Genomic DNA, 461,373 nt, shown 5'->3' with positions numbered 1-461,373 from the left:
AAAAGAGGAAAATTTATTAGTCAAACAGGTAGAAATTACTCAAACAGTAAAATGTGCCGAACGTTCAGGTACACCACTAGAGATACTTATAACACCTCAATGGTTTGTTCGTACGATAAAACATAAAGATGTTCTAATGCAACGAGCAAATGAGCTGAATTGGTATCCCAAAAATATGAAAATTAGGCTTGAGAGCTGGATAAATAGTCTATCATGGGATTGGTGTATAAGTCGTCAACGCTATTTTGGTGTGCCATTCCCTGTTTGGTATTCTAAAAGAACTGGTGAAGTAGGCAAAGCTATATTTCCCAATATAAATCAGTTACCAGTAGACCCCACCCAAGATCTACCAATTGGCTACTCTAGAGATGAAATAGAGGCGGATTATGATGTTATGGATACTTGGGCGACAAGTTCCATCTCACCACAATTAGGTAGTCACGGTATATCTGAAAAGTTTAACATAGATATCGAGCGTCACAAAAAATTATTCCCAGCTGACTTGCGTCCACAAGGTCATGAAATTATTAGGACATGGGCTTTTTATACAATACTTAAAGCTCAGTTACATGAAAATACACTTCCTTGGAAAAACATTATGATTAGTGGATGGTGTCTAGCATTTGATCGTAGCAAAATGTCAAAATCTAAAGGAAATGTTATTGTGCCACAAAAATTGCTTGAGCAATACGGTGCTGATGTAACACGTTATTGGACTTCTAAATCTAAGCTTGGAGCAGACACTGTTTACTCTGAAGACGTAATGAAAAATGGCAAGAGGCTTGTTAATAAATTATGGAACGCTGCTAAATTTGCTGCTATTCACTTCGATAAATTAGACCCACTAGATAAAAATGCTGAAATATCTGATATAGAAAGCAAGATTTGTCATAAGTTTGACCAGTGGTTAATAGTTAAGCTAGTTGAGTTAGTAAGCAAAGTTGAATCAGATATGCAAAATTATGAGTATGCCAATGCTGTGGATTTGATAGAAAAGTTTTTTTGGTCAGTATTTTGTGATAATTACCTCGAAATCACCAAAACCCGGGCTTATAATATGGATGGTTCAGATAATAAAGGGCAGTATAGTGCTATAGTAACCCTATATTATTCAATAAAAATTTTGCTCAAATTATTAGCCCCTTTCTTGCCACATATAACAGAAGAAATTTGGCAAATTTTATATAGTAAAAAATCTATACATACAAGGGGCAACTGGCCTCAAATCAAAAATTTATCTTTTCCGGTGGATCAAATTCAGCCTGATAGACTTATTGAAATACTAGACTTGGTTAGGAAAGCTAAAGCAGAAAAGAATTTGTCAGTCAAAGCTGATATTGAGATATTAGAAATTATAGGAGAAAAACTCCCTACTGACTTAACGATAGACCTTAAAAACGTTACATCTGCTCACAAAATAGAATTTGTCGAGGATTTTTCATTAACAAATCAAGTTTTAAAGAATGGTGATGTTGTAGTTAATGTAATATATACTCCGAATGCTTTGAAAAATTGATAAATCAATTTCTAAGTTCTTAGAGTTTAACATAAATAAAATTAGTATAATTAGCTTTTAGTGAGATTAAACAAAATGACTACCGTTATCTACCTAATAGGTAAACCAGGAACTGGCAAGTATACTATAGCAAAGGAAATAGCAAAAGCTGGCTACAGCATATGTGACAACCAGCATATCAATAATCCTATTTTCTCACTTCTAAATTATGATGGATTGACTCCTATTCCAGAATTTGCTTGGGATACAATTAAACATATACGAGATGGTATCTTTAATTTTCTAAGCCAAGAAACTTATAATAACTATGTTCTTACTAATTGTCTCTATGAGATTGATGGTGATCATAAGCTTTTTAATCAAGTGCAACAGCTAGCATCGAACCGTAAGTCAACATTTATTCCTGTAAAATTATTGATTTCAGAAAAAGAAAATATTATGAGAATTCAACAGTTAGATAGGCTGCTTCGTTACAAATCAATCGATGTACAAGATGTTTATCCAAAATATCCTTTGATTCAAATTTCTCATCCTAATTTATTTGAGCTTGATGTTACACTCCTTCCTGCTAGTGAGGCTGCAAAGGAAATTTTGCAGCATGTTAGGTTATATACTCAAATGCTTTGAAAAATTGATAAATTAATTTCTAAGTTTGGTGTGTAATATTTTTAGGATTCCCTACGATACTATATAATTTATTTTTTACTTTTATTTATTATGATACAAAATTTTATTTGTTATAATATAAATTTTATGATAACCTAAATATCAGGAAACTTTAAAAAGTTACGGAGGCATAGTTTATGACTACAAATCAAACGGAACAAAACAAAGTTCTTTGCCTTTCAGGTGGTGGGGTAAAAGGAATAGCTGAGTTAGTTGTACTAGCGAAAATAGAAGAAATAACCCAGCAACCTATATCTAAATTATTTAATATTATTTCTGGCACTAGCGTTGGTGGGTTAATTGCAGCCTTATTAACAATTCCTGAAGAAGAAGGATCAACAGAGCCTCGTTATTCAGCTAAAGAAGCTTTAGCACTATTTGAAAACACTGCTCCTGAAATCTTCCCTCAAAGCTGGTTTAACTGGGGAATAATAAAACACAAATATAGTCAAGAACCTTTGAAGAAAATGCTAGAAAAGCATTTAGGGGATAATAGATTGGATGATAGTCTATGCCGTCTTATTATACCAGTTGCTGATTTGAATGAAGGAAAGAATAGTATGCATATCTTTGATAGTCATGATAAACATAGTCCACATGTTAGAATAAAAGATGTGCTTCTTGCAACTACAGCAGCCCCAACCTATTTTAAAGCTGTTGTTAATAAAGAGGCCGTAAAAGATTATGATTATGCTGCGGGTAAACCTTATGCTTTTGCCGACGGTGGTCTTGGTGCTAATCGTCCAGCTGCTACAATGCTACAGGTACTTAAAGAAGGACTTAGTTATCATGAACAAGCAGACATTATGGAACATACTATGATTTGTTCTATCAATTTTGGAAAAACTGAGCAAACAAAATCCCAAATACCGTCAGCTAATTTTGATGGAGCATTAGGGTGGTTACTTAACGGCTTAATTGATACACTTATGAAAAATGACGAGGAAGCTGATGTAAATGAGGTTAGGTTAGATCTAACAGGTGAAGGACAAAATACAGAGATATTGCTTCCTATTCCAAAAGAATGTAAAAACTTAGACGATTCTAGCAAAAATAATATAGCAAAGTTAAAAGTAGTTGCTGAGCAATATTTAGAAAATAATTCCAAGTTAGTACAAGATCTGTGTGATAGATTAAAAGCTGATTGGAAGGATAATCTTGAGGAATCTAAAGTCTCAAATGTAATGGTAAGTAATGGAGTTAATGATGAAGGGTATGAAAGTGATAACAACTCAGACTATTCTGATATAGTGGTGGCTACTGCAGAACCTGAAGTCTCAAATGTAATGGTAAGTAATGGAGTTAATGATGAAGGGTATGAAAGTGATAACAACTCAGACTATTCTGATATAGTGGTGGCTACTGCAGAACCTGAAGTCTTAAATGCAATGGTAAGTAATGAATTAGAATCTAGTAGTACTATAGTGACTAATGGAAAAACAGATCCTACTGTAATTAGTGAGAAATTTACAACAACACTTCAGTGGATTAAAGAGTTATATGCAAAGGATTCCAAATGTGCATTAGAATATTTAGAATATGTTAATAATGTATCTCCTGAAAAGTTAGATCTTACTACAATTGAATCACTACCTGAAGAAGTACAAAAAACCGTTCAATGGATTGTAGGGTTAGATACAGAGAGTCGTTCAGAGCTATTAGAAAATATTAAGTCATTAATAATTAGTACCTCTCATGATGATAATATTTCTTGTACTCAAGAAGTGACTGAACTTGAAGGACAGGATCCACTATACGAGCATGCTGACGACTTAGTTGACTGTTATTAGAAAGTAAAAAAGAGTGCATTGCTAAAACTAACTAGGTGAGAACTTGCCTTAAGAGTAATCTTACCTAGTGATAACAGAATGTTTAGCTTATTGGATGATATACTCTTCCTGCTTTAAAGAATTGGCTTCACAAAACTGTATTTGCTTTTTTGCTGTTATATGTTATTGTTTTTCTTGCATTTTACGGGAAGTCCATACAAAGTTAATTATTTAAATTAAAAAACTTTGTAATAAGATTCTAACACCCTTTCCCTTACTTTACCAGCCCTACAGACCGACTGCAGGGTAATTTAAAAGTCGGGCTGCAAGCCTAATAGATAAAGGAAAAAGTGCTTAATATGCACTCGATGTCATTCCCGCGTAGGCGGGAATCTAAAAAAATAAGCCTGAAAGACTATTAAGTAATATAGATCCCTGCCTTCGCAGGGATGACATCGGTAGTGGTTAAATTTGCATCTATAGCAACTAATGATTGTGACTTTTAAATTACCCTGACCGACTGTTAAATTTCTCTGATTGCAGACTTTAAGCTTTTGCTGTATGTTAAACTCAAGTATCGGTGTAATAAATTAATAGCAGGCTCAAGTAATCATCACCATTAGGGATGATGTCATCAACCCCTGCTGCCATTATGTCATCCCAACGAAAGCTGGGATCTAAAACTATATAACATATCTTCTATGCTATTCTTTTAGACCCCGCTACCTTCGCAGGGGTGACATCGAAGGTGCAGACACCCTAGGCTATTAATCCGATGTCTTACATCGAACTAAGATTATGTTACATAAAAAAATCTAAAGAACAATGGCAATATCTATTAAAGAACTTGAAGAAATTATACGTTATAGTTTTCCAAATGCCAAAATAAAAATTGTTGATTTAGCTGGAGATCAGGATCATTATTCCTTAGAAATACAAGATGATGCTTTTCTTGGAATCAGTCTAATTAATCAGCATAAGATGGTAAAAAAAGCTTTAGCAGAAATACTGAATAATAATAAATTACATGCTATCACCATAAAAACTACCAGCTCTCCATTAAATATAGTCAAATAACCCTACGGATGGGGCAATAGACCTTTTGCATAATTCTACTTCTGTTGGTAATTTAGGCAATGCACCTAGACTCGAATCCTCACATATATCATAGTCTGCTGTGGGGCGAGGTTTCATGTCTCCTTCAAATTCCCTAGCAGAAGAAAATTATGCAAGAGGTCTGAAGGGAGAGAGTTAGTCTTATATCTTGCTCCACATCGTTAGGAGTATTAGTCTTATATCTGCTCCACATCGTTAGGAGTAGAGGCTTCTTGTTGATTAGAACTTTCAAGGGAGCTAATAGTATCTTGCTTATTGTTTCTTGAGTAATCCTGTGCTTCAGATTCTGACCTTGCAACAATTACCGTTATATTTGTACTAAGCTCAGCGTGCAACCTAACCTCTACCACGAATACACCTGTTGACTTTATTGGTTTCTCAAGAATTATACTTAAATGTGATATTGAGTGCAAAGAAGCCTTAGACAAACTTTCAGCAATTTCTTTATTATTCACTGAACCAAACAACCGACCATCATCAGCAGACTGCTTAATAAATATTAATTCCTTACCACTGATAACATTATTAATAGCTTCTGCCTCAGATCTTATTTTTAGCTCCTTCGTTTCAAGATCATGCTTTTGGGCTTCTATGAACTGTTTATTAGGTTCTGTTGCCCTAATTGCTAACTTTTTGGGGATAAGATAATTACGAGCAAACCCCTTTTTTACCTTAAGAATCTCTGCAATCTTTCCGAGTTTTCTTACAGGTTTAATCAAAATAATTTCCATCTTATTCCTCTGCTCAAATTTGAAATACAAAAGGCAACAACGCTAGGATTCTAGCAATTTTTATAGCATTCTTCAGTTTTCTTTGCTTTTTGGCACATACATTGGTAATCCTACTAGGCAACATTCTACCACCTTCTGATACAAATTTTAGTAACAAATCAGGGTTCTTGTAATCAATTACTGGAGCATTTGGAATAGAAAGAGGGCATCCCTTACGTTTTCTAAAAAACACTCTTTTATTACTTCTATCAGCCATTCTAGTCATTGACTGAGAGTCAACAGCATCATTCTCAAACATTTTAATATTTTCCAATTTTATTACTATTTAGTCTTTATTAATTGTTACATCAACTATTTCTTCATGATCTGAACTTTTACTTCTTAGAATCGGCGAAGGTTCAGCACTTATTGAATCAACATTGATATTAACAAACCTAATAATATTTTCACTTAGCTTCATTTTCCTTTCCAGTTCATTTATTACCGAAAAAGCAGTTTTAAGCCCCATAAAAACATAATGTCCTTTTTTATTATTACCAATCTTATAGGCTAAACTTCTTAAACCCCAATATTCAGTTTTAATAACTTCACCGTTACTATCTTTAACAATTTTAGTAAAGTCATCGGTAATTTTATCTACATCAGCAGACGAAATATCTTGACGTATGATAAAAACTGATTCGTAAAAAGCCATATATAAGAATCTCCAGCTACAAAATAAAGCCATTTATAACAATAAAAAACATTTAATTCAAGTGTTATCTTTATTATAGAGCATAATTAATAAATCACTAATACCTTTTGATTGCAAAAATGTAACCGTTTTACACGGATTGTAAACAAATAATTAAATTAGTAGACTTATATTAATAAATTTAGTAGAAATTTATTAATTAATTCGATAATATTGTACTTTAAAAAGTCAAATTAATATCATTACAATAAATTCACAACAATGTAACATTAGACTCTTGCATAACTGAATTATACTCTTTTTACTTTAAAAATTGACTCAGCAAAAACTTTGAGGGTTCGCGTACTTCACATTACTTACATGTACGTCTGCATGCTTATACCTTGTTTTATGCTCCAATCCCTCAATCATTTGGGTATACAAAGAAGAATTTAGTCATGCCCAAAGTCTTCATTTAATTAGTATTTAAAATGTTTGATAAATTACCACCTAGAGTTCTTATTATAGAATCAACTAAAAGCATTAACGTTTCTTTATCTAACGTCATAGAGAGAGCATGGTTTGACCTTGTTAAGGTTAATACAATAGAAAAAGCTATGGTCTCCTCTATTGCAAATCACCCTGATATAATTATTGTTGATTCGATGGTACAAGATAAAGTTGCTACAGAAATAGCAACTAAACTAAGAGAAATTAATGGTTTAGCGAAAGTACCAGTAATTTTTTTGCTACATTCCGGAGAGTCCCCGTCTAATTATACTTTGGAAGATAATAACTTTGTTGTTTCTCTTATTAAACCATTCACGCCAGATCAGCTAATGATTTCAATAAGATCATTACTCCGACGATCTAATTTGATTCTACAAGATAAAGTTATAAAATATAAGGAAGTAAGTATGGATCTTACTACCTATAAAGTAACTAATAACGGCAGGATAATTCGTTTAGGACCAACAGAATTTAAGATTTTACAACTTTTGATAAAAGCACCTAAAGTAATATTTTCCCGTCAAGATATTGTAGATAAAGTGTGGGGCAAGGATACGACTATTGACCTGCGTACTATTGATGTACATATAAATAGAATAAGAGCATCTCTAAAAAATAAAGAATCTGAAGTATTTATAAAAACGGTCCGTGCCACAGGATATTGCCTTGATTTGCCAGATTCTTAGAATTAAAGTAAGAAATTATTTACCATCCAAAAATTTTGTGTAATGTTCTAAAATTTTAATGTATAAAGGACAAGATCTGCAACCAATGGAAGTTATTAATGAAACTAGATAAAATTGAGAATATCATAGTCGCACCATTGTATATTATTATATTAATGGTTATAATACCGACGTTAAGTGAGACGATTTATACCCCCTCGCTTCCTGACTTAGCCAAGGATTTGAAAATTAGTGCTAATTTAGCAGAATACACACTTACTATTTTTTTGTTTGGCTTTGCTGTTGGTGTTTTAATATGGGGTAATTTATCTGATTTTTATGGGCGTAAGCCTTGCATACTTACAGGATTTTTGATTTATATTTTATCGTGCTTCATTTGTTATTTAGCAGATAATATTAATATGCTACTTGCTGCAAGATTTATGCAAGCTTTTGGAGCTAGTGTTGGGTCGGTATTAGGGCAAGCCATAGCTAGAGATATAATAAAACCAGCAGAGCGTGGTAAAATGTTCTCAACGATAGCTATTGCCATAGCATTTGCTCCTGCTATAGGACCAATTATAGGTGGTTTTGTAATAAAATTTTATCATTGGTCGGCGGTATTTCTTGTTCTGATAGTGATTGCAATATTTATCATGGTGTTAATATCAGCCAGACTGCCAGAAACTAACCTAAATCTTAGAACTGAACGCTTGGTTATTCCACTTTATAAAGAATGTTTTGGTAAAATGATTAAAGATCCAAGATTGCTTGGTTTAGCATTTTTAACTGGAGCAGTGAATGGTATTTTATTTGGTTATTTTACTGAAGCACCTTTTTATTTTATCTCAGGACTAAATATTTTAACTTCATCATTTGGTATGATATCATTTTTTATATGTATTCCCTTAGCTTTAGGTGGACTTATATCCAAAAAGATGCATAAACTGCAAAAAACTTCTGATAATATTATTTTTGCAGCTATTAAGGTTATGTGTTTAGGATCTTTGCTATTCTTGTTATCTAGTTATTTTAATCTAATTAATAAAGATAATGTGACAGGGTCTTTATTACAAACTTTATTATGGCTAGGTATTATTATGACAGGCATCACTATGATAGCTCCAAATTGCTTAAGTCAAGCTTTGGAAGATTATGGCAAATTTGCTGGCACAGCAGCTTCACTTTTTGGTTTTATGTATTATATAATTGTCACAAGTTTTACAGCATTAATGGGATATATGCATAACGGATCATTGACACAATTACCATTATTCATGCTAATCATTTCAATTAGTATGATGTTAGTGTTTCATATTGTTATTAATAAGCAGCAAATGGCAAAGAATAATTCCCCATTTTTATAAATCCTCTAAACTCCATTTTGCTCTAGGACAAAAATCGAGTAGGTTAGTAAGATTGTTTTGCAAACGTTCTAGCCCAGCATAAGCAATCATAGCGGCATTATCGGTACATAAATGTGCTGGGGGTACTAAAAGTGCGTATCCTTGAGTTGCAGCTTGATACTTAAGTATAGACCTCAAATAATCATTAGCAGCAACCCCACCGGCAAGCACACAAGTTTTTTGTAGCAATAGCGACTTACCTATAAATTCTTCATATATTCTAAAGCTATTAAGCATTTTTACTGACAATATTTCTCCAACCACATATTGAAAGCTGGCTGCTATATCATTAATTTCTTGATCACCTATAGGTTCTAATTTGGATATTAATATGCGTACTGCAGTCTTTAAACCTGAAAACGACATATTACAGCCACTTTGATGAATAATAGGTTTTGGTAAAATATATTTAGACGGATCGCCAAATTTTGCTCTTCTCTCAATTTCTACTCCTCCAGGGAAAGGCAAACCCAGCATTTTAGCTACTTTATCAAAACACTCTCCAACCGAATCATCTATAGTTTGTCCTAAAATTTTATATTTGCCAAGGGAGGAAGCGACAACAAATTGACAATGTCCGCCGGAAACTAATAGAAGTAAGTAAGGATATTCAGCCTTATTGGTTAATCTAGCAGTAAGTAAATGTCCTTCTAAGTGGTTAACTGCAATAAAAGGCTTCTTTAAGACACTAGCAATGGATCTAGCAAACATTGAGCCAACTATTACTCCTCCTATCAAGCCAGGACCGGAAGTAGCTGCGATTCCATCTATATCAGATAACTCAAGATGGCTTTCATCTAAAACATATCTAACTGCTTTTTCTAAATTTTGTAAATGTGATCTAGCAGCAATTTCCGGTACTACCCCTTGGAATAGCTTATGTTCTTGATGTTGGGAAATAACAATATTTGACAAAATTTCTTTATCTGAGGTGACTATTGCCACGCCAGTATCATCACAACTTGATTCAATACCTAATATTTTAATTATTTTAATCTCTCCTTTAATAAATCATTCACTAGGCTAGGATTGGCCTTGCCTTCAGTTTTCTTCATTACTTGTCCTACGAAAAAACCAAATAATTTATCCTTACCGCTTTTATAAGCAGCAACAGAATCAGGATTTTCCGACAATATTTCGTCAATTATAGCAGATAGTATACCACTATCTGACATTTGCACTAAGCCCTTTTCTTTAATAATTTTTTCCGGTTGCTCGCCAGTTTCAAACATAGTTTCGAAAACTACTTTGGCAATTTTCCCTGAAATAACCCCATCTTCTATTAACTTCACCATTTGGGCAAGCATTTTTGGGGTAATTTTACACTCATTTAAGCTAATGGAATTTTTATTAAGCTGACCAAATAACTCACTAATAACCCAATTAGCAAGTATCTTAGGATTACATAAGGTCACTGCTGCTTCGAAATAATATGCTACCTGTTCATCAGCCGCAAGAACCTCAGCGTCATATGTGTTTAAACTATATTCGGCAATATATCTTTTGATTTTTGCATCCGGAAGCTCTGGTAGTTCTTGAGCTAATTGCTCTATTAGCTCCTCAGATATCACTATAGGTAATAGATCCGGATCAGGAAAATATCTATAGTCATGAGATTCTTCTTTTAAACGCATGGTTCTAGTTTCACCAGTATCAGCATCAAATAATCTAGTCTCCTGTATTATTGTCTGACCATTTTCAATTAAATTCACTTGCCTATTTGCTTCAAACTCTATTGCCCGCATAATATTACGAATCGAATTTATGTTTTTGATCTCACACCTTGTTCCGAGTGGATTCCCGGGAAGCCTTACTGAAACATTAGCATCGCAACGTAACGAACCTTTTTCCATGTCACCATCACAACTTCCTATATATCTCAACAAAGTCCTGAGTTTACGAACAAACTCAGCCGTTTCCTCCGGTGAACCAAGGTCTGGTTCAGTAACAATTTCCATTAATCCTACACCAGCCCGGTTTAAATCAATGAAGCTATAATACGGAGATTGATCATGGATAGACTTGCCCGCATCTTGTTCTAAATGCAAACGATTAATTCTAATCTTCTTGGTTGCTCCCTGCTGAGTTACTATATCTAAATAACCATTTTGGACAATTGGATGATAGAATTGCGAGATTTGATACCCTTGCGGTAAGTCAGGGTAAAAGTAATTCTTACGATCAAATCTTGAATTAAGATTAATTCTTGCCTTAAGCCCAAGACCAGTCTTAATTGCTTGGTGAACACAATATTCATTTAATACTGGTAACATTCCAGGCATTGCTGCATCAATCAACGATACTTGTGAATTGGGAGGAGCAGCAAATTCGGCGGAACTAGCAGAGAAAAGTTTGGATTTTGAAGAAATTTGAGCATGTATCTCCACACCTATAACATATTCCCATTTACCTGTATTACCAACAATATAAGTCATTTAAAATCTCTTTAGTTTACTATATAAAATGTGAAAAATTTTTCAGATTAAATCTTTATCATATTTTCAATAAAAATTGTAGTTTTTTATAAATCTTTATTTTCTATATCTTTTAAACTACCTTAGTACTACAGTTGTAGTACTAATGTCAAAACGATGTCATCCCAGCGAAAGCTGGGATCTAATAATGTTTAATAGTCTTTTAGGCTATTTTTTTAGATTCCCGCCGTTGCTAAGAATGATGGTATGGACGAGTAAGTAAAAGAAACTTTACTTACTACCGTGATCACGAATATAATTCGGTCACATAATTATACTATTTAATAATTAAAAAGGAGTCCATACCATGAAAGATATTAACATACTAGGCATTGATTTAGCAAAAACAATTTTTCATATTGTTGCATTAAATAAAGATGGTGAAAAAATATTAGCTAAAAAATTACACAGAGAAGAATTTGAAGACTACATTTTAACAAACATTCCCAAGAATAGTTTATTGGTAATGGAAGCATGTGGCAGTTGTCATTATTGGAGCAATAAGTTTATGGAATCAGGTTTTACAGTAAAATTACTTAAACCATGTGATGTAAAAGCTTTTGCAAAAACTCGGCAAAAAAATGATACAAATGATGCTTTGGCAATAGCAAGAGCAGGAAAAGATCCGGAGTTAAAATCGGTTCGTATAAAAAATATATCACAACAAGAGATTAGTTGGTTACATAAACGTCGGCAACATATTATTAGACAAAGAGTACAATATAGTAATGGTTTAATGAGTGATTTACTTGAATTTGGTTATTACATAAAAATGAGTAAATCTAAATTTGCCCGTGAGGCATTAAATATAGTAGAAGATGCCAAAAATGCTGGTGTGATTTCAGAGAGAATGTATAAGGAAATGAAGGTAATAGCTGAAGAAATTGCTACGTTATTAATACAAGAATCAGCAATAGATAAACAGCTAATAGCAATAAATAAAGAATCTGAAACAGCTACTTTATTAAAAACAATACCAGGTATTGGAGAAATTAATGCTAATATACTAAGCATAGCAGCTTATGAAAATTATGATGATTGTCGAAGTTTTGCTGCAAGTTTGGGATTAGTGCCTAAGCAAAATAGCACAGGTGGTAAAACAAGTCTTGGATCTATCACTAAGAAAGGAGATAGATATGTTAGAACTATGCTGATACAAGGAGCAAGGTCTATTGCAATCAGAGCAAAAATACAAAAGGACCCCACTGATCATTTAGTGCTATGGGCAAAAAAATTGTTGGGAAGGATGAGCTTTAATAAGGCTGCTGTGGCAATAGCAAACAAATTAGCTAGAATAGCGTATGTATGTGTTACAAGAAAATGTGCATATGCTTGATAGTTGGTGGTGTATATAGATTTATCTGTATTTTATCTATATAAAAGAAGAAGTAAGTAAATAGGATTTAAGAGGTACGATATAAGCGAAAGTGATTGGAGATAATAAATGGGCATTCCAAAAACAAGTCCGAGATTTTATGTCAAGGCTCTAGAAGCCGTAAGAATGAGTGGATAACTCCAAGGATTGCGTGGAATGCGAAAACTATTATGGCACTAGATGCCGAATAGGCTCTGTCCAAAAAACTGTGTAAATTTCGAAATAGGTTATATATAAAAGTATAACAAAAAAGGAAATTACATGAATAAAAAAACTAATGAATCAATAAAGCAAGCAGTAGATTTATTAATAGATAATGATACAGATGTAAGTACAATACTGAAAGAAGGAGGTTTATTAAAAGAATTGACCAAACGTTTAATAGAGAAGGCACTGCAGTCAGAAATGAATAATCATCTAGGCTATGATAAATACAGTCGTGCAGATAATGATAATGCTCGTAATGGTATAACTAGCAAAAAACTGATCTCCGAACATGGAGCTGTAGAAATAGAAGTACCAAGGGATAGGCATAATACCTTTGAACCCGCAATACTACCAAAACGCCAGAAACGTTTTGATGGTTTTGACGATAAAGTACTATCATTATATGCTAAAGGCATGAGTATATCTGATATTAAGATTCAGTTACAGGAGTTATACAGTGTTGAAATAAGTGAAGGCTTAATCAGCCAAATTACTGATGATGTAATGGATGAGGTTAAAGCTTGGCAGAGTCGACCATTAGAAGAGATATATCCGATAGTATTTTTTGATTGTTTAGTAGTAAAAGTCAGGCAAGATAAAAGGATAATCAATAAGGCAGTATATGTTGCATTAGGAATTGATTTATCTGGTAAAAAAGATATATTGGGATTATGGATCAGTGAAAATGAAGGGGCAAAATTTTGGCTCGGTAATTTTACCGAAATGAAAAATAGAGGGCTAAAAGATATACTGATTGCCTGTAGCGATAATCTTACTGGTATGTCTGAGGCAATAGAAGCAGTTTATCCAAAAACAGAACATCAATTGTGTATTGTACATCAGATTAGAAATAGTTTAAAATATGTGTCGTATAAAGATAGGAAGCAACTGTCTAGCGATTTAAAGCCGATATATACTGCAGTAACGGAAGAACAAGCCCATTTAGCTTTAGTATCTTTTGAAGAAAAATGGAATAAACAATATCCACAAATTGCCAAATCATGGTATAATAATTGGGACAATCTAATGATTTTTCTAGGGTATCCTGAGTCAATTAGAAAGGTAATTTATACAACTAATTCAGTTGAATCTGTCAATAGTCAATTGCGTAAAGTAACAAATAATAAGCGGGTTTTTCCTAATGATAATGCTGTTTTTAAAAGTTTATATTTGACAATTGACTATATGACCAAAAAATGGACTATGCCCATTCCAAACTGGAATGAAGCTATGGCTCATTTGATGGTTAAATTTGAGGATAGGCTTAACAAAATTTAATGACCTATTTTTTCGAATTTACACAGTTTTTTGGACAGAGCCGCCGAATATATGACAGCTTATTTTTTTATTACTCCCGCATCATTTTTCTTATTGACTTACTTACTCGTCCATATATGACAGCTCTGGGTAGTAACTACAACTGTAGTATTAGCGTAGTTAATAATGGGAAATGGTATAACATCCTTTATGCTATTTTTCTAGATTCCCGCTGTTGCTAAGAATGACATCGTTTTGCAAGTCTAATTTTAACAGTCTATCTTCCAAGAACATATACAAAAGTGAACAAAAACAACCATACTACATCGACAAAATGCCAGTACCAAGCTGCAAATTCAAAACCCAAATGACCATTACCTTTCACAAAGTCACCTCGCCGCACTCTATAATAACAAACGCTTAAAAATATAGTGCCAATTATTACGTGAACTCCGTGAAAACCTGTTGCTAAGTAAAAATTAGAAGAATAGATTCCATCTTTAAAACCAAAAGCTGCATGATGATATTCATAAGCTTGCATTAAACTAAAAAATACCCCAAGTATTATGGTAAAGCCAAGAGCGGTCACACAATCCTTTTGGTTATTTTCCTCAAGAGCATAATGCGCCCAAGTTACTGTTGTACCGGACAACAAAAGAATCAATGTGTTAATAAAAGGAATGTCAAAAGGATCAAATGTTTGAATACCAGCAGGAGGCCATACACCAGGCTTTACTACCCATACACCATCTAGCATTCCTACAGGGAAAAGGTTTGCTTTAAAAAATGACCCAAAAAATACAGCAAAAAACATTATTTCTGACAAGATAAATAGTGCCATACCTATCCTTAAGCCAATTCTTACTGGCTGCGTATGATGTTTTCCAATTAATCCCTCTTTAATTACATCACTCCACCATGAATATAAACAAAAAATCACTGAAAGAATACCAGCCCCAAAAACATATTCACCAAATCTATATGCATGCATAAACATTATGCTACCGCTAGCTAAAAGCAATAAGGCAAATGAAGTCAGGATTGGCCAAGGACTCGGATCAACAAGATGAAATAGATGTTGTTTTTCTTCTACAGAAACAACATTATTGTTTTTAATAGATCTATGTAACATAACAAACTCATAAGCAATTCACTGCTTGGTTATTTTATGCTATCTTCTGTAAATATCAAGAATATACTCAACAGGGTAATTAAAGGGTCGCGATCAGTAGTTGTTATAAACATAAGTTTAACTACTACTGATGATGTTATTCCTAGCTAACCTCAAGTATTGATGTAAGACATCGGTTTAATAGCCTAGGGTGTCCCTGGCTCTCTCTTGATGTCATCCCTGCGTAAGCAGTGGTCTAAAAAAATAGCATAGAAGGTATGTTATATAGTTTTAGATCCCAGCTTTCGCTGGGATGACATAATGGCGGTGACATCACCCCTAATGGCGATGATTACTTGAGCCTACTATTAATTTATTACATCAATATTAACGTTGGTGTTTTTGATCCACGCGGAAATGACATCAAAAACTTATTGCATTACAATCCTTTTAATACTGGTTAGTTGCCTTTTAAACCGTTCTAACAACTATTAATTGTGATTTTTATTAGAACCCAATTACAATTAATACACCTCAGGAGGAGCGTGTGAAAAATCTGAGCCTCTTCCATCACACGGTACTTCTTGAGCCAAAGCTTCTTGACCACAAGTACTCGGAAACGAAGCATAATCATTATCAGGTATAAACATCTTACTAAAAGAGCTAAGAAGCATATTTTGAGAATTAGTTAACTCAGGTATCTCATCCGTATGATTACCGCTGATGATTGAGCTAATCCGACCGGATAGAGCCTCAATTTGTGTATTATCTAATACTTGTAAGAACATTTCTAGAAGCTGAGATTCCCTAGGAGTTAAAGTACTCAAGCCTTTTTGTAGAGTTTCATATTGACTATCATCTAAATCTTTAATCAATAATTTTTGTCTATCACATTCATTCGATATTACGCGATTACTAACAGTACTGGCAGCATTATTATCTTGCCCTTCATCATCAGTATTATCACTCGCTACTAACGCACTAGAAACATTAGATTCGTCAATATTTGCTGCTTTTAAGCTCTCTTCTCTATTTACACTTTCAACCAATGTTTTACAGAGATTCTCAAGTAATTCTTTGTTATTTTCTACATATTGCTTACCAATTTCTTTTAATTTAGCTATATTATCCGGCTTAACATTATCCAATTTCTTACATTCTTTTGGTATAGGAATTAAGATCTCTGTAAATTGACCAGCTTCTGGTAAATCTTTTTTAACTTCATTTGTAGCACTACTTTCGGTAGCTTTCGTAATTTTGCTTACTATGTTTCCTTTAGTTACCCAACCTATCGAACCATCCAATTTTTTTGATGGTATCTCCATTTCTCTATTAGTGTGTTCAAAATTGATAGAACAAATCGTCGTATGTTTTAACATTTCTACTTGTTTTTCAATAGTTAGCCCTTCTTTCAGCACTCCTAGAGTTGATGCTGCTGGACGATTAGCACTTAAGCCTCCATCGACAAAAGCATAAGGTACTCCAGCATCATAGCCAAAACCACCTACACCCTCTTTATTAACAACAGCTTTAAAATAAGTAGGAGCTGCCGTAGTAGCAAGAACTACCTCTTTTGTTAGTGGGCTGTTAGGGGCATGACTATCAAAAACTTTATTAGGATCATTTTTGCCACTTACGTCAAAAACAGGTATAATAACGCGACTTATAGCCTCATCCAATGTACTATTACCCAAATATTTTTCTAACATTGCTTTAAGAGGTTTTTGACTATATTTATGGCTGAATATGTTACCGATTGGCCCATTAAAATACCACTTTTGTGGAAAAATATCAGCAGCAGTATTTTCAAATAGTTCTAAAGCTTGTTTTGCTGAAAAAAGCGGTTCTGTTGACCCCTCTTCTTCAGGGATGGTCAATAAAGCTGCAATTAATCCCCCAACACTAGTACCCGCAATAAAATGGAACAATTTAGATATAGGCATGCCTGTATATTCCTCAATCGCTGCAAGTATAACCAACACAGAAATCCCCTTAATTCCACCACCTGAGATAGAGAGTCCCCTATATTCTTTTATTTTATCTATTCCTCTCTCTTGTATTTCATCTATTTTACCCAATTTTGTTCCACCTATGTCGCTCATAATTATAACTCACTAAAGTTAATAAAAAATATTTATACAACATCCATAGTGGGAGACCTTGTCAAAAAAATCAAGCAATAGATGATGAAAACTACTAATTATTATCTACCTAATATTGTATAATAACCACTATATACTAAATAGCAATTAACTTTTTTGTAATATATGTAGCTTGTCACAAAAAATAAAATTATTTTACACTTTATAAGTTGATTAAGTGGTCTATAATCCGATTTAATTAAATTTGATTGATAAGATCTAGATGCGCAAACCTAAATCCGTTTTTTTATCAGCAATTTCAGGCAATATACTGGAATATTACGATTTCACAGTATATTCAGTATTTGCATCAGTAATTGGTCACACATTTTTTCCTTCAAGCTCAGAATTTTTACAAATATTGTTGGCTCTTGGGGTATTTGCAGCAGGATTTATTACTAGACCAATTGGTGGTATATTTTTTGGTTATGTTGGCGATACATATGGAAGGCGTATAGCCTTAATTATTTCCATGCTTGGTATGACTATACCAACATTTACTATGGGACTAATTCCTTCTTATCATGACATAGGAGTTTATGCACCGATAATATTAACCATAATGCGTCTTTTTCAAGGCTTATGTATTAGTGGTGAAGGGGCTGGGGCTGCTATTTTTATTCTAGAACATCATCAAAATTTACGACCAGGTTTTACTGCTGGTTTAGTACATGGCTCAAATATTGCTGGTACGTTAATAGCCACTCTTGTAGGAATTATTATTGAACAATATTTTTATCATTTTGATTTTGCTTGGCGTTTTGCATTTTTACTAGGCGGAGTTATGGGGCTTGTTGGTTTCTATTTACGTCTTCGTGTATCAGAGACTCCAATTTTCAAAATGTTAGCTGAACAAAAGAAAACTTTAAAAGCACCTTTTATCAACGTAGTTAAAACAGCTTGGAAAGCGATGTTTTTAACCTGTTGTACAGGTGCAGTTGCTAGTAGCGTCGTCTATTTAGTAAAAACCTATATTATTGTGTATTACCATGATGTTATGCACCTTGATAATACAATTGCTCTTACTTATATGTTATATGCAAATTTTATATCGATGGTATCTATGCCATTATTTGGTGGATTAACTGATATTATTGGAAAATTTAAGACTTTAGCTTTAGTAAGCTTAGCGATCTTGATATTGGCTTTACCTATTTTGTTATCTATGTCATTACCGTTCATGTGGCAACAAATTCTAGCACTAACTATCTTAGGTATTCTTAGTGGGGCAATAGCTGGGGCAGCCTATAGCTTTATTATATCTTTATTTACTCCTGAACAAAAATTTTCAGGGGTATCTTTTAGTTATAATTTGGGTATTACCTTGTTTGGCGGAACTTCTCCTCTGATTTCATGTTGGCTTGTTGCAAAAACAGGCTTGTTTTATGCTCCTGCCTTTTATATTATGACTACTTCTAGTATATTTTTAGTTATCATTTATTTTATGAGAAATGAAATAAGATGTTTACTTAGTAGGAATTCTTTCAAAACTAGCAAGAGATAATAAGTTGTTTTAACACTCCCACTATAGTGATGGTATAAATTACTATGACCAGCAACAGAGAAAAAGCAGTAACATGGTTTACAAATTTACGTGATCAAGTATGTACTGAATTCGAGAAAATTGAACTTGAATATAGTAAGGCGAAAGGTTTAGCTCCTGCAAGATTCATACGATCACCATGGGCTCGAAAAAACGGCGGTGGTGGCGTAATGTCTGTAATGCGTGGTAACTTATTTGAAAAAGTTGGTGTTAACATTTCTACAGTTTTTGGGGAATTATCTCTAGAATTTAGTAAAAATATACCGGGTACTGGAGATAGTAGACAATTTTTTGCTACTGGTATTTCTATCGTTGCTCACCTTACTTCTCCATTAATACCAGCAGTACATTTTAACACACGCTACATTGAAACTACTAACCATTGGTTTGGCGGTGGTGGAGATCTAACACCATTTTATTCTAATGAAAATGAGACGACAAAATTTCATAATGCTTTTAAACATGCTTGTGATAAACATGATCCAAATTATTATCCTAAATTTACAAAACAATGTGATGAGTATTTTTACTTAAAACATAGAAATGAGCCAAGGGGAGTAGGCGGTATATTTTATGATTATTTAAATACTGGAAATTTTAATAATGATTTTTCTTTTACTAAGGACGTAGGACAAGCATTTTTAACAGTATATCCTGAAATTGTTAGAACAAAGATGCTACTGCCTTGGACTAATGAACAAAAGGATTATCAATTAGTGCGTCGTGGTAGATATGTTGAATTTAACTTATTATATGATCGTGGGACAATGTTTGGCTTAATGACAGATGGCAACGTTGAAGCAATATTAATGTCTCTGCCCCCAGAAGTACGCTGGTAGCCTTATAATCCCTAGATTTTTAAGTATTTGGTGCATTCGATTGGATTCGAACCAACGACCTCTGCCTTCGGAGGGCAACACTCTATCCAGCTGAGCTACGAATGCTTAATCTTAAGCAAATATGGGGCGAATGACGGGACTTGAACCCGCGACCCTCAGATCCACAATCTGATGCTCTAACCAACTGAGCTACATCCGCCATGTAACCTGCGTTAAAGTAAATTATTATTACCCGTAAGTCAAGTATATTCAACTCAAATTACCATGACTTAATACATTTATTTTTAGAGTTTTTGCTGTCATAATTATATGATATTATTTTACTAATTCATCTAACTTACCTTCTTTCTCAAGTTTATGAAGAGTGTCACAGCCACCAATATGCTTATCATTAATAAATATTTGTGGTAATGTACGTTGTCCATTAGCTTTAGCTTGCAACTCTAACCTTTGCTTGTCACTATAATTGTCTACGATTATTTCTTTGTAAGATATATTTTTTCGATTAAGTAGTTTTTTTGCCTTAGTGCAATAGGGGCAATATGTTAATGTATAAATTATGACGGTGTATAGAATAATTTTGTGCATAATTGTTATCCTATTTTATAGTTATAAAACTATTATCCACATATAATAAACTTTTAGCAAGTTACAAATTAATGATCAATAAATTTTCAATAGTATCTAAATATAGTCCAGCTGGCGATCAGCCAAGAGCAATTAATGAAATCGTTAAAGGTCTTGAATCTAGAATGCGTTCACAAATACTCTTTGGTATTACTGGTTCTGGTAAGACCTTTACTATGGCAAATATTATTGAGAGAACCGGTAGACCATCGCTTATTATGGTACATAATAAGACATTAGCTGCCCAAATTTATTCAGAAATGAAGGCAATTTTTCCCAATAATGCCGTTGAATATTTTGTATCATATTATGATTATTTCCAACCTGAAGCATATATTGCAAGAACCGATACTTATATAGAAAAAGATTCTTCGATAAATGAACAAATAGATTTATTAAGACACTCTGCCACTAGGTCACTGCTGGAACGTCGGGATGTAATTGTTGTATCCTCAGTGTCTTGTATTTATGGTCTTGGTTCACCAAATCTTTATTACCAGATGACAATAAGCCTTAAGTCTGGGGAAACTTATGCTAGAGATAAATTGCTTAATGACTTAGTAAATTTACAATATGAGCGTAATGATGTGGGGTTTGAACGCGGTACGTTTAGGGTAAAAGGTGATAATATTGACATATTCCCAGTACATTATAACGATAAAGCTTGGCGATTGTCATTCTTTGGTAATGAACTTGAATATATAAGCGAATTTGATCCGCTTACAGGTGAAAAATTAGCTAAATTAGATCAAGCTGTGATTTATGCTAAGTCCCACTTTGTAACACCTAAAGAAGTAGTACAAAATGCTATATCGCAAATTGAAGAGGAGTTACAACGACGCTTAGAATTTCTTAAAGCACATGATAAATTAGTAGAGGCTCAAAGATTAAATCAGCGTACCCAGTATGATATGGAGATGATGATGGAAACTGGCAGTTGTAAAGGTATTGAGAATTACTCTCGATTCCTGACTGGTAAAGCAAATGGGCAGCCTCCGCCAACCTTATTTGAATATTTGCCTAAAGATGCTTTACTATTTGTCGACGAAAGTCACGTATCTGTCCCGCAAATTAGAGCAATGTATAATGGTGATAGGGCAAGGAAAGAAGTATTAGTGGAACACGGCTTTCGCCTTCCATCAGCCTTAGATAACAGACCACTAAAATTTGAAGAATGGCAAGATTTTAGACCTCAGACGGTTTTTGTCTCGGCAACACCTGGGCCTTTTGAATTGGAAGAAACAGCCGGGATTATGGTCGAACAAATTATCAGACCAACGGGACTACTAGACCCAGAATGTATTATAAAACCAGCGACTAACCAAGTTGAAGATTTGATAAGCGAGATTCAATATACGATAAATAAAGGATTCCGTGTTTTAGTAACAACATTAACTAAAAAAATGTCAGAAGATTTAACAAATTATCTACAAGAGTTAGGGTATAAAGTATCATATTTGCACTCTAATGTTCATACTCTTGAACGTATGGAAATCATAAGAGATTTACGCCAAGGTACTATAGATATTATTGTTGGTATTAATTTATTGCGAGAAGGTTTAGATATTCCAGAATGTGGACTTGTTGCAATACTCGATGCTGATAAAGAAGGTTTTTTGCGTTCTGAAGTCTCATTAATTCAAACTATCGGCAGGGCTGCAAGGAATAGTCAGGGAAGGGTAATACTCTATGCAGATCGCAATACTAAGTCTATTGATAAGGCAGTAAGTGAGACATATAGGAGAAGGAAAATTCAGGAGGAATATAATGAGCAACATGGTATAGTACCGCAGACAATTAATCACCATATCCATGCACTAATTGAATTAGAAAAATTGGATAGTAAGTTAGATAATAAAAAACAAACTCATATATTATTGGACAATCCAGTGAAATTGAAAGCTCATATCGATAAATTAAAGAAGGAAATGTATGCAAAGGCTAGTAATTTAGAATTTGAACATGCGGCAAAAATACGAGACCAAATTAATATGCTGGAAGAAGCTGCCTTAGAGTTAACTTAATTTAAAGTACTTTCTGTTCCAATGGTCTATCTAATTAACCTCAATTCGGGATAAGAATAAGCCTTTTAAAGAATGAGTAATAGTAATGTACTGGTTAGGGGATGAAAAAAATAAGCAATACCGCAAAAATAATGAAAACAGCTATTAGTGGATCATAAAAATCTGTTATATTTATAGATATAACCGATTTTGGAATAACTTGTTATATCGAATTCAGGTTAACAGAGATAATTACGATATGTTTAATTTGTTGGTAAAACAAGCTGTTTTGTAAAATTGGAATATTCTATATGTATACTAAAAGATTAGAAGCATCTGTAATGCATGATATCTTAGTCCAACTTGATAATCTTGGTTGGATTGTCGATGAAAAAGACCCAAAATGTAACGTCTTTCAGCAAAGAGTGAAACTTACAAAGCAAAAAGAATTACTTAACGGTAAAATACCTGACTTTGTACTATACAAGGAAGGAAGTAATGAACCAATAATAATAATTGAGGCAAAAAAACCGAATGAAAGTATACAATTAGCAATGAACCAAGCATTGAATTTGTATGCTAAACCACTAAATACACCTCTTATATTTGCTTATAATGGAAGTTATATTGAAACACAATATTTGTATAATGGACGTAATCTTAAAATTGACGGGGAAGATGTAAGGCAATTTATAAATCACCATACGGCACTCAGATTTGTTAATGAGGGCTCTGAAATACTATCTGCGGTAAATTTTATTCAGCATTCAAGAGATGAACTTATTAAAGTATTTAAAAGTGCAGCTAATTTACTAAGAGAGGATGGATTACAAGCTGGTCTTGATAGATTTGGGGCATTTTCTGATATTTTGTTTTTAAAAATTCTTGATGAAATTTCTGTTCTAAAGATGTGTGGAAGTGAAGAGAATACATTAGATGAGTATCTTAGATGGAGTTCATTTACTAAGAGAAAAGGAAAAGAATTGTATCAATATGTAAAAGATGTTGTTTGGATTAAGATTAACGAGAAATATGGCGATATTTTTAACGAAGCATTCCCTATTAGTTCACCTGATATTTTTGAAGAAATTATTTGTGAGCTTTCAAAACTTAACCTTACAGCTTCAGATAGTGATGTGAATGGTGATGCTTTTGAGTATTTTTTAAAAAATGCTTACCAAGGCATCAAAATTAAAGATTTAGGCGAATATTTTACACCTAGAAACATTGTAAGAACAATGATAAGTATGGTTAATCCTAAAATTGGTGAAACCATTTATGACCCTTTTTGTGGTACAGGAGGGTTTTTAATTGAAGCGTTTAGATATTTAAAAATCAGAACTTCGTTTAACGATGAGATGCAAAATATTCTAAGAAAAAAAACAATTTACGGTTCTGAGATTACTGTAAATGCAAGAATTGCAAAAATGAATATGATTTTGTTCGGAGACGGACATAGTAATATCAAAAAACAAGACACCATTTCTGATTATGTAAATCAAAAATATGATATTGTAATTACAAATCCACCATATTCGCAACAAACAAGGTTTGGGTATTTATATCCCATTCAATCAAATAATGGTGACGCTATTTGTGCTTTGCATTGCTTTGAAGCTTTAAAACTAGGTGGTAGAGGTTGTTTACTTGTAAAAGAAAATTTTCTTTCAGAGGGGGGCGATGTTGGAAAGGTAAGAGAGTATATTTTTAATAACTCATCAAATGTTTCTATTGTTTCATTGCCAAGAAAGCTTTTTGAACCTTACACACCAACAAAAACAAGCATTGTGTATTTCGAGAAAAACAGAAAGATATCAAACACGTTCTTTTTTGCAGTTAATGCGGTTGGTCATGAACTTGGTTCAAGAAAGAAGCCAATTAAGGACAATGATTTGCCAGCTGCACTTGATGCCTTCAATAATAAAAAGACTGTTTTGGAAATTGAGTCTGCTATAATAGCATCAACTGAAGTCACCAAGAATGCTTATAGTTTATGGATTTATGATTATTTTGATATTTTTGCTAATTTAAAAGGCGATATTATAAAACTTGGTAATTATATTGAGGAGATAACAGAAAAAACAGAGCCGTCTTTACAACCAATTACAGATTTTAGAATTTTAGGTGTAAGTAATAGTATTGGTGTTTTTGACAATGAAATTTTAAAAGGTGAGGACATAAACCAAAAATACAAGCAGGTTCAAGCTGGAGATTTGGTATATAATCCGCATAGGATTAATGTTGGTTCTTTAGGTTTAGTCTTTAAGGATTTAAGTGGTGGTTATGTAAGTGGTATTTATATCGTCTTTAGAGTTTTAAAAAAATTCCAAGATACTCTACCATCCGAATATTTATTACATATTTTAAAGTCAAAATATTATTTATCCATTATTGGCAAATACGATACAAAGTATGGAGCTGTTAGAGCAAACTTAACTTATGAACAGCTTTGTAATATACACATACCATTACTTAAAAAAAATGAAATGAAAGAATTTTTAGAAAAAATAAGTAAACTAAATAATATCACGGAAGAATTTCAGAAAATTAAAAATAATCTTAAAGAATCTATACATAAAATTTTACCTCATTTATGAATTAAATATAATTTCAGATTATTTGACATAAAGTAACAAATTACATACTATACCGCAACTAAATATGTCTTTGGAGAAAACATGCAATCAAATCGGTTATATTTATTTCGAGATACGCGTTTTTTGCCTATCTTCATAGTACAATTTTGTGGTTGTCTGAATGATAATATACTAAAAAATGCTCTAATTATATTAATTACCTATAAACTATCTAGCCAACTGATGGATTTAACCCAATTGCTTGTGCTAGCTGCTAATACTATTTTTGTATTACCTTTTGTAATATTTGCAAGTATTGCAGGACAGGTGGCTGATAGATATGAGCGATCAACTTTAGTTAAAATCATTAAATTATTTGAACTAGCTATAGTGCTTTTTGCTACTTATGGATTTTTTTACAATGGTTTAGTTATACTTTTTTTATCTATATTTTTTATGGGTATACATTCAACATTTTTTGGACCAATAAAATATAGTGTTCTGCCGGATCATTTATACCAAAATGAGTTATTGGGAGCTAATGGATTTGTTGAGGCAGGAACATTTATCTCTATTTTAATTGGAACTATTATTGGAGGGTACTACACTATAAGCGGTAATCTAATAACTATTAGTTTGATAATTATTGCTATAGTTGGCGTTGTTTCTAGTTATTTTCTGCCAAAATCAAATAATTCTAACTCTAAAATTAAAATAAATTTAAACTTATTTCGTGAAAGCATAGAAATGATTAAATATGCTAAAGCTAAAAAACAAATATATTTAGCGATTCTTGGTATATCTTGGTTTTGGTTTATCAGTGCAGCAATACTTGCCCAAATCCCATCTCTTGCTAAAGATACTTTTGGAGCAGATGAAAATGTCGCTAATTTGTTCCTTGCAACATTTTCAGTTGGAGTAGGCATTGGTTCTTTTTGGTGTAGTAAGATTTTTGAAAATGAAATTACCACAAAATATGTTTTTGTCTCGGCAATTGGCATAAGTATATTTGGCATTGATCTGTTTTTTGCCAGTCGAATTAGTGCAATTCATTATGAACCGGAACAGTTAAAGAGTATATTTGTCTTTTTATCTAAAAGGCATAATTGGCGGATTATTATAGATTTATTTTTTATAGCTGCTATAGGAGGTCTATATATTGTTCCACTTTTTGCGTCATTACAATATTTTAGCTCTTCAGCTCATCGTAGTAGAATAATTGCTGTAAATAATTTTATTAATGCTATATTTATGGCTGTGTCTACTGCAATACTTTCATTGCTATTCCATTGGGGATATTCGATACCATTTGTTATATTATTTATTAGCCTACTTAACATAGTAGTAGCTTATTATATTTATCAATTAATTCCTGAAGTAAAAATAGTACCTTTTGCTGTTATCCGAAGTATTTTGAAATTTATTTTTGATTGCATGTATAGAGTGGAAGTTAAAGGCATTGAAAATTTTTATAAAGCCGGCAAAAGATCAGTAATTATAGCTAATCATATTTCATATATTGATCCTGCCTTACTTGCAACCTATCTACCTGAAGAAATGACTTTTGCCATTAATACAACTATAGCTAAAGCATTGTGGGTAAGACCATTTCTAAAAATGGCAAAAACGCTGTCGGTTGATCCTACTAATGCAATGGCTATAAAAACTTTGATTAGAGAGGTACAAAAAGATAAAAAAATTGCTATATTTCCCGAAGGAAGAATAAGTATTACTGGTTCCTTAATGAAGATATATGAAGGACCTGGCATGATTGCTGAGAAATCTGATGCAACAATTCTACCTGTAAGAATAGATGGTACACAATTTACTCATTTTTCCAAACTTAAAAACATACTAAAAACACGGATATTTCCTAAGATTACTATCACTATTCTACCACCAGTAAAATTTCCTTCTAAGCCGAATATAGATAACAGGGAAAAGCGTAAATATATAGGTCAGGCTCTTTATGATATCATGGCTGATATGATGTTTGAAAGCTCTGATTATCAGAATACTATATTTCAGTCTTTAATTGAGACAGCAAAAGCTTACGGTTTTAACAAAAAAATAATACAAGATATTGATGATAAATCTGTTACCTATCGCCAATTAATATTGGGGTCTTTTACTTTAGCAAATTTAATAAAACAGGATACGGAAGTAGCTGACTATGTAGGTCTTATGCTACCTAATATGGTTGAAACTATTGTTACTTTTTATGCTATGCAAGCCTGCTGCCGTCGACCAGTTATGATTGACTATATGAGTGAGGTTAGCAATATAGTGGATTCATGTAAAACAACGTCAGTTAAAATAGTATATACTTCAAAACAGTTTGTCGAAAAAGCTGGATTACAGGAAGTGGTGGCAAAAATCTTAGCAGTCAATATAAAAATTATTTACCTTGAAGATTTTACACAAAGAATTGGTTTATATTTAAAAATTAAGGCTATTATTGCCAGCTTCTTCCCACAAAGTTATTACAACAATATATGTAGCAGTTATGATGATAATGATCCGTCAGTTGTAGTATTTACTTCGGGTATTTCAGCAACGGCTAAAGCTGTAGTATTATCACATAGGAACTTGCAGGCTAATAGATGCCAACTTCTAGCTAAGGTACATTTTAGTCCTGATGATTTTGCCTTTATGGCTTTACCGCTTTTTCACTGTTTTGGTTTATCTGGAACAATAATGATGACACTCAATGCTATACCAGTGTTTCTTTACCCGTCTTCTCTGCATTATAGGAGTATTCCTGAGGTAATATACGATATCGGAGCAACAATTATGTTTGGTACGGATATATTCTTGCATGGTTATGCTGTCTATGCTCATCCTTACGATTTTTATTCTATAAGATACGTATTTACCAGTAGTGAGAAACTGAGAAAAGAAACAAGGGAATTATGGCTTGATAAGTTTGGTATAAGAATTTTTGAAGGATATGGTACGTCAGAAACATCTCCAATAATATCTTGTAATACCCCAATGCATTATCGTGCTGGAAGTGTAGGGCGTTTGATGCCTAAAATAGAATATTATATTAGACCAATTCACAATAGACCTCTTGCAGAATTTGCTTCTGCTGAGGGATTTAAAGAAGCCACGGAGTTTCGGCTCGCAGCGTACTCAAATGTATGTGAGGAGCAGAATACCAGTAGCACAAATAAATTATACTCAAATGATTTGAAGAATGGGGGCAACAAACAAGGGGTGAGCGGACTAGACGTAGTAAACCGTTGTTCGTACGCGAATTCCCCGCAAGTATTTGCAAAAGCCAATTCTTCAAAGCAGAAGAGTATACCAACAGAAGTAGAATTATGCGATAGGTCTATTGGAATAGAGGGGGTAGGACAACTATTCATCAAAGGACCAAATATTATGCTTGGCTATATGCACTCTAATAATCCCGGAGTTATCCACCCTACATCATCAGAAGAATTGGGTTTGGGATGGTATGATACTGGAGATATCGTAAAAATTGATGAAGGCGGATATCTTACCTTATTAGGCCGTATTCAGCAATTTGTTACAATAGAAGAAGTAATTTCGCTGATATTAATAGAGGATTTAGCTAATATGATCGATGTTGATAGTAAGCATGTTGCTATTTGCCCTGATGATGATAAAGACAGACAGATTTTTCTCTTTACCACAAGTCAGACCATAAATAGCGAGAAATTCATAGAAATAATGCATAAAAATTCAATAGACTCAAACCAAAAGAATATACCAGTTATTATCCCTGTTAAAGAAATACCGATTCTACCAATAGGTAAAGTAAATTATCGACAAATAACTAAAATGCTTGAAAATTATAAAAAAGTAACTAAAATGCTGAAATAAGGTAGGGAGCTATGTAAGTAATGGTGCTTATGTGACCGAAACGATGTCATCCATGCGTAGTACTATAGTAAATCAAATTGGATTGGGTGATAAAGAATATAACGATTGCAAGTTGTCATTCTCAGCAACGGCGGGAATCTAAAAAAATGGCCTAAAAAACTATTAAACATTAGATCCCAGCCTACGCTGGAATGACATACTAGCGATCCACGCAACAATGCCTACGCAGGTCTGACATCAATACAGGAATGGTATCTAGGTCGCTTAAGTTACGCGAATTCGGGATAAGAATTAACTAATTCTTATCCCGAATTGGGGTAAATTGACACCCATGTACTATATAACTTGGACTAGTAAACCATTTATAACAAACTAATCTATTTAATAGAAAAATATTATGCATAATGTTGTTGGTAAAGTATTATTGATTATTGTTGTTGTTCTTCTAGCATTATTTGCTTATAAAACTATGAAGACTCCTAGTGCTTCTACTACGGTTTCGATTAACACTCTTGATCAGCAAGTGTTAGACAGAAAAGAAGAAGTAGAAAAAACCGAGAAAATTATCAAAGAATATTTGTTAAATAATCCTGAAATAATCATTCAGGCAATAGAAGGTCTTCAGCAACGTAAAATGCAAGAAATGGAAATAAAAACTAGCGAATATATAAAAGATAATAAATCTGAAATAGAGGATTCTCTTACATCTCCTGTACTTGGTAACCCGAATGGAGATGTAGTCATCGCTGCTTTTTATGATTATAATTGTAGTTATTGTAAAAAAGGTCATAACTTTATTAACCAGTTAATCAAATTAGATACGGGGGTTAAAGTCGTTTTAAAACCATTCCCGATTCTTGGTGATGCATCTAATTATGCTGCAACTATTGCTTTAGCTGTTTATAAAACCACTCCAAATAAGTTTCAAGATATTCATGATGGTTTAATGGTCTTAAAATCTATTACCAAAGAATCTGTAGAAAAATTGTTACTAGTAAATGATCTAAATCCTGAAGTAATTGCGGAAGAAATTAATAAAGATGAAATAAAAAATCTCATCGACAAAAATGTTAAGTTAGCAAAGGGTTTAAAAATACAGGGAGTACCTGCTTATATTATTAATGGTAAATTAATAGCAGGAATGGTAGATCTAGACCAATTGCAGACGATAGTTGCTAATATACGAAGTCAAAATAAGTAGTTTCGGTGTCATCCAAATAACAAAGCCAGTTCGATATAAGAATTAATAATTCTTATATCGAACTGAGGTTATGTTAGGTAGTTATTTCTTAGAAACCGTTTGGCAGTTCATATTTAGGTTGATAACCGCATAATATGAAGTTATAATGTTTATTACAACATTCACACAAATTAAAGAAACTTATGTCTAGATTAAGCTTAGATGTTTCGGATGAATTCCACCTTAAGCTAAAGATGCTTACCACTTGGAAAGGCATTAGTATAAAGGATTTTGTAATACAAACATTAAACAAACAAATTGAATTAGAATATAAGCCTTATGTATCCAAAAATGTATTGAATGATGAAACCATAAAAACTATAGAAGAATCACATCAAGGTATTAATTTAAACTCTTATGATTCGAAGGAAGAATTTTTTAAGCATCTTGATAGATTACAAGAGGAAGTAGAACAAGAAGTAGCCAAAGAAGGCAAATAGTGACCTTTAGAATACTTTCTACCAATAAGTTTGACAAAGAATTTAAGTTAACCTGAATTCGATGTAACAAGTTAATACTAGACCCAGTATCATCTCTATTGTGGGTGATGTCACCCCTGCGTAGGCAGGGGTCTAAAGAAGTAGCAAGGATTAAGTGCTTAAACATTTTTAGATCCCACACCGAAGCAGGGATGACATCGAGCGTGCAGAGAATAATAATTATTCTTACATCGAACTGAGGTTAATTTAACAATCAGATGCAGAGCCGTCTCAAATCTGATTGTTTCTATAATTTCACCGAATTTGGGATAAGAATTGACAAATTCTTATCCCGAATTCGCGTATTATGTAAAAACATAAACAAACTATTAGAAGCAGTTTGTTAGGAACTCCACACTTGATATGCTATGCGATCAAGTTCATAATGGAAGAAACAAAAAAGTAAAAAATGCTTGAAAATCAATATGTTAGCTAATTGTTTCCTAGAAGAGTATACACCTAATAACTCAAAATCAACATATCTCGATCTATTCTGAAACCTTTAAAACGCTCTAATAACGACATGCCGAGTAACGATACGTCAAGACCGCCAGTACCTATATGAGCTTCAACATTTCTAAAAAAGCTCCTCTACCAATCTCAACACTATTTAATCTCACGGGAGCAGCCTTACTCGTACCATTAGCTGTAGAGTAAGTTCTAGTGTAATTTAGTTTTGATAAGTCAAATCCTAGCATTTTAGCATCACTAATAGTAAGAGCAACATCACTTGCTCCGGTATCAATCATAAATTTAATTCTTGTTCCGTTTACCACGGCATTAATGTAGAAATGCCCATCGTTACTACGACTAATTACTAATTCCCCTTGTTTATTGACCCAATTATATGATGGTATTAGTACGGATATGACTCTTTGAGCGACGTAATTTAATTCAAACTTGAAAGCATAACCAGTAATTATAATTAAGAAGATTCCGCCCCAAGTTAATAATTGAATAGAGAGTATCTTTATACCTTGTTGACTAAAGGAATTATAAACTATACTAATAATCACCAAAATCATTATAAAACAAGTTATACTTTTCTGGTTGTCCCAAGAGAAACCAAGAAGTTGTGCCTCTATCAGTTTATGTACAAAGAAGGTAATGATAGTACTAATACAGAGAATAATAATTAACTTTACAAGACTTTTTTTACTCACATTAAATCACCTATATTCTCTAAAAATAATCTTGCTCTATGAGATTTGGGTTTTTCAAAAAATTCTACTGCCGGCTGATCAGCTAAAACTTGCCCGTGATCCATAAAAATTATCCTATCGGCTATGGCTTTGGCAAATTTAATATGATGAGTAACTACAATCATAGTCATTTGACTTTTAAATAAAGATATAATTTCAATAATATCTTTAATATTTTCAGGATCTAAAGCTGAAGTAGGCTCGTCAAATAACATTATTTCTGGATCCATCATCAAGGCTCGGCAAATCGCTACTCTTTGTTTTTGCCCCCCAGATAAATTGACAGGAAAGGCGGTAATTCTTTGTTTTAAACCAAATTGTTCTAATAATTTCTCTGCCTTAGCAATGGCAGCCATTTGCTTCATTCCTAAAATATTAACAGGAGCATATATTAAATTATCTTGGACATTTAAGTGCGGGAAAAGATTAAAAGCTTGAAAAACCATGCCAATTTTAAGACAAAGCTTCCTTTTATTTTTTTGCGTCAATTTTTTGTCATCAATTAACACATGCCCACTAGTAGGAACTTCTAAAGCATTGATAATTCGCAATAAAGTGGATTTACCACTACCAGAAGATCCTATAATCGCTATAGTTTCCTTTTTCTTGAACTCAAGACTAATATCTTTAACAGCATAGGTTTTGCCATAGTTTCTTGAAACCTTATCGAGTATTATCATACTAAACTATAAATTTGTAACCATCATATAGAGGTTTTATATTACTTGGCAATATTTTTGATATCTCATGGTAATCAATAAAATGATTCATATTCGTTAATAATATTTGTTGAGGCTTATATTCATCGTTCCACTGTAAAATTTTATCTAATCCTGCATGGCAATCATTAGATTTATACGCCATACAGTCTAATATCCAAACATTGATATTTTTCAAGAATGGTTTAGATTCTGCCGGAAAAGCTAGCACATCACTAGAATATACAAAATCATCCATTCTAATACCTAAACTATCTATAGGACCATGATGTTGTCTGAAGAATTGTACATCTATGGTATTAATTTTAAATTTTGCAAAAAAATCTACCGGTCTTGCAATCAGTTTATCCGGAGCAAATAAATGTTGGTGACGATTCTCAGTTTTCAATGCTGTGCTACTGTCAGAAAAAATTTCTAGTGGTGTTTTTTGGAAAAATGGAAATACACGTAAATCATCAATACCGTTAACATGATCTGCATGATAATGGGTTAATATAGCACCGTCCAATTTTTTAATCTTTTCTCGCATTAATTGATTCTTGATATCAAAACCAAAATCAACAAGAATTTGACTATTACCATCATCGATGTATATTGATGATCTAGTTCTTTTATTGTAACTTGAAGTAGAAGTGCATATATTGCAATCACAATTAATTATCGGCATACCAAGTGATGAGCCACATCCTAGCACTGTTATTTGTAGCATATACTTAAACCAAACAAAATTGAAATTGAAAATGTTTGAACTTTTATATAATTTCCATGGCCTTAATCAAGAGATATTCTTGTGGATCAATAGAATTACTAACCATTTTAGCATAATAGCTTATATTCTACAAATTATCTCTTATTGTTTTAATATTACCAACTTTGCTATCGTTTATTTTATATATTGTGGATATTTCTATATCCAGTTAAAAAAGATTCAAGATTTTAATCAGCGTCAGATCAAATTTTGGTCTATATATAATAAAATGGTAATGATTGGTATAATTTATGCTACATTCGGTTGTACTTATGCTCTATTTAAGTTTTCAGTTAATATAGCTAGACCATTTTGCTCATTACCTCTTAATAGTTTTGTAACAATTGCTAATGTTGAACTTGAAAGATGTTTATCTAGCTTTCCAAGTAGTCACTCCGGATTAGCATTAATGGTGTCTTACTGTATTTGGCCATATATAACAATGGGGCAAAAAATTATAGCCTTTTTGATTATTTTATTAGTGGCAGTCTCACGTATTACTCTTGCTATGCATTACCCAGCTGATATTATTTATAGTTTCCTTATCACCATAATGATTATAGTGGTTAGTAAAATGATTTTTAAAATTTTTACCAACAATTTAATAAAATGGTTTGGTGAAAGGATTCTTTCTCTATTATATCATTATTTTCTAGACCATTAATAGTAATAGTAATTTTTATTTTGAATAAATTTCACTTATGTTTTATAGTAGCAAGATACTAAAAAAATTCTTATATAGCTTCAAATTTATGCAAAATATGGAAATTATTGAGACTATCTCTACATCCGTATCATGTTTTGGCAAAGAACCACCTTTTGATCATCCAAGAGTTTATTTGGAGATTGATTCAACTAAAGGATCTATTGTGTGTCCTTATTGTAGTAAAACATTTGTGTTAGTAAGTAATGAAGATAAAACTCCTATCAGATAGTACTATAAACCGCATCGCTGCTGGGGAAGTAATTGAACGACCAGCTTCGGTGGTAAAAGAACTAGTTGAGAATGCTATTGATGCAGCTAGCACTAAGATAGATATCATGCTTGAGCAGGCAGGGAAAAATCTTATTATTATTTCTGATGACGGAATAGGCATGTCTGAGGAAGATCTAAAAATTGCCGTAGAACGTCATACTACTTCTAAACTTGATGAGTCAGATTTACAAAATATTCACACTTTTGGCTTTCGCGGAGAGGCATTACCTTCAATAAGTTCTGTAAGTAAGATGTTGATTACTTCAAAGGCACGTGGGGCTGATAGGGCTTATCATATACAATCTAGCGGTGGACATAATAAAGAGATTAAACCTACCATTCATAACGAGGGTACTAAGATTGAAATACGTGATTTATTCTTTGCTACCCCTGCAAGACTAAAGTTCTTAAGATCTGATAAAACTGAATTGGCAGCTTCGGTTGATGTAATCAAGAAAATTGCATTAGCTCATCCTAAAATCAGCATTAATTTATCTCATGATGGCAAAAACATCATAAAAGTAAAAGGTCAAGATGGAAATTTTGATGATCTTTTAAAACAAAGAATAATTGATATATTGGGTTATGATTTTATTGAAAATTCTGTCCATATTAATCTACAAAGACCGGAAATATCAGTATATGGCTTTACCAGCCTTCCTACCTTTAATAGGGCTTCTGCTGAGGATCAGTTTTTATTTGTTAATAATAGACCCGTTAAGGATAAATTACTACAAATCGCTCTAAGACTAGCTTATCAGGATTATTTAGCTCGGGATAGACATCCAGTTTCAGTTTTGTTTCTACAGATAGATCCCCACATGGTTGACGTTAATGTGCATCCTGCTAAAACAGAAGTAAGGTTTCATGATCCTAGTACCATACGGGGATTACTGATAAGCTCTATCAAAGATGCCCTTGCCATTAGAAGTCATATGGTGTCAACGAATATTGCCACAACTGCCTTAGGTCTTTTTCGCAATACTACTACTGCTAATAACTTTGTTAAAACAAATAAGGCATCCCAAAAGAACCCTACCTCTTCTTCCAACAAAGTATATCCAAATGGTTTGAGTATATCTGATAATATCAGTACTTATAAGGCTCAAAATTTAACCATTCCTAGGCACAATGATAGTTCTAATGTTCAGCAACAATTAATAAAGACAGACCCACATGCTAAAGTAGAAGTGCTAGAGGATGATATCCTAGACCTAGATTGTAATAATAAACCTCTTGCAGAATTCGCTTCTACTAGGGAATTCGTAGAAGGATTGAAACCTCGCCCTTCAAACAATACGGCAAATTCCGTTACGGATTCAAGTCTAGCACCATTGCCTAAATTACCAGCAGAAGTAGAGTTATGCAAAAAGCCTAATGTTGCACTCGGAGCAGCGAGAGCCCAACTGCACGGCACTTATATAATATCACAAACAGCAGATAGTATTATTATCGTAGATCAACATGCAGCACATGAGCGTTTGGGATACGAGAAAATTAAGCAAATGATAAGTAACAATGGATTAATTAAGCAACGATTACTCATGCCTGAGATAGTAGAATTACCGGATGTCAAAAGAGCTGATTTATTGTATAATAAAAAGGAGGATCTTTCTAAATTAGGTTTAAGCCTAGAGAAATTTGGCGAGCGATCCATCATTGTATCAGAGACTCCAAGCTTACTTGGAAATACCGATATAAACCAACTTACCCAAGACTTGGCAGATAATTTATCTGATCTTGGTGAAAATATTTCCTTGATTCAATTGATTGAATATGTTACAGAAACCTATGCATGTCATTATGCTATCAGAGCAGGTCGTAAATTATCTTCTGAAGAAATGAATGAATTATTAAGACAAATGGAAAAAACCCCATTTTCTGGTCAGTGTAATCATGGTAGACCAACTTACATCGAACTCAAACTCAAAGATATTGAGCGATTATTTGGACGTAGGTAACCTGAGGTTAGGTAGGTTTTAAACTGTATAAAAAAATAATGTAATGTCTAACTATCATAATATATTCGATCACCATATAACTAGAATTAAACAAGAAGGAAGATATCGTGAATTTGTGCCTGTTCAAAGACAGGCAAATAACTTTCCATCTGCTTGGTATTATGATAAAAATATTGTAATGTGGTGTATTAATGATTATCTTGGTATGAGTAAGCATCCAGATGTTACCAAAGCTGCGTTAGATGCTACATCCAAATATGGCATTGGTTCTGGTGGTACAAGAAATATAGGTGGCAATAATAGCAGCATAATAGAATTAGAGAAGGAACTAGCAATCCTACATAATAAAGAATTAGCTCTAGTTTTCACTTCCGGTTATGTTGCCAATGATACTAGCCTTGCAACACTGGCAAAAATAATGCCTAATATAGTTTTTTTCTCAGATGAGTTAAATCACGCTTCTATTATTTCCGGTATCTGTAATTCAAAAGCTGAAAAACATATTTATCGGCACATTGATACTTGCCATCTTGAAGAATTACTCAAAAAGGTAGATATTAATAGACCGAAGGTTATTGTTTTTGAATCAGCTTATTCTATGGACGGATTATTTTCACCAATAGAAAAAATAGTGAATTTAGCTAAAAAATATAATGCTTTAACCTTTATTGATGAAGTACATACAGTTGGTCTGTACGGCAAGCATGGTGCTGGCGTTGCCGATCTTCAGGGTTGTGCTGATAAAATTGATATAATCCAAGGAACACTCGGTAAGGCTTACGGCACTATTGGTGGTTATGTTGCAGCCAATCGTCAAATTATCGATTCTATAAGGCTTACTGCACCAGGTTTTATATTCACCACCTCTCTACCCCCAATTATTGCTTCAGCAGCAACTGCCAGTATTCGTCATTTAAAAAATTCTAATATAGAGAGGGAAACTTACCAAAAGGTAATAGCCAAGGTAAAAGAATCTTTTGATAAAGCTAAAGTAAATTATTTAAAAAATGATAGTCATATTATACCAATAATTATTGGTGATCCAATTAAAGCCAAACAAGCCTCTGAAATGTTGTTGGACAAATATAATATTTATGTTCAGCATATTAACTTCCCAACAGTACCACGTGGCACAGAACGTTTAAGAATCATTCCAACACCTAACCATACCGACCAAATGATTCAGGATCTTACCACAGCCCTTGTTGAAATTTTTAGCCTGCTCGATATATCACCATCAATCAATTCTTACTCTATAATAAAATTACCTTTACACCCTGCAGCGTAGTATAATATTAGATCTCTTTCGAAATTCGCTTATGCTGAGGAATTTAAAGGAGTCACGGAACGCAGAACCGCAGCGTACTTAAATGTACGTGAGGATTCGAGTACCGGAGCGACGAATAAATTACCAGCAGAAGTAGAGTTTCGAAAGAGATCTATTATACCATTTCCCATTATTAACTACGCTATTTAGTGCTACAGTTGTAGTTACTACCCAAAGCTGTCATTCCCGCGTAGGCGGGAATCTAAAAAAATAGCCTAAAAGACTATTAAACATTATTAGATCCCAGCTTTCGCTGGGATGACATCGTTTTGACATTAGTACTACAACTGTAGCACTAAATAGCGTAGTTAATAATGGGAAATGGTATTACTCCAAAATCAGCTAGATGTGAATTACGCGAAATTATAGAAACAATCAGATTTGAGACGACCCTGCATCTGATTGTTAAATTAATATTTATACATTTTCTTCGATCGATTTCTAAAGAAAATAATATATAATGAAAATTATTAAGAAATGAACTAACATGACCACATTTACTAATATAAAGACTCCTCGCTGGCTATATCGTTTTGATAATTTTAAACGTGCTTTTGCTTTGCTACGCGAGGCGATGTACATAATGCGAGAACGCAAGATAAGTCAGTTAGAGATGGAAGGAGTAGTGCAGCGTTTTGAATATACGTGGGAATTGACATGGAACGTACTTAAAGACTATCTAGAATATAAGGGGGTGATACTATCAACCATTACCCCAGCTACCGTACTTAAGGCAGCTATTGCCGCTAATTTGATTAAGAATGGTGAAGTATGGATGAATGCTTTAGATTCTCGTAATAAGATGTCACATACCTACGATTTCAAACAATTTGAACAAATTATTATAAATATTGAAAAGGATTATTATCCTGAATTGGAGAACATGTATTTGGTGATGCTGAAATTTGCAGAAGAAGAGATGGTAGATGAAAGTAAACATATCTAATCATGGATTAAGTACGGAACAGTTAAACATACTGCGCAATATTTTGTTGCCCTTCTCAAAACAAATCGAGAGTGTTGGTTTGTTTGGTTCGCGTGCTACTGGTTTTTATCGTCCTAATTCTGATATTGATATAGTTATTTATGGTTCGCTTGATGAAAAAACCCTCGATCGTATATTTACTTTACTTAATGACAGTAACTTACCAGTTAAAGTAGATGTACAATCTTATGATCTGATCACCTATCCACCTCTCAAAGAACATATCGATGCTAACATGCTACTATTGTTTACGCATGACCAATTTGAAGAGAAGTTGCTTTAGTGATAGTAAAAGATGAGCTGAAGTAATGTTAAACTAAGCATAAACATGAAAAATCCTTTATCGATATATATACACTGGCCGTTTTGTTTGTCAAAATGTCCGTATTGTGACTTTAATTCTCATGTTGTAAATAAAGTAGATCATGATACATGGTTGAAATGTTATGAATTAGAGCTTGATCATTTCAAGGATACTATAGGTCATAAATATATAAAATCTATTTTCTTTGGAGGTGGAACTCCATCTTTAATGAAGCCATTTGTTGTTGAAGGAATAATTAAAAAAATAGCAAATTTAGCAATAATAGATGAGCAGACAGAAATTACTTTAGAAGCAAATCCCACTTCATTTGAGACTGAAAAATTTAGGGACTTTAGATCAGCTGGAATAAACCGTGTATCAATTGGCGTCCAATCTCTAGTGGAAGATGACTTAAAGAGTTTAGGACGACAACATGATGTAGGGCAAGCAATCAAAGCTATTGAAACAGCTCGCCATCTTTTCCCTAGAATATCTTTTGACCTAATTTATGCAAGAAGTAACCAAACTCTAGAAAGTTGGCAAGATGAACTTACCAATGCCATGCAACTTGCCTCAGGTCATATCTCACTATATCAATTGGTCATCGAAAAGGGTACGTTATTTTATAAATTGTTTAACGAGGGAAATCTAACTATACCAAACTCAGATCAAGCAGCTGACCATTATGAGTGGACTAACTGGTATTTAAACTCCCAAGGATATCTTAGATATGAAATATCAAATTATGCTATATTAGGTCATGAATGTAAGCATAACTTGACATATTGGCAATATGACAATTATTTAGGTATAGGTCCGGGTAGCCACAGCAGGGTTAATATGTGTGATAGTAATTTTACATCTAATCTCTATAGTATCATGATGTGGCATAAACCAGAAAAATGGTTACAAGCTGTTGATAGTTTAGGATGTGGTATTCAGCAGATTAATAAACTTTCTATGCAAGAAATAATTGAAGAAATGTTGATGATGGGACTACGTCTTGAAAAGGGTATAACTATTGATAGTATACAGAAAAGAACTGGTAAACAATTATTTGAGATTTTAGATATGGAAAAGGCAACATACTATAAAGAGCTAGGTGTACTTAGGTGGGATGAGGGATTAGGTGATAAAGGTCATATTAATCTTACAAATAAAGGTCTAATGTTACATAGCTATATAGTACCAAGGTTATTTAAAACCTCAGTTTTGGATTAAAATTTTTAATTTTAATCCAAAACTGGCTAGAATATGAGGTTTAAATAGACTTCTTTGTATTAATGTATATGTTGGAACAAAAAGAGCATAGTACCCTACATTTTTCTATAATCGTCATCGCGAGGCATCTTTAGATGCCGTGGCGATCTAGGTAAACAGCGAAGCTGTTTTTTCTAGTACGCTTCGCGTATCCTAGATTGCCGCGTCGCCGCTTTCAGCGACTCCTCGCTAATAGACGATCAGCAGCCATTTTAATAGTGGTTATATAAAAAATGTAGGGTACTATGCAAAAAGAGTTAGATAAGATACAAAAAAGGATTAAGAAACTTAAAACAAATAATCATTTTCACCCTAAACTTAATCCAAAAAAAGAAATTGATACACTGGCTATAGCGTTAGATTTGTTTTCTAGTGTGATGCTAGGGTTTTTTGTTGGTTTTACATTAGATAAATTGTTTAATTCTAAACCATTTTGTATTATAATATTTTTGTTGATAGGTATGCTTGCAGGTTTTAAAATAATTTGGCAAAAACTAAATAAGAAATAATGTCCCATAGTCCCTTAGATCAATTTGCAATAAAGAAACTAGTAGAAATTAATTTATTTGGTTTCGATATTAGTTTTACTAACTCTAGTTTGTTTATGTTACTTGCTGGAGTTGTAGGTCTCTCCTATTTTTATTTAGCCTTAAAAGGCAAAAAAATTATACCATCTAGATTACAGCTTAGTGCTGAAATAATTTATGATATAATTACAGTGATGCTCAATCAAAATGTTGGAGAAAAGGGGCGTAAGTTTATACCGTTCATTTTCACTTTGTTTATGTTTATTTTGTTATGTAACTTGCTCGGCATGCTTCCTTACGGATTCACTGTTACTAGCCATATTATAGTAACATTTGCCTTAGCAATTATGATATTTTTTATGGTTACAATTATTGGTTTTATTAATCACGGTATACATTTTTTATCAATATTTTTGCCTCAAGGTACGCCATCTTGGTTAGCTCCGCTTATGATTTTGATAGAATTATTTGCCTATCTAGCAAGACCTATAAGTTTATCTTTAAGGTTAGCTGCTAATATGGTGGCAGGACATATATTACTAAAGGTAATGGCAGGATTTATAGTTTCATTAATGATTTTCTTTAAATTTTTGCCAATTCCACTAATTGTGATCCTTATTGGATTTGAAATTTTTATAGCAATACTTCAAGCTTATATATTTACAATTCTTTCTTGTGTATACTTGAATGATGCTGTAAATTCACATTAGGTTTTGCGAAGGCTTCATTTTTATGGTCTTATAGATCGTTATTTTTGTTCTCGAATCCTCACGTACATCATCGTCCGCTGCGGTTATCCGAATAAAAATGAAGTCATACACAAGAACCTAGAATTTTTTATATTTAGGAGTTTAAATATGGACGGAACGTCTCTAAAATTTATTGGTGTAGGATTAATGGCTATTGGTATGTCAGGTGCTGCCATTGGTGTAGGTAGTATATTCAGTGCATTGCTGTCTTCAATTGCCCGTAACCCTTCAGCTACTGATCAATTACAAAGAATGGCATTCATTGGAGCTGGACTTACGGAAGCTATGGGCTTATTCTCGTTTGTAATTGCAATTTTATTGATATTTTCTTAAGTAACTATGCCTCAATTTGATGTTACCTTTTATTGTTCGCAAATCTTTTGGTTGGTAGTTGTTTTTAGTATCTTATACCTTCTAGTTCATAAGTTCATTGCACCACTAACTGAAAAGATTCTTGAGAATAGGCAAGCTTATATAGATACCAATATTGCTAGTGCAGAAAGTCTTGGGGAAAAAGCTGATAGCTTGCACAAGCAATATGCAAATACGCTAGCAGAAATATCAAATATAGTGGAAAATATTAAAAAAGAAGCTAGAGATGCAATGGAAGTATCTCTTTTATCAAAAAAAATGCAACTCCATAATGAGTTGAAAGCACAAATTACCAATAATCATCATGATATAGAAAAAACTAATAAATTATTTTGGATTGATGAAAATGATTCATGCATCAATTTAGCAAAATTATTAATTCAAAAAATTACTAATCAAGAAGTTGATTTAGACTTACTAAAAGAATCTTACAAAAAGATAAAATAATGCAATTATTTGACGAAAAATTTTGGCTAGCCATCTGTTTCCTAATTTTTGTGTATTTGGTCTATAGACCGATAAAAAATATAATTTTAAAATCGTTAGATGACAAAATTATGGCTATCAAAGACCAAGTCTTAGAAGCCCAAAAGCTTAACGAAGATATGACGTTGTTATTTGAAGATGCTGCAGTCCAAATACAACAGATTGAAATTTTAAGAGAAAAAATGATCAAAGATGGCAAAGAAACTGCCAATAATATAATTAAGCAGCAAAACGAAGAATTTGATAAGTTTCTAGAAAGCAAAAAACTTGAGACTATAGATTTAATGAATAGGCAAAAGCTAGAAGCTTCTCAAATGCTACAATCTGAGTTTTGCGATAAAATGCTAGAATTAGTAGCTATATATATGCAATCTACAAAAAACGATTCCATATCAGATAGTGAGATAGCTAAGAAACTCATGAGAAATCCAGCATCTGAAAAATTTATACAATAACTGTACCTCAATTCGATGTAAGACATCAGTTTAATAGTCTAGGGTGTCCCTGCATGTCACCCCTGCGAAAGCAGGGGTCTAAAAAATAGCATAGATAGGTATGTTATATAGTTTTATATCCCAGCTTTCGCTGGGATGACATAATGGCGGTGATATCACCCCTAATGGTGATGATTACTTGAGCCTACTATTAATTTATTACATCAAACTGAGGTTAAGTAGACTCCAATTCTTTAAAAGTAGCAGAATATACAAGCTCATTTTAATATTAAGTGGAGGAAAAAATGATAAAGTATCCGCAGGAACAAAGAAGCCTAACTAGAGAACAGAAAGAAGCAGTTGGATTGCTTTCAATTGGTACATTTTTAGAATATTTTGACTTGATGTTATATATTCATATGGCGGTGTTTCTTAATGAGTTGTTTTTTGAACCTACTGATTCTCTCTCCACCTCTTTAATGATGTCTTTTGCCTTCTGTACTACCTTTGTTTTTCGGCCTGTTGGTGCCTTAATATTTGGTTGGTTGGGCGATAATATAGGACGTAAATCTACTGTTATAATTACAACTTTTATGATGGCTGCATCATGTTTTGTCATGGCTAATCTCCCTACCTATGCCCAAATAGGGATAGCTGCTACTTGGATAATAACAATTTGCCGCGTTGTTCAAGGCATAACTTCTATGGGGGAGTCAGTAGGGGCAGAACTTTATTTAACCGAAACGATTAACCCACCAATCCAATATGTAAGTGTGACATTGATAACGCTGTTTGCTTCCTTAGGAAGTATAGGTGCTTTAGGAATTGCCTCACTTGTTACTTCCTATGGTTTTAACTGGCGTCTAGCATTTTGGATAGGTGCAGTAGTGGCATTGATTGGTTCTGCTGCTAGAACAACATTGCGGGAAACACCTGAATTTGCTAATGCAAAACTTATACTAAAAAAGAAATATGAGAAAGCTAATATTGATATAAAAGCATTGCATAATGATCCAGTCGTTAATGAAAAAATTAATAAAAAAAACAGTAATAGCTTTTCTTTTATTAGAGTGTTCTACACCAGTATGTTTTTATTTTCTCTTTATGCATTGTGGTGCTATTCTCAAGACCGATTTTGGTTACACATCAGCTGAGGTTATTCATCATAATTTTATTGTCTGTATATTAAAATTCTTAATTATATTAATATTATCTTATGTAAATTACAGAGTATATCCATTATTAACCGCGAAAATTATACTTATTATATATTCTATTTTTATTTTATTTTGTCCATATTGGCTGGACAATCTTCATTTTCCGTTTGAGTTATTTCTCATTCAGACAGTCATTATTTTATTTAAGTACTGTCTTGTCTCTGCTGGTCCCATTTTTTATAAAAGATTTCCTGTATTTAAACGTTTTACCTATGTTAGCATGATATGTTCTGTATCTCGTGCTTTGATGTACGTTATTAGTTCTTTTGGTTTCGTTTATATTCTTGACTATTTTGGCAATTGGGGGATATTGATTATTATGATTCCTACAATTATAGCTTTTACCTACGGGTTATTGCATTTTGAGAAGTTAGCAAAAGACTCTGGAAGTTACCCACAAAAGAGAACTACATAGTGTAAGCTCAGTCCGCCATTAGGGGTGATGTCATCCCTGCGTAGGCAGGGATCTAAAAAAATAGCCAAGAAGACTATTAGATATTTTAGACCCCTGCCTACGCAGGGGTGACATCGGGGTTGTTAAACCAATGTCTTACATGTCATTCCCGCGAAGGCGGGAATCTAGATATCTGCCTTCGCAGGGGTGACATCGTAGAGGGTTTATGTCATTCCTGCACAGGTAGCGGAATCTAAAAAAATAGACCTAGAGGGTTTGTTAGACTTTTTTAGACCCCGCTACCTTCGCAGAGGTGACATCCGAAGGTGCAGGGATGGCATCGGGACTATTAACTAGACTTGCAAAAATTGTAACTAAAACACCACGGAAACCTTTCTTTTCCAGCAATTATCTAATTAGATTACGATCACCCTATATTAATCCTTGAACTGTAAAAATGTACAGTATAGAATCATCCACATGTCTAAAACAATTCGTTAACGAGGTAAAATATGAATATTTGTAGGTCCTATTCTGAACAGTTTGATAATGGTTTTGTGTGGCGTTTGCTGTTTATCCTTTGTAGCATTGCTCTAATTATTGCAGCATCGGATGCTTTTGCTGATGATGCTGCTAGTACTGCTGATCCAGTAGGTGATGTGTTGTGCAATATGATCAAAACATTTCGTGGTAATACAGCTCGTGGTATAGCCATTATTGGTATAGTTGTTCTAGGGATTCAAACTCTTAGAGGTCAATTAAAATGGGAAGTTGCATTGGTTATTGTGACTGGTGTTATAATATTGTTTAAGGCTCCCGAAATTATAAACATGGTAGCTGGTAATGCTACTGCTGGTGCAGAATGTAAAGGAACTTAAGTCGTCTCTTAATTTCATCTTAGTGCGGAAATCTAAAAAATAGCCAAAAGCTTATTAAAACATTTTTAGACCCCTCTACTTTCCCAGGGGTTATGACATCGAAAGTGCAGGAACATAAAAGGAAGCAAGGATGGCATTGGGACTATTAACTAGACTTGCAAAAATTGTGACTAAAACACCACGGAAACCTTTCTTTTCCAGCAATTATCTAATTAGATTACGATCACCCTATATTAATCCTTGAACTGTAAAAATGTACAGTATAGAATCATCCACATATCTAAAACAATTCGTTAACGAGGTAAAATATGAATATTTGTAGGTCCTATTCTGAACAGTTTGATAATGATTTTGTGTGGCGTTTGCTGTTTATCCTTTGTAGCATTGCTCTAATTATTGCAGCACCGGATGCTTTTGCTGCTGGGGCTAAAAAAGTTGCTACTGCTACTCCTAGTACTGCTGATCCAGTAGGTGATGTGTTGTGCAATATGATCAAAACATTTCGTGGTAATACAGCTCGTGGTATAGCCATTATTGGTATAGTTGTTCTAGGGATTCAAACTCTTAGAGGTCAATTAAAATGGGAAGTTGCATTGGTTATTGTGACTGGTGTTATAATATTGTTTAAGGCTCCCGAAATTATAAACATGGTAGCTGGTGCTGCTGCTGCTGATACTGAAGCATGTAAAGGAACTTAAGTCGTCTCTTAGTTTCATCTTAGTGCGGAGATCTAAAAAATAGCCTAAAAAGTTATGATATACAGATCTCTGCTTTCTTTTTGTTAGTTAATTTTGCAAAATTGGAAAATTTAGATTAGTGAGTAATATATAATGTGGTATAATTTCGACGTAATATAAAACTACAATATATAATGATAAAACTTACTATAGATGGTACTGAAGTCGAAGTAGAGGAAGGCACGACCGTATTTCGTGCCTGCAGCAAGCTTGGTATAGAAATCCCACATTTTTGTTTTCATGAACGTTTGAAGATTGCCGGTAACTGCCGTATGTGCTTGGTGGAAATGGAAAAATCTCCCAAACCCATTGCTTCTTGTGCTATGCCTGTCTCCTCAGGTATGGTTATCCACACTAATACCATAGCTGTTAAAAAGGCTCGTGAAGGAGTGATGGAATTTCTATTGATTAATCACCCCCTAGATTGTCCTATTTGTGATCAAGGAGGTGAGTGTGATTTACAGGATCAAGCCTTTAAATATGGTAAAGCAAGTTCTAGATTTTCAGAGAATAAAAGAACAGTCAAAGATAAATATATGGGACCTTTGATCAAGACCCATATGACTAGATGCATACAATGTACTAGATGTATAAGGTTTGCCACTGATATTGCTGGAGTTGAGGAAATAGGAACTCTTTACAGGGGAGAGCATATGGAGGTAACCTCGTATCTTGAGCGTAGTCTTGAATCGGAGTTATCAGGCAATATTATAGATATTTGCCCAGTCGGGGCATTAAATTCCAAGCCTTATTCTTTTAAAGCTCGTAGTTGGGAACTAACAAAGACTGAGTCAATAGATGTATTGGATGCACAAGGTTGTAATATAAGGGTTGATAGTAGGGGATCTGAAGTAATGAGGATATTACCAAGGGTTAATGACGATATCAACGAAGAATGGATATCAGATAAAGCAAGATTTGCTTATGATGGTTTGAAATATCAAAGGTTAGATTCTCCATATATCAGGAAAAACGGTAAATTAGTCGAAGCCTCTTGGAATGATGCTATTGAATTAGTAGCACAAAAATTAGAGTCTCTTGCTGGCGATCAAGCCGGTGACCAAATTGCAGCAATAGCTGGAACGCTAGCATGCACCGAATCAATGTTTTTATTGAAAACATTATTACAGAAGCTTGGGTGTAACAATTTTGACAGCAACCAGTTTAATTATAAAATAGATCAATCTAGTAGGGGGAACTATCTATTTAACACAACAATTTCTAGACTTAAAGAAGCTGATCTAGCTTTGTTAATTGGTACAAATATCAGACAAGTAGCTCCTGTCCTGAATGCTCGTATTGGCATATTGCAAAGAGAGGGAAAGCTAAAAGTAGCTCGAATTGGCAATATTACTAACCAAACTTATTATATAAATGAATTAGGGGCTAGCCCTGACATAATTAAGGCAATAATATCAGAGGAACATCAGTTTGCTAAGGAATTAGAACATGCAAAAAATCCAGTTATAATTATTGGTGATGGTGTATATTCTCGGGATGATGGTTATGCTATTTTGACACTCATTCACCAAATGGTTGATAAATATAAGATAGTTAGAGATGATTGGAATGGTTTTAACATACTGCATAATCATGCATCAATGGTCGGTAGTTTAGACATAGGCTTTAGTCCTAAAAACGGCGGTAATGGAGTTTCTGAAATTTTACAAAAGGCAGAAAGAGGTGAGATTAAGTTTGTATATTTACTAGGCAGTGATGAAATTGATATGAACAAAATAAAATCATCTTTTGTAGTATATCAAGGACATCACGGTGATAATGGAGCAAATGTAGCAGATGTAATCTTTCCTGCTAGTAGCTATACAGAAAAAGATGCCACTTACGTAAATTTTGAAGGAAGGCCTCAATATGGTAAAGCCGCAACTCATCCAGTAGGACAAGCAAAAGAAGATTGGGTTATTATAAAGAATCTAGCTAATAGTTTAGGGCTAAATCTTGGCATGAATAATTTAGATGAAATAAGAAATAGGTTGGCTGCAGAATTCCCAGTATTTGCCAATATTTCTGAGATAATGAGCTGTGATTTTATAAAATTTACCTCCCTCGATAATTTACTTAAATCTGATATAGTGACTAAACCTATAAATTACTATATGACAGACTCGATTAGTAGAGCATCTGTTACTATGGCAAAATGTGTGGAGTCAAAGCAAGAAAGGGACAAAGTTGCATGATATCGTTCTTTCAACAATATCTATTGCCATTAATTATTGTGGCTTTGAAAACTTTATCTATCACTATTCCTCTTTTGCTGTGCGTAGCTTACCTTACCTATGCTGAGCGAAGAGTAATAGGGCTAATGCAACTCCGAAAAGGTCCAAATGTAGTAGGACCTTTTGGGTTATTGCAACCAATTGCCGATGCAATAAAATTATTATTTAAAGAAACAATTATACCAAACCAAGCTGATAAAATATTATTCACCCTAGCACCTATGATTACCCTTATACTTAGTTTAATTGGTTGGGCGGTAATACCTTTTGATAAGAAACTTGTACTAGCCGACATAAATGTTGGTGTTTTGTATATTATGGCAATCTCATCGTTAGCTGTTTATGGTATAATCATAGCGGGCTGGGCAAGTAATTCGAAATATGCTTTCCTTGGGGCTGTTCGCTCGTCAGCTCAGATGATTTCATACGAAGTATCTATAGGGTTGGTGATTGTTACTGTACTTTTAACAACGGGTACTCTTAATCTTTCAGAAATCATAGAAAAACAAAGATTATTTCCTTGGTGGGTTGATTTGATGTTGTTACCTATGGCTGTAATATTCTTCATATCAGTACTTGTAGAAACGAACAGATTGCCTTTTGATTTATCAGAAGCTGAGTCTGAGCTAGTTGCTGGTTATAATGTTGAATATTCTTCTATGGGATTTGCATTATTTTTTCTTGGTGAGTATGCTAATATGATTTTAGCTAGCGGTATGACCTCCACATTTTTCTTAGGTGGCTATTTGCCACCTTTTGGCATTAAAGTCTTAAATTTTGTGCCAGGTTTTATGTGGTTTATACTAAAAACCGGGTTTTTATTATTTTGTTTTTTATGGATAAGAGCAACATTACCTAGATATCGTTACGATCAATTAATGCGTTTAGGTTGGAAAGTATTTTTACCTTTTACTTTGTTTTGGGTGGTGTTAGTATCAAGCGTTCTGATGTTCACCGGTAATTTACCCTAATTTAACCTGAGTTCGATATAAAACATCGGTTTAATCCCGATATCTTCCCTACACCTTCGGATGTTACCCCTGCGAAGGTAGCGGTCTAAAATAACTTAACAACCTATCTTGGTCATTTTTCTAGATTCCGTACCGAAGCAGGAATGACATAAACCCTACGCAAGGAGAACATAAACACTACGATGTCACCCCTGCGTAGGCAGGGGTCTAAAATAACTTAACCTGAACTTAACCTGAATTCGATGTAACAAGTTACATCGAATTCAGGTTAAGTTATTCAAGGTCTAGAGTACTAACCCCATGCTGAGTTTTATCCCATTTGAAAGGCATGAAAATAATCTCCCAAATCGCCTTATAACTTGCTATCGTATGTAGTAGAAAATACAGAGGCCACACAAACAAGGCAGCAATATCTAATGCTCGAAAATTAGTTATTTTACCTTTTTTAGTCAGTAAAATAAAAAAAGCACTTCCGTAAAGGTATGAAAAAGCAAAAAAACTGTTAATTATCCATAAATAATTAATTATGGCGAATGTATTAATTTTAATAGTTAGCATTAGAAATGGTAAACAACAAAAACCATAAGAAGAAAAACCAATAAAAATGAAAATAGTAGTTATTTGATAAAATTTAAACCTTTTATATTTGTCTTTTTGGGCAAGAAATACCAAAAATGTTTGGATAAATCCTTTTATCCAACGAGATCTTTGCTTTATCCAACTTATAAGATCTATAGGCGATTCCTCTAAAGTATAAGAATCTATCATATGAACTTTATAACCAAAAGAATATAATCTAATTCCTAAATCAGCATCCTCAGTAACATTATAAGCGTCCCAAAAACCTATTTTTTGTAAGGCGTCAACCTTAAAATGATTGCTAGTTCCTCCAAGAGTTACTGGTAAGTCCATCAAGCTTAAACCCTTCAGAAGATATTTAAACCATAAACAATATTCTATGCTAAAAAGTTTAGTGAGTAAATTTTCATTCTCATTATAGAAGTTAAGTTTAGCCTGCAAACAAACATATTCTTTCGGTAATTCATCAAAGGCTATTACTGCTTTAAGGAGTTGATCAGCATCAGGTCTATCTTCTGCATCATATATTACTACATATTTTCCTCTGCAATATTGCATGGCATAATTAAGGGCTTTAGGTTTAGTCCTAGGTAAACTAAAAGGTACTTTAAGCAAATGTATATAAGAAGGTAATTCATATAGGATACTTTCCTTGATCATCAAATAATCATCTGCTTCAATAATGATTTTGACATCTAATTTATGTTTAGGATAATTAATATTAGAGACATAATTAATAATTGACTTTAGTTTGCTTGATTCTTTATATAATGGAAGTAAAATAGTGTAAATAGGTAGAGAATCATTTTTTAAAATGGAGATATCACTACTGTTAAACGCTGTATTTTGTACAATGACAGCTTGGTTAAATAGCATAATTTTTAAAATATTTTGTGCAAAATAGCAAGTAATGTTAATCACATGAAAAAGAGGTTTAAAATTAAACAATATTCCAAAATATATCACAAAAAATATGATGATTGACTTAGTGTAATTGATATTTTTTGCTACCATGTATACTGAGATAAATTCAAGAAAATATTTGGATTTGATTATATTCAAATGGCTAAAATTTTGTTCAAGTAGCTGATAGAAGTCATTCTTTCTGACCAAATTAATCTGTACATTATAATATATTGTTGATAACTTCCTTAAATAAGCTAGGTCATTTATAGCAAGCACTTTATTGCTTTTATCATTTTCATAAATGAAATAACCATTTTCTACATATTGATCAATTTTTGCATAATCGCAAATCTTAACCTGTGTTTCTTGCACATTCAATAGAGGCAATAATTTATTTTTATACAAAATATCTATAACCATCTCATTATTAATAATTCCTTCTGCAATTATCACGTTAAAAAAATCATTCTCACCAGTACTCTCAATTAATTTGAACTTAACGTGAGATATTTGTAAATCCGTAAGTAGTTGTTCTTTTAGTAGAATATACGTCAGTTCGGGATAAGATATAGATGAAATAGTAATAGATAAAAGGATTGTCAAAAAGGAGTGCCTGCAGTATTTATATTTTTAAACAAAAAAACAAACTACAGGCATGAAAAAAGATATCACAGAATTATATAGTTTTATAGATGATTTTTGTAAAATTTATTTGGAGTATGAACAGAGAAAGTTATTACCATCAAATAAGCAGAGAAATCGCTGTTGTAGCATGAGTTTAAGTGAAATGTTAACAATAATAATTATGTTTCATACATCCTATGCTAAGAATTTTAAATTTTTCTATAAAAGTTATATAGAGTGCATGCATAAGGATGATTTCCCTAAAGCCTTGAGTTATAATAGATTTGTTGAATTAATGGCACGATTATTCATACCGCTAAATATGTTGATTCATTTGTTGTTTGGTGAGGAAACAGGTATTTATTTTATTGACTCTACAACGATTAAAGCTTGTCACAATAAAAGGCGTTATAGCAATAAAGTTTTTAAAGGATTAGCCAAACATAGTAAATCCTCTATGGGGTATTTTTATGGTTTTAAATTACATGTAATAATCAATAATAAAGGGGAGTTTATGGCATTAAAAGTGACCAAAGGCAATGTAGATGATAGGGTTCCAGTACCGGAGTTAACAAAAAGATTAACTGGAATTATAGCAGCTGATAAAGGTTATATTAAGCAAAATTTGTTCTTAAATTTATATGAAAGAGGCTTAAAAATGATTCATGGAATTAAGAAGAATATGGAAAATAAATTAATGGATTTGAAAGAAAAAATCTTACTTCGAAAGCGTAACTTAATTGAAACAGTTTTTGATTATCTAAAAAATAAAATGAACCTTGAACATACTAGACATAGATCACCAATAAATGCCTTTGTCCATATATTATCTACTCTTGTTGCTTATTCATTAAAGAAAAATAAACCTTCAACAAAATTTGATTTTAATCTACATGTTCTCAATATCCTTATCCCGAATTGACGTAATATCTAAAAATTCTCTATTAATATTTTTTATACATCCATCCATATGGAAAATATTACTCCTGATATTTTATAATGTTTATTAATTAGGCTTTTATCACAAAAATACCCTATTTGTGTTGTCAGGCTATTCTTCTCTAGATTACCAAATTTAATCTTTTTTGCAATTGAAAGTTGCTTATATAAAGTTCTATTATAAATATTACCGTAATTTCTCCTAGTATAATATTTGGTAAAGTCTACTAACATAATGCCATTTTGAAATTCAATGCCTTCAGATATTGAAAAACTATAATGACTTCTTCTTGTATATGGGTTATTTAGGGCTTGCCCAAAACTAAAAACACTTTCAGCAAATACTGAAATTGTACGAATTTTTTTGGAAAATGCTGATAGCAATAATAATTCATAAGAAAATTGTTGCTGGCAACCATCTTTGGTCATGTATATTCTTGGCTGAACTGAGACTATCCTATTAGTGTTCTGAAAGAGCTTAATTTTATAAAATATACCAATTTCTTTATTATTAGACAGGTAGTTCATGTCATTACTTCCCTGGAATTTATTTTCTTTATAAAGTAATTGAATTCCTAAATTTTGGTTTTTATTAATTCCATATTCGATAGCAAAAATTCGCATTAATTCGTCTTGGTATGAGGATATTTCTCTAGATCTACGCTCTAAAAATTGAATTTGCCTAAATAACTTATTATAAAGAGCCGATGAATTATTAACCAACTTAATACGATCTTTTAAATATGCCAATTTACACTGAATTTGTAGAAAAAGATTGGCTCTTACTTGTTTAATATTTTTAGAATTTTTATCAATATTGCTAGCAGTAACCGTATATTTGTACTTGCCTGAGTCAATTAACCAAGCTGATGCATAAATCTTATTTGTTACGGAAATTATAAACAGAAGTATAAATATAGTTGTTGTTTTCACTCAAATAACAATTAATGGTTTAAATTTACTAAAATACAACTATTATAAATTTAATAAATGGATATTTTAATAAATTTTCAAAAGTCTATTAGTACCTAAAAAATATATGCTATAATAACCTCAAGTATTGATGTAAGACATTGGTTTAATAGCCTAGAGTGTCAATCCCTGCTCTTTCGGATGTCACCCCTACGTAGGCAGGGGTCTAAAGAAATAGCATAGAAGGTATGTTATATAGTGTTAGATCCCAGCTTTCGCTGGGATGACATATAATGGCGGCAGGGGTGACATCAGCCCTAATGGCAATGATTACTTGAGCCTACTTATACTACTCATAAATGAAGAGTTGATAGACGATAGAATCAAAATTATGATAGTAGCAGGAGTCGAAGGATCGAGGTGCTAGGCGTACATTTAGTACGTGGCTACCTACGATCCCTGAAGACGACAACGCAATTCTTGATTTTCATCGAGTATATTAATTTATTACATCAATACTTGAGGTTATAATAAGCTTAATACTACAAATGTAGTATTAAGTTCGGTATAAGAATATTTATTCTTACAAAGTGAGGTTTTTATAGTAAAAATACTTGCTTTTTAGCGTTTTTTTTATTAGTCTGTGCAATCTTCATAGAGTCTAAAATAACCTGACCTTGCCCGCGTGATGGAATGGTAGACATAACGGACTTAAAATCCGTGGGGTGCAAACCCTTGCCAGTTCAAGTCTGGCCGCGGGTACCATTCATTTTATCGAGGAAAAAGTATATGTTTATTCAAACTGAAATTACTCCTAATCCTAATGCGATAAAATTTTTCCCTAACATACCTGTTAGCCCTAACGAGCCGGTTCATTTTAGTAATCTTGATGAGGCAAAAGGTAAAAGCAGGCTAGTAGTTCAATTATTTAGTATAAATAACGTAAAATCTGTATTTTTTGGTAGTGATTTTATTACTATTACTAAAGAAGAAGAAAGTGATTGGCTAGTGTTAAAACCTGAAATTTTGATGGTTATTATGGATCATTTTACTGCTGGTTTTACTGTTTTTGATGAGGAAAATGCTCAATCTGCCATAAATAATTCTGACGAGATGTCTGAAATTGAACAACAGATTGTAGAAATTATTGAAACACGTGTACGTCCTTCGGTTGCCATGGATGGAGGTGATATAATATATCGAGGATTTGAAAATGGAGTGGTAAAATTAGAGCTTCATGGAGCCTGCAGGGGATGTCCTAGTTCAGCTATTACTTTAAAGAATGGTATTGAATCAATGCTTAAACATTTTATACCCGAGGTAGAATCTGTTGAAGCTGTAGATGAGTTATAGATATACTACTCGTAAATGAAGAGTTGATAGACGAAGATCAAAATTATGAAGTGCTAGGAGTCAAAGGGTCGAGGAGCGGAGCGTACATTTAGTACGTGGCTACCTACGATCCCTGAAGACGACAACGCAATTCTTGATTTTTATCAAGTATAGTACATTCTCGATGCAATCATATCCTTAAACAGCCTTCTTCTAATTCTAAAAGTTTTTTCTTGAGTTCAAGTCCTCCAGCGTAACCAGTTAGTCTACCATCAGTACCTATAACCCTATGACATGGCACTATAATTGACAAAGTGTTGCGTGCCACAGTGTTTGCTACTACACGTACAGCTTTAGGAGCAAATATTAAATTTGCAATATCCTTGTAACTCGTCACTCTAGCATATGGGATGGCAGAGATGGTGGACCATACTTTCTCCTGAAAATTAGTCCCCGTGAAACGGTAAGGTACGGTAAATTCTTTTCTAGTACCATTTATGTATTCTGTTAGCTCTTGGTAAGTTTGATCGAATATACTGGAATTCTGCTGCTCATGATAGCTACTATCTAAAATTGGCATATGTTTTTGCCCTACAAAATACAAACCTGTTAAGAAGTTCCCATCTGATACCAATAATATATTCAAATCATTTGAGTATATTAGAGCAATTGGTAAGTCTATATATCTATATATTTTTGTCATTTTAATTTTTTTCTTGGAGAGAGTTTTGTTCTAAACGACTTTTAAACCCTGTGAAGTCAACTATTTTTGCATCTTGATCTTGGCAGGCACAAGTAAAAATATATTTCCTTTCATCTGTAACTTTCTGAATGCATTGTCCACAAATACCTTTCATCATACACTGCATAGGAGAATTAAGACTTACTATTAGTTGAGTTTTGTTACCAAAAAAATCATCTTTTATATCTCTTATAGCTTCCATCATTTCTGTACTACCCGCAGCTATTATCCTATCTATGCTCAAATTTTTCCAAAGGTAACAATGCCCCATTATAGCATACACCAAATTGCCCTTAACACTAATATCTTCCGCCCTATTTTTTGATAAAATACCTTCTTCACAACACCAAACTACTATATCGGCTGCTTCTTCTATTCTCTCTTGATAGAACCTATCTTGTAAATTTTTATAACCAGCAAAATATATAATTTTACAATTATTATTTTTAAGAGCCTTAGCTATTGAGCATAAAACTGCATTTCCAACTCCTCCACCAACAAGCACTACATTGCTATCCTTTAATATCTCAGTTGGCTTACCACTAGGCCCCATTAGTACTACTAGTTCATTTTGCGATAAATATCTACATAATTTACTTGATTTACCATTTTGCCAAACTATCAAATGAATTAACCCTTTTTCTGCATCAACATAAGCTCCAGTGACAGCCAATGGTTCAATAATTTTTGAAATATCACTAGAATAATTTTGTAAACGGAAAAATTGCCCCGGTTGAAAATTTTGAGCAGCGAGAGGAGAATGTATTATCAGCTCTACTATCTTATAAGATAGTATATTAATCCGTTCGATACGGCTAGTTAGTAAATAATCTAGTTTAGCGAAAAAATCTAGATTATTACCAAAAAAACTTGGTTTATTTTTGATAAGTTTTTTTCCAATAAACTTGTACCCCTCTTTACTACTTGCTAAGGCTTTAACCACACTTCCAGAATATTGAGGATTACAATCACCAAAATATGTTATACTCAAATCATTTGAGTATATGTCTTCCAAATAACTATTATCTTTATGCGTACCTATTGCCATAAGTACAGTCCTTACCTTAAATTTTTTCCTTATACCTAAATTATCAAATTCTATTGATTCAGCGTAAGCATACTGATCAACATCAATGCCTAAAGGTATCATATTTTCAGCAAAATTTACACCTGCAGCCATAGCATACATAACTTCCTCAGGATTTAACTTGTAGGCAGGAGAATCCTTTAACTTTCCTCTATAACAAATTGTAACTCCACCTAGTTCATCGAGGATTTTTTTTACAGCTTCCGTATCTTGTGCTTGCCTAAATAATTTTGCATGCGAGATAAATTCTTCGGCTATTAATCTGTCCTCATCTGTCCAATTTTGTTCTGTATGATTTTTCCCATTCTCCTCAACTGACAATTCATACTTCTTTAGAAATTTTTCTACTTGTAACTTATAATAATTTAAACTTTCAGTTGCTGCATCAATGGAGGTCAGTCCCCCACCAATAATAATAATAGGCATCCTAATAAGCAAATTAGTGTTAGATTGTTCTAAAAAAGCTCCTCCTGATTGTAAGGTCATTAGAAAGTCGGAGGCTGTTTTCACACCTTTTGCAAGAAAATTTTTCATTTGGGCGATTTTAGGCTTACCAGCTCCAACACACAAGGCAACATGGTCAAATCCTAAATGAAATACCTGCTCCATAGTTATATTACTATCTAAACTTACACCACCAAAAAGCTTAAAATGACTGTTTCTCTCCAATATCAGACGTAATATAGTTAAATTATTTTTATCCCACCTTGCAGTAATACCGTACTCGGCTACTCCTCCAAAACCTTCAGGTATTTTTTCTGATAAGTTTTTTTTATAATCAGACCAATATTTAATAGGCTTGTTAATATCAAAAGGTAATGGGGTGATTTTTAAGCCATCTATAGCTACTACAGTATGTCCGTCTCGTAATAAATAATGACTTAAACTAAACCCAGCTGGTCCTTGACCCACTACTAAAACTTTGTAATTAGTTGGAGGCTTTGGCATCAGAGCAAAAATGTTAAGTGGATTCCAATTGGTAAGTAATAAATATATTTCCACCCCGTAAGGTAGAAGCAAAGTAGTTTCCAAAATATTAGATTCAACAAGAGGAATATCTACAGGTTCTTGCTTTTGATAAATGCAAGCATTGGAACAATCATTACAAATCCTATGACCAGTAGCAGCTACCATTGGATTATCAATGACAATAATAGCAAGAGCAGCTAAATTGAATCCCTTGGATTTTACATAATTCATCTCAGAGATTTTCTGTTTCAGCGGACAGCCCGACTTTGATTGCGTAGTCGGTAGTATATTCACAGAATCATTCGAGTATAACCCTTTAGAACACGAGTCTTTTCCCTGTTTATGACAGTAGATACAATAGTGAGTAGCATTTAAGACTGTATCTAGGCTAGGGTTAATGTCATCCCTACTAATGCTGTCATCTCCTTGTATCCCAATGTCATCCTCACGTAGGCGGGGATCTAGATCCCTGCCTACGTGAGGATGACATTGAAGAGATTGACAATGAGCAGGATTTAAATAATCAAACCCTACTCTTACATGTTTTTTATATTTAGCTACCTTATTAAGATCTATTAAATTATCTTTATCTATTTTATTTGGTAGAGAAAATAATATACTTTCAGATTCATTAGATTTCCTTTGAAACTCTACTTCTGCAAGAGGTCTATTATAAACCATGAAGGCAGCATATTTTGCTGCTATATCTAACTCAAAAGCATATTTTTCATCATCTAATTGCCATTTTATTACTTGACGAGCAAACTTGCCTTGAGTAAATTCCCCTCCTAAAAGTTTTTCTAGAAAAATTGATACACTATCAAAATCAATCTCTTTTAGTTTCTCAGGAGGATATTTTTTTACTGCAATACGCTGGATGAACTTTCTCTTACATTCATAAATTACATCAAATTCTTTATGACTAAATCTCAGATTGGCTATTTCTTGTTCAATACCAAATAACTTAGCTAGAAAATCATCAAAAACAGGCGAAATTTCTAATAAAAAATCTGAGTAATATTTTTGATCAACTTGATCGGGATTAGCCCTTAATGATAAAATAATTTCATAAAGAGAATAACTATGGCTACGCAGAAAATTTAAAAAAATTTCATCTAATTTTTTTAGACCTTCTAATTTATTTAAATCTACAAAATCTAAACCGAAAGCAAGTGTCATATAGCTACCCGAAAATGTTTGAACCATAGTATATACTCTTCTGCGAAGAGTTTAATAGCCCCCGATGTCACCCCACAACTGTTGAAAGTTTACAAACACCTATACCACAGCGTCATTGCGAGCGTAAGCGAAGCAATCTAGGAAACAATCTATGGATAAATGATGTTATTGGATTGCTTCGTCGACCTTACATCCTCCTCGCAATGACGTATAGGGAAGCTGTATTTACTAACTTTCGACAGTTATTGATGTAACCCCTGCGAAAGCAGGGGGTACATCAATTCTATTACTATGGTTCAAATATTTTTGGGTTAGCTATATATAATATATGACATTTTTAGAAAAAAATCTGTAGCCAAGATAACTGAAAAATGAAACAATAACGGCTACAATAAAGGATTTTATAATCATAAATACATCTGGCAACACTCCTTCTATTACTAAGAATTGAACTGGTCTTATGACAAGAAAAATGGGGTTAATTTCAAAAAATATTTTCTTTGATTCTGGTACCATAGAATATGGGTACACTATTGGTATAGTCCAATATGCAACATTCAAAATCAAATTTAATATCTGTGGAACATCACGTATATAAGGGGTTAAAAATGCAAAAGCAATAGAACTACTAATCACAGAAATAACCAGTGGTAACACAAGAATTGGTACAAAAAGTATATATATACTAAATTTTTCGGGATATAAAATGATAAAAGCTATATACATAGCTACAAACGAATAAATTAGGGTATAAACTTGTATTAAACTATCCGATATAGGAAAGATAGTCCTAGAAATTATTACCTTTTTTATAATACCACTACGATTAATTAATGAATTTGATGATATATTTAAGCTGCTAACAATAAATGTCCATAACGGTAAACCACCAACTAGGTTTATAATCATTGCTTCTCTTGGTATCTTAAGTACCAATCCAAAGAAATATGAAATGATCATTATATGCACAAAAGGCTGAACTAAACCCCATAACGAACCTAAAAAAGAATCTTTATTTTGACGAGATATAGAAGCTTGGGTTAATAACACCACTGACAACCAGTATTTCTTGGAAAAAAAATACTTTATCATTAATAATTCCCACTATTATAAATTTTTAGTATTTCATTTGGATTACCATCTGCGATAATACTACCTTCTTTTAATAACACACATCTATTGCAATTCTCCTTAATAATATTTTCTTGATGACTTACTAATATTAAAATAGGTATATTTTGTAACTTGTTTTTCATAAAATTGGTCGACTTCTCAATAAAATGACTATCACCAGCAGCAAAAACTTCATCTAGCAAAAGAATATCTGAATCTTGAAAAGCCGATACAGAAAAAGCCAATCTTGATAACATACCAGAGCTATAATTTTTTACCGGTAAATCTATTTTATTCCCTAGATCAGAAAAATCTATGATTTCTTGTTCCAATTCTTTACTGTATTTACCTAACATATTATTATAAATCATGAGCATTTTGATATTTTCCCTGCCAGTTTGCTCTAATTCAAAACCTACTCCCATCTCAATAATGGCAGCAAAGTTACCATGAACTTTAATTTTTCCAAACTTTAATGGGTAAATTCCAGCAATCACCTTAAGTAAAGAACTCTTACCTGAACCATTGCTACCAATAAAGGCAATTTTTTCGCCTCTTTGACAGGAAAGATTTATATTATTTAAGATGGGAATTGACGAAGGAAAAAGTTTACCTCCTTTAATAAAAAAGTGTCTTAAACTTTCTACTCTTTGTTGGTTATTGATTCCTTCTACACAACCATCAGATATCTCTATAGATACTAGTTTAGACGTCATATATTAAAAACATGTATTATATTTTACTGAAGAGTTAATCACCTCAATTCGTGATAAGAATTAGTTAATTCTTATCACGAATTCGCTTTAATCCATTCTTCAATAATATTTTTGGGGAATACTCCAGTCTTAGTAGCTAGTTGTTTTCCATCTTTGAACAAAATCATTGTAGGTATACTACGAATACCTAAACTTGAAGGTATATTGGGATTTTTATCTATGTCCATTTTGACAATTTTTACTTTACCCACTAATGCCTTACTTAATTCTTCAATAATAGGTGTTAACATTTTACACGGTCCGCACCATTCAGCCCAAAAATCAACTAATACAGGTGTAGTGGACTCTAAAACTTCTTTGTTAAAAGAATCATCTGTTATATTACTTGCCATAATCTCTTATTTTTAATATTGTTTTAACAATTAACCTGAGTTCGATGTAACAGGCTTGATGTCACCCCTACGAAAGCAGGGGTCTTAAAAAAGTTCTACAGCCCTTCTTTTGTCTATTTCTCTAGATCCCTGCTTGCACAGGGATGACATCGCTTTTAGCTAAAACCTTTTCGGGTTAACTATATAATCATACTAAGTAAAATTCTTATTGTAAATGACTGCTTTAAGTTTACTTAAAAATATTAGTATCTAAATTGTTAAGAACATGTTTCTTACGATCATAATAAAGTTTCATAGCTACAGCAGCGGTTTCTTCTACAGATCTTCTTGAAACATCAATTATTGGCCACCCTTGTTGCTCGCAAATTTGTTTTACTTGCATACATTCTTCTTGGACTATTTTAAAATCTGTATAATTGGTATTATCGCTCATCTGTAACGAATGCATTCTAGTTTCTCTTATTTCAATTAGCCGAGTTGGGTTAATAATCAAACCAACTACAAGCTGTTTTGTAATACTGCCTAAAATATCTAAAAACGGATAACCATGAATATAAGGCACATTTGCTGTTTTAAATCCATTATATGCTAGATATACAGAAGTTGGAGTTTTTGATGTCCTAGAAGGACCAATCAGAATAATATCAGCTTCGTCTAATTCACTAGTCATCTGACCATCATCATGTCTAAGAGTATAATCAATAGCATGAATCTTATCAAAATAACCTTCATCAAATTTATAATCATAAACTAAACTTTCTTCTGTTTCTATACCTAAAAAAACTGAAATTTCTTTTACAATTCTACCTACAACAGAAATACAAGGAATTTTTAAATCATAACAAAATTTAGTTAAATTTCTTCTTAGTTCGTGATCTAAAATAGTGTATAATACAATGCTTGGTTTCATCTTGATCTTTTTCAAAACCTCATTCAATGATTCTGCATTTCTTAACATTGGCCAATGATACAATTTTGACTCAATTTTGCTAAATTGTGACAAGGCAGTATTAGCTGCATGTTTAACTGTTTGCACTGAAGAGTCTGAAACTAAGTGAATAATCAGCTTATTCATAGTTTATTAGTCTTTGTGGATAATTTTTTATTCATATTTTAATCTCTATATTAAAAGTAATCAATAACTACTCATATATATCCCGTATATAGAAGTTAATAACCTCTATAATTTAAAGAATAATTTTGTGGATAATTTTGTGTGTAAAATGCTAGATATCTAATATCCTTCACGTTTTCTCATTCTACACACATAAACCACTATGAATTATCCACTAAAAAAATAATCCTATGAATAATGTGAGTAATAATTATAATCAATAAACCTTACTAGTAATTTAGCAATAAAAAAATGTGTATAACTATGTGTATATATAATTAATCTACATATTAACAATGTCTACATCAACTAAAAAAATATTATATATAATATATAGATTATTATGGATTATTTTATGAACCAACTTTTACAAACTTTTAAGAAAAAAAATAATCTTGTACCTATTTGGTTAATGCGTCAAGCTGGTAGATATTTACCTGAATATCAAAAAATAAGAAAAACTGTTAGTGGTTTCCTAGATCTATGCTATAATGTTGATAAGGCTGTAGAGGTGACTTTACAACCAATAAGAAGGTATGGCTTTGATGCTGCTATAATTTTTTCTGACATTTTGGTTTTACCTGATGCACTTGGCTGGGATGTAAAATTTGAAGAAAATATAGGACCAATATTACGTAAATTTCAATCAAAAGAAGATTTTAAATATCTTGAAGGAAATTCTAATGGAAAACTAAATGTAATTTATGAAATAATCAATAAAACTAAAGCAAATTTGCCAGTTGATACTGCGTTGATAGGTTTTGCTGGTAGTCCTTGGACGGTAATGACTTATATGCTTGAAGGAAGAGGCAAACAAAGTTTTGAAACAAGTAAAAAATTTATTTATGAAAATAATAACTTAGCACAAGAACTTCTAGACTTTATTACTGAAAAAACTATTATTCATTTAAAGGAACAAGTAAAAGCTGGGGCAGATTTAGTACAATTATTCGATTCATGGGCAGGGATATTAGAAGAAGCAGAATATGATCAGTTTATAGTACAACCAACAAAAAAAATAGTAGTAGCTCTAAAAGAACAGTTTCCATATTTACCGATTATAGGTTTTCCAAAAGGATCTGGAATTTTATATGAAAAATATATTAGTAATACTGGAGTGGATGCTATTGGAGTAGATCAGTTTGTACCAGCTAGTGCCATGAAATTATGGAGTGAGAAAATTGTTGTACAAGGTAATTTAGACCCATTTATATTGCTTACTAGTAAAGAAATTATTGCAAAAAAAGCAAGTAAAATAATTGCAAATTTTAAAGAAAGAAATTTTATATTTAATCTAGGACATGGTGTTTTACCAAATACACCAGTTGAAAATGTTGAGTTTTTAGTTAATTATGTTAGAGAATTTAAATACTAAAATATCTCAAAAAAAAATAGCCATCGTACTTTTTAATCTTGGTGGACCAAATAGCTTAAGCTCAGTTAAACGATTTCTATTTAACTTATTTTATGATAAAGCAATTATTAACCTGCCAAATCCCCTAAGGTTTATTCTTGCTAAGATAATATCAATTACTAGAAATAAAAAATCTCAGAAAATATATTCTCTAGTAGGTAATAATTCGCCTATTTTACAAGAAACAGAATCTCAAAAAGCTGCTATTACAGAGAAGTTAAAACAAACTCTGAATGAGGATTTTAAGGTTTTTATAGCAATGCGTTATTCTTATCCTGATTCCGAAGAAGCAGTAAGAAAAATAAATGAGTATAACCCTTCAGAAATAATATTGTTACCATTATACCCACATTTTTCTAGCACCACTACTGGATCTTCTATTAAAGATTTTATATCTTCTCTTTATAAAAATAAAAGTGAGGATTCCCAACATATTAAAACTATTTGTTGCTACCCTATCGATGACGAATTTATTGAAGCTCATTTATCATTAATAAAGCAATCATTAAAAAAATTGAAAAACAAAAAAAGTTTTCGTATATTATTTTCAGCTCATGGTCTACCTATAAAAATAATAAAAGCAGGAGATCCATATCAGTGGCAGATTGAAAAGACTGTAGAAAATTTGGTGTCTAAGCTTAGTATAGATAATTTAGATTATAAAATAACTTATCAAAGTCGTGTTGGTCCAGTGGAATGGCTTAAACCTAATACAGAGGATGAAATTGAGATAGCGGGCAAAGAAGATAAATCTCTTATAATAGTCCCAATAGCATTTGTATCAGAACATGTTGAAACACTGGTAGAATTGGACATTGAATATAGAAAGATTGCTGGTAAGTACAAAATAGAATATATTAGGACTCCTGCTCTTGGAACAAATAAATTGTTCATCAATAGCATAACTAAAATGGTATCAAATTTAGTTAATTATGGTTTCGATACAAAAGATTTGATATGTAGTTCAATTAATAAAAGAATATGTCCTTATAATTTTACTATGTGTCCTTGTAATTTAAAAAACTAAGTAATGGAGTATCAACTTTAAGTAGTCTCGATGTTATGCATAGGCATTGTCCACGTGGATCACTAGTATGTCATCCCTGCGTGGGCAGGTATCTATAATATCTAATAGTCTTTAGACTATTTTTTTAGATTCCCGCCGCAGCTCGAATGACATCGAGGCTGCTTAAGTTGACACTCCCATAAGACATTGGAGGTAAAATTAATGGCTAGTTATTATTTATGGTTTAAAGCATTCCATCTTGTATCAGCAATTTCTTGGATGATAGGTTTACTATACCTGCCAAGATTATATGTCTACCACACTAAAGTTGTAGTAGGTAGTGAAACTGACAAGATGTTTCAGTTAATGGAAAGCAGGTTACTCAGAATCATTATGAATCCGGCTATGATCAGCACTTATACCTTAGGTATAATTAACAGTTATATATACGGATTAGTAGCTTTAGGAACATGGTTTTACGTAAAAATGACAGCAGTTCTAGGTATCACTATTCTTCATGGTTTATTAGCTAGATGGAGGAAAAATTTTGTTGACGGCAAAAATAATCATTCTGAAAGATTTTACCGTACCATTAATGAAGTACCAGCACTGTTGATGATAGTGGCTGTTGTTATGGTAATTGTAAAACCATTTGATTAACATATTTTCTGCTTTATTATTTATATTACTGATTTCTAATCGTGATGCATATAACAACATGGGTGATGTCACCCCTGCGTAGGCAGGGGTCTAAAATATCTAATAGTCTTCTTGGCTATTTTTTTTGTTGATATAATAAATTTAAAATCTCTTTGGAGCTAATCTTGCCGTGAGGCTTAACCCTAGTTAAAGCTTCCACTTGACTAGCCACTGTACTTCCAAAAATGTAAGCAATCATCTTTTCAGTAAGTTTTGTATCTTCGATAGTATCATGCAGTATACTGGTAACAACCATGTCAGTTCTGAAATATCTTGGAATTTCTGATGCTGCATATTCCGCTACCATATATGCTACTTCAATCGGATGCGAGTAATAGGGTTCGCCTGACTGCCTCATTTGGCTACCGTGATATTTTTTTGCGTAATAAATAGCTTTTTTAACTTCGTCAATATCTATTGGCTGGTTTACTTCCTCATTTATCTTACAGAGTTTGTTCAGTAACCTAGTAGTATATTGACAAGATTCATACTTTGAGTTGTCCCAATAGTTAATATCTTCCATAAAAAATCATAATATTTTAAATAGCTATACAAGTTAAACTAAAAATTAGAATATTACTAGGAATTTATTATATTTTTTTGAAAAAGATCAATATTTTTGCATTTTGTTGTTGTTTATCTATTAGTGCTTCTGCTAATTAGTGTATAGTATATGGTATACTCAAATGACCTGAGAATGAATTTCAATGCAAGTTGCCAAAATATTATTGCCATTAGCTAAGCTTTTTCCGTTGGATTATTTAATTCCAAATGAATTAAAATTAGCTATAGGAGATTTAGTAGTTGTCCCCTTTAGGAATAAAGAATTAACGGGTATAGTTTGGCAATTAGATACTGAAGTTTCAGAGAACACTAGTAAAATTAAATCTATTAAACATAAAGTGCCACTTGAATTTAGGTTTAATCAGGAAATATTTAATTTAATTAAATGGGCTGCTAATTATTATATGACTTCACTTGGTTCGGTTGCCAAGTTGGCTTTGCCTATCGATATTGCCCAGCAACCTATAAAAATAAAGCATCAAGAATTAAACAAAGATTTTATTTTGCCAACTCTTTCAGTAGAGCAACAAGAAGCACTTTCTCTATTAAGTCAATCGGATAAACCATCAATTATTAAGGGAGTAACCGGATCAGGTAAAACAGAAATTTACTTTCATCTATTGGCTGATTATTTGAAGCAAGGTAACCAAATATTGATAATGTTACCAGAAATTGCTTTAAGTCAGCAAATTATAAATCGTTTTACAGCACGCTTTGGCTTTCAGCCAGTAATATGGAATTCTGCAGTTACTAAAGCTCAGAAAAAGATGATTTTAAGAGGTTTGCTCAACAATGAAATTAAAATTATAATTGGTGCTAGAAGCAGTTTATTTCTACCGTATAGTAATCTTGGATTAATTATTATTGATGAAGAGCATGATAGTTCTTATAAGCAAGATGATGGTATATTATATAATGCTCGCGATGTGGCGGTATTGCGGGGAAGCTTATCCAAAATAAAAGTAGTATTATGCTCGGCTACTCCGTCTATTGAAACAATTTTTAACGCAAGTACAAATAAGTATCAATTAATTGAATTGTCAAATCGTTACCGGGAGGCGACTTTGCCAGAAATTCAAATAATTGATATGAAAAAGGAGAAATTATCAAAAAATTCTTACTTATCTAAGGAGTTAATAGCATTAATTGGTAAAAAGCTAGCAAGCAAAGAGCAGGTGTTATTATTTTTGAATCGTAGGGGTTATGCCCCTTTGATGTTATGTAAACTTTGTGGTTATCGTTTTACTTGTAATTCTTGCTCTGCTTGGTTAGTGGTACATAAATCTAGCAAAAAACTTGAATGTCACCATTGTGGTTATCAAAGTAGGATTCATATTTTTTGTCCTGATTGTCGGGAAGAAGACTCTTTAACTGTTTGTGGTCCTGGGATTGAAAGAATTGAAGAAGAAACTAGGCATCTTTTTCCCGATAATAAAATTGCGGTAATTAGCAAAGATTATGCCCAAAAACCTGAAAAGATCCGCGAATTACTATATAAAATGGAGCATTCTGAGGTTGATATTCTAATTGGTACTCAGATGATTACTAAAGGTTATCACTTTCCTAACCTTACTTTAGTAGGTGTTGTTGATGCTGATCTTGGGACTATTGGTGGTGGAGACTTGCGATCAAGTGAACGCAATTATCAACTACTTCATCAAGTAGGAGGTAGGGCAGGAAGAGAAGATAAAAAAGGTCTAGTATTAATGCAAACTTATTATCCAGATAATGCTATATTTAGTTATATAAAAAATGGAGGAGATCAGTTTTTACAATATGAACTTGCAACAAGGCAAGCAGAGAATATGCCTCCTTTCACCAAAATGGCATCAATAATTTTGTCTGGGAAAAATGAGCATAAAGTGCTTGAAATATCCAAAACTCTAGTTGCAATTGCACCAAAAAGTTCAGCTAGAATACTCGGGCCATCTAGTGCATTAATGTTTAAATTAGCAGGAAAGTTTCGCTACCGTATTCTAATCATAGTGGATAGGAAATTTAATTTACAAAAATTTTTACAAACATGGTTAAGTTTAATCAAAATCCCTTCTTTTTGTCATTTGAAAGTGGATATAGATCCTAAGAGTTTTTATTGATATTACTCTCACGATTATGCAAGTAAAAGCTTTAGCTTAGTACTACAGTTGTAGTTATTCACAATGTCGTCATCCCCGTGAAGGCTTTGCCCGTGTGGATCACTAGTATGTCATTCCCGCTTCGGTCAGGAATCCATAATATCTAATAACCTCAGTTCGATATAAGAATTAATAATTCTTATATCGAACTGAGGTTGAATAGTCTTCTTGGTTATTTTTTAGACCCCTGCTTTCGCAGGGGTGGCATCACCCTCTAATAAGGATGATACTAAGTTTAATATTAACTTGTTACATCGATATACTCTTCTACTTTGAAGAATTGTTTTTTGAAAATATCAGGAACTCGCGTACTCATGTACTAAATGTACACCTAGTTCGCTCGCCCCTCATTTTCAAATCCAATTCGTAGGATCATTCGAGTATACTTGAGGTTAAATAAGTTATAAATATTTTTGTTTGAGATAGTTTAAAAATATTTCTGATTGAATTTTATCTTCACCTGTAGCGTTTTTAATTAATTTGCCGGTGCTTTTTAAGGACCCATAGCTTCTAAGATTGTCATTCAAGAATTGGTTTACACCATTGAATTCTCCTCTTGTTATTTCCTTTTTTATATTGTGATTAACTTCCTGTGCTTTTTTCATGACCATTGAAGCAATAATTGCTCCATTAGTATAGGATGGAAAATAACCAAAACTACCCATTGGCCAATGTATATCTTGTAAGCATCCGTCTTTATCGTTTTGTGGAGTAATGCCTAAATATTCCTGCATCTTATTATTCCAATAATGTGGGAGATCATCTAAAGTTAGATCTCCACTAATTAATAATTCTTCTAGTTCAAACCTAACTATTACATGCATTGGATAAGTCACTTCATCTGCTTCTACTCTAATAAAACTAGGTTTGACTCTTGTCATTAATTTGTAAAGATTTTCTGCAGAATATTCTAGTCCTTTGAATGCAAATTCATCCTTAAGTAGCTTTGATAGATATTGACAAAATTCCCCTGACCTACCTACTTGCATTTCCATAAATAAAGATTGACTTTCATGGACAGCCATACCTTTAGCCTTACCTACTGGTTGGTTTTTATATTTATTGGGCAAATTTTGTTCATATAAAGCATGACCAGTTTCATGCATAATCCCCATAATCCCTGAAATAAAATTATGTTCATCATATCTATTAGTTAATCTAATATCATCAGGAGTACCCATACAAAATGGGTGAGCTGATTCATCTAATCTACCTTTAGTGCAGTCAAACCCCATTATTGCCATAAGTCTTTTGGCAATTAGTTTTTGCTGTTCTTTATTAATACTATCAACTATAGGCAGAACATGTTCTTGGCTTTGTTTTTCTACTATCTGAGCAATTAATTGTGGTATGGTTTTTTTTATATTATTAAAAACTACTTTAATTTCATCTAGTTTACGATCAGGGTCATATGTATCAAGTAAAGCATCATATTTAGTACAATTTAATATTGCAGCTTTAGATTTCGCCATTTCTTGTACGCAATCTAATACTGTTTGTAGGTAAGGTTTAAGTGATAGGTAATCATTATTTTTTCTAGCATTCCGCCAGATTAACTCACATTTTGCACTAGCAGTGACATATTTTTTCCTTAAATCATCATCTATACAGCTAGATTCAACGATCCGTCTTTTTGTTTCTTGTAAATTTGCTAATTGCCAAATATCTAGCATATTTAGGTTTTCAGAAACAGCTTCTACTAATTCAGCAAGTTTTTTTGACTGTAATCTAGAATGTGCCATGGAAGATAACAGTGATATTTCGTTTGTTCTACTATCAATTGCTCCTTGCGGAATATTTACTGCGATATCCCAATAAAGTATATTAATCACGTTATTAATTTGAGAGATTTGCTCTAATTCTTGCTCTAATAATGTATAATGTTTCATACAATTTTCCCTACTTATAATAAGTTATTCTAACTATTTTTATAGTATACTAATATTAACAAAATAACTATAATAAATATACTATTTTGCTTCCAACAATTGATCATTATGAAAAATACATATTACATTACTACACCGATTTATTATGTCAATGATATACCTCACATAGGGCATGCTTATACAAGTGTTACGTCTGACGTAATAGCAAGATTTATGCGTTTATCAGGTAAAGAGGTGATGTTTCTGACCGGTACTGATGAACATGGTCAAAAGGTAGAAAAATCTGCTATTGCCAAAAATGTTGAACCACAAATATTTACCGATACAGTATCTGAAACTTTTCGTACATTAATGCACTCAATGAACATTTCTAATGATGATTTTATTAGAACTACAGAAGCTAGACACAAACAAGCGGTAAGTAGTCTATGGCAAAAATTGCTGGATAGTGGCAATATTTACCTTGATAGCTATAAAGGCTGGTACTCGACGCGCGATGAGGCTTTTTATGATGAATCAGAATTAACAGAAGATGGGCTAGCTCCAACTAAAGCTCCTGTTGAATGGCTTGAAGAACCAAGTTACTTTTTTGCCCTATCAAAATGGCAAGATAAATTATTAGATTTTTACGATGCCAATCCTGATTTTATCAGACCAAATACTAGACGTAATGAAGTTATTAGTTTTGTCAAATCAGGGTTGCATGATCTATCCATATCACGTTCTAGTTTTAAGTGGGGGATTAAAGTACCAAATGACGAAAAGCACGTAATATATGTATGGCTTGATGCACTAACCAACTATATTTCGGCTTTAGGATATCCAAATGATACAAGCCAGTATAACAAATTTTGGCCGGCTGATGTTCATATAGTCGGGAAAGATATATTACGCTTTCATGCCGTATACTGGCCAGCATTTTTGATGGCAGCTGGCTTACCGCTACCAAAATGTGTTATGGCACATGGGTGGTGGACTAATGAAGGGCAAAAAATTTCGAAATCTATAGGGAATGTAATTGATCCATTGCAATTAATAAAAGAATTTGGTTTAGATCCAGTTAGGTATTATTTAATGAGAGAGGTAATATTTGGCTCAGATGGTAATTATTCTCGTAGTAGCTTAATCAATAGAGTTAATAGCGAGCTATCTAATAAAATTGGTAATTTATTGCAAAGAACCCTAGCCTTTGTTTATAATAACAATGAGGCAAAAATTCCGTCAATTAGCAAGGAATCTATCGATAGCATTTATGAGTCATTTTTAATGAAGCTATCCCACCAAATTATATCAGAAAATTCACTGTTCATTAAGACTTTTGCTATTAATTCTGTGTTAGAAAATATTATTACTTTAACCGAAGAAGCCAATATTTACATAGATCGAGAAGCCCCTTGGCAGTTAAAAAAAACTGATCCTGTAAGGATGAATGAGGTGTTATATACGCTACTTGAGACACTAAGATATATTGCTGTAATGTTACAACCATTTATCCCTGATTCGGCTAATAAAATGCTTGATCAGCTTGGTGTACCAAAAAGTCAGAGAATGTTTAAACATTTAACAAAGGAGTTTACTTTAGCTCTAGGTAGTAACATTAACCAGCCAGAGCCGATATTTCCAAGATTTCAGGATAATACTCGATGAAAATAGAAGTCTATTCTAGTTATTTCTTGTAGCTATATATTGTAGTTCTTAAACTATGTATGGTCTTAAAACCTAGATAAACGGAAATACGCTCAATAATTATCTGTTGATGAAATGATAGTTCTAAGGCGATGCTCGAATTTTCCACTTGTACATGTAAAATATTTATTCTCTGTCCTTTCTCTTTAGGGCTAGATATTTTTAACGGGCTAGTTTTGGTACTAAATTTCGGTCCAACAATCTTGCTCCAATTAATCATAATTTCTGCAAGCAATGGGTGCTGTTTACCAAAGATTCGTCTAATAATTATGTTGATGTCATGGCTGAGCGGTTTCATGGGCAAAATTAATTATTGTAACCATTACTACTAATATAGCAAAGATAATTGATAATAAAGGAAAATACAGAGAAATAATTGATAATACCATGAGTAATATATTGCATATTATAATTCTACTCACTACTTCCCTATGACTCTTACCATTTCTGACTGCTTTTTGAAAAAAATGCTTTAAATGAGGTTGCCAAATTTTCTCCTTATTAACTAGTCTAATTAGTATGGTTAATCCTCCATCTGCTAGGTAGTATAAGCTAGCAATAGATGAAGCAACAAACAAATGAACACTAGATGCTGAAATAAGTAGCAAACATAAACCTAATAAAAATCCTAAGCTTATACTACCTACGTCTCCTAGAAAGATTTTAGCAGGATGCCAGTTAAATATCAAAAAACCTATGGAACATGCTAATATAATGATGTTAAGTACAATTATAAAATTTATATTTATTATTATATCAGATTTTAGATAACAAAGTATCAATATAGTAATCGATAAATGAATAGATTCAGCACCACTAATGCCATCTATTCCATCAAGAAAATTATAAATATTTAAAAAGACAATCAATCCTATTATAGATAGCACAAAATCAATATATAAAGGTAATTCATGATGAAACAATACTGCTGGAGATAAAAATAAAAAAATGGCTATTGTAGAACAAATTATGTGAAAGATTAGTCTTACAAATATCGGAATAGAAATAAGATCATCTAAAAATGAAATGGTAGAAATGATCAGCAGTAAAGGTACAATTTTAATTGAGTTTATCAGAGTTTTTGCCCCAAAATATTCATAGGCGATAAGAGCAATTATTACCACTATAACTATCGCAAGCCCACCTCCTCTTGGTGTGATTCTACTATGTACTCTACGTGGATCTGGTATATCCACCACTCCAAAAGATGGAAGGCTAGAAATCAATAGCCAAGTAAGAAAGCTTGTTGCTATAAAAGATAATAAAAACAAAAAACTATAATTAATAAAGTTACTCATAATAGCATATTAGACTTAAAACTGAAATATTCATTGGCTGTAATAATTACGTGGTCATGAACCGATATATTCATATTAGCACAAGTTTCTACTATTTTGTGTGTTAGTTCAATATCAGTATTTGAAGGCTTACTAACACCACTTGGATGATTATGCACCAATATAATTGCACCAGCTTCATTAAATAAAGCTCTTTTAATTATTTCTCTTGGATATATTGTTGCCTGATCTATAGTGCCTTGGCTTAAAACTTCATCAGCAATTAGGACATTCTTTTTATTTAAAAATAAGATACGAAATTGTTCTGTCTTCATGCTACCCATCGTTGCTTTTAGATAGTCTATTAGAACGTTCCAAGAACTAATTACATTTTGATTTATTACTTTTTGTTTTAGCATTCTGTTAGTTAGTTCACGCATAATGACAAAATTTACATATAAATTATCATTAGTTCCTTTAATATTAAGCAATTTCTCTTTATCTGTATTTATTAAATTAGCGAGACTACCAAATTGTGTTAATAATTCCTTTGCTAATGGTTTTACATCTTTTCTAGGTATTACAAAAAATAATATCATTTCAAGTAATTCATAATCTGCAAGATTTTCTGCAGAAACAATAATACGTTGTTTTAGGCGTTGTCTATGCCCAATATAATGGGGTATATCATCTTTCATATTTAGTTTTACAATAAGTCTGTTTTATAAGGTGGATGTATCAAATGTTTTGGTGATAAAGTAAAAATGTCAAAACCATCTTTGGTTACGCCTAAACTATGCTCAAATTGTGCTGATAATGACTTATCACTTGTTGTGACTGTCCAACCGTCTAATTTACTTAGATGAGTGGAGTGATGTCCAGCATTTACCATTGGTTCAATAGTAAAAAACATACCTTCCTCCAAGACCAAGCCAGTGCCAGCTTTGCCATAATGTAGAACTGTCGGTTCTGTATGAAATATACGCCCTATCCCGTGCCCAGTATAATTTCTAACAACTGAATAATTATGTTTTTCAACATAAGTTTGTATAGCATTTCCGATATCTCCTAAATGTACTCCTGGTTTTACTAGTTCAATTCCTATCATCATAGCATCATAAGTAACCTGCACTAAGCGTCTTGCTTTAATTCCTACATCACCAACATAATACATTCTACTAGTATCACCATACCATCCATCGACAATTACAGTAACGTCGATATTGATTATATCGCCATTTTTAAGGAGTTTATCATTTGGAATACCATGGCATACTACATGATTAACAGAAGTACAAATTGATTTTGGAAACCCATTATAGTTTAAAGGTGCAGGGATTGCATTATTAGACACAATAAACTCATGGCAAAGATCATTTAAATAGATCGTACTCACTCCTGGTTTTACGTAATCAGTAATAAAATCTAGGGTTTCTGCAGCAAGTTTGCCTGCAATATGCATTTTCTTAAAGTTTTCTAGTGTATGAATTGTTATGGTCATAAAATAATTAACTTTTTTTATTAAAATCATCTATTAAAAGCATAGATAACCCGATTGATGTTATACCATTTCCCATTATTAACTACGCTATTTAGTGCTACAGTTGTAGTACTAATGTCAAAACGATGTCATCCCAGCGAAAGCTGGGATCTAATAATGTTTAATAGTCTTTTAGGCTATTTTTTTAGATTCCCGCCGTTGCTAAGAATGACAGCTCTAGGTAGTAACTACAACTGTAGTATTAGCGTAGTTAAGAATGGGAAATGGTATTACTCCGTTATTGCTAGGAGGCGTGAGCCGACGAAGCAATCCATTTCTAACAACTTTTATGGATTGCTTCGTGCTACTAAAGTAGCTCCTCGCAATGACGTTGGGTAAAAATATTCCAGTCTATTAGCGAGACCACGTGAGTGTAGTGGCAATCCACATTTATTAGATTGCTTCGTCACATTCGGCTTCTTGCTAATAGACGTCAATTTACTACGACTAGATGCTATCGGGTTAGCTATATAAATATATACTAAATTTCTACTTTTTAAATTATTATTTGAATTTCATTGAATCTTTTTCAATGGTTCTTACCTTATAAAAGCTATAAGATAGGGTTATTGTATCCACATCATTCATTTCTTTATCTTCCTCAAAATCAGAGTCTATAAAAAATGTCACTGGCATCAACATTTTTTCTCCTGCTTTTAATAACTGTTCTTCAAAACAAAAACAATGTATTTTAACAAAATATTTACCAGCTTTATTAGGTGTAACATTATAAACGAAAGTTCCTATTATATCATCGTTACTTAGATTTTCAGACTCATAAAAAATTAGTGTATTTTGTCCTAAGGTAACTTTAGACCTCCTTTGCTTAGGAATAAATCGCCAAGGTAATTTACTGTCAACATTGGAATCAAATTCTATAGTTATGGTTCTAGTTCCTTTTTTAGGAGAATATATATTGAGTTCCTGTCTTGTGGTAGTGCCACCATATCCAGTGACTTTACAAAATAAATTGTAAATTGGTATTGATGCAAAGCTTAGAAAAACCATGCTAAGTACTAAACTAACTAGGGCTAAGGCAAAATTTCTATTAGATTTTTGTAACACTATGTTGCTCTCTTTTTGTAAAAATTCAAATTTCAATTTTTTACAAGAAGTCTATTTAAAATATTTTAAACTTATGATATTATGTACCCATTCTAGTATATCCTTAAGTAAAGGAATCTATTTTAAAGGTATTATATGACTAACAAAATCAGTGTGCCAGTAATTTCTGCAGAATCAGGGTTTTATCAATATTTGCAAAAGATCAATAAAGTTCCGTCACTTTCACAAGAGGAAGAATTTCTACTTGCCAAAGCCTATCTTGAGCAGAATGACCTAGAAGCTGCTCATAAGCTAGTAACTAGCCACTTGAAATTGGTAGCAAAAATTGCCATTAGATATAGAAATTATGGGCTACCTCTAAATGAGCTTGTGTCAGAAGGGAATTTAGGTCTTATGCAAGCAGTAAAGAAATATAATCCTGATTTAGGTTTTCGCTTGTCTACTTATGCTTTGTGGTGGATTAAAGCTTCAATCCATGAATATGTCCTAAGATCTTGGTCTTTGGTTAAAATGGGTACTACGGCAGCACAAAAAAAGTTATTTTTTAGCCTTGGTAAAATTAAGCATAAAATCACTAACCTATATTCAAGAGCTGTTACAGATCAAGATTTTGTTCAAATTGCTCAAGAACTTGGAGTGACTAAGCATGAAGTTAGTGAAATGAATTCTAGGTTATCTGGTTCAGACTTATCATTGAATAATTTGGTAAATAGTGGAAATGATAACAGTGATAGCGAACTAATTGAATTTTTACCGGAAACTCGTCCAAGCCAAGAGCTCAGATTAATTAGCCACGAGGATTCTGTTAACAAACATAATTTGTTAACACAAGCGATGAAGATATTAAATGATCGTGAATTACATATTCTCACTGAGCGTAAATTAAAAGATTCTCCAAAAACTCTTGATACTCTTAGTATAGAATATAAAATCTCTAAGGAAAGAATTAGGCAGATTGAAAACACAGCATTTGAGAAAGTGAAAAACTTTATATTGCAACAGATGCCAAAAGCTGTTTAAGGGTTTATGCATAACTCATAATACGCGAATTCGGGATAAGAATTAACTAATTCTTATCCCGAATTGGGGTATAATGTGGCTAAAACAACGTCATTTAGTATACTCAGATGGTTTTATAACATTTAAATTAAATATTAATTCATGAAAGCAGTTTCTATACATTTATTGATTATTTTGATTTCTACGCAAGTATTTGCTGGAAATCAAATTACTAGAAAAGGTTTGAAATTTGATTCATCTAATGATTGCACAGAAAGATTAGATATTTTGGAGAAAGAGAATCAACACTTACTTGGCAGAGTCGAAATAATTGAACATACTATTGCCAAATTAGAGAGAATTTTAGCCTCTACAAAACAAGAGGTAATAAGTTCTGAGGATACCAGTACAGCAAAAAATTTAGCAGATGATTCTATAGTTAGCGATGTCTTTGAAATACCAGCTACTAAAGAAGTACAAAAAGAAGTTGCGTCGTATGATATTGCAAAACCCATCTCGGGGATAGCAAAAGATAAGCAACTTTATGACTTAGCACTTGCCTCTTTAAAAGATAATAAATTAACCGATGCAGAAGAAAAATTTGCAAATTTTTTAAAAAATTACTCTAATAGTCCTTTGGTAAGTAATGCATATTTTTGGTACGGAGAATCTTTTTTTAGACGTAATATGTTTGATAAAGCGGCTATAAATTATCTAAAAGGTTACAAGCAATCACCAAAAGGCTCTAAAGCTTCTGACTCATTGTTAAAATTAGCATTATCTCTTGGGGAATTGAAGAAAATACAAGAGGCATGTTCTATTCTTGATAAACTTGAAACAGAATTTCCGAGTAGATCAGCTACATCAATAAAAAGAGCTAAGGATGCAAGAACCAAATTTGCTTGTAAGCGTTAGGTTCTTATGAACAAAAAGGTAAATAATAATGACTGACATTTTAGAAGAAGTCTTAAATGATAAAAATGAAGAAAAGAAACTTTATTACTTTAAAAAACTTCTTCCTATAACTATAATACTCGCACTAATAGTTGTATTATTTATGCTAATAAACAATTGGCTTGATGGTAAGAAAATAAAGAATAATCAAAAGACAGGTGATATTTTAGTTAAGTCTATGTCGCTTATCAATGACAATAAAGACCTAACCATAAAGTCGTTGGATAATTTAATTGAAACAAGTAATAATAAAGTAGGAGAGCTTGCTGCTATCGAACAAGTCAGTATAAAAATACAACAAGGAGATTTTATAGAGGCTAGAACTTTATTAAAGAAAATTATTGATAACAAGAATTATGCCGAATTAACAAGTGCATATGCACGTCTAGTTTGGTTAAGTTTAATGATAGACGAAACAAATTTATCTAATGTAAACATTAATGAAATTGAGGAATATTTAAATTATTTTGATGATGAGAATAAACCATTCTTTGGTACTGCAAATATTATCAAAGCAATTTGGTATATTAACAACAACTCAAAAGGTTTAGCAGAAAATACTTTGAAAAAGGTAATATCACTAGAAAGTACAACTCAAGTAGTTAAAGAGCAGGCTAAAGCTTTACTTTCAAACTTACAATAAACCTCAATTCGGGATAAGAATTAGTTAATTCTTATCCCGAATTGGCTTTAATATAAGGAAAAATGCATTCTTAAAGCGGCTAACGCGAATGCATTTTAAACCTTTCTAAAGCTAAAAACATGATTTTAATCTTTTAAAATCATGTTTTTAGCAAAATGGATTGCCACGCTCACATACGTTCGCTCGCAATGACATATACGTCTATAAAACGTCATTGCGAGGAGACCGTAGGTCGACGAAGCAATCTATAATTTCACCGAATTCGCGTAATAACAAAGGCTTAAATTATGATAAAACAACGATTAATTATTTTCTTACTACCGTTTATTCTAACTTCTTGCGGTCTTGGAGCTAAAAAGATTAAAAATATTGTAGAATTAACTCCTAGATTATCTGTAGAAAGTAATGAAACAATTCAAATAGATTCTACTGTAAAAACAAATATATTTAGCCCTGAACAGCTGCAAAATAAGGAATATACTGTTGCAAAATATAAAATAATATCAGAGCCAATTTTTAATAAAGCTGTTGCCTATACCATTGATACTAAAGGTAATATTTCCGCTTTTTCTATGAAAGATAAATCTATTATGTGGTCATATAATATCAGCACTAACAAGAGTGATTATTATGTTGGTGGAGGGATCTTATGCCACAATGATAAACTATATGTTACCTATGGTTCAAGATTCTTGGTAGTATTAGATAGTAGGTCAGGTCATGAAATAATCAGAAAAGAGTTGCCTGATATTACTAGAGTAAAACCGGTATTAATTAATAATCATACTATTGTAGTTCAAACAGTAACTAATCAAATATTAGCGATTAATATTGATAACTTAAATTTTGTTTGGCAACATGAAGGTGTAGTAGAAACTTTGTCATCAAGTTACCATGTTAGCCCAATAGTACAAAATAATCATGTAATAGTAAACTATAATTCAGGGCAAATTCTTGCTCTAGAAGCTAGTAGCGGTCAAGTGTTATGGACTAACGATTTATCTAGTCAGCAGGAAATAGGTTTACCAAATTTTGAGGCAGCATCTATATTATGCAAACCTATTGTCAATAACTCTCATATATATATAGCTAATAGTGCTGGTAAGATAGTAAAGTTAGATATCATGACGGGTAATATTCTTTGGCAAACCAAAGCTTATGATGTGCAATCCATGCTGTTAGCTGGTAATAGTTTATTTATAACAAATAATGCTGGACAAATAGCTGCTATAAGTACTGATTTTGGTAAAGTCAAGTTTGTAGCAGATCTAAATGATGGGAAAGATATTAAAAAAGTTAAAGCTGCATCATTCCTACCCCCTATAATTGGTAAGGTAGTTGAGACAAAAGAGTGGAATTTAAATATTATTTCCACTAAAGGTGAATTATATAGTTTCCAATCAGATGTTAATGGTAATTTAAGCACTACTCCACAGATTACTAAAATTACTAAAAATATTGAATATCATGGAAAAACCTGCTGTGGTAGTATGTATTTTGCTACTGATAAAAAAATTATGTTTGTCGAGTAGTCAAGAACTATGTTAAATATATATTTACATTTATCTTGACAAAATAGTGGTTATAATGCTATTTAGTATAGCCTAGGCTGGGACAATGATAACATTAATTCTAATTAATAAAGATATATAACGTGAAAACTTATTCTGCAAAACCATCACAAATTCAGAAGAAGTGGTGGGTCATAGATGCTAAAGACCTTGTATTAGGTAGACTTGCTAGTGAAGTAGCTAAAATCTTACGCGGCAAACATAAGCCTTCCTTCACTCCTCATTTAGATTGTGGAGATTATGTAATAATAATTAATGCCAAGCATATTTGCTTGACAGGTAAAAAATCAGACCTTAAAGATGGTAAGTTTTATTATCGCCATACTGGTTTCCCAGGTGGAATAAAGGATACAACAGCTGGAAAAATTCTGTCTGGTAAGTATCCTGAACGTGTCGTTAAGCTTGCTGTAAAAAGAATGATTACGCGAAATGTTTTGGGATCAAAGCAGATGGGTAATCTATATGTCTATGCAGAGAATGAACACCCACATAAAGCTCAGCAACCTGAGTCTTATGATTTTGCAAGCAAAAATACAAAGAATAAAAAATAGTGAATTATGACAACATTAAAGGTTCAAAGCGAAAAAACCAAAAGCGATACAGTTCAGAGTAAGTTAGTTAAGCCTAAAACGCCTGTAGGAAGCAGTGATAATAAAGTCTATGGTACAGGTAGAAGAAAAAGTGCAATAGCTAGAGTTTGGTTAAAAAGCGGTAGTGGCAAGGTAATTGTCAACAAAAAAAATATGGAGCAATATTTCACTCGTGAAGCTCATACCAAATCTCTCTTGCGACCATTTGTTGTAACCAATACTGCTGGACAATATGATATAATATGTACTGTCAGAGGTGGTGGAATATCAGGACAACTGGGTGCTGTACTACACGGTGTTTCTAGAGCTCTTGACAAAATTGCACCAGAATTTCATAGTATTTTACGCAAATCTGGTTTCTTAACAAGAGACTCAAGGGTTGTAGAACGGAAGAAATATGGTAAGCATAAAGCTAGAAAAAGTACTCAATTCTCTAAACGTTAGAATTTTACAGAGTCTGTTTGGAGTTGTCTAGCATGTGATTTTTCTGAAGCTCTTTCCATCATGGCGGGGTAGCTCAGTTGGTTAGAGCAGCGGAATCATAATCCGCGTGTCGGGGGTTCAAATCCCTCCCTCGCTACCAAAATGCTAATTCATGTGGTGGTTTGTTATCTAGAATTTGTATAATGGGGGTTTTCGCAATAAGAATCAACAACCAATTCTTTAAAGCATTAAGTATACTGCGATTTTTTTTATATTTTATATATAAAAGTCATTAGTGCTACTTGATATATATGCTATTATGCGGTGAATGTACTCGAAATTCTTCAAGTTCTTGCAAACATTATTATGAAAAGGATTACATTCGGTTTAATAGCTGAGTATGTGGCTATTGTTATTTATAAAATTAAATTTTATCAAATTCTTCACCATCGTAAAAGATATTATGTTGGTGAGATTGATATTATCGCCCTACGTGGAAAACAACTTGTTTTTATAGAGGTAAAAGCAAGGCGTTCTGACGTTGATGATCGGATATTATCAACTCATCAACAAGCAAGAATAAAAAGATCTGCTAGTGTATTTTTAAGCTCTAACCCAAAATACCAAAATTATCAAGTTAGATTTGACCTAATAATTATTAAACCTTACAGTATACCAATTATTATTGAAAACGCATGGTAATAGAGTTTTTTCTACTAGACGAAAAAGAATCTAATTATACACTATACACTCAAATGCTAACTGACTAAGTAATTATTTTAAAATTATTGCTTGACCAATAAAGCAATATATGTCAAGAAGATCATACTCATATAGTCTGAGACTTCTCTTAAAACTAGGCCGCTATAGCTCAGAGGTAGAGCACATCATTGGTAATGATGAGGTCGTAGGTTCAATTCCTACTAGCGGCACCACATTTACTACAATATTCTCCATGATTTAACCTCAAAAGCCTAGTATTTATAATGTTTTACCTGAATAGTCCAAATTAAAATTTAACTGTAGTTAATTTTATAATATCTGTCAATAATTTATCAATATAGTCAAATATTTGTCAATAAGCGTTGAAAAATGACCCACATAAGTCTAGAACTAGGGAATGTTCGTCTAACTGTGTCAAATAGAAAAAGATAATCTTTTAAATATATAAAATAAAGATTATTGATGTTGTAAATAGCGAAGAATGTGGATAAGTTACTATCAACTTATCCACATGTTCTTCGCGTAAAATAATAGGAAATTTGACATGAGTAAACCAATGAAACCAATTCAACTAGATAAAGTATCACAAATACTTAATCAAGATAAATGTATGGAGATCATACAAGGACTATACCAAGGCAAGCCATTACTTGGTCCAAGTGGACTGCTAACGTCTTTAGTGAAAGATTTTACGGAGCTTGCCCTAGAAGGTGAAATGGATTATCACTTACTAGAAAATAGTTTGGAACAAGGTAGTAACCGTAGAAACGGCATTAATACTAAGACTATGAAGACGGCTACAGGTTCCTTCGAACTTGAAACACCAAGAGACCGTAATGGTAGTTTTGAACCACAATTGATTAAAAAAAGACAAACTATTTTAAATGAGGAGCTGGATAATAAAATATTAGCTCTTTATGATCTTGGGACATCTTACGAAGGGATTGCTGGACACCTACAAGAGATATATGGTGTAGAGGTATCAGCTGCTACAATTTCATCTGTTACCGACAAGCTGATGCCGCAATTAAATGAATGGCGAAGTAGACCACTTGAAGCGATGTATGCGATAGTTTTTCTTGATGCTATGTTTTTTAAGGTTAGACAAGATAACAAAGTAACAACTAAAGTTGTTTATAATATTATGGGGATTGACCAAAATGGTCATAAGGATATTCTAGGATTTTATGCTTGTGAATCAGAAGGATCACATTTTTGGTTAGGTGTTCTTAACGATTTAAAAACACGTGGTATGAGAGATATATTAATAACCTGTATTGACGGGCTGAAAGGTTTTCCGGAAGCCATTAATACAGTATTTCCAAAAACTGAAATACAGCTTTGTATAGTACATCAAATTCGTAATTCTTTAAAGCATGTAGCTAGCAAAGATCAGAAATCATTTATGGTAGATTTAAAGATGATTTACCAAGCGGAAAGTAGAGATGTGGCAGAATATAACCTGCTACGACTTGAGGAAAAATGGGGTAAAAAATATCCGATGGTTATTAAATCTTGGCAACAAAATTGGGATAATCTAGCAACGTATTTTAAGTATTCAGGCGAGGTTAGAAAGCTGATTTATACCACCAATCCGATTGAGGGTTTTCACCGTCAAGTCAGAAAATATACTAAAACAAAAGGAGCTTTTACTAGTGAAAATGCTTTGTTTAAACTGGTATTTTGTGCTATAAAACAGATTACAGCTAAATGGAATATGCCAATACCAAATTGGGCAGTGACCGTTTCGCAGCTAGATATTTTCTTCCCTGATAGGTTGAATTTTAAAGTATGATATTCTATACTGACACAGTTCAGCGAATGTTCTCTAGAACTATTGTTTTTTTTTCATACGATAACTTTCATTTCCCGTTTCAATGATATCACAATTATGACAAACTCTATCAAGTAGCGCTGAAGTCATTTTATTACAACCAAATATTTGTGACCATTCTGAGAATATAAGATTAGTAGTAATAATAATTGAAGTGTTGGAATGTATTTTAGATAATAGATGAAAGATAAGTTGACCGCCATTCTTAGAAAATGGTAGATAACCAAGCTCATCTAGGACTAGTACATCTATTTTTTGCAAGGAAGCTGCTAGTTTTCCTACCTGAGCAGAGTTCTTTTCATATTCTAATTGATTAGCAAGATCTACAAGATTAAAAAATCTTGATTTATAACCTTTTCGTACTGCTTTTGTACTTAATGCAATAGCTAGGTGAGTTTTACCGCTACCAGTACCACCAACTAGGATTATATTTCTAGATGTTTTAATAAACTCGCAACTATATAGATGCATAATTTGTTCTTGGTTTATTGGGGTATCGATAAATATGAAATTATCTATATCTTTTTTCTCAGGAAACTTTGCTGCGCTAATCCTACTTTGAATAGACCTAAGAGTTCGTGTTGTTAGTTCAGATTTTAATAAATTATGTAAAATATAATTCGAGGCTTCTTTACGCCTTATGGCATCAGATATAATTTCATCATAAGACTCAAGCATCCCTGTAAATTTTAGCTTTCTCATAACATTTATAATATCTTCTCTAGTAGATTCTTGATATACATTGTTCATTACTTACCTCCTAACTTGAGAAAATTATCGTATATCTCACAATTAGCTTTCGGGATATGTTTTAAAGTATGATATTCTTGGTAATTACTTGGCTCTGTTACTTTTAACTCATCTTTATTACGTAATATAATATTTAAAATTACCTCCTTACTAACAGTTCCTATTTTTAGTGCTTGGGTGCATGCTGATACTACTGCTTCTATGGATTCCATTGCTATATACGATAATATATGAGCAAAATCTCTTGTACCTGCTGGGCTGCTCTCAAGACGTCTTCTAACTTCTATGAGCTCTTCTGGTAAATTCATATTAAGGAATGGTTCACCATTTCTTAATGCTCCGGGTTTATACCTTAATATTGGCAGATAATGATTGACGTCATAACAAGTTTCTCCCTTAGTAAATTTCCGTTTATGACGACCTACCTCTTGACCATTATAAATAAATACTAGATGTTCAGCATATATCTTACATTGTACTATTTTCCCAGCACAACTACAGTGAACGCTATAATTATTGCTTTCATATCTAGCCAAACAAGTAATAGAAACCTTGATATCTATTTCTTTGCAACCGTTAAATAATACAGGCACGGATACTAAAAAATTACGTTCTAGTTGATATGCTTCATCTATAGTCTTATCTTTATATTCGGGGTGTTTATGAGAGCTATTATAAGTAACTAATCTGCTGGTTAATATATCGTTTAATTCTTGCAAGGTTAAAGCTTTTGGCATAGGAGTAAAGAACTGTTCCCGGTCAATCTGTACTTGTCGCTCAACCCTACCTTTTTCATTACCTCGAGCTGGAGAACATGCTATCGGTTCAATGAGATAATGTGCGCAGAGCTTTTCAAACTTTGGATTCCATTCTCTATTATTAGAGCCTTTTAAAACCTTACTGACAGCAGTCTTCATATTATCATAAATCCCTTTAGTTGGACTACCACCAAAAAAAGTAAAGGCTCTAACATGTGCATCAAATACCATCTCTTGAGCTTCAGTAGGATAAATATAGATAAATTTTTTACGGCTATAACACAAAACAAAGTGAGCTACTTTAACATTTATTATTTCTCCAGCTAATATTACTTGCTCACTACTCCAGTCAAATTGGTAAGCTTCCCCAGGAGCAAAGGATAAAGGTACGCAAGCTTTTATATTAATCTCAAAATTTCTATCATTCCAAGTGTTAATATAACGACTAACAGCAGAGTAACTGCCTTGATACCCATAAATCTTTAACTCCTCAAATAAAGCTTTCCCTGTTTTTTTAGGCTTTGAATTCTTATTATCCCGCAACATCCTCTCAAGACTCTCAATATATTTCCCGAGTTTAGGTATAGGTTGAATTATTCGTATATAATCAGATTTAATCTCTCCTTGCGTACGAATGATACTTCTAACTGTATTACGTGATATATTTAATTCTCTACTTATTGAACGTATACCTTCTCCACGACGATAACGTCCTAATATCTTTCTCTTACTTTCCATTATTAACATCTCTGATTTTATACTCCTATTATTTATTCTGAAAATAATAGAAGTATAGGTTGATAATAATGGATTAATAACGTGCTACTTTTCCCACTTCTTAGGTGGGTCATTTTTCAACGCACATTAACCCATTTAGTGGGTCATTATTGCACGCTTTTTAACAGCCTAAGTCAGGATGAAAATTTTAAGGCTGCAGCTTTAGAGAAAATTGGTAATATTATGGTTAATGCTGCTACTCAGGGGCAAGATTTTATCGCCAGAGCACAAGAACATAATTTTTATAATTATGACCTAGTAGATGCAGCATTTACCAGCAAATTACTTGGCGACTCAGGTTCAGAATGTGATTTGTAATGCTAAAAGATTGCAAAGCAGTTTGTTCGAGTCATAAAAACCTTAACCTACAAAGCTTGCATCGTAGTAAAGCATAATAAAATTGATAATTTTATTCAAAATATTATATTGTCGCTCCGTCAAAAGTCTAGAATATAACATCATTTAAATGCAAAATGTGTCATGCGTAGGCAGGAATCTATAATACCTTAGGGATTTTCAAGCGTTGTTTTAGATCGCTGCTTTCGCAGGCGGTAATATTCCTATTACTAAACTAACAATGAATTTGCAAACTCATTAAAATGTCAAAAACTATTTTAAGACATTTTTAGGGCGTTTTAATGATTTCATGTATAAAAAGCATAAAAAGGGAAAGTTGCACTATAAACTCCCTTAAAACGGCTAATCTAGATTTATTTTTTATAACCATATTAGTAATCATAAAAATTTTGCTCAGCTTATCTCAAAATATTACTAAAAATAAATTATTTTTTCTGAGCAAGAGAGTGAATAAAAGATTTGTCAAGACCAGTTACAGCAGAAATAAAGGCAAAATCAGAGCCTTGAACTAACATTTTTTTTGCTATTTCAACTCTCTCTTCAGCTTTACCTTCAGCTTTTTTAGCTTCACCGATCTGGATACCTTTAGCTTCACCGATTTGGATACCTTTTTCTATACCCTCATCAATATATTTCTCAGCAATAGTTCTCATAATATTCACCTCTTCTGTTGCAGTTAAATGACTAGCTATTAGCCTTTCTAGCTCTTGTTGTTTACCTTCTTCTATCTTAGCGTCACTATACCATAAAAACGATTTTATGTAAATATATCCTGTTGCCTTATCTATACTAATATATGGTTTAAAATTTGTTAGCAGTTCATCCCACAACTTCAATATATCTCGCTTCTGTATATTTTTCATCATAAATTCTAACATACCGAAATGTTGCTTCTGCTTTATCTCATCATCAGACATTGCTTGTAAATCTATTAGCTTATAATCCTCACACATTAGTTGTTTTGCAAGTTTGGGATCGCTAAATAACTCAAACAAGTTCTTTGGCACATTAAACCTTCTAGTACCATGATAAAACACCATTGGTACTATCAACGATAATTTATTTCTACCTTTTTTATGTCTTTCAGCTAATAGCAACATATATTTCCATAATTTGAGTGCCATCCAATATTTTGGTCTTATCTCCGCCTCAATCAACACATATATAAAGGCTTGTTCGTTATCTTTAGTTTTAACAGAATAGACTAAATCACTAAGAGCTCTTTTTAGGTCATCCTCAACAAACGACTCTGGCTCTATTGTTATTTTGGTTAAATCAACTATTTCCTTAACCTCTTTTGGTAAATAATGTTCCAAAAATTTTTGGGCTGCTATTTGATTGACCATTATCTTTTTAAACAATGCATCATGTTTTAGTTGATTTGACATATTTTTTTGTTCTTATTTAATAACTCTTATTCCACGATTTTGCTTTATTTCTGATGCTTGCTTTAGCTCATACTTATTTCCTTACCTATTACTGATTGTGGATTAATATATTGCATCACTTGTTTATCTTTGCCTATGGCAGCTAAGTAATCTTCTGGTACTGGATAGCTTTTACCTTTAAAATCATCTATTACTATATCACAAAATTTAACAACACTAAGATTATAATTAGGATCAAACTTATTTTTCATTATTTGTAAATCTTTTATTATTTTCTGCTCAATAGCTTTAGAACAAATATTTTTGCTATAGAGAATAAAAGACTCTATGCCTTTTTCTTTATATATTTGTAAGGCTGTACTTATATTATCTTGGGTAGTAAATCTTTCCAATGATTTTACTGCTGTTGAAACTCCTGTAACACATTATTATTTGTTGATTTTCCAAGTTCTAGTTCTATAGATTTGATTTGTAATTGATTATTGTCAACATTGTAAAGCTCACTGTTATTAATTGATTTTAGAGAATAGACACTGAGGTTAGAGCCGAAATTTGAAGTTTGTGTTCTAACTTCAGTGCTTGACACCACACCATGTGGCATCTATTCCCAATTCTGTATAATCACAAAGGTGTAGTTGTTTTTCCCCTAATATTAAGCCACAGACAGAGTATCTCTCACTTTTTTGTCGTGGATATCTAGAGCCTTAATTAACAACTCTACTATTTCATTACTAATCGTTTCCTCTTCAAAATACATTGTTATTTCGCTGACGACTTTATTAGACTCTAGAATTTTTATTAGTTCCATTGCCCTATCATTACTCATATCCACGTAACCAAAATCTATCTCTTTGATGGTTCTGTTAATTTCTAGAGCTTTAACAAGCTGCACAATCCCAAAATCACTGATATCATTGCCCTCAAGTTCTATGTACTTTATAGTGCTATTATTTGCTAAAAACCACGCTAATGCAACTGCCCCATGACAACCAATATTGTTATATTTAAGTTTTATATAATCCAATGTGCTATTAGTCTCTAGCCCCTTGATAAGCAGACTTATTCCCTCACAACCAATATTATTGCCGTTAAGGTTTATTTCACTTAGAACTTTATTATGTCGCAAAGCTTGGCTAAGCAGTTCCATTCCTTCTGCTCCAATTCCAGCATCTGTAATATCTAGGGAGATTAGAGCTTCGTTACGCTCAAGAGCATTGCTTAACAACCTAGCTCCTTCTACACCATACATGTTACACGAAATATCCAGTATCTCCATAGACTTATTATGCTTTAGAGCCTTGGCAAGCTCTCCTACTCCTTTTACTCCTATATTATTGTCACTAAGACATAGCCAATATATACTATTATTATTCTCTAGAAACATAGCTAAGCCTTCTGCTCCACCATCTTTAATATTATTTTCATCAAGATTTAGTATAGTTATATTATGGTTTTTTAAAGCTTCTGCAAGTTGGCAAGCTCCCATATCACCAATATTGTTACCGTTAAGATATATTTCGGTTATAGTATTATTGTCTTTTATCGCTTCTGCAAGTTTACATATACCAATATTGCCAATATTATTATCGCTAATATCTATTGTGGTGACAGTGTTATTATTCTGCAAAAACTCTGCAATTAGCTCTGTTCCAGCATCACCAATCGCGTTGCCACAAAGATATATTTCCTTCACTGTGTTATTGCTTTTCAAAGCTTGGCTAAGTAGCTTGACCCCAATACTACCAATATTATAGTGTTCAAGATTTATATCAGGCACATTTTCACCAGCTTGTAGTTTTTCAAGAAGTTCATAAAATTTATTAAGTTCAACAAGTTTAGTCATAATATTTGTACCTCCAAATTTATTAGATATTTTTAACGACATTCCGGGATTTGCTGCTAATTAATTAGCTAACAATTTCACCGGTACTTGACAGGTAATAGTTGTACTCTTAGCCTCTTTGCTGGTTATTGTAATCTCACCATCCATTTCATTAATAATTTGTTTGACAAACGTTAGTCCTAAGCCTAATCCCTTATTATATTTAGCAATTGTATTTGCATCATCTAATTCTTTCCTCATATCTCGCTGTTTTCCCTCAACAATACCAACCCCTGTATCATGCACAATAATTTGTAACATCTTATCTCGTGCATTATTTGTGCCATTTAAAGGTGGGAATAAACCAACTGTCACAATAACATGACCTTCTTTAGTAAATTTAATAGCATTACCCACTAATTGATCCAATACTGCCTGCAATCTAGAATGATCGCCAATGATATAATCTGCCATATCATATTGAAAATTACAGGAAAGATTTAAGCCTTTACTTATCTCAGCTGGCTTAGCTTTAGTGATCGTTTTATTGACTAATTCTTTTATGTTAAATTTTTCTAGAGTTATCGTTGGTACTGCAGCATTCTGCCTTAAAAAGGCTAGAACATGATGCGAATAATCAAGTAATATTTCAGCACAATCTACTATAGTTTTGAGATAATGCTTTCTCTCTGTGTCTTGCTCTACTTCATAAAGAACGGTTATTAGGGCAAACATCCCACTGCAAGGCACTTCTATGCTATAACCAATATTGCGAATTAAATCTATTCTCATTAATTCATCTATTTTTAGTTTATTTTGAGCTTCTTGCAATTCTAGTTGTATTTCTTTATATCTAATAATGTCCGCATAATTTCCTTGTGGAGCTATCATTTGGCAAGCTTGATCGGATGGTATTAATGTGACAGTTGTTGGAGCTAGATGTAAAATCCAGTTTTTTTCTGTAGAATTTTCTATTTTATTGTTATCTTGTTGTTGATTTTCATTGTTAATTGTCATAGCATACCTCTACTGTTTTCAGTGATGGGAATAGAAAGCTAGAGGTTAAAGTGTTAAAATTTTGTCGTTTTAATTTAACCTCTGAGCTTGATACGTGCCTTAATTAGCAGCATCATTCACACAGATATCACCATAATTCTTGACAGTACAGAGGATTTGCCAAGTCTTTAACAGATTTTTGTCCAATCTGATACAGAGCTGCACAAATGAGACACTTAGATTGTGCTAATTAATAAAAGCAATTCTTAATTATAAAAATAAACAGAATAATAGTGTTTATTATACTAATAATAATACTAAAAAAGACCTGAAACTACAGTATTATCTGGCATTTAAGCCTATTTTAGATATAATCTAATAATAGAATATTTAATAAATAACTTTATGTCAGTAACTATAGAAAAAACCCAACCATTCATCCAATGGGTTGGTGGTAAAAGAAAAATTGTTGATCAATTAATTAAACATATTCCTTCAGGAGTAAGTAATTATTATGAACCATTTCTTGGCGGTGGTGCATTATTTTTCCAAGTACGACACATGTTTAATAAATGCTATCTATCTGATATTAATCTTGACTTAGTGACGTCTTATAATGCGGTTAAAAAGAATCCACAAGCAATAAGTAAGTTACTTGATTCACATCAAGCAAATCATTGCAAAGACTATTATTATCAAGTTAGAAGTGATAATAATAGTAATAATCCTAATAAAATTACTGCAAGATTTATCTATCTTAATAGATATTCCTTTAAAGGAATATATCGTGTCAATATCAATGGTGAGCCAGCTCAAAGCTTTTCTAGTAGAAACTATCATAAATCTGACATTACTACTAAATTACAACAATGTAGCAGGCTGTTATCTAATACATCTATTTGTGCTATAGATTTTTCTTTTATTGAACCGCAGAAAAATGACTTTGTCTATTTCGATCCACCTTATCACCAATCTGGTGAGAAATTTTATACTAGATTGCCATTTGATGAACAAGACCAAATGAGACTAAGAGATTTTGCTAAGGAGCTAGATAATCAAGGTGTTAAATTTATTATCTCTAATAGTGATACAGCTTTTATTAGAAACTTGTACCAAGATTTTAACATTAATACTATCCAGGTCACCTATTCCATGCCACAGCAAAGAAAAACCTCTTATGAGGTAATAATTACAAATTATTAGTTTTAATTAATAATATTGTAATTATCATTCCAGCTAATTAATTCTAAGCTACAATTTTGAGCTTGCAAGGCGGCTTTTAAATCTTGCATATGACGATCTCTAATGTAATAATCATAAAAAGCTGAAGTGGGTTTAAGAGTTACTTTTTTATTGATGTTATCTTCTTTTACCACTATTAATTTACTAAAGGTAGCGATATCAACATATTTATTGTATCGTTCAATTAAAAATTTTCTAGCTTTATACCATAATGAATCAGGATTTAATTGTTTACTTAGCTCAAGCAAATAGGCATAATTTTCATCTTTAGTATTATTTCCTTGTGTTGTTGATATAGATCGCTTACATGGCATAATTTGTAACTTTGTTATTTTATTACCATATACCATTTGTACTTGCTGTAATATTTTAGTTTTAACATGTTCTGATAAGGAAATATCTTTTAATAACTTAACCTGAAATTGCTCTTCTAGAACTTTACCAAATGTACAAGAAGTTAACAACTGATAAGCTGTATCAGTATCAAAAACACTAGAAATTTTACGTTTTAATTGAGCTTGTCGGCTAGTATCAGTACTATATTCTATTTTCTGTAGATACTGCTCTTTAGTTTTATTGTCATCACTAGATTTAAACTGGAAATTACTAGAATTAGCTTTAGTAGTTTCTCGTAGTTCATTGCTTAAAGCTTTAACCATATAGCTCAACAACACTTTCTTATGACCAAAATGATGATTTGAATATTCCCCAGCTAGCTTTAATAGCAACTTATTGATAAAGTCTAAGTTAAATTCTCGATTTGATTTAATCTGCAATAAATCGGCATCTTCTTGAGTTAAAGGATAAAAATCAGCTAATCTTTTTCTTCTGAACCAGCTATTTTTATGGTTTACAACTGGAATGCATGAACTATTGGAACAATTTGACTCTATTACTGACTGACGTTTCTGTGAGACTTGCTGAACAACTTTTTGTAATGTTCTACTGAGTGGCAAGGCATCTCTCATAGGATTTTCAGCAGATGTATTAGTATTATCAACTTGTGCTTCATCTGATAATTCTTGTGCAAATTGTAAAATTGGCTCAATCTTTTGTTGTGGTAATTGCTGGTTTTTATCAATTTCATTAGCATCAACTTGATTTTTTTCATTTTGAAAAATTTCAGATTTGCCATATCTAGATTTATTAGATATATTTTTATTATTATCTATATATATAGAGTGATCCAAACTTTTTTGGGGTTGAGGCAAAAATTCTTTGGGGTTAGCCCCAAAGTTTTTTTGAGTTGAGTCTAAAATTTTTTCATTTTCACTAGAAATTTTTCGAGAATGAGGTTGGAAAATTCTTGCCAGTTTAATACAAGGGACATTACGACACTTAATGCCATATTTGACTATGGTTGCTTTACGAAGATCAATAAAGCCAGCTTTCTGCAACTCCATCAAACATTGTCTAACCCGTTCTTGGCAAACTCCTAAAGACTGTTCAAAAAAGTTATAAGTTTCCTGGAGTTCATCTATGCTATTATTATGATAGATTTGCAAGCGAAATACGATTAATGATAGGAGTTGCTTAGCAGTTTTACTTAAAACTTTACCATTACTGGAAGAAAGACCCCGCCATTCAGGTGGCACAAAATTACCAACAAAATGGTAAAAGATAGTAGAATTATTACCAACATCACTACCAGTAGTAGAACAGGCAGGAAAAAAAGAGCAGCATATAGTGTGCATAATACCTCAACTTAAACATCAGGTTTAAACGAGGTAATAGAGCAATTAAGATACCATTTTTGAAATTATTAGCAGCATATAAGCAGCATAAGGATATTTACGAGGAAAGTAGAAAATTATGAGAAGGTTGGAGGTATCTGGTGGAGACAGGGGGAATCGAACCCCCGACCTTTTGAATGCCATTCAAACGCTCTACCAACTGAGCTATGACCCCTAAAAATACTTTATATCATTAGTCCAGCTTTATACTATAGTTACAGAGCTGAATCCATAAATTTTTTGAATATTTCATTATTTTCTAATATCTCGAACTCTTCGATGCACCAAGGGGAAAATTTTGTTTGGTGTTTTTCCATATATAACTTAAAGTCTACCCATTTAAGTAACTTTACTTCTGCTATTTCTTGTTCATTTATTTTTATGATATCATCTGATAAAGCCAAATATATTGGGCATATTTCATTTTCTACAATATTATTTATAGCAAATTTATAGCGATAATTAGCAATAAGATCTACTCTCTGTAGGCTTACTAAACCTAATTCAAATTTTGCATGTCTATAAATTGCTTGTTCATAAGTTTCGTTAATTTGTGGATGTCCGCAGAAACTATTTGACCAAAATCCACCCCAAGTTTTTTTAAGTAAACTTCTTTTTTGTATCAAAAATTCTTTTTTGCTATTGAAAAGAAATACAGAAAATCCCCTGTGCAATGGAGTATTAGAATTATGAGCGTTTAACTTATCCTCTATTCCAAGGATATTATCTTGTTCATCAACTAATACAACATGTTTCGAATATAACATAACATTAATTCTCCACTAAGTGTTTTTCTATAATATTTAAATAATTACCTAAAATTTGTTGGTTTTTATTGACAAATTCCAAAGCATTAGCCTGATAAATTTCAGCTTCCTGAGTACCAGTTTTAGACAGAAGATACTCAATCTTATTCAGCAAATCGCTTTCATCTCGAATTTGAGTAGCAGCTTTATTAGTAAGCATTTCATTAGCAATATTAGCAATATTACTCATATCTGGCCCAAATATAATATAATTAGCAAAATATGCTGGTTCAAGTACGTTATGTCCTCCTTGTTTAAATGAACCGCCAATGAATGAGATATAGGCTATGCTAAAAAACAATCCAAGTTCGCCAAATTTATCAACAATGTAAAGATCGTCAGTTAGAATAGGTATATTTTGTTCGGACCTGATACTATAAGTTAAATTTAATTGAGTACACGCTTTTCCTATATCATTCTTACGCTCAGGATGGCGTGGAATTAGAATAAAATAGCAATCTGGGTGTCGCTGTTTTATTGGTTTTATAATATTAAGTACTACTACCTCATCGTCTAGGTGGGTGCTAGCAAATACAACAACTCTTTTACCACTCATATGTTGTGTAAAAATTGTTAACTCTTGTTCATTTACAGGTAATTTCTTGTTGGCAAATTTAATGTTACCTAAATTAACTATATTTGTCACACCAAGTTGCGTAAATTTTTGGAAATCACGGTTACTTTGCACAATAATTTCACTGAAGTTAGCGATAACTAACCTAAAAAATGAACTTATTTTTTTCCATGATTCAAATGATTTATCAGAAATACGTGCATTCAATAATAATAGTTTACAATGTTTTGCCCCTTCACTAATGAGACATGGCCATAACTCTGATTCAACAAAAATTCCTAGGTTTGGTTGCCAATTTCTAAAAAACTTTTTAACAAAAATAATATTGTCTATAGGAATGAATTGATGAATGGCATTTTTCGGTAGTTTTTGTTGTAATATTTTTCCAGAAGATCTAGTTCCCGAAGTAACCAAAAACTTTAAGGAGGTTTTTGGCATAGTTCTTTTTAACCAAAGATTATTGATATTTTCAACTAAGGTAAGAGCTATAAGAGATTCCCCTATACTGGCTGCATGTATCCAAACTAAAGTTTCATTTCGTTTAGTATGTGCATGGAAAATAGCAAAACGTTCCTTAATACGTTTTACATCTTCTTTGCCAATAATAACTCTTAATACTAATAAAAAAAAATACACTGGAAGAAGTAGAAAACTTAAGACATGGTATAAATAGATCATAGATAGATTTACTTCAACCCTGTTAATGCTTGTGCTAAATTAATATTGTCCTGGTTTTCATTTCCTACAAAAGCTAGTGGTAAGCCTATAAAAGCTGTTATTTTACCAAAAGGTAGAGGCATAATCAGTTTATCCCAACTTTTGAGTAAAAAATATCTAGAAGCACTACAAGAAACTGGTATCAATTTTATATTATATTTTTGAGCAACTTTGTTAATATTACTATTTATTTTATAAATAGGTCCACGTGGACCATCTGGTGTAATTACTATATTACTACCGTTATGTAACTTTTTGATAATTATTTTTAAAGCTGATACAGGATTCTTATTACTAGAACCATTTATTACCCCAAAGCCAAATTTACCTACTATATCACTAATTATTCTGCCATCTCGATGAGGGGAAATAAGAGCATAAATATCTTTATGACCAGCAAATATTCCTGGACCGAAAGCCAGCCTATTATGCCAAAAAGCAAAAATTACCCCTTTTTGTGCTAAAAATTCCTGTTTATTGTAATTATCTGAAAAGACAAATTGCCAACGACAGGTAAAATAAACCACTCTCAAATAAGTATACAGCATCTTAGTAACTACACTAAGTACAAAATTGTTTTTTTTAAGGATTTTTTTTATCACGTTAATTGATTACAAGCATTCTTTATACGCGAGCATGCTTGCTCCAAATTGTTTATCGAAGTTGCGTATGAAATTCTAAAATAACCTTCTAGACCAAATGCAATACCAGGAATAACCGCAACGTTACATTCTTCAAGCAGATATTCTCCAAAGTCGTTACTACCTGTGATAATTTTACTAGAAGGGGTTTTAAGACCAAATAATTCATTGCATTTAGGAAATAGATAAAATGCCCCTGCTGGTTTATCGCAACTAATACCCTTGGTATCACTTAGGATTGATAATGTTAAATCACGTTTTTCTTGAAAGTTTTTTGCATTAGGTCTAATAAAATCTTGAGTGCCAGTTAAAGCTTCAATAGCTGCCATTTGGCTTATAGAACAGGGGTTAGAAGTACTTTGTGACTGAATAATAGTCATTGCCTTAATTAATGATTTAGGTCCAGCCCCATATCCTATACGCCATCCTGTCATAGAATAAGCTTTTGATACACCATTAACAGTAAATATTCGATCTTTTAAATCCGCTGCTACTTGGGCAAAAGTATAAAATTTAAAATCATCAAAAATAATATGCTCGTAAATATCATCTGACATAATATTTACATTAGGATATTTGCGTAGTAATTCAGCAATATCTTCTAGCTCTTGGTAAGAGTATGCAGCCCCTGTTGGATTACTCGGTGAGTTAATAATTAACCATTTAGTTTTTTGGGTAATTACTTGCTCTAGAGCTTCAACAGTAAGCTTAAAATTGCTGTCAATGCCACAGTTAACAAATACCGGAATTCCCTTAGCTAACATTACCATGTCTGGGTATGAGACCCAGTAAGGACTGGGAATAATTACTTCGTCCCCTTGGTTAAGGGAAGCCATAAATAAATTATAGATTACTTGTTTACCACCGCTTGATACTATTATCTCATCTAGATCATAATCTAAATTATTTTCATACTTGAATTTAGTCTGTACTGCTTGTTTAATCTCCAAAGTACCATCAACATTTGTATATTTTGTGAAACCATCTCGCAGTGCTTTAATTGCAGCCTCTTTGATATTATTGGGTGTGTCAAAGTCAGGTTCACCAGCCCCAAGAGAGATGATATCTCTACCTAGCTTTTTTAGTTCAAATGTTTTTTTGACTAAAGCTAAAGTTGGCGATGGTTTTATTAGATCTAAGCGTTTAGCAATAAGTGACATGATTCTGTAGAACCTTATAATTATTTTCGTATTACGCAAATTCGGGATAAGAATTAACTAATTCTTATCCCGAATTGGGGTGTATTATACTATGTTGTTAAAAAAAAACAATTATTGAAAGCAAAATAGTACAATATGATTTATTTTATATAATTTATTACTATAAGTATTAGTGTCATTTGATATATATGTTATTATATGATGAATATATGTTTACAAAATCAAATTCATAGCAATTTATGTTCGGCAGCAAAATTATTCGTAACAGTTACGGCTCAATAAAAGACAAAATAAAATTATATTATCATTGTAGTAAAAATTTTCCATCTTGGTATAGGGAGAAAATCTTTACGTGTATCAATTATTTTGTCGATGTAAAATATAAGGTAACACACTTAAAAGAAACTAATTTTAATCTTGGTATAGAACATTTGTATAAAAATAACTTAAATGACGCTATACTAAGGCTCAAATTGGTTGATAAAATTTTTTCTCCTAACGACCATCAAGCTAATTATTGGCTTGGTTGGACATATTTCTTAAAAAATAATTATGAAAAAGCTTTGTATCATCTACAAAAAGCTTTTGAAGCTGATCAAGTAAGGTTAGAATCTTTTCTACAAAATTATAATAATTTGTCAGAGATTCCACCGCAAATTTGGCATCAATATAGAAATCTTACCGCTGAATATTATGGCAATAAATTTCGTAGTAATAATAAACTATACCTACCTTACAGTTTTGTAAGCACAACTATGAATAACATAACAGACTTACCTGATAATTACCATATTTTGGAGCTAGGTAGTAATATAGGTTTAGTGGGTTATGAAGTGAAAAAGCGTTTTCCTGATGGCTTTACTTTTACCGGTGTTGAAAATTCAGAAATTATGAATAAGCTTGTTACCGTATATGGCAATATTTATGATCAGTTATTAGAAATTTCAATATCGGATTTTATTAAACATGACTCTAATAAATATGATGTAGTACTAAGTTTTAACTCTCTTTCTTTTACTAAAAACCTATTAGATTACTTTAATTCTATTTATTCTATAGTCAATGCATTAGGGTATTTTGCATTTTGTTTACCAATAGATAACGTCACAAACCTTTCGTTAAAGAGAAAAGGATTTATTTTTACTATAGCAGATATTAAGAAAGCTTTAGGTCAAACTAAGTTTACCATATTAAATAGTGAAGAATTAGCTCTAGAAAAAAATGATAAATACTATATGGTGATTTGTAAGAAAAACCATTAATGACGCCATGAAGCAATTTATATTACTATTGTTAATTAATTTTTCTAGTATAACTGCAATAGCAAGTACTCAAAATACTCAAGATGATGAAGATTTTAGGTATGTTTATAATGAAGGTAAGGGGTGTACTCAAGTCTATGACCCTTATGAGAAACTAAATCGTAAAATCTTTGCCTTTAATTCTGTTTTAGACTATCTGTTCTTACGACCTATTACTATAGGCTATAAACGAATTAGTAATAATTATACTAGGGCTAGAGTGAGTAGTTTTCTAGATAACGTTAGTATGCCTTTGACTGTTGTCAATTATGGCTTACAGATGAATTATGATCAAACTATGAAAAGTCTATGGAGATTTTTAATTAATGCTACGTTTGGTATAGGTGGGTTATTTGATGTAGCAGATAAAATTGGATTGAAAGTTACTAAACAAACTTTGGGTAGTACTTTCGCCCACTATGGAGTTGGTCCTGGACCATATTTAGTCATACCATTTCTTGGTGGTACTAATGCAAGAGATAGTACAGATGCTATATTTACAAATAGTTACTTAAATCCTATAATGTACGCGGTACATAGAGATTTTGAAATCATAGTTTCTGGTGTACAACTTATAAATACTAGGTTAGGATTATTACCGTTTACTGACTATATAGGATGTAGTTCTACTGATCCTTACATAGCTGTAAGATCAGCTACGCATCAAAATCGTGAATCTGTAATTTGCTATCCTAAGCAATTTAAATGCCCTAAACCTAATTAAAAAATGCAAAATTATGAAAAAAATTATTGTTTATTTAATTTTAAGTTTCCTGTCTTTGTCAGCCTACTGTGCTACTACTGATAACAAGGTGATTGATAATTATGTTAATCAGCTAATAAAAGATGGGCTAGACGTATTTAAAGATGAGAGTTTAAATCAAGACGCTAAAATTGCTAAAAGTAAAAAGCTAATTTTAGCTAACTTAGATCTAAATTGGATGGCTAAATTTACCCTTGGTGTTTACAGAAGAACTCTAACTCCTGAACAAATTAAACAATTCACAGAAGTTTACAGTAATTATGTAAGCAAGTCTTATGCTGATTTAGTAAAGAATTACCAGGGTCAAGAACCTAAAGTTCAACAAGTGCGTGTTCTTGATGAAGGAGAGTTTATGGTAGAAATGTTAATAGGAACTGCTAAAGTAAATTACTTAGTACGTCAAGTAAAGAATGCAAGCGATAAAACTAATTTAAAAGTCTCAGATGTTATTACAGAAGGTGTTAGTCTTATCAATTCTCAACAGTCAGAGTTCATGAATATTCTCAGTAATAGCGGTTTTGATAAGTTAATAGATGAATTGATGAAAAAGTCGTGATTTTTTAAAAGACGTATACTTATACGTCATTGCGAGCGAACTTACGTGAGCGTGGCAATCCATGAAGCGTGTCATAGCTAATACTCGATAATCAAGTTTTTTCTAAGGCATACAATTCATGGTAGTTTAAAAGTCATGAAAAGAAGTCGAGAAGATGTCATTCTCAGCAACGGCGGGAATCTAAAAATACAAAAACACCTTAGACGTAAAGGTTTTTGAGATCCCTGCCGCAGCTCGGATGACATAAACTACCATGAATTGTATGCCTTAGAAAAAACTTGATTATCGAGTAATAGACGACAACTTGAATAGAAATAATAAAAATATTTTTCATAAAACACTTAGTGCAAATTATAATTATTGTATACTACAAAAACTTAAACCAATTATTATAATTAGCATGAAAATTCTTGCAGGTCTTAGTCATAAAAAATTAGCTAGATGTTTAGCTGAGGAACTAAATTGTAAATATGTCGAAACTTATATTACAACTTTCGATGATGCTGAAACAAGGGTGGAAATCCTTGAAGATATGCATAAGTGTGATGTTGTTATAGTACAATCTACTTCTAGACCAGCCAATAACCACTTGATGGAACTTTTATTATTAGTTGATACGGTAAAAAGAGCGGGAGCTTCACAAGTAACTGCAGTTATACCGTATTTTGGTTATAGCCGCCAAGATCGTAGATCTTGTAGTTTTACTCCAGTATCGAGCCGTCTTGTAGCGAATATGCTGGAAGTTGCTGGTGTTGATCATGTAATAACTGTCGATTTGCATTCACAGCAATTAGAGGGTTTTTTTAAAATTCCAGTACAAAATCTTGATCCAATAAGTTTATTTGCTCCGATTATTGAAACTTATAATAATTCTATTATTGTATCTCCAGATGTTGGTGGTTTTGTACGTGTACGTGATGTGAATAGGCTTTTTAACATGAATATAGCTGTTATTAATAAAAGTAGAGATATCAAGAGGTCTCATGATAAATGTCAAATGTCAGAAATAATAGGTAACGTTTCCGGCAAGCATTGTATATTAATTGATGATATTGTTGATAGTGGCGAAACCCTTTGTAAGGGAGCTAAGCTATTAATGGAAGTAGGAGCTTTATCTGTCAATGCTTTTATAACTCACCCAGTGCTTTCTAGAATGTCTAAAGAAAATATTCTGAATTCTGATGTAATGAACGTATATATAACTGATACAATAGAAACTACTGATTTACCATCTAAGTTCCATGTAATATCGGTTGCTCCAATTATTATAGCAGCATTACAAAAATCTGTAAGATTATGAGAATTTAGAACTTTATGCATACTGATAAATGTACACTTGAAATAGACTTAGCAAAAATTCGTGCTAATTATCGTATTATTTCTAAAATTTGTAAAACTTCAGAGATTGCTTCCGTGGTAAAGGCTAACAGCTATGGACTTGGTGCTGATGCTATCGCACCAGCCTTACAGATGGAGAATTGTCAAAGTTTTTTTGTAACCTCAGTTGATGAAGGAATATCATTACGTAAAGTATTGGGGCAAAAATCTAATATCTTTGTGTTTAATGGTGTATTTAGCAATGATGTTGAGGAATTTAGGAATAGTAATTTAATTCCTGTGCTTAATAGTTTAGAGCAAGTTGAAATTTGGCAAAAATTTGCTACTCTTAAAAAAGAAGTGCTACGCTGTACAATCCATGTTGATACTGGTATGAATCGCTTAGGAATGCTCGACACAGAAATGCAACATATAATAGACAAACCCGATCTATTAGTTGGTCTTGAATTGCAGTATATTATAAGTCATTTATCTACATCTGAAATAGTTGATGATCCTTATAATTTACAACAATTAAAAAAGTTTAAGCGTTATTTAAAATATTTCCCAAAAGTCAAAGCTAGTCTAGCTAACTCTAGTAGTATATTTCTAGGACAAGAATATCATTTTGACTTAATACGTCCTGGTGCAGCATTATATGGACTTAATCCTTTGGGAAATGCCTTGGAAAATCCGATGCATAATCCAATAAGACTGACTGCTCCAATAATACAATTGCAAGAATTACCACCGGAAAGTTACATTGGTTACAATATGACCTTTAAAACAAATAGTAATAGGCTAATTGCTACCTTGCCTCTTGGTTATGCTGATGGCTATCCCCGGGCTTTTAGCAATTGTGGGGTAGTAGTTATTGATTCGCATTCAGCTCCTGTAGTTGGCAGGGTATCAATGGATTCAATTACTATTGATGTTACTGAACTACCACCAAACAAAATTTTTCTAGGACAACAAGCTGAAATTATAGGGAATTATTGTACTTTAGATAAAATAGCGAATATAATAAATACCATTGGTTATGAAATTCTCACTCTACTAGGTAGCAGATATAAGAGAGTATACAAAAATGATTCTTGATACCGTTAATTTATTAGGTAAACATACTATTAGTTTTGCAAGGACTATAGGGGCTTTTTCTCTATTTACTATTGCGGGAGTCACTAGTATTTTTAAGAGACCTTTATACTACAACTTAGTGTTAAAACAGTTATTGTCTATAGGTTTTTATTCCCTACCAGTTGTAGCTATGACTACCTTCTTTTCTGGTGCTGTGCTGGCATTACAAAGCTATACAGGTTTTTCTCGTTTTTCGGCTGAAAGTTCAATAGCTACGGTGGTAGTTCTGTCAATAACTAGAGAGCTTGGACCAGTTCTTGCTGGTCTTATGGTTGCTGGTAGGGTTGGTGCATCAATTGCTGCTGAAATAGCTACTATGAGAGTGACTGAACAAATAGATGCGCTTTATACTTTGTCAACTGATCCCATAAAATATTTAGTTTTTCCAAGAGTACTAGCCGCAGTTATTACGTTACCATGTTTAGTATTAATAGGTGATATATTAGGAGTAATGGGTGGTTATTTGGTAAGTGTTTATAAGCTTGATTTTAATAGCTTTAATTATATAACGAATAGCTTTAAGTTTTTAGAACCAATAGATGTCATTTCTGGTTTGGTAAAAGCAGCAGTGTTTGGTTTTATTATCTCAATAGTAAGTTGTTATAGTGGTTACTATTCAGGTACAGGAGCAAAAGGAGTTGGGACGAGTACAACTTCTGCGGTAGTAAATTCTTCAGTTCTTATTCTAATCAGTAATTACTTGATAACAGAGTTGTTTTTTAAAGTATAAGACTCGATGACACGCGAATTCGGGATAAGAATTTGTCAATTCTTATCCCAAATTCGGTGAAATTATAGAAACAATCAGATTTGAAACGGCTCTGCATCTGATTGTTAAATTAATATTTTGCTAAAAACATGATTTTAATCTTTTAAAATCATGTTTTTAGCTTTAGAAAGGTTTAAAATGCATTCGCGTTAGCCGCTTTCAGAATGCATTTTTCCTTATATAAAAGCCCATTCGGGATAAGAATTAACTAATTCTTATCCCGAATTGGGGTATGACGTGTATATTAGAATAGATTATGGATAACGAATCAAAAATAAAAATACGCTCATTATATAAATCTTTTGGCGATCATAAGGTACTTGATGGTATAGACTTAGATATAAAGCGTAATAGTTCAATAGTAATTCTTGGGGGATCAGGAACTGGTAAATCAGTGTTAATAAAGACTATAGTTGGTTTAATGCAGGCTGATGAAGGTAGTATAGTTATTGATGAAGTGGAGACTGTAAATATTTCAAGTAAAGATAGATTTAAAATGATGGAAACCATGGGGTTTCTATTTCAGGGGGGAGCTCTTTTTGATTCTTTAACTGTTCAAGATAATATTACATTCTTTACTGAAAAACTATATAAATTATCTCCAAAAAATAAAGAGGAGTTAGCTGCATCTAAACTTAATTCTGTAGGTTTGTCTACAAAAATACTGGGTCTTTATCCATCTGAGCTTTCCGGAGGTATGCAAAAGCGAGTATCTTTAGCTAGGGCTATTTGTGGCGATCCATTGATTCTTTTCCTTGATGAACCAACTACCGGTCTTGACCCTATAATGGCTAATGTTATCAATGAATTAATAATTAAAGTTCAAGAGGAGCTAAAGGCTACTACCATCACCATAACTCATGATATGAATAGTGCTTATATGATAGCTAAAGAGGTTGCTATGATTTATAAAGGGAAGATTTTATGGTTTGGTAAAAAAGATGAGATAAAAAATAGTGATAATCCTTACTTGCAACAATTTGTTAATGGTTTAACTACTGGACCAATTGAGATTTAGTATGGTGTATTCAATAATAGCAAGTCAACTAAATCTACAAAATTAAATAACAACCTTCATAGAACCTAATGAGTTTCTGAACCAAGTTTTTTGAAAATTGAAAAAATGTTATAATTATTTCAATTTTAGGTATATTTTTAATTGACTAACTAATGTATAAGTTATAAAATATGTCTTTTAGGTAGCTTCTTGGTATAAGCATTATTTATCGATAGCTTTAAAAAATTATCGAATATTACTTAGTGCTTGAGAGTTTTTTTGCTATACTACTAATGAGTATTATATAATTTAAGTTATTTATTATGGCTATTTCCCGTTTTCTTGATCCAAAAAATGATTTTTGCTTTAAGCAAATCTTTGGTACAGAGAAAAATAAAGATATATTAATTCACTTCCTTAATGATATTTTAGGATATCAGGGAAAGGATCAAATTATTGAGGTTAGTTTTCTTAAAACCATCCAAGATCCTGTAATTGCTGTATATCGGCAATCTATTGTCGATGTTTTGTGTAAAGATCAGAATGGCACACAAGTAATTGTTGAAATGCAGGTTAGCGAACATAAGGGCTTTGAGAAAAGAGCTCAATTTTATGCAGCTAAAGCCTATTCACAGCAGATACTTAAAGAAGATAAAAATCATAAGAAGTTAGCAGTATATGCTAAACTAAAAGGGGTGATATTCCTAGCTATTGCCGATTTCATCATGTTCCCAGATAAGAAAGATTGGAAATCAACACATCGAATGTTGGATAACAAGACTTATGAACATGATCTCAAGGATTTTTACTTTATCTTTGCTGAACTGCAGAAATTCCATAAAACCATTGACCAACTAGAAACTATTGAGGAAAAATGGATGTATTTCTTTAAACATGCCCATCATAGTACTTTAATAGAAATGGAGCATTTAATTGGTCACGATATTATTATTAAAAGAGCTTTCCAAGCAATAGACCAAGCTTCTTGGTCAGAAGAAGAGCTAAATACCTATGATCATATAACCAAAACCCAACTAGATAATCTAGCAGTAGAGCAGTTCAAAATCGAACAAGCTGAAAAAGCTGCTGAAACTAGAGGTGAGGCTAGAGGCGAGGCTAGAGGCGAGGCTAGAGGTGAAAAGAAAAAAGCTATAGCTATAGCTAAAATTTTACTTAAAGAAAATATGACGTCTGAGTATATAGCAAAGATTACCGGTTTGAGTATTGAAGAAATCAATAAGCTAGAAAAGTAATTGATTACTTAACCATTTTTGTCCACTAATTGAAAGTAGAGGATAAACTTGTTGTTTGATTTTTTGATAGTATTGTTCTATATAATTTATCTCATCTGCGTTTAGCATTCTGCGATCTATTAAATCTTTTGCATAAGGAACAAGGGTGAGAGTGTCAAACTCTAGATAATTTTTATCCTGTAAAGTATTTTTGACATACATCAGATTTTCTATTCTAATGCCAAATTCGTTCGTTTTATAATAACCCGGCTCATTGGATACAATCATACTAGGTTCTAGAATAACGTTACTGCGTAAACTAATATTTTGTGGTCCTTCATGAACACTTAAGAAGCTACCAACACCATGACCTGTACCATGTGGGTAATCTTGCCCATCTCTCCATAAAAACTGCCGAGCTAGAACATCTAAATTAGCTCCAGTAATAAGATTAACTGGAAACTTAATCATCGACAAAGCAATATGCCCCTTAAGAACTTGAGTGTAACGTAATTTTTGTTCTTTTGTAGGGTATCCACCTATAGCAAGAGTCCTAGTTACATCAGTAGTACAACCGTTATATTGACCACCAGAATCAATTAATAATATGCCTTTACCTAAGATTTTCTTTGCCCCCGTGTTTGTTGCTCGGTAATGAATTATAGCACTATTTTCCTTAAAGCCACATATAGTCGGGAAGCTATCCATAACATATTGATCTTGTTTAAATCTAAACCCTGTTAATATTGCTCCTAAATCATATTCAGTTTGATCTTGTAAATTTGGTAGTTCGAATAAATATGCAAAGAATTCGCATAGTGCCACCGCATCCTTAATATGGAAATTAATTGCATGGTTAATTTCAATATCGTTTTTACGGGCTTTAGCTAATTGACAAGGATCATTAATTTTTTCTATTATCTTAGTGCTTAGCAAATCTATGATATAATTTGAAGTGAAGTTTTCGTCAATTAGGACTTTATTAGCTTGACTCAATATATCAGCAAATTGTGCTGAAGGTAAGATAGTTATATGAGGACGAGCAAGTATAATATCTTGATCCACCCTATTTGGATTAGTAAATAAATATAGTTGATCCTTAGTGATTAGGACTATACCAAGCATCAATGGTGAATATGGAATGTCACTTGCTCTGAGATTTAATAACCAGCATATTGAATCTGCTGCAGTAACAATCATGGTATCTGCAGAATATTTAGTGAGTAGATTACGGCACATGGTAATTTTATCACTATACGATTGACCAGCAAACTTATCATCATAAATATATATTTTTGATGATGGCTCAGCCGGCCTATTACGCCAAATTTGATCTACTAAATTATTAGATACCTTATGTAAACGAGGCTTTATTTTAGAAAATATTTTTAACTTAACATTAGTGAAGAGTTTCGCATCATACCCCAATATACCATCATTACCTAAATAATCATCCCAAGGAAAATAGGGTAAATCTTTAATATCAAAAATCTCAAAAATTTTTGGATCTAGTTCACGCTTACTTTGTTCTAGATAACGACCATCTGTGAAAAATATAACATTATTTTTGCAGATCACCACAATACCGTTTGACCCACTAAAGTTAGTCATATATTGCAGTCGTTTAGCACTTTCATGAACATACTCGCTAAGATATTGATCATTAGACGGTACTATATAGGCATCTATTTTATACTTAGCAAAAAGGACTCTAATATTGCTAATACGTTCTTGCATTAAATTATCATCGATAAAAAAGATTTATCTTCCTCTGCTGCTATTAGGTGATTTCTTAATTAAAGAACTCACCTGGCTGGGAGCAACATTATCTGTAGTCAGATCCTTAGGTGATATATCACTTGCAATGGATTTCCCAATAAGTTGAGCGGCTTTTAGAACTTCAGGACTCAATGTTTTTAAGTTACCTAAAGATCTGTCTACCTGTTTCTCTCTTCCAAGCTGCGAAGTTCTACCTAGCATTCCATCAATAGGAGCTTTAAAATAATCAGAAATAGCTATAACCGCTTCGGTACTTAGCATTTTTTGGTTATTATCATCTTCTCTTAAAAAAGGACGAAGGGTGTCTTCACTACGACCAATTTTTGATCCTAATTCGTATTGAGTCATTTGGTTTTTGTTCATCTTCTCGGTGATAAAGCCCTTCAAATTAGCACTTAATGCTTCTGGAGATAGTTGCATATATTCTTGTTTTTCTTGAGGCTCAAATTCCTTTCTACCTAGCACTTCATCAATAGAGCAGTCAAAATAATTTGCAAGTTTGATTATGTTTTTTATTTCAGGACGTCGATTACCCAACATCCCTCTCATAGTAGTCGGAGGAATGCCTGCAAGTGCAGCAAGATCACTTGCCTTTAGTTGTTTTTCTTCCATTTTATTCCCAAGGAATTCTTTTATATTTTCAATCCAGCCCATTGTAAATATTTTTTTTATAAAATTGATCCGTGAAAAACGGTTTTTTCTTGACAATAAAAAATTGTCACAGTAAAGTTGTTTATCTTACTAAATGAACCAAGGAATTATTTAGTAAGATAAACTTTAAAAACTAAAACTATTTAGTACATAAATTCAACTACTAAATATAGGTAAGTTGAATAAAAACGAAATAATACTAAATGTTAGTTAAGCACAAAACCTCAATCATAAAAGGAAATGCCTTATGAATATATACAATATTTGCTCAGTAATCAAATTTATTCTTGCTTATTTAGCAACTTTATTTTTAAAAATGCAACCTCAACTACCCTATCTAATAATGAATAGGAATATTTTACCTACAATCATAGTAAGAGGGTTTTATGCAAAATGATCTTAATGATAAAGATCTAAAACAACTATATAGCAAGATTATGACTATATCAGGTTACATAATTGCCATGAGATCAGAGTGTATAAGAGAAGCTAAGAAGACTGAAGATGCTCTAAAAATCCTAATCAAGCGTACATATGACATTAGAGGTGGACTTTGGATATGTTTGATTACTATATGGTTTTTAACCATACTTTTTTTGCAGAAAAACTTTTAGCCAGTACTTATTAAATTTACAAACTTAAAATTGGAAGACGGAAAGCTAGACTTTATGTTACATTCACCGTTCGACACGTTCATAAAATGCACTAAAATCGAAGAATATTTAAAATCTAAGTCTAATAGTTCCTTAAAAGGAACAGTGCTTACAGTGAACGTGTTTGATTCGGAACTAGCTAAGGTTTTAAAGGATGATAAAAAGTTAACGGGTATTATTGTGACAGAAAAAGATACCTATTATAACCTGAACCTGAGTTCGATATAAGACATCGGTTTAATAGCCTAGGGTGTCATCAACTATGATTTTTAAAAAATTAAAAAAAAGTTTAAAATAAAAAAATCAAGTTGGTTAGAGAGTTAACAAATAAATCTCTAGGCTTAACATTCGCAATAAACCACGACTTGATAAAAATTTAAATAAATATAGGTTTAAATTTTTATCAAGTCTTTGCTGGTTTCAAATAGTAGTCTCTAAACCTTGCATTAGCAATGACAATAATTTACTTACTTTTTTCATTTCATAGTTTTATCTTACAACTCCTGCGAAAGTAGGGGCTGTAAGATAAAATCTATTGCCTTAATTCTTTAGATACACTAAGTAAGTTTAATAAAAAGTCCGCATTCATTAGCGAGGTCAATAGTTCTTTCTATCTCTAAAATAATCACTTTATCTTTCTGTATGGCTAATCCTTTATAACCATAATTAGCTAAGTTACTTATTGTCTTTGCTCCTATTGTAGGTATATCAATTCTAGTATCTTGGCCTTTCTTCATCATTTTAATAAGTACACCACCTGTAGAATTTTTACGTAAATATGAACATCTTTCTATTAAATTATCTGTACCCTCAGCCGCCTCAATACCTATAATATACCCATTATCAACAATTACTGACTGTCCTACATCAAGACATCCGATACTATCTAATAGCTTTATCCCCAGTTCGATATCTGTATTATCTATTCTAGATGGAACAGCTATGGTCATAACATCATTATTTGTTCTTAATATTTCATAACTAGAAACTGCTTTAAACCCTTTCTCTTCTAGGAAATCTGTCACTATACTAAGAAGTTTATCATCTCCTAAAAATTTTTGTCTCAATATGCGTGCAAGTAACCTTGATCCCATTAAATCTACTTTAATTGATCGCAAATTAGGACGATTTACACCACCAGCAAGAATTATATTTTTTACATCATACTTACGAAAATATTCAATTATTGGCTTAACCATACCGATTTTAAAAAATTGGTGGGTAAAATCCTTATACAATACCGGATTTGCTTCTCCCTCCAAAGCTGCGATATAACATTGCCCGCCTTGCTTAATGAAACTATTGGCGAGTGAAATTGGCAGTAAGCCATTTCCTGCTATAATTCCAATTATACTCTTTTGCTTTAAAGGGTATATTTGCAACATTTTACCTACTTACCTTATCATGCTCAACTTGTCTTGGCTGACAAAATGCTCTAGTAAGATCCTGTTTTATAAAAGCGATAATTTGTTCTACAATAGGATTACCTTTATATTGCTTTAAAACTATCTCAATTCTATCAGTAAAAATACCTTCGCCAATAAAAATCTCATCTACGGCTTTTATAGTATCAAGCGTTTCCTGATTATCAAAGCCACGTCTTTTCATCCCAACTAAGTTTATTCCTTCAAGAAATGCCCTTTCATTTGTAACTACTCCAAATGGAATCACATCTTTGCTCACTGCAGACATACCCCCCACCATCGAATGTTGTCCTATACGTACGAATTGCAGAACAGCAGAAAGCCCTCCTATAATGGCATAATCATCAACTTTAACGTGACCACCTAGGCTAGCATAGTTTGCAAAAATTACATTATTTCCTACGATGCAATCATGTGCTATATGTACTCCAACCATAAATAAACCATTATTACCTACAGAGGTAACCATACCACCACCTTTACTACCAGCTTGAATAGTTACATATTCTCTAATAGTATTATTACTGCCTATGATAACCTCTGACTTTTCTCCCTCATACTTAACTATTTGAGGGGACTGACCAATGGAAGCAAATGGATATATAACTGTATTAGCACCAATTTTTGTTTTGCCCTCTATAACTACGTGTGATTTTAACTCAATATTATCCGCCAAAACCACATCCGACCCAACAGTACAAAAAGGACCGATTCTGACATTTGCACCAATCGAAGCCTTTGAATCTACCATGGCAGTTGCGTGTATAGCTGATAAGGTCATTGTTAATTCCTATTTTTAACCATTGCAGTAAATTTGCTCTCTGCAACTATCTGATCATTGACTTTGCTGTCACTTGAAAATTTCCAAACAGAGCCTCTATTTTGTTCTATTTTAGCATAAATATGTAATGTATCACCTGGCTCAACAACTTTACGAAATTTTGCCTCTTCAATAGTCATAAAGAAAACATCTTTATCTTTGAAGTCCATTGATTTGGCTACTAAAATAGCAGATAGTTGAGCCATAGCCTCAATAATTAGCACACCAGGCATTACTGGTTTTGTGGGAAAATGACCAGTAAATTGCGGCTCGTTAAAAGTAACATTCTTGATACCAACAATAGACTCATTAAGTTTAAATTCTAGCACCTTATCTATTAATAAAAATGGATAACGATGAGGTAGCATTTCCATTATTTCTCTAATATTAATTGTCATCTATATCCCGTTTTTTTGTTTACAAGTTGCTTCATAATTACTGATTGTTTATGCCAATCTCTAATTGGTACTGCAGGATATCCACCAACTGTAGTTCCTAGTTCAACATCTTTTATCACGCCAGATTGGGCTGCTACTTGGACTTTATCGCCTAGTACTATATGTCCGGATATGCCTGACTGCCCCCCTAAAGCACAATATGCTCCTACCTTAGTACTACCTGCTATACCTGCTTGGGCAACAATAACTGACCCCCGTCCTATTATAGCATTATGTCCTATCTGCACTAAGTTATCTATTCTACAAAAATCTTCTATTACTGTATCATTTATCGATCCTCTATCAATAGTAGTATTACTACCTATTTCAACATTATTACCTATTTTTACCATACCAGTATGCAAAATTTTCTTATGAATTCCTTTATCTGTTGCAAAACCGAATCCATCTTGTCCAATTCTCGCTCCCGCTAATATTACCACATCATCACCTATTATACTGTAACTTACTGAAACATTTGAGTATATTAATGCTCTATTACCTATTACTACTCCAAAATCTATACTCGTCCCAGATTCTATAATGCAATTATCTCCTATTATAACATGATCTTCAATAACAACGTTATGCCCTATATAACAATTACTTCCTATAGTGGCAGAATCTGAAATATAAGCAGATGGCATAATTTTGTTAGGATAAGTTTTTGCTTTACTATAAAACAAATCTACTAATTTTGCATAAGCAAAATACGGATTTTTTGTTTTTAATAAAATTGTTCCATTATTAGATTCGTGCAAAAAATTCTCTGGGACTATGCAGCACGAAGCTTTAGTGTTTTGGAATTGAATAATATATTTGTTATGAATTAAAAAACTTATATCACCAACATTAGCCTCTTCTAATGACTTAACATTATGGATTAACAAATCATTTGAGTATACTATCTCAGTATCTATTAATTTTACAATTTCTGATAATTTATAAGGAGCAGATTTCTTATAAAAACGTGAGTTTATCATGGTTATTTAATTTTACAAAATAATGACCACAGTATAAACACTAGTTAGAAAATACTCAAGTTTTCTTACAATAATTTACCCCAGTTCGGGATAAGAATTAGTTAATTCTTATCCCGAGTTCGCGTAATTTGTATTTCAGAATATTGTTCATGATTGTATAATAGTTATTATACAATCTAGATATTTCATAAAGTATACGATAAGAGATTTATCATAGAGATGGTGGCCAGAGCCGGAATCGAACCGGCGACACAAGGATTTTCAGTCCTTTGCTCTACCAACTGAGCTATCTAGCCGTATAAACAGACCTATTGTGTAATAAACTCAAATCAATTGACTACAGCTAAAGATTCAAGGCAGAGTTTCTTATAACTAATTAAAAAAACTTTGTCCATATAATTTTTTAAATGATAAAGAGTATATAATTTTTATCTAGACAAATAGCACTACATTCTCTCTGATTCCCCTTCAATGTTACCCCAAGCAGGGGGCTAGAAAAGTCTAAATAGTTTTCTTGGCTATTTTTTTAGACCCCTGCCTACGCAGGGGTGACATCGAAGGTGCTTAGAATAATAATTAATGTCGAATTCAGGTTACTTACGATAATTTACGCTAACTACTTGATTTCCTAGATCCTGAAACAAGTTCAGGATGACGCATGCTCTAGTTTTAGATGACAACCGACTTAAACCGGACACTAGTACGCGAAAGCTAGGATGACATCGTTTTTGCTCCTGTAAACACTATTACTTATGTTGGCGTTTTTGATCCACGTTGGGCAAATACTGCATCAATCTAACTTCGTTACAACTAACTTTCGGATTTGACATCAGATATCTGAACTTTATATTCCTTATTAAGTGCTTTGATCGCGTATAGCCACAATATTACAATAACAAAAAACACGCCAGCAAAATAAGGTGTAGCTTCAGTGAAGGTAAAAGCAGGGAGCAAGATAAAGAATGTTGACTGGATAATACCACCTCCAGATTTACCGAACCTACCACCTATAACTTCTACCGCCGCTTGACCTTTAGTTCTAAGATCTTTATCAAGAGGAATATATGCCATATTTTTAGTAGCGTCAAATAGTGAGTATTTTGTTGCCTTACTTAAAATATTTTGAATCATGCCAATCATCACTGCTACTGCTAAAGGTCCAGAAGTGAATAAACCAGTAATATACATCGCGATAGTACTATCAAAGAAAATAAAGGCAAAAAAAGCAACTCCCGTAATTAACATCATCAAAGGAGTAATCATAGCGGCTGTGAACCAAGAAACCCTTCTTAGAATATTACTGCCAATAATCATAAACAATATAGCTGTAACACCCTGCCAAGCCTGAAATTGCCCCATATACATGGTATATTCTTCTTTAGTTGGATATAGCTGCTGAATTTTTGATTTCCATACACCTTCTACAAGATTTACTGACACACCATAACATATAATTAGTAAGGCAATAAGTCCTAAATATTTTGAGCTAAAAATCATTTTGAAGCTTTCTATGAGAGATAACTTAACCTTGCCTTTCTTGGTTGCTTTACTTGTTGAGTCATATAAAGTAGGATCGGTTAAAACATGCTGATTCATCCATCTATATAACAACATGATAACTACAGCACTACTCATCATAATAACAAGTAGCGGCGTAAATTTCAGTTCTTCTGAAACTATTTGAGTTTCTTTGCTTAAAAAATAGCCAAGTATTAATGCAGTGACTGGTAAAGATAAATTCGCTAACATACCAAACATAGAATAAAAACGCTTTGCCTCTTCAGTCTTAGTAATTTGGTTAGCAAATTGCCAAAATAATAAGCTAAGCATCATACTTCCCCAAAGTTCTGATATAGCATAAAAGATTGCAAAGCTCCACTTACCAACTACCCTAATGAACCACTTAAAATTTGGATATTCATTACTCAATGCATCGATTGTTTCGGGATTAGGATGCACTAACTCTGGGTAAGGATATAAGACAAAAGTGAATAGGATAAAATATGCAAGAAAAAAACTAGTTACAGCATAAAAAACATTTTCTTGTTTTAACACATCACAAAGCTTTACGTAAGCAACCATAAATAGTACTGCCATTGGTAAAACAACATAGGTTTTTACAAAACTTATTGCTTCAGGACCAATAGCTGTTACCACAAATCCATCTTTTATCGATCTAAGAGTGGAATAGTTGAGCAAAATACAAAACATCATAGCCGCCATCGGCAAAAATTTCTTATTTTCATGCCCTTCAATTGGCCAAACTACTCTTCTCATTTCTGAGAAATAACTATTATTTTCCACCTTATTCATACTATTTGATTATCATTACAAGTCAGTGGACTTATACAGATATATACAAGAAAAGTCAAACGAAATGATTATTTTTTGCTAGATAGGTCTAATTATTATACCCATATGCTTTCAAGAATGGATTTGAAAATAAATAACAAGAGAACTAGGCGTATATTTAGTCTAACTAACCCGAGAAGGTTTTAGGCATAATAATAGAACTGATCCCCTGCGAAAGCTGGGATCTAAAATATCTACCAACATTAGAACCCAGGAGTGTACACTCTAGTTTTGGCTTTGTACTTCTTCTCCTAGTAGTGACACATATGTCGAAGAGGTACTAACAGTATCATCACTAACACTACTCTGATATCCAAGATTAACTTCGCCATTATAGGAATAAGAAGCTTCAGCCTCCTCGTATGCAGATGTTGGTAAACAATTAGGCGTTAACTTGCTGTGTAATTTAATGAGATTGCTGCATTTAGCTATTTGACTATTTACTATTTCTATATTCACTCCTTCAGCATGAATATCAGATTGAGCTTTTCTCACTACTGCTACAAACTCATCTATTATAACCTGCATAGACTCAGGAACTTCTACTCGGTATTTAGGCAGCATTTCAGTACATTTTTTGGGTGTAAGCTGTAAGGCTGCTCCATACATTAGAGTTTTTATCTCGACATCTTCTTTCTCATTGCTACAAACATGGCAACGGCAATTAAAAAAGGCAAAAGCAGCTTTTACATTGCCTAAGCACAAAGATAGCCAAAAACTTTTTGCAGCCTTACTCCAGTTATCATTTATATTTTCCTGTTGTCCATTATCAAATTCTAATGAAACTGCCTTTTTGCTATAATATATTCCTAATTTATAAAAATTTTCAGCTGTATATTTTTCTTCTCCTGCCTTTTTTCTTGATTTTGCCATGTTGATATCTTCCTTAAGTTATATAAGGATTAATTATACAAATTTATAGATTTACTATTCAAATACTCAAATATTCCCTCATCCGAACCTTCCACTCCAAATCCTGAATTCTTGCGTCCGGCAAATGCTGCTTTGGCATTAGCAGGTAGTGAATCATTAATTGATACCATACCAAAATCAAGTTTTTCTGCCATTATTTGAGCTGTGGATATATTTTTGCAATATATATAAGCTTGCAATCCATACTCCGTATTATTGGATCGAGCTATAACCTCATCTATATTAGCAAATTTATAACAGGCAAGAACCGGTCCAAATATCTCTGTTGTAAAAATCTCCATATTATCCTGACAGTTGCTAATAATTGTTGGCTCAAAAAAATTATTATGAGCTTTACCTCCACATATGATTTGCCCACCTTTATTTTTAGCATCTTCGATCAATTTTAAAATCTTATCTGTAGCTGCTTTGTTAATCAGTGGTCCTATAACTGATTCAGGATCAAAACCATCCCCTACTTTAAGATTAGCAAATTTCATATTAAGAATCGATAAAAATTTATCATAAATTGTCTCTTCAATAAATATTCTGTTAGGAGAAGTGCAGGATTGTCCACTATTCCTGATCTTTCCTAATATAAGCTCACTTGCAGCCTTCTCTAGATCAACGTCACTTAATACAATAAATGGTGCATTGCCGCCAAGTTCTAGAGACAAACGCTTCATAGTAGCACTAGAGTTTTGGTATAATATCCTCCCTACCCTAGTAGAGCCAGTAAATGATAATTTACGAATTCTAAAATCATTGCAAAATATCTGCCCAATATTATTGGCATCACCTGTGATAATATTTAGTACTCCAGCTGGCATGCCAGCATCACTTGCAAGTTTAGCCAAAATCAATGCAGAAAAAGGAGTGAGTTCCGATGGTTTAAGTATAACACTGCAACCAGCAGCTAGTGCTGGGGCAACTTTTCTTGCTACCATGCTACTTGGAAAATTCCACGGAGTAATTGCACAAACCGGACCAACCGGTTCATATTCGGTAATAATTTTGTGATTTATTGATTTGCCAAGCTTGATTTTACCTTGAATATTATAAATATTACTGGCAAACCAATCAATAAACGACGCTCCATATGCTACCTCCCGCTTTGCATCTTCTAATATTTTCCCTTGCTCTAAGGTAATTATACAGGCTAATTCATCAATATTCTCTAATATTAAAGAATGCCATTTTCTTAATATGATGATTCTTTGTTCAAAAGAAGTCTGTGACCAATCTTTAAAAGCTCTAACAGAACTGTGAATAGCACCAACAATTAAATCATTGGGCAAATTTGGTATCGAGCCAATTACCTTGCCATTCGCAGGATTTGATACTTCCAACTGTTCTTGGCAATCTAGCCAATTTCCATCTATGTAATTTTTTTTATTAACGAAATCTAATAATTGCATGATGTTTCCTAAATATTTTACCAACAGAGTCACTATACCAGTTAAATCATCATTTAAAGATATCGCTGTGTGTTCCCGTACGTTCTAGCCTTAATATTTCATCGTTTAAGTAGTAAAGTAATATCCAGTCAGGTTCTATATGACAATTCCAAATATTATTCATATTTACAATTTTGTGTAAACAATATTTGGTAGGTAATAACAAATGATGTTCTACACCTTCATTAATATTTTTTACCAACAAATCAGTTGTTTCTATTAATTTTGTAATGTTTTTACCACGTTTGTGCATTATAGATAATTCTTTCTCAAATCGTCTAGTAGCACTTTGTATAATCATATCAAGTTTAGTTTTTTGTACATTTCTTCATAAGATGGATATGTATTTATATTTAAGCCTTCTCTTGATTCTTTTAATGTTTTAACAGATTCTTCGTTTAATTTCTTTTCTTGATGTATTCTAATATATATAGCTTCTCTTACAAAATTCATTATTGTATCTTTTCTGTACGCAGTGTGAATTTTTAAGAACTGATGTAGTTCATTAGGAATATCGATACTTAGCCTTGTCATTTTCGTACTCATTATTTAATAGCTACTTAAGTAAGTATATCAGTAACTTATAAAAACAGAAATATTTTTTTATATATTAAACGACTTTCCACACCCACAACTACCTTTTTCATTTGGGTTATTAAAAGTAAACCCGGATTTAAACTTGTCTTCTACATAATCCATTTCACTTGCTAGAATATACATCAGAGCTTTTGGATCGATTAATATTCGTACACCTTTATCTTCTATCACCTCATCAAACTTATTCTTGTCATCCGCATATTCTACGTAATAAGATAGACCAGAACAGCCACCAGATTTTACCCCAACCCTAATACCAAAAGATGGTTTATTACGTTTGCCTATCAATAGCTTTATTTGCTTAGCTGCTGCATCAGTCAATGACATAATATTTTTCATAAGTCTACTGCAATTTTTTAGTTTTATAATCAGCTATTGCAGCTTTTATTGCATCTTCTGCCAATAAAGAGCAATGGAGTTTTACTGGCGGTAAAGATAGTTCTTTGGCTATTTCAGTATTTTTTATACTACCAGCCTCATCAATAGATTTACCCTTAACCCATTCTGTTACTAAAGAACTTGAAGCAATAGCAGAACCACAACCAAAAGTTTTAAATTTGGCATCTGTAATAATTCCATCTTCACTAACTTTAATTTGTAGCTTCATTACATCACCGCATGCAGGAGCTCCAACAAGACCTGTTCCAACATATGCATCATTTTTATCTAATGACCCTACATTACGAGGATTTTCATAGTGATCCAGCACTTTTAGACTATATGCCATTTTATTTCCTATCTATATTATAATAATTAAGTGATAACCATCTAAGCAACCTCGGTATCATTTCCGCCTACGCGGGAAGGCATTGCCCACGTGGATCAAAAAGCCAACGTAAGTAATGGTACTTACAGGGCAAAAAGTATGTCATCCCTGCGAAGGCAGGGATGACATACTAGTGATCCACGTGGGCAAATCCTACACGGGAATGACATCGTTCTCGTTGAAACACTGCACAACAATGACACATCAATGTGTTGCCCACTTGATTTGCTTTAAATCAACTCCCTCTTGCACCATCTCCCAAAGAGGGCTTAGCTCTCTTAATTTATTAATTTTTGACGCTATTAACGCTGCAGCATAATCGATTTCTTCTCTAGTAGTAAATCTACCAATACCAAACCTAATCGATGTATGTGCCATTTCTTCATCAACACCCATAGCTTTTAGCACATATGATGGTTCAAGCGAAGATGATGTACAAGCAGAACCGGACGAAACGGCTAAGTCTTTAATAGCTAGTATCATAGACTCACCTTCCACATAAGCAAAACTTAGATTTAGATTTCCCTTATATCTATTATGCCTAGAACCATTTAGATAAACATCGGCAATTTCTTTAGTAATATTATCATAAAACCTATCAAAAAGTTCTTCTACATGCTTAGCATCTTTTTGCATTTCAAGCAGAGCTATTTCAGCAGCCTTGCCAAGCCCAACAATTAAAGGAGTTGGTAGAGTTCCAGAACGCATACCTCTTTCCTGCCCACCACCATTTAAAATCGGCACTAATCGTACCCTAGGCTTTTTCCTTACATATAAAGCCCCAATACCTTTGGGACCATAAATTTTATGCCCAGAAATACTTGCCAGATCAATGTTACAATCATTAACATCTATGGGAATTTTACCATATCCTTGGGCAATATCTGAATGAAAGAATACTCCTCGTTCACGACAAATTTTGCCAATTTCTTTAATTGGTTGGATAACACCAATCTCATTATTCACAGCCATCACCGATACCAGTATAGTTTGATCTGTTATGGCATTTTTCAATATTTCTAAATCAATCAAACCACTTGGCTGAATTGGCAAATATGTTACCTTAAATCCTCCATCTTCTAAATGTCTACAAGCATCTAAAACGCATTTATGTTCACTTACCACCGTCACTATATGATTTTTTTTATTACCATAGAATTTAGCAATTCCTTTAATAGCTAAATTATTAGATTCAGTAGCACCAGAAGTAAAAATAATCTCTTTAGGATCTGCTCCAATAAGCCTTGCTACTGCTTTTCTCGACAACTCCACAGCTTCTTCAGCTTCCCAACCAAAGGAATGACTCCTAGAATGCGGATTACCAAATTTAGTGGTAAAATATGGCAGCATACATTCCAGAACCCTTGTATCCATAGGAGTTGTCGCTTGATAATCCATATAAATTGGTAGTGATTTACCACTTAATTTTACTTTTTGTCTTAATTTTTCTAATTCATCCATACTAGTTACTCTTTTAACGTTCCTGTGATTTTTAAGATCATCCCTGTACCTAGAAGGGTTATACGTCATTGCGAGGAAGTAGCATTGCTACGACGAAGCAATCCAAGAAATTAGATATGGATTGCCTCGTCGCTACTAAAGTAGCTCCTCGCAATGACGTTTAAGTTAGAAGCGTATATTTCTTCAAATGCTTTAATAAACGTTACAACATCTTGGGTAGTTTGTTGATAATCAAAGCTGACTCTAATCGAAGACCTAGTATCATCCTCACTAAACCCCATATTCGATAAAACATGTGACTTACCAACTCTCCCTGATGAACAGGCAGAACCGGAACTAACTGCTATATCCCGTAAATCGAAAGCTATCAATTTGGTTTGTGCATCAGTGTTAGGTACGAGTATCAACGTGGTATTTGGTAATCTTTCAACATCTTTCGACACTATTTTAACATTTTTATAGTTGCACAAATTTTGCTCCAAATATGTCTGTAATTTCTTCATTTTTTTGTATCTATCTTCTATCTCTGTAGTCGCTATTGATGACACAAGCCCGAACGAAGCAATCGCTAGTACATTTTCTGTACCTGAGCGGATGTTTCTCTCTTGCCCTCCACCAATCATCATTGCTTTAAGTGTATACTCTGCTTTAGCAATCAACGCACTACTTCCCTGTACTCCTCCTAATTTATGACTTGATATAGTAGCAAAATCAACTCCTAATTCTTTAATATTGACCGATATTTTGCCAACTGCCTGAACACAATCACTATGAAATACTGCCCCATATTTTTGGGCAATTTTAACCAGCTCTTGTACATTTTGCACAACACCACTTTCATTATTAGCTAGCATTACAGACACGAGCTTTTTATTGCTATGACTAACCGATAGCAGTTCTCCTAAATGCTGAGCATCAACAATGCCATCACTATCGACACGAATAATTTTAATATTATTTCTATATTTAACATGATCAAAGATCGATAAATGTTCTATGCTAGAAACAAAAATTTCTCCGTCATAATAATTATTCATCAGCAAATTATTACTTTCTGTGCCAGAGGAAGTAAAAATAACCTGATATTCTCTAGAATTTATGTCAACACCCACAGATCTTGCAACTTGCTCCCTAGCTGTTTCTACTAAACTCCTAGCATAACGTCCCTTGGTATGAATAGAAGACGGATTATATGCTTCTTCGAGCAAATTCTTCATAAGCTCCTTAACCTTAGGATGAACGTTAGTAGTAGAATTATGGTCTAAATATAACATATAATAACCTCTGTTCGATGTAACAAGTTATATTGTTAAGCATCAACTGCGAACAATGTCACCCCTGCGAAAGCAGGGGTCTAAAAAACTAGCCTAATAGGACAATTGAACATTTTTAGATCCCTGCTTTCGCAGGGATGACATATGAGGACACGGTAATGTTACATCGATATTTGAGGTTATAATAACATAATTTACTCGCCCACTAATACATAAGTTAAAATAATTTTCAAAAACTTTTAGAGCTATCTAGTGTATCAGCTAGCATATCAGCTACAGAGATGGTGTCAAAATAGTTCCTTATATGCTTACTTAAACCTAACCATAAATGATGAGCGTTACATTTTACTTTATTAGGTACGCAACTATTCTGAGATTTTCCTAAACATCTTGTCATTTCAATATTCTCATCTACCGCATCAATAATATTAGTAATCTTGATATTATTTAATTTTTCATTAATGATGTAACCACCTTTTGGACCTTTCGCTGATCTAACTATATTAGCTTTCTTAAGTTTTGCAAAAATTTGCTCCAAATAGTTAACCGATATATTTTGTTTTGCCGAAATTTCAGCCAAGGTAACAGGCATATCCGACATTTGAGATGCGATCTCTAAGATAGCCATTACAGCATATCGCCCCTTTGTAGTTAATTGCATACAAACAACTCCACTATAATAACATTACTATATAATATCCTACTAATTTAGTCAAGTATTATTTTATCATAGCGGTTTATAAAGTCGCAGTCAATAATTGATATAAACTTAAATTTAACTACTACTGATGTCACCCGAGCTGCAGCGAGAAGGCATTGCCCACGTGGATCACTAGTATGTCATTCCCGCGTAGGCGGGAATCTATAATGTCTAATAGCCTTTGCAGGTTATTTTTTAGATTCCCGCCTACGCGGGAATGACATCGTTTTTGGTTCTGTAAGTACCATTACTTACGTTGGCTTTTTGATCCACGCGGGTAATGCCACAGCGGGAATGACATCCAGTAATCAGAGATGATATAGAAAGTAAATTGAAGGTTATGTCTTTTACTTTACAAGCCCTGTAGCCTAATTTTAAAAATTACTACTATTTAACGTCGGATTATCGTATAAATATATCAAATTTAGTATATAGTACTATATACTAAATGACCGCATTTTATATACCCCCTCACTTCAAAAGTTATCTTTAATGCGAATTTTCTGCAATATATTGATTATTATTACTTTGTTATCGGTTTTTGGTTTTGCAATAGCTGACAAGCAAGGGATGAACAAACAATTTAGCTTTATGTCAGCGGATTATATTGAATATAACCAAAAAGAACAGCTTATTTATGCTAAAGGTGATGTTCAAGTTATATTGGATAATTACTTCCTAACAGCTAATTCTTTGATTTATGATATAGGGCAAGATAAACTTTGGGCTGAAGGTGATATTAGAATTAAAGATCAGCAAAATAGAGTTATTCTAGGAGATCTTGTTATATTAAAAGACAAACTAAAGGCAGGGATAATCTCAGATTTTATTTTATATTTTGGTGATAATACACTATTAGTATCAAAATTAGCAGAAAGAGTAAATGAAGATGTTTTTCGTCTGCATAATAGTACCTTTACTCCATGCAAAATACTATGTAACCAAAAACCTATTTGGCAAGTTTCTGCAAAAAATACTGAGATATATCTTAATAAGAATAAAATGGTTTATAATCACCTATTTTTTGAGGTATATGGTGTACCAATCTTGTATATACCATATTTTTCTCATCCAACACCTAAGGCTCCCGCAGAATCGGGAATATTGATACCTAGAGTGCGGGATAATGCTTTGGGAATACCGCTATATTATAGAGCTAAACCTAATCTAGACTTTACTCTAACCCCTAGGATTTTTTGGCAAAAGCATAACATTATATATAAAATTCTCGAACTAGAAGCTCGTTACAAACCGAATAAAACTGATTATATATCTTTAGACGCTAATTATGGTAAAGTACCATACTCTATAAAAGATGGTGATGTAACGATAAAAAACCGTAAGGTGAACTCATATTATCTATTAAGCAATGGTAATTTTACCAAAAACGATTATAGATACGGATTTAGGTTACAACGTACTTCTGATAAAGCTTATTTAAAAAATTACTATAACAATTATACTCCGTATTTAATGTCTAAGTTATATTTAGAACATGTCAATAATTATAATTACTTATTGACGGAAGGAATATATTTTGAGGGGTTGGGAACAAATGATTCTAGTAGTACGAATCCATTAATTTTCCCCAAGGTTAGAACCAAGAATGTTATACCTCTAAATGACGAAGAAACTAGTAACTTAGTTGTAGAGAATAATGGATTAATCTATAAAGAAAGAGGTGGAAAGGAACTAGGTCGAGTTGCATTACAACTGGCAGTGGATAATAATTTTTTAACTGAGGCAGGTCATTTGTTTAATGTTACCTTACGGAATAGATCAGATGTATATTTTATTAATCACTTATATCCAAATGATTCTAGGACTAATCATGTTCTAACTAGAAATACACCTGAAATCCAAAATATTTGGCGTTACCCATTAGCTGGATCAATTTTTGATAAAACTAGCCTGTTTGTAGAACCAATTATATCCGTAACTATTGGACGTAGACATAATTCTAATAAGAAATTTTCCTTTATTGATCCATCAAAATATGAACTATCAGAAAATAATATATTCAATTCGAATCGCTATAGTGGTATAGATTATCATGAATTTGGCAATAGATTAAGTTATGGGGTTAATTCTTCTATACTATCGGAAGAGAATTATACAAGTTTATTTCTAGGACAAACCTATAACACTGCTATTAATGCTAACTCTATTAATAATATCGAAAATGTTGGTAGAATTGCTAGTAGTTTTGCTGATAAGATAGAGCTGTTCTATAGATTTAGAAAAAGTAGAAATTTTGATCCAATTAGAGATGAATTAGGTGGAAGCCTTAACTCTAAGAAAATTCAGTTAACTGCTGGATTGGTTCAGATTTCAAATTTACAGAAATATTATTTTACAGATAAATTAACTGATAACAAAATAAGGCAATTTTACTATAATTTCACTTATCAATTAACAGAAAATTGGTCAGTTGCCTATGATATGAGAGTAAATTGGCCAAAAAGCAAACTAAATGTTCTTTCTAAGAGTATCCAGGTGACATACTTGAATGATTGTGTTAGAATAGCCGGAAAACTTTCAGACAATTATATGGTAGATGGTAGTAGGGGAATAAAAAAGAATTCTGCTGTACCTGCTATTTCTATAGGTTTAAAAATATTAAATATGTGAGTCTAAAATTATGAAGAAGTTATTTTGTTTAGTTGCTATCGTTTTTAACCTAGCTATAGCGAAAGCAGAATTATCCAATATAGTTGCATTAGTTAATAATGAGCCAATTACATTACATGAATTTTTAGCTAGAAAACACATGCTCATGGCACTTAACAATATTAACAATCCTGATTCTCAAACAGATAAGCAACTTGACAGGATGGCAATTAACAGCGTGATTAATGATTTATTGCTTTATCAGTCTGTAAACGGTAAAAAAAGTTCTGATAGTGAATTAAATGAGTCTATAGAGACTATTGAGCAACGTAATAAAATGGCAAAAGGACAATTAATGCAACTTTTGAAGAGTAAATCTGTAGATATTAATAGTTTTAAATCTCAGATTGGTGCTGAAATTATCAAAATGAATATTTTATCTAGTATTTCCAGATCAGTTGCTATTAGTGCAAAAGAAGTTGATGCTATAATATTAGCGACTAATTCAAAAGATGCAGAAATATCGGCTCAAATCTTTACTTCAAAAGATAAACAGGATAAAACTTTGCAAAAGATGTATGGGTTACAAAAACGCCTTACAAATTGTCACGATATCAAAGAATCTTTATATAAAGATTCTTCTACGTTAGAGATAGTCAATCAAAATTTAAGTACTCTAGATTCTACGCTACAAACAATTCTCAAGGATTTAAATACAGGAGAGAAAAGTAGTGTTTTCGAGATGCAAGATGGGTTTAAGTTAATCTTAATGTGTAATAAAAAGATAGTTAATGTTACTCTAGATGAAAATGATTATGTAATAAATCTTCTGACCAATAAAAAAATGTCACAAAAAGCCCAAAAATACTTTGAGGATATGCGTAAGAAAGCATATATCAAAATAATGCTACCTTTGTGATATACTCGAATGATCCGAGTACACTACCTTCAATCGCCAAGCATGCCAGCCAACATGGTATTGTTCCTATTAAGAAATATGGTCAAAATTTCATTTTTGATAGTAGTCTATGTGATAAAATAGTTCGCGTAAGCGGTCTCCGAGAAAATGACTCTGTATTAGAAGTTGGTCCTGGTACAGCCGGACTCACTAGAGCTATCCTTTCCCACAACCCTAAATCTTTAACTGTGGTTGAAACTGACGCTAGATGCATACCGTTACTAACGGAAATAAGAGAGTTATACCATAATCTGCATATTATTCATTCAGATGCTTCTAAATTTGATCTATCAACCTTAAGTCATGACAAAACACATGATAAAATAACTATTATTTCAAATTTACCTTACCAAATAGGTACAGAGTTAGTCATAAAATGGTTAAAAAAATCATACTTAATAAGTAGTATGACTTTAATGCTGCAAAGAGAGGTTGTAGAGCGAATATGTGGTAAAGTTGGGACAAAATCTTATGGCAGATTATCAATAATATGTCAGTTACTTTGTTCAGTCGAAAAATGCTTTGATGTTAATCCGCAAGCTTTCTACCCTGCACCAAAAGTCCACTCTGCAATAGTGAGACTCGTGCCTTTTGATAATCCATTAACATCTGAACTAATTGGGAAAGTTGAACTAATTACTAGACTAGCCTTTAGTGAACGTCGTAAAATGATTAAATCATCTTTGAAGAAACTAACCCCGCACATAGAAGATTTGTTATCTCGATTAAAGATTGATAATTCTTCTCGATCTGAAAATTTATCACCACAAGATTATTTGTCTTTAGCAAAATTATACTCAAATGAACCACTACATCGCTATTAATATCACTACCAGTAAATATTTATTGTTAATTGTCAATTTTTTACTTTGGTATACTTGGTAATGTAATGGTACAATTCTATTTACGGTAAAAGTAACCTACTTAACACGCGAATTCGGGATAAGAATTTGCCAATTCTTATCCCGAATTGGGGTTTAACCATATAATCTCAGGTATATATTTATGAGAATAACCAAAATCTTCCTAATCTATTGTTTCGTATCTATAGTAAATCTACCTTATGCATTATGTGCAGATACAAATAAAACAATTTATATAACATCTGATGATGGTCCTCTTGGAGGAAGCGAAAATGTTATTAATGTCATGACCCAAAAAAAGACTCCTATTACCATGTTCATGGTAGGATTACATTATGATAATTCGAGTCCTAGACTAAAGAAAGCTGTTGATCTAGCTAAAAAAAACCCTTTTATTGAAATAGGAAATCACAGCTATACTCACGCTAATAACCACTATAGGAATTTTTATCATCATCTTCCGGATGTAATTAAGGATCTTAAAAAAAATAATACTGTTTTTGGTTTCACTGGTTCACATATCAATACTAGACTACCAGGTAGAGATGTATTCCGTCTCCCTAACCTAAGTAAAGATGATCCATATATTTCAAAAGAAGAAGATAAAGTAGAAAGAATAGATGATGATGGAATATATAAAAATGGCTTCTATCTATATGGCTGGGATTTAGAATGGACGCATAATCAGCATGGCAAGCCAATTCAATCCTTAGATGAATTAGTGCAAGAGATAGAAGATAAATTTAACAGAAATGATACTGTCTTACCTAATAAATTAATTTTACTTATGCATGATGAAATGTTTCAAGACCAATTTAATGGCAAAGAAAATTTAAGTCAGTTAGTTGATCTTTTGCATAAAAGAAATTATAAGTTTGATTTTATTAAAAATTATCACGTAGAGTGATTTTTATCTATAAATGCTTTAAAGAATTGGATTAGAAAATAAATGGTGAGCAAATAATTTATATTAACCTCAGTTCGATGTAAGAATAATTATTATTCTCTGCACGCTCGATGTCATCCCTGCGAAGGCAGGGATCTAAAAATGTTTAAGCACTTAATCCTTGCTACTTCTTTAGACCCCTGCCTACGCAGGGGTGACATCCCCACAACTGTCGAAAGTTCGAAGGTAGAGCGGGTTTTAGAGGATTTTCATAAGTAAAAAAGTAGATATAATCAAGTATTAGTTAAAAGATACACCGACTAATATAATTTACCTTGCTCATTGATAAGGAATTTATTAAAGATATTATACTTTTTTATTCACGAAATCTCTCTAAAACCCGCTCTACCTTCGAACTTTCGACAGTTGTGAGTGACATCCCCCACAATAGAGATGATACTGGGTCTAGTATTAACTTGTTACATCGAATTGAGGTTATATTAATAACAAGTATATTTTATTAAGATTAGCTCTAGGGCAATTTGAAAATCACAATCAATAGTTAACGTATGTAGTAGCATGAACTATCAACGATGTCATTCCCGCGTAGACGGGAATGACATCGTTTTTGGTCCTGTAAGTACCATTACTTACGTTGGCGTTTTTGATCCATGCGGGCAATGCCTACGCGGGAGTAACATCAAGGATACACTAATGCTATATCGAACTTAGGTTAAGTCTATTCGCTTTACACTCCGTGACGTTCTATTATTTGACTTTTTATCTCTGCAATAGCTTTAGCTGGATTTAAACCTTTCGGACAAGTTTTTGTACAGTTCATAATCGTATGACAACGATATAATTTAAATGGATCTTCTAAAGCATCTAAACGTTCTCCAGTATATTCATCCCTAGAATCAGCAATCCACCGATAGGCTTGTAGTAAAATCGCAGGTCCTAAATACTTATCACCATTCCACCAATAACTTGGGCAAGAGGTGGAACAACACGCACATAATATGCATTCATATAAACCATCTAGTTTTTCTCTATCCTTAAGAGACTGCAATCTTTCAGTATTGGAAGGTGGCGGACTGTCAGTTTTTAGCCAAGGTTCTATTGATTCATATTGAGCATAGAAATGCGACATATCAGGTACTAAATCTTTTACTACCTTCATGTGCGGTAGAGGATATATCTTGACATCACCACGAATTTCTTCAATAGACTTAATGCAGGCAAGTGTGTTAGTTCCATCTATATTCATCGCACAGCTACCGCAAATTCCTTCACGACAAGAACGCCTAAAAGTCAAGGTAGAATCTATTTCATTTTTTATTTTAATTAAGGCATCTAGAACCATTGGACCTGTCTTGCATAGATCTAACTCATAAATATCAATTCTAGGATTTTCTTCAGAATCTGGGTCATATCTATAAATTCTGATATTACGTAACTTAACCGCTTCTCCAGAATGTTGATATGTAGTACCTTTACGGACTTTAGAATTAGGTGGTAATCTAAGTTCTGCCATGTTTATTCCTTATCCAAAATTCTAACTATATTTCAGAGCAATTTAAAAGCACACCTCTCTACCGTAGTCACGACTTTTAAATTACCCTGCTGTTCTTTTCTGATTTAGTTTCTTAACTTTTATAGTACCACCATGGTCATTTTTTATTGGAAATAAATTTTCCTCTTCTGAATTCATAGACCTACCACTAAGCAAGTTTTTAATCTGCTGACCGGACAACGTCTCATGTTCAATCAATACTTTAGCTAATAAATGAAGTTGATCAATATGTTTAGTTAATATATTTTTGGCAAAATCATAGCCTTTTTCAATAATTTTTCTCACTTCTGTATCAACTAATTCTGCTGTATGTACAGAAGTATGACCTGCTCCCCTACCACTAGTATATAGATCTTCATTACTCGAACCATGATATACTGGTCCTATTGCATCACTTAACCCCCAGTCCGTTACCATAGCTCTAGCCATTTGGGTTGCCATTTTAATATCTGAAGAAGCCCCAGAAGTAACTTTATCTCTGCCAAAAATAAGCTCCTCAGCTACCCTGCCAGCCATTGCCACCGCTATATCAGCTTCCATTTTATCACGTGGCATAGAAAAACGATCATTTTCAGGAAGCCGCATAACCATTCCAAGTGACCTACCCCTTGGAATAATAGTTGCTTTGTGAATTGGATCAGAAGCAGGACAATACAAACCAACCAATGCATGCCCTCCCTCATGATAAGCAGTTAGTTTTTTCTGCTCATCTGACATAACCATAGAACGTCTTTCTACACCCATTAACACTTTATCTTTTGCCTCTTCTAAATCTGCCATACTTACTTCTTTTTTACCCTTGCGAGCAGCAATTAATGCAGATTCATTGACAAGATTAGCAAGATCTGCTCCTGAAGATCCAGGAGTTCCTCTAGCTATGATTCTAGCGACTATATTTGAGGCACATTTTATTTTCTTCAAATGTACTTGTAAAATTTGTTCTCTACCATCAATATCTGGATTAGGAACAGTAATTTGGCGATCAAATCTCCCAGGTCTTAGTAACGCTGGATCCAATACATCTGGTCTGTTAGTTGCAGCAATAATAACTACCCCTTCATTATCCTCAAACCCATCCATTTCGACCAGCATTTGATTTAGTGTTTGTTCACGTTCATCGTTGCCACCACCCATACCAATACCTCTGTGACGACCTACTGCATCTATTTCGTCAATAAAAATTATGCAAGGAGCATTGCGTTTACCTTGTTCGAACATATCGCGAACACGGCTAGCACCAACGCCAACGAACATTTCAACAAAATCAGAGCCAGAGATACTAAAGAATGGGACATTTGCCTCGCCGGCTATAGCTTTTGCTAGGAGAGTTTTACCTGTTCCAGGTGATCCTATAAGTAAACATCCCTTTGGAATTTTACCACCAAGTTTTTGGAATTTGCTTGGGTCTCTAAGGAAATCAACAATTTCAGTTAATTCTTCTTTAGCTTCGTTAATTCCAGCAACATCTTTAAAAGTAATTTTCGGGCCTTTATCTGAAACTAGCTTAGCTTTAGATTTACCAAAACCCATGGCTTTTCCTCCACCTTGCATTTGACGCATGAAAAATACCCACCCACCTATCAAAAGAATCATTGGAAACCACGAAACAAATATGTTAAACAACAAGTTCATTTTTGTATCAGGTGGCACTATTTCAATATGAACCGAATTGCTATTTAGGCGATTTATTAGATCTGGATAGTCAGCAGCATAAGTCGAAAAAGAAGCTCCATCACTTAGAGTTCCATCAATTATTCTACCCTGAATTTTAACAGAACTTATTGCTTTTTCATCAATTTTGGTTAAAAAATCTGAAAAAGCGATATTACTTTTTCCTCCAATAAAACCATCATTTTGAAACGCATGAAAAACAAGTACTATTAAAACAAAAATCGACACCCAAATTAGAACATTCTTACTTTGATTATTCATCTACTACTCACCTAACAGAAATGTGTAAAACGCGATATAAAATTAGGAGAGAAAGAAACACTAAGCCTTCTCCCCAAACCTTGGTCATTATAATACGATATATGGGGTATGGCTATAACTTTTTCAAGTATCTTGACTACTGGTAGGGTGAATAAAATAGCTATATGATTGTTAAAACTTGCGTCTTTCAGTATTTTAAAATCTAAATCTTGCCTTATTTTACTATAATCCTTGATCGTTAGGTTACTGATCAAATAACCTGAATTATTAGACCTCTTGTATAATTCTACTTCTGCTGGTAATTTGGGCGTCGGGGCTAGACTCGAATCCTCAAATACGTTATTTGTACTGCTTTCGGTTCTGCGTTCCGGCTCTCCTACAAATTCCTGAGCTAGAGCGAATTCTACAAGAGGTTTATTGATATAGAAATGAAATCTACCATCCCATACATCTACATTATTAAGCCTAATATCTATAGGTAAATTCCTACCAAATTCTCGGTAAATTATTAGATTACTACTAATTTTTTTAATCACGCAACCATGGAGTGTCTTAATAAAGTCTATTTTTTGTTGTAATAGTTCTGTTATCATGCTTATTGAGCCTGATCTACTAGTGCGGTTCTTACCGCTAATAATGATAAGTACAAAACTGATTACCTGTAGTGTTATTGCACTAGAAAATTCTGCAAATTTTAATAAATTTACAGTAGCAAAACCGAAATCATAAATTTTTACTGATTCTGCAATGCAAGCAATCAATTCCGGTTGCCATTTTTCTTCTACTACTTGGTTAATTCTAGATTGTTGAGAAATTATTTGATTCTTTATATATTCTCCTTCTAGGGATAGCTTTTTTCTAATGATATTTCGTTGATATTTGTCAGATTTATTAGATTCATCTTCAAACCATTTTACATTATTGGTAACTAAATATGCAATTAACTGTTGTTTCGGAATGTTAAACAATGGTCTCACTATTTTAACATTATTATACCAATTAATATTGCTAGCACTAAGTCCAAATAGACTACTTTTTTTTTCTAATCTCAAACAATAATTTTCAATATAATCATCCAAGTGATGTGCTGTTAAAATTGTCAATATATCTAATTTGCTACATAAATCAGTCATTAATTTATAACGACCTTCTCTAGCCCTTGCTTGTAAATTAGAAAAATTATTTTGGTGATCGAAATGAAGCTGGTGATATCTATGTCCCAATTTATGGCTTAAGTCTCGTACATACTCATGCTCCATCTTAGACTGCTCTCGTAAATGATGATTAACTAACATCACTACTAGCTTAATACTATTAGTGCTAGCCCATTTATGTGTTAACATTAAAAGGGCTATGGAATCAGAACCACCCGAAATAGCCAATGCGATAGACCTCAGGTGAGGTCTATCAACTAGCTTTTCAATATTCCGCTGAAATTGTTCATAAAGCATTATTTAGGCAAATCTTTTTTGTCAGATTTTTTCTCAATAGAGCTAGTATCCTCTTGGTTTTCAGCTGAATTTTTGCTTAAGGATAGTATTCTTTTTTTATAGTCTCGTTCTTTGGCAAGATAGTTTTGAGCTTCTTGTGAGATTTTTTTATATAATTCACGTTTTTGGCCATTAATTTTAGCCACTTCTATCCTATATTTTGTTATTTCTTCTCTTAGTTCTGCTGAAACTCCCGCAGCATAAGACTTGAAATCACTCTCAATTTTTTGTAATTCATCATTAGTGCCACTACTACTAATATTAGTTTTATTGGCATTTGATTTTGCAGCTGTTGTACTTGCCAAGCTATTTGAACTTAGTAATAGTAATCCTATTATAGTAGTAATTAATCTCTTTTTTTTTATCATCATACACTCCTAAAATGTTTTTATATATTTTTTGCTAAACGTGAAATCTAGCAAAATTTAATATACACTATAATAATCCTCTTTAGTCAATCAAAAGATACTGAAAAATCTTTTTAACACCAAATAATATCATAATTTTTTAATACACTATTATATTTAGAATATTAGTCATTAAATATAATGATTTTACTTGATATTAATTGATACTTTATCTAAAGTAGTTGAATGCAACAAATTTGTTAATGTACAAGGAGGAAAAAATATGAGACATAACAACCTTACTCAGGGAGACTGGGCTAATCATTACCGGAAACATAATTTTTTAAAACAAGATAAACCTCTTCCTAAAGTAGAGCCTCTTAAGTCGTATACAGCTAAAGATATGCTGTTATTGACAACTCTTTCTATGATTCGCCCTAACTCAATAGATAATAAAGATAGTTTGCCAGCACATTATATTGTAAAACGTGCAACAAGTGAGGGTTATAAATTAGAGGACACTACTACCTCTGATGGCATTACTACTCCTAAAAACAATACTACTGAAAAACCAATTTCTCACGATCAGGATGTTAGTAGTACAATGTTAACAGGAGCAATTTTAGGCATAGCTGGTAGTTTAGCTGCTGGTTCTGTTATTATAGGTTCTGTCGCTATATACATAGCATGTAAAAGTTCTGACAGTAAGAACGAAAACGTTGATCACCCAATAGATATCATAACAACACCCCAATATGTACTAGAAGAGACTCAAGATATATCTTTAGCAGGTAATACAGCAACGTAGGTAGAACAGTAATAAAAATAATATAGTATCAACTCTTCGCTACTTTCAAGAATTATTTTTTAAAAGCAGCATGGATGAATCGTAGTCACATATAGCTAACTCAAGAGTGGTTAAACTTATGTTTATATCAATCACTGATTGCGATTTTTAAATTACCCTGCTCAAATTCGTGCTTATTCTTCTTGACATTAAAGACAATAAGCTTTAATATGTAACCCTAGCCAATAAATAAGTAGGTTAGGCCTTATATGGCAGTTATTTCTAAAATTTTTTCGTATCTCTCTATAACTCACAATACATCACCTACCTCAAAATTAACAAATAGACTGTCAGAATATGTCTTTCCTATCGAAAGGCATGAATTATCTAAATTTCTATATGTAACATTGTTGATGTTTTGTATTTTATTTATACAAAATATTATCAGAGCCTTAAAAGACAGTTTGGTTAATACCATGATTGGTACCGAAACTGTATCATTCCTTAAATTTTGGGGGGTTCTACCTTCGGCATTTCTGCTGTCGATAATCTATGTGAAATTAGTAAATAACATGAAAGGAGAATATATATTCTACCTTATATTGTCAATTTTCCTACTATTTTTTGCCTTATTTGCCTTTTATATTTTTCCTAATCATCTAGCATTACATTTGAGTAGTGAACATGCTGGCGTTTTAATAAAGTCTTATCCAAACTTGAAATGGTTTATATTACTTTTATCTAATTGGAGTTTTTCTCTGTTTTATATTATAGCAGAATTGTGGCCGAGCGTAATATTTGCATTACTTTTTTGGCAATTTGTTAATAATATAACCTCGGTGGAACAATCGAAAAGATTCTATCCTTTATTTGGACTTTTTGCTCAAACGGGACTTTACATATCAGGTAAGTTTCTAGAAAATTTAGCTTATTTAAATCAATTTCTAATTAAAAAGTTTGACCTACAACATACAGAGACTGAACTTTCAGTACAAATTATATTAGGTTGTGTACTGGTATTAGGCGTAATAGCATTGGCAACTTTTTGGATGCTGAACCATAAAATATTAGATAAAGTTCAGGTAGAAAAACTGCAATTTTCTGTCAAGAGACAATCGTTAACTCTTATAGAAAGTTTTAAAATGATTATTGCTTCAAGATATATTAGATTAATTGCTACATTACTTGTTTGTTATGGTATAGCTATAAATTTAGTTGAAGGACCTTGGAAAGCGTCAGCTTCAAAGATTTATAAAACACCTACGGAATTTGCTGCTTTTGTTGGCAATTACCTAAGTATTACTGGTATATTTACCATTTTATTTGTTATTCTTGGCTCTAATATTGTAAGAAGGTTGGGCTGGTTTACAGCAGCAAGTATAACGCCAATAATGGTCTTTATAACTGGCATGCTATTTTTTTCAGTATCTAACTTTGATGGGTTTGCTGCCATAATAGTGGTTAGCTTTATGCTAACTGATCCTTCTTTGATTGCTATTACAATGGGACTAGTAAACAACGTTCTAAGTAAATCAAGTAAATATACTTTATTTGATTCTACAAAAGAAATGTCATATGTTCCTCTAGATACCGAACTTAAGACAAAAGGTAAAGCAGCTGCCGACGTAATTGGTACTAAACTTGGAAAGTCAGCAAGTGCCCTTCTCCAGTCTTTAATATTTATTATTTTGCCTTGTGCGACTTATCAATCTATTTCTATATATTTAATGATAGTATTTGGCATAATTTGTACCATATGGATTTGGGTGATTAGAGAATTAAGTAAAGAGTACAATAATATAACATCATGAATCTTAGATATTATTCCTTAAATTTAAGATAATAACTAATATACTCAAATGATTTGAAGCATTGGATTTGAAAATGAATGGTGAACATGCAAATCAATGATATTTTCAAAAAACAATTCTTCAAAGCAGAAGAGTATAGCTACAATCATAGTACCCTACATTTTTCTATAATCGTCATCGCGAGGCATCTTTAGATGCCGTGGCGATCTAGGTAAACAGCGAAGCTGTTTTTTCTAGTACGCTTCGCGTATCCTAGATTGCCGCGTCGTCGTTTTCAGCGACTCCTCGCAATGACGATCAGCAGCCATTTTAATAGTGGTTATATAAAAAATGTAGGGTACTAATAGCTACAATTTAGCATATTAATTTTTAACTCCTGCTCTAAAATAACAACTAGATCATCAGAGGATTTTGATTTCCATTTACCAGCAACATAATAAAAATGGTAAGGACCACTAATCGGTGAAGATAACCAAATTTCTTTAGCAGCTGAGTGTTTGTTAATAACAAATACTCCTTGGTTAGTAGTTAGGGTTAGAATATCACCTTGAAAATCAATATCGATAAGACAATTCTTATCTTCTGCCTCAATTGTATCGGCAATTAAAGATATTGTTTTTTCAGCCAATTTGGCAAATTCAGTATTGTCCATACTTAATGCTCCTTCAAACTTTTGCGATAAATCTCAACGTACTTATTGTGATCGTTAAGGTTATTGGAAAAATTATGCCCTCCCATAATATTAACAACAAAATATAATGAATCAATTTTAGCAGGATTTACTACAGCTTCTAAAGATTTTACTCCAGGGCAAGAAATAGCTCCAGGTGGTAAATTAAAGACATAATATGTATTATAGGGTGATTGGATAGCTAAGTCTTTTTTAGTTAATCGCCTTGCTAGTTTATCTTTCCCAAGTGTTATAGCATAAATCGTCGTTGGATCTGCTTGCAATTTCATATGTTTGGTAAGACGATTTAGAAATACAGCAGCAATCAAAGGTTTTTCTGCATCTAAGCTAGCTTCCTTCTCCACAATGGATGCTAAAATTAAGACGTCAAGACGGGTTTTTAATGGGGAATTGGGTGATAATTTCTCCATGACTTTGTCAAGCTGCAGGGACATTAATTTTCGCATTTTATCAATGATCTGCTCTTTTTGATCACCATATGAAAAAAAATAAGTAGATGGCATTAAAAATCCTTCAGGAATTGTTCCTAGAATCTCACCAATTAAGCGTTCTTCATTATTAATCTTTTGTATTATTTCATGCACCAGCATACCCTCAGGTATAATCATTTTATGAATAATCGATTTGCCACTGGACAATATTTTTAAAGTTTGCATTGGAGAAATATTTTGAGTAAAAATATATTCCCCACTTTTTATAGGATGTTTTAATGAATATATTTTTGTAAGAAATGCAAATAAATAAGGATATTTAATGATTTTGTTATCATTTAATATCGTAGTAATTTGATTAATCGACAATTTAGGCTTGATTATTAGAGTTTTACTTTCTGCAAGTAAACTAGGTACAAATAAGTAAAATATACAAAAATTGATTCCGCTGATCAGCAAAATCAATGTAATAGTTACAAAAACAAATTTTATTTTTAGTATTTTCTTAAACAAGCTATACCTAATTAGAATTAGATGATTTCAGAAGATTATAACATAAAATAAACTAGCACTAATAGTATACTCTAGAATAAAAAATTAAGAATTGCGTTGTCGTCTTCAGGAGCAGCATTGACCATAGTACCCTACATTTTTCTATAATCGTCATCGCGAGGCATCTTTAGATGCCGTGGCGATCCAGGTAAACAGCGAAGCTGTTTTTTCTAGTACGCTTCGCGTATCCTAGATTGCCGCGTCGCCGCTTTCAGCGACTCCTCGCTAATAGACAATCATCAGCAATTTTAATAGTGGTTATATAAAAAAAGTAGAGTCCTATGAGCATTGACATACGCCTCAACTTCTTCTTCACTTTGTAATTGTTCTTAAGTAATTAGCAAATTTTTCCATATGATCTCATATAACGCGAATTCGGGATAAGAATTAACTAATTCTTATCTCGAATTGGGGTATATACTCAAATGATTTAAAGCATGAGGTATTTTCTTGGAATTAATAGATACATTAAACGCCATAGAGACCCATTTTCCAAGTTCTTCCTCTTGATCTAAAATTTCAGGTAATACTTTCCAATATGATATAGTTACCAGCTTATTTTTGCTATTATAGGTAAATGGCTGTGAGCCAAAAGATTTAAAATATTTAGCGGCGAAGCTATCTGCTTTAAAATATAGCTCACTTTCTGCAATAATCCCTATTATCACTCTATCTTTATATATACCATAACTACCGAACATCGCACGAGTAGTTATTTGACCGAAAGGTGCTAATATATCTTTTATATATTCAATAAATTCATTATTTCTTACAATCTTGTACATACTTTGTACTTTTTATTTTTATAAGCTCATCATACTTTGCTTTAAGCTCATCTAGAGAATAATTACCATCATAATAGCCTTGGATATTAATGATTCTTTCTAAATAAAAATTCAACTGCTCAGCATTATTCTTTAGAATATCGTTATCAATTTTTAAGTCTTTCGTAATATAGACCAATGCTTGATTTTTGATAGCTGAGCAGTATAATTTAAATTCTTGAATTTTTTTTATAATGCTTGGAATATCTTCTGGCTTCATTACTATCAGTGCTACTAACATAACCACTAATATTTCTCCTAGAGACATATTTTATACTAACTTTTTATGACGATATTTAGGATTAATAATATTTTCCCCTGTTAAATTAATCATATAATCATGGTAATCTTGGTAATTTCCTTCAAACCATGTAGCATTTCCATCTTTATCAAAAGCAATAATATGTGTTGCTATTCTATCTAAAAACCAACGATCATGGCTTATTACTAATACACATCCAGCAAAATCCAAAATCGCATCTTCCAAGGCTCGTAACGTATCAACATCAAGATCATTCGATGGTTCATCAAGTAATATAACGTTAGCTCCCTCTTTTAGTAATTTGGCTATATGCACTCTATTACGTTCACCACCAGAAAGTTGCCCTACTTTCTTCTGTTGGTCTCCACCCCTAAAATTAAAGGCTGCACAATAAGCTCGACTTTTCATTGATCTAGAACCAAGTTGTAACTCTTCAAGACCTGAGGAAATCTCATCCCACACAGTCTTGTTATCGTCTAAATCATCTCTTGATTGATCAACGTAACCAAGTTTAACAGTTTGTCCTAATTTAATAGAGCCGTGATTTGGATCAGTTTTGCCAGTGATAATGTTAAATAAAGTAGATTTACCTGCTCCATTTGGACCTATAATACCAATAATAGCTCCTGGAACAACCTTAAAGCTAAAATCTGATAACAACACCTTATCACCGTATCTCTTTGCTATATGCTCTGCCTCTATAACTAAATCGCCTAAGCGTGGACCATTAGGTATAATAATTTGTGCAGTGCCGGATCTTTGTTCTTTTTGTTTGGTCAACAAATCCTGATAGGCGGTAATTCTAGCCTTACTTTTTGATTGCCTAGCTTTTGGTGATTGACGTATCCATTCAAGTTCTCTTTTTAATTGTTTACTCCTATCATCTTCTTCTTTATCTTCAAGCTCTAATTTTGCTTGCTTTTGCTCGAGCCAAGCAGTGTAATTAGAATGCCATGGAACACATCTACCACGATCCACCTCTAATATCCAATCCGTTACATTATCAAGAAAATATCGATCATGGGTAATAACTATTACAGTACCTTTATAATTTTTTAAATAATTTTCTAGCCAAGATACCGATTCAGCATCTAAATGGTTTGTCGGTTCATCAAGTAATAACATATCAGGCTTTTCTAGTAAAAGTTTGCATAACCCAACTCGTCTTTTTTCCCCACCTGAGATTTTTGTAACATCGGCATCTTTATCTGGACACCTTAATGCAAACATAGCAATCTCTATTTCCCTCTCTAAACTCCAAGCATCACAACTATCTATTTTCTCCTGTAGATCAGCCTGTTTTGCTAGAAGTTCGTTCATTGCATCATCTGACATTTCCTCAGCAAATTTATAGCTTATTTCATTAAATTCATCGATTAAAGCTTTCTTCTCACTTAAACTTTCCATAATATTATCAAAAACATTTCTAGTAGGATCAAGATGCGGCTCCTGAGCTAAATAGCCAACTCTAATCCCACTAGCTACAAAAGCCTCACCGTCATATTCTTTGTCAATACCTGCCATAATTTTTAGAAGAGTAGATTTACCTGCACCATTTGGACCAATAATACCAATTTTTGCCCCTGGTAAGAAGGATAAATACGTTTCTTTTAAGATTTGTTTACCATTGATAGTCTTACTTAGACCATTCATAACATAAACATATTGATATGACATAACTCTTAATTCCTTTATTGTCGATTATTTTTTATAATTTACTTGTAGCTTTTAACTTTATAAATAGTTGGTGGAAAGATTAACCTTAATATATATGAATTAATTCTATAGTTTTTGTAACATAGAGTATAAATTACTTTTTGTAGTTTAATTAATACCTATATAGATATCTACTATTGCGTTTTTGTAATCTATACTACGTTCATCATAAATTTCAAAATCTGCACGATAACTTCTAGTACCCCCCAAAGATTCTGATGACATTTGCCAAATTTTTTGCCAACTATTTATTACAATATCAGGCATTGGACCAGCTTCAGTGGTAAACTTTATATATTTTTGTTCAGGAATAATTAAACTATCTAGACCTTTTGGAATAACTGCAATGTCACTACTCTCTTCTCCAAGAAAATAACTATATTCTCCTGTATGATCGCTTTCATACTCAGTATATACAGAAAAAATAACATTAGGATTTACCCTATTAGGGATTCTACTAGCAAAATCCTGCTGAAGAAACTTTTGAAAGCAAGAAGTAATTTGGGCTGTTTCAGGGTTAAGCTCAGCTATGTTGGAAGTACGCACCTTATTAATACCTACAAGCTTTATAGTCTTTAATTGTAATTGAGTTTTTTTCATATATTCACCTTTTTAATTATTAAAACTTTAATCTAGATTTAGCCCAATCTCTATTAAAAACCTCTAAACCTGAATCTGTTAGTGGATGATCTAATAATTGTTTGATAATTTTACTAGACATTGTAGCAACATCAGCTCCATACATAGCAGATTGATAAACATGGTTAGGGTTTCTTATAGATGCCGCTAGGATTTTTGTCTGATATTGATAATTATCATACATCTGTCTTATATCGCTTATTAAACTCATACCATTTTGACCTATATCATCAAGTCTGCCTATAAAAGGTGATACATAATATGCTCCAGCTTTTGCAGCGATAAGAGCTTGATTAACCGAAAAGCATAGTGTCATATTCACTTTCTTTCCTTTATCTGCAAAATACTGGCACACTTTAATACCATTCCATGTCATAGGTAATTTAATAACAATATTATTTGATATTCCTAAAATTTTATTACCTTGGCTAATCATAGTGTCAACATCATTGGCAGCTACTTCCACACTAACATCAGAGCGTACTATCTTACATATCTTAACAATGGTTGATCCAAAATCATCTTTTGTCTTAGACATCAAAGAAGGATTAGTAGTTATACCATCAATGATACCCAATTGGTTAATCTCATCAATTTCTTTAATATCAGCACTATCTAAAAAAATTTGCATTTAATTTAACCTCGACAAAATTGAATCAAGTTCCTCTAAACTATTATAGTGAAATATTAATTTTCCACCAATTGGATAGTCTTCAATAGTTACTTTTATATTAAATCTTTCTGACAATGATTTAGCTAATAACTGTAAATCATTATCTTTACTACCTTCTTTTAGGAATTTCTTTCCTACGCGTTTCTCATGTTCTGGGGCTTTTGTATATTCATTTTTGGACCAGTGTCTTACCATATCTTCAGTTTGACGAACGTTTAAATCATTCTCAATAATATGATTAGCTATTATCTCAGCCTGCTCATGATTAATTAAACATCTTGCATGTCCCATAGTTAAAAACCCATCATTTATTTTATCTTTGATAGATTGTGGCAAGTGATTTAGCCTTAATAAATTTGCTACATGACTACGACTTTTGCTAAGTTTTTCTGCTAGCTGCTCTTGTGTATAACCAAACTCTTTTATTAACCGCTCAAATCCTTCTGATTCTTCTATAACCGATAATTCCTCTCTTTGAATATTTTCAATTAGAGCTATTTCTATAATCTCTTTATCATTTAAATCTTTTATAATCGCAGGAATATCAGTAACCTTAGCTATCTTACAAGCACGCCAACGTCTCTCACCAGCTATAATTTTATATTTCCCATCGCTAATTGAACTAACAATAATTGGTTGTAACAAACCATTATTACTTATGGAATCTGCTAATTCTTTTATTTTATCATACTCAAATTTTTTCCTTGGTTGATTATTCCTAGCTTCAATTTTGTCGATATCTATAATTTTTACTAATTCATCTTTCTCTATAGTAAAAACCTCTTCTCCAAGCAAAGCTGACAACCCTTTACCTAAACCTTTGTTTTTCATATATTTCTACCTAAAATCTCTTTAGTAAGTTCCATATAAGCAATAGAGCCAGCACATTTATGATCGTAAATAATTGCTGGCTGACCGTAAGATGGTGCCTCAGATAGTTTTATATTCCTTGGAATAACTGTCTTAAATACCAATCTTCCTAAGCATTTTCTAACGTCCTCTTCCACTTGCTCAGTTAATAGATTGCGTTTATCATACATAGTAAATAAAATACCAGCAATTTTTATTCTTGGGTTTAGACTCTTCTCTATAATTTCAATTGTTTTTAGTAAATGACTTAACCCTTCTAATGAATAAAAATCGCACTGCATAGGAATTAACACATTATCACAAGCAACTAATGCATTGACTGTCAGCAGATTAAGAGATGGAGGGCAATCTATCATAACATAATCATAGTCATCGACTAAGTTATTTAATAAATCTGATAATAAATATTCTCGCTTTTTTATACTTAATAAATCCGACTCAGCACCAGACAAATTAGTATTAGCTGTAATTAATTGTAAATTTGGAATATTTGTTTGTATTATAGCTTCTTCAATAGGCTTTGAACCTGTTAATACCTGATAAATAGTAACCTTTCTATCTTGTTGATTTATACCAAAGCCAGTGCTACTATTTCCTTGAGGATCTAAATCTATTACTAAAATTTTTTTATCCATTACAGATAAAGCTGTCGATAAATTTACAGTAGTCGTAGTTTTAGCAACTCCACCTTTTTGATTAACTATCGCAACTATTTTTGTCATGTATATTACTAATTTCTAGAATTTTACTATTATTAGAAGTCTCACTATCATATACCGAATGACAAAAAGACCACCTCTTTTTGGCAATCTCAATTTCTTTTTGATACTGCTCACCTTTAAATAACAAATACTTATTTTTTACATTAATATGTTTGGTATAAACAAATATTTTCTCTAACTGAGCAAATGCCCTAGAAGTTAATATATCACAATCTAATTTAATATCTTCTATTCGTTGATTAACCACCTTTACTTTGTTACTAGAAATTTTAGAAGCTTGCAATAAAAAAATAGACTTTCTTATATCAGATTCCACTAAAGTAACATTCTGTATCCCTGCAATAGACAATACTATCCCTGGAAATCCACCACCCGAACCAACATCTACTAAATGGATATTTTGCTCATTTATGTATTTCATTAATTGCAAAGAATCTAAAATATGTCTTATCCAAAACTCATGTTCAGTATTACAAGAAACGAGATTAATAGTTTTATTCCATTTCAATGTTAACGATTGATATTTTTCAAGAGCATTTATTGTTTCACGTGAAATGTTATCATAGTTAAGCATTAATTTCTATGTCTTGTTTTCATATAAATTATAATTGCTATTAAAGCAGCTGGAGTAATACCGGATATTCTTCTAGCCGCACCAATAGTATCTGGTTTATGATGATGTAGTTTTTCTCGTACCTCTGTAGACAAACTTGGTATTTTAAAATAATCAATATCATCATCTAACAATTCCAACTCTTCTTCTTTAAATAATTGAATATCTGCATTCTGTCTAATCAAATAAGAGGAATACCTTGATTCGATATAAAGATAATGAAGAAGTTTTCTATTTAATGAAACAAGCTCTGGAAAGATTTCTATTGTTTTATCGACACCAAAATTTGGTAATCCTAGCAAATCAAAGGCTGTTTTATGCGAACCATCCTGTGAGATAGACACACCTAGATTAGCTAACTTAGTGGTTGTTAAAGAAATAGTTTTTACAATATTTTCTGCCTTATGAATATCTTCACATTTTTTGTTAAAAATCTCTTTGCGTAAATCAGATACAATACCAAAATCTATAGCCATTTGAGTTAGTCTTAAATCTGCATTATCTGCCCTAACTGAAAGCCTATATTCAGATCTAGAAGTAAACATTCTATAAGGCTCTGCTGTACCAAGAGTAATTAAGTCATCAATCATAACACCAATATAGGCATCTGCTCTAGTCAAAATAAAATTTGATTGACTTTTTAGTGATAAAGCTGCATTAATACCTGCTATGATTCCTTGCCCCGCCGCTTCTTCATAACCAGTAGTGCCATTAATTTGACCAGCAAAGTATAACCCCTCAACTTTTTTTGTTTCTAACGTTGCTTTTAATTCTCTAGGATCAACATAATCATATTCTATTGCATAGGCTGGTCTTAACATTGTAGCCTTCTTAAGACCAGGAATTGTCTTTAGTAATGCTAGTTGTATATCTTCAGGTAATGATGTAGATATACCATTTGGGTATATAGTATGGTCATCCAAACCTTCAGGTTCTAAAAATATTTGATGACTTGCTTTAGAAAACCTAGTAACCTTGTCCTCAATAGATGGGCAATATCTTGGCCCTATGCCCTCGATTTGTCCAGAATACATAGCTGATTTATCTAAATTATTTCTAATAATTTCATGAGTTTGTTCAGTTGTTCTAGTAACGAAACAATTTATTTGCTTTACCTTAATAGAATCTGTAAGTTCAGAGAAAGGGCGTGGTACGGCATCTCCAGCCTGCACTTCTACTTCGTTATAATCAATTGTTCTCCCATCTATTCTTGGAGGTGTACCAGTTTTTAACCTACCAAGAGAAAAACCTAGATCTTTTAATGTGTTAGATAAGCCGTATGATGGCCTTTCACCCACTCTACCAGATGGGATTTTTTTAGGCCCTATATGAATGAGTCCAGATAAAAACGTACCTGTAGTCAACACAGTTTTTTGACATTCAATTCTCGTACCATCGTCTAAAATCAATGCTTTTACTTTAGAGTCTTGGATTTCAATATTTTCTACAGATGCATATAAAATTGTCAAATTTGGGTGATTTATCAAAGCATTATACATAGCTTTTTTATAAAGTTTTCTATCAGCTTGAGCTCTTGGTCCCCAAACTGCTGGCCCTTTACTTTCATTAAGCATCTTATAATGTATACCAGCTTGATCTATAATTTTACCCATAAGCCCATCAAGTGCATCTACCTCTTTCACTAGAGTACCTTTTGCCACTCCACCTATTGCAGGATTACAAGACATTTCACCAAGATTATCTAGCTTTAGAGTGATTAAAAGAGTATCTACACCACGACGTGCAGAAGCGGAAGCTGCCTCACAACCAGCATGACCACCACCAATAACTACAACGCTATATTTCATAAGACTTAAGTTATTCTACAATTTCTTTTTTAGTAAAGAATAATTTCACTTCTCTTTCTGCACTTTCTAAACTATCAGAACCATGGATACTATTAGCCTCAATATTCTCTGCAAAATCTTTTCGAATTGTGCCTAGTTCAGCATCATTTGGATTAGTAGCCCCCATTATTCTACGATTTTTTAAAACAGCATTTTCCCCTTTAAGCACCTGTAAGACGACTGGACCAGAAATGATATATTCCACTAAACTATTAAAAAATGCCTTTGACCTATGTTCTGCATAGAAATTTTCTGCTTGATCTCTAGTTAAAATAGTCATTCTTTGAGCTACTATTTTTAGTCCAGTATTTTCTAAGTAAGAAATAATTTTACCAATTAGGTTTCTTTTCGTAGCATCTGGCTTAATCATTGAAAATGTATATTCTTGAGTCACAGTAAACCTTTATTAATTTATTGTTAATATTTATATAAATTTATATATTTTTGGCAAGCAAATTCTGATAGCACGGTTGTGGTACTTTATGCAATTTTTCTAGAACTATAATTCCAAGTTAAGGAAAAAAGTATTGCCCCCAAGAAAGCAGAAAAGATAAAAAATAAAAAAACACCATTCCAACCTAAATTATCAGAAATCCAACCAACACATACCCCAGCCAATGCAGCACCAAGATAACCAAATAGACCTGAAAGACCGTTAGCCGTACCAACTGCTTGTTTATTAGTAAAATCTGCTGTAGCAACACCTATTAAGACTTGCGGCCCAGATACAAAGAAACCAGCCAAAGCAAGAATAATCATGCTAAATATTTCATACTCGTTTGGTATTTGCCAAAATAAAATAAGAGTAAAAGCCAAAACAAACATAAATACTGAACCAACTGGTCCACGTCGTCCTTGAAATAGCTTGTCTGACATCCATCCAGCAACAACACCACCAATTAAACCTAAGATGTCATAAGAAGCAACTTGTAGGCCAGCTTGAGCAATAGTAACGTTTTTTAGTTCACGTAAAAATACGGGTGCCCAAAAAATTACGCCTGACCGTACAATATAAACAAACATATTAGCAAAACACACATACCACACTAGCCTATTACAAAATACAATTTTTATTAGTTGCCTCGTTAATAAATTATCACCATTGCTTCCAAGAGATATATCACATTCTTTATACTCTTCCACTATGGGTAAATTAACCTCATTGGGAGAATTACGTAATCTATTAAATAAAAATAACGATATTAATAATGCCATTATTCCAGGAATTATAAATGCTGCTTCCCAACCATAAACGTCTATTAAATAGCCACACACTATCATAGTAGTTGCTCCACCAATTTGATTAGAAGTAGCCCCCAAAGACCATTTCATTCCTAATTCCTTAGAAGCGTACCAATAAGTCAACATACGTGTTGCAGGCGGCCAGCCCATGGATTGAAACCAATTATTCAGAATCCATAAAAGACCCAGTGAGGTTATACTAGAAGCAAAACCCGATAACAATGTTATGATGCCTACAAGGGCAAGACCAACCACCATAAATATACGAGCATTTGATCTATCGCTAAAGAATCCATGACACAACTTTCCTACACCATAAACTATAGAAGAGGCTGTTAAAATCCAGCCAAGTTGAGTTTTTGTTACCTCAAAATGATCCATTAAAGCAGGCATTGCAATATTAAAATTCTGACGACAAAATATGAATGTTGAATAACCAATAATTATTGAATATAAAATTCTAATACGCCAGCTATTATACTTTCTAGCATAAGGAGGTCTTTCTTTGAATGTGGTACTTACCATCGTTTCCTCAGGTTATTACTTGCAAATATTTGAAGAGAGTATATATGCTTGTCAGGGAAAATACCACAAGCTATTATGTATTTTGTATCTAAAGCTTATTTTTTATCAAATGTACTTGAGATTTATTGCAAACTAGGTTAACCTCCTATAGAATCTAAGATAATAAAATTAATTCTAAATGACAATTATGACAAAATTATTAAGATTTTCTATGTTTTTTGTTATACTCTTGCAGTTATTATCATGCACTCCTGGTCCTCCTTACGAGATTAAAAGCCCTTGTGTGTCTATTGAATCAACAGATTCTTCTAGTACTGGCAACCCATGTGTTCGTAGACCGGTAAATTTAACTAGAGATATTGCCTAAACCCCCATTCGGGATAAGAATTGACAAATTCTTATCCCGAATTCGCGTCTAAAGGTTTGCTTTTATAATAATGTACAAAATCAGTAGATTTTATAATTACCTAATAGATTATATCTTGCCAGCAAGATGTTTGTCTTGTGCTGAAATGACTGCCACTAAAGAGGATTTTTGTCTAAATTGTTGGAAGAAACTTGATTTTATTACAAAACCTTACTGCAATATTTGTGGTTGTAGATTAGATATATCAATTTTAGATAATATGTGTTGTGCAAAATGCTTTCAACATAAACCTTGCTATGACATGTCTCGTAGCTTAATTAAATTTAATGAGCATAGCAAAGAAATAATTCATGCCTTTAAATATCAAGATAAAACTATTTTCTCCAAAACTTTCAGCAAATTACTTTATAGACAATACCACAGCGAATTTCAAGATATTGACCTGATTATTCCAGTTCCAATGAATAGGTTCAAAAGATTGTTTAGAATGTATAATCCTGCTTTGATTATGGCTCAAGAAATCAGCAAACTACTAAAAAAACCGGTAAGTCCTGACGTATTAATTAAGTCAAGATGGACCAAATCCCAAACTTTTTTATCTAAAAAAGAACGAGAAAAAAACTTATCAAATAGCCTTATATTCAATAAAAAATATCAAATTATAGACCAAAAAATATTATTAGTAGATGATGTATTGACCACTGGCACTACCATTAACAAATGTGCTAAAATCTTAAAGGATTCCGGGGCTAAGAGTGTTTACGTTATGACAATTGCCATGACATAAATGGCAGGAAGATGTCATTCCGGAGTGTAGGCGGGAATGACATCTTTTTCGTTCTACTTAAAAATTCACTTTAACCTTCAAACTACCTTGGTGACCAATATATTTGCTGGCAATGTTAGCATTATAGGTAACGCCACATTCCATCATATTATATTTCGCAGTTAAGCCAGTACCAACAGTGAAGGAGGTCTTAGCAGGTTTAACTAATCTAGTCGGTAATGGTTCATTTATCCCATCTAACCTTGCATCAATAATTGGTGCTTTTCCTTTGAAGTCATGATTAACGTAACCATGCAATTCTGGTGTTAACAGTACTTCGTTAACCTTCAGGGTTATCGCAGTTCTTAACCCCAAAATACCTTCAAGTTTATTGTACGACCTTTTCTTAACAGCTAGGTTTTGGAATTTTGTACCAGTTTCCGTATAGCCAGCATCCTTAAATTGCAAATATCTGAGTCCAATTGTTGGGGTAATCATTAACTTTTCAGAAGCTTGATAATTATACCCTGCAAGTAATTGACCACTATAAGAAATAGATTTATACTTAGCAGCAGCAGTCTCTAGAGCAGTAACAGTTCTCACCTTCGTTGCGATCAGGCGTCCTTCTGAGTTCTTAACCCTAGTTATGCCATATGATGCTATAGCTTCAGTAAACCAATTATTTGGAAAATTATATAAACTATATAAAGAGAAGATATTAGTCTTGCCGTTAGTTTTATCACCAACCTTCTGATTTTGATGAGACATTTGTGTGTTAATTCGGCTATAAGCTGCACCAAGTAGCAGATTATCATTTACTAAACCATCAAATCCAACTATTCCACCAGCTGATTTCGATTTATAACCACTAACTCCTTCATACATTTCTTGGCAAGCAGTACCATAGAATGGACTACCCCATACTCCATACATTACCTGATCATCATCACCAGACCCTATAGCTGATGCAGGATTATGCATTCTCATATACTGTCTTGAAGCAATTTGGATAGCAGTTTGAGATATCAACGTTCCCATTATTGCAGATGTTTTTGCAAGACTCTCTCCTATTGAATGTTCATTACCAGGCAATAGTTTCTCAATCGCTAAATGGGCATTCTTTTGATCCATTTTACCAAGTTGGTCTCTGAATTTAGCAGCATCACCTGTTGCATTCAGCAATTGTTTATTAACAAACTCTTGTTCATGTGGTGCATATTTAGCAGAGTCTTTAACTAAAACTTTATTAGAAATGTCAGTTATATACAGTTTTAGATCACTAGAATCCATGGACCACTGTACAAAACGGTTTTGTTCACCAGTTGAGTCAAGACTAACTTTACTATTATCAATTGCAACAAGACCTTTACCATCAACTGAAGAAATCACAAAATACTGAGCACCCCCTTTAGGAATTTTGTTAACATCAGTCTGAGCGTTCACTTTTATAATCAGCTGGTCTGCTTTCGATAAATCCAATTCACTATCTTTCTGAACCTCTATATTACCACCTGCTCCACTTGATGTATCGTAGGCAGTAACTAGTTCTATCTTTCCTGTCAGCTGTGCTTTACCAGTATATTGTAATTTATTAGCTGCAAGATCTACGGTGAAATCTTTAGCTGCTAAATTACCAGTTATAGAGGCTGTTTTAGGTAATATAATTATCTTAGCTTTATCTGCCTTAATATTAGCAAACCTAATATTTTGTTCTAATATTACAAACTTATTTGCAGCAAAACTTACTTCTGTTCCATCAGCAGTTTGTTTAAACCAAACATTATCGTCAAACGTTACCTTACCACCATTAATTTTGGCATCAACCAGTACTGCATTATCAAATTTTGCAATACCTGCATTTTTTATTTCATCCGAAACAATTTGTGTACTATAAGCAAAACTTTTCAATAATCTTGATAGGCTAGACCCATCTACAGTGAGGTTTGGCACAGATATAGTTCTGTTTTTAGTACCAGCAAAAGTTGCAGTCTTATCATTAGCAATTGTTATTTGCTTAGAATAAACATCACCTTTTACCGTAGCATTATTATCAAAAGTTACATCAGACAATCTTAATTTTTCTGTTCCAAGGTTATAAGCAAAGCTTCTATCCGAGTTGAAAACTACTTTACCAGTATTATTATCTTTAGTTGATATATCGGAATAGACAGCACTATTAATAGTAATTGTATGATCACCCAGTAATTTAATAGATTTTAATCTGTTATTCTCTGACCCAATATCTTGTATTCCAGTGGTAAAATCTGCAGCTAATGCAAGAGTATGAACATTATTACCAACAGTACTAATGCCATCTACAGTACTTGTTCCATTTAAAGTTAAAGTTGCCTCTTTAGCATTAGAGAAGCTAATATTCTTCGCCGAAACTGCTTGGGTAATCGCTACATCTGCTCCCGCTATTTCTAGAGTATATACTGAATTTCCAGCACCTATTGTACTACTAACGGTTATAGCTTCTTTAGCATTACTAAATTTTACCGTACCTTGACCGTCAGCTGCTCCCTTAATATCACGGGTCGTCACAGTGCTAGCAAACTCAGCAGTTGCTTCAGCAGATATTATGATGTCCTGATCATTAGCAGTTCGAACTTTGTCTCTAAAGATGTTAGTACCAACTTGGACTTCTATAGTACCAACAGGATTTTTGTCCGTTCCAACTACACCAGTAACGCCATTGTTGCCTTTGAATATTAAACCAACTGCAGTTCCTCCTGTTGAGTTAATAGAACCTGTTAAATTACAGTTCGTAGCAAAAATTAAATCATTATTACCATTACCTTGAATTTCAGTAATAGTATGATTGACACCTGCTAATTGTACATCACCTGCCCCAGCTTTTAACATCTTTAAGTTAGTAATCGAGCCTGTTACTTCACCAATTCCTAGGAATTCTAATTTTCCATTAACAGCACCAGTACTAGTTACACTACCATTGATTCTCTTACCAGCTTCCAACTTAACTGTACCATCCTTATCTTGGAAATCTACATCACCTGTAATATCACCATTAGCGGTAAGTACAGTATTATTAGCAAATAAAATATTACTATTAACCGCACCCAATGTTAGTTCATTTACCTTTAATTCTATATTTTTGCTATGAATGGTAATCTGCTGAGTGTTAAATTTACCAGCACCAGAAAAAATTACCTTTTTTAGGTTATTACCACCAGTACCTAAAGATAAGCCTACTCCAGCAATCGTCAATGTTTTTCCATCCACAACAGAATCAAGCTCAACTATACCCTTACCATTAGCACCTGGATTTAAATTATTTACCAAAGTTATTGTTTTATTGTCAGCAGCACTATTCCGTAAGGTTAACTGAGCATCTGCATGGTCAAAAGTAATCGCAGCAGCATTTAAATTAAAACCACCGTGTACTGCATCAAGTATATAAGTTGCTTTGCCTGCAGGTGTAGGCATATCAGCACACGCTGCCCCAATATGAATATTTGCAATCTGTGCAGAGCTAGTGCTCTCATCGGTAAATGTTGCCCCATTAGTAATAGTCAACTTATTTGCATTTTGGACATCAAGTATCTTAGCACCCCCTGCGATGGTAACTTGACGAGAAATACGTAATTCACCTAGCTTATTAGCATTAGTACCAAGGGTTTCTGCACCGGTTGCAGATTGCACAGTTAAAGTGTAACCTGGAGCTATATCATCACCATCTAGCCACACGATTCCTCCATGACCAGCAGGACCACCTAGTAAGTCACCATTAAAGGTTACAGTACTATCACGTCCCCTTGTAAATAAACTCAACGTCGAATTTGCATGCATAAAATTAATAACTTGATTAGCACCACCACCATTACCAAGGAGAGTAACATTAGCATCTGAGGTATTTATTGCTAGAGTCTTAGCATCAGCATCACCTATATTTATGGTTTTAATATTTCCAATCTGTGCATTTGTAGCTACAAGGTTAGCATTAACATTTAAAGTACCTTTAACACCATTTGCTATTGCTGAGTTGAAAATAAATGATCCACCAGCACCGTTAAATGTCAGTATTCCATACTCAGCATTATCAAAAGTAACTTTCCCTCCAAAATGACCACCAATTGTTACAGCATGACCAACAGCATTACCAAAGTGAAGATCATTAGTATAGACACTTCCTCCTAATGTAGTAGCACCACCGGTATTAATTCGAGCAAGTCTTGCATCTTTAGTACCAATATCCCCAATTACCGTACCAATTCCTGCAAAGGTTAATGTTCCTGTACCAACTCCACCCGCAGTAACAGCACCAGTGATTGTCTGAGCATCTCCTAGAGTAATTGTACCTGCATTACCTTTGAAGTTCACATTACCCGTAATCCCAAAATGAGCAGTTAACCTACCAGCCGCATTAAAATTCACATTACCCCTCATCAAACCTGCAGCGGTAACATCAGCAGCAGCATGGTTAATATTAAAATTTCTAGCCTTGGATGCACCCCCTAACTGTACAGCACCTCCTCCTATTCCAGCAATTCCAAAATTAACCTCTGCTAAAGCACGAGTAGCACCAATATCCCCGGTTACTTCACCAACTCCTGCGAAGTTTAATATGCCAGCCTTAATAGCACTATTATTATCCACATTACCTTCGATTTTCCGACCAGCTCCTAGAGTAATTATACCATCATTACCTTTGAAGTCCACATTACCCTCAATCCCAGCATTAGCATTTAACCTACCAGTCCCATTAAAATTCACAACACCCTTCATCAAACCTGCAGCATTGACAGTAATCTTATCATTATTTATACTAAATTTTGTGGCAGTGGCTGCACCCTGTAACTCTACAACACCTGTTTCAGTTCCCCCGAAATTGACCACTGTTAAAGCATTAGTAGCACCAATAGCCCTAGTTACCGTACCAGCTCCTGCGAAGTTTAATACACCAGCAGCACCACCACCAGTGTTATCCACAGCACCAGTGATTGTCTTACCACTTCCTAAAGTAATTGTACCGTTATTACCGCGGAAATCCACATTACCCGTAATCCCAAAATGAGCAGTTAACCTACCAGCCGCATTAAAATTCACAGTACCAGTCATCAAACCTCTAGCAATAACTATAACATTGTTATGGTTTATATTAAAATCTGCGGCAGTGGCTGCATCCCCTAATTTTACAACACCTCCCCCCGCATCAAGCCCAGCAGCAACTCCAAAATTAACCGCTGCTAAAGCCTTACCAACACCACCAATAGTGCCAGTTACTTCACCAGCTTTTACGAAGTGTAATATACCCTTATTATCTGCACCAGTGGTGTTATCTACACTACCAGTGATTATTGTTACACCCTTTCCTCTCACGTTAAGTACAGAATGTTCATGGGTAAGCTCAGTGTTATTAGCATAAACATTGTTATAAAAAGTAACTTGCCCTTCCTTTATCTTTATGAATGCTAAAGCATGATGTTCAGCACCGATACGCCCTATTACTTCAGAGTGTCCTCCTGCTCCTCCTTCGAAGATTAGCGTGCCACGAGATCTATTTGCACCAAGAATATCAGGAATCTCTATATGAGCGTCAATGTCCGCATCTTTATTAACTTGAAGTATAGAATTGTTATGATTAAAATTAATAGCTTTAGCATGAACTGATTGGTGTAAAATAACTGTTCCATCACCAAGATTTATCTGACCTAAATCGTGTTCTTCAATACCGATCTCCCCAGTTACTTCAGCATTTCCTAGGAAGGTTAATATTCCCTGATCATCAGCATTCGTAGTGACAGCACCAATACTTATCCCATCGCCAACTACAAGGGTTGAAGCATTACCACCAAGCGTTACATTACCCAAACCAGTGTAGGTGTTTGCTAGAGCAGCAAAACCATGTTGGTCAGCAGCAGCCAGAGTACCAGTTAAAGTTAAGGTGTGACCAGCTGCTATAGTTGGAGCTAACCTAGCATCATTACCAACACCAGCACCAGCATTATGAGCATCAGGCACTATAGAACCGATTGACAGATTTTCATTAACCATAAGCCTACCGTTGTGACCAGCTAGGTTGATAGCGGTAATAATGGCATTTTCTCTGTTAGCAGTAAGTTCAAAACCACCACCATAGGTAAGTGCATCGTGATCCCAAAGTGCATCAACAAAATTAGCTGGATCGACAACCTCACCATTCTGATCAATGTCATTCCAATGATTTTGACCTCCATCTACAGTATCCTTCAACGTCGCATTGTCTATCATCAAAACACCATGCTCAACAGCCACACCAAATGCCACATTACTACTGCCTAGGCTAGCTACAACCGAGGCAATTGCACTACTAGCCAGTAAATTTTTAAAGAATTTTTGTTTTTTCACCATCATTTTACCATTTTAATTAAAAAAAATAATTCATTTCTAGATTCCGCACCGAAGCAGGAATGACATCGACCCTTCTCAGGAAGGACATAAACACCATGATGTCACCCCTACCTACAATGTCACCCCTGCGAAGGCAGGGGTCTAAAAAAGTCTCACAAACCCTCTCGGTCTATTTTCTTAGATTCCTGCCTACGCAGGAATGACATAAAACCCTACAATGTTACTCCTGCCTCTCTTACAATGTCACCCCTACCTACAATGTCACCCCTGCGTAGGCAGGGGTCTAAAATAACTTAACACAACCCATCTTGATCATTTTTTAGATTCCGCACCGAAGCAGGAATGACATAAACCCTTCTCAGGAAGGACATAGATCCATAACTGTTGAAAGTTAGTAAATACAGCTTCTTTATATGTCATTGCGAGAAGGTCGTAAGGTCGACGAAGCAATCCAGTAACATCATTTATCTATAGATTGTTTCCTAGATTGCCTCGCTTACGCTCGCAATGACGCTGTGGTATAGGTATTTGTAAATTTTCGACAGTTGTGGACATAAAACCTCGCAGGGATAACAAATAAAACTATTACAAATCATTAACTTTTTAACATAATAGTTTATATCATATAGTTTATATCACATAGTTACTCATCATGTCAACAGTACAAGGTCAATAATAACGATCAGAAACTGTATTATTACCAATAATATGAACTATCTTTTATTTATAGCATTATCGATTTAATTACGAATTGCTATTGACTAAAATAGTTGCTGGTAATATAATGCCGACTTAATTTGTTTAAATTTTAGTTAGGATATTTTTCATGTTCGCAATCGTCAAATCAGGCGGGAAACAGTATAAAGTCGGCAGAAACAGTGTCATCAAAGTAGAAAAAATTGACGGTGAAAGAGGTTCAAAAATCCAATTTGACCAAATATTGATGATTGGTGAAGATTCAAAGCCATCTTTTATAGGTACGCCAATGGTTAAAGGAGCTCTTGTTACTGCTGAAATTACTAACCAGTTTAAAGATAATAAGGTTATTGTCTTTAAGAAAAAACGTCGTCAGAATTATCGTCGCAAGACTGGTCATAGACAAGAATTGACCGAACTGAAAATATTAGACATTACTAAACTATAATAGGATTTATTTAAGGATATATAGATGGCAACTAAAAAAGCTGGTGGTAGTTCTAGAAACGGCAGAGATTCAGCCGGTCGTAGGTTGGGTCTCAAAAAATATGATGGACAATATGTGATACCAGGTAACATTATTGTTAGACAACGTGGCACTAAATTTTACCCAGGTAAAAATGTTGGACTTGGTAGAGATCATACGTTATTTGCCTTGATTGCAGGCAAAGTAGAATTTTCTAGTAAGAAAAACCATAAAATAGTCAATATTGTGTAGTTATGATGTTATTTTTGCCTGCGGATATCATTCCCACGAGGGTGTATGTCATCCCTGCGAGAGGTTTATGTCATCCCTGCTTCGGTGCGGGATATAGAAAAATAAACCAAGAGGGTTTGTTAAACTTTTTTAGACCCCTGCCTACGCAGGGGTGACATCCATAACTGTCGAAAGTTAGTAAGTACACCTTCCCTATACGTCATTGCGAGGAGGCTGTAAGGTCGACGAAGCAATCCAGTAACATCATTTATCTATAGATTGTTTCCTAGATTGCTTCGCTTACGCTCGCAATGACACTGTGGTATAGGTGTTTGTAAACTTTCAACAGTTGTGGGGTGACATCGTAAGAGAAGCAGGGGTTGTAAGATCGTATTTGGATTCCCGCCTACGCCGGCAATGACATACTAGTAATCTACACAGAGATGACATTGAAGCCACAGGAATGACATCGAAAATTACGCTTTCAGATTTATGTCAATAATAGTTCAAAAATTTGGTGGAACTTCCGTTGCTAACATTGCAAGAATAAAAGAAATTATTCCAATTATTAAGCTTGAAAAGCAGCATGGCAATCAAGTAATAATTGTCGTTTCAGCTATGGCCGGGGTTACCAACCAGCTAGTTACTCTATGTAATGAAGTTTCTAGTCTTAAGACTAATTCAGAACTAGCAGAATATGATGCCGCTCTTTGTAGCGGGGAGATGGTAACAGCATCCTTACTAGCCCTTAAACTACAAGAACAAGGCATGAATGCAAGATCTGTGCTGGCATGGCAATTACCGATCTTAACCAATGATAATTATAGCAAAGCTTTGGTTGAACAACTCTCTACTAGTTTATTAATAGAATGTATTAAGCAAAACATCATCCCAATAGTTGCTGGATTCCAAGGTGTCACTAATCATAATAGGTTGACAACGCTTGGTCGAGGAGGGTCAGATACTACCGCCTCTTTAATTGCAGCTGCTATGAAAGCTGATAGATGTGATATATACACTGATGTGGAAGGAGTGTTTACTGCCGATCCTCGAATTGTCCCGGGAGCAACAAAATTATCACAGATTAGTTTCGAAGAAATGCTGGAATTTACATCTTGTGGGGCTAAAGTGCTGCATCCACGTTCCTTAGAGGTTGCTATTAGATATAATGTACCCATACGCGTTTTATCATCGTTTTTACTCCCATTATACCACGAAAAAAACGGTACACTAATAACATCTAGAGATAAAATTATGGAAAATAGGAAAATTACTGGTATTACTTCCAACAAAAATTTATTACAACTAGTGGTATCCTCCCAATTGAGTTTTTCTAAGATATGCAACCTCATCGCTGACCATAATATTCACCTAGAATTAATGGAAAATATTGAGGAAAATATACAATATAGTTTCATTATCCAACTATCTGATAAAAATAAATTACAACATTTACTAGATGATCTAAAAAATACTAATCAAATAAATAATTTTATCATTGACAGTCAAATTTCTATAGTATCAATTATTGGTTATGGTATTAAAAATGATCAAACCCTACTTGGTATGGTATTAAATGAACTAGAAAAAGAAAATATATCAGTGAAAAAGATACAAATCTCAGAAATTAAAATTTCTATCCTAATAAAAGACCTAGATACCGAAAAAACAATACGTTGCTTGCATCAATTATTTGCATTATCAGAAAATTAAGCAGAATTATGTCTAAAAGAAAAAAATTTGTAGAACTTTTTGTAACTTTTTTCTATATAGGTAGAATAAAATACTGTCCTGGTACATTTGGGTCTTTAGCTGCTTTCCCTTTGTGTTACTTGATCGTATATCTTTCTATAACTAATCAACTAATTTTTTCATTTACTAATTTCACAACTTTACAAGCACAATTTATTACTCTTTTGATTTGCCTATTGTTATTTATATTAGGCACATACTTCTCTTCAATATACATACAATATGGTACACAGGACGATCCAAAAGAAGTGGTGATTGATGAGGTAGTTGGTCAAATGCTAACAATAATACTAAGTTGTTTTTCTGTGGTTTTCGTAAACTACTCAGGACTTACAAAATATTTAAGTTCACAAATAATAAATTTTATCTTTTTATTTGCTTTGCCCTTAGTGTTGTTTAGATTTTTTGATATAATAAAACCATGGCCAATAAATTGGCTCGATTCTAATATCAAAGGGGGTATTGGTATTATGGTAGATGACATTGCAGCAGCAATCTTTGCTTCAGTCATGCATTATGCTATCACTTTTACTTTAATAAATTGGTTTGGCTAAATAATATTTTAATTAGGCTGTTCTAGGTTTGGAAACTTATGATCTTGACATAATAGGAGTTTAGGGATATATTATACTCTTTCTAAAAATTTCACCATTTTCAACTTTAAAATGCTATCTAGGATTCAAGTATACTCGAATGATCCTACGAATTGAAAATGAATTAGGGACGCACGCAGCGTACTTTGGTACGTGAATCCAATAATATCTCAAAAAGCAATTCTTTAAGCAGAAGAGTATATAAGGCACCCGTAGCTCAATTGGATAGAGTATATGACTACGGATCATAGGGTTAGGGGTTCGACTCCTCTCGGGTGCGCCACTTCCCTATCAGGGCTTCAGGGGAATTCCTAATTATAGTCAGAAATTTTTATGCAACTTTTATGCAACTTTGCAACCAATTTATAGTCGCAAAAATATTAGACAAATTTTCTCTCTAACTAATTTTCAGGGGGAGGGAATATGACACAAATATTAACTTCTCCTAACAGTCTTGTAGAGAATCCTGATACCATCTTTTATAATATAGTAGGTAATTTTATCCCACATGAGTGGCGGAATCTTATCAACGATCGTGGTAAACGATTAAGTACAACTTCTCGTCAACTTTTGTCTTTGATAGTTTCTCGTCTACAATTTGATAATAAGAGGGATAGCCCAGTAGAAGAATTACGGGAAGGCTTTCTTTTCTTCCAACAAGAGCTAGGAGTTTGTCAAACACGGGTAAAGCAATGTCTGTTAGAACTGAAAAACAGTGGTTTTATTGATTTTTATTCAACTACCATGATTATACACAATACTAGATGTCCTCATATTCAATGTATCACACTCCTTAAAAAATTTGTCAGTTTCCGTAAAACTAATAATTATAATTCTAACCAACAAGAATTTTTAAAGCAATCTGAAGAAAATTTTGAGTCAACTAAAAAAAGTTTTGGGTTAACTCAAAAAATTGAAAAAAATTTTTACCCACTACATATAATAGATAATTATCTATATAATATATCTATATCTAGATATGGCAAAAAAAATTTTTTCGAAGAAAATTGTGAACAAAGTTTGGAAGAGATTAAATCAACGGAAGAGCCAAATTTTCAATCGGAAGCAACGGTAAGTTCTGTAAGCAAGATACCCATCCTAAATTCTAGCGATGATTGTGAGGAAAATGAAAAAAATTGTCAACAAAACTTGGCAGAAAGTAAGTCAACGCAAGAGCAAAACTTTCAATCAGAAGCAGCAGTAAGTTCTGTAAGTAAGATATCACCCCTCAATTCTAGCAATGCCTCTCCAATCAGCGATTTAGGCAATGACTCTGACTCAAAAGATGATGATGCAAGTAGTGGTGGGGTTAATCGACAATCTTGCCAAAAATTGGCTAGTGTGATTAGTCAAGTTGCCAGCAAGGTTAAAGGCTGGGGTTTTCTTCAGAAGTTAGAGGAGTTTCACCCGTTGACCGAAGAAGATGGATCGATATTAAGAATCAGATCAAACCGTGATTTTAACCTAAATTTCATCAATAAGTTGATGATTAGACTAAGCGAGCAACGTCCTAATAATCGCTTTCGTAACAAGAAGGCAGTGCTAAACTATATGACTTTGGCTTTACAAGAGGAAATGCGTCCACCGGATTTTGCAAATAACGAAAGCTTTAATTTCAAGATGGATGATGCTACTAGGGCTGGAGAGAGCTATTTGCGGAAGGTAGAAGCGAGTCTAGACACTAGTCCAACACATCAACTGAAATACAAGATTGCTGGAGTCTTTGAACGTGATACTGCCTGTAAATTGCTGATTAATTGTAGTTTCTTAGGGGTCTTTGGTGATACCTATAGGATCAAGCTAAAACAGGATATTAGCTTACTCGAGCATGAGAAAACAAAATTACTCCATCAAGTACAAGCAGTATACGGCAACAAGGTTCAACAATTAGATATTATTAGCAAAAAAACTACAACAACTGCTGAAACAACTGCTGATAAATCGCAATCGAACTATTTAGGACTAAGCCAGCTAAATCCTCAGTCAATATGGTACAAAGTACGGAAATATCTAATCGAGTTACATGGTGAGCTTATCGATACATCTTGGTTTAGCAAGTTAGAAGCAGTTGAAGAGGATATGACTTGCAATAGGATTATTCTTAAACCAGCAACTGACTTTATTGGTTACTGGATTCAGCAGAAATATGGTAGGGATCTGTGGAACGCTTTTAAGAGTCATAATTTTGCTTTTGAGTTCGTAAAAGCTGATAATGGTGCAAGGGCAATTTAGAGAAATAGCACTTAAAGCTATTTTAGGCATGTTTATAAGAGAATTTTATTTTTTAGCTAGAAGAATTAAGAGCAAATAATAGTGCTGTACGAGTCTGTATTTGTGAAATTTTAAGCTATTATTTCAAAAAACACAGTCTAGCGTAACGAAGAAAATGTAGAAAAGCAATAATTTGAATTGGCAGTATAATTTGATGAAACTAATTGTATTAGTCGAGAAAAAACAAGATTACGATATGGTTAATCAATAATAACTGATTGTTCATTTAAAGTAGAAGTTGCATATGAGTTGCATATAAAATTATAAGGATTTGCTAACCCTAAGAGTTGTGCGGGTTACAATGGTTCAATCCTTTGTATTGGTATCACAAGGTCTTGCCCTAAATTGATTGTTGATAGCTATTTTGGCAAGATTTTGTACGATTTTTGTCAGTTTTTTTCATTTTTTGGCAGAAAACGCTAGCTAAAATCAGTAGGGGGGTCTGTGCGGCATAAAATCGGGCATAGGGGGGCGTTTGCAAAAATTTTTTTTAAGGTAATTAATCGTTCGTTATTAAAAAATTATTAACTGCTAGAATTGCTTGAATAAGATTATGTTTATTTAAGGCAAAATTGTGCTGATTGGTTTTAACAAACATTTCATTATTATTTTTATGTACACCAAAACCATTAAGAGTCGTTTCTAGAAATCTTTGCCATTTAGCAGAATCAGGCAAACTACTGAATTGGCTTAAATCATCGATAGTCCAACCATCATCAGTTAGGATATAACTATTCCCCTCTTGTTTTAGATAAATTTGTATGTAGTCATTATGGCAGTCAAGATAAGGGGTAGTTATCTCCACCCAATCTTTTAATTGTTTCCATGTTGTTTTCTCTTCTAGCCACTGATGGTAACTTACCAAAAGATGTTCTATATTGCTAACCACACACAAATTTGAAGCCATGAGAATAATTATCAATAATGTTCAACATATAAAAAAATCCAGCAAAAATTTAATCATAATAGAAAATAACTTACTGACAAGAATTATAATATAAAACATCACTGGAAAAAGAGATAGAAAAGTGCTATAATGAACGCAACTAATAAGACTTAAGAAAATAAAAAGAATTTTCAAAGAGTGGTAGATGACTAAGAATTATGGGTTGTTCAATAGATATTTAGAGAAACTATCGAATGAGACAATAAGCAAATTTGGTTCGCAGGAAAATGTTATACTATTCTTACAGGCTTTATGCGAAAGCGGAAACAGCCTTTCTGCTGCTAAAAATAGTGCTGTTTTGCCTTTGCAGTTGCCCTTGATTATTCACCAAGATAAATATTTAAACAAATGTGTGAAATTAGCCTTGCAATATGCGGTCGATAAAGCAGAAGGGGTTTTGTATGACAGGGCTATTAATGGCTATGAGGAAATCACCTATAACAAGGATAATCAACCAATTGCTACTAAGAAAAAATATTGCTCTAAGTCTTTGCTGGAATATCTTAAAGCTAATTCGGAGAAATATCAAACTAGAAAAAATGATGATAGGAGTAATAGGAAAAGTGCTAATAATGCTGAGCAGAAAGCAAGAGATAAGGAAATGGCAAGGATGATTGATGTAAGTAACTTTGAAGTAGAGTCTTACGGAGCAGAGAGTAGCAGTAGTGAAGAAAAGTAATATTAAGGCTGGGAGAAACATTAGCAAAACTGCTACTGCTGAAATTACTAAAGTTACCAAAGGTATCCCTAGCTCTAAAAGCTTTAAATTTCCAGTAGACTGGTCACCCTATCCATTCCAGCTACCTTTGTGGAGGTATTTGTATAATGGCGGTAAGAAAGCCATAGCCATTTGGCATAGAAGAGCTGGTAAGGATATTATGGGTATTAACTGGATCACTGCTAGTGCTATTCGAGAAGTAGGCATATATTGGTATGTGTACCCTACCTATAATCAGGCTAAAATGTCAGTGTGGGACGGTATGACTTTGTCGGGTCGTCCCTATATGTCATTTATCCCTGATGGGGTCATTGCTCGAAGTCAGCAATATAAGCAACGGATATTATTTAAAAATGGTTCGGTGATTCAGTTTGTTGGTAGTGATCGTTATGCTACTATTAGGGGTAGCGGTATCAAGGGAGCAGTTATTTCGGAATATTCCTACCATGATCCAAGGGCTATGAGTTGTGTTATCGAACCAATGGTAGTTCGGAATAATGCTTGGCTACTTTACCTGTATACGCCAAGTGATAACCCAAAACTAACACATGGTGAGGAATTATATTTAAAATATCGAGATAATTCCGAGGTATTTTGTCAAATCCAAACTATCGAAGACACTACAGATCATGAGGGAAAGCCCTTAGTCGATAAAAGTAAGCTTGATTCTGTCGATATGACTGATGAGGAAATTCGTCGAGAGTTTTATTGTGATTTTGAAGCCTATCGTTACAAGAGAGCTGATCAAGGTGGTACTTTTGTTGAACAGTTACGACTAGCTGAAAGTCAGGGGCGTATTGGCTATGTGCCATATGACCCAGCCTATCAGGTTCATACTTACTGGGATATAGGGATTGTTGATTATACGGTTATTTGGTTTGTTCAAGAAAAAAAAGATTCTATCGATATTATTGACTTTTATATGAACAGGGGTAAGGATTTAGAGTTTTACTTGAGTCATTTAAGGACTAGACCTTACCAATATGGACGCAATGTATTACCGCACGACATGAGTCGAAGACAAATGCCAACTTTGGATACAAGATTACAACAAGCTAATGAGGTAGCAGAGAAAGTAGGCTTCTCGCCTTTTGCTATTGGTAGGAAATATTTACGGGAAGAAATGATAACCAAGGCAAGAATACTACTGGGTAAATGCCGCATCGACGCCCAAAAATGTCAACGTGGCATTAACGGACTTTTCGAGTTTGATGCTACAAAAAGAGGAGTGCATTCTAATTCCTCTAGGGCTACTGATATAACCGAGAGCTTTTGTTATATGGCGATGGACGTTAAAACTGGTGATGAACAGCAGCAGTCCCAATATGATATAGTGCAACATCGTAAAGTAATGAATGATTATAATGCGTTGGAAAGATGATGGAGCAGAAGAAGCAAGAATTGATGATGAAATAATTGAAATGGTAATTAATAAATAATTAAGGCAAATAATATATGTGGCCAATATTAGGTTTACTAGGACTTGGTGCTTTAGCGGTTGGTGCATCTAGGAACAGGTACATTACTGGAGCTGATACATCAAGACAGAAGCGTCTCTATAATGAGTCACGAGATCGTTATAGTAGTTATGCGAGTGAAGCACAAAATACTATCAATAATTTGTCGCAGCAATTGCAACAATCTCAGCAGGGCTTACACTCTCTAGAAGAGCAACAGTATCAAGCTAGCATGAGAAGCTATGATATGCAACACCAACTAGATTATCATACTCGACAATATGAGAGTGGCTTAAGAAACATAGAATCACAAAGATCTAGTTTGTCTGCATCAGCCAATCAACTAAAACAAGCTTTTGCAGCATTTACACAAAAAGCTCCCGCCCTTGATTTCAAAATAAGTGAGGTAGAGCAATTACCGGGTCAGTTCCAAAACCTGTATGATCAAGTAGCCCAGCGAAGAGAAAGCTTGAAAGGTTTAACCGAAGAGGAAGCCGGTAGCCACATTTCTAAATATCAGCAAGACGTTGAATTGTTAAAAAAGCAACGTAGTGAAACAGAAAGTAAAATACGCCATTCGATGGATAGCATCACCAAAGAGCATCAACAGCTAACAAGGGAAAAAGCTAATCTTGAACATCAGCTTACTAACTATCAATCACAGCAAAATCGATTGTCGCAGGATACTAGTAACTTTGATAATGCTAGACAACAATTGTTCAGCATGATTGAACAATACAAACAAGAACAGAATAGACAAGAGCAAATCACTGCTGACTATACAAGGCAACGATCGCATGCTGAAGGGTTGCAAAACCAGTTAAGAAGTTATGGGGAAGCTGCTCAAAGCCAGTTGGATAGCTATGGCAGGGATTTAGAGTGGCGAGCTGGTAAGTATCAAAAATCTGCAAGAGATACTGGGCTAGCACAAGGATTGGGACTAACAGCTTTAACTTTTGGACTTGGGGCAGGCTTAGGAGCGATTGGTACTGGTGGTTCAATGCTTGCTGGGATAGGTTCGGGAATCCAAATGTTATCTCCGCTTGTTGGTATTGCTCATTATATGAACAGATCCGATATTAGTCGTAAACTTGCTGGTTTTGAAAGAATTAATCTTAACAACAATGATCCAAGTATAGGAGCTGATTTGTCGCGAATAGCAAGATACGGTCCATCAGGATTAGACAAAAGAGCCATCCCTGAGCTTGGTGGTCTAAAACAAGCGTTGGAACATTTTGGCATGCGGTCAGTGCCACAATTAAAAGATTTACCACCGTTGCACGAATCTCTTGGCAAGATCGTGTCTCTTAAGGATATTGAAGGTTTAACTCTAGGCTTACCTAGTATGACTGCAGCTAGTGGCAAAAAATATAGCCATGAAGTGTTATATAATACTGAATTCATTAAGAAACTTAAGAAAGTATCAAAAAACTTAGGGACACCATACTTACAACACAACTCCAATTTAAACACAAGAGCTACTAGCTATGCATGATAATGATATAAACAAAAAGATTGAATATTTTGATAATCTCAAAACCAAACGGGAAAAATGGAATCAGATATGGGATGAGCTGAAGAAATATGTTTGCCCGCAAACCGAAAGTAACAAGGTAATATTTGATTCAACTTCTATTTGGTCAAGGAGCAATTAGCTTCAGGTTTACAAAGTTTGCTGGTAAATCCAGCGATGAACTGGTTTAACCTTAGCATAGTAATTGAGGATGAAAATCAATACCAACAGCAATTAACATCAGCTGAACTGAACATACTAGCCCAAATGCTAGAAAAAGCCATAATGGATATATTCAACAATCCGGCTTCTAATTTCTATAATCAAATACATCAGTTTTTCCTAAATCTAGCTGCCTTTGGTACAGCAATATTCTATGTCGAAGAAGATCCAGCGTTAACCCAAACTCTATTTTTCCGTAATATTAATTTACAGGAATGTTATTTTGAAGAGGATAAGTTTGGTTTTGTCAATACAATGTACCGACTCTTTACCATGCCAATTAAAGCCGCATCAGCTAAATGGCCAGACTTTGCCGATTTCAAGGAAAGATTAGCCAAGAATCCTGATGAGACCATAGAGATATTGCACATAGTTAGCCCACAAAGTCAGAATCAGAGTGGCAAAGGTGCAAAGAGATTAATGACAACACTTGCCTATAGTTCAGAATATATCCATCTCGCTGAACAAAAAATTATCAGTCAATCAGGTTATTCGTACTTTCCATTTTTTGTTACGCGATGGATTAAAGAAGAAGGTCAAGTGTATGGATATGCTCCTGCTCACCATGTACTACCTGATATTAAATTACTCAATAGTTTAAGACAAATTACCCTGAAAGTAGCACAAAAACAACTAGACCCACCATTATTAGTGCCTAAAGATGGCTATTACTTACCTCTTTACACTACGCCGGGTAGTGTTAACTTTTACCGTAATGGCATGGCGGATAAAATAATGCCCCTAACTGGTATGGAGAATATCCTACCGACTGAAATCGAGCAGAATCAATGCCGCGATGCGATATTTAAGGCATTCTATGTTGATATATTCAGAATGCAGAAAGAAAACAAAGAAATGACTGCCACTGAGGTGCAAATTAGAACGGAGGAGCAATACCGGTTAATGTCACCAATGGTAGGTAGAATCGAGACGGAATTTCTAAACCCGTTAATCACTGCGATATATCAAACTCTAATTAAATACAACAGAGTACCGATTCTAGAGGGAGCAACTAGGCCGCCTAATATTGATATTGAATATGTATCACCATTATCAAAAGCTCAGAAATCATCAACCATATCTAGCGTTGAACAAGTATTGGGCTTCTTCCAAAGGAGCGGCATCAGTAATTTCTACCCTGAGATTTACGATAACATCAACTGGGATGAATGTTTTAAACTATTTTGCGAGCTTAGAGGAACACCAAGCTCAATCCTCAAGAGTGAACAAGAAGTACTACAGCTTAGACAACAACGTAGGATGATGCATTTACAACAACAAATCCAACAACAAATGCAAGGACAACAAAATGAAACTATCAATTAACTCTTCAGCAACCCCATCTCCACCCTCAATACTTACAAAAGAGCAATTAAAATCAATTTATTTGCAGATTTTTAGTGGAGAAGATGGTAGAATAATATTAGAAGACTTGGCTCAATTAAGTGGTGTGTATCGCAGCAACTTTCTGCAAGAAAGCAACTACACCGCTTTCAATGAAGGCATGCGAGCTTTGTTTTTGTACATATGCTCGCAAGCTTCAGAAGATGATGGAGTTGATAATATTGAAGGAAATTTATAATGAGGATAGTTTATGAGTACGAATAGTAAAACATTGGTATCGTTAGACTATGCGATTAAATATCTACTCAAAGATAAAGGTGATTATGAAATAGTCGAGGGCTTTATTTCGGCTATACTCAAAGATGCTGGTTACTTACCAGTAAAAATCACTGGTTTACTTGAGAGTGAGAGCAATAAAGAAAGTGAAGACCTAAAGCAAAGCGTAGCTGATGTTATCGTTGAAGACAAGCAAGGTCATAAATATATTGTTGAAATAGATCGTGCGTACACTAGTTCATTTTTGCATAAAGCCTGCTTTAATAGTTGTAGGTTGATTGTTGATAATATTGGTATCAGTGAGGATTATAGTACTATCAAGAAAGTATTCCATATCAGTTTAATATATTTTCCATATTCAAATATGAAATCACCGTTATATCATGGTCAGACTATATTTAGAAAAACTGACGAGCATTCTAGACACATGCATATTGGTGATATGGGTGGTAGGATTGTTGATATTCATAATATATTTCCGGAATATTTTGTTATTTCCGTACCAATTTTTAACGATGTTATAAACGATGAAATGGATGAATGGTTATATTTTGCTAAACATTCTGAAGTAAGAGACGATTTTAAGTCACCTTATATGAAGAAAGTAGCTGAGCGTCTTAGCATTCTAAAAATGACTCCAAAGGAACGTGAAGCCTATCGCCACTATGTCCATAAAAACTTAAAAGAACGTGATTATCTACTTTCAGCTAAAGAAGAAAGAAGTATAGAAATGGCAAAAAGAATGCTAGCTGATAATGAGCCGATAGAAAAAATAATTAAATATACAGAACTATCCATTGAAGAAATAGAAGTGCTACGTGAAAATTTGGCTGAAGACACGACTACTGTACTTGACGAAGATTAAATAGGAAGGGTATTGATTTGCTGTATTGGAAAAATAGAATTTCTAAAAAGTTTATGTATGAAATTATCAATGAGTAAAATATGAGCGAAGAAGCAAATATTATTAACAACGAAACTACCACCAGCAATAATTCATGGCTGGCTAGTCTGCCGGAGGACATCCGCAAAGCTGAGTCATTGAGTAAATTTAAGGATGTCTCATCTTTGGCACAGAGCTATTTGGAAGCAGAAAAGAGCTTGAATCAACGAATTGCCGTGCCAAAAGATGATAGCTCTGATGAAGAGTGGCAAAAATTTTATTCTAGGATGGGGCTGCCTGAGGATAAGAAATATACTGACAAACGATCCAAGGAAGATGAGGAGTATTTAACTCGTTATGAAGACATGTTTTACCAAAGCGGATTATCTAAAAGGCAAGGTGAGAAGCTGCTTAATTCTCTGTATGGTTTTTCGCAGGATTTACAAAAACAGCAAAAAAATGCTATCGAGCAAACACGTCACTCTCACATTGGTTGGTTGAAAAACACTTATGGTGAAGGTTTTGACAGTAAGATGACAGTGATGCAGGCAGCTTTATCTAAGTTTGGTACTAAAGAACTGGCTGAATTAATTGAAGATTCCAATTACTCGCCAGCCTTAGTAGATTTGTTAGTTAGGGTTGGTGAAACCTTAAAATCCGATTCGTTGGTAACTGGTAATGAATCACCAACAATTACCAGCCGAGATAAGGCATTGCAAGAAATTAATAGACTTGAATCTGATACTGAATTTATGGTAAAATTGAATGGTAAAAATCATACAGGACATAATCAAGCTGTTAAACGTATGGAAGAACTGTACAAAATCGCGTATGACAAAACGCAATAAGTAAATAATGCAAACAAGAAGTAAGTGATAACTCTCTTAAGGCTGCAATCCGCAATAACCTATCAAAAAAGAGCCACTGGAGGCTCTGTCCAAAAAACTGTGTAAATTCGAAAAAATAGGTCATTAAATTTTGTTAAGCCTATCCTCAAATTTAATCATCAAATGAGCCATAGCTTCATTCCAGTTTGGAATGGGCATAGTCCATTTTTTGGTCATATAGTTAATTGTCAAATATAAACTTTTAAAAACAGCATTATCATTAGGAAAAACCCGCTTATTATTTGTTACTTTACGCAATTGACTATTGACAGATTCAACTGAATTAGTTGTATAAATTACCTTTCTAATTGACTCAGGATACCCTAGAAAAATCATTAGATTGTCCCAATTATTATACCATGATTTGGCAATTTGTGGATATTGTTTATTCCATTTTTCTTCAAAAGATACTAAAGCTAAATGGGCTTGTTCTTCCGTTACTGCAGTATATATCGGCTTTAAATCGCTAGACAGTTGCTTCCTATCTTTATACGACACATATTTTAAACTATTTCTAATCTGATGTACAATACACAATTGATGTTCTGTTTTTGGATAAACTGCTTCTATTGCCTCAGACATACCAGTAAGATTATCGCTACAGGCAATCAGTATATCTTTTAGCCCTCTATTTTTCATTTCGGTAAAATTACCGAGCCAAAATTTTGCCCCTTCATTTTCACTGATCCATAATCCCAATATATCTTTTTTACCAGATAAATCAATTCCTAATGCAACATATACTGCCTTATTGATTATCCTTTTATCTTGCCTGACTTTTACTACTAAACAATCAAAAAATACTATCGGATATATCTCTTCTAATGGTCGACTCTGCCAAGCTTTAACCTCATCCATTACATCATCAGTAATTTGGCTGATTAAGCCTTCACTTATTTCAACACTGTATAACTCCTGTAACTGAATCTTAATATCAGATATACTCATGCCTTTAGCATATAATGATAGTACTTTATCGTCAAAACCATCAAAACGTTTCTGGCGTTTTGGTAGTATTGCGGGTTCAAAGGTATTATGCCTATCCCTTGGTACTTCTATTTCTACAGCTCCATGTTCGGAGATCAGTTTTTTGCTAGTTATACCATTACGAGCATTATCATTATCTGCACAACTGTATTTATCATAGCCTAGATGATTATTCATTTCTGACTGCAGTGCCTTCTCTATTAAACGTTTGGTCAATTCTTTTAATAAACCTCCTTCTTTCAGTATTGTACTTACATCTGTATCATTATCTATTAATAAATCTACTGCTTGCTTTATTGATTCATTAGTTTTTTTATTCATGTAATTTCCTTTTTTGTTATACTTTTATATATAACCTATTTCGAAATTTACACAGTTTTTTGGACAGAGCCCATTTAGATAATCCGCTTTGGTAAAACATGTCTTCATAACGAGTTAAATACTCCTCATCTTCCTTGGATCGTTTGTCAGTATATCTCTTATCTTCAGGCAGTCCAAGTCGACAATAAAATTTATGCCATTCCTCATCAGAGCTATCATCCTTTGGCACGGCAATTCGTTGATTCAAGCTCTTTTCTGCTTCCAAATAGCTCTGTGCTAAAGATGATACATCCTTAAATTTACCAAGTGACTCAGCTTTGCGGATGTCCTCAGGCATATTAGCTAGCCAATCGCTAGCAGAGGAAGTAGGGTTAGTTTCATAGTTATTAGCAGTTCCTTCTTTGCTCATTTGCTTATTCTTCTTTTAACACTTCTATTTCTTTTTTTAACTGTTCTATTTTTTTAATGGTTAGTTTTGTAAATTTAACTATTTTTTCTATTGGCTCATTATCAATTAACATTTCTTTTGCTGTAGCTATTTTTTCTTCAGCTTTACCTCTAGCTTCACCTCTAGCTTCACCTCTAGCTTCAGCATCTTCAATTTTTTGCAGCTCTACCGCTAAATTATCAAGACGAGTTTTAGTTATTTGCTCATAGGTGTTAAGTTCTGCCTCTGACCAGCTAGCTTGGTCTACTGCCTCAAAGGCTCTTCTAATGATTTCATCCTTACCTATTAAATGCTCTATTTCTGTTAATGTTAATTTACTATCTCCTGCATGCTTAAAAAAATACATCCACTTCTCTTCAATAGTTTTTAGCTCATCTATAGTTTTTTTAAATTTCTCAAGCTCTAAAAAAACAAAGTAAAAATCTTTTAAATCATGGGCATAGGTCTTTGTATCTAAAAGACGATGCTCCGATTTCCAATGTTCTTTATCTTCAAACATCACAAAATCCGCTATTGCTAAAAATATTACTCCTTTTAATTTGGCGTATACTGCTAGTTTCTTGTGTTTCTCATCTTCCTCAATTCTTTGCTGAGAATATGCTTTAGCTGCATAATATTGGGCTCTTTTTTCAAATCCTGGATGCTTACTTACCTGCATCTCTACTATGAATTGATTACCGTGTTGATCTTTACATAACACATCAACAATAGACTTTCTGTAAATAGCAATATCAGGGTCTTGGATAGTTGGTAAAAACGTCACCTCAATTATTTGCTCATTTTCTTTACACTTAAGAACATCGTTTAAAAAATGTACAAGTATATCTTTGTTCTTTTCACTACCAAAGATTTTACGAAAACAAAAATCATTTCTAGGATCAAGAAACTTTGATAAAAACATATAACTAACCTCTTAATTGTTACTAAATATCGCTATTACTTATCTGATTCATTAGTATTTTTAGCACCATCAATATTATCAACTCCATCATCTTCTGAAACCTGCGAGCATATATATAGGAACAATGCCCGATGTCCTTCCAAAAAGGCAGTGTACTCACTTTCTTGCCGAACAAAATTGCTGCGATATATGCCACTCATTTGAGCTAAATCCTCTAATATTATTTTACCATCTTCTCCACTAAAAAGCTTGCAATAAATTGATTTTAATTGCTCTTTTGTTAGTACATTAGATGGGGATGAGGAGTTAATTGATAGTTTCATTTGTTCTTCCTTACCCTTGCATTTGTTGTTGCTGTTGTAATTGTTGCATTTGCATCATCTTACGTTGTTGTCTGATTTGTAATACTTCTTGCTCGTTCTTGAGGATTGAGGTTGGGGCTGTAAATTGTAATCAGCTATTGACCCCTTTAAGGGAAAAATTGTAATGAAAATTGCCCCCCTAAATAAGTAACAATATCTCCAAAAAATTAATATTTTTAATATTTTTTTAAGGAGTTTTTAAAAGGTTGTTTATAGTGGAAACAATTGGAAGAATACGTAGAATGTATTACGTTGATGGCAAAGCAATTAAAGCAATTGCTAGAGAACTGAATATATCAAAGAATACAGTAAAAAAAGTCATTTGCAGCAATCAAACTAAATTTGAGTTAGCAAAATATAGCAAAGGTAAGCCTGTTCTTGGCAATCATCTTGAAGTACTAAATCAGCTATTAGCAGAGAATAGCAAGGAGTCGGTTCGACGTAGAATGACGGCAGCTATACCAACAGCTTCAGATATCGGGTTATACAGGAAGTTACGAATCTGTGAATCTAATTGTACGAAACTTCCGTAGAGAATACGAGGCAAGGGGCGGGCAAGTTTTTATTCCATTAAATTTTGAAGCTGGTCAGGCGTTTCAGTTTGATTGGGGAGAGGAAGAAATATGTTTAAATGGGGAGGTTACTAGAGTTAAAGCAGCGAGAATAAAGCTATGCTATAGTCGTTATTCTTTGGTAGTGGTTTATCCTAATGAGCAGCTGGAAATGGTTATGGATGCCCATGTTCAAGCTTTCAAGTTTTTTGCTGGTTGTTGTAAGAATGGTATTTATGACAATATGAAGACGGCTGTCAAAAAAATATTGATTGGCAAGGATCGTATCTTTAACGAGAAGTTTATCCAAATGGTCTCTCACCATTTATTTGAGCCACTTGCCTGTACTCCAGCATCAGGATGGGAGAAAGGACAGGTTGAGAAACAAGTAGGAGACACTAGACGTAACTTTTTTACTCCAATATTGAAAGGAGATAGTTATGAAGCTATTAACATTCAGCTAAGAGAGATGTCTATAGAGTGGGCTAAAACTAAAAGACATCCTGAATTTACAGAAAGAACGATTCTAGAAATATATGAGGAAGAGAAGGCATATTTAATAGGATATAGAGGGCAGTTTACCGGTTATAGATTACATCCAACGACCGTATCACCTTTGAGTTTAATACAATACGACAGCAATATGTATAGTGTTCCGTGTGAATATGTGGGACTTAGCGTACAGATTAAATCCTATGCTTGGCAAATAGTGATTTTACATAAAAGCAAGATTATTGCAGAGCATGTTCGTAGTTTTAAACGCTATCAGAAGAATTATAATCCATGGCACTATATAGCAGCTCTAGAACGTAAACCCGGTGCTTTACGTAATGGTGGACCGTTCAAAGAGTTAATGAGTTTGTTACCTGAGATATTTGGCAAACTACGAAATAAGTTAGAGACTTACAAGGATGGTGATAAACAATTTATAGATATCCTGCTACTTGTTAATAAGTATGGATTAGAAAAGGTAACAAATGCTTGTAACCTAACAATTGCTGCTGGCGGCTGTAGCTCTAAATTAGTTGAGCAATATTTGTTGCAACCAGCAATGAAACTAGATATCCAAGAGACTGAGTTTATTCAGCTAAAAAATCCTCCTGATGCTGATTGTAGTATTTATAGCAAGTTGCATTTAACAACGGAGGTAAATTAAATTAAATGAAAGACTTAATATTGTTATTAGATAAATTAGGTTTAGTCGGTATGAAGATGCAGTTAGCTGAGTCAAGTAATTTAACAAATGATGTCCCTACTACTAGTGTGTATGATGTGTTAAAGAAACTTCTTGAAGCAGAGTGTGAATATACTCGATGAAAATCAAGAATTGCGTTGTCGTCTTCAGGGATCTTCGGTGCTCACGTACTAAATGTACGCTCCGCTCCTCGACCCTTCGACTCCTAGCACTTCATAATTTTGATCTTCGTCTATCAACTCTTCATTTACGAGTAGTATATAAGAAGTCACGCTCGCTAGGTTATAGGTTGCAACTAGCTAAGTTCCCAACCATAAAGTTACTATCAGATACATGCCAAGCTAAATTGGTTGAAAATATTGATATACAAAAAGTGATTGATAATCATCAGAATATCATGTTCATAGGTGGTTCTGGGTCTGCAAAAACTCATCTAGCAATTGGTTTGGCGTTCACCGCCATTGAAAAAAGTTACAGGGTAAGATTTTATACTTTAAATGAATTAGCTAGCCAATTGCTTAATGCTAGAATCCATAATTATGAAAGCAAATTCATCGATTCAGTTAAGAGATTCCATCTGATTGTAGTAGATGAATTAGGCTATGTATACTCGATGAAAATCAACAATTGCGTTGTCCAAGACCTGCGGTGCTCACGTACTAGTGTACGCTGTACTCCTCGGCTTGGACACTCCTAGCACTTGTTGATTTTGATCTTCGTCTACCAACTCTTCATTTATGAGCAGTATACCAATAAAAGCCGAAGCTAGATTCCTGTTATTTGAGTTATTTGCTAAATTGTATGAGCAAACTTCAGTGATCATTACTACCCATTTGAGATTTGAAGAATGGAATGATATGTTTGGTAATGCTAAGGCAACAAAAGTAATTATCGATAGATTGACACATCATTGTCAAATCATAGAAACTGGTAATAAAAGTTTTAGAGGAGGGAAAGATGTAGATTAAAGATTAAAATAATAGACTACGGTATTAATTAAAAATTACAATGATTTTAGAAAATTCTATCTGAATTTTAACCAAAATTAACTAATTTTTTTATGTGGTTAGGGGGGGCAATAGTTTATTACAATTTACATTTATAGCGTAGCGTGCATTGAATTTTCATGGATACTATGCTATTAATTTCTGCATTATATTACTTAGTGCTTTATAGTTTTTATGCTATACTAGCTTTAGAATTGATAACTGATAATAGCAACATATATGGATAAAATAACTCCTCGAGTAGACTTGGCATTTAAGAAAATCTTTGGCGTAGAAGAGAATAAGGACTTGCTGATATCCTTGATTAATTCTATCGTTGGACAAGAGGATCAAGTAACAGAGGTAACGCTGCTTAATCCATATAATCCTAAAAACTTTAAGAATGATAAACTCTCAATATTAGACGTTAAAGCTAAATCTGTTGATGGCAAAAGGTTCAATATTGAGATTCAAATTAGCGACGAAGCTGATTATGATAAGCGAGCTTTATATTATTGGGCTAAATTGTATACTGAGCAATTAAAGGTAGCTCAGGACTATTCTACCCTAAGCAAAGCCATTGGTATTCATATTCTAAACTTTACTTCTATTCCGAATGTAACTAAGTATCACAATGTTTTCCATATAGTAGAAAAAGATAGTGGATTGTTGTATTTCAAGGATCTCGAATTACATACTATTGAGCTTAATAAGTTTACTGATAATTCTTATGAGGAATTACCTGATATACTGAAAAAAGTAAAAAACTCTTTAGATATGTGGACAGCTTTTCTAACAAGACATGATTTACTAAACAAAGATAATTTGCCTAAAGAATTAGACAATGCCAGCTTAAAAAAAGCTCTAACAGTGCTAGATGTTATGAACTTTACTGACGAAGAAAGGGAGGCTTATGAAGATCATCTTAAATGGCTGCGTATCGAAGCTAATACTCTGAAAAAACAACTAGAAAAAGGTAGAGTGGAGGGTAAAGCAGAGGGTAGAGAGGAAGGTAGATATGAAGAAAGAATAACTATAGCTAGAAAATTACTTAAAGAAAATATGACATCTGAGCATATAGCTAATATTACTGGTTTAAGTATTGAAGAAATCAACAAACTACTAAAATAGTATATTAGCCATATGGTTATTGGAAGTTTTATAGTTGCGTGCTGGCATAATATAGATGCTGATTTATAGCAATTCTTACATTGATTTGGGTTCGTAAATCATCCACTAGGGTCCACCAAAGACTTATCAGGGATTAAGGACTTCTCTACTCTTACTAAAAAATCTATATGTGTTATTTCAACTAAAATTCCTGAAAATTTTGATATTATGAAATCTTTTTTTCCTTCTCCTCCTTCCACTTGAATACTTTACCCTTTCTTCTTTACCGGAAACTGCTGATTTTTTAGTAACGAACCTTGACGTGGTTATATATACAAGATATAATAATATACTAAATTTTTTTTATCAAATAGTATTAGTGCTAACTATATTTAGTGATATAATATACAAATTAACAAAATAGCAATAGCAGAAAATGTTTAATCGAATATATACTCAAGTTCTAAAAAAATCCCCTTGGGGAGATTCTGAAGAGGAAGAAAAAAGTGAATATAATATATTTACTAGACCAAGGAAAAAAAATAAGTTTAACCTTAATGATTTCTATAATAAGTTTAGCTTTAACAATAACATAATGGCGTTAGTTTTGTTGTCATTAGTTGCTGTTTGGTTTGCCTCCGGAGTTTATGAAGTTAAGGAAGGAGAAGAAGCTGCAGTAATGAGGTTTGGTAAGTTTGTTCGTAAAGGATTCCCTGGTTTGAATTATCACCTTCCCTTGCCGTTTGAACAGGTAGTAGTTGAGAAGGTAAACCAGTCTCGTAGAATTGAGATCGGCTATAGATCAACAAGTAGCCTTAGGTCTAATATGGATAACACCAAAGCTGTGGCTGCTGAAAGTACTATGCTTACTGGCGATGAGAATATTGTTGCACTAAATTGTGATATAATGTGGCATATTACTGACTTAGAAAAATATATTTTTAATATTGTTAATCCAGAAGATTCTGTAAAAACAGCTGCTGAAAGTGCTATAAGAGAAGTTATAGGCAATACTCCTATCTCTTCGATATTATCAGACCAAAAACAAGAAATCACTAATAAGATTGAAGGTTTAACACAGAAAATCCTTGATCATTATAATGCTGGTGTTGGTATTGAGAAAGTGCAGTTACTAAAAGCTGAACCGCCAGCTGAAGTAATTGATGCTTACAGGGATGTACAAACTTCTAAAGCCGATAAAGAACGTGAGATAAATCAAGCACAATCCTATAATAATGATATTTTACCTAAAGCTAGAGGGCAGGCGGCTAAAATTGTCCAAGAAGCAGAAGGTTACAGACAAGAGGTTATCTCAAGAGCTGAAGGAGACAGCAAAAGGTTTGCTGCTGTCTATACACAATATGTTGCTAATAAGTCAATAACTAAGGATCGCCTTTACTTAGAAGCTATAGAAAATATTCTAACGGATACCAGCAAAGTTATTATGGGTACTAATGGCGTTTTGCCGCATATGGCAATTCAGCAAAATAAAATTAAGGAGTAGTGCTGGATGAAGACAATTTATTATATAAGTTTCGTAGTTTTCGGATTATTATTATCAGTTAGCAGTGCTTTATTTACCGTTGATCAACGCCATTCCGCTGTGGTATTTCAATTTGGTGAGGCAATGAGAACCATTGAAAGTCCAGGATTAAATATAAAGATTCCATTTATTCAAAATGTTGAATTTTTTGATAAACGTATCTTAAATGTAGAGGCGGAAGCAAAAGAGCTAACTGCTTCTGATGGAAAAAGGGTAATCGTAGATGCTTTTGCAAAATTTCGTATTGTTGATCCTGTGATGTTTTACAAAACTGTACATAACTACCAAGGTGTGAAAATTAGACTTAATAAAAACCTAGAATCTTCAATGAGAAAAGTTATAGGTAGATTACCCTTGACTAGTCTTCTTACAAGTGCAAGGTCTGACATAATGTCAAATATCTTAAATCAGGTTAATGAGGAAGCAAAGAATTTTGGACTTGATGTAATTGACGTTAGAATTTTAAGAGCTGATTTACCAAAAGAGAATAGTGCAGCAATTTATCGCCGCATGCAAACTGCTCGTGAAAAAGAAGCTACCCAAATAAGAGCTGAAGGGCAAGAAGAAGGAGCTCGCATAAGATCAAGAGCTGATAAAGAAAGTAAAATATTACTTGCTGAAGCTTATATGCAATCTCAAATCATAAAAGGTGATGGTGACAGGGAGGCAGCTAAGATATATAATCTTGCTTATTCTGTTGATCCAGAATTCTATAAATTTTATAGATCCTTGGAAGTATATAAAAATACTTTAAAGAAAGATGATACTTCTTTTGTATTGTCTCCGGAAGCAGAGCTATTTAAATATCTAAATTTGGGTAAATAGAATGACATTGAGAGAGTAAAAATGATTAGTAGTTAGGTAGATGATATGGTTCAAAATATTTGTAAGTTTAACAATTTACTAAGGTCTTTAATTGCCACTTTTCTGATGACTATGTGGTTAGCATCTTCTGTTTTTGCTGAAAATATCCAGTCAAGCAAAATTACTCCTGAGGAATCTAGTAATTTACAGTCAGTGCCAATAAAGATACCTGAATCCCATAATTATAGTTTTGCAGATATTGTTGAGCCACTTATTCCAGCTGTGGTAAATGTGTATACAGTACAATATAACCAAAAATCAGAAGATTCTCATAAAAAATCTTTCGAGCGTTTTCCATTCGATCATTTTAATGAACTTTTGGAGCGTTTTAATCTACCTTTTGATTTTGATGAGATGTATTCAAATCCTAAATCTGTTCCCCTTGGCTCTGGTTTTATTATAGATCCTACAGGTTTCATTGTTACCAACCATCATGTAGTTGCAAATGCAGATGAGATTCACATAAAATTAACGGATAATAGGGAGCTATCAGCTAAATTGGTAGGTAGTGATAAAAAAACTGATCTTGCTCTTTTAAAAATTGAGATCGAAACTCCTTTACCTTTTGTAAAATTCGGTGATTCCAGTAAAGCTAGGGTAGGAGATCAGGTTATTGCTATTGGTAATCCTTTTGGTAGACTTGGAGGAACAGTAACTGCTGGTATTATATCTTCAAAGGGACGTGATATTGATAACACTAACGGTATAGTAGATGATTTTATACAAACTGATGCGGCTATTAATAATGGTAATTCCGGTGGGCCAATGTTTAATATTAATGGTGAAGTTATAGGAGTCAATACAGCAATATTTTCACCTTCTGGGACTAGTATTGGTATTGGATTTGCTATTCCATCTAATACTGCTAAATCAATTATTGACCAGCTAAGGCAAAATGGAAAAATTAATCGCGGTAGGCTTGGGGTAGTAATTCAAGAAGTAACTAATGAAATAGCTGAAGGGTTTGAGTTAAAAGAAGCTTCGGGAGCATTAGTAGTGGAAGTACAAAAAGATGGTCCAGCTGATAAATTTGGTATAAAACCTGGGGATGTAATAATAGAATTTGCTGGACAACCGGTAAAAAATTCTAGGAGGCTGCAGGTAATGGTTGCTGAAACTATCGTTGATCAAGAGGTAAAAATTATCGTTGTACGCGATGGCAAAAATCAAGAATTAAGTGGCAAGATTAGTAGTGAAGAGGATCTAGAGCCTAAAAAAGTAAATGACAAGGTAAGCGATAAAACTTCTGATAATAAATTTTCTGTTGTAAAAAATAATGTTACTTTTAGTAATTTAACAGATAATCTTAAACGAAAATTTGCCATTAAAAGTAAAGTCGAGGGCATTATTGTAACTGATATCGCAAAAGATGGAAAAAATTATGGTTTTAAAATTGGTGATTTAGTAATAGCGAGCAATCAACAACCTATAGCTTCTATAGATCAATTAAATGTGTTGTATGACAATGCCCAATCTATTAGAAAGCAAAATATAATCTTGTTGGTACAGAGACGGGGTGTTTCTATGTTTATAGCTTTGCCAGTTACCAAATCTGAAAATTAGTAGTAATGAAGTCAGTATGAATAATGATTCTAAAATAGCAGTATTAAGTTTTTATAGTTTTACTAACCTAGAAAACCTTGAGATTTTGCTGCCAAAGATTTTACTTATTGGTAAAAAAAGAAGAATTAGGGGTACTATTCTTTTAGCTCCAGAAGGATTTAATGGTTCAATTTCTGGGACAAAAGAAGAGGTAAATTTTTTAGTAGATGAAATTATAAAACTTACGTCTGCGGAAGATGTAAATATTAAAATAAATTACTGTGATATCCATCCTTTTCAAAAATTAAAAGTAAAGCTGAAAAAAGAAATTATTGCTATGACAGTTGGAGATATTGATATTGCAAATCTGAAAGGAGAGTATATTGAGCCAAAGGACTGGGACAAGTTTATTAGCCAAAATAATGTGGTATTAGTAGACACTAGAAATGACTATGAAGTTTGTGTAGGTACTTTTAAAGGGGCTATAGATCCGAAGACAGAAACGTTTAAGCAGTTTCCCAAATGGGTAGAGCAAAATAAAGAATTACTTGCTGGAAAAAAAGTAGCAATGTTTTGTACTGGTGGGATTAGATGCGAGAAATCAACAGCCTATTTGAAGAAACTGGGTTTTAATGATGTGTACCATCTTAAGGGCGGTATTTTACAATATTTAGAAGTGACCCATAATCGTAATAGGTTATGGCAAGGAGAATGTTTTGTATTTGATGACAGAAGAGCTGTGGCAAGTGACTTGTCACCAGCTGAAGGACATTGGTTGGAACGTGGTGATCGATAAGCTATTATAGGCAGGATCAGGTTTTAATATGAATTGTCATCCCAGCGTAGGCTGAGATCTAAAAAAAATAGCCTAGAAGGATGTGTTAAGTATTATAGCCCCCTACCTACGCAGGGGTGACAGCGTGGCAAGTAAGCTGTACCGAAGCAGGGTGATATTTAGTCTCTTAATTACCTTGAATAGAGTTCAACTACTAAATGTACTTCTGGCTCAAATGGGTACGGAACATCAGAAATTACTGGGATTCTAATAAACTGACCAGACAATGAATTGGAATCAAAAGTTAAATAGCTTGGTACAGCGTTTCCTTGTTTGCTAGCTGTCTCGAGTATTACAGGGATTTGTTTTGCTGATTCCTTTAGCTCGATGACATCTCCTTCTTTTAGTCTCATACTTGGGATATTAACCTTCTTACCATTCACTTTAATGTGACCATGGGTAACAAATTGTCTTGCAGCAAAAATCGTTGGTGCAATATTCATTCTATATATAACAGCGTCAAGCCTTCTTTCTAACAGAGCTATAAAATTTTCACCCGTATTGCCTTTCATTTTTTGTGCGAGAGTAAAAGTATTTCTAAATTGCGTCTCGTTAATTCTACCATAATGGCATTTAAGTTTTTGTTTAGCCTTCAAGTGTAGACCATAATCAGAGGTTTTAACCATACTATTCTGACCATGTTGACCAGGACGATAATTTCTTGTATTGAAGGCATCTTTACTATCGCCCCACAGGCTTACACCAAGTCTTCTGCTAGCCTTATATTTAGAATTAATAATTTTTGTCACGCTCTATGTCTCATAATTTTGATATCACACTAACGTTATTATAACGTTGATTTAAGTATATATATTTTAACAATTAAAGTCAATTCCTCATTTTTTGAAATTATGGGAGTGCCTGCGAATTCCTCAACATAAGCAAATTATGCAAGAGGTCTATTCTAATTCCTTGATTTTATCGGATGATTCGAGCAACTGGGCATCAATAATTTCAGATTTTGATGAAACAAGCTGATAACGCTCTATAGGATGCTGAATTGTTTTGTTACCAATATCTATGCCTAATTTTTGAATATTCCTAGCCTTAGATAAAAAATGTCGATTAAAAGAAGCGGCAAATTTATCATAATTATTGACTATATGCTGAATATTATTGCCAAGTTTCTGCGAATGCTCCGCTAACGAAGCAATAGAGGTCAATAATTTTCTTACCTCTTCTATAATTAATTTGTGATTTTCTGAACGTCTATAATCTGAAATTTGGAATTTAGCAAATGATAGCATATTCATAAGTCCGACCAACTGGGAAAATATTGCTTTCCCAAGCTTTTTGTAAAAAATTATTATCTGCAATCAGAATTTTTTCAATTGCCTGTTCAGTAGGGACAAACATCAAAGTAACTATATTACCAAAATGTTCCTTTTTATCTTGGAAACTAGCTAAAATATTTTCCGCGTAATCTTTACTATTTAAGGACTTTAAATGATTATTCATGGTTTTACTAAGATTAGTACTATCTTGCCCTAAATCTACTAGAAACTTTGAAGCTTTTGCATCTATAACCATTAAGTTACCAGAAGGTAAGAAAACTAGGGCATCTGGTCTAAGTTTTAAATTATCGGTAGTTGTCACAGAATATTGTATGATAAAGTCTAAATTAGAACGTAGACCTGATGATTTTAGAATGTTCTCAAGAGTAATTTCAGCAAGTAATCCAGCTCCAGATGGAGAAAGAAGGGATTGTTTAATAATGTCTACTGTTCCTTTAGATTGTTCGATATCCCTACTTAATGATCCAACCATGTTTATTAAACGTTCAAACTCGTTATTAAATTTGCTTGTTGCCCCCGAAATATTTTTTTCTGATAATTCCCTTGCTTCTTGATTTTCCCGTCTATGAATTTCAATTAATTGTTTAGACAATTCATTACCAAGATCAAATAAAGCATTTTTTGCCGATGCATAGGACTCCTGTCTTGCTTTATCTGCTTCAGCTATCAATTGACTTTGATAGTCTACTTTACTAGATAATTGCTCAATTTTTTGGATATAAGAAATTTTTTCTTGCTGCAAAATTTGATTCTGCTTACTTGCTTCTAAATAGTTATTTGATAGAAAGCCTAATTCTGCATTTAGTTTGGTTGTCTTATGATAAAACCAAGCAAATAAACCAAATAAAACAACAAGTCCGATAGTAAGCAATAATGGAATATAACTCATTGATAAGTTTACTCTTTAGTTAGTAATTTCGGAATTACCCGCTCTTCTAAAGGACCAGTTGGCATAGCTGGCTTTAATAATTTCGGAGTTAAAATGAATTTAGTCTTTTGTTCAATAGGCGAAAGAATAACAAAATAACTATGCGGTTGCTGAATTACCCCGTATTTATCCCATTCTGGGTATTGCCTATCTAGGTTAGCTTTAAATTCATGAGGACCATAAACTTCAATCTCACCAAATTGATATTTCTTCAGTGGAAATACCTCGTTAATATAAAAGAAATCATTAGGAAATCTACCTAACGTTCTGAAATTAGCATATATAAACATGTTGTCTTTTGGGCGGAAAATAAAAATATCTATACATACCGTGTTACATATAGTGTAAAAATCTTGATGGTAAGTTTTATAACCTAACTCGACAAAATCTGTTAATATATCTTGTAACCTTATTTCATCAGCGTGCATTACGCCAATATCTAAGTCATCATCAAAAGGTATGATGCCTTTATGCCTTGCTGCCCCAAGAAGTGTACCACTTGTAATCCAATATTGTATGTTATGTTTAGTCAATATCTCATGAGTATCTTTCATTAATTGGTATAAGCTTAGGGCTTTGTTTTCACTAATTGTATATTTCTGTACTTGTTGGTCGGTAGGAGTTACATATCTCCATTTGTGATCATAAAACTCTACATAGCCTAGGTACAAACCATAAGTAATTATAATTACTCCAGCTATTTTAAAGAAAAAGTTATTAGTTTTTTTATGATTCTTGTGCATATATATTTCCCATGTTTATTTTAGTAGACTTTTTTAAAATCATAAACTATAAGTTGCTTTAGTTAGATAATTATATAATTAACAATATATGAAAGTAAAACCAGTAATTATGGCTGGGGGTCTAGGAACTAGATTATGGCCATTATCACGACAGATGCAACCAAAACAATTTATAAAAATATTTAAGAATTTGAGTTTAATACAAAAAACTTTGATTACAAACAGAACTTTAGGCAAACCAACTTTAATAATTGCTAAGGAATATGAATTAATAGCAAAAGAGCAACTTAGAGAGCTAAATATAGAAGCAGACTTAATAATAGAACCTATGCCGAAAAATACAGCTTTATGTGCAATTATATCAGCTATTCAAGCAAAGAATAACGGTTATGATACGGTCATACTACTGCCTTCTGATCATTATATACATGATATTGATAAGTACCTAATTACTATTAATGAATCTTTGAATTATGTCGCAAAATTTGGTATTTGTACTATTGGGGTTAAGCCTAGTTTTGCAAATACCGAATATGGTTATATTAAAATAAATAAGTTATTAGCAGATAGAACTTACAACACCCAACAATTTGTGGAAAAACCTACTCTTCAACAAGCACAAAATTATCTAGCAAATGGCAAATATTTTTGGAATTCAGGAATTTTTATTTTTAATATAGATTTTATTTTAGAGCAGGCTAAATTATGGCAAAAAGAACTCTTTAAACATGCACATGATTCATATTATGCAACCAAAGATCATAATAATATAACACTTGCTTTAGAACCATACTTACATATTACCCCAATTTCCTTAGACTATGCTATAATCGAAAATATTAGTCAAATGATTATGATAGAAGCCAATTTTAGTTGGAGTGATATTGGAAATTGGCATTCTTTATGGCAAATACAAAAAGAAGATATAACGAATAATTACTGCGAAGGCGATGTTATAAACATTGATAGTACAAATTCATATATTAGTTCTAATAATAAGCTGACTGCTGTAATAGGAGTTGATAATATAATCATTATTAATACTGAGGATGCTTTACTGATCGTAAATAAATCAAGAGTTGAGAAAATAAAGCAGCTTGTAATGGAAATGACAAAGATGGGACGAAAAGAAGTATTATGAACTTACGTGAGAGTATAAAAAATTATGTCAGCAATTTTCAAGAAGAATATGAATATAAAGAAAGGATGTTAGACTTTTTAGATAATTGTAAAAATCCATTTAGTAGGGAGACAAAAGAAGGACATTTTACCGGTTCAGGATTCTTGGTTAATTCTAATAAAAAAAAATTCTTACTGATGCATCATCGTAAGTTGGATAAATGGTTGCAACCAGGAGGACATTGTGATGGTAATAATGACATTTTGACTGTAGCAATTAAAGAGGCACAGGAAGAATCTGGTATTTTAGAGATTGAACCGATTTCTAGACAGATTTATGATATAGATATTCATCTAATTCCTAGTAATTCTATAGACCAAGAACATTATCATTATGATGTGAGATTTTTATTTAAAACCGTTTGTAACGACCATTTTGTAAAAAATTCTGAATCAAACGAATTACGATGGATAGAATTTGCTTCTAATCATCAAGAACTTGTGCTAGATAATTCAGTAGAAAGGATGATAAAGAAGTATACTCTTATGCTTTGAAGAATATATACTGCTATGATTTCAAGAGTTGGTATACTACTCGTAAATGAAGAGTTGATAGACGATAGAATCAAAATTATGATAGTAGCAGGAGTCGAAGGGTCGAGTGTACAACTGTCGAAAGTTTACAAGTACCTATACCACAACGTCATTGCGAGCGTAAGCGAAGCAATCTATAGATAAATGATGTTACTGGATTGCTTCGTCGACCTTACGGCCTTCTCGCAATGACGTATAAATAAGCTGTATTTACTAACTTTCGACAGTTGTGCTACGATCCCTGAAGACGACAACGCAATTCTTGAAGTTCTACCTGAGTATATATACCTTAATTCTTTGGTTATAATTTATGTTAAAAATCTTTGAACAATATAAGTCTCATCCATTTGCTAAATATTTTCTGATTTTGTTTGGCGTAATAGTCGTCTACTTAGCTTATCATATTGATATTTGGATTCATACAGAATCGACTGATAATGCGTATATTGAGGCTGACATATCCAGCGTTAGCTCTGAGATTAATGGAGTGATTAAGAATGTATTTATTTCAGATAATATGAGGGTAAAAGAAGGTGATCTTATTGCTGAGATCGATGATCAGGATTATAAGTCACGTCTTGCTTCGCTGGAAGCTTCTATTAAGGCATCTATTAAAAATATAGAAATCATAGAACAAAAGACTTTAATAGCTCAAATTAGTTTAGAGCTTTGTCAAGAGGTTATTGATTCTGCTAGTACTAATTTGGAGATTAACTCAGTTGATTATATAAGAACTCAAGAGCTTAACAAAGAGAGTTTTGCTAGTAAAAAGACGTTAGATGAATCTAAAATGTCTTTTACTAAAGCAAAGACTGATCATAATCAGGCAAAGTTAAACTTGCAAATTGCACAGCAGAACTTACTACTTTTAGCTTTACAGAAAACTGCTGAGGAAGAAAAAATGAAAGGGTTACTGGAAGATAAAAATATAGTAGCTAGAAGTTTAGTAAATACCCAAATTATAGCCCCAGTTAACGGAATAATAGCAAATAGTAGCTTGCAGGTAGGTAATTTTATTAATCCAGGGAGAGTATTATTTTTTGTTGTGCAGGATGAACAAATGTATGTAAAAGCTAATTTTAAAGAGACGCAAATTGCAAAATTGCAACCAAAGCAAAAAGTTAAATTACAGTTTGATTCTTTACCAAAAAAGATCATATACGGCAGAATACGTAATATATCACCAGCTACCGGCTCAAAATTTAGTCTAATTCCGACTGATAATGCAACTGGTAATTTTACTAAGATTGTTCAACGGATTCCTGTGCTAATAGATTTTGAGACTCCTAAAGATATTACTAGTAATTTGATACCAGGAATGTCTGCTATAGTTTCGGTCAGGACTAATTAACCTGAATTCGATGTAACAAGTTACATCGAACTTTCGTGTTATATATAGAAACAATCAGGTTTGAAGCGGCTGCCCACCTGATTGTTAAAATATAACACTCCATTCAATATGTGATTTTAATTATTAGAATCACATATTGAATGATGAAAAAAGTTAAAATGCACTCGCGTCAGCCGTTTCAAGAGTGCATTTTTCCTTATAACAAAGCCAGTTCGATATAAGAATTATTAATTCTTATATCGAACTTAGGTTCAATTAATTAATTTTTTGCTCGACGACTAAACCAGCTTTGCAAATAAGTTGCTGCAATATCGCTATTCTCTATTAATAAGACATTCTCGGCATTTCTATTATCAGCTGCATTGGTAAAATTAAAGCTACCAGTAATCACCTTACTTTTATCAATGATCATAACTTTGTTGTGAGCAATACCTGGTACTTTATCTATTGAAACATCAATACCAGCCCGTTTTAATTCATGCATTTTAGAATATCTATCGTGTAAGTTACTACGATCCAATAATACCCTTATTTGAACACCGTTTTGCTTAGCTTTAATTAGTTGATCCACTATATTTTGCGAAGTTAAACCAAATGCTTGAACATAAATACTATCCTTAGCCTTGGATATTTCTTTTGCTATTAATGATCCGCAGCCGGATGGTGGGGTAAAACAAACATTTAAATTATCAGTTTCAGTATGAAAACTATGCCAAGAAGCTGTTTCTCGTACCTCATTATATCCTATCCCGGTAGTAATGCCGAGTAAGAACGATATTATTACGGATAGATTAAGCTTTTTAGGTAGTTTTTTCATTTTCTTATACTATGCCGAAACCGAGGCCTTAGCACCCTTTAATTTTTGGAAATCGTCACCAGCATGATAAGAAGAACGGGTTAATGGACTGGCGGAAACCATCAAAAACCCTTTAACCCTTGCTACTCTTTCAAAATATTTAAATTCTTCTAGGGAAACATATCTAGCAACTGCTGCATGGTTTTTAGTTGGCTGTAAATATTGTCCTATAGTTAGAAAATCAACTTTAGCTTCCCTTAAATCGTCCATTACTTGCATAATTTCATCGTTTGTTTCTCCAAGACCAACCATCATACCTGATTTAGTAAAAATCTCAGAGTCTAATTTTTTCACATTATGCAAAAGACTTAATGAATTATAGTATCTCGCTCCTGGTCTAATAGTTTTGTATAGAGAAGGCACTGTCTCTACATTATGATTATAAACGTCAGGTTTTGCTAATACCACTATTTCAGCTGCCCCATCTTTCTTAAGAAAATCTGGGGTTAGAACTTCAATTGTGGTATTAGGAGCAACTAGTCTTATTTCCTTTATACAATTGGCAAAATGCTCAGCCCCACCATCATCTAAGTCATCTCGATCAACTGAAGTAATTACCACATGTTCAAGCCCTAATTTCATTACGGCTTGTGCTAGTCTCTGTGGCTCGTGAGGATCGAGTAAATCGGGACGACCAGTTTTAACATTACAAAATCTACAAGCACGAGTACAGACAGATCCCAAAATCATAACTGTAGCATGTTTTTTTGCCCAACATTCCCCTATATTAGGGCAAGCAGCTTCTTGACAGACTGTATTTAATTTTAAACTCTCAATTAGTTTTCTTGTATCATGATATTGATATGAATTTGGTGCTTTAACCTTTATCCAATCAGGTCTTTTAAGAGCTTGAGCTTCTTCTATCTTGATTATGTTTGACATATAATCCTGCTTTGTTTATGGCCTGCTTTTTTATGAATTTTATATTCAAATCATTTGAGTATATCATTAAACAAATTGTTTTATTGGTAGTTTAACTATATCTGTAAGGCTAGTGCTGTTATCACAGTTGTAAGATAATTTGGGTTCAATAGGAATCTTACAGATTAAAGGTATATTATATTCTTTGGCAAAATTTTCTCCACTATTACCGTTAAATATCTGAATTTTCTTTCCCGAACTTGGTTCAACTAGATAGCTCATATTTTCTATAATACCTAAAATTGGTAAGTTAAATTTTCTGTATAAATCAATCGATCTAACGACGTCTATTGCAGCCATTTTTTGTGGAGTAGTTACTATTATTACCCCATCTAGTTGATAATTTTCTAAAATACTTAAGTGAATATCACCAGTACCAGGGGGCATGTCAATAATTAAATAATCTAACTCCTGCCAATGGGTGAGAGATAATAGTTGATAAATGGTCTTGCTGGCCATTGGACCACGCCAAACAATGGCTGAGTGATCCTTAATAAGAAATCCGATAGAAATAATTTCAATGCCTCGCGATTTTAAAGGGGTCATTTTATTATACACTATTTCTGGTACACCACTAATACCAAATATTTGCGGAATTGACGGACCATAAATATCAGCATCCACTATTCCCACCTTGTACCCTTCAAGATTTAGTTGCTCCGCTATCAATGCTGTTATAGTAGATTTACCAACTCCCCCTTTACCGGATGCCACCAATATTATCTTCTTTACTCCATCAATGAAATGCTTAACTTTTGGATTAGTTGATTTTTTAGCTACACCTTTGCTACTAGTTAAAACTATAGTTATTTTTCCAATATTAGGTATTTCATTTAATTTATTAATAGCTTTAATTTTTATTTCATCGATTTCCTTGGAATCTTTACCAAGAATATCAATGGCAAACCCAATATTTTTATCCTTAATTATAATATTAGATATAATACTGACTAATTTTGTATTGTCACTAAAAGTGATATCTGAAATTTTATTTAGTATTTGTTGCTGGTTTATATCAATCATAGTTTTTAAGTAAAATGAAGCTATTATACAGGTTAAATTAGTATATTTATAAACAATAATATTACTGTTATAGTAGTTTTCTTGCTCTAAGATTCATCTTTTTTAAAAAGAGATAATAAATCACTGGAAGTACCTTAATTTTTAGTTTAATTTAACCTCAGTTCGATATAAGAATTATTAATTCTTATATCGAACTGGCTTTGTTATAAGGAAAAATGCACTCTTGAAGCGTCTGACGCGAGTGCATTTTAACTTTTTTCATCATTCAATATGTGATTTTAATTATTAAAATCACATATTGAATGGAGTGTTATATTTTAACAATCAGGTGGGCAGCCGCTTCAAACCTGATTGTTTCTATATATAACATTGAATTCGATGTAACAAGTTACATCGAATTCAGGTTAATTTATATATTAGAGATTTAAAATATTATGGTTTTTTATGGAAGATATTAATTATTGGGACAACTCAAGGTATGAATCTCAGCCTATATTTTTACTAAATATCTCTTTCCCCCCTTCTAATTTGTTTATAGAACCGCGATATTGTTACAACCAAGATTTATTATTTCAATTTTCGCTACTGTATTTCCTTGCTATCGTTCAACCAAATCTTCAATATCTATAAACACTATAATAAATATAAGGTTAATAAATGATAGGATATCAGCAAGAACACAAAAGCCTAACGAGAGAACAAAAAGAAGCAGTAGGGTTATTATCGATTGGGACTTTTTTGGAATATTTTGATCTGATGCTTTATGTGCATATGGCTGTACTGTTAAATGAGTTGTTTTTTCAATCTGCTAACTCTTTGACGGCTTCTTTGAATACTGCCTTAGCTTTTTGTTCTACTTACGTTTTAAGACCATTAGGAGCTTTAATATTTGGTTGGATAGGGGATAATATTGGTCGTAAGGTTACCGTAGTCGTAACAACTACTATGATGTCTATTTCTTGTGTTGTAATGGCTACTCTTCCAACGTATGCAGAAATTGGTATTACCGCTTCTATACTGGTTACTATATGCCGTATGGTTCAAGGTATGTCTTCAATGGGTGAAGTAATAGGAGCTGAAATATACGTTACTGAAATAACAAAACCACCAGTACAATATCCTGCTGTATCTATGATAACTATATTCTCTAGTTTAGGAGGGTTTGCTGCCTTAGGAGTCGCATCTCTTGCTATTAAACAAAATTTTAATTGGCGTTATGCTTTTTGGGCTGGAGCAGGAATTGCATTAGTAGGTTCTATTGCTAGAACTAAACTTAGAGAAACACCTGATTTTGCAAATGCAAAAAGTAGACTAAAAAATATTATTAAAAAAGCTGGGTTTAACAATGACTCAATAGAGTCCAATCCAATTGTACAAGAAAAGGTTAAAATAAAATCTTCAATTTCTTTATTTTTAATTCAATGTGCATGGCCAGTATGTTTTTATTTTATTTACTTTCATTGTAGCAATATTCTTAAAAGTTCTTTTGGTTATAGTGGTGAACAAATAGTAGATCATAATTTCATTATCTCTATAGTACAAGTTTTGAGCTTTATAATATGGACTTATTTAAGTTGTTACATATATCCATTAATTCTTCTGAAAGTTAAATTAATAATATTTTCTGTTATCGTCTTAATATTTCCTTATTTATTAAATAATTTAAGTTCTCCATCAGATTTACTTATACTTCAACTAGTAACTATTATGTTTTCACTTTCATACTCTTCCGCTATGCCTATTTTCTATAAACATTTCCCTGTATTTAAGCGTTTTACTTATGCAAGTTTCTTATATGCTTTATCTCGGGCTTTTAATGTGATAACATCATTCGGACTCGTTTATTTAACAGATTATTTTGGAAATTATGGTATATTAATTGTAATAGTTCCTACAATTTTAGGTTTTGCATTTGGGTTAAATCATTTTGGAAACCTAGAGAAAGAAGTAGGGAATTATCCTCAAAGAGATCTAAATTAAGTAAGTTATTACTGATTAAAGCCGTTAAACATGATCTCTCTAATTCTTCTATTATTTTATTGAGTTCAAGGTATATAGCAAGAGGTATGAAGTAAGCCAAAGTCTCTTCTATTATCTTTTTAATTTTCTCGGGAGACTTAGCACTAATAGTTCTTAAATTATGTAATCTATCAAATAATTTGATGTGTAATACATCCTTTTTATATTGAGAGAATAGTAAGTTTACGGTCTCTCCCTCACTAATTTTTCTATCTATTTTAATTCTTGTCAAGTCTTGCACTTGACTAGCCACGTGACTGCCAAAAATATAGGCAATCATGGGTTCGGTCAGTTTTGTATCTTCAATGGTATCGTGTAGTAATGCGGTAACAATCATGTCAGTTCTGAAATATCTTGGAATTTTTAGTGCTGTGTATTGGGCAACCATATACGCCACTTCAATCGGATGCGAGTAATATGGCTCGCCGGATTGTCTCATTTGATTGCCATGATATTTTTTAGCATAGTAGATACCTTTTTTGACTTCATCAATGTCTATTTGTTGCTTTACTTTTGTATTTAGCAAAATTAATTCATTAAGCAACCTCTCAGCATATGCACAATACTGGTATCTTGAATTATCCCAATAGTTAATATCTTCCATAAGAAACCATAATATTTTAATTATAAAGTTATTTTAAACTAAAATTTTAACAGTTTAAAGCATTTACTACTTTTTATTTTTAAAAAGATGCATATTTTCTAATCTTGTTGTATAAATTAACCTCAATTCGATGTAACAAGTTAATACTAGACCTAGTATCATCTCTATTGTGGGTGATGTCACCCCTGCGTAGGCAGGGGTCTAAAGAAGTAGCAAGGATTAAGTGCTTAAACATTTTTAGATCCCTGCCTTCGCAGGGATGACATCAAGCGTGCAGAGAATAATAATTATTCTTACATCGAACTGAGGTTAAATTACAGTTTATCATCTATAAAAACAATATCCAATAATTCACTAGTGTAAATTGTAATAGATATCTTTCGAAACTTGCTTATGTTAGGGAATTTGCAAGAAATACTTTACTGCAAACCGCAGCGTACTCTAGTATACATGAGGATTCGGGTAGCGGATCATTGTCCAAATTACCAGCAGAAGTAGAATTATGCAAGAGGTATATTATTCATCCTTATATACTCCCCACAATACTGTTTTAGGTAGCCATCCAGTATAATTTTTGCAGCACACCTGACAATAATCTTGTTTGCATTTATTAAGTAGGCAACGGACATAATTACTTACTCTTGCAACAATTTTATGTTGATCATTAGCTACTCGAGTCAGAGCTACTAACTCGGGACTTACCACAATCACCGATCTTTTACCGGACAATACACTTGAATGTACCCAGCCTCCTTCTCCTTTTGTATCACGAATTTGCCTCCATTGTTCATATTCTGCAATAATTTCTACTGGTTCACCTTTTTTAACAAATACCCATTCTATAGGTGTATTTATCGAAGGACCAACTCTAGCATTTACCTCATTAGCCTTTATTGAGGCAAATCTAGGTATCGGTAATTTCTGATTATCAGCTTTTGTTAGTAAAGGTGTAATGGTCAAGATTATAATCAAAATATATGACTGTTGCTTTAGTAACTTGATTGCCATGGTTATTCTTAATCATTCTCTTCTAATTCACGCAAAGCATCATCTCGTTTAGCTATTACATAATTACCTGATCTAAATTGCCCTTTGATACGATTTATTTCATATTCACTAAGACCAATAAATTTTAAAATTGTTCCACCAAGCTGTAACCCCGTCTCATAATTTTCTGGTATGATTGTTGTTGCTCCAGCATCATAAAATTCTCTAGCCTTCTCTAGATTTTTTAATCTGACAATAACTTCAAGATCTGGAAAATGACTTGAAATTGTTCGAAGAGATTTTTTGATAGTAACACTATTATTCATTGTAAGTACTAGAGTTAAAATCCTTTCTGCTCCCACAGCTTTTAGCGTATCAATCTGTGATACATCTCCTTTAAAAACTGGAAATCCATTAGCTGTTTCTGCTTTTACAATCTCGTCATTAACATCTAGTGCTATATAATTGATTCCTTCAGCTTCCAGTACTAATGCTACCATTCTACCAACACTACCAAAACCGGCAATTATTATATGGTTTGTTAAATCTCTTGCTCCAAGTTCTATAATTTGTATTGGAGTCTTGCCAAGTTGTTTATCAAGTCTTTCAGCAAGTTTTTTTCCTAAAATTGCCAGTAATGGAGTTAGTGCCATAGTACATGTCACCACTAACAACAGAACATTAGCAGTACTCTCTCTAATAACTTGAGTTTCTTTACCAAGACCGAATAAGATAAAAGCAAATTCTCCACCTTGTGATAATAATAAACCTGCATGCAAGGCTACTCCTTTATTAAAACCAAATAAAATGCAAGAGGCGGCAATAATTAGCGTTTTTACTACAATCAAGGCAATAGAACAAGTTAGTATAGTTGATATTTGAGCGTATATTTCTTGAGCGTCAATATTCATTCCAACGCTCATAAAAAATAGTCCTAGCAATAAGCTTTTGAAAGGGTATATACTTTCTTCAGCTTGCAACCGAAATTCTGTTTCTGCAACCAAAACACCTGCAACAAAAGCTCCTAAAGCAAGTGATAAACCAAAATATTCCGTGGCCCAAGCTGCAGATAGAACTACCAATAAAGTCATGGAAATTGGTAGCTCGTTTATATCACCATTGTCTGATGAAATTAACCCAAATAAAGGTCTTAGTAATACTCTACCTGCAACAAATATTGCAAATAGCGCTATGATAGCCTTAAGCAAAGCTGTTCCTAGAGCTATCGCTAACGAATCTTTACTATCGCTAGCAAACAGTGGTACCATAACTAGCAATGGCACAACTGCTAAATCTTGTAATAACAAGATAGCTAGGGATATACGACCTAGTTGAGTTGATTGGCTACGACTTTCCTCAATAACTTGCATAACAAGGGCAGTTGAGGATAAAGCAAGACCACCTCCAATAATAATGGCAGCACTACTATTACCGCTAATTAATACAACAACGGCAGCAATTACTATAGCTGTAGTTAACACTTGTAGTGAGCCAAGACCAAATACATACCGCCTCATTACCTTTAATCTTTCAAAAGATAATTCTAAACCTATAGCAAAAAGTAAAAAAACTACTCCTAATTCTCCTAGTAATTTTGTTTGATCATATGTTACAATCTTAAATCCATGGTCTCCAATTACTGCTCCTGCAATTAAATAACCCAAAACAGGGCTTAGATTAAGGCGTTTAAGTATTGCTACAACAAATACAGCTGTTCCTATTAAAATTATAATATTGATAAGAATATGCTCTTCCATTTACACCTTTTCCCCAGAAGTATTAATACATTATTTTTTAAATACACTAAGTAGTTTTCAGTAAAAAATCTAATATTTTTAATTTATTTTTTGCTCCACATCTCTTCCAACTTAAAATACTCTCTAGTTTCTGGATAGAAAATATTAATTAATACATTTCCAGCATCTATTAATACCCATTCAGATGTTCCAAGCCCTTCAATATTAGTATCGATATTAGCTTGATGTTTTAACTCTAAAGCTAAATATTCAGCAATTGCTCCAACATTTTTAGTTGAACGCCCGCTTGCAAAAATAATATATTCAGCTAATGTAGTTTTTTGTCTTATATCTATTACTAGTATATCTTCTGCTTTTTTTTCTTCTAAACATTTAACCATAAACTCTTTCAATAGTTCGGTATTTTCTATCATAATTATCTCCAATTGCTAAAGTAATCTGAGGTTATACTCGATGAAAATCAACAATTGCGTTGTCGTTGTCCAAGACCTGCGGTACTCACGTACTAGTGTACGCTGCGCTCCTCGGCTTGGACACTCCTAGCACTTGTTGATTTTGATCTTCGTCTACCAACTCTTCATTTATGAGCAGTATACCATACTATTTCACGCCAATTCGGGATAAGAATTAACTAATTCTTATCCCGAATTGGGGTATTTTTCTCCCTTATTTGCCAACACCCAACTACTATCCAAATAATCATTACCATACTTATGCAAATATTCCTGATATTTACCTTTAAAATCAGTGATAGTTCGGTGGGATAGAGCAATAATCCTTGTGGCTATGTTGCTAGCAAAATCTCGATCATGAGTTACTAATATTAGAGTTCCTTGGTAGTTAATTAGAGCTTTTTTTAACATATCCTTAGATTCAATATCTAAGTGATTAGTTGGCTCATCTAGTACCAATATGTTACTTTCTTCCAATATAATTTTTGCTAGTAATAAACGTGCTCCTTCCCCTCCACTTAAATTTAGAATATTCTTGCTTACTTCATCTTTACTGAATAATAATTGACCTAGTACACTACGTAGCACATTATCACTTTCAGTAGGTATTTGGTTGGATAACCAATCAATAACACTCATACTTTCATTTAGCAATTCATGATGATCCTGAGCAAAATAGGAAATTTGAGTTTCATATCCCCATTCATAACTTCCTAAATCTGCAAGTGTTTTATCAAGAAGAATTTTTAATAAAGTGGATTTACCAATACCATTTGGGCCAATAATAACAATTTTTTCCGCACGCGAGACAGTAAAATTCACATTATTTAATATTTTTTTATCCTCGTAGCTTTTAGAAATACCCTGAACTTTTAACGCTAATTTTCCAGATGGCCTTTTTTGCTTAAAATTAAAATATGGGCTAACACGTGAACTTTTTTGGATATCAGGTAATTCCATTTTTTCTATTTGTTTTTCTCGGGATGCAGCCTGTCTAGCTCTAGTGGCCAACGCTCTAAACCGGTCAACGAAACTCTGCATAGTAGCAATTTTTTTCTCTAAATGAGAGAATTCTTTAAGTTTTTGTTCGGTAACCAACTGTTTATCACGAACAAAAATATCATAATTACCAGTATAAGTCTTGATAGTACCATAATCTATATCAAGAATATGTGTAGAAATATTATTAAGAAAAGCAAGATCGTGTGAAATAAATACCAAAGCACCTTTGAATTTCTGTTTTAGATAATTTTCTAGCCAATAAATTGAGACTATATCAAGATGGTTTGTTGGTTCATCAAGTAACAATATATCAGGATTATTGAATAAACTTTGTGCCAATAACACCCTAAGTTTATAACCCCCGGATAAAACGGATAAAGGCTGATAATGATATTTTTCTTGTATTCCTAAACCAAGCAGTAACTCAACTGCAAAAATTTCTGATATATATCCATCATTGTCAGCTATAATTTCTTCCAACTCACCTAAGCGATAACCGATTTCCTCATCACATTGATCATTACATTGAGATTTTTCTAGTAATTCTTCCTTTTCTTGCAAAGCTTGCCATAATTCATTCCTACCAGCAATAACAGTGTTAATAATTGAAGTATTTTCATAAAGAAACTGGTCTTGTTTCAAGCAACCAACACGAGCATTCTTAAGTATATTGACTTCACCAATACTTGCTTCCTCTTCTTTGATTAAAACTTTAAAAAAAGTAGATTTACCAGCACCATTTGCTCCAACAAGCCCATACCTATTACCTTTCTTAATATGCAGGCTTACATCAGTAAATAATATTTTTGCACCATAGCTCATGGCTAAATTAGTTGTAATAATCATAAAGTATTATCAGGTAATATTGTCCCATTTTTTAATCGCAGCTTAACTTGCTTAAGTGATCTTGGGCTTGCATCAATCACTTCAAGTTCAACCTGTTGCTCAATATCAATTTTAGTACCAACCAAAGGCACATTACCTACTTTTGCTAAGACTAGGCCACCAATTGTATCGAATTCATCATCTTGGAGTTTTAGTTTCACACCAAGAGCTAATTCGAGATCCTCAACTTTCACTCGAGCATTTGATAAAATTGTATTATTATTGATAATTCTGAAACTATCATTATCTGATTTCTTATCAGGCTCATCATCTATTCTACCAACTATCTCCTCCATAATATCTTCCATGGTTACAATACCGTCAGTTCCACCATATTCATCCACAACTATCGAGATCTGCACACGATCTCTTCGCATTTTTGCTAGTAAATCTATCAATTTCATTGAAGGAGCAGAGATGATAGGTTTACGAATTATTTTTTTTAGCTGCAACTCTTGATTTGTAATAAGTTGCTTAGTAACAAGGATCTTGAACAAGTCTTTTATATGAATAAAGCCAACTATATTATCCAAAGTTTCATCATAAACTAATGTTCTAGTATTAGGTATTTTGCTATTAAGCATTTGGCTTAACTCATCTATACTGGCAGTTAATTTTACTGCCTTAATATCAGATCTAGGGATCATTACATCTTCTACAGTTTTATGACCAAATTTCAGAAGATTCATAAAAATCTTTTTTTCTTCTAACGTCATTTTTTTACTGTTAGATTTTAGCTTTTTAATTACATCATAAAAATTATCCTCTAGCTTCTCTTTGGAAAACAGCCGAGAGAAAAAAGATTTAAGAGCAACAATTTTTGAAGGATTTTTCAGCATAGCCCTTTTAGAATTAATAGATGTAAGGTTTTCTTTTTTCGAAGAAGTGGACAGAACCTAATATGGGGAGGCAATAGCAAAACCCTTTAATATCTCTATTTCTAAATTTTCCATAATATCTGCTTCCTCGTCATCTTGGTGATCGAAGCCAAGTAAATGTAAAATACTATGTACCAAAAGATGGATAAAATGATCCCCAAAGGCTTTATTTTGACTTATAGCTTCGCTTTGAATTATTTCATAGCCAAAAGCTATGTCCCCCAAATACATATAATGTACATTAGGAGTAAATTCAAGTAAATGCCGAAAGTCTAATTCTATATCAGGAAATGATAGTACATTTGTAGCTTTTGCTTTGCCACGAAATTGGCTATTCAAATTTAACATTTCATTATTATTAGTCAGTAATATTGCTAACTCAAACTCTGCAACTCCCTTAAAATTCTTATATTTACTTAGTATAGCACCAATAACCTTCTTCACTAATAGTTTATTGATAAATTTTTGATTTTTCCAATCTTGACAAGTTCGAATAATCTCTACATTGATTTTCATGATATAGTTTCTTGGCTGAAAATGCTCAATAATATTATATAACAATATCTTGCAGATAATACCAAAAATTTTTCTTAGTGGTAGCATTAGTTTGTGGTATCTTGTTAAATAGTTTATAATAATTACTATTAACTAGTTAACCTCAAGTATCGATGTAACAAGTTACATTGTTAAGCATCAACTGCGAACGATGTCACCCCTACGAAAGCAGGGGGCTAAAGAAATAGCCTAATAGGACAGTTGATCATTTTTAAGATATATACTTTAGCAGGACATCGAGACTATTAATATAGATGTCTTACATCGAACTCAGGTTAGTTAAGCAATTACAATATATTTATGATAAAAATAGGCAATATTCAGCTACCTCATCCGGTGATATTAGCTCCAATGTCTGGTGTTACTGATCTACCATTTAGAAAGTTAGTGAAAAAATTTGGTGCAGGACTTGTCGTTTCTGAAATGGTAGCAAGTAGAGCGATGATTATTGAAACAAGACAATCTTTGCAAAGATGTGCGATTATTGGGGACGATGCTACTGGTTCATGTGTACAGATTGCTGGGTGCGAACCTGATATAATAGCAGAATCAGCTAGAATGAATGAGGATATGGGGGCAAAGATTATTGATTTAAACTTTGGTTGTCCAGCTAAGAAAGTAGTAGGAGGATATTCTGGTTCAGCTTTAATGAGAGATGAGAAATTAGCTGCAAAAATTTTAGAAACTACGGTAAAATCTGTCAAAATCCCAGTAACTTTAAAAATGCGGACTGGTTGGGATGATCAAACTAAAAATGCTCCAAATTTAGCAAAAATAGCCTATGATGTTGGAGTGCAAATGATCACTATTCATGGCAGAACAAGATGCCAGTTTTATTCAGGTCAAGCAGATTGGGAGTTTATAAGGCAAGTTAAAGATGTGGTGAGGATTCCAGTTATCGCTAATGGAGATATTACTTCTTTGTCTAAAGCCAAGGAATGCTTACAAAAATCAGGTGCTGATGGCATAATGGTTGGTCGGGGAGTATATGGTAGACCATGGTTTATTTCTCAAATAGCACATTATCTTAAAACTGGAGAAGAACTCCCGCCACCTTCAATAGCAGAGCAGCTAGAAATAATACTGAGTCATTATGATGCTATGTTAGAGTATTATGGAAATGATACAGGTGTTCAGCTAGCTAGAAAACATATAGGTTGGTATAGTAGTGGTTTAGCAAACTCAGCTGAATTTAGAGGAGGGGTTAATATGATGACTGATCCAATTCAGGTTAAAGAAAAGATCATGGAATTTTATGGAAATTCTTTTAACATCGTGACCCCAAAACTCTAGCTATCTGATAGGACTAACTTCCCTAGGACGGCTATTGTTCCTAATAGCAGGAGGAGATGTAGTAGGACGAGATGGATAGGTATTCATCGATTTTCTAATGGTATTAACTTTTTGCTTGGCTTTTTCAAGATCCATTGTTTTTGCATGAGCTTGGCGTAATGTTGTTCCTATGTTTTTAGATTCTTCAGTGGTAAGAATTGCCTCGCCTTTTGCCATTTTAATTAAATTATCCACAACGAAAGCCCCACAATCTTTATCATTTTGTTGTTGCTCAGTGTGTAAATCTACTATTTTAGCATCAGGACAAACTTTTTTAACCATATCTACTAAATCCACTCTTGTGTCTATATCTGTTCCCATAGGATCATTATAGGTAAACACTATACCTCCCTCGTTGTCTTTAGTGATTGCTAAACTAACCCAATGTTCGTGTCCAGTGTTAAGGGGTATAATAACCGCTTCCTTGTTATCTACTATTAAATCACTATACACAGCTTTATAAAGAGTTTCCTTTAATAAACTTTCTTCTCCTATAGAAGCATGAGTAATAATAGAAACCTTTGTTTGATCTACAGACGCTTTTAATACATTGCCAATATCATCTTCGTCATATAAATAATCTAGTTTAGTTAATTTGCTACCCTCAGGCAATGAATGTTCTACCTCATTTTGTCTAGTTGATACCCCCCTTTCATCTGCCACTTGCTGAAGGGTATTGGTAATTCTTTTAGCATTTTCTTGTTTATACTCATTTAAATTCTCTTGCATATCCTTAATAGTTAAGCTGTTAATGCCAGGAACAGCTTCCCTTTGCTTAACTTCAGCAACAATATCAGCCCTTTTCCCATGACCTTGAGCTAATGGGATACAGCCATTAGTTAAATTTTCGACCGAGCCTCCTTGAGTTATAGTATATTTAGCCTGTTTGGCAATATTCTGAAGTCTCAATGGATCAGATAGGTCAAAATATATATCAACAGGGTTTATTTCTGCTATATTAAGATCTTTTTGGAATTGTTGAGATAATTGTGATATATAATTTTCTAGTTTTTTAGCTCCACCAATTTTATCTTTTAAAATTTCCTCAACTTCTAGCTTAATACCTAATTGTTGGTTTTGGTCGTTGATACCAAATTTGGTCGCAATAATACTAGCCATATCATCTACAGATGAAGGATTGCTGGCTACTATAACTCTAGTATTTTTTCCTAGTTCTTTTGCAGCAAACATAACCTCAGTCAATCTTTCTTTATTAGGCAATTTCCCTGACACTAATATGTTAGGAGGTCTTTTTAGAATTTCCGACTCTATTAAATTGCTAACTTGCATAGATTGGATGTGCGAAGTTTTTTCTTGTACTACATGCTTTTCAGCCACAGCCCTAATTTGGTCGTTAGCATTGGCAAAAAACACGTGATTGGCCTGTGCAAGAAGAGGTGGCCAGTAGTTATAATATGGCAAAGTTTGATTATATGCATTATAATTACCAAAGGTAAAACAAGTTTGAACACCTGATTTTTTTAATGCTGCTAAATCATTTGTATCAATTATAGGTTTTTCCATGTTTGAATTATATTGAATATTAAGTATAGGCGTTTCTCCTTGTTTAACTTCATGCAATATTTCACTTATTATATTATCCTTATTTAGTTTGCCATTTTGAATGTTATATTTAAGTTCCCTAGTTGGTATGTTTAAGTCAAAATTAGCCACTATAATATTCTGCTGAGTCTCTTGACCTACATGACCATTAATATTAAATAACCTTACCTTATTTTCTTTTTTACCTGTTTTTGCCATACGTACTCCAAAGTCATCATATCTAATGACTATCATCTTAAACGAAAAAACAAGTCTATACAAATCAATTATATATCTAAACCAGTATTGATAAATTGTGCAGCCTCATTGTATTTTAAGTTAAATTTTACAGATATAGTTGCATAATAATCTCACCCCCTTTAATAATATACTATATATAAGCCTGCACTAATATATTATTTAATTGGTAGAGGGATGGTTAGGTGGTAATAGTAATTGCCTATGGAAATAATTAGGTAAAAATAATGCATTGGAATGATGTTGACGAAATTGCTATAAGTTTAGAAAAAAATTATTCCGATGAGGATATATCTGAATTAACACTAAAAGATCTTGAGGACTTAATAAAATCATTGAGTGATTTTGATGACCACGAAATTGAGACAAATAAAGAAGTGTTAAAAGAAATTCTCGAGGCTTGGAAAGAGATTAAAGATAGTAATTTTGAAGATTAATTATATACTCTTCTGCTTTGAAGAAGAGCTATCACAAATACTTGCGGAGAATGTATACTCGGTGAACTTCAAGAATTGGCGTCGTCGTGTCTAAAGATCTCCGCTGCTCACGTACTAATGTACGCTCCGCTGCTCGACTTTGACACTCCTAGCTCTTCTTGAAGTTGACCTTCGTCTACCAACTATTCATTTACGAGCAGTATACGTAACTTGTACCTCATGTAGTTCATCTATAGCTAGCCTAAAGAAGGTTTTAGCCATAATCATAGTTGATCATCGTTTTTGGTTAAGAGGCTTAAATAACCTCAAGTATTGATGTAAGACATCGGTTTAATAGCCTAGGGTGTTATCCCTGTTCCTTCGGATGTCACCCCTGCGTAGGCAGGGGGCTAAAAATGTTCAACAGTACTTTGATCTACTTTTTTTAGATACCAGCTTTCGCTGGGATGACATAATGGCAAGCGGGGGTGACATAATGACGGCAGGGGTGACATCACCCCTAATGGCGATGATTACTTGAGCCTACTATTAATTTATTACATCAATACTTGAGGTTATAATAGATAGAACCTTCTTTAGGTTAGCTATAGAATCTAAATAATTTACAGAAATAACTTGATTTTTTTGGGAAGATAGGGCATTATCTGCGTTAAATTGAAAGAAGGGGCGTTTAGCTCAGTTGGTAGAGCATCCCGTTTACACCGGGACGGTCGGCAGTTCGAGTCTGTCATCGCCCACCATATATCCCTCAGGTTTCAGGGGGTTTATCACTTCAATAAAAAATCTGTATTCCCCTCATATGATATTTTTTCACTAAAGTTGCCGGAATACGACCCCCAAAAAACGCTCTCTTTAACTAGTTTTTTGAGGAAGGAATTATTACAAAAGTGTTAAAATGTACACCTAGTCCTCTCACCCCTTGTTTGTTACCCCCGTCATGTTAGATATTTATTATATAGTTTTTATTTTTAACGTTTTTGATATATACCTAGTAATATTGGTTCTTGGAAGATAATAATTTTATGATAAGAAAAGTAATTATATTTACTGTCATTGCTATTTCGTTGTTAGTATGTACTATATTAGTTGCGGTGAACTTTGTTGATTATAGTTCCGCCAGTAATAGTCTTGTTAATGAATTAAAAATTTCTCCTCAGAATTTAAAAAAAATAAAAATAATTAAATTTCCCATACCTTATTTGATTATTGATCACATAAAAGAGGAAGGGAAATTAGAATTAGAAAATATAGAAATTCGCTTTGTCCCATGGTCATTATTAATTTTCAGACCAAGAATTAGTGCTGTAACTATATATAGTGCCACAATATATTCAGATGAACAAGATTTTGACATTATAAACCATGATAGGCTAGTTAGTTCATTTATAACAAATGATATAATGGATATAAATTTTAATGTTAAAAATCTGAGTATTCTAAATAAAAATAACCAACCTATTCTTACTTTAAATAATTGCTCTTTATTTAAAAATAACTCTATTGCTAATAGCACTTCATTCAAAGGGGATGGAGGATATGTAGGAAAATTATCTGGGTTTTTTGAAAAAAAGGTCAACCAAATAAATCTCGATCTTACTATCTCTAATGATGATTATAATTTTCATTTGCTAGAAACCTATATAGACTCTAAACTAATAAATGGCAAAGCAGAATATTTAATACAAAATTTAGCTGATATATTACATATTCTAGTGCCAGATTTAGATTCTTTATTTAGAAGATTTAATCAGAATGAAAAGATAAATATAAAATTTGATATCTTACCTACTGGGCAACTGCTCAAGCTAGAAAATGTAACCATAGACTCTAATTCGCTTGTAGGTAATGGAGGGGTATATTTGAGCAGAAATGACAATGTTACTAGTATAATAAAATTATATTTTCCTAAAATAGACGTAAAATCACTTATCACTTCATCAAACAATATTAACCAATTTAGTGATTCAGTTTTTGGATTAAGACTTATCTTTGATAATAAATCAATCATAACGAATGTTTTAGTTGACCAAATAATATTAGGTAACGATGAGATATTAAATAATACTAAACTTTCATTTAATTTAGATAAAGGGGTATTAGTGGTCAATGATTTTTCTGGTATAATAAAATCCGGAGGAAATTTTCAATTGATAGGTAATGTAACCCAAAACTCAGTACGAAGTATATTTGATGGCACAATTTACTTGCAACATAATGACCTTAATTCTGTGTTGAATACTTTAGGTTACAAACAAGCAGTGAGTAAGAAACCTACAGCTTTTATTTTATCTTCAGATTTAAAACTAACCTTAATAGATGTCTATTTACAAAACCTTATGCTAAAAACTGACAACACTAAAGTTACAGGTAATATTACTGCTAGATTTATTGGTTCTATGCCGCATTTTATAGCGACCCTTGACTTTTCCTCGATTGATTTAAATAGAGACGATTACCCGATAATCTCACCAATGATCAAATTTGCTAAAAGTTTGTCAGAGAATATGAAAGATGAATCATACTTAGCTAAATATATTCCCATTAGGACAGCTGATTATTTAGGTAATTTTGATATTACTATAAATGATCTGCTTATAGGAAAGAATTCATTTGGCAAAGCATATATCTTAGCAAATGTCTCACCAGGTAATATTGGAATTAGTAATCTTGATATAAGAAGCAGTAGTGATTACATCAATCTTAGTGCTAGTTTGTTAGCAAGTAACATTAAACCGCAATTAACAGTTACAATAAATGAGGGCTCTCTTAATGTTAACTTTTTAACCCCTAAATCTTTACTTAATCTGCGAAATAACTTATTGAATGAATTTGACGTAGAAAAAATAGAGTTAAAATTAAATTGTGCATTATCAAAAATAATTCAGAATGATCTAGTATTACAAAATGTTAAACTTGCTTTAGCAAATAATAATGCTTTATTTAAGATTGATAACCTTGAAGCAAATCTACTTTCTGGTAAATTAAAAGCAGAAGGTAATATTTTATTAAATCCATATACTCTGAACTTTGTTTATGCACTTAATTCTATTGATTTAGCTCAATTATCTAATATTTTGCCAAGAGGATTACTAGACAATTACGGTGGAATGAGCATAAATGGAACACTTGCTACTCATGGCAATAGTTTAAAAGAATTATTGTATGAGCTTAACACTCAATCAGAGTTTGTAGTAAAAAATGCCAAGATTAGTAACTTCTCTGTTGATTCATTGATAGAAAAAATTAATAATAAAGACTATAATCTAAAGTATTTAAAAGATGATTTAGCAAAATCTATGTATCAAGGGCAAACTGAATTGAATAGTTTGCGTGGTAATCTTCAGTTAAAAAATGGAATAGTTACAATGAAAAACTTAGTATTTAATACAAAATATACTAGCGGAGCTGCATCATTAGCTATAAATATATATAATTTAGATATGGTATTATCTTCAATATTATCTTTCTATATAGCAGACTTAAATCCTAATCTAAATAATTCTAGTAATCAAAATACACCTATAAATCTTACAATAAAAACCTCAGGCACTATATTAGATCCCATAAAAACGTCAGACGAGACTGAATTGAGAAAGGCTTTAGAGAACAGAAGGAAATCCACAATTAAAGGAGAATAAATGTTATTATTAAGAATTTTAAAAGATTATAGACTGTTCGAAATATTGGTTCTTGGGGCAATTAGTGGCATGCCACTAGCTATATTATTCACTAGCTTAGTTGCTTGGCTTAAAGATTCTAATATTGATATTGCAATTATTACCACTTTTGCCGTTGCAAGACTATCCTATTCGCTAAAAGTTTTTTGGTCTCCTTTGGTAGATTATTTTAAGATACCATTATTAAAGAAATTTGGTCATAGAAAAAGTTGGCTGATACTTTGTACTATACTAATATCTTTAGTACTATTCAGTATGAGTACAGTTTTACCTAATGAATCATTAACTTTACTATATTTTCTTACTATCTGCCTTGGTTTCTTGTCAGCAACATTTGATATTAGTGTTGATGCGCTTAGGATAGATAAATTTGATCAGGAAACCCAAGCTATAGCGAGTGCTACGGCAGTATTAGGCTATAGACTTGGCATGCTGATTACTGGAGCTGGGGCTTTGTATTTTGCTGAAGCCACAAGTGATTGGTCAGCTACATTTGTGGCTATGAGTATAATTTTTGTTGTAGCAACAATTTTTATAATTACTGTCAATGAACCTACATTATTACGAGAAAATGTTGATATTTTATCTTTATTATCACTAACAAAAATAGTAATTAACCCTTTTAAGGACTTTTTTGTTAGGAAATATGCCGTTACTATTTTACTAGCAGTAATATTTTTTAAATTAGGTGATGCTATGCTTGGTGTAGTATCTATGCCATTTTATATGGAACTTGGTTATACAAAGGGACAGATAGCACTGATTATTAAATTTTATGGGGTACTAGCTACACTTGCTGGGTCTTTTGCTGGTGGAATAGTTGTATACCGACTTGGAAATTTTAAAGGGCTGATTATAACGGGAATTATACAAAGTATCACGCATTTCGCATTTATTTGGTTGAATCATCAACCAGTAAGTTCTGAAGCTTTCTGCATTGCTATTACTATAGAGAACTTTGCTGGAGCTATGGGTACTACTGCACTTGTTGGATATATTAGCAACCTTTGCAACAAACAATATTCTGCATCGCAATATGCTTTACTCAGTAGTAGTAGTAGTTTGTTTAATAACACAGTCACCGTTTCTGGTGGTAGCCTAGTAAAAATGTTGGGTTGGGATAATTTTTTTATCTTAACAATAATTTTAGCCTTGCCAGGACTTATAATATTGTTCTATCTTAATAAAAAGATTTCTAAAAGGTAAAATTATGTTAATACGATTATTGCTATTTTTTACTTGCGTAATAACATTCAGTACAAACCTACGACCTGTTTATGCTGCAAAAAAGCTTGTGTCTTCGCCACCTCAGACAAGTCTTGTCGTAGATTACAATACTGGTAGGATACTGTACGATAAAAATTCTACTACTAGAATATATCCGGCTTCATTGACAAAATTAATGACCTTGTATTTGTTATTTGAAGCAGTAGAATCTGGCAGGTTATCAATGAATCAAAGATTATATGTTTCAAAAAACGCAGAGAAAATGTTACCATGCAAATTAGGGCTTAAAGAAAAAGAAACTATTACTGTAAGAGAAGCTATTTTAGGTCTAATTATTAGATCAGCAAACGATGCAGCTGTGGTAGTAGCTGAAAATATTAAAGGTACTGAAGAAAAATTTGCTCAGTTGATGAATATTCGTGCTAGACATCTTGGTATGAAAGATACTGATTTTAAAAACGCTTCTGGATGGCATCACCCTTGTCAGAAAACTACGGCCCGAGATCTTGCTAAACTATCTATAGCTATTAAGCGAGATTTCCCTAAATATTATGCTTTCTTCTCTAGAAACAACTTTGTTTTTAGAGGCAATATTGTACGAGGACATAATAAAGTAAATGAAACTTATGCAGGAGTTGAAGGGTTGAAAACTGGTTATAATATTCCAGCCGGCTATAACTTGATTACTGCAGCAACTAGACAAAATAAATCTTTGGTTGCTATTGTTACTGGTGGTAAATCTGCTGAGTCTAGAAATATGCAAATGGTAAAACTATTAGATAGCCATTTTGACCAGCCTAGAAATGATAAGACTATGGTTAATAAATTGATAGTCAAGACAACAGTACCATCAAGAACATATGGTAAGAAAACAAAATCAACTAAAGTTGCTACAAATCTTAAAGTAAGAAACAGAAAAAGACTATAGAAGTATTATGAAAAATGTTGCTGTAGTTATTTCAGGTTGTGGATATTTAGATGGGGCTGAAATCTTTGAGACAGTTTTTACATTATTGGAACTTGATAAGCATAATGTAAATGTAAAAATTTTTGCTCCTAATAAAAATCAACATTATGTGATTAACCATCTAACTCAAGAAAAAATGTTAGAGGAACGTAATATATTGGCTGAATCAGCACGCATTGCTCGTGGTAAAATCCAACCATTAAATCAAATACGTGCTGAAGATTTTGATGCTTTAATATTACCGGGTGGGTTTGGTGCTGCACTAAATTTGTCTGATATAGGACTCAAAAATGAAAATGCTACAGTACTAAAAGATTTACAGGAAATAATAGTAGGCTTTTATAATTTATCAAAACCAATTGGAGCTATATGTATTGCTCCTGCTTTACTTGCTATAGTCTTAAGAAATCATACAAAAATTAAGGTTACTCTTGGAGAATCAAATGATCTGATAAATAAGCTAGGAGCAACAGGAGAAACTTGTAATGCTCAAGATATAGTCGTGGACGAAGATAATAGATTGGTTACTACTCCTGCTTTTATGTTAGATGCTCCTTTAGCACAAATACATAAAGGTATTAAGGGTTTAGTAATTAAAGTGCTGCAAATGTGTGCTAATATCTGAGATTTAAGCTATTTTATAAAAGATAATTGGTATTAAATAAGGAAGATATAGGCCAATATGAATAGATTAATACAAGCAGATGGGGTGCATCCTCAAACTCGTTTAACTAGAGAACAAAAAGAGGCTGTCGGATTACTTTCAATTGGTACATTTCTAGAATATTTTGATCTGATGCTCTATATACATATGGCAGGAATTCTTAATGAGCTTTTTTTCCCGAAATATGATCCCCATGCAGCACAATTACTTTCAGCCTTTGCTTTTTGTGGCACATATTTATTAAGACCTATTGGGGCATTAATTTTTGGATGGATTGGTGATACTATAGGACGTAAAGTAACTGTTATTATTACCACTTTTATGATGGCATTTTCTTGTATTATTATTGCTAGTTTGCCAACTTATGCTGAAATAGGTATTACTGCTGCTGTAGTTGTATCAATATGTCGTATTATACAAGGCATGACTTCCATGGGAGAAATAATAGGGGCAGAATTATATTTGACTGAAACTATAAAACGTCCACAACAATATATGTCTGTAACAGTAATAAGTTTTTTTTCTGTATTAGGGGGAACCTTTGCTTTGGGCGTTGCATTTATTTCTAGCTCTTACAACTTCAATTGGCGTTATGCTTTTTGTTTTGGTGCATTGGTTGCGTTAATTGGTTCAGTAGCTAGAACAACTTTACGAGAAACACCAGAATTTGCTGACGCAAAACGATGAATGAAAATGATTTTTGCAGATATTAATGAGAATTCTAGTATATTGGAAAAGAATCCTATTTGGACAGAGAAAGTTAATAAAGTAACAGCTTTATCTTTGTTTTTAATATTCTGTGCTTGGCCAGTATGTTTTTATTTAACATTTATTCATTGCGGAGAGATTCTTAGAAATAATTTTGGTTATACGGTTGAACAAGTTATTTATCAAAATTTCTTTGTTTCAATAGTAGAAATGTTAGGGATTTTATCATTGGTATATTTATGTTATTACGTGTACCCCCTAATGATTTTAAAAATTAGAATGGTAATTTTTTGGGTTCTTATTCTGATTTGCCCATACTTATTGAGTCATGCTAGAACAGCTTTTGATATTTTTCTGTTCCAAGTATTTATTCTGTTGTTTATACCTAGTTTAGCTCCAGCCCGTTCAATTTTATTTACATATTTCCCTGTTTTTCAACGCTTCACATATGTTAGTTCTTTATTTGCTATATCTCATACTATTATGTATATTATCACATCTTTTGGGCTTATTTATTTAACAAAATATTTAGGTAATTATGGATTACAGATTATTATAATTCCAGTCATGATAGGATATAGCTTTGGCATATTTCATTTTGAAAAATTAGAGAAAATAACTGGAAACTATCCGAAAAAGAAAAAATGGTTTCTCTTAATGAATTAGGTGGTGTCTATTAAAGAAGATTTAATTTTTGTTGGTGTAGTATCATCCGTACACGGAGTGCAGGGTAATGTTTACGTCAAATCTTTTACTATGCCAAATACTAATATAATTAAAATGAATTTGGTGGATGAATTAGGAAAAAAAATTATCCTTAAACTCATTAGTCAAAATTCTAAAGGTGATATAATATGTAGATTTAACGAAATTAATAGTAGGACATTAGCTGCAGGGTTAAAGGGATGTAAGCTTTTTTGTCATAGGCGTGATTTCCCTTCATTAAGTGAAGATGAATTTTATATTGAAGACTTAAGAGGCTTACTGGTACTAGATACTAATTTGGTGGCTATAGGAAAAATTACAAATGTTTTTAATTTTAAAGCAGGCGATATCATTGAAATCGAGTTTATCAGCAATAAAAAAGTAGAATTATTTCCTTTTAACAAGCAATTTTTCCCAGTAGTGACGAAAGAGCATGCTATTTTAGCAAAGATTTGACTATAGCAATTAGTCCTCATTACGTCGTTCTGATCTCTTTCGGTCATTAGGGTTTAATACTGCCTTACGAAGCCGGATTGATTTAGGAGTAACTTCTACTCTTTCGTCATTTTGGATATAGCTGATAGATTGTTCTAATGTCATAATGACTGGTGGGATAAGACGCATAGCTTCATCTTTGCCAGAAGCTCTGACATTTGATAATTGTTTGGCTTTCAGAGGATTTACCTCTAGGTCATTATCCCGATTATGTTCTCCTATAATCATTCCCTGATATACTAGTTCATTAGGGTTTATAAACATTTTTCCACGATCTTCAAGATTCCATAGAGCATAGGCAACAGATTCACCATCTCCATTAGAAATTAACACTCCATTACGTCTCCCTTCAATAATCCCTTTATATGAGCCATAACTATGAAAAACACGGTTCATAACACCTGTACCTCGAGTTTCGGTTAGAAACTGACCGTGGTAACCAATAAGACCGCGTGATGGTCCTAAAAATGTGACTCTAGTTTTACCGCCACCAGATGGACGCATATCAGTCATTTCTGCTTTACGTATTGCCAAGGATTTAACAACAACTCCAACAAAATCATCATCAACATCAACTTGGATTTCTTCAATTGGTTCTAATCTTTTTCCCTGTTCATCCTCTTTGAATAATACACGTGGTCTGCTGATTGATAGTTCAAAACCTTCACGTCGCATAGTTTCAATTAATATTCCTAATTGTAACTCACCACGACCTGCAACTTGAAAAGCATCTTTTTCTTCAGTTTGACTGACATGTATTGCCACATTACTTTCGATCTCTCGCATCAATCTATCACCTAAAAATCTTGATGTAAGCTTTGATCCTTCCCGTCCAGCAAGAGGAGAGTCATTTACTCCAAATGTCATAGATAATGTTGGTGGATCTATAGGTAAGGAAGGGAGTGCTAGCATTATTTCAGGGTCACAGATAGTATCAGCTACCGTAGCGTTCTGAATTCCAGCAATAGCAATGATATCCCCTGCATATGCTACATCGACAGCTACGCGTTCCAATCCTCGGAATGACAGTATTTTACTTATTCTAGCATTTTCAATTACCATATTATCGCGATTAAGTACTTTAACATTTTGGTTAATCTTAACCGTACCGCTCTGCACTAGACCGGTAAATACACGACCAAAATATGAGTTATATTCTCTAGTAGTAACAAGCATAGAAAAGGGAAGGCTGCTATCAGCAACAGGAGCAGGTACATGAGATACTATCAAATTAAAAAGAGGAGAAAGGTCTTTTTGCTCATCTTCTAGATGGAGCGATGCCCAACCGCTACGTCCCGAAGCGTAGATAATTGGGAAATCTAGTTGTTCATTAGTTGCCTCTAATGCCATAAATAATTCAAATACTTCATCAACTACTTCACTTACTCTTCTATCAGGACGGTCGATTTTATTGATAACAACAATTGGTTTCAAACCAAGTTTTAGAGCTTTTGACAGCACAAATTTTGTCTGAGGCATTGTACCTTCAGAAGAATCAACTAGTAATACAACTCCATCTACCATAGTAAGAATGCGTTCTACCTCACCACCAAAATCAGCGTGACCAGGAGTATCAACTATATTGATACGGATATTTTCCCACATAAGGGAGGTACATTTGGCTAAAATAGTTATACCACGTTCGCGTTCAAGGTCATTTGAATCCATAGCACGTTCTGCTACTGCTTGGTTTTCTCGGAAAGTCCCACTTTGCTTAAGCATACTATCAACTAGAGTGGTTTTACCATGATCAACGTGGGCGATAATGGCAATATTGCGAATAGCAGACATCAAAAACCTTTAATATATTTTTTAGATGTGCATTATAGAGCAAAATATATCAAATTGGAATAGAGTTCTTGTGTTATAGTGAATTCAGTTGAATTAGCAACAACGTTGCTTCTCGCTTGCTAGAATTCTTGGATTGGATTCACAATTTACGTGAATTCGGGATAAGAATTTGCCAATTCTTATCCCGAATTGGGGTAATTTACAAACTCTAGGAGCTAAATCACCGGAAAAAGCTAAAAAGATAGTAGAGGAAACAGTAATAGATTTTTTAACTTTAGCTATGCATTTAAAAATATACTGCTCGTAAATGAAGAGTTGGTAGACGATAGAATCAAAATCAACAAGTGCTAGGAGTGTCTAAGCCGAGGAGTGCAGTGTACATTAGTACGTGAGCACCGCAGGTCTTGGACAACGACAACGCAATTGTTGATTTTCATCGAGTTATGGCATTATGTTGTCAACATTTATCTATACCTCTACATGGGGCTTTTGTGGATAATTTCCAATCTCTTTCTCCAATTTTTCAAAATGAAATAGTCCGAATGCAAAACCTATGCAAACTGGAAACAATATCATCATTATCCCCCAATGATGCCAATACTCAGTTAAGTAAACAATCAAAAAAGAGGTAACTAAAAACATTAAGGCACGAGATATGGCAAATGTAAGACTAGCACAGCTAAAACGTTTAAAGACAGGAAAATGTTTATAATAGATTGGCTGTCCTGTGCTAGGACCATTAGGTACAAATAACATAGTGAATAATTGAATTAAAAATACATCAAACGAGCTATTAAGATTATTTAATAAATAAGGGCAAGCTAAAGCAAATAGACAAAATATTAATAACAAAGTTTTTACAATTTTTAACGGATATATTTTATAACTTAAATATGTTAATACCAAAGTGCTTAAGAAGGAAAATATTGAGATAATAAAATTTTGATGAATAACCTGTTCAGCAGTGTAGCCAAAAGAATTTTTTAACATATTTCCGCAATAAATATAAGAAAAATAAAAACATACGGGACACATACATTCTATTAAAAACAAGGCTATTATTGTTACTTTATTAGCTTTTTCCTTCCATATCGGGTTGTTTTCCAGTTTTTTGAGATATATGCCGGCAACATTTGAAGTCTGCTGAAGAGTTTTTTTTAGTTGACGTTTGGTATTAGCAAATTCCGGCGTTTCTCTAAGACTCCTTCTAGCTACTGTACCAGCCAGTGCTACACTCGCTCCCATCCAAAATGCTATACGCCAATTAAATCCATAGGAGGTCACTAAAGATGCTATTCCTAAAGCAGCAACTCCTCCTAAAGTACTAAAAACGGAAATTGATGAAACAGCTGGGTATTGGCTTGGTGGATTTATAAATTCAGTTAAATAAAGTTGTACTCCTATTACCTCTCCCATAGAGGAGATTCCTTGTATTATACGGCATATGGTGAGTAACCAAGGAGCTGTAATACCTATTTGGGCATAGGTAGGTAGATTAGCTATTATAAGACATGATAAAGCCATTATAAAAGTCGTGATGATAACGGTAGTCTTACGCCCTATATTATCACCTATCCAACCAAAAATTAATGCACCAACCGGTCGAAAAACAAAGCCAGAACAGAAAGCTGTAGCAGAGTAAATTGCTGTAGTATGTGGATCATATTTTGGAAAAAATAGCTCATTAAGAAATACTGCCATATGAACATATAACATCAGGTCAAAATATTCTAGGAATGTCCCAACTGAAAGCAATCCAACGGCTTCTTTTTGTTTCCTTGTTAAACCTTTTTGTTCTTTATAGTTCCCTATCATTTATTCACCTTATAATTTTAATAGTACTATAAATATTGATGATTTGGTTAATTAATAGCAAGAAAAAATGATATAGTAGGCTAAAATAATTAAACTATTGGTATAACAATATACTAGTACTTAATACAACCTGAAAGTTCGAGTGGAGATTTCTTTGACATAATTCAACTGAATTCACTATTAAGTGCATATTTGAAGTAATTAGTATTTTAAATTATAGATTCTATATTTGCTATCTTACAGCTATTAACCAAATTATTATCTAGAGTAGCAATTTTTGCTTCAAGGCGTAGGGATAATTCAAGGTAAGAAGCATCATAAGACGTTAGACCATATTTAGTTGCAATCCTTGCTATTATATGTAGAGATTCAGGGCTAGAACAAAATTTATCAATATTAATAGGAAGAGTATTTAAGAGGTGTAAATACTCTTCATAATTACTTTTAGTAATACGCTGTTTTTTTAAGGATGATATAAGCACATTGTTACATTCTAAAAAAAAGACAGCAGGGGCAAATATATTATATACTTTGTTAGAAATCTGATGGTAAATGTTATCGACCTTAAGCTGCTGCTCATCCGGTAAAATCGATGACATAATGAATGAACAATCTACTACTAAATTCATTTTCTACCAAGATTTTTCATTTTAATAACATCATCTGTAGAGCCAAGAGGACTACGTTTTTTAAGTTCAGCAAGTTTTTTAAATAGATCATCAAATCTTTGGGAATAATATTTAGCTACAGGTATAACAAAAGCTACCTCTTTTCCTCTGTTTGTTATGCATAATTCTTCACCTGCTTCTACTTCTTTAATTAGCTCCGGTAAGTGAGTTTTTGTTTTAAACATACCAACTATTCTCATGAATCCTCTTTAATAAACTAGTTGATTTAACTAGTTTATCATATTTTAATAAGCAATACAATACGCTAATAACAGTGATTAATATATTTCATTTTACTTAAATAATATTAATAATTTGCTTGCAAAAATTTTAAAATTAATTTATTAAGTTCTGAGTTTTTGGGTTCAAGAATAATACTCTTTAAAAGGGTAATACAGTTTTTCCTATAAATTACTTAATTATAAAAAATAACAAAAATAAATATAAGAGAACAACAGATGTCAAAAGTAAAAAAGGCGAGATTAGAACTCCCCCCTTTTGATTTTAGCATAGTAAAAGATAAATGGGTAATGAATACTCTGAATGCTGACCAACTAGAAATTAAACAGCAAAAAGATTCTTTGGAAAAAGAAACTCAATCTGATAAGACGTTATTATGTATTGATTGGGATGGAACAATAGTAAAGGACTCCCTACACAATGCTCTTTATAGTACTTTTCTCGATCATGAGGATTGTGTAAATCGATTTCTAGCAGATGAAACGACAAATTGGAAAAATAAAGATATATTAGTAGAATTGTTAAAAAAAGCATTAACTATAGGATGTCATATAGCTATTGTATCTTTTGGCTCATATCCTGATTGGATCAAATACGCTCTTAAGCAACTTGCTTTAGAATCGACTCTATTGGAAAAAATTTATGTAGTGTCGCATCCTCATGGAAATAACTATGAAGGCAAACAGGAGCATATAGAGGAAGCCAAGAAGCATTTTGGTGTTTCTGATAATAAGAAGGTTGTTTTAATAGATGATGATTCAGATAATGTGGATATAGCAAGGAAAAATGGTATGCAGGGGATAGATGTTACCGAGGATATCGGGTATTTAACTGAGGCTTCTAAGATAGTTACAGCACAAGAACAAAAAGAAAATCAAATACAGACTGACTTTGATCAGCCAACAGAGAGTAAATTAGAACTGTTAGGTGAATATCTTCCTTCCCTAGGAGATTTTTCCCTAGTAGACTCTTATGACACATTGTAGGGATTATACTATTTTGCTTTGAAGAAAAGCAATAGCAAAACTTTTAGGACTCCTAGTATAATTTTAGATACCAGCTTTCGCTGGGGTGACATCACCACAACTGTTGAAAATTAAAAAACCGTTTTTGCGAGCGAACGTACGTGAGCGTGGCAATCCATGAAGCTTGTCATATTTTGCCAAATAATTTTCATCAAAACTAAGGATTATTTCTCCCATTTTTCTTAAAGCTTTGTTATAATCATTCTAGTTACGAACCTTTTTTATAGATGGTATACTGCTCGTAGGATCATTTGAGTATACCGCTAGAGTCTTGGATAATGACGACGCAATTTTTGGTTTTCTATTCTAGAGTATATAAGTATACTTTTGATAAGTTTTTTATCATTCTATTCAATTTCTAGGTTCATAACAACCTATTTTGACTATCCACGTTAGTAATACCTCCTCACAAAAGCAGGAACGTCCATATATGACATCCCAGGCTATTAAACCGATGTCTTACATCAAACTAAGGTTATATACCTACTTAAACTTGTACATTTGGTTAATTTATGAAGTCATATACTTTTAAAGAGCATTTTTTAGAGCTAAAGGCTAGGTTCTTACGAGTATTTGCTGCATTCATTATTGGTTTTATTATTTGTTATTATTTTAGTAGCGATATATATAACATTTTATTAGAGCCACTTGCAGAATTAGATCATGCTAATATAAAGAAAGTGATCTATACTGGTCTTACTGAAGCATTCTTTACTTATATAAAACTTGCAGCTTTTGTTTCTTTTGTCATGATTATGCCAATTATCGCTGTAGAATGTTTTTTATTTATAAGACCTGGGTTATATTCAGGTGAGAAAAAATATGCTGCTTTTATTCTTTTTATGTCACCTGTTTTGTTTTGGTGTGGGAGCATCTTTGTATTTTACTTTGTTATGCCGCGTGCATGGCAATTTTTTCTAAGCTTTGAAGATAATAATGCTATTATTCCACTAATTCTAGAAGCTAGAATTAGTGAATATTTAAATTTAGTAATTCATCTAATTATTGCGTTTGGTATGGCTTTCCAATTACCAATTATTATGTTAATATTAAATTTATTAAAAATATTAACAGCAAAAGACTTAGTGGACAAAAGAAGATCGTCTATAGTAATTATTTTTATTATTGCTGGTATTTTAACCCCACCGGATGTACTGAGCCAATTTGCTCTTGCAATACCAATGCTTTTATTATATGAAACTTCAATTATTATGTGTAAATTTGTAGAAAATCGAGGAAGTTAAATGTTAGATATAAAGTGGATTAGGGAGAATAAGCAAGAATTTGATGATCTACTTATCAAAAGGGGAATTACCCCAATGTCCGATAAAATTACTAAACTAGATGAAAGCAAACGCCAGCTAACTAATCTTATTCAGCAATTTCAGCATGCAAGAAGGAAAAAATCTAAGGATCTAGGCAACATGCCTAACAAAGCTAGTAAGGAATTTGAAGAAATAAAGCGTGATGTGGATCACATAAATGAAAAGCTGGAAGAACTGAATCTAAAATTAAATAGTAATCATCAGTTAAATGATATGTTGGAGATCCTGCCAAATCTTCCTGATGATGATGTACCATACGGTACTGATGGAAGTATGAATAAACTGCTTAAAACAGTAGGAGACATTACAACAAAACTATCTCCTCCATTACCTAAGCAGCATTTTGAACTTGGTGAAAGTTTAGGTATGATGGATTTTGTCCGTACTGCTAAAATGTCTGGTAGTAGGTTTGTAACTTTAAAAGGAGAGTTAGCAAAGTTAGAACGTGCATTGATTAATTTTATGATTGATACTCATACTCAGGAATTTGATTTTACTGAATTATCTCCTCCAGCTTTAGTACGACCAGCTGCTATGTATAATAGCGGTCAATTGCCAAAATTTGCAGAAGAGTCGTTTGAAACGGTAAATAATTACAGGCTAATTCCAACAGGCGAAGTACCTCTCGTTAATATGGTGGCTGATACCATAATAGCTAGGGAAGAATTGCCTATACGTTATGTTGCTTACACACCCTGTTACAGATCAGAATCTGGCAGTAGTGGTAAAGATACTAGAGGTATGTTCCGTGTGCATCAATTTGGTAAAGTTGAGTTGGTTACAATAACTACTGCAGAAGAATCTCAGCGTGAACATGAATATATAACTAATGCAGCTGAAACTATTCTAAAAAAACTTGATCTACCATATAGAGTTATGTTGCTTTGTACTGGAGATATGGGATTTACTGCCAAGAAAACCTATGATTTGGAAGTATGGTTGCCTGGGCAAAATCTATACCGTGAGATTTCAAGTTGTTCTAACTGTGGAGATTTTCAGGCTAGAAGGATGAAAGCTAGATATAAAGAATTTGGTAGCAACGAAACTACTTTTGTCCATACTTTGAATGGTTCTGGTTTACCAATTGGTAGGACAATAATCGCAATTCTAGAAAATTACCAAAATGCGGATGGTTCAATAACAGTTCCAGATGTTTTGGTAAGTTACATGGGTGGGTTGGAGCGAATTTATACTACTAAAGAGTATAAATAACATATATTTAATAGGTATCATTGGTGTTCAAAATAGCTAGCAACTCAAGAAAAGTTGATAAGGATTTATATAATAATTCTGCAGAGGATTTCATTCCAATTGCTTGTCATTATAATGAGAATACTTTGTTAACTAAGAATGGTGAACTACTCCAAACTATCCAAATAAATGGTATCAATGCAGAAAATATTAGCACTAAGTTATTCAATTTACGAGAAGTAGTGCGTAATGCGATCAAGAAAAATGTTCGTAATAAAAATTTTGCATTTTGGATACATACTGTACGACGTAAGACAAACTTAGATGACCCAACTTCTTATAATAAATTGTTAGCAGCTAATATTCACAATTTATGGCAAAAAAAGAATTACTGGGATGATAAATTTGTTAACACCTTATATATCTCAATAATTTATGATTCTGCTGAAATTAAAGTTAAAAATCTCAACCTTTTAATAACTTCTTTGTTTTTTGATAAAGTTGTCAGTCTCCAAAATAAGTACTTAAGTAGTGTTTTTGAAATACTAAATAGCACTGTTGATACAATACTTTTGGATTTACAAGATTTCGGTGCAGTAAAGTTAGGAATAAGATTTGAAGGGGAAGAATCTTACTCTGATCTGATGTTTTTATATCGTAGAATAATCCATCTCAACGAAGAATATTGCCTAGTACCGATTGCAAATCTATCTAATGCTTTAGCCTCTAATCAATATGCAGTTGGTAACGATAAGATTGAAGTAATAAGTAGTCATGATAAAAAGTTTGCATCCATTATTTCAATAAAGGAATATCAAGAAGTATCATCAGCTGCACTTGATGGATTCCTACAATTACCTGTGGAATTAATAGCAACAGAAATATTTTACTTCGTTGATAAAAAAGAAGTATCTAAAACATTTGAACAACAGGCATATATTTTACAAGTTAGTAAGGATACTAAACTTGCTGAAATTACAGGAATAGATAAGATAATGAACCTTGATGCTTCAATCCCGAACCAATTTTGTAAACAACAAATTTCTATTGCTATTATAGGGTCAGACTTGGAAAAATTGGATCAATCAATTGCCCAAGCATCTAAGGAACTTGCTAAAATTGGCATTGTCCATGTGCGGGAAGATATAAACTTAGAACAGACATTCTGGGCACAGCTTCCAGGGAACTTTTCCTATGTTAGGAGGCTCGCTCCCACAATTATAGAAAATACCGCCGCTTTGGCCTCATTACATAATTTCCCGACCGGAAGCCAAAATAACATATGGGGTAAAGCGGTGACTTTGCTTAGAACAGAAAAAGGAACTCCTTACTTTATGAATTTTCATGCTAAAAGTAATAATAGAGGAAATACTTGTATTTTTGGCACAGATAATACTGGTAAGACTGTACTAACAAATTTTTTAATTTCTGAAGCCACTAAATATAAGCCAACAATATTATATCTTTCCAATAGTAATAATTCAAAAATTTTTGTTGAATCAATTGAAGGGCAGTGGTTTGAAAAGGAGAAGAACCTAATAAATCCATTTCTACTAGATGATACTCTAGAGTCAAGGCATTTCGTTATCGAATTTCTTAAAATAATTTGCAATCATTCTTTTTACCCTCTAACCAAAGCAGAATTAGCTTTCCTAGAAAACTTCGCTGATAAAATTTGGACTTTAGATAATAAAGATCGTAATTTTTCCTCTATTTTAAAAACAATGGACTTTTCTATAGAAGATGGAGATTTAATTAAACTAAGGTTAACTGATTATACAAAAGGAGGATTATATGATGGTATATTTGATAGTGATAAATTCCCTTTATCTGAAGGCGGCATAATCGGATTTAATTTGTACCCTGTCTCTGAGAAGTCTTTTACTGAACGTTTTTATCCAACAGATAGAAAACTTCTAGAAGATTTTTCAATGAATTTGACTAAGCAAAATAGTTTATGTGCAGGATTAATATATGCTTTTAATTATCACTTAACTATTATAGGGAAGAGTCCAAAAATATTAGTAATAGATAATCTAGATTCCTTGTATAGACCGGAAAATTTTGATAACATATCACAAATGATTTCTGATAGATTGCTGAATAATAATGGAATCATGGTTAGTAATTTTAATTTTAGTTATCTACAGTCGATAAAAACAAGGGTGCTACAGCATTGGTTAGATTTAACAGACACTAAAATAGTTTTACCATCAGAAATAAAATCACAGTATTTAGAACAAATTTTAGGATTAAATGAATCAGAAATAAATAAATTATCGAAATTTACAATTGCTTCTAGAATGTTCTTAATAAATCAAAATAATCAATCTATTGCTTTGGAGTTAAGTATAGGAAGTTTAATTGGCATTATCAAGATTTTATCCTGTAGAACCGAGGAATTAAAAATATATCAAGAAATATTACAACAATATCCAGGACATCCTGATAATTGGATTAATCCTTTGTATATGGCATTAAATCATATTTAATAGGAAGAGGAATTTGGTGCTAAAGAAATATTATCTAGCATTTTTTTTGTTGATTTATTTTAGCAAGAGTTATGCATCATTTTGGGGTGAAGTTGGAGAATGTCTAAGTGATCCTTGCAATTGCGGGTATAATAAGATAGATGAAACATGGAACGGAAGTATCAAACGAACAATAAAGCCAAATCCTATATGCCCACCATGGAATAGGAGGGATGGACGCGATACAGATAATTGCTTGATACAGTTTGACCCTCCTGAGAAGTTTATTGGATTTTATCTTCATCACTGTGCAGAACGTACACCAGAAAGCTCCTATTTTGCACCAAAGATTCGTATAAGAACTCAAAGTTGTAATGCATTTGCATGCTGGAATCAATCCACTACTTTGAATTGGGATGGTGAATGCGTAATATGGCCTGGGGCTTATGCCCTACCCTTGCTCAGAATTTGTGCTAGGGTTGCTGTTCCTGCAGTTGGACCTACACAACTGAATAAAGAAGGAACGCCAGCAGATCCTGGTTATACTCCTGGAAAACACTTGAATGATGTTGGCTTTACAGAAGATGATAAACCGATTGTTGGAGATGACGGGAAACCGTTTAATAGACCAAAGCTATGTGCATATAGTGATCCTGGTTTGGTAAATCTTGTTTCAGCTACCGGAGCTCACTTAGATCCGATGGACTGGAACGCAGTAAAACAGCCTCTTCACAAAACAGATGCGTTACACCCTCTTGCAAAAATTCTAAAGTTTTTAATAGGAATTAAGTCTACTATGAGTATATCAGGACTATTAGGTAAGTTATTAGACATGATTGGTTCTGACAATACACCAGGTCTTGATGTTATAAAAGAAATAGTTAAATGGATAGGATATATTTTTGAACAACAATGGCTGTATGAAGTGGCAAAACAAATAGTAGAAGCACTTGGTGCACTAAATCGTTCTGTTGATAACTACCAATTTGGTTGCGTTGAATTACCATTAGGTCCTTTTCCACCACCATATTGCCCTAAATTAGAACAATTCATTATTACTCCCACTACAAAGCGTGTGTGCAGTAAAAAGAAAGATGGTTTATTTGTTCAATCTTCAAATGCACCATGTGTGGTGTCTAAATTAAGAAATAATCTTATGCATAATGTTGTACGTGTTAGTTTAGATAATCTTGTGCCTCTTTGTAAAAATGGAGAAGATCCTCAAAAAACCGATAAATGTGTAATAATAAACAGTCCATTTGCTTCAGCTAAAGGACTTCATATTGATACCGCTCAACGCGATGCAATAAAAAAATGTTCAGATGGTGACGCAAAATTTTGCGTTAACACAAAAATTCCCTTTGAATGTAGTGTTACTGAGAATGGTTGCGAAGATGGATTTAGGATAGTCTACGCACAAAAAGTAGGTAAGCTATCTACACCAAGTAGTTACTATGTTGATGATGTACCTGATTGTGATAGCAAAGAAGCAAAGGATAAGATTACTTGTCAAGAAATATGGGGCATAAATATTGGTGAGTTTATTGATGTTAATCTTGCATTTCCTCTTATACAAGGTCAAGATGCTACAAGTTTACTACCGCTCAAGAAGATCTTTAAGCTCAGAGATAATGTTGATGACAGGTCTTTTGTTGCTTCAATTACTATAAATACTACATTGGATACTACCTTAGAGCCTCATCTTCGTCGTGATCCAAAATCTATTTGTGTAGCAGAAGGAAAGAGCTTGGTTGGTTGTGAAGACAGGGTGATAGATGGTTACCAAATCCTAACCTACCAGTGTGAAAAATTTCCTGGAATCTGCCTTAAAAATAGCTATTATACTCCTCAATTTATTGCGTCAATAGGAGTGTCAGATGATAAAGGGAATATTGTTGATTCAACTAATACTGTTATTACACCATTGTCGGTTACTCAGTCAATAGCAGGCAAGACAGAAGCAATAATAAATTTAGCAGGATTTAATTTTACTTCCTTCATGGCATATATTTCTAATACCCCCTCAACTATATATACTGCTATGCCATTTTCTGGAAAAAAATCTATGAATCCTTTAACGATATATGGTAACTACAAAGATGACAAGATCCCTTATGATGCTAAGACAGGAATTCCTACTACAGGTGTGGTATATTTAAAGGGTCTTGAATATATAAATGGTAAATATATTCAAGGTGCAACACATGGCTGTTTACAATTAAAAGATATAGACAAATGTATTCCGGGAGTAAATGATACTAACTGTGTACTAGCAAGACTACTTGAATCAGATACAGTTGATTGCTCAAAATTTAAGACAAAAAGTATGCAATACCTAGGTCTGCAAATCTGTCAGGATATTCATACTGATTGTAACTCTGTGGAGACTATAGATGATCTTAAGACAAAGGGTATTACGATTTATAAATGTGCTAACTCTGCGTATTGTTATAAAAATAATCGTAAGCTAGATGTTGAAGTATGTAAAGTGTCTGTAGATAGTAATAATAGAATCGATCCTTCTCCGTCACTAGGCCCTACAATAAACACTGATGGAAAGTATTATACTGCTACTTTTAATAGGAAGGGTGTTCTTATTGATAAGAATGGTACTTTTGTTGATAAAGATGGGATTCCTGTAGATAAGGATGATGTTATTGTCAATGAAAATGGTGTTTTTGTTAATAAGAAGAATGGTGCTCTTGTGTATCAGGATGGTACTTCTATTGAAAAAACTGCTGCAATCCGAGATAAAACCCCACAAGAATTAGGTTTTTGTACCTTAGTTCCTGCCCCTAAATGTCAAGCAATTACCACCCCGACTAATGCCAGTGGTAACGCAACATGGTCTAGCACAGAAATAGGTGATCCTGACACAAAAATAGGTGATTTGGCACTAGGTACTTGTAAGCCTGGTTGGGTAGTAATTGATCCGAATAAACCACTACAACGTTATTGTCTATCAAATATCGATACTAAAACAGTGGCCTTTGAAGCCTTACCGGATGGTGTTGGATGTAAAGAGAATACTGGTCTTGCTTTCAAATATACAAGCGACTTCAAAAGCAATTTTCCTGTTGAAAATAGTTATGATAATGCCACTAAGGTTGGAACTTTTGTACTTGGTGTTCCATACGATTCTGCAGGTCATTCTCCAGCTCATCTAATAGATACATTACATTGTGCAAATTATGAGTTTGATATACCGAATACTAATAAGCTAGGCTATTTTACAGTAGGTGGTACTGGTTCGTATTATGATGATTACATAGTGATCAAAATTAATAATCAACTTGCTCATGCTGGTCCTACTACTTCTGAGTTTAATTCTATGCAATGTAGGGATTTTAAAGGTGATAACTGTGTTGTTTACATTTATAAAACTTACCAAGGAAAATTTGTGAAAGCACCAGACATATATAGATATACTAACATACCGCAGCTTGATTTGATGTCACATCTACAAAATGGTAAGAATAATCTTAATATTTGTGTTGGGGTTGTTGGGGGAGGAATTTTGAATGTTACTATTAAATATCAACTGAAATAACCTAGGTTTGATAAAGACATCAGGCTATCACCATTACTATAGTTAATTCAGGAGGATTTGCTGCTAGGAGCGATGCCTATATGTAATAGGCGAGCGATCGAAGACGACGTTTGCCTACTTCTCATCAATTGACTATATACTAGATAATCAAGTTTTTATTAAGTTATATAATTCATGGCAGTTTGAAAATCATGAAAAGAAGCCGAGAAGATGTCATCCCAGCCTACGCTGGGATGACATAAACTGCCATGAGTTGTAGTCTTCAGAAAAAAACTTGATTATCGAGATATAGCTAAAACCTTTTCGGGTTAGCTATATCTTAGTTGCAACGCAACTAGCTGTGAATAATTTAATTTGTGCTAGACATGTTGCTACGGCAGTTTCAGTTCGGAGGATATTTGGTCCTAGACTTATTGATAAAGTATTGGGTCTTAATGAAAGCATTTGGAGTTCATTTTGTGAAAAACCACCTTCTGGACCGACAACAACTGAAATATTTGCCGAAATATCTGATGAATATATAGGCATGATTTTTAATAAAGTATTATTTTCATCTTCATTTTCATTGGCATATATTATAGAATTATCTAGAGTTTGCTCTAGGAAAAGACTAAGTGATACTACTGGCATAAGAATGCAGGGTATTAAACGTTCGGACTGCTCTGTAGATTCGATAATACATTTCATCAATCTTTGAGTATTAACAGTGCGAAATTGAGATCTGTCTGCGATTAGTGGAATAATTTTTGTTACCCCAAGCTGTACAGCCATATCTATGGCATCCAACATTCTATCACTTTTAATAATGGATATTCCTAAAGTAAGTTCAGGTTCAACTGTTGCTTTTCTTAAAATATTAGTAAGTCCAACATGTAAATTATTTTTTGTCATACCAGTAATTTGTGCTATAAACTCACCATCTGTGCCGTTAAAAATTCTAAAATGATCGCCAACCTTCAGTCTTAATACTGTTTTAAGGTAGTGACTATGATCTTCTGCAAGATTTAACGAATAGTTTTCAATTAGTTTGATATTGGTATATATTCTGTGAAGATGAGAAAATTTCATAATTTTAACTCTAATGGTTAACACCTAGGCATTTTGACTTTTTCATTTACTTCAAAATATTATTTTAATAATTAAAATTATGTTTTGAGTAATAATATATTATTAAGGAAAAAACAACAATGAAAAAAAACTAACTCAAACAGAAGGAGATAATGTAGTATGAAAAGAAAATTCACAGAAATAGAAGATAATTTGTTTAAAACACTTCATAAAAAGGGTAATCCTTTAGTATTGTATAATATTTGGGATGTTGGTTCAGCACAGATTGTAGAGAAGTCCGGGGCGAAAGCATTAGCTACAAGTAGCTGGGCAGTAGCAAAATCTTATGGTTATGAAGATGGTGAGAAATTCCCACTTAAATTAGCCTTGCAAAATTTAAAGAATATTATTGAAAAAGTCAAAGTACCTGTGAGTTTTGATTTTGAATCAGGATTTGCATCGAAGTTAAGTGATTTAATAGAAAATGTTGAACACGTAATTAAAACAGGGGCAATTGGTATAAATTTTGAAGATCAAATTATTGGGAAAGAAAAGGCAAGATACTCTATAGAAGAACAATGTAAACGAATTAAAGCAATTAAAGCAATTAAAGAAGCTATAAAGGAGTTATTGCCTAATATGTTTATTAATGCTAGAACGGATATCTTTCTTCAAAAAGATACATCTGAGCATAATGAACAAGACTTAAAAGAAGCTATAGAACGAAGCAAAGCTTATGCAGAAGTTGGAGCTGATGGGTTTTTTGCACCAGGCTTAGCAAATCATAATTTTATAAAACAATTATGTGAATTTTCACCTATTCCTGTCAATATAATGGTGCAAGATATAACGACAGTAAAAAACCTTGTTGATTTAGGTGTATCTAGAATTAGTTACGGTCCTTTCCCATATATTGCAGTGATGCAAGAATTGGATAAATCTGCAACTGAAGTGTTAACATATATAGATACAAATAAAAAGACGTAATAGGAGAGGACTAGTACATATTATGGATAACAAAAAAGATACTACCATAAAAGATAAACAAGAAAACTCCAAAGAAATAGGCGGCTTTAAAGGTCAAGAACCAACTACCTATGGAGATTGGCAGCATAAAGGTAAAGTAACTGATTTTTAAAAAGATTAAAAAATTTATGCCAAATTTTCATCAAGTCAAAATTCTACCATATAATGCACAAGAATTATATTACTTAGTTCTTGACGTAAAGTCATATCCTGAATTTTTGCCATGGTGCAAGGCTGCTAGAATCATCTCAGAGAGCGAGAATCAAATTATAGCTGAATTAGTAATTCAGTTGAAAGGTTTCACAGACAAATATCAATCAAAAATTATATACTCAAATGATTTAAAGAAACAAAGCTATTCTATTGAAGTAGAAGCAGTTTCTGGACCATTTAAATATTTAAAAAACTTGTGGCAATTTTCCAAAGAAGATACTGGTAGTAAAATAGAGTTCTTTATTGATTTTAAGATGAAATTTGCAATAGTTGACAAGTTAGTTAATATATTTTTTACTGATGCTACTGAAAAAATGGTTGATGCATTTGAAAAAAGGGCAGATACTATGTTAACTAAAATAAACTTAGCAAACTATTCTTGAAATAGGGATCTATTAATGAGTGCAAATTTAATATTTATTATTATTTTGCTACTCAACTTTTACCCAAAAATTTGAAAATTGATTTATCAATTCTGCAAGTTTTTGAAGTAGGTCAATATAGGAGCAGATATAAAAATAGATGAATATGTACCAACTATTATACCAAAAAACACTAATACACTAAAACTATAAATAGCTTCCCCACCAAATATTACCAAAGCTAGGTTTGCGAGCAAGGTTGTAACAACTGTCAGAATAGTCCTAGACAGAGTTTCATTAATACTCAGATTAATAATTTGTGGCATTACTGTCTTATGTGATTTGCGTAGATTTTCTCTGATTCTATCATAGATAACTACTGAATCATTCACAGAATAACCTATTATGGTAAGAATAGCAGCTATGGAGCTTAAATTGAAGTCTAGCCTCATTACACTCATAAAACCTAAGCTTAGTATGGCGTCATGTAACAAAGCTACAAGTATACCAAGCCCAAAATACCACTCAAATCTAACCCAAGTGTAAACCATTATGGCAAGAAACGAAAGAATTAGTGCCGTTATTCCTGATTTTATCAGTTGAGTACCAACTTGTGGACCGACAAAATCTACTTTACGATACTCAAATTTATAAGGAAACTGGTTTTTTAAAGTTGATTTGATAATCTTAATATTTTGCATTAAAGTATCTTCACTATTGCTGCCAACTCGTATTGACAAATCATGCTGATTACCAAAATTTTGTAATACTACTTCACCAATCTTAAGATTATTAAGCACTTCACGCATTTTGGTTAAATCAGGGTCTTGATCAAGCCGCACTTCTATAACAATCCCACCAGCAAAATCAATACCAAAATTAAATTTGTAAATCCCTATCCAAATAATACTTACAAGAGATAAAATAATGGACATCGTATAACTTACTTTTCTAAATCTGATAAAATCAAAGTTGATTTTATCAGGTAAAAGCCTTAATGGATATAATTGCATTATTGAATTCTTTAATTTATATACCGAGAGCTTGTCTATACAATTCTAAGATCGCATCTTGTTCAGCTAGCTTATTTCTATCAAGTTTTTTTAGTTTTAACACCGACTTCATAGCCTTGGTATCAAAGCCACTAGAGCTGGCTGCATCAAATATATCTTTTATTGCTTCAGATAATTCAGCTTTTTCTTGTTCAAGCCCTTCTATTTGATTTATATATTGTTCTAATTGTTCTTTAGCTATCACTTCTGTCATAAAATTCAAGTTTATTGTTTATCAAAAATTGTATACTCTTCTGCTCCTACGAATTGTTTTTTGAAAATATCATGGATTCGCATGCGTAACTATACTATATGTACGTTCCGCTTGCTCACCATTCATTTTCAAATCCAATTCTCCAAATCATTTGAGTATAATATGGCTAGTATATATTATTTTATCAAGCCACTAAGTAATTTATAGATAATTCTGCTATAAATGCTAGAAAAATCTTTAGATTAGTTGTTACCCGAACGATCCTTATAAAAACAAAGAGCTATTAGGCTTGAAATAGCACAAGCAATTACATAATAAATAGATGAAGTAATAGTACCAGTTTTTTGCACAAGATATTCTAGTATTAAAGGTGTTGTACCACCAAAAATACTGGTTGCTGTATTATAAGACAATGATAAAGCAGTATTTCTGATATTGGTTGGATAAAATTCAGCTTGCAGTGCAGGTTCAGGACCGATATAACAAGCAGCTAAAATTGATAATACGATTTGAGATATAATTATAAAACAAAATTCTCCAGTTTCAATTACATTCATCAAAAAAGGGATAACTAAAATAATTACCAGTAAATTAATCACAAAAATTTTCTTTCGACCAATTACATCAGATAAATAGCCAGAACATAAAGTAACAATAGCCATGATTATATAACAATAATTAGCTAAATTGCTAACTTGGTCATCGGTAAAACCACGATTTATCCTCAAAAATGACATTAGATAAGTAGCTTGTAGATAAAATAATACTGAACCTGTAGAATTGATGAAGATTGATATTAACATATCAATCCAATATACAGAGATAACTTTTTTCAGAGGAGATTTTAAAATCCCACCATCTTCTTTTATACTTTGAAAACTAGGGGTTTCACTGGTATATTTTTTTATATAAAGTCCAGCAAATAAAATAAAAATTCCTAATAAAAATGGTATTCTCCACCCCCAATCATTAAATTGTTGTGCTGATAAAAGGCTTTGTATAAGCTGCGAAATGATTGATCCAAATAATATGCCAATAGAAATACTGGATATTGGTATACTGCCAGTAAAGCCACGATACACCTTACCTGTATGTTCAATAGCAAATGCAATTGAGCCAGTAAGTACTCCGCCCATTGATACACCTTGCAGCATCCGAAGTAGAATCATTAATATAGTTGCGGCAACACCTATATTGTCATAAGTTGGTAATATGCCAATTAGTGCAGTTGGTAGAGACATACAAAATATAGATGTACTTAAAGCAGTTTTTCTACCAAAACGATCTCCGAGTACCCCAAAAAATACCCCACCTATTGGTCTCATTAAATAACCGATAGCAAATACCAAAAAAGCATGCAATAAAGACGAGCTAGGACTTGATCCAGGAAAGAACTTTGCCCCTATTATAGGAGCAAAGTAACCAAATAGTGCGTAATCATACCACTCAAATGCATTTGCTACACCACTTGCAAAAACCAACTTACATTTATTCATATTTTTTATTATTTCATTGGTGATCAAGGATTAGAACGCTTATTACCCCAGTTCGATATAAGAATTATTAATTCTTATCCCAAATTCGCGTTTATTAGCAACATATATGATGGCTTACTCATAATGCCCACTCAAGCTGATTATTAGTACAGTCTTTTTATCTTCAAAAATTTCGTATATCAATCTATGTTTGATATTAATTCTTAGAGAATAGCAACCTTTTAAGTTGCCTACGAGTTTTTCACTGCTGATAGGTCTTGGATTATTTTTTAATTCAGTCCATAGTTTTCTAGCCTTATTATCAAGTTTTTCTGACTTTAACTTTTGAAAATCTTTAAATGATTTTTTAGTAAATTTCAAATTGTACAATGACATCAATTCATATCATCTTCATTTAAGCACCCATCCAAAGGTTCTTGCCTAGCTTTTAGTATTTCCTTAACTAATCTAGGTATCGAATATAATTCTAATGTTGCTTGCAAAGATTCGTAGTCTTCTCTAGATAATAGCACTGCGTCATAATGCTTACCTTTTAAATATACTGGTTTATGTGTTTCGTTTGCTTCTTGTACAAGGCTAAATAAATTAGCTCTTGCTACCGATATTGTCTGTACGTTCATAATTTATCTCCCTTATAAGTATACTCTTCTGCTTTGAAGAATTGTTTTTTGGAAATATCAAGGACTCGCGTACTTACGTACGCTCCGCTTGCTCGTCCCTTATTTTCAAATCCAATTCTCCAAATCATTTGAGTATATACACATATAGTACATGATATTGTACATTTAATATCATTTCAACAAAATGTTTGAAAAGAACAAGCATTGCTAGCCTGAATTCGATGTAACAAGTTACATCGAACTTGCGGGATACATATAGCAACAATCAGGTTTGAAGCGGTTCTTTACCTGATTGTTAAATATTAATTTGCTAATAATCTTATTTTTATACAATATAAAAATAAGATTATTAGCGGTAATAGATTAAAATGCATTCGTAGAATCGTTTCAAGAATGCATTTTTCCTTATAACAAGCCAATTCGATATAAGAATTGTTAATTCTTATATCGAATTGAGGTATTGCGAGTACTACTTCATGCAGTAGCTTTATCATTTTGTGTAATATTTCCTTTCTCAGAATATATTATAAACAATGTTGCAGGTATTATTATCAATGCTCCGTATAAAGTACTGTTTTCAGGGACTTCATTAAACACAAGATATCCAGCTGATGCTGAAATTATTAACTCTAAATATCTATAAGGGGCGGTGGCAGTGGCATCAACTAGAGAGAAAGCCTTTAATAAGAAAAATAAGATTAAACTACCCCCAGCTCCTAAGGTAAATAGCAAAATAAATTCTGAACTGGTAGGTGTTTGCCAATACATTATTGATGACGGTATTGATACTAAAGATGTTACTAGAGCAGAATAAAATAGCATACTAATCATTGATTCTTTTACTACAAATTTCTTATTGATAATATCTAACATGGCAAAAGCTACAGAAGCTAAGACAAAAATCAATATCTGTGGATTAAAGTCACTAGCATGAGGTTTCAGGGTAATAACAATACCAATAAAACCAAATAAAGTTGCTGCCCATCTTTGCCAAATAATATTCTCATTTAAGAAAAAAACTGCTAGAACTAGAGTAAATAAAGGTGTAGCAAAACCAATAACTGTAGCAGTAGTCACTGGGGCAATATTGAGACCATAAGTCCAAGACGTCATAGCAAAAAACAATAAAACCCCTCTTGCAATATGTATAAAAGGACGATTAGTTTTAAGAGTCTGTTTCCCATAATATAAAATAAAAGGGACAAGAATTAAAGCACTAAAGAAAAAGCGAAAACAAGTTACCTCAAAACTATGTAGCCTAAGTCCAAGATATTTTGCTGTTATGTCATTAGTTGCACTACTTACCAAGCTTAATATAAACCAACCAATACCAACAAAATAAGTGTTTAATTTATTATTCATTTGTATAGACCTTAATTCATTATTTTTTTATATTTTTTGTATTAGTGTTTTCTATATTTAGTGTTATAGTGTCACTAATATTAAACAAGTTTAAAAATCTTATTATCAATTTGATTTTCAAATAAGAAAGAATATATATAATACAGCAATATATTTAAAGCAAGAAAAGGTTTATAGTTATGATAAAAGTCACGAAAAAATTTGGAATATTGCTGTTGGTAAGTTGTGTAAGTATTTCTAGCTTTGCTAATCCTGATTCAACTAATAATGACTATGATGCCGATTATTATGAAAATGAAGGTAATCTTGTGTTTAAAATAAGAGGGGGGGGTATCAAATCTAGTGCAAAGCAAAAAGGTTTTCCTAAGGCTACTGCCAAAGACCCAGTATCGATTGGTAATTTTGTTGAAAATGGTTACGGTTTTGATGCTTCTACATCAATATTCTTTGCTAGTAATGTTGCCGCAGAGTTATCTTTAGGTTTTAATGTATTACGTACTAAAAATAATAGTTTAAAGAATGTGGCTTATAATTATGGTGGTAATCCAGCAGATGTTGGTAAAAGAAAAGATCTTTATATTATCCCCCTGACTGTCACGGGACAATATCATATAGCTCCCTTTGGTGCTATTAGACCTTATGTTGGCGTTGGTTATCATGGAGCTTATATGTTCAGTAAATCTAAAGGATGTACAGTCAAAAATGGTCACGGTGCTGTATTACAGATCGGGGTTGATTTATATGCTAAGGATGATACATTGATTAACTTAGATGTAAGGCAGTATTTTCTTAAGACCAAAGTTGATTATAAAAATAGTTTAATAAAACAACCTATATCATCTAAAGTAAGGTTTAATCCGTTAATGATTGCAGTAGGTATTGGTTATAGGTTTTAGATTTGCCTGACCTAATTAAGCAAGAAATTGAAGTAGTCTAAGATGTCTATTGTTGACTTATTAGTTAGAAGAGACTATATCTTGTCTAGACATATCAATATTATATTATTAGTTTTTTACTATGAGTTCACAACAAAAATTACCTATACTGCCTAGAGCAACTGCTATTTGGTTGATTGATAATACTGCTTTAACTTTTAAGCAGATAGCGGATTTTTGTGGGATTCATGAGTTTGAAATTAAAGGCATTGCTGATGGTGAAGTATCTCAAGGTATTATGGGGCTAGATCCTATTGTTGGAGGACAATTAACTCAAGAAGAAATAATGCGTTGCACGAAAGATCCAAGTAGTAGTTTAAGACTTTTTGTGAGTAGTGCCTATGATTTGGTAAGTACAAAGAAAAAACAACAATCTAGATATACTCCTATTGCTAGACGTCAGGATAAACCAGACGCGATATATTGGCTACTTAAAAATTGTCCAGAAATTTTAGATAATCAAATTATAAAACTAGTTGGTACTACTAAGCCAACCATAGAAGCCATCCGTGATCGTGGTCACTGGAACATGAAAAACATTCGCCCACGTGATCCAGTTTTACTTGGAATTTGTAGTCAAGTGGAATTAGACAAGAGTATTGAGCAAGCGAAGCTTTTATCTAAGCAAGAAAAAACTGATAAAGAATAGACTTCCTGCATAAATCAAAAAAGCTTTCGGGATTTTTAGAAGAAACGAAGCCGAGTACCGCAGCGTACACAGACGGTTGTTACGGAGCGAAGGCGAGTTTCGACGACAAAATCACCAACTAGATTGATTTATTCAGGAAGTCTAATAAGTCATGGCAACTTAAAAACCACAATTAGTAGTTGCTATAGATATAAGTTTAACTATTCTTGATGTTATTCCTGCGTAGACGAAAATATAAAAAAATAGCCTGCAAAGGCTATTAGATATATAGATTCCCGCCTACGCGGGAATGACATACTAGTGATCTACGCGGGAATGACTTGCTCATGATCCATGCAACAAATCCTCCATGCGAAAGTTGGGAGGATTTAAAATGGCATCTTTAGTCCAGGTGGCAAACCAATATTACCTAAAGCATCAGACATAGAGTTTTGTGAATCTTCATCGACCTTGCTTTTAGCATCGCTGAAAGCAGCAACAATTAAATCTTCCAATAATTCTTTCTCTGTCTCTTTAAGCAAAGAAGAGTCAATGGAAACCTTTCGAACCTCACCACGACCACTAACGGTAATATTTACTAACCCACCACCTGCTTTTCCAAAATATTCAGTATTTGCCATTTTTTCCTGCATTTCTTGCATTTTTTTTTGCATTGACTGAGCTTGTTTTAAAAATTGATTAAAATTTGTCATACTATTTACCTTTTAATTTTTTAACAAAATATCTGAAATTGTAACATTTGGAAAGTGTTGTGTTAAAATTTTCCAATCTTGACTTGATTTTACTTTATTTAGCAATTGTTCTTTAAGAGTGATTATTTTTAACTGTTTTGTAATGATAACATTCCAAGTTTTACCTGACCAAGCAAATAATAAATTAGCAATTTGCTCTTTTATTTTTGTATTGAGATCGCTTCCAGCAATTTCTATAGTTTGAAGAACAAAAGATTTTAACTCCACTTGGTTCAGTAATCTGTAATAAACTTCCATCTCATTATGCAAATGTAAAAACTCAAGAAAACCGGTAATTTGATAGTTCTGAGTTGATTGTTGTAATACCGGCTGTTCTAGTTGCTCTCCATCATTATATTCCACTAATTCTTCTAGCGATGGCAACATCTGTGAGTAAATAGATTTTATCACCAGCATTTCAGCTTCTATCAATTGATTATGTGAAGTTTTCATCTCTATAATTCCTTTACTATATATTTGCCAAATAATAGATAATTGAGGAAGAGTAATTTTTGTTAAAATATTTGTAACATTATCATTAAAAGATACATATATAGGACTTTGATAATTAGGTAATATCTTTATTTTACTAAGATAGGCAGTAAAATCAGCAACTAATGCTACAAAAGTTTCTAAATTTGCTGAAGACATATAGAGATTGTTTACTAAATCAATCGATTTAGCAGCATCTTTTTGAATAATATATTCAAAAAACTTAACTATACTAGCTGTATCCACCAAACCAAGTATTTGATAAACGATTTCAGGAGTGATCGAGTCTCCTGCTGCCAAACTCGTTGCTTGGTCTAGTACTGAAACTGCATCTCTAGCTGAACCATCAGATCTAGACGCAATTATTCTAAGAGCCTCTATCTCAACGTTTAACTGTTCTTTTTTAGCGATGAACTGAAGCAATTGAAAAACCTCATCAAATGTTAGTCTCCTTAAATCATATCGCTGACATCTAGAAATTACGGTTAATGGAATTTTTTGTGGTTCAGTAGTAGCAAATATAAATATTACATGTGCTGGCGGTTCTTCAAGGATTTTAAGTAGAGCGTTGAATGCACCTTTAGACAGCATATGAACTTCATCAATTATGAAGATACTGTACCTAGCGATTAGCGGCTTATATTCACTACTTTCTATTATTTTACGGATATCATCAACACTGGTCTTGCTAGCAGCATCAATTTCAATTACATCGGGATGGTTATTTTTATTAAAACTGCTACAATTCTGACAATTTTCACAAGGTTTAATACTATCACCTTCAACTACCAAATTGGTACAATTAATATTTTTAGCGATAATACGTGCTGAAGTAGTTTTGCCAACACCCCTAATACCAGTAAGAAGATAACCTTGAGATATACGATTTTTTAGGATAGTATAGCTTAAAATTTTTGTTAAAACTTCTTGTCCGTATAGTTCAGAGAAATTAGTAGGGCGATATTTTCTAGCAAAATTAATATATTGGTCGGTTGTTTTTGTCACTTGTATATTCACAAAATATGATCTACTCAAATGATTTCAAGAATTAGATTTGAAAACAGAAGAGTATGCTAGTAATGACCCACTAGAGACTATTTTGGCTGCTTCCTTTCGAACCTGACCACCTGAACAGCACCAATGCCCACTACTAGCACATGATAAAATAGTTCTTTTATCATCTAGAGGCAAGTTATTTAAGTAGCTAAATTGTATTTTTTTTCTATATCGCTTTTTGTTAGTCTACTTGGTGTTCCGAATATGTCTGGATTCTTAAGCTTAAATAAATCATCATCAAATTTTTGTACTTTTGCAATATGATTAAATATTATGGTAATAATATTTTCATCTTCAAGTATTTCTAGCTTTTTTATTTGTTTAGTTTTTTTATCAAAGGTAATCTGACTACGCCGCTCTGATAAAGTATGATAAATAGTAATTTTAAACATATTATCTTGATCTATTACTGACTCAATTTTGAAATATTTATCAAAATCTATACTATCTTCTAATAAAAAATTAAATACATTCTCCTCTGCCTTAATACGACTTACATGTTTCATATCATAGTCATACACAGAAACATAATTAGCATTACCAATAACCACCAAAGGAAATGGAGGGTAATAATTACATCGAAACTTAGAAGGCTTATTTATTAATAACTTACCTTCAGCTTTATTCCCTGCTGAATCCTCTTGGCTAAAGTCCACAGCCATGGATTTTATTTCACGTAAATATATTTTAAGTTGATCAATAGCTTTGTTATCAAGAGGCCTATGCTCTAATATTAGAGTTCTAGCAGAATTCGCTTCTGCTAGGGAATTTGTAGGAGGATCGGAACGCAGAACCGCAGCGTACTCTAGTGTAGGTGAGGATTCGAGTACCGTACCGACGCCCAAATTACCAGTAGAAGTAGAATTATGCAAGAACTCTATTTCAGCATAGGCTATGGTTAGAAACCAATAAATGGCAATAATACCTTTACAAAGCAAGCTCATCTTTTATACCTAATATGTGTTACCCCAATTCGGGATAAGAATTGACAAATTCTTATCCCGAATTCGCGTGTGTTATATTTTGTTTCGCTGCTTTAAGTGTATTCTTTAGCAAACAAGCGACAGTCATTGGTCCAACACCGCCTGGAACTGGTGTTATATATCTCACTTTATCAACAACATTGGTAAAATCAACGTCTCCTACCATCTTGTCGCTATTAGGAAGTTTACTAATACCAACATCAATAACTATAGAGTTAGGACTGAAATATTCTTTTGTTAATGTTAAAGGATATCCAATAGCAGATATTACTATATCAGTACGGGAAGTTATAGAACTTAAATTTTGAGTTCTTGAATGGCATATCGTCACAGTACAATCTTCTCTAAGTAATAAAGCTGATAATGGTTTACCTACAATATTAGAACGCCCTATAACTACAGCATTTTTTCCAGCTAAATTTGGTTCAACTTGTTTAAGTAACTCAATGCAACCAAGAGCCGTGCAAGGTATAAAGCCATTGCCTGAGTTACTATGTAGATAACCAACATTTATAGGATGGAAACCATCGACATCTTTGCTAGGATCAATGGCAGATAAGATTAAATTTTTATTGATATGTTCAGGTAGAGGAAGTTGTACGATAATTCCAGAAATATTTGAATTATTGTTTAGCATGCTGATTTCATGCAGCATATGGTCAATGTCAATTTCACTGGGCAAATTTATTTGCAAAGCGTTCATACCAATTGCTCCTGCTGCTTTGATCTTATTTCTTACATATATACTACTAGCTGGGTTATCACCCACTAGTATAATAGCAAGGGTTGGTACTAACTTGTGTTGCTCCTTGATTAAATTAATCTCTGCCCTTAACTTAGATAATATTTGTTCTGCAACATATTTACCATTGATTATATTACTACGTTCATTCACTATTTATGTACCCCTTTGGTAGTTGAATATTCGAAGTGTAAGGCCTTACCCTCAAATACCCTGCCATAGGCATGATGTAAGCTGCTAGCTGCTTCGGCAAAACCAGTAAGAATTAATTTTAATTTTGCCGGATAACTAGCAATATCGCCAATTGCATAAATGCCTGAAATATTTGTTTCAAAATATGAAGGTTCTACAATTATATGATTAGTTTTGAGATTTAATCCCCAATTTTTTATTGGCCCCAATTCTTGGGCAAGCCCGAAGAATGGTAGTAAAATATTCGCGGGTAAAGTACAAATATTCCCCTCAAAATCTTTGACGTTGACGGCTTCTAGTTTGCCGTCTTTTCCTACTAAATGGTCTAGTTGATAATTAATTACTAACTCAATTTTGCCACTATTTGCTAGTTCTTTGAGTTGTCTTATACTTTCATTCGCCGCCCGAAATTTCTCACGCCTATGCACTAAATATATTTTTTTAGCAATTTCAGAGAGTGATATTGCCCAGTCTACAGCTGAATCCCCTCCACCAGCTATTACAATTTCTTTGTTGGCAAAACTATTGCGGTTATTGATAAAATAAAATACTGATTTTCCCTCAAATGTTTCTATATTAGGTAATGGAGGTCTATTAGGTCCAAAAGAACCACATCCAGCAGCTATAATAATAACTTTAGCAGTAATTAGGATGTCTTTAGAAGTAGTAATTTGGAAGTGTCCCTCTTCTTTTTTCAATTGCACTACTTGCTGATTTAGATGGTAAACCGGATCAAAAGGTTGTGCTTGCAATGCCAATTGTGCTATCAACTCTTCTGCCATAATTTTAGGATATGCTGGTATGTCATATATAGGTTTTTCCGGGTAAAGTTGGCTACATTGCCCTCCTATTATCTCCTGCGAGTCAACAACATGGCAACGCATACCAAGCATCCCAGCTTGAAAAATAGCAAATAGACCAACTGGACCTGCACCAATTATTATAATATCAGTGTCGTGCATAAAATAAAATTTTTATAAATAAAAAAATAGTCAAACTCTTAACGATACCGGGATTTTATGTTAGAATGGATAAATAATCAACTAATCAGTTTAAATTAATTTTGTATCATGATAAATTTTTATTTAGTTATCAATATTTTGTTTATTGGTTTAATGATCTATTTATTACTTAAAAATGTAAATATTTTTGTCAAACTCTTAGTGCTAAATAGTTTAACTAGTATAATAACCTTATTCATTTGTTTTCTTGGTTCATTTAAAATGAATAATTGTTATTTAGATATTGCTCTAATTTATTTTCTCTTAAGTTTTATAGCAAGTGGAGCATATTTAAAGTATTTTATTGGTCAATCTAATAAGGTGATGTGATGCGAAAACGAGTAGAGAAAAAAGAAATAGTAATATTAGGTTGTGGTTTCAGTGGTATGCTTACGGCATTATCATTTGCGAAAGAGGATATTAAGACTACCATCCTTGAGTATCAATCGATAAATTCTGATAATTTTTGTACTGATATCAGAACGACCGCCTTAACTCCTGCTTCTGTGCAGTTTCTAAGAGACCTTAATGTATGGTTTGAGATTGAGAAAATAGCTAGCAAAATGCTTGAAGTCTATGTTGTTGATAATAAAGCACCAGAGATGTTATGTATGCCAAATATCAAAGGAAATGATGCACTAGGTTATATAGTAAAAAATAGTGAATTTAAGAAAATATTACTAGCAAATGTTAGAAAAAACCCTTTGATTAAGGTAATTGATCAGTGTGATTATAAAAAAGTTGATAGTAAACCTGATCATTCAACCATATATTTGGATGACAATAAGACTATGAATAGTGACTTATTGATTGTTTGTGATGGACGTAATTCTAAAGTTCGTCAATATTATTTTTTTAATAAAATAGAGAAAACTTATAACCAAACCGCCTTAACGTTTGATATTAAGCATGAGAAAGATCACGAAAACTGTGCTATTGAACATTTTATGCCATTTGGTCCTTTTGCCATTTTACCTCTCAAGAACCAAAAGGCCTCATCTATAATATGGACTACGGGGCAAGAGCAGGCTGCATTATTGATGAGTTTACCAAAGGAAGAATTTGAGTATTTAGCAAGTAAAAATTGTGGGAATTCTTTAGGGTCTATTGCTTTAGATAGTACTATTAGCTCTTTTCCTTTAAAGGCTCGTATAGCTAGTAAATATTTTTATAATAAAATAGCAGTTGTGGCAGATAGTGCTCATATAATTCATCCTCTAGCTGGTCAGGCTTTGAATCAAGGAATAAAGGATATTGAAACTTTAACTCAATTAGTGGTCAGTAGTGGTATAAGTGTAGGAATGCTAGAACGATATCAAAAATTAAGACAAAATGATAATTTTCATATGTATATGATTACTGAAAGCTTAAATAGTATTTTCTCAAACCATTCAAAACCCTTGTGGTATCTAAGACGTTTGGGGCTTAAAACTATTGATAATATACAGCCTATTAAAAATTTGTTAGTAGAGTATGCCATGGGTCGTAGATAAAATGAATAAGGAAATTATAAAAAAAGTTCAAAATACCAGTTGACAGGATGGTAGATTTTGCATATAACTACTCCTACGAAAAGACGAACATTAATTGTTCGTAGCTGTTTTTAAAAGTAAATAATCAGATATAGGTAGTGACAGCAAAATGTACTTATCACTAAAAGTGATAAATTAAACCTGTCAATTTTTTGAATAAAAAGTAGACAGAATCAAACTTGAGAGTTTGATCCTGGCTCAGAACGAACGCTTTCGGTATGCTTAACACATGCAAGTTGAACGGATTAATTTGGGGCTTGCTCTGAATTAGTTAGTAGCAAACGGGTGAGTAACACGTGGGAATCTACCCATCAGTACGGAATAACATTTAGAAATAAATGCTAATACCGTATATTCTCTTCGGAGGAAAGATTTATCGCTGATGGATGAGCCCGCGTCAGATTAGGTAGTTGGTAGGGTAATGGCCTACCAAGCCAACGATCTGTAGCTGGTCTGAGAGGATGATCAGCCACACTGGGACTGAGACACGGCCCAGACTCCTACGGGAGGCAGCAGTGGGGAATATTGGACAATGGGCGAAAGCCTGATCCAGCAATACCGAGTGGGTGACGAAGGCCTTAGGGTTGTAAAGCCCTTTTCAGCAGGGAAGATAATGACGGTACCTGACCAAGAAAGCCCCGGCTAACTCCGTGCCAGCAGCCGCGGTAAGACGGAGGGGGCTAGCGTTGTTCGGAATTACTGGGCGTAAAGAGTGCGTAGGCGGTTTAGTAAGTTGGAAGTGAAAGCCCGAGGCTTAACCTCGGAACTGCTTTCAAAACTACTAATCTAGAGTGTAGTAGGGGATGATGGAATTCCTAGTGTAGAGGTGAAATTCTTAGATATTAGGAGGAACACCGGTGGCGAAGGCGGTCATCTAGGCTACAACTGACGCTGATGCACGAAAGCGTGGGGAGCAAACAGGATTAGATACCCTGGTAGTCCACGCCGTAAACGATGAGTGCTAGATATCGGGAGAATTTCTTTCGGTTTCGTAGCTAACGCATTAAGCACTCCGCCTGGGGAGTACGGTCGCAAGATTAAAACTCAAAGGAATTGACGGGGGCTCGCACAAGCGGTGGAGCATGCGGTTTAATTCGATGTTACGCGAAAAACCTTACCAACCCTTGACATGGTGGTCGCGGGAAGCAGAGATGCATCCCTTCAGTTCGGCTGGACCACACACAGGTGTTGCATGGCTGTCGTCAGCTCGTGTCGTGAGATGTTGGGTTAAGTCCCGCAACGAGCGCAACCCTCATTCTTATTTGCCAGCGGGTAATGCCGGGAACTATAAGGAAACTGCCGGTGATAAGCCGGAGGAAGGTGGGGACGATGTCAAGTCATCATGGCCCTTATGGGTTGGGCTACACGCGTGCTACAATGGTATCTACAGAGGGAAGCAAGACGGTGACGTGGAGCAAATCCCTAAAAGATATCTCAGTTCGGATTGCTCTCTGCAACTCGAGAGCATGAAGTTGGAATCGCTAGTAATCGCGGATCAGCATGCCGCGGTGAATACGTTCTCGGGCCTTGTACACACTGCCCGTCACGCCATGGGAGTTGGTTTTACCTGAAGGTGGTGAGCTAACGTAAGAGGCAGCCAACCACGGTAAAATTAGCGACTGGGGTGAAGTCGTAACAAGGTAGCCGTAGGGGAACCTGCGGCTGGATTACCTCCTTTAAAGACTTAATTATAGCATGTTATTACTTTTGTAATACTTGCCTAAGTCCGACTTTCGCTGTCACTACCTTTAACTGATTGTTTATCAAATTTTAAAAACAGCTCTTTCTTTAAGTATTTTTCTGTATTCAGCAAGCCTAGCAAAATAAACATTTCCCAATATATATACCCGATGAATTTCAAGAGTTGGCTAGGCGTGCGAGTGGCGAGCGAACTAGGTGTACATTTAGTACATGAGTACGCGAGTTCCTGATATTTTCAAAAAACAATTCTTTAAAGCAGAAGGGTATACGCGAATCCATGATATAGCTAACCCGAGAAGGCTTTAGCTATATGTTATCTTAGCTAAGAATGATGGTATGGACGAGTAAGTAAAAGAAACTTTACTTACTACCGTGATCACGAATATAATTCGGTCACATAATTATACTATTTAATAATTAAAAAGGAGTCCATACCATGAAAGATATTAATATACTAGGCATTGATTTAGCAAAAACAATTTTTCATATTGTTGCATTAAATTGTTAAAAAGCGTGCAATAATGACCCACTAAATGGGTTAATGTGCGTTGAAAAATGACCCACCTAAGAAGTGGGAAAAGTAGTACGTTATTAATCCATTATTATCAACCTATACTTCTATTATTTTCAGAATAAATAATAGGAGTATAAAATCAGAGATGTTAATAATGGAAAGTAAGAGAAAGATATTAGGACGTTATCGTCGTGGAGAAGGTATACGTTCAATAAGTAGAGAATTAAATATATCACGTAATACAGTTAGAAGTATCATTCGTACGCAAGGAGAGATTAAATCTGATTATATACGAATAATTCAACCTATACCTAAACTCGGGAAATATATTGAGAGTCTTGAGAGGATGTTGCGGGATAATAAGAATTCAAAGCCTAAAAAAACAGGGAAAGCTTTATTTGAGGAGTTAAAGATTTATGGGTATCAAGGCAGTTACTCTGCTGTTAGTCGTTATATTAACACTTGGAATGATAGAAATTTTGAGATTAATATAAAAGCTTGCGTACCTTTATCCTTTGCTCCTGGGGAAGCTTACCAATTTGACTGGAGTAGTGAGCAAGTAATATTAGCTGGAGAAATAATAAATGTTAAAGTAGCTCACTTTGTTTTGTGTTATAGCCGTAAAAAATTTATCTATATTTATCCTACTGAAGCTCAAGAGATGGTATTTGATGCACATGTTAGAGCCTTTACTTTTTTTGGTGGTAGTCCAACTAAAGGGATTTATGATAATATGAAGACTGCTGTCAGTAAGGTTTTAAAAGGCTCTAATAATAGAGAATGGAATCCAAAGTTTGAAAAGCTCTGCGCACATTATCTCATTGAACCGATAGCATGTTCTCCAGCTCGAGGTAATGAAAAAGGTAGGGTTGAGCGACAAGTACAGATTGACCGGGAACAGTTCTTTACTCCTATGCCAAAAGCTTTAACCTTGCAAGAATTAAACGATATATTAACCAGCAGATTAGTTACTTATAATAGCTCTCATAAACACCCCGAATATAAAGATAAGACTATAGATGAAGCATATCAACTAGAACGTAATTTTTTAGTATCCGTGCCTGTATTATTTAACGGTTGCAAAGAAATAGATATCAAGGTTTCTATTACTTGTTTGGCTAGATATGAAAGCAATAATTATAGCGTTCACTGTAGTTGTGCTGGGAAAATAGTACAATGTAAGATATATGCTGAACATCTAGTATTTATTTATAATGGTCAAGAGGTAGGTCGTCATAAACGGAAATTTACTAAGGGAGAAACTTGTTATGACGTCAATCATTATCTGCCAATATTAAGGTATAAACCCGGAGCATTAAGAAATGGTGAACCATTCCTTAATATGAATTTACCAGAAGAGCTCATAGAAGTTAGAAGACGTCTTGAGAGCAGCCCAGCAGGTACAAGAGATTTTGCTCATATATTATCGTATATAGCAATGGAATCCATAGAAGCAGTAGTATCAGCATGCACCCAAGCACTAAAAATAGGAACTGTTAGTAAGGAGGTAATTTTAAATATTATATTACGTAATAAAGATGAGTTAAAAGTAACAGAGCCAAGTAATTACCAAGAATATCATACTTTAAAACATATCCCGAAAGCTAATTGTGAGATATACGATAATTTTCTCAAGTTAGGAGGTAAGTAATGAACAATGTATATCAAGAATCTACTAGAGAAGATATTATAAATGTTATGAGAAAGCTAAAATTTACAGGGATGCTTGAGTCTTATGATGAAATTATATCTGATGCCATAAGGCGTAAAGAAGCCTCGAATTATATTTTACATAATTTATTAAAATCTGAACTAACAACACGAACTCTTAGGTCTATTCAAAGTAGGATTAGCGCAGCAAAGTTTCCTGAGAAAAAAGATATAGATAATTTCATATTTATCGATACCCCAATAAACCAAGAACAAATTATGCATCTATATAGTTGCGAGTTTATTAAAACATCTAGAAATATAATCCTAGTTGGTGGTACTGGTAGCGGTAAAACTCACCTAGCTATTGCATTAAGTACAAAAGCAGTACGAAAAGGTTATAAATCAAGATTTTTTAATCTTGTAGATCTTGCTAATCAATTAGAATATGAAAAGAACTCTGCTCAGGTAGGAAAACTAGCAGCTTCCTTGCAAAAAATAGATGTACTAGTCCTAGATGAGCTTGGTTATCTACCATTTTCTAAGAATGGCGGTCAACTTATCTTTCATCTATTATCTAAAATACATTCCAACACTTCAATTATTATTACTACTAATCTTATATTCTCAGAATGGTCACAAATATTTGGTTGTAATAAAATGACTTCAGCGCTACTTGATAGAGTTTGTCATAATTGTGATATCATTGAAACGGGAAATGAAAGTTATCGTATGAAAAAAAAACAATAGTTCTAGACTTATGTGGGTCATTTTTCAACGCTCTTCCTGGGTCATTTTTCAACGCTTATTGACATAGCAGAGGGGTTGATAAAATAAACTCTTTAAAGTCATTAAAATGACCTTGATTAAGATATTCAATCTTAATAGAATCGACATTATCAAGCATTCCTGGAAATTGTGCTTTATTTTGTAAAATATACTGGATTCCTTCAAAGTCAATGGTGTTCAATATATGGTCGTTAATAGTTAAGGTGTTAGTTCTTATGCTGTTTCCAGCGTCTTTTAATAATTTTAATATTTTGTTATTGTCATATTCTAAATTTGGCATGTAATTCCTACCTATATTAAATTTTAATCCGTTTAAAACGGATTATGTCAGTTATTATATACTAAATTACTTAATTGTCTAGTATAATTTTGCTAAAAATTCATGTTATATAATTAAGCTTTATTATTTTGCCTCTAATGAAATCAAATAAAACGCTATTGCAGCAGCATTTGAGACATTTAAGCTTTCTACTTTGCTTGAAATGGGTATTTTAACTAAGTGATCACATGCTTCTTTAACTAGACGTCTGATTCCTTTATCTTCAGAGCCAAGTACTATTGCCATTTTATCTGAAAATATTTTTGTACTTAAAGATTGTGTTGCGTTACCATCAAGACCAATAATCCAAAATCCATGTTTTTTTAGATATTCTATTGACCACCTTAAATTAGTGACTTTAACCATTTGTACTAGTTCTAAAGCTCCGGAAGCTGTTTTTGCTATGGTAGCATTTTCATCGGGTGCATTATCTAGAGGTAATATTATGGCTGTGATGTCAAAGGAAGCTGCACTACGAATAATAGCACCAATATTTTGTGGATCAGTTATTTGATCCAAAATAGCAACTTTACAATTAGGAATAGTTATGTCAATATCTTCAATGCGATTAAAGAAGATACTTTTAACGTTAGCGGCTATTCCCTGATGATTATGATTTGAACCAAAAAGACGGGTCAAGTAATCTATATTGGTAATCTCATACGGGTGGTTAGAGATTAAATTTTTGTGCAAATTGAAAATATCTTCTGTACATAAAACATTTTGAATATAACGTTTTGGGTTGCTTAATGCTGCAAATACTGGATGTTTGCCATATATATAGTGCAAATCTTTAGAAATTTTAGCTTTATTTCTCATCTTATTAGAACCTAGAGTAATTTATTCTTGACACAAACTACTATTTATTATAGAAAGTTACAACTGATAAACGTTCTGAAGTAACGTAAGTTTAATATTAGCTTATTTAGGATGGTTCAAGAGAAAAGATTCGGGGTCATTTGAGCTTCAGTTTTATAACAAAAAGGATGTGATGTCCTTCCTGTGCAGGCGAATCCATGATACCTAACAGCTATTTAGGCTGTTTTTTGGATTTCTGCCGCGGAAAGGATTGAGGCTTCTTAAGTTGATGCCCATGCGATTACGCAGGAATGATACTGATGTTGTATTAAGCGTTGTACCTTATTTTTATAAAGGCTTGTAGTCCGAAGTTCAAATGTTCTTGGAAAAGAGCAGAGAAGATTTTTTGGCACTTACACTAATTTATATTATGCTTTACGTTTAATTAGACCATTTAATACTTGCGTAAATTCTTTGGAGGAATGGCCGAGTGGTCAATGGCAGCAGACTGTAAATCTGCCCGCGTGAGCGTACGAAGGTTCGAATCCTTCTTCCTCCACCACAAGTTGGTTAGGTAGATACGCGGGTGTAGCTCAATGGTAGAGCTCCAGCCTTCCAAGCTGGCCACGTGGGTTCGATTCCCATCACCCGCTCCAAGAGTATTGGTGATAATTGGAAATTGGATAAATTTGTATTTTTATGTTAAATTGTATTAAATCTTAAATTGTGGAGAATGAATTATGGCAAAGGTAAAATTTGAAAGGGATCTACCCCATTGTAATATAGGTACTATAGGACACGTAGATCATGGTAAGACTTCTTTAACAGCTGCAATAACTTTAGTGTTATCAAAAGAAGGTGGAGCACAGGCTACTAATTATGATGACATTGATAAAGCTCCTGAAGAGAGGGAAAGGGGTATAACTATTGCTACTGCTCACGTTGAATATAGAACTAAAAGAAGGCATTATGCTCACATTGATTGTCCTGGTCACGCAGATTATATAAAGAATATGATAAGCGGTGCAGCTCAAATGGATGCTGCTATATTGGTAGTATCTGCTGCTGATGGTCCAATGCCCCAAACAAGGGAGCATATATTGCTTGCTAAGCAAGTTGGCGTACCTGCAATAGTTGTATTTTTGAATAAAGTTGATATGGTTGATGATCCAGAATTGCTTGACTTAGTAGAAATGGAAGTCAGAGAACTGTTATCAATGTATGATTTTCCTGGAGATGATATACCAGTTATCAGGGGTTCAGCTTTACAGGCTCTAGAGGGAAAACCTGAAGGTGAAGCTGCGATTAAAGAGTTGATGAATGCTATTGATGAATATATACCTCAACCTGAGAGAGATACAGATAAACCTTTTTTAATGTCAATAGAAGATGTATTTTCTATTTCTGGAAGAGGTACGGTTGTTACTGGTAGAATCGAAAAAGGTATAGTAAAAGTTGGTGAAGAGGTAGAGATTGTCGGTATAAGAGATACTCAAAAAACTACTTGTACTGGTGTGGAAATGTTTAAGAAGCTATTAGATCAAGGTGAAGCCGGTGATAATGTTGGTATATTACTGCGTGGAACTAAAAGAGAAGATGTATGCAGAGGTCAAGTGTTAGCTAAGCCTGGAAGTATAACTCCGCATACTGAGTTTGAAGCTGAAGTTTATGTACTTACCACGAAAGAAGGTGGTCGTCATACAGCATTTACAGATAAATATCGACCACAGTTTTATTTTAGAACGACTGACGTAACTGGAGAAATTACTTTGAAAGATGGTAAAACAATGGTGATGCCTGGTGATAATGCGAATCTAAAAATTGCATTGATCGCTCCGATAGCTATGGAAGAGGGCGTACGTTTTGCTATACGTGAAGGTGGTAGGACAGTAGGAGCCGGTGTAGTATCAAAGATTATAAAATAATAAAAAATAGTCATCCTGAGAAAGTTCAGGATGACTATTTTTTTAAGGTTAGGCAAAATATGTTTAATTAGGCTTAATTAGAGTAAGTCTATTAAAGAATGTGCTTTGACTGGTCTAGCTGTTTATAAAAAGGTTTAGTTAATGAAAAATAATCAAAAAATCAAAATTCGTTTAAAGTCGTTTGATCACCGCTCGCTTGAGCAAGGTACTAGAGAAATAGTAGGGGCTGTTAAAAGAACCGGTGCTGATATAATTGGTCCAATTCCGCTGCCAAGGACAATTGAGAGATTTACCGTTAATAGGTCTCCACATGTCAATAAAAAATCAAGGGAGCAATTTGAGATTAGAATTCAGAAAAGGCTTTTGATAATAAGTTATCCAACTCCTCAGACTGTTGATGCTTTAAAAAAAGTTGATTTGCCTGCTGGTGTTGATGTTGAGATTAAGTTAGAGAGTGTTGAGTGATGAGAACCGGTTTAATTGCTAAAAAAATTGGTATGAGTTCAATTTTTAATGAAAAGGGAGAGAGATCTACCGTTACTTTTCTACAAGTTGAAGATTGCCAAGTAGTAGGACAAAAGACCTTAGAAAGGGATGGCTATAGTGCTTTGGTTATTGGGGTAAAAGATAAAAAATTATCTAAAGTAACAAAACCAATGAAGCAGGTATTTGCTAATGCTCAAGTTACGCCAAAGGAAAAATTGAAGGAATTTAGAATTTCTGAAACTTGTTTCCTTGATGTAGGTTCTGTATTGCACGTGAATCATTTTGTTATTGGTCAGTTTATAGATGTTGTAGGTACTACTATTGGTAAAGGTTTTGCCGGTAGTATGAAAAGGCATAATTTTAGAGGGCTTGAAGCTTCACATGGTGTATCTGTGTCTCACCGTTCGCATGGTTCTACTGGTGGTAGACAAGATCCTGGTAAAGTATTTAAGAATAAGAAAATGGCTGGTCATATGGGAAGTACAAGAGTTACTATTCAAAATTTGAAAGTAGTCGATACTGATATGGAAAACAGCATAATCATAGTTAGTGGAAATATTCCCGGTTCAAAAGGATCTTATGTCTACATTAAGGATGCTATTAAGAAAACCATTACAGCTATAGGATAAACTATATGAAAGCCAAATTATTAAATCTTGAAAATGAAGCTGTTGGTGAAATTGATTTAGATAACGAAGTGTTTGCCGTAGATTTTGTTAGGGAAGATATTATCAAGCTTGTTGTTGATTGGCAGAGAACTAAAGCTATGGCTGGTACACATCAAACAAAGACGGTGTCGCAAGTGTCTGGTACTACAAAGAAACCTTTTAAGCAAAAAGGTACAGGTAATGCAAGGCAAGGATCTTTAAGATCTGTCCAAATGAGAGGTGGTGGAGTTTCTCACGGTCCAGTAACAAGGAGTCATGCTACAAAATTGCCAAAAAAAGTTAGAAAACTTGGTTTAAAACATGCTTTGTCAGAAAAATTGGCTGAGGGAAAACTGCTAATAGTAGATTCGTTAAAATTACATGAATCCAAAACTTCTAATCTTATAAAATTATTAAATAATTTTCATGGTAAGAGTTATTTTATTGTTAGTGGTGATGAGGTTGATATCAATTTTTCTTTGGCAGTACAAAATATTCCAAATACTATTTCAGTACCGCAAATTGGTGCAAATGTTTATGATATAATACGCCATGATTATGTTTTGTTATCACAAGAAGCTGTAGATGCTTTAGAAAAGAGGTTAAAGTGAAATCTTATAAACATTATGATCTTATTAGAAATCCTGTGATTACTGAGAAGAGCAATATTTTATCTGAGCAACAAAATAAGTTTACTTTTCATGTTGCTGATAGTGCTGAGAAAGTTTCTATCAAGATGGCTGTTGAAAAGATTTTTCAGGTTAAGGTTAAAAAAGTTAACATAATGAATGTAAAAGGTAAGAGAAAAAGATTCAAGGGTGTTAATGGTAGACAATCAGATAAAAAGAAAGCAATTGTGACGTTAGAAAAAGATTATACTATTGATTTTACTGGGGGTATTAAATAAATGGCTTTAAAAACGTTTAATCCAGTTACTCCATCCCTTAGAGAATTAGTACAGGTTGATAAATCTGATCTTTGGAAGGGTAAGCCTCATAAACCTTTAACTAAAGGTTTATCTAAGACTGGTGGTAGAAATAACTTGGGTAGAACCACTTCTTGGCATAGAGGAGGAGGGCATAAAAGACTTTATCGTATAATCGATTTTAAAAGAAATAAACAGGATATATTTGCCACTGTTGAAAGAATAGAATATGATCCTAATAGAACTTCCTTCATTGCTTTAATTAAATTCGATGATGGTGAGTATTCTTATATTTTAGCACCACAAAAGCTTATTGTAGGAGATAGAATAGTATCAAGTGATGAAGCTGACATAAAAGTAGGAAATTGTTTATCTTTGAAATCTATTCCTGTTGGTACTACTTTACATAATGTAGAAATGAAAGTTGGTAAAGGTGGTCAAATTGCAAGATCTGCTGGTACTTCTGTTAATTTAGTAGGTAAGGATTCGGGTTATGCACAGATCAAGCTTCGATCTGGAGAATTTAGGTTGATACCGTTAGATTGTAAAGCTACCATAGGTGTTGTTTCAAATCCTGATCAAAAAAATACCAATTTAGGTAAGGCCGGAAGAAATAGATGGCTAGGTTGGAGACCACATGTTCGTGGTGTTGCAATGAATCCAGTCGATCACCCACATGGGGGAGGAGAGGGAAAAACTTCTGGTGGTCGTCATCCAGTGACTCCATGGGGTTTCCCAACTAAGGGTAAGAAAACACGTAAGAATAAGCTTACATCAAAATTTATTATTAAGAGAAGAAAGTAATTAGGTAGTAATTATGGCTCGTTCAGTTTGGAAAGGACCTTTTGTAGATGGTTATCTGATAAAAAAAGTACAAAAATTGATTGAATCTGGTAAATCAGAAATGATCCAGACTTGGTCTAGAAGGTCAACAATTTTACCATTTTTTGTTGGGATAACATTTGCTGTACATAATGGAAATAAATTTATACCTGTGACTGTAAGTGAAGAAATGGTTGGTAAAAAATTAGGTGAATTTTCTCCAACTAGAACTTTTCATGGTCATGGTACAGATAAAAAAGTTAAGAGAAAATAGATATGGTGAAGGTGAATAAAGGCTCTACTACAGCAATTGCTAAGTCTCTTAGAGTGAGTCCGAGGAAATTGAATTTGGTTGCAACTTCTATTAGGAATATGAAAGTGTCTGAGGCTCTAATTCAGCTTACCTTTTCCCCTAGAAGAATTGCTCAAGATGTAAAAAAATGTTTACAGTCTGCTGTTGCTAATGCTGAAAATAATTTCGGTTTAGATATTGATACTTTGTTTATTACTTCTGCAACTGTAGGTAAGGCGTTGGTGATGAAAAGAATTATGCCAAGAGCTAAAGGAAGAGCAACAAGGATTAATAAATTTTTTAGTAATTTATATATTACAGTTACTGAAGTTGAGGGGAAATAAGATATGGGGCAAAAAGTTAATCCGCATGGCTTTAGGGTTGGTCCGACATTAATTAAAGGTTGGGACTCGGTGTTATATGCTGATAAGAAGCACTATAAAGTCCTTCTTATCCAAGATTTAGAGGTTAGAAATCTAGTTAATAAAAACTATGTGCAAGCACAAGTTAGTAGGGTGTTAATAGAGAGGCCTTCTAATAAAAATGTTATAATTAATATTTTTGCTAAAAAGCCTGGAGTTATTATAGGTAAAAGTGGTAACGACATTGATAAATTAAAAAAATCTGTCCAAAAAATTACGGGTTTAGAAGAAATATATATTAACATACATGAAGTAAAGAAGCCTAATATAGACTCTAATATTATTGCTCAAACGATTGCTATGCAGCTTGAAAAAAGAGTGTCTTTTAGAAAAGCTATGAAAACCGCTATCCAAGCCTGCTTCAAGCAAGGAGGGTTAGGTATAAAGGTTGCTTGTTCTGGACGTTTAGCTGGAGCTGAAATAGCGAGAACAGAGTGGTATAGAGAAGGTAGAGTACCTTTACATACTTTGAGAGCTGATATTGACTATGCGACTGCTGAAGCTATGACAACTTATGGAGTTATAGGTATAAAGGTTTGGGTCTATAGGGGTGATCATGTGGAAAATAGAAAGAAACATAATTAATTTTGAAGTAAAATAATGTTAGCTCCGAAAAAACAAAAATTTAGAAAAGCACATAAGGGGAGAGTCCCCTCAAAGGCAAAGGCTGGTACTATGCTAGCTTTCGGTTCTTTTGGCTTGAAATCATTAGATGGTTTAAGGGTTACCGCAAGACAAATAGAGGCAGCAAGAAAGGCTGCAGTTCGTTGTATGAAAAGGCAGGGGAGATTATGGATTAAAATTTTTCCTGATTTGCCTGTGTCAAAAAAGCCTGCGGAAGTTAGGATGGGTAAAGGAAAAGGCTCTACTGAATTTTTTGCAGTGAGAGTATCACCTGGAAGAATTATGTTTGAAGTGGAAGGGGTTACAGATGATGTAGCGACGAAAGCACTTGAGCTTGCTAGTGCAAAATTGCCTGTAAGAACAAAGATAGTGAGGCGTTATGAATAATTTGGGGTTATCAGCAAAGGAATTGGTTGGGCAGACTACGGAAGAACTTCACAAAAAGAGAATTTTGTTTAAAAAAGAGTTTTTTAATCTAAGATTCCAAAGGACGTTAGGTGAATTAAACAATACTAGCAGGTTTTCTTTTGTAAAAAAAACAATAGCTCGTATTAATACAGAGTTAACTATAAGATCAAAAACTGGAGAATAGGGAAATGCCGAAAAGAGTGCTACAGGGCGTTGTTGTAAGTTCGAAAACTGATAAGACTATTACAGTTAAAGTAGAACGTAGGTTTAAGCATCCTATATACAAAAAAATTGTAAAAGTCTCTAAAAAATATGCTGCTCATGATCCAGAAAATACTTATAAGGATGGTGATAAGGTTAATATAGTTGAAAGTCGCCCTATATCTAAGACTAAGTCTTGGGTAGTGTTAGGGGATGTAAAGGTATCTCTCTAATAATAGGTTTAGTTGTTACAGAATGGTGAGTTTTATTCTTTGACTTTGTTGTTTAGATTGTTTATTTTGTTGCATTATTAAATTCTCAAGTGGAAGTAAGTTATGATTCAGATGCAGAGCATCTTAGATGTTGCGGATAACTCTGGTGCTAAAAAAATTATGTGTATTAAAGTGCTTGGTGGTTCACATCACATGATAGCAAATCTTGGGGATGTCATTGTGGTATCTATAAAAGAAGCTTTACCAAGCGGAAAAGTAAAAAAAGGTGACGTACATAGGGCTCTAATTGTTAGAACAAAAAAGGGTGTTAGAAGGGCAGATGGTAGTACAATTAAGTTTGATTCCAATGCAGCAGTACTTTTAAATAAGCAAGGGGAACCAATAGGTACGAGAGTTTTCGGTCCTGTAACTAGAGAATTAAGGGCAAAAAAATTCGTTAAGATTATGTCACTTGCAGAAGAGGTGTTGTAATGATTAAGCTAAAAATTAAGAAAGGTGATGAAGTTATTGTTATCACCGGAAAAAATAAGGGAAAAAAGGGTAAGGTCTTAAAGGTTTTGCCTGAACAAAATAGAGCTATTGTTTCGGGTATAAATATTGTTCGCAAGCATGTTAAGGCGAGTAAAACAAGTGAAGGTGGCATAGTGTCAAAGGAGTTATCCATACATATATCCAATGTTGCTCACATAGATCCTAAAACAGGTAACCATACAAAAGTTGCTTTTAAATTTCTAGAAGATGGCTCTAAAGTAAGAGTAGCTAAGAAGTCTGGTGAAATTATCAGTAGTAAGGAAGGTAAGTAATGTTGCTCAGGTTTAAAGATTTATACACTAAAGAGATTGTACCAAACTTACAGAAGGAGTTTGCGTATAAGAATAAACATCAAATGCCTAAAGTTATAAAAATTGTTGTTAATATGGGGGTTGGTGAAACGGTTGCGGATTCTAAGATAATTAATAATGCTGTCAATGATCTGACTCTAATTTCAGGACAAAAGCCTTTAGTGACTGAGGCCAAAAAGTCTATTGCTACTTTTAAGCTTCGTGAAGGTATGAAAGTTGGCTGTAAAGTTACTCTACGCAAAGATAGAATGTATGATTTTCTAGAGAGATTAGTAATTGTTGCTCTACCGCGTATTAAAGAATTTAGAGGTTTTTCAAGCAAAAGTTTTGATGGTAGAGGTAATTTTACTTTTGGTATAAAAGAACAGATTGTTTTTCCAGAGATTAATTACGACAAGATAGATGTAATTCGTGGTATGGATATCACGATTGTTACAAGTGCTATGAATAATGAAGAAGGTAAATTATTACTTTCTGGCTTTAATTTGCCTTTTTATAATTAATGTTTAGAAGAAAAATAGATGGCTAAAGTAAGTTCTATAAAAAAGAATAATAGAAGAAGAAAGATGGCACAAAGTTTATATAACAAGCGTGCTAAATTAAAGGACAAGATTTACGATAAAACTTTATCTTTGGAAGAAAGATTTTCGCTAGTGATGGTTTTAGCTAAGTTACCTAGAAACTCAGCTATGAATAGAGTTCGAAATCGGTGTGAGCTTACTGGACGTCCAAGAGGAGTGTATAGTAAATTTGGTCTATCGCGAAATAAGCTGAGAGATCTTGGTAGTAAGGGGTTAGTTCCTGGTTTGATTAAAGCAAGTTGGTAAAATAACTTGAATTTGATATAACTTGTTATATCGAATTCAGGGGTTAAGTAGAAACAATCAGGTTTGAAGCGGTTTAGTAGCTGATTGTTAAAATATAATATTCCATTCAATAGGTGGTTTTAATAATTAACATCACCTATTGAATGATAAAAAAAGTTGAAATGTACTCGTGTCAGCCGTTTCAAGAGTACACTTTTCCTTATAACAAAGCCAATTCGATATAAGAATTATTAATTTTTATATCGAATTGAGGTTAAAATAGTAGGTTTATCGTATGTCAATGACAGATAATATAGCGGATATGTTGACTAGAATTAGAAATGGTCAAAAAAGTAAATTGATGAGTATATCTCTACCTTGCTCAAAAATAAAATGTGCTATTTTGGACGTTTTAAAAAAAGAAGGTTATATAAAAGAGTATGTAGTTGTCAAGGATGGTAATATAAGTCATATTGAAGTGGATCTAAAATATTCTGTTAATGGAAAACCTGCTATATGTGAAATAAATAGAGTTTCAAAACCAGGTAAGAGGATTTATTCTTCTATTGATAAACTAAAAGGATATTATAACAATATGGGTATTTATATTCTTTCTACTTCTAGAGGAGTTTTATCAGATAGAGAAGCACATAGCCAAAAAATTGGCGGTGAAGTAATTTGTAAAGTGTTTTAAGGTATAAAAATGTCACGTATTGGAAAATTGCCAGTCCCTGTACCTGAAGGGGTGAAAGTTGAACTTGATGGGTTGAAAGTCAATGTTGTTGGTCCCAAGGGAGAATTAACCAAAACTTTCGCAGGAAGTATAGCAATTTTATTGCAAGATAATCAGCTTTTTGTAAAACCATTAGCAGAGACTAAAAGTGCTAGATCTATGTGGGGTACGGCACGAAGTATAATAAATAGTATGATAAAAGGTGTTAAAGAAGGTTTTACAGAAGAGCTTGAAGTCAACGGTGTTGGTTATAAGGCTTTGGTGAAGGATAAATATTTAAACTTAATGCTTGCTAAAAGTCATAATACTAAAGTAGAAATACCTCAAAATATTAAAGTTACCGCTCCTAAACAAAATCAGATTATATTGGAAAGTGTTGATAAAGAAAAATTAGGTCAGTTTATATCAATTATTATAAAGCAGAGGCCACCTGAACCATATAAAGGTAAAGGTATTAAACGCAAAGGTCAATATGTTCAGAGGAAAGAAGGTAAGAAAAATTAAAATTTAAGAGTTAAATATGCGTAGTTCAAAGTTAAAGTTTGATATAAGAAAGGCTAGAGTAAGGTCTAAGATATCAAAGGTATCAAACAGACTCAGACTGTCTATTTTTAAGTCTGGAAAGCACATATATGCACAAGTCATAGATGACAAACAGTCAATAACTATTGCATCTGCTTCGACTTTAGATAAAGAAATTAGACAGTTAAAAAAATCCAACTGTAATATTGGTACAGCCACGAAAGTAGGTGATTTAATAGGCGAAAGAGCATCGCTTAAAGGGGTACAAGAAGTTGTATTTGATAAGGGTGGTTATAAATATCATGGTGTTGTTAAGGCTTTAGCTGATGCAGCAAGAAAGAAAATGAAATTTTAATTTTAGGTTTAAGAAATGGCTAAAGCTAAGAAAAATACGGGTGAAGCACTAACAGAAACTTTGGTGGATGTAAACAGAGTTACTAAAGTGGTAAAGGGGGGTAGAAAATTCTCTTTTTCTGCTTGTATTGTTGCTGGTGATAAATCTGGTAAGGTTGGTTATGGTCATGGTAAAGCGAAAGAGGTAACAGAAGCTAGAGCTAAGGCTACTCAAGAAGCAAGGAAAGATATGATTAGAATTCCTCTTTATCAAAATAGAACTATTCATCATGATGTCATTGGTAAAAGTGGAGCAGCTAAAGTCATTTTAAGAAGAGCCAAAGCCGGTACTGGTGTTATCGCTGGTGGTGCTATGAGGGCAATTTTTGATTCTTTAGGAGTTCATGATATTGTTGCCAAATCTTTGGGTTCTAGTAATGTATATGCGATGATTGCTGCAACTTTTGATGCGTTATCTCAACTCTCTTCTCCAAAGAATATTGCTGAAAGGAGAGGAAAAAGGATAAATGAGGTGTCAACTAAATCTACAAAAGGGCAACAAATAATATCAGAACCAAGTGTGCAAGTTTAAGTAGTGTAATAGCCTTTCCAGCGTAGACTCATGGATGTCAACTTAAGAAGTTTCGATGTGTCATTCCTGCTTCGGTGCGAAATCTAAAGAAATAGCCTAGAAAAGGTTGTTATGTATTATAGATTCCGCTTACCTAGTGCGGGAATGACATATATGACATTGGAGGTGTTGGGATAACAGCAAAATTGTTTAAGTTGACACTTATGTATACTCGAATGATCCTACGAATTGGATTTGAAAATGAGGGGCGAGTAAGCGGAGTGTACATTTAGTATATGAGTACGCGAGTTCCTGATATTTTCAAAAAACAATTCTTTAAAGCAGAAGAGTATACACGTGAATGGGGCTTTGAAGCAATAGGCTATAGTGAGTCTTTATATTAAAGTAAAGTAATAATTGGGTTGTAGGAATTTATGAGTAGTGATCAAGAAAAAGTGAATGAGGCAAAGGTTAAAGTTACCCAAATTGGTAGTAGTATAGGCCGTAAATATGATCAGGAAAAAACCTTGGTAGGTTTAGGTCTGAATAAAATGCATAAATCTGTTATTTTGAAAGATACAAACTCTGTTAGAGGGATGATCAAGAAGGTACAACATTTGTTAAAAGTAGAAAATATAAATTAGAGTTTAGAAAATGAAATTAAATGAGTTATCTAACAATTTTGGTGCCAAGAGAGATAAAAAAAGAGTAGGTCGCGGTATTGGCAGTGGTAAAGGTAAAACATGTGGCAGAGGCGTTAAGGGGCAGAAATCTAGATCTGGTGTAGCTATCAAAGGTTTTGAAGGGGGGCAGATGCCTATGATTAAAAGATTGCCAAAGAGAGGCTTTAGCTGTCCTAGTTCTAAGAAATATAGTGTAGTAAATATTGCTGATATAGAATTTTTAATAGCAGAAAATCGTTTGAACTCAACAGAAGTTGTAACAAAAGAGAAATTAGTTGAAGTCGGATTAATTAAGAATACTAATTTATTGGTTAAGTTACTATCTGTTAGCAGTGGTGAATTTAATAGTCCCTTATCATTTCAATTAGATGCTTATTCTAGATCTGCTAAGAAGTTAATAGAACAAGTTGGTGGTCAAATATTGTAATTTATGAGTTTAAATTCCACACAAAAATCTAATAAAGACTTAGCTAATAGGATTATTTTTACTATTTTGGCTCTTATAGTATATAGATTTGGGTCATTTATTCCTATAGCGGGTATTGATTCAGTTGCGTTAAGCAGTGTGGCTGAACAAAATCAATCTGGTATACTTGGTATGTTTAATATGCTATCTGGGGGTTCTCTAGGTAGAATGTCCATTTTTGCTTTAGCAATTATGCCATATATAACTGCTTCAATTATCATTCAATTAATGTCAATAGCCTACAAGCCTTTGGAGAATTTAAAAAAAGAAGGTGAGGTTGGTAAAAGGAAAATCAATCAATTATCTAGGTATTTAACTGTTTTATTAGCTTCTTTTCAGGCATATGGTGTTGCAATAAGTTTGGAACATGTTGTGACTAATGTAGGTCCAGTAGTTATTATACCAAGGCTTTTTTTCAAGGTTACTACCGTTATCACTTTAGTTGTAGGTACTATGTTCTTAATGTGGCTTGGTGAACAGATTACTGGTAGAGGTATTGGTAATGGATCGTCCTTAATTATATTTATAGGTATAGTATCTGGAGTACCAAGTGCTATTATAAGTATGTTTGAGTTGTCAAGAAGTGGTGGTTTGTCTCCAGTAGTAGTTATGGCTATTTGTTTAGGAGTTATTGTAATTATAGCTATAATAATTTTCTTTGAGAAGGCACAAAGAAAAGTTTTGGTACAATATCCAAAAAGACAAGTTGGCAATAAAATTTATGGTGGTGATTCGACTCATATGCCTCTGAAACTTAATACTTCTGGGGTAATTCCGCCAATATTTGCTAGTTCGATTTTATTGTTTCCTGTGACAATAGCTAATTTTTCTAGCAATAATTCGGAAATTATGAGTTTATTAACCTTCTATTTAGGGCATGGGAAGCCTTTATATATTTTGTTGTATGTTGCGTTGATAATGTTTTTTAGTTTTTTTTATACAGCAGTAGTTTTTAATTCAGAAGAAACAGCAAATAATTTAAGAAAATATGGGGCATATATTCCTGGCAAAAGGCCTGGTAAGAATACTGCGGAATATTTTGATTATTTGTTAACTAGGTTAACTGTAATAGGTGGTATATATCTTAGTTTTATATGTATAGTTCCTGAAATGTTAATGAATAAATATGCCGTATCTTTTGCCTTAGGGGGTACAAGTTTTTTAATTGTTGTTAATGTTGTTCTAGATACATTTGTACAAATTCAAACTCATTTATTTAGCAGTAGGTATGAGGGATTAATTAAAAAAATGAAGTTAAAAAACTAACTGATATTATAAAAAAACAATTCTTTAAAGCAAAAAATTATACATTTTAACTTAGTGGAGGGTATATATTATGTTATGTTTAAAGATGAGTTTCAAATGATTATAGTGCTTATAGGGTCTCCTGGTTCAGGGAAGGGAACTCAAGGGCAGTTATTGGCAAGAAAGTTAAATTTACCTCATGTATCTACTGGTGATATATTCAGGCAAATGGTAAAGGTTAATAACAAGGATGGTTTGTTAATTAAAGAGTATATGGTACAAGGAAAACTTGCCCCTGCTAAATTGGTGAATAATGTAGTTAAGGAGTTTTTAACTCAGGATATATATAAAAACGGTTATGTTCTAGATGGTTATCCTCGTAATTTAGAGCAAGCTAATTTTCTAAGAAGGTTTGCTAATCAAAAGATTAAAGTTGTGTTTTTCGACATAGACGATCAAGTGATTATCAAGAGGATTCTAGGTAGGTTTAATTGTGAAAATTGTGGACAAATTTATAATAGTTATTTCATTAAACCTAAGGTTGATAATGTCTGTGATGTTTGTGGATCAGGTAAATTTATGCACAGACAAGACGATGATGAACAGACTATTAAGCAAAGAATAGAAGAATATAAAATAGAAACTTATCCGTTACTTAACTATTATAGAGATAATAGTGAGTTCTATGTTGTTGATGCAAATAAGGATAAAGAAGAAGTAGAACTTGTTTTATATAAAGTATTAAAAATGATTTGACTTTAAGGGATATTTTTATATTATTCCCTTTTGGTTATTATCGAAATTTTGGAGATTATTTGTGGCAAGAATAGCGAGTGTTAATATTCCAGCAAACAAAAGATTAGTAGTGAGCTTAACATATATCTATGGGCTTGGTTTTTCTGCTGCAGAAAAGATTTGTCAAAAAACTGGAATATCTGAAAATAAAAGGGTCAAAGACTTAACAGATCAAGAACTTATTATTTTACGTAATATTATTGAAAAAGAATATAAAGTAGAAGGTGATTTAAGAAGAGAAGTGAATCTTAATATCAAAAAGAAAAAGGATATTAGGAGTTACCAAGGTCTTAGACATATAAGAAAGTTGCCTGTTCGAGGTCAGAATACTCATTCTAATGCTCGAACAAGAAAAGGTAAAGCTGTTGCGATTGCCGGTAAGAAAAAAGTTACAAAGTAATATGGTATAATGATGAGTCAGGCTGCTAATACTAAGGTCAAGAAAAAAAGAAAAAATATTACTCTTGGTGTTGTTCATATAAAAACAACTTTTAATAATACTATTGTTACTTTTACAGACGTGCAAGGTAATGCTATAGCTTTTTCAACAGCAGGTACACATGGTTTTAAGGGGGCTAGAAAAGCTACGCCTTATGCTGCTCAAATAACTGTTGATAAAGCCTCAGAAGCTGCAAAAGAACACGGTCTGAAAACTGTTTCAATTAGAGTGCAAGGTGCAGGGGCTCAAAGGGAATCAGCTATGCGTGCGGTATTTAGTCAAAATTTTATAGTTACGTCAGTTTTGGATGTTTCGTCTGTTGCACATAACGGTGTTAGAGCACCAAAAAGAAGAAGAGTATAGGGGCATAGGTAAATAATGTTATCATTAAATAAAAACTGGAGTGCATTGATAAAACCTTCTAAGATAGTTTATGACAGTCCTGATAAGAGTAGTAATATAGTAAAAATTGTGGTTGAACCTTTAGAGAGAGGCTTTGGTTTAACAATAGGTAATGCTATGAGGAGAATTCTACTTTCATCTCTCCAGGGTGCTGCAATAACATCAATAAAGATACTAGGAGTGGTGCATGAATTTTCTGCTATACCTGGGGTTAAGGAAGATTTAGTTGATGTAGTTTTGAATCTTAAGTCTGTGGTCATTAAGATGCATTCTACAGAAAGAAAGATTGTCAGATTAAGGGCTACTGGTCCTTGCGTTGTAACTGCTGGGATGATTGGAACAGAGCATGATGTGGAGATACTAACCCCTAATCATGTGATTTGTACTTTGGCAAAAGGGGTTCAGCTTGAAATGGAATTAGTGTGTGAGACGGGAAAAGGTTATGTTCCTGCTGCAAGCAGCGTTAGTTCGGAATTAGCTATTGGCGTAATCCCAATAGATGCGTTATTCAGTCCTGTAAGAAAGGTTACCTATAAAGTTGATAATACACGTGTTGGTCAAGTTACAGATTATGACAAACTAATTATGACCGTTGAAACTAATGGTAGTATTACTCCGGAGATGTCTATAGCACTTGCTGCTAGAATTCTGCAAGATCAGTTACAATTATTTATTACATTTGAAGAACAAACAGAAGATAAACAGGATAAGTTAGAAGAATTAGCATTTAATCCAGCATTGTTGAAGAAAGTTGAGGAATTAGAATTATCTGTTAGATCTCAGAATTGTTTAAAAAATGATAATATAATTTATATAGGCGATCTTGTTATCAAAACAGAAGCAGAAATGCTTAGAACTCAAAACTTTGGTAGAAAATCTCTTAATGAGATTAAGGATATATTATCAGGCTTTGGTTTAAAATTTGGTATGGACATACCAGGATGGCCTCCAGAAAATATTCAGGAGCTATCTAAGCGTTATGAAGATCCATATTAATAAAAGGTAATAACATGCGACATAAAATTAAGGGTAGAAAGCTTAATAGAACAAGTAGTCATAGACAGGCGATGTTTGCTAATATGGCTGTGGCACTTGTGATGAATGAGCAAATAAAAACAACTTTACCTAAGGCTAAAGAGCTTAGGCCATATATTGAAGTGCTGATAACTAAGGCCAAAAAATCTGATTTAGCGACTAGAAGAATGGTGCTTGCTAAAATCAAAGATAAAGTTGCTACTGAAAAACTTATTAGTGTTTTAGGCAAAAGATATAGTGAACGTCCAGGTGGTTATACTAGGATAATAAAGGCTGGTTTTCGTTATGGGGATATGGCATCAGTAGCTTATATTGAGTTCGTTGATAGAGATGTAAATAGTAAAGGCTGTGGACTTCCAAAAGCAGAAAGCCATAACCATGAAGAATAAAATTAATGAATCTGTAGGAAAATAATCAATATGGCTAATCATTCATCAGCAAAAAAGGCAATAAGACAAACAATAAAAAAAACTTTAATAAATAAGAATAGGTCAAGTAGAATTAAAACATACATAAAAAAAGTTTTGCAAGAAGTTATTAGTGGCTCAAAAGAATCGGCTAAATTAGCTTTGACTGTTGCACAATCTGAAATAATGAAAGGCGTAACAAAAAACATTATCAAATTAAATACAGCCTCACGTAAAATCAGTAGATTATCTCAAAAAATTAAAAATATGAATTAGCTTCTAGCTTCTTGTGTATACCTTCTGTGTCTTAGTTCGATGAAAAACGGTTTAATAGCCTCGGTGTCATCCCCCCGCCTTACTTATTATCCACGTTTCTAGATTTGTGGGACGTCATATATGACGTCAGTAGGTTCAAATATACGACTTTTAAAAGATGTGGGTAATAGTAGGTATGTAAATATAAGTGAGGATTCGAGAACAAAAAGGAGTGTCCACAAATTGATTTTTTTGGTAATTTTGTTGTCAAAATTTGCTTTCGTTCCTCATGGACATCATAGTACCCTACATTTTTTATATAACCACTATTAAAATGGCTGCTGATAGTCTATTAGCGAGGAGTCGCTGAAAGCGGCGACGCGGCAATCCAGGATACGCGAAGCGTTACTCTAAAAAAACAGCTTTGCTGTTTACCTAGATCGCCACGGCATCTAAAGATGCCTCGCGATGACGATTATAGAAAAATGTAGGGTACTATACATGGACATATACGTACTGCTTGTGGTTACTTGGCTACTTTTTTACTCAGAAATTCCTCAAAAATTATTCAATTTGTGGGTACTTCCCCAAAATAACGAACAGATAGACCATAAAAATGAAACCTTCACAGCTAGATAGAAAATGTATGCAAGGACCTAGTTGAGAGGGATATACTTGATGAAAATCAAGAATTGCGTTGTCGTCTTCAGGGATCGTAGGTCACAACTGTCGAAAGTTCGAAGGTAGAGCGGGTTTTAGAGGATTTTCATAAGTAAAAAAGTAGATATAATCAAGTATTAGTTAAAAGATACACCGACTAATATAATTTACCTTGCTCATTGATAAGGAATTTATTAAAGATATTATACTTTTTTATTCACGAAATCTCTCTAAAACCTGCTCTACCTTCGAACTTTCGACAGTTGTGGATCGTAGGTAGCCACGTACTAAATGTACGCCTAGCACCTCGACCCTTTGACTCCTGCTACTATTATAATTTTGATTCTATCGTCTATCAACTCTTCATTTACGAGTAGTATATGCTAAAGATTTCCGCTTTTATTATCACAAAAAATGCAGCTATTAGAGTTGCAAGAGCTATCAATAGTGTTAAGGGTATTGTGGGGGAGATTATTGTTATTGATAGTGGGAGTACCGATGATACAGTGCAAATTGCTAGAAATTTGGAAGCCAAAGTCATTTCTAACGAATGGAATGGATATGTTAAACAAAAAACTTTTGGTGAAAATTTATGTCAGAATGATTGGATATTAAATATTGATGCTGATGAAGCATTGTCAAAAGAATTACAGGATGAAATAGAGTTTATATTCGCTTCAAATAATCAAAATAACTATTTAGCCTATCGTGCTAAAATTGTCACATTGCACCGTAATGATGATAAGACTCGCTGCTTTGCTCCTTATAATAAATGCATCCGATTGTATAATCGTAAATATAGTAGTTTTTCTGATAATAATAACATTACTACCCATGATTCGGTGTTATTTAATCTAAATATTAGTTCACAAAACAAAATATATGATTTAAATGGTATAATTTATCGTAGGCTTGGCACGTCAATTGAACAACTGATAGCTAAAGCAAATTGCTATTCCTCCGAGCAAGCAGAAAATTTAGTTAAACTAGGTAGGAGTCCATCGAAAACAAGAATTGTTACAGAAACTATGGTTTATTTTTTTAAATCATTTTTTATAAGACGATATTGGGTATTTGGTTTTGATGGTTTTGTTGACTCTATGATTTTTGCTTTTGCACGGTTTATAAGACTTGCTAAAGCAAGAGAGTTGTTAAATAATAAAAAAGACGATAACAACATAGAAGCATAGATTACATAATAGTCTACAATTTTTGTAAGGAGTTTAGTAGCAAGCTCAGCATATAGACATAAATACAGGGCAGTTTAAAAGTCACTACCAGTGGGTGGTATAAATATAGATTTAGCTACTATCGATGTCATCCCAGCTTCGGTGCGGGATCTAAAAAAATGTCCTGAGGGGTTGTTTATAGATTGTGTAGACCCTTGCTTTCGCAAGGGGAACATCAATTCTATTACTATGACTCAAACATTTCTAGGTTAGCTATAATGTATATAAGGCTATACGCTAGTTATGGTTAAAACATTTCCATGTTAGCTACACTACTACTTTCTGTAAACAAAATTAAAAAATTTTAAAATAATTGCTTGCACAAAATAAAATTTTACTGTATGTATAACTAGAAATAATAAAACCGTTTGTTACGGTTTTTTGTTATAAGAAATATATACTCAAATGATTTGAGTATAATCGAGGTTGAAAATGAATAGATTAAAGAGATTATCGGCAAACTAATCAAAAATAAATATTGGTAAAGTTCAAATGACCCTAGGGAAGATATTAATAAGTCGAAGATCCTATATATATGGACTATTATTTGTTGCAGTAGTGACTGTTGTAGTGATAGTTTCTATCAAAAAAGTAGTCAATAGACAAGCTCCAGCACAGCAAGTTGACAATCAAGCTGTCGTAATTCCTGTTGAAGTGGTTAAGGCTCAATATTCAGAGGAGACAAATGATATATTGGTTACAACAGGCAAAACCTTAGCCTATGAAACACATGCAGTTAAAGTCAATACAACAGGAAGAATTAAAGAACTTGACTTGCCTATAGGTAGCTATGTTAAAAAAGGTGATATTTTAGCGGTATTAGATACCACGCAAATTGACTATCTGATTGAACTGGCAAATGAAGAGTATCGTCTTAAAGAGAAAAAATCTAATGCGATGAAGCAGTTATTGGATAAGAATCTCATTAGATATACAGAGTATGTGAACCATAACATAGAATACTTGGATGCTAAACAAAAATATTATACATTACTTGATGAAAAAACCAATCATTATGTTGTTGCACCATTAAGTGGAATTGTTGAACGAAAACTTGTCACTGTTGGGGAGCTTGTTACACAAAAGGATAAAATAGTCGTTCTTTATGATATTCATATTATCAAGGTTGCGTTTGGTCTTGATGAAAGCGACTATCAAAAATTTAAAAGTTCGGGAGGGAGCTATGTCAACATCTATATTCCCGCTTTAAACTTAGCCCTTAAACTAAGTGATTTTAAAACTTCAGAAATTGCCCAAGATAAGAATCACTCAGTCTATATTGAGGCATTTATTCCAAATGATGATAATTCAATTATGCCGGGCTTATTTGTTAACGTAAATGTTATTTTCAATGGCAACAAGCAACGGATAAAATTGCCAAATTCAGCTGTTTTTTTTGACTCTTATTACTATGTCTATATTATTGAGAATAATACAGCTAAAAAAGTAAGGATTGAAATAGGTGATAGTGATAGTCAAAGTGTAGAGGTAGTTAGTGGCATCAAACCGAATGACCAAGTGGTTATTTCAGGAAAGAAGGGATTGTATGACGGAGTAAAGGTTTTGATTGAAGATGAGACAACTCACTCAACAATACGAAATAGACCATAACTTATTGACGCACTGGAATCGAAACTTGACAAATTATAATAATAGTTTGATAAATCGAGGATATTTCAATTATATTTACAATATATTAATACTTTCTTTCATTGTCGGAGGACTGAATATAAATGAATAAAAAAATTCAAAAACTATACTTTTTTATGATACTGCTATTTTGTAGTTCTGTTAATGCTCGTGAGAATAATGATGATAACACAGCTCAACTTAAGCAATTAAACAGAATTCAAGCAGGTACTATACAGGATCAAAAGAGGAAGGAACTTAAGCTTCGGGAAGAATTGGAGAAAAAAGAGCAAGAACTGGAGGAATCTCAAAATATTAATGGTAGTGATACCTCAGATAACTCAAATTCTTCATCGAATACTGGACAAAGAACTAATAGTAGTAATAATTCTGCTCCAGAACAGTATATTGGTAGTAATAATCGTAATACTCAAGATAATGCAAGTTCTCAAATGAATTCTACAGTATATGTAAATGATGACAAAAATCTTGATATTATAAAAGTTCCAAATACTACTGATTCTGTGCAGAAAACTAATCAATCACCAAGTGATATAACTGGAAATTCGAACCAACAAGAAATAATGTCAGGTGATAATAAGCGATCGAATAGTCAAATTGACCAATTGGATTCAGATGATGAATTGCTGGAAACACGTGAAAATACTTTGAAATTTGAACTATTGCAGAGTGATATTGAAAAAGCTGAAGCAAAATTATTAGAGTTGCAGAGCAGAGAAAATGATTTGAATAATGCTTATATGGAGAAAAAATTAGCATTTGAAGAACTAGAGCAACTACAATCACAATTGCCTAAACACCCAGAGATAAAAGATAATTCATTAAATCATCTGCAAAAGACTAAAGCAAACGAGCAGCTACTTAATGATCTAAAAGAACAACAACAGAAAGTAACAGCTTTAAAAGATCAGAGGGAAGCTTTGGCTAAAGAGAAACAGGTAAAGGATGAAGAATTTAGAAAGGTAAAGGGTGAGTATGAAGAAGCTCAGCAAAAATTAGTGGAAGATAAGAACAAATTTGAGGAAGAAAGTAAGAATCTACAAAAAAAGATGACAGCCTTAGAGGATGGTAATAAGCAGTTGGAAAAGAATTTAGTAGATGCTGAAAAAAATGCAGAAGCTTTGACTAAAGAGACACAGGCAAAAGATGTGGAATTAAAAAGGGTACAAGATAAGTTGAATGAAACGATAGCAGCTCACGAATTAGACAAGCAAGTTACGCAAGACACAATAGCAAAGAAACAACAGGCATTAGAATTAGCTCAGCAAGCATTAATAGAACAGGAGAGCAAGCTTAAGAAGGAAAGTGATAAGTCTCTAAATTTGCAAGAGAATATAACAGCTTTAAAAGATCAGATGGAAGCTTTGGCTAAAGAAAAACAGGTAAAGGATGAAGAATTTAGAAAGGTAAAGGGTGAGTATGAAGAAGCTCAGCAAAAATTAGTGGAAGATAAGAACAAATTTGAGGAAGAAAGTAAGAATCTACAAAAAAAGATGACAGCCTTAGAGGATGGTAATAAGCAGTTGGAAAAGAATTTAGTAGATGCTGAAGAAAATGCAGAAGCTTTGACTAAAGAGACACAGGCAAAAGATGTGGAATTAGAAAGGGTACAAGATAAGTTGAATGAAACGATAGCAGCTCACGAATTAGACAAACAAGTTACGCAAGACACAATAGCAAAGAAACAACAGGCATTAGAATTAGCTCAGCAAGCATTAATAGAACAGGAGAGCAAGCTTAAGAAGGAAAGTGATAAGTCTCTAAATTTGCAAGAGAATATAACAGCTTTAAAAGATCAGATGGAAGCTTTGGCTAAAGAAAAACAGGTAAAGGATGAAGAATTTAGAAAGGTAAAGGGTGAGTATGAAGAAGCTCAGCAAAAATTAGTGGAAGATAAGAACAAATTTGAGGAAGAAAGTAAGAATCTACAAAAAAAGATGACAGCCTTAGAGGATGGTAATAAGCAGTTGGAAAATAACTTAGTAGATGCTGAAAGAAATGCAGAAGCTTTGACTAAAGAGACACAGGCAAAAGATGTGGAATTAAAAAGGGTACAAGATAAGTTGAATGAAACGATAGCAGCTCACGAATTAGACAAACAAGTTACGCAAGACACAATAGCAAAGAAACAACAGGCATTAGAATTAGCTCAGCAAGCATTAATAGAACAGGAGAGCAAGCTTAAGGAGGAAAGTGATAAGTCTCTAAATTTGCAAGAGAATATAACAGCTTTAAAAGATCAGATGGAAGCTTTGGCTAAAGAAAAACAGGTAAAGGATGAAGAATTTAGAAAGGTAAAGGGTGAGTATGAAGAAGCTCAGCAAAAATTAGTGGAAGATAAGAACAAATTTGAGGAAGAAAGTAAGAATCTACAAAAAAAGATGACAGCCTTAGAGGATGGTAATAAGCAGTTGGAAAATAACTTAGTAGATGCTGAAAGAAATGCAGAAGCTTTGACTAAAGTACAACAGGAAAAAGATGACGAATTAAAAGCGTTACAGGTTAAGTTAGTTGAAGAGCTTAAAGCTCATGAAGCAAAAGAGCAAGCATTTAAAGCAGAAAAAGATACGATAGAGAAAAATTTAGCAGAGTCGATTAAGGCTAATAAAATACTAGAACGAGAACTTGTAGCAAAAGAGCAGAATATGACACGTCTGACTAACAGTTATCAAAAACCATGGCAAGCAGCACAGAAGATCAAAGAGCTGGAAGAACAAATTACAGCTTTGAAGCAAAATCATGAAAGTAAGTTGGCAAAGTATGAACAAGAAAATCAGTCTCTTAAAAGTCAAATAGCTGTGAATAAAACAGAACAGGCAAACGGTGCAGCATTAAAACATGATATGTGTGGATTAGCTCAGCAAGAATTAGTTGACACACGAAAAACAATGGAGCAGTTAAAAGCAGACAATGACATTAAGGGATATCCTAGTTTAGATGATTTAAAAAAATCGCCCGATCTATTAGATCAGAAACTTGCTACAACTAACCTACTAGTAGAACAACATAGCAACAAAACTCCAGTTGTAATCCAAGAACACTCTCCAGCTAAGGTAGATAGTACAGTAAAAATAGTAGGAACTGGAGTTAGGGACGTATCAAAAGAACAGAATAGTCCTCCCTCAAAGCGGCAGGTAATCGTAAAACAAGATACTGCTGTAACTCCAGCTGTAAAAAATACCAATCCCAAATCTAACACCCAGCGAAAATTAAATACAGTACCTCAAGTATGGAAGTAGAGTTGTATTAAATGATAAAAAGATTGTTGGAACATAGTAGCTTCTTTATTGTGATAAATATTGTGGTTGTGCTATTTGGTATATACTCATATTTGCAGCTGAAAATTCAACTTTTACCAAATATTCCTGTTTCAAATATTTACATTTCTATCATTAACCCGAATGTAAAGCCGGACCTGATAGAGAAATATACTACCAAACCTTTTGAGGAAGTTTTTTCACATATTGATGGTCTTAAGTCGATTATTGCTATTAGTCAGTTAGGAGAGAGTAAAATAACTCTAACTATTGCCAAAAAAGTTCCTATAGAACAAGCAATTAATCAAGTTAGAGATTTTATATTAAAAAATAAGTCTCTCCTGCCAGAGGGGGCTAAAGAGCCTATAATATCTACTGAAAGCTTTTCTGTTTTACCAATGATGTATATTGCGGTGAGTTCTAAGAACAATGTATCAGCTACTGCTGATGATATTGAGTTGATCAAAAAAACGCTTAAATATGTCGATGGTGTAGCCAATACATCTAGTTTTGGTGTGACTGAAAAAGTGATTAGTATCGATATTGATCCTGAAAAGATTGCAAAATATTATATCCCGTTAGATAGTATTCTTGCTTCGTTAACACTACAAAACAGTGATTTCTCTGGTGGTAAGTTATCAAATCAATATAAAACAGAGTATATTTCTTTTGATACAGCAATTAATAAGTTGAGTGATTTTGGCGAAATCAATTTAGAAAGTAATAATGTTGCTGTAAAATTAAAAAATATTGCCAACATTACAATATCAGATAAAGAAGCACATAGCCTTGCTTATTTTGACATGGATAAAATTGTTTTATTAGGTATTTTTGCTAAGTCGGATACAAATCCAATCGATGTATCAAAGAGTGTAAAACATTTCCTAGAACATTATGAAAAAGCCAATCCCCAATTTATCTTTCAGGTTATTATCGATGATAGCCAAGATATTTTACAAGCATTTCAAGAAGTAAGAAAAACTTTGCTTGAATCGGTCTTGTTGGTGTCAGTAATTGTTTTACTGCTAATGGGATCATTGCGATATTCAATTATTGCAATTTGTGCAATTCCAGTCTCGATTGCAGCTTGTTTTGTTATGCTGTACTTATGTGGTTTTACACTCAATGCTATAACGATGTTGGCTATGGTACTGGCTATAGGGTTAGTGGTTGACGACTCTATTGTAGTGATTGAGAATGCTGAACATTATTATCGGAAGAATAAAGATGCTTTAACTAGTATATTGCAAGCAATTTATAGTCTTTTTTTATCTGTTTTAATATTGATGTTTACGCTAGTAGTAATATATGTCCCTATTTTGTTTATTAAAGGAGAAGTAGGAAAAATTTTGCAGGAATTTGCTTTGTCAGTAATTGCTTGTTTAGTGATGTCCTTTATTGTTGCATTTACCTTAACACCCATATTGTTTTTAAAATTAGCAAATAATACGTATGAAAGCAAATTTGCTCAAATTGTTAATAAGATGCTGGATATGATTACCTATAAATATACGGGGTCTTTATTTTTTATTATACGCCATGCCAAAATATTTTTATCCTTGGTGACTATCGTTGTAGCGGCTGGTACATATGTTGCAGTTAACAATATGAAAATAGAAATTGAGCCATTTGAAAAAAAAGATATGCTTATACTTACTAACACCTTTATGGTTAATACCAATTTAAGTTACATCCATCACTATATGGAGAAAATTACTAAAATAATCAAGGATAATGATAATATAAAATATACTCTGAACATTGAAGAATCACCACGTTCAACGATTTGGTTGATATTAAAAGATAAAACTAAAGCGGTACAAACATTGCATGAAATTGAAGCTAAACTAGCAAAAATAGCAGTGGGTGGAGATATTTCAGTGAAATTTGTTCAAGGGAAAAATGCTGGTTCAGCAAAGGGTAACGTTGAGTTAAGCTTTTATGTCAATAACCAATCATCCATGGAGAATGCTTGGCAGGATGTTCATTTTATACAGACTAACTCAAAAGATTTATTTACTAATGTTATAGCTATTGAGGCTTCACCTGTACAAGATTATAAAATTTGGTGTAATCAGGATAAGTTATTTAAATATGGTTTAAGTCAGAGAGATATATCAAGTACGTTAGATATTCTGTTTAATGCTAGGAAGATAGGGAACTTTAAGCACTATGATAATACCTATGATGTCATCGCTAAATCAGATCCTAAATTTGGCAAGACACTAAGTAATATACAAAATATGTTCATTACAACACAGAAAAATGGAGAAAACCTTATTCAGCTTAAGGATATATGTGATATTAATAGGGTGAATACCGTTAATCAAATTATGCGTTATAATGAGCAATATTCCATTGAAGTAATTGCCACTGCTAAACATGGTATTAAATTACAGGATGCAGTTCATTTTATTAATCAGTTAAACAGCAAGTTACCAAATGATAGTGATATTAGCTATAGTGAGCAAACGCAAATACTTATTGATTCAACATCATCATTTACAGTACTAATTTTACTATCTGTACTTGGACTCTACTTATTAATGTTTGCACGCTTTAACGACTCAATTCTATCATTTTTTATTTTAGTTGGGGGAATTCCAGCCGCTTTAAGTGTAGCATTATTGAGCTTATATTTTTCTCAAGGGGGGTTAAATATATATACGCAAATATCACTTATCACATTAGCAGGATTAATGACTAAGCATAGTGTGTTGTTGTGTAGTGCAATGCATCAGAAGGGGCAAAGAACTCTAAAAACAATAGTAACAGCGGCAACATCAAGAATCAGGGCAATTTTAATTACTTCTTTAGCTATGAGTATTGGTTTGTTGTCACTTTTCTTTGATAATGGCAACTATGCCAATAGTCGTTTTCAAATGGCTATAGTTTTGGTAACAGGGATTGTTGTTGGATCGATATTAACACTTTATGTAACACCTTTGCTTTATGTTGGTTTTCATCAACTGTCGAAAGTTAGAAGAGGCAGGGGGCAGTAGTAAAAGCTATTAATTAAATATATAAAAGATAGCTTTAATTATACAGGATAATGATAGCACAAATATTAACCCCACTAAGTATAATATTACAAACCAAAGCCATTGTTTGGATTTTTGAGAAAATTGTTGAAAAATAAAAATTTTTCTCAACTTGCTAATACATAGGGTGATGAGTCGATTTTCCACGGAATATATAATAACAATAAGTTGTATAACCCAATATTATTGGTAAGAGTGTTGCCGCTCCTACCAACATTAGAGATTGTGATTCTGCTGCCGCTGCCGCTTGCCACAGAGATATTTGATGTGGTACTATAAAAGGCCAAATACTTAAGATAAGCCCCAAATAGCCTAGAACAAAAAGTAAAACTGAGTAACAGAAAGGCTGAAATTCTTTATTCTTATAAAGAGATGAAAGTAACCTAAATAATGTAAAAATAGTTAAAATGGGGATTAATGAGAGATATATAAAATTAGGCATACTAAACCAAAATATACGAATTCGCTCATTTAAAAACGGTACCCATAAACTTACTAAACCCATAAATAATATAACATACATTAATACGTATGATGCGGATTTACGAGCCCATATTTGGGTATTTTCGTCAGTCTTCATTATCAGCCAAGTAGCACCAAGAAGAGCGTAACCAAATACTAGAGCAATGCCTGTCATGATAGAAAAAGGTGTGAGCCAATCAAAAGCATTGCCAACAAATACCCTGCCATCAATTTTAATTCCTTGTATAAAAGCTCCTAGCATAATCCCCTGAAATAATGCAGCGATGATAGAGCCAAAATGGAAAGAGTAATCCCATATAAAACAATATTTTAGAGAGGTTTTAAATCTAAATTCAAAAGCTACTCCGCGGAAGATTAATCCCAAAAGCATTACGGTAATTGGTATATAGAAGGCTGACATCAAAACTGAATAAGCTAGTGGGAATGCGGCAAATAACCCACCACCACCTAAAACTAACCAAGTTTCATTACCGTCCCAAAATGGTACTACAGAGTTCATCATTTTATTGCGGCAATCTTGAGTAGGAGCAAATGGGAATAATATACCAATTCCTAGATCAAAACCATCTAATAATACATAAAGAAAGATTGCTGTGGCAATTATTCCACCCCAAACCAAAGGTAAATCTATATAGGGAGCAAAATTAAGCATGGTTGACCTTACCTGTTGGATTTCCTAGTACTACAGTAGTACTAACGTTAAAACGATGTCATCCGAGCTACGGCAGGGATCTAATAATGTTTAATAGTCTTTTAGGCTATTTTTTTAGATTCCGCACCGAAGCGGGAATGACATACTAGTGATTCACGCGGGCAGTGCCTTCCCGCATAGCCGCGGATGAGAGCTCTTCACCTAGTACTATAGTTGTAGTAGTAGGTCCTTTTTTTATTAAAGTTATAATATAATAAATGCCTCCGCCAAATATAAAAGCATACACTATAACAAAAGCAATTAGTGAGGCAAAGATATATTGACCTAATACTGGTGAAGATACTTCAGATGTTCTGAGTATATTATATACTATATAAGGTTGCCTACCAACTTCTGTAACAAACCAACCTGCTAATATTGCTATAAAACCAGATGGAGTCATCAACATGCACCAATATTGAAACCATTTTGTATCAAATAATCTTTTACGTAAGTATAAAACTAATGCAATAACCCCAGTAATTACCATTAATATACCGATTCCTACCATTACTCGGAAGGAAAGAAATATTATTAATACAGGAGGTCGATTTTCTTTTGGCCATTCTTTTAAACCTTTTACTTCTCCATCTAAGCTGTGTGTCAGTAATAAGCTAGCAACTTTTGGTATTTCTATAGTATATTTTGTCGTCTCTTCTTCTGCTGAAGGCCAGCCAAAGAGTCTAAGGCCTGCTCCTTTCTCCGTGTCCCATATACCTTCTATAGCAGCAACTTTTGCCGGTTGATGTTTTAGAGTATTTAACCCATGTTGATCACCAATAAGAAGTTGTATGGGGGTAACAGCTACTGCCATTAACATTGCCATGCCAAACATGATTCTAGCATGGTTAACAAATTTTTTATGTAAAAGATAGCATGCAGCAACACCACCAATTGCAAAAGCTGTAGTTAAATATGCTGCTACAATCATATGACAAAAACGATATGGAAATGAAGGATTAAAAATAATTTCTAACCAACTGACCGGGTATAAAATATTATCTGCTCGTACTTCATAACCAGTAGGAGTTTGCATCCAGCTATTAGCTGCAAGAATCCAAAAAGCAGAGATAATTGTACCAACTGCCACGATTAAAGTGGCAGCGAAGTGCATATTTTTACTGACTCTATTCCAGCCAAATAGCATAATTCCAAGGAAAGATGATTCCAAAAAAAATGCAGTAAGCACTTCAAAACCTAATAGTGGTCCAAGTACATTACCTACCTTATCAGAGAAACCTGACCAATTAGTACCAAATTGATAAGACATAACAACGCCTGATACCACTCCCATACCAAAAGTAATAGCAAAAATCTTAATCCAAAATTTATATATTTCTTGATAAATATTATTGCCAGTTTTAATCCATAACCCTTCTACAACAGCAAGCCAGCTAGCAAGACCAATGGTAAAGGACGGAAAAATTATATGAAAACTTATGGTAAAGGCAAATTGTATACGAGATAGTAGATTAGGATCGAATTCCATATTGTTACTTTTTTGCTATAGTCAATTGATGAGAAGTAGGTAGTGTCGTCTTCGATCGATCGCCTATTACATATAGGCGTTGCTCCATCGCTCCTGCTACCCAACCCTCCTGAATTGACTACAACCGATAAGAGGCTTCTTTGATAAAAAATACTATAGTCAATTTTATTTTCAAATGCTACCATACACTATGCGTACTAGATTGTCACGTTAAGTTAACCTGAATTTGATGTAATAAATTAATAGTAGGCTCAAGTAATCATCGCCATTATGTTATCTCTACCCTCGGATATCTTAAAAATTTTTTAAATATTGCTTGCATGTAATGGAATTTTACTATACTATGACCACGAATTTCCGTTTGAAACGGAAATTCGTAATATAAAAACTAACTGGAGGAATAAATATGACGTTTGGAAGAATGTTTAAACAAGTTGTTGTTAAAGTATGCTATGGTGGTTTTACTACTTTATTTGATAAAAATCCTTTATTTACAGCTGTAAAAACAGGTAACGTAAAGTTAGTAAATCATTTAGTTACAAAAGGTAATGTAAATAATCAAGATAAAGACGGTAATACTGTACTACATTATGCAACAGAACATAAGAACAATCCTAAGAGTACTGAGATCACTGAAATGTTATTAGACATGAACGCAGATCCAAATATAGCTAATAAGGAGAGTAATACACCATTAAACATTGCTTCTAGAAATGGTAATTATGAAGATGTTCTTCTATTAGAAGCACATGGTGCTGAATTTACAAAACCAGAGTTGTTTCAGGCTCAGCTGGGTAAGAATATAAATGCTTTTTCGCACACTTTAAAATCTATATTATTGAAGAACAAATCAATGGGTTTATCATCTGATGCTCATTTAAAAAAGATAAGTGATATTGTAGAATCCTTATATGAAGCAACAAGTCATGATTACACTACTGATTATTCGTTTAATAATAAATGTACTACTATATACCAAAATGTACTTGATCGTGATATTGGTGCAGCGTCTGTTCCATTGTCAGGGGCAGATGAGGGGCTATCTTTTGATTCTTAATGAAGCAAGTGGGTAGCAATTAGAAAATGGATGAAACATATATTAACCTTAAGTATCGATGTAAGACATCAGTTTAACTCGATAATCAGGTTTTTATTGAGTTATATAATTCAGGACAGTTTAAAAGTCATGAAAAGAAGGCGAGAAGATGTCATTCCCGCGTAGGCGGGAATCTAAAAATACAAAACATCTTAGACTTAAAGATTTTTAAGATCCCCGCCGTAGCTCGGATGACATAAACTGCCATGAATTGTAGCCTTCAGAAAAATACTTGATTATCGAGTTTAATAGCCTAGGGTGTCATCCCTGCCCCTTCGGATGTCACCCCTGCTTTGGGTGCGGGGTCTAAAAAAATAGCATAGAAGGTATGTTATATAGTTTTAGACCCCTGCCTACGCAGGGGTGACATAAAAGGAGAGGTAGGGGTAACATAATGGTGGCAGGGGTGACATCACCCCTAATGGTGATGATTACTTGAGCCTACTATTAATTTATTACATCGATACTCGAGGTTATATATAGACAAAAACAACAGCTAGAGCAGCAGAAATAATTAGAATTAACACGGAAATAATGTAATTGGTATTTACTTTTTGATTATTATACCTTATATTTAAAAAATATTAATTTTGTATACAAAGTCTTACTTATGGCAAATTTACAGGTCAAACTTAACTCGTTAATGGCTCAAAGAAAGATAAATGCTATAGATATAGAGAGGGAAACTGGACTAAGTAGAAATACTGTCTATAGCATTTTGTATGGTAGTTCAAAAAATCCTAGTGCTAATAATTTACAATTGATTGCAAAAGCCTTAGACATTAACTTGGAAGCTCTTGTTGTTGATAATGAAATAAACCTTGAGATACTAACTGTTGATCAGATAAAAATCTTTAGTAAAGCTACTAGTGCAACAATTAATATGTTAATTGAAAGAAACTTAAGTTTCTCATTGAAAAACCTTACAACTCTAATAAAAGAAGTATATGAGTATGCTTTGAAGAAGCAGTCTGTTGATAATACATTTATAGATTGGATAATTGATAAATATCATAAACCTTAATTGTGTGATTATAGACACGGTTACAAGATAATTGTCAGATGAGTAAATTTATAGTGCCTGTCAGTAGCAACTAAAAATTCAATCAGAAGACTTAACATTGTCAGTATTTTTAGTAGGAGCAATTCTACCAACCATTTCATCTAGTGATACTTGAAAATAATCTGCTAGGGCTACTACAATTTGACTATTTAAAGTTTTTTGTCCCCTATTACTATTAACAAAACTATGTAAAGAGTTATTACTAAAACCTATATTCATGCCTAATTTATATAAGTTTAAATTTTGTTTATTTACCTTATCAATCAAAAACTTCTTTATATTAGAAGTAATGTCACTTGGTATAATTTTATAAAATTCTAGACTTTCTACATTAGGTAAAGAAATATATTTATTTCTTCCTACAACTTCATCCATAGAACACTTAAAGTAGTCAGCAATTTTCAATATATTGCTAATAGTTGGGTTAGCTTTCAGACATTGCATAATATTAGTTACAGTAGAATAAGAAATGCCACTTTGTTCAGCAAAATCTTTTCTTGTTAATTTTAATTCATCAAACTTTCTTTTGAGGAATTCTTGTATTGGGTGAACAAGAGCCATATACTCAGAACAATTAAAAATTAAATACTTCCACTGTAGAAATATTTTTTCTTGACACCTCAAAATAACTATAATAAACTAGCAAAATAGAATGAGATTATTAAAAAAGAGATCAATGATTATTGATTAATTTTTTAAAGCAAAGAATATATTTTGCTAAATCTCAAACTAAAAAAACAATATAATACTTAAGCTCTACTCTTAAATAAAGCTCAAGTATTATATTGAATATTATAGTCAACTGGTAAGTACTTTCAAGTTCGCAAAATTTCTAAGTACTTACTATTAGCATTAATCAAATAGCATCAAATGCTATTTAAATAATAACCCTTTTATTGAGGTATACTATGATCATATACAAATTTCTTAACCAAATCAACCCCAAATCAACCTATTTCAACCCCATTTATTTTCACAATCCTAGTAATACTATAATTCTATAATGTAAATGGTATCAATCTTAGAACAATACAATGGAAATAGAATATGTATTACCCACTATTAGTCATTCTAGCATTTAGCATAATCATTGGGCAGATGTTGTTAATTAGGTTATTGGTTAGGTGGTTTAATAATATCAAACTAAACTATAACAATATTCTTAGCACCAGTAAAGATTTCCCCAATACCTACATCAAGGCAAAAGATGAAGTAGCACTATTGCATAAAGAAATAAAAGAGTTAATTACTCTAACTACTAAGAAAGAGCAAGGTGTATCACAGATCACATTTCATTTGGAAGAGATGCAGTTATACATAAAAATGCTACTTGATGAATTTAGAGTATTTTCTAGCAATACTACGCCAAAGACCAAGAAACAAGAATAATCCTTATATACTCGATGAAAATCAAGAATTGCGTTGTCGTCTTCAGGGATCTTCGGTGCTCACGTACTAAATGTACGCTCCGCTCCTCGACCCTTTGACTCCTAGCACTTCATAATTTTGATCTTCGTCTATCAACTCTTCATTTACGAGTAGTATATGTTCAAGATTCATGCGAGTATACCCTAACTCAATATATATAAAAATAAGAGACAAAGAGATATATTAGGAATATAATCTTTAAATATCAGATTTATTAGGAATATATTCATGATTATCAAGAGATGTTTAAATTTAAAATTACCTGAGAAGCAATCTTGTTTTTTATGGGGGGCTCGTAAAACTGGTAAATCAACATATTTAAAAAAATGCTTTCCAAACGCTCTTTATATAGACTTACTGCAAGCAGATATATATCAAATTTATTTCCAACATCCGGAACGTTTAAGAGAAGAAATAAACGCACAAAATAAAGTATCTACTATCATTATCGATGAAGTACAAAAAGTACCTTTGCTTCTTGATGAAGTGCATCATTTAATAGAATCAAATAAGTTTTTGGCAAATAATTCTCTACAATTTATTCTTTGTGGATCAAGTGCAAGGCGATTAAAATCAACTGGAGCTAATTTACTTGGAGGTAGAGCTTGGAGATATATGTTTTTACCACTATGTTATCCTGAACTGAAAGAGCTGAATTGGCATAAAATATGTAATCATGGGCTTATTCCAGACCATTATATAGCTTCGCAGAATATTCATAAATATTTAGCTTCATATTTATATGATTATATTTTACCGGAAGTCCAATTTGAGGCAAGTCTGAGGAAAAGAGAGGCTTTTGCTAGATTTTTAGAAATTATAGGAATTTCTAATGGTGAGATGATCAATTATAGTAATATTGCTCGGGATTGTGCAGTAGATGCAAAAACTGTTAGAACATATTTTGAAATATTAGAGGATATGTATCTTGGGTATCATTTATATCCTTATAGATCACGTACTAAACGACAAATTATTACAGAAACACCTAAATTCTATCTTTTTGATACTGCTCTTGTTAATTATTTAAGAAAATATGAGTATCAAGAAATGATAGGATTTGAAGCTGGTAAAGCTTTTGAGCATTATGTGTTTCTAGAATTTATAGCATATAAATATCTAAATGATAAAAGAGATCAGTTATGTTATTGGCGTACGAAAGAAGGTTACGAGGTTGATTTTATCGTACAGGATAATGCATTTGAAGTTAAAATTTCCTCTTCTATACAAAAAAATCATTTAAAAGGACTTTTAGAATTTGCAAAAGAGCATAATTTTAAATTACATGTTATTAGCTTAGAAAAAACAAAACGTGTAATCGTATTAGACAATAAAGAAATTACTATTTGGCCTATAAGAGAGTTTCTAGATATGTTATGGGGAAATAATATATGGACGTGAACTAATTTTCTGGCAATAATATTTCTCTCTTACCAGTATGGTTAGGAGGAGATATTACCCCATTTTGTTCCATTTTTTCAACAAGAGTAGCTGCTCTATTATAGCCAATTCGTAAACATCTTTGTATATAGCTGATTGATACTTTTCGTTCTAATTGTACGATTTGTACTGCTCTTTTATATAAAGTTTCATCACTGCTTGAATCATCTCCTAGACTTTCGCCATTTACTTCATCATCATCTAGTTGTTGGGTCACTGCTGAAATATATTCAGGCATTCCCGTGGACCTTAAATATTGGGTAACCTTCTCTACTTCTTGATCATCAACAAATGGACCATGAACCCTAGTAATCTTCGAAGAATTACCCATATAAAGCATATCTCCCATACCTAGTAACTGCTCAGACCCTTGTTCACCAAGAATAGTTCTACTATCAATCTTAGAAGTTACTTTAAAACTGATACGACTTGGGAAATTAGCTTTGATTACCCCAGTAATAACATCAACAGAAGGTCTTTGAGTTGCCATGATAATATGAATACCTGCGGCTCTTGCCATTTGAGCTAGACGCTGTATTGACAATTCAATGTCTTTGCCAGCTACCAACATTAAATCAGCCATTTCATCAACAATTACTACAATGAATGGTAATTTTTCCATATTCATTGCAATTGTTTCATAGATAGGCTTACCAGTTTCCGGATCAAATCCTGTTTGAATAGTACGCTCTAATATTTTACCTGCCGATGTAGCTTCTGAAATTTTAGCATTATAACCTGCTATATTTCTTACCCCAATATTTGACATTGCCCTATAACGATTTTCCATCTCTTTTACCGCCCATTTAAGGGCTACCACTGCTTTGCTTGGCTCAGTAACCACTGGCGTTAGAAGATGTGGTATGCCATCATAGGTAGATAATTCAAGCATTTTGGGATCGATCATTATTAAACGGCATTCCTCCGGGGTATAGCGGTACAGTAGGGAAATTATCATAGCGTTAATTGCCACTGATTTACCGGAACCTGTCGTACCAGCAACTAACAGATGTGGCATTTTTGCTAAATCTGCAACAAAAGGTTTGCCAGCTAGATCCTTTCCTAAAATCAATGGTAGCATAATACTGTTATCTTGATATTCCAATGTTTCGATTAATTCTCTTAGACAAAAGAATGCTCGTTGTTTATTTGGTAATTCAATACCTAAAACGTTTCTACCCGGTATTACGGCTATCCTAGTTGATATTGCCGATAAAGATCTAGCAATGTCATCTGATAAACCTATAATCCTAGAAGATTTAGTACCTGCCGCTGGTTCAAATTCATATAACGTTACCACTGGACCTTGGCTAATATTAATGACCTGACCTTTTACACCAAAATCCCCAAGAACAGTTAACAGTGTTTGGGCATTATGTTGTAGTTCTGATAAAGTCTCTGCTTTTATATTGGGATCACTAGCTTGTTTTAATAATTCGATAGGGGGCAAGTATGGTAGTTCGCTATTTTCTTTTTTGAATGGAGATTGTTGTTTTAAAAAATGGGATTGTATGTCATTATTTTTTTCTTGTAATGCATCTATTTTATGAGCATATGCTGCTTCTTCTTGATTAATAAAAGGTATCTTTTTTATCAAAACTTGTTTTGTTGACTTGGTATTTGTCGATATTGTAGGTAAAAGTATAAATTTTTTATAAGGTACTAGTTTGAATAATTTAATTATAGCGATCCAGAAAACTGAAAATTTTATTTCAGTCAATAAAAATAATAAAATAAATGTAGTAATAATTAAAGCGTAATCGGCTCTACTGTCGAGTTGCTTGATTATTGGATAAATAATAGTACCTGTTGTACCACCTGCACCTGCCGGTAAATAATTAATTTTTATATTAGTGCAGACTATCGATAATGATATAATTGACAGCAGCATCGCAATTATCCTGACGCTAGCCCATTTCTTCTTTAAACGCCATACACTCAGAGACCAAAAAATACAACAAATTGGCAAAATAAAGGACGCTATACCAAAAAGCTGGTAAAAAAGATCTGCCAAATAAGCACCGAAATGACCTAATAAATTGCTAGGATATTTGTCTGTGACAGAATTAAAGGAAGGATCATTTGGATTATAAGTCACTAGTAATAGAGCAGTAGAACAGCCCACCAACATTAATAAAGCAGACTGCACTCTATTATTAGTAAAAATCCTGTTTATGTAATATAGCACAAAAGTTGCCTAAAAAAATGAACCACTTTGGTCGTTGCCTAAGATCCTCAAAGAACCTGTATGTAAGGTGGAATCCATATATCTGTATAATAGATTCAGACAGGGACGGTTTCCTAATAATAAAAATTATAGTCCCGGGGCAATACGTTAAGCTCACGAACCAAGCAGCCCATTACCTTTCAAACATTGATGTTGTCGTACACGGGATTATATAATATCACTTTCCAATCTTTCTCGCAAGGTCTTCTAAATATCCTGCTATAGTACTTAACGTTTCTGCAAATTTTTCTTCTTCGGGAGGTATATTAGCACCATCAATTTTAGCAATTTTGTTAGTCAAGTTTTGTACTTGTTCCTGTAAACTCAATGCAGACATAACTAATAATAATTCAAATGATGCTGATGGGTTAACTTTTTTTATCTGAGCAATATTTTCATTCAATTTGCCGGCTAGATTATATAATTCTTCTTCTGCTCCTTCACTACATGCGAGTTGGAAAGTTTTGCTACCTAATGTTATTGTTACTATAGACATCTTTATTTTATGTATTTTTATGTTTTATTGCTTCAAGTTCAGCAATATATACGGCTATTTGCTCAAGTATTTTTGCATAATTATCCCTGAGCTGTTTATTTTCATCCTTCAGTTTATTGATTTCTTCATGCTGCCTAGCGATATTTGACAAGAGACCTTCAAGACCTTGATCCACTTCTTGCATTAACTTAAGTAATAAATCATTAGTTATTTTCATTCAGATGATAATATTAAGTGATAAATTATTGGAATTATTATTAATATTAAAACAGAAATAATAATTAGTTGTTTTTTCCATTTATGGTCAAATATCATTGGATCTGACCTATTTCTGAGGTCAATATCTTTTGAAGATTCCTGCTTGTCTTTCTCACTGAGATTTAAAACTATTCCTAAATAGTTTGAATATAATTTAAGATAACCCTTTACATAAACTTCCGCTGGCATCGAACTAAAATTCTCCTCTTCAAGAGCTACCAAATATTGCTTCCTAATCTTCAAACAGCTAGATATTTCTTCAAGCGTTTTACCAGATTCTATTCTCGCTTGTTTTAGGGATGACGACATAACGCATTACTCAAGCTTACGCAAAAAAGTTTCAAATTTCTTGTTTGCTAAAATTAAAATATTTAAGTCAATAGTTTCTTGCAATCTAATTCCTTTTACAAAATCTAGAAAAATACATGCGGAATTTATATTATTATCAATCCATAAATCTAAATCAATATTTAATTTAGAGTTGTTAATTATTTTAGTCAATAATTGTCTTTGTTTATCATATAAGTCATCTTTTAATGATTGAATTGATAATCTGCTCCAATAGGAATCGTTTAGTTGTTTATCACAAGATTTACGAAGCCAATCAATACTAAATTTATTACCAGTAGTGAAATATAAATTAGCAACATCATTATTTTTAGCTTTTGTCTTTTTTGCAATATATATTATATCAAAGACAGACACTAGGCTGTCAAGAGTCGCAATCCTGTGAGCTATTTCATCTGTCACTCCTGATAAAGTATATTGCTTAACTTTATTATCGAATTTGTTTTTTGCTTCTCCTAAAAGAAGATTACCAACCACTTTACTAAGCATTCTAGCTGGTTCATAAAATTCATCAATGGTATTGCTAATATTGATAGGATGTTTTATATGTTTTAGAAACCAAGAGATACCCCTACACATAATTTTAGCAAGCTCAGTGAACATGTCAATTTTAACTTTATGATCTATATTACTTGCTAGAGATTCTACTATAGCCCATAGATTATCTAAATCAAAAATTTCACAGATAATAGTATACGAACGAACTATATCACAAAGAGCAGTCTGAGTTTCACGTTTTATAAGATTAAGTGATGGTCCGCCTAGTTGATTGACAATTTTATTTGTTACAACGGTTCGAATAATTTCATGCTTAAGTGGATGAGCTAAAATTTCCTCACGGAATTTTTCTTGCATTAGTTTTGGAAAATAATTAATCAGATAAGATTCAAAATACTTATCTTTTGAAAATGTTGCTGTTATTAAATCATGATAGACTGAGCGTTTACTATAAGAAAGTAATACACAAAGCTCGGGGCGGGTCATACTTTCCTTATTAATTGCCCTTTTACTAAGTTCTTCCTGAGTTGGTAAGAACTCAACAGTTCTATTAATTAATTTTTCTTCTTCTAAAGTATCAATAAATTGGCTAAATACCCCGATAGTTGAAGTACTAGATAATTGCATTATATCAAGTGCCTGATTTTGTTTATAGTTATCAACTAGGACCAGTTCTTCGACGTGTTTTGTCATAGTAAATAAGAACTTATTACGTTCTTCTAAACTAATCTTCTTAGAGGACATAGCCTGATTAAGAGCAATTTTGATATTTACCTCATGATCCGAACAATCAACGCCAGCTGAATTATCAATGAAATCAGTATTTATTCTCCCGCCTAGCTTGCTATACTCTATTCTACCTTGTTGTGATACGCCAATATTTCCACCTTCTCCTATTACTTTAGCTCTGATGTCTTTACCATTGACTCTAAGATTATCATTTGCCTTATCGCCTATCTCTAGGTGATTTTCCGTTGAAGCTTTTATATAAGTTCCTATACCGCCATTCCAAAGCAAATCAACTTCTGCTTGTAGGATAGCTCTAATCAGATCTTCAGGAGATAATTCGTTAATGTCTATCTTTAGCAATAACTTGGCTTCTAGGGATAATGAGATAGACTTACTGCTTCTCTCAAAAACTCTGCCACCTTTTGAAATTAACGTTTGATTGTAATCAGACCAATTTGATGTAGGTAAATTGAATAGTCGCATACGTTCATTGAAACTAATAATTGGATCAGGTTGTGGATCAATAAATATGTGTTTATGATTAAATGCCGCAACAAGTTTTATAGTATTGGATCTAAGCATGCCATTACCAAAAACATCCCCAGACATATCGCCAATACCAACAACAGTAATAGGGTCTTTTTTTACATCAATACCCATAGCATGGAAATGGCTTGCTACAGAAATCCAAGCTCCCTTTGAGGTAATAGCCATTTTCTTATGATCATAACCTACTGATCCACCAGAAGCAAAAGCGTCGCCTAACCAAAAATTATATTCAGCCGACACACTATTTGCATAATCCGAGAAGCTTGCTGTACCTTTATCGGCTGCGACTACTAGATATGGATCTTCTTGGTCGTAGATAACAGTATTTCTGGGTTGGATAACTTTGCCATCAATTATATTGTCAGTGATATCAAGTAATCCACGGAGAAAATTTTTATAACACTGCACCACTCTTGCCATATATTCTTGGCGAGTCATATTATCATCAGTGAAATTAACGAAAAATCCACCTTTTGAGCCAACAGGTACAATAACTGAATTTTTGGTCATTTGGGCTTTCATTAGTCCTAATACTTCTACTCTATAATCCTCACCTCTATCAGACCATCTAATACCTCCGCGAGCAACGATGCCCCCTCGTAAATGGATAGCTTCAAAATCATTAGCATAAACAAATATTTCGGCAAATGGTACTGGCAAAGGCAAGTGAGGAACTTTCTGCGAGTCAATTTTAAAAGAAAAATAATTTTTACTGACTGTACTATGCTTGTTAGCTGCATTTTTCAGGTCATTAGAGCTAGGCTGATAACAGTTAGTTCTTACAATAGCTTCAATAATATCAAACATCTGTCTTAGAACCTTGTCCTCACTACTGCTAGTAATTGTATTAAGATAGTTAAAGATACTCTCTTTTATAGTTTTTGAACGTATACTCTTCTGCTTTGAAGAATTGGTTTCGCAAAACTGCGGGGTATTCGCGTACTCACGTACTTCATGTACGCTCCGTTCGCTCACCCCTTGTTTTACGTTCCAATTCTCCAAATCATTTGAGTATATATCTGAGAAATTTGCTGGATTAAATTTAGTATCAAACAAATCAACTAACATTTTAGTATATAAAAAATGCTTTATTAAGGTCAACTGAACATAACCCTTACCATAAATAAAGCCAGTTTGGTGTAAATATCTAGTTAATGCTTTAACCAACTTAACTTGCCACCAATTAAAGCCCGATAATACTATTAATTTGCTTAAAGAATCATTAGCTAAAAGTCCAAGATATATCTTATCTAGAGCCTCTTCTACGTTTGCTTTAAGTAAATCAATATCACTTTCAATAGTTATCAATGCGTCAAGAGTGAACTCATATATCCAACTTTCTTCAATATCTCCTGCTCCTTTTATGGCAAAGCTTTGTTCATCTATAGCTTTGAATCCTAAATTTTCTATAGATGGTAGTAAGTTTGAAAGAGCTAATTTAGGCGTTGGGCTGTAAATTTTTAGCTGAGATTCCTTATTATTTACAACAATTAAATTAAATATAGGCTTGTGATAAATACTAGACTCTTTTAAATACTCAATATCTATTAAAGCTGTTTGTCCATTAAATTTTTCTCTATAGTCGATAGGAAAAATTGGGTCAAAAAGTTTAAAATTTACTCCCCCTTGATATTCACCAAATTTTTTACATAACTTTTGGTAAAAATCTTCACTCCAACGAGTGGAGAGTTTATCTAATTCTTGCTCTATTAGTTCAACATCAAAATCAATATTCTTTTTACCTTGTACCTCCAACGTAACAAATAAATATGAAAAATTTTCTACCACTTCTGCAGTATAATCTGAAAGTATTAGACCACTAAGTATATTTGATAAATAATAATTTATGCTACTATGTACTTCTAGTGTCAAACGATCTCTTGGTAGAAATATTATGATATTAATAAACGAACCAGACCAATCTTGTTGAATAAATAATTTAAGTTTTCTACTCGTTATCCCTGAGAGTACGTGTAAACACATACAGTATAAATCACCTTCATCAATCTGTATCAAAGCTTCTTTAGGCAGAGATTGAATTATATTTCTAAGCTTCTTGGTATTATATCCACCAATCGGGAAAGCGGCTTTATCTACAACAAATTTTAGTTTTTGTCTCAGTATAGGGATATCAGTAACTAATTGATAATACATTGCAGAGCTATATAAGCCAAAAATTATACTACCTGAGTGATATTTTTTATCCTGATCAATTTTCTTAATTAAAATATAATCTACTAAGTTACTTCTATGTACCTTTGATAAGATATTAATTTTACCTAAAATAATTAGTTTATTTTCATGTAATGAATTTGCTGAGCGTTCGATAATATCAAGAACCTCACCACTATCTTGCCATATCTTTTTAACACCATCTTCCAATGAAAAATTTTTAGAAGTTAGATCAAAATTAATCATACCTAGAAAAGTAAAATTATCATCTTTTAACCAATCTAAGAAATTTGTAGATTCATGATAATCTAAATGATTGTCATTATATAATTGCTGATTATTTTGGATATCGTTTGAAATTAACGTCACTCTGTTTAAGATTTTAGACCATACATTATAAGTAGTGTCTACCTGATCTAGAACTTCATTTAAAGCCATTTCCAAAGAGCTAATATCTTTTTGATCAAAACTCCCTAGAATAGTGATATGGATTAAAGATTCCTCTCTATCTTTCTTTATATCCAATATTTCTTGTAAGTGACCATCATTGTTCCTTACACAAGCTATAATAGGATGAAGTAAAAATTTAGCTTTTAAATTTAGGCTTGTTAATAAACAAATGATCGAATCAACTATAAATGATTTGTCATCATTCAGTAGCAGAATATTAATTGCAGGATCATTTTCAATTACTGTACTGACAATCTGCAACTTTCTTTTATCAGGCTGTTTTTCTTGAAAGAACTGAAAGGCATTATTTGTAAACTCACCAAATAATTCTTGTCTATCTCTAAATCTATAGTCTACAGGGGTATAAACTAGAAATTTCTGTACAAACTTACTATAAAGAGGGGTGCTATAAAGTGGATTCCCACTTTTTGCTGTACTCAGTGATAAAATTTCTGATTTATAATTAGGCACTTGACAAGTAAGCTTACTTAAAGCTAAAGATGTCTTTTCTATTGTCATAGTTGTTACCAAACTTTATAATTGTTTCATAGTAGATAGTATAATTAAATAAATTACTTAAGCAAGAGGATCACTACTGTCGTGGAAACTATTTTTGCTCAAAGCTCTAAACCAGGAAAAGCTGGTGTTGCAGTCTTTCGTATCTCTGGGCCTAAAAGCCTATTTGCCTTAAAACACTTGCTTAAGAATAATAATATAGAGTTTGTTCCGAGAATTATGTACTGTAAAAAGCTCATAAATCCTAAAAATCAAGAATTAATTGATGATGCAGTTGTAGCATATTTTCAAGCTCCAGCCAGCTTCACTGGAGAAGATGTAGTGGAGATATATACACATGGCAGCATAGCAATTGCCGTAATGCTAAGTGAAGCATTGTTAACCATAGATGGTTTAAGGATTGCAGAGCCTGGGGAATTCACCCGTAGGGCGTTTTTAAATGGCAAATTTGATTTAACTGCTGCAGAAGGTATTGCTGATTTAATTGAAGCTGAAACTGTTTGGCAACATAGGCAGGCGGTTAAGCAAGTTGGTGGAGAACTTGAAGAACTTTATAATGGATGGAGACAAACTTTACTTACCATTATTGGCTTACTTGAAGCTTATATCGATTTCCCTGATGAAGATATTCCACAAGAAATATTAAATAGGGTTATGACTATTAGTGCTGATCTTAAATATGCTATAATAAAACACCTTAACGATAATAGACGAGGGGAGTTACTACGAACTGGGATTAAATTGACTATTTTAGGAACTCCTAATGTTGGTAAATCTAGTTTACTTAATTTTTTGATGCAAAGAGATGTTGCTATTGTATCAAACATTGAAGGCACAACTCGTGATATAATTGAGGGGCATCTAGATATAGGGGGATACCCAATTATATTACAAGATACGGCTGGTATAAGGTCTAGTAATGATCTAATAGAGCTAGAAGGTATCAAACGTGCAATTGAGTCAGCAAAAATGGCTGATATCAAAATAATTATGCTTGATGCTATAAAGTTAAGCAACTCCCCCTTATATTTTGAGGAGATGGCTGATATTATAGATTTAATAGATGATAATACCATAATGCTGGTCAATAAAATTGATCTTTTGGATAAAAGTTTGGGGCATTGTTATCCCTGCGAAAGTAGGAATCTAGATTCCCGCCTACGCGGGAATGACATTGAAGGAAGCAGGGATGACACCGGAGAAGTCGGGAATGACATTATGGAAGATAGATTGCTGTTATTAAACAAAAATTATTTAAAGATCTCTATAAAAGAAAAAATAGGACTGGATATTTTATTAAAGGAAATCGAAAATATTGCCCATAATATGGCAGGTTTAACTGAATCGCCGCATATTACTAGACAACGTCAACGAGCGTGTATAGAAAAAGCGTTGGAATATTTAGAAAATTTTAATATTGAAAATGACTTAGTGCTAGCCACAGAAGATGTTAGAATGGCTATCAGAAGTTTAAGTAATGTTACTGGTAAGATTAGTGTTGAAGAAGTGTTAGGAGAGATATTTAGTAATTTTTGTATAGGTAAATGATCAATGATTCAGAAAAAAGCACAAGAAGTATTAGAGCTAATAGATAAATGGCAAAAATATCTGAAATTACAAAAAAATTGTTCAGAACATACCATAATTTCTTATAAGAATGATTTAGAACATTTTCTGAATTTTATGACTCACTATAATTCTGAAATCATCACCATTACTTCTATAAGGCAAGTGGACATAAGATTAGTACGGAGCTGGCTTTCTAAAAGGCAACAAGATAATTACCTAACAGCTTCTAATTCTAGAAGTTTGTCTGCTATAAAGAATTTTTATAAATATCTAGAGAAGACTGCTAATATCACTTGCCATGCAATTTTTTCCGTCAAAAACCCTAGGAAAGCTAAAATATTACCGAAATCTTTATCGCAGTCAGATGCTCAATTATCCATTGAACATATTGATGATTTTGCTGATTTAGAATGGGTGGAGTTAAGAAATAAAGCCCTTTTAGTGCTTATTTATGCTGCTGGTCTTAGAATATCCGAAGCATTATCTATAACTACATCTCATCTACAAAACTTAGATTTTATAAAAATAACAGGGAAGGGTAGAAAAGAACGGATAATACCATGGACGCCAGTTGCTAGAGATTTAATAGAACAATATTTGAGTAAATTACCTTATAGTATAGATGAAAAAGATCCGATATTTCGAGGTAAAATGGGTAAAAAATTACAAGCTCCAGTATTTAATCGTGAACTGATAAAATTACGCCGCTTCTATGGATTATCAGAACATTTATCAGCTCATTCCTTTAGACATAGTTTTGCCACGCACTTGCTTGAGAATGGAGCAGAGTTAAGGTCTATTCAGGAATTACTTGGTCATAAAAGTTTGTCAACTACCCAGCGTTATACTAAAATTAGTCTAAAACATTTGGAAAATATTTATAATAATGCTCACCCAATATCAAAATCTAATGGGAAACTATTATAATCTTCTTGCCATGCTTTTTAATTATAGGTTATATTATCCCATGTTTGAATATGAGAAGCCTGTATGTCTAAAATTATTTTACTAAAAGGGTATAAACCTTCCAATGATGAAGAATATATGAATCCTCAACAGTTAGAATATTTTAGACAGAAACTCCTTGAGTGGAAAAGTTCTTTACTAGAGGAATCACGAGAAACCTTAACCCATCTCAAGGAAGAAAATTGGAATGAGCCGGATTTGAATGATCGTGCGTCAATTGAAACGGATACAGCAATTGAACTCAGGACAAGAGATAGGTATCGTAAGCTTCTGGATAAAATCGAAGAAGCTTTGGTAAGGATAGAAAAAAATGAATATGGTTATTGTGAAGAAACTGGAGAGCCAATTGGCTTAAAACGTCTAGAAGCAAGACCAGTTGCAACTTTGTGTATTGAAGCACAAGAGCGACATGAGAGTTATGAGAAACAGCATATAGATATTTAGTGTCTAATAGTTAAATAGGTGCATATATGGCATATACAGAGAAAACAAAAAATAAACTAATTATTTTTTTTGATAGATATATGATATTTGCTGGTACAATGGGACAATATTTGTTTTATACTCAGGCCTATAAAATTTTTACTACTAAGAGTGCAGATGACTTATCTCTTGATGGTTTTCTTGTGATAATTATTGTTACTTTGAGTTGGTTAATTTATGGTATAATCCACCATAACATTACAATCATTGTTGCTCAAATAGTTGGATTAGTAGGAATGATAATGGTGGTGATTGGTATATTACTTTATGCTTCTTGAGTGTTTATACTTTTTGAGCGGTCAACACCTGCATTAGTTAAATATGGCAAACAATCGAACCAAGAAGGTTATTTTACTCTTGACTATTTGCCAGCTTACTTTTATTATGACCAGCAGTTTATTTTATAAATAATACAAAAAGGTCTGATAGTTGTGGCTAAAAAAAATAAGAATGTTTTGGTAAGGCTTGTTAGTACAGCTGGTACAGGGTATTTTTTGGTAAAGAAACGCAACCCTAAAACTCAAACTGAGAAGTTATCATTTAAGAAGTATGATCCTGTAGTCAGGAAGCACGTTCCTTTTAAAGAAGAAAAGATTAAATAGTGAAATAGAGGTATATGGCAACAAAAATTCGTTTGGCAAGAGGTGGGGCAAAGAAGCGTCCTCATTATAGAGTGGTTGTAGCCAATGCAACAGCTCCTAGGGATGGTGATTTTTTGGAGAAAGTAGGTACTTATAACCCAATGCTTGTCAGAGGTGATGCAAATCGTGTGGTTTTAAAGTCTGATCGTATAGAATATTGGTTAAGTACGGGTGCTCAGCCTACAGATCGTGTTGCTAGGTTTATTGAAGAAGCTGGTATATTACTCCCGGCATCAATAAAAAAGAAAATGGAAGTTAAAATTAAGAATCGTAAAATAAAACCTCCTAAGAAAGAGTCAAAAAAAGCTTAAGGTAAATAAAAACATGTTCCTCCCGTGAGGGGGGATGTCATTCGAGCTGCGGCAGGAATCTAAACCACCCAAATCGATGTCATTCTCAGCAACGGCATTGCCCGTGTGGATCAAAAAGCCAACGTAAGTAATGGTACTTACAGGGCAAAAAGTATGTCATCCCAGCTTCAGTGCGGGATCTAAAGAAATAGCCTGCAAAGGCTATTAGATATTATGGATTCCCGTCGTTGCTAAGAATGATTGCATGGACGTCCATACCAATCAATGGACTTTGTCCATATATGACATACTAGTGATCCACGCGGGCAAAGCCTTCCTGCTTTTAGCTAGGAATGACATCAACCTTGATAGGTACTTCACTTTAGAGCTTTTTCTTATTTGCCGGATTAGCTCAGTGGTAGAGCAACCGCCTTGTAAGCGGTAGGTCGTCAGTTCAAATCCGACATCCGGCACCAGCTATTTTATAACTATGTTTTCAATACATAAGACAATTCCTTATAGATTTATCAGTTACTTAAAGCTCTATAAATTAGATCTAGCAATTGTTATGTTGGCCTTATTATGTGTGTCAGTTTCGTTGCTAGCAATAGGTAGTAGCTTTAGACAGTTAATTGATAATGGTCTAAAAGCACATTATCTGCAGTCAATTGATCAATCGATATTATATATTACTATTTTAATAATAATTTTTAGTGTAGGTAGTTTTTTCCGTTCTTATTTCATTAATAATATTGCTGAAAAAATCGTGAGTACAATTAGGCAAGAAGCTTACAGTAATATAATTAATTTTGATATTGCTTGTTTTGAAGAGCTAAAAATTGGTGATATCATCTCCCGCCTGACTATAGATATAGAACTTATCTCCAAGTTGATTATCAATTTTCTCTCTTTCTTTGTTCGTAACTCAATAATGCTAATTGGTGGAATTATATTGATGTTCTTTCAGAGTCCTAAGCTCGCTGTGATTGTCATTACCATTATACCATTATTATTGTTACCACTAATGAAATTTGGCAAATATGTAAGAAATTTATCAAAAAATGCTCTCAAGTCGCAAGCCAATATTGCAGCTAATTTAGAGGAAACTGTATCAAATATTTGCACGATACAAGCTTTTAATCAGCAGGCAAATAAAATAGCTGATTTCAATAGGCAAATTTCTGATTATTTAAAGCATACGGCAGATCGCTTAAAAATCCGTTCTATATTTTTCGCGATAGCTATTTCAGTTATACTAGTCTCTATCACTATAGTTATATGGGTAGGTAGCAGAGATATAGTACATGGCGATTTATCATCAGGTCAGATGATATCATTTATTTATTACGCTATAATCGCCGGTATGAGCAGCGGGGGTATTTTTGAGCTTTTAAGTGAGGTACACTCATCTCTTGTAGCCTCAGAAAGGGTTTTTGCTCTTATAGATTATTCTTCCAAAAATCAACACACCAATATCCAAATATGTGATTATCAAGATAATAAGACTTCTAGGATTATAGAGTTTGAAAATGTAAGCTTTATATATCCATCAAGATTAGACAGTTTAGTTATAGATGATTTGTCATTTAAAATAGATAGAGGTAAATTTATTGGTATAGTTGGCAGATCAGGTGCTGGTAAAAGTACCATGATGCAGTTAATGTTAAAATTTTATTTTCCTAAAAAAGGGATCATTAGGATTGCCAAGCAAGATATATCAAAGACTAATGACCAGCAGATAAGGCGTATGATTGCCTATGTCCCACAGGATTCAAGTATTTTCTCTGGTACGATTAGGTCAAATATCGTTTTTGCTAAACCGGATGCTAGTGAAGAAGAAATAATAAAAGCAGCTAATAATACCGGAATAATGGATTTTGTTCAAAATCTTCAAGAAGGACTAGATACTGAAATTGGTGAGAAGGGCATTAAATTATCTGGAGGACAGAAACAACGAATAGCTATCAGTAGGGCAATTCTATATAACCCAGAGATTTTACTTCTAGATGAAGCAATGAGTGCTTTAGATAGTGAGAGTGAACAAAAATTACTGGATAGATTACAAAAAATAATGAAAGAGAAAACTATATTATCTATCGCTCATCGTATTTCAAGTATAGAGCAGGCTGACGAAATTTTGGTAATTGATCATGGACGGTTAATTGCAAGGGATACTCATGCTAAACTGCTTGAAAAATGTGAAATTTATAAAATAATTTGCAAAGAACAGTCAATAAACTTGTAAAAATATGAATAGAGAGTTCGTTAAAACCTTAGTTTTGGATTAAAATTAAAAATTTTAATCCAAAACTGGCTAGAATATTCAGAAAAATGCATTCTTAAAGCGGTTTTGCGAATGCATTTTAATCTATTAGCAAATGAAATATTTAACAATCAGGCGTCAACCCGCTTTAAGCCTGATTGTTTACATTCTCATTCCAATTTCGGATTAATGAAATTAATCCGAAATTGAGGTTTAAAATAAATATATTAACCAAAATGACACAGAGTTATTACATTAATAATATATTTTTATAATAAAGGTAATTCTACCTATTATTTGACTTGAATATTACAAAGTTTAAGCTAGAATCACCAATACAAAAAATGAGGTTTATTATGAAAAATTTATTAACTATTATTCTAACTTTAGCTTTCTCTATTTCTGCTTTTGCTGTAGCTGCTCCTGAGAAAAAAGACCCGCAGCAAGACGAAGTAAACATGGATGAAAACAACATGAACAAGAAAGACACGAAGAAAGAAGAAAAAGAAGAAGTGAAAAAATAAATCCCTTCTTTCTAAGGCTGGTGTGGAGTTTTTCTATGCCAGCTTTTTTGTAATATGATTATTAATCGTATTCAGTCCTTTCAAGGCTTTTCTTTGACAATTCAATTCATGCAGAATATTCCTATTTAAGCTCAATTCGATGTAAGAATTATTAATTTTTATCTAGAAATAATTCGCTGGATAGTCAACGATAAGTCATAAAAGTTTTTGATCAGGCAATCAATTTTATTTATTTGATTATGGGATAGTTTTGAGATAACAGGCTGCGATTCTATCGGTATATTCTTGGTTGTCATATGGGCTTTCAAATATTCAATATCTTGTCTTGTATAATATCGTCTGTTACGTATCTTATGTATAGTTAGGTTTGGTAGTAGCCGCTCTAGATATCTTAGCTGGTGAGAGTGAATATTTAGAAGTTTTGTTACTTCACTAATGGAGTAATATTTCTTAATCTGCATTTTTAGACCTCTTGCATAATTCTACTTCTGCTGGTAATTTGTGTGTCGGTGTGGCACTAGAATTCGCGTTTCTATGCTATTTTTTTAGATACCGCACACCGAAGCAGGAATGACATAAACCCTTCGCAGGGAGACGCCTTAGGCTATTAAACCGATGTCTTATATACTCGAATCAACAATTGCGTTGTCGTTGTCCAAGACCTGCGGTGCTCACGTACTAGTGTACGCTGCGCTCCTCGGCTTGGACACTCCTAGCACTTGTTGATTTTGATCTTCGTCTACCAACTCTTCATTTATGAGCAGTATACCATTTCCCATTATTAACTACGCTAATACTACAGTTGTAGTTACTACCTAGAGCTGTCATTCTTAGCAACGGCGGGAATCTAAAAAAAATAGCCTAAAAGACTATTAAACATTATTAGATCCCAGCTTTCGCTGGGATGACATCGTTTTGACATTAATACTACACTGTAGCGCTAAATAGCGTAGTTAATAATGGGAAATGGTATTACATCGATACTTGAGGTTAACTAATAATTTTAACTTTTTAGTTGGTATAAAACGCATTACCTCTTTTGCTGGAATTATCACTGTCTCTTTTGTATGAAAATTTATGCCAGGCCTAGGTTTTTTTGTGCTAGTACAAAAGCTTCCAAAACCTGCTAACGTCAATCTTTGGTTGTTTGCCATTTGCTGAATATTCTTAAATATTTGATTGACTATTTCCTCGCATATAATACTTGATAGCCCCAGCTTAGATTTTAATATGTGAGCAATTTTTTCTCTAGTAATAGTCTTAGTTGTTACCATCTGATTAAAACCGATCCCCAAGTTATTCCAGCACCGATAGCTGTAAAAAGGAGTATATCACCTTTTTTGATATTACCATAAGATTTAAGAGAAGCGAGGGCTAAAGGGATTGAAGCAGCAGAACAATTGGCATGTTCTGCAACCGTTTTTACTACTTTACTTGGATTAATTTTTAGTCTTTCTATAATTGCATCTATAATCCTTATATTTGCCTGATGTGGAATAAAATAGTTAACATCGTCTATGGTAAAATTATTATTATGTAGTATGTCTTCAGCTGATTTGCTCATTTTTTCTACGGCATGCCTAAAAACTTCCCGCCCTTGCATTTTTATTTTACCGCTTTTGCCATCTGTACTGACACCACCATCAGTGTAAAGAATATCAAAATAACGACCATCCGAGTAAATATTACTATCTATTATACCAGAACTATCCTCACTATGTTGCAGAATTACAGTACCAGCACCATCACCGAATAAAACACAAGTAGTTCTATCGCTCCAATCTAGTAAAGACGACATTTTTTCAGCAGCAACCAGTAATATTGTTCTATATTTTCTAGAGTTAATCAAAGAGTCAGCAACATGTAAACCATATACAAAACCCGAACATACCGCTTGGAGATCAAATGAAGGTACATTATTAAGTCCAAGATAACCTTGTAACTTAGAAGCTATAGAAGGAAAACTATTATCTGGAGTAGTGCTGCAGGTAATTATCAAATCTATAGATGATGCCTTTAACCCAGCATCATCTAGGGCATTCTGACTGGCTTTAAGAGCTAAATGTGACGTATATTCATCGTTCCTAGCAATGTGCCTTTGTAATATACCCGTCCTTGAGCGAATCCATTCATCGTTGGTATCAACCGATAACGATAATTCTGCATTGCTAACAATACGTTCCGGCAAATATGCACCACACCCAAGAATTTTACAAGCCATTTTGGTTTATGCTACTTCTTCATCTTGTTCTTCTTTCTTCACAATAACTTGACGACCATTATATGTGCCATCAGCTAGAGATATATGATGAGGAAGTTTATATTCTCCTGTTTGAGAATCTACTACTACATTAATCTTACCAAGTGCAAGATGAGAGCGTCTCATATTACGTCTTGATTTTGATGTTTTCTTCTTTGGAACTGCCATATAGCCTCTTAAAAATTATACATAACCCCAATTCGGGATAAGAATTAGTTAATTCTTATCCCGAATTGGCTTTAAATAAGGAAAAATGCATTCTTAAAGCGGCTAACGCGAATGCATTTTAAACCTTTCTAAAGCTAAAAACATGATTTTAAAAGATTAAAATCATGTTTTTAGCAAAATATTAATTTAACAATCAGATGCAGAGCCGTCTCAAATCTGATTGTTTCTATACTTCACCGAATTTGGTATAAGAATTGACAAATTCTTATACCAAATTCGCGTACATAGGGTTATTTTATAATCCTGTGCAAAAAGTATTTGTCAAATCGATGAAGCAGTATATTATACTTCCATTGCAAAATCTAGGTATTTCAAACATAAATTTTATGAAATTTTTTATAATTCGGACTTTTCTTGTTTCATCAATATTCTTTACATTATGTAGTTGTCAAACTATAGAATCAAGAGGGCAGTATGTGGATGATAATTTATTACCTACGCTTGAGGAGAGGAGGCTTAGTAAATCCGAGGTAAAAGATTTAATTGGCACACCAACAATTATACCTGACTATACACCTAATACTTGGTATTATGTTCAACGTTCTTTAGCTAGGAGAGCATGGTTTAAACCAAAAGTGATTGAACAAAGAATAGTAAGAATTACTTTTAATAAAAATGATATTCTTGAAGAAGTTTTAGTACTTAATGACTCACATAAAGATGATATAATGTTAATTAAAGAATATACGAAAACTTATGGTACAGAATTAAATGGGCTACAAAAGTTTGTAAAAAATATTGGCAGGTTCAATAAAACTACCGACGGAAAAAATAAGAAGAAACGATAAAATCATACTTGCAATATTTCATAGATATTGTATAAAATAGAACGCTCTGATTCTGAGAATATAGATAGGCTATAGCTAACCCGAGAATGTTTTAGCCATAGTAATAGTGGTAGCCTTGTCATTCGTAGGCTTGCCAACGTGGATCACTAGTATGTCATTCTTAGCAACGGCGGGAATCTAAAGAAATAGCCTAGAAGACTATTTAGATATTATATATCCCGCTACCTTCGCAGGGATGACATACTTTTAACTAAGATATCAACATGCAACTAAAACCTTCTCGGGTTAGCTATACCAAAGAGTTTATGGCCCCTTCGTCTAGTGGTTAGGACGCTACCCTTTCACGGTGAAAACACGGGTTCGAGTCCCGTAGGGGTCACCAGTATCTATAGGTAAAAATGATGTCATCCTTGCGTAGGCTTTGCCAACGCGGATCACTAGTATGTCATTCCCGTGCAGGTAGAGGAATCTATAATATTTAATAGCCTTTGCAGGTTATTTTTTGGATTCCCGCTTTTAGCTAGGAATGACCTACTCATGATCCACGCTGGCAAAGCTATATGCGATCGTAAGAAACAACAATATAATTGTCGAATATAATATATCGCTTGCAAAAACTTGAAAATTGATAAATCAGTTTTCAAGTTTTTATTTTTTTATGTAAAGTTTATGATTATTACATCTTAAGGATTATATGTCACAAAAGATTGGTTTTTGGTCAGTTTTGGGTTTAGTTATTGGTAGCCAACTTGGCACTGCTATTTTGATATTACCAGCAGGTTTAGCCCCCTTTGGTATTTTTAGTTTAGTTGGATGGATAGTATCTTCCTGTGGTGCCATAATAATAGCACTTTTATTTGGCATACTTTGTGCACGATTTCCACAAACAGGTGGACCTCATGTTTATTTAAAGCAGGCATTTGGCAATGATGTAGCATTCTTTACTGGCTGGACTTATTGGGTTATTTCATGGGTTAGTACAGCTGTAGTAGTTATTGCAGCTGTTACATATTTAACACCTTTAATTGGTGTGTGTAATAGTTTTATATGCTTAATTCTGCAAATATTATTGTTATTTGCTGTTATGTTACTAAACTTTAAAGGTATAGGAGTAGCGGGGCGTGCTGAATTTATACTAGCAATGTTAAAATTTATTCCATTAATAATAATACCAGTTATAGCATTATATCAGTTTGATAGTAATAATTTTGTTATGGATAAGAGAACAACTAATTTAACTTTTTCTCAAATTCTTGGTGAAGTAACGTTACTGACATTTTGGGGATTTATTGGTGTAGAGTCAGCAACTGCTCAAGCTGGTTCAGTAATTAACCCATCAAAAACAATACCAAGAGCAATAGTAATAGGTACACTATGTGTGGCTATTTTATATCTTATTAATAGTATTGGAATAATTGGTTTAGTTCCACGAGAAGATTTGATACATTCTAACGCCCCTTATGTAGATGCTACTCAAATAATTTTTGGCGGTCAGTGGCATCTACTTATTTCTTTGATTGCTTCAATTATTTGCATTGGCACGTTAAATGCTTGGGTATTAATCAGCGGACAAATTGCTTTAGGATTAGCACAAGACGGTTTAATGCCATCTTTTTTTGCTAAGAAAAATAAAAATGGAGCTCCAATTTGGAGTTTGGTTGTAAGTTGCATTGGAATATTATTATTATTGATTAGTACAACAAATGAAGATTTGTCAGAACAAGTTACCGAAATAATTAATTTTTCAGTTACTTGTTTTTTATTTGTATATCTAGCCTGTAGTGTAGCTTTTTTAAAATTACTACTAGCAAAGTTAGAAGAATCTTCACTATATAAATGGTTAATTGCCTTCGGATCAATTGCTTTTTGCCTATGGATCATTTGTGAGACACCATTAAAGGTCATAATACCAGCTATCTCATTTATATTAAGCGGAGTACCGGTTTATTTTCTTTGGTATAAAAGGCAATAAATGCTTAAATTTTGTATATTGTTGTTAACTATACTATTATTACAAGGATGTAGCTCCTCATCTACCAATAAGACGCTTTTAACTGTTACCGCTCAGCAATTACAAAAAGATCATAAACTAAATCACGGCACTTTAATTATACAATATAATTTAGCAGCACTAAGTAAAAATAACTGCATCTATGCAAAAGATTTTGGTCTTGTTATTAATGATAGCCAATATAATAAGGCTTTTTTACAAAAGTTTAAAGCCAGCTGTGCTGAGAATATTAATAACCAAGCAATGATCAGGTCAACCAAGATTAAGGACTTACTACTAAAATTAAATTGTAAGTATAAGTTCTTATCTCAAGAAGAATTACGACTTGTTCAAAAAGCTAGTAATAAAAATAGTTCCCATAATATTAATGAGCTAGCACAATTAGATAAGCTAACTACTACTATTCCTATAATGTTACCACAATATAACGTAAAGATTACCAGTCATTATGGCGTACGCAAACACCCTAGGAAAAAACAAAAGAAATTCCATTGTGGGACAGACTTAAAAGCCTATAGTAGTGCTCCTATTTATGCCTCTGCTGATGGAATAATTACTACCATCAGGCGAGAACGTGCTTATGGAAATTTGATAGAAATAAAACATTCAAATAAATTTATTACCAAATATGCTCACTTGAAAAAAATACATGTAAAAGCAGGAGATATGGTTACAAAAGGTCAAATGATTGGGCTGCAAGGGAATAGTGGCAATAGTACCGGGGAACATTTACATTTTGAAATTTGGCTCAATAATAAACATGTCAATCCTTTTGATTTTGTGTCACACGCTTGCAACTGTTGAAAATCTTGCTATAATAGACCTCTTGTAGAATTCGCTCTAGCTCAGGAATTTGTAGGAGAGCCGGAATCTCGATCCGCAGCGTACTCTAGTTCCGTTACGGATTCGAGTCTAGTCCCCGACGCCCAAATTATCAGCAGAAGTAGAATTATGCAAGAGGTCTAATGATTAATCTTCAAAAGCAGTAAAAAAGAAGCCGTAGCTCAGCAGGATAGAGCAAGCGATTCCTAATCGCTAGGTCGGAGGTTCGAATCCCCCCGGTTTCGCCAAATACTTATCAGGGTTTCAGGGGGATTCCTAATTGTAGTCAGGCGATTTTATGCAACTTTTATGCAACTTTGCAACCAATTTATAGTCGCAAAAATATTAGACAAATTTTCTCTCTAACTAATTTTCAGGGGGAGGGAATATGACACAAATATTAACTTCTCCTAACAGTCTTGTAGAGAATCCTGATATCATTTTTTACAATTTTGTGGGTAATTTTATCCCACCTGAGTGGCGTGTCAATAAGCGTTGAAAAATGACCCAGGAAGAGCGTTGAAAAATGACCCACATAAGTCTAGAACTATTGTTTTTTTTTCATACGATAACTTTCATTTCCCGTTTCAATGATATCACAATTATGACAAACTCTATCAAGTAGCGCTGAAGTCATTTTATTACAACCAAATATTTGTGACCATTCTGAGAATATAAGATTAGTAGTAATAATAATTGAAGTGTTGGAATGTATTTTAGATAATAGATGAAAGATAGGCTCTGTCCAAAAAACTGTGTAAATTTCGAAATAGGTTATATATAAAAGTATAACAAAAAAGGAAATTACATGAATAAAAAAACTAATGAATCAATAAAGCAAGCAGTAGATTTATTAATAGATAATGATACAGATGTAAGTACAATACTGAAAGAAGGAGGTTTATTAAAAGAATTGACCAAACGTTTAATAGAGAAGGCACTGCAGTCAGAAATGAATAATCATCTAGGCTATGATAAATACAGTCGTGCAGATAATGATAATGCTCGTAATGGTATAACTAGCAAAAAACTGATCTCCGAACATGGAGCTGTAGAAATAGAAGTACCAAGGGATAGGCATAATACCTTTGAACCCGCAATACTACCAAAACGCCAGAAACGTTTTGATGGTTTTGACGATAAAGTACTATCATTATATGCTAAAGGCATGAGTATATCTGATATTAAGATTCAGTTACAGGAGTTATACAGTGTTGAAATAAGTGAAGGCTTAATCAGCCAAATTACTGATGATGTAATGGATGAGGTTAAAGCTTGGCAGAGTCGACCATTAGAAGAGATATATCCGATAGTATTTTTTGATTGTTTAGTAGTAAAAGTCAGGCAAGATAAAAGGATAATCAATAAGGCAGTATATGTTGCATTAGGAATTGATTTATCTGGTAAAAAAGATATATTGGGATTATGGATCAGTGAAAATGAAGGGGCAAAATTTTGGCTCGGTAATTTTACCGAAATGAAAAATAGAGGGCTAAAAGATATACTGATTGCCTGTAGCGATAATCTTACTGATATGTCTGAGGCAATAGAAGCAGTTTATCCAAAAACAGAACATCAATTGTGTATTGTACATCAGATTAGAAATAGTTTAAAATATGTGTCGTATAAAGATAGGAAGCAACTGTCTAGCGATTTAAAGCCGATATATACTGCAGTAACGGAAGAACAAGCCCATTTAGCTTTAGTATCTTTTGAAGAAAAATGGAATAAACAATATCCACAAATTGCCAAATCATGGTATAATAATTGGGACAATCTAATGATTTTTCTAGGGTATCCTGAGTCAATTAGAAAGGTAATTTATACAACTAATTCAGTTGAATCTGTCAATAGTCAATTGCGTAAAGTAACAAATAATAAGCGGGTTTTTCCTAATGATAATGCTGTTTTTAAAAGTTTATATTTGACAATTGACTATATGACCAAAAAATGGACTATGCCCATTCCAAACTGGAATGAAGCTATGGCTCATTTGATGATTAAATTTGAGGATAGGCTTAACAAAATTTAATGACCTATTTTTTCGAATTTACACAGTTTTTTGGACAGAGCCATAAATTAATAACTCTTTTATATTCATCTTGTATAATTATCTCCATAATATCCTGCGGTAAAGGTGATTGAAATTCTAACAATTTACCACTCACTGGGTGGGTAAAACTTATATACCAAGAATGTAATGCTTGTCGTTTGAAATTTACTAGTTTTTGTTGCACTATATCAGAACTACAACTAACTTTCCTGCTATTCTTACCATAAGTTTGGTCTCCTACCACAGAATGTTTTAAATGACTCAACTGCACTCTGATTTGATGAGTTCGACCGGTAGTAAGTTTACATTCTAACATACTGATTAGACCATTAAAAAATATTTCTTCTGTTTTATAATGAGTAATTGCCTCTTTACCACCAAATTTTAAAATTGTCATTCTCTGCCGTAGCAAACGGCTTCTTCCGATATTATTTCTAATAATTCCTTGTTGTGGATTTATAATACCCCAAACTAATGCTTTATATTTGCGTATAAGATTACGACTTTCTATCTGACTGGCAAGATGTTGATGGGCAAAATTATTTTTGGCGACAACCATCAATCCTGATGTATCTTTATCTAAACGATGAACTATACCAGGTCTTTCCAACCCTCCTATGCTAGATAAAGATTTTGCATGGTGTAATAAAGCATTTACCAAAGTGTCTTGGTGGTTACCACTACCAGGATGTACTGTCATACCAGCTGCTTTATTGATAACCATTAAATCTTCATAGAAAATATCAAGTTTAATATCAGCTTCCTGCATTGTTAAAGGCTCAGGATCTTTAAAAACTACTGAAATAAGATCATTCTCCTTGACCTTAAAGTCGGAATCAGAAATAATCAAACCATTAACTTGTACTTGCAAGCCATTTATGAGCTTTTGAATTTGGCTTCTAGATGTTTTACTGATAAGACTTACCAAAGCCTTATCAAGTCTAAACCCATCTAAATTTTTTGGTACGTTATATTCTTCCATCTACTACGAAATATTTTTTAAATGAATAAAATGACGCATTTTACACAAAAAATCAACCAACTAAAATGGTTGCAAGCAATTGGTATAGATTATTATTTATCACAATCAACTATTAATCAGCAAGAAATACCCTGCACTCCTCGTCATTCCCGCAATCCTTCATGTCATATATGGATTGCTTCGTCGGCTACGCCTCCTCGCAATGACGACAGTACTTTTACCCACACGTCATTGCGAGAAGGCACTTTAGTGGCGACGAAGCAATCCATTTCTAATCATTTCCCCAATCCTTCATGTCATTTCCGCACAGGCGGGAATCCAGATCCTGCACAGAAACAGAATGACACCATTTCTTTATCTAGATCTTTGGCTGACTCAGCTAGCAGCCTAGAAGAACTAAAAAAACTACTAATGGATTTTAACGGTTGTGATTTAAAGAAATTAGCCAATAAAACCGTATTTGCTGATGGAAATCCACAAAGTTCTATAATGTTTATTGGGGAAGCACCGGGTAGTAACGAAGATGCACAAGGAATACCATTTTGCGGTGAAAGTGGTAAGTTACTCGATAATGTATTAGCCTCTATTAATATTTCAAGAGAACATAACGCTTATATTACTAACACTGTATTTTGGCGACCACCAGCCAACCGCCAACCGACGCAAGAAGAAATAGATATTTGCAGACCTTTTGTTGAGAAACATATCGCTTTAATAAACCCAAAACTAATTGTTTTAGTAGGAAATGTCGCGGCAACCAGCTTACTTGGCAAAAATGCTGGTATAAGTAAAATCAGACAAGAATATTATTTATACACAAATCAGTATCTTAGCAAACCAATTCAAACCACTTCTATCTTCCATCCCGCCTATTTGCTTAGACAACCAATGCAGAAAAAAACCACTTGGTATGATTTACTAAAAATCCATGAATATATCAATACAAGTGGGATATAGGGTGTTGTCAAACTAAATACCCATAGTTGCTTGTTTCGCTCCTTTTCCTACAATGGTATTTTTTATTGCTACACCTAGATTAACAACATTTTTGGCAAGTTCTCCAGTAGCTATCGCATTGTTTAAAGTACCTTTAGCTATAGTAACAACCGCATGACAGGCAGATTTTATCACACTCCCTACCGCATTTAAAATTGGATTGTTTTTAACTGCATTAGTCGGTCCTTCAAATACTTTTTCAACTTTCTTTAATTGCTCTTTGGCAAATTTTTCTAGGCGTCCAATTGGACTTTTTGCGTAATTTTCAGCATTTCTCTCATCAGCAAAAGCTTTGATAGGAGAACCAGCTAGAGTGTCAGTATAACCTTTTACCTCTTGTTTTACTTTGTCAAAGCCCTTTTTAAAATCCTGCCAAAGTTCTTGCGTTTTTTCACCTTGCAATTTATCTAATCCGTTTAATTGTGGAATTTCTTTTAGTTTTTCTTCTACCTGTTTTAAATATTCTTCAACTGTATTTAAAGCTATGTTTATATTTCCCAATGGTCCAACAACACCACTATTACTTAAACCGACAGCTTTATCATGAAACGGTACACTTGGTTTTATAGCTTCCTTATAAGACGGTGGAGAATCCACTTTTGGATTATTATCGTCACCTTTACTCATAATCTCCTCTATATTTTGATTATTATACTATTAGAAGCTATCATAAAAGCAATTGTATCGCAACCACTAAAAATCTAAATCAGCATAACAAACGGGTGGAGTAAAACTTGGTATTTGGTCGTGTAATAAAGAGCGGAAGCTAGGCCTAGATTTTATGATTGCATACCAATGACGAATAGACAGCCATTTGTCCCAATTAATTTCGCCAAAATAATCTAGAACCGATATATGACAGGCAGCAGCTATATCTGCACAACTTAAAGAATTTGATGCAATAAAGCTACGCTTTTCAAATAAATTTGACATATAGTTTAAATGATGTGATAGATTATTTTTTGCTGCCCTAAGAAAATCAGTTCTAGGACCACCTAATTGGCAGAAGGATCTTATTATTTTTTCATCGATAATAATTTTTGTTACTTCGCGGTAAAATTTTTCATTAAACCAACTGAGCAACCTACGAATTTCACATCTAATATCAATATCTTCATCGATAAAATTAAAATTTGGATATTTTTCATGTAAATACTCAGTGATGGGATAAATTCCTGCTATAATTAGAGTGGACGCCTCTTGTAAGACAGGTGTCGTCCCCGCCTGATTTAAACCCAAAAATTCCTTATCCCGAAGCCAATAATCCTCCTTAACCATAGTAAACTGCACATCTAGCTCTTTTAAATACACCCGAACTTGCCGTGACAATGGACAAATAGGATAATGGTATAATTTTCTCATATCCCTTATTTAAACATTAAATCTAAAATGCACCACATCCCCATCCTGCATTTTATACTCCTTGCCCTCTAAACGCATTTTACCCATTTCTTTAGCTTTCACTTCACCATTAAAATTTATATAATCCTCATAACTAATAACCTCAGCCCGAATAAAACCTTTCTCAAAATCAGTATGAATAATACCGGCTGCTTGAGGGGCTAGCGTACCATTACAAAAAGTCCAACCATGTGTTTCTTTTGGACCTACAGTAAAAAAGCTTCTTAGGTCTAATAAGTTATACATTTCTTTGATAATTTTACTTAGACCCGTTTCTACAAGACCCATACTATTTAAGAATTCAGATTTCTCTTCCTCACTTTCTAAAATTGCAATATCCGCTTCAATTTTTGATGAAATAATAACATGTTTTGCACTTTCTTCCCCTGCTTTTTTGGCTACAAGTTCCGTAAATTTATTACCAGTAACTGCATCTTTTTCCAGTACATTGCAAGCATACAAAACCGGCTTAGAAGTTAATAATTGTAATTGATCCAAAGCCTCTTTACTATAAGTCCCAATCATGCTACGCACCGGTTTACCTACCGTTAGAGTTGCTTGAATTTCTTTTAATAACTCTATTTGGTCTTTTAAAGTTTTATCACCTGTTTTTAAACGTTTCTCAGCATTTATTAAGCGTTTCTCTACCGACTCAAGATCTGCTAAAATTAATTCTGTTTCTATTATTTCAGCATCATATATTGGATCAATTTTATTATGTACGTGAGTAACATCTATATCCTCAAAACAACGTAGTACGTGCAAAATAGCATCAACTTCTCGTATGTGAGATAAGAATTTATTACCCAAACCCTCTCCTTTACTAGCACCTTTTACCAAACCTGCAATATCTACAACTTCTATGTAAGTAGGAATAATTTTACTAGAACCAGCAATAATGGATAGCTCATTTAGCCTAACATCCGGCACTGGTACTATAGCAGAATTTGGTTCTATAGTGCAGAAAGAATAATTAGCCGCTTCTGCTGCAATACTTGAAGTTAAGGCATTAAATAGGGTTGATTTTCCTACATTTGGCAAGCCAACAATACCACATTTTAATGTCATAATTTTTTATTCATTTGTTTATAGGAATTATTTTTTTTGTAATAAGTGGCAGTTTTGCTGTCATTCCTACGAAAGCGGGAAGGTATATCGAATTCAGATTATCACAAATCCTTCTTTAAAAAATATAATTCTGAATCTTTATCATATCCCCTTCTTGTAAACTCTAATTTAAAACCTAATTTCTCATAAAATGGTCTAGCTTGCCAATCGGTAGTACACAAATTCATAAATCTACAATTACGCTCTCGTGCTAGATTCTCTGCCTTGGACATTAGTAAAGTACCGTAATTCTGACCTCGAAAATCTTCAGAAACCCATAACGTATCAATGTATAAACAACCATAAACAAGTACACCTTTTATACCAGCAACAAAGTTTTTATCATTATCAAAACACGAGAAGGAAAATGATTGGACAGCATCAAGACCCTTCTTGTTTTTAGCAAGTTCATCTAATCCATCCTGCATTATCTTCGAATATTGTGCATCCATGTCATCTGCATAAACACAAGTTAATTGTTGTTTCATATTTAAACGATGCTCCTTTTAAACTCTTCCATTTCACCTGAAAGCAATAAACGAAAATTATTAATTATTACTTCAATGGAATTAACCATAATTTTATATTCCTCTTTAGCAAAAGAAGCTAAAACGTAATCCGACACATCATTATACGCTGCTGGTCTTCCTACCCCTATTCTTATACGGTGATAATCATTTCCTATACACTGATCCAATGATTTTAAACCATTATGCCCACCACTACCACCAGCCAATTTATATTTTATTCTACCAGTTTCTAAATCTATATCATCATGTAAAACAAAAATATTCTGTGATTTAACATTATAGTAAGAACATATTGCTTGTACTGCTTTTCCAGACAGATTCATATAAGTCAGAGGCTTTGCTAATAGTAATTTATACTCGCCTATTATCCCTTGTGCAAGTTCTGCATGAAATTTAGCTTTGGTATTCCAAGAAAATTTATAGTATTCTGATAAACGTTCCACAGCTGTAAAGCCAACATTATGGCGAGTATTTTGGTACTCTTTGCCTATATTGCCCAAACCTACAACAACTATATACCCTTTGTCTTCAGATTTAAGCATATTATAATATCATTAGAGAGCGATTTGCACTTATATTTAAGGGGTTGATGCAATCCCTGCATCGATGTCATCCCAGCGAAAGCTGGGATCTAAAAAAGTAGCCAGGAAGAATATGTAAACCTTTTTAGATCCCTGCCTTCGCAGGGATGACATAATGGCGGTGACATCGTTTTTTGTTACCTCGTAGCTTCAAAAACAACTACTTTGCTGGCTTCACTTCCTCAGTTGCAGCTTCTTCACCTTCTGACTTACTACCCTTACGACCGATTATAGTAGCAATAATAAAATCATTTTTACTAGCTATCTGAACCCCTTCAGGGAGTTTAATGCTTTTTGCTTTTAAAGACTGACCGATATGCATGTTGGTAACATCAATATTAATATTTTTAGGTATATTATTGACATCACATACAAGAGTTATAGTTCTTTTTATTATATTAAAGAATCCACCTCTTTTAACTCCCAAAGCTCTTTCTTTACCTTCATAGACTACCGGTACTTCCATTCTTTGGGTCTTTTCCTCTAAATGTACAAAGTCAACATGCCTTACTATGTCAGTAATAGGATGCAATTCTACAGCCTTTGGTAACACTTTATGCGTTTTACTACCCACTTTAATTTGAATAACTGTAGAGATAAAACCAGGTTTTCTATAATGCTTAGTTATCTCTTTTTCTTCTATAGAAACGGCTAGCACTTCTTTACCTGCTCCATAAACCACAGCTGGAACCATACCTTTCCTACGTAGATCTCTTGCGACTCCCGTACCAAATGTCTCCCGCATTTCTGCTGCAAGTTCTAATAGTTCACTCATCTTTTTCTCCCAAGAGCTTTTAAAGCATAGATGATAGTACTAAATGCTAAAAAATTCAAGTATTAATTTGACAAGCAGCTTTAAAGCTGCTTACAATACCAAATGTGTTTATAACTCGATAATCAAGTTTTTTTCTGAAGGCTACAATTCATGGCAGTTTATGTCATCCCAGCGTAGGCTGGGATCTAAAAAAGTTTAAATAGTCTTTTAGGCTATTTTTTAGATTCATCTACCTACGCGGGAATGACATCTTCTCAACTTCTTTTCATGATTTTCAAACTGCCATGAATTATATAACTTAATAAAAACTTGATTATCGAGTATAACACAAATGATAGTTTAAGTTATATAAGGAGGTATTTGCATGTCGAAAGATAAAGATCAACAAATAGAAAGCGTGTTATCACAGGAAAAAGATACATTACGGGGTATAATAAATTCTGTAGATAATCTTTTAGAGGCTAATAAACAACTAGACAATAGTAGACATCTACAACAAAAAGTGGAAAATTTAAAGAAAGAAGCCCCCTCTTTACCTTGGTTTAAAAGACTTATACATATAATTCCACAAGTAAAATATCTTTTTATAAAAAATGATGAGGAAATTGCTGAAGAAAAGAGAAGAACCAACAGAGTTGTACTCAAACATGTTGACAATACATTAAGAGATGTAGGTAAAAAAAACTTATCTTTACAGAGAATTATAGATACAGAGTTACAAGAAGAATTTAATAAGATCATAACCAAAGAACTATCAGAAGAACAACTACAACGGGTAACCCGATTAAGAGAATCCTTAGTAAAGTTGGATATATCTGCTGAAAAATTTAGCCAAATTGTACCACAAGTTTATAATGCTGATGAAGCGAAGGCACTATACCAAGAAAGAATAAGACTGTCACACCTACAACAAGACCTAGTTAAGTTGGTAAAGGCTAATGATAATGTTAAAGAACTTCTTTCCATAAAGAAAGAATTAGCAGAATTACGGGAAGAATTACCATCAAATTTGCTAATAAAAAAACTTAAGCAAATTGTTGTAAAGATCAAGCATGTTTTCGTAAATACTCCAGAACAAATTTTAAAAGACAACATAACCCACAATAATGAAATATTAAAAAGGGTTGATCAGGGATTAGAGATCACTGGTAAAAACATAGAGGATTCAACAATAGCTAGAACAAATAAGTTACATAAAGAATTAGAGAAGCTGACAAAAAGGAAACTGTCACCTGAGCAGTTAACAGCAGCAAAAGACTTAAGTAGTAAGCTTGAGTCCACTTTTGCAGCAGCTTCTGTTGCTTCACAGCCATTGTCTACAAGCCAAGATTTGGCTCAATCTCAAGCCATATCATCATCAATGCCTGACCGAATAATACCTACACGCCAAGCACCACCACGACCTCCATATGCATCATTGCAGAACCAAGCTGTTCAGCAAGTAGCGGAAAGTGCTATACCTACAGCTCCACCACTTATGCGTACTACGTCGATGCCGAACCCAACTATTCATCAAGCAGCAGAAAACACTAGAACAAGATCTCTTTCATCTTCATCCCTTCCCCCTATATCATTGCAGGATTCACAAAATATTCAGCATGGAGAGGAAGCTAAACAGACACCTAAATCTCTTAAATATAAAGCACCACAGCCACCGTTGCAGAATCAAGAGGTGCAGCAAGAAGCAGGACCTGCTATACCTCCAGCTCCTCCATTGCCGGATCAACTGCGTCCAGCACCACTGCCTCCTACACATTCTGTGCCGTTGCAGAACCAAGATGTTCAGCAAGCAGTGGGAAGAGATATACCAGCACCACCACCGTTGCCACCTACAGCTAATATACCTCCACCTCCTCCATTGCCACAAGCTACTCAGCAAACAACGGGAAGTGTGCCACCTCCTCCACCTCCACCTCCTCCACCAGCTGTAGAACCTACGGCAGGTCAAGATCAGAAGCCAGCAGCAATGCCGAAAGGAACAAATGATGCAAGGACAAACTTATTAGCTGACATTAGGACGGGGATGCAACTTAAAAAAGCACCCACAACAGCCCATCCAGCACCGCCTTCGCCGTCAGGTTATGATCATGACAAAGCAACAGTAGCAACGCAAGGGGAAGGAAAGGCAAACTTCTTAACTGAAATGGTACTGAAGGCAAAGCTTAGGAAAGAAAAGATATCTGAATCAGGGGGAAATAAAGCACTAGAAGAACTAGAGAACAAACAAAAAACACCACCTACTCGATCTTCTAGCCCAATGGGGGATATCTTTGAGAAGGCTATGGCAGAGAGGCGTCAGAAACTTTATGATGATGATGATGATGAACCTGAACATGAACATGCTGATCTTGTGAAACTTATTACAGAGAATAAGATTGATGCATCTACTCGCAAGAAGCTTGAGGAACAGGCTGGTGTTAAAAATGTTGATGGGTTAGTTAAACTTATTCAGGTGGAGTTTGATGAGTTTGATGATGATTATAATGAGGAAAGGGAAAAAATGCAAAAAAACGTCATCAAGCAGCTAGAGAAGATTAAGGAAAATCTTGATAGAGGAGAATCGGCTAAATTACCGTCTAATCCTGTTGCTAACGTTGATGTGACAAAAGAACCATACCCTCCAAAGTTACAGTCAGCAGCAAAAGCTATTGGAGAAAATCTTACCATAACCCCAAAAGATGGATACAAAACCCTCCCTCCTCCTCCATCCCCCAACCCAGTTAGTATCAAAAAAGGGACTGGATCTAGGACAGTATAGCGATTTATGCGAATTTGGGATGACATCGAAGGCGTAGGGATAAATAGTAAGCTCAAGTAATCATCACCATTAGGGGTGATGTCACCCCTACTTCGATGCGGGATCTAAAAAAATAGCATAGAAGGTATGTTAACCTCAGTTCGATATAAGAATTAATAATTCTTATATCGAACTGGCTTTGTTATATTTTAACAATCAGGTGTAGAACCGCTTCAAACCTGATTGTTTCTATATATAACACGAAAGTTCGATGTAACAAGTTACATTGAATTCAGGTTATGTTAATAGTTTTAGATCCCAGCTTTCGCTGGGATGACATCGTTTTGACATTAGTACTACAACTGTAGTGCTAAATAGCGTAGTTAGTCTCCCCGTCAGAAATGCTAAGAATTAAGAATAAATCAAACAATTAAAACCTTAACAAAAAATTTTTGCATAAAATTTGGGGGTTTGATTTTTGGAGTAAATTTTTTGCTATAAAAAGCTAATCTTTCGGAAACTTTGACATGATGATTTGTTAACGAGGCTCTGTCCAAAAAACTGTGTAAATTCGAAAAAATAGGTCATTAAATTTTGTTAAGCCTATCCTCAAATTTAACCATCAAATGAGCCATAGCTTCATTCCAGTTTGGAATGGGCATAGTCCATTTTTTGGTCATATAGTCAATTGTCAAATATAAACTTTTAAAAACAGCATTATCATTAGGAAAAACCCGCTTATTATTTGTTACTTTACGCAATTGACTATTGACAGATTCAACTGAATTAGTTGTATAAATTACCTTTCTAATTGACTCAGGATACCCTAGAAAAATCATTAGATTGTCCCAATTATTATACCATGATTTGGCAATTTGTGGATATTGTTTATTCCATTTTTCTTCAAAAGATACTAAAGCTAAATGGGCTTGTTCTTCCGTTACTGCAGTATATATCGGCTTTAAATCGCTAGACAGTTGCTTCCTATCTTTATACGACACATATTTTAAACTATTTCTAATCTGATGTACAATACACAATTGATGTTCTGTTTTTGGATAAACTGCTTCTATTGCCTCAGACATATCAGTAAGATTATCGCTACAGGCAATCAGTATATCTTTTAGCCCTCTATTTTTCATTTCGGTAAAATTACCGAGCCAAAATTTTGCCCCTTCATTTTCACTGATCCATAATCCCAATATATCTTTTTTACCAGATAAATCAATTCCTAATGCAACATATACTGCCTTATTGATTATCCTTTTATCTTGCCTGACTTTTACTACTAAACAATCAAAAAATACTATCGGATATATCTCTTCTAATGGTCGACTCTGCCAAGCTTTAACCTCATCCATTACATCATCAGTAATTTGGCTGATTAAGCCTTCACTTATTTCAACACTGTATAACTCCTGTAACTGAATCTTAATATCAGATATACTCATGCCTTTAGCATATAATGATAGTACTTTATCGTCAAAACCATCAAAACGTTTCTGGCGTTTTGGTAGTATTGCGGGTTCAAAGGTATTATGCCTATCCCTTGGTACTTCTATTTCTACAGCTCCATGTTCGGAGATCAGTTTTTTGCTAGTTATACCATTACGAGCATTATCATTATCTGCACGACTGTATTTATCATAGCCTAGATGATTATTCATTTCTGACTGCAGTGCCTTCTCTATTAAACGTTTGGTCAATTCTTTTAATAAACCTCCTTCTTTCAGTATTGTACTTACATCTGTATCATTATCTATTAATAAATCTACTGCTTGCTTTATTGATTCATTAGTTTTTTTATTCATGTAATTTCCTTTTTTGTTATACTTTTATATATAACCTATTTCGAAATTTACACAGTTTTTTGGACAGAGCCTAGATATTTTCTTCCCTGATAGGTTGAATTTTAAAGTATGATATTCTATACTGACACAGTTCAGCGAATGTTCTCCCAAACTCGTATGGCTTGTTTAATTTCCCTTTACCAATACACTCTACCTCCGGGGCATGAAAACTATATAATATTTTATTATCTTCTTTATATTGTTCTTTTTCTGCTTTACTCAGTATAGATTGCACCTGTATCTTCTTTATCTTATTTAGTATTTCTTGTTGGTTTGCCGATAAACTTAATTTTGCTTTAGCTATTTCTCGCTGACATATCCTAACTAAACGACCCAACAACACTTTTAAATGCTTCATTATTTTCTTACGCTTTTTGGCTTTACTATTATCTTTATATTTCCATAATTTTAATATGTCTTTTTTATATTGCTTGGCATATGTTTCATTTAACTTGATGCCTAAGGCATGACATAACTTTACTAGCTCTATTCTTGCCTTATCCATCAAATATACATCATGTGGATACTTAATATTCTTAATTTGTACAGTAGTATCAATGATTATCGATGCTAAGTCTTTTTTTTTACTACACCAGCTTTGCAGCCGATTCTTATCAGCTCCTTTAATATCTCATTATAGCCATCTTCTTCTAATATAGCACGAAACCGCCGGATACTAGATTCTGATATCTCAGCATCTTTCTGCAAATATTCCCAACCACAAAAATACTGCCAATATACGTTCTCTCTTAGCTCTTCCTCAGAAGCTGCATCTGACAGGTTATACATCGCTTGCAGCATAGTCACTCCAAGTAACAGACGGTGACATCTGCGATTCCTACCAAATTTCTTGATATCAACATTCGCCAACAACCACTCCTCTAAACTAGACCAATTTATTAACGATCTTAATTTATATAACTTATTATTAGGGTTTAATTCCTCGGTCAATTTATAACCAAAAAGTTGTCCTTGTCTTTGTGATTTCTCTATATTTTCCATCGGCATAAATCAACTAATCCATAAGGTTTATGCCCATATTATAGCATTTTCTTATGGATTCTCTATATTTTTTTACTCGCTAAACATATTAGATATTATATCTCTAGACTTCTGACGGGGAGACTAGATAGCTAGATTAAAATAATCAGGTGAAGGAATTTATCTTGAGCCCATTGCGGGAAAACCGCACGATGAGGTTCTAATGAGGGGCGTAAGTGGTAACGCTTACGTCTACTCTCTAATTACCCTGGTTGTTTTACTTTGCCTTTTCATCTCCAGGTAATACATAACTTGGTCCTTGCCAACTTGATGAAAAATCAAATTCTCTATATGGTTGGTCGAGTTTCACTGGCTCATATACTACTTTTGCAAGAGTCTCATCATATTTAACCTGCACGTAACCCGTTAATGGGAAGTCTTTTCTGAGAGGATGACCGACAAAATCATAATCTGTTAGAATACGACGATTATCATGACTACCGCCAAAAATTACTCCAAACATATCATATGCTTCGCGTTCATACCAGCAAGCAGCACTAAATATTTTGCTAACTGAGGGGATTATGTCATGTTCTCCAGCCTCAATTTTTACTAATATACGTTTATTTAATTTAAGACTCAGTAAATTATATACTATTTCAAACCGTTTCAAACGGTTTAGGAAATCAGCAGCAAATATATCTGTTAGCACAGTAAAACGCAAATCCTCAGATTCCTTAATTGCCGATAAAAATGGTAGCAAACTTTCTATACCAGCTTTATAGCTAATAAAATGTGTATTCAAATCATTTACAGGCAAAGCAGTTATCTCAAGCTCCTGATTTTTTATTAAGTCGTCAATGATATTTTTCATTTGTTGCCTAAGGTAATTTAAAAGTCATATTTTCACCTTCTCTAAATCTAGTAGTTCTTCTAATCTTCTTTTGTAACTGCATTAAACCATAAATCAAAGCTTCAGCAGTTGGAGGGCAGCCTGGCACGTATACGTCTACTGGAACAATCTGATCACAGCCGCGTACTACTGAGTATGAATAGTGATAATAACCACCACCATTGGCACAGCTTCCCATTGATAGAACCCACTTAGGTTCAGTCATTTGGTCATAAACTTTTCTAAGAGCTGGAGCCATCTTATTTGTTAATGTCCCTGCAACTATCATTAAATCAGATTGACGTGGACTTGGTCTAAACAACATGCCAAAACGATCCATATCATAGCGGCTAGAAGCAGCTTGCATCATTTCTACTGCACAACATGCAAGACCAAAACTCATAGGCCAAAGTGAATTAGATCTAGCCCAGCCTATCAAATCATCGAGTTTAGTTATAAGGAATCCTCGGTTTGAAATTTCTTCTTCAAGGAGCTTATCTTGATCGTATTCATATAGATCTATCTTTGCTTGCATGTCATTACTCCCAGTCTAAAGCTCCTTTTTTCCATTCATATACAAAACCGATGGTAAGTACCAATAAGAAAAACATCATTGAGAAGAAACCAAATTTACCAATTTGTCCAAGCGTAATAGCCCATGGCACCAAAAAAGTTATTTCTAGATCAAAAATAATAAATAAAATAGCTACTAAATAAAAACGTACATCAAATTTGCTTCTAGCATCACCAAAAGGTTCAAATCCGCATTCATAACTATCCAACTTAGCCTTATTATATTTTTGAGGAGCTAAAAGCCTTGGCAATGTAACTATTACCAACGACAAAACTGATGCTATACCAAAAAACACAGCTATAGGCAAGTATTCCTGTAAAATATTAGATGTTTCCAACATTAATAATTATACTCCTGTGATTTTGAAAGAAGTAACTTAAACAAAATCATCGCTCCAAAAGAGCTACAAACCCACCATATTTGCCAAATGTTAAATGAAATCATACCTATTATATAATAATTTATAAAGCAAGCATAGGCAACTGACTTGTAATTTAATACATCTATAGCTATTTTGTTATCCTCCTTCGTTCGATTTATCTTACCACTTTTAGAAGACTGCACTAAGGATATATTACTAATTTTTTGAATATATTTGTAAATTAAAGATAAAAATAGTATCAAACCTATTAAGCCCGTTTCCAATAAAATTTGCATTATATTATCATGTGGGTGTAGAGGAAGGGGGGACCACGTCCACTGGTTATAGCTAATCATTTGTTTCTCATCAATTTTAAAATTTCTTGATGAAGCAAATCCATGACCCAAAATTGGTTTCTTGATAATTTGTTCGGCAACAAAGTGCCAAATAAATACACGGTGCTTAGCAGAGTCTGGTAGAAATTTGGCATAGTGATCTGAGGCATAATGTGGTTGTATTTTATATGCAATTATCGGCATCAATATTGAACCAGATATCATAGCAAGGGTAAATAATTTCAAAAAAACAGATTGCAGTGATTTGGTTACTAACAGCCTATTTGTTAAAAATACTAATCCAGCTACGGTAAATGCTAAAGAGCTTGCAAGGCTATCTGAGATATAGAGCAAATAAAAAATTATCAGGTAATATATTAGTGCTAATAAATATCTATGATATGATATAATTATAGCTATAGCTACCCATGAAAGAACTGATAATAAAGAACATCCACGGTCAAGAATGAATAAAAAGAATTGACATGAAGATTTTGGCTGAAAAACAGTACGGAAAGCCCTTGTTATAATACCGTGAGATGCGTATTCTATAAAAAACAGAGCAATTGCTGCTGTTATTCCTATAATAAAGTATATTTTTATTTTAGTTACATTTATGGATAATTTGTCAATATTGCTATTTACGATAAACCCTATTAGAACAATTAAACAAACCTGTAGATAGTTAAATAAAGAGGAGGGGTAATTAGGTGAATAAAAATTTGTTATAAGACACCAAAGACAAAATAGTAATTCCAGTTTCCAATTGGATAACAAAGTTTCTTTAATAGTAGCGTATTTCAAATGAATAAAGATTTTATCTCGCAAAGCAATTAATATAGTTAATAACAACATAGGAACTGTTACTGCAGCAGAAAAACCAGAAATCAATCCAACTACTGGGAATAACATAACTAATAGGCAGATCATGGATTGTATACTCTTCTGCTTTAAATAATTGGTTTTTGCAAATACTTGCGGGGCATTCGTGTACTCACGTACTAAATGTACGTTCCGCTCACTCTCCCCTTGTTTATTGTCCCCATTCTTCAAATCATTTGAGTATATCATTACTTAAAATATCCTATAAACAATTTTTAGCAAAGATTTCATAAATAGGATGTTCAAAGGTGGAGACTGAAATACTTGACGAGATAAGCCATCCTTGGAAAATTAACATAGCATCCTCATCAATTTTATGCTCTGTAATGGTTAATAGCATGTAATTATCTTCATTATAAGGATCAAGATTTTTAATACATTTATGAAGTTTAATTTGAATATTACCAAAATATTGTGGTTCATTAGGCTTTAATACCAGCTCCTTTGATGTTGCTGTGATTTTATTTAAAGCAATAATCTTACCAAGACTGCAAGTTTTTAATTCTGAATGTTCAACACTATTTTGTATATTTAGCAAATTATTAGAATCAGCAACATGCTCAGTAAAATTATTATCTTTTTCTAATTCATTACTTTCATCTGTAGTATCAAGGAATTCCATATTTTGAGCAGTATCTTCAGCTTGTCCATAAGAAGAAAGAATGCATAAAAACCCCATTATATTGGCAAATATAAGGTGCTTCATCAATTTCTGCAACATGCGAAAATAACAATTCTTTAAGTTATAATTTGGACTATGCTGAATTATACTAGCATGTAGCAAAATTGTATATATAAAATTTTGTGGTAGTGTGATTCATCGCTAGTAGTTTAACCTCAAGTATTGATGTAATAAATTAATAGTAGGCTCAAGTAATCATCGCCATTAGGGGTGATGTCACCCCTGCGAAAGCAGGGGGCTAAAGAAATAGCCTAATGGGACAGTTGAGCATTTTTAAGATACCTGCCTTCGCAGGGATGACACCCTAGGCTATTAAACCGATGTCTTACATCAATACTTGAGGTTAGTTTAAAATAAGTAAAACTTTAGTAATATTTTTATTGTAATTTATTTCTCTATACTCCATATTGGTAGGATCACTACATAAAAGATCAAATAAAAACTAAAAATATTTAAATAAATTTTTGGTTAGTTAGTTATTTTTTCATAAATCAATATCACTTAAGTGAGCATTAATGCAAGCTATTATCTGCCTTATATTAACAAACCCGCAGATTAAGTCTAAATTTAGGGTCATTTTCTCGTACTTTTCTATATTCCTTTTTATGGGGTTTGCTACTTTTGTATCTTTATCGATCAATAAGTTCGTTAGTGATACTATGTCAATTACTATAGCAGAGCCAGAGCTTGAATCTTCAGAAGAACTATCAAATGAAATCTCTCAAGTTATAACAGTCAAAAAAGGTGATACATTAAAGGCAATACTTTTACGGCAACAAATTCCAAATAATGAAATAAACCAAATCATAAAACTAGTAAAAGACAAGAATATTGAATCTTCCCTGAAGATAGGACAGCAACTTGTTTTTGATTATGAAATAAAAATTACTGAACAAGACGATGAAGATCTTGCTTCTGAGTCACGTATATTGAATAAAATAACCATAGCGTATGATAATGTTAAATCTTTAGAAATTATTAGAGAAGAGGAAAGTTTTTATGCGAAAGATGTGACCAAAGTTCTAAATAAATTAATAACTAAATCTTCTGTGGTTATTAATTCAAGTTTTATGTCGGCCTTAAAATCGTTGGGATTATCAAGTAATAGTATAATTGAGCTGATTAACTCGTATAGTTATCAGATTGATTTTCAACGTCAAATTAAAAGTGGTGATACGGTAACTGTTATAACCGAAAAATTTGTTACCAAGGAAGGTAAATTTTCTCATCATGGTAAGGTTTTATATGTATCGCTTAATTTGTCAGGTAAAGAATATAATATTTTCCGGTATTCTCTAGACAATACACCCAATAATCATGATTTCTTTTCTGAAGATGGTAAAAGTGTAAAAAGAAGTTTGCTTAGAACCCCTGTTAAATTAGTTAGAATTTCTTCTCATTATGGTAATAGACATCATCCTACTTTAGGCTATACCAAAATGCACAAAGGTGTTGATTTTGCTGCTCCAACTGGTACGCCGATTTATGCTGCAGGTAATGGGGTGATAACTGAAATAGGATGGAAATCTGGCTATGGAAAATTTATACAGATCAAACATAGTCAAAATCTATCAACTGCTTATGCTCATGCTTCTAATTTTGCTAAAAATCTTAAGCCAGGAAGTATAGTTAAACAAGGTCAAGTTATTGCGTATGTTGGTAGTACTGGTAGAACTACGGGGCCACATTTACATTATGAGGTTAAAATAGGTGGTAAGAACATAAACCCTATGCACGTTAAATCTAGTCCAGGTATAGAACTTGCTGGCAAGCAATTAGCAAAATTTAAACAATTTAAAAGTAATGTAAAGTCTTTAAGTAGTGAGCTTGATAATAAGTCAGAGATTGCTGAAAATTCAGCAACAAAATTCTTTTGAAATTTTAAGGAGTTAATATAGTTCTCGTTTCTTATTTATAGACGTATATGTCATTGCGAGCGAACATACGTGAGCGTGGCAATCCATGAAACTGTCATACAATTGCTTCGTCGACCTTATGGTCTCCTCGCAATGACGTTTTATAGACGTATAGTAAACATAAGTAAAACAAGGTGATCCTAAAAATTATGTCATCATTTCTTTCGCAAAAACATAAGAATATAGGTATAGTTGGTTTAGGTAAGACTGGTATAGCTGCTTGGGAAGTACTGAATAAAGTAGCTAAAGTAATTTGCTATGATCAAGCAAGTAGCAGTCGGGATGCTTTTACCAAAATCTATGGGAGTGATAGTCTTGTTAGCTTATCTGATCTGCAGTGGCAAAATCTTGATAAGATTCTACTGAGTCCAGGTATTCCTTTGTCTCATGACATTGTTACAATGGCTAATTCCCATAATATACCGATAACTTCAGATATAGATCTGTTATTTGAGGAAGTTAGGTTAAGAGAGCTTGAGGCAGCTAATTTCATTGGCATAACTGGTACTAATGGTAAGAGTACTACCACTGCTTTAACCGGCCATATTTTACAATTTTGTGGTTTTGATTATCAAGTTGGAGGAAATATTGGTTTTCCTGTTTTGGCTATGAGGTTAGATAGTAAAGGATATGTATTGGAGCTATCCTCATTCCAATTAGATTTATTAAACAGTTTTAAAGCCAAAATTGTGGTGCTTCTTAATATCACGAAAGATCATTTAGACCGACATAATAATATGCAAGGCTATATTGCGGCTAAAAAAAAGATATTTAATCGAATGGATAAAGATTCATTTGCTATAATTAGTGTTGATAATGAAATTACCAAGAATATTTTTCTAGAATTACAAAAGGAAAATAGAACAAATGTAGTACCAATCTCTATTTATGAAATTCTTAATAAAGGAATATCAATTTGTAATAATATTATTTATGACAATATTTTTGAACCGATTACTATTAATCTCCATAATAATAACTATCTACAAGGTATGCATAATCAAGAGAATATTGCCGCTAGTTATGCAGCTTGTCGAGTTATAGGGGCAAGACCAGAACAAATAATTGCCGCTATCGGGCTATTTAAGGGGTTACCACATAGAATGCAATATGTTGGTACAGTACAAAAGCTATATTTAAATGTTCCTACGAATATAAATTTTTATAACGATAGCAAAGCTACCAATAGCATGGCTGCCTCTAAATCCATCTCATCGCTTGATAATATATATTGGTTAGCTGGGGGGATAGCAAAAGAAGGAGGGATAACAGAGCTAGAGCCATGGTTTTATAAAATTCGTAAGGCTTATCTTTTTGGTCAAGACAAAGATCTTTTTGCATCATTTCTTAATGGCAAGGTAGATTACCAAATTTGTCAAGATTTAACGGAGGCTTTTAATTCTGCCTTTAGAGATGCAATAGAGGATACGGGGGGTATAAAGAATATTCTGCTAGCCCCAGCTTGTGCTTCCTACGATCAATTTAAAAATTTTGAGGAACGCGGAGAATTATTTATTAAATTATATAATGCTATTATTAATCATGGCTAAAGATAATAATAATGAATTGTCTAACAACTATATAAAATGGTGGTGGCGTAGTATTGACCAGCAAATGATTATTGCTTTAGTAATCCTATTTGTGTTTAGTATGATGTTGGTTACCACATCAGGATCAGCAGTAGCAAATAGAATTGGACTTAATGAGTATTATTTTGCATCTAGACAATTATTCTACCTTGCTAGTGCTTTGTTACTAATCATTTTTTTTTCTTTTTTCTCAAAAAAATGGTTAAAGAGATTCTCAATTCTAGGATTTATTGGTAGTATATTATTATTAATTTTAGTTAGATTTTATGGTTATGAGGTTAAGGGGGCTACTCGTTGGATTAATATTCTAGGTCTCTCTATGCAACCTTCAGAATTTGTAAAACCATTTTTTGCAGTGGTGGCAGGCTGGATATTATCGCTGAAATTTGAAGGTGAATTTCCAAGTTTTTCTATTTGCATAAGTCTTTATAGTATAGTTGCTTTATTATTAATTATCCAGCCAGATTTTGGTATGTTAGTGATGGTTACTGCTGTTTTTGGTATTCAACTTTTTATTGCTGGTATGCCGATATTTTGGATTATACTTGCTGCTTTTATGTTGGTATTTGGGGTTACAGCAGCTTACTTTTGGCTTCCTCATGTAACAAAAAGGATTAATAGTTTCTTGGATCCTGATAGTAGTAGTAATTACCAAGTTGGTAAGTCAATCAGGGCGTTTGAGCATGGAGGTTTATACGGTCGTGGTCCTGGTGAAGGGGCGGTAAAACAAGTATTGCCGGATTCGCATACTGATTTTATCTTTGCTGTTGCTGGTGAAGAATTTGGGGCAATTATTTGTTTAATCATTGTAGGGATATTTGCTTTTATAGTTATTCGTAGTTTACTTAAACTTATTAATGAAGAAGATAAATTTATTCAATTAGCAGCAAGTGGTATTATTTCCCAAATAGGGTTACAAGCAATCGTTAATATTGGTGTAACCTTGAATTTATTGCCAACCAAAGGTATGACGTTACCCTTTATTAGTTATGGTGGTTCTTCAACTCTTGCCATAGCCATTGCTACGGGGATGCTGCTTGGTTTTACCAAACATAAAACCTCTCTTAGTAAATATAAAATTCAAGATATTGACATATGAAGAATATAATTGTTGTTGGTGGTGGTACGGCTGGTCATTTGTTCCCCGCTATTGCTTTAGGTGAAGAATTAATGGAGCGTGGGTATGAGTCGTATCTTATCACCGATGTTAGATGCCAAAAATATTTAACTGAAGATTTAAAGCTTATACCACATATAATAAATTTTAGATTGCCACCTAAAGGTTTATTTAATAAGTTTAAATTATTGATTTCTTTATTAATTATAACTTTTAAGATGTTATTGCTATTAGTGAAGATTAAACCATATGCTATAATTGGGTTTGGTGGCTATCCGACTTTTCCTCCATTGCTCGCTGCAGTATTTTTACGTATTCCTATCATAATTTATGAACAAAATTGCTTTATTGGTAAAGCTAATAGATTTTTCTTAAAATATGCTAGAAAAGTTGCTCTTACATATGATGAAACTAAAAATTATAATATTCTTGATAAGAATAAGAAATTGGTTATAGGAAATATAGTACGGGAGAATGTTAAAAACCTGAAAGTTAGGGAAAATTTTAATAATGATATTTTCCGAATATTTATTTTTGGAGGAAGTCAAGGAGCAAAGATTTTCTCTACTTTAGTGCCTGAAGCTATTCAGATATTAGCGCAATCAAATCCTGATATTAAACTGCATATTACCCAACAAGCTTCCCTAGAAGATCATGATAATATTGCTAAAATTTATGCTCAGTTGAAAATTCCATATAAGTTGGCAGATTTTTTTTATGATATGGATCAGCAATATGCCAATCAAGAATTAGTAATATCAAGAGCTGGGGCGTCGACTATTTCTGAGCTTTGCTATGTGGGATTGCCGGCGATTTTTATTCCACTACCTTCAGCTAGCGAAAACCATCAATTCTATAATGCCAAGGCTCTAGAAGATAGTGGGGCAGGGTGGTGTTTTGAACAAAGTACAATCACAGCAGAAAAATTAGCCAATAAACTCTTAGTGCTAGTAAAAAATCGTGATATATTAAAAAAAACATCTAATGAGTTATTAAAAAGGAAAAATGATGGTAGTAAGACTTTAGCTGACGCAGTAGAAGAAATAATAAGCTGATTCTTGCAGTTTTAATAATTTTGTGTCATTAATTAATATTAATAGAAAATTATCGGATTAGGTTATGTTAAAGAAAATTATTATTACAGTTTTGGGATTGTTCCTACTTTCAGGTTGTACTGATGGTTTTAGAGGATATTTTAAAAAATCTGCTAATAATAAAATTATAGATACCAAAGGTTTTGAAGGTGGTAAGCGTCCGCCTCTTTATAATAAGAAGTATATATCAACGGCAAAAAGGAACGTCATGGAAGGAAATTTTGATGACGATGATGAAGATTTACTTAGTGAAGATGATACGGAAACAATCAATCCAACTTTAAGAAATCGTCAGATGTATCTTAAGATGGTAAAACAGGATGCAGATCGTAAAAGAAGGCAGAAGTTAAATCAAGACAAAGATTATCCTTCATTGAACTTGGCAAGTGATAGGGTGAAAAAGCGGAATAGTGATGAGGCAAACAGTAAGTTGCACAAAGAGCTAGAGCAAATTAAAGCTATGCTGCATGAAACTAAAAAAGATTTAGAAAAGTATAGTTGTCCTGCGGGAAAAAATGCTAAAACACAAAGTGCTGATATGTTACCAATAGAAACAGATAGTCATAAAACAATTAAAAAGCTAGAAACTAATAAAACTAAGAGTGTACTCAATAAATCAGAAATGAAAAGAAAATTTCTTAGTGAAGATTATGATGATGTAAAGGTAAATGACCCTAATGGGAAAGTTGGTAAAAACGACACTAATAATAGAGTGAATAGTACTATTGTTAATGAACAAGAGAAATTCCAGTTACCGCCTCGTGCAATATAAACAACCCTTTAGGATATTTTTTAGATACCGCTACTTTCGCAGGGGTGACATCAGGGATGATACTGAACCTAGTATTAACTTGTTACATCGAACTTAGCTAAAATAAGTAGGAATAGTTGAAGGTATGAGTAAATTTATCCAAGCAAATGGCAGGGTTATATATACCCAGACCCACCTTACTAGAGAACAAAAAGAAGCTGTCGGGTTACTTTCTATCGGAACGTTCTTAGAGTTTTTTGACTTAACTTATATATTCCCATTATTAACTACGCTAATACTACAGTTGTAGTTACTACCCAGGGATGTCATTCCATAACTGTCGAAAGTTAGAAGAGGAAGGGGTTTTAAATAGGGTAACGTCATTGCGAGGCAGGCCGTAGGTCGACGAAGCAATCCAAAAAAGTAACCATAAGTGGATTGCTTCGTCGGCTTACGCCTTCTCGCAATGACAGCGGTTATAAGCCCACAACTTTTAAACTGTCATTATGACTTCTAAAACCCCTTCCTCTTCTAACTTTCGACAGTTGTGGATGTCATTCCCGCCTACGCAGGAATGACATCTTCTCGAGTTCTTTTCATGACTTTTAAACTGCCATGAATTATATAACTCAATAAAAACTTGATTATCGAGTAAAAGACAATTAAACATTATTAGATACCAGCTTTCGCTGGGATGACATAATGGCGAGTAGGGGTGACATAAAAGGAGAGGCAGGGAAACACCCTAGGCTATTAAACCGATGTCTTATATTGAACTCAGCTTAGTTATTCAAATTGAATTAAATAGCAAAAAAAGATATTATTCTTGTAAAAACATATTAGTGGAAGAAATTTTTGGTATATACTGCAAAAAATTGAAGAATTTAGAAGAGACATCAGTCCTCGTGGAGATGGCATGAAAGAAAATAAAAAATATTATAGCTGGTTAACAATAATATTTTGTTTAATAATTAACAGCTATTCAATTATTTATGCTTCTAATACAAATATTGAAAATAGATTTGCGACAAAGATTGCTATTGTAGATATACACTCTATTCTAGAACATTCTATAGCAATCCAGTCTATAAGAAAATCGGTAGACCAAATAAGCGAAAAAATTCGACAAGATCTATCAAAGAAGGATGGAGAACTAAAAGAAATAGAGAATCTATTAATGGGAAAACGTAACTCTTTAAGTGAATCAGCTTTTGAACAAGAATTTAGTCTTTTTGAAAATAAAATAAATATAGCACAAAAAGAAATACGAGATAGGAAAGTACGTCTTGAGCAAGCCCATGCTGAGGGCATAGGGAAAGTACAAGAAGCAATAACAAAGATTATAAGTGCTTTAGCAGAAAAGTATAATCTTGATCTAGTTATACCTAATACTCAAATTTTATTTGCTAAAAATAGTCTGAATATTACGCAAGAAGTAATAGCAGAACTAAATAATAAACTAAAACATGTTACAATTAAATACGAATAATTTGTTATAGAGGTTTATCAATGACAGAATTTACTCCTATTACAGTAGCTTATGGTGATGGTATAGGTCCAGAAATAATGCAAGCAGTACTGTATATTTTAAAAGAAGCTGAAGCAAGAATACGTATAGAAATGGTGGAAGTAGGAGAGAAATTATACAAGAAGCATTATACTTCAGGGATAGCACAAGATACTTGGGAATCACTGGCAAGAACTAAGATTCTTCTAAAAGCCCCTATTACCACTCCTTTAGGTGGTGGGTATAAAAGTTTAAATGTAACTCTTAGAAAAGCCCTCTCTCTTTATGCAAATGTTCGCCCTTCTGTCTCTTATGCTCCTTTTGTTAAAACACTCCATCCAGACTTAAATACGGTTATAGTACGGGAAAATGTTGAAGACTTATATGCTGGAATTGAATATCGCCAAACTCACAATGTTTATGAATCTCTTAAACTAATCAGCAGAGTTGGTAGTGAAAGAATTATTAGATATGCCTTTGAATATGCGATAAAAAATAACCGTAAAAAAGTCACATGTTTTAGTAAAGATAATATTATGAAACTTTCTGACGGAATTTTTCATAAAGTCTTTGATGAAATGGCAAGTAGATATAAGCAGATTCAAAGTGACTATTATATAATAGACATAGGCACTGCAAGACTGGCAACTCAGCCAGGATTATTTGACGTCGTTGTAACCTCAAATCTGTATGGGGATATTATATCTGACGTAGTAGCAGAAATTTCTGGATCAGTAGGACTTAGCGGTTCTGCCAATATAGGTCAAAATTATGCTTTATTTGAAGCTGTACATGGCTCTGCCCCGGATATTGCAGATCGTAATCTAGCTAATCCTTCTGGTTTACTTAACGCAGCAATTATGATGCTAGTTCATATTAAGCAAAATGATATTGCTGCATTAATAGAAAATGCTTGGAAAAAAACCATTGAGGACGGAGTTCATACTGGGGATATCTATGATGAGAAAATATCTAGCAGAAAAGTTGGAACTAAGGAATTTGCTGATGAAGTAGTGAAAAGACTAGGTTTCAAACCTTCTAAGCTCGCAGAAGCTGCATATTCATCATCAACTGCACAAGAAACTATTGACAAGATATATTCGATTAATACTAAAGAAACTAAAGAATTGGTAGGTAGTGATATATTCATACAGATGGAGGCTTTGACTGCCCATGATGTAGCAGCAAAAATTCAAACTATCAATTTAGGTGACTTAGAATTAAAAACCATAGCTTCCATGGGACTTAAATTATGGCCAAGAGATGAGAGATTTGAACTACTGTCTGACCATTGGTGTTGCCGCTTTATGGCAAAGAAAGATGGGAAAAGAGTAACGCATTTATCTATAGCCCATTTACTTGAAGCTCTAAGTAAGGCAAAAGTAGATTTTATTAAAATTGAAAATCTATTTGAATTTGATGGGAAAGCTGGATATTCGCTTGCTCAAGGAGAATAGTGTTACTCCATCTATTAGGCATAAACCAACGAAGCAAAATCTCCCAAACGTCATTGCGAGAAGCCACTTTAGTGGCAACGAAGCAATCCAAATCTAATCACTTTCCTAGATTGCTTCGTCGCTACTAAAGTGGCTCCTCGCAATGACGAAGTAATAGTCGAGGTATGAGAATTTAATTTTTACGGATATTTATGCGAGGATATTTATGATAGTTGTTATCGGTTATGGATTAATCTTACTCGGAATTATAGCAATATTTTCCGGGATTGTTGGACTTTTTAGATTTCCTGATTTCTATACAAAAATTCATGCTGCTAGTGTAATTGAATGTTGCGGCGTACCTTTATCACTTGTTGGTCTTGCCTTTTTACAAAATGATTTTACTAGCTCTTTTAAATTAGTTTTTGCCTCTATATTGGTTTTAATATTAAACCCGGTATCTACTCATGCAATTGGCAAGGCTGCTTTATTAGGAAAAACTAACCTAAAATAATTGATCGTTTATTTATGATACCAGAAATAATAAATTTTCAACTAGCTAGCTGGTTGCTTATGGTAATCCTTATAATGCTTGCCATCGTATCAATTAAGATTATATTTTGTAATTCTTTATTAGAAACAGTAGTAATAAATTCTATTTTTAGCTTACTTATTGTTTTATCTTATCTTCTTATGGACGCTCCAGACGTGGCAATGACTGAGGTAGCTCTAGGTAGCTGTTTATCTAGTTGTGTATTTTTAGGATTTTTAAGCAAATTGCCAACCATACAGAAATGTAATCCTAAACCAACACGAGTAATAAGTTCATCCATTATATGTGTAATTTTTATAGTAGTGTTAAGCTTTGCAGGACTTGATTTACTAGAATATGGATCTATAGATCCTCCTATGCAAAGTCACCTAAGCAAATATTATATTGAAAACACTAAAAGTGATATTGGTATTCCCTCTTTTGTAGCAGCACTACTAGCTAGCTACAGAGGTTATGATACTCTTGGAGAAACGGCAGTCATTTTAATTGCTGGAATATCGGTATTATTGCTATTTTCACAAAAAAGTAATGAACATGCTTAAAGATTTTATCATTATAAAACATTCTATTCTTTTTATCTTACCTTATATATTCTTATATGGTCTATATATTCAAATTAATGGTGATGCATCACCAGGAGGCGGATTCCAAGCTGGGGCTATATTTGCTTCTATGATAATTGGTTTTGATTTAGTTCATGGTCAGTTTAAATTAAAACAATATTTTTCTACTGATTTACTAGTTGGTATGGCTACTATCGGGGTACTTATCTATGCCATGACCGGTATGGTATCAATATTATTTGACGATAATTACTTAAACTACTATTCTCTTGCAAATGACAAATTATTAGCTCAACATATTGGTATCTTTATAATTGAAATTGGCGTTGGACTTTGCGTTGCATCGGTTATGTGTTTAATATATTCTATAATGAGTACTGTAAAAACGTAACAATATTGTTAAAGAACAGCTAAAGGTAAGTCAATTATTTGGCTCTTATGCTAGAGGCAATTGGAACAGGATATAGAGAAGAAAACCACCTCATATTAGACTTGAAACTTATAATAACCTCAACTATTGATGTAAAACATCGGTTTAATAGCCTAGGGTGTCCCTGCACCTTGGGATGTCACCCCTGCGTATGCAGGGGTCTAAAAAATCGCCAAGAAGACTACTCAACCTTTTTAGATCCCTGCCTTCGCAGGGATGACATAAACGCCATGATGCCACCCCTAATGGCGATGATTACTTGAGCCTACTATTAATTTATTACATCAATACTTGAGGTTATAATATGTATAAACTAATACAGCTAATAAAATGGGAATACTTAATTCAAAATCGTATTAATAATCTTAGCAAATATCTATTTATATTTTTTTTATTTTGTATTTTCAGCACTGCTTTAATCAATGACCAAGCAGATATTAAGAAATTTGGGGTTATTTTTTCAGTAATTTTTTTACCAATAGCCCTAATTGGCTTCTCTAGTCTAATATTAAAGCAAGATGTGGAGGACGGAAGTTTAGAGCTACTATTATCCAGTTTCAGTGAGAATGAAATTGTTACATCTAAATTATTTGCTATATTTTTTAGTTCACTTACTAGCTCTTTATTAAATATCCCGATAATTTATATTATTTTCGATCTTGATCTAATAACAGTAACCTATCTTTTTATCACTCTAACTTTGCTATTAACTTTGTCTAGTAGCCTACTAGTTTTAATTGGATCTATTCAAAGCTATTTTAGGTCAAATACTAACCTGCTAGCAATATTAATCATGCCACTATTAGTACCCAACATAATACTTACCGGTCTTGTTTTACAAAATCTTGAGAATATAAGCCTAATTTTTGTTATGATTGGTATCAATATGCTTCTTTTACCAACCATATTTTATCTCTCATCATATTTAATTAAGAATATTTACAACATTTAATTTATATTATACACCATACTGACCCCTTCACTAATAAAAAAATTGTTATTTTTTTATTATTCATGTAATTTAGTCATAGTTTTTTAACCATTTTTTGGTAGTTATATATGTGGCAAGCTTTAAGAAGACTAATAGCAGCTAACCCTATGGGGATGTTTTTATGGAGTATCATAGCTAAATGGTACTTTATGATAGCAGTTACCTCTTTGATAGTATTATTTTGGGTAGCCAAGGGTCTTGAACAAATTGGATTTATAAAATATATGACCAATGCTACAACTGAAATTCTTTATACATCTAAATCAATTGCACAAAACTGTACTACAAAATTAGGTCCCAACTTTGAGAGCTTAACCAATTTTTGGAAATGTTTAGGAGACCCACCAAAATACGAGATTAAAGAAGAAGAAACAGGTGAAAAAGCTTTAGAGGATGGATTAAATAAGTTATTGCCTAAAGATAAGACAGTACCAGAAATGCTTCCATATCGCAATCCTTATGATTCTCCTAGAGATTCTACAGATAGTGATGGTAAATAAACCGATGGTAATTACCCCAATTCGGGATAAGAATTGACAAATTCTTATCCCGAATTGGCGTTAATTGAGAATAATCTAAGCAAAATTAGGGTAATACTTCACTGTTAATTGCTGAAGCTACCCTTGATTTTTTGTTATTTTTCCAGTAATCTATTATAAACTCAAGTATCGATGTAACAAATTAATACTAGGATCAGTATCATCTCCATTAGGGGTGATGTCATCCCATAACTGTTGAAAGTTAGTAAATACAGCTTCTTTATACGTCTATTAGCGAGAAGGCTGTAAGATGCAACGAAGCAATCCAGTAACATCATTTACCTATAGATTGCTTCGCTTACGCTCGCAATGACGCTGTGGTTTTAGATATTTTAGATCCTGCTACTAAAACAGAGATGACATTGAAGGTAGCGGGGCTATTAAACCGATGTCTTACATCGATATTTGAGATTATTATATTAAATATACTAGTCAGTTTATGTCAAATACTAATGATTATGATAAGGCAACTCGTAGAGATTTTATAACCTTAACTGCCAGCAGTATGGTTGTGGTTGGAGCTGCATGTGCTACTTGGCCTCTTGTTGATTCATTCAACCCTTCAGCGGATGTTCTTGCCCTATCTTCAATAGAAGTGGATTTATCTCACATACAACCAGGTCAAACTCTTACTGTTAAATGGCAAGGTAAACCGGTTTTTATTACTAACAGGACTCCTGAAAAAATTGCTGAAGCAAGAAATGTAAACCTTTCCGAGTTAATAGATCCCGAACTTGATCAAGTACGAGTTAAAGCTGGACATGATAAATGGTTAGTAACTATCGGCATTTGTACACATTTAGGTTGTGTACCACTTGCAAACCAGGGTGATTATGATGGTTGGTTTTGTCCATGCCACGGCTCTCAATACGACTCATCTGGTCGCATTCGTAAAGGACCAGCTCCTTTAAATTTGGCTGTCCCACCATATGAGTTTATTTCCGATACAAAAATTAAAATCGGATAGTTATTTATGAATGAAACTAATAATCCTAAAAAATCAAACCCCGTTATAGAATGGATAGACTATAGACTACCTGTTTTCTCGTTCCTTAAACATTTAGGCGAATACCAAACACCCAAAAATTTAAGTTACCTATGGAACTTAGGATCAATAGCTGGTATCGCTTTAGTAATTCAGATAATCACTGGCATTATTTTAGCTATGCATTACACTCCTCATGTCGATTACGCCTTTGAGAGTGTTGAAAAAATTATGCGTAATGTCAATTACGGCTGGTTAATACGTTATATACACTCAGTTGGAGCATCAATGTTTTTTGCTGCAGTTTATCTACATATCTGTAGAGGATTATATTATGGCTCGTACAAAAAACCTAGAGAGTTGTTGTGGCATATAGGCATAATAATTTTTCTTACTATGATGGCTACTGCTTTCATGGGATATGTACTACCTTGGGGACAAATGAGTTACTGGGGAGCAACTGTAATCACCAATTTATTTTCAGCTATACCTATTATTGGCAAATCGATAGTTACTTGGCTTTGGGGAGGATTTTCAGTTGATAACCCTACACTTAACAGATTTTTTGCTTTACATTATTTATTGCCGTTTATTATAGTAGCTTTAGTACTACTCCATTTAGTAGCACTACATATTCATGGATCAAATAACCCCAAAGGGATCGATGTTAAGTCATCTAAAGATACTATTCCTTTTCACCCGTATTATACGGTAAAAGACTTCGTTGGATTCGGTGTCTACTTTTTAATATTTGCCTTTTTTGTCTTTTACCAACCAAATTATCTAGGGCATCCTGACAATTACATACCAGCTAATCCTTTGGTTACTCCAGCTCATATAGTTCCCGAATGGTATTTTCTGCCATTTTATGCCATTTTACGTGCAGTACCGTCAAAGCTAGGTGGCGTAATATTAATGTTCTCTAGTATTTTGTTATTATTTGTTTTACCTTGGCTTGATAGTTCAAAAGTTAGGAGTAGCAATTATAGACCAATGTTCCGTATAGCTTTTTGGCTGTTCATATTTGACTGCTTGACACTTGGGTATCTTGGAGGACAACCAGCAGAAGAACCTTACATTACCTTAAGCCGGTTTGCTGCTACTTATTATTTTTTTCATTTTTTAATTGCAGTACCCCTAATTAGCAAATATGAAAAAACTCTGCCATTACCGGATTCTATATGAAAGACAACAAAATTATACAGGGACATTTGAACTTCAGCTTTATAGCAAAAAAGATGTCATCCCTAGCTAAAGGCTTTGCCCGTGTAGATCAAGGGCTATCATTCTTAGCAACGGCGGAATCTATGATATTTAAACCGATGTCATCCCTACGAAAGCAGGGATCTATTATACTTAATGGCCTTTCTTTTCTGTCATGGAGAAACTCTATTATTTGTCTATTCATATTATTACTATCAAACATCTCTATCGCAAACGAAGCACTACCTGCAAAAAAGATTGCTTGGCCATTTGATGGAGTTTTTGCAACTGTTGACAGGAAAGCTGCACAGCGTGGATTCCAAGTATATAAAGAAGTATGCAGTAGCTGTCATGGTCTTTATAATTTATATTATCGTAATCTTAAAGATCTAGGATTTTTAGATGAAGAAATTAAAGAAATAGCCAAAAATTATACTGTACAAGATGGTCCAAATGATGCAGGAGAAATGTTTGAAAGACCTGCTCTACCCTCCGATCCATTTGTTCGTCCCTACCCTAATGAACAAGCAGCAAGAGCTGCCAACAATGGAGCAGATCCGCCTGATTTATCGTTGATTATCAAAGCAAGACCTGATGGAGCAAATTATTTATATTCTATACTTACTGGTTATAGTGATCCTCCTGAAAATTTTAAACTAATGCCAGGATTAAATTACAACCCATATTTTCCACATAGTCAGATTGCCATGCCAGCTCCCTTGTCAGATGGACAAGTAAAGTATATAGACGGAACAAACTCATCAGTCGAACAAATGGCTATGGATGTTACGACATTTTTACAATGGGCTGCTGAACCTGAAATGGAAAACCGTAAATCCATGGGTTTGAAAGTGATGATGTTCTTAGTAATTTTTATAATTTTCTTCTATATCTCTAAAAATAGAATTTGGAAGAATCTAGAAACAGAAGAGTATAAATAACAAATCTTTAGAAGTAATTTACTTTTTAGTGTAATACCATTTCCCATTATTAACTAGTCTCCCCGTCAGAAGTCTAGAGATATAATATCTAATATGTTTAGCGAGTAAAAAAATATAGAGAATCCATAAGAAAATGCTATAATATGGGCATAAACCTTATGGATTAGTTGATTTATGCCGATGGAAAATATAGAGAAATCACAAAGACAAGGACAACTTTTTGGTTATAAATTGACCGAGGAATTAAACCCTAATAATAAGTTATATAAATTAAGATCGTTAATAAATTGGTCTAGTTTAGAGGAGTGGTTGTTGGCGAATGTTGATATCAAGAAATTTGGTAGGAATCGCAGATGTCACCGTCTGTTACTTGGAGTGACTATGCTGCAAGCGATGTATAACCTGTCAGATGCAGCTTCTGAGGAAGAGCTAAGAGAGAACGTATATTGGCAGTATTTTTGTGGTTGGGAATATTTGCAGAAAGATGCTGAGATATCAGAATCTAGTATCCGGCGGTTTCGTGCTATATTAGAAGAAGATGGCTATAATGAGATATTAAAGGAGCTGATAAGAATCGGCTGCAAAGCTGGTGTAGTAAAAAAAAAGACTTAGCATCGATAATCATTGATACTACTGTACAAATTAAGAATATTAAGTATCCACATGATGTATATTTGATGGATAAGGCAAGAATAGAGCTAGTAAAGTTATGTCATGCCTTAGGCATCAAGTTAAATGAAACATATGCCAAGCAATATAAAAAAGACATATTAAAATTATGGAAATATAAAGATAATAGTAAAGCCAAAAAGCGTAAGAAAATAATGAAGCATTTAAAAGTGTTGTTGGGTCGTTTAGTTAGGATATGTCAGCGAGAAATAGCTAAAGCAAAATTAAGTTTATCGGCAAACCAACAAGAAATACTAAATAAGATAAAGAAGATACAGGTGCAATCTATACTGAGTAAAGCAGAAAAAGAACAATATAAAGAAGATAATAAAATATTATATAGTTTTCATGCCCCGGAGGTAGAGTGTATTGGTAAAGGGAAATTAAACAAGCCATACGAGTTTGGGAGAACATTCGCTGAACTGTGTCAGTATAGAATATCATACTTTAAAATTCAACCTATCAGGGAAGAAAATATCTAGGCTCTGTCCAAAAAACTGTGTAAATTTCGAAATAGGTTATATATAAAAGTATAACAAAAAAGGAAATTACATGAATAAAAAAACTAATGAATCAATAAAGCAAGCAGTAGATTTATTAATAGATAATGATACAGATGTAAGTACAATACTGAAAGAAGGAGGTTTATTAAAAGAATTGACCAAACGTTTAATAGAGAAGGCACTGCAGTCAGAAATGAATAATCATCTAGGCTATGATAAATACAGTCGTGCAGATAATGATAATGCTCGTAATGGTATAACTAGCAAAAAACTGATCTCCGAACATGGAGCTGTAGAAATAGAAGTACCAAGGGATAGGCATAATACCTTTGAACCCGCAATACTACCAAAACGCCAGAAACGTTTTGATGGTTTTGACGATAAAGTACTATCATTATATGCTAAAGGCATGAGTATATCTGATATTAAGATTCAGTTACAGGAGTTATACAGTGTTGAAATAAGTGAAGGCTTAATCAGCCAAATTACTGATGATGTAATGGATGAGGTTAAAGCTTGGCAGAGTCGACCATTAGAAGAGATATATCCGATAGTATTTTTTGATTGTTTAGTAGTAAAAGTCAGGCAAGATAAAAGGATAATCAATAAGGCAGTATATGTTGCATTAGGAATTGATTTATCTGGTAAAAAAGATATATTGGGATTATGGATCAGTGAAAATGAAGGGGCAAAATTTTGGCTCGGTAATTTTACCGAAATGAAAAATAGAGGGCTAAAAGATATACTGATTGCCTGTAGCGATAATCTTACTGATATGTCTGAGGCAATAGAAGCAGTTTATCCAAAAACAGAACATCAATTGTGTATTGTACATCAGATTAGAAATAGTTTAAAATATGTGTCGTATAAAGATAGGAAGCAACTGTCTAGCGATTTAAAGCCGATATATACTGCAGTAACGGAAGAACAAGCCCATTTAGCTTTAGTATCTTTTGAAGAAAAATGGAATAAACAATATCCACAAATTGCCAAATCATGGTATAATAATTGGGACAATCTAATGATTTTTCTAGGGTATCCTGAGTCAATTAGAAAGGTAATTTATACAACTAATTCAGTTGAATCTGTCAATAGTCAATTGCGTAAAGTAACAAATAATAAGCGGGTTTTTCCTAATGATAATGCTGTTTTTAAAAGTTTATATTTGACAATTGACTATATGACCAAAAAATGGACTATGCCCATTCCAAACTGGAATGAAGCTATGGCTCATTTGATGATTAAATTTGAGGATAGGCTTAACAAAATTTAATGACCTATTTTTTCGAATTTACACAGTTTTTTGGACAGAGCCTAATTTATGCTAGTAGCAAATTACAAACAGTAGGTATTAAATCAGCAAACCTAGAATCACGCATACTGATGCAGCATGTAACTGGTAAATCTATTGAATATTTATTAGCAAGATCAGAAGAAGGATTGACCGAGCTAGAACAAATTATTTTTAAAAATTTAATTAATAGACGCATATTATTAGAACCAATAGCCTACATTATAGGGTATAAAGAGTTTTATGGTTACCAATTTATCATAGATAATAAAGTGCTTATTCCTAGGCAAGATACTGAGGTACTTGTAGATGCGATTTTAAAGGATGTTATAACTGATCCGATTAGCATTCCTAGTCATTATTCGAGCTGCGACGGGAATCTAGATAGCTGCATTCGCAGGGATGCCATCAAGGAAGAGCTAACAATATTGGAACTTGGCACAGGTAGTGGTTGTATAGCTTTGAGTTTGTTACTGGAAATGCCAAATAGCAATGTAACTGCGACTGATATAAGTAACGAAGCGATTGCTATAGCTTGTCAAAATGCTATAAAACATAAAGTTTCTGATAGATTTAAAATAATTAATAGTAACTGGTTTGAAAATTTGGAAAAGCAAAAATTTGATATTATCGTAAGTAATCCACCATATATTTCTTTTGATGATACTGTTTATATGTCTCCTGAGACTTTAAAATATGAACCCCATTTAGCCTTATTTGCCGAAGATAATGGATTAGCTTCATATTACATAATCGCTAAAGAAGCCAAGGGATTTTTAAAACAAAATGGTAAATTATTCTTAGAGATTGGTTTTAATCAATTGGCAGCTGTTACAGAAATTTTTGTTAGTTATGGTTATACGGTTAAGCAAGTTTATAAGGATTTGGAAGGTAGAGATAGAGGTCTTTTAATAGATATGGCTAACCCGGGAAATGTTTGAGGTATAGGAATGATAGAATCGATGTTCATATATGGACGAGTAGGAGTGACCTGTACTATGTCATCCCTGCTTCGGTGCGGGATCTAAAGAAATAGACAGGAAGGGTATTTTAGATATTCTAGATCCCGCACCAAAGCAGGGATGACAATATTGTGAGTAGCTACAACTGTAGTATTAATTAGATAAGTTTTAAATTTAAGAGAATTATCATGCAACAATTTAGTCTTTACCATACTGCTGAAGGATTACTATATAAGACAACCTGCCTTTTAGTAGAAAAATCTTATCATAGTAATTTAAGGATTGTAGTTTTAGCTCCGGATCTTGAGGTACAAGAAGCACTAAACAAGATGATATGGACATATTCTAGGAAACAGTTTATTCCGCATGGCAGTAAACTTGATCCATTACCAGAAAAACAACCAGTTTATATTACTCATCAGTTAGAGAATCCTAATCAAGCTACCATCCTAATAATCATTGCCCCATTTGATATACAAGAAATTCTTAATAACAAACATTATATCGCACATTTTCAGAGAATAATTATAATATACGATGCTTTAGATAATTTAAGTTTAGTAATTAAAACAATAAATGAACTAACTATTGCAACACCGATAATTGATTGTTATAAACAGAGTCCAGTAGGAACATGGAGTAAGATTTAGGTATACTCAGGTAGAACTTCAAGAATTGGCGTTGTCGTCTTCAGGGCACAACTGTTGAAAGTTAAAAAATTGTCATTGCGAGGAGACCGTAGGTCGACGAAGCAATCCAGTAACATCATTTATCTATAGATTGTTTCCTAGATTGCTTCGCTTACGCTCGCAATGACGCTATGGTATAGGTATTTGTAAATTTTCAACAGTTGTGGGGTGACATCGAAGGTGCAGGAAGTTCTCTAATTGTAAAATAGGGAGTGTTCGTCTAAAAAATAAACAAACAAATTTACCAATATGCAAAAATTATCATTTCAGCAAATTATATTAACCTTGCAGAATTACTGGGCATCATATGGTTGTGCGATTTTACAACCATATGATTCGCATGTTGGAGCTGGTACTTTTCATCCTGCCACTGTATTACGAAGTCTTGGCAAAAAACCTTGGTTTGTAGCTTATGTTCAGCCATCTAGGCGTCCTAATGATAGTAGATACGCTCAACATCCCAATAGAATGCAACATTATTATCAATTCCAAGTTATATTAAAACCATCTCCTGATGATATACAAGAGCTATATTTAAAGAGTCTCGAATGTCTTGGTATAGATTTGCAGAAACATGATATTAGGTTTGTTGAAGATGATTGGGAATCTCCTACTCTTGGAGCAGCTGGACTTGGTTGGGAAGTATGGTGTGATGGTATGGAAGTATCGCAATTTACTTATATGCAACAAATTGGTGGTATTGAATGTCGCCCGGTTGCTGGTGAAATTACCTATGGTTTAGAACGTCTAGCACTTTATATACAAGGGATCGATGAGGTCAAAAGTCTTGACTGGAATGGGCAGGTTGGAGAAAAGGCTTTAACCTATGGTGAAGTAGATTTTGCCGCTGAAAAACAATTTTCAAAGTTTAATTTAGAATTGGCTGACATAGCAATATTATCTCAACATTTTATTGATAGTGAAAAACAATGTAATGATTTGATTGCTGCAGATTTACCGTTGCCAGCTTATGATTATTGTATTCAAGCTAGCCATCTTTTTAACCTGTTAAATGCTCGGGGGGTGATTAGCGTAACAGAGAGAGCATCTTACATACTCAGGGTACGAAATTTGGCAAAGCTATGCTGTAATAAGTGGTTAGAATTAGAAGAGAAGAAGAGTTAATATGAGTGAGTTATTGTTAGAATTGTTTAGTGAAGAAATACCAGCTTTGATGCAGAAAAATGCAGCGGAAAGCTATAAAACCATATTTACTACAATCTTGCAAGATAGTAGGCTAGTAGGGGATGTTCAGGTATTTATTGGACCTAGGCGAATTGCCGTATATATTACCAATTTACCGAAATCTATACCGCCAAAAGAAATTACCATAAGAGGACCAAAAGTTTCAGCTACATCGCAGGCTATAGAAGGGTTTTGTCGCTCAAATAATATTGAGCAAAAAAAATTATCTACACTATTAGTGCAAGGGCAATTATATTATATAATAGTAAAAAATACTAAAGAAACCGATATACGAGTGCTATTGGAAGATATGATTCCTAAAGCAATTAGTAAGTATATTTGGCCAAAATCTATGTATTGGGGGAACTATGATATAAGCTGGATTAGACCTCTTAGGAATATTTTATGTATATTTGATGGAGAAATACTAGCAATTAAATATGGCCATTTGACGGCTAATAATATTACCTTTGGGCATAGATTTATCAGTCCTGAATCGATTACTATAGACAGTTTTTCTGAGTACCAGATTAAGCTGCGGGAAAGTAATGTCATTATTGATCAAGATGGTCGCAAGGAGATAATTAAAAGCCAATTATTAATAATAGCCAAATCACTTAATTTAGTGATAAAAGAGGATGAGAAATTATTAGAAGAAGTAACAGGATTAGTAGAATTGCCAGTTGTTATGGTGGGTAAAATACCATCTCACTTTTTGAAGTTACCTAGAGAGGTGCTGGTTAGCTCAATGCGCAACCATCAAAAATATTTTAGTACTTTTGATGAGATTGGTAATTTTGCCCCTTATTTTCTTTTCGTCAGTAATATGCCTCATGATAAGGATATTATTGTAGCTGGCAACGAGAAAGTATTATCTGCTAGACTCTCTGATGCCTTGTATTTTTATCAGCAGGATTTATCTAATAGTTTACAATCAAAATTGCCAAAACTTGAAAGGATAACATTTCATGCCAAGCTTGGTAATGTAAAACAAAAAACTGAAAGGGTTGCTGATATTTGTAATTATATCATATACTCAAATGATTTGGAGAATTGGAACGTAAAACAAGGGGTGAGCGAACGGAACGTACATGAAGTACGTGAGTACGCGAATGCCCCGCAGTTTTGCGAAACCAATTCTTCAAAGCAGAAGAGTATACCAAGAAATCAGAATTTACAAATAGCCGCTAGACTTTGTAAAAGTGATCTCACTAGCGAAATGGTTGGAGAATTTCCTGAGCTGCAAGGAATTATGGGATATTATTATGCTAAAGAAGATCGGCTAGGGGAGGAAATCGCAGCGGCAATCAGGGATCATTATAAACCACAAGGTCCATCGGATAGTTTGCCAGTAGGAGATGCAGCAATATTGGCTATTGCTGATAAATTGGATAGTTTAGTAGGTTTGGTATTAATAGGAGAAGAGCCAAGTGGTTCAAGAGACCCTTACTCACTCAGGCGGCAAGCACTAGGTATTATTAGGATAATTTTAGGTAATAGACTGAGTATAAATATTAAGCAATTAGTGGCTTATGTAGTTCACTTATATCAAACTATGTTTGAAGACATTGTATCGCACCGTCATTTCCTCCCACCCCCTAGTAAGGCAAGCGGGGATGATAGTGGGCTAAATAAAACTAGGCAGATAATTCTAGATTTTTTAGAAGAAAGAGCAAAATATTATTTAAAAAATCACTATGATATATCGTTAATTAATGCTGTGCTTGATTTTGATATTGAAGAAGACCTAGTTGTTAGTGAAATAAAGCTTGCCTCCTTACAGGAGTTTCTGACTAAGGATGATGGTGAGAATTTATTAACTATTTACAAAAGAGCAAACAATATACTAGAAGGTAGTAATATAGAAGGAGAGGTTAACCAAGATGCTTTTATTTCCAAATATGAACAAGAATTATTTTTATCATTAGGAGTTATTTCTCAGCAAATTGATAGTTATATTGTAGAAAAAGATTTTACTAAGACTCTTAGCCTATTACTAGAGATATTAAAACCTGTCAATGAGTTTTTTGATAATGTTTTGGTCAAAGATCAAGATTATAACATTGCCAATAATCGTTTATTGTTGCTCAGAATGGTTACGCAATTATTTGATAAATTAGCAAAATTTAGTTTCTTATGACTGATACATTAAAGCAGGCTGTCAAATTCGTAAAACTTGGTAATGTGGTAGCTTTTCCAACAGAAACAGTATATGGACTTGGTGCAGATGCTAGTAACGAACAAGCTTGTCAAAAGATTTTTAAAATAAAAAAGCGTCCAAGTATAAATCCTCTGATTGTCCACGTGGCAACTATGAGGCAAGCTAAAACTATAGGGGAATTTAATGCAGATGCTCTTAAGTTAAGTAATGTCTTTTGGCCAGGACCTTTATCTATTGTTGTACCATTAAAAAGCGGTGCAAATATAGCGGGGTCAGTATTAGCGGGACTGACAACGGTTGCACTCCGTATACCATCACATAATATTGCTTTAGAGCTAATAAGAAAATCTGGCACGGCTATAGCAGCACCTAGTGCTAACCCATCAGGTTATATTAGTAGCACGGCTTTGGAACATGTAAAAGAACATTTTTTAGATGAGAAAGATGTTTTTATTTTAGGTGATAATTTGAACTTAGATATAGTCAATTCAATAGCAAAAAAGATGTCATTCCCGCTTGGTGCAGAATCTATGATACTTAATAGCCTTCGATGTCATCCTTGCGTAAGCGAGGATCTAGATTCCCGCCGCAGCTCGAATGACGATTATATCTGTCAGTATGGTATAGAATCAACCATAGTGGATAGTACTACTAATAACTTAACTATTTTGCGAGATGGTTTTATCACGCTGGAAGCGTTAGAGAAGGTTCTTGGTAAGAAACTAGGTAAAACATCTAGCTTGATGCAAATTAAAGCTCCAGGTATGATGAATAAACACTACTCTCCAAAAGCTAGAATAAGGCTGAATGCAGATAGTTTAGAAGCTAATGAGGTAGGGCTTAATTTTGCTAATAGTAAGCTTGAGGGCAAATTATCGCTTAACTTAAGTTTAACTGGTGATTTAATTGAAGCAGCTAGTAACCTATTTGCCAACCTTAGAATATTGGACAATTATGCGGAATTAAATGGATTAGCAATTGCTGTTGCTCCCATTCCGGAAGTTGCTATCGGAGTTGCGATCAATGATAGGCTTAAAAGGGCTGCAATAAAATGATATACTCGATGAAAATCAAGAATTGCGTTGTCGTCTTCAGGGATCTTCGGTGCTCACGTACTATATGTACGCTCCGCACCTCGACCCTTCGACTCCTAGCACTTCATGATTTTGATCTTCGTCTATCAACTCTTCATTTACGAGCAGTATATCTATATGACTTCTATATTTACTAAATTAAAACAGGCATTAATCAATAGTTCGGATAAAATATCTTCGGGCATTGATCAAATATTTTATAAGAAAAAGCTAGATGAGCAAACTTTAAATGAGCTAGAAGAGTTGTTAATATCTTCAGATATAACTCCATCTGTTGCGATAGAACTTGTCAGTAAACTAAGATCTATCAAATTTGACAAAGAAGTGAGTAGCTTGGTAATCAAAGAAAAACTTGCCGATATTATTGGGCAATTATTGATAAAAACTAGCAAGCCTTTTGAATTGTATGATAAAAAGCTTAATGTAATCCTAGTTTGTGGTGTTAATGGTTCAGGTAAAACTACTACGATAGGAAAGCTTGCCGCCATTTATAGTGGGCAAGGTAAAAAAGTGGCTATTGCAGCTTGTGATACATTTAGAGCTGCGGCTGTTAGCCAATTATCTAGTTGGGCTGATAGAAGTGGAGCTATGTTTATTACAGGAGAAGAATCAGCTGATCCTGCTAGTGTTGCTTACACTTCTATGCAGTCCTCAATAAAAAACGATGTGGATATATTATTTATTGATACAGCTGGCAGGTTACATAACCAAAAAAATCTGATGGAAGAGCTTGGAAAAATTGTTCGGGTTATCAAGAAGATTGATGATACAGCACCTCACCATAGTATATTGGTAATTGATGCTACTACTGGGCAGAATGTATATAACCAAGTCGAACAATTTTCGGCTATTGCTAACATAAAAGGTCTTATAGTTACTAAATTAGATGGTACAGCAAAAGCTGGCGTAATAGTTGGTGTTGTACAGCAATTCACCTTACCGGTATATTTTATAGGGATAGGAGAGAAAATAGATGATTTAAAATCGTTTGATCCGGTTTTATTTGCCAGTAGTTTAGTAGGAAATTAACTATTAAATATAGACAGGGTAATTTAAAAGTCACAATTAATAGTTGTTATAGATATAAATTTAACCACCACCGATGTCATTCTTAGCAACGGCGGGAATCTAAAAAAATAAGCCTGAAAGACTATTAAGTATTATGGATTCCCGCTTACGCGGGAATGACATCTTCTCGGCTTCTTTTCATGACTTTTAAACTGTCCTGAATTATATAACTCAATAAAAACTTGATTATCTAGTGTAAGGTCTAATAATGTTTCTCAAAAATAAGGTGTTTCTATAATGCACGTTGTAACAAAAGAATTATCTATCCAATCACGCTATTACAAAGAAATTTTGTCAATACTGAAACTAAATGGAGGGGTGGCTAGAATTGTTGGGGGGGCTGTTCGGGATGCTATTCTTAATGTTGTCAACTACGACATTGATATAGCAACAAATTTATTACCAAAACAAGTAACAGATATTTTATCAAAAGCCAACATTACGGTCATACCAACTGGCATAAAACATGGTACAGTTACGGCTTTAGTAAAGAATGAAAAATTTGAGATTACTACACTTAGAAAAGATATAAAATGTGATGGTAGGAGTGCAGAAGTTATCTTTACTGATGATTTTATGGAGGATGCTGCTAGAAGAGATTTTACTATTAATGCCCTCAGTTATTGCCCATTTGAACATAAAATTTATGATTATTTTGGTGGCATAGATGATTTACGACAATCGAAAGTAATATTTATAGGACAGGCATTTGAACGAATCCAAGAAGATTTTTTGCGTATTTTACGGTTTTTTCGTTTTTCCTGCTATTATGCCGCACAGCTGGATCTAGATGGGCTAAATGCTTGTATTAAATTGCAAGAAAATTTAAAATTACTATCAAAAGAACGGATAAAATGGGAAATGGACAAATTGATTATCTCAGATAATAGTCCTGATATTTTGCAGCAAATGTTTGATAATGGTATATTGCAAATAATATTGCCAGTTAGCCAGTTTGATAAAAAATATTTGTCAGAAGCAATTAGCTTTGGTTCTTTTGAACAGGGTGACATATACGATGGAACGATGTCATTCCTGCGGAAGCAGGAATCTAAAGAAACAGACAGGAAGGGTGCTTTAGATATTCTAGATTTCCGCCGCAGCTCGGATGACATAATGGTGAGTAGGGATGACAGAAAGGGAAGCAGGGATGACATCGAAGAAGTTCAAATGCCCCTGTCTCTTGCAATTTACACTAGGTATTCACTTTTATTTTATCACATAAAGAACTTATCACTAAGTAATTTACTAAATTTAAAATTTTCCCGGCAAATCGCCCTAAAAATCACTACTATACTTAAAGTTATTAATAGAGAAATAAACGAATTTGTATTAAGAGAAATTTGGTGGAAAAATGATGATTATTTGCAGTATATAAGTGTTCTAGTATCATTAGGCAAAGTAGATAGAACGGTAGCCAAGAAATTTCTAGATAGATATAGCTCTAAAGCCCGTCCAATATTTCCTATAAAGGGTCATGACTTGCAAAAATTAAATATTCATGGTAAAGCTATTGGCATATTGCTGGACAAATTAAAAAAAGATTGGATAGAAAGTGATTTTACACTTAATAAGAATCAATTACTTAAATTATTGGAAAATAATGAAAATTACTATTAGTGCTAGCATTTTTATTGCTATGATGATGATATTGTTTAATTATGCAGCTTTTGCCAGTGGTAAAGTGAAAATTGTTACTAGTATAACTCCGCTAGCAGCTATTATAGCTATGCTAGTTAAAGATCAAGCAGAGATTGTAGCTATTGCTAATAATGATGATTGTCCGCACCATTATAATTTAAAACCTAGTGACCTTAAAAAAGTCAAAGATGCAGATATTGTATTTTATATAGATGAGCAATTTGATGGTTTTGCTGGGAAGCTAATGAATGGTCATAGTAAAAATGTTATTAAAATTAGTAATTTTACGGGGCTAAAAATTATTAGTAATGACTCATATAGTAATTGGCATATTTGGCTTGATTTAGATAATGTAAAAGTAGCGTTAGAACAATTATCTAAGATATTAGCGGAACGATTTCCTGAGATTAGTTCAGATATTTACCAAAATCTTGATAAGGCAAAAAAACAAATAGAGAGACTTACGAAAATCAAAAATGAAAAATTAAGACCTTTGACAGATGTTATTTTACTTAGTGATAGTCTAGAATATTTTTTTGATAATAGCCAAAAAAGCGTTGCAAAATTATATAATTCTGATCAAAAAAGCCTTAAATATATCAGTAATCTTGAGCATTTATTAGCTATGTCCAATAGTAAATGTTTATTATTAAGTCTCGAGCAAGATGTTCGAATTTATAAAAATTTTAAAGCAGAGATAGTAGAAGTTGAAAGCGAGAATTGGAGAATAACTGACATTAACGATGATTTATACTATAATCAATATTTAAAAATAATTAACCAAGTAGCTAAATGTTTAAATTACTAAATCCTTATTTTTTTAGTAAGTTAATACAAACCATGATACCATTATTGCTAGTTTCCATGTTGATATTAATGGGGCTGGGGTTATACCAAGCTTTGATAGTCTCACCACAAGATTACCAGCAAGGTGAGATGGTCAGGATTATGTATATTCATGTGCCAGCTTCTTGGATGGCACTAGGGATTTATACATTTATGGCTATTTGTAGCTTGTGTAATCTAGTGTGGAAGACTAAAATGTCTTTCTTAATGGCGGTGGCCAGTAGCCCTATTGGTGCAGTTTTTTGCCTGATTAGTATGGTTACAGGTTCGTTATGGGGAAAGCCTATTTGGGGGACTTGGTGGGTTTGGGATGCTAGACTTACCTCAATGTTAGTATTATTCTTACTATATTTAAGTTATATAGTAGTTGTTAATAGTGGTGATAATATAAGGCGTGCTGAAAGACCAGCTTCAGTGATTGCCTTGATTGGTTTTATCAATATCCCCATAGTAAAATTTTCGGTAAATATTTGGTATAGTTTGCACCAACCAGCAAGTGTTTTACGGCTAGGTAGCCCGACAATTCATAATTCTATGTTATTGCCCTTAGTGCTAATGTTTATAAGTAGTATACTATATTTTCTATTAGTTTTAGGTTTGAGATCTTGTGTTTTAATAGCCAAATTCAAGGAATATGATAATTCATGACTTATGTTGTTACCGATGAGTGCATAAAATGTAAATATACCGATTGTGTAGAAGTGTGTCCTGTCGATTGTTTCTATGAAGGGGAGTTAATGTTGGTGATTAATCCCGATGAATGTATTGATTGTGGAGTATGCGAGCTTGAGTGTCCGGTTAAAGCTATTAAGCCGGAGTCAGAACAGCTGATTGATTGGATAGAGAGAGCTAAATTTTTCTCAAGCATTTGGTCGAATATTACTATTAAAAAACCAGCTCTACCGGATGCAGATAAATATCAAGACGAGGAAAATAAGTTTGAAAAATATATGGGAGGGATCTAATTTTTTGAATCAATTAATTATAGTTTTTTGTTACGCTGTCCATAAATTAAAAACTCCTGATTGCCTTTTGCCCCTAAAATAGGGCTGGGTATTATCCCGTATATATTAAAGTTATGGTTTGATTCTAGCCATTGTTGAATATGGTCACATACTCTTTGGTGTAAGAATTGGCTTCTGACAATTCCACCGCTCCCGACTTCATCCCTTGCTACTTCGAATTGCGGTTTAATTAGGGCAACTAGACTACAATTATCTTTTGCTAGACCAAATGAAGTGGGTAATATAGTGGTAAGACTAATGAAGCTGGCATCACAAACGATAAGGTCTAGTGGTAAGCTAATTTGCTCAACTGTTAGATAGCGGGCGTTAGTTCTTTCAATTACTGAAATTTTAGGATTATTACGCAATTTATAATGTAGTTCACCATATCCTACATCTACTGCAAAAATCTTTTTGGCATTTCTACGGAGTAAAACCTCAGTAAAACCACCAGTGCTAGAGCCTATATCTAGACAAACTAAATCTTGTGGATCAATATTGAAATAGTCTAGAGCAGCAATTAATTTCAAAGCACCTCGTGATACATAATCATGTACTGGGTGTTTTATAATAATATCAGGAGTATCAGGCAATATTCCTGTACCTGGTTTGGTATTTTGGTACTGGTTGATATATACTTTGCCTTGCACTATTAAGCTTCGTGCTATGTTAATATCATCAACTAATTTGGATTCTACTAGATACTGGTCAAGTCTTATTTTTTTCATAAATCTTCATAGTAACTTAAACCTGAGTTCGATGTAACAGGCTTGATGTCATCAACTAGGGCTAAATTAATTTCTGTTGAATCAAATTTATAGAGTCCTTAATACCAAAAAGTTTAATAAAAGACCCAAGCCTTGGTCCTTCATTTTGTCCAAGTAATATTTGATATAATTCTTTAAAATAATCTCTTAAATTATTATAACCATGCTTATTACCAATATCATAAATTTTTTCTTGGATTTGCTCGGAAGTAATATCTTCCGGCAAAACATCTAACATAGAGATAATGTCTTGTAAGATAATTTTCTGCTGATCATTAGGAACTAAATAGCACTTATTAGCTTTAATAAAGTCATTATAATAACGAGTGGCAAAATCTGTCAAATGATCAAGGTACGGGGCATTTTGTTTCGTCGCACTCGGGGCGTACTTACTGATAAATCCCCAAAGTACCGATTTATCTTCAGGATTGCAAACCGATGCGAGGTTTAGCAATAAGCTAAAACTAATGCCAAAAGTTTCGATATTAGGCACATTCCCGTGATGAATATGATGTACTGGATTAGCAAAACGCTTTACTTGCTCTGTTTCTAAATGATATTTTTTATTGAAGGTAATATATTCATCAACATTTTTAGGTATCACATCAAAATGTAAACGTTTGGCTCTTGTTGGATTTTGGTACATAAATAACGACATACTTTCCACTGGTGCATATTGCAGCCATTGATCAACAGTAATGCCATTGCCTGTAGATTTAGAGATTTTCTCTCCGCTTTCGTTAAGAAATAATTCATAAAAAAATTGAACTGGTGGGATTCCCTCTAAGATTCGACAAATCCCAGAATATAAGCCAGCATTAGGCATATGCTCCTTACCATACATTTCATAATTAACTTGCAAGCCGGCCCAGCGCATACCAAAATCAGGTTTCCATTGCAGCTTACAATGTCCCTTTGTCACAGGAACTTCCACAAATTTCCCTTCATCGTCTTTATAGGTAATAGTAGCGGCTAAGCGATCGATCTTTGCAATAGGTACTTGTAGTACAATACCGGTTTTTGGACAAATTGGCATAAAAGGTGAGTAGGTGGCTTTTCTTTCCTCTCTAAAGCTTGGTAACATTAGAGCCATTATTTCATCATATTTGTCTATGACTTTAAGCATCATCTGATCAAATAAACCGGATTTATAACATTCTGTACTACTAAAAAATTCATATTTAAAGCCAAACCTATCTAAAAATGAGCGAAGCTTAGCATTCATATAATGTCCATAACTTTCACATTTACCAAAAGGATCGGGAATAGATGTTAAAGGCTTGCCAATATGTGATGCCACCATATCAGGATTTGGGATATTATTTGGGACTTTACGCAAACCATCCATATCATCAGAAAAACAGATAATCTTAGTTGGGATATTGGATAGTTGTTTAAATGCTTCTTGCACCATTATAGATCTAGCAACTTCTGCAAATGTACCTATATGTGGTATCCCTGACGGTCCATAACCAGTTTCAAATAATACATAACCTTTAGCTGGAGTTTTGTTACCCAGTTGATCTAATATTTTTTTTGCTTCTAAAAAAGGCCAAGCGTTTGATTTAACGGCATTTTCTAAAATTTCTAATTCTGACATCTATATATTCCATGTAGTTTGATTATACCCACTGAGATTATACGTATACTTGGTTTTCTGTAAACTTATAAATTATCTCTTGAGTTTTTGGTAATATTCCTAGACAATAGCGAGTTAAAAAAATAATATTTACTTATGCTAATTTCTTCTATTGTACATTTTTTTCGCAAAGATAGTTTTAGAGTTTTACATATAACTCTAGTTTGTACGTGCATTTTTGCCTTATCTTTGGCTTATTTTGTCGAATATATATTACATTTTTCACCTTGCCCTTTGTGTATTTATCAAAGATTCCCATATTTATTTATAATCAAGATTTCAGTTGTAGCGATTCTTATCAAGAAAATAAGCAAATATACTTTATTTTTTATCGTTCTAAACTTATTAGGTGCTTGCATATTAGCAGGCTATCATAGTGGAGTGGAAAGAGGGATATTTGAACCAAGTAGTCTTTGTTCAACTTTAATCCATATTCCAAAGCACTTATCCATCCAAGATATTAAAGAAATATTTTATAGCCAACCTATTGCGACTTGCACAAAACCGGCAGTTAAATTATTTGGTATATCTATGACAGAATGGAATTTACTACTAAACCTATCTTTATTATTTGCCGTACTCTTTATTTGGTTTTATCCTAATCCTACAGTTGTAGTTACTACACAGAGCTGTCATTCCGCGTAGGCGGGAATCTATAATATCTAATAGCCTTTGCAGGCTATTTTTTGGATTCCCGCCTACGCGGGAATGACATCGTTTTGACGTTAGTACTACAACTGTAGTACTAATCCCAAATCCGGAAATTAATACTAATATAGAGGAAATTTGACTAGCACTAAGTATAAATCTTAAAAAATATAATAATTCTTCAAATATACTCGATGAAAATCAAGAATTGCGTTGTCGTCTTCAGGGATCTTCGGTGCTCACGTACTAAATGTACGCTCCGCTCCTCGACCCTTCGACTCCTAGCACTTCATAATTTTGATCTTCGTCTATCAACTCTTCATTTACGAGTAGTATATTTTACATACTTGGATCAAAAAGAAAATTAAATTCTTTCCAGCTATTGTAACGCTGAGGGTCTAGATTATTAATAGGACTTGCTTGCCATACTGCCCTCATTGCACTGTTAGATAGAGCGTCACAAGCTATTTTTGTTATATTTGGGCATATTGTTTCTTTGACTTTTACTTCTTTGACACTGCCATCTTGATTTAAAGCTATATACAAAGTTACCCGTAGCTGCTCAAGGTTTTGTATCCCAATAGGTTTGTTCCATACTCTCTCTATTTGTTGTTTAATTAAAGATATTTCACTGATGGAAAGAGGCAATGTGTCATCGTAAGGACCTTTTGATTCTTGGGTTTCTTTATTTTCTTTGGATCTAGCTTGTTTATTTGATTTTGCACTCGACCCTTCAGATGATTGTTCTAAATTTTTAAGCAAAGAATCTAAGTTACTTTTATTAGGAATTTTCTTTTTTTTCTCGAGTGGCTTCTTTGTTTCTACAGGTTTTTTTTCTTCTGCAGGCTTCTTCTCTTCTATAGGCTTTGTATCTATAACCTTCTTTTCCTCGATAGGAAGTTTGTCTTCAAGAGGCTTCTTCTCTTCTATAGGTTTTTTATCTATAACCTTCTCTTCCTTGATAGGAAGCTTGTCTTCTAGAGGTTTCTTTTCTTCTAGAAGTTTTTCTAGAGGCTTCTCTAAAGGTTTCTTCTCTTCTGTATCATCAGGTTTGCTTTGTTCTACTTTTTTTGTATCTTGATTTTCTATAGTTTTTTCAGACTGTTTTATTTTATTGGGTACATTAGATTTACTATTAATTGGTAACATTTCAAAAACTATTACTTGTTCTTCAGGAGGTTTTTTAAACAATGATGGAAGACCAAATAAGAAGAAATATATTATTAGTAAATGAAGTACTACGGAGCAAATAAAAGAAATAGAAAAAATATTATTATTTTTCATTATATTTAATATTTGAAACTAGTGCTACCTTAGAAAAGCCTGCTGCATGGATTTCAGATACAACGCTAACTACCTCGCCATATGGCACATTTTTGTCGCCTCTTACAAAAATTCTAATATCTTTTTTTTCTTTTGTAATATTAGTTAGCTTAGTAGCTAAATTTTGTCTCTCTATTTTAGATTCCAATAAATATAATTCTCCTTTGTTGTTAATACTGATCACTAACGGTTCATCTTGCCCTGGCAGTTGGCTATAAGTTGTTTCTGGTAAATCAACATTAATACCGGACACTAGCATTGGAGAGGTTATCATAAAGATGATCAATAGCACTAACATGACGTCAACGAGTGGTGTAACGTTGATCTCACTGACTAAATTACGTCTAGATATTTGATTGTTTGAATTTGGTAATTGTATAGCCATTACATTTTCCCTTCATCTATGGCTCTTGATAGTATAGAACTAAGCTCATTAATGAAATCATCAATTTTGTTATTAATCTTAATTATTTGTGAAGAAAGGTAGTTATAAAAAATCACCGCCGGAATTGCCGCAAATAGACCTATTGCCGTTGCAAGTAGAGCTTCTGCAATGCCAGGAGCTACGATAGCAAGTGAGGTATTTTTTGATGCTGCAATAGATTGAAAACTATGCATAATCCCCCAAACAGTACCAAATAACCCTATAAATGGTGTACTAGAAGCAACAGTTGCCAAAAAACCTAAATTTTGCTCTAATCGTTCAAGTTCACGATTCCTTATCAAGTACATAGATTGTATTATTCGCTCTTTATGGCTAATTTTAAGTGCATCAGTGAGGTTGTTAGGATTTTGGCGTTTACATTCGTTCATAGCTGCTACAAAAACTGCGGCAAGAGGATTATTCATTGTTCTTTTAATAGTTTCATATAACTGATCTAAAACTGCTCCAGACCAAAAAGTAGCTTCAAAAATTGCAATTTTCTTTCTTATTTGAACTAAATGAACTATCTTATCTATAATTATTGTCCATGCCCAAATTGAAGCAATTACCAAAATTATCATAACAGATTTTCCTATAATATCAGTGGATGATATCATAGAGAAAATTGATGAACCGCTTTGTGCTGTAATTTCTACAACATCATTAATATTGTTATGTGTACTCATTGGATGTAACTAACCTTCATTGCCTAAATATTGTTTTTGTATATATTTGAATGTGTCTTCAAATTAGCTTCGTGAATAACCTGAATTCGGTATAACATTACTCTGACATCAACCCTCACTGGGATAAGTCTAGCTTTCAAATTGCCTTGGTCACAATGATGGTACCTCTGGCCGGACTTGAACCAGCACGCCTTTTGAGCTGTAGATTTTGAGTCTACCGTGTCTACCATTCCACCACAGAGGCATTAAATCCCTAAAAATTAGATCATATTTTTTAAGTTTTGTAGACAAAATAGCAATATCTTTGTATCATGTAAACAACTAAATTACCTGAGCTTATCAGGGTAATTTAAAAGTCGCAACTAATAGTTGGTATTTACCTCAGAATAATTTAAAAATTAGGCTGTAGGGCTTGTAAAGTAAGGGATACAGCTTTCAGTATGCCCTCGATAATTCGATGTCATTCCTGCGTAGGCATTGCCCACATGGATCAAAAAGCCAACGTAAGTAATGGTACTTACAGGATCAAAAACGATGTCATTCTTAGCAACGGCGGGAATCCGTATTCTTAATAGCCTTTCAGGCTGAATAATAAATATTAATCTAGGAAACTGATTATAAAATTTTCTCTCTAACCTGATTCGATGTAACTTGTTACATCGAACTTTCGTGTTATGTATAGAAACAATCAGGTTTGAAGCGGCTGCCCACCTGATTGTTAAAATATAACACTCCATTCAATATGTGATTTTAATAATTAAAATCACATATTGAATGATGAAAAAAGTTAAAATGCACTCGCGTCAGCCGCTTCAAGAGTGCATTTTTCCTTATAACAAAGCCAGTTCGATATAAGAATTATTAATTCTTATATCGAACTGAGGTTCTCTAATCTTTTCTTTGCTTTTATAAGCGTTTCATGATAATTTAAATAAATATTTCACAATTTTCTTCTTGAAAAGAAAAGGTATGAAGCTTATACTATTATAGTATAAATAATAACATGATTCATGGGGTTTCTTATGATTGATTACACCAAGACTTTTACTGCTACTCAGAAAACATATGATGTTGGACTGAGAGAATACATGCTGAAAGTCTATAATTATATGGCTTTAGCTCTTGTGCTAACTGGAGTAATGGCTTTTGCTACTATATCATTTGAGCCATTAACTAGGCTTTTATTTCAAGTTGAAGCAAATGGACAGTTCATGGGCTATACCGGTTTGGGAACGTTGGTAATGATTTCTCCTGTGGGAATTGCTTTGTACTTTTTTATGGGATTTGGCAGGATGAGTCTAGATACTACTAAAGTATTGTTTTGGGTTTATGCTGCTTTAACTGGTATGTCTTTGGCATCCCTCGGGTTTATCTATACAGGAGAGTCAATTGCTCGAACTTTCTTTATTTGTTCATCTGTTTTTGGTGCAATGAGCCTTTATGGGTATAGTACCAATAGGGATTTGACATCAATGGGTTCATTTCTTATCATGGGATTATTTGGTCTTATCATTGTGTCGCTAGTCAACATGTTTTTACAAAGCTCAGCTATATATTTTGCAACGTCTCTCATTGGGGTTGGCATATTTATGGGTATTATTGCATGGGATACTCAAAAAATTAAGTCTATGTATTTTATGTCTGGAGGTGGAGAGTTAGGACAAAAAATGTCTATAATGGCTGCTTTTAATTTGTATTTAGACTTTATTAATTTGTTCTTACATCTTCTAAGATTCTTTGGTAGTAGAAGAAACTAGTACTACAGTTGTAGTTACTACACAGAGCTGTCATTCCTGCGAAGGCACACTGGTATTCGGTTTAAGTTGGGACACGTCACATCCTAGACAAGTGAGAGCCTTCGGTGTGAACGCTCGAGTCGGAATTCTCGAAACTTCAAATTGTCGTAAGGCTGATTTGTAAATTTTACTTAACCTCAATTTGATGTAAGACATCGGTTTAATAGCCTAGGATGTCATCTCTGCACTTTCGGATGTCACCCTTGCTTACGCAGGGGGCTAAAAAATAGCATAGAGAGCTATTTTATATAGTTTTAGATTCCTGCCTACGCAGGGATGACATGTACGATGAAACGATGTCATTCCTGCGAAAGCAGGAATCTAAAGAAATAGACAGGAAGGAAGGGTGCTTTAGATATTCTATATCCTTGCTTACGCGGGAATGACATAATGGCGGCAGGGGTGACATTCCACAACTGTCGAAAGTTCGAAGAGGAAGGGGTTTTAAATAGGGTAACGTCATTGCGAGAAAGACCGTAGGTCGACGAAGCAATCCAAAAAGTAACCATAAGTGGATTACTTCGTCGGCTTACGCCTTCTCGCAATGACAGCGGTTATAAGCCCACAACTTTTAAACTGCCATTATGACGTCTAAAACCGCTTCCTCTTCGAACTTTCGACAGTTGTGGGTGACATCACCCCTAATGGGGATGATTACTTAAGCCTACTATTAATTTATTACATCGATACTTGAGGTTATTTACGATAATTTACGCTACCTACCTACCTACCTACCTTACTTACGCATGGCATTTAAAAGTCATAGAGAAAATAGCCTAGAGTCATTGCGAGGAGCCACTTTGGTGGCGACGAAACCCCAATTCGGGATAAGAATTAGTTAATTCTTATCCCGAATTCGCGTGACGAAGCAATCCAATAAATGTGGATTGCCACTACACTCACGTGGTCTCGCAATGACGTTTGATGTTCTTAATAATTACTTATTTCAACTCTAGAGTGTGACTTTTAAATTACCCTGTAGGTGGGGGTGATATCGAAGGTACGGTAATGTTATATTATATCTCTTTCGAAACTCTACTTTTGCTGGTAATTTATTCGTGTTACCGGTACTCTGCTCCTCATGTGCATCTCAGTACGCTGCGGTTCGCAGTGAAGTGGCTTCTTTAAATTCCTCAGCATAAGCGAATTTCGAAAGAGATCTATTGAATTCAGGATATTCTAACCTGAATTCGATGTAACTTGTTACATCGAACTTTCGTGTTATATATAGAAACAATCAGGTTTGAAGCGGCTGCCCACCTGATTGTTAAAATATAACACTCCATTCAATATGTGATTTTAATAATTAAAATCACATATTGAATGATGAAAAAAGTTAAAATGCACTCGCGTCAGCCGCTTCAAGAGTGCATTTTTCCTTATAACAAAGCCAGTTCGATATAAGAATTATTAATTCTTATATCGAACTGAGGTTATTCTAGTAAAACTAGTTGTTATCGTATAGTTTTTGTTAGGGCCTAAAACTTTATAACTCAGTTCAAAAGAATTCTTATTCAAGAATGTATAATTAGCTTGATAAAGATCCAAGTTGCATTGATGTGTACCTTCAGCCTGAAAAGGAGTATTAGAGATAAAATGTAATTGGTAAAATAAACCATTGTTATTTTCATTAACAAAATATTTAACAATTTTGTTTTGCTCTAGAGAGTATAGATACTCCTTAAAAGCTTTTACCTTATTGGTATTACCATAGTATTTAACATCAAGCTCCTCTCTGTATAATATACGTGAAAGAGGTGAGTATATATGTTCTTTATCTTCTATAAAGTAAGCTATTCCTTTAGCTGTACCATAATTGCCTAAAATTCTCGTAATAGCATATGTTCCAACTAGGTTGTGAAATATACTCAGGTGATCCTCCGAATTGGCTCTTGCAAATACTTGCGGGGTATTTGCGTACTCATGCACTTCATGTACGCCTAGTCCGCTCACCCCTTGTTTATTGTCCTCATTCGTAGGATCATTTAAGTCTATTCTTGTTATTAAATCATTTGGGTACATTTCAATCTAACAATAGCATTTTCTTTACCAATTATGGCGATAATTTCAAAAATACTTGGAGAAGCACTCATGCCTGTTATTAGAGATCTAATGGATTGCATGAGATCTGCAAGTTTAATATTATTATTCTTAGCTATTTCTTTAAATTTTATTTGAATTGAGTCTTTATCAAAATTTTGTAAATTCTCTAATTCCTCAATAACTTGGTTAAGTAAATTTTTATCACAATTTTTGATTATCTCTTTGGCTTCCTCAGAGTAGATAATAGGAACGTTAATCAAATAAATCTTGGCTAGTTCAGCTAATTCGACTAAATTTGTGCTTCTTATCTTCAAGTTTGGCATTGCTTGCTTAATATATTCCGTTTCTTCCGTGGTAATTTTATAAGTTTTTTGCAAACTCTCACAAATCATTTTTGTTAATAGCGTAGCATCAAGCTGACGTAGATAATGAGCGTTTAAATTATCCATTTTGGCAAAATCAAGACGAGAAGGCGATTTGCCAAGTCCTTCAAGGTCAAACCATTCTATAGCTTGTTGTCTTGCAATAATCTCATCATCTTTGTGACTCCATCCTAACCTTAGTAAATAATTACACAAGCTCTCGGGTAAATATCCCATATCTTGGTATGCTTTTATTCCAAGAGCTCCATGTCTTTTAGATAATTTTGCCCCATCATCACCATGTATTAACGGTATATGTACCATATGTGGTACATACCAACCAAAGGCTTGATAAAGTAGGATTTGACGAGCAGCGTTAGTTAAATGGTCATCCCCCCTAATAATATGGGTAATCTGCATATCGTGGTCGTCCACTACTACCGCCAACATATAGGTGCTACTTCCATCGCTACGTAACAGCACCATATCATCTAGGTGGGAGTTTTCAATAGTAACATCCCCTTGTAAAGCATCATGGATAGTTGTATAGCCAGTTCTTGGAGCTTTCAGCCTAATCACTGCTTTTGTGGATTGGTAACCTTTCGGAAAGTTAGAAGGATCAGCATCTCGCCAAGGGCTTTGAAATAAAAAATGTTGTTTATTAGCTATAGCATTATCTCGTTGCCGATCTATTTCTTCTTGAGGCGTAAAACAATAATAAGCTTTTCCTTCATCTAGTAATTTCAGAGCTGCTTTTTTGTATAAATCATTTCTTTTAGACTGAAAAACCACCTCACCGTCCCAGTCCAAACTAAGCCATTTCAAACCGGAAAATATAGCATCTACTGCATCTTCGGTTGATCTTGTTTTATCAGTATCCTCAATTCGAAGTAAAAATTTGCCATTATGGTGTTTGGCAAATAAATAATTAAACAATGCTGTCCTTGCCCCACCAATATGCAAGAAGCCAGTAGGGGAGGGAGCGAATCTGGTAATTATAGTCATAGTATTTCCTTTAAAGTCAATTCAGAGCGGGTTTTGCAAGAGGTCTAGTTAAATAAGCAAAATAATTTACCTCTATATCATCACTCAACTGCCAATTTCTATTGACGATATTATAGGTTAAGCCCTTAAGCTCTTTAAGCTCTATGTTATTTTTACTAAACATAGAATAAATTTCAGATGGTTTAAGAAATTTACTATGGTCATGGGTTTTTTTTGGTATCCAACTAAGCACGTATTCTGCCATTAAAATAGCTAACATATAAGCTTTTACAGTACGGTTAATTGTTGAAATTATAATCATGCCATTTGGTTTTACTAAACTAGCAAGGTTTTTTACAAAATCACTAGGATTGTCTATATGTTCTATGACTTCTAAGCATAATACCACATCATACTGTTTGCTATTTGAGTATACTAATTCCTCAGCAGTCGATTTAAAATATTGTATATTCAAATTTTCTTCTTCAGCATGCTGCATCGCAATATCTATATTACTTTGTAGTGCATCTATGCCAGTGACTGTGCCATTTAGTTTACAGAGAGCAGAGGTAATTAATCCCCCGCCACATCCTATGTCTAAAATATCTAATTTTGAAGGTAGTACTACATCATCATCTATATTAAAATGATCTTTTATCTTATCTATTATGTAACCAAGACGAATAGGATTTATTTGATGAAGAATTTTAAACTCTCCATCTTCCTGCCACCACCCGCTAGAAATTTTACTAAACTTTTCTAGTTCTATTTGATTAATAGAAGATTTTGTAGACATATTTCTTCACTGCTTATAGAATCCATTCCTAATATACCACAAAAATCATGAAGCACTAAGTGCTATTCTCAAATTATCTACCAAAAATCGTATAAAATGACTATAATAATATTAACTATAATTCTAATCAGTCTAATTTTTGCTCCTCTTGGTTGTATAAGCTTATGGAAAAAATATATTTATTTTGGTGATGGTCTTTCGCACGCAAGTTTACTTGCTGGAAGTATTAGTATCCTTGTCCATTTGCCTGTTGTTTATTCAGGACTAGTTGTTGCCGTTATATTTGCTATCTTGGTGTTTACGTTAAAACATAGGTCAGGTGGTAGTAGTGTGGTAATGTTAATATCAAGTTTTATGTTATCTTTAGCCTTAGTAGTAGGTTATATGTACCCACTACAGATTAAGATCACTAACCTATTATTTGGCGATATTTTATCTGCCTCTTTAAATGATATATTAACCTTATCAATTATACTTATATTCGTTATTTCTTTCGTTTGGTATTTCTATAGTCAGATTATTCTAATTGTCATTAATAGAGATATTGCACAAATTAAGGGGGTGAAAGTAAGAACGATTGAATTGGCATTTTTGTTACTGTTATCTTTATCAGTATTCTCGACTATTAAGATTGTTGGGGCATTACTCGTTACTAGTATTTTGCTGATTCCAGCCATGACCGCTAGGATGATTTCTAGTAATCCAGCACAAATGATTATCAATTCAGTTATCGTAGCTTTAATTGTAGACTTCCTTGGCTTAGTAGTGTCATTATATCTTGACATACCAATTACCCCAATAATTACGGTAATAAACACCATAGTTTATTGTTTATTCTATATAATTTCACGGGCAAATAAAACAGGATTTTTTAGATTATAAAAAATTAGGATTGTTAAATTTTGTATTTTCGAACCTAGAATTAAAAGACGGAAAGCTAGACTTTATGCTACGTCCACCGTTTTATATGTTCACAAAATGTACTAAAATCGAAGAATGGCTGGGGCGGATGGATTCGAACCACCGAATGACGATACCAAAAACCGTTGCCTTACCACTTGGCCACGCCCCATTATTAATACTAGTGTATACACAGAGCTTATAACAACAAACATTTCCTGAGTCAAATATTCTTTTTAATTTGACTATTCTTAATATGATCTTTATTGGTATTGTAGACACAAAATTAGCTTTTTGAATAGGCTAAAAGAATAATTTTTACAAAAAATAATAACATCTTTTCTAATATGTGTTAGAATCCGATATAGGTAAGCAATTATTTAAAGCTAATGGATAAGGTGTTAAGTTCTGTTCAAGAATATATTAAGTCTGGTGAATATTTTGTTGATGCTAAAAGATGGTATAATTTTGAATATGTATATCCACTTGTACACAGAACATTTTTGTTGATATTTAGTGTAGTTCTATTTGTATTATTTCTAAGTGTGGTGATTAATTTTGAGACTTTATTACCAGTAAAGCGTCAGGTGAGATATGCAATTAGTGCTAAATCCCTTAAAAGTGCAACAATAACTAACGCTAATCATATTAAGCATGATGCAATTAATTCTATTGCAGATATTATGATTAGAAATTACGTTATACATAGGGAATCATATGACTATGATTTACTTCGTCCTCAGTATATATTTATGCAGAATAATTCTACGCGTATAATATTTAGACAATTTGCCAATTTTATGAATATTGACAATCCATTGTCTCCAGTTATGCGTTACCAAAAGTCCTTAAAGCGTTCTGTTAATATATTATCAGTGGTTTATCATAAAAATAATAAGGCTGAAGTTACATTTACATCTTTGGCAAAAAACGCTTCTAGTGATATTTTAGAAAATATGGTGTGGCAAGCTACAATAAATTTTGAAATAGATGCAATTAATATACATCTACCGTCTAACTCAAGATTTAATTTTGCTGTTACTGGTTACAAACTTAAGTTAATAGAAGATAAAAGTAAAAAAATAAGATGAAGCAACTAATAATATTTTTTGTAGTAGTATTTTTTGTAAATACTGCGTTAGCCGTTAGGGAATCTAGACCAATGCCGATTGATAGTAGAATCAGGGTGATGGTTTATAGTCCTGATGATGTATTTAAGTTTACTGGATATTATGGTTATCAGGCTAGTATAGAGCTAGCAAAAGATGAAGAAATAGTTAGTATTTCCATGGGAGATACCACTTCTTGGCAAATAGTACCAGCGGGTTATAGGATCTTCATTAAACCGATGGAACAAGATGCTACAACTAACATGACGCTTATTACTAATAAGCGAACTTACTTTTTTGAACTATATGCTACAGAAGCCTTAGATATGAGAGACCCAGATATGGTTTTTAATTTAAGGTTTATTTATCCTGATGATGAAAATTCTGGAGATCACTTACAAAGTTACGTTACATCTTCAGCTAACCTTGATTTATCGCATCCTGAAAAATATAATTTTAATTATTCCATAAGTGGTAATGAATCGATTGCACCAATTAAAATTTTTGATGATGGAGTGTATACTTACCTACAATTCAGAGATAAAAATGTTGAGTTACCAGCTATTTTTGCAGTTGATGAAGCTCTTAGAGAGTCGATGGTAAATTATCGACTCTCCCAAGATAACGCTAATATGGTGATTATCGAACAAGTATTTCACAAACTGTCAATACGTCATGGTAAAAAAATAGTGTGTGTGTTTAATGAAGCATTTAAGCCGTATTAAACCTCATATATGCAAGGAAAATATCATCCCTGTGAAGGTTGATGTCATTCCCGCGTAGGCGGGAATCTATAATATCTAATAGCCTTTGCAGGTTATTTTTTGGATTCCCGCCTACGCGGGAATGACATACTAGCGATTCATGCAGGCATACGCGGGAATGACATCGAAAGTGTTTTTACTCGATCCGGAAATAATTAAGTTAAGCAATAATGTTTTTAGAAACTATATATATCTCAAAAATTTTATATTTTTTTACACTGCTAGTGTTAGTTAGTGGTTTATTTATAATGCTAACCAGTGATAATTATGTTCGTAAAATTATTGGGCTTAGTGTAATGCAAAGTTCGGTGCTAATTTTTTACCTTATGCTTGGTAAGGTAAGTGGAGGTATTGTACCAATTGAACGTACAATACTACATAGCTATTCAAGCCCACTCCCTCAGGTGTTAATGCTCACGGCTATTGTTGTTGGATTTGCTACTTTATCATTGGGTCTTAGCTTGATTTACCGTATTTCTAAGCAATTTAATACTATATCAGAAGGTGAGATTAATTTTAGTGAAACGACTAATGATCGAAATGAATGACATTAATTAAACATTTTCCTGCTCTGCAAGTATTGCTACCATTTTTTGGAGCGTTATTCTCAATACTAACTTTTCGCTATAGGCTAGCTACTCGAATTATAGCAGTTATATCGATTGCACTAAGTTTATTTTTAAGTATTTACGGTTTATCTGTAATTAATAAAGAGGTCGTATCATATAATTTTGGTGATTGGCATGCCCCTATGGGTATTGAATATCGGCTAGACTATCTGAACCAACCTATAATTATCTATATTAATGGCGTATTATTATTTTTTCTAATCTTTTGTAACAAATTGGTTACAAATACCATACTTAAATTTCTTGATAGAAAAAGACAATCGTTATTTTATGCAGTTTTATTATTTGCCCATAGCGGCTATCTTGGTATTGTAAGCACTAATGACCTCTTTAATCTTTATGTATTCATTGAAATATCTTCATTAAGTAGCTATGTATTAATGGCACAGGGCAATAATCCTAGGGCTGTTATCGGTGCTTTCGATTATCTTATGCTTGGTACTGTCGGGGCTACTTTGATATTAATAGGCATTGGATTTTTATTAAGTAGCACAGGCAGCCTTAATATGTTAGATGTTTCAATGCTTCTTAAGACGCATTATGACTCTAAAATAGTGATGCTAGGCATTAGTTTTTTTCTAATTGGCTCTATACTAAAAACAGCTTTTTTTCCTATGCATTTTTGGATGATCAGAGCCTATAGTTCAGCTGCTCCGGTTATTCTGACATATCTTGCTAGTATATCCAGTATAATTGGTATTTATATAATCTTGAGGTTCATTCATTTTACTATTGATTACAATGTGATCATTAAGGATCTATCAAATTTTATCAGCTTAATCGCTTTGGTAACTATTACTTTATGTACATATTGTGCTTACAGAAACCAAAAAGTCAGAAATATTGTTATATATTCTTCTGCGGTGCAAATTGGTTATATGTTTTTGCTTTTAGTTATTCCTAGAGGTGAATCACTGTTATTTCCCTTTTTGTTTGCTGATAGCCTTAACAAGATCGCTTTATTTCTGATCATTGCTTATTCTGATGTTTCGAAACCGTTTAGTATGTTATGGCGTGTTTTGGTAGTTTTTAGTCTAATTTACAGCTGTGGTTTGCCAATAAGTAGTATGTTTTTCATTAAGATTAGTATTTTTGAGTTGTTGATTGTTGAAAATATGTGGTTAGAGTTTGGTATTGTTGTTATAAGTTCTGCTATGTCGTTACTTTATCACTATAAAATTGCCAAAAAACTATGTTGGGATCACTACGATTATACACGATTAAAATCGAACACTAAGTATGGTGGGCTGATTTTTATTAGTATAATGCAATTTTTTCTACCAATATTCTTAAACTTTTTTTAGGAGTCATGAAAACGATATGAGATATATTGCTTCTAGAACGATGTCATTCCCGCTTAAGCGGGAATCTAAAGAAATAGACAGGAAGGGTGCTTTAGATATTTTAGATCCCTGCCTTCGCAGGGATGACATAAAGGGGAGCGGGAATGACATAAGGGGAGGGCAGTAATGTATTCTGCTATTACCCCTAGTTTTTTGATTTTATCGACTTTACTGCTAGCTATGCTAAATTTAGTAACTCCCCTTATCAGTAATAGTAATAATAACACCCGTAACTCTTTATTAATTACTATTAGCAGCTTCTTTTTTGTCAATATTTTAATTATTGACTGGTTATTTCTGAAAGGCGTAAAAGCAAATCTGTCAATAAACATATATGGTAATTTTTTTATAGGGCTGCATTTAGAAGCACTCACTCTTATTTTTTTAACGTTGCTGAGCTTTTTGTGGATTTGTGCTTTGATTTACACAACAAAATATTTGGCAATCAATAATATCGATAATTCAAGTCGTTTTCTATTCTTCCTTAATCTAAGTGTGTTATTTGGCGGGATGGCAGCATTATCTTCGAATCTTTTTACTATGTTTATTTTTTATGAACTATTAACATTATCAACTGCTCCACTAATTGGTCACAGTGGTGGAGATAAAGTTATGGCAGGGGTTTATAAATATTTAAAAATATTAATGATTTCAGGGATATTACTATTCTTGCCAGCACTAATAATTATTTATGCTAAAGCGGGTCATGGAGATTTTACATCGCAAGGTTTTATCAAGTATTATTTCTCCAAGAATCAAACAATAATTTTGTTATTAATGTTTATTTTTGGTATATCAAAAGCAGCTTTATTTCCTGTACATCAATGGTTACCAGCCGCGATGGTAGCACATTACCCAGTAAGTGCCTTGCTACATGCTGTGGTAGTTGTTAAAACTGGACTTTTTTGCATTTATAAAATTCTGATGTATATTTTTGGTCTTAAATATTTGCAATCTCTTTTTGCAGAATTTAACTGGGTTATTTTCTTACCAATTATAACTATAATTTATAGTTCTTTTAAAGCGTTAAAAAGTGATAATATTAAGAAGATATTAGCCTATTCTACCATTAACCAATTATCTATAGCTTTACTTAGTAGCTTCATGTTTACATCAAAATCTATGGGAGCTTCTATCCTACATTTATGTTCACATTCATTTACTAAAATCTGTTTATTTTATGGAATGGGAAGTATTTATAGCTTAAAGAATACCAACCAAGTCTCTGATCTTATAGGTACTGCTAAAGAAATGCCCAAAACCAGCTTTATGGTACTCATTGCCAGTTTATCCTTAATAGGCATTCCTCCTTTTGGTGGTTTTATTAGTAAATTTTATATTATGTTAGCTGCTGCAGAACAAAATCAAATATTAGTTATGGTAGTACTAGCTTTAAGTACGCTATTCTCTGCATTGTATTTAGCAAAGTTAATAATATTTATTTATAAGCCTATTGATAATAATTCTAAAATATTTTCTATAGAAAATAAATTGCCTAATTCTATGCTATTGAGTTTAGTTATATGCTCGTGCATGGTGGTATTATTTTATTTTATACAGATTTTTATTAAGAAGTTTTTGGTATTTATAACTTGAATTCGATTTGGATTTAAAAATGAGGGGCGAGTAAGCGGAGTGTACATGAAGTGCGTATGGTACTTACAGGACCAAAAACGATGTCATATATGGACGAGTAAGTAAGTCAATAAGAAAAATGATGCGGGAGTAATAAAAAAATAAGCTGTCATATATTCGGCATCTAGTGCCATAATAGTTTTCGCATTCCACGCAATCCTTGGAGTTATCCACTCATTCTTACGGCTTCTAGAGCCTTGACATAAAATCTCGGACTTGTTTTTGGAATGCCCATTTATTATCTCCAATCACTTTCGCTTATATCGTACCTCTTAAATCCTATTTACTTACTTCTTCTTTTATATAGATAAAATACAGATAAATCTATATACACCACCAACTATCAAGCATATGCACATTTTCTTGTAACACATACATACGCTATTCTAGCTAATTTGTTTGCTATTGCCACAGCAGCCTTATTAAAGCTCATCCTTCCCAACAATTTTTTTGCCCATAGCACTAAATGATCAGTGGGGTCCTTTTGTATTTTTGCTCTGATTGCAATAGACCTTGCTCCTTGTATCAGCATAGTTCTAACATATCTATCTCCTTTCTTAGTGATAGATCCAAGACTTGTTTTACCACCTGTGCTATTTTGCTTAGGCACTAATCCCAAACTTGCAGCAAAACTTCGACAATCATCATAATTTTCATAAGCTGCTATGCTTAGTATATTAGCATTAATTTCTCCAATACCTGGTATTGTTTTTAATAAAGTAGCTGTTTCAGATTCTTTATTTATTGCTATTAGCTGTTTATCTATTGCTGATTCTTGTATTAATAACGTAGCAATTTCTTCAGCTATTACCTTCATTTCCTTATACATTCTCTCTGAAATCACACCAGCATTTTTGGCATCTTCTACTATATTTAATGCCTCACGGGCAAATTTAGATTTACTCATTTTTATGTAATAACCAAATTCAAGTAAATCACTCATTAAACCATTACTATATTGTACTCTTTGTCTAATAATATGTTGCCGACGTTTATGTAACCAACTAATCTCTTGTTGTGATATATTTTTTATACGAACCGATTTTAACTCCGGATCTTTTCCTGCTCTTGCTATTGCCAAAGCATCATTTGTATCATTTTTTTGCCGAGTTTTTGCAAAAGCTTTTACATCACATGGTTTAAGTAATTTTACTGTAAAACCTGATTCCATAAACTTATTGCTCCAATAATGACAACTGCCACATGCTTCCATTACCAATAAACTATTCTTGGGAATGTTTGTTAAAATGTAGTCTTCAAATTCTTCTCTGTGTAATTTTTTAGCTAATATTTTTTCACCATCTTTATTTAATGCAACAATATGAAAAATTGTTTTTGCTAAATCAATGCCTAGTATGTTAATATCTTTCATGGTATGGACTCCTTTTTAATTATTAAATAGTATAATTATGTGACCGAATTATATTCGTGATCACGGTAGTAAGTAAAGTTTCTTTTACTTACTCGTCCATACCATCATTCTTAGCAACGGCGGGGATCTAAAAAAATGTCCTGAAGGGTTTCTATATATTTTAGACCTCTGCCTTCGCACATGGGTGTCAACTTAAGCACTATAAGTAGCATCCCCTAAGGGTTTAGGTCATCCCTGCGAAAGCAGGGATCTAGAATATTTAACAAGTCATCTTAGGATGTTTTTTTAAGATTCCTGCCTACGCAGGAATGACATCGATACTATTAAACTGATATTTTATATCGAATTAGGTTAACCTATCTCTTATATCAAATTGAGGCTAAATAATGAGAAAGGCATTTTATAAAATATTTTATATTATTTCAATAATATATCCAATAGTTGCTGGCATATTATTAATTAACAACAAAGATGAGATGGTAATTAATTTATACAATAATAGTTTTGTTATTAATTTTAGTAGTGAAAATAAGTTAATAGCACTTGCTTTTATTGTTGTAACGTTGGCTACTAACTTATATGCCATAAGTAAAAATAGAAAATTCGAGGTACTTATAGGTAGCCTATATTCAGCTAGTTCTTTGGTCTGTTTATTTGCTGGGGATTTTGTTTCGATGTTTGCTTCTCTAGAAATGATGATGATATTTGCTGCTTTGTTGATTTTTTATGGCAATTACAAAAATAGTGTTAGAGCAGCAAGACAATATTTGCTTACCCATCTTATAAGTGGTAGTCTTATTTTAATAGGGATTAGTTATATAATTACTCACACATCTAGTTCACAAATTGTTTCTCTTACCTCATTGACAGAAAATCAAGGGGCTGGTTTTATATTTTATGCTCTAATACTTTGTGGTTGTTTGATTAATGTAGCTAGCATACCTTTCTCTGGGTGGATTGTTAATTGCTATCCATTTGCTTCAAGCTCAGGGATGATATATTTAACTAGCTTTACTAGTAAAATATCGATAATTATACTCCTTAAACTATTTAGTGGCTTAGAAATACTTAAATTCTTTGGATTATTAATGATTATATATGGAGGGGTTTATGCTTGCCTAGAAGATAACATCAAAAGATTAGTAGGTTATCTTACTATTTCTCAGCTTGGATTCATGCTAATTGCTATTGGCACAAAATCTCAACAAGCAAATTTAGGAATCATAGTTTTTCTTTTTGTCCATATACTGTATAAAGCTTTATTTGGTTTATACGTTGCTATATTAATAGACAAAGAAAATATAGAGAATTGTTCTGAGATAAAAGGAATTTACTTGCCCAAAAATCATTTGTTGTTTGTTAGTTTAATAGTTAGTGTATTGTTCATTATAGCCTTGCCTCCTTTTGCTAGTTTTGTTACCAAAATTGTTGTGACCAATGCTTTGGACCAAGATATTAATTATTATGCTATTTTCCTACTCAAGATTGTCACATGCATCGCTTTATTTTCTACGGTTAAATATAAATCTTTGATTAGTGGTTTTTACCTTAAGTTAAATATTCTCACTAAAGTTAGTTTATTTGTCATGTTATCGTTTCTATTAGTAACTAGCTTTTGTTTAGAAGAAGGTTTGAAACTACTATGGTCCTCTTATCCTGTTGAAATAATTGATACAAATTGGTTGGATTTAGTAAAACAAATGGTAATAATAGTAATAGGTATAATATTTGCCTTAGTTCTTAGTAAAACGATTTCTAGGCGTTCAACTGCCAACATAAATTTAGACTTATTTCAGTTTGTTGAAAATAATATTCGTCGTATTTATTTTAAATATAACTTAGTGGTGCAAGAGTTTTATGATAAAATAGGGGCGGACTACCCTATTTTTGACAGAATAGAAAAAAGTACTTTACGTAAAATGAAATCTTGGCATAATCAGTCAACCGGTTTGTTGGTAGTAATGATATTATTAATTATTTTTACCATATTATTGATTACAAGTAGTAGAGGAGAATTAAAGTGAAGCCCCCCATAGCCGATAAGATTGATTATAATTTTGTATTACATGGTCAAAAAATTACAGATGAGTATGCTTGGCTTAGGGATAGTGAATGGCCTAATGTTAATAATAAAAAAATTATAGAATATTTACAGGCAGAAAATAAATATTCCGAGCAATTTTTTGTACAATTACAACAAGAAAAAGATAAAATATTTGAAGAGCTAAAAGGTAGGATTAAGCTCGAGGATCAGTCAACTTACGTAAAGAAAGATAATTATTACTATTATACTAGAACTGAAGAAACTACAGAATATCCTATATATTGCCGAAAAATGGGGTCAGTAGATGCTTATGAAGAAATTATATTAGATGTTAATAGCATCTCTAAAGGTAATAAATTTACTGATGTAGGGCAAGTAGCAGTCTCTCCTGATCATACGTTAATGGCTTATAGTGCTGATTTTTCCGGTGATGAAAAATATATAATTAGGGTTTATAACTTAAAGACTAAAGAATATTTACTAGATGAAATAAATAACGTTAGTAGTAATATAATTTGGCATGAAGATCTCAAGGGATTTTTTTATATGCCTATTAATGAGAATTTTCGTCATGATAAATTAATGTTCCACTCTTTAGGTGATGTAGTTTCAGATGATAAGTTAGTACTCCATATAACAGACCCATTATATCAGCTGGACGCTACAAAGTCAGCTAGTCGACAATATATTTTTGTTAATAGCTTTGGTCATAATGAAAATGAAATATATGCGGTGCAAATGCATGATCATAGCTTTCAGCCTAAACTGATTAGAGCGTCAAAAGAAGAGATTTTTTATGATGTTGAGCATAATGGTGATAATTTTTATATTAAGACCAATGAAGGGGCAAAAAACTTTCGTATAGTACTAGTAAATGTAAATAATTTCCAAAATGATTTGTGGAAAAATGATTATATACCGGAAGATTCGGGTAGATATTTATCAAGCTTTGACATCACTAGAAATTATTTGATACTTAATTATCGTGACCAAGGATTGCCTGTTATTAAAATAAAATATCTTAAAGAACAGGAGGAAAAAGTTATTCACTTTCCGGATACTTCTTTTACTGCCTACGCTTTGTCTACTAATTTTGAGGCAGATGATATTAGAGTAAATTATTCTTCACTTGCTAGACCAAACACCACTTATAGTTATGATTTTGATAGTGATCAATTGTCAATATTGAAAGTGCAAGAAATACCAAGTGGTTTCAACCCTGAAGAATATACGGTAGAAAGGATATTTGCTGATAATGAGGGGGTTAAAGTGCCAATTACCTTATTATATAAAAAAGCACTGTTTAAAAAAGATGGGGAAAATCCTTTATATTTGTATGGCTATGGTTCATATGGTATTAGCATACCAGTATCTTTTCGGAATACAGCTATTTCTCTTGTAGATCGTGGGTTTGTCTACGCTCTTGCCCATATTAGAGGTGGAGATGATCTTGGACATGATTGGTATGAGGCTGCCAAATTCCTCAATAAAAAAAGAACTTTTGACGACTTTATTGCGGTTAGTAAAGAGCTAATTAAAGAAAAATATACTAGCCAAGGTAATATAGTAATCTGTGGCGGAAGTGCAGGGGGGTTGTTAATTGGAGCGGTAATTAATGAGCAACCACAATTATTTAAAGCAGCACTTGCCCATGTACCTTTTGTTGATATGTTAAATACCATGCTCGATGAACAATTGCCATTAACCCCCAGTGAGTTTAAAGAGTGGGGAAATCCTAAAGAATTAGACTATTTTAACTATATTAAGTCTTATTCTCCGTACGATAATATAAAGCCACAAAATTATCCAAGTCTATTTATTACTGCTGGAATCTCTGACCCAAGAGTTGGGTATTGGGAAGCGGCTAAATGGGCAGCAAGGATTCGTGCAACAAAACTCGACGATAATATATTATTGCTAAAAACTAATATGGATTCAGGACATAAAGGGGCTTCTAGTCGTTTCGATTATCTAAAAGAAGCAGCCGATGATATAGTATTTGTATTTAGGGTTTTTGGGATACTCAGGTAGAACTTCAATAATTGGCGTTCCCGCGGTCAAAGATCTGTGCTGTCACGTACTAATGTACGCTCCGCTGCTCGACTTTGACACTTCTAGCTCTTCTTGAAGTTATACTATCGTCTACCCAACTCTTGAAATCATAGCAGTATATAATCAATTGACTATATTAAGATTATTATTAACCAGCTATTGACTCATGTTTTTATAAGTGCTAGCATGAAGTTTATGATTTACACAATAAATAGAATCACTTAATTTAGAGGATTTACAATGACTAATAGTACTACCCAATTTTTAGATTTAATGAAATCTTTTATGAATCCAGAAGTTTACATGAATTCCGTAAAAAACTTACCTGTTATGGATTTTTCTGCTATGTCAGATACTATCAAGAAAAGTACTAAAATACTTACTACAACAAATCAGATTATTACTGAATCACTGCAGTCTATGATCCAAAAAAATTCAGAGGCTTTTCAGAACAATGCTATGAATATGCTGAATTCTACAAAAGATGCAATAGCTTCTGGAGATTTAAACCAAATAGCCGAATGTCAGCAAAAATACCTTAAGTCGACTTGCGAGACTTCAATCAATAACATTAAAGAGTTTGCCAGTATGGCATCCGATACTTCAATGCAAATGTTTGATGCCATAAATAGTATGACAGGAGAGATGACTAAGACTTGTGACAACATAAAAAACAAAGCAATCTAGGAAACAATCTATAGATAAATGATGTTACTGGATTGCTTCGCTTACGTTCGCAATGACGTATAGGGAAGCTGTATTTACTAACTTTCGACAGTTGTGGGGGTTATGCGTAAGGTGAGTTAATTAAGTCTATCATTTACTAGGTTGCTGTGAACATTTCTATGTAATGAGTAGATTTCATAGTACCCTACATTGTTTCTATAATCGTCATCGCGAGGCATCTTTAGATGCCGTGGCGATCCAGGTAAACAGCAAAGCTGTTTTTTCTAGTACGCTTCGCGTATCTTGGATTGCCACGTCGCCGCTTTCAGCGACTCCTCGCAATGACGATCAGCAGTCATTTTAGTAGTGGTTATATAAAAAATGTAGGGTACTATAGATTTATAGGCATTTTCGCTAAGCAAGAACCGCAGCGTACTAAATTCCGTTACGGATTCGAGAACGAAAATAATGATCGATAAGACCATTAGATAGAAATATTCACAGAAGCTAACATATCTATTATTGTTATATAATGGTTAGCTATAGTAGAAGAGAAGATTATGATTAAGAGTATTTGGGAAAAGGTTAAATATGTAGTATACTTGCTTATATATATAGTGATTACTTGGGTTGCTGCGAAAATTATACTTATATCAACATTTCCTGATGATGGTCAATGCCATTGCACTGAAACTCCAACGTTACTACATTATATTTTAGCTTCGATAGTAACTATATTGCCAGTAATAGCACATATATGTACAAAAAATCGTAAACCAAAAGTAAAATCTGATACTAAATAAATTATGATTGGTAAATTAAAAGGTAAAATAGATGCATGTTTTAATGATTATGTCATTATTGATGTTAGTGGTGTTGGATATTTAGTGTATTGTTCTAGTAAAACTTTAAATAAGTTAGTCGTTAATGAGTTTTGTCAATTATTTATTGAAACACATGTAAGAGAAGATCATATTAATCTTTACGGCTTTTTATCTCTCGAAGAGAAGGCTTTTTTTAATTTATTACAATCGGTAAACGGTATTGGTACAAGAATGGCTTTAGCTATTTTATCAAATTTATCACCCGAGCAAATCCAATCAGCGATAGCAAGAAGGGATAAAGAAGCTTTTAAAGCCATTTCTGGTGTTGGGCTAAAACTAGCTGAACGAATTATCATAGAGTTAAAGGATAAAGCCTTAACTAATTTTACTAACAACCTTACTATGGATAACAATGATACTGACTTAGCTAAGATATCATCTGATGCCACATTAGTGTTAACCTCGCTTGGTATTGGTAAAACTGAAGCACAGAATTTAGTACAGGGAATTATTGCAGAAAATTCTAATCTCTCTATTAATGAACTAATTAAACTTGCGCTAAAAGCACGTGGATCCAATGTCTAAAAATGTTTTGTCAGCTGATATACTTCCGAGCGATCAAGAATTTTCTCTACGACCTAGCTATTTAAGAGAATTTGTCGGACAACAACAAATTAAGGAGAATTTATCTATTTTTATTCAAGCAGCTAAAAATAGGTCTGAACATTTAGATCATACATTATTTTACGGTCCTCCTGGACTTGGTAAAACCACTCTTGCACAAATTATTTCTAAGGAAATGGGAGTAAATTTTAAATCCACCTCAGGACCTGCTATATCAAAAGCGGCTGACCTGGCTGCTATACTTACTAATTTGCAAGATAATGATGTGTTATTTATCGATGAAATTCACCGTCTTAGTACAAATATTGAAGAAGTATTGTACCAAGCAATGGAAGATTTTGCTTTGGACATAGTTATTGGTGAAGGGCCTTCAGCAAGGTCAGTAAAAATTAATCTACCCAATTTCACTTTAGTTGGAGCAACTACTAGGCTCGGTTTACTCAGCAATCCTTTGAGAGATAGATTTGGTATACCATTGCGTTTGCATTTTTATAACGTGGCTGAATTAAAACTTGTTTTGAGTAGAGCTAGTAAATTGCTAGCAATTAATTTAACCGATGAGGCATTAGAAGAGATAGCTAAGCGTAGTAGAGGAACACCAAGAATTGCTCTTAGGCTAGTTAGACGGGTGAGAGATTTTGCTTCTGTCGATGATAAGCTAGAAATTGATAAAAATATTGCTAATATCTCCCTAAATCGATTAGAAGTTGACAAAATAGGTTTAGACAGTAATGATTATAGATACTTAAAATTTATTGCTGATAATTATGCTGGAGGTCCGGTTGGTATAGAAACAATTGCCGCAGCTCTATCAGAACAACGTGATGCTGTTGAAGAGACTATAGAACCATATTTAATACAAATAGGGTTATTACAACGTACTTCTAGGGGCAGAATTATTACCAAAAATGCTTTTGATCATCTTGGAATAGCAAGCCCTACGTCTCGCATTGATGATAACCAATATAATATGTTTAATGGAAATATTTGAAACTTATACTTAAATGTTTTAAAATAACCAATCAGTGAGAAGCAATTAGTACTTTTATGACAGAAAAAACATTGATATCGCTTGATTATGCGATTAAATATCTATTAAAGGATAAAAATGATTATGAAATAGTCGAGGGCTTTATTTCGGCTGTGCTTAAGGATGCTGGCTATTCTGCTGTGAAAATCACCGCTTTACTAGAGAGCGAGAGTAATAAAGAGCGTAGAGCCCTAAAAAAAAGCGTAGCTGATGTTATTGTTGAAGACCAGCAAGGTCATAAATATATTGTTGAAATAGATCGCTCAATTACTCACACTTTTCTCCACAAAGCATGTTTTAATAGTTGTCGGTTGATTGTTGATAATATTAATTCTGATCAGGATTATAAGGATATTAAGAAAATATTCCATATCAACTTAATATATTTTCTCTCGAGCAATATAGATTCACCATTGTATCACGGTCAAACTATATTTAGAAAAATGGATAACGAACATCCAGTAGACCTGCACCTTGCTGATATGAGACTCAGGTTTTTTGATATTTATAATATATTTCCTGAATATTTTATTATTTCTGTACCACTATTTAATGATGTTATAAAAGATGAGTTAGATGAGTGGTTATATTTTGCTAAACATTGTGAAGTTAAAGATGACTTTAAGTCACCTTATATGAAAAAGGTAGCGAAGCGTCTGAGTGTTTTAAAAATGACTCCGGAAGAACGTCAACACTATCAGAGTTATGTCAATGAAAACTTAAAAGAACGTGATTATATGGTGGCTGCTTTGGAAGAACAAAAAATAAAAATAGCAAAAAAAATGTTGGCTAAGGGAAAATCCATAGATGAAATCATTGAATTTACGGAACTACCCGTAGAAAGAATAGAACTATTAAAAGAATAAACAGTAATATGAATAAATTATACTCCTCTTCTGAATTAGCTTTAGCTGATTTACTGCATGATGGCATGACTATTATGGCTGGAGGTTTTGGTCTTTGTGGTATACCTGAAAATTTGATTAATACTATATTAAAGTCAAAAGTAAAGAATTTAACGGTGATCAGTAATAATTGTGGCATAGATAATTTTGGTCTTGGTTTATTACTGCAAACTGGTCAAATAAAAAAAATGATTTCTTCCTATGTAGGAGAGAACAAACTTTTTGAGCAACAATATATTAATGGTTCTTTAGAACTTGAATTAAACCCGCAAGGGACGTTATCGGAAAGAATTAGAGCTGCTGGTGCAGGAATTCCAGCATTTTATACACGGACAGGAGTTGGTACGATAGTAGAAGAGGGAAAAGAAGTACGTGAATTTAATGGTGAGAAATACCTTATGGAAACCGCTCTTTTTGCAGATTTAGCGATTGTTAAAGGTTGGAAAGCTGATAAAAGTGCCAATGTAATTTACAATAAAACAGCTAGGAATTTCAATCCCATAATGGCAACTGCCGCTACTATAACAGTCTGTGAAGTAGAAGAGATAGTTGAGACAGGTAGACTTGATCCTAATAATATTCATACACCTAATATTTTCATAAATAGGCTAGTACTCGGTGAAAAATATGAAAAACGTATAGAACATATAACAACTAGAGAGAAATAAGTACAAAATGGCATGGACTAAAGAGCAAATGTGTCAAATAGCGGCGAATCTTGAACTAAGCCAAGGTCTATACGTCAATCTTGGTATCGGAATACCGACAAACGTGGCAAATTATATTCCACCAAATATGGATATCATATTTCAAAGCGAGAATGGTATGCTTGGAATGGGGGAGTTTCCTTTTGCAGGAGAAGAAGACCCTGATTTAATTAATGCAGGGAAACAAACAATAACTTTAATTCCGCAAACTAGCTATTTTGATAGTGCCTCATCATTTGCCATGATTAGAGGTTCTCACATAGACTTAACTATTTTAGGAGCTATGCAGGTTACTCAAGATGGAGATCTTGCCAATTGGACGATACCAGGGAAAATGGTTAAAGGTATGGGAGGAGCTATGGATTTGGTGGCAAATGTCAAACGTGTAGTCGTGATCATGGAACATATAGCTAAAGATGGTAGCATGAAGTTATTGAAGAAATGTACATTACCTCTAACTGGCGTTAAGGTAGTAGATAGGGTAATAACAGATATTGGAATTTTTGATATTACTAGGGATGGTATGTGCTTAGTCCAAAAACCAAATGATGTAAGTTTAGAAGAAATTACTGCAAAAACTACTGCAGAATTTACTGTGTCTCTTTAGGTTGATGGCAAGAACCTAACAATTGGATCGAGGTTATTATATGCAAAAAGCTTTAAGTCTTATAATTGCTGCAGCAATTATTTACTCTATTGTTCAAATGAAGATGCTCTCTCCTCCCGAGGATAAAGACCCTAAAGTTCAGACTACTAATGATGCTGAGAATAATAAAAATACTAAAGCTGTTCCTGAACAAGCAAATATACCATTAACTGGTAATTTTCTTGAAAAAACTGTTTCAAAGGTTTTGATAAATGCTCTTAAGACAGAAGAAGGTCGACTATTTTTTGAGCATTTATTACAACCAACGAACAAACCTATTGCTGATGGTAAATATACTATAGAGGTTAATAGAGACTTAATACAACCAATGTTTAAGATTAATAGCTTTGGTAATGGGACTAAAGGGCCAGCTACTTGTGGTCACGTAGTCACATTACGTTATCAATTATTGGATATTAACAATAATTTACTTAGCGAAAATACCAAAACCTTTACACTTGGTTCTAGAGAGATCATGCCAGGCCTTGATTCTGTAGTAGTAGGTATGATGGTTGGACAAACAAGACAAGCGGTGCTTCCTGCAAAATATGCATATTATAACCAGCAATATAAAGAAGAAGATAGAGAGCATGATGTACCTTATAGAGTTAATATTGTCTTAAATTCAATATTACCTAATAATTTTGTTGATAGTAATGAAGTAAAGATATTTGATGATGAAATAGCTTATAGAATGCCATTATTATGTGGAGATAGAGTAGGGGTTGACGTAAAGATTACTAAATTATCGAATGGTCAGGTAATTTATGATTCAGCACAGAAAGGTAAGAAATTAGATATAAAAATTGGTGATATTAATTATCCATTAATCGTTTCATATGCTCTACATGGTAAAGTGCCAGTTGGCACTAGAACAGTAATTGCCAAAGGTAAGTCATTTAAGGCACTTGGTTCTAATATCAACAAAATGCTTAATCAAGATAAGATTCCTATGGATGAATATTTGATGCTGGAATTAACAAATTTTCAAACAGAATAATAGAGAAAAGAATGCACGACAATAATTACAAGACAAAAAGAGCTACAGTACCAGCTCTAGAAGAATTATTATTTGAACCCATAAAAATACTAGATCATGGTTTTATCAGAATTATTGATTATATGGGTGATGATAGTAGCATCGTCCAAGCAGCACGAGTATCATATGGTAAAGGTACAAAACAACTAAGCCAAGATAAAGGTTTAATCAATTACCTAATGCGTCACCACCATACAACACCATTTGAAATGTGTGATATCAAATTTCATATTAAACTGCCTATTTTTGTTGCAAGACAATGGATACGTCACAGAACCGCTAGTGTTAATGAATATTCAGCTAGATATTCTATATTAGGAAATGAATTTTATTTACCAGAAAAACAGAATCTTGCTGCTCAATCCACAATAAATAAACAAGGAAGAAGTGATGAAGAAGTGCCAAAAGAAATTGCAGATAAAGTCTTAGTGCTACTAGAAAAAGATGCTAAACTATGTTATCAGCATTATACTGAAATGATGAACCAGGATGAATATGGCAACATTATCGATGAAAACACTATAGGTATTACTAGGGAACTTGCAAGAATGAATTTAACCTTAAACTATTATACAGAATGGTATTGGAAGATTAATTTGCATAATCTGTTACATTTTCTACTGTTACGCGGGGATTCTCATGCCCAATATGAAATCAGAGTATATGCAGAAAAAATGCTAGAAATAGTAAAAGCTTGGGTACCTTTTACTTATGATGCTTTCGAGGAATATAGGCTAGGAGGAAATAATATTTCTAAAAAAGGACTTGCTGTTATAAAAAAACTACTCAATAATGAAGAAATTACTCAAGAATCTAGTGGCATAAACAAAAGAGAATGGGATGAATTAATGCAACTTATAAAATAGGTTTTTCAGAAATGATAATAATTGATAGAACAACCTACAGAGCTGCGTCCTTTAATGAAAGAGTTAAGTTCTTAGTACTGCATTACACTGAAAGAGATATAGAGATATCCTTAAAGCTATTATTGGGTTCAGAAGTTAGTAGTCACTATCTAGTTTCTGATACTAATCCCAATCATATATTCCAATTAGTAGACGAATCCAAACGAGCTTGGCATGCTGGTAGTAGTAGTTGGCAAGGACATCAAAACCTAAACGATACTTCTATCGGTATTGAAATAGTACATCTTGGCTATACTCAAAATACTCAAGGAGAGATCACTTGGCATCCTTACGCATCAGATCAGATTGAATCAGTAATTGCCCTTTGTCAAGATATTATAGCTCGCTATGATATTGACCCCACTTGTGTGATCGGTCATTCTGATGCCGCTCCGGGAAGGAAACAAGACCCAGGACCTCTATTCCCATGGAAACAATTATATGATAATAATATCGGAGCTTGGTATGATCAAGATACTGTTAATGCTCTAATACCTAAGGTAGATATGTCTAATGTAAAGTTAATCCAAGAACAATTTAGCAAATATGGTTATGTGTTGCAGCCGACAGGAGTAATTGATCAACAAACAACTAATGTCATAGTATCGTTCCAAATGCATTTTCGCCCAAAGAATTTTTCTGGAGTATTAGATGTCGAGACTGTGGCAATTTTGCAAGCATTATTACAAAAATATCTTATGTAAAAAAGCTGTCAATCCCTGCGAACGCATTGCCCGCGTGGATCAAAAAGGCAACGTAAGTAATGGTACTTACAGAACCAAAAACGATGTCATTCCCGCGTAGGCGGGAATCCAAAAAATAGCCTGCAAAGGCTATTAGGTATTATGGATTCCCGCCTACATGGGAACGACAACGAGGGCTTATTTTATTAAAGGTTAAAATTTAAGCTTTGCACCAATAAGAGCAACTGTACCTTTAGTTTTTTTCTTAGGAGCTTCAATAAGGTAAACTGGCTTACCTTTAGCTTGAAAATAGGAGATTTCAGCGTAAGGCAATAAGCCTGGTGTTATCTTATATTCAGTACCTAGACTTACTGTATCCACCGTATTTTTATACTTTAGTGATTTAAAATAGGAAAGACTTGTTTTAATAGGACCTTGCCCATAAGCAATTGTACCATTATAATATTTCGTATCACGACCAACTTTATGATAAGTTTTTGAAGTCAAACTTTTACCTAAACTACCATAAGAAGCTGCACAAGAAATATTACCATAAGTTAAGACTGCACCTAAATTGTAAGCGTTTAGATCTGATAGCTTGTTGCTAGATACTATCTTTCCATTAGGATCTAATACTATAAGTTTGCGAGCTGGTTTGGCCCGTTCTCCTGTAACACCAACTTCTACCGCCATATCATCTAAAATCTCGTACTTATAGGATATCCCTGCAGAAATGGCATCTTTGACATTGTAATTATAAATTACTGTATTACCTGTACCACCATCTATACCTGGTAGTGTTACTTCAGTTATACCAGTCTTTAATGTACTACGACCCGTTTTACTATCTAAGTTTTTTATACTACGATGACCACCAGTATTTGCTGAATCAGGAATATAAGAAATACCAAATTGAAAGCCTTGTATCTTTGGCGTATAATAAGAGACTTTTCTAGATGGCTCTGTTCCTTTACTTATATCATCGAAGCTATTGGTAAATGAGTCTATGAAAGTGGGTGGGACTACCTCAAATTGTGGTTTCATACCTTTATATTGCATACTGCTATCGTCTAGTGATACATACTTACTCCAACTAAAACCACAACTGGCTACTGCAACTTTAGCACCACTAATACCCATCTTATTTGCAGCATCATAAGGAGAGCCTAACTCTACTTTACCATAGTCTGTCTCTAAGAAAATGTGAGAACCATTGACACTTGCAGAACCCTTTGGTTTACTTGTTGTTAGTAAAATTATTTTAGCTCCAGCTATTACATCATTAAATTCTTGCTTAGCAGTGGCAGAGAAAGCCGCTTCGCTATAAAATCCAAGCTTTTTCTTATTATCAGTGATATATTTACTTTGTTCTGACGATAATTTACCTTGAGCACTATAACCAGCTTGGAAACCAAAAAAACCTTCTAATTTTATTTCAGTATCTGAAGCAGCATCAGGTGGAGGAGTAGAACTACTCAAGGCTGTGCTAGACAAACAAGAAACACAGAGTAACATTATTAATTTTTTCATAGTAATACCAAAACTTTTTATTCATTATATTCTTTTTTATATAGCCTAGCCCATTGAACGTATATACATTCCTATATTGGAGTATTTATAGCAGAAGATAAACCATAATGTAACAAATTTTCGTAAATAACTATGATTAGTCAGACAAATTTTGTTATTTTAATGATAAAATTACAACTATATAATATTATACCATAGTAGTGCAAGTTTTGTTAAGTAGCCTTGATGTCATGCCTGCGGAGGCTTTGCCCGTGTGGATCACTAGTATGTCATTCGAGCTGCGACGGGAATCTAAAAAATAACCTGCAAAGGCTATTAGATATTATAGATTCCGCACTGAAGCGGGAATGACATAAAGGGAAGCAGGTCACGTTGAAAGTTTACAAACATCTATACCACAGCGTCATTGCGAGCGTAAGCGAAGCAATCTAGGAAACAATCTATAGATAAATGATGTTACTGGATTGCTTCGTCGGCCTTACAGCCTCCTCGCAATGACGTATAGGGAAGGTGTATTTACTAACTTTCGACAGTTATGGGAAGCAGGGATGAACGAAGTAGGGACATATACGATGAAACGATGTCATTCTGCGAAAGTAGCGGAATCTAAAAAAACAGACAGGAAGGGTGCTTTAGATATTTTGGATTCCCGCCTACGTAGGAATGACATCAACCCTTAAGGATTATTATGCTTACTTAAACTTACACACTTGGTAATTATAACATTTTTTTAATTGTTGCTAATATCATAAAAATATTGTATTCTAGCTTTGCGGGTTGAAATTTTTGTAAATAAAGTTGAAAAAACAAAGGTGGGGTTAACCCCACCTTTTTTATTAGAATCTTTAAATATTTGTGTTGTAATGCAAACTATAGAGCAACAAATTATTGATGCGGTGCAAGATAACCTGAAAGATCTTGGTTTCGACTTAGTAAAAGTAACTTTAAAGGGTTCAACCCATAAAGTACTTGAAATATTAATAGATAGGTTGGATGGCGAAAAGGTTAATATAATAGATTGTCGGAATAGCAGTAGAATTATCTCAGCCCTTTTAGATGTTGAAGATATAATTAGTGATAAATATTTTTTAGAAGTTTCTTCAGCAGGTATTGAACGCCCATTAATAAAATTTGAAGACTATACTAGATTCTTCGGTAGGGAGGCTACCATAAAATTAAAAGAATTATTAAATGGTCAAACTCGATATCAGGGAAAGATAGTTAAAGCTGAAGATAATAAAATTCATCTGAATAACCATGGTGAAGACATAGTGTTTTCATTTGATATGATAAAAAAAGCCTCTTTGGTATTAACAGATGAAATGTTTAGGAATTTAATGAATAAAAAATAGACTTCCTGGAGAATTTGCTCTAGCTCAGGAATTTGTAGGAGGATTGGAATCTCGACTCGCAGCGTACTCAAATTCTGTTACGGATTCGAGTCTAGTACCGACGCACAAATTACCAGTAGAAGTAACGCGAATTTGGGATAAGAATTAACTAATTCTTATCCCAAATTGGGGTAAGTAGAATTATGCAAGAAGTCTAATCTTAAAAGGCAGTGAATTTATGGTTAATATTGGTAACATAGAAATTCTGCAGATCATAGATTCTGTAGCTAGAGAAAAGAGTCTTCCTAAGGAAGCACTACTTTCGGCAATGGAACAGGCTGTACAGATTGCAGGACGCAGAAAATATGGAAATGAGCATAATATAAAAGCTGAGATTGATAGGAAAAATGGTAATATTAGTCTTTTTAGAATCCTTGATGTAGTGGATGATGTAGAGAATTATTTTACTCAAATTTCTTTAAAGGATGCTGTTGAAAAGAAAGCCGATGCTAAAATTGGCGATGAGATTTATGAATTCTTACCGCCTATTGATCTTGGACGTGTTGCAGCTCAGGCAGCTAAGCAAATAATAATACAACGCGTTGGTGAAGAGGAAAGAGAAAAACAATATGAAGATTTTAAAGATAAGAAAGGTGAGATTTTAAACGGCACTGTTAAGAGAGTAGAGTTTAATAATATCATAGTTGACCTTGGTGGTCGTGCTGAAGCAATGATTAAAAAGGAGCAGCTCATTAGAGGAGAAAGCTTTAAGGTTAATGATCGTATTAAAGCTTATGTACAAGATGTAAGATTATCGTCTAAAGGACCGCAAATTTTTCTATCTAGAACTGACGACCAAATGCTAATAAAATTATTTGAATTAGAGATTCCAGAGATTTATGATAATATAATTGAATTGCGAGCTGTAGCTCGTGATCCTGGATCAAAGGCAAAAGTTGCAGTCTTTGCTTCTGACTCCAATTTTGATCCTATAGGTCCATGTGTAGGACCTAGAGGTAATAGGATTAAGGCTATTAGTAATGAGCTTAATGGCGAAAAAATAGATGTAATATTATGGAGCAAGAATATTGCCCAATTTATTATGAATGCACTTGCTCCTGCAGCAATTGCAAAAATTGTTATTGATGAAGATAAGAATATAGTTGATGTAGTCGTGTCTCAAGATAATTTGAGTCTTGCAATTGGTAGAAGAGGTCAAAATGTTCGTTTAGCCTCTAAACTTACTGGCTGGAATATTAATATAATGACGGAAGATCAAGAATCCAAACGGAGAAATGATGAGTTTTGCTCTGCTACTGAGTTATTTATGGAGACCTTAGATGTTGAAGAAGTGATAGCACAACTGTTATCTGCACAAGGTTTTACTTCTCTAGAACAGTTAGCTTCCAGTAAAATTGAAACTTTAATGAATATTGAAGGCTTTGAAGAAGAATTAGCAACTGAGATAAGAGAACGAGCAATAAATTATGTAAATGCTAAAAATGAAAAAATTATTATTAAACTCGAAGCTTTAGGTGTTGAACAAGAATTAATTGATGTATTGGATTTACAACCAGAATTCATATTAAAATTAGCTGAGTATGGTGTAAAGACTATAGAAGATTTGGGAGAATTGACAGTTAATGAATTTAAATCATTAGTGCCTAATTCTAACATGGTAGATGATGATATAGAATTACTGATTCGTACAGCTCGTACTCGTGAAGATGAATAAATTTAAGCAACCTCAGTATCATTCTAGAAAAGAAAGATGTCATTCCCGCCTACGCGGGAAGGCGTTGTATGGATCACTAGTATGTCATATATGGACGAGTAAGTAAGTCAATAAGAAAAATGATGCGGGAGTAATAAAAAAATAAGCTGTCATATATTCGGCATCTAGTGCCATAATAGTTTTCGCATTCCACGCAATCCTTGGAGTTATCCACTCATTCTTACGGCTTCTAGAGCCTTGACATAAAATCTCGGACTTGTTTTTGGAATGCCCATTTATTATCTCCAATCACTTTCGCTTATATCGTACCTCTTAAATCCTATTTACTTACTTCTTCTTTTATATAGATAAAATACAGATAAATCTATATACACCACCAACTATCAAGCATATGCACATTTTCTTGTAACACATACATACGCTATTCTAGCTAATTTGTTTGCTATTGCCACAGCAGCCTTATTAAAGCTCATCCTTCCCAACAATTTTTTTGCCCATAGCACTAAATGATCAGTGGGGTCCTTTTGTATTTTTGCTCTGATTGCAATAGACCTTGCTCCTTGTATCAGCATAGTTCTAACATATCTATCTCCTTTCTTAGTGATAGATCCAAGACTTGTTTTACCACCTGTGCTATTTTGCTTAGGCACTAATCCCAAACTTGCAGCAAAACTTCGACAATCATCATAATTTTCATAAGCTGCTATGCTTAGTATATTAGCATTAATTTCTCCAATACCTGGTATTGTTTTTAATAAAGTAGCTGTTTCAGATTCTTTATTTATTGCTATTAGCTGTTTATCTATTGCTGATTCTTGTATTAATAACGTAGCAATTTCTTCAGCTATTACCTTCATTTCCTTATACATTCTCTCTGAAATCACACCAGCATTTTTGGCATCTTCTACTATATTTAATGCCTCACGGGCAAATTTAGATTTACTCATTTTTATGTAATAACCAAATTCAAGTAAATCACTCATTAAACCATTACTATATTGTACTCTTTGTCTAATAATATGTTGCCGACGTTTATGTAACCAACTAATCTCTTGTTGTGATATATTTTTTATACGAACCGATTTTAACTCCGGATCTTTTCCTGCTCTTGCTATTGCCAAAGCATCATTTGTATCATTTTTTTGCCGAGTTTTTGCAAAAGCTTTTACATCACATGGTTTAAGTAATTTTACTGTAAAACCTGATTCCATAAACTTATTGCTCCAATAATGACAACTGCCACATGCTTCCATTACCAATAAACTATTCTTGGGAATGTTTGTTAAAATGTAGTCTTCAAATTCTTCTCTGTGTAATTTTTTAGCTAATATTTTTTCACCATCTTTATTTAATGCAACAATATGAAAAATTGTTTTTGCTAAATCAATGCCTAGTATGTTAATATCTTTCATGGTATGGACTCCTTTTTAATTATTAAATAGTATAATTATGTGACCGAATTATATTCGTGATCACGGTAGTAAGTAAAGTTTCTTTTACTTACTCGTCCATACCATCATTCTTAGCAACGGCGGGAATCTAAAATGTCTAATAGTTGTCAGTCAAAGCAAGAAAATTTTAAAAAATTTAACATTAAGTATTAGTGCTAAGAATTTTATTGATATAACTGAAGAACTACCAGCAAAATTAGCCATTTCTAATAACAGAAACTTGGTAATTTAATTTTGGGTAAAGAAAAAATTAACAATTTCCTTAAAAAAACTGGTATTATAGTGTAAGCATGAGATGCAAGTGCAAGAGAAAAAATCTAAGTGTGCAAGTTTAAGTGAGTATAATAGTCCTTAAGGGTTGATGTCATTCCCGCGTAGGCAGGAATCCATAATATCTAATAGCCTTTGCAGATTATTTTTTGGATTCCCGCCTACGCGGGAATGACATCGTTTTTGGTTCTGTAAGTACCATACTAACGTTGGAGTTCTTGATCCATACAACAAAGTCTTTGCGGGGATGATACCGGGGCTACTTAAGTTAACAAAACTTGCACACTTGGTAAATTTGTAAATTATTCGATATACTCAAATGATTTGAAGAATGGAGACAACAAACAAGGGATGAGCGTACCTTACTATTACCTACATCTTTGGACTAGTGGGACGTCATCCTGAAGGATGTGGATAAGTGGATAATAGTAAGGGAACGTACTAGCTGTACGTCTAGTAGTGAGTACACTAAATCCCCGCAAGTATTTGCAGAAGCCAATTCTTTAAAGCAGAATAGTATATCAGTTAATCATTAATCACATAGCAAAATTATTTAAAAAACTTTATCACAAATATAATTGCTATTTAAAGGTTTAATATTTATGACGTATAACCAAGAACCTAAACCAAAGAAACTAACACTTGGTGGCTCTAAACTCTCGCTTAATAAGCCAGCCCAACCCACCAATGTTACTAGAGGTTTTGTTAGTTCTGCAAAAACAATTGTAGAAGTTAGGAAGAGTAGCACTCCAACTAATACTTTGTCTTTTAACAAACTTTGGTCTAGTGGTTCTACTTCTCAAGGCGGCGAATCTACTGCTGGAGAAGAATTTAATAGACGCCTAACTATTTTAAAAAAAGCAGCAGAAGATGCAAAATCTCAGAGTACTGATAGTAAGATTAGCACTCTGAGTAAACTTGCAACTATCAATCAACCTGTGAAAAAAGACTATATAGACGATATTGAAGAAAATGTTCAGGATGAGTCACAAGATATCGAAAATGATTCTGAAATACCACCTACTACATTAGCACCTACATCTTCACAGGATAACAACCCATCAAAGTCTTTTGTTAGATCAACACTGATTGGTTCTCAGAGTAATTTTGGCGTTGCCCCTGAAGATGTTTCTGGGGCAGATAAGACTGGTGATAATAAAATAGTAGTGCCAAAGGTTAAAGTTGAGGAACCTAAAAAATTAAAAAAGGCAGATATCTTCAATATGCTTGATGCAGATGGAAGCGATAATACTGGTAGAACTAGAAGCCTTGCATCAATAAAAAGAGCTAGAGAAAAAGAAAAACGTAAAACCGAGCAACAAACACCAGACAAAGTATATAGGGAAGTTATTATTCCGGAAGCTATTTCTGTAGGAGATCTAGCCAATAAAATGTCTGAGCGAGCCACGGATGTTATAAAAGAATTGATGAAGCTTGGTATTATGGCTACGACCATCCAAACAATTGATGCAGATACAGCAGATCTTGTTGCTACGACCTTAGGGCATACAGTAAAAAGGGTTCAAGAGTCCGATGTTGAAAATATATTGATTAGTGAAGCTGATAAAGAAGAAGATTTAAAGCATAGGGCTCCTATTGTAACGATTATGGGACATGTCGACCACGGTAAAACTTCGTTGCTTGATGCTTTAAAGTCAACTGATTTGGCAAGTCAGGAAACAGGTGGGATTACCCAGCATATTGGTGCTTATCGAGTAACCTTGGCTGATGGTAGAGCTATTACTTTCATTGATACTCCAGGACATGAAGCGTTTTCAGATATGAGAACTAGAGGGGCAAAGGTAACGGATATAGTGGTTATAGTAGTTGCTGCAGATGATGGAATAAAGCCGCAAACGATTGAAGCAATTAATCACGCTAAGGCGGCAAATGTTCCTATAATCGTTGCAATAAATAAGATAGATAAACCGGATATTAATCTTGACCGAATTAAAAATGATCTATTAATTTATGGTTTAGTTAGTGAAGAGTTGGGAGGTGATACTATAGTTGTACCAATTTCAGCTTTAAAGAAAACTAATTTAGATAAGTTAGAAGAGGCTATATTATTGGTTGCAGAAATGCAGGATCTTAAGGCTAACTTTAGCGGACTTACTGCTGGGGTTGTCATAGAAGCAAGAGTTGATAAAGGTAAAGGAGCGGTGGCTACTATATTGGTACAACGTGGTATTCTAAGAAATGGAGACATAGTAGTTGCTGGAACGAAATATGGTAGAATTAAGAGGATGAATAATGATAAAGGATTAGATCTTACCGAGGCAGAACCAACTTTACCAGTAGAGATTTATGGGTTAAATGAAGTTCCGCGAGCAGGAGATCAGTTTAATGTAGTGCAGAATGAAAAGCAGGCTAGAGATATTGTAGAGTATCGTGAACGCCTTGCAAAAGAAAAGAAAATTTCTGTTACCCAAAGATCAAGTATAGAAGAATTATTCCTAAAAGCCTCCGGTAATAGTGGTATGGTAAAAGAGTTACCTATAATTGTTAAAGGCGATGTGCAAGGTTCAATTGAAGCAATTAACACTAGTCTATTAAAGTTGCCAAATGATGAAGTTCGTTTAAGAATTTTACATCACGCAGTAGGTGGAATATTGGAGTCAGATGTTACTTTAGCTAAAGCATCCAATGCTATTATTGTTGGTTTTAACGTTAGAACTAATAATAATGCTTTGGCTATGGCAGAAAGAGAAAAAGTGGATATTAGATATTATTCCATTATCTATAATTTGTTAGATGATATTAAATCAATAATGAGTGGTATGCTTTCACCAATTATTCGTGAGCAATATATCGGTACAGTAGAGATTAGACAGGTATTCATTGTCTCAAAAGTTGGTAAAGTTGCAGGTAGTTATGTTACCAAGGGTACTATTAAAAGAGGTGCTGGAGTTCGCTTGTTACGAGATAATATTGTTATTCACGAAGGAAAACTTAAGACTCTAAAACGTTTTAAAGATGATGTTAAAGAAGTTCACGAGAATTTTGAATGTGGTATCGCTTTTGAAAATTATGATGCTATAAAAGAAGGTGATATAGTAGAAGTCTTTGAAATTATTGAAGAAAAAAAACAGTTACTGTAAATGCAAAAACTTTCTGATAAAGACAAGTCACAAAATAGGTCACAAAGGCAAAAAAAAGTGGCAATATTAATAAATGAAGCATTAGTGGAAGTACTAAGGCGTGGTAAGATGTTAGATGAACGTCTGATTAATTGTCCAGTAACTATTACTAAAGTCTTAGTTACTTCTGATTTAAAAGTAGCAGATTGTTACTTTTTACCATTTAATACTACTTTTAATGAGATACAACTTACTGAATCTTTAAATAATTCGAAATATGCTATAAGAAACTTTATAACTGCTAAGATTAATTTAAAATATTCACCGGAAATTCGTTTTCATTATGATCACGGATTTGATAATGCTTACAAAGTTGAGGAGTTATTGAAGCAAGTTGAAACTAATCGAGTGAATTAGGATTACAATGAATCAAAACCTTACCCATCGCAAAGCCACAATTGCTGACTTAAAAACAATTGTCAACCTTCTTTTAGAAGATGAACTTGGACAAACAAGAGAACAGTTTTCAGCAGAATTGGATCAAGCTTATATTGATGCGTTCTACAAGATAGATAGTGATCCACATCAATATTTGATGATAGTTGAAATGAATAAAGAAATAGTTGGTACTTGCCATCTGACCATTATGCCCTCGCTAACTTTCATAGGTTCAACTAGGATGCAAATTGAAGCTGTTCGTATCTTAGAAAAGTATAGAGGGCAACATTTCGGTGAATGGATGATGAGTATTGCAATGAAATATGGCAAATCAAAAGGTGTCTCCATTGTTCAGCTCACAACTAATAAAAAACGTCCAAGAGCCAAACAGTTCTATGAAAGACTTGGTTTTGAAGCAACACATGAAGGGATGAAATTATATAACTCTAATGAATAATAGTGTTATTATTTTAACCTGAATTCGATATAAGAATTATTAATTCTTATATCGAACTGAGGTTATTTAGACTTTTCTAGACCCCTGCTTTCGTCATGGTAACATCAACCCTAACAGGAGAGGCTAACTTGTTACATCGAACTCAGTTTATGTAGATTATCTACATGGGTTTACTGGGGTTCCGAAATTTGTCCAAAACTATTATATTATCTGCTGAATTAGATTTACTTTTAGAATCGCTAGATACCTTAATTGTTTCTCTTTTCTTCTCGTTAGGCAATTCATTAGATTTGATTGTTTCTAGCTTAAACTTTAGGCTGTAACCATTATTAGGATCAACAAAGCTGATAAGCGAATCAAATGGTACATAGATAGTTTCTTTGATACCATCAAAACTAATTGTTACAGAAAAGCCATTGAGTCCTGCAGTTAAATCTTCAAATTGATGTTGTATTACTATAGTGATTTCTTTTGGATAACGTTCTTTTATCCTAGAAGATAAAACTACTGCAGGATTATCAGTTCTGTAAGAAATATACAATAGTTGATTTATCTGCAACTTATCGGTACGAATTTTTGAAAGAATCTTTTTTACAAATTCCAACATACATGCGTTAAGAAATTGTTGATATGGGGTGTTCATAGTTATAAACTAAATAAAGAAAATAACACAAAACTAGATATAGCTAATCCGAAAATGTTTGATCCATAGTAATAACCTTGATGTCATTACCCGCTTTTGCGGGAATGACATATTTTCTAGCTAGGTAACATTAACATATAACTAAAACCTTTTCAGGTTAGCTATAGGCTGAACAAAATTTAAATAGTCTTATTCAAGCCTTATTCACATGAGGTTTTGTATATCTCTAGTTATGCAAGATAAAATTCTAGCGGGGCTTTTTCTGTTGCCCGGTTAAGCCCCCAACCGCGTAGGATTAGGCAGCTAGTGCTGCAGTTCCTACGAAACGTTCATTATCATTTGCGTTTCTTTTTTTTAACCCAACGACACAAGGTCCGGCGGAATTATACCGAGTAAAGATAATTTTTTTATTAAGCACGTCGATCCTATTTCGCCCCCATGAAAGCTTATGGATAGAACCTGTAATATCCTTCTATCACAACTTAATTTGGTGGAAGCGTCGGGTACCGCCCCCGAGTCCGCAACCTCTATTCTAAATCACGTTTATTACTATAGCTACAAAAGCAGCAATTTTATGCTACAACAATTATAATAGGATGTAAAGGGCTAAATTTTAAAAAAGTCTATTGTATATACTTATAAGAAGTGCGATAATAATTAACATGAGTTCGATTCTAATCCCCTCGATGTCATTCCCGTGTAGGCTGGAATCCATAATATCTAATATCCTTTGCAGGTTATTTTTTGGATTCCCGCCTACGTGGGAATGACATTATACCCAGTATGGAAGGATAATTATTACATCGAACTCAGATTAATTAAAACAGTTATTTGATTTTTATGAAACTAATAAAGCTATTCTTTCTTGTTATATGTTGTTCCTTTTTGATGACTGGTTGTGATAATCAATCTAAGGAACAAAATTTAATAGTTGCAACTTCTGCAGATAACCCCCCTTACGAATTTATCCAAAATGGTCAAATAGTAGGATTTGATATTGATATTATTAATGCTATAGGAGAACAAATAGGGAAAAAAGTTATAATTAAAAATTTTGATTTTAATGGTTTACTTGCATCCTTGACTACTGAAAATGTTGATATAGTGATAGCTGGGTTATCGGTAACCGAAGAGCGTAAAAAACATATTAGCTTTTCAGTGCCTTATATATCAACGAATGTGTCAATATTGTATAGATCAGCAGATAATTTAAAGAATACTGGAGATTTGGATAATAAAGCTGTGGGTGTACAACTTGGTACAACATGGGCGGTAATAGTTCAGGATTTAGCTAAGCGGTTTAATATTAGAATAAATTATTTATCAAATAATTTAATGCTAGTTGAAGAGTTAAAGTCAAAAGTTATAGATGCGGTGGTACTAGAGGCATCCCAATCTAAGAAATTTATTGAAAATAATCCTGATCTTGCTAGCTTCAGTTTAACAGAGTTTTCATCTGAACTAGCTATCGCTATGCCAAAAAATTCTAAACTTATTGAGAGTGTTAATAAAGCTATTGCTAAATTGACAGAAGATGGGACAATTAGCCGTATTACTAAAAAATGGCTTCAACAGTGAATTCCGAACGATTTAAACAAGCTCTTAGCACTTTGCCTACAGGTGTTACTATTATCACTACTTTATACAATAATAAGCTATTTGGTTTTACTGCAGATTCCTTTACCTCAGTTTCCTTGTTACCACCTTTGGTATCGTTTTGTCTTGATAAACAAGCTTTTAGTATGAGTGCTTTTACTAGTAGTGAGTATTTTGCTGTTAGTATTCTAGCTGAGAATCAAGAAGATATTTCTAGGCATTTTTCTAAGTTTAACACTGATAAATTTGCGGGTATTTCGTATAATTTAGGGTGTGCTACTAATTGTCCTTTGATTGAGGGGGCAGTTTGCCATATTGAATGCAACAAGTTTAGTCAATATGAAGTGGGAGATCATGTTATATTGATTGGTGAGGTGATAAATACTATAGTGAACAGTAACTTAAACCCACTAATACATTGTTTAAGACAATATAGAGGATTAAAATGACTGTTTGTATAGGTGTTTGTGGTGCAACTGGTAAAATGGGGCAGATGATAATTCAAAGAATGAATGGATTTAATGCTTGTACACTTTCTACAACATTTACTAGAAAAAATAGCATAGATGATCTTGCTGAGTTTTGTCAGAATTCTGATGTAATTATCGACTTTTCTAGCAGTGAAATATTAGAAAAATTACTTGATTATGCTATTAGCTACAACAATAAATTAGTTATTGGCACTACTGGTTTGACTCAATATCAGCTTGATCACTTAAACGTAGCTTCCAAAAGCTTGGCTATATTATATTCAGCTAATATGAGTTTAGGTGCGAACTTACTTACAGTACTGGCAGAAAAGGCAGCAAAAATTCTAGATAATACTTACGATATAGAGATTCTAGATTGTCACCATCGTATGAAGAAAGACGCCCCTTCTGGTACAGCTATAATGTTGGGTAAGGCTGTAGCTAAGGCTAGAAATTTAGATTTTGATGAATATGCAGTATTGAATCGTAGTCAAAAAAGTCAAAGACAGCCTGATGAAATTGGTATTAGTTCTATTAGAGGAGGGCAGGTACATGGGGAGCATGAAGTGTTATTTTTAGGTAATAACCAAGTTCTTAGTATAAAACATCAAGCATTAAGTAAAGAATCATTTGCTGATGGTGCAATTCAGGCTGCCGTTTGGTTATTTGATAAACCAGCCGGTCTTTATTCAATGCGTGATATGTTCTCGCTACTTCAAAAATGTTGACGATTTTTGCATAAAGTTTGCATAAAAATTTCCATGAAAATATATAATATACATTGACATAAGGTCTTATTATATAGTATAATCCTGTGTTATAAATTATGGGAAGGGAGATCACGATGTCTCGTAGATGTGAGCTTAGTGGAGTAGGTGTTTTATATGGTAATAAAGTATCACACTCACAAAGAAAAACTAGAAGACGATTTGAACCTAACCTAAGGGTGGTGAGGTTTGTAAGTGATCTGACGAAGCAAGAATATAAGCTTTCGGTAAATGCCAAATGTATGCGTTCTGTTGAGAAAGTAGGTGGTTTTGATGCATATATGCTTAAAATATCATGTGATGTACTCTCAGATAAAGCACAGGTAATTAAAAGAAAGATAGCTGAAAAAAAAGTTGGTGCTTCATTATGAAAACTGGAATACACCCAAAATATAAAAAATTCAAAATTATTATCAGTAAGGATGTTTTTGAAACAAATTCCGGTGGTCATGCAGAAGAGATTCTGATGGATGTTGATTATAGGAAACATCCAGCATGGACTAAAGAATCTGGAAATGTTGTTAACCAATCTAATAAAAATATCAGTGACTTTAATAAAAAGTTTGCTGGGCTTAGTTTTGGTACAAAGATATAGCTAAGCTTTTTACTCAAGGTGGATGTCATCCTGAACGGGGTGGAGGATATGTTAAAACTAAGTAGTTTAGATACTGAAATAAATTTAGGATGACGTCATAGTAGGTGAGTATATTATTAGGAGTGTCTACGAATTGAGGAATTTTTAGGAAAAATGCAGCTGAGTATACTAGAACGATCCTACGAATTGGATTTGAAAATGAGGGACAAGCGAACTAGGTGCATATTTCATGAGTATGCTAGTTCCTGATATTTTCAAAAAAACAATTTTTCAAAGCAGGAGAGTATCCCGCAAGCAGTGTACAAATGTACGTGAGGAACGGAAGCAAATTTTGACAACAAAATTACCAAAAAAAATCAATTCACAGGCACTTCCATTATCGTGGGGTGGAGCAGTTTGGTAGCTCGTCAGGCTCATAACCTGAAGGTCGTTGGTTCAAATCCAACCCCCGCAACCAATTATGGTACGAATTTTAGTCTATCTGAGTTTGTTCTTGCAGTGTCCCATATATGACGCTCATATATCTACCACACTAGGATACACTTAGGCTCTGTGGAGTTTCTTAATAGAATCTAAAGTAGTTTCTAAAATCATACTTGCTGCGATTGAATCATCTTTTTGGTTACGTTCTCGTCTTTTGATTCCTAGCGATTTTAATAAACTATTGGCAGCAAGGGAAGTAAGTCTTTCATCTTGTAGATATATAGGAAGATTTATAGCTAAACTAAGCTTTTTGCTGAATTTTAATACAATCGCAGTTTGATCACTAGCTTGACCATTCATACTAATCGGCAGCCCTACGACAACACCACAGCTAGAATAGGTTGCGATCAAATCTAATATTGATTTGATCTTATTTTCTTCTGTTATCTCATATATAGTTTTTATAGGCATAGCGATGGTATGTTCTTGATTTGAGATAGCGATGCCTGTTTTTCGTGTCCCATAATCAACAGATATAATTGGTCTATTAACTTGTAAAAGTTGAAAAAACTCTTGCAGTGTTGATGTTATCATGATACCTAAGTTACAACCATACAAAAGTACGTTATTTATATGTTAAAACTAATCCAAAAACATTTAGATAGTAAACTAATCAAACTATCTTTGGTGTTTTCTTTTATTTATTTTCTACTTTTTAATTCAGCAGTTATTGTTTACAAGTTCAGCTACTACAAAGTCACTTTTTTTAAAGCAATATTGGAGTTGAGTAAGGACTCTATTTATATTTGCTTTACTTGCTTTATCATTTTTTTTGGTTTAACTATTCATCGACTTGTTTTTATAATAGGAGCAATATTTTTATTTATAACGGGAGCAATTGCCAGCTATTATCTATATCTTTTCAAAATTTCTCCTACAAAGGAGATGATGGGTAGCTTTTTCTCTACTGACTTCAATGAAGTATATGAGATAGCTAGTATTAGGCTAATTGTTTGGCTAGTTTTTAGCCTAGCTACTTGTATTTATACGATGAAGCATTTCTCTATTTTAGATAGTAAACTATTTGTTACAAAATTACTATCGGCAATTTGTCTTTTAATTACCATTAATAATATTATTATGCCGCAGTTTAATTTGCTAAAGGGTTATTTTCCTATCCAATATTTACATAATACATATTTATCTTTAAATAGCAAAAAAAGTGCAATGCGTGATGATATAAGTAAGAAGTTTTCTTTCATTGATCAATCGGATCAAAATATTACAGTGGTACTTGTAATAGGAGAATCAGCACGATTTGATCATTTTGGTATTAATGGTTATCACAGGGACACTACTCCATATTTAAGTTCTGTTGAAAATCTTTTTTCATTTAAAGCACAGTCTGCTTCCAATCACACACATCTTTCTGTCCCATCTCTTCTATCTCGCCATCCTGCGAGTAGCTTAGACAAAAGTACAGAAGAAACGAGTTTTTTATCAATTTTTACCATGCTTGGTTTTAACACTAATTGGATTGGCACTCAGAGTATAGTAGGATACTTAAGAAGTAAAAATCCAGTTACAATTTATGATGAAGTTAGGTTTGCTATAATACCCAGTGGTTCTATTTTATTAAAGAGGCTTGATCACGATGGAGAAATGTTACCTCATATTGAAAATAATATTGTAAATTCTACTACTAAAAATGTTTTAGTTATCCACACAGCTGGTAGTCATTGGAAATATTCTGCTAGATATCCTAAAGAATTTCAAAAATTTACTCCTAAGTGTAATTCCATTACTAAGGTAGATCAGAGCAGTTGTGATATTGAAGGGTTGATTAATGATTACGATAATACCATTTTATATACAGATTTTTTTTTGTATAATGTAATAGGTCTATTAAAAAATAGTAACGCTATCCTAATGTATGTTTCTGATCATGCAGAATCTTTGGGAGAACATGGTTATTACGGTCACGGTGGGCCTATGATTCCAGAACAGACCACAGTGCCTTTTCTAGTTTGGGTATCGAATGAATTTAAAAAAAAACATCCTGATTTGGTAAGTTCTATAGCCAATCATTTAGGCACTGAAATTAGTCATGACTATGTATTTCATTCGATCCTTAATTGTGTTGGCATTCATTCTGCTGTGATTGACAAAAATTTAAGCCTATGTAGTAAGCAGTGGTCAAATGACTAAAATTTATCTAATTGCTGGTGAAATTTCAGGAGATTTTATAGGGAGTCATTTGATACAAAGCCTAAAAGATATCTATAAGCTGGAGGAGAGACAATTAGAGTTCGTTGGTGTAGGGGGGAGCAAGATGGAAGAAGCGGGGTTAGAGCATAGCCTTTTCCCGATTAGTCAAATAAACCTTATGGGTTTCGTCGAAATTATACCACATATTTTTAAGATCACTAAGCTAATCAAGCGTACTATTGCTGATATAATTCAGCATGCCCCAGATTTGTTAATTACCATAGACTCGCCAGGCTTTACTTATAGAGTGGCAAAGAAGATTCGAGCAGCCCGGCCCAATTTAAAGATTATGCACATTGTCGCACCCTCCGTTTGGGCATACAAACCTTCTCGGGCTATGAAATACGCTAAAATTTATGATTATTTGTTGGCTTTACTGCCATTCGAGCCACCATACTTTCAGAAGGTAGGTCTAGATTGTCGGTATATTGGTCATCCAATATTAGAGCAGTATTTTTATGATGATAAAGATAAAGAGCTATTAAAGCGAGAATTACAAATACCTGTTCACTCAGAAGTGTTATGTGTCACTTGTGGTAGCCGCAAAGGTGAAATAACAAGACATGCTCCGGTATTCACGGCGGCGATCAATCTACTAGCAAAACAATTCCCTAATCTTGAAGTGATATTTGTTACGGCTGAGCCTAGTCATAAATCTTTAATTGAACCATTTTTATCAGATGCAGCATTTAACTACCATTTCTCAAGTGCTAGACTTAAGATTTTTGCTGTAGCTACCCTTGCTCTAGCAAAATCTGGCACTAATACCTTAGAAATTGCCGCTTGTAATACTCCGATGATTGTTGCTTATAAATTAAATATCTTAAGCTTTTTTTTAATAAAGTTACTAATAAAAATACCTTATATTTCTTTGATTAATATTATTGCTAATAAAGAGATATTACCAGAATTTATTCAGTTTAACTGTACTAAATCACATATAGCAGATAAGCTTACATCACTATTAGTTGACAAGGAAAAAGCAGCACAGCAAGTGAAAGAAAGCAGGAAGATTTTAATAGCATTAGGTTTTAAAAGCCCTAGCTCTCCTTCAAGCGTAGCAGCATATATTATAAAGTCAGAATGTTTAAATTGATATATATAATAAATATCAACTTTGTGCAAAAGGTGAAAGCCGCTATTATAGAACCTTTTGCACTCATTATTAAATAATTCCCTACTTCAAGAATTGTTTTCACAACTCTTGAAGTAGGAGAAGTATATAGGCGTTGCTCCATCGCTCCTGCTACCCAATCCTGTAAATTGTAATCAGCTATTGCCCCCCTATTGTAATAAACTATTGCCCCCCTATTGTAATAAACTATTGCCCCCCTGTCAATAAGCGTTGAAAAATGACCCACATAAGTCTAGAACTATTGTTTTTTTTTCATACGATAACTTTCATTTCCCGTTTCAATGATATCACAATTATGACAAACTCTATCAAGTAGCGCTGAAGTCATTTTATTACAACCAAATATTTGTGACCATTCTGAGAATATAAGATTAGTAGTAATAATAATTGAAGTGTTGGAATGTATTTTAGATAATAGATGAAAGATAAGTTGACCGCCATTCTTAGAAAATGGTAGATAACCAAGCTCATCTGGCTCTGTCCAAAAAACTGTGTAAATTTCGAAATAGGTTATATATAAAAGTATAACAAAAAAGGAAATTACATGAATAAAAAAACTAATGAATCAATAAAGCAAGCAGTAGATTTATTAATAGATAATGATACAGATGTAAGTACAATACTGAAAGAAGGAGGTTTATTAAAAGAATTGACCAAACGTTTAATAGAGAAGGCACTGCAGTCAGAAATGAATAATCATCTAGGCTATGATAAATACAGTTGTGCAGATAATGATAATGCTCGTAATGGTATAACTAGCAAAAAACTGATCTCCGAACATGGAGCTGTAGAAATAGAAGTACCAAGGGATAGGCATAATACCTTTGAACCCGCAATACTACCAAAACGCCAGAAACGTTTTGATGGTTTTGACGATAAAGTACTATCATTATATGCTAAAGGCATGAGTATATCTGATATTAAGATTCAGTTACAGGAGTTATACAGTGTTGAAATAAGTGAAGGCTTAATCAGCCAAATTACTGATGATGTAATGGATGAGGTTAAAGCTTGGCAGAGTCGACCATTAGAAGAGATATATCCGATAGTATTTTTTGATTGTTTAGTAGTAAAAGTCAGGCAAGATAAAAGGATAATCAATAAGGCAGTATATGTTGCATTAGGAATTGATTTATCTGGTAAAAAAGATATATTGGGATTATGGATCAGTGAAAATGAAGGGGCAAAATTTTGGCTCGGTAATTTTACCGAAATGAAAAATAGAGGGCTAAAAGATATACTGATTGCCTGTAGCGATAATCTTACTGGTATGTCTGAGGCAATAGAAGCAGTTTATCCAAAAACAGAACATCAATTGTGTATTGTACATCAGATTAGAAATAGTTTAAAATATGTGTCGTATAAAGATAGGAAGCAACTGTCTAGCGATTTAAAGCCGATATATACTGCAGTAACGGAAGAACAAGCCCATTTAGCTTTAGTATCTTTTGAAGAAAAATGGAATAAACAATATCCACAAATTGCCAAATCATGGTATAATAATTGGGACAATCTAATGATTTTTCTAGGGTATCCTGAGTCAATTAGAAAGGTAATTTATACAACTAATTCAGTTGAATCTGTCAATAGTCAATTGCGTAAAGTAACAAATAATAAGCGGGTTTTTCCTAATGATAATGCTGTTTTTAAAAGTTTATATTTGACAATTGACTATATGACCAAAAAATGGACTATGCCCATTCCAAACTGGAATGAAGCTATGGCTCATTTGATGGTTAAATTTGAGGATAGGCTTAACAAAATTTAATGACCTATTTTTTCGAATTTACACAGTTTTTTGGACAGAGCCGCGATGATTACTTGAGCCTACTATTAATTTAATTACATCGATAGTTGAGGTTAATATATTTATTTTGTCTTGTTCTAACAAGCAGTAGAAAATCTTTTAAATTCATAATATCTTGTTGTTGATTTATTGTATAAGTTGCCTTTATTTCATTCGGTAAAACTAACGTTAAATCATTTGACTTCATTTCTTGTGTTTGATTTTCTGAAATACTTGGCTCTAAAGTAAATAAATGCTTCTTCTTGATTCGTTTTGCTTCAGACAAGATTTGTCTCCATCTATCTTTACAAGTTGTTTTACTTGCCAGCATTGATAAACCAGTATCTGTAAAATGTATATCATGATATTTGGCAATATTTGGAAAAATAAAATCTGGTTTTGACTTATTTTCTGTTATTCCGCTGTGTGTATACATCACCTTGTTTGCATTAAAAATAAAAGATAAATGATTCTCAAGAGCTTTACCAGCTCGAGATTTTCTTGCATTTTGTATAGATAATGAAAATTGTAAGAAGCTGTCAACATCAACATTTTTATTTTCAATAAAGCCATTTTGTAATTTATGAACTATCTTGACCCTCTCAAGAGTTTTGTATAGAACCTCTTCCTTTTCAAATAATCTCACAATTGCAACATCCGGCTCTTCAATTGGGTCAATTTCTTTTTGCATTAACTCTAGTGTGAATTGCGAAAGTTCACTCGTGCTTGGTATTTTATTATCAAATCTTTTCTGCATTATGTCTAAGTAATTTTCATTCAATTCTTGGACTTTTATGCCTAAAATATCCAAAATAAATCGTGATGCAAAGGTAACTTTATTATTCGTATTTTGAATTTTCTTAATCTGAAATTTATTAGTATCTTCTATTTTTTCAACTCCAAAGAGCCACATAATTTGTTTTTCTGCAGTGCTGTTATGCTGTGCTATAATTATATGAAATACATCATTTTTTCTTGCAATAGCCAAGAAATCACCTTTCTTCATTCGTTTTGTAGCATCGTTTGTTTGGTAATATAGTCGATACTCACTCCTACCAGTTTTATCATGACTCTTTGCTCTAGCATCGTACCAAGTCAGGAAGGCATATTGCAAGATATTTTGTGATTCATCTTCGTTTAAGTAAATAAAAGTAGAGTATATTTGCTTCTTTTCGAGTGTAGTATTATTGCACAAACGAAACAGTTCTTTTAATGCACGGTCACCATTAAATTCATGTTGATTAGAACCAAATATCGTATCAACTTTACTTAATGTTTTAAATGCTACTATTTCAAAATAGTCTGATAATAATCCAGAATATAGCACGTTAGTTCTCATGAATTATAGAAATTTTGTTATATATTCTGCAACTTCCTTAACAACTGGAATTACCACAGAATTACCAAACTGTTTGTATGCTTGCGTGTCACTAACAACAATTTTAAAATCATCTGAAAACCCCATCAATCTTGCACATTCCCTAGGAGTTAATCTTCTAGGATTTGAGTTTTCTTGATGTATTAATATTTCAGCCCCATCTTTATAATATCTTGCTGACAGAGTTCTGCTAATGTCATCATCCATGCAAAGACTAAAACCAAAACCATTGCCCTTTGCACGGTGTTTCTTTGCGTAATCTTGTAGATATTGCCATAGTTTGTCCGTAAGGGTATATTTCTTATTAATTTTACCATTTTTTTCGACATAGCCATTAGTAATGTCATCCTTGTTTGAATTATTTTGGCAATGAAATATTGTTTTAATTATATGTTTTGTATTGGGCAAATCTATTTTATGTAAATTTATTTTTGCATCTATCCTATTTGCTACTATAAAAAGCCTTTCCCTGTGTTGTGGTACGTAATACCGTGCATCAATAACCCTTTCAGAAACAGCATAACCTAAATCTCTGAGTGTTTTTTTAATAATTGCAAATGTCTTACCTTTATCGTGTGATAATAAATTTTTTACATTTTCTAAAAAGACAATTTTTGGTTTATGGTAGCTAATAATTCTTGCAACATCAAAGAAGAGAGTTCCCTGAGTATTGCATAAAAAACCGTGTGGAATTCCTAAAGAGCAACGCTTTGAAACCCCAGCTATACTAAATGGTTGACACGGGAATCCTGCACATAAAATATCGTGAGGGGGTACATTTTGTTCGTGTACCTGTGTTATATCACCATCAATCTTATGATCACAGCTAAAATTAGCTCTATATGTTTTTAATGCCGATGCATCAATCTCGCTAGTGTAAACGCAGTTACCACCAACAGCCTCAAATGATCTTCTTACACCACCAATCCCAGCAAATAAGTCAATAAAAGTAAAGTTGTTATACATAAACCTCATTATAATGCAATTAACCACAATATTACAAATATATTCAATAACTATGTGACAATTTAATTGTCAACCTTAAACGGTACTAATCCTTTAATACCTCTCATTCTTGACAAATAAAACAATAGAAACTAGTTCTGCCGGATTGTTTTATTTTCCTTATTATTCCCTCGCAATTTAGGCATTTTTGATTTTCTCGTGCATAGACCTGCAATTCTTGTTGGAAGTAACCAGGTTTACTATCACCGCTAACAAAATCTTTGAGAGTAGTACCTCCTGCTGATATTGCCTTTGTTAAAACATTTTTAATGGCTAATACCAAATTACTTATTTCCTTGTTTGACAAACTACTCCCCAGTCTGCTTGGGTGTATTTTAGCAATAAAAAGGCTTTCAGAAGCATATATATTACCAACACCGACAATAATCCGATGATCCATTAATAAATTTTTTATCGGAACAGAGCGATTCAATAATTTTGTTTTTAGATACTCATCAGACATATCATTTGACAAAGGTTCTACACCTAAATTTAGTAAAAATTTTTCTAGGACGAGGTTTGTTGGCATACTATAAATCATCCCGAAACGTCGTGGATCATTAAAAACTAATTTCTCGCAACTTGTCAAAGATATAACCACATGATCATGCGTTTGTAGCTTATAATCACTAGGTTGTAGCGTCAGCCTACCAGTCATGCCAAGATGTACAATAATGGAATAATAATTATCCAAATCTATTAGCAAATATTTTGCCCTACGCCTTAAAGCTACAATTCTTGCTGACTCTACATTTGACTCTAACTGATCGCTTAGTTTATAGCGTATATCATCTCGTCTCTTATCGAGTTTATTGATGGTAGCCCCTATTATTCGCTGTTCTAGGCAACGTTTTAATGTTTCAACCTCAGGAAGTTCTGGCATTTTTACATTTTAATAGTATTAATAATTCATTATATATCATAATATAACACATAAACAACTTAGCACTAAGTAGTAATATGCAAAATAATGATAACCAATCTGATCAAGTAAATTTTGGCTTCTCAAAAGTGAGCTTTGATCAGAAAAGAGATTTAGTTAAAGATATCTTTTCTAGTGTTGCTAATAAATATGATGTAATGAATGACTTCATGAGTTTAGGAATACATCGTTTATGGAAAGATGAATTTGTTAGGCAAATCCCCAATTTAAAATCAAATATATTGGATGTGGCAAGTGGTACAGGTGATATAGCTTTTAAAATAATAAAGCGAGCATCGGCAAAAAATGTATTAGTGCAGCTGACGATGTGTGATATAAATCATGATATGCTGGAGGTAGCACGTCACAAAGCTATTGATAGTAATATATTACAGGGATTAGAGTATGTCGTTGCTGATGCAGAAAACTTACCTTTTCCTGATAATAGTTTTGATTATTATACTATAGCATTTGGTATTAGGAATGTGGCAAAAATTGACAATGCCCTAAAAGAAGCATATCGAGTACTAAAGCCTAGGGGTAAATTTTTATGTTTAGAATTTTCTAAAGTGGAATACGATTGTCTGAAGCAATTATACCAGTTTTATTCGTTTAATATTATTCCTAAGATTGGTAAAATTATAGCAAACAACGAATCAGCTTATCAATATTTGGTGGAAAGTATTAATGTATTCCCAGATCAGGAGAGTTTTGCAATTATGCTAAAGGATGTAGGCTTTACTGATGTTAGTTATAAGAATCTTACTTTAGGTGTTGCTGCTATTCATAGTGCTTATAAATAATGGAGATGTTGCTAAAATATCAACGGAGATCAGAGAGTTATTGGCCATCATCCACATATCCCATGTTGGTGAATTATTGGATATTGTTTTTATACTCGATAATCAAGTTTTTTTCTGAAGGTTACAATTCATGGCAGTTTATGTCATCCCAGCGAAAGCTGGTATCTAAAAAAAATAACCAAGAAGGATGTTATACATTTTTAGACCCCTGCCTACGCAGGGGTGATATCCGAAGACTAGGTGATGCCGTTGCTGAGAATTATGACATCTTCTCAGCTTCTTTTCATCACTTTTAAACTGTCCTGAATTATATAACTCAATAAAAACTTGATTATCGAGTTATAGATAAAAAAATAGTAGAAATTAATAATGGTTACAATTTAAGAATGCTTGACTAATAGTTTAGTATTAGTTTTAATAATTATAAGTAGTTAATCAAACCCTAACATGGTGAAATATAAGTGAAGTATAAAATGACCAATGATTTAGATAATGATGCTCCTAAGAGGGATTTCATTAAAAAAGAATATGAAAAACTTGAGGGGAGGGTACGTAATGCTACTTCAAGAACGCAATTAGCTTTGATTATATCTGATGCTGGTAGTTTAGCTTTAATGGCTAGTCAGTTAGGGATAGATATTGGAGTACTGGAATTAATAGCAACTGCAGTAAGTAAAACTCTTTATTGTGAAACAACTGAGCAAATCCAAGTTGTAGATTTCAATGAGGGCATAAGAGTAGCAAAAGAACAAGAAGAAATTGATAGAGAGCATAAAGTTCAAGGCATTTATAAAGCTTTTGATTCTTTTTATGATGATTCTCTTAATAGACAAAGGAAAGATAATGAAAGTTTACACGAAATTTTTGAAGCTATAAAAGCAGGTCGGCAACTTACTGAGGAAGAAAAGCAGAAATTCAGCAAAACACCTGAACAAATAAAAGAAGAAAACGCTCGTAGTAAACACATGCGGCTAACTAAAAAGCTAGCTAAAATAGAACGAGAACATCACTCTAATGAAATAAAGAAAATTGAGGAATGTGAAGAACAAGTTAAGCATTTATCAGAGGAACACCCGGAAAGAGTCTTGTTGGCTAATCAGAAAAAACATCATGAAGGTTACCGTAATTTAGTTAATAAGAAAATAGATCAGTACAAAGCATACAAGCAAGAAATAAAACAACATGCTTACAATATTTGTCTTAATAAAGAGTTAGCCGAGAAAAATAGATGTAATGAATATACAGCACAATCTTGGGAAGAAGTATTTCATAAGATATACGATGTTACTCCAAAGGAAATGGCTAAAAAATTAACTCCAACGGAAAAACAGCCCCAAACTTTTATTACTTTACCACCTGCTAAAAGTGCATTATCGTCAAAAAGCCTAGCCGTTCTAGCATCTCAACAAGAGTTAGATACAAAACAAATAATTTCTGATTATAAGTTAGAGAAACATATGGGAATATTAAGTGGTAAAGAAAATAAGGACACTCAATTACAAAGAACGAATTCTATAAATCTTAATAACCCAAATACTAAAGATCCTAGCAAAGGTAGAGGTGGAAGAGATTAATAATATTATAACCTCAAGTATCGATGTATCCCAATTCGGGATAAGAATTAGTTAATTCTTATCCCGAATTGGCTTTAGTATAAGGAAAAATGCATTCTTAAAGCGGTTTTACGAATGCATTTTAAACCTTTCTAAAGCTAAAAACATGGTTTTAAAAGATTAAAATCATGTTTTTAGCAAAATATTAATTTAACAATCAGATGCAGAGCCGTCTCAAATCTGATTGTTTCTATAATTTTACCGAATTTGGTATAAGAATTGGCAAATTCTTATCCCGAATTCGCGTGATGTAATAAATTAATAGTAGGCTCAAGTAATCATCGTCATTAGGGGTGATGTCACCCCTACTAGAGTTAATGTCATTCCCGCGTAGGCGGGAATCTAGATCCCAGCCTGATGACATCGAAACTGTTAAAACGATGTCTTACATCGAATTGAGGTTATTATAGCAGAATTAAAAGATTTAAAGATAAATAATAGGTAGTATTATGGCAAAATCAACATCACAAAATAAACTCACGTCTGAACATCATCACCGTTGGGGAGAGTATTATTATGGCTTAGCCGCTGATATGGAGGATATGGATGAAGCACAAAGAAAAATAGATGCAAGTTGGAAAATGGCTGCTATGGAATTTTGGTTTGCATTAACTTTAGGTAGTGAAAAAGCTCCTCTCTCCTTGTTTAAATGTTTTAGACAAGGTGTTGGTGTAAAGAAAGATCCTTATATGAGAGATCTCATGTATGGTGCAGCATTACAACTTACACCTCAAGACTGTGCTGATAAGGTCAAACCTGAAAATAAACCAATAATTGCTAAATCTATGCAACCTAAAATCGATGCACTAGTAAAATTAGTACAACAAACTCGTGATCAGCTGCCAGTTGAGGGAGTGGATGTAAAGGTATTTAATGAGCAACTAACTAAGTTCAACCACGCCATCAAGCTACCATCAGGCAAGTCAATACAGAGTTGTTTTATTGAGAAAAGTGCTAAAGCTACTTCTAAAGAAAAAGATTTAAAGTCCAAAGCATTAGAATTAACAAAGAATCTGCCAAGTCATAATAAACCAACCACAACTACTATAAACCATGTACCTAGAAAGACTAATAAATCTTCATCTAGAATTGGTTGCATTATCTCATAAATCTGTAATTTATACAACAGGATTAGAAAATATGCATCTTTCTAAAAATAAAAAGTAGTAAATGCTTTAAATAGTCAAAATTTTAGTTTAAAATAACTTTATAATTAAAATATTATGGTTTCTTATGGAAGATATTAACTATTGGGATAATTCAAGATACCAGTCTTGTGCATATGCTGAGAGGTTGCTTAATGAATTAATTTTGCTAAATACAAAAATAAAACAACCAATAGACATTGATGAAGTCAAAAAAGGCATCTACTATACTAAAAAATATCATGGCAGCCAAATGAGACAATCCGGTGAGCCTTATTATTCTCATCCAATTGAAGTAGCTTATATGGTTGCCCAGTACACAGCCCTAGAAATTCCACGATTGTTTAGAACCGACATGATTGTTACCGCATTACTACACGACACCCTTGAAGATACGGAACTGACCGAAAAGATGATTGCTTACATCTTTGGCAGCAAGGTTGCTAGTCAAGTAGAAGGTCTGACTAGGGTTAAGTCTCATGGCAAAATTAGCTCAACGGAAACACTAAATTTATTATTTCAACAAAAAAAATATGATGTGGCACTTATTAAAATTTTTGACCAAATTCATAACTTACAAACACTCGGGGCTAAATCACCTGAAAAAGCTAGAAAGATAGTAGAAGAAACTATAAGAGATTTTATGGTTCTCATTATGTTCCTTGGAATGTCAACAATATACTAAAATACATTGAATTAGGTGACAAAGAACATAGAAATAGCTTCGAATAATTTACTAGTTTCTGTTATCTTATTTTTAATCCATTTTTTCATATTAGCCCAAAATTTTTCTATTGGATTTAAGTCTGGTGAATATGGGGGTAAAAAAATAACCTTACAACCTACTGATTCTATTAATTCTTTCGTCTTCTTTGATTTATGGAAACTAGCATTATCTAGTACTACAACCTGTCCTGCTTTTAATTCTTTAATTAAAAACTTCTCAACCCAATTATTAAATAGTTCTGTATTACAAGTTCCATTAAACACAAAAGGGGCTATCGGCTTATTATTTGTAAATTGTAATCAGCTATTGACCCCTTTAAGGGAAAAATTGTAATGAAAATTGCCCCCCTAAATAAGTAACAATATCTCCAAAAAATTAATATTTTTAATATTTTTTTAAGGAGTTTTTAAAAGGTTGTTTATAGTGGTGTCAATAAGCGTTGAAAAATGACCCACATAAGTCTAGAACTATTGTTTTTTTTTCATACGATAACTTTCATTTCCCGTTTCAATGATATCACAATTATGACAAACTCTATCAAGTAGCGCTGAAGTCATTTTATTACAACCAAATATTTGTGACCATTCTGAGAATATAAGATTAGTAGTAATAATAATTGAAGTGTTGGAATGTATTTTAGATAATAGATGAAAGATAAGTTGACCGCCATTCTTAGAAAATGGTAGATAACCAAGCTCATCTAGGACTAGTACATCTATTTTTTGCAAGGAAGCTGCTAGTTTTCCTACCTGAGCAGAGTTCTTTTCATATTCTAATTGATTAGCAAGATCTACAAGATTAAAAAATCTTGATTTATAACCTTTTCGTACTGCTTTTGTACTTAATGCAATAGCTAGGTGAGTTTTACCGCTACCAGTACCACCAACTAGGATTATATTTCTAGATGTTTTAATAAACTCGCAACTATATAGATGCATAATTTGTTCTTGGTTTATTGGGGTATCGATAAATATGAAATTATCTATATCTTTTTTCTCAGGAAACTTTGCTGCGCTAATCCTACTTTGAATAGACCTAAGAGTTCGTGTTGTTAGTTCAGATTTTAATAAATTATGTAAAATATAATTCGAGGCTTCTTTACGCCTTATGGCATCAGATATAATTTCATCATAAGACTCAAGCATCCCTGTAAATTTTAGCTTTCTCATAACATTTATAATATCTTCTCTAGTAGATTCTTGATATACATTGTTCATTACTTACCTCCTAACTTGAGAAAATTATCGTATATCTCACAATTAGCTTTCGGGATATGTTTTAAAGTATGATATTCTTGGTAATTACTTGGCTCTGTTACTTTTAACTCATCTTTATTACGTAATATAATATTTAAAATTACCTCCTTACTAACAGTTCCTATTTTTAGTGCTTGGGTGCATGCTGATACTACTGCTTCTATGGATTCCATTGCTATATACGATAATATATGAGCAAAATCTCTTGTACCTGCTGGGCTGCTCTCAAGACGTCTTCTAACTTCTATGAGCTCTTCTGGTAAATTCATATTAAGGAATGGTTCACCATTTCTTAATGCTCCGGGTTTATACCTTAATATTGGCAGATAATGATTGACGTCATAACAAGTTTCTCCCTTAGTAAATTTCCGTTTATGACGACCTACCTCTTGACCATTATAAATAAATACTAGATGTTCAGCATATATCTTACATTGTACTATTTTCCCAGCACAACTACAGTGAACGCTATAATTATTGCTTTCATATCTAGCCAAACAAGTAATAGAAACCTTGATATCTATTTCTTTGCAACCGTTAAATAATACAGGCACGGATACTAAAAAATTACGTTCTAGTTGATATGCTTCATCTATAGTCTTATCTTTATATTCGGGGTGTTTATGAGAGCTATTATAAGTAACTAATCTGCTGGTTAATATATCGTTTAATTCTTGCAAGGTTAAAGCTTTTGGCATAGGAGTAAAGAACTGTTCCCGGTCAATCTGTACTTGTCGCTCAACCCTACCTTTTTCATTACCTCGAGCTGGAGAACATGCTATCGGTTCAATGAGATAATGTGCGCAGAGCTTTTCAAACTTTGGATTCCATTCTCTATTATTAGAGCCTTTTAAAACCTTACTGACAGCAGTCTTCATATTATCATAAATCCCTTTAGTTGGACTACCACCAAAAAAAGTAAAGGCTCTAACATGTGCATCAAATACCATCTCTTGAGCTTCAGTAGGATAAATATAGATAAATTTTTTACGGCTATAACACAAAACAAAGTGAGCTACTTTAACATTTATTATTTCTCCAGCTAATATTACTTGCTCACTACTCCAGTCAAATTGGTAAGCTTCCCCAGGAGCAAAGGATAAAGGTACGCAAGCTTTTATATTAATCTCAAAATTTCTATCATTCCAAGTGTTAATATAACGACTAACAGCAGAGTAACTGCCTTGATACCCATAAATCTTTAACTCCTCAAATAAAGCTTTCCCTGTTTTTTTAGGCTTTGAATTCTTATTATCCCGCAACATCCTCTCAAGACTCTCAATATATTTCCCGAGTTTAGGTATAGGTTGAATTATTCGTATATAATCAGATTTAATCTCTCCTTGCGTACGAATGATACTTCTAACTGTATTACGTGATATATTTAATTCTCTACTTATTGAACGTATACCTTCTCCACGACGATAACGTCCTAATATCTTTCTCTTACTTTCCATTATTAACATCTCTGATTTTATACTCCTATTATTTATTCTGAAAATAATAGAAGTATAGGTTGATAATAATGGATTAATAACGTACTACTTTTCCCACTTCTTAGGTGGGTCATTTTTCAACGCACATTAACCCATTTAGTGGGTCATTATTGCACGCTTTTTAACATCTTATGAATGTTAATCACGGAAAGGCACATGAATTTAATCGTGAAGTTGGTGCATTAAAGCAAGAACATACCCAAATTCAAAATAAACTTGACTCGATTGTAGACTTAGTTACAGAAGGGGTTTTAACTAGGGAAGAATTTTTGCGTAAGAAAACACAATTAAGAGATAGGCAATATGAATTAAGTGAACTGATTAAAAGTTATGACAAGGTAGATGACAAATTATCAAAAAAGCTTGTAGACCTGATAAGTATTACTACAAACGCCTATGAAACTTTTAGAGATTCGACGATAGCTGAAAAACGGGAATTACTAAATTTTATGTTTGCGAACCTAAATCTTAATGGTTCAAACCTAGAGTATACCTTGGCTTTCCCCTTTACAGAACTAGCAAAATTAACCAATTGTCCCATTTGGCGGAGAGAGAGGGATTCGAACCCTCGATACGGTTAACCCGTATAACGGTTTAGCAAACCGTCGCCTTCAGCCTCTCGGCCACCTCTCCAAGTCATAATATGATTATATTATGAGTCACTTATAGCATTGAATCGTTTATATTTCTATAATTATTTTATATAAGTTCAACGGTGTCAATAAGCGTTGAAAAATGACCCACATAAGTCTAGAACTATTGTTTTTTTTTCATACGATAACTTTCATTTCCCGTTTCAATGATATCACAATTATGACAAACTCTATCAAGTAGCGCTGAAGTCATTTTATTACAACCAAATATTTGTGACCATTCTGAGAATATAAGATTAGTAGTAATAATAATTGAAGTGTTGGAATGTATTTTAGATAATAGATGAAAGATAAGTTGACCGCCATTCTTAGAAAATGGTAGATAACCAAGCTCATCTAGGACTAGTACATCTATTTTTTGCAAGGAAGCTGCTAGTTTTCCTACCTGAGCAGAGTTCTTTTCATATTCTAATTGATTAGCAAGATCTACAAGATTAAAAAATCTTGATTTATAACCTTTTCGTACTGCTTTTGTACTTAATGCAATAGCTAGGTGAGTTTTACCGCTACCAGTACCACCAACTAGGATTATATTTCTAGATGTTTTAATAAACTCGCAACTATATAGATGCATAATTTGTTCTTGGTTTATTGGGGTATCGATAAATATGAAATTATCTATATCTTTTTTCTCAGGAAACTTTGCTGCGCTAATCCTACTTTGAATAGACCTAAGAGTTCGTGTTGTTAGTTCAGATTTTAATAAATTATGTAAAATATAATTCGAGGCTTCTTTACGCCTTATGGCATCAGATATAATTTCATCATAAGACTCAAGCATCCCTGTAAATTTTAGCTTTCTCATAACATTTATAATATCTTCTCTAGTAGATTCTTGATATACATTGTTCATTACTTACCTCCTAACTTGAGAAAATTATCGTATATCTCACAATTAGCTTTCGGGATATGTTTTAAAGTATGATATTCTTGGTAATTACTTGGCTCTGTTACTTTTAACTCATCTTTATTACGTAATATAATATTTAAAATTACCTCCTTACTAACAGTTCCTATTTTTAGTGCTTGGGTGCATGCTGATACTACTGCTTCTATGGATTCCATTGCTATATACGATAATATATGAGCAAAATCTCTTGTACCTGCTGGGCTGCTCTCAAGACGTCTTCTAACTTCTATGAGCTCTTCTGGTAAATTCATATTAAGGAATGGTTCACCATTTCTTAATGCTCCGGGTTTATACCTTAATATTGGCAGATAATGATTGACGTCATAACAAGTTTCTCCCTTAGTAAATTTCCGTTTATGACGACCTACCTCTTGACCATTATAAATAAATACTAGATGTTCAGCATATATCTTACATTGTACTATTTTCCCAGCACAACTACAGTGAACGCTATAATTATTGCTTTCATATCTAGCCAAACAAGTAATAGAAACCTTGATATCTATTTCTTTGCAACCGTTAAATAATACAGGCACGGATACTAAAAAATTACGTTCTAGTTGATATGCTTCATCTATAGTCTTATCTTTATATTCGGGGTGTTTATGAGAGCTATTATAAGTAACTAATCTGCTGGTTAATATATCGTTTAATTCTTGCAAGGTTAAAGCTTTTGGCATAGGAGTAAAGAACTGTTCCCGGTCAATCTGTACTTGTCGCTCAACCCTACCTTTTTCATTACCTCGAGCTGGAGAACATGCTATCGGTTCAATGAGATAATGTGCGCAGAGCTTTTCAAACTTTGGATTCCATTCTCTATTATTAGAGCCTTTTAAAACCTTACTGACAGCAGTCTTCATATTATCATAAATCCCTTTAGTTGGACTACCACCAAAAAAAGTAAAGGCTCTAACATGTGCATCAAATACCATCTCTTGAGCTTCAGTAGGATAAATATAGATAAATTTTTTACGGCTATAACACAAAACAAAGTGAGCTACTTTAACATTTATTATTTCTCCAGCTAATATTACTTGCTCACTACTCCAGTCAAATTGGTAAGCTTCCCCAGGAGCAAAGGATAAAGGTACGCAAGCTTTTATATTAATCTCAAAATTTCTATCATTCCAAGTGTTAATATAACGACTAACAGCAGAGTAACTGCCTTGATACCCATAAATCTTTAACTCCTCAAATAAAGCTTTCCCTGTTTTTTTAGGCTTTGAATTCTTATTATCCCGCAACATCCTCTCAAGACTCTCAATATATTTCCCGAGTTTAGGTATAGGTTGAATTATTCGTATATAATCAGATTTAATCTCTCCTTGCGTACGAATGATACTTCTAACTGTATTACGTGATATATTTAATTCTCTACTTATTGAACGTATACCTTCTCCACGACGATAACGTCCTAATATCTTTCTCTTACTTTCCATTATTAACATCTCTGATTTTATACTCCTATTATTTATTCTGAAAATAATAGAAGTATAGGTTGATAATAATGGATTAATAACGTACTACTTTTCCCACTTCTTAGGTGGGTCATTTTTCAACGCACATTAACCCATTTAGTGGGTCATTATTGCACGCTTTTTAACAGAGTAATTGGAATCTTCAATTAATTCAGCCAGTTCTTTAGTACCAAACTTAGATAAAGCTGCCTGCATCACTGTCATCTTACTGTCAAAACCTTCAGCATAAGTGTTTTTCAACCAACCAATGTGAGAGTGACGTGTTTGCTCGATAGCATTTTTTTGCTGTTTTTGTAAATCCTGCGAAAAATCATACAGAGAATTAAGCAGCTTCTCACCTTGTTTTTTAGATAGTCCGCTTTGGTAAAACATGTCTTCATAACGAGTTAAATACTCCTCATCTTCCTTAGATCGTTTATCAGTATATCTCTTATCTTCAGGCAGCCCCATCCTAGAATAAAATTTATGCCACTCCTCATCAGAGCTGTCATCTTTTGGCACAGCAACTCGTTGATTCAAGCTCTTCTCTGCTTCCAAATAGCTCTGTGCTAAAGATGATACATCCTTGAATTTACCCAGTGACTCAGATTTACGTATTTCCTCAGGCATGTTAGCTAGCCAACCGTTACCAAAGGAATTAGGGCTAGTTTCATAGTTATTAGCAGTTACTTCTTTGCTCATTTGCTTATTCTTCTGTTAACGTTTCTATTTCTTTTTTTAACTGTTCTATTTTTTCAATAGTTAGTTTTGTGTATTTAGCTATTTTTTCTATTGGCTCATTATCAATTAACATTTCTTTTGCTGTATCTATTTTTTCTTCAACTTTACCTTCAACTTTACCTTCAACTTTACCTTCAACTTTACCTTCAACTTTACCTTCAGCTTTACCTCTAGCTTCACCTCTAGCTTCAGCATCTTCAATTTGTTGCTGTTCTACCGCTAAATTATCAAGACGAGCTTTGGTCATTTGCTCATAGGTGTTAAGTTCTGCCTCTGACCAGCTAGCTTGGTCTACAGCCTCAAAGGCTCTTCTAATAATTTCATCCTTACCTATTAAATGCTCTATTTCTGTTAATGTTAATTTACTATCTCCTGCATGCTTAAAAAAATACATCCACTTCTCTTCAATAGTCTTTAGCTCGTCTATAGTTTTTTTAAATTTTTCAAGCTCTAAAAAAACAAAGTAAAAATCTTTTAAATCATGAGCATAGCTCTCTGTATCTAAAAGACGATGTTCTGATTTCCAATGTTTTTTATCTTCAAACATTACAAAATTCGCTATCGCTAAAAATATTACTCCTTTTAATTTAGCGTATACTGCCAGTTTCTTGTGTTTCTCATCTTCCTCAATTCTTTGCTGAGAATATGCTTTAGCTGCATAATATTGGGCTCTTTTTTCAAATCCTGGATGCTTACTTACCTGCATCTCTACTATGAATTGATTACCGTGTTGATCTTTACATAACACATCAACAATAGACTTTCTGTAAATAGCAATATCAGGGTCTTGGATAGTTGGTAAAAACGTCACTTCAATTATTTGCTCATTTTCTTTACACTTAAGAACATCGTTTAAAAAATGTACAAGTATATCTTTGTTCTTTTCAGTACCAAAGATTTTACGAAAACAAAAATCGTTTTTAGGATCAAGAAACTTTGATAAAAACATACATAACCTCTTAATTGTTACTAAATATCGCTATTACTTATCTGATTCATTAGTATTTTTAGCACCATCAATATTATTAACTCCATCATCTTCTGAAACCTGCGAGCATATATATAGGAACAACGCCCGATGTCCTTCCAAAAAGGCAGTGTACTCACTTTCTTGCCGAACAAAATTGCTGCGATATATGCCACTCATTTGAGCTAAATCCTCTAATATTATTTTACCATCTTCTCCACTAAAAAGCTTGCAATAAATTGATTTTAATTGTTCTTTTGTTCGTAAATTTGATGGGGATGATGATAGTTTCATGTACTCCTTACCCTTGTATCTGTTGTTGCTGTTGTAATTGTTGCATTTGCATCATCTTACGTTGTTGTCTGATTTGTAATACTTCTTGCTCGTTCTTGAGGATTGAGCTTGGGGCTTCTCTCAGCTCGAAGAATAGTTTAAAACATTTATCCCAGTTGATGTTATCGTAAATCTCAGGAAAAAAGTTACTGATACCACTTCGTTGAAAGAAACCTAATACCTGCTCAACGCTGGCTATTGCTGATGTTTTCTGTACCCTAGATAGTGTAAATTGTAATCAGCTATTGCCCCCCTATTGTAATAAACTATTGCCCCCCCTAACCACATAAAAAAATTAGTTAATTTTGGTTAAAATTCAGATAGAATTTTCTAAAATCATTGTAATTTTTAATTAATACCGTAGTCTATTATTTTAATCTTTAATCTACATCTTTCCCTCCTCTAAAACTTTTATTACCAGTTTCTATGATTTGACAATGATGTGTCAATCTATCGATAATTACTTTTGTTGCCTTAGCATTACCAAACATATCATTCCATTCTTCAAATCTCAAATGGGTAGTAATGATCACTGAAGTTTGCTCATACAATTTAGCAAATAACTCAAATAACAGGAATCTAGCTTCGGCTTTTATTGGTACATAGCCTAATTCATCTACTACAATCAGATGGAATCTCTTAACTGAATCGATGAATTTGCTTTCATAATTATGGATTCTAGCATTAAGCAATTGGCTAGCTAATTCATTTAAAGTATAAAATCTTACCCTGTAACTTTTTTCAATGGCGGTGAACGCCAAACCAATTGCTAGATGAGTTTTTGCAGACCCAGAACCACCTATGAACATGATATTCTGATGATTATCAATCACTTTTTGTATATCAATATTTTCAACCAATTTAGCTTGGCATGTATCTGATAGTAACTTTATGGTTGGGAACTTAGCTAGTTGCAACCTATAACCTAGCGAGCGTGACTTCTTATATTCACACTCTGCTTCAAGAAGTTTCTTTAACACATCATACACACTAGTAGTAGGAACATCATTTGTTAAATTACTTGACTCAGCTAACTGCATCTTCATACCGACTAAACCTAATTTATCTAATAACAATATTAAGTCTTTCATTTAATTTACCTCCGTTGTTAAATGCAACTTGCTATAAATACTACAATCAGCATCAGGAGGATTTTTTAGCTGAATAAACTCAGTCTCTTGGATATCTAGTTTCATTGCTGGTTGCAACAAATATTGCTCAACTAATTTAGAGCTACAGCCGCCAGCAGCAATTGTTAGGTTACAAGCATTTGTTACCTTTTCTAATCCATACTTATTAACAAGTAGCAGGATATCTATAAATTGTTTATCACCATCCTTGTAAGTCTCTAACTTATTTCGTAGTTTGCCAAATATCTCAGGTAACAAACTCATTAACTCTTTGAACGGTCCACCATTACGTAAAGCACCGGGTTTACGTTCTAGAGCTGCTATATAGTGCCATGGATTATAATTCTTCTGATAGCGTTTAAAACTACGAACATGCTCTGCAATAATCTTGCTTTTATGTAAAATCACTATTTGCCAAGCATAGGATTTAATCTGTACGCTAAGTCCCACATATTCACACGGAACACTATACATATTGCTGTCGTATTGTATTAAACTCAAAGGTGATACGGTCGTTGGATGTAATCTATAACCGGTAAACTGCCCTCTATATCCTATTAAATATGCCTTCTCTTCCTCATATATTTCTAGAATCGTTCTTTCTGTAAATTCAGGATGTCTTTTAGTTTTAGCCCACTCTATAGACATCTCTCTTAGCTGAATGTTAATAGCTTCATAACTATCTCCTTTCAATATTGGAGTAAAAAAGTTACGTCTAGTGTCTCCTACTTGTTTCTCAACCTGTCCTTTCTCCCATCCTGATGCTGGACTACAGGCAAGTGGCTCAAATAAATGGTGAGAGACCATTTGGATAAACTTCTCGTTAAAGATACGATCCTTGCCAATCAATATTTTTTTGACAGCCGTCTTCATATTGTCATAAATACCATTCTTACAACAACCAGCAAAAAACTTGAAAGCTTGATCATGGGCATCCATAACCATTTCCAGCTGCTCATTAGGATAAACCACTACCAAAGAATAACGACTATAGCATAGCTTTATTCTCGCTGCTTTAACTCTAGTAACCTCCCCATTTAAACATATTTCTTCCTCTCCCCAATCAAACTGAAACGCCTGACCAGCTTCAAAATTTAATGGAATAAAAACTTGCCCGCCCCTTGCCTCGTATTCTCTACGGAAGTTTCGTACAATTAGATTCACAGATTCGTAACTTCCTGTATAACCCGATATCTGAAGCTGTTGGTATAGCTTTTTTGCCGTCATTCTACGTCGAACCGACTCCTTGCTATTCTCTGCTAATAGCTGATTTAGTACTTCAAGATGATTGCCAAGAACAGGCTTACCTTTGCTATATTTTGCTAACTCAAATTTAGTTTGATTGCTGCGAATGACTTTTTTTACTGTATTCTTTGATATATTCAGTTCTCTAGCAATTGCTTTAATTGCTTTGCCATCAACGTAATACATTCTACGTATTCTTCCAATTGTTTCCACTATAAACACCCTTTTAAAAACTCCTTAAAAAAATATTAAAAATATTAATTTTTTGGAGATATTGTTACTTATTTAGGGGGGCAATTTTCATTACAATTTTTCCCTTAAAGGGGTCAATAGCTGATTACAATTTACACTAGCGGTGGCATTAGAATAAGAGTCATGCAAGATGTAGACATTGCAGTTAGACACTCTGAGAGTTTTGCAGTGCTAACTAGACAATAATTATAGGTAATTATTTTTGATATCACGATAAGAACTTATAACTCGCAAAATTTGCAATGGCTTTGTTTTAGGATTATATATTATGTAGTAGCTATAAACTAACCAAAAACGTACAGGTTGAGCAATTAAATCTTCACGTTTACTTCCAATGTTAGGATTTGCAGCTAGTTTTAAAAACGCTTGTTCAAAAAGACTGGCTATTTTCTCAGCAGCTTTGGGATTATCTTTGGCGATATATAACCAAATATCATTAATATCTTGCTCTGCTTGAACAGTTAAGCAAAAATTATTTTTACTCATGAGACTTTAATTTATCTCTACGAAAATTCCTGAAATTTTGCAGAGCTTGGTCACCTGAAATAACCTTACCTTCAGCTGCTTGGTCAAGACCTATTTGAATTTCCTGATTAAGCCACATTTTATAGTTTTCAAAATTAGTATTTTGAGTTTCTGATTTAATAAATAAACGTAATGCAGCTCTTATAACTTCACTGGAAGAATGATAAAAACCACTTTCTACCTGTTTATCTACATATTTTTCGAGTTCTGGTGTTAAGGACACATTCATAATTATCAGCCATAATAACAATAATTGATATTATAGTAACATAAATAGTTATGGCATTTCAAGAAAATTTTGCTGAGTTTTTAGACACAGAGCAAGGGTTTGCAATAGAGGTGTAAATTGTAATCAGCTATTGACCCCCTATTGTAATAAACTATTGCCCCCCCTAACCACATAAAAAAATTAGTTAATTTTGGTTAAAATTCAGATAGAATTTTCTAAAATCATTGTAATTTTTAATTAATACCGTAGTCTATTATTTTAATCTTTAATCTACATCTTTCCCTCCTCTAAAACTTTTATTACCAGTTTCTATGATTTGACAATGATGTGTCAATCTATCGATAATTACTTTTGTTGCCTTAGCATTACCAAACATATCATTCCATTCTTCAAATCTCAAATGGGTAGTAATGATCACTGAAGTTTGCTCATACAATTTAGCAAATAACTCAAATAACAGGAATCTAGCTTCGCCTTTTATTGGTACATAGCCTAATTCATCTACTACAATCAGATGGAATCTCTTAACTGAATCGATGAATTTGCTTTCATAATTATGGATTCTAGCATTAAGCAATTGGCTAGCTAATTCATTTAAAGTATAAAATCTTACCCTGTAACTTTTTTCAATGGCGGTGAACGCTAAACCAATTGCTAGATGAGTTTTTGCAGACCCAGAACCACCTATGAACATGATATTCTGATGATTATCAATCACTTTTTGTATATCAATATTTTCAACCAATTTAGCTTGGCATGTATCTGATAGTAACTTTATGGTTGGGAACTTAGCTAGTTGCAACCTATAACCTAGCGAGCGTGACTTCTTATATTCACACTCTGCTTCAAGAAGTTTCTTTAACACATCATACACACTAGTAGTAGGGACATCATTTGTTAAATTACTTGACTCAGCTAACTGCATCTTCATACCGACTAAACCTAATTTATCTAATAACAATATTAAGTCTTTCATTTAATTTACCTCCGTTGTTAAATGCAACTTGCTATAAATACTACAATCAGCATCAGGAGGATTTTTTAGCTGAATAAACTCAGTCTCTTGGATATCTAGTTTCATTGCTGGTTGCAACAAATATTGCTCAACTAATTTAGAGCTACAGCCGCCAGCAGCAATTGTTAGGTTACAAGCATTTGTTACCTTTTCTAATCCATACTTATTAACAAGTAGCAGGATATCTATAAATTGTTTATCACCATCCTTGTAAGTCTCTAACTTATTTCGTAGTTTGCCAAATATCTCAGGTAACAAACTCATTAACTCTTTGAACGGTCCACCATTACGTAAAGCACCGGGTTTACGTTCTAGAGCTGCTATATAGTGCCATGGATTATAATTCTTCTGATAGCGTTTAAAACTACGAACATGCTCTGCAATAATCTTGCTTTCATGTAAAATCACTATTTGCCAAGCATAGGATTTAATCTGTACGCTAAGTCCCACATATTCACACGGAACACTATAGTGAAACCTATTGAATTAGGTGATATAAATTTTGTGTCATACCTGCGAAAGCAGATATCTAGATTCCCGCCGTTGCTAAGACAACTTATAATCGTTATGTTCTTTGTCACCTAATCCTATGGACTTAACTATATACATATTGGTGTCGTATTGTATTAAACTCAAAGGTGATACGGTCGTTGGATGTAATCTATAACCGGTAAACTGCCCTCTATATCCTATTAAATATGCCTTCTCTTCCTCATATATTTCTAGAATCGTTCTTTCTGTAAATTCAGGATGTCTTTTAGTTTTAGCCCACTCTATAGACATCTCTCTTAGCTGAATGTTAATAGCTTCATAACTATCTCCTTTCAATATTGGAGTAAAAAAGTTACGTCTAGTGTCTCCTACTTGTTTCTCAACCTGTCCTTTCTCCCATCCTGATGCTGGACTACAGGCAAGTGGCTCAAATAAATGGTGAGAGACCATTTGGATAAACTTCTCGTTAAAGATACGATCCTTGCCAATCAATATTTTTTTGACAGCCGTCTTCATATTGTCATAAATACCATTCTTACAACAACCAACAAAAAACTTGAAAGCTTGATCATGGGCATCCATAACCATTTCCAGCTGCTCATTAGGATAAACCACTACCAAAGAATAACGACTATAGCATAGCTTTATTCTCGCTGCTTTAACTCTAGTAACCTCCCCATTTAAACATATTTCTTCCTCTCCCCAATCAAACTGAAACGCTCCTCCTAGCTCAAAATTTAGTGGAATAAAAACTTGCTTACCTTTTGCTTCATGATCTCTTCGGAATCTTCTAACTATTAGATTCACAGATTCATAACTACCTTGATAACCTGATATCTTCAGCTGCTGATGTAATTTCTTGGCAGTCATTCTACGCCTGACTGGTTCTTTGATATTTTCTGCTAATAGCTGATTCAACATCGCAAGATATTCACCTAAAACTGGCTTAGCTTTACTATATTTAGCTAATTCAAACTTGGTCGCATCACTGCGTATAACTTTTTTAACAGTATTTTTTGATATATTAAGCTCTTTGGCAATTGCTCTAATTGCCTTGCCATCAACATGATACATTTTACGTATCTTTGAAATTGATTCCACGATAAACACTCCCTAAAAACTCCTACAAATTATTAACAAATTATTAATTTATGTAGGAGCTACTATTTCTTTTTAGGGGGGTCAATTCTCTTTACAATTCTTGCTCTAAATGGGTCAATAGTTCATTACAATTTACAAAACCGTGCAAAGTTATCTAAATGACTTAATGAATAATCAGGAAATAAGGTCTTATATAAGAGGGGCTGATTTTGAAATAATGCTAGTGGAAGGAATAAAAGATACAAAGCAAGTAGCTGTGCTAACAAAGCAATTATATAAAGAACGTCAAGCACATGTACTAAAAAAATTGAGTCCTGAAATACAAGAGCTTAAAGAACACGGGATGATAAAAATTAACAATAATACTTATGATGCAAAATCTTATTTAGAATATAGGATGAATGATAAGCTAATTGGTCCTTACTTGAAAAATACAGAAATAGAAAAAAGACTAACAGAAATATATAGACAAAAACAACAGCTAGATCAGCAAAAACAATCAGAGTTAACACGGGAAAAAAATAATCTAATGAAGATATAAATAACTCCTACTTCAAGAGTTGTGAACACAACTCTTGAAGTAGGAGAAGTATACTAAATTACTAAAAGATAAGACGTTTTATTATCTTATTTTGAAGCATTGAAAATGTTTACTAAATCGATGTATTGGGGGATGCTATTGCATCTGTTGTAAATGGTAGAAAAATTAGGTATAGTCAAATAAAAGATATATGCAGAAGCTCAGTGTATGAAAAAATTTTTAACATTATTTATATTACTAATTATTTATAGTAATACTTTTGCTCAAGAACAAGTATCTAATTTAATCACTCCAGTTAGTTATTTTGTCAACCATGAGCAACAACTTAAGACTATTAAGGACAATTTAAGTAAATATAAACAAACAAGTTTAGTAGGTACTAGCGGAATAGGCAAGACTCAGCTATCCAGGATGTATGCTTATGAAAATAAAAATAATTATGATCTTATTTGGTTTTTTGATTGTAACCTTGATTTGAACGAACAATTTGTTAAGTTAGCTAAGCAGCTAAATAGCACTAGAAAAACCAATATATCTGAAGAAGTTGCTTTAGCAAAAAAAGAAGTAATATCATATTTAACTTCTACTAATAAGTGGTTATTGGTGTTTGATAATTTAAAAGTTAATGAAAATAAAAAAGTACAGGATTTAATTGATTGGGAACATAATGGTCATGTTGTGTTTTGTTCGCAAGATAATGAAAAGTTACATAATATTATAGCAATGCCCATACTTGATAAGCCTACTATTGTAGCTTTAGCTAATAACTTATTGGATAATAAGGATAATAATAATATCACATTTTTAACGCAATCTTTTAGTGGTTATCCAATATTGATAGTGCAAGGAACTCAATTACTTAACAAAATTAAAGGTTTAGATAAAGAGGAGTATAAAAAGAAAATCTATCAATCAACTGATAAAATAGCAACAAATATTAATATGGTTATTCAACAATTAAAACCAAGTGCAATAAAGTTGCTGAATAAAATAGCTTTATTAAATAACCAAAGCTTCTCAAAACAGCTTCTTACCACCATTACTGATAATAAGGATACTTTAGATGATGATATATATCAATTATCTAAATTTATGCTAATCACTAATATTAATTCCAGTGAGGATAACTCTATTTTTGAAATGCATGATATAGTCAGCAATAAAATAATGGAACTAAATGGCAATAATAACAAAATATATTTAGAAAATATTATTAGCAAAATACCTAAATCTAAAGGACCTTATTCAGGATATTTGTGGAGAAGTGCTAAAACTATACCAGAGAACTTAGAAATTCTTCTAAACAACTCTGAGAAATATAATATTAATCTATACGCAATACTTACCTTAAGATCGGAGTTATTTTCTCTATATGTAAATACTTATAACAACAAAGCCAAGCAAATGTTTGATTGGTTTAATCAAAAAGATAAAAATAAGGAACTTAAATTGTGGAAAATGTCTGAATCTCAAAAATTTTATTATGCTAGGTACTTAGGAGTAATGGGAGTGTATTATAAAGTAACATTAAGGAATTTTGACACAGCGATTTCTTATTTTACTAAATCATTAAATATCGTAAATAAGCTTGATGATGAAGCTAATTATGGCCTTAAATTCAATGTTCTCTTTAATATGTCTATAGCTTATATATTGTTAGGAGAAATAAAACTAGTTGAAGAATTTCTTAAAAAGATAGAGCGATTGCTAACTCAAGGACCAATACAAGAAGATGACATACAAAAAATGTATAATATTGTAAAAAGTGAATTACTTGAGATGCAAGGTCAATATAAAGAAGCTTTAGAGTGTAGGGATAAAGCTATTGCACTATTTATAAAAAATGGATTGCATATTAATGACCTATACCTTAATCTAGATTATATATTTAGAGCAAATGCATTAAATTCCCTTGGTAGATATCAAGAAGCTTATGCTCAAGCTCAACAGTTATATAATATATATAAACCCCTAAAGCATAAAAATAATGAGACATTTGCAGGTATTTATATAGAAATGGCAAGAAGTGTATTAGGTTTAGGTAAAGTAGATCAAGCTTCTAAATATATTAATAAAGCTATATCCATATTGTTATTAGAAGACAACAACAATCCGGAGAACACAGGTTATTCTAAGAATCCTAGTTTAGCAAGTAGTTATGTAGTACAAGGTGATATCTTGTTTGCTCAAGATGACCTTAAGCGATCTATAGAATCTTACAAAAAAGCCTTTGTTATGTACCATTATTTATATGGAGATAGAAGTAAAAATATTGCCCAAGTAAGTAAGTTATATAACAAAGGAGCAAAAGCTGCCTGTAAAAGCAAAGATTTATATAATTATAAATTCTTTGGCAAGCCACAAATTAAGGAGTTTGGCATACACCACCCTAATACAGTTGATATGTTTGAATATTGCAAACAATATAACATGGATTTGTGGGGCAAAAATCATTAAGGAGATATAAGCTGCGTGATTTATATAGGTCTAGGACTAAGGATCAGATTTTAAACAACTTGCTAAAGATGAGATGGGTTGCTATTTTTAGCCTTACCCTAATTACGATTATAAATTTGGAAAAATTGTGACAAACAACAAATTAATTATATATCAAAGAAAAAAAATAAGGTTACTTTTTATAATAACAAATTAAGTTATTGACACGTTAAGTAACTTATCGTAGCATAATCTAGAAAACTTGAAGAGTATAATGAAGGCTTTTAAGATATGATACCATCAATGTTAACAAAATGATAGCAAGAAGAAATGACTATTTACATAAGATCGATCAACTTATTGGAGAAAAGATTTATTCTCTAAGACTTGCTAAAGGATTGTCACGACAACAATTGGCGGATATAGTAGAAGTAACAGGGCAGCAGTTACAAAAATACGAAAGGGGCATTAATAGAATATCAATAGGTAGATTAGTTCTTATTGCTAAAGCACTAGATAAAAATATAGAGTATTTTTATAAAGATTTAGAAGATGCTGATACTATACAACCAGTATTTGTTGAAAATCAGCATATGTACATAGAGGTTTCAAAGAATTTTATGAAAATTCGTAGTTCAGAGCAGCAGCAAGCGGTTAATGCATTGATAAGATATTTAATTACTAAAGTTGGATTTTCAACGAGGGAGTAAGATCATAGAAGGTTATATGGTACAAGATCATATCCATATGCTCATCAAAATTCCTCCTAAATATTCTGTAGCCGAAGTAATAGGTTATATCAAGGGGACAAGTGCTATAGCTGTTACTAGGCAGTTTGGTGGACGAAAGCATAGTTTTAATGGAGAGAAGTTGTGGGCTAGAGGTTATGCGGTTTCAACTGTAGGATTTGAAGAGAATCAGGTTAAACACTACATTAAGAACCAAGAGCAACTTGATAGTCTAGGTTCTGACGAAACAGGAGAAATTTAAGTTTAGTAAATATATTAGTTAGTAAAAAATGTATCTAAAATAAACTCTGACAGAGCTAGTATAGTACTATAATTTAATTTTTTTATTAACAACTAAAATAGGATTTTAATATATGCCAAATTACGCTACGAGTTCAACAGAGTCTTCCAAAGAAAATACTAAAAATTTATATTTTGCAGGTCCCTTATTTAATCATCCTGAGCTTATAGGTAATAGATATTTAGCTGAGGCAATAGAAGAAAAATCTGCTAAGGAAGGGAAATATAAGTATAAATGTACATTACCTCAAGATTTAGAACAAGATAGTCCCGATGCTAAAAAGATAAAAGATAATGATTTAAGGTGTCTAAAAACATCTGATGGAGGCTTATTTAATTTTAACGGTGTAGACCAGGATTCTGGTACAGTAGTGGAATATATGGCAAATATATATTTAAGACACCCTACAGTAATATATAGAACTGACTTTAGAGCTGGTGGCAATAATAATCGCACAGAAAAGGCTGATCCTTGGAATCTGATGTTATCGAATTATCCACACGTTGAAGTGGTCGTTATTGATAACATAATGGGAAAATACCAAAATGCACTTAAGGAATATCAAGGTAATGTTGATGAGGCAACAAAAGCATTATCTCTTGTTATAGCTGAACCTATTATTGAGGCATTAGATAAGGCATTTGACAATCCTCCACCATTACCTCAGGGCTTCACTTTGGAAATGATAGGTGAGTATTTTGATACAGTGAATGGTTTAGACTTGCAATAGGACATGTAGTCACGAGATTGTGAAGAAAACGCTAGGATGTAGGAGTTATTCAGGTATGGCTTAGATTACTTGCAGAGAATATTTTTGAATATTAAAGAAATGATGGAAAAATGGATGGAAGTTATAACAAAATTTATTAAGCCAATAATACCATCTTTACTCCGATTATCACCTTGTTAATCTCTTTGTTCTGTACTGAGCAAGCTTATAGTTGTTCTAAGCAATTTTTTGATTCCTTAATCATAAAATTGTTTAAGTTACACTTTGTGCAACCAGCCTAACCTTTTTGTCCAGTAGTGTGACATATAGTACGTGAGCATGCGAATCCATGATATTTTCAAAAAACAATTCTTCAAATCATTTGAGTATATAATACGTCAATTCGGGATAAGGATATTGAGAACATGTAGATTAAAATCAAATTTTGTTGAAGGTTTATTTTTCTTTAATGAATAAGCAACAAGAGTAGATAATATATGGACAAAGGCATTTATTGGTGATCTATGTCTAGGGCGTGTCATCAATTAAGTTGACAAGAGTGTTTGTTTGTTGTGTAATAGAGAAAAAATTAAGGATAAATTTTCTCTATGCGTCGATATGCTCTACGTGACGATCAATGGGATCGGATTAAAGATAAGCTACCTGGAAGGGAAGAGTCTGTTGGTGTAACAGCCAAGGATAATCGCCTATTTGTAGAAGCAGTCTTGTATCGATATAGGGCTGGTATACCTTGGAGAGACCTGCCTGAACGTTTTGGAGATTTTCGAGTGATTCACCTACGTCATTCAAGGTGGAGCAAGACAGGTGTGTGGAAAAAGGTTTTTGAGATGCTGGCTGAAGATGCTGATAACGAGTATGCCATGATTGATTCAACCATTGTTAGGACTCATCAACATAGTGCTGGTGCTAAAAAAAAGAGTTAGATGATGACCAAGCAATTGGACGAGGTAAAGGGGGGCTGAGTACTAAAATCCATGCCACATGTGACGCTCTAGGGAATCCAACGGGATTCCATCTTACCCCGGGTCAAGCTCATGATTTGCAAGGATCTGATGTTTTGATGAATGAATTGACGAAAGCGGATGCTGTACTTGCTGATAAGGCTTATGATGCCGATGCACGTATGCGAGATAAGCTGAAAGATAAGGGATGTATAGCTGTGATTCCCCCAAAGAAGAATCGTGTGAATCCAGCTAAGTATGATAAGGACCTCTATAAAGCTAGGCATTTGATTGAGAACTTTTTTGCAAAATTGAAGCAATATAGAGCTATTGCAACACGATATGACAAAACATCTCAGAACTTTTTGGGAGCTGTTTATATGGCTTCCATGGTAATTTGGCTCAATTGATGACACACCCTAGCTCTAGTAATAATACTACGCCACAGACCAAGGAATAAAAATAATTAACATTAACTAACTAACCCCAATTGCCAATTAATTTTGTATATCAAAAAGTTCTAGAGTCAATCCTTGATTATTTTTGCTTTATTACAGAATTTACCTTGCATATCAAATATTTGTACTACTCCTTCTGTATGAATATCGTGAGCTTTATCAACTAGATATTTTTGCTGTGGTGGAAACCATTGTAACACAAAATAAAGGACAGTGGTTGTAGTAATAGTTGATAAGCTAAGGCTAATCGCTACCACAGGAAAAAAGTTCTTACTACAATTAATCCTAAGAGACTCAATATCATCTTTAATTTTGTTGAGATTTTGACTACAGCTATTAATCCTATAGTCATTTCATATATTTTAAGTTGGTTGTGACTTTGAATTTCCTCAGCAACTTTAGGGGCTATAGCTCTTATGCTTTTATTTAACTTTTCCAGTATTTTGCTTAAGATATAGCACTCCTCACTAAGCTTAGAAAGATTTTTTTTAAAATCTTCCAACTGAATATTAATATTATTACTATATTGCTTAGTGGAATCACTAAAAGATGTTAAAATATCTTGAACCTCCCGTTTAATATATGGCAGCTCTTTAACTAGTTCCATGCACGTAGTAAAGTGCTTGTCTACTTTGTCATAAACTGTAGTAAAGTCAGTCGTTATTTTTTTACTCTTTAAAAAACGGTGATATACTGGTTTATTATTTGGCACATATATACATACATCAAGTCATTTTTTACTTACATCTAGACCTATTATTTTATTCATAGTATAATCTCCTTCATATTATTGTGCAAGGCTACTGCATTGCAGCACCTTCTACAATTTGTTCAAAGAAAACTTTCTAAGAGGATACTTATTCTCTCTACGACTCTTTCATCCAAAACCCATCAAGTCACCCCTCTTATAACTACTTATAACATGTTTTTAAGATATAAGACCCATTTCAGTGAATAAACTAGATTGACTTTTATAATTGCTGGTTGACACAACTAATGCTTAATGATCTTGGTCCACAAATCCATATCATATTGTTTGCAATATTCAATCATATCAATGGTATTAGGATGGTGTATGCCAAACTCCTTAATTTGTGGCTTGCCAAAGAATTTATAATTATATAAATCTTTGCTTTTACAGGCAGCTTTTGCACCATGATTATATAAATCACTCATTTGGGCAACATTTTTACTTCTATTTCCATATAAATGATGAAATATAACAAACGCTTTTTTATATGATTCTATGGCTTGTTTAAGCCTATTTTGGGTAAACAAAATATCACCTTGTACTACATAACTATCTGCTAAATAACGATTTTTAGAATAATTTGTGTTCTCTGAATTGTTATTGTCTTCTGCTAACAACATGGGGATAGCATTATTAATATATTCATAAGCTTTATCTACTTTACCTAAACCTAATGCACTTTTTGCCATTATTATATAAATATATCCTAATATTTCTTTATCTTTATACTCATTTTGTATGAAGTTATATAATGATTGAATCTGATTATAAGCTTCTTGATATCTACCCAAAAAATTCAACAATTCTGTTCTATACGCATAAACTATAAGAGCGTATGGGTCATTAATATGCTGTCCATTTTTTATAAATATTTCAATAACTTTATCTATACATTCTAAAGATTCTTTATATTGACCTCGCCTCTCAAATAATGTACCTTTTATAATATATATTGTATATATTTCATCTTCTTGCATTACTCTTGGTTTTATTAACTTTTCTATCTTTTTAAGAAGTTCTTCAGCTAATTTAATTTCGCCTAAAGATGCATAAGCTATAGACATATTATAGAGAACATTCAATTTAAGAGAATAATTAACTTCATCATCAAGTTTATCTAAAACCTTTAACGATTTAGTAAAATAAAAAATAGAGGTTTCAAAATTGCCTAATATCTTGCGTTGAAACACTCCTATTGTTCTTAAGTATATAGCATAATACAATTTTTGTGATTCAGACATTTGCCACAATTTAAATTCTTTATCTTTTTGATTAAACCAATCAATCATTTGTTGGACTTTGCTAATATTGTCAGTGTTTACATATAGAGAAAATAATTCACTTCTTAAACTAAGAATTGTATATATGTTAATATTATATTTTTCGGCATTTTTGAGAAGACTCTCTAAATTTACTGGTATAGTTTTAGTGCTTTTCCACAAATATCCTGAATAAGTTCCTTGTGATTTAGGTAATTTGCTAATAATATTTTCTAAATATATTTTATTACTATTGCCATTTAGTTCCATTATTTTATTGCTAATTATATCATGCATTTCAAAAATAGGATTATCCTGATTAGAATCAATATTGCTAATCAACATAAACTTAGATAATTGGTATATATCATCATCCAGAGTATCTTTGTTATCAATAATTATAGCAAGTAATTGTTTTGAGAAACTTTGGTTATTTATCAAAGCTATTTTATTAAGTAAATTTACTGCACTAGGTTTTAATTCTTGAATAGCCATGCTGATATTTGTTGCTATTTTATCAGTTGATTGATAAATTTTCTTTTTATACTCTTCTTTATCTAGACCTTTAATTTTATTGAGTAATTGAGCCCCCTGAACTATAAGTATTGGATAACCACTAAAATATTGCGTTAAAAATTCGATACTATTTTTATCCTTATTATCCAATAAACTATTAGCCAAAGCTACGATAGTAGGTTTATTAAACAAGGTCATTAATATAACATTAGGTAATCTCTCGTTATTTTGAGAACAAAACACCACATTACCATTATGTTCCCAATCAATAAAGTTCTGAATTTTTTTATTTTCATTAACTTTTAAATTATCAAACACCAATAACCATTTACTAGTAGAAGTTAAATATGACATTACTTCTTTTTTGGCTAGAGTTATTGCTTCAGATATATTAGTTTGTTTAACCATATTGAGTTGTTGGGCTAATTTAACAAATTGTTCATTAAGGTCTAGGTTACAATCAAAAAACCAAATTAGATCATAATTATTTTTATTCTCATAACTATACATCCTAATTAATTGAGTTTTACCTATACCGCTAGTACCCACTATACTTGCTTGTCTATATTTATCTAAATGTTTCTCAAGAATTTTAAGTTGTTGCTCATGATTGACAAAATAACTAACTGGGGTGATTAAATTAGTTATTTGTTCTTTTGCTAAAGTTCTAGTATTAATGATTAATAATATGATTAATAGTAAAAATTTTTTCATATAATAAAACTGTTGAAAAATAAATTATGCCCTAACGGTACGTATAAAACATATTATACGAAATAACTATAAAGAATAAGCAAGAATAACTCAACTTAAATTTGAATATTAATAATAAAAATCATTAAAAAGCAGGAAAGTTTGTTTGCTAATTCTGAACTAAATTCCACTAACCTAGTATGTGCGTCAAGATAAGGTGCATTAATCTTATGGGTGAAAGTCCTGTTATGGAAGGAGTAGCTAGCTCCACCATATAGCGAGTTGTAAATTGTAATCAGCTATTGACCCCTTTAAGGGAAAAATTGTAATGAAAATTGACCCCCTAAATAAGTAACAATATCTCCAAAAAATTAATATTTTTAATATTTTTTTAAGGAGTTTTTAAAAGGGTGTTTATAGTGGAAACAATTGGAAGAATACGTAGAATGTATTACGTTGATGGCAAAGCAATTAAAGTGTAAATTGTAATCAGCTATTGCCCCCCCTAACCACATAAAAAAATTAGTTAATTTTGGTTAAAATTCAGATAGAATTTTCTAAAATCATTGTAATTTTTAATTAATACCGTAGTCTATTATTTTAATCTTTAATCTACATCTTTCCCTCCTCTAAAACTTTTATTACCAGTTTCTATGATTTGACAATGATGTGTCAATCTATCGATAATTACTTTTGTTGCCTTAGCATTACCAAACATATCATTCCATTCTTCAAATCTCAAATGGGTAGTAATGATCACTGAAGTTTGCTCATACAATTTAGCAAATAACTCAAATAACAGGAATCTAGCTTCGCCTTTTATTGGTACATAGCCTAATTCATCTACTACAATCAGATGGAATCTCTTAACTGAATCGATGAATTTGCTTTCATAATTATGGATTCTAGCATTAAGCAATTGGCTAGCTAATTCATTTAAAGTATAAAATCTTACCCTGTAACTTTTTTCAATGGCGGTGAACGCCAAACCAATTGCTAGATGAGTTTTTGCAGACCCAGAACCACCTATGAACATGATATTCTGATGATTATCAATCACTTTTTGTATATCAATATTTTCAACCAATTTAGCTTGGCATGTATCTGATAGTAACTTTATGGTTGGGAACTTAGCTAGTTGCAACCTATAACCTAGCGAGCGTGACTTCTTATATTCACACTCTGCTTCAAGAAGTTTCTTTAACACATCATACACACTAGTAACGTTAATTCGGGATAAGGATTAGTAAAAATGCTTTAGCTATAACTAATACAAGATTTTGGATATGTATAAATTGCATTTCTGTGAATTCATACATTAATTGCTCTTCGTAGTGTATATATGTCTGCTATTTTTACTAATCCTTATCCCGAATTAACGTCTTACATAGCGTAAGTTTTGCTATAAGTAATTTCATTTTGTGGTAGGTTACTTCTGCAGAAGTTTAAAATATTAAATTCTTTAATTGATTGAAGTAATTTGCAGAATTTTCTTTTACGTTCAAGCCTCATTGCAATTAAAGGATTTGGGTCTTTTATTCCTACCCACCCACCGGGTTGTTTTAGAAGGTAATGGCTTCCTAGTAAAAAAATTAAGTTGGCAATCATTCCAGGTATTACAGTGTTAATTCCTGTGTGCGACAAGAATACTCGCCAAATTATTACAGTAATAACACCAGCACTCATAGCAATTAATACTGCTTTCTCTGTGCTACGAAAACCAAAAATAGCAAGCATTAAAGGCACAGAAACTATTGGCACATAGAAACTAGCTTTAAATAGTACTAGCTCAAGTAAATCTTGTGTTGATAATGCAAGAAAAATAGCAAAAATACCTATTATCAAAGAACAAATACGTGATAATAACAATTCGTTTCTTTCTACCCATTTTATATTTAAAGGTTTGCAAAAATCATGAGCAAAGAGTACCGCAGATGTGTTGATGTAAGAGTCAGCTGTAGACATTACCATTGCCATGATACCAACTATAATAAAACCCTTTAAACCTACATATGCATAATTATCTATTATATAACTATAGATACTATTAGGATCTAGTCCTTGCTTACTAGCGAATATCAAAATACTAATCCAACCAAGTAATAATATTATAAGCAAAGAGCAGAAACCAGCTATATTAAAAGATTTATATATTTGTTGAGTATTCTTAGCCATTAATACTCTTTGGAAAAATACTGGATCAAGTCCTGGAAGTGAAAAATGTAAGCATAAGGCAAACAAAGACCAAAATTTAGGATTGTGGTAATGAAATATCTCATTAAGATTAAAAATATGATTTTGTTTAATTACCTCAAATACTATTGTGGAGTTGTCAAAAGATCCCCAAATTGTTAACGCTATAATAGGAATAAATGTACCAAAGGTAAAAAACTGTATTATATCAGTAAAAGTTACAGCTTTAATACCGCCAAAGGTTGAATAAATTATAACTATGGAACTACTAATTAATACAGCAATTAAATTATTAATAGCAAAAAAATAACTAAGTGTTGTTGATAATACTTTAAATTGTATAGCAACAACACCTATCACACAAAACAATCCGGCTATAGCTGTAATAGTTCTAGTAGTTTTGCCATATAAGTTACCCATTACTTCAGCAACAGAAAGTTGACCTAAAAACTCAGCCATACGTGGTGCAAAAAAATAAGCCACCACTAAAAATGATAATACATTAGATATAAAAGGAATTAAGGAATAAAAACCATCAGTATAAGTTTTTGATATAACAATAGAAAAAATGGCTCTGTCCAAAAAACTGTGTAAATTTCGAAATAGGTTATATATAAAAGTATAACAAAAAAGGAAATTACATGAATAAAAAAACTAATGAATCAATAAAGCAAGCAGTAGATTTATTAATAGATAATGATACAGATGTAAGTACAATACTGAAAGAAGGAGGTTTATTAAAAGAATTGACCAAACGTTTAATAGAGAAGGCACTGCAGTCAGAAATGAATAATCATCTAGGCTATGATAAATACAGTTGTGCAGATAATGATAATGCTCGTAATGGTATAACTAGCAAAAAACTGATCTCCGAACATGGAGCTGTAGAAATAGAAGTACCAAGGGATAGGCATAATACCTTTGAACCCGCAATACTACCAAAACGCCAGAAACGTTTTGATGGTTTTGACGATAAAGTACTATCATTATATGCTAAAGGCATGAGTATATCTGATATTAAGATTCAGTTACAGGAGTTATACAGTGTTGAAATAAGTGAAGGCTTAATCAGCCAAATTACTGATGATGTAATGGATGAGGTTAAAGCTTGGCAGAGTCGACCATTAGAAGAGATATATCCGATAGTATTTTTTGATTGTTTAGTAGTAAAAGTCAGGCAAGATAAAAGGATAATCAATAAGGCAGTATATGTTGCATTAGGAATTGATTTATCTGGTAAAAAAGATATATTGGGATTATGGATCAGTGAAAATGAAGGGGCAAAATTTTGGCTCGGTAATTTTACCGAAATGAAAAATAGAGGGCTAAAAGATATACTGATTGCCTGTAGCGATAATCTTACTGGTATGTCTGAGGCAATAGAAGCAGTTTATCCAAAAACAGAACATCAATTGTGTATTGTACATCAGATTAGAAATAGTTTAAAATATGTGTCGTATAAAGATAGGAAGCAACTGTCTAGCGATTTAAAGCCGATATATACTGCAGTAACGGAAGAACAAGCCCATTTAGCTTTAGTATCTTTTGAAGAAAAATGGAATAAACAATATCCACAAATTGCCAAATCATGGTATAATAATTGGGACAATCTAATGATTTTTCTAGGGTATCCTGAGTCAATTAGAAAGGTAATTTATACAACTAATTCAGTTGAATCTGTCAATAGTCAATTGCGTAAAGTAACAAATAATAAGCGGGTTTTTCCTAATGATAATGCTGTTTTTAAAAGTTTATATTTGACAATTGACTATATGACCAAAAAATGGACTATGCCCATTCCAAACTGGAATGAAGCTATGGCTCATTTGATGGTTAAATTTGAGGATAGGCTTAACAAAATTTAATGACCTATTTTTTCGAATTTACACAGTTTTTTGGACAGAGCCGAAAAAATCCCTCCCCCAGCCCAAGTCGCAATTAAAGTAGCAGCTATAGTTCCCGTTGAAAAATTTCTATCACCTATAGCATATTCTTTAATAGTCTTTATTCCACGCCCATAATATATACCAGCACAAATATTCACTACTAAAAAGCTGATAATAATTGCTAAATCAATGTCAAAGTGCATAAGACAACTCATTTTATGATCAAATTTGAGTAGATTTAATACAAATCTTCCCAATTATCATTAAGTTTTATCTGTAATTCTTTATTAAGACTATATACCCCTATTTGTACCCTAGTAAATAAACGTTTGTTATAGGGATAATTACTATTTACCTCATTGCGAGCAAGTATAGATCGTATATATTCTTGTGATTTGTATCGTTTAGGTAAAACATTCTCCGGAAAATTCTTGAGCATATTACTAATACTACCGGCTTTAAACACTATCTGTTTATCATCCTTGACATGTGTTATATTCCTTACTTTTGTTAGCAAAAGATAGAGGAAAAAATATTCAGATTTATACGATTCAATCTTAACTAGCTTATTATTTATTTTTACTATAATCGAATCCGGTTTTAAATATTCATAAATACTGGGAAAAAGTCCTGTGCAATATTTTATATCATCTGTTGCTCTAGCAATGCCAATCATAAAGGCATTGCGACGGTTATTGTCAATTAAATCTACTGACGCCCCTAAAGAAATCAAGGTTTCAACAGACAGATTTTTGCCAATATATGTAGCAGCCATTAAAGGAGTAAGATTGAACTCATTTCTATAATCAATACCAAATTGATCAATTTTTTGTAACATAGCACTAGTATTTTTATAAGTATAATCACTAAAATATTCATCCTGCATTAAAGCAACACATTTTGCAATATTATTCGCAGCTTTTATTCCCATATCTTGTAGTTTTCTTATTATTGCAGAATCAGAATAGATTATTGCATAATTAAGCAGTTTAATTATATCCTTTTTACTAGCAGTTTTTTGTTCTAGTACAGCGATCCGTAATTGAATCAATTGTTGATTATCAATAATTTTCCACGGAATTACTTTATGTTGTAATATGTTGTCTTCAATGGCTTTTGCCTGCTCTTCTTTACCTTGTACTATTAATTTATTCGCTTCCTTTTGCCACTCCTCTCTAGAAGATTCCTTGGCTTCAATATTTACTTCCTTAATTTGATTAATATCTAATAGCCTCAAGAACTTATGAGTAGGATTAGACTCTATTATATAAACATTACAAATAGACCTAGTAATTGCAACATACAGCGAATTTATATAAAATTTATATATTTCAAGAGACTTGTCTGATTTGTCTTTCATTCGAGAATATTTAAAATCTGAGTCAAGAAATGACCTATCCATATCCTTGATAATAGTAGTATAACTTTGTTCAGAGGATATAAAATTGTAGAGAATTATATTCTCATATTCTAATCCTTTCGCTTCTTGTACGGTGAATATAAGTGGGGTATTAAAAAACTCTCTTGCTTGTTGCTTGTAATGATCATGTAACACTAAAATGGCGTAACTTGTAGACCTAGATGTTCGTGCATTTACTTCTTTTATAATATTTGATGTAGCTTCTAGGCAACTAACACTACCATGATTTTCAGAAGTGCTTTCTATTAGATAATGACTCTCTTTATCTATTGAGCCAAAACGATAATTCTTAAAGCGGAGTACACGATTAGCCAACTCAGTGACTTCCAAGGTATTACGATAATTGCTTGCTAGAATCCTAGTGATATTATGTGTACTTAAATCTGCATCATTATAAAAAAAGGATTTTAGTTGAGACCAAGAGAAAAAGTTAGGATGAACTATTTGATTAGCGTCTCCACATAACAAAAATTGACTTCTATCTTTTAAACTTTTGAATATTAGAGATAATTGGCTATTAGTAAAATCCTGAACTTCATCAACAAGAATTGCGTCATAAGTAGACTCAACTAAATTAGTATATGTATAAGCAATAATATTACTGTCATAATAGTTTTCTTTATCTAAAAACTCAGTGTATTTTTGAAAAAGATTATATATTTCATTCCGTTGTTCTGGTGAAAATATCGACTGCTTGATTCCCAAATTGAGGTAGTCTTCTTTGCTAAGATAAGCTTTATCGACAGAAGAGCCAGCTATTACCCCCATAAATTCTTCAAATACCTTACGCCCGCCCCCTATAGATCTAGCAAGATTTTGCTTGTTAAACCATAGTAAAAATATATTTTCATTAACTTGCCTTCCTTTAGGAATTTCTATAGTTTCTAGAAATTCTTTAAAAGATAAAAAATCAAGTTGTTGTTTATCATTACTGTAGTTGCAAGAAAAATATAATTTTTGTGAATGATGTACCAAATAGCTAGATAGACTTGTATAAAGGATTCTTCCTTCAAGTCTTTTAAGTTTTTCTAAAGTTACTGAGGTTTTTCCACTACCAGCAGAACCAATAACCAGCAAAGGCAAGTTGAGGTGTAATATATCTTCTTGCTGCTTATCAAAAATAATAAACTTATTTAACAAGTGAACAGACGAAGTAGCAGTAGGGTCACCATTTAATAACTCAATGTTATTTATTGCAAGTGGCTTAAATTCTACATCTTCCTCAATTATTTCTCCGCCTTTTAAAAATCTCGATTTATTGTAATCATGGTTTCGAATTATTTCTAAAATAAGTAAGCAATACTGATTCTTATGTTTTATAGGCTTAAACAACACCCGATTAGTTATATCCAGTTTAGCTCTAAAATAATCAGTAGGTTTTAGCTTTTTAACTTCTGCTGATTTAAAATCACCTTCCTGTAAAAATTTAACCACCTTATTAAATTTTGTTTCAAGACCACTATAATCTAGATTATTATAATAAAGTATAGAGTACACTAGTTATTCTCAAATTGATTGTATAGGTAAAGTTAGAAAATAAACTAAAAGTACTATGAAATAAATAATAAAATATAACAATTTGGGAATTTAGGATAACTTTTATTCCAAATTCGCTAATATAAGGAAAATGCACGATTTGAAGTGTCTGCTTGTATTAAGTTAGAAAAATTAGCTGCTTTTTGATTCCTAGCCAAACTAACAAATATCTTCAATACTTTATGTTTATCAGTATCTAAGTATTGACACTCTTTGGCTTCTTTCTCCACTGCATTCCATTGTTTTTCACTTCTTTTGTGTTGTTCTTCTAGCACGGCAATTGTCTTATCTACTTCAGCTTTACGTTCTTTAGCTTCTGTTACAGTATGAGCGATTTCCAATATTTGCTTATTCTGATGTTCTAATTTTTGCTCTATTATCTTAAGTGCGTCTAGTGATTTTGCTTCTTTTGACTTCCTCTGCTCCTTCTTAAGTTTTTCTTCTAACTCTTTTTTAGATGCCTTCAATTTTTTATCATGATAACACATGGCATCGTAATGCTTATCAGTGTCAAACTTATATTGATAAAAATATTTGTATTTTTCATTCTGCTGTTTAATTTGGTCTTCACTTTTTATTAGGATTGCTAGCTTCTCTACCCACTCAAATTTATGCAATTCTTTCATAATCGTTAATTACAAACTTAATATAGTTTACATTCGAACAACTACTATATATTGTAAATTAAAATATTATTCTAGTTTTTTCTAGCAAGAGTTCTATAATATAAATTTTACTGGTACTTTTTTGTCTAGTCACTTACAGCTTACACAACGATTTGTAGGGTATGTGAATATAAAGGGAGTAGCTGTCTATTTATACAACAACAAAATGCAAAAATATTCATCTTCTTCAAAAAAATATAATAAATTCCTAGTAATATTCTAATTTTTAGTTTAATTTAGTATAGTGATTTAAAATATTAGGATTTTTATGGAAGAAGAAGAGATTAATTATTGGGACAACTCACAGTATGAATCTTGTCAATATGCTACTAGGTTACTGGACAAATTACGTAAGATTAATGAGGAAGTAAACCTACCAATAGATATTGATGAGGTTAGAAAGGCTATTTATTACGCCAAGAAATATCATGGCAGCCAAATGCGGCAGTCCGGTGAACCTTATTACTCTCATCCAATAGAGGTAGCATATATGATTTCTGATTATCTTTACCGCACTGACATTATTGTTACCAGTATACTGCATGATACCCTCGAAGATACAACACTTACCGAAAAGATGATTGCCTATATCTTTGGGGAGCAGGTTGCTAGTCAAGTAGAAGCTTTAAGTAGGAACAAACCCCACGGTAAGATTAGCTCGGCGGAAATATTAGATATATTAGTTCAACAAGAAAAATATGATGTGGCATTGATTAAATTATTTGATCGGGTTCATAATACACAAACCATAGGGGCTAAATCTCCTGAAAAAGCTAAGAAGATAGTGCAGGAGACTATGGAATATTTTGTAATTCTTGCTGTATATCTTGGAATATTAAATGCCGAAAAACATTTTTATCAACTGTGTCTACGTACTCTTAATAAAGAGCAGCTTCTTCAAAAAATTATTTTATCTAATGATTTGAAGCTTCCACTTCTAATTTCTCAAAGTGATTTCTGCCATAATAATATATAGTAAGTACCGGAATTATAATTACTAATAAGCCCCAATTACTAAAATATTCAACTAAATATACAAGTCCAAAAGAGGTTATAACGTATATTAAAGCACGTGACAAAGCATAGATGACAGTAGAGTATGTGAAGCGTTTAAATACAGGAAAGTGCTTATAAAGGATAGGAACTGCTGGGAATCCGGTAGGACCTAAAAGAATTACAATTAACTGAAATAATAACAATTCAGAAACATTGGTAAGATTATTCAATAAATAAAGACAAGGTAAAATAACTACAGCGAAAACTATCAATCTTATTTTAAGAATTTTTAAAGGATTTATTTTATAAGATAAGTAAGTTAATAGCATAGCATTTAACATAGATATCATAGACACGACCAAATTATGACTAATAATTTGCTCAGTAGTATATTTAAAGATATTCTTAAGAATACTACTACTATATACATAAGTTATATAAAACCATACTGGCCAAGTAGATATTAAAGCAAAATTGGACAATGCCGTTTTTATATTTACCTTTTCGTTCCAAATAAGAGTTTTTTCAAATGCATTAGTATTGATGACTAGTTTTATATTTTGTTTTACACGACGTTTTGCATCAGCAAATTCTGGTGTTTCTCGAAGGGTCGTTCTAGCAAGTACACCAATAATTGCAACTCCTGCACCAAACCAAAATGCCATACGCCAGTTCAATCCAATTGACATAGCAAGAGTTCCAACACCTAAAGCAACAGTAGTACCTACACTAATAGCAATAGATAAAAATGCGACCACTGGATATTGTATAGGAGGCTTTATTAGTTCTGTTAAGTACAGTTCTGCTCCTACTACTTCTCCCATAGAAGACATCCCTTGTACTATGCGGCATACAGTAACCACATAAGAAGCGCTAATACCAATTTGAGCATAGGTTGGAAGATTTGCCATTACAAGACAGGACAAAGACATCATAGAAGTTGTTATGATAACAGTTGCTTTACGACCGATATTATCACCTATCCACCCAAAAATTAAAGCTCCTACTGGTCTTAAAACATAAGTAGAACAAAAGGCAAAAGCCGTCATTAAAGAGGCTGTGTGAGGATTAGCAGGTTCAAAAAATAGCTCATTAAGCAATACTGCCATATGCACATAAAGCATCAAATCAAAATACTCTAAGAACGTGCCGATCGACAGCAATCCAACAGCTTGTTTTTGTTCTCTAGTGAGACTAGTTTGGGGATAGATAACCCTGCCATCTGCTCGTACAAATTTGCTCATATTAGTGTTTAAACCCTTAAGTTATATTGTCTAAAGTTGTATATAATTGTGTTAAAAAACCCCTATACCAATTGACGGCTCTGTCCAAAAAACTGTGTAAATTCGAAAAAATAGGTCATTAAATTTTGTTAAGCCTATCCTCAAATTTAACCATCAAATGAGCCATAGCTTCATTCCAGTTTGGAATGGGCATAGTCCATTTTTTGGTCATATAGTCAATTGTCAAATATAAACTTTTAAAAACAGCATTATCATTAGGAAAAACCCGCTTATTATTTGTTACTTTACGCAATTGACTATTGACAGATTCAACTGAATTAGTTGTATAAATTACCTTTCTAATTGACTCAGGATACCCTAGAAAAATCATTAGATTGTCCCAATTATTATACCATGATTTGGCAATTTGTGGATATTGTTTATTCCATTTTTCTTCAAAAGATACTAAAGCTAAATGGGCTTGTTCTTCCGTTACTGCAGTATATATCGGCTTTAAATCGCTAGACAGTTGCTTCCTATCTTTATACGACACATATTTTAAACTATTTCTAATCTGATGTACAATACACAATTGATGTTCTGTTTTTGGATAAACTGCTTCTATTGCCTCAGACATACCAGTAAGATTATCGCTACAGGCAATCAGTATATCTTTTAGCCCTCTATTTTTCATTTCGGTAAAATTACCGAGCCAAAATTTTGCCCCTTCATTTTCACTGATCCATAATCCCAATATATCTTTTTTACCAGATAAATCAATTCCTAATGCAACATATACTGCCTTATTGATTATCCTTTTATCTTGCCTGACTTTTACTACTAAACAATCAAAAAATACTATCGGATATATCTCTTCTAATGGTCGACTCTGCCAAGCTTTAACCTCATCCATTACATCATCAGTAATTTGGCTGATTAAGCCTTCACTTATTTCAACACTGTATAACTCCTGTAACTGAATCTTAATATCAGATATACTCATGCCTTTAGCATATAATGATAGTACTTTATCGTCAAAACCATCAAAACGTTTCTGGCGTTTTGGTAGTATTGCGGGTTCAAAGGTATTATGCCTATCCCTTGGTACTTCTATTTCTACAGCTCCATGTTCGGAGATCAGTTTTTTGCTAGTTATACCATTACGAGCATTATCATTATCTGCACGACTGTATTTATCATAGCCTAGATGATTATTCATTTCTGACTGCAGTGCCTTCTCTATTAAACGTTTGGTCAATTCTTTTAATAAACCTCCTTCTTTCAGTATTGTACTTACATCTGTATCATTATCTATTAATAAATCTACTGCTTGCTTTATTGATTCATTAGTTTTTTTATTCATGTAATTTCCTTTTTTGTTATACTTTTATATATAACCTATTTCGAAATTTACACAGTTTTTTGGACAGAGCCAAATTTTTATCAGGGCAAGGTTATTTGGACTTGTTTATGGGATCATTAAAATCAATTTTCAGGTTGGGTAGTTCGCTATACTCCGTTTGATCACCCCGTGTCTGTTGTTGTTCCCGTTCTTCAAATCATTCGAGTATACTAGTTACCAATAAAGGTACAGTCTCTAATATCTTTACTTTCTCTTCTAGTTCTACTAACCCACCTATTACTTCACCTAATTTTTCATCAAACTCATCTATTTCATCTTGTAAAAATTTAATGTGTTTTTCTATACTATCTTTATCTATACCATCAATGCTATGATGTAATCTCTCCTTTTCATTGTTAAGTATTAGTACTAAATCTTCTCGCCTTTGTTGATATCTCTTCAAAGTCTCTGATTCAGTTTGACATAGATAATTTGCTGTAAGCTGCATCTTAATATAATTCTCTTCATCTTATTTGTGCAAGGCTATTTTTTCCAGTATCTTCTGTAATTTGGCCTTTTCTTTGGGGTTGCTAAACTGAACAATTCCCCTAAACTCATCAAGTAACATTTTTATGCACATTTCTACTTCATTTAAATGAACAGTCATGTGCAAAATATGATGTTCTTTCTTGGTAGTTAGAGTGGTTAACTCTTTTAATTCTTTATGTAACAAAATTACTTCTTCTTTGGCTGTAATGAAACTATTAGAGAAATCCTGACTCATAAGCCAAATATTGGTACATGCCAGCCTAATACTATATAACCACTTAATACAAGTTACTATCAATAGCATTTCAATAATGATTAAAATAATTGAAGAAATTACTAATAGTTGAATCATTTCATTCCTCCTTTTGTTGCCTTCCACGAGATAAGCTCTATATTCGAATGCTCCTACGAATTGGCTTCGTAAGATTGCGAGGTATTCAAGTATACTTTTTTGATTGTTTATTACTTGTAATGCCACTTTTAGCTCTAATGTCTTTATACTTTCTCTTTGTTGTAATAAAATTTTATCTTTTTTATTATTGTTATTTTATCCTACTATTCTTGGATATAACATTTTCTTGGTCTAATTTATGGGTACATTATAACTAACCTCAGTTTGATGTAATAATCATCGCCATTAGGAGTGATGTCACCGCCATTATGTCATCCCAGCTTTCGCTGGGATATAAAAACTATCTAACATAACCTGAATTCGATGTAACTTGTTACATCGAACTTTCGTGTTATATATTTTAACAATCAGGTTTGAAGCGGCTGCTCACCTGATTGTTAAAATATAACACTCCATTCAATATGTGATTTTAATTATTAAAATCACATATTGAATGATGAAAAAAGTTAAAATGCACTCGCGTCAGCCGCTTCAAGAGTGCATTTTTCCTTATAACAAAGCCAGTTCGATATAAGAATTATTAATGCTTATATCGAACTGAGGTTAACATACCTTCTATGATATTTTTTTAGACCCCGCACCAAAGCAAGGGTGACACCCTAGGCTATTAAACCGATGTCTTACATCAATACTTGAGGTTAACTACCTTGTATAGGAATCCCCTTTAATTTTAGAGCTGTATATTTTATATAGCATAATAGATGTTGTGATGTGTAAAGTGTTTTTAATAAAAAAAATTTGTGAGGATATTAAGTTTATTGAGAATTTTACTAACTCGCCACCTCTAGCAGAGATAATTCTTGAAATTCATTGGATAGGTTAGTGTGTTATAGTAAACTTTGTTCTAAAAACCAAAAATCTTTTTTGGGTTTTTGGCAAGTTCTAAAAATATCTCTCGTTCAAATTGCAATAATTTTTGCTCATCAATTTGTTGCATGGAAATGATATCTTGAAACTTTGACAATAGCCATCCTTGAAGATTATCATACTCAGCGATACTCTTCTGCTTTGAAGAATTGCTTTCTGCAAATACTATCGGGGAATTCGCGTACTCACGTACCTTATTGTACTGCTTGAGTTCGCTTACCCCTTGTTTGTTGCTCCCATTCTCCAAATCATTTGAGTATACATCTAATTCTTCAGCTAAAGTAACTTTAGATAAAATAACTTGCTTGCTTACTTTCTTTATTTTTTCTGGTAAATCCAAGGCAAAGGCCTCTTGCAGTATTAAATGTTTATTCATATTTACTTGCACGTTAGTAATATCATAATCAGCTATAAAATAATCAGCAGAACTTGATTTATTGTGCAATAGGATATTTCTCAAATTTTTTACCAGCTTACTTTTATCGCTACTTGCACGATAAAACATTTCCTTAATGCCTCCCCAACTTGGAACTAAGCCAACTGATACCTCAACTAGACCAGCATTTAATTCCTGATTAGCTACAATAAAATCAGAATGTAACAATATTTCACAGCCCCCACCTAACGCAACACCTAAAGCACAGCTAATAATATTAATATGCGAGTATTTTAACCTTATCATGGTTTTTTGACCAAGTTTTAAGAAATCTTCTAATTTAGCAAAATCTTGATTTTTTATACAGGAAGCAATGAATTTTAAGTCAGCACCAGCTGAAAAATTATTGGTTAATGGCATAATATATAGTGTTTGCTTCTCATTTTCTGCAATATCAACAGATTCTAACAAAAGTTTAAAAACATTTTCATTGAGGCAATTCATTTTAGTATTAATAGTAAAAACTAACCTATTTTTATACAGAATTAGTTGAGCCGAGTCATTCTTCAATAAAATCTTACTTTCTTCTAATCTGACTCTAATCAAATGAAACTGACTCAGTTCAATAGTTTCATAGGAATTATTAGCGATATATTCCGGTAATGTTAAATTCATGAGCATTGCTTGTTTTTTAAGCCACTCAAATCCTCCTCCTATGTGATTAATTAACAACTCAAAAGGACCAATCTTCCAACTATAACCAAGCCTCATAGCTATATCTATATCGTAAATATTGTTAGTAATCGATGGAATTAAAGATATTATATATAAGTAAAACTTCACTAGGATCTTATGAAAAAATTTACCATAGCGAGAGTTGCTATTTAACAACTGATCAATAGAACTATATTCAATCTTGGGATATTCAAATGCTACATAAGTTAAAGTTGTAAAATCTATGACTTCTTTAGTTTTTATGCCATTTATCTTTGATATGCGGTAAAAACCTCCTAAAGCTTTACGACCAATCAAGTTATTCTCTATCATCTTATCAAGGATAGAAGATGCTGAGTAAACTTGGTGATAATCATCATGATTCGGTAGGGAATTAACTAGTGATGTAGAAATTAATCTCATTACGTCGTGACCTATTAAATCATATAAGCCAAAGATTCCTGTACTTGGTAATTTACATAAATCAGTAAAAATTTTATCGATAATTACTGGACTTAAATTTTCATCTATGCTGCTGCGAACAACCAGCTCAAGTAGATAACAACCAACTCGATTTGCTATAAAACCTGGAGTATCGTGACATTTAATAATAGTTTTCCCTAAATCTCGTGTTAGAAAATCTGATATCCTCTCTATAACCCCTGAGCTAACCTCTGAATCTACAACAAGTTCAAGTAATTCCATATATCTTGGAGGATTAAAAAAATGACTAATGACAAATCTAGACCTGATGGTAGATTTTATAGAATCAGGCATTTGCTCTTTTAATTTCCTTAAAGGTAGGGTTGAAGTATTAGAAGCTAAAATAGCATCTTCTTTTAGGTAGGGTAGAATCTTCTCATATAGCTGATGTTTTATTGCAATTTTTTCAATAATAACTTCAATGATCAAATCACATTCTGTAATCAGCTTTAGATCATCTTCTAAATTACCAATAGTGATAAACGCTAATTTACTTGGATGTGATAAAGGAGCTGGTCGTTGTTTCTGTATATTTTCTAGAGCCTTGGCAAGTATGGCGTTCCTATCATTAGGGTCGTTGCTTACTACATCTAGTAAAACAACTTGGTGAGAGGAGTTAGCTATCAAGGCAGCTATTGCTAGGCCCATTACTCCAGAACCAATAACACATATTTTTTCTATTTTATTTTCCATCTTATTCACCAAACCTTTGCAACGAGCATCGCAACTATTATATCATGAATTTCTTGTACACTAAGAGTTGAAGCATTTATTTTTACTATTCTATTTGGAAATTTAGCTGATATATATTGAAATCCATCATAGACTTTTTGATGGAATTCAATATTTTTGCTTTCAAATTTGTTATTATTCCCTCGCACTAATGCCCTTGGTAAGGCAATATTTGGATCTATATCAATAAAAAATGTAATATCAGGCATCACATCAGATATTAAAGACTTATGAAGATCATAAACTAAATCAATCCCTATATCTTGCCCCTGATAACAAGCAGTAGAGTCTACAAACCTATCACAAATAACTGAGATCCCACAATCTAGTTTAGGAATAATCCTTTTATGGACATGTTCGTAACGTGCTGCCATGATTTGCAGCAATTCTGACATAGGTAGTAAATCTTGATTAACTAAAATGTCACGCATTTTTTCAGCAGAAATAGTTCCCCCTACTTCACGTGTTAAATCTACGGGAATATTTTGTGATAGTAAATACTGATATAACATATTACTTTGGGTGGATTTTCCGCACCCTTCCCCACCCTCAAACGTAATAAATTTACCCTTTTTAATTGACGTAGCTATCACTATTCATCTCATATAATCTTGAAATAGTTCTGTTAAATTCATCTTTGCGAAAACCATTCTGATATATTTTTATAGGTTCATCTTGTAATGTCATGAATAATACAACCTTATAAAAATAAGCATTATCAACAAAATTAATAAACCTAACTGCTAAGTCTGTGTTATCAGAATCTATTATACGAATATTTTCTACTATTATGATAGAAAATTTTTGGCAAATATTTACATAATCAACATAACCTAATTCTCTTACAAATAGCTCTTCAAAATCTGTCACTAATATTTTTTCACTAGCCATTTTAAAAGATATTTTACGTCCAAAAACTAGGATATCCTTAGAAACTAATCGGTTATTACTATTTAACTTGCTAATAAGGTTCTGTATCTCAAGCTTATTATCTTCATTAATAGGGTATATTATGCGTCTATTAGTCATGTGTATAATTTTATCTAATCGATAATCATGATCACTATCCAATTGCATAACTTCAAACTTTTGATAAATCTCTTTAATTATTGGCAAAAAGGAATTTCTTTGTAAACCATCTTTATACAAATCTTTTGGCTCGATATTACTAGTAATGAAGATAAACACCTTATGTCTTATGAGTTCAAGGAGCAGCGACCCTATTATCATAGCATCAGTTATGTCTTTAATTTCAAACTCATCTATGCATATTACTTCCGCCTGCTTTGCATAATTTGCAGCAATTCTTTTGATAATATTATTTTTAGATTGTGATTTATCTTGCAACTGATAAATATCTTTATGTACCGATTGCATAAAGTTTTGGTAATGTATCATTAATTTCTTAATTTGCAATATTTGGAAAAAATGTTGCATTAATACAGTTTTGCCATTACCTACATTACCATATAAATATATAGCTTTTTTTGCTAATAAAGTGCTATTAAAGAATCTAAAAAACGACTTATCTTCAATTTGTTTAGCAAACTCTTTAATTCTGCTGAGCAAAAGCAACTGCTTTTCGTCAAATTTTAATTCAGGCAATATATTACATTCTCATTTTAGATTTAGTATAACCTGAGTTAGTATAGTCTCTTAATAAAAAACCTTTACTTTTATAGCTAATTAAATCAGATTAGCTACAAAAGTAAAAAATAAAATAAAGATTATGCAAAAAATTATTTCACTATTCTTGCTTTCAATATTTTATAACTTTTCATATGCTTGTGACTATAATTATAAAGAGACAATTAATCAAGAAATACAAAAAATAGATTCTAACATTAATATAGGAATAAAAATTAGAAATTTATTAACAGGCGATGTAATTTATGAGCAAAATGCTGATAGGTATTATACTTTCGCGAGTGCTTTAAAATTCATTACTATAGGTACTTTAAGTCAATATTTTGGCAATGATTATCTTTTTATTAATAAGATTTTACAAAATAAAGATGATTATTATTTAGACATTAATGATCCTAATTTTTCCACCAGTGATCTTGATAGTATGATAAGCATGCTTAAAGAAAAATCCCATAAGACTATTGCTAATTTTTATATTATAAATTCTCAGTTTTCTCTTCCTGCGGTTATAGAAAGTGGAATGCTTGAAGACTCTAAACGTAGTTATGGTGCTCCAATTACACAAGTACATATTAATAAGAATTATATAAAGTTACAGTTACATACAAGTGAATTAGTAAAGAATAAACTACATGTAGATAATCAAGAGTTAATACCTTATAAAATTGTTAACAAGGCTATAACTATTCCAAATGGTGATAAAAATAAACTAAATATAGTGATTAAAGATAATAATTTACTAATAAATGGCACATTAAATGAAGGGGTCAAGAATTTTATTGCAGACGTAGTAGTTAATGATAATCTAAATCATATAAAATTAACATTACGACAATTATTAAATAAACATAATATTAAAATAACAGGCAAAATTTTATATAGTTCTAAACCAAAACTAGCTAAAGAAATTGTCCGAATTGAAAAAAAATTCAATCAGATTGGTAGCTACGCTTTAAAAATGTCTGATAATTATATTACAGATTACTTACTTGCTAAATTTGCTACTATATGCAAAGTAAGTGATTGGGCAGAGGCAGGGCTTTTATTAAAAAAATATGTAAATGAAAATTTTGCAGTAAATTTAGATAATACAGTAATAGTTGATGGCTCTGGTTTATCTCGATATAATCTGCTTACTCCAACACATTTTGATGAGTTTTTAACTAGCATTTATAAAGATAAAAACTTTGAAACTATTAAGTTAATGCTAGCTAGACCTAATGAACCAGGCACTTTGGAAAAGCGTTTTCAAGGGATAAATATTTTTGCCAAAACGGGTAGTATGTCTGGAGTATCTTCATTAATAGGTTATGTATTTGATAAAAATAATGTACCCTATAGTTTTGTTATAGTTAGCAATAATTATTTAGGGTCAAAACTGAAATATAAAAATCTAGAAGAAGAAATAATAAGAATATTATTAAATAACCTCAATTCAAATAGTAACTAAGTTAATACTAGGCTCGGTATCATCACATGCGAGTAGAATATTGGATATTATTTTATGGGGAAGAAACTGTAATTTATACAACATAGGTTAGAAAATATTGCGTCTTTTTAAAAATAAAAAGTAGTAAATGCTTTAAATAGTCAAAATTTTAGTTTATAATAACTTTATAATTAAAATATTATAGTTTTTATGGAAGATATTAACTATTGGGATAATTCACAATACCAGTATTGTGCATATGCTGAGAGGTTGGTTAATGAATTAATTTTGCTAAATACAAAAGTACAGCAACCAATAAACATTGATGTAGTAAAAAAAGGCATCTACTATGCTAAAAAATATCATGGTAGTCAAATGAGACAATCCGGCGAGCCATATTACTCGCATCCGATTGAAGTGGCTTATATGGTTGCCCAGTACACAGCCCTAGAAATTCCACGATTATTTAGAACCGACATGCTTGTTACCGCATTACTACACGATACCATTGAAGATACAAAACTGACCGAAAAAATGATTGCCTATATTTTTGGGGATCAGGTTGCCAGTCAAGTAGAAGATTTGACTAGGGTTAAACCTAGTGGCAAGATTAGCTCGGCAGAAACACTAGATTTATTATTCCCACAAAAAAAATATGATGTGGCATTGATTAAACTTTTTGATAGAATTCATAATTTAGAAACGTTAGGAGCTAAATCACCGGAAAAAGCTAAAAAGATAGTAGAAGAACCTGTAATACATTTTTTAACTTTAGCTATGCATTTAAGAATACCAACAGTAACAAAACAAATTATTACATTATGTTGTCAACATTTATCTATACCTCTACGAGAGGCTTTTGTGGATAATTTCCAGTCTTTTTCTCCAACTTTTCAAAATGAAATATCCCAAATGCAAAACCTATGCAAACTGGAAACAATATCATCATTATCCCCCAATGATGACAATACTCAGTTAAGTACACAATTGCAAAAGAGGTAACTACATGCATTAAGGCACGAGATATGGCAAATGTAAGACTAACACAGCTAAAACGTTTAAAGACAGGAAAATGTTTATAAAAAATTGGCTGTCCTAAGCCGGGACCGATAGGCACAAATAACATAACGAACAATTGAATTAAAAATACATCAAGTGGGCTATTAATGTTATTTAATAAATAAGGGCAAGCTAAAGCAAATAGACAAAATATCAATAACAAGGTTTTTACAATTTTTAACGGATATATTTTATAACTTAAATATGTTAATACCAAAGTGCTTAAAAAGGAAAAGATGGAGATAATAAAATTTTGATGAATAACCTGTTCAGCACTATAGCCAAAAGAAGTTTTTAACATATTTCCGCAATAAATATAAGTAAAATAAAAACATACGGGACACATACATTCTATTAAGAACAAGGCTATTATTGTTACTTTATTAGCTTTTTCCTTCCATATTGGATTATTTTCCAGTTTTTTGAGATCTATGCTGGCAACATTTGAAGTCTGCTGAAAAGTTTTTTTCAGTTGACGTTTGGCATCAGCAAATTCCGGCGTTTCTCTAAGGCTCCTTCGAGCTACTGTACCAACCAGTGCTACGCCAGCTCCCATCCAAAATGCTATACGCCAATTAAATCCATAGGAGGTCACTAAAGATGCTATTCCTAAAGCAACAACTCCTCCTAAAGTAGCAAAAATCGCAACTGATGAAACAGCTGGATATTGGATTGGTGGATTTATAAATTCAGTTAAATAAAGTTTTGCTCCTACTGCCTCTCCCATAGAGGACATTCCTTGTAGTATACGGCATATGGTGATCAACCAAGAGGCTGTAATACCTATTTGGGCATAAGTAGGGAGATTAGCCATGGTAATACATGATAAAGCCATTATAAAAGTCGTTATAATAACGGTACTCTTACGCCCTATATTATCACCTAACCATCCAAATATTACTGCACCAACAGGCCTAAAAACAAAGGTAGAGCAAAAAGCTGTAGCTGAATAAAGAGCGGTAGTATGAGGATCATATTTTGGAAAAAACAACTCATTAAGAAATACCGCCATATGGACATAAAGCATTAAATCAAAATATTCAAGGAATGTTCCAATTGAAAGCAATCCAATAGCTGATTTTTGTTCTTTCGTTAGGCTTCTTTGTTCTTGCTGGTATCCTATCATTTATTTACCTTACTATATTATTTATATAATAACCAATGTCTTACATGTCATTCCTGCGAAAGCAGGGGTCTAATACGATCTTACGATGTCACCCCTGCGTAGGCAGGGGTCTAAAATAACTTAACACAACCTAATATTGGTCATTTTTTAGATTCCTGCCTACGCAGGAATGACATAACCCCTCGCAGGGATAACATAGTACGCTGGAATAACATCATCCCAACGAAAGCTGGGATGACACCCTAGGTTATTAAACCAATGTTTTTACATCGAATTGAGATATAACATATACATATTGATGACTTGGTTGAACGATAGCAAGAAAAAATAATACAGAAAATTGAAATAATAAATCTTGGTTGTAACAATATCACGGTTCTATAAACAAATTAGAAAGGGAATAAAGAGATATTGGTAAAAATATAGCCTGAGATCAAAGAGATGTTGACTATCAAAGGCTCTGTCCAAAAAACTGTGTAAATTTCGAAATAGGTTATATATAAAAGTATAACAAAAAAGGAAATTACATGAATAAAAAAACTAATGAATCAATAAAGCAAGCAGTAGATTTATTAATAGATAATGATACAGATGTAAGTACAATACTGAAAGAAGGAGGTTTATTAAAAGAATTGACCAAACGTTTAATAGAGAAGGCACTGCAGTCAGAAATGAATAATCATCTAGGCTATGATAAATACAGTCGTGCAGATAATGATAATGCTCGTAATGGTATAACTAGCAAAAAACTGATCTCCGAACATGGAGCTGTAGAAATAGAAGTACCAAGGGATAGGCATAATACCTTTGAACCCGCAATACTACCAAAACGCCAGAAACGTTTTGATGGTTTTGACGATAAAGTACTATCATTATATGCTAAAGGCATGAGTATATCTGATATTAAGATTCAGTTACAGGAGTTATACAGTGTTGAAATAAGTGAAGGCTTAATCAGCCAAATTACTGATGATGTAATGGATGAGGTTAAAGCTTGGCAGAGTCGACCATTAGAAGAGATATATCCGATAGTATTTTTTGATTGTTTAGTAGTAAAAGTCAGGCAAGATAAAAGGATAATCAATAAGGCAGTATATGTTGCATTAGGAATTGATTTATCTGGTAAAAAAGATATATTGGGATTATGGATCAGTGAAAATGAAGGGGCAAAATTTTGGCTCGGTAATTTTACCGAAATGAAAAATAGAGGGCTAAAAGATATACTGATTGCCTGTAGCGATAATCTTACTGATATGTCTGAGGCAATAGAAGCAGTTTATCCAAAAACAGAACATCAATTGTGTATTGTACATCAGATTAGAAATAGTTTAAAATATGTGTCGTATAAAGATAGGAAGCAACTGTCTAGCGATTTAAAGCCGATATATACTGCAGTAACGGAAGAACAAGCCCATTTAGCTTTAGTATCTTTTGAAGAAAAATGGAATAAACAATATCCACAAATTGCCAAATCATGGTATAATAATTGGGACAATCTAATGATTTTTCTAGGGTATCCTGAGTCAATTAGAAAGGTAATTTATACAACTAATTCAGTTGAATCTGTCAATAGTCAATTGCGTAAAGTAACAAATAATAAGCGGGTTTTTCCTAATGATAATGCTGTTTTTAAAAGTTTATATTTGACAATTGACTATATGACCAAAAAATGGACTATGCCCATTCCAAACTGGAATGAAGCTATGGCTCATTTGATGATTAAATTTGAGGATAGGCTTAACAAAATTTAATGACCTATTTTTTCGAATTTACACAGTTTTTTGGACAGAGCCCTATCAAAACTGCATCGCTATTTTAAGAGTGAAATTAGTAGCCCTAATTATCCTATTTTTAAGTTGTCCGTACTTATTAAATAACCTTAGAAGTTCTTTAGATGTTTTCCTACTTCAAGCATTTGTTGTTTTGTTAATGTCTGATAATATGCCGGCTAACCCAATTTTTTATAAGCACTTTCCTGTATTTAAACGTTTTACCTGTGCCACTCTCACATATGCCCTATCACGTGCTTTTATGTATGTCATTGTATCCTTTGGGTCAATATATCTAACTGAATATTTTGGTCATTGGGGGTTGCTCATCCTATTTTGTTTAATCAGTCTAGGATTCGCATTTGGGCTATTTCATTTTGAAAGGTTGAAGAAAATGATGTATCCTTAAAAGATTTTTGATGTAGATCCTGCGACAAAGATTTTGTATTTATAGGTGGTAAATGTTGATAACATAACTGCAGTAATTCTTCTGTTAGTTGCGGTATTTCTAGGTGCATACTGATTATTATAAATGCCCTCATACTTTCTTGTATAATTTTCCTCACTTTCTCCGGAGATTTAGCCTTTAGAGTTTGCAAGTTGTGAATCCGGTCAAAAATTTTAATCAATGCCACATCATATTTTTCTTGTTGAAGTAATATATCTAATGTTTCCGCCGAGCTAATCTTTCCATAAGGCTTTACCCTAGTCAAAGCTTCTACTTGACTAGCAACCTTCTCCCCAAAGATATAGGCAATCATTTTTTCGGTAAGTTTTGTATCTTCGATGGTATCATGTAGTATGCTGGTAACAATAATGTCAGTGCGAAAAAGATAATCAGAAATCATATATGCTACCTCTATTGGATGAGAGTAATAAGGCTCTCCTGATTGCCGCATTTGGCTGCCATGATATTTTTTGGCGTAATAAATAGCCTTTCTAACCTCATCAATATCTATTGGTCGGTTTACTTCCTCATTTATCTTACGTAATTTGCTCAGTAACCTAGTAGCATATTGACAAGATTCATACTGTGAGTTGTCCCAATAATTAATCTCTTCTTCTTCCATAAAAAACCATAATATTTTTATATTCAATTTATAGATTAAACTAAAATATAAATTATTACCAAGGATTTTTATCTATTTTTAAAAAAGATGCAATATTTTTTAATTTTATTGTTATATAAACAGACAGTTGCTTCCTTTATGTTCACCTAGCCTTAAGTCTCAGTAAAATTACTACAAATTATATAGAATTTTTGTTAGAAAAACAATAATAATATTTCAATTTATAATAAAACTATATTAAGTTTGTAATACCGATTATGAAAGAATTGCGTAAATTTGAGTGGGTAGCGGATTTGGCGACTCTAGTAAAAAGTGAAGACCAAATTAAACAGCAGAAGTTAAAAAGCTAAAAACTGCTTAATTATGCAATATTATGCACTGTGACATTGATTTAGCAATTATTATCAGCTTTTTAGGATAAATAAAAGAAATGTAGAAAACATTTTGCAAGATAATAATATTATGCTACTATGCAACTAATGAGATTCTTAGATTATAGAAATGTCAAAAGATAATTTAGATACTGGCAGAAATACCAATAATAAATTTGTTGAAACAGAAGAAGAAAGAGAAAAACGACTGGATCGTGAAGAATCAGCTAGAAAACTAAAAGCAATTCTCTTTGTATTTATACCGCTTTTAGTTGGTTTCCTAACCTTCACTTATTTCTTTCTTAATTCAATAGAAGAAAAAAGTAGACTACTAAAAGAGCAAACAAGCCAAAATATATCAACACCAAATAGCTCAGCAAAATAGGTAGATTGGGCTAAAGAAATTAGTTTATTGGTTGAAAGGACAACATAAGGCTGTTTTTAAAAGCGATAGAGTTGTTATATGGATTTAAAATTTGTTACTTTAGAAACGCTTTAGATCAGATGGTATTTTTAGGAAAAAGGTAAAAATTGCAAAGTTACCAAGGACGCTAGATATGATAGGATCTGACGGAAGAACGTCAGGATTAATTAGAATTAAGCATTTGCTCTCCTCCATTACTCAATTACTTTAATCGACTTTTCATGTCGCACTTTCATCTTATATTCAGGTAGAACCTCAAGAATTGGCGTTGCCACGCTAAAGATCGAGGCTGCTCCGTTACTCATATACGCTACGCCGCTCGACTTTGCTACTGCTAGCTCTTCTTGAAGTTATACTATCGTCTATCAACTCTTGAAATCATAGCAGTATACAGAAGTGCAACTAATGGTTAATTCAAAAGCTATTCCCCATTCTTCTATAGTTTAGTGCTTCAGCAATGTGTATCTTGTGGACGTTGGAAGAAGCGTCTAGATCTGCTATGGTTCTTGCAACCCGTAAGATACGGTTATAGGCACGCATGGATATACGAAATTTTGTCGCGGCTTCATTAAGTAAATCCTTACCATCATCCACTGGTAATGCATATTCGATCAGCAACTGCCCGTCCAAACGGTTATTTGTTTTAATATTATATCCTTCATATCTAGTTTGTTGAATATTACGAGCCATTTCGACCCTGTGTGCTATCTGCCCTGATTCTTCTTCTGTATCATCTTCTATTAAATTATAGTTATATGAGTCGATAGATCCTACCTCTATATGTAGATCAAATCGATCCATGATAGGGCCGGAAATTCGCATCTGATAATCACTCCCACATTTTGGAGATTTAGAACATGCTTTATGAGGATCGCTTAAATAACCACATTTACAAGGATTCATTGCTGCTATTAGCTGAAAGTTGGCCGGATATTTTATATGCGAATTTGCTCTAGCAATTAGTATTTCTCCGGTTTCAATTGGCTGCCTTAAAGATTCGATAACGTTAGGTGGAAATTCTGGTAATTCGTCTAAAAACAACACTCCGTTATGTGCTAACGAGATCTCTCCAGGTTTTACTCTTTTACCGACTCCACCGCCGACCATCGCTGCTATCGAGCATGAGTGATGGGGGGTACGAAAAGGTCTAGCTCTTGATAGTTTCCCGTTTGCTAGCTTGCCTGCAACGCTTGCTATAGTACTGCACTCCAATATTTCTTCGGGTCGCATTTTGGGTAATATACCAGGTATACATTGTGCCAACATAGATTTGCCAGTACCAGGTGGACCAAGCATTAATAGATTGTGACCACCAGAGGCCGCTATTTCTAAAGCTCGCTTGGCTACTTTCTGTCCTTTGATATCTTTAAAGTCAGGGTAATTTATTATAGTAGTGTCAATTTCTAATTCAGGTGATGATAATATTTGTGAGCCTTTAAAATGGTTAACTAACTCTATTAAATTTCCTGCTACTAAAATATTATTATTGCCAGACCATGCAGCTTCCTGACCATTAGATTTTGAACAAATTAGCCCTTTATTTCTAGCCAAAGCTCCAATAGCAGCAGGTAAAGCCCCGCTGACAGGCAGAATAGAACCATCTAGAGATAATTCTCCTATTACTAGATATTCTTGTATTTCCTCAGCTGGCAAAATTTTCATGCTGCTAAGTATAGCACAAGCAATAGCAAGGTCAAAATGACTACCTTCTTTAACCAAATCAGCTGGAGCTAAATTTATCAGTATTTTTTGAGCAGGCAAGGCAAGACCTATTGAAGAAAGTGCTGCTCTAACTCGTTCTTTAGACTCGCCAATAGTTTTATCAGCAAGTCCTACTATAGTAAAATTAGGTATCCCTGGTGATATCTGTACTTGCACATCAACATCGATAATATCTATACCGCTAAAAGTTAAACTACCAAGGTGAACTATCATTTCTATAAAATAAATTTTACTAGATCAAGATTTTTGATAATTTTTGATAATTGCTGGTCGACAAAATGTTCGTCAATAACTATCTCTTTTTCTTTCGTATCACTTGCATTGAAGCTTATCTCCTCCAATAAATTTTCTAGAATAGTATGTAATCTTCTTGCTCCAATATCTTCAACTTCTAAATTAACATTTGCTGCATAAGTAGCAATTTTATCTATTGCATTATCAGTAAATTTTAATTTTACCCCTTCGGTTGCGATTAAGGCTGAATATTGTTTTATTAAACTTGATTCTGGTTCAATTAAAATTTTTATCATATCGTCCTTAGTGAGTGAGCTTAACTCTACTCTAATAGGTAGCCTTCCTTGCAATTCAGGTAATAAATCAGATGGTTTTGATAAATGAAAAGCACCTGATGCTATAAATAATATATGAGCAGTTTCTATAGGACCATGTTTTGTATTAACTGTTGTACCCTCAATAATAGGCAATAAATCTCTCTGCACTCCTTCTCTACTAATTTCTGAACTTTTTCCCTCAGATCTTGAGGTGATTTTATCTATTTCATCCAAAAATACTATACCATCATTTTGTACTAGCACTAAGGCATCTTGAGTAATTTTTTCTTGATCGATCAATTTTTCTGACTCTTCAGCAGAAATAATTAAAAGAGCATCTTTAACCAGCATTTTCTTAGTTTTTGTTTTATTAGTACCGATAGCTTTGCCGATCATATCAGAAATATTTAAGACGCCCATGGCCGCTCCTGGCATACCAGGAATTTCAAAATTACTACTACCAAATAAGCCCCCTGAATCTGTTATATTTATTTCAATTTCAGTATTGTCAAGTTCACCTTTTTCAAGCTTGCGACAGAATTTTTCTCTAGTTTCAGTTGATGCTGATTTGCCGACTAAAGCATCCAAAATCCTTTCTACAGTTTTTAAATTTGCATTAGCAATCACTGCTTTTTTAGCATTAGCTTTTTGTGTGTTAACAGCTATTTCCACTAAGTCTCGTATTATTGACTCAACATCTCGTCCAACATATCCTACTTCAGTGAATTTTGTTGCTTCTACTTTAAGAAATGGTGAGCCGCTAAGCTTAGCAAGCCGCCTAGCGATTTCAGTCTTACCTACGCCAGTTGGTCCTATCATTAAAATATTTTTCGGCACGATTTCTTGACGAAGTGGTTCGTCTACATTCCTACGTCTGCAGCGATTCCGCAACGCTATCGCAACAGCTTTTTTAGCTTTATATTGCCCAACAATGAATCTATCAAGTTCAGCTACGATTTTAGCGGGAGTTAATCCCATAGATTTTTTTTTAAGATTAATACTCATATAACTTTAACTTTTTCTACTTTAACTTTTTCTAGAATAATATTATGATTAGAGAAAACACAGATATCAGCTGCAATATTCATTGATTTTAAAGCAATCTCTTCTGCAGTTAGGTCATTGTCAAAAGACATTAAACCTCTAGCAGCAGACAGTGCATATAATCCACCAGAGCCAATGGCAGCAGCATCACCATCAGGTTCAACTACATCGCCATTACCAGTTAAAATTAATATATTTTTTTGATCTGCAACGATCATCATTGCTTCAAGTTTACGTAAATATTTATCGCTACGCCAATCTTTTGCCAGTTCTACAGCACTTCTCAGTAACTGATACGAATATTTCTCCAACTTTAATTCTAATTTTTCAAATAAAGTTAGAGCATCTGCAGTAGATCCAGCGAAGCCAGCAATAATACTATTATTGAACATGACTCTTAATTTTTTTGCTGTAGATTTTAAAATTGTATTACCATGGGAGACCTGACCATCCGCTGCGATTACAACATTCCCCCCTTTTCTTAAACAAAGTATAGTAGTCCCGTGTAATGTGACAGGGCCGGGCGAGTTATCTGACATAAAGAATCTTTTAAATATTGATGTTTGGCTATTTGTTTATTATTATGGTATTTAAGTAATCATTTAATATCGTAATTACAAGACTTTCCTATGAATATTTATTCAATATATGTTAATCCTCAAAAAAAGGATAACGATTTTATTCTTATCAAGCAAGGTTTTTCATTATTTGCTGCGTTTTTAAGCGTGTTTTGGGCATTCTATCATAGAATGTGGTTACCACTAATAATTACTTTGATATTAAGTATTATTATATCAAATTTAGGTTGTACTAATTTTATTTCTGTAAGTCAATTCGCCATTATGTTAATATTCGGTTTTTTCAGCGATGATATGAGAGAATATGATTTGCAAAAAAAGAAATACCAGCTTACAGACATAATATTAGCAAAATCTGAGATAGAAGCTGAATTAAAATTTTTAGAACGCTTAGTGGATGAAAAAAATGTGTTATAGTAATCTCAGTTTGATATAAGACATCAATTTAATAGCCTAGGGTGTCATCCCAGCGAAAGCTGGTATCTAAAGAAATAGACAAAGAAGGTGCTTTAAACATTTTAGATCCCAGCTTTCGCTGGGATGACATAATGGCAACAGGGGTGACATCACCCCTGATGGTGGTGATTACTTGAGCTTACTATTAATTTATTACATCAATACTTGAGGTCAACTATTACCAACATCTGTGTTGCTAATAGTATTTGGGAGTAGATAATATAAATGAGAGTATAATATGTATGACAAGAATAATGTTTTTGTAAAAATTATTGGTAAAGATATTCCAGCAGAGATAATATATGAAGATGATAATTTAATAGCATTTAATGATATAAATCCTGTAGCACCTATACATATAATAATTATACCAAAAAAGGAGTATATTGACTATAGTGATTTTATCCTTAAAGCTTCTAGCGATGAAATTAAAGATTATTTCACCAAACTATCCTATATTGCCTCGCTAGTTGGTTTAGATCAAGATGGCTATCGTTTGATTACTAATAAAGGGGTAAAGTCTGGACAGAGTGTGTTCCATTTTCATTTCCATATTATAGGGGGGAGAACTATTTCTAAGCTGATATAGTCAATTGATTTGGTTTGCTACGTCGTTGTTCGATCGCTCACGTACTGAATGTATGCTTCGCTCCTCACGCCTAGTAGCAAATCCAACTGAATTAACTATAGGTTAAAAATTAGGGAATGACATATACTAACAGATATATAAGAATGATAAAAAGATAAATGTAGATGACAAAACAATATAATATTGCGGTAATTGGTGCGTCGGGTAATGTTGGACGTGAGACTTTAGAGATTTTGTTTGAGAGGTGTTTTCCAATTAATAAACTCTATGCTGTAGCATCGAGTGAATCTAAAGGTAAAGAGGTTAGTTTTGGGGAAGATAGTATAAAAATATTTGATATAGATAGTGTAGATTTTAGTAAAATAGATATTGCTTTTTTTGCAGCTGGATCAGAAATATCAATGAAATATATACCCAAAGTTGTCGAGCAAGGTTGCATAGTTATCGATAAATCGTCATTTTTCAGGCTTGATTCTGATGTTCCTTTGATAGTTCCAGAAGCCAATCTAGCGAGCCTAAAAGATTATACTATTAAAAATATTATAGCTAATCCGAATTGTTGTACTGCTCCTATAGCTACTGTATTAAAGCCTTTGGATAATGCAGTAAAGATTAAGAGAATGGTGATATCGACTTATCAGTCGGTTTCAGGAGCAGGGAAAAGAGGAATGGATGAACTTTACGAGCAAACTAAGGCAAAATATGTTTTTAGTGACATCACTCCTAAAATTTTTCCTAGGCAAATAGCTTTTAATTTATTTCCTTATATAGGTAGTTTTAATGAAGATGGTTCTACTAGTGAAGAATCTAAGATTTCCTTGGAATTAGAAAAAATTATAGGATCACATGCTAAATCTAGTGTAACTTGCGTGAGAGTGCCGGTGTTTGTTGGTCATTCTATTTCAGTTAATGTTGAGTTTAGTGGAAAGATAGATGCTAAAGAAATAGAAGAAATACTAAAAGAATCAGACTCTATTGTAGTTAATTCTCATTTGGATAAAACACAATATGTTCCTCCCATAGATGTTGTTGGTAAAGATTTTGTTTATGTTTCACGAATTAGAAATGATCATAGTCAAAAAAATACCATTAATTTATGGATTACAGCAGATAATTTACGTAAAGGAGCAGCTTTAAACGCTGTGCAAATCGCTGAGGAATTGATAAAAGGATATTTATCGAAAAAGTAATTAATTAACCTGAATTCGATTTAACAAGTTACATCGAATTCAGGTTAATTAGGTTATTTATATTACTTTTAGGCTCTAAGTCTAATAAAGAGGTTGCCATATTATTTATTTTGCGTATAGTGTAGAGTTCAATAAAAATATTACAAATAGTATAATTTTTACTAATCAGCAGTAAAAAAATATAATAGAGCTGGGAAGCCGTCAGGTTCGGATAACTACTATTATCAGGACAGGATAATTTAATTTGTGTTAGATGATATAGATTATAATTCAGAAAAATATAATATAACAATGGTAATATGAGAAATAATAGTGCATTAGTATCTCAAGTAATAAATCCCCTAACTACCGCTCTTGAGAAGTGCAAAATTGCATTTTGGATAGTTTTTAGTTTTGCGTTTGTTATTAACTTGTTAATGTTGATAACGCCTCTTTATTCCTTGCAAGTTCTTGATCGGGTTATAGGAAGTGGTAACTTATTTACATTAATGTGGTTGTCTATTATTATTGGTACGATCTATTTTATTTATGGGTTATTGCAAGTTGCTAGATCATTCACCCTAATTAAAGTTGGTGAATGGTTGGATAAAACAATTGCTCCTGTAATTTTTGGTCACTCTATTTCAGCCTCTGCAACTCGTACTAATATGGGTGCTAGTCAGTTACTTCGTGATTTTCAAACAGTAAAAACCTTTCTAACTAGCACTGGTATTAATACTTTATTTGATGCTCCTTGGAGTATTGTCTACATAATAGTAATTTTCTTAATTCATCCATATATTGGAATCCTTACATTAGTTGGGGCTATTATTATTGTATCTACGGCTTTCTTTAATGCAGCTGCAACTAATAAAACTCTCGGTGAAGCTACTGAATTTTCTATAAAGGGTATGACGCAAGCTGACATCGCCAATAGAAATTCAGAAGTTGTAGAAGCTATGGGCATGATGAAAAATGTTACGGCAAATTGGCATCAATTTAATATTGCTTCTTTGGAGAAGCAATCAATTGCTAGCTACCGTAATGGTGCTATTTCTAATTTTTCAAGATTTATCCGTAATGTTATGCAAATGCTGGTAACTGGTATTGGTGCTTATGTTGTTGTTCATACTTCAGGAAGAGATATGACTACTGGTGGTATGATTATGAGTTCCATTATAGTTGGTAGAGCTTTAGCCCCTTTTGATAACGCTATTGAGTTATGGAAAAGTATGAGCGGGGCTATAAAATCTTATAAAAATATCAATCAATTATTTGCTTCGTATAAATCAAGAGAAGAAGCAATGCCAATTCCAAATGTCGAAGGACATTTAACTGTGGAAAATATTTATTATTCGATACCAATTCCTCCACATATACCACAACCACCAATACCAAGATATATTTTAAAGGGAGTATCCTTTGCGGTGCAGCCTGGTGAAATATTAGCAATTATAGGACCTTCTGCAGCAGGTAAGTCAACTTTAGCAAAAGTTTTAGTTGGGGTATGGAAAGCATCGTCAGGGACTGTTAGGCTTGATAGTGGAGAAATTTACCGTTGGAACAGGGAAGACTTTGGCAAACATGTAGGGTATTTGCCGCAAGGAATAGAGTTATTTAGTGGTAGTATAAAGCAGAATATAGCTAGGATGACTGAAAATGCTGATCCGGAAAAAGTAATTGAGGCAGCTAAAATTGCTGGAGCTCATGAAATGATCTTAAGATTACCTGATGGTTATGATTCAGATATTGGAACAGCAGGTTCTAATCTTTCTGGCGGACAAAAACAACGTGTTGGTCTTGCTAGAGCATTTTATGGTAATCCTAAACTGCTTATTTTAGACGAACCTAATGCAAATCTTGACGAAGCGGGTGAAATAGCCCTATCAAATTGCTTAAAGCAAGCAAAATCTAGGGGTATTGCTGTAGTTGTTATCTCTCATAGACCTTCTGTATTATCGGTGGTAGATAAGATTTTGGTATTACAAGATGGGGCGGTAGCTCTTTATGGCACTCAAGAAGAAATGCAAAATCGAGTTAAACTGTTACAAAGTGGTGTAATCCACATTAATGAATAAGTTTTAAATATGGAAGAAAAGAACAATAAGCCGGCATTTACAGCGGAGCAACTTAAACAGCTTTTGTCGCTACAAAATGATTTAACACACACGAAAAAAACAAAGGGAGCTATTGTATCACAAAAGGTAATAGTAAAGATTTCTAATGCCATTAAAAATACATTATATTATCTTGATCGTTTCGTCAATTTTGTTACTAAAAATAATGATGTTGATCGCAATGATGTAGTGCAAATTGCTAGATCCCCCATTCTTTTTGGGGTATATGTAATAATCTTTTTTGTATTAGTTGGAGGAGTATGGGGCAGTTTTGCTCCTCTTGATAGTGCTGCTACAGCACTGGGTGTTGTTATAACGAGTGGTAATAAGAAGACAATTAATCACCAAGAAGGTGGGATTATAGCTAATATTTTTGTTAAACAAGGTGATCAAGTTAAAGAAGGTGATAAATTAATAGAGCTAGAAGATACAAAAATTAAGTCAGCATATGAAAGTAATTTAAGCCAATATAGACATGCTTTAGCAACGGAAAGT

Annotated in this window: 433 protein-coding genes, 18 tRNA genes, 1 rRNA gene, 3 other RNA genes and 11 pseudogenes (2 of these 466 running past the window's edge); 265 read left to right on the top strand and 201 right to left on the bottom strand. The window is 33.0% G+C overall.

The features are described 5' to 3' along the window. The 4 genes from AB3211_RS02605 to AB3211_RS02590 form a co-directional block, all read left to right on the top strand. Window positions 1-1,516, top strand: the 3' portion of a protein-coding gene (locus AB3211_RS02605) for a valine--tRNA ligase (RefSeq protein WP_367364591.1). It extends 992 nt beyond the left edge of the window; the window shows 1,516 of its 2,508 coding nt (coding positions 993-2,508); its start codon lies beyond the left edge, outside the window; the stop codon is at window positions 1,514-1,516. A gap of 75 nt (window positions 1,517-1,591) precedes the next feature. After that, window positions 1,592-2,143 carry a hypothetical protein gene (locus AB3211_RS02600; RefSeq protein ID WP_367364590.1) on the top strand — a complete coding sequence of 184 codons (552 nt, stop codon included), beginning with the start codon at window positions 1,592-1,594 and terminating at the stop codon, window positions 2,141-2,143. A gap of 176 nt (window positions 2,144-2,319) precedes the next feature. Further along, window positions 2,320-3,972, top strand: a complete 1,653-nt coding sequence (locus tag AB3211_RS02595) for a patatin-like phospholipase family protein (RefSeq protein WP_367364589.1) — start codon at window positions 2,320-2,322, stop codon at window positions 3,970-3,972. A gap of 804 nt (window positions 3,973-4,776) precedes the next feature. After that, a complete protein-coding gene (locus AB3211_RS02590; RefSeq protein WP_341751523.1) occupies window positions 4,777-5,028 on the top strand; it encodes a BolA/IbaG family iron-sulfur metabolism protein in 252 nt (83 codons plus the stop codon). Here AB3211_RS02590 and AB3211_RS02585 read toward each other — a convergent pair. The 4 genes from AB3211_RS02585 to rpsF form a co-directional block, all read right to left on the bottom strand. Then, window positions 5,011-5,145: a hypothetical protein gene (locus AB3211_RS02585; RefSeq protein WP_367364588.1), complete on the bottom strand. Its 135-nt coding sequence runs from the start codon at window positions 5,143-5,145 to the stop codon at window positions 5,011-5,013. The genes AB3211_RS02590 and AB3211_RS02585 overlap by 18 nt on opposite strands. 98 nt (window positions 5,146-5,243) lie before the next feature. Next, the gene (gene rplI / locus AB3211_RS02580; RefSeq protein ID WP_367364587.1) at window positions 5,244-5,798 is read right to left on the bottom strand and encodes a 50S ribosomal protein L9; all 555 of its coding nucleotides are present in this window, start codon (window positions 5,796-5,798) and stop codon (window positions 5,244-5,246) included. A 13-nt stretch (window positions 5,799-5,811) separates the two neighbouring features. Next, window positions 5,812-6,096: a 30S ribosomal protein S18 gene (gene rpsR, locus AB3211_RS02575; protein ID WP_367364796.1), complete on the bottom strand. Its 285-nt coding sequence runs from the start codon at window positions 6,094-6,096 to the stop codon at window positions 5,812-5,814. Between the two features lie 27 nt (window positions 6,097-6,123). Continuing rightward, window positions 6,124-6,492, bottom strand: coding sequence for a 30S ribosomal protein S6 (gene rpsF, locus AB3211_RS02570; RefSeq protein ID WP_341757819.1), 369 nt, complete (start codon window positions 6,490-6,492; stop codon window positions 6,124-6,126). Between the two features lie 470 nt (window positions 6,493-6,962). On the opposite strand from rpsF, the gene AB3211_RS02565 reads away from it, so the two are divergent. Both AB3211_RS02565 and AB3211_RS02560 read left to right on the top strand, forming a co-directional pair. Next, window positions 6,963-7,667 (top strand): winged helix-turn-helix domain-containing protein, encoded by a 705-nt coding sequence (locus AB3211_RS02565; protein ID WP_367364586.1) that lies wholly within the window; start codon window positions 6,963-6,965, stop codon window positions 7,665-7,667. A gap of 98 nt (window positions 7,668-7,765) precedes the next feature. Further along, window positions 7,766-9,013 (top strand): multidrug effflux MFS transporter, encoded by a 1,248-nt coding sequence (locus AB3211_RS02560; protein ID WP_367364585.1) that lies wholly within the window; start codon window positions 7,766-7,768, stop codon window positions 9,011-9,013. Here the strand turns inward: AB3211_RS02560 and tsaD are convergent. Both tsaD and gatB read right to left on the bottom strand, forming a co-directional pair. Continuing rightward, window positions 9,008-10,042, bottom strand: coding sequence for a tRNA (adenosine(37)-N6)-threonylcarbamoyltransferase complex transferase subunit TsaD (tsaD, locus tag AB3211_RS02555; protein ID WP_367364795.1), 1,035 nt, complete (start codon window positions 10,040-10,042; stop codon window positions 9,008-9,010). The two genes, AB3211_RS02560 and tsaD, sit on opposite strands and share 6 nt — an antisense overlap. Continuing rightward, the gene (gatB, locus tag AB3211_RS02550) at window positions 10,039-11,487 is read right to left on the bottom strand and encodes an Asp-tRNA(Asn)/Glu-tRNA(Gln) amidotransferase subunit GatB (protein ID WP_367364584.1); all 1,449 of its coding nucleotides are present in this window, start codon (window positions 11,485-11,487) and stop codon (window positions 10,039-10,041) included. Before gatB ends, tsaD begins: the two co-directional genes overlap by 4 nt. A gap of 346 nt (window positions 11,488-11,833) precedes the next feature. Here gatB and AB3211_RS02545 point away from each other — a divergent pair, with 346 nt between their 5' ends. Beyond that, the gene (locus AB3211_RS02545; RefSeq protein WP_367363657.1) at window positions 11,834-12,862 is read left to right on the top strand and encodes an IS110 family transposase; all 1,029 of its coding nucleotides are present in this window, start codon (window positions 11,834-11,836) and stop codon (window positions 12,860-12,862) included. 300 nt (window positions 12,863-13,162) lie between these two features. Beyond that, complete coding sequence (locus AB3211_RS02540) at window positions 13,163-14,386, top strand: IS256 family transposase (protein WP_367363880.1); 1,224 nt, start codon at window positions 13,163-13,165, stop codon at window positions 14,384-14,386. Between the two features lie 256 nt (window positions 14,387-14,642). On the opposite strand, the gene AB3211_RS02535 is transcribed toward AB3211_RS02540, so the two are convergent. Next, a complete protein-coding gene (locus AB3211_RS02535) occupies window positions 14,643-15,497 on the bottom strand; it encodes a cytochrome c oxidase subunit 3 (protein ID WP_367364583.1) in 855 nt (284 codons plus the stop codon). Between the two features lie 503 nt (window positions 15,498-16,000). Continuing rightward, complete coding sequence (locus tag AB3211_RS02530; protein ID WP_367364582.1) at window positions 16,001-17,578, bottom strand: patatin-like phospholipase family protein; 1,578 nt, start codon at window positions 17,576-17,578, stop codon at window positions 16,001-16,003. Between the two features lie 262 nt (window positions 17,579-17,840). On the opposite strand from AB3211_RS02530, the gene AB3211_RS02525 reads away from it, so the two are divergent. Both AB3211_RS02525 and hemF read left to right on the top strand, forming a co-directional pair. Continuing rightward, window positions 17,841-19,121 (top strand): MFS transporter, encoded by a 1,281-nt coding sequence (locus AB3211_RS02525; RefSeq protein ID WP_367364581.1) that lies wholly within the window; start codon window positions 17,841-17,843, stop codon window positions 19,119-19,121. 44 nt (window positions 19,122-19,165) lie between these two features. Continuing rightward, window positions 19,166-19,999 carry an oxygen-dependent coproporphyrinogen oxidase gene (hemF, locus tag AB3211_RS02520; protein ID WP_367364580.1) on the top strand — a complete coding sequence of 278 codons (834 nt, stop codon included), beginning with the start codon at window positions 19,166-19,168 and terminating at the stop codon, window positions 19,997-19,999. A 28-nt stretch (window positions 20,000-20,027) separates the two neighbouring features. On the opposite strand, the gene AB3211_RS02515 is transcribed toward hemF, so the two are convergent. The 3 genes from AB3211_RS02515 to grxC all read right to left on the bottom strand — a co-directional run bounded on the left by AB3211_RS02515 (window position 20,028) and on the right by grxC (window position 20,587). Further along, window positions 20,028-20,104: transfer RNA gene (locus AB3211_RS02515), tRNA-Arg, on the bottom strand. A gap of 17 nt (window positions 20,105-20,121) precedes the next feature. Continuing rightward, a tRNA-His gene (locus AB3211_RS02510) sits at window positions 20,122-20,198 on the bottom strand. A 116-nt stretch (window positions 20,199-20,314) separates the two neighbouring features. Beyond that, window positions 20,315-20,587: a glutaredoxin 3 gene (grxC, locus tag AB3211_RS02505; protein ID WP_341754140.1), complete on the bottom strand. Its 273-nt coding sequence runs from the start codon at window positions 20,585-20,587 to the stop codon at window positions 20,315-20,317. Window positions 20,588-20,661: 74 nt separating this feature from the next. On the opposite strand from grxC, the gene uvrB reads away from it, so the two are divergent. The 5 genes from uvrB to AB3211_RS02480 all read left to right on the top strand — a co-directional run bounded on the left by uvrB (window position 20,662) and on the right by AB3211_RS02480 (window position 30,737). After that, window positions 20,662-22,650, top strand: coding sequence for an excinuclease ABC subunit UvrB (gene uvrB, locus AB3211_RS02500; protein ID WP_367364794.1), 1,989 nt, complete (start codon window positions 20,662-20,664; stop codon window positions 22,648-22,650). 290 nt (window positions 22,651-22,940) lie between these two features. Then, window positions 22,941-25,226, top strand: a complete 2,286-nt coding sequence (locus AB3211_RS02495; protein ID WP_367364579.1) for an N-6 DNA methylase — start codon at window positions 22,941-22,943, stop codon at window positions 25,224-25,226. An 81-nt stretch (window positions 25,227-25,307) separates the two neighbouring features. After that, window positions 25,308-29,057, top strand: a complete 3,750-nt coding sequence (locus AB3211_RS02490; protein WP_410521604.1) for an acyl-[ACP]--phospholipid O-acyltransferase — start codon at window positions 25,308-25,310, stop codon at window positions 29,055-29,057. Window positions 29,058-29,454: 397 nt separating this feature from the next. Continuing rightward, the gene (locus tag AB3211_RS02485; RefSeq protein WP_367364578.1) at window positions 29,455-30,258 is read left to right on the top strand and encodes a DsbA family protein; all 804 of its coding nucleotides are present in this window, start codon (window positions 29,455-29,457) and stop codon (window positions 30,256-30,258) included. Window positions 30,259-30,440: 182 nt separating this feature from the next. Continuing rightward, a complete protein-coding gene (locus AB3211_RS02480) occupies window positions 30,441-30,737 on the top strand; it encodes a hypothetical protein (RefSeq protein ID WP_367364577.1) in 297 nt (98 codons plus the stop codon). A gap of 498 nt (window positions 30,738-31,235) precedes the next feature. Here AB3211_RS02480 and AB3211_RS02475 read toward each other — a convergent pair. From AB3211_RS02475 to AB3211_RS02465, 3 genes and pseudogenes are all read right to left on the bottom strand, one after another. Continuing rightward, window positions 31,236-31,939 (bottom strand): annotated as a pseudogene (locus tag AB3211_RS02475) (TIGR02281 family clan AA aspartic protease). Next, window positions 31,936-32,658 carry an amino acid ABC transporter ATP-binding protein gene (locus AB3211_RS02470; protein WP_367364576.1) on the bottom strand — a complete coding sequence of 241 codons (723 nt, stop codon included), beginning with the start codon at window positions 32,656-32,658 and terminating at the stop codon, window positions 31,936-31,938. Before AB3211_RS02470 ends, AB3211_RS02475 begins: the two are co-directional and overlap by 4 nt. Window position 32,659: 1 nt before the next feature. Next, on the bottom strand, window positions 32,660-33,364 hold the full coding sequence (locus AB3211_RS02465; RefSeq protein WP_410521614.1) for an MBL fold metallo-hydrolase: 705 nt from the start codon (window positions 33,362-33,364) through the stop codon (window positions 32,660-32,662). Between the two features lie 73 nt (window positions 33,365-33,437). Here AB3211_RS02465 and AB3211_RS02460 point away from each other — a divergent pair, with 73 nt between their 5' ends. From AB3211_RS02460 to nuoH, 18 genes and pseudogenes are all read left to right on the top strand, one after another. Next, the gene (locus AB3211_RS02460) at window positions 33,438-34,109 is read left to right on the top strand and encodes a phosphatase PAP2 family protein (RefSeq protein ID WP_367364574.1); all 672 of its coding nucleotides are present in this window, start codon (window positions 33,438-33,440) and stop codon (window positions 34,107-34,109) included. A 97-nt stretch (window positions 34,110-34,206) separates the two neighbouring features. Further along, entirely contained in the window at window positions 34,207-34,380 is a 174-nt protein-coding gene (locus AB3211_RS02455) for a zinc-finger domain-containing protein (RefSeq protein WP_341753834.1), read from the top strand. Next, window positions 34,355-36,382: a DNA mismatch repair endonuclease MutL gene (gene mutL, locus AB3211_RS02450; protein ID WP_367364573.1), complete on the top strand. Its 2,028-nt coding sequence runs from the start codon at window positions 34,355-34,357 to the stop codon at window positions 36,380-36,382. The genes AB3211_RS02455 and mutL overlap by 26 nt, the downstream gene beginning before the upstream one ends. A 43-nt stretch (window positions 36,383-36,425) precedes the next feature. Next, complete coding sequence (hemA, locus tag AB3211_RS02445) at window positions 36,426-37,670, top strand: 5-aminolevulinate synthase (protein ID WP_367364572.1); 1,245 nt, start codon at window positions 36,426-36,428, stop codon at window positions 37,668-37,670. Between the two features lie 3 nt (window positions 37,671-37,673). Next, window positions 37,674-37,826, top strand: a pseudogene (locus AB3211_RS02440) (palindromic element RPE1 domain-containing protein); the annotation flags it as partial. Window positions 37,827-38,196: 370 nt separating this feature from the next. Further along, complete coding sequence (locus tag AB3211_RS02435; protein WP_367364571.1) at window positions 38,197-38,655, top strand: nucleotidyltransferase substrate binding protein; 459 nt, start codon at window positions 38,197-38,199, stop codon at window positions 38,653-38,655. Further along, complete coding sequence (locus AB3211_RS02430) at window positions 38,636-38,977, top strand: nucleotidyltransferase family protein (protein ID WP_367364570.1); 342 nt, start codon at window positions 38,636-38,638, stop codon at window positions 38,975-38,977. The genes AB3211_RS02435 and AB3211_RS02430 overlap by 20 nt, the downstream gene beginning before the upstream one ends. A gap of 45 nt (window positions 38,978-39,022) precedes the next feature. Next, window positions 39,023-40,219, top strand: a complete 1,197-nt coding sequence (gene hemW / locus AB3211_RS02425; protein WP_367364569.1) for a radical SAM family heme chaperone HemW — start codon at window positions 39,023-39,025, stop codon at window positions 40,217-40,219. 284 nt (window positions 40,220-40,503) lie between these two features. Further along, entirely contained in the window at window positions 40,504-40,767 is a 264-nt protein-coding gene (locus tag AB3211_RS02420; RefSeq protein ID WP_367364568.1) for an AtpZ/AtpI family protein, read from the top strand. After that, window positions 40,767-41,495, top strand: a complete 729-nt coding sequence (locus tag AB3211_RS02415; RefSeq protein WP_367364567.1) for a F0F1 ATP synthase subunit A — start codon at window positions 40,767-40,769, stop codon at window positions 41,493-41,495. The genes AB3211_RS02420 and AB3211_RS02415 overlap by 1 nt, the downstream gene beginning before the upstream one ends. 147 nt (window positions 41,496-41,642) lie before the next feature. Beyond that, entirely contained in the window at window positions 41,643-41,867 is a 225-nt protein-coding gene (locus AB3211_RS02410) for a F0F1 ATP synthase subunit C (protein ID WP_341748043.1), read from the top strand. A 6-nt stretch (window positions 41,868-41,873) separates the two neighbouring features. After that, entirely contained in the window at window positions 41,874-42,353 is a 480-nt protein-coding gene (locus AB3211_RS02405; RefSeq protein ID WP_367364566.1) for an ATP F0F1 synthase subunit B', read from the top strand. Continuing rightward, on the top strand, window positions 42,353-42,847 hold the full coding sequence (locus tag AB3211_RS02400) for an ATP F0F1 synthase subunit B (protein WP_367364565.1): 495 nt from the start codon (window positions 42,353-42,355) through the stop codon (window positions 42,845-42,847). Before AB3211_RS02405 ends, AB3211_RS02400 begins: the two co-directional genes overlap by 1 nt. 284 nt (window positions 42,848-43,131) lie before the next feature. Further along, complete coding sequence (locus AB3211_RS02395; protein WP_367364564.1) at window positions 43,132-43,980, top strand: MFS transporter; 849 nt, start codon at window positions 43,132-43,134, stop codon at window positions 43,978-43,980. Between the two features lie 969 nt (window positions 43,981-44,949). Then, window positions 44,950-45,315: a TrbC/VirB2 family protein gene (locus AB3211_RS02390; RefSeq protein ID WP_367364563.1), complete on the top strand. Its 366-nt coding sequence runs from the start codon at window positions 44,950-44,952 to the stop codon at window positions 45,313-45,315. Between the two features lie 308 nt (window positions 45,316-45,623). Then, window positions 45,624-46,013 carry a TrbC/VirB2 family protein gene (locus AB3211_RS02385; protein ID WP_367364562.1) on the top strand — a complete coding sequence of 130 codons (390 nt, stop codon included), beginning with the start codon at window positions 45,624-45,626 and terminating at the stop codon, window positions 46,011-46,013. Between the two features lie 173 nt (window positions 46,014-46,186). Further along, window positions 46,187-48,247, top strand: a complete 2,061-nt coding sequence (nuoG, locus tag AB3211_RS02380; protein WP_367364561.1) for an NADH-quinone oxidoreductase subunit NuoG — start codon at window positions 46,187-46,189, stop codon at window positions 48,245-48,247. After that, window positions 48,244-49,257: an NADH-quinone oxidoreductase subunit NuoH gene (nuoH, locus tag AB3211_RS02375; RefSeq protein WP_367364560.1), complete on the top strand. Its 1,014-nt coding sequence runs from the start codon at window positions 48,244-48,246 to the stop codon at window positions 49,255-49,257. The genes nuoG and nuoH overlap by 4 nt, the downstream gene beginning before the upstream one ends. 273 nt (window positions 49,258-49,530) lie before the next feature. Here the strand turns inward: nuoH and AB3211_RS02370 are convergent, their stop codons facing one another. Further along, window positions 49,531-51,345, bottom strand: coding sequence for a glycosyltransferase family 2 protein (locus tag AB3211_RS02370; RefSeq protein ID WP_367364559.1), 1,815 nt, complete (start codon window positions 51,343-51,345; stop codon window positions 49,531-49,533). A gap of 52 nt (window positions 51,346-51,397) precedes the next feature. Here AB3211_RS02370 and AB3211_RS02365 point away from each other — a divergent pair, with 52 nt between their 5' ends. Further along, a complete protein-coding gene (locus AB3211_RS02365) occupies window positions 51,398-52,288 on the top strand; it encodes an IS982 family transposase (protein ID WP_367363772.1) in 891 nt (296 codons plus the stop codon). A 32-nt stretch (window positions 52,289-52,320) separates the two neighbouring features. Here AB3211_RS02365 and AB3211_RS02360 read toward each other — a convergent pair whose 3' ends face one another. Next, entirely contained in the window at window positions 52,321-53,238 is a 918-nt protein-coding gene (locus tag AB3211_RS02360) for a hypothetical protein (protein ID WP_367364558.1), read from the bottom strand. Between the two features lie 658 nt (window positions 53,239-53,896). On the opposite strand from AB3211_RS02360, the gene AB3211_RS02355 reads away from it, so the two are divergent. Together AB3211_RS02355 and AB3211_RS02350 are read left to right on the top strand one after the other, a co-directional pair. Then, window positions 53,897-53,982 (top strand) — tRNA-Leu (locus AB3211_RS02355). 24 nt (window positions 53,983-54,006) lie between these two features. After that, on the top strand, window positions 54,007-54,570 hold the full coding sequence (locus AB3211_RS02350; protein WP_367364557.1) for a NifU family protein: 564 nt from the start codon (window positions 54,007-54,009) through the stop codon (window positions 54,568-54,570). A 169-nt stretch (window positions 54,571-54,739) separates the two neighbouring features. Here the strand turns inward: AB3211_RS02350 and AB3211_RS02345 are convergent, their stop codons facing one another. The 6 genes from AB3211_RS02345 to AB3211_RS02320 all read right to left on the bottom strand — a co-directional run bounded on the left by AB3211_RS02345 (window position 54,740) and on the right by AB3211_RS02320 (window position 61,822). Then, window positions 54,740-55,252 carry a methylated-DNA--[protein]-cysteine S-methyltransferase gene (locus AB3211_RS02345; RefSeq protein ID WP_367364556.1) on the bottom strand — a complete coding sequence of 171 codons (513 nt, stop codon included), beginning with the start codon at window positions 55,250-55,252 and terminating at the stop codon, window positions 54,740-54,742. Between the two features lies 1 nt (window position 55,253). Further along, entirely contained in the window at window positions 55,254-58,553 is a 3,300-nt protein-coding gene (locus tag AB3211_RS02340) for an FAD-dependent oxidoreductase (RefSeq protein ID WP_410521603.1), read from the bottom strand. 288 nt (window positions 58,554-58,841) lie between these two features. Then, window positions 58,842-59,618 (bottom strand): ABC transporter permease, encoded by a 777-nt coding sequence (locus tag AB3211_RS02335; protein ID WP_367364555.1) that lies wholly within the window; start codon window positions 59,616-59,618, stop codon window positions 58,842-58,844. Beyond that, window positions 59,618-60,355, bottom strand: a complete 738-nt coding sequence (locus AB3211_RS02330; protein WP_367364554.1) for an ABC transporter ATP-binding protein — start codon at window positions 60,353-60,355, stop codon at window positions 59,618-59,620. The genes AB3211_RS02335 and AB3211_RS02330 overlap by 1 nt, the downstream gene beginning before the upstream one ends. A 74-nt stretch (window positions 60,356-60,429) precedes the next feature. Beyond that, window positions 60,430-60,747 (bottom strand): thioredoxin, encoded by a 318-nt coding sequence (gene trxA, locus AB3211_RS02325; RefSeq protein ID WP_367364553.1) that lies wholly within the window; start codon window positions 60,745-60,747, stop codon window positions 60,430-60,432. A gap of 229 nt (window positions 60,748-60,976) precedes the next feature. Further along, a complete protein-coding gene (locus tag AB3211_RS02320; RefSeq protein WP_367364552.1) occupies window positions 60,977-61,822 on the bottom strand; it encodes a pyruvate, water dikinase regulatory protein in 846 nt (281 codons plus the stop codon). Window positions 61,823-62,216: 394 nt separating this feature from the next. On the opposite strand from AB3211_RS02320, the gene hemE reads away from it, so the two are divergent. The 3 genes from hemE (at window position 62,217) to hemJ (ending at window position 64,941) form a co-directional block, all read left to right on the top strand. Next, window positions 62,217-63,236, top strand: coding sequence for a uroporphyrinogen decarboxylase (hemE, locus tag AB3211_RS02315; protein ID WP_367364551.1), 1,020 nt, complete (start codon window positions 62,217-62,219; stop codon window positions 63,234-63,236). Next, window positions 63,214-64,302 carry a ferrochelatase gene (gene hemH, locus AB3211_RS02310; protein WP_367364550.1) on the top strand — a complete coding sequence of 363 codons (1,089 nt, stop codon included), beginning with the start codon at window positions 63,214-63,216 and terminating at the stop codon, window positions 64,300-64,302. The genes hemE and hemH overlap by 23 nt, the downstream gene beginning before the upstream one ends. A 201-nt stretch (window positions 64,303-64,503) precedes the next feature. Then, window positions 64,504-64,941 (top strand): protoporphyrinogen oxidase HemJ, encoded by a 438-nt coding sequence (gene hemJ, locus AB3211_RS02305; RefSeq protein ID WP_367364549.1) that lies wholly within the window; start codon window positions 64,504-64,506, stop codon window positions 64,939-64,941. Between the two features lie 115 nt (window positions 64,942-65,056). On the opposite strand, the gene AB3211_RS02300 is transcribed toward hemJ, so the two are convergent. Then, window positions 65,057-65,503, bottom strand: a complete 447-nt coding sequence (locus AB3211_RS02300) for an HD domain-containing protein (protein WP_367364548.1) — start codon at window positions 65,501-65,503, stop codon at window positions 65,057-65,059. 184 nt (window positions 65,504-65,687) lie between these two features. Between AB3211_RS02300 and AB3211_RS02295 the strand changes: the two genes are divergently transcribed. Then, the gene (locus AB3211_RS02295; RefSeq protein ID WP_367364547.1) at window positions 65,688-67,640 is read left to right on the top strand and encodes a primosomal protein N'; all 1,953 of its coding nucleotides are present in this window, start codon (window positions 65,688-65,690) and stop codon (window positions 67,638-67,640) included. Between the two features lie 440 nt (window positions 67,641-68,080). On the opposite strand, the gene AB3211_RS02290 is transcribed toward AB3211_RS02295, so the two are convergent. Then, the gene (locus AB3211_RS02290; RefSeq protein ID WP_367364546.1) at window positions 68,081-69,568 is read right to left on the bottom strand and encodes a carboxypeptidase M32; all 1,488 of its coding nucleotides are present in this window, start codon (window positions 69,566-69,568) and stop codon (window positions 68,081-68,083) included. A gap of 108 nt (window positions 69,569-69,676) precedes the next feature. Between AB3211_RS02290 and metG the strand changes: the two genes are divergently transcribed. After that, the gene (gene metG, locus AB3211_RS02285; RefSeq protein ID WP_367364545.1) at window positions 69,677-71,215 is read left to right on the top strand and encodes a methionine--tRNA ligase; all 1,539 of its coding nucleotides are present in this window, start codon (window positions 69,677-69,679) and stop codon (window positions 71,213-71,215) included. A gap of 19 nt (window positions 71,216-71,234) precedes the next feature. On the opposite strand, the gene AB3211_RS02280 is transcribed toward metG, so the two are convergent. From AB3211_RS02280 to AB3211_RS02260, 5 genes are all read right to left on the bottom strand, one after another. Beyond that, window positions 71,235-71,552, bottom strand: coding sequence for a DciA family protein (locus AB3211_RS02280; RefSeq protein WP_367364544.1), 318 nt, complete (start codon window positions 71,550-71,552; stop codon window positions 71,235-71,237). Further along, entirely contained in the window at window positions 71,533-72,552 is a 1,020-nt protein-coding gene (locus tag AB3211_RS02275; RefSeq protein ID WP_367364543.1) for a UDP-phosphate alpha-N-acetylglucosaminyltransferase, read from the bottom strand. Before AB3211_RS02275 ends, AB3211_RS02280 begins: the two co-directional genes overlap by 20 nt. Continuing rightward, window positions 72,549-73,229: a RadC family protein gene (radC, locus tag AB3211_RS02270; RefSeq protein WP_367364542.1), complete on the bottom strand. Its 681-nt coding sequence runs from the start codon at window positions 73,227-73,229 to the stop codon at window positions 72,549-72,551. The genes AB3211_RS02275 and radC overlap by 4 nt, the downstream gene beginning before the upstream one ends. An 8-nt stretch (window positions 73,230-73,237) precedes the next feature. Then, window positions 73,238-74,032, bottom strand: a complete 795-nt coding sequence (map, locus tag AB3211_RS02265; RefSeq protein ID WP_367364541.1) for a type I methionyl aminopeptidase — start codon at window positions 74,030-74,032, stop codon at window positions 73,238-73,240. 543 nt (window positions 74,033-74,575) lie between these two features. Then, a complete protein-coding gene (locus tag AB3211_RS02260; protein WP_367364540.1) occupies window positions 74,576-75,136 on the bottom strand; it encodes a cytochrome c oxidase assembly protein in 561 nt (186 codons plus the stop codon). A 135-nt stretch (window positions 75,137-75,271) separates the two neighbouring features. On the opposite strand from AB3211_RS02260, the gene rpoH reads away from it, so the two are divergent. The 10 genes from rpoH to AB3211_RS02210 all read left to right on the top strand — a co-directional run bounded on the left by rpoH (window position 75,272) and on the right by AB3211_RS02210 (window position 82,834). Continuing rightward, a complete protein-coding gene (rpoH, locus tag AB3211_RS02255; RefSeq protein ID WP_367364539.1) occupies window positions 75,272-76,156 on the top strand; it encodes an RNA polymerase sigma factor RpoH in 885 nt (294 codons plus the stop codon). A gap of 141 nt (window positions 76,157-76,297) precedes the next feature. After that, window positions 76,298-77,050, top strand: coding sequence for a tol-pal system protein YbgF (gene ybgF, locus AB3211_RS02250; RefSeq protein ID WP_367364538.1), 753 nt, complete (start codon window positions 76,298-76,300; stop codon window positions 77,048-77,050). Window positions 77,051-77,078: 28 nt separating this feature from the next. Continuing rightward, window positions 77,079-77,732, top strand: coding sequence for a DUF2659 family protein (locus tag AB3211_RS02245; RefSeq protein ID WP_367364537.1), 654 nt, complete (start codon window positions 77,079-77,081; stop codon window positions 77,730-77,732). A 290-nt stretch (window positions 77,733-78,022) separates the two neighbouring features. Further along, window positions 78,023-79,264, top strand: coding sequence for a PQQ-binding-like beta-propeller repeat protein (locus AB3211_RS02240; RefSeq protein ID WP_367364792.1), 1,242 nt, complete (start codon window positions 78,023-78,025; stop codon window positions 79,262-79,264). A gap of 122 nt (window positions 79,265-79,386) precedes the next feature. Beyond that, window positions 79,387-79,854, top strand: a complete 468-nt coding sequence (gene rplM, locus AB3211_RS02235) for a 50S ribosomal protein L13 (RefSeq protein ID WP_341753937.1) — start codon at window positions 79,387-79,389, stop codon at window positions 79,852-79,854. Between the two features lie 6 nt (window positions 79,855-79,860). Continuing rightward, entirely contained in the window at window positions 79,861-80,337 is a 477-nt protein-coding gene (gene rpsI / locus AB3211_RS02230; RefSeq protein WP_341757523.1) for a 30S ribosomal protein S9, read from the top strand. A gap of 62 nt (window positions 80,338-80,399) precedes the next feature. After that, window positions 80,400-80,476 (top strand) — tRNA-Met (locus tag AB3211_RS02225). A gap of 206 nt (window positions 80,477-80,682) precedes the next feature. After that, complete coding sequence (locus AB3211_RS02220; RefSeq protein ID WP_341757524.1) at window positions 80,683-81,018, top strand: YraN family protein; 336 nt, start codon at window positions 80,683-80,685, stop codon at window positions 81,016-81,018. A gap of 158 nt (window positions 81,019-81,176) precedes the next feature. Continuing rightward, window positions 81,177-81,251 (top strand) — tRNA-Thr (locus AB3211_RS02215). A gap of 398 nt (window positions 81,252-81,649) precedes the next feature. Next, entirely contained in the window at window positions 81,650-82,834 is a 1,185-nt protein-coding gene (locus AB3211_RS02210; RefSeq protein WP_367364791.1) for an IS256 family transposase, read from the top strand. Between the two features lie 39 nt (window positions 82,835-82,873). On the opposite strand, the gene istB (AB3211_RS02205) is transcribed toward AB3211_RS02210, so the two are convergent. Continuing rightward, window positions 82,874-83,623: an IS21-like element helper ATPase IstB gene (istB, locus tag AB3211_RS02205; protein ID WP_367363705.1), complete on the bottom strand. Its 750-nt coding sequence runs from the start codon at window positions 83,621-83,623 to the stop codon at window positions 82,874-82,876. Then, on the bottom strand, window positions 83,623-85,119 hold the full coding sequence (gene istA / locus AB3211_RS02200) for an IS21 family transposase (RefSeq protein ID WP_367363704.1): 1,497 nt from the start codon (window positions 85,117-85,119) through the stop codon (window positions 83,623-83,625). Before istA (AB3211_RS02200) ends, istB (AB3211_RS02205) begins: the two co-directional genes overlap by 1 nt. A gap of 81 nt (window positions 85,120-85,200) precedes the next feature. Between istA (AB3211_RS02200) and AB3211_RS02195 the strand changes: the two genes are divergently transcribed. Continuing rightward, window positions 85,201-85,476, top strand: a complete 276-nt coding sequence (locus AB3211_RS02195; RefSeq protein WP_367364536.1) for a hypothetical protein — start codon at window positions 85,201-85,203, stop codon at window positions 85,474-85,476. Between the two features lie 464 nt (window positions 85,477-85,940). Here AB3211_RS02195 and AB3211_RS02190 read toward each other — a convergent pair whose 3' ends face one another. The 5 genes from AB3211_RS02190 to AB3211_RS02175 all read right to left on the bottom strand — a co-directional run bounded on the left by AB3211_RS02190 (window position 85,941) and on the right by AB3211_RS02175 (window position 89,742). Further along, entirely contained in the window at window positions 85,941-86,903 is a 963-nt protein-coding gene (locus AB3211_RS02190) for an Rpn family recombination-promoting nuclease/putative transposase (RefSeq protein ID WP_367364535.1), read from the bottom strand. A 62-nt stretch (window positions 86,904-86,965) separates the two neighbouring features. Beyond that, on the bottom strand, window positions 86,966-87,295 hold the full coding sequence (locus AB3211_RS02185) for a hypothetical protein (protein ID WP_410521602.1): 330 nt from the start codon (window positions 87,293-87,295) through the stop codon (window positions 86,966-86,968). A gap of 5 nt (window positions 87,296-87,300) precedes the next feature. Beyond that, window positions 87,301-87,504 carry a hypothetical protein gene (locus AB3211_RS07875; protein WP_410521601.1) on the bottom strand — a complete coding sequence of 68 codons (204 nt, stop codon included), beginning with the start codon at window positions 87,502-87,504 and terminating at the stop codon, window positions 87,301-87,303. Window positions 87,505-87,555: 51 nt separating this feature from the next. Continuing rightward, on the bottom strand, window positions 87,556-88,746 hold the full coding sequence (locus AB3211_RS02180) for a hypothetical protein (protein WP_367364534.1): 1,191 nt from the start codon (window positions 88,744-88,746) through the stop codon (window positions 87,556-87,558). Window positions 88,747-88,806: 60 nt separating this feature from the next. Beyond that, entirely contained in the window at window positions 88,807-89,742 is a 936-nt protein-coding gene (locus tag AB3211_RS02175) for a sensor histidine kinase (protein ID WP_367364533.1), read from the bottom strand. 384 nt (window positions 89,743-90,126) lie between these two features. Here AB3211_RS02175 and AB3211_RS02170 point away from each other — a divergent pair, with 384 nt between their 5' ends. Further along, window positions 90,127-90,924, top strand: a complete 798-nt coding sequence (locus tag AB3211_RS02170; protein ID WP_367364532.1) for a DNA adenine methylase — start codon at window positions 90,127-90,129, stop codon at window positions 90,922-90,924. A gap of 2 nt (window positions 90,925-90,926) precedes the next feature. Here AB3211_RS02170 and AB3211_RS02165 read toward each other — a convergent pair whose 3' ends face one another. The 6 genes from AB3211_RS02165 to AB3211_RS02140 all read right to left on the bottom strand — a co-directional run bounded on the left by AB3211_RS02165 (window position 90,927) and on the right by AB3211_RS02140 (window position 96,594). Beyond that, complete coding sequence (locus AB3211_RS02165) at window positions 90,927-92,657, bottom strand: hypothetical protein (RefSeq protein WP_367364531.1); 1,731 nt, start codon at window positions 92,655-92,657, stop codon at window positions 90,927-90,929. A gap of 138 nt (window positions 92,658-92,795) precedes the next feature. Continuing rightward, window positions 92,796-92,871 (bottom strand) — tRNA-Ala (locus AB3211_RS02160). Window positions 92,872-92,911: 40 nt separating this feature from the next. Continuing rightward, window positions 92,912-93,463, bottom strand: coding sequence for an isopentenyl-diphosphate Delta-isomerase (gene idi, locus AB3211_RS02155; protein WP_367364530.1), 552 nt, complete (start codon window positions 93,461-93,463; stop codon window positions 92,912-92,914). Window positions 93,464-93,467: 4 nt separating this feature from the next. Beyond that, complete coding sequence (waaA, locus tag AB3211_RS02150; RefSeq protein ID WP_367364529.1) at window positions 93,468-94,754, bottom strand: lipid IV(A) 3-deoxy-D-manno-octulosonic acid transferase; 1,287 nt, start codon at window positions 94,752-94,754, stop codon at window positions 93,468-93,470. Between the two features lie 8 nt (window positions 94,755-94,762). Then, on the bottom strand, window positions 94,763-95,341 hold the full coding sequence (locus tag AB3211_RS02145; RefSeq protein ID WP_341758766.1) for a lysophospholipid acyltransferase family protein: 579 nt from the start codon (window positions 95,339-95,341) through the stop codon (window positions 94,763-94,765). A gap of 50 nt (window positions 95,342-95,391) precedes the next feature. Beyond that, a complete protein-coding gene (locus AB3211_RS02140) occupies window positions 95,392-96,594 on the bottom strand; it encodes a pyridoxal phosphate-dependent aminotransferase (RefSeq protein ID WP_367364528.1) in 1,203 nt (400 codons plus the stop codon). Window positions 96,595-96,833: 239 nt separating this feature from the next. Between AB3211_RS02140 and AB3211_RS02135 the strand changes: the two genes are divergently transcribed. The 8 genes from AB3211_RS02135 (at window position 96,834) to AB3211_RS02100 (ending at window position 104,687) form a co-directional block, all read left to right on the top strand. Beyond that, entirely contained in the window at window positions 96,834-97,856 is a 1,023-nt protein-coding gene (locus tag AB3211_RS02135; protein WP_367364527.1) for an SAM-dependent methyltransferase, read from the top strand. A 7-nt stretch (window positions 97,857-97,863) separates the two neighbouring features. After that, window positions 97,864-98,619, top strand: coding sequence for a VacJ family lipoprotein (locus tag AB3211_RS02130; RefSeq protein ID WP_367364526.1), 756 nt, complete (start codon window positions 97,864-97,866; stop codon window positions 98,617-98,619). A 13-nt stretch (window positions 98,620-98,632) separates the two neighbouring features. Continuing rightward, window positions 98,633-99,214, top strand: a complete 582-nt coding sequence (locus AB3211_RS02125) for a phospholipid-binding protein MlaC (protein ID WP_367364525.1) — start codon at window positions 98,633-98,635, stop codon at window positions 99,212-99,214. A gap of 304 nt (window positions 99,215-99,518) precedes the next feature. Then, window positions 99,519-100,514 (top strand): ribose-phosphate diphosphokinase, encoded by a 996-nt coding sequence (locus tag AB3211_RS02120; RefSeq protein ID WP_367364524.1) that lies wholly within the window; start codon window positions 99,519-99,521, stop codon window positions 100,512-100,514. Window positions 100,515-100,528: 14 nt separating this feature from the next. Then, on the top strand, window positions 100,529-101,629 hold the full coding sequence (locus AB3211_RS02115; protein ID WP_341757448.1) for an alanine racemase: 1,101 nt from the start codon (window positions 100,529-100,531) through the stop codon (window positions 101,627-101,629). Further along, complete coding sequence (locus AB3211_RS02110; RefSeq protein ID WP_367364523.1) at window positions 101,619-102,398, top strand: MlaE family ABC transporter permease; 780 nt, start codon at window positions 101,619-101,621, stop codon at window positions 102,396-102,398. Before AB3211_RS02115 ends, AB3211_RS02110 begins: the two co-directional genes overlap by 11 nt. Before the next feature lie 295 nt (window positions 102,399-102,693). Next, window positions 102,694-103,455 carry an ABC transporter ATP-binding protein gene (locus AB3211_RS02105; protein WP_341753860.1) on the top strand — a complete coding sequence of 254 codons (762 nt, stop codon included), beginning with the start codon at window positions 102,694-102,696 and terminating at the stop codon, window positions 103,453-103,455. A gap of 302 nt (window positions 103,456-103,757) precedes the next feature. Continuing rightward, window positions 103,758-104,687 (top strand): Rpn family recombination-promoting nuclease/putative transposase, encoded by a 930-nt coding sequence (locus tag AB3211_RS02100; RefSeq protein WP_367364522.1) that lies wholly within the window; start codon window positions 103,758-103,760, stop codon window positions 104,685-104,687. Here AB3211_RS02100 and AB3211_RS02095 read toward each other — a convergent pair. Both AB3211_RS02095 and AB3211_RS02090 read right to left on the bottom strand, forming a co-directional pair. Continuing rightward, window positions 104,676-106,403, bottom strand: coding sequence for a M24 family metallopeptidase (locus tag AB3211_RS02095; protein ID WP_367364521.1), 1,728 nt, complete (start codon window positions 106,401-106,403; stop codon window positions 104,676-104,678). The two genes, AB3211_RS02100 and AB3211_RS02095, sit on opposite strands and share 12 nt — an antisense overlap. A 24-nt stretch (window positions 106,404-106,427) precedes the next feature. Then, a complete protein-coding gene (locus AB3211_RS02090; protein WP_367364520.1) occupies window positions 106,428-107,099 on the bottom strand; it encodes a helix-turn-helix domain-containing protein in 672 nt (223 codons plus the stop codon). A gap of 383 nt (window positions 107,100-107,482) precedes the next feature. On the opposite strand from AB3211_RS02090, the gene AB3211_RS02085 reads away from it, so the two are divergent. Further along, entirely contained in the window at window positions 107,483-107,710 is a 228-nt protein-coding gene (locus AB3211_RS02085; RefSeq protein ID WP_341757443.1) for a hypothetical protein, read from the top strand. 596 nt (window positions 107,711-108,306) lie between these two features. Here AB3211_RS02085 and AB3211_RS02080 read toward each other — a convergent pair. The 15 genes from AB3211_RS02080 to AB3211_RS02010 form a co-directional block, all read right to left on the bottom strand. Next, complete coding sequence (locus AB3211_RS02080) at window positions 108,307-109,134, bottom strand: LpxI family protein (RefSeq protein WP_367364519.1); 828 nt, start codon at window positions 109,132-109,134, stop codon at window positions 108,307-108,309. Between the two features lies 1 nt (window position 109,135). Next, entirely contained in the window at window positions 109,136-109,954 is an 819-nt protein-coding gene (gene lpxA / locus AB3211_RS02075) for an acyl-ACP--UDP-N-acetylglucosamine O-acyltransferase (RefSeq protein ID WP_367364518.1), read from the bottom strand. A 2-nt stretch (window positions 109,955-109,956) separates the two neighbouring features. After that, window positions 109,957-110,391, bottom strand: a complete 435-nt coding sequence (fabZ, locus tag AB3211_RS02070) for a 3-hydroxyacyl-ACP dehydratase FabZ (RefSeq protein WP_367364517.1) — start codon at window positions 110,389-110,391, stop codon at window positions 109,957-109,959. Further along, a complete protein-coding gene (gene lpxD, locus AB3211_RS02065; protein ID WP_367364516.1) occupies window positions 110,388-111,413 on the bottom strand; it encodes a UDP-3-O-(3-hydroxymyristoyl)glucosamine N-acyltransferase in 1,026 nt (341 codons plus the stop codon). The genes fabZ and lpxD overlap by 4 nt, the downstream gene beginning before the upstream one ends. 220 nt (window positions 111,414-111,633) lie before the next feature. After that, window positions 111,634-111,709 (bottom strand) — tRNA-Phe (locus tag AB3211_RS02060). Between the two features lie 514 nt (window positions 111,710-112,223). Further along, entirely contained in the window at window positions 112,224-113,726 is a 1,503-nt protein-coding gene (locus tag AB3211_RS02055) for an Npt1/Npt2 family nucleotide transporter (RefSeq protein WP_367364515.1), read from the bottom strand. A 264-nt stretch (window positions 113,727-113,990) separates the two neighbouring features. Next, complete coding sequence (locus tag AB3211_RS02050; protein ID WP_367364514.1) at window positions 113,991-114,638, bottom strand: hypothetical protein; 648 nt, start codon at window positions 114,636-114,638, stop codon at window positions 113,991-113,993. Window positions 114,639-114,667: 29 nt separating this feature from the next. Next, complete coding sequence (locus AB3211_RS02045; protein WP_367364513.1) at window positions 114,668-116,095, bottom strand: NAD-dependent succinate-semialdehyde dehydrogenase; 1,428 nt, start codon at window positions 116,093-116,095, stop codon at window positions 114,668-114,670. 49 nt (window positions 116,096-116,144) lie between these two features. Next, the gene (locus tag AB3211_RS02040; protein WP_367364512.1) at window positions 116,145-116,435 is read right to left on the bottom strand and encodes a type II toxin-antitoxin system YafQ family toxin; all 291 of its coding nucleotides are present in this window, start codon (window positions 116,433-116,435) and stop codon (window positions 116,145-116,147) included. After that, window positions 116,432-116,668 (bottom strand): hypothetical protein, encoded by a 237-nt coding sequence (locus tag AB3211_RS02035; protein ID WP_367364511.1) that lies wholly within the window; start codon window positions 116,666-116,668, stop codon window positions 116,432-116,434. Before AB3211_RS02035 ends, AB3211_RS02040 begins: the two co-directional genes overlap by 4 nt. Before the next feature lie 69 nt (window positions 116,669-116,737). Beyond that, complete coding sequence (locus tag AB3211_RS02030) at window positions 116,738-117,070, bottom strand: HesB/IscA family protein (protein ID WP_367364510.1); 333 nt, start codon at window positions 117,068-117,070, stop codon at window positions 116,738-116,740. 4 nt (window positions 117,071-117,074) lie between these two features. Beyond that, a complete protein-coding gene (gene iscU / locus AB3211_RS02025; RefSeq protein ID WP_341753738.1) occupies window positions 117,075-117,458 on the bottom strand; it encodes a Fe-S cluster assembly scaffold IscU in 384 nt (127 codons plus the stop codon). A gap of 243 nt (window positions 117,459-117,701) precedes the next feature. Further along, window positions 117,702-118,958, bottom strand: a complete 1,257-nt coding sequence (locus AB3211_RS02020) for an IscS subfamily cysteine desulfurase (RefSeq protein WP_367364509.1) — start codon at window positions 118,956-118,958, stop codon at window positions 117,702-117,704. A 110-nt stretch (window positions 118,959-119,068) separates the two neighbouring features. After that, window positions 119,069-120,232 carry a cysteine desulfurase family protein gene (locus tag AB3211_RS02015; protein WP_367364508.1) on the bottom strand — a complete coding sequence of 388 codons (1,164 nt, stop codon included), beginning with the start codon at window positions 120,230-120,232 and terminating at the stop codon, window positions 119,069-119,071. 229 nt (window positions 120,233-120,461) lie between these two features. Then, the gene (locus AB3211_RS02010; RefSeq protein ID WP_367364507.1) at window positions 120,462-120,893 is read right to left on the bottom strand and encodes an Rrf2 family transcriptional regulator; all 432 of its coding nucleotides are present in this window, start codon (window positions 120,891-120,893) and stop codon (window positions 120,462-120,464) included. Between the two features lie 531 nt (window positions 120,894-121,424). On the opposite strand from AB3211_RS02010, the gene AB3211_RS02005 reads away from it, so the two are divergent. The 4 genes from AB3211_RS02005 (at window position 121,425) to AB3211_RS01990 (ending at window position 126,270) form a co-directional block, all read left to right on the top strand. Continuing rightward, on the top strand, window positions 121,425-123,563 hold the full coding sequence (locus tag AB3211_RS02005) for an LPS-assembly protein LptD (RefSeq protein WP_367364506.1): 2,139 nt from the start codon (window positions 121,425-121,427) through the stop codon (window positions 123,561-123,563). A gap of 10 nt (window positions 123,564-123,573) precedes the next feature. Continuing rightward, a complete protein-coding gene (locus tag AB3211_RS02000) occupies window positions 123,574-124,461 on the top strand; it encodes a SurA N-terminal domain-containing protein (RefSeq protein WP_367364505.1) in 888 nt (295 codons plus the stop codon). Then, window positions 124,461-125,324, top strand: a complete 864-nt coding sequence (gene rsmA, locus AB3211_RS01995; RefSeq protein ID WP_367364790.1) for a 16S rRNA (adenine(1518)-N(6)/adenine(1519)-N(6))-dimethyltransferase RsmA — start codon at window positions 124,461-124,463, stop codon at window positions 125,322-125,324. Before AB3211_RS02000 ends, rsmA begins: the two co-directional genes overlap by 1 nt. Window positions 125,325-125,505: 181 nt before the next feature. Beyond that, window positions 125,506-126,270: a polysaccharide deacetylase family protein gene (locus tag AB3211_RS01990; protein ID WP_367364504.1), complete on the top strand. Its 765-nt coding sequence runs from the start codon at window positions 125,506-125,508 to the stop codon at window positions 126,268-126,270. A 727-nt stretch (window positions 126,271-126,997) separates the two neighbouring features. Here AB3211_RS01990 and AB3211_RS01985 read toward each other — a convergent pair. The 4 genes from AB3211_RS01985 to AB3211_RS01965 form a co-directional block, all read right to left on the bottom strand. After that, window positions 126,998-127,783, bottom strand: a complete 786-nt coding sequence (locus tag AB3211_RS01985; RefSeq protein WP_367364503.1) for a succinate dehydrogenase iron-sulfur subunit — start codon at window positions 127,781-127,783, stop codon at window positions 126,998-127,000. An 81-nt stretch (window positions 127,784-127,864) separates the two neighbouring features. After that, window positions 127,865-129,754 (bottom strand): ATP-dependent zinc metalloprotease FtsH, encoded by a 1,890-nt coding sequence (ftsH, locus tag AB3211_RS01980; RefSeq protein WP_367364502.1) that lies wholly within the window; start codon window positions 129,752-129,754, stop codon window positions 127,865-127,867. 11 nt (window positions 129,755-129,765) lie between these two features. Beyond that, on the bottom strand, window positions 129,766-131,205 hold the full coding sequence (gene tilS / locus AB3211_RS07870) for a tRNA lysidine(34) synthetase TilS (RefSeq protein WP_410521600.1): 1,440 nt from the start codon (window positions 131,203-131,205) through the stop codon (window positions 129,766-129,768). Continuing rightward, window positions 131,205-131,612 carry a hypothetical protein gene (locus AB3211_RS01965; RefSeq protein WP_367364501.1) on the bottom strand — a complete coding sequence of 136 codons (408 nt, stop codon included), beginning with the start codon at window positions 131,610-131,612 and terminating at the stop codon, window positions 131,205-131,207. The genes tilS and AB3211_RS01965 overlap by 1 nt, the downstream gene beginning before the upstream one ends. A 262-nt stretch (window positions 131,613-131,874) precedes the next feature. On the opposite strand from AB3211_RS01965, the gene AB3211_RS01960 reads away from it, so the two are divergent. After that, window positions 131,875-132,399 (top strand): hypothetical protein, encoded by a 525-nt coding sequence (locus tag AB3211_RS01960; protein WP_367364500.1) that lies wholly within the window; start codon window positions 131,875-131,877, stop codon window positions 132,397-132,399. A gap of 284 nt (window positions 132,400-132,683) precedes the next feature. After that, window positions 132,684-134,189 carry an Npt1/Npt2 family nucleotide transporter gene (locus AB3211_RS01955; RefSeq protein WP_367364789.1) on the top strand — a complete coding sequence of 502 codons (1,506 nt, stop codon included), beginning with the start codon at window positions 132,684-132,686 and terminating at the stop codon, window positions 134,187-134,189. 340 nt (window positions 134,190-134,529) lie between these two features. On the opposite strand, the gene cyaY is transcribed toward AB3211_RS01955, so the two are convergent. The 13 genes from cyaY to AB3211_RS01890 form a co-directional block, all read right to left on the bottom strand. Further along, the gene (gene cyaY / locus AB3211_RS01950; protein WP_341751403.1) at window positions 134,530-134,841 is read right to left on the bottom strand and encodes an iron donor protein CyaY; all 312 of its coding nucleotides are present in this window, start codon (window positions 134,839-134,841) and stop codon (window positions 134,530-134,532) included. A 2-nt stretch (window positions 134,842-134,843) separates the two neighbouring features. Next, window positions 134,844-135,812, bottom strand: a complete 969-nt coding sequence (gene mltG, locus AB3211_RS01945) for an endolytic transglycosylase MltG (protein WP_410521613.1) — start codon at window positions 135,810-135,812, stop codon at window positions 134,844-134,846. Between the two features lie 449 nt (window positions 135,813-136,261). Continuing rightward, window positions 136,262-136,648, bottom strand: a complete 387-nt coding sequence (locus AB3211_RS01940) for a TfoX/Sxy family protein (protein ID WP_367364498.1) — start codon at window positions 136,646-136,648, stop codon at window positions 136,262-136,264. Beyond that, complete coding sequence (locus tag AB3211_RS01935; protein ID WP_367364497.1) at window positions 136,626-136,955, bottom strand: DUF2672 domain-containing protein; 330 nt, start codon at window positions 136,953-136,955, stop codon at window positions 136,626-136,628. Before AB3211_RS01935 ends, AB3211_RS01940 begins: the two co-directional genes overlap by 23 nt. Before the next feature lie 3 nt (window positions 136,956-136,958). Continuing rightward, window positions 136,959-138,626, bottom strand: a complete 1,668-nt coding sequence (ettA, locus tag AB3211_RS01930) for an energy-dependent translational throttle protein EttA (RefSeq protein WP_367364496.1) — start codon at window positions 138,624-138,626, stop codon at window positions 136,959-136,961. 147 nt (window positions 138,627-138,773) lie between these two features. Further along, window positions 138,774-139,265: a GyrI-like domain-containing protein gene (locus AB3211_RS01925; RefSeq protein ID WP_367364495.1), complete on the bottom strand. Its 492-nt coding sequence runs from the start codon at window positions 139,263-139,265 to the stop codon at window positions 138,774-138,776. Between the two features lie 19 nt (window positions 139,266-139,284). After that, window positions 139,285-139,935, bottom strand: a complete 651-nt coding sequence (fsa, locus tag AB3211_RS01920) for a fructose-6-phosphate aldolase (RefSeq protein WP_367364494.1) — start codon at window positions 139,933-139,935, stop codon at window positions 139,285-139,287. Further along, window positions 139,936-140,808, bottom strand: a complete 873-nt coding sequence (locus tag AB3211_RS01915; RefSeq protein WP_367364493.1) for a ParB/RepB/Spo0J family partition protein — start codon at window positions 140,806-140,808, stop codon at window positions 139,936-139,938. Beyond that, window positions 140,805-141,569 carry a ParA family protein gene (locus AB3211_RS01910; RefSeq protein WP_367364492.1) on the bottom strand — a complete coding sequence of 255 codons (765 nt, stop codon included), beginning with the start codon at window positions 141,567-141,569 and terminating at the stop codon, window positions 140,805-140,807. Before AB3211_RS01910 ends, AB3211_RS01915 begins: the two co-directional genes overlap by 4 nt. Continuing rightward, window positions 141,544-142,143, bottom strand: coding sequence for a 16S rRNA (guanine(527)-N(7))-methyltransferase RsmG (rsmG, locus tag AB3211_RS01905; protein ID WP_367364491.1), 600 nt, complete (start codon window positions 142,141-142,143; stop codon window positions 141,544-141,546). The genes AB3211_RS01910 and rsmG overlap by 26 nt, the downstream gene beginning before the upstream one ends. Continuing rightward, window positions 142,143-143,990, bottom strand: coding sequence for a tRNA uridine-5-carboxymethylaminomethyl(34) synthesis enzyme MnmG (mnmG, locus tag AB3211_RS01900; RefSeq protein WP_341757535.1), 1,848 nt, complete (start codon window positions 143,988-143,990; stop codon window positions 142,143-142,145). The genes rsmG and mnmG overlap by 1 nt, the downstream gene beginning before the upstream one ends. A 10-nt stretch (window positions 143,991-144,000) precedes the next feature. Then, window positions 144,001-144,423 (bottom strand): nucleoside-diphosphate kinase, encoded by a 423-nt coding sequence (gene ndk, locus AB3211_RS01895; RefSeq protein WP_367364490.1) that lies wholly within the window; start codon window positions 144,421-144,423, stop codon window positions 144,001-144,003. 86 nt (window positions 144,424-144,509) lie between these two features. After that, the gene (locus AB3211_RS01890; protein WP_367364489.1) at window positions 144,510-145,796 is read right to left on the bottom strand and encodes an MFS transporter; all 1,287 of its coding nucleotides are present in this window, start codon (window positions 145,794-145,796) and stop codon (window positions 144,510-144,512) included. 187 nt (window positions 145,797-145,983) lie between these two features. On the opposite strand from AB3211_RS01890, the gene AB3211_RS01885 reads away from it, so the two are divergent. Both AB3211_RS01885 and AB3211_RS01880 read left to right on the top strand, forming a co-directional pair. Beyond that, window positions 145,984-146,163, top strand: coding sequence for a DUF2706 domain-containing protein (locus AB3211_RS01885; protein WP_341753754.1), 180 nt, complete (start codon window positions 145,984-145,986; stop codon window positions 146,161-146,163). 70 nt (window positions 146,164-146,233) lie between these two features. Next, the gene (locus AB3211_RS01880) at window positions 146,234-146,950 is read left to right on the top strand and encodes a ComF family protein (protein WP_367364488.1); all 717 of its coding nucleotides are present in this window, start codon (window positions 146,234-146,236) and stop codon (window positions 146,948-146,950) included. Window positions 146,951-147,007: 57 nt separating this feature from the next. Here AB3211_RS01880 and AB3211_RS01875 read toward each other — a convergent pair whose 3' ends face one another. Continuing rightward, window positions 147,008-153,280: an autotransporter domain-containing protein gene (locus AB3211_RS01875; protein WP_367364487.1), complete on the bottom strand. Its 6,273-nt coding sequence runs from the start codon at window positions 153,278-153,280 to the stop codon at window positions 147,008-147,010. A gap of 826 nt (window positions 153,281-154,106) precedes the next feature. On the opposite strand from AB3211_RS01875, the gene rplU reads away from it, so the two are divergent. The 6 genes from rplU to AB3211_RS01845 all read left to right on the top strand — a co-directional run bounded on the left by rplU (window position 154,107) and on the right by AB3211_RS01845 (window position 159,250). Next, window positions 154,107-154,424, top strand: coding sequence for a 50S ribosomal protein L21 (gene rplU / locus AB3211_RS01870; RefSeq protein ID WP_367364486.1), 318 nt, complete (start codon window positions 154,107-154,109; stop codon window positions 154,422-154,424). A gap of 24 nt (window positions 154,425-154,448) precedes the next feature. Continuing rightward, the gene (rpmA, locus tag AB3211_RS01865; RefSeq protein ID WP_341753930.1) at window positions 154,449-154,694 is read left to right on the top strand and encodes a 50S ribosomal protein L27; all 246 of its coding nucleotides are present in this window, start codon (window positions 154,449-154,451) and stop codon (window positions 154,692-154,694) included. 471 nt (window positions 154,695-155,165) lie between these two features. Further along, window positions 155,166-156,386 carry an aspartate kinase gene (locus tag AB3211_RS01860; protein WP_367364485.1) on the top strand — a complete coding sequence of 407 codons (1,221 nt, stop codon included), beginning with the start codon at window positions 155,166-155,168 and terminating at the stop codon, window positions 156,384-156,386. Between the two features lie 8 nt (window positions 156,387-156,394). After that, window positions 156,395-156,979: a phosphatidylglycerophosphatase A gene (locus AB3211_RS01855; protein WP_367364484.1), complete on the top strand. Its 585-nt coding sequence runs from the start codon at window positions 156,395-156,397 to the stop codon at window positions 156,977-156,979. Window positions 156,980-157,224: 245 nt separating this feature from the next. Next, window positions 157,225-157,301, top strand: a tRNA-Arg gene (locus AB3211_RS01850). Between the two features lie 140 nt (window positions 157,302-157,441). Next, a complete protein-coding gene (locus AB3211_RS01845; RefSeq protein ID WP_367364483.1) occupies window positions 157,442-159,250 on the top strand; it encodes a hypothetical protein in 1,809 nt (602 codons plus the stop codon). Window positions 159,251-159,788: 538 nt separating this feature from the next. Here the strand turns inward: AB3211_RS01845 and AB3211_RS01840 are convergent. After that, window positions 159,789-160,196: a DUF1828 domain-containing protein gene (locus AB3211_RS01840; RefSeq protein ID WP_367364482.1), complete on the bottom strand. Its 408-nt coding sequence runs from the start codon at window positions 160,194-160,196 to the stop codon at window positions 159,789-159,791. A gap of 184 nt (window positions 160,197-160,380) precedes the next feature. Here AB3211_RS01840 and AB3211_RS01835 point away from each other — a divergent pair, with 184 nt between their 5' ends. The 8 genes from AB3211_RS01835 to AB3211_RS01800 all read left to right on the top strand — a co-directional run bounded on the left by AB3211_RS01835 (window position 160,381) and on the right by AB3211_RS01800 (window position 167,496). After that, window positions 160,381-160,914 carry a hypothetical protein gene (locus AB3211_RS01835; RefSeq protein ID WP_367364481.1) on the top strand — a complete coding sequence of 178 codons (534 nt, stop codon included), beginning with the start codon at window positions 160,381-160,383 and terminating at the stop codon, window positions 160,912-160,914. Then, window positions 160,901-162,334, top strand: a complete 1,434-nt coding sequence (locus AB3211_RS01830) for a hypothetical protein (protein ID WP_367364480.1) — start codon at window positions 160,901-160,903, stop codon at window positions 162,332-162,334. Before AB3211_RS01835 ends, AB3211_RS01830 begins: the two co-directional genes overlap by 14 nt. Window positions 162,335-162,408: 74 nt before the next feature. Next, window positions 162,409-163,905, top strand: coding sequence for a hypothetical protein (locus AB3211_RS01825; RefSeq protein ID WP_367364479.1), 1,497 nt, complete (start codon window positions 162,409-162,411; stop codon window positions 163,903-163,905). Next, window positions 163,898-164,065, top strand: coding sequence for a hypothetical protein (locus AB3211_RS01820; protein ID WP_367364478.1), 168 nt, complete (start codon window positions 163,898-163,900; stop codon window positions 164,063-164,065). Before AB3211_RS01825 ends, AB3211_RS01820 begins: the two co-directional genes overlap by 8 nt. A gap of 35 nt (window positions 164,066-164,100) precedes the next feature. Beyond that, a complete protein-coding gene (locus AB3211_RS01815) occupies window positions 164,101-165,471 on the top strand; it encodes a portal protein (RefSeq protein WP_367364477.1) in 1,371 nt (456 codons plus the stop codon). Then, window positions 165,455-165,727, top strand: coding sequence for a hypothetical protein (locus tag AB3211_RS01810; RefSeq protein ID WP_367364476.1), 273 nt, complete (start codon window positions 165,455-165,457; stop codon window positions 165,725-165,727). Before AB3211_RS01815 ends, AB3211_RS01810 begins: the two co-directional genes overlap by 17 nt. A gap of 12 nt (window positions 165,728-165,739) precedes the next feature. After that, complete coding sequence (locus AB3211_RS01805; protein WP_367364475.1) at window positions 165,740-166,630, top strand: PD-(D/E)XK nuclease family transposase; 891 nt, start codon at window positions 165,740-165,742, stop codon at window positions 166,628-166,630. Window positions 166,631-166,710: 80 nt separating this feature from the next. Continuing rightward, window positions 166,711-167,496, top strand: a complete 786-nt coding sequence (locus AB3211_RS01800; protein WP_367364474.1) for a hypothetical protein — start codon at window positions 166,711-166,713, stop codon at window positions 167,494-167,496. A 123-nt stretch (window positions 167,497-167,619) separates the two neighbouring features. On the opposite strand, the gene AB3211_RS01795 is transcribed toward AB3211_RS01800, so the two are convergent. Genes AB3211_RS01795 through AB3211_RS01780 form a run of 4 tightly spaced genes read right to left on the bottom strand, consistent with a single transcriptional unit; the run spans window position 167,620 to window position 170,515 of the window. Next, window positions 167,620-168,843 carry an IS256 family transposase gene (locus AB3211_RS01795; protein WP_367364473.1) on the bottom strand — a complete coding sequence of 408 codons (1,224 nt, stop codon included), beginning with the start codon at window positions 168,841-168,843 and terminating at the stop codon, window positions 167,620-167,622. Between the two features lie 16 nt (window positions 168,844-168,859). Next, window positions 168,860-169,252 (bottom strand): hypothetical protein, encoded by a 393-nt coding sequence (locus AB3211_RS01790; protein WP_367364472.1) that lies wholly within the window; start codon window positions 169,250-169,252, stop codon window positions 168,860-168,862. A gap of 4 nt (window positions 169,253-169,256) precedes the next feature. Then, the gene (locus AB3211_RS01785; protein ID WP_367364471.1) at window positions 169,257-170,192 is read right to left on the bottom strand and encodes an Rpn family recombination-promoting nuclease/putative transposase; all 936 of its coding nucleotides are present in this window, start codon (window positions 170,190-170,192) and stop codon (window positions 169,257-169,259) included. A gap of 35 nt (window positions 170,193-170,227) precedes the next feature. Beyond that, complete coding sequence (locus AB3211_RS01780; RefSeq protein WP_367364470.1) at window positions 170,228-170,515, bottom strand: hypothetical protein; 288 nt, start codon at window positions 170,513-170,515, stop codon at window positions 170,228-170,230. 281 nt (window positions 170,516-170,796) lie between these two features. On the opposite strand from AB3211_RS01780, the gene AB3211_RS01775 reads away from it, so the two are divergent. The 10 genes and pseudogenes from AB3211_RS01775 to AB3211_RS01730 all read left to right on the top strand — a co-directional run bounded on the left by AB3211_RS01775 (window position 170,797) and on the right by AB3211_RS01730 (window position 179,141). Then, on the top strand, window positions 170,797-171,087 hold the full coding sequence (locus tag AB3211_RS01775; RefSeq protein ID WP_367363728.1) for a LuxR C-terminal-related transcriptional regulator: 291 nt from the start codon (window positions 170,797-170,799) through the stop codon (window positions 171,085-171,087). Further along, the gene (istA, locus tag AB3211_RS01770) at window positions 171,059-172,261 is read left to right on the top strand and encodes an IS21 family transposase (protein ID WP_367364469.1); all 1,203 of its coding nucleotides are present in this window, start codon (window positions 171,059-171,061) and stop codon (window positions 172,259-172,261) included. The genes AB3211_RS01775 and istA (AB3211_RS01770) overlap by 29 nt, the downstream gene beginning before the upstream one ends. 5 nt (window positions 172,262-172,266) lie before the next feature. Continuing rightward, window positions 172,267-172,422 (top strand): hypothetical protein, encoded by a 156-nt coding sequence (locus tag AB3211_RS01765; protein WP_367363755.1) that lies wholly within the window; start codon window positions 172,267-172,269, stop codon window positions 172,420-172,422. Next, window positions 172,419-172,997 (top strand): ATP-binding protein, encoded by a 579-nt coding sequence (locus AB3211_RS01760; protein ID WP_367363841.1) that lies wholly within the window; start codon window positions 172,419-172,421, stop codon window positions 172,995-172,997. Before AB3211_RS01765 ends, AB3211_RS01760 begins: the two co-directional genes overlap by 4 nt. A 73-nt stretch (window positions 172,998-173,070) precedes the next feature. Further along, window positions 173,071-173,268, top strand: a pseudogene (locus AB3211_RS01755) (ATP-binding protein); the annotation flags it as partial. Between the two features lie 258 nt (window positions 173,269-173,526). Next, window positions 173,527-174,417, top strand: a complete 891-nt coding sequence (locus tag AB3211_RS01750) for an Rpn family recombination-promoting nuclease/putative transposase (RefSeq protein ID WP_367364468.1) — start codon at window positions 173,527-173,529, stop codon at window positions 174,415-174,417. A gap of 415 nt (window positions 174,418-174,832) precedes the next feature. Beyond that, complete coding sequence (gene hflK / locus AB3211_RS01745; RefSeq protein ID WP_367364467.1) at window positions 174,833-175,900, top strand: FtsH protease activity modulator HflK; 1,068 nt, start codon at window positions 174,833-174,835, stop codon at window positions 175,898-175,900. 6 nt (window positions 175,901-175,906) lie between these two features. Continuing rightward, window positions 175,907-176,764, top strand: a complete 858-nt coding sequence (gene hflC / locus AB3211_RS01740; RefSeq protein ID WP_341757607.1) for a protease modulator HflC — start codon at window positions 175,907-175,909, stop codon at window positions 176,762-176,764. 45 nt (window positions 176,765-176,809) lie between these two features. Next, entirely contained in the window at window positions 176,810-178,366 is a 1,557-nt protein-coding gene (locus AB3211_RS01735) for a Do family serine endopeptidase (protein ID WP_367364466.1), read from the top strand. A 16-nt stretch (window positions 178,367-178,382) separates the two neighbouring features. Next, a complete protein-coding gene (locus AB3211_RS01730; protein ID WP_367364465.1) occupies window positions 178,383-179,141 on the top strand; it encodes a rhodanese-like domain-containing protein in 759 nt (252 codons plus the stop codon). Between the two features lie 170 nt (window positions 179,142-179,311). Here AB3211_RS01730 and rpsD read toward each other — a convergent pair whose 3' ends face one another. From rpsD to AB3211_RS01715, 3 genes and pseudogenes are all read right to left on the bottom strand, one after another. Continuing rightward, complete coding sequence (rpsD, locus tag AB3211_RS01725; protein WP_367364464.1) at window positions 179,312-179,929, bottom strand: 30S ribosomal protein S4; 618 nt, start codon at window positions 179,927-179,929, stop codon at window positions 179,312-179,314. Window positions 179,930-180,079: 150 nt separating this feature from the next. Then, a pseudogene (locus AB3211_RS01720) lies at window positions 180,080-181,364 on the bottom strand (DNA recombination protein RmuC). A gap of 8 nt (window positions 181,365-181,372) precedes the next feature. Next, window positions 181,373-182,146 (bottom strand): LicD family protein, encoded by a 774-nt coding sequence (locus tag AB3211_RS01715; protein ID WP_367364463.1) that lies wholly within the window; start codon window positions 182,144-182,146, stop codon window positions 181,373-181,375. 88 nt (window positions 182,147-182,234) lie between these two features. Here AB3211_RS01715 and AB3211_RS01710 point away from each other — a divergent pair, with 88 nt between their 5' ends. The 3 genes from AB3211_RS01710 (at window position 182,235) to AB3211_RS01700 (ending at window position 185,210) form a co-directional block, all read left to right on the top strand. Next, entirely contained in the window at window positions 182,235-183,287 is a 1,053-nt protein-coding gene (locus AB3211_RS01710) for a mannose-1-phosphate guanylyltransferase (RefSeq protein ID WP_367364462.1), read from the top strand. Further along, window positions 183,284-183,820 (top strand): NUDIX hydrolase, encoded by a 537-nt coding sequence (locus AB3211_RS01705; RefSeq protein ID WP_367364461.1) that lies wholly within the window; start codon window positions 183,284-183,286, stop codon window positions 183,818-183,820. The genes AB3211_RS01710 and AB3211_RS01705 overlap by 4 nt, the downstream gene beginning before the upstream one ends. Window positions 183,821-184,169: 349 nt before the next feature. Then, the gene (locus AB3211_RS01700; RefSeq protein WP_367364460.1) at window positions 184,170-185,210 is read left to right on the top strand and encodes an HlyD family secretion protein; all 1,041 of its coding nucleotides are present in this window, start codon (window positions 184,170-184,172) and stop codon (window positions 185,208-185,210) included. A 259-nt stretch (window positions 185,211-185,469) separates the two neighbouring features. On the opposite strand, the gene AB3211_RS01695 is transcribed toward AB3211_RS01700, so the two are convergent. The 3 genes from AB3211_RS01695 to AB3211_RS01685 all read right to left on the bottom strand — a co-directional run bounded on the left by AB3211_RS01695 (window position 185,470) and on the right by AB3211_RS01685 (window position 188,010). Further along, a complete protein-coding gene (locus tag AB3211_RS01695) occupies window positions 185,470-186,027 on the bottom strand; it encodes a phospholipase D family protein (protein WP_367364459.1) in 558 nt (185 codons plus the stop codon). 9 nt (window positions 186,028-186,036) lie between these two features. Continuing rightward, window positions 186,037-186,948, bottom strand: coding sequence for a lipoyl synthase (gene lipA, locus AB3211_RS01690; RefSeq protein ID WP_341754358.1), 912 nt, complete (start codon window positions 186,946-186,948; stop codon window positions 186,037-186,039). A 66-nt stretch (window positions 186,949-187,014) separates the two neighbouring features. Beyond that, a complete protein-coding gene (locus AB3211_RS01685; protein WP_341757769.1) occupies window positions 187,015-188,010 on the bottom strand; it encodes an Mrp/NBP35 family ATP-binding protein in 996 nt (331 codons plus the stop codon). Window positions 188,011-188,667: 657 nt separating this feature from the next. Here AB3211_RS01685 and AB3211_RS01680 point away from each other — a divergent pair. Then, window positions 188,668-189,990 (top strand): MFS transporter, encoded by a 1,323-nt coding sequence (locus AB3211_RS01680; protein WP_367364458.1) that lies wholly within the window; start codon window positions 188,668-188,670, stop codon window positions 189,988-189,990. Here the strand turns inward: AB3211_RS01680 and AB3211_RS01675 are convergent. The 7 genes from AB3211_RS01675 to ybeY form a co-directional block, all read right to left on the bottom strand. Next, on the bottom strand, window positions 189,902-190,633 hold the full coding sequence (locus AB3211_RS01675; protein WP_367364457.1) for an HD domain-containing protein: 732 nt from the start codon (window positions 190,631-190,633) through the stop codon (window positions 189,902-189,904). The two genes, AB3211_RS01680 and AB3211_RS01675, sit on opposite strands and share 89 nt — an antisense overlap. A 516-nt stretch (window positions 190,634-191,149) precedes the next feature. Next, window positions 191,150-191,641 carry an SH3 domain-containing protein gene (locus tag AB3211_RS01665; RefSeq protein WP_341754094.1) on the bottom strand — a complete coding sequence of 164 codons (492 nt, stop codon included), beginning with the start codon at window positions 191,639-191,641 and terminating at the stop codon, window positions 191,150-191,152. 8 nt (window positions 191,642-191,649) lie between these two features. Next, entirely contained in the window at window positions 191,650-193,377 is a 1,728-nt protein-coding gene (locus AB3211_RS01660) for a cation:proton antiporter (protein ID WP_367364456.1), read from the bottom strand. Window positions 193,378-193,460: 83 nt separating this feature from the next. Beyond that, on the bottom strand, window positions 193,461-193,790 hold the full coding sequence (gene rsfS / locus AB3211_RS01655) for a ribosome silencing factor (RefSeq protein WP_367364455.1): 330 nt from the start codon (window positions 193,788-193,790) through the stop codon (window positions 193,461-193,463). A 225-nt stretch (window positions 193,791-194,015) separates the two neighbouring features. Next, on the bottom strand, window positions 194,016-195,677 hold the full coding sequence (locus tag AB3211_RS01650; protein ID WP_367364454.1) for an ABC-F family ATP-binding cassette domain-containing protein: 1,662 nt from the start codon (window positions 195,675-195,677) through the stop codon (window positions 194,016-194,018). Beyond that, window positions 195,674-196,555, bottom strand: coding sequence for a transporter associated domain-containing protein (locus tag AB3211_RS01645; RefSeq protein ID WP_367364453.1), 882 nt, complete (start codon window positions 196,553-196,555; stop codon window positions 195,674-195,676). The genes AB3211_RS01650 and AB3211_RS01645 overlap by 4 nt, the downstream gene beginning before the upstream one ends. Before the next feature lie 57 nt (window positions 196,556-196,612). Further along, entirely contained in the window at window positions 196,613-197,110 is a 498-nt protein-coding gene (gene ybeY / locus AB3211_RS01640) for an rRNA maturation RNase YbeY (protein WP_341754099.1), read from the bottom strand. Window positions 197,111-197,449: 339 nt separating this feature from the next. Here ybeY and dusB point away from each other — a divergent pair, with 339 nt between their 5' ends. Beyond that, a complete protein-coding gene (dusB, locus tag AB3211_RS01635; RefSeq protein ID WP_367364452.1) occupies window positions 197,450-198,442 on the top strand; it encodes a tRNA dihydrouridine synthase DusB in 993 nt (330 codons plus the stop codon). Here dusB and AB3211_RS01630 read toward each other — a convergent pair whose 3' ends face one another. Then, a complete protein-coding gene (locus AB3211_RS01630) occupies window positions 198,443-200,242 on the bottom strand; it encodes a Ulp1 family isopeptidase (protein WP_367364451.1) in 1,800 nt (599 codons plus the stop codon). Window positions 200,243-200,508: 266 nt separating this feature from the next. On the opposite strand from AB3211_RS01630, the gene iscX reads away from it, so the two are divergent. From iscX to rimM, 9 genes are all read left to right on the top strand, one after another. After that, complete coding sequence (gene iscX / locus AB3211_RS01625; protein ID WP_341757756.1) at window positions 200,509-200,718, top strand: Fe-S cluster assembly protein IscX; 210 nt, start codon at window positions 200,509-200,511, stop codon at window positions 200,716-200,718. A gap of 664 nt (window positions 200,719-201,382) precedes the next feature. Beyond that, a tRNA-Val gene (locus AB3211_RS01620) sits at window positions 201,383-201,458 on the top strand. 282 nt (window positions 201,459-201,740) lie between these two features. After that, entirely contained in the window at window positions 201,741-204,356 is a 2,616-nt protein-coding gene (locus AB3211_RS01615) for an AsmA-like C-terminal region-containing protein (RefSeq protein WP_367364450.1), read from the top strand. Then, window positions 204,357-205,601 (top strand): AmpG family muropeptide MFS transporter, encoded by a 1,245-nt coding sequence (locus AB3211_RS01610; protein ID WP_367364449.1) that lies wholly within the window; start codon window positions 204,357-204,359, stop codon window positions 205,599-205,601. A 4-nt stretch (window positions 205,602-205,605) separates the two neighbouring features. Beyond that, the gene (locus tag AB3211_RS01605) at window positions 205,606-206,550 is read left to right on the top strand and encodes a D-alanyl-D-alanine carboxypeptidase family protein (RefSeq protein ID WP_367364448.1); all 945 of its coding nucleotides are present in this window, start codon (window positions 205,606-205,608) and stop codon (window positions 206,548-206,550) included. Window positions 206,551-206,557: 7 nt separating this feature from the next. Then, a complete protein-coding gene (elbB, locus tag AB3211_RS01600) occupies window positions 206,558-207,214 on the top strand; it encodes an isoprenoid biosynthesis glyoxalase ElbB (protein WP_367364447.1) in 657 nt (218 codons plus the stop codon). 57 nt (window positions 207,215-207,271) lie between these two features. Next, on the top strand, window positions 207,272-207,940 hold the full coding sequence (locus AB3211_RS01595; protein ID WP_367364446.1) for an MFS transporter: 669 nt from the start codon (window positions 207,272-207,274) through the stop codon (window positions 207,938-207,940). A gap of 6 nt (window positions 207,941-207,946) precedes the next feature. Next, window positions 207,947-208,627, top strand: a complete 681-nt coding sequence (locus AB3211_RS01590; protein WP_367364445.1) for a hypothetical protein — start codon at window positions 207,947-207,949, stop codon at window positions 208,625-208,627. Between the two features lie 3 nt (window positions 208,628-208,630). Beyond that, a complete protein-coding gene (gene rimM / locus AB3211_RS01585) occupies window positions 208,631-209,122 on the top strand; it encodes a ribosome maturation factor RimM (protein ID WP_367364444.1) in 492 nt (163 codons plus the stop codon). A 9-nt stretch (window positions 209,123-209,131) separates the two neighbouring features. Here the strand turns inward: rimM and typA are convergent, their stop codons facing one another. From typA to AB3211_RS01565, 4 genes are all read right to left on the bottom strand, one after another. After that, complete coding sequence (gene typA, locus AB3211_RS01580) at window positions 209,132-210,952, bottom strand: translational GTPase TypA (protein WP_367364443.1); 1,821 nt, start codon at window positions 210,950-210,952, stop codon at window positions 209,132-209,134. Window positions 210,953-211,420: 468 nt separating this feature from the next. Continuing rightward, complete coding sequence (locus AB3211_RS01575; protein ID WP_367364442.1) at window positions 211,421-212,767, bottom strand: MFS transporter; 1,347 nt, start codon at window positions 212,765-212,767, stop codon at window positions 211,421-211,423. A gap of 209 nt (window positions 212,768-212,976) precedes the next feature. Next, window positions 212,977-213,396, bottom strand: coding sequence for a type II toxin-antitoxin system VapC family toxin (locus AB3211_RS01570; RefSeq protein ID WP_367364441.1), 420 nt, complete (start codon window positions 213,394-213,396; stop codon window positions 212,977-212,979). Beyond that, on the bottom strand, window positions 213,393-213,635 hold the full coding sequence (locus AB3211_RS01565; protein WP_367364440.1) for a type II toxin-antitoxin system Phd/YefM family antitoxin: 243 nt from the start codon (window positions 213,633-213,635) through the stop codon (window positions 213,393-213,395). The genes AB3211_RS01570 and AB3211_RS01565 overlap by 4 nt, the downstream gene beginning before the upstream one ends. A 258-nt stretch (window positions 213,636-213,893) precedes the next feature. Here AB3211_RS01565 and AB3211_RS01560 point away from each other — a divergent pair, with 258 nt between their 5' ends. From AB3211_RS01560 to AB3211_RS01540, 5 genes and pseudogenes are all read left to right on the top strand, one after another. Then, window positions 213,894-214,661, top strand: coding sequence for an HAD family hydrolase (locus AB3211_RS01560; protein WP_367364439.1), 768 nt, complete (start codon window positions 213,894-213,896; stop codon window positions 214,659-214,661). Window positions 214,662-215,212: 551 nt separating this feature from the next. Continuing rightward, window positions 215,213-215,967, top strand: a pseudogene (gene tatC / locus AB3211_RS01555) (twin-arginine translocase subunit TatC). Next, a complete protein-coding gene (gene serS / locus AB3211_RS01550; protein ID WP_367364438.1) occupies window positions 215,945-217,237 on the top strand; it encodes a serine--tRNA ligase in 1,293 nt (430 codons plus the stop codon). Before tatC ends, serS begins: the two are co-directional and overlap by 23 nt. 32 nt (window positions 217,238-217,269) lie before the next feature. Continuing rightward, window positions 217,270-219,708, top strand: coding sequence for a VirB4 family type IV secretion/conjugal transfer ATPase (locus AB3211_RS01545; protein ID WP_367364787.1), 2,439 nt, complete (start codon window positions 217,270-217,272; stop codon window positions 219,706-219,708). Between the two features lie 16 nt (window positions 219,709-219,724). Then, the gene (locus AB3211_RS01540; RefSeq protein WP_367364437.1) at window positions 219,725-223,237 is read left to right on the top strand and encodes a hypothetical protein; all 3,513 of its coding nucleotides are present in this window, start codon (window positions 219,725-219,727) and stop codon (window positions 223,235-223,237) included. A gap of 312 nt (window positions 223,238-223,549) precedes the next feature. Here AB3211_RS01540 and AB3211_RS01535 read toward each other — a convergent pair whose 3' ends face one another. Then, a complete protein-coding gene (locus AB3211_RS01535) occupies window positions 223,550-224,305 on the bottom strand; it encodes a 16S rRNA (uracil(1498)-N(3))-methyltransferase (RefSeq protein WP_367364436.1) in 756 nt (251 codons plus the stop codon). A gap of 159 nt (window positions 224,306-224,464) precedes the next feature. On the opposite strand from AB3211_RS01535, the gene AB3211_RS01530 reads away from it, so the two are divergent. The 3 genes and pseudogenes from AB3211_RS01530 to AB3211_RS01520 all read left to right on the top strand — a co-directional run bounded on the left by AB3211_RS01530 (window position 224,465) and on the right by AB3211_RS01520 (window position 225,906). Beyond that, window positions 224,465-225,271, top strand: a complete 807-nt coding sequence (locus AB3211_RS01530; RefSeq protein ID WP_367364435.1) for an isocitrate lyase/phosphoenolpyruvate mutase family protein — start codon at window positions 224,465-224,467, stop codon at window positions 225,269-225,271. Between the two features lie 19 nt (window positions 225,272-225,290). Further along, a pseudogene (locus AB3211_RS01525) lies at window positions 225,291-225,422 on the top strand (DUF1674 domain-containing protein); the annotation flags it as partial. A gap of 16 nt (window positions 225,423-225,438) precedes the next feature. Next, complete coding sequence (locus AB3211_RS01520; RefSeq protein ID WP_367364433.1) at window positions 225,439-225,906, top strand: type II toxin-antitoxin system RatA family toxin; 468 nt, start codon at window positions 225,439-225,441, stop codon at window positions 225,904-225,906. A gap of 86 nt (window positions 225,907-225,992) precedes the next feature. On the opposite strand, the gene secF is transcribed toward AB3211_RS01520, so the two are convergent. The 6 genes from secF to AB3211_RS01490 all read right to left on the bottom strand — a co-directional run bounded on the left by secF (window position 225,993) and on the right by AB3211_RS01490 (window position 230,629). Then, entirely contained in the window at window positions 225,993-226,898 is a 906-nt protein-coding gene (gene secF / locus AB3211_RS01515; RefSeq protein WP_367364432.1) for a protein translocase subunit SecF, read from the bottom strand. 16 nt (window positions 226,899-226,914) lie between these two features. Next, window positions 226,915-227,151: a DUF2312 domain-containing protein gene (locus tag AB3211_RS01510; protein ID WP_341751598.1), complete on the bottom strand. Its 237-nt coding sequence runs from the start codon at window positions 227,149-227,151 to the stop codon at window positions 226,915-226,917. Window positions 227,152-227,393: 242 nt separating this feature from the next. Then, window positions 227,394-228,647, bottom strand: a complete 1,254-nt coding sequence (locus AB3211_RS01505) for an MFS transporter (RefSeq protein ID WP_367364431.1) — start codon at window positions 228,645-228,647, stop codon at window positions 227,394-227,396. Between the two features lie 114 nt (window positions 228,648-228,761). Then, window positions 228,762-229,022, bottom strand: coding sequence for a Txe/YoeB family addiction module toxin (locus tag AB3211_RS01500; protein ID WP_367364430.1), 261 nt, complete (start codon window positions 229,020-229,022; stop codon window positions 228,762-228,764). Beyond that, a complete protein-coding gene (locus AB3211_RS01495; RefSeq protein ID WP_367364429.1) occupies window positions 229,022-229,267 on the bottom strand; it encodes a type II toxin-antitoxin system Phd/YefM family antitoxin in 246 nt (81 codons plus the stop codon). The genes AB3211_RS01500 and AB3211_RS01495 overlap by 1 nt, the downstream gene beginning before the upstream one ends. A 474-nt stretch (window positions 229,268-229,741) precedes the next feature. Next, a complete protein-coding gene (locus tag AB3211_RS01490; RefSeq protein ID WP_367364428.1) occupies window positions 229,742-230,629 on the bottom strand; it encodes a DMT family transporter in 888 nt (295 codons plus the stop codon). A gap of 179 nt (window positions 230,630-230,808) precedes the next feature. On the opposite strand from AB3211_RS01490, the gene AB3211_RS01485 reads away from it, so the two are divergent. Together AB3211_RS01485 and AB3211_RS01480 are read left to right on the top strand one after the other, a co-directional pair. Continuing rightward, complete coding sequence (locus tag AB3211_RS01485) at window positions 230,809-231,525, top strand: OmpW family outer membrane protein (protein ID WP_367364427.1); 717 nt, start codon at window positions 230,809-230,811, stop codon at window positions 231,523-231,525. 121 nt (window positions 231,526-231,646) lie between these two features. Then, window positions 231,647-232,213 carry a cell cycle transcriptional regulator TrcR gene (locus AB3211_RS01480; protein WP_367364426.1) on the top strand — a complete coding sequence of 189 codons (567 nt, stop codon included), beginning with the start codon at window positions 231,647-231,649 and terminating at the stop codon, window positions 232,211-232,213. Window positions 232,214-232,581: 368 nt separating this feature from the next. Here the strand turns inward: AB3211_RS01480 and AB3211_RS01475 are convergent, their stop codons facing one another. The 6 genes from AB3211_RS01475 to AB3211_RS01445 all read right to left on the bottom strand — a co-directional run bounded on the left by AB3211_RS01475 (window position 232,582) and on the right by AB3211_RS01445 (window position 237,371). Beyond that, window positions 232,582-232,905, bottom strand: coding sequence for a YbaB/EbfC family nucleoid-associated protein (locus AB3211_RS01475; RefSeq protein WP_341757734.1), 324 nt, complete (start codon window positions 232,903-232,905; stop codon window positions 232,582-232,584). Window positions 232,906-232,917: 12 nt separating this feature from the next. Beyond that, a complete protein-coding gene (gene dnaX, locus AB3211_RS01470) occupies window positions 232,918-234,447 on the bottom strand; it encodes a DNA polymerase III subunit gamma/tau (protein ID WP_410521612.1) in 1,530 nt (509 codons plus the stop codon). Between the two features lie 53 nt (window positions 234,448-234,500). Beyond that, an RNA gene (gene ffs, locus AB3211_RS01465) (signal recognition particle sRNA small type) lies at window positions 234,501-234,596 on the bottom strand. A 36-nt stretch (window positions 234,597-234,632) separates the two neighbouring features. After that, window positions 234,633-235,436 carry an outer-membrane lipoprotein carrier protein LolA gene (locus AB3211_RS01460; RefSeq protein ID WP_410521599.1) on the bottom strand — a complete coding sequence of 268 codons (804 nt, stop codon included), beginning with the start codon at window positions 235,434-235,436 and terminating at the stop codon, window positions 234,633-234,635. Window positions 235,437-235,488: 52 nt separating this feature from the next. Beyond that, complete coding sequence (locus AB3211_RS01450; RefSeq protein ID WP_367364424.1) at window positions 235,489-236,370, bottom strand: bifunctional 5,10-methylenetetrahydrofolate dehydrogenase/5,10-methenyltetrahydrofolate cyclohydrolase; 882 nt, start codon at window positions 236,368-236,370, stop codon at window positions 235,489-235,491. Then, window positions 236,370-237,371 carry an NAD(P)/FAD-dependent oxidoreductase gene (locus AB3211_RS01445; protein ID WP_367364423.1) on the bottom strand — a complete coding sequence of 334 codons (1,002 nt, stop codon included), beginning with the start codon at window positions 237,369-237,371 and terminating at the stop codon, window positions 236,370-236,372. Before AB3211_RS01445 ends, AB3211_RS01450 begins: the two co-directional genes overlap by 1 nt. Window positions 237,372-237,479: 108 nt before the next feature. Here AB3211_RS01445 and AB3211_RS01440 point away from each other — a divergent pair, with 108 nt between their 5' ends. The 5 genes from AB3211_RS01440 (at window position 237,480) to istB (AB3211_RS01420) (ending at window position 243,557) form a co-directional block, all read left to right on the top strand. Continuing rightward, window positions 237,480-237,740, top strand: coding sequence for a monovalent cation/H+ antiporter complex subunit F (locus AB3211_RS01440; protein ID WP_341754685.1), 261 nt, complete (start codon window positions 237,480-237,482; stop codon window positions 237,738-237,740). Next, window positions 237,740-238,903, top strand: a complete 1,164-nt coding sequence (locus AB3211_RS01435) for an FAD-dependent monooxygenase (protein ID WP_367364422.1) — start codon at window positions 237,740-237,742, stop codon at window positions 238,901-238,903. Before AB3211_RS01440 ends, AB3211_RS01435 begins: the two co-directional genes overlap by 1 nt. Window positions 238,904-239,117: 214 nt before the next feature. After that, window positions 239,118-240,620 (top strand): 16S ribosomal RNA (locus AB3211_RS01430). Between the two features lie 691 nt (window positions 240,621-241,311). Further along, a complete protein-coding gene (istA, locus tag AB3211_RS01425; protein WP_367363704.1) occupies window positions 241,312-242,808 on the top strand; it encodes an IS21 family transposase in 1,497 nt (498 codons plus the stop codon). Continuing rightward, window positions 242,808-243,557, top strand: coding sequence for an IS21-like element helper ATPase IstB (gene istB, locus AB3211_RS01420; protein ID WP_367363705.1), 750 nt, complete (start codon window positions 242,808-242,810; stop codon window positions 243,555-243,557). Before istA (AB3211_RS01425) ends, istB (AB3211_RS01420) begins: the two co-directional genes overlap by 1 nt. A 55-nt stretch (window positions 243,558-243,612) precedes the next feature. Here istB (AB3211_RS01420) and AB3211_RS01415 read toward each other — a convergent pair whose 3' ends face one another. Next, entirely contained in the window at window positions 243,613-243,876 is a 264-nt protein-coding gene (locus AB3211_RS01415; RefSeq protein ID WP_367364421.1) for a hypothetical protein, read from the bottom strand. A 123-nt stretch (window positions 243,877-243,999) separates the two neighbouring features. After that, window positions 244,000-244,734, bottom strand: coding sequence for a 23S rRNA (guanosine(2251)-2'-O)-methyltransferase RlmB (rlmB, locus tag AB3211_RS01410; protein WP_367364420.1), 735 nt, complete (start codon window positions 244,732-244,734; stop codon window positions 244,000-244,002). Between the two features lie 455 nt (window positions 244,735-245,189). On the opposite strand from rlmB, the gene AB3211_RS01405 reads away from it, so the two are divergent. From AB3211_RS01405 to AB3211_RS01235, 35 genes are all read left to right on the top strand, one after another. After that, a tRNA-Tyr gene (locus tag AB3211_RS01405) sits at window positions 245,190-245,275 on the top strand. Between the two features lie 20 nt (window positions 245,276-245,295). Further along, window positions 245,296-245,369, top strand: a tRNA-Gly gene (locus tag AB3211_RS01400). Window positions 245,370-245,453: 84 nt separating this feature from the next. After that, the gene (tuf, locus tag AB3211_RS01395; protein WP_367364419.1) at window positions 245,454-246,638 is read left to right on the top strand and encodes an elongation factor Tu; all 1,185 of its coding nucleotides are present in this window, start codon (window positions 245,454-245,456) and stop codon (window positions 246,636-246,638) included. Window positions 246,639-246,779: 141 nt separating this feature from the next. Further along, entirely contained in the window at window positions 246,780-247,103 is a 324-nt protein-coding gene (gene rpsJ / locus AB3211_RS01390) for a 30S ribosomal protein S10 (protein WP_341748171.1), read from the top strand. Beyond that, the gene (rplC, locus tag AB3211_RS01385; protein ID WP_341754793.1) at window positions 247,103-247,753 is read left to right on the top strand and encodes a 50S ribosomal protein L3; all 651 of its coding nucleotides are present in this window, start codon (window positions 247,103-247,105) and stop codon (window positions 247,751-247,753) included. Before rpsJ ends, rplC begins: the two co-directional genes overlap by 1 nt. A gap of 5 nt (window positions 247,754-247,758) precedes the next feature. Then, the gene (gene rplD / locus AB3211_RS01380) at window positions 247,759-248,382 is read left to right on the top strand and encodes a 50S ribosomal protein L4 (RefSeq protein WP_367364418.1); all 624 of its coding nucleotides are present in this window, start codon (window positions 247,759-247,761) and stop codon (window positions 248,380-248,382) included. After that, window positions 248,379-248,678 carry a 50S ribosomal protein L23 gene (rplW, locus tag AB3211_RS01375; RefSeq protein ID WP_367364417.1) on the top strand — a complete coding sequence of 100 codons (300 nt, stop codon included), beginning with the start codon at window positions 248,379-248,381 and terminating at the stop codon, window positions 248,676-248,678. The genes rplD and rplW overlap by 4 nt, the downstream gene beginning before the upstream one ends. Beyond that, the gene (gene rplB, locus AB3211_RS01370; RefSeq protein WP_341754674.1) at window positions 248,679-249,500 is read left to right on the top strand and encodes a 50S ribosomal protein L2; all 822 of its coding nucleotides are present in this window, start codon (window positions 248,679-248,681) and stop codon (window positions 249,498-249,500) included. Between the two features lie 13 nt (window positions 249,501-249,513). After that, entirely contained in the window at window positions 249,514-249,792 is a 279-nt protein-coding gene (gene rpsS, locus AB3211_RS01365; RefSeq protein WP_341748176.1) for a 30S ribosomal protein S19, read from the top strand. A gap of 2 nt (window positions 249,793-249,794) precedes the next feature. Next, the gene (gene rplV, locus AB3211_RS01360) at window positions 249,795-250,154 is read left to right on the top strand and encodes a 50S ribosomal protein L22 (RefSeq protein WP_341748177.1); all 360 of its coding nucleotides are present in this window, start codon (window positions 249,795-249,797) and stop codon (window positions 250,152-250,154) included. Between the two features lie 3 nt (window positions 250,155-250,157). Further along, window positions 250,158-250,817 (top strand): 30S ribosomal protein S3, encoded by a 660-nt coding sequence (rpsC, locus tag AB3211_RS01355; RefSeq protein ID WP_341754673.1) that lies wholly within the window; start codon window positions 250,158-250,160, stop codon window positions 250,815-250,817. 15 nt (window positions 250,818-250,832) lie between these two features. Beyond that, window positions 250,833-251,243: a 50S ribosomal protein L16 gene (rplP, locus tag AB3211_RS01350; protein WP_341757722.1), complete on the top strand. Its 411-nt coding sequence runs from the start codon at window positions 250,833-250,835 to the stop codon at window positions 251,241-251,243. Then, on the top strand, window positions 251,236-251,448 hold the full coding sequence (gene rpmC, locus AB3211_RS01345; RefSeq protein WP_367364416.1) for a 50S ribosomal protein L29: 213 nt from the start codon (window positions 251,236-251,238) through the stop codon (window positions 251,446-251,448). The genes rplP and rpmC overlap by 8 nt, the downstream gene beginning before the upstream one ends. A 4-nt stretch (window positions 251,449-251,452) precedes the next feature. After that, entirely contained in the window at window positions 251,453-251,698 is a 246-nt protein-coding gene (rpsQ, locus tag AB3211_RS01340; protein WP_367364415.1) for a 30S ribosomal protein S17, read from the top strand. A 102-nt stretch (window positions 251,699-251,800) separates the two neighbouring features. Beyond that, entirely contained in the window at window positions 251,801-252,169 is a 369-nt protein-coding gene (gene rplN / locus AB3211_RS01335; RefSeq protein WP_341748182.1) for a 50S ribosomal protein L14, read from the top strand. Next, window positions 252,169-252,501: a 50S ribosomal protein L24 gene (gene rplX / locus AB3211_RS01330; protein WP_341754669.1), complete on the top strand. Its 333-nt coding sequence runs from the start codon at window positions 252,169-252,171 to the stop codon at window positions 252,499-252,501. Before rplN ends, rplX begins: the two co-directional genes overlap by 1 nt. Window positions 252,502-252,503: 2 nt before the next feature. Continuing rightward, the gene (rplE, locus tag AB3211_RS01325) at window positions 252,504-253,043 is read left to right on the top strand and encodes a 50S ribosomal protein L5 (protein ID WP_410521611.1); all 540 of its coding nucleotides are present in this window, start codon (window positions 252,504-252,506) and stop codon (window positions 253,041-253,043) included. A gap of 18 nt (window positions 253,044-253,061) precedes the next feature. Next, a complete protein-coding gene (gene rpsN / locus AB3211_RS01320; RefSeq protein WP_341748185.1) occupies window positions 253,062-253,367 on the top strand; it encodes a 30S ribosomal protein S14 in 306 nt (101 codons plus the stop codon). A gap of 274 nt (window positions 253,368-253,641) precedes the next feature. Further along, entirely contained in the window at window positions 253,642-254,040 is a 399-nt protein-coding gene (gene rpsH / locus AB3211_RS01315) for a 30S ribosomal protein S8 (RefSeq protein ID WP_341757719.1), read from the top strand. A 9-nt stretch (window positions 254,041-254,049) separates the two neighbouring features. Next, window positions 254,050-254,583 carry a 50S ribosomal protein L6 gene (gene rplF, locus AB3211_RS01310; protein ID WP_367364413.1) on the top strand — a complete coding sequence of 178 codons (534 nt, stop codon included), beginning with the start codon at window positions 254,050-254,052 and terminating at the stop codon, window positions 254,581-254,583. A gap of 16 nt (window positions 254,584-254,599) precedes the next feature. Next, window positions 254,600-254,956, top strand: coding sequence for a 50S ribosomal protein L18 (gene rplR, locus AB3211_RS01305; protein WP_341751354.1), 357 nt, complete (start codon window positions 254,600-254,602; stop codon window positions 254,954-254,956). A 15-nt stretch (window positions 254,957-254,971) separates the two neighbouring features. Continuing rightward, complete coding sequence (gene rpsE / locus AB3211_RS01300) at window positions 254,972-255,526, top strand: 30S ribosomal protein S5 (RefSeq protein ID WP_367364412.1); 555 nt, start codon at window positions 254,972-254,974, stop codon at window positions 255,524-255,526. Window positions 255,527-255,939: 413 nt separating this feature from the next. Beyond that, window positions 255,940-256,149: a 50S ribosomal protein L30 gene (rpmD, locus tag AB3211_RS01295; RefSeq protein WP_341754664.1), complete on the top strand. Its 210-nt coding sequence runs from the start codon at window positions 255,940-255,942 to the stop codon at window positions 256,147-256,149. Between the two features lie 10 nt (window positions 256,150-256,159). After that, window positions 256,160-256,615: a 50S ribosomal protein L15 gene (rplO, locus tag AB3211_RS01290; RefSeq protein ID WP_367364411.1), complete on the top strand. Its 456-nt coding sequence runs from the start codon at window positions 256,160-256,162 to the stop codon at window positions 256,613-256,615. A gap of 3 nt (window positions 256,616-256,618) precedes the next feature. After that, window positions 256,619-257,920 (top strand): preprotein translocase subunit SecY, encoded by a 1,302-nt coding sequence (secY, locus tag AB3211_RS01285; RefSeq protein ID WP_367364410.1) that lies wholly within the window; start codon window positions 256,619-256,621, stop codon window positions 257,918-257,920. A 96-nt stretch (window positions 257,921-258,016) separates the two neighbouring features. Continuing rightward, window positions 258,017-258,655, top strand: coding sequence for an adenylate kinase (locus tag AB3211_RS01280; RefSeq protein ID WP_367364409.1), 639 nt, complete (start codon window positions 258,017-258,019; stop codon window positions 258,653-258,655). A 61-nt stretch (window positions 258,656-258,716) separates the two neighbouring features. Next, window positions 258,717-259,094, top strand: coding sequence for a 30S ribosomal protein S13 (rpsM, locus tag AB3211_RS01275; protein ID WP_367364408.1), 378 nt, complete (start codon window positions 258,717-258,719; stop codon window positions 259,092-259,094). A gap of 9 nt (window positions 259,095-259,103) precedes the next feature. Then, window positions 259,104-259,496 (top strand): 30S ribosomal protein S11, encoded by a 393-nt coding sequence (gene rpsK, locus AB3211_RS01270; protein ID WP_410521598.1) that lies wholly within the window; start codon window positions 259,104-259,106, stop codon window positions 259,494-259,496. Window positions 259,497-259,511: 15 nt separating this feature from the next. Next, entirely contained in the window at window positions 259,512-260,531 is a 1,020-nt protein-coding gene (locus AB3211_RS01265) for a DNA-directed RNA polymerase subunit alpha (RefSeq protein ID WP_367364406.1), read from the top strand. A gap of 14 nt (window positions 260,532-260,545) precedes the next feature. After that, window positions 260,546-260,959, top strand: coding sequence for a 50S ribosomal protein L17 (rplQ, locus tag AB3211_RS01260; RefSeq protein WP_341757714.1), 414 nt, complete (start codon window positions 260,546-260,548; stop codon window positions 260,957-260,959). Window positions 260,960-260,989: 30 nt separating this feature from the next. Further along, window positions 260,990-261,253, top strand: a complete 264-nt coding sequence (gene rpsT, locus AB3211_RS01255; protein WP_341748197.1) for a 30S ribosomal protein S20 — start codon at window positions 260,990-260,992, stop codon at window positions 261,251-261,253. A gap of 1,019 nt (window positions 261,254-262,272) precedes the next feature. Further along, on the top strand, window positions 262,273-263,082 hold the full coding sequence (locus AB3211_RS01250) for a glycosyltransferase family 2 protein (protein ID WP_367364405.1): 810 nt from the start codon (window positions 262,273-262,275) through the stop codon (window positions 263,080-263,082). A gap of 531 nt (window positions 263,083-263,613) precedes the next feature. Further along, window positions 263,614-264,732, top strand: coding sequence for an efflux RND transporter periplasmic adaptor subunit (locus AB3211_RS01245; RefSeq protein WP_367364404.1), 1,119 nt, complete (start codon window positions 263,614-263,616; stop codon window positions 264,730-264,732). A 122-nt stretch (window positions 264,733-264,854) separates the two neighbouring features. Continuing rightward, complete coding sequence (locus tag AB3211_RS01240; RefSeq protein ID WP_367364403.1) at window positions 264,855-268,010, top strand: hypothetical protein; 3,156 nt, start codon at window positions 264,855-264,857, stop codon at window positions 268,008-268,010. Window positions 268,011-268,021: 11 nt separating this feature from the next. Beyond that, window positions 268,022-271,030: an efflux RND transporter permease subunit gene (locus AB3211_RS01235; protein WP_367364402.1), complete on the top strand. Its 3,009-nt coding sequence runs from the start codon at window positions 268,022-268,024 to the stop codon at window positions 271,028-271,030. 154 nt (window positions 271,031-271,184) lie between these two features. Here AB3211_RS01235 and cydB read toward each other — a convergent pair whose 3' ends face one another. Next, on the bottom strand, window positions 271,185-272,204 hold the full coding sequence (cydB, locus tag AB3211_RS01230; RefSeq protein ID WP_367364401.1) for a cytochrome d ubiquinol oxidase subunit II: 1,020 nt from the start codon (window positions 272,202-272,204) through the stop codon (window positions 271,185-271,187). 145 nt (window positions 272,205-272,349) lie between these two features. Next, window positions 272,350-273,732 (bottom strand): cytochrome ubiquinol oxidase subunit I, encoded by a 1,383-nt coding sequence (locus AB3211_RS01225; protein ID WP_367364400.1) that lies wholly within the window; start codon window positions 273,730-273,732, stop codon window positions 272,350-272,352. A 406-nt stretch (window positions 273,733-274,138) separates the two neighbouring features. On the opposite strand from AB3211_RS01225, the gene AB3211_RS01220 reads away from it, so the two are divergent. Continuing rightward, complete coding sequence (locus AB3211_RS01220; RefSeq protein WP_367364399.1) at window positions 274,139-274,789, top strand: ankyrin repeat domain-containing protein; 651 nt, start codon at window positions 274,139-274,141, stop codon at window positions 274,787-274,789. Window positions 274,790-275,438: 649 nt separating this feature from the next. Then, window positions 275,439-275,852 carry a helix-turn-helix domain-containing protein gene (locus AB3211_RS01215; protein WP_341754650.1) on the top strand — a complete coding sequence of 138 codons (414 nt, stop codon included), beginning with the start codon at window positions 275,439-275,441 and terminating at the stop codon, window positions 275,850-275,852. 78 nt (window positions 275,853-275,930) lie between these two features. Here AB3211_RS01215 and AB3211_RS01210 read toward each other — a convergent pair whose 3' ends face one another. Continuing rightward, window positions 275,931-276,452 (bottom strand): helix-turn-helix domain-containing protein, encoded by a 522-nt coding sequence (locus AB3211_RS01210; protein WP_367364398.1) that lies wholly within the window; start codon window positions 276,450-276,452, stop codon window positions 275,931-275,933. 486 nt (window positions 276,453-276,938) lie between these two features. Between AB3211_RS01210 and AB3211_RS01205 the strand changes: the two genes are divergently transcribed. From AB3211_RS01205 to AB3211_RS01195, 3 genes and pseudogenes are all read left to right on the top strand, one after another. Then, on the top strand, window positions 276,939-277,280 hold the full coding sequence (locus AB3211_RS01205; protein ID WP_367364397.1) for a hypothetical protein: 342 nt from the start codon (window positions 276,939-276,941) through the stop codon (window positions 277,278-277,280). 267 nt (window positions 277,281-277,547) lie between these two features. Next, a pseudogene (locus AB3211_RS01200) lies at window positions 277,548-277,952 on the top strand (AAA family ATPase); the annotation flags it as partial. Then, window positions 277,935-278,720, top strand: coding sequence for an ATP-binding protein (locus AB3211_RS01195; protein ID WP_367364784.1), 786 nt, complete (start codon window positions 277,935-277,937; stop codon window positions 278,718-278,720). The pseudogene AB3211_RS01200 and the gene AB3211_RS01195, both read left to right, overlap by 18 nt. Window position 278,721: 1 nt before the next feature. Here the strand turns inward: AB3211_RS01195 and AB3211_RS01190 are convergent, their stop codons facing one another. The 6 genes from AB3211_RS01190 to AB3211_RS01165 form a co-directional block, all read right to left on the bottom strand. After that, entirely contained in the window at window positions 278,722-280,947 is a 2,226-nt protein-coding gene (locus AB3211_RS01190; protein WP_367364396.1) for a DNA translocase FtsK, read from the bottom strand. A 15-nt stretch (window positions 280,948-280,962) separates the two neighbouring features. Further along, window positions 280,963-281,121, bottom strand: a non-coding RNA gene (gene ssrS, locus AB3211_RS01185) — 6S RNA. A gap of 43 nt (window positions 281,122-281,164) precedes the next feature. Next, the gene (locus tag AB3211_RS01180; protein ID WP_367364395.1) at window positions 281,165-281,482 is read right to left on the bottom strand and encodes a cell division protein ZapA; all 318 of its coding nucleotides are present in this window, start codon (window positions 281,480-281,482) and stop codon (window positions 281,165-281,167) included. Between the two features lie 7 nt (window positions 281,483-281,489). Continuing rightward, entirely contained in the window at window positions 281,490-281,699 is a 210-nt protein-coding gene (locus tag AB3211_RS01175) for a hypothetical protein (RefSeq protein ID WP_367364394.1), read from the bottom strand. After that, window positions 281,696-282,049, bottom strand: coding sequence for a helix-turn-helix domain-containing protein (locus tag AB3211_RS01170; protein ID WP_367364393.1), 354 nt, complete (start codon window positions 282,047-282,049; stop codon window positions 281,696-281,698). The genes AB3211_RS01175 and AB3211_RS01170 overlap by 4 nt, the downstream gene beginning before the upstream one ends. A gap of 6 nt (window positions 282,050-282,055) precedes the next feature. Continuing rightward, the gene (locus AB3211_RS01165) at window positions 282,056-287,005 is read right to left on the bottom strand and encodes an NAD-glutamate dehydrogenase (protein ID WP_367364392.1); all 4,950 of its coding nucleotides are present in this window, start codon (window positions 287,003-287,005) and stop codon (window positions 282,056-282,058) included. 81 nt (window positions 287,006-287,086) lie between these two features. Here AB3211_RS01165 and mnmE point away from each other — a divergent pair, with 81 nt between their 5' ends. The 9 genes from mnmE (at window position 287,087) to AB3211_RS01120 (ending at window position 293,738) form a co-directional block, all read left to right on the top strand. Beyond that, window positions 287,087-288,550 carry a tRNA uridine-5-carboxymethylaminomethyl(34) synthesis GTPase MnmE gene (gene mnmE, locus AB3211_RS01160; RefSeq protein WP_367364391.1) on the top strand — a complete coding sequence of 488 codons (1,464 nt, stop codon included), beginning with the start codon at window positions 287,087-287,089 and terminating at the stop codon, window positions 288,548-288,550. A gap of 3 nt (window positions 288,551-288,553) precedes the next feature. Continuing rightward, entirely contained in the window at window positions 288,554-289,498 is a 945-nt protein-coding gene (locus AB3211_RS01155; protein ID WP_367364390.1) for a tyrosine recombinase XerC, read from the top strand. A gap of 63 nt (window positions 289,499-289,561) precedes the next feature. Then, on the top strand, window positions 289,562-289,981 hold the full coding sequence (gene dksA, locus AB3211_RS01150) for an RNA polymerase-binding protein DksA (protein WP_341747613.1): 420 nt from the start codon (window positions 289,562-289,564) through the stop codon (window positions 289,979-289,981). A gap of 26 nt (window positions 289,982-290,007) precedes the next feature. Beyond that, entirely contained in the window at window positions 290,008-290,298 is a 291-nt protein-coding gene (locus AB3211_RS01145; RefSeq protein ID WP_341754596.1) for a SemiSWEET family sugar transporter, read from the top strand. Between the two features lie 153 nt (window positions 290,299-290,451). Further along, window positions 290,452-290,622, top strand: coding sequence for a 50S ribosomal protein L33 (gene rpmG / locus AB3211_RS01140; RefSeq protein WP_341747615.1), 171 nt, complete (start codon window positions 290,452-290,454; stop codon window positions 290,620-290,622). 14 nt (window positions 290,623-290,636) lie between these two features. Further along, window positions 290,637-290,972 carry a 30S ribosomal protein S16 gene (gene rpsP, locus AB3211_RS01135; RefSeq protein WP_341757928.1) on the top strand — a complete coding sequence of 112 codons (336 nt, stop codon included), beginning with the start codon at window positions 290,637-290,639 and terminating at the stop codon, window positions 290,970-290,972. Window positions 290,973-291,352: 380 nt separating this feature from the next. Then, window positions 291,353-291,427 (top strand) — tRNA-Thr (locus AB3211_RS01130). 23 nt (window positions 291,428-291,450) lie between these two features. Further along, complete coding sequence (locus AB3211_RS01125) at window positions 291,451-293,196, top strand: ABC transporter ATP-binding protein (protein WP_410521610.1); 1,746 nt, start codon at window positions 291,451-291,453, stop codon at window positions 293,194-293,196. A 374-nt stretch (window positions 293,197-293,570) separates the two neighbouring features. Next, window positions 293,571-293,738: a hypothetical protein gene (locus AB3211_RS01120; protein WP_367364388.1), complete on the top strand. Its 168-nt coding sequence runs from the start codon at window positions 293,571-293,573 to the stop codon at window positions 293,736-293,738. Between the two features lie 158 nt (window positions 293,739-293,896). On the opposite strand, the gene AB3211_RS01115 is transcribed toward AB3211_RS01120, so the two are convergent. The 4 genes from AB3211_RS01115 to rpmF all read right to left on the bottom strand — a co-directional run bounded on the left by AB3211_RS01115 (window position 293,897) and on the right by rpmF (window position 296,166). After that, window positions 293,897-294,199, bottom strand: a complete 303-nt coding sequence (locus AB3211_RS01115) for a MerR family transcriptional regulator (RefSeq protein WP_367364387.1) — start codon at window positions 294,197-294,199, stop codon at window positions 293,897-293,899. 492 nt (window positions 294,200-294,691) lie between these two features. Continuing rightward, complete coding sequence (locus AB3211_RS01110; protein WP_367364386.1) at window positions 294,692-295,012, bottom strand: HU family DNA-binding protein; 321 nt, start codon at window positions 295,010-295,012, stop codon at window positions 294,692-294,694. Next, the gene (locus AB3211_RS01105; RefSeq protein ID WP_367364385.1) at window positions 295,006-295,959 is read right to left on the bottom strand and encodes a beta-ketoacyl-ACP synthase III; all 954 of its coding nucleotides are present in this window, start codon (window positions 295,957-295,959) and stop codon (window positions 295,006-295,008) included. Before AB3211_RS01105 ends, AB3211_RS01110 begins: the two co-directional genes overlap by 7 nt. Before the next feature lie 6 nt (window positions 295,960-295,965). Next, complete coding sequence (rpmF, locus tag AB3211_RS01100) at window positions 295,966-296,166, bottom strand: 50S ribosomal protein L32 (RefSeq protein ID WP_341754105.1); 201 nt, start codon at window positions 296,164-296,166, stop codon at window positions 295,966-295,968. Window positions 296,167-296,552: 386 nt separating this feature from the next. Between rpmF and AB3211_RS01095 the strand changes: the two genes are divergently transcribed. From AB3211_RS01095 to AB3211_RS01075, 5 genes are all read left to right on the top strand, one after another. Next, window positions 296,553-297,014 carry an outer membrane protein assembly factor BamE gene (locus AB3211_RS01095; protein WP_341757935.1) on the top strand — a complete coding sequence of 154 codons (462 nt, stop codon included), beginning with the start codon at window positions 296,553-296,555 and terminating at the stop codon, window positions 297,012-297,014. A 307-nt stretch (window positions 297,015-297,321) separates the two neighbouring features. Next, a tRNA-Glu gene (locus tag AB3211_RS01090) sits at window positions 297,322-297,396 on the top strand. 312 nt (window positions 297,397-297,708) lie between these two features. Beyond that, on the top strand, window positions 297,709-298,986 hold the full coding sequence (locus tag AB3211_RS01085; protein ID WP_367364384.1) for an APC family permease: 1,278 nt from the start codon (window positions 297,709-297,711) through the stop codon (window positions 298,984-298,986). Then, complete coding sequence (locus AB3211_RS01080) at window positions 298,987-299,829, top strand: M23 family metallopeptidase (protein WP_367364383.1); 843 nt, start codon at window positions 298,987-298,989, stop codon at window positions 299,827-299,829. 189 nt (window positions 299,830-300,018) lie between these two features. Then, a tRNA-Arg gene (locus tag AB3211_RS01075) sits at window positions 300,019-300,095 on the top strand. Between the two features lie 299 nt (window positions 300,096-300,394). Here the strand turns inward: AB3211_RS01075 and AB3211_RS01070 are convergent. Further along, window positions 300,395-300,583 (bottom strand): annotated as a pseudogene (locus AB3211_RS01070) (ATP-binding protein); the annotation flags it as partial. A gap of 72 nt (window positions 300,584-300,655) precedes the next feature. On the opposite strand from AB3211_RS01070, the gene AB3211_RS01065 reads away from it, so the two are divergent. Then, entirely contained in the window at window positions 300,656-301,879 is a 1,224-nt protein-coding gene (locus AB3211_RS01065; protein WP_367364274.1) for an IS256 family transposase, read from the top strand. 4 nt (window positions 301,880-301,883) lie between these two features. Here the strand turns inward: AB3211_RS01065 and AB3211_RS01060 are convergent, their stop codons facing one another. Further along, window positions 301,884-302,882, bottom strand: coding sequence for an RluA family pseudouridine synthase (locus AB3211_RS01060; RefSeq protein WP_367364382.1), 999 nt, complete (start codon window positions 302,880-302,882; stop codon window positions 301,884-301,886). Between the two features lie 30 nt (window positions 302,883-302,912). Between AB3211_RS01060 and AB3211_RS01055 the strand changes: the two genes are divergently transcribed. After that, entirely contained in the window at window positions 302,913-303,839 is a 927-nt protein-coding gene (locus AB3211_RS01055) for a uracil-DNA glycosylase family protein (protein WP_367364381.1), read from the top strand. A gap of 12 nt (window positions 303,840-303,851) precedes the next feature. On the opposite strand, the gene AB3211_RS01050 is transcribed toward AB3211_RS01055, so the two are convergent. The 6 genes from AB3211_RS01050 to AB3211_RS01025 all read right to left on the bottom strand — a co-directional run bounded on the left by AB3211_RS01050 (window position 303,852) and on the right by AB3211_RS01025 (window position 308,272). Then, entirely contained in the window at window positions 303,852-304,505 is a 654-nt protein-coding gene (locus AB3211_RS01050) for a hypothetical protein (protein ID WP_367364380.1), read from the bottom strand. A 66-nt stretch (window positions 304,506-304,571) separates the two neighbouring features. Next, complete coding sequence (locus tag AB3211_RS01045) at window positions 304,572-305,240, bottom strand: glutathione S-transferase family protein (RefSeq protein ID WP_367364379.1); 669 nt, start codon at window positions 305,238-305,240, stop codon at window positions 304,572-304,574. A gap of 9 nt (window positions 305,241-305,249) precedes the next feature. Continuing rightward, a complete protein-coding gene (gene ychF, locus AB3211_RS01040) occupies window positions 305,250-306,347 on the bottom strand; it encodes a redox-regulated ATPase YchF (RefSeq protein ID WP_367364378.1) in 1,098 nt (365 codons plus the stop codon). Window positions 306,348-306,448: 101 nt separating this feature from the next. Then, window positions 306,449-306,874 carry a GNAT family N-acetyltransferase gene (locus AB3211_RS01035; RefSeq protein ID WP_367364377.1) on the bottom strand — a complete coding sequence of 142 codons (426 nt, stop codon included), beginning with the start codon at window positions 306,872-306,874 and terminating at the stop codon, window positions 306,449-306,451. A 2-nt stretch (window positions 306,875-306,876) separates the two neighbouring features. Then, window positions 306,877-307,458, bottom strand: a complete 582-nt coding sequence (gene pth / locus AB3211_RS01030) for an aminoacyl-tRNA hydrolase (RefSeq protein WP_367364376.1) — start codon at window positions 307,456-307,458, stop codon at window positions 306,877-306,879. A gap of 199 nt (window positions 307,459-307,657) precedes the next feature. Continuing rightward, window positions 307,658-308,272: a 50S ribosomal protein L25/general stress protein Ctc gene (locus AB3211_RS01025; RefSeq protein ID WP_367364375.1), complete on the bottom strand. Its 615-nt coding sequence runs from the start codon at window positions 308,270-308,272 to the stop codon at window positions 307,658-307,660. A gap of 364 nt (window positions 308,273-308,636) precedes the next feature. On the opposite strand from AB3211_RS01025, the gene AB3211_RS01020 reads away from it, so the two are divergent. Next, window positions 308,637-311,030 (top strand): WH2 domain-containing protein, encoded by a 2,394-nt coding sequence (locus tag AB3211_RS01020; RefSeq protein ID WP_367364374.1) that lies wholly within the window; start codon window positions 308,637-308,639, stop codon window positions 311,028-311,030. A 566-nt stretch (window positions 311,031-311,596) separates the two neighbouring features. Here the strand turns inward: AB3211_RS01020 and AB3211_RS01015 are convergent. The 8 genes from AB3211_RS01015 to AB3211_RS00980 all read right to left on the bottom strand — a co-directional run bounded on the left by AB3211_RS01015 (window position 311,597) and on the right by AB3211_RS00980 (window position 317,590). Continuing rightward, a complete protein-coding gene (locus tag AB3211_RS01015; RefSeq protein ID WP_367364373.1) occupies window positions 311,597-312,820 on the bottom strand; it encodes an IS256 family transposase in 1,224 nt (407 codons plus the stop codon). A 70-nt stretch (window positions 312,821-312,890) separates the two neighbouring features. Further along, window positions 312,891-313,364, bottom strand: a complete 474-nt coding sequence (locus tag AB3211_RS01010; protein ID WP_367364360.1) for a hypothetical protein — start codon at window positions 313,362-313,364, stop codon at window positions 312,891-312,893. A 65-nt stretch (window positions 313,365-313,429) separates the two neighbouring features. Further along, entirely contained in the window at window positions 313,430-313,867 is a 438-nt protein-coding gene (locus tag AB3211_RS01005; RefSeq protein ID WP_367364149.1) for a transposase, read from the bottom strand. Between the two features lie 250 nt (window positions 313,868-314,117). Beyond that, window positions 314,118-314,714 (bottom strand): NADH-quinone oxidoreductase subunit C, encoded by a 597-nt coding sequence (locus AB3211_RS01000; protein ID WP_410521597.1) that lies wholly within the window; start codon window positions 314,712-314,714, stop codon window positions 314,118-314,120. A gap of 7 nt (window positions 314,715-314,721) precedes the next feature. Next, a complete protein-coding gene (locus AB3211_RS00995; protein ID WP_341758486.1) occupies window positions 314,722-315,267 on the bottom strand; it encodes a NuoB/complex I 20 kDa subunit family protein in 546 nt (181 codons plus the stop codon). A 4-nt stretch (window positions 315,268-315,271) separates the two neighbouring features. Continuing rightward, window positions 315,272-315,646: an NADH-quinone oxidoreductase subunit A gene (locus tag AB3211_RS00990; protein WP_341747807.1), complete on the bottom strand. Its 375-nt coding sequence runs from the start codon at window positions 315,644-315,646 to the stop codon at window positions 315,272-315,274. Continuing rightward, window positions 315,646-317,073, bottom strand: coding sequence for an O-antigen ligase family protein (locus AB3211_RS00985; protein WP_367364372.1), 1,428 nt, complete (start codon window positions 317,071-317,073; stop codon window positions 315,646-315,648). Before AB3211_RS00985 ends, AB3211_RS00990 begins: the two co-directional genes overlap by 1 nt. A gap of 13 nt (window positions 317,074-317,086) precedes the next feature. Continuing rightward, a complete protein-coding gene (locus tag AB3211_RS00980) occupies window positions 317,087-317,590 on the bottom strand; it encodes a DUF2155 domain-containing protein (RefSeq protein ID WP_410521596.1) in 504 nt (167 codons plus the stop codon). A gap of 512 nt (window positions 317,591-318,102) precedes the next feature. Between AB3211_RS00980 and AB3211_RS00975 the strand changes: the two genes are divergently transcribed. The 27 genes and pseudogenes from AB3211_RS00975 (at window position 318,103) to fdxA (ending at window position 346,255) form a co-directional block, all read left to right on the top strand. After that, complete coding sequence (locus AB3211_RS00975; protein WP_367364782.1) at window positions 318,103-319,443, top strand: M23 family metallopeptidase; 1,341 nt, start codon at window positions 318,103-318,105, stop codon at window positions 319,441-319,443. Between the two features lie 188 nt (window positions 319,444-319,631). Continuing rightward, window positions 319,632-321,032, top strand: a complete 1,401-nt coding sequence (gene murD / locus AB3211_RS00970; protein ID WP_367364371.1) for a UDP-N-acetylmuramoyl-L-alanine--D-glutamate ligase — start codon at window positions 319,632-319,634, stop codon at window positions 321,030-321,032. Continuing rightward, on the top strand, window positions 321,010-322,170 hold the full coding sequence (gene ftsW / locus AB3211_RS00965) for a putative lipid II flippase FtsW (protein WP_367364370.1): 1,161 nt from the start codon (window positions 321,010-321,012) through the stop codon (window positions 322,168-322,170). The genes murD and ftsW overlap by 23 nt, the downstream gene beginning before the upstream one ends. Next, window positions 322,167-323,243: an undecaprenyldiphospho-muramoylpentapeptide beta-N-acetylglucosaminyltransferase gene (gene murG / locus AB3211_RS00960; protein ID WP_367364369.1), complete on the top strand. Its 1,077-nt coding sequence runs from the start codon at window positions 322,167-322,169 to the stop codon at window positions 323,241-323,243. The genes ftsW and murG overlap by 4 nt, the downstream gene beginning before the upstream one ends. Window positions 323,244-323,307: 64 nt before the next feature. Continuing rightward, entirely contained in the window at window positions 323,308-324,054 is a 747-nt protein-coding gene (locus tag AB3211_RS00955; protein ID WP_367364368.1) for a hypothetical protein, read from the top strand. 895 nt (window positions 324,055-324,949) lie between these two features. Then, the gene (locus AB3211_RS00950) at window positions 324,950-325,522 is read left to right on the top strand and encodes an OmpH family outer membrane protein (RefSeq protein ID WP_367364367.1); all 573 of its coding nucleotides are present in this window, start codon (window positions 324,950-324,952) and stop codon (window positions 325,520-325,522) included. 20 nt (window positions 325,523-325,542) lie between these two features. Then, window positions 325,543-326,997, top strand: coding sequence for an NADP-dependent isocitrate dehydrogenase (locus tag AB3211_RS00945; protein WP_367364366.1), 1,455 nt, complete (start codon window positions 325,543-325,545; stop codon window positions 326,995-326,997). A gap of 205 nt (window positions 326,998-327,202) precedes the next feature. After that, the gene (locus AB3211_RS00940; protein ID WP_367364365.1) at window positions 327,203-327,490 is read left to right on the top strand and encodes a Na+/H+ antiporter subunit G; all 288 of its coding nucleotides are present in this window, start codon (window positions 327,203-327,205) and stop codon (window positions 327,488-327,490) included. Window positions 327,491-327,504: 14 nt separating this feature from the next. Then, window positions 327,505-328,483, top strand: a pseudogene (locus AB3211_RS00935) (DUF4040 domain-containing protein). Between the two features lie 343 nt (window positions 328,484-328,826). Beyond that, window positions 328,827-329,474: a heme exporter protein CcmB gene (locus tag AB3211_RS00930; RefSeq protein WP_367364364.1), complete on the top strand. Its 648-nt coding sequence runs from the start codon at window positions 328,827-328,829 to the stop codon at window positions 329,472-329,474. 107 nt (window positions 329,475-329,581) lie between these two features. After that, window positions 329,582-330,013, top strand: a complete 432-nt coding sequence (locus AB3211_RS00925; protein WP_367364363.1) for a DUF2670 domain-containing protein — start codon at window positions 329,582-329,584, stop codon at window positions 330,011-330,013. A 478-nt stretch (window positions 330,014-330,491) separates the two neighbouring features. Then, complete coding sequence (gene petA, locus AB3211_RS00920) at window positions 330,492-331,019, top strand: ubiquinol-cytochrome c reductase iron-sulfur subunit (RefSeq protein ID WP_367364362.1); 528 nt, start codon at window positions 330,492-330,494, stop codon at window positions 331,017-331,019. 6 nt (window positions 331,020-331,025) lie between these two features. After that, on the top strand, window positions 331,026-332,222 hold the full coding sequence (locus AB3211_RS00915; RefSeq protein ID WP_367364361.1) for a cytochrome b: 1,197 nt from the start codon (window positions 331,026-331,028) through the stop codon (window positions 332,220-332,222). A 206-nt stretch (window positions 332,223-332,428) separates the two neighbouring features. After that, a complete protein-coding gene (locus AB3211_RS00910; protein WP_367364781.1) occupies window positions 332,429-333,181 on the top strand; it encodes a cytochrome c1 in 753 nt (250 codons plus the stop codon). A 174-nt stretch (window positions 333,182-333,355) separates the two neighbouring features. Then, on the top strand, window positions 333,356-333,793 hold the full coding sequence (locus tag AB3211_RS00905; RefSeq protein WP_367364149.1) for a transposase: 438 nt from the start codon (window positions 333,356-333,358) through the stop codon (window positions 333,791-333,793). Between the two features lie 65 nt (window positions 333,794-333,858). Further along, the gene (locus AB3211_RS00900; RefSeq protein WP_367364360.1) at window positions 333,859-334,332 is read left to right on the top strand and encodes a hypothetical protein; all 474 of its coding nucleotides are present in this window, start codon (window positions 333,859-333,861) and stop codon (window positions 334,330-334,332) included. Window positions 334,333-334,402: 70 nt separating this feature from the next. Further along, a complete protein-coding gene (locus AB3211_RS00895; RefSeq protein ID WP_367364274.1) occupies window positions 334,403-335,626 on the top strand; it encodes an IS256 family transposase in 1,224 nt (407 codons plus the stop codon). Continuing rightward, window positions 335,626-336,585 carry a peptide chain release factor N(5)-glutamine methyltransferase gene (prmC, locus tag AB3211_RS00890; protein ID WP_367364359.1) on the top strand — a complete coding sequence of 320 codons (960 nt, stop codon included), beginning with the start codon at window positions 335,626-335,628 and terminating at the stop codon, window positions 336,583-336,585. The genes AB3211_RS00895 and prmC overlap by 1 nt, the downstream gene beginning before the upstream one ends. A gap of 209 nt (window positions 336,586-336,794) precedes the next feature. Beyond that, a complete protein-coding gene (locus AB3211_RS00885; protein WP_367364358.1) occupies window positions 336,795-337,256 on the top strand; it encodes a DNA polymerase III subunit chi in 462 nt (153 codons plus the stop codon). 288 nt (window positions 337,257-337,544) lie between these two features. Next, the gene (locus tag AB3211_RS00880; protein WP_367364357.1) at window positions 337,545-338,420 is read left to right on the top strand and encodes a glycine--tRNA ligase subunit alpha; all 876 of its coding nucleotides are present in this window, start codon (window positions 337,545-337,547) and stop codon (window positions 338,418-338,420) included. A 1-nt stretch (window position 338,421) separates the two neighbouring features. Next, the gene (glyS, locus tag AB3211_RS00875) at window positions 338,422-340,620 is read left to right on the top strand and encodes a glycine--tRNA ligase subunit beta (RefSeq protein WP_367364356.1); all 2,199 of its coding nucleotides are present in this window, start codon (window positions 338,422-338,424) and stop codon (window positions 340,618-340,620) included. Further along, a complete protein-coding gene (locus AB3211_RS00870; RefSeq protein WP_367364355.1) occupies window positions 340,617-341,696 on the top strand; it encodes an L-threonylcarbamoyladenylate synthase in 1,080 nt (359 codons plus the stop codon). Before glyS ends, AB3211_RS00870 begins: the two co-directional genes overlap by 4 nt. 156 nt (window positions 341,697-341,852) lie before the next feature. Next, complete coding sequence (gene ftsY / locus AB3211_RS00865; protein ID WP_341758539.1) at window positions 341,853-342,764, top strand: signal recognition particle-docking protein FtsY; 912 nt, start codon at window positions 341,853-341,855, stop codon at window positions 342,762-342,764. Window positions 342,765-343,040: 276 nt separating this feature from the next. Further along, window positions 343,041-344,423: a CCA tRNA nucleotidyltransferase gene (locus AB3211_RS00860; RefSeq protein ID WP_367364354.1), complete on the top strand. Its 1,383-nt coding sequence runs from the start codon at window positions 343,041-343,043 to the stop codon at window positions 344,421-344,423. Continuing rightward, the gene (locus AB3211_RS00855; protein ID WP_367364353.1) at window positions 344,407-345,252 is read left to right on the top strand and encodes a metal ABC transporter substrate-binding protein; all 846 of its coding nucleotides are present in this window, start codon (window positions 344,407-344,409) and stop codon (window positions 345,250-345,252) included. The genes AB3211_RS00860 and AB3211_RS00855 overlap by 17 nt, the downstream gene beginning before the upstream one ends. Then, window positions 345,237-345,938 carry a heme ABC transporter permease gene (locus tag AB3211_RS00850; protein WP_367364352.1) on the top strand — a complete coding sequence of 234 codons (702 nt, stop codon included), beginning with the start codon at window positions 345,237-345,239 and terminating at the stop codon, window positions 345,936-345,938. The genes AB3211_RS00855 and AB3211_RS00850 overlap by 16 nt, the downstream gene beginning before the upstream one ends. Further along, window positions 345,935-346,255, top strand: a complete 321-nt coding sequence (gene fdxA / locus AB3211_RS00845) for a ferredoxin FdxA (protein WP_367364351.1) — start codon at window positions 345,935-345,937, stop codon at window positions 346,253-346,255. Before AB3211_RS00850 ends, fdxA begins: the two co-directional genes overlap by 4 nt. A 17-nt stretch (window positions 346,256-346,272) precedes the next feature. On the opposite strand, the gene AB3211_RS00840 is transcribed toward fdxA, so the two are convergent. Further along, window positions 346,273-347,022 (bottom strand): TlyA family RNA methyltransferase, encoded by a 750-nt coding sequence (locus AB3211_RS00840; protein ID WP_367364350.1) that lies wholly within the window; start codon window positions 347,020-347,022, stop codon window positions 346,273-346,275. 61 nt (window positions 347,023-347,083) lie between these two features. Continuing rightward, window positions 347,084-348,661, bottom strand: a complete 1,578-nt coding sequence (locus AB3211_RS00835) for a lysine--tRNA ligase (RefSeq protein WP_367364349.1) — start codon at window positions 348,659-348,661, stop codon at window positions 347,084-347,086. 135 nt (window positions 348,662-348,796) lie between these two features. Here AB3211_RS00835 and AB3211_RS00830 point away from each other — a divergent pair, with 135 nt between their 5' ends. Continuing rightward, window positions 348,797-349,345, top strand: a complete 549-nt coding sequence (locus AB3211_RS00830; RefSeq protein ID WP_367364348.1) for a disulfide bond formation protein B — start codon at window positions 348,797-348,799, stop codon at window positions 349,343-349,345. A 342-nt stretch (window positions 349,346-349,687) separates the two neighbouring features. On the opposite strand, the gene AB3211_RS00825 is transcribed toward AB3211_RS00830, so the two are convergent. From AB3211_RS00825 to AB3211_RS00810, 4 genes are all read right to left on the bottom strand, one after another. Continuing rightward, window positions 349,688-350,632 carry a cell envelope integrity protein TolA gene (locus AB3211_RS00825; RefSeq protein WP_367364347.1) on the bottom strand — a complete coding sequence of 315 codons (945 nt, stop codon included), beginning with the start codon at window positions 350,630-350,632 and terminating at the stop codon, window positions 349,688-349,690. Beyond that, window positions 350,622-351,056, bottom strand: a complete 435-nt coding sequence (tolR, locus tag AB3211_RS00820) for a protein TolR (protein ID WP_367364346.1) — start codon at window positions 351,054-351,056, stop codon at window positions 350,622-350,624. Before tolR ends, AB3211_RS00825 begins: the two co-directional genes overlap by 11 nt. Then, window positions 351,056-351,781, bottom strand: a complete 726-nt coding sequence (gene tolQ, locus AB3211_RS00815) for a protein TolQ (RefSeq protein ID WP_367364345.1) — start codon at window positions 351,779-351,781, stop codon at window positions 351,056-351,058. Before tolQ ends, tolR begins: the two co-directional genes overlap by 1 nt. 159 nt (window positions 351,782-351,940) lie before the next feature. Continuing rightward, window positions 351,941-352,025: transfer RNA gene (locus AB3211_RS00810), tRNA-Leu, on the bottom strand. A gap of 778 nt (window positions 352,026-352,803) precedes the next feature. Between AB3211_RS00810 and AB3211_RS00805 the strand changes: the two genes are divergently transcribed. Beyond that, window positions 352,804-353,538 carry a Bax inhibitor-1/YccA family protein gene (locus AB3211_RS00805; protein WP_341758528.1) on the top strand — a complete coding sequence of 245 codons (735 nt, stop codon included), beginning with the start codon at window positions 352,804-352,806 and terminating at the stop codon, window positions 353,536-353,538. A 1,449-nt stretch (window positions 353,539-354,987) separates the two neighbouring features. Here the strand turns inward: AB3211_RS00805 and AB3211_RS00800 are convergent. Genes AB3211_RS00800 through ubiG form a run of 3 tightly spaced genes read right to left on the bottom strand, consistent with a single transcriptional unit; the run spans window position 354,988 to window position 357,762 of the window. Continuing rightward, on the bottom strand, window positions 354,988-355,599 hold the full coding sequence (locus AB3211_RS00800) for a DUF6314 family protein (RefSeq protein WP_367364344.1): 612 nt from the start codon (window positions 355,597-355,599) through the stop codon (window positions 354,988-354,990). After that, window positions 355,581-356,987 (bottom strand): glutamate--tRNA ligase, encoded by a 1,407-nt coding sequence (gene gltX / locus AB3211_RS00795; RefSeq protein ID WP_367364343.1) that lies wholly within the window; start codon window positions 356,985-356,987, stop codon window positions 355,581-355,583. The genes AB3211_RS00800 and gltX overlap by 19 nt, the downstream gene beginning before the upstream one ends. A 16-nt stretch (window positions 356,988-357,003) precedes the next feature. Next, the gene (gene ubiG, locus AB3211_RS00790) at window positions 357,004-357,762 is read right to left on the bottom strand and encodes a bifunctional 2-polyprenyl-6-hydroxyphenol methylase/3-demethylubiquinol 3-O-methyltransferase UbiG (protein ID WP_367364342.1); all 759 of its coding nucleotides are present in this window, start codon (window positions 357,760-357,762) and stop codon (window positions 357,004-357,006) included. A gap of 96 nt (window positions 357,763-357,858) precedes the next feature. On the opposite strand from ubiG, the gene AB3211_RS00785 reads away from it, so the two are divergent. Next, the gene (locus AB3211_RS00785) at window positions 357,859-358,644 is read left to right on the top strand and encodes a metal ABC transporter permease (RefSeq protein ID WP_367364341.1); all 786 of its coding nucleotides are present in this window, start codon (window positions 357,859-357,861) and stop codon (window positions 358,642-358,644) included. A 115-nt stretch (window positions 358,645-358,759) separates the two neighbouring features. Here AB3211_RS00785 and AB3211_RS00780 read toward each other — a convergent pair. Next, window positions 358,760-358,834 (bottom strand) — tRNA-Gln (locus AB3211_RS00780). 217 nt (window positions 358,835-359,051) lie between these two features. Between AB3211_RS00780 and AB3211_RS00775 the strand changes: the two genes are divergently transcribed. The 6 genes from AB3211_RS00775 (at window position 359,052) to AB3211_RS00750 (ending at window position 364,103) form a co-directional block, all read left to right on the top strand. After that, entirely contained in the window at window positions 359,052-359,753 is a 702-nt protein-coding gene (locus tag AB3211_RS00775) for a VirB8/TrbF family protein (RefSeq protein WP_367364340.1), read from the top strand. Further along, window positions 359,750-360,496, top strand: coding sequence for a P-type conjugative transfer protein VirB9 (gene virB9 / locus AB3211_RS00770; RefSeq protein ID WP_341758521.1), 747 nt, complete (start codon window positions 359,750-359,752; stop codon window positions 360,494-360,496). The genes AB3211_RS00775 and virB9 overlap by 4 nt, the downstream gene beginning before the upstream one ends. A gap of 230 nt (window positions 360,497-360,726) precedes the next feature. Further along, the gene (locus AB3211_RS00765; RefSeq protein ID WP_367364780.1) at window positions 360,727-361,083 is read left to right on the top strand and encodes a Na+/H+ antiporter subunit C; all 357 of its coding nucleotides are present in this window, start codon (window positions 360,727-360,729) and stop codon (window positions 361,081-361,083) included. After that, complete coding sequence (locus AB3211_RS00760; RefSeq protein ID WP_367364339.1) at window positions 361,080-362,468, top strand: proton-conducting transporter membrane subunit; 1,389 nt, start codon at window positions 361,080-361,082, stop codon at window positions 362,466-362,468. The genes AB3211_RS00765 and AB3211_RS00760 overlap by 4 nt, the downstream gene beginning before the upstream one ends. A 16-nt stretch (window positions 362,469-362,484) precedes the next feature. After that, on the top strand, window positions 362,485-362,634 hold the full coding sequence (locus AB3211_RS00755; RefSeq protein WP_367364338.1) for a hypothetical protein: 150 nt from the start codon (window positions 362,485-362,487) through the stop codon (window positions 362,632-362,634). Further along, window positions 362,634-364,103 carry a proton-conducting transporter membrane subunit gene (locus AB3211_RS00750; protein ID WP_367364337.1) on the top strand — a complete coding sequence of 490 codons (1,470 nt, stop codon included), beginning with the start codon at window positions 362,634-362,636 and terminating at the stop codon, window positions 364,101-364,103. Before AB3211_RS00755 ends, AB3211_RS00750 begins: the two co-directional genes overlap by 1 nt. 382 nt (window positions 364,104-364,485) lie before the next feature. On the opposite strand, the gene AB3211_RS00745 is transcribed toward AB3211_RS00750, so the two are convergent. Then, window positions 364,486-365,514 carry an IS110 family transposase gene (locus AB3211_RS00745; protein ID WP_367363657.1) on the bottom strand — a complete coding sequence of 343 codons (1,029 nt, stop codon included), beginning with the start codon at window positions 365,512-365,514 and terminating at the stop codon, window positions 364,486-364,488. Window positions 365,515-365,900: 386 nt separating this feature from the next. On the opposite strand from AB3211_RS00745, the gene AB3211_RS00740 reads away from it, so the two are divergent. The 12 genes from AB3211_RS00740 (at window position 365,901) to AB3211_RS00685 (ending at window position 377,660) form a co-directional block, all read left to right on the top strand. Continuing rightward, a complete protein-coding gene (locus tag AB3211_RS00740) occupies window positions 365,901-367,538 on the top strand; it encodes a proton-conducting transporter membrane subunit (protein WP_367364336.1) in 1,638 nt (545 codons plus the stop codon). After that, the gene (locus AB3211_RS00735; protein WP_367364335.1) at window positions 367,535-369,589 is read left to right on the top strand and encodes a S9 family peptidase; all 2,055 of its coding nucleotides are present in this window, start codon (window positions 367,535-367,537) and stop codon (window positions 369,587-369,589) included. The genes AB3211_RS00740 and AB3211_RS00735 overlap by 4 nt, the downstream gene beginning before the upstream one ends. A gap of 261 nt (window positions 369,590-369,850) precedes the next feature. Beyond that, window positions 369,851-370,297 (top strand): phasin family protein, encoded by a 447-nt coding sequence (locus tag AB3211_RS00730; RefSeq protein WP_367364334.1) that lies wholly within the window; start codon window positions 369,851-369,853, stop codon window positions 370,295-370,297. A gap of 539 nt (window positions 370,298-370,836) precedes the next feature. After that, window positions 370,837-371,079, top strand: coding sequence for a Holliday junction ATP-dependent DNA helicase RuvA (locus AB3211_RS00725; protein WP_341758513.1), 243 nt, complete (start codon window positions 370,837-370,839; stop codon window positions 371,077-371,079). Between the two features lie 3 nt (window positions 371,080-371,082). After that, window positions 371,083-371,685 carry a Holliday junction branch migration protein RuvA gene (gene ruvA, locus AB3211_RS00720; RefSeq protein ID WP_341751956.1) on the top strand — a complete coding sequence of 201 codons (603 nt, stop codon included), beginning with the start codon at window positions 371,083-371,085 and terminating at the stop codon, window positions 371,683-371,685. Further along, complete coding sequence (gene ruvB / locus AB3211_RS00715; protein ID WP_367364333.1) at window positions 371,678-372,715, top strand: Holliday junction branch migration DNA helicase RuvB; 1,038 nt, start codon at window positions 371,678-371,680, stop codon at window positions 372,713-372,715. Before ruvA ends, ruvB begins: the two co-directional genes overlap by 8 nt. A gap of 56 nt (window positions 372,716-372,771) precedes the next feature. Continuing rightward, window positions 372,772-373,620 carry a PD-(D/E)XK nuclease family transposase gene (locus AB3211_RS00710; protein ID WP_367364332.1) on the top strand — a complete coding sequence of 283 codons (849 nt, stop codon included), beginning with the start codon at window positions 372,772-372,774 and terminating at the stop codon, window positions 373,618-373,620. A gap of 8 nt (window positions 373,621-373,628) precedes the next feature. Further along, on the top strand, window positions 373,629-374,327 hold the full coding sequence (locus tag AB3211_RS00705; RefSeq protein ID WP_367364331.1) for a CoA transferase subunit A: 699 nt from the start codon (window positions 373,629-373,631) through the stop codon (window positions 374,325-374,327). A 7-nt stretch (window positions 374,328-374,334) separates the two neighbouring features. Then, complete coding sequence (locus AB3211_RS00700; RefSeq protein ID WP_367364330.1) at window positions 374,335-374,973, top strand: 3-oxoacid CoA-transferase subunit B; 639 nt, start codon at window positions 374,335-374,337, stop codon at window positions 374,971-374,973. 40 nt (window positions 374,974-375,013) lie between these two features. Further along, window positions 375,014-376,012 carry an FKBP-type peptidyl-prolyl cis-trans isomerase gene (locus AB3211_RS00695; RefSeq protein ID WP_367364329.1) on the top strand — a complete coding sequence of 333 codons (999 nt, stop codon included), beginning with the start codon at window positions 375,014-375,016 and terminating at the stop codon, window positions 376,010-376,012. A gap of 11 nt (window positions 376,013-376,023) precedes the next feature. Beyond that, window positions 376,024-376,917, top strand: coding sequence for an FAD-dependent thymidylate synthase (thyX, locus tag AB3211_RS00690; protein ID WP_367364328.1), 894 nt, complete (start codon window positions 376,024-376,026; stop codon window positions 376,915-376,917). A gap of 11 nt (window positions 376,918-376,928) precedes the next feature. Next, window positions 376,929-377,660 carry an N-acetylmuramoyl-L-alanine amidase gene (locus tag AB3211_RS00685; protein WP_367364327.1) on the top strand — a complete coding sequence of 244 codons (732 nt, stop codon included), beginning with the start codon at window positions 376,929-376,931 and terminating at the stop codon, window positions 377,658-377,660. Window positions 377,661-377,852: 192 nt separating this feature from the next. On the opposite strand, the gene AB3211_RS00680 is transcribed toward AB3211_RS00685, so the two are convergent. Continuing rightward, complete coding sequence (locus AB3211_RS00680; RefSeq protein ID WP_367364326.1) at window positions 377,853-379,169, bottom strand: porin; 1,317 nt, start codon at window positions 379,167-379,169, stop codon at window positions 377,853-377,855. A gap of 863 nt (window positions 379,170-380,032) precedes the next feature. Between AB3211_RS00680 and rimP the strand changes: the two genes are divergently transcribed. Beyond that, on the top strand, window positions 380,033-380,521 hold the full coding sequence (rimP, locus tag AB3211_RS00675; protein WP_367364325.1) for a ribosome maturation factor RimP: 489 nt from the start codon (window positions 380,033-380,035) through the stop codon (window positions 380,519-380,521). 217 nt (window positions 380,522-380,738) lie between these two features. Next, window positions 380,739-382,235 carry a transcription termination factor NusA gene (gene nusA / locus AB3211_RS00670; protein WP_367364324.1) on the top strand — a complete coding sequence of 499 codons (1,497 nt, stop codon included), beginning with the start codon at window positions 380,739-380,741 and terminating at the stop codon, window positions 382,233-382,235. Window positions 382,236-382,618: 383 nt separating this feature from the next. Here nusA and AB3211_RS00665 read toward each other — a convergent pair whose 3' ends face one another. Further along, window positions 382,619-383,647, bottom strand: coding sequence for an IS110 family transposase (locus AB3211_RS00665; protein WP_367363657.1), 1,029 nt, complete (start codon window positions 383,645-383,647; stop codon window positions 382,619-382,621). A gap of 911 nt (window positions 383,648-384,558) precedes the next feature. Between AB3211_RS00665 and infB the strand changes: the two genes are divergently transcribed. Genes infB through AB3211_RS00650 form a run of 3 tightly spaced genes read left to right on the top strand, consistent with a single transcriptional unit; the run spans window position 384,559 to window position 387,931 of the window. Further along, window positions 384,559-387,057, top strand: coding sequence for a translation initiation factor IF-2 (infB, locus tag AB3211_RS00660; RefSeq protein WP_367364323.1), 2,499 nt, complete (start codon window positions 384,559-384,561; stop codon window positions 387,055-387,057). After that, complete coding sequence (gene rbfA, locus AB3211_RS00655) at window positions 387,058-387,453, top strand: 30S ribosome-binding factor RbfA (RefSeq protein ID WP_341763196.1); 396 nt, start codon at window positions 387,058-387,060, stop codon at window positions 387,451-387,453. A 7-nt stretch (window positions 387,454-387,460) separates the two neighbouring features. Then, window positions 387,461-387,931, top strand: coding sequence for a GNAT family N-acetyltransferase (locus AB3211_RS00650; protein WP_367364322.1), 471 nt, complete (start codon window positions 387,461-387,463; stop codon window positions 387,929-387,931). A 160-nt stretch (window positions 387,932-388,091) separates the two neighbouring features. On the opposite strand, the gene AB3211_RS00645 is transcribed toward AB3211_RS00650, so the two are convergent. Together AB3211_RS00645 and ssrA are read right to left on the bottom strand one after the other, a co-directional pair. Next, the gene (locus tag AB3211_RS00645) at window positions 388,092-388,574 is read right to left on the bottom strand and encodes a ClpXP protease specificity-enhancing factor SspB (protein ID WP_367364321.1); all 483 of its coding nucleotides are present in this window, start codon (window positions 388,572-388,574) and stop codon (window positions 388,092-388,094) included. A 249-nt stretch (window positions 388,575-388,823) separates the two neighbouring features. After that, window positions 388,824-389,181, bottom strand: a transfer-messenger RNA (tmRNA) gene (gene ssrA / locus AB3211_RS00640). A 233-nt stretch (window positions 389,182-389,414) separates the two neighbouring features. Here ssrA and AB3211_RS00635 point away from each other — a divergent pair. The 6 genes from AB3211_RS00635 (at window position 389,415) to AB3211_RS00610 (ending at window position 392,459) form a co-directional block, all read left to right on the top strand. Next, the gene (locus AB3211_RS00635; protein WP_367364320.1) at window positions 389,415-390,152 is read left to right on the top strand and encodes a transporter substrate-binding domain-containing protein; all 738 of its coding nucleotides are present in this window, start codon (window positions 389,415-389,417) and stop codon (window positions 390,150-390,152) included. After that, window positions 390,137-390,619: a flavin reductase family protein gene (locus AB3211_RS00630; protein WP_367364319.1), complete on the top strand. Its 483-nt coding sequence runs from the start codon at window positions 390,137-390,139 to the stop codon at window positions 390,617-390,619. Before AB3211_RS00635 ends, AB3211_RS00630 begins: the two co-directional genes overlap by 16 nt. After that, a complete protein-coding gene (gene dapB, locus AB3211_RS00625) occupies window positions 390,616-391,368 on the top strand; it encodes a 4-hydroxy-tetrahydrodipicolinate reductase (RefSeq protein WP_367364318.1) in 753 nt (250 codons plus the stop codon). The genes AB3211_RS00630 and dapB overlap by 4 nt, the downstream gene beginning before the upstream one ends. A gap of 116 nt (window positions 391,369-391,484) precedes the next feature. After that, the gene (gene rpmB / locus AB3211_RS00620; protein WP_341754519.1) at window positions 391,485-391,778 is read left to right on the top strand and encodes a 50S ribosomal protein L28; all 294 of its coding nucleotides are present in this window, start codon (window positions 391,485-391,487) and stop codon (window positions 391,776-391,778) included. After that, window positions 391,775-392,002, top strand: a complete 228-nt coding sequence (rpmE, locus tag AB3211_RS00615) for a 50S ribosomal protein L31 (RefSeq protein ID WP_367364317.1) — start codon at window positions 391,775-391,777, stop codon at window positions 392,000-392,002. The genes rpmB and rpmE overlap by 4 nt, the downstream gene beginning before the upstream one ends. A 380-nt stretch (window positions 392,003-392,382) precedes the next feature. Beyond that, window positions 392,383-392,459 (top strand) — tRNA-Met (locus tag AB3211_RS00610). Between the two features lie 86 nt (window positions 392,460-392,545). On the opposite strand, the gene ruvX is transcribed toward AB3211_RS00610, so the two are convergent. Beyond that, a complete protein-coding gene (ruvX, locus tag AB3211_RS00605) occupies window positions 392,546-393,019 on the bottom strand; it encodes a Holliday junction resolvase RuvX (protein WP_341758395.1) in 474 nt (157 codons plus the stop codon). A 39-nt stretch (window positions 393,020-393,058) separates the two neighbouring features. Here ruvX and AB3211_RS00600 point away from each other — a divergent pair, with 39 nt between their 5' ends. After that, entirely contained in the window at window positions 393,059-394,633 is a 1,575-nt protein-coding gene (locus AB3211_RS00600; RefSeq protein WP_367364316.1) for a phosphoethanolamine transferase, read from the top strand. Then, window positions 394,626-395,789, top strand: coding sequence for a lipid-A-disaccharide synthase (gene lpxB / locus AB3211_RS00595; protein WP_367364315.1), 1,164 nt, complete (start codon window positions 394,626-394,628; stop codon window positions 395,787-395,789). The genes AB3211_RS00600 and lpxB overlap by 8 nt, the downstream gene beginning before the upstream one ends. A gap of 277 nt (window positions 395,790-396,066) precedes the next feature. Here lpxB and AB3211_RS00590 read toward each other — a convergent pair. Beyond that, window positions 396,067-396,300 (bottom strand): annotated as a pseudogene (locus AB3211_RS00590) (ATP-binding protein); the annotation flags it as partial. Between the two features lie 72 nt (window positions 396,301-396,372). Here AB3211_RS00590 and AB3211_RS00585 point away from each other — a divergent pair. Continuing rightward, complete coding sequence (locus tag AB3211_RS00585; protein ID WP_367363661.1) at window positions 396,373-397,596, top strand: IS256 family transposase; 1,224 nt, start codon at window positions 396,373-396,375, stop codon at window positions 397,594-397,596. A 70-nt stretch (window positions 397,597-397,666) separates the two neighbouring features. Here AB3211_RS00585 and AB3211_RS00580 read toward each other — a convergent pair whose 3' ends face one another. From AB3211_RS00580 to mutM, 3 genes are all read right to left on the bottom strand, one after another. Then, window positions 397,667-398,953 (bottom strand): type II restriction endonuclease, encoded by a 1,287-nt coding sequence (locus tag AB3211_RS00580; protein ID WP_367364314.1) that lies wholly within the window; start codon window positions 398,951-398,953, stop codon window positions 397,667-397,669. Between the two features lie 3 nt (window positions 398,954-398,956). Next, complete coding sequence (gene dcm / locus AB3211_RS00575; RefSeq protein ID WP_367364313.1) at window positions 398,957-399,958, bottom strand: DNA (cytosine-5-)-methyltransferase; 1,002 nt, start codon at window positions 399,956-399,958, stop codon at window positions 398,957-398,959. A gap of 103 nt (window positions 399,959-400,061) precedes the next feature. Then, window positions 400,062-400,880: a bifunctional DNA-formamidopyrimidine glycosylase/DNA-(apurinic or apyrimidinic site) lyase gene (gene mutM, locus AB3211_RS00570; protein WP_367364312.1), complete on the bottom strand. Its 819-nt coding sequence runs from the start codon at window positions 400,878-400,880 to the stop codon at window positions 400,062-400,064. 77 nt (window positions 400,881-400,957) lie between these two features. On the opposite strand from mutM, the gene ubiE reads away from it, so the two are divergent. From ubiE to AB3211_RS00545, 5 genes are all read left to right on the top strand, one after another. Continuing rightward, on the top strand, window positions 400,958-401,722 hold the full coding sequence (ubiE, locus tag AB3211_RS00565) for a bifunctional demethylmenaquinone methyltransferase/2-methoxy-6-polyprenyl-1,4-benzoquinol methylase UbiE (protein ID WP_367364311.1): 765 nt from the start codon (window positions 400,958-400,960) through the stop codon (window positions 401,720-401,722). 62 nt (window positions 401,723-401,784) lie between these two features. Beyond that, a complete protein-coding gene (locus AB3211_RS00560; protein ID WP_367364310.1) occupies window positions 401,785-402,018 on the top strand; it encodes a hypothetical protein in 234 nt (77 codons plus the stop codon). 177 nt (window positions 402,019-402,195) lie between these two features. After that, window positions 402,196-403,296, top strand: a complete 1,101-nt coding sequence (locus AB3211_RS00555; protein ID WP_367364309.1) for a hypothetical protein — start codon at window positions 402,196-402,198, stop codon at window positions 403,294-403,296. 488 nt (window positions 403,297-403,784) lie between these two features. Then, on the top strand, window positions 403,785-404,444 hold the full coding sequence (locus AB3211_RS00550) for a hypothetical protein (protein ID WP_367364308.1): 660 nt from the start codon (window positions 403,785-403,787) through the stop codon (window positions 404,442-404,444). Between the two features lie 124 nt (window positions 404,445-404,568). Further along, window positions 404,569-405,165 carry an HD domain-containing protein gene (locus AB3211_RS00545; RefSeq protein ID WP_367364307.1) on the top strand — a complete coding sequence of 199 codons (597 nt, stop codon included), beginning with the start codon at window positions 404,569-404,571 and terminating at the stop codon, window positions 405,163-405,165. Window positions 405,166-405,176: 11 nt separating this feature from the next. Here AB3211_RS00545 and AB3211_RS00540 read toward each other — a convergent pair whose 3' ends face one another. The 3 genes from AB3211_RS00540 to istA (AB3211_RS00530) form a co-directional block, all read right to left on the bottom strand. Next, on the bottom strand, window positions 405,177-405,470 hold the full coding sequence (locus tag AB3211_RS00540; protein WP_367364306.1) for a transposase: 294 nt from the start codon (window positions 405,468-405,470) through the stop codon (window positions 405,177-405,179). 204 nt (window positions 405,471-405,674) lie between these two features. Beyond that, on the bottom strand, window positions 405,675-406,424 hold the full coding sequence (gene istB / locus AB3211_RS00535; protein WP_367363705.1) for an IS21-like element helper ATPase IstB: 750 nt from the start codon (window positions 406,422-406,424) through the stop codon (window positions 405,675-405,677). Then, a complete protein-coding gene (istA, locus tag AB3211_RS00530; protein ID WP_367363704.1) occupies window positions 406,424-407,920 on the bottom strand; it encodes an IS21 family transposase in 1,497 nt (498 codons plus the stop codon). Before istA (AB3211_RS00530) ends, istB (AB3211_RS00535) begins: the two co-directional genes overlap by 1 nt. 170 nt (window positions 407,921-408,090) lie before the next feature. Between istA (AB3211_RS00530) and AB3211_RS00525 the strand changes: the two genes are divergently transcribed. Next, a complete protein-coding gene (locus AB3211_RS00525; protein WP_367364305.1) occupies window positions 408,091-408,540 on the top strand; it encodes a hypothetical protein in 450 nt (149 codons plus the stop codon). On the opposite strand, the gene AB3211_RS00520 is transcribed toward AB3211_RS00525, so the two are convergent. The 13 genes from AB3211_RS00520 to istA (AB3211_RS00460) all read right to left on the bottom strand — a co-directional run bounded on the left by AB3211_RS00520 (window position 408,502) and on the right by istA (AB3211_RS00460) (window position 418,982). Continuing rightward, window positions 408,502-408,592 (bottom strand) — tRNA-Ser (locus tag AB3211_RS00520). The two genes, AB3211_RS00525 and AB3211_RS00520, sit on opposite strands and share 39 nt — an antisense overlap. Window positions 408,593-408,715: 123 nt before the next feature. Then, complete coding sequence (istB, locus tag AB3211_RS00515) at window positions 408,716-409,465, bottom strand: IS21-like element helper ATPase IstB (protein WP_367363705.1); 750 nt, start codon at window positions 409,463-409,465, stop codon at window positions 408,716-408,718. Beyond that, a complete protein-coding gene (gene istA / locus AB3211_RS00510) occupies window positions 409,465-410,961 on the bottom strand; it encodes an IS21 family transposase (protein WP_367363704.1) in 1,497 nt (498 codons plus the stop codon). Before istA (AB3211_RS00510) ends, istB (AB3211_RS00515) begins: the two co-directional genes overlap by 1 nt. A 135-nt stretch (window positions 410,962-411,096) precedes the next feature. Next, window positions 411,097-411,681: a hypothetical protein gene (locus AB3211_RS00505; RefSeq protein WP_367364304.1), complete on the bottom strand. Its 585-nt coding sequence runs from the start codon at window positions 411,679-411,681 to the stop codon at window positions 411,097-411,099. A gap of 4 nt (window positions 411,682-411,685) precedes the next feature. Next, window positions 411,686-412,669, bottom strand: a complete 984-nt coding sequence (locus AB3211_RS00500; RefSeq protein WP_367364303.1) for an Rpn family recombination-promoting nuclease/putative transposase — start codon at window positions 412,667-412,669, stop codon at window positions 411,686-411,688. 33 nt (window positions 412,670-412,702) lie between these two features. Continuing rightward, complete coding sequence (locus AB3211_RS00495) at window positions 412,703-412,981, bottom strand: hypothetical protein (protein WP_367364302.1); 279 nt, start codon at window positions 412,979-412,981, stop codon at window positions 412,703-412,705. Window positions 412,982-413,400: 419 nt separating this feature from the next. Beyond that, window positions 413,401-414,111: an ATP-binding protein gene (locus AB3211_RS00490; protein ID WP_367364301.1), complete on the bottom strand. Its 711-nt coding sequence runs from the start codon at window positions 414,109-414,111 to the stop codon at window positions 413,401-413,403. Beyond that, window positions 414,112-415,581: an IS21 family transposase gene (gene istA / locus AB3211_RS00485; RefSeq protein WP_367364300.1), complete on the bottom strand. Its 1,470-nt coding sequence runs from the start codon at window positions 415,579-415,581 to the stop codon at window positions 414,112-414,114. It abuts the gene before it with no gap. Window positions 415,582-415,833: 252 nt separating this feature from the next. Continuing rightward, window positions 415,834-416,133: a type II toxin-antitoxin system RelE/ParE family toxin gene (locus AB3211_RS00480; protein ID WP_367364299.1), complete on the bottom strand. Its 300-nt coding sequence runs from the start codon at window positions 416,131-416,133 to the stop codon at window positions 415,834-415,836. Then, on the bottom strand, window positions 416,126-416,401 hold the full coding sequence (locus tag AB3211_RS00475) for a type II toxin-antitoxin system ParD family antitoxin (RefSeq protein ID WP_367364298.1): 276 nt from the start codon (window positions 416,399-416,401) through the stop codon (window positions 416,126-416,128). The genes AB3211_RS00480 and AB3211_RS00475 overlap by 8 nt, the downstream gene beginning before the upstream one ends. 265 nt (window positions 416,402-416,666) lie before the next feature. Further along, window positions 416,667-417,377, bottom strand: coding sequence for an ATP-binding protein (locus AB3211_RS00470; RefSeq protein ID WP_367363726.1), 711 nt, complete (start codon window positions 417,375-417,377; stop codon window positions 416,667-416,669). Continuing rightward, the gene (locus tag AB3211_RS00465; RefSeq protein WP_367363842.1) at window positions 417,378-417,866 is read right to left on the bottom strand and encodes a hypothetical protein; all 489 of its coding nucleotides are present in this window, start codon (window positions 417,864-417,866) and stop codon (window positions 417,378-417,380) included. 96 nt (window positions 417,867-417,962) lie between these two features. Beyond that, a complete protein-coding gene (istA, locus tag AB3211_RS00460) occupies window positions 417,963-418,982 on the bottom strand; it encodes an IS21 family transposase (RefSeq protein ID WP_367364297.1) in 1,020 nt (339 codons plus the stop codon). Between the two features lie 169 nt (window positions 418,983-419,151). Here istA (AB3211_RS00460) and AB3211_RS00455 point away from each other — a divergent pair, with 169 nt between their 5' ends. The 5 genes from AB3211_RS00455 to AB3211_RS00435 all read left to right on the top strand — a co-directional run bounded on the left by AB3211_RS00455 (window position 419,152) and on the right by AB3211_RS00435 (window position 423,745). Beyond that, window positions 419,152-419,550: a hypothetical protein gene (locus AB3211_RS00455; RefSeq protein ID WP_367364296.1), complete on the top strand. Its 399-nt coding sequence runs from the start codon at window positions 419,152-419,154 to the stop codon at window positions 419,548-419,550. A gap of 207 nt (window positions 419,551-419,757) precedes the next feature. After that, window positions 419,758-422,007, top strand: coding sequence for a tetratricopeptide repeat protein (locus AB3211_RS00450; protein ID WP_367364295.1), 2,250 nt, complete (start codon window positions 419,758-419,760; stop codon window positions 422,005-422,007). A gap of 296 nt (window positions 422,008-422,303) precedes the next feature. Continuing rightward, window positions 422,304-422,696 (top strand): helix-turn-helix domain-containing protein, encoded by a 393-nt coding sequence (locus tag AB3211_RS00445; protein WP_367364855.1) that lies wholly within the window; start codon window positions 422,304-422,306, stop codon window positions 422,694-422,696. Window positions 422,697-422,712: 16 nt separating this feature from the next. Next, entirely contained in the window at window positions 422,713-422,976 is a 264-nt protein-coding gene (gene tnpA / locus AB3211_RS00440; protein ID WP_367364294.1) for an IS200/IS605 family transposase, read from the top strand. A gap of 112 nt (window positions 422,977-423,088) precedes the next feature. Next, window positions 423,089-423,745 (top strand): nucleoside 2-deoxyribosyltransferase, encoded by a 657-nt coding sequence (locus AB3211_RS00435; RefSeq protein WP_367364293.1) that lies wholly within the window; start codon window positions 423,089-423,091, stop codon window positions 423,743-423,745. 377 nt (window positions 423,746-424,122) lie between these two features. Here AB3211_RS00435 and AB3211_RS00430 read toward each other — a convergent pair whose 3' ends face one another. Continuing rightward, a complete protein-coding gene (locus AB3211_RS00430) occupies window positions 424,123-424,266 on the bottom strand; it encodes a hypothetical protein (RefSeq protein WP_367364292.1) in 144 nt (47 codons plus the stop codon). Window positions 424,267-424,332: 66 nt separating this feature from the next. On the opposite strand from AB3211_RS00430, the gene AB3211_RS00425 reads away from it, so the two are divergent. Then, window positions 424,333-425,096 (top strand): IS5 family transposase gene (locus AB3211_RS00425; RefSeq protein WP_367364291.1). Its coding sequence is split into 2 segments (ribosomal slippage): window positions 424,333-424,665 and window positions 424,668-425,096, totalling 762 coding nucleotides; the frame shifts between segments, so codons are not numbered across the junction. 116 nt (window positions 425,097-425,212) lie between these two features. On the opposite strand, the gene AB3211_RS00420 is transcribed toward AB3211_RS00425, so the two are convergent. The 5 genes from AB3211_RS00420 to AB3211_RS00400 all read right to left on the bottom strand — a co-directional run bounded on the left by AB3211_RS00420 (window position 425,213) and on the right by AB3211_RS00400 (window position 431,138). Further along, on the bottom strand, window positions 425,213-425,344 hold the full coding sequence (locus tag AB3211_RS00420) for a hypothetical protein (protein ID WP_367364290.1): 132 nt from the start codon (window positions 425,342-425,344) through the stop codon (window positions 425,213-425,215). A 50-nt stretch (window positions 425,345-425,394) separates the two neighbouring features. Next, window positions 425,395-425,856, bottom strand: coding sequence for a hypothetical protein (locus AB3211_RS00415; RefSeq protein ID WP_367364289.1), 462 nt, complete (start codon window positions 425,854-425,856; stop codon window positions 425,395-425,397). A gap of 281 nt (window positions 425,857-426,137) precedes the next feature. Then, a complete protein-coding gene (locus AB3211_RS00410; protein WP_367364288.1) occupies window positions 426,138-428,384 on the bottom strand; it encodes a tetratricopeptide repeat protein in 2,247 nt (748 codons plus the stop codon). A gap of 586 nt (window positions 428,385-428,970) precedes the next feature. Further along, the gene (locus AB3211_RS00405) at window positions 428,971-429,579 is read right to left on the bottom strand and encodes an ATP-binding protein (protein WP_367364287.1); all 609 of its coding nucleotides are present in this window, start codon (window positions 429,577-429,579) and stop codon (window positions 428,971-428,973) included. 167 nt (window positions 429,580-429,746) lie between these two features. Continuing rightward, on the bottom strand, window positions 429,747-431,138 hold the full coding sequence (locus AB3211_RS00400; protein ID WP_367364286.1) for a sodium:solute symporter: 1,392 nt from the start codon (window positions 431,136-431,138) through the stop codon (window positions 429,747-429,749). Window positions 431,139-431,197: 59 nt separating this feature from the next. Here AB3211_RS00400 and AB3211_RS00395 point away from each other — a divergent pair, with 59 nt between their 5' ends. Beyond that, a complete protein-coding gene (locus AB3211_RS00395; protein ID WP_367363661.1) occupies window positions 431,198-432,421 on the top strand; it encodes an IS256 family transposase in 1,224 nt (407 codons plus the stop codon). On the opposite strand, the gene AB3211_RS00390 is transcribed toward AB3211_RS00395, so the two are convergent. From AB3211_RS00390 to AB3211_RS00380, 3 genes are all read right to left on the bottom strand, one after another. Continuing rightward, a complete protein-coding gene (locus AB3211_RS00390; RefSeq protein WP_367364285.1) occupies window positions 432,418-432,645 on the bottom strand; it encodes a hypothetical protein in 228 nt (75 codons plus the stop codon). The two genes, AB3211_RS00395 and AB3211_RS00390, sit on opposite strands and share 4 nt — an antisense overlap. 35 nt (window positions 432,646-432,680) lie before the next feature. After that, the gene (locus AB3211_RS00385) at window positions 432,681-435,359 is read right to left on the bottom strand and encodes a UvrD-helicase domain-containing protein (RefSeq protein WP_367364284.1); all 2,679 of its coding nucleotides are present in this window, start codon (window positions 435,357-435,359) and stop codon (window positions 432,681-432,683) included. 116 nt (window positions 435,360-435,475) lie between these two features. After that, on the bottom strand, window positions 435,476-436,024 hold the full coding sequence (locus AB3211_RS00380) for a hypothetical protein (RefSeq protein WP_367364283.1): 549 nt from the start codon (window positions 436,022-436,024) through the stop codon (window positions 435,476-435,478). A gap of 307 nt (window positions 436,025-436,331) precedes the next feature. Here AB3211_RS00380 and AB3211_RS00375 point away from each other — a divergent pair, with 307 nt between their 5' ends. Then, a complete protein-coding gene (locus tag AB3211_RS00375) occupies window positions 436,332-437,039 on the top strand; it encodes an HD domain-containing protein (RefSeq protein ID WP_367364282.1) in 708 nt (235 codons plus the stop codon). On the opposite strand, the gene AB3211_RS00370 is transcribed toward AB3211_RS00375, so the two are convergent. The 7 genes from AB3211_RS00370 to zapE form a co-directional block, all read right to left on the bottom strand. Further along, window positions 436,978-438,303 (bottom strand): MFS transporter, encoded by a 1,326-nt coding sequence (locus AB3211_RS00370; RefSeq protein ID WP_367364281.1) that lies wholly within the window; start codon window positions 438,301-438,303, stop codon window positions 436,978-436,980. The genes AB3211_RS00375 and AB3211_RS00370 overlap by 62 nt on opposite strands. 118 nt (window positions 438,304-438,421) lie before the next feature. Further along, window positions 438,422-439,645, bottom strand: coding sequence for an IS256 family transposase (locus AB3211_RS00365; protein ID WP_367363880.1), 1,224 nt, complete (start codon window positions 439,643-439,645; stop codon window positions 438,422-438,424). Window positions 439,646-439,841: 196 nt separating this feature from the next. Continuing rightward, entirely contained in the window at window positions 439,842-440,132 is a 291-nt protein-coding gene (locus AB3211_RS00360; protein ID WP_367364280.1) for a hypothetical protein, read from the bottom strand. A gap of 21 nt (window positions 440,133-440,153) precedes the next feature. Next, window positions 440,154-440,525 carry a hypothetical protein gene (locus AB3211_RS00355; RefSeq protein ID WP_367364279.1) on the bottom strand — a complete coding sequence of 124 codons (372 nt, stop codon included), beginning with the start codon at window positions 440,523-440,525 and terminating at the stop codon, window positions 440,154-440,156. Between the two features lie 904 nt (window positions 440,526-441,429). Further along, window positions 441,430-443,718 carry a 3-hydroxyacyl-CoA dehydrogenase/enoyl-CoA hydratase family protein gene (locus tag AB3211_RS00350; RefSeq protein WP_367364278.1) on the bottom strand — a complete coding sequence of 763 codons (2,289 nt, stop codon included), beginning with the start codon at window positions 443,716-443,718 and terminating at the stop codon, window positions 441,430-441,432. Window positions 443,719-443,723: 5 nt separating this feature from the next. After that, window positions 443,724-444,347, bottom strand: a complete 624-nt coding sequence (gene tmk / locus AB3211_RS00345; RefSeq protein WP_367364854.1) for a dTMP kinase — start codon at window positions 444,345-444,347, stop codon at window positions 443,724-443,726. Then, a complete protein-coding gene (gene zapE / locus AB3211_RS00340; protein ID WP_367364277.1) occupies window positions 444,331-445,326 on the bottom strand; it encodes a cell division protein ZapE in 996 nt (331 codons plus the stop codon). Before zapE ends, tmk begins: the two co-directional genes overlap by 17 nt. Before the next feature lie 160 nt (window positions 445,327-445,486). On the opposite strand from zapE, the gene dacB reads away from it, so the two are divergent. Together dacB and AB3211_RS00330 are read left to right on the top strand one after the other, a co-directional pair. Next, entirely contained in the window at window positions 445,487-446,854 is a 1,368-nt protein-coding gene (gene dacB, locus AB3211_RS00335; RefSeq protein ID WP_367364276.1) for a D-alanyl-D-alanine carboxypeptidase/D-alanyl-D-alanine-endopeptidase, read from the top strand. 189 nt (window positions 446,855-447,043) lie between these two features. Then, on the top strand, window positions 447,044-447,835 hold the full coding sequence (locus tag AB3211_RS00330; RefSeq protein WP_367364275.1) for an HD domain-containing protein: 792 nt from the start codon (window positions 447,044-447,046) through the stop codon (window positions 447,833-447,835). On the opposite strand, the pseudogene AB3211_RS00325 reads toward AB3211_RS00330, so the two are convergent. After that, window positions 447,795-448,904: pseudogene (locus AB3211_RS00325) on the bottom strand (MFS transporter); the annotation flags it as partial. The gene AB3211_RS00330 and the pseudogene AB3211_RS00325 sit on opposite strands and share 41 nt — an antisense overlap. A 641-nt stretch (window positions 448,905-449,545) precedes the next feature. Between AB3211_RS00325 and AB3211_RS00320 the strand changes: the two are divergent. After that, the gene (locus AB3211_RS00320; protein WP_367364274.1) at window positions 449,546-450,769 is read left to right on the top strand and encodes an IS256 family transposase; all 1,224 of its coding nucleotides are present in this window, start codon (window positions 449,546-449,548) and stop codon (window positions 450,767-450,769) included. Between the two features lie 362 nt (window positions 450,770-451,131). Here AB3211_RS00320 and AB3211_RS00315 read toward each other — a convergent pair whose 3' ends face one another. After that, window positions 451,132-451,857: an HD domain-containing protein gene (locus tag AB3211_RS00315; protein WP_367364273.1), complete on the bottom strand. Its 726-nt coding sequence runs from the start codon at window positions 451,855-451,857 to the stop codon at window positions 451,132-451,134. 501 nt (window positions 451,858-452,358) lie between these two features. On the opposite strand from AB3211_RS00315, the gene AB3211_RS00310 reads away from it, so the two are divergent. Beyond that, a complete protein-coding gene (locus AB3211_RS00310; protein ID WP_367364272.1) occupies window positions 452,359-452,613 on the top strand; it encodes a hypothetical protein in 255 nt (84 codons plus the stop codon). Window positions 452,614-453,066: 453 nt separating this feature from the next. Here AB3211_RS00310 and AB3211_RS00305 read toward each other — a convergent pair whose 3' ends face one another. The 3 genes from AB3211_RS00305 to hslV are packed head-to-tail and all read right to left on the bottom strand — an operon-like array spanning window position 453,067 to window position 456,508. Next, window positions 453,067-454,587 (bottom strand): YifB family Mg chelatase-like AAA ATPase, encoded by a 1,521-nt coding sequence (locus tag AB3211_RS00305; protein WP_367364271.1) that lies wholly within the window; start codon window positions 454,585-454,587, stop codon window positions 453,067-453,069. 2 nt (window positions 454,588-454,589) lie between these two features. Beyond that, window positions 454,590-455,930, bottom strand: coding sequence for an ATP-dependent protease ATPase subunit HslU (hslU, locus tag AB3211_RS00300; protein ID WP_367364270.1), 1,341 nt, complete (start codon window positions 455,928-455,930; stop codon window positions 454,590-454,592). Beyond that, complete coding sequence (hslV, locus tag AB3211_RS00295; RefSeq protein ID WP_367364269.1) at window positions 455,927-456,508, bottom strand: ATP-dependent protease subunit HslV; 582 nt, start codon at window positions 456,506-456,508, stop codon at window positions 455,927-455,929. Before hslV ends, hslU begins: the two co-directional genes overlap by 4 nt. Window positions 456,509-456,598: 90 nt before the next feature. On the opposite strand from hslV, the gene AB3211_RS00290 reads away from it, so the two are divergent. The 5 genes from AB3211_RS00290 to AB3211_RS00270 all read left to right on the top strand — a co-directional run. After that, a complete protein-coding gene (locus AB3211_RS00290) occupies window positions 456,599-456,964 on the top strand; it encodes a DUF2628 domain-containing protein (RefSeq protein WP_367364268.1) in 366 nt (121 codons plus the stop codon). Window positions 456,965-457,241: 277 nt separating this feature from the next. Continuing rightward, window positions 457,242-457,592 carry an HIT domain-containing protein gene (locus AB3211_RS00285; protein ID WP_367364267.1) on the top strand — a complete coding sequence of 117 codons (351 nt, stop codon included), beginning with the start codon at window positions 457,242-457,244 and terminating at the stop codon, window positions 457,590-457,592. Window positions 457,593-457,756: 164 nt separating this feature from the next. Next, complete coding sequence (gene asd, locus AB3211_RS00280) at window positions 457,757-458,782, top strand: aspartate-semialdehyde dehydrogenase (RefSeq protein ID WP_367364266.1); 1,026 nt, start codon at window positions 457,757-457,759, stop codon at window positions 458,780-458,782. Window positions 458,783-459,081: 299 nt separating this feature from the next. Continuing rightward, entirely contained in the window at window positions 459,082-460,839 is a 1,758-nt protein-coding gene (locus AB3211_RS00275) for a type I secretion system permease/ATPase (protein ID WP_367364265.1), read from the top strand. 9 nt (window positions 460,840-460,848) lie between these two features. After that, a protein-coding gene (locus AB3211_RS00270) for an HlyD family type I secretion periplasmic adaptor subunit (RefSeq protein ID WP_367364264.1) crosses the window boundary here: on the top strand, window positions 460,849-461,373 show its start. The gene runs 996 nt beyond the window's last position; 525 of the gene's 1,521 nt are visible here — the first part of the coding sequence; its start codon is at window positions 460,849-460,851; the stop codon falls past the right edge of the window.

Source organism: Candidatus Tisiphia endosymbiont of Nedyus quadrimaculatus (assembly GCF_964059235.1).
In the GTDB taxonomy this organism is placed as follows: domain Bacteria; phylum Pseudomonadota; class Alphaproteobacteria; order Rickettsiales; family Rickettsiaceae; genus Tisiphia.
This window is presented reverse-complemented; position numbering and strand designations above follow the sequence as displayed.

Bases quoted from the DNA above. Each gene is read 5' to 3' on its own strand.
- AB3211_RS01560 (WP_367364439.1), top strand. From the start codon at position 213,894: ATGTCAAAAGTAAAAAAGGCGAGATTAGAACTCCCCCCTTTTGATTTT.
- rplI (WP_367364587.1), bottom strand. From the start codon at position 5,798: ATGGAAATTATTTTGATTAAACCTGTAAGAAAACTCGGAAAGATTGCA.
- AB3211_RS01880 (WP_367364488.1), top strand. From the start codon at position 146,234: ATGTACAAAATCAGTAGATTTTATAATTACCTAATAGATTATATCTTG.
- AB3211_RS01490 (WP_367364428.1), bottom strand. From the start codon at position 230,629: ATGAATAATAAATTAAACACTTATTTTGTTGGTATTGGTTGGTTTATA.
- AB3211_RS00350 (WP_367364278.1), bottom strand. From the start codon at position 443,718: ATGGAAAATAAAATAGAAAAAATATGTGTTATTGGTTCTGGAGTAATG.
- ftsH (WP_367364502.1), bottom strand. From the start codon at position 129,754: ATGAATAATCAAAGTAAGAATGTTCTAATTTGGGTGTCGATTTTTGTT.
- istB (WP_367363705.1), bottom strand. From the start codon at position 83,623: ATGAACAATGTATATCAAGAATCTACTAGAGAAGATATTATAAATGTT.
- AB3211_RS00955 (WP_367364368.1), top strand. From the start codon at position 323,308: ATGTTAAAGAAAATTATTATTACAGTTTTGGGATTGTTCCTACTTTCA.
- rpsP (WP_341757928.1), top strand. From the start codon at position 290,637: ATGGCAACAAAAATTCGTTTGGCAAGAGGTGGGGCAAAGAAGCGTCCT.
- rplU (WP_367364486.1), top strand. From the start codon at position 154,107: ATGTTCGCAATCGTCAAATCAGGCGGGAAACAGTATAAAGTCGGCAGA.
- AB3211_RS00950 (WP_367364367.1), top strand. From the start codon at position 324,950: ATGAAAGAAAATAAAAAATATTATAGCTGGTTAACAATAATATTTTGT.
- AB3211_RS02385 (WP_367364562.1), top strand. From the start codon at position 45,624: ATGAATATTTGTAGGTCCTATTCTGAACAGTTTGATAATGATTTTGTG.
- rsfS (WP_367364455.1), bottom strand. From the start codon at position 193,790: ATGATAGAAAATACCGAACTATTGAAAGAGTTTATGGTTAAATGTTTA.
- AB3211_RS00895 (WP_367364274.1), top strand. From the start codon at position 334,403: ATGAATAAAAAAACTAATGAATCAATAAAGCAAGCAGTAGATTTATTA.
- AB3211_RS00555 (WP_367364309.1), top strand. From the start codon at position 402,196: ATGACCAATGATTTAGATAATGATGCTCCTAAGAGGGATTTCATTAAA.
- AB3211_RS00390 (WP_367364285.1), bottom strand. From the start codon at position 432,645: ATGCACTTTGACATTGATTTAGCAATTATTATCAGCTTTTTAGTAGTG.
- AB3211_RS02335 (WP_367364555.1), bottom strand. From the start codon at position 59,618: ATGATAAAGTATTTTTTTTCCAAGAAATACTGGTTGTCAGTGGTGTTA.
- AB3211_RS01240 (WP_367364403.1), top strand. From the start codon at position 264,855: ATGAATAAAAAAATTCAAAAACTATACTTTTTTATGATACTGCTATTT.
- AB3211_RS01925 (WP_367364495.1), bottom strand. From the start codon at position 139,265: ATGAAAAAAACTCAATTACAATTAAAGACTATAAAGCTTGTAGGTATT.
- AB3211_RS02455 (WP_341753834.1), top strand. From the start codon at position 34,207: ATGGAAATTATTGAGACTATCTCTACATCCGTATCATGTTTTGGCAAA.
- AB3211_RS01500 (WP_367364430.1), bottom strand. From the start codon at position 229,022: ATGTCATTGTACAATTTGAAATTTACTAAAAAATCATTTAAAGATTTT.
- AB3211_RS00930 (WP_367364364.1), top strand. From the start codon at position 328,827: ATGTATAAACTAATACAGCTAATAAAATGGGAATACTTAATTCAAAAT.
- AB3211_RS00665 (WP_367363657.1), bottom strand. From the start codon at position 383,647: ATGAAAGATATTAACATACTAGGCATTGATTTAGCAAAAACAATTTTT.
- rpmF (WP_341754105.1), bottom strand. From the start codon at position 296,166: ATGGCAGTTCCAAAGAAGAAAACATCAAAATCAAGACGTAATATGAGA.
- AB3211_RS02020 (WP_367364509.1), bottom strand. From the start codon at position 118,958: ATGGATGAATTAGAAAAATTAAGACAAAAAGTAAAATTAAGTGGTAAA.
- AB3211_RS01595 (WP_367364446.1), top strand. From the start codon at position 207,272: ATGAATAGATTAATACAAGCAGATGGGGTGCATCCTCAAACTCGTTTA.
- AB3211_RS00525 (WP_367364305.1), top strand. From the start codon at position 408,091: ATGAATGTTAATCACGGAAAGGCACATGAATTTAATCGTGAAGTTGGT.
- AB3211_RS01860 (WP_367364485.1), top strand. From the start codon at position 155,166: ATGTCAATAATAGTTCAAAAATTTGGTGGAACTTCCGTTGCTAACATT.
- AB3211_RS01085 (WP_367364384.1), top strand. From the start codon at position 297,709: ATGTCACAAAAGATTGGTTTTTGGTCAGTTTTGGGTTTAGTTATTGGT.
- AB3211_RS01575 (WP_367364442.1), bottom strand. From the start codon at position 212,767: ATGATAGGGAACTATAAAGAACAAAAAGGTTTAACAAGGAAACAAAAA.
- AB3211_RS01535 (WP_367364436.1), bottom strand. From the start codon at position 224,305: ATGAAATTTTCTCATCTTCACAGAATATATACCAATATCAAACTAATT.
- AB3211_RS00505 (WP_367364304.1), bottom strand. From the start codon at position 411,681: ATGAGCAAAGAAGTAACTGCTAATAACTATGAAACTAGCCCTAATTCC.
- AB3211_RS01170 (WP_367364393.1), bottom strand. From the start codon at position 282,049: ATGTCGTCATCCCTAAAACAAGCGAGAATAGAATCTGGTAAAACGCTT.
- AB3211_RS02055 (WP_367364515.1), bottom strand. From the start codon at position 113,726: ATGAATAAGGTGGAAAATAATAGTTATTTCTCAGAAATGAGAAGAGTA.
- AB3211_RS01460 (WP_410521599.1), bottom strand. From the start codon at position 235,436: ATGAGCTTGCTTTGTAAAGGTATTATTGCCATTTATTGGTTTCTAACC.
- AB3211_RS01845 (WP_367364483.1), top strand. From the start codon at position 157,442: ATGACACAAATATTAACTTCTCCTAACAGTCTTGTAGAGAATCCTGAT.
- serS (WP_367364438.1), top strand. From the start codon at position 215,945: ATGTTAGATATAAAGTGGATTAGGGAGAATAAGCAAGAATTTGATGAT.
- AB3211_RS02350 (WP_367364557.1), top strand. From the start codon at position 54,007: ATGTTTATTCAAACTGAAATTACTCCTAATCCTAATGCGATAAAATTT.
- rpsT (WP_341748197.1), top strand. From the start codon at position 260,990: ATGGCTAATCATTCATCAGCAAAAAAGGCAATAAGACAAACAATAAAA.
- AB3211_RS01065 (WP_367364274.1), top strand. From the start codon at position 300,656: ATGAATAAAAAAACTAATGAATCAATAAAGCAAGCAGTAGATTTATTA.
- AB3211_RS01700 (WP_367364460.1), top strand. From the start codon at position 184,170: ATGTTAAAAATCTTTGAACAATATAAGTCTCATCCATTTGCTAAATAT.
- AB3211_RS01660 (WP_367364456.1), bottom strand. From the start codon at position 193,377: ATGGAAGAGCATATTCTTATCAATATTATAATTTTAATAGGAACAGCT.
- AB3211_RS01195 (WP_367364784.1), top strand. From the start codon at position 277,935: ATGTTTTTACCACTATGTTATCCTGAACTGAAAGAGCTGAATTGGCAT.
- AB3211_RS01615 (WP_367364450.1), top strand. From the start codon at position 201,741: ATGATAAGAAAAGTAATTATATTTACTGTCATTGCTATTTCGTTGTTA.
- ftsY (WP_341758539.1), top strand. From the start codon at position 341,853: ATGACTTCTATATTTACTAAATTAAAACAGGCATTAATCAATAGTTCG.
- AB3211_RS00585 (WP_367363661.1), top strand. From the start codon at position 396,373: ATGAATAAAAAAACTAATGAATCAATAAAGCAAGCAGTAGATTTATTA.
- AB3211_RS01265 (WP_367364406.1), top strand. From the start codon at position 259,512: ATGTTATCATTAAATAAAAACTGGAGTGCATTGATAAAACCTTCTAAG.
- istA (WP_367363704.1), bottom strand. From the start codon at position 410,961: ATGGAAAGTAAGAGAAAGATATTAGGACGTTATCGTCGTGGAGAAGGT.
- rpsI (WP_341757523.1), top strand. From the start codon at position 79,861: ATGACAACATTAAAGGTTCAAAGCGAAAAAACCAAAAGCGATACAGTT.
- AB3211_RS00775 (WP_367364340.1), top strand. From the start codon at position 359,052: ATGGATAAGGTGTTAAGTTCTGTTCAAGAATATATTAAGTCTGGTGAA.
- AB3211_RS02525 (WP_367364581.1), top strand. From the start codon at position 17,841: ATGCGCAAACCTAAATCCGTTTTTTTATCAGCAATTTCAGGCAATATA.
- AB3211_RS00695 (WP_367364329.1), top strand. From the start codon at position 375,014: ATGCAAAAAGCTTTAAGTCTTATAATTGCTGCAGCAATTATTTACTCT.
- AB3211_RS01175 (WP_367364394.1), bottom strand. From the start codon at position 281,699: ATGAAAATAACTAATGATTTATTACTTAAGTTAATGCAAGAAGTGGAT.
- AB3211_RS02470 (WP_367364576.1), bottom strand. From the start codon at position 32,658: ATGATAATACTCGATAAGGTTTCAAGAAACTATGGCAAAACCTATGCT.
- AB3211_RS01780 (WP_367364470.1), bottom strand. From the start codon at position 170,515: ATGAAACTATCAATTAACTCCTCATCCCCATCTAATGTACTAACAAAA.
- fabZ (WP_367364517.1), bottom strand. From the start codon at position 110,391: ATGACAATTAATATTAGAGAAATAATGGAAATGCTACCTCATCGTTAT.
- AB3211_RS02135 (WP_367364527.1), top strand. From the start codon at position 96,834: ATGTTCGGCAGCAAAATTATTCGTAACAGTTACGGCTCAATAAAAGAC.
- AB3211_RS01025 (WP_367364375.1), bottom strand. From the start codon at position 308,272: ATGAGTGAACTATTAGAACTTGCAGCAGAAATGCGGGAGACATTTGGT.
- AB3211_RS02100 (WP_367364522.1), top strand. From the start codon at position 103,758: ATGGCTATTTCCCGTTTTCTTGATCCAAAAAATGATTTTTGCTTTAAG.
- AB3211_RS00945 (WP_367364366.1), top strand. From the start codon at position 325,543: ATGACAGAATTTACTCCTATTACAGTAGCTTATGGTGATGGTATAGGT.
- AB3211_RS02465 (WP_410521614.1), bottom strand. From the start codon at position 33,364: ATGCCGATAATTAATTGTGATTGCAATATATGCACTTCTACTTCAAGT.
- AB3211_RS02460 (WP_367364574.1), top strand. From the start codon at position 33,438: ATGTTTGAACTTTTATATAATTTCCATGGCCTTAATCAAGAGATATTC.
- AB3211_RS02170 (WP_367364532.1), top strand. From the start codon at position 90,127: ATGTCAGTAACTATAGAAAAAACCCAACCATTCATCCAATGGGTTGGT.
- AB3211_RS01730 (WP_367364465.1), top strand. From the start codon at position 178,383: ATGAATAATGATTCTAAAATAGCAGTATTAAGTTTTTATAGTTTTACT.
- ychF (WP_367364378.1), bottom strand. From the start codon at position 306,347: ATGACATTAAAATGTGGTATTGTTGGCTTGCCAAATGTAGGAAAATCA.
- AB3211_RS00305 (WP_367364271.1), bottom strand. From the start codon at position 454,587: ATGATAGTTCACCTTGGTAGTTTAACTTTTAGCGGTATAGATATTATC.
- AB3211_RS02035 (WP_367364511.1), bottom strand. From the start codon at position 116,668: ATGACAAGGCTAAGTATCGATATTCCTAATGAACTACATCAGTTCTTA.
- mutM (WP_367364312.1), bottom strand. From the start codon at position 400,880: ATGCCAGAACTTCCTGAGGTTGAAACATTAAAACGTTGCCTAGAACAG.
- AB3211_RS00395 (WP_367363661.1), top strand. From the start codon at position 431,198: ATGAATAAAAAAACTAATGAATCAATAAAGCAAGCAGTAGATTTATTA.
- AB3211_RS00870 (WP_367364355.1), top strand. From the start codon at position 340,617: ATGACTGATACATTAAAGCAGGCTGTCAAATTCGTAAAACTTGGTAAT.
- AB3211_RS00840 (WP_367364350.1), bottom strand. From the start codon at position 347,022: ATGAAAAAAATAAGACTTGACCAGTATCTAGTAGAATCCAAATTAGTT.
- AB3211_RS01835 (WP_367364481.1), top strand. From the start codon at position 160,381: ATGACTAAGAATTATGGGTTGTTCAATAGATATTTAGAGAAACTATCG.
- AB3211_RS02080 (WP_367364519.1), bottom strand. From the start codon at position 109,134: ATGTTGCAAATATACCCTTTAAAGCAAAAGAGTATAATTGGAATTATA.
- iscX (WP_341757756.1), top strand. From the start codon at position 200,509: ATGCATTGGAATGATGTTGACGAAATTGCTATAAGTTTAGAAAAAAAT.
- AB3211_RS00685 (WP_367364327.1), top strand. From the start codon at position 376,929: ATGATAATAATTGATAGAACAACCTACAGAGCTGCGTCCTTTAATGAA.
- trxA (WP_367364553.1), bottom strand. From the start codon at position 60,747: ATGGCAAGTAATATAACAGATGATTCTTTTAACAAAGAAGTTTTAGAG.
- rplD (WP_367364418.1), top strand. From the start codon at position 247,759: ATGAAAGCCAAATTATTAAATCTTGAAAATGAAGCTGTTGGTGAAATT.
- rpsN (WP_341748185.1), top strand. From the start codon at position 253,062: ATGGCTAAAGTAAGTTCTATAAAAAAGAATAATAGAAGAAGAAAGATG.
- AB3211_RS00495 (WP_367364302.1), bottom strand. From the start codon at position 412,981: ATGAAACTATCATCATCCCCATCAAATTTACGAACAAAAGAACAATTA.
- AB3211_RS00980 (WP_410521596.1), bottom strand. From the start codon at position 317,590: ATGAAGCACCTTATATTTGCCAATATAATGGGGTTTTTATGCATTCTT.
- AB3211_RS00800 (WP_367364344.1), bottom strand. From the start codon at position 355,599: ATGTACCCAAATGATTTAATAACAAGAATAGACTTAAATGATCCTACG.
- AB3211_RS00850 (WP_367364352.1), top strand. From the start codon at position 345,237: ATGTTTAAATTACTAAATCCTTATTTTTTTAGTAAGTTAATACAAACC.
- glyS (WP_367364356.1), top strand. From the start codon at position 338,422: ATGAGTGAGTTATTGTTAGAATTGTTTAGTGAAGAAATACCAGCTTTG.
- murG (WP_367364369.1), top strand. From the start codon at position 322,167: ATGAAGAATATAATTGTTGTTGGTGGTGGTACGGCTGGTCATTTGTTC.
- AB3211_RS01805 (WP_367364475.1), top strand. From the start codon at position 165,740: ATGAGTACGAATAGTAAAACATTGGTATCGTTAGACTATGCGATTAAA.
- rplN (WP_341748182.1), top strand. From the start codon at position 251,801: ATGATTCAGATGCAGAGCATCTTAGATGTTGCGGATAACTCTGGTGCT.
- AB3211_RS02600 (WP_367364590.1), top strand. From the start codon at position 1,592: ATGACTACCGTTATCTACCTAATAGGTAAACCAGGAACTGGCAAGTAT.
- ftsW (WP_367364370.1), top strand. From the start codon at position 321,010: ATGCTATTATTAATCATGGCTAAAGATAATAATAATGAATTGTCTAAC.
- AB3211_RS01485 (WP_367364427.1), top strand. From the start codon at position 230,809: ATGATAAAAGTCACGAAAAAATTTGGAATATTGCTGTTGGTAAGTTGT.
- AB3211_RS02340 (WP_410521603.1), bottom strand. From the start codon at position 58,553: ATGGTTCAAACATTTTCGGGTAGCTATATGACACTTGCTTTCGGTTTA.
- AB3211_RS02275 (WP_367364543.1), bottom strand. From the start codon at position 72,552: ATGAGTAACTTTATTAATTATAGTTTTTTGTTTTTATTATCTTTTATA.
- AB3211_RS01480 (WP_367364426.1), top strand. From the start codon at position 231,647: ATGAGTTCACAACAAAAATTACCTATACTGCCTAGAGCAACTGCTATT.
- AB3211_RS02415 (WP_367364567.1), top strand. From the start codon at position 40,767: ATGTCCCATAGTCCCTTAGATCAATTTGCAATAAAGAAACTAGTAGAA.
- rpsE (WP_367364412.1), top strand. From the start codon at position 254,972: ATGGCTAAAGCTAAGAAAAATACGGGTGAAGCACTAACAGAAACTTTG.
- lipA (WP_341754358.1), bottom strand. From the start codon at position 186,948: ATGTCAAACATAATCAAGATAGAAGAAGCTCAAGCTCTTAAAAGACCT.
- AB3211_RS01610 (WP_367364449.1), top strand. From the start codon at position 204,357: ATGTTATTATTAAGAATTTTAAAAGATTATAGACTGTTCGAAATATTG.
- AB3211_RS02595 (WP_367364589.1), top strand. From the start codon at position 2,320: ATGACTACAAATCAAACGGAACAAAACAAAGTTCTTTGCCTTTCAGGT.
- rplR (WP_341751354.1), top strand. From the start codon at position 254,600: ATGCGTAGTTCAAAGTTAAAGTTTGATATAAGAAAGGCTAGAGTAAGG.
- AB3211_RS00290 (WP_367364268.1), top strand. From the start codon at position 456,599: ATGAATATTTATTCAATATATGTTAATCCTCAAAAAAAGGATAACGAT.
- AB3211_RS02030 (WP_367364510.1), bottom strand. From the start codon at position 117,070: ATGAAAAATATTATGTCATTGACTGATGCAGCAGCTAAGCAAATAAAG.
- AB3211_RS01015 (WP_367364373.1), bottom strand. From the start codon at position 312,820: ATGAATAAAAAAACTAATGAATCAATAAAGCAAGCAGTAGATTTATTA.
- AB3211_RS02295 (WP_367364547.1), top strand. From the start codon at position 65,688: ATGCAAGTTGCCAAAATATTATTGCCATTAGCTAAGCTTTTTCCGTTG.
- AB3211_RS00805 (WP_341758528.1), top strand. From the start codon at position 352,804: ATGATTGATTACACCAAGACTTTTACTGCTACTCAGAAAACATATGAT.
- AB3211_RS01520 (WP_367364433.1), top strand. From the start codon at position 225,439: ATGCCAAATTTTCATCAAGTCAAAATTCTACCATATAATGCACAAGAA.
- mutL (WP_367364573.1), top strand. From the start codon at position 34,355: ATGAAGATAAAACTCCTATCAGATAGTACTATAAACCGCATCGCTGCT.
- AB3211_RS02330 (WP_367364554.1), bottom strand. From the start codon at position 60,355: ATGACGTCTAAACTAGTATCTATAGAGATATCTGATGGTTGTGTAGAA.
- AB3211_RS01020 (WP_367364374.1), top strand. From the start codon at position 308,637: ATGTCGAAAGATAAAGATCAACAAATAGAAAGCGTGTTATCACAGGAA.
- gltX (WP_367364343.1), bottom strand. From the start codon at position 356,987: ATGACTATAATTACCAGATTCGCTCCCTCCCCTACTGGCTTCTTGCAT.
- AB3211_RS00650 (WP_367364322.1), top strand. From the start codon at position 387,461: ATGAATCAAAACCTTACCCATCGCAAAGCCACAATTGCTGACTTAAAA.
- AB3211_RS01715 (WP_367364463.1), bottom strand. From the start codon at position 182,146: ATGCACAAGAATCATAAAAAAACTAATAACTTTTTCTTTAAAATAGCT.
- infB (WP_367364323.1), top strand. From the start codon at position 384,559: ATGACGTATAACCAAGAACCTAAACCAAAGAAACTAACACTTGGTGGC.
- hemA (WP_367364572.1), top strand. From the start codon at position 36,426: ATGTCTAACTATCATAATATATTCGATCACCATATAACTAGAATTAAA.
- AB3211_RS01155 (WP_367364390.1), top strand. From the start codon at position 288,554: ATGATTCAGAAAAAAGCACAAGAAGTATTAGAGCTAATAGATAAATGG.
- AB3211_RS02000 (WP_367364505.1), top strand. From the start codon at position 123,574: ATGAAGAAGTTATTTTGTTTAGTTGCTATCGTTTTTAACCTAGCTATA.
- AB3211_RS01680 (WP_367364458.1), top strand. From the start codon at position 188,668: ATGATAGGATATCAGCAAGAACACAAAAGCCTAACGAGAGAACAAAAA.
- AB3211_RS01650 (WP_367364454.1), bottom strand. From the start codon at position 195,677: ATGATTATTACAACTAATTTAGCCATGAGCTATGGTGCAAAAATATTA.
- AB3211_RS01760 (WP_367363841.1), top strand. From the start codon at position 172,419: ATGAAAATCAAGAATTGCGTTGTCGTCTTCAGGGATCTTCGGTGCTCA.
- AB3211_RS01440 (WP_341754685.1), top strand. From the start codon at position 237,480: ATGATAAATTTTTATTTAGTTATCAATATTTTGTTTATTGGTTTAATG.
- AB3211_RS02495 (WP_367364579.1), top strand. From the start codon at position 22,941: ATGTATACTAAAAGATTAGAAGCATCTGTAATGCATGATATCTTAGTC.
- AB3211_RS01840 (WP_367364482.1), bottom strand. From the start codon at position 160,196: ATGGCTTCAAATTTGTGTGTGGTTAGCAATATAGAACATCTTTTGGTA.
- lpxD (WP_367364516.1), bottom strand. From the start codon at position 111,413: ATGATAAACTCACGTTTTTATAAGAAATCTGCTCCTTATAAATTATCA.
- AB3211_RS02165 (WP_367364531.1), bottom strand. From the start codon at position 92,657: ATGCACACTATATGCTGCTCTTTTTTTCCTGCCTGTTCTACTACTGGT.
- fdxA (WP_367364351.1), top strand. From the start codon at position 345,935: ATGACTTATGTTGTTACCGATGAGTGCATAAAATGTAAATATACCGAT.
- AB3211_RS01035 (WP_367364377.1), bottom strand. From the start codon at position 306,874: ATGAAACAACAATTAACTTGTGTTTATGCAGATGACATGGATGCACAA.
- AB3211_RS01495 (WP_367364429.1), bottom strand. From the start codon at position 229,267: ATGAACGTACAGACAATATCGGTAGCAAGAGCTAATTTATTTAGCCTT.
- AB3211_RS00855 (WP_367364353.1), top strand. From the start codon at position 344,407: ATGAAAATTACTATTAGTGCTAGCATTTTTATTGCTATGATGATGATA.
- AB3211_RS01055 (WP_367364381.1), top strand. From the start codon at position 302,913: ATGACGCATTTTACACAAAAAATCAACCAACTAAAATGGTTGCAAGCA.
- AB3211_RS02390 (WP_367364563.1), top strand. From the start codon at position 44,950: ATGAATATTTGTAGGTCCTATTCTGAACAGTTTGATAATGGTTTTGTG.
- AB3211_RS02300 (WP_367364548.1), bottom strand. From the start codon at position 65,503: ATGGAAGATATTAACTATTGGGACAACTCAAAGTATGAATCTTGTCAA.
- AB3211_RS02320 (WP_367364552.1), bottom strand. From the start codon at position 61,822: ATGAATAAGCTGATTATTCACTTAGTTTCAGACTCTTCAGTGCAAACA.
- hemH (WP_367364550.1), top strand. From the start codon at position 63,214: ATGTTAGAGAATTTAAATACTAAAATATCTCAAAAAAAAATAGCCATC.
- cyaY (WP_341751403.1), bottom strand. From the start codon at position 134,841: ATGGACAATACTGAATTTGCCAAATTGGCTGAAAAAACAATATCTTTA.
- rplO (WP_367364411.1), top strand. From the start codon at position 256,160: ATGAAATTAAATGAGTTATCTAACAATTTTGGTGCCAAGAGAGATAAA.
- hslV (WP_367364269.1), bottom strand. From the start codon at position 456,508: ATGTCAGATAACTCGCCCGGCCCTGTCACATTACACGGGACTACTATA.
- AB3211_RS02545 (WP_367363657.1), top strand. From the start codon at position 11,834: ATGAAAGATATTAACATACTAGGCATTGATTTAGCAAAAACAATTTTT.
- tuf (WP_367364419.1), top strand. From the start codon at position 245,454: ATGGCAAAGGTAAAATTTGAAAGGGATCTACCCCATTGTAATATAGGT.
- AB3211_RS00740 (WP_367364336.1), top strand. From the start codon at position 365,901: ATGAGAAAGGCATTTTATAAAATATTTTATATTATTTCAATAATATAT.
- AB3211_RS01415 (WP_367364421.1), bottom strand. From the start codon at position 243,876: ATGCCAAATTTAGAATATGACAATAACAAAATATTAAAATTATTAAAA.
- AB3211_RS02005 (WP_367364506.1), top strand. From the start codon at position 121,425: ATGCGAATTTTCTGCAATATATTGATTATTATTACTTTGTTATCGGTT.
- ubiG (WP_367364342.1), bottom strand. From the start codon at position 357,762: ATGTCTACAAAATCTTCTATTAATCAAATAGAACTAGAAAAGTTTAGT.
- AB3211_RS00860 (WP_367364354.1), top strand. From the start codon at position 343,041: ATGCACGTTGTAACAAAAGAATTATCTATCCAATCACGCTATTACAAA.
- AB3211_RS01165 (WP_367364392.1), bottom strand. From the start codon at position 287,005: ATGACAATAGAAAAGACATCTTTAGCTTTAAGTAAGCTTACTTGTCAA.
- AB3211_RS02430 (WP_367364570.1), top strand. From the start codon at position 38,636: ATGAAAGTAAACATATCTAATCATGGATTAAGTACGGAACAGTTAAAC.
- pth (WP_367364376.1), bottom strand. From the start codon at position 307,458: ATGCTTAAATCTGAAGACAAAGGGTATATAGTTGTTGTAGGTTTGGGC.
- tolR (WP_367364346.1), bottom strand. From the start codon at position 351,056: ATGGCTATACAATTACCAAATTCAAACAATCAAATATCTAGACGTAAT.
- AB3211_RS01695 (WP_367364459.1), bottom strand. From the start codon at position 186,027: ATGAAAAAACTACCTAAAAAGCTTAATCTATCCGTAATAATATCGTTC.
- AB3211_RS01785 (WP_367364471.1), bottom strand. From the start codon at position 170,192: ATGTTTTTATCAAAGTTTCTTGATCCTAGAAATGATTTTTGTTTTCGT.
- AB3211_RS00500 (WP_367364303.1), bottom strand. From the start codon at position 412,669: ATGTTTTTATCAAAGTTTCTTGATCCTAAAAACGATTTTTGTTTTCGT.
- rplC (WP_341754793.1), top strand. From the start codon at position 247,103: ATGAGAACCGGTTTAATTGCTAAAAAAATTGGTATGAGTTCAATTTTT.
- AB3211_RS00365 (WP_367363880.1), bottom strand. From the start codon at position 439,645: ATGAATAAAAAAACTAATGAATCAATAAAGCAAGCAGTAGATTTATTA.
- istA (WP_367363704.1), bottom strand. From the start codon at position 85,119: ATGGAAAGTAAGAGAAAGATATTAGGACGTTATCGTCGTGGAGAAGGT.
- nuoG (WP_367364561.1), top strand. From the start codon at position 46,187: ATGATAAAACTTACTATAGATGGTACTGAAGTCGAAGTAGAGGAAGGC.
- AB3211_RS01215 (WP_341754650.1), top strand. From the start codon at position 275,439: ATGGCAAATTTACAGGTCAAACTTAACTCGTTAATGGCTCAAAGAAAG.
- AB3211_RS00545 (WP_367364307.1), top strand. From the start codon at position 404,569: ATGGAAGATATTAACTATTGGGATAATTCAAGATACCAGTCTTGTGCA.
- petA (WP_367364362.1), top strand. From the start codon at position 330,492: ATGTCAAATACTAATGATTATGATAAGGCAACTCGTAGAGATTTTATA.
- AB3211_RS02490 (WP_410521604.1), top strand. From the start codon at position 25,308: ATGCAATCAAATCGGTTATATTTATTTCGAGATACGCGTTTTTTGCCT.
- AB3211_RS01940 (WP_367364498.1), bottom strand. From the start codon at position 136,648: ATGTACAAGATTGTAAGAAATAATGAATTTATTGAATATATAAAAGAT.
- rpoH (WP_367364539.1), top strand. From the start codon at position 75,272: ATGACTAACAAAATCAGTGTGCCAGTAATTTCTGCAGAATCAGGGTTT.
- AB3211_RS01000 (WP_410521597.1), bottom strand. From the start codon at position 314,714: ATGAAAAATATCATTGACGACTTAATAAAAAATCAGGAGCTTGAGATA.
- AB3211_RS00830 (WP_367364348.1), top strand. From the start codon at position 348,797: ATGCTAATTTCTTCTATTGTACATTTTTTTCGCAAAGATAGTTTTAGA.
- AB3211_RS01890 (WP_367364489.1), bottom strand. From the start codon at position 145,796: ATGGTAAGTACCACATTCAAAGAAAGACCTCCTTATGCTAGAAAGTAT.
- AB3211_RS01855 (WP_367364484.1), top strand. From the start codon at position 156,395: ATGTCTAAAAGAAAAAAATTTGTAGAACTTTTTGTAACTTTTTTCTAT.
- AB3211_RS01815 (WP_367364477.1), top strand. From the start codon at position 164,101: ATGAACTGGTTTAACCTTAGCATAGTAATTGAGGATGAAAATCAATAC.
- AB3211_RS01050 (WP_367364380.1), bottom strand. From the start codon at position 304,505: ATGAGTAAAGGTGACGATAATAATCCAAAAGTGGATTCTCCACCGTCT.
- istA (WP_367363704.1), bottom strand. From the start codon at position 407,920: ATGGAAAGTAAGAGAAAGATATTAGGACGTTATCGTCGTGGAGAAGGT.
- rplF (WP_367364413.1), top strand. From the start codon at position 254,050: ATGTCACGTATTGGAAAATTGCCAGTCCCTGTACCTGAAGGGGTGAAA.
- AB3211_RS00380 (WP_367364283.1), bottom strand. From the start codon at position 436,024: ATGAAAGAATTGCATAAATTTGAGTGGGTAGAGAAGCTAGCAATCCTA.
- AB3211_RS00885 (WP_367364358.1), top strand. From the start codon at position 336,795: ATGCAACAATTTAGTCTTTACCATACTGCTGAAGGATTACTATATAAG.
- AB3211_RS02345 (WP_367364556.1), bottom strand. From the start codon at position 55,252: ATGACAAAAATATATAGATATATAGACTTACCAATTGCTCTAATATAC.
- AB3211_RS00330 (WP_367364275.1), top strand. From the start codon at position 447,044: ATGGAAGATATTAACTATTGGGATAATTCACAATACCAGTATTGTGCA.
- hslU (WP_367364270.1), bottom strand. From the start codon at position 455,930: ATGAGTATTAATCTTAAAAAAAAATCTATGGGATTAACTCCCGCTAAA.
- AB3211_RS02210 (WP_367364791.1), top strand. From the start codon at position 81,650: ATGGAGATCATACAAGGACTATACCAAGGCAAGCCATTACTTGGTCCA.
- ettA (WP_367364496.1), bottom strand. From the start codon at position 138,626: ATGTCATATCAATATGTTTATGTTATGAATGGTCTAAGTAAGACTATC.
- AB3211_RS02050 (WP_367364514.1), bottom strand. From the start codon at position 114,638: ATGGCAAAATCAAGAAAAAAGGCAGGAGAAGAAAAATATACAGCTGAA.
- AB3211_RS01675 (WP_367364457.1), bottom strand. From the start codon at position 190,633: ATGGAAGATATTAACTATTGGGATAATTCAAGATACCAGTATTGTGCA.
- AB3211_RS02585 (WP_367364588.1), bottom strand. From the start codon at position 5,145: ATGAAACCTCGCCCCACAGCAGACTATGATATATGTGAGGATTCGAGT.
- AB3211_RS01060 (WP_367364382.1), bottom strand. From the start codon at position 302,882: ATGGAAGAATATAACGTACCAAAAAATTTAGATGGGTTTAGACTTGAT.
- AB3211_RS01910 (WP_367364492.1), bottom strand. From the start codon at position 141,569: ATGACAAAAATAGTTGCGATAGTTAATCAAAAAGGTGGAGTTGCTAAA.
- AB3211_RS02530 (WP_367364582.1), bottom strand. From the start codon at position 17,578: ATGAGCGACATAGGTGGAACAAAATTGGGTAAAATAGATGAAATACAA.
- AB3211_RS01530 (WP_367364435.1), top strand. From the start codon at position 224,465: ATGAAAAGAAAATTCACAGAAATAGAAGATAATTTGTTTAAAACACTT.
- rplP (WP_341757722.1), top strand. From the start codon at position 250,833: ATGTTAGCTCCGAAAAAACAAAAATTTAGAAAAGCACATAAGGGGAGA.
- AB3211_RS01885 (WP_341753754.1), top strand. From the start codon at position 145,984: ATGACAAAATTATTAAGATTTTCTATGTTTTTTGTTATACTCTTGCAG.
- AB3211_RS00745 (WP_367363657.1), bottom strand. From the start codon at position 365,514: ATGAAAGATATTAACATACTAGGCATTGATTTAGCAAAAACAATTTTT.
- AB3211_RS01205 (WP_367364397.1), top strand. From the start codon at position 276,939: ATGTATTACCCACTATTAGTCATTCTAGCATTTAGCATAATCATTGGG.
- AB3211_RS01590 (WP_367364445.1), top strand. From the start codon at position 207,947: ATGATTTTTGCAGATATTAATGAGAATTCTAGTATATTGGAAAAGAAT.
- AB3211_RS02405 (WP_367364566.1), top strand. From the start codon at position 41,874: ATGCCTCAATTTGATGTTACCTTTTATTGTTCGCAAATCTTTTGGTTG.
- AB3211_RS02125 (WP_367364525.1), top strand. From the start codon at position 98,633: ATGAAAAAAATTATTGTTTATTTAATTTTAAGTTTCCTGTCTTTGTCA.
- tnpA (WP_367364294.1), top strand. From the start codon at position 422,713: ATGGTACAAGATCATATCCATATGCTCATCAAAATTCCTCCTAAATAT.
- rimP (WP_367364325.1), top strand. From the start codon at position 380,033: ATGCAAACTATAGAGCAACAAATTATTGATGCGGTGCAAGATAACCTG.
- cydB (WP_367364401.1), bottom strand. From the start codon at position 272,204: ATGCTTAATTTTGCTCCCTATATAGATTTACCTTTGGTTTGGGGTGGA.
- istB (WP_367363705.1), bottom strand. From the start codon at position 409,465: ATGAACAATGTATATCAAGAATCTACTAGAGAAGATATTATAAATGTT.
- AB3211_RS00750 (WP_367364337.1), top strand. From the start codon at position 362,634: ATGTATTCTGCTATTACCCCTAGTTTTTTGATTTTATCGACTTTACTG.
- rpsS (WP_341748176.1), top strand. From the start codon at position 249,514: ATGGCTCGTTCAGTTTGGAAAGGACCTTTTGTAGATGGTTATCTGATA.
- AB3211_RS01115 (WP_367364387.1), bottom strand. From the start codon at position 294,199: ATGCAGATTAAGAAATATTACTCCATTAGTGAAGTAACAAAACTTCTA.
- AB3211_RS01960 (WP_367364500.1), top strand. From the start codon at position 131,875: ATGAGACATAACAACCTTACTCAGGGAGACTGGGCTAATCATTACCGG.
- AB3211_RS01210 (WP_367364398.1), bottom strand. From the start codon at position 276,452: ATGGCTCTTGTTCACCCAATACAAGAATTCCTCAAAAGAAAGTTTGAT.
- AB3211_RS01250 (WP_367364405.1), top strand. From the start codon at position 262,273: ATGCTAAAGATTTCCGCTTTTATTATCACAAAAAATGCAGCTATTAGA.
- rpmC (WP_367364416.1), top strand. From the start codon at position 251,236: ATGAATAATTTGGGGTTATCAGCAAAGGAATTGGTTGGGCAGACTACG.
- thyX (WP_367364328.1), top strand. From the start codon at position 376,024: ATGCACGACAATAATTACAAGACAAAAAGAGCTACAGTACCAGCTCTA.
- nusA (WP_367364324.1), top strand. From the start codon at position 380,739: ATGGTTAATATTGGTAACATAGAAATTCTGCAGATCATAGATTCTGTA.
- AB3211_RS02410 (WP_341748043.1), top strand. From the start codon at position 41,643: ATGGACGGAACGTCTCTAAAATTTATTGGTGTAGGATTAATGGCTATT.
- AB3211_RS00320 (WP_367364274.1), top strand. From the start codon at position 449,546: ATGAATAAAAAAACTAATGAATCAATAAAGCAAGCAGTAGATTTATTA.
- istA (WP_367364297.1), bottom strand. From the start codon at position 418,982: ATGTATCATGTTGATGGCAAGGCAATTAGAGCAATTGCCAAAGAGCTT.
- ruvA (WP_341751956.1), top strand. From the start codon at position 371,083: ATGATTGGTAAATTAAAAGGTAAAATAGATGCATGTTTTAATGATTAT.
- AB3211_RS00550 (WP_367364308.1), top strand. From the start codon at position 403,785: ATGGCAAAATCAACATCACAAAATAAACTCACGTCTGAACATCATCAC.
- dcm (WP_367364313.1), bottom strand. From the start codon at position 399,958: ATGTATAACAACTTTACTTTTATTGACTTATTTGCTGGGATTGGTGGT.
- rpsK (WP_410521598.1), top strand. From the start codon at position 259,104: ATGATGAGTCAGGCTGCTAATACTAAGGTCAAGAAAAAAAGAAAAAAT.
- AB3211_RS01005 (WP_367364149.1), bottom strand. From the start codon at position 313,867: ATGCCGATGGAAAATATAGAGAAATCACAAAGACAAGGACAACTTTTT.
- AB3211_RS00710 (WP_367364332.1), top strand. From the start codon at position 372,772: ATGACAGAAAAAACATTGATATCGCTTGATTATGCGATTAAATATCTA.
- AB3211_RS01915 (WP_367364493.1), bottom strand. From the start codon at position 140,808: ATGAAAAACAAAGGTTTAGGTAAAGGGTTGTCAGCTTTGCTTGGAGAA.
- AB3211_RS00700 (WP_367364330.1), top strand. From the start codon at position 374,335: ATGGCATGGACTAAAGAGCAAATGTGTCAAATAGCGGCGAATCTTGAA.
- AB3211_RS01645 (WP_367364453.1), bottom strand. From the start codon at position 196,555: ATGCTGAAAAATCCTTCAAAAATTGTTGCTCTTAAATCTTTTTTCTCT.
- rsmG (WP_367364491.1), bottom strand. From the start codon at position 142,143: ATGCTTAACTATGATAACATTTCACGTGAAACAATAAATGCTCTTGAA.
- rlmB (WP_367364420.1), bottom strand. From the start codon at position 244,734: ATGAGAAATAAAGCTAAAATTTCTAAAGATTTGCACTATATATATGGC.
- AB3211_RS01985 (WP_367364503.1), bottom strand. From the start codon at position 127,783: ATGGCAGAACTTAGATTACCACCTAATTCTAAAGTCCGTAAAGGTACT.
- AB3211_RS01235 (WP_367364402.1), top strand. From the start codon at position 268,022: ATGATAAAAAGATTGTTGGAACATAGTAGCTTCTTTATTGTGATAAAT.
- dusB (WP_367364452.1), top strand. From the start codon at position 197,450: ATGATAAAAATAGGCAATATTCAGCTACCTCATCCGGTGATATTAGCT.
- AB3211_RS00630 (WP_367364319.1), top strand. From the start codon at position 390,137: ATGGCTTCAACAGTGAATTCCGAACGATTTAAACAAGCTCTTAGCACT.
- hemW (WP_367364569.1), top strand. From the start codon at position 39,023: ATGAAAAATCCTTTATCGATATATATACACTGGCCGTTTTGTTTGTCA.
- AB3211_RS00880 (WP_367364357.1), top strand. From the start codon at position 337,545: ATGCAAAAATTATCATTTCAGCAAATTATATTAACCTTGCAGAATTAC.
- AB3211_RS01180 (WP_367364395.1), bottom strand. From the start codon at position 281,482: ATGTCTATAGTAACAATAACATTAGGTAGCAAAACTTTCCAACTCGCA.
- AB3211_RS01045 (WP_367364379.1), bottom strand. From the start codon at position 305,240: ATGAGAAAATTATACCATTATCCTATTTGTCCATTGTCACGGCAAGTT.
- AB3211_RS00580 (WP_367364314.1), bottom strand. From the start codon at position 398,953: ATGAGAACTAACGTGCTATATTCTGGATTATTATCAGACTATTTTGAA.
- AB3211_RS01010 (WP_367364360.1), bottom strand. From the start codon at position 313,364: ATGGATAAGGCAAGAATAGAGCTAGTAAAGTTATGTCATGCCTTAGGC.
- AB3211_RS02420 (WP_367364568.1), top strand. From the start codon at position 40,504: ATGCAAAAAGAGTTAGATAAGATACAAAAAAGGATTAAGAAACTTAAA.
- AB3211_RS01710 (WP_367364462.1), top strand. From the start codon at position 182,235: ATGAAAGTAAAACCAGTAATTATGGCTGGGGGTCTAGGAACTAGATTA.
- AB3211_RS00450 (WP_367364295.1), top strand. From the start codon at position 419,758: ATGAAAAAATTTTTAACATTATTTATATTACTAATTATTTATAGTAAT.
- AB3211_RS02535 (WP_367364583.1), bottom strand. From the start codon at position 15,497: ATGTTACATAGATCTATTAAAAACAATAATGTTGTTTCTGTAGAAGAA.
- AB3211_RS02095 (WP_367364521.1), bottom strand. From the start codon at position 106,403: ATGCAAGAACGTATTAGCAATATTAGAGTCCTTTTTGCTAAGTATAAA.
- AB3211_RS02565 (WP_367364586.1), top strand. From the start codon at position 6,963: ATGTTTGATAAATTACCACCTAGAGTTCTTATTATAGAATCAACTAAA.
- AB3211_RS01795 (WP_367364473.1), bottom strand. From the start codon at position 168,843: ATGAATAAAAAAACTAATGAATCAATAAAGCAAGCAGTAGATTTATTA.
- hflK (WP_367364467.1), top strand. From the start codon at position 174,833: ATGTTTAATCGAATATATACTCAAGTTCTAAAAAAATCCCCTTGGGGA.
- iscU (WP_341753738.1), bottom strand. From the start codon at position 117,458: ATGGCATATAGTCTAAAAGTGCTGGATCACTATGAAAATCCTCGTAAT.
- AB3211_RS02540 (WP_367363880.1), top strand. From the start codon at position 13,163: ATGAATAAAAAAACTAATGAATCAATAAAGCAAGCAGTAGATTTATTA.
- AB3211_RS01280 (WP_367364409.1), top strand. From the start codon at position 258,017: ATGATTATAGTGCTTATAGGGTCTCCTGGTTCAGGGAAGGGAACTCAA.
- elbB (WP_367364447.1), top strand. From the start codon at position 206,558: ATGAAAAATGTTGCTGTAGTTATTTCAGGTTGTGGATATTTAGATGGG.
- hflC (WP_341757607.1), top strand. From the start codon at position 175,907: ATGAAGACAATTTATTATATAAGTTTCGTAGTTTTCGGATTATTATTA.
- secY (WP_367364410.1), top strand. From the start codon at position 256,619: ATGAGTTTAAATTCCACACAAAAATCTAATAAAGACTTAGCTAATAGG.
- rplQ (WP_341757714.1), top strand. From the start codon at position 260,546: ATGCGACATAAAATTAAGGGTAGAAAGCTTAATAGAACAAGTAGTCAT.
- waaA (WP_367364529.1), bottom strand. From the start codon at position 94,754: ATGATCTATTTATACCATGTCTTAAGTTTTCTACTTCTTCCAGTGTAT.
- dksA (WP_341747613.1), top strand. From the start codon at position 289,562: ATGTCTAAAATTATTTTACTAAAAGGGTATAAACCTTCCAATGATGAA.
- AB3211_RS01220 (WP_367364399.1), top strand. From the start codon at position 274,139: ATGACGTTTGGAAGAATGTTTAAACAAGTTGTTGTTAAAGTATGCTAT.
- ubiE (WP_367364311.1), top strand. From the start codon at position 400,958: ATGCAAAATAATGATAACCAATCTGATCAAGTAAATTTTGGCTTCTCA.
- AB3211_RS00410 (WP_367364288.1), bottom strand. From the start codon at position 428,384: ATGAAAAAATTTTTACTATTAATCATATTATTAATCATTAATACTAGA.
- murD (WP_367364371.1), top strand. From the start codon at position 319,632: ATGTCATCATTTCTTTCGCAAAAACATAAGAATATAGGTATAGTTGGT.
- AB3211_RS00725 (WP_341758513.1), top strand. From the start codon at position 370,837: ATGATTAAGAGTATTTGGGAAAAGGTTAAATATGTAGTATACTTGCTT.
- lpxA (WP_367364518.1), bottom strand. From the start codon at position 109,954: ATGACCTTATCAGCTATACACGCAACTGCCATGGTAGATTCAAAGGCT.
- AB3211_RS01685 (WP_341757769.1), bottom strand. From the start codon at position 188,010: ATGATTGATATAAACCAGCAACAAATACTAAATAAAATTTCAGATATC.
- typA (WP_367364443.1), bottom strand. From the start codon at position 210,952: ATGTCTGCTATTCGCAATATTGCCATTATCGCCCACGTTGATCATGGT.
- AB3211_RS02365 (WP_367363772.1), top strand. From the start codon at position 51,398: ATGAAAAAAGATATCACAGAATTATATAGTTTTATAGATGATTTTTGT.
- rpsH (WP_341757719.1), top strand. From the start codon at position 253,642: ATGTCAATGACAGATAATATAGCGGATATGTTGACTAGAATTAGAAAT.
- rplB (WP_341754674.1), top strand. From the start codon at position 248,679: ATGGCTTTAAAAACGTTTAATCCAGTTACTCCATCCCTTAGAGAATTA.
- nuoH (WP_367364560.1), top strand. From the start codon at position 48,244: ATGATATCGTTCTTTCAACAATATCTATTGCCATTAATTATTGTGGCT.
- AB3211_RS00285 (WP_367364267.1), top strand. From the start codon at position 457,242: ATGTATGACAAGAATAATGTTTTTGTAAAAATTATTGGTAAAGATATT.
- ybeY (WP_341754099.1), bottom strand. From the start codon at position 197,110: ATGAAAATCAATGTAGAGATTATTCGAACTTGTCAAGATTGGAAAAAT.
- hemE (WP_367364551.1), top strand. From the start codon at position 62,217: ATGAACCAACTTTTACAAACTTTTAAGAAAAAAAATAATCTTGTACCT.
- tolQ (WP_367364345.1), bottom strand. From the start codon at position 351,781: ATGAGTACACATAACAATATTAATGATGTTGTAGAAATTACAGCACAA.
- AB3211_RS00925 (WP_367364363.1), top strand. From the start codon at position 329,582: ATGTGGCAAGCTTTAAGAAGACTAATAGCAGCTAACCCTATGGGGATG.
- AB3211_RS01750 (WP_367364468.1), top strand. From the start codon at position 173,527: ATGGATAAAATAACTCCTCGAGTAGACTTGGCATTTAAGAAAATCTTT.
- AB3211_RS00730 (WP_367364334.1), top strand. From the start codon at position 369,851: ATGACTAATAGTACTACCCAATTTTTAGATTTAATGAAATCTTTTATG.
- hemJ (WP_367364549.1), top strand. From the start codon at position 64,504: ATGGCTAGTTATTATTTATGGTTTAAAGCATTCCATCTTGTATCAGCA.
- AB3211_RS00635 (WP_367364320.1), top strand. From the start codon at position 389,415: ATGAAACTAATAAAGCTATTCTTTCTTGTTATATGTTGTTCCTTTTTG.
- AB3211_RS00825 (WP_367364347.1), bottom strand. From the start codon at position 350,632: ATGAAAAATAATAATATTTTTTCTATTTCTTTTATTTGCTCCGTAGTA.
- radC (WP_367364542.1), bottom strand. From the start codon at position 73,229: ATGAAAGATGATATACCCCATTATATTGGGCATAGACAACGCCTAAAA.
- gatB (WP_367364584.1), bottom strand. From the start codon at position 11,487: ATGACTTATATTGTTGGTAATACAGGTAAATGGGAATATGTTATAGGT.
- AB3211_RS02400 (WP_367364565.1), top strand. From the start codon at position 42,353: ATGCAATTATTTGACGAAAAATTTTGGCTAGCCATCTGTTTCCTAATT.
- AB3211_RS01225 (WP_367364400.1), bottom strand. From the start codon at position 273,732: ATGGAATTCGATCCTAATCTACTATCTCGTATACAATTTGCCTTTACC.
- rpmD (WP_341754664.1), top strand. From the start codon at position 255,940: ATGAGTAGTGATCAAGAAAAAGTGAATGAGGCAAAGGTTAAAGTTACC.
- AB3211_RS01810 (WP_367364476.1), top strand. From the start codon at position 165,455: ATGAAACTATCAATTAACTCTTCAGCAACCCCATCTCCACCCTCAATA.
- AB3211_RS02190 (WP_367364535.1), bottom strand. From the start codon at position 86,903: ATGTCAAATCAACTAAAACATGATGCATTGTTTAAAAAGATAATGGTC.
- rpmE (WP_367364317.1), top strand. From the start codon at position 391,775: ATGAAAACTGGAATACACCCAAAATATAAAAAATTCAAAATTATTATC.
- AB3211_RS07875 (WP_410521601.1), bottom strand. From the start codon at position 87,504: ATGCCACATGGTGTGGTGTCAAGCACTGAAGTTAGAACACAAACTTCA.
- istA (WP_367364300.1), bottom strand. From the start codon at position 415,581: ATGTATTACGTTGATGGCAAAGCAATTAAAGCAATTGCTAGAGAACTG.
- secF (WP_367364432.1), bottom strand. From the start codon at position 226,898: ATGCAATTATATCCATTAAGGCTTTTACCTGATAAAATCAACTTTGAT.
- AB3211_RS00755 (WP_367364338.1), top strand. From the start codon at position 362,485: ATGAGATATATTGCTTCTAGAACGATGTCATTCCCGCTTAAGCGGGAA.
- rpsQ (WP_367364415.1), top strand. From the start codon at position 251,453: ATGCCGAAAAGAGTGCTACAGGGCGTTGTTGTAAGTTCGAAAACTGAT.
- AB3211_RS00905 (WP_367364149.1), top strand. From the start codon at position 333,356: ATGCCGATGGAAAATATAGAGAAATCACAAAGACAAGGACAACTTTTT.
- AB3211_RS00915 (WP_367364361.1), top strand. From the start codon at position 331,026: ATGAATGAAACTAATAATCCTAAAAAATCAAACCCCGTTATAGAATGG.
- rbfA (WP_341763196.1), top strand. From the start codon at position 387,058: ATGCAAAAACTTTCTGATAAAGACAAGTCACAAAATAGGTCACAAAGG.
- rpmB (WP_341754519.1), top strand. From the start codon at position 391,485: ATGTCTCGTAGATGTGAGCTTAGTGGAGTAGGTGTTTTATATGGTAAT.
- hemF (WP_367364580.1), top strand. From the start codon at position 19,166: ATGACCAGCAACAGAGAAAAAGCAGTAACATGGTTTACAAATTTACGT.
- AB3211_RS00310 (WP_367364272.1), top strand. From the start codon at position 452,359: ATGTCAAAAGATAATTTAGATACTGGCAGAAATACCAATAATAAATTT.
- rpsC (WP_341754673.1), top strand. From the start codon at position 250,158: ATGGGGCAAAAAGTTAATCCGCATGGCTTTAGGGTTGGTCCGACATTA.
- AB3211_RS01565 (WP_367364440.1), bottom strand. From the start codon at position 213,635: ATGAGAATAGTTGGTATGTTTAAAACAAAAACTCACTTACCGGAGCTA.
- AB3211_RS00680 (WP_367364326.1), bottom strand. From the start codon at position 379,169: ATGAAAAAATTAATAATGTTACTCTGTGTTTCTTGTTTGTCTAGCACA.
- AB3211_RS00705 (WP_367364331.1), top strand. From the start codon at position 373,629: ATGAATAAATTATACTCCTCTTCTGAATTAGCTTTAGCTGATTTACTG.
- AB3211_RS02480 (WP_367364577.1), top strand. From the start codon at position 30,441: ATGTCTAGATTAAGCTTAGATGTTTCGGATGAATTCCACCTTAAGCTA.
- mnmG (WP_341757535.1), bottom strand. From the start codon at position 143,990: ATGAAATATAGCGTTGTAGTTATTGGTGGTGGTCATGCTGGTTGTGAG.
- AB3211_RS00470 (WP_367363726.1), bottom strand. From the start codon at position 417,377: ATGAAAGACTTAATATTGTTATTAGATAAATTAGGTTTAGTCGGTATG.
- istA (WP_367363704.1), top strand. From the start codon at position 241,312: ATGGAAAGTAAGAGAAAGATATTAGGACGTTATCGTCGTGGAGAAGGT.
- AB3211_RS00985 (WP_367364372.1), bottom strand. From the start codon at position 317,073: ATGATATACTCAAATGATTTGAAGAATGGGGACAATAAACAAGGGGAG.
- AB3211_RS01445 (WP_367364423.1), bottom strand. From the start codon at position 237,371: ATGCACGACACTGATATTATAATAATTGGTGCAGGTCCAGTTGGTCTA.
- AB3211_RS00645 (WP_367364321.1), bottom strand. From the start codon at position 388,574: ATGAACACCCCATATCAACAATTTCTTAACGCATGTATGTTGGAATTT.
- rpsF (WP_341757819.1), bottom strand. From the start codon at position 6,492: ATGGCTTTTTACGAATCAGTTTTTATCATACGTCAAGATATTTCGTCT.
- map (WP_367364541.1), bottom strand. From the start codon at position 74,032: ATGACCATAACAATTCATACACTAGAAAACTTTAAGAAAATGCATATT.
- AB3211_RS00835 (WP_367364349.1), bottom strand. From the start codon at position 348,661: ATGTCAGAATTAGAAATTTTAGAAAATGCCGTTAAATCAAACGCTTGG.
- AB3211_RS00900 (WP_367364360.1), top strand. From the start codon at position 333,859: ATGGATAAGGCAAGAATAGAGCTAGTAAAGTTATGTCATGCCTTAGGC.
- AB3211_RS00315 (WP_367364273.1), bottom strand. From the start codon at position 451,857: ATGGAAGAAGAAGAGATTAATTATTGGGACAACTCACAGTATGAATCT.
- AB3211_RS00475 (WP_367364298.1), bottom strand. From the start codon at position 416,401: ATGAATGTGTCCTTAACACCAGAACTCGAAAAATATGTAGATAAACAG.
- AB3211_RS01080 (WP_367364383.1), top strand. From the start codon at position 298,987: ATGCTTAAATTTTGTATATTGTTGTTAACTATACTATTATTACAAGGA.
- AB3211_RS00490 (WP_367364301.1), bottom strand. From the start codon at position 414,111: ATGAAAGACTTAATATTGTTATTAGATAAATTAGGTTTAGTCGGTATG.
- virB9 (WP_341758521.1), top strand. From the start codon at position 359,750: ATGAAGCAACTAATAATATTTTTTGTAGTAGTATTTTTTGTAAATACT.
- AB3211_RS01095 (WP_341757935.1), top strand. From the start codon at position 296,553: ATGAAATTTTTTATAATTCGGACTTTTCTTGTTTCATCAATATTCTTT.
- AB3211_RS02010 (WP_367364507.1), bottom strand. From the start codon at position 120,893: ATGCAATTAACTACAAAGGGGCGATATGCTGTAATGGCTATCTTAGAG.
- AB3211_RS02015 (WP_367364508.1), bottom strand. From the start codon at position 120,232: ATGTTATATTTAGACCATAATTCTACTACTAACGTTCATCCTAAGGTT.
- AB3211_RS02115 (WP_341757448.1), top strand. From the start codon at position 100,529: ATGCATACTGATAAATGTACACTTGAAATAGACTTAGCAAAAATTCGT.
- AB3211_RS02180 (WP_367364534.1), bottom strand. From the start codon at position 88,746: ATGACTAAACTTGTTGAACTTAATAAATTTTATGAACTTCTTGAAAAA.
- AB3211_RS01510 (WP_341751598.1), bottom strand. From the start codon at position 227,151: ATGACAGAAGTGATAGCTAAAGAACAATTAGAACAATATATAAATCAA.
- AB3211_RS01875 (WP_367364487.1), bottom strand. From the start codon at position 153,280: ATGGTGAAAAAACAAAAATTCTTTAAAAATTTACTGGCTAGTAGTGCA.
- AB3211_RS01605 (WP_367364448.1), top strand. From the start codon at position 205,606: ATGTTAATACGATTATTGCTATTTTTTACTTGCGTAATAACATTCAGT.
- AB3211_RS01435 (WP_367364422.1), top strand. From the start codon at position 237,740: ATGCGAAAACGAGTAGAGAAAAAAGAAATAGTAATATTAGGTTGTGGT.
- ruvB (WP_367364333.1), top strand. From the start codon at position 371,678: ATGTCTAAAAATGTTTTGTCAGCTGATATACTTCCGAGCGATCAAGAA.
- AB3211_RS02245 (WP_367364537.1), top strand. From the start codon at position 77,079: ATGACTGACATTTTAGAAGAAGTCTTAAATGATAAAAATGAAGAAAAG.
- AB3211_RS01825 (WP_367364479.1), top strand. From the start codon at position 162,409: ATGTGGCCAATATTAGGTTTACTAGGACTTGGTGCTTTAGCGGTTGGT.
- rpmA (WP_341753930.1), top strand. From the start codon at position 154,449: ATGGCAACTAAAAAAGCTGGTGGTAGTTCTAGAAACGGCAGAGATTCA.
- AB3211_RS01145 (WP_341754596.1), top strand. From the start codon at position 290,008: ATGGCATATACAGAGAAAACAAAAAATAAACTAATTATTTTTTTTGAT.
- AB3211_RS02175 (WP_367364533.1), bottom strand. From the start codon at position 89,742: ATGACAATTAACAATGAAAATCAACAACAAGATAACAATAAAATAGAA.
- asd (WP_367364266.1), top strand. From the start codon at position 457,757: ATGACAAAACAATATAATATTGCGGTAATTGGTGCGTCGGGTAATGTT.
- AB3211_RS01505 (WP_367364431.1), bottom strand. From the start codon at position 228,647: ATGAATAAATGTAAGTTGGTTTTTGCAAGTGGTGTAGCAAATGCATTT.
- rpsR (WP_367364796.1), bottom strand. From the start codon at position 6,096: ATGTTTGAGAATGATGCTGTTGACTCTCAGTCAATGACTAGAATGGCT.
- AB3211_RS02220 (WP_341757524.1), top strand. From the start codon at position 80,683: ATGAAAAGGATTACATTCGGTTTAATAGCTGAGTATGTGGCTATTGTT.
- AB3211_RS01665 (WP_341754094.1), bottom strand. From the start codon at position 191,641: ATGGCAATCAAGTTACTAAAGCAACAGTCATATATTTTGATTATAATC.
- AB3211_RS02090 (WP_367364520.1), bottom strand. From the start codon at position 107,099: ATGGGCTGGATTGAAAATATAAAAGAATTCCTTGGGAATAAAATGGAA.
- AB3211_RS01630 (WP_367364451.1), bottom strand. From the start codon at position 200,242: ATGGCAAAAACAGGTAAAAAAGAAAATAAGGTAAGGTTATTTAATATT.
- ybgF (WP_367364538.1), top strand. From the start codon at position 76,298: ATGAAAGCAGTTTCTATACATTTATTGATTATTTTGATTTCTACGCAA.
- AB3211_RS01965 (WP_367364501.1), bottom strand. From the start codon at position 131,612: ATGATAAAAAAAAAGAGATTAATTACTACTATAATAGGATTACTATTA.
- AB3211_RS00995 (WP_341758486.1), bottom strand. From the start codon at position 315,267: ATGCAAGCAAAGATAGATCTATATGAATACGATCAAGATAAGCTCCTT.
- AB3211_RS02280 (WP_367364544.1), bottom strand. From the start codon at position 71,552: ATGAAACCGCTCAGCCATGACATCAACATAATTATTAGACGAATCTTT.
- AB3211_RS01790 (WP_367364472.1), bottom strand. From the start codon at position 169,252: ATGAGCAAAGAAGGAACTGCTAATAACTATGAAACTAACCCTACTTCC.
- AB3211_RS00370 (WP_367364281.1), bottom strand. From the start codon at position 438,303: ATGAGCAAATTTGTACGAGCAGATGGCAGGGTTATCTATCCCCAAACT.
- AB3211_RS02395 (WP_367364564.1), top strand. From the start codon at position 43,132: ATGATAAAGTATCCGCAGGAACAAAGAAGCCTAACTAGAGAACAGAAA.
- AB3211_RS02145 (WP_341758766.1), bottom strand. From the start codon at position 95,341: ATGCTGTATACTTATTTGAGAGTGGTTTATTTTACCTGTCGTTGGCAA.
- istB (WP_367363705.1), bottom strand. From the start codon at position 406,424: ATGAACAATGTATATCAAGAATCTACTAGAGAAGATATTATAAATGTT.
- AB3211_RS02040 (WP_367364512.1), bottom strand. From the start codon at position 116,435: ATGATTATACAAAGTGCTACTAGACGATTTGAGAAAGAATTATCTATA.
- AB3211_RS01935 (WP_367364497.1), bottom strand. From the start codon at position 136,955: ATGTCTCTAGGAGAAATATTAGTGGTTATGTTAGTAGCACTGATAGTA.
- AB3211_RS02105 (WP_341753860.1), top strand. From the start codon at position 102,694: ATGGATAACGAATCAAAAATAAAAATACGCTCATTATATAAATCTTTT.
- AB3211_RS01120 (WP_367364388.1), top strand. From the start codon at position 293,571: ATGAAAAATTTATTAACTATTATTCTAACTTTAGCTTTCTCTATTTCT.
- metG (WP_367364545.1), top strand. From the start codon at position 69,677: ATGAAAAATACATATTACATTACTACACCGATTTATTATGTCAATGAT.
- dacB (WP_367364276.1), top strand. From the start codon at position 445,487: ATGCAAAAAATTATTTCACTATTCTTGCTTTCAATATTTTATAACTTT.
- AB3211_RS02485 (WP_367364578.1), top strand. From the start codon at position 29,455: ATGCATAATGTTGTTGGTAAAGTATTATTGATTATTGTTGTTGTTCTT.
- grxC (WP_341754140.1), bottom strand. From the start codon at position 20,587: ATGCACAAAATTATTCTATACACCGTCATAATTTATACATTAACATAT.
- AB3211_RS00375 (WP_367364282.1), top strand. From the start codon at position 436,332: ATGGAAGAAGAAGAGATTAATTATTGGGACAACTCACAGTATGAATCT.
- AB3211_RS00560 (WP_367364310.1), top strand. From the start codon at position 401,785: ATGTTGGTGAATTATTGGATATTGTTTTTATACTCGATAATCAAGTTT.
- AB3211_RS00480 (WP_367364299.1), bottom strand. From the start codon at position 416,133: ATGAGTAAAAATAATTTTTGCTTAACTGTTCAAGCAGAGCAAGATATT.
- AB3211_RS01775 (WP_367363728.1), top strand. From the start codon at position 170,797: ATGTATTACGTTGATGGCAAAGCAATTAAAGCAATTGCTAGAGAACTG.
- AB3211_RS00940 (WP_367364365.1), top strand. From the start codon at position 327,203: ATGATAGTTGTTATCGGTTATGGATTAATCTTACTCGGAATTATAGCA.
- AB3211_RS00355 (WP_367364279.1), bottom strand. From the start codon at position 440,525: ATGATTCAACTATTAGTAATTTCTTCAATTATTTTAATCATTATTGAA.
- AB3211_RS02085 (WP_341757443.1), top strand. From the start codon at position 107,483: ATGCAAAATGATCTTAATGATAAAGATCTAAAACAACTATATAGCAAG.
- AB3211_RS01105 (WP_367364385.1), bottom strand. From the start codon at position 295,959: ATGGCTTGTAAAATTCTTGGGTGTGGTGCATATTTGCCGGAACGTATT.
- idi (WP_367364530.1), bottom strand. From the start codon at position 93,463: ATGTTATATTCGAAACATGTTGTATTAGTTGATGAACAAGATAATATC.
- AB3211_RS01245 (WP_367364404.1), top strand. From the start codon at position 263,614: ATGACCCTAGGGAAGATATTAATAAGTCGAAGATCCTATATATATGGA.
- AB3211_RS01110 (WP_367364386.1), bottom strand. From the start codon at position 295,012: ATGGTAACAACTAAGACTATTACTAGAGAAAAAATTGCTCACATATTA.
- AB3211_RS02590 (WP_341751523.1), top strand. From the start codon at position 4,777: ATGGCAATATCTATTAAAGAACTTGAAGAAATTATACGTTATAGTTTT.
- AB3211_RS01820 (WP_367364478.1), top strand. From the start codon at position 163,898: ATGCATGATAATGATATAAACAAAAAGATTGAATATTTTGATAATCTC.
- rplV (WP_341748177.1), top strand. From the start codon at position 249,795: ATGGTGAAGGTGAATAAAGGCTCTACTACAGCAATTGCTAAGTCTCTT.
- AB3211_RS00785 (WP_367364341.1), top strand. From the start codon at position 357,859: ATGACTATAATAATATTAACTATAATTCTAATCAGTCTAATTTTTGCT.
- AB3211_RS01705 (WP_367364461.1), top strand. From the start codon at position 183,284: ATGAACTTACGTGAGAGTATAAAAAATTATGTCAGCAATTTTCAAGAA.
- lpxB (WP_367364315.1), top strand. From the start codon at position 394,626: ATGACTAAAATTTATCTAATTGCTGGTGAAATTTCAGGAGATTTTATA.
- prmC (WP_367364359.1), top strand. From the start codon at position 335,626: ATGACCTATTTTTTCGAATTTACACAGTTTTTTGGACAGAGCCTAATT.
- AB3211_RS00435 (WP_367364293.1), top strand. From the start codon at position 423,089: ATGCCAAATTACGCTACGAGTTCAACAGAGTCTTCCAAAGAAAATACT.
- AB3211_RS02130 (WP_367364526.1), top strand. From the start codon at position 97,864: ATGAAGCAATTTATATTACTATTGTTAATTAATTTTTCTAGTATAACT.
- AB3211_RS00275 (WP_367364265.1), top strand. From the start codon at position 459,082: ATGAGAAATAATAGTGCATTAGTATCTCAAGTAATAAATCCCCTAACT.
- AB3211_RS01990 (WP_367364504.1), top strand. From the start codon at position 125,506: ATGAGAATAACCAAAATCTTCCTAATCTATTGTTTCGTATCTATAGTA.
- AB3211_RS01475 (WP_341757734.1), bottom strand. From the start codon at position 232,905: ATGACAAATTTTAATCAATTTTTAAAACAAGCTCAGTCAATGCAAAAA.
- rpsJ (WP_341748171.1), top strand. From the start codon at position 246,780: ATGAAAAATAATCAAAAAATCAAAATTCGTTTAAAGTCGTTTGATCAC.
- AB3211_RS02140 (WP_367364528.1), bottom strand. From the start codon at position 96,594: ATGTCACTTATTGCTAAACGCTTAGATCTAATAAAACCATCGCCAACT.
- AB3211_RS01735 (WP_367364466.1), top strand. From the start codon at position 176,810: ATGGTTCAAAATATTTGTAAGTTTAACAATTTACTAAGGTCTTTAATT.
- AB3211_RS01570 (WP_367364441.1), bottom strand. From the start codon at position 213,396: ATGAATTTAGTAGTAGATTGTTCATTCATTATGTCATCGATTTTACCG.
- AB3211_RS02290 (WP_367364546.1), bottom strand. From the start codon at position 69,568: ATGAAACATTATACATTATTAGAGCAAGAATTAGAGCAAATCTCTCAA.
- AB3211_RS00360 (WP_367364280.1), bottom strand. From the start codon at position 440,132: ATGCAGCTTACAGCAAATTATCTATGTCAAACTGAATCAGAGACTTTG.
- AB3211_RS02560 (WP_367364585.1), top strand. From the start codon at position 7,766: ATGAAACTAGATAAAATTGAGAATATCATAGTCGCACCATTGTATATT.
- AB3211_RS01800 (WP_367364474.1), top strand. From the start codon at position 166,711: ATGAGCGAAGAAGCAAATATTATTAACAACGAAACTACCACCAGCAAT.
- AB3211_RS00760 (WP_367364339.1), top strand. From the start codon at position 361,080: ATGACATTAATTAAACATTTTCCTGCTCTGCAAGTATTGCTACCATTT.
- AB3211_RS02045 (WP_367364513.1), bottom strand. From the start codon at position 116,095: ATGCAATTATTAGATTTCGTTAATAAAAAAAATTACATAGATGGAAAT.
- AB3211_RS00430 (WP_367364292.1), bottom strand. From the start codon at position 424,266: ATGACACGCCCTAGACATAGATCACCAATAAATGCCTTTGTCCATATA.
- fsa (WP_367364494.1), bottom strand. From the start codon at position 139,935: ATGCAAATTTTTTTAGATAGTGCTGATATTAAAGAAATTGATGAGATT.
- AB3211_RS00600 (WP_367364316.1), top strand. From the start codon at position 393,059: ATGTTAAAACTAATCCAAAAACATTTAGATAGTAAACTAATCAAACTA.
- dapB (WP_367364318.1), top strand. From the start codon at position 390,616: ATGACTGTTTGTATAGGTGTTTGTGGTGCAACTGGTAAAATGGGGCAG.
- AB3211_RS02110 (WP_367364523.1), top strand. From the start codon at position 101,619: ATGATTCTTGATACCGTTAATTTATTAGGTAAACATACTATTAGTTTT.
- rplX (WP_341754669.1), top strand. From the start codon at position 252,169: ATGATTAAGCTAAAAATTAAGAAAGGTGATGAAGTTATTGTTATCACC.
- istB (WP_367363705.1), top strand. From the start codon at position 242,808: ATGAACAATGTATATCAAGAATCTACTAGAGAAGATATTATAAATGTT.
- AB3211_RS02435 (WP_367364571.1), top strand. From the start codon at position 38,197: ATGACCACATTTACTAATATAAAGACTCCTCGCTGGCTATATCGTTTT.
- AB3211_RS00990 (WP_341747807.1), bottom strand. From the start codon at position 315,646: ATGTTGGAAACATCTAATATTTTACAGGAATACTTGCCTATAGCTGTG.
- AB3211_RS01765 (WP_367363755.1), top strand. From the start codon at position 172,267: ATGAAAGACTTAATATTGTTATTAGATAAATTAGGTTTAGTCGGTATG.
- ruvX (WP_341758395.1), bottom strand. From the start codon at position 393,019: ATGATAACATCAACACTGCAAGAGTTTTTTCAACTTTTACAAGTTAAT.
- tilS (WP_410521600.1), bottom strand. From the start codon at position 131,205: ATGCTTTATGAACAATTTCAGCGGAATATTGAAAAGCTAGTTGATAGA.